Origin of the sequence: Nocardia sp. NPDC006982, assembly GCF_042869435.1 — a bacterium.
In the GTDB taxonomy this organism is placed as follows: domain Bacteria; phylum Actinomycetota; class Actinomycetes; order Mycobacteriales; family Mycobacteriaceae; genus Nocardia.
Genome location: NZ_JBIAFV010000005.1, coordinates 253,854 through 715,226 on the forward strand (window position 1 = coordinate 253,854; position 461,373 = coordinate 715,226).

431 protein-coding genes, 7 tRNA genes and 5 pseudogenes (1 of these 443 cut by a window edge) are annotated in these 461,373 nt (G+C 65.7%); 201 read left to right on the forward strand and 242 right to left on the reverse strand.

The features are described from left to right. Positions 1-20 precede the first annotated feature (20 nt). The 7 genes from ACFYOW_RS21845 to ACFYOW_RS21875 are packed head-to-tail and all read left to right on the forward strand — an operon-like array spanning position 21 to position 6,416. Positions 21-386: a hypothetical protein gene (locus tag ACFYOW_RS21845; protein ID WP_387290576.1), complete on the forward strand. Its 366-nt coding sequence runs from the start codon at positions 21-23 to the stop codon at positions 384-386. Further along, positions 383-1,276 carry an alpha/beta fold hydrolase gene (locus tag ACFYOW_RS21850; protein WP_387290578.1) on the forward strand — a complete coding sequence of 298 codons (894 nt, stop codon included), beginning with the start codon at positions 383-385 and terminating at the stop codon, positions 1,274-1,276. Before ACFYOW_RS21845 ends, ACFYOW_RS21850 begins: the two co-directional genes overlap by 4 nt. 8 nt (positions 1,277-1,284) lie before the next feature. Further along, complete coding sequence (locus tag ACFYOW_RS21855; protein WP_387290580.1) at positions 1,285-2,412, forward strand: ABC transporter ATP-binding protein; 1,128 nt, start codon at positions 1,285-1,287, stop codon at positions 2,410-2,412. A 23-nt stretch (positions 2,413-2,435) separates the two neighbouring features. Continuing rightward, positions 2,436-3,824 carry an ABC transporter substrate-binding protein gene (locus tag ACFYOW_RS21860; protein WP_387290582.1) on the forward strand — a complete coding sequence of 463 codons (1,389 nt, stop codon included), beginning with the start codon at positions 2,436-2,438 and terminating at the stop codon, positions 3,822-3,824. Beyond that, positions 3,821-4,672, forward strand: a complete 852-nt coding sequence (locus ACFYOW_RS21865; protein WP_387290584.1) for a metallophosphoesterase — start codon at positions 3,821-3,823, stop codon at positions 4,670-4,672. The genes ACFYOW_RS21860 and ACFYOW_RS21865 overlap by 4 nt, the downstream gene beginning before the upstream one ends. Beyond that, a complete protein-coding gene (locus ACFYOW_RS21870; RefSeq protein WP_387290586.1) occupies positions 4,673-5,614 on the forward strand; it encodes a carbohydrate ABC transporter permease in 942 nt (313 codons plus the stop codon). Then, entirely contained in the window at positions 5,604-6,416 is an 813-nt protein-coding gene (locus tag ACFYOW_RS21875) for a carbohydrate ABC transporter permease (RefSeq protein WP_387290588.1), read from the forward strand. The genes ACFYOW_RS21870 and ACFYOW_RS21875 overlap by 11 nt, the downstream gene beginning before the upstream one ends. Before the next feature lie 79 nt (positions 6,417-6,495). On the opposite strand, the gene ACFYOW_RS21880 is transcribed toward ACFYOW_RS21875, so the two are convergent. The 6 genes from ACFYOW_RS21880 to ACFYOW_RS21905 form a co-directional block, all read right to left on the reverse strand. Beyond that, positions 6,496-7,503 carry an alpha/beta hydrolase gene (locus ACFYOW_RS21880; protein ID WP_387290590.1) on the reverse strand — a complete coding sequence of 336 codons (1,008 nt, stop codon included), beginning with the start codon at positions 7,501-7,503 and terminating at the stop codon, positions 6,496-6,498. 242 nt (positions 7,504-7,745) lie between these two features. Then, entirely contained in the window at positions 7,746-7,898 is a 153-nt protein-coding gene (locus ACFYOW_RS21885) for a hypothetical protein (RefSeq protein ID WP_387290592.1), read from the reverse strand. Positions 7,899-8,501: 603 nt separating this feature from the next. Next, on the reverse strand, positions 8,502-8,981 hold the full coding sequence (locus tag ACFYOW_RS21890) for a hypothetical protein (RefSeq protein ID WP_387290594.1): 480 nt from the start codon (positions 8,979-8,981) through the stop codon (positions 8,502-8,504). A 145-nt stretch (positions 8,982-9,126) separates the two neighbouring features. Beyond that, entirely contained in the window at positions 9,127-9,750 is a 624-nt protein-coding gene (locus ACFYOW_RS21895) for an exonuclease domain-containing protein (protein ID WP_387290596.1), read from the reverse strand. Further along, positions 9,747-9,980 carry a hypothetical protein gene (locus ACFYOW_RS21900; protein ID WP_387290598.1) on the reverse strand — a complete coding sequence of 78 codons (234 nt, stop codon included), beginning with the start codon at positions 9,978-9,980 and terminating at the stop codon, positions 9,747-9,749. Before ACFYOW_RS21900 ends, ACFYOW_RS21895 begins: the two co-directional genes overlap by 4 nt. Further along, the gene (locus ACFYOW_RS21905) at positions 9,961-10,911 is read right to left on the reverse strand and encodes a hypothetical protein (protein ID WP_387290600.1); all 951 of its coding nucleotides are present in this window, start codon (positions 10,909-10,911) and stop codon (positions 9,961-9,963) included. The genes ACFYOW_RS21900 and ACFYOW_RS21905 overlap by 20 nt, the downstream gene beginning before the upstream one ends. A gap of 152 nt (positions 10,912-11,063) precedes the next feature. Here ACFYOW_RS21905 and ACFYOW_RS21910 point away from each other — a divergent pair, with 152 nt between their 5' ends. Together ACFYOW_RS21910 and cyaB are read left to right on the forward strand one after the other, a co-directional pair. Next, the gene (locus ACFYOW_RS21910) at positions 11,064-12,002 is read left to right on the forward strand and encodes a helix-turn-helix transcriptional regulator (protein ID WP_387290602.1); all 939 of its coding nucleotides are present in this window, start codon (positions 11,064-11,066) and stop codon (positions 12,000-12,002) included. A gap of 12 nt (positions 12,003-12,014) precedes the next feature. Continuing rightward, entirely contained in the window at positions 12,015-12,614 is a 600-nt protein-coding gene (gene cyaB, locus ACFYOW_RS21915; RefSeq protein WP_387290604.1) for a class IV adenylate cyclase, read from the forward strand. Here the strand turns inward: cyaB and ACFYOW_RS21920 are convergent. Then, a complete protein-coding gene (locus ACFYOW_RS21920) occupies positions 12,611-12,958 on the reverse strand; it encodes a VOC family protein (protein WP_387290606.1) in 348 nt (115 codons plus the stop codon). The genes cyaB and ACFYOW_RS21920 overlap by 4 nt on opposite strands. A gap of 115 nt (positions 12,959-13,073) precedes the next feature. Beyond that, a complete protein-coding gene (locus tag ACFYOW_RS21925; RefSeq protein ID WP_387290608.1) occupies positions 13,074-13,877 on the reverse strand; it encodes an SDR family NAD(P)-dependent oxidoreductase in 804 nt (267 codons plus the stop codon). A gap of 423 nt (positions 13,878-14,300) precedes the next feature. Here ACFYOW_RS21925 and ACFYOW_RS21930 point away from each other — a divergent pair, with 423 nt between their 5' ends. Next, positions 14,301-15,752 carry an amidase gene (locus ACFYOW_RS21930; RefSeq protein ID WP_387290610.1) on the forward strand — a complete coding sequence of 484 codons (1,452 nt, stop codon included), beginning with the start codon at positions 14,301-14,303 and terminating at the stop codon, positions 15,750-15,752. A 14-nt stretch (positions 15,753-15,766) separates the two neighbouring features. Further along, positions 15,767-15,889 carry a hypothetical protein gene (locus tag ACFYOW_RS21935; RefSeq protein WP_387290612.1) on the forward strand — a complete coding sequence of 41 codons (123 nt, stop codon included), beginning with the start codon at positions 15,767-15,769 and terminating at the stop codon, positions 15,887-15,889. Positions 15,890-15,999: 110 nt separating this feature from the next. On the opposite strand, the gene ACFYOW_RS21940 is transcribed toward ACFYOW_RS21935, so the two are convergent. The 14 genes and pseudogenes from ACFYOW_RS21940 to ACFYOW_RS22005 all read right to left on the reverse strand — a co-directional run bounded on the left by ACFYOW_RS21940 (position 16,000) and on the right by ACFYOW_RS22005 (position 38,672). After that, entirely contained in the window at positions 16,000-17,454 is a 1,455-nt protein-coding gene (locus ACFYOW_RS21940) for an MFS transporter (RefSeq protein ID WP_387290614.1), read from the reverse strand. Continuing rightward, positions 17,444-18,139 (reverse strand): SGNH/GDSL hydrolase family protein, encoded by a 696-nt coding sequence (locus ACFYOW_RS21945; protein ID WP_387290616.1) that lies wholly within the window; start codon positions 18,137-18,139, stop codon positions 17,444-17,446. Before ACFYOW_RS21945 ends, ACFYOW_RS21940 begins: the two co-directional genes overlap by 11 nt. Before the next feature lie 77 nt (positions 18,140-18,216). Next, on the reverse strand, positions 18,217-19,779 hold the full coding sequence (locus ACFYOW_RS21950) for a PfaD family polyunsaturated fatty acid/polyketide biosynthesis protein (protein ID WP_387290618.1): 1,563 nt from the start codon (positions 19,777-19,779) through the stop codon (positions 18,217-18,219). Continuing rightward, positions 19,776-21,947 (reverse strand): beta-ketoacyl synthase, encoded by a 2,172-nt coding sequence (locus ACFYOW_RS21955; RefSeq protein WP_387290620.1) that lies wholly within the window; start codon positions 21,945-21,947, stop codon positions 19,776-19,778. Before ACFYOW_RS21955 ends, ACFYOW_RS21950 begins: the two co-directional genes overlap by 4 nt. Next, a complete protein-coding gene (locus ACFYOW_RS21960) occupies positions 21,944-28,414 on the reverse strand; it encodes an SDR family NAD(P)-dependent oxidoreductase (RefSeq protein WP_387290622.1) in 6,471 nt (2,156 codons plus the stop codon). Before ACFYOW_RS21960 ends, ACFYOW_RS21955 begins: the two co-directional genes overlap by 4 nt. A gap of 28 nt (positions 28,415-28,442) precedes the next feature. Then, complete coding sequence (locus ACFYOW_RS21965) at positions 28,443-29,048, reverse strand: GDSL-type esterase/lipase family protein (RefSeq protein WP_387290624.1); 606 nt, start codon at positions 29,046-29,048, stop codon at positions 28,443-28,445. Positions 29,049-29,121: 73 nt separating this feature from the next. Next, positions 29,122-30,372, reverse strand: a complete 1,251-nt coding sequence (locus ACFYOW_RS21970) for an NAD(P)/FAD-dependent oxidoreductase (RefSeq protein ID WP_387290626.1) — start codon at positions 30,370-30,372, stop codon at positions 29,122-29,124. Between the two features lie 49 nt (positions 30,373-30,421). Then, positions 30,422-32,098: an AMP-dependent synthetase/ligase gene (locus ACFYOW_RS21975; protein ID WP_387290628.1), complete on the reverse strand. Its 1,677-nt coding sequence runs from the start codon at positions 32,096-32,098 to the stop codon at positions 30,422-30,424. An 88-nt stretch (positions 32,099-32,186) separates the two neighbouring features. After that, complete coding sequence (locus tag ACFYOW_RS21980; protein WP_063041076.1) at positions 32,187-33,119, reverse strand: LysR family transcriptional regulator; 933 nt, start codon at positions 33,117-33,119, stop codon at positions 32,187-32,189. Between the two features lie 241 nt (positions 33,120-33,360). Then, entirely contained in the window at positions 33,361-34,623 is a 1,263-nt protein-coding gene (locus ACFYOW_RS21985; protein WP_387290630.1) for a cytochrome P450, read from the reverse strand. A gap of 91 nt (positions 34,624-34,714) precedes the next feature. Then, complete coding sequence (locus ACFYOW_RS21990; protein ID WP_387291446.1) at positions 34,715-35,845, reverse strand: NAD(P)/FAD-dependent oxidoreductase; 1,131 nt, start codon at positions 35,843-35,845, stop codon at positions 34,715-34,717. A gap of 130 nt (positions 35,846-35,975) precedes the next feature. Then, positions 35,976-36,092: pseudogene (locus tag ACFYOW_RS21995) on the reverse strand (hypothetical protein); the annotation flags it as partial. A 79-nt stretch (positions 36,093-36,171) separates the two neighbouring features. Further along, entirely contained in the window at positions 36,172-37,437 is a 1,266-nt protein-coding gene (locus ACFYOW_RS22000) for a cytochrome P450 (protein ID WP_387290632.1), read from the reverse strand. Next, positions 37,434-38,672 (reverse strand): cytochrome P450, encoded by a 1,239-nt coding sequence (locus tag ACFYOW_RS22005; protein ID WP_387290634.1) that lies wholly within the window; start codon positions 38,670-38,672, stop codon positions 37,434-37,436. Before ACFYOW_RS22005 ends, ACFYOW_RS22000 begins: the two co-directional genes overlap by 4 nt. A gap of 141 nt (positions 38,673-38,813) precedes the next feature. Here ACFYOW_RS22005 and ACFYOW_RS22010 point away from each other — a divergent pair, with 141 nt between their 5' ends. The 6 genes from ACFYOW_RS22010 to ACFYOW_RS22035 are packed head-to-tail and all read left to right on the forward strand — an operon-like array spanning position 38,814 to position 43,872. Then, a complete protein-coding gene (locus ACFYOW_RS22010; RefSeq protein WP_387290636.1) occupies positions 38,814-40,547 on the forward strand; it encodes a fatty acyl-AMP ligase in 1,734 nt (577 codons plus the stop codon). A 24-nt stretch (positions 40,548-40,571) separates the two neighbouring features. Continuing rightward, a complete protein-coding gene (locus ACFYOW_RS22015; RefSeq protein ID WP_387290638.1) occupies positions 40,572-41,360 on the forward strand; it encodes a ferritin-like domain-containing protein in 789 nt (262 codons plus the stop codon). A gap of 3 nt (positions 41,361-41,363) precedes the next feature. Then, on the forward strand, positions 41,364-41,891 hold the full coding sequence (locus tag ACFYOW_RS22020) for a PaaI family thioesterase (RefSeq protein WP_387290640.1): 528 nt from the start codon (positions 41,364-41,366) through the stop codon (positions 41,889-41,891). Continuing rightward, entirely contained in the window at positions 41,888-42,148 is a 261-nt protein-coding gene (locus ACFYOW_RS22025) for an acyl carrier protein (RefSeq protein ID WP_063041064.1), read from the forward strand. The genes ACFYOW_RS22020 and ACFYOW_RS22025 overlap by 4 nt, the downstream gene beginning before the upstream one ends. After that, entirely contained in the window at positions 42,145-43,020 is an 876-nt protein-coding gene (locus tag ACFYOW_RS22030) for an SAM-dependent methyltransferase (RefSeq protein ID WP_387290642.1), read from the forward strand. The genes ACFYOW_RS22025 and ACFYOW_RS22030 overlap by 4 nt, the downstream gene beginning before the upstream one ends. A gap of 9 nt (positions 43,021-43,029) precedes the next feature. Beyond that, positions 43,030-43,872: an acyl-ACP desaturase gene (locus ACFYOW_RS22035; RefSeq protein WP_387290644.1), complete on the forward strand. Its 843-nt coding sequence runs from the start codon at positions 43,030-43,032 to the stop codon at positions 43,870-43,872. Between the two features lie 44 nt (positions 43,873-43,916). Here the strand turns inward: ACFYOW_RS22035 and ACFYOW_RS22040 are convergent, their stop codons facing one another. The 4 genes from ACFYOW_RS22040 to ACFYOW_RS22055 form a co-directional block, all read right to left on the reverse strand. Next, positions 43,917-44,384, reverse strand: coding sequence for a PaaI family thioesterase (locus ACFYOW_RS22040; protein WP_387290646.1), 468 nt, complete (start codon positions 44,382-44,384; stop codon positions 43,917-43,919). A 106-nt stretch (positions 44,385-44,490) separates the two neighbouring features. Further along, entirely contained in the window at positions 44,491-45,357 is an 867-nt protein-coding gene (locus ACFYOW_RS22045) for an LLM class F420-dependent oxidoreductase (protein WP_387290648.1), read from the reverse strand. 48 nt (positions 45,358-45,405) lie between these two features. Then, positions 45,406-46,647, reverse strand: coding sequence for a cytochrome P450 (locus tag ACFYOW_RS22050; protein WP_387290650.1), 1,242 nt, complete (start codon positions 46,645-46,647; stop codon positions 45,406-45,408). A 94-nt stretch (positions 46,648-46,741) separates the two neighbouring features. Beyond that, positions 46,742-46,864, reverse strand: coding sequence for a hypothetical protein (locus tag ACFYOW_RS22055; protein ID WP_387290652.1), 123 nt, complete (start codon positions 46,862-46,864; stop codon positions 46,742-46,744). 345 nt (positions 46,865-47,209) lie between these two features. Here ACFYOW_RS22055 and ACFYOW_RS22060 point away from each other — a divergent pair, with 345 nt between their 5' ends. The 4 genes from ACFYOW_RS22060 to ACFYOW_RS22075 all read left to right on the forward strand — a co-directional run bounded on the left by ACFYOW_RS22060 (position 47,210) and on the right by ACFYOW_RS22075 (position 49,346). Continuing rightward, complete coding sequence (locus tag ACFYOW_RS22060; protein ID WP_387290653.1) at positions 47,210-47,605, forward strand: hypothetical protein; 396 nt, start codon at positions 47,210-47,212, stop codon at positions 47,603-47,605. Between the two features lie 495 nt (positions 47,606-48,100). After that, positions 48,101-48,511 (forward strand): hypothetical protein, encoded by a 411-nt coding sequence (locus ACFYOW_RS22065; protein WP_387290655.1) that lies wholly within the window; start codon positions 48,101-48,103, stop codon positions 48,509-48,511. Positions 48,512-48,619: 108 nt separating this feature from the next. Further along, entirely contained in the window at positions 48,620-49,006 is a 387-nt protein-coding gene (locus ACFYOW_RS22070; protein ID WP_387290657.1) for a TerD family protein, read from the forward strand. Then, on the forward strand, positions 48,900-49,346 hold the full coding sequence (locus ACFYOW_RS22075; RefSeq protein WP_387291447.1) for a hypothetical protein: 447 nt from the start codon (positions 48,900-48,902) through the stop codon (positions 49,344-49,346). The genes ACFYOW_RS22070 and ACFYOW_RS22075 overlap by 107 nt, the downstream gene beginning before the upstream one ends. 247 nt (positions 49,347-49,593) lie before the next feature. On the opposite strand, the gene ACFYOW_RS22080 is transcribed toward ACFYOW_RS22075, so the two are convergent. From ACFYOW_RS22080 to ACFYOW_RS22090, 3 genes are all read right to left on the reverse strand, one after another. Further along, positions 49,594-49,770, reverse strand: a complete 177-nt coding sequence (locus ACFYOW_RS22080) for a DUF6879 family protein (RefSeq protein ID WP_387291411.1) — start codon at positions 49,768-49,770, stop codon at positions 49,594-49,596. 29 nt (positions 49,771-49,799) lie between these two features. After that, complete coding sequence (locus ACFYOW_RS22085; protein ID WP_387290659.1) at positions 49,800-50,408, reverse strand: hypothetical protein; 609 nt, start codon at positions 50,406-50,408, stop codon at positions 49,800-49,802. Between the two features lie 388 nt (positions 50,409-50,796). Beyond that, positions 50,797-53,823 carry an alpha-mannosidase gene (locus tag ACFYOW_RS22090; protein ID WP_387290661.1) on the reverse strand — a complete coding sequence of 1,009 codons (3,027 nt, stop codon included), beginning with the start codon at positions 53,821-53,823 and terminating at the stop codon, positions 50,797-50,799. A 209-nt stretch (positions 53,824-54,032) separates the two neighbouring features. Here ACFYOW_RS22090 and ACFYOW_RS22095 point away from each other — a divergent pair, with 209 nt between their 5' ends. Further along, positions 54,033-54,272, forward strand: coding sequence for a hypothetical protein (locus tag ACFYOW_RS22095; RefSeq protein ID WP_387290663.1), 240 nt, complete (start codon positions 54,033-54,035; stop codon positions 54,270-54,272). Positions 54,273-54,355: 83 nt separating this feature from the next. Next, positions 54,356-54,760 (forward strand): SRPBCC family protein, encoded by a 405-nt coding sequence (locus tag ACFYOW_RS22100; protein WP_387290665.1) that lies wholly within the window; start codon positions 54,356-54,358, stop codon positions 54,758-54,760. A 69-nt stretch (positions 54,761-54,829) separates the two neighbouring features. Here the strand turns inward: ACFYOW_RS22100 and ACFYOW_RS22105 are convergent, their stop codons facing one another. Beyond that, on the reverse strand, positions 54,830-55,735 hold the full coding sequence (locus tag ACFYOW_RS22105) for an RNA polymerase sigma-70 factor (RefSeq protein ID WP_387290667.1): 906 nt from the start codon (positions 55,733-55,735) through the stop codon (positions 54,830-54,832). A 150-nt stretch (positions 55,736-55,885) separates the two neighbouring features. Here ACFYOW_RS22105 and ACFYOW_RS22110 point away from each other — a divergent pair, with 150 nt between their 5' ends. From ACFYOW_RS22110 to ACFYOW_RS22130, 5 genes are all read left to right on the forward strand, one after another. After that, entirely contained in the window at positions 55,886-56,956 is a 1,071-nt protein-coding gene (locus tag ACFYOW_RS22110) for an NAD(P)/FAD-dependent oxidoreductase (protein WP_387290669.1), read from the forward strand. 18 nt (positions 56,957-56,974) lie between these two features. Further along, the gene (locus tag ACFYOW_RS22115; protein WP_387290671.1) at positions 56,975-57,547 is read left to right on the forward strand and encodes an NADPH-dependent FMN reductase; all 573 of its coding nucleotides are present in this window, start codon (positions 56,975-56,977) and stop codon (positions 57,545-57,547) included. A 12-nt stretch (positions 57,548-57,559) separates the two neighbouring features. Beyond that, positions 57,560-58,255 carry an NAD(P)-dependent oxidoreductase gene (locus tag ACFYOW_RS22120; protein WP_387290673.1) on the forward strand — a complete coding sequence of 232 codons (696 nt, stop codon included), beginning with the start codon at positions 57,560-57,562 and terminating at the stop codon, positions 58,253-58,255. A 497-nt stretch (positions 58,256-58,752) separates the two neighbouring features. Beyond that, the gene (locus ACFYOW_RS22125; RefSeq protein WP_387290675.1) at positions 58,753-59,619 is read left to right on the forward strand and encodes a class II glutamine amidotransferase; all 867 of its coding nucleotides are present in this window, start codon (positions 58,753-58,755) and stop codon (positions 59,617-59,619) included. A gap of 63 nt (positions 59,620-59,682) precedes the next feature. Further along, positions 59,683-61,320, forward strand: a complete 1,638-nt coding sequence (locus tag ACFYOW_RS22130; protein ID WP_387290677.1) for a bifunctional 3'-5' exonuclease/DNA polymerase — start codon at positions 59,683-59,685, stop codon at positions 61,318-61,320. Here ACFYOW_RS22130 and ACFYOW_RS22135 read toward each other — a convergent pair. Next, a complete protein-coding gene (locus ACFYOW_RS22135; protein ID WP_387290679.1) occupies positions 61,302-61,940 on the reverse strand; it encodes a glyoxalase in 639 nt (212 codons plus the stop codon). The two genes, ACFYOW_RS22130 and ACFYOW_RS22135, sit on opposite strands and share 19 nt — an antisense overlap. Positions 61,941-62,204: 264 nt before the next feature. Between ACFYOW_RS22135 and ACFYOW_RS22140 the strand changes: the two genes are divergently transcribed. The 3 genes from ACFYOW_RS22140 (at position 62,205) to ACFYOW_RS22150 (ending at position 64,378) form a co-directional block, all read left to right on the forward strand. Continuing rightward, positions 62,205-62,534 (forward strand): hypothetical protein, encoded by a 330-nt coding sequence (locus ACFYOW_RS22140; protein WP_387290680.1) that lies wholly within the window; start codon positions 62,205-62,207, stop codon positions 62,532-62,534. 11 nt (positions 62,535-62,545) lie between these two features. Continuing rightward, positions 62,546-62,929 (forward strand): VOC family protein, encoded by a 384-nt coding sequence (locus tag ACFYOW_RS22145; RefSeq protein WP_387290682.1) that lies wholly within the window; start codon positions 62,546-62,548, stop codon positions 62,927-62,929. 108 nt (positions 62,930-63,037) lie between these two features. Further along, a complete protein-coding gene (locus ACFYOW_RS22150) occupies positions 63,038-64,378 on the forward strand; it encodes a family 1 glycosylhydrolase (RefSeq protein ID WP_387290684.1) in 1,341 nt (446 codons plus the stop codon). A gap of 201 nt (positions 64,379-64,579) precedes the next feature. Here ACFYOW_RS22150 and ACFYOW_RS22155 read toward each other — a convergent pair whose 3' ends face one another. Continuing rightward, complete coding sequence (locus tag ACFYOW_RS22155) at positions 64,580-65,299, reverse strand: SDR family NAD(P)-dependent oxidoreductase (RefSeq protein ID WP_387290686.1); 720 nt, start codon at positions 65,297-65,299, stop codon at positions 64,580-64,582. An 89-nt stretch (positions 65,300-65,388) separates the two neighbouring features. On the opposite strand from ACFYOW_RS22155, the gene ACFYOW_RS22160 reads away from it, so the two are divergent. Further along, the gene (locus ACFYOW_RS22160; protein WP_387290688.1) at positions 65,389-66,012 is read left to right on the forward strand and encodes a TetR/AcrR family transcriptional regulator; all 624 of its coding nucleotides are present in this window, start codon (positions 65,389-65,391) and stop codon (positions 66,010-66,012) included. On the opposite strand, the gene ACFYOW_RS22165 is transcribed toward ACFYOW_RS22160, so the two are convergent. Next, the gene (locus ACFYOW_RS22165) at positions 65,964-66,614 is read right to left on the reverse strand and encodes a hypothetical protein (RefSeq protein ID WP_387290690.1); all 651 of its coding nucleotides are present in this window, start codon (positions 66,612-66,614) and stop codon (positions 65,964-65,966) included. The genes ACFYOW_RS22160 and ACFYOW_RS22165 overlap by 49 nt on opposite strands. An 18-nt stretch (positions 66,615-66,632) precedes the next feature. Between ACFYOW_RS22165 and ACFYOW_RS22170 the strand changes: the two genes are divergently transcribed. The 3 genes from ACFYOW_RS22170 (at position 66,633) to ACFYOW_RS22180 (ending at position 68,840) form a co-directional block, all read left to right on the forward strand. Beyond that, the gene (locus ACFYOW_RS22170) at positions 66,633-66,869 is read left to right on the forward strand and encodes a hypothetical protein (protein ID WP_387290692.1); all 237 of its coding nucleotides are present in this window, start codon (positions 66,633-66,635) and stop codon (positions 66,867-66,869) included. 264 nt (positions 66,870-67,133) lie between these two features. Next, entirely contained in the window at positions 67,134-67,553 is a 420-nt protein-coding gene (locus ACFYOW_RS22175) for a YciI family protein (RefSeq protein WP_063040952.1), read from the forward strand. Positions 67,554-67,562: 9 nt separating this feature from the next. Then, complete coding sequence (locus ACFYOW_RS22180) at positions 67,563-68,840, forward strand: RNA polymerase sigma factor (protein WP_387290694.1); 1,278 nt, start codon at positions 67,563-67,565, stop codon at positions 68,838-68,840. Positions 68,841-68,939: 99 nt separating this feature from the next. Here the strand turns inward: ACFYOW_RS22180 and ACFYOW_RS22185 are convergent, their stop codons facing one another. Genes ACFYOW_RS22185 through ACFYOW_RS22210 form a run of 6 tightly spaced genes read right to left on the reverse strand, consistent with a single transcriptional unit; the run spans position 68,940 to position 76,709 of the window. Further along, positions 68,940-69,860, reverse strand: coding sequence for a sugar kinase (locus tag ACFYOW_RS22185; RefSeq protein ID WP_387290696.1), 921 nt, complete (start codon positions 69,858-69,860; stop codon positions 68,940-68,942). Beyond that, on the reverse strand, positions 69,857-70,954 hold the full coding sequence (locus tag ACFYOW_RS22190) for a glycoside hydrolase family 88 protein (RefSeq protein ID WP_387290698.1): 1,098 nt from the start codon (positions 70,952-70,954) through the stop codon (positions 69,857-69,859). Before ACFYOW_RS22190 ends, ACFYOW_RS22185 begins: the two co-directional genes overlap by 4 nt. After that, a complete protein-coding gene (locus tag ACFYOW_RS22195) occupies positions 70,941-73,652 on the reverse strand; it encodes a hypothetical protein (RefSeq protein ID WP_387290700.1) in 2,712 nt (903 codons plus the stop codon). The genes ACFYOW_RS22190 and ACFYOW_RS22195 overlap by 14 nt, the downstream gene beginning before the upstream one ends. Next, entirely contained in the window at positions 73,649-74,524 is an 876-nt protein-coding gene (locus ACFYOW_RS22200) for a carbohydrate ABC transporter permease (RefSeq protein ID WP_387290702.1), read from the reverse strand. Before ACFYOW_RS22200 ends, ACFYOW_RS22195 begins: the two co-directional genes overlap by 4 nt. After that, on the reverse strand, positions 74,521-75,408 hold the full coding sequence (locus ACFYOW_RS22205; protein WP_387290704.1) for a carbohydrate ABC transporter permease: 888 nt from the start codon (positions 75,406-75,408) through the stop codon (positions 74,521-74,523). Before ACFYOW_RS22205 ends, ACFYOW_RS22200 begins: the two co-directional genes overlap by 4 nt. Further along, positions 75,405-76,709, reverse strand: coding sequence for an ABC transporter substrate-binding protein (locus ACFYOW_RS22210; RefSeq protein WP_387290705.1), 1,305 nt, complete (start codon positions 76,707-76,709; stop codon positions 75,405-75,407). Before ACFYOW_RS22210 ends, ACFYOW_RS22205 begins: the two co-directional genes overlap by 4 nt. 125 nt (positions 76,710-76,834) lie before the next feature. Here ACFYOW_RS22210 and kduI point away from each other — a divergent pair, with 125 nt between their 5' ends. From kduI to ACFYOW_RS22235, 5 genes are all read left to right on the forward strand, one after another. Further along, positions 76,835-77,653: a 5-dehydro-4-deoxy-D-glucuronate isomerase gene (gene kduI, locus ACFYOW_RS22215; RefSeq protein WP_387290707.1), complete on the forward strand. Its 819-nt coding sequence runs from the start codon at positions 76,835-76,837 to the stop codon at positions 77,651-77,653. Further along, positions 77,650-78,408 carry an SDR family oxidoreductase gene (locus tag ACFYOW_RS22220; protein WP_387290708.1) on the forward strand — a complete coding sequence of 253 codons (759 nt, stop codon included), beginning with the start codon at positions 77,650-77,652 and terminating at the stop codon, positions 78,406-78,408. The genes kduI and ACFYOW_RS22220 overlap by 4 nt, the downstream gene beginning before the upstream one ends. Beyond that, positions 78,405-78,641, forward strand: coding sequence for a helix-turn-helix domain-containing protein (locus tag ACFYOW_RS22225; protein WP_387290710.1), 237 nt, complete (start codon positions 78,405-78,407; stop codon positions 78,639-78,641). Before ACFYOW_RS22220 ends, ACFYOW_RS22225 begins: the two co-directional genes overlap by 4 nt. Then, positions 78,638-79,195 carry an IclR family transcriptional regulator gene (locus tag ACFYOW_RS22230; RefSeq protein ID WP_387290712.1) on the forward strand — a complete coding sequence of 186 codons (558 nt, stop codon included), beginning with the start codon at positions 78,638-78,640 and terminating at the stop codon, positions 79,193-79,195. The genes ACFYOW_RS22225 and ACFYOW_RS22230 overlap by 4 nt, the downstream gene beginning before the upstream one ends. A gap of 186 nt (positions 79,196-79,381) precedes the next feature. Then, positions 79,382-80,845: a short-chain fatty acid transporter gene (locus tag ACFYOW_RS22235; protein ID WP_387290714.1), complete on the forward strand. Its 1,464-nt coding sequence runs from the start codon at positions 79,382-79,384 to the stop codon at positions 80,843-80,845. 92 nt (positions 80,846-80,937) lie between these two features. On the opposite strand, the gene ACFYOW_RS22240 is transcribed toward ACFYOW_RS22235, so the two are convergent. The 4 genes from ACFYOW_RS22240 to ACFYOW_RS22255 form a co-directional block, all read right to left on the reverse strand. Continuing rightward, on the reverse strand, positions 80,938-81,138 hold the full coding sequence (locus tag ACFYOW_RS22240; protein WP_387290716.1) for a DUF6186 family protein: 201 nt from the start codon (positions 81,136-81,138) through the stop codon (positions 80,938-80,940). Beyond that, positions 81,135-81,539 (reverse strand): hypothetical protein, encoded by a 405-nt coding sequence (locus ACFYOW_RS22245; protein ID WP_387290718.1) that lies wholly within the window; start codon positions 81,537-81,539, stop codon positions 81,135-81,137. The genes ACFYOW_RS22240 and ACFYOW_RS22245 overlap by 4 nt, the downstream gene beginning before the upstream one ends. Positions 81,540-81,776: 237 nt before the next feature. Further along, entirely contained in the window at positions 81,777-82,433 is a 657-nt protein-coding gene (locus ACFYOW_RS22250; protein ID WP_387290720.1) for a response regulator, read from the reverse strand. Then, positions 82,430-83,542, reverse strand: coding sequence for a sensor histidine kinase (locus tag ACFYOW_RS22255; protein ID WP_387290722.1), 1,113 nt, complete (start codon positions 83,540-83,542; stop codon positions 82,430-82,432). Before ACFYOW_RS22255 ends, ACFYOW_RS22250 begins: the two co-directional genes overlap by 4 nt. A gap of 167 nt (positions 83,543-83,709) precedes the next feature. On the opposite strand from ACFYOW_RS22255, the gene ACFYOW_RS22260 reads away from it, so the two are divergent. The 4 genes from ACFYOW_RS22260 (at position 83,710) to ACFYOW_RS22275 (ending at position 85,551) form a co-directional block, all read left to right on the forward strand. Continuing rightward, positions 83,710-84,534, forward strand: coding sequence for a hypothetical protein (locus tag ACFYOW_RS22260; RefSeq protein WP_387290724.1), 825 nt, complete (start codon positions 83,710-83,712; stop codon positions 84,532-84,534). A 4-nt stretch (positions 84,535-84,538) separates the two neighbouring features. Further along, complete coding sequence (locus tag ACFYOW_RS22265; protein ID WP_387290726.1) at positions 84,539-84,808, forward strand: hypothetical protein; 270 nt, start codon at positions 84,539-84,541, stop codon at positions 84,806-84,808. 74 nt (positions 84,809-84,882) lie between these two features. After that, entirely contained in the window at positions 84,883-85,167 is a 285-nt protein-coding gene (locus ACFYOW_RS22270) for a hypothetical protein (protein ID WP_387290728.1), read from the forward strand. A gap of 96 nt (positions 85,168-85,263) precedes the next feature. Further along, complete coding sequence (locus ACFYOW_RS22275) at positions 85,264-85,551, forward strand: putative quinol monooxygenase (RefSeq protein ID WP_387290730.1); 288 nt, start codon at positions 85,264-85,266, stop codon at positions 85,549-85,551. 159 nt (positions 85,552-85,710) lie between these two features. On the opposite strand, the gene ACFYOW_RS22280 is transcribed toward ACFYOW_RS22275, so the two are convergent. From ACFYOW_RS22280 to ACFYOW_RS22295, 4 genes are all read right to left on the reverse strand, one after another. Further along, positions 85,711-86,649 carry a fatty acid desaturase gene (locus ACFYOW_RS22280; protein WP_387290732.1) on the reverse strand — a complete coding sequence of 313 codons (939 nt, stop codon included), beginning with the start codon at positions 86,647-86,649 and terminating at the stop codon, positions 85,711-85,713. A 448-nt stretch (positions 86,650-87,097) separates the two neighbouring features. Further along, entirely contained in the window at positions 87,098-87,331 is a 234-nt protein-coding gene (locus ACFYOW_RS22285) for a hypothetical protein (protein ID WP_387290734.1), read from the reverse strand. A gap of 680 nt (positions 87,332-88,011) precedes the next feature. Further along, positions 88,012-88,305, reverse strand: coding sequence for a hypothetical protein (locus tag ACFYOW_RS22290; RefSeq protein ID WP_387290736.1), 294 nt, complete (start codon positions 88,303-88,305; stop codon positions 88,012-88,014). Between the two features lie 459 nt (positions 88,306-88,764). Beyond that, entirely contained in the window at positions 88,765-89,217 is a 453-nt protein-coding gene (locus tag ACFYOW_RS22295; protein WP_063040920.1) for an Lrp/AsnC family transcriptional regulator, read from the reverse strand. Positions 89,218-89,372: 155 nt separating this feature from the next. On the opposite strand from ACFYOW_RS22295, the gene ACFYOW_RS22300 reads away from it, so the two are divergent. After that, positions 89,373-90,311, forward strand: coding sequence for a DMT family transporter (locus ACFYOW_RS22300; protein ID WP_387290739.1), 939 nt, complete (start codon positions 89,373-89,375; stop codon positions 90,309-90,311). Positions 90,312-90,469: 158 nt separating this feature from the next. Continuing rightward, positions 90,470-90,691 (forward strand): hypothetical protein, encoded by a 222-nt coding sequence (locus ACFYOW_RS22305; RefSeq protein WP_387290741.1) that lies wholly within the window; start codon positions 90,470-90,472, stop codon positions 90,689-90,691. 24 nt (positions 90,692-90,715) lie between these two features. On the opposite strand, the gene ACFYOW_RS22310 is transcribed toward ACFYOW_RS22305, so the two are convergent. Continuing rightward, complete coding sequence (locus tag ACFYOW_RS22310; protein ID WP_387290743.1) at positions 90,716-90,892, reverse strand: hypothetical protein; 177 nt, start codon at positions 90,890-90,892, stop codon at positions 90,716-90,718. 178 nt (positions 90,893-91,070) lie between these two features. Between ACFYOW_RS22310 and ACFYOW_RS22315 the strand changes: the two genes are divergently transcribed. Next, positions 91,071-91,850, forward strand: coding sequence for a glucose 1-dehydrogenase (locus ACFYOW_RS22315; protein WP_387290746.1), 780 nt, complete (start codon positions 91,071-91,073; stop codon positions 91,848-91,850). Between the two features lie 777 nt (positions 91,851-92,627). Then, the gene (locus ACFYOW_RS22320; protein ID WP_387290748.1) at positions 92,628-94,118 is read left to right on the forward strand and encodes a wax ester/triacylglycerol synthase family O-acyltransferase; all 1,491 of its coding nucleotides are present in this window, start codon (positions 92,628-92,630) and stop codon (positions 94,116-94,118) included. 200 nt (positions 94,119-94,318) lie between these two features. Here ACFYOW_RS22320 and ACFYOW_RS22325 read toward each other — a convergent pair whose 3' ends face one another. Further along, on the reverse strand, positions 94,319-94,663 hold the full coding sequence (locus tag ACFYOW_RS22325; protein ID WP_387290750.1) for a YrdB family protein: 345 nt from the start codon (positions 94,661-94,663) through the stop codon (positions 94,319-94,321). Between the two features lie 354 nt (positions 94,664-95,017). Here ACFYOW_RS22325 and ACFYOW_RS22330 point away from each other — a divergent pair, with 354 nt between their 5' ends. Together ACFYOW_RS22330 and ACFYOW_RS22335 are read left to right on the forward strand one after the other, a co-directional pair. Beyond that, positions 95,018-95,365, forward strand: coding sequence for a hypothetical protein (locus ACFYOW_RS22330; RefSeq protein ID WP_387290752.1), 348 nt, complete (start codon positions 95,018-95,020; stop codon positions 95,363-95,365). A gap of 104 nt (positions 95,366-95,469) precedes the next feature. Further along, positions 95,470-96,840 (forward strand): FAD-dependent monooxygenase, encoded by a 1,371-nt coding sequence (locus tag ACFYOW_RS22335; RefSeq protein ID WP_387290754.1) that lies wholly within the window; start codon positions 95,470-95,472, stop codon positions 96,838-96,840. A gap of 20 nt (positions 96,841-96,860) precedes the next feature. On the opposite strand, the gene ACFYOW_RS22340 is transcribed toward ACFYOW_RS22335, so the two are convergent. After that, positions 96,861-96,933 (reverse strand) — tRNA-Asn (locus ACFYOW_RS22340). A 214-nt stretch (positions 96,934-97,147) separates the two neighbouring features. On the opposite strand from ACFYOW_RS22340, the gene ACFYOW_RS22345 reads away from it, so the two are divergent. Beyond that, on the forward strand, positions 97,148-97,393 hold the full coding sequence (locus tag ACFYOW_RS22345; protein ID WP_040688111.1) for a hypothetical protein: 246 nt from the start codon (positions 97,148-97,150) through the stop codon (positions 97,391-97,393). A gap of 35 nt (positions 97,394-97,428) precedes the next feature. Here the strand turns inward: ACFYOW_RS22345 and dnaG are convergent, their stop codons facing one another. The 3 genes from dnaG to ACFYOW_RS22360 are packed head-to-tail and all read right to left on the reverse strand — an operon-like array spanning position 97,429 to position 101,332. Beyond that, positions 97,429-99,354: a DNA primase gene (gene dnaG / locus ACFYOW_RS22350; RefSeq protein ID WP_387290756.1), complete on the reverse strand. Its 1,926-nt coding sequence runs from the start codon at positions 99,352-99,354 to the stop codon at positions 97,429-97,431. A gap of 46 nt (positions 99,355-99,400) precedes the next feature. Next, entirely contained in the window at positions 99,401-100,642 is a 1,242-nt protein-coding gene (locus tag ACFYOW_RS22355) for a deoxyguanosinetriphosphate triphosphohydrolase (RefSeq protein ID WP_387290758.1), read from the reverse strand. 6 nt (positions 100,643-100,648) lie between these two features. Then, complete coding sequence (locus tag ACFYOW_RS22360; RefSeq protein ID WP_387290760.1) at positions 100,649-101,332, reverse strand: YdcF family protein; 684 nt, start codon at positions 101,330-101,332, stop codon at positions 100,649-100,651. 177 nt (positions 101,333-101,509) lie between these two features. Between ACFYOW_RS22360 and ACFYOW_RS22365 the strand changes: the two genes are divergently transcribed. Beyond that, positions 101,510-102,379, forward strand: a complete 870-nt coding sequence (locus ACFYOW_RS22365; protein ID WP_387290762.1) for an NAD(P)-dependent oxidoreductase — start codon at positions 101,510-101,512, stop codon at positions 102,377-102,379. Between the two features lie 3 nt (positions 102,380-102,382). Here the strand turns inward: ACFYOW_RS22365 and ACFYOW_RS22370 are convergent, their stop codons facing one another. Beyond that, positions 102,383-103,057, reverse strand: a complete 675-nt coding sequence (locus tag ACFYOW_RS22370) for an MBL fold metallo-hydrolase (protein ID WP_387290764.1) — start codon at positions 103,055-103,057, stop codon at positions 102,383-102,385. Between the two features lie 30 nt (positions 103,058-103,087). On the opposite strand from ACFYOW_RS22370, the gene ACFYOW_RS22375 reads away from it, so the two are divergent. Beyond that, positions 103,088-105,058 carry a TPM domain-containing protein gene (locus ACFYOW_RS22375; RefSeq protein WP_387290766.1) on the forward strand — a complete coding sequence of 657 codons (1,971 nt, stop codon included), beginning with the start codon at positions 103,088-103,090 and terminating at the stop codon, positions 105,056-105,058. A gap of 128 nt (positions 105,059-105,186) precedes the next feature. Here ACFYOW_RS22375 and ACFYOW_RS22380 read toward each other — a convergent pair whose 3' ends face one another. Both ACFYOW_RS22380 and ACFYOW_RS22385 read right to left on the reverse strand, forming a co-directional pair. After that, complete coding sequence (locus tag ACFYOW_RS22380; protein WP_387290768.1) at positions 105,187-106,602, reverse strand: molybdopterin-dependent oxidoreductase; 1,416 nt, start codon at positions 106,600-106,602, stop codon at positions 105,187-105,189. A 77-nt stretch (positions 106,603-106,679) separates the two neighbouring features. After that, entirely contained in the window at positions 106,680-107,102 is a 423-nt protein-coding gene (locus ACFYOW_RS22385) for a MarR family winged helix-turn-helix transcriptional regulator (RefSeq protein ID WP_387290770.1), read from the reverse strand. Between the two features lie 48 nt (positions 107,103-107,150). Here ACFYOW_RS22385 and ACFYOW_RS22390 point away from each other — a divergent pair, with 48 nt between their 5' ends. Continuing rightward, positions 107,151-107,546, forward strand: coding sequence for a PPOX class F420-dependent oxidoreductase (locus tag ACFYOW_RS22390; RefSeq protein ID WP_040688039.1), 396 nt, complete (start codon positions 107,151-107,153; stop codon positions 107,544-107,546). Positions 107,547-107,558: 12 nt separating this feature from the next. Here ACFYOW_RS22390 and ACFYOW_RS22395 read toward each other — a convergent pair whose 3' ends face one another. Then, positions 107,559-108,824, reverse strand: a complete 1,266-nt coding sequence (locus ACFYOW_RS22395; protein ID WP_387290772.1) for an acyltransferase — start codon at positions 108,822-108,824, stop codon at positions 107,559-107,561. Positions 108,825-108,896: 72 nt separating this feature from the next. Here ACFYOW_RS22395 and ACFYOW_RS22400 point away from each other — a divergent pair, with 72 nt between their 5' ends. Then, positions 108,897-109,523: a TenA family protein gene (locus ACFYOW_RS22400; protein WP_387290774.1), complete on the forward strand. Its 627-nt coding sequence runs from the start codon at positions 108,897-108,899 to the stop codon at positions 109,521-109,523. Here ACFYOW_RS22400 and ACFYOW_RS22405 read toward each other — a convergent pair. After that, a complete protein-coding gene (locus ACFYOW_RS22405; RefSeq protein ID WP_387290775.1) occupies positions 109,520-110,440 on the reverse strand; it encodes an NADP-dependent oxidoreductase in 921 nt (306 codons plus the stop codon). The genes ACFYOW_RS22400 and ACFYOW_RS22405 overlap by 4 nt on opposite strands. A 123-nt stretch (positions 110,441-110,563) precedes the next feature. Between ACFYOW_RS22405 and ACFYOW_RS22410 the strand changes: the two genes are divergently transcribed. After that, the gene (locus ACFYOW_RS22410) at positions 110,564-111,004 is read left to right on the forward strand and encodes a DUF1707 domain-containing protein (protein WP_387290777.1); all 441 of its coding nucleotides are present in this window, start codon (positions 110,564-110,566) and stop codon (positions 111,002-111,004) included. A 78-nt stretch (positions 111,005-111,082) separates the two neighbouring features. Here the strand turns inward: ACFYOW_RS22410 and ACFYOW_RS22415 are convergent, their stop codons facing one another. Then, entirely contained in the window at positions 111,083-112,474 is a 1,392-nt protein-coding gene (locus tag ACFYOW_RS22415) for a glycine--tRNA ligase (protein WP_327096384.1), read from the reverse strand. Between the two features lie 194 nt (positions 112,475-112,668). Between ACFYOW_RS22415 and ACFYOW_RS22420 the strand changes: the two genes are divergently transcribed. The 3 genes from ACFYOW_RS22420 (at position 112,669) to ACFYOW_RS22430 (ending at position 114,529) form a co-directional block, all read left to right on the forward strand. After that, positions 112,669-113,019 carry an ArsR/SmtB family transcription factor gene (locus tag ACFYOW_RS22420; protein WP_387290780.1) on the forward strand — a complete coding sequence of 117 codons (351 nt, stop codon included), beginning with the start codon at positions 112,669-112,671 and terminating at the stop codon, positions 113,017-113,019. Beyond that, the gene (locus ACFYOW_RS22425) at positions 113,016-113,456 is read left to right on the forward strand and encodes a Fur family transcriptional regulator (protein WP_387290782.1); all 441 of its coding nucleotides are present in this window, start codon (positions 113,016-113,018) and stop codon (positions 113,454-113,456) included. The genes ACFYOW_RS22420 and ACFYOW_RS22425 overlap by 4 nt, the downstream gene beginning before the upstream one ends. Before the next feature lie 113 nt (positions 113,457-113,569). After that, the gene (locus ACFYOW_RS22430; RefSeq protein WP_387290783.1) at positions 113,570-114,529 is read left to right on the forward strand and encodes a hypothetical protein; all 960 of its coding nucleotides are present in this window, start codon (positions 113,570-113,572) and stop codon (positions 114,527-114,529) included. A 60-nt stretch (positions 114,530-114,589) separates the two neighbouring features. On the opposite strand, the gene ACFYOW_RS22435 is transcribed toward ACFYOW_RS22430, so the two are convergent. After that, complete coding sequence (locus ACFYOW_RS22435; RefSeq protein ID WP_387290785.1) at positions 114,590-115,567, reverse strand: hypothetical protein; 978 nt, start codon at positions 115,565-115,567, stop codon at positions 114,590-114,592. Between the two features lie 102 nt (positions 115,568-115,669). On the opposite strand from ACFYOW_RS22435, the gene ACFYOW_RS22440 reads away from it, so the two are divergent. Further along, positions 115,670-116,290, forward strand: a complete 621-nt coding sequence (locus ACFYOW_RS22440; RefSeq protein ID WP_387290787.1) for a TetR/AcrR family transcriptional regulator — start codon at positions 115,670-115,672, stop codon at positions 116,288-116,290. 76 nt (positions 116,291-116,366) lie between these two features. Here the strand turns inward: ACFYOW_RS22440 and ACFYOW_RS22445 are convergent, their stop codons facing one another. From ACFYOW_RS22445 to recO, 7 genes are all read right to left on the reverse strand, one after another. Next, positions 116,367-116,972 carry a response regulator gene (locus ACFYOW_RS22445; protein ID WP_387290789.1) on the reverse strand — a complete coding sequence of 202 codons (606 nt, stop codon included), beginning with the start codon at positions 116,970-116,972 and terminating at the stop codon, positions 116,367-116,369. 87 nt (positions 116,973-117,059) lie between these two features. After that, a complete protein-coding gene (locus ACFYOW_RS22450; protein WP_387290791.1) occupies positions 117,060-118,214 on the reverse strand; it encodes a sensor histidine kinase in 1,155 nt (384 codons plus the stop codon). A 669-nt stretch (positions 118,215-118,883) separates the two neighbouring features. After that, positions 118,884-119,663 (reverse strand): ABC transporter permease, encoded by a 780-nt coding sequence (locus tag ACFYOW_RS22455; RefSeq protein ID WP_387290793.1) that lies wholly within the window; start codon positions 119,661-119,663, stop codon positions 118,884-118,886. 1 nt (position 119,664) lies between these two features. Further along, entirely contained in the window at positions 119,665-120,627 is a 963-nt protein-coding gene (locus ACFYOW_RS22460) for an ABC transporter ATP-binding protein (protein WP_387290795.1), read from the reverse strand. An 84-nt stretch (positions 120,628-120,711) separates the two neighbouring features. Then, positions 120,712-121,122 (reverse strand): hypothetical protein, encoded by a 411-nt coding sequence (locus ACFYOW_RS22465; protein WP_387290797.1) that lies wholly within the window; start codon positions 121,120-121,122, stop codon positions 120,712-120,714. A gap of 31 nt (positions 121,123-121,153) precedes the next feature. Further along, positions 121,154-121,978 carry an isoprenyl transferase gene (locus ACFYOW_RS22470; protein ID WP_063040848.1) on the reverse strand — a complete coding sequence of 275 codons (825 nt, stop codon included), beginning with the start codon at positions 121,976-121,978 and terminating at the stop codon, positions 121,154-121,156. A 53-nt stretch (positions 121,979-122,031) separates the two neighbouring features. Beyond that, positions 122,032-122,817: a DNA repair protein RecO gene (gene recO / locus ACFYOW_RS22475; protein ID WP_387290799.1), complete on the reverse strand. Its 786-nt coding sequence runs from the start codon at positions 122,815-122,817 to the stop codon at positions 122,032-122,034. Positions 122,818-122,877: 60 nt separating this feature from the next. Between recO and ACFYOW_RS22480 the strand changes: the two genes are divergently transcribed. Together ACFYOW_RS22480 and ACFYOW_RS22485 are read left to right on the forward strand one after the other, a co-directional pair. Next, positions 122,878-123,402, forward strand: coding sequence for an HIT family protein (locus ACFYOW_RS22480; protein WP_387290801.1), 525 nt, complete (start codon positions 122,878-122,880; stop codon positions 123,400-123,402). Positions 123,403-123,423: 21 nt separating this feature from the next. Next, entirely contained in the window at positions 123,424-124,197 is a 774-nt protein-coding gene (locus tag ACFYOW_RS22485) for a M15 family metallopeptidase (RefSeq protein WP_387290803.1), read from the forward strand. On the opposite strand, the gene ACFYOW_RS22490 is transcribed toward ACFYOW_RS22485, so the two are convergent. Both ACFYOW_RS22490 and ACFYOW_RS22495 read right to left on the reverse strand, forming a co-directional pair. Next, positions 124,194-124,796 carry a TetR/AcrR family transcriptional regulator gene (locus ACFYOW_RS22490; RefSeq protein WP_387290805.1) on the reverse strand — a complete coding sequence of 201 codons (603 nt, stop codon included), beginning with the start codon at positions 124,794-124,796 and terminating at the stop codon, positions 124,194-124,196. The genes ACFYOW_RS22485 and ACFYOW_RS22490 overlap by 4 nt on opposite strands. Next, positions 124,783-125,649 carry an alpha/beta fold hydrolase gene (locus ACFYOW_RS22495; protein WP_387290807.1) on the reverse strand — a complete coding sequence of 289 codons (867 nt, stop codon included), beginning with the start codon at positions 125,647-125,649 and terminating at the stop codon, positions 124,783-124,785. The genes ACFYOW_RS22490 and ACFYOW_RS22495 overlap by 14 nt, the downstream gene beginning before the upstream one ends. 163 nt (positions 125,650-125,812) lie before the next feature. On the opposite strand from ACFYOW_RS22495, the gene ACFYOW_RS22500 reads away from it, so the two are divergent. Further along, positions 125,813-127,243 (forward strand): amidase, encoded by a 1,431-nt coding sequence (locus ACFYOW_RS22500; protein WP_387290808.1) that lies wholly within the window; start codon positions 125,813-125,815, stop codon positions 127,241-127,243. Positions 127,244-127,245: 2 nt separating this feature from the next. Here ACFYOW_RS22500 and ACFYOW_RS22505 read toward each other — a convergent pair whose 3' ends face one another. From ACFYOW_RS22505 to ACFYOW_RS22535, 7 genes are all read right to left on the reverse strand, one after another. Continuing rightward, a complete protein-coding gene (locus ACFYOW_RS22505; RefSeq protein WP_387290810.1) occupies positions 127,246-127,755 on the reverse strand; it encodes a hypothetical protein in 510 nt (169 codons plus the stop codon). Between the two features lie 147 nt (positions 127,756-127,902). Further along, positions 127,903-128,814 (reverse strand): GTPase Era, encoded by a 912-nt coding sequence (era, locus tag ACFYOW_RS22510; RefSeq protein ID WP_387290812.1) that lies wholly within the window; start codon positions 128,812-128,814, stop codon positions 127,903-127,905. Beyond that, the gene (locus tag ACFYOW_RS22515) at positions 128,807-129,166 is read right to left on the reverse strand and encodes a cytidine deaminase (protein WP_387290814.1); all 360 of its coding nucleotides are present in this window, start codon (positions 129,164-129,166) and stop codon (positions 128,807-128,809) included. The genes era and ACFYOW_RS22515 overlap by 8 nt, the downstream gene beginning before the upstream one ends. Further along, positions 129,163-130,512: a hemolysin family protein gene (locus ACFYOW_RS22520; protein WP_387290817.1), complete on the reverse strand. Its 1,350-nt coding sequence runs from the start codon at positions 130,510-130,512 to the stop codon at positions 129,163-129,165. The genes ACFYOW_RS22515 and ACFYOW_RS22520 overlap by 4 nt, the downstream gene beginning before the upstream one ends. After that, positions 130,509-131,063, reverse strand: coding sequence for an rRNA maturation RNase YbeY (gene ybeY / locus ACFYOW_RS22525; RefSeq protein WP_040688009.1), 555 nt, complete (start codon positions 131,061-131,063; stop codon positions 130,509-130,511). The genes ACFYOW_RS22520 and ybeY overlap by 4 nt, the downstream gene beginning before the upstream one ends. 64 nt (positions 131,064-131,127) lie before the next feature. Beyond that, complete coding sequence (locus tag ACFYOW_RS22530) at positions 131,128-132,192, reverse strand: PhoH family protein (protein ID WP_387291413.1); 1,065 nt, start codon at positions 132,190-132,192, stop codon at positions 131,128-131,130. 220 nt (positions 132,193-132,412) lie between these two features. Then, on the reverse strand, positions 132,413-133,330 hold the full coding sequence (locus tag ACFYOW_RS22535; protein WP_387290819.1) for a LysR family transcriptional regulator: 918 nt from the start codon (positions 133,328-133,330) through the stop codon (positions 132,413-132,415). 88 nt (positions 133,331-133,418) lie between these two features. Between ACFYOW_RS22535 and ACFYOW_RS22540 the strand changes: the two genes are divergently transcribed. Then, positions 133,419-134,654: an MFS transporter gene (locus ACFYOW_RS22540; RefSeq protein ID WP_387290822.1), complete on the forward strand. Its 1,236-nt coding sequence runs from the start codon at positions 133,419-133,421 to the stop codon at positions 134,652-134,654. A 381-nt stretch (positions 134,655-135,035) separates the two neighbouring features. Further along, on the forward strand, positions 135,036-135,506 hold the full coding sequence (locus tag ACFYOW_RS22545) for a zinc-ribbon domain-containing protein (protein WP_387290825.1): 471 nt from the start codon (positions 135,036-135,038) through the stop codon (positions 135,504-135,506). A 209-nt stretch (positions 135,507-135,715) separates the two neighbouring features. Here ACFYOW_RS22545 and ACFYOW_RS22550 read toward each other — a convergent pair whose 3' ends face one another. Further along, positions 135,716-136,342, reverse strand: coding sequence for a TetR/AcrR family transcriptional regulator (locus tag ACFYOW_RS22550; RefSeq protein ID WP_387290828.1), 627 nt, complete (start codon positions 136,340-136,342; stop codon positions 135,716-135,718). A 229-nt stretch (positions 136,343-136,571) separates the two neighbouring features. On the opposite strand from ACFYOW_RS22550, the gene ACFYOW_RS22555 reads away from it, so the two are divergent. After that, positions 136,572-137,504 (forward strand): metal-dependent hydrolase, encoded by a 933-nt coding sequence (locus tag ACFYOW_RS22555; protein ID WP_387290830.1) that lies wholly within the window; start codon positions 136,572-136,574, stop codon positions 137,502-137,504. Then, positions 137,504-138,646 (forward strand): annotated as a pseudogene (locus ACFYOW_RS22560) (hypothetical protein); the annotation flags it as partial. The gene ACFYOW_RS22555 and the pseudogene ACFYOW_RS22560, both read left to right, overlap by 1 nt. Here ACFYOW_RS22560 and ACFYOW_RS22565 read toward each other — a convergent pair. The 3 genes from ACFYOW_RS22565 to hrcA all read right to left on the reverse strand — a co-directional run bounded on the left by ACFYOW_RS22565 (position 138,608) and on the right by hrcA (position 141,627). Then, on the reverse strand, positions 138,608-139,348 hold the full coding sequence (locus ACFYOW_RS22565) for a 16S rRNA (uracil(1498)-N(3))-methyltransferase (RefSeq protein WP_387290832.1): 741 nt from the start codon (positions 139,346-139,348) through the stop codon (positions 138,608-138,610). The pseudogene ACFYOW_RS22560 and the gene ACFYOW_RS22565 overlap by 39 nt on opposite strands. A gap of 3 nt (positions 139,349-139,351) precedes the next feature. Then, entirely contained in the window at positions 139,352-140,503 is a 1,152-nt protein-coding gene (gene dnaJ / locus ACFYOW_RS22570; protein WP_387290833.1) for a molecular chaperone DnaJ, read from the reverse strand. A gap of 92 nt (positions 140,504-140,595) precedes the next feature. Continuing rightward, positions 140,596-141,627 carry a heat-inducible transcriptional repressor HrcA gene (gene hrcA / locus ACFYOW_RS22575; protein ID WP_387290834.1) on the reverse strand — a complete coding sequence of 344 codons (1,032 nt, stop codon included), beginning with the start codon at positions 141,625-141,627 and terminating at the stop codon, positions 140,596-140,598. 545 nt (positions 141,628-142,172) lie between these two features. On the opposite strand from hrcA, the gene ACFYOW_RS22580 reads away from it, so the two are divergent. Further along, a complete protein-coding gene (locus ACFYOW_RS22580; protein WP_387290836.1) occupies positions 142,173-142,547 on the forward strand; it encodes a hypothetical protein in 375 nt (124 codons plus the stop codon). 19 nt (positions 142,548-142,566) lie between these two features. Here the strand turns inward: ACFYOW_RS22580 and ACFYOW_RS22585 are convergent, their stop codons facing one another. The 4 genes from ACFYOW_RS22585 to ACFYOW_RS22600 all read right to left on the reverse strand — a co-directional run bounded on the left by ACFYOW_RS22585 (position 142,567) and on the right by ACFYOW_RS22600 (position 145,680). After that, on the reverse strand, positions 142,567-143,370 hold the full coding sequence (locus ACFYOW_RS22585) for an alpha/beta fold hydrolase (protein WP_387290838.1): 804 nt from the start codon (positions 143,368-143,370) through the stop codon (positions 142,567-142,569). Between the two features lie 351 nt (positions 143,371-143,721). Beyond that, positions 143,722-143,937, reverse strand: a complete 216-nt coding sequence (locus tag ACFYOW_RS22590; RefSeq protein ID WP_387290840.1) for a hypothetical protein — start codon at positions 143,935-143,937, stop codon at positions 143,722-143,724. 103 nt (positions 143,938-144,040) lie between these two features. Next, complete coding sequence (hemW, locus tag ACFYOW_RS22595) at positions 144,041-145,246, reverse strand: radical SAM family heme chaperone HemW (RefSeq protein WP_387290842.1); 1,206 nt, start codon at positions 145,244-145,246, stop codon at positions 144,041-144,043. 44 nt (positions 145,247-145,290) lie between these two features. Continuing rightward, on the reverse strand, positions 145,291-145,680 hold the full coding sequence (locus ACFYOW_RS22600; RefSeq protein ID WP_387290844.1) for an SgcJ/EcaC family oxidoreductase: 390 nt from the start codon (positions 145,678-145,680) through the stop codon (positions 145,291-145,293). Between the two features lie 212 nt (positions 145,681-145,892). On the opposite strand from ACFYOW_RS22600, the gene ACFYOW_RS22605 reads away from it, so the two are divergent. From ACFYOW_RS22605 to ACFYOW_RS22630, 6 genes are all read left to right on the forward strand, one after another. After that, positions 145,893-145,985, forward strand: coding sequence for an Ms4527A family Cys-rich leader peptide (locus ACFYOW_RS22605; RefSeq protein WP_357470198.1), 93 nt, complete (start codon positions 145,893-145,895; stop codon positions 145,983-145,985). Positions 145,986-146,121: 136 nt separating this feature from the next. Further along, on the forward strand, positions 146,122-147,921 hold the full coding sequence (locus tag ACFYOW_RS22610; protein ID WP_387290848.1) for a nitrite/sulfite reductase: 1,800 nt from the start codon (positions 146,122-146,124) through the stop codon (positions 147,919-147,921). 14 nt (positions 147,922-147,935) lie between these two features. Then, positions 147,936-148,670 (forward strand): phosphoadenylyl-sulfate reductase, encoded by a 735-nt coding sequence (locus ACFYOW_RS22615; protein WP_387290850.1) that lies wholly within the window; start codon positions 147,936-147,938, stop codon positions 148,668-148,670. Next, entirely contained in the window at positions 148,667-149,596 is a 930-nt protein-coding gene (gene cysD / locus ACFYOW_RS22620; protein WP_387290852.1) for a sulfate adenylyltransferase subunit CysD, read from the forward strand. Before ACFYOW_RS22615 ends, cysD begins: the two co-directional genes overlap by 4 nt. A 117-nt stretch (positions 149,597-149,713) precedes the next feature. Next, on the forward strand, positions 149,714-151,003 hold the full coding sequence (locus ACFYOW_RS22625) for a sulfate adenylyltransferase subunit 1 (protein ID WP_387290854.1): 1,290 nt from the start codon (positions 149,714-149,716) through the stop codon (positions 151,001-151,003). Between the two features lie 106 nt (positions 151,004-151,109). Continuing rightward, positions 151,110-151,904: a sirohydrochlorin chelatase gene (locus tag ACFYOW_RS22630; protein ID WP_387291415.1), complete on the forward strand. Its 795-nt coding sequence runs from the start codon at positions 151,110-151,112 to the stop codon at positions 151,902-151,904. Positions 151,905-151,980: 76 nt separating this feature from the next. Here ACFYOW_RS22630 and ACFYOW_RS22635 read toward each other — a convergent pair whose 3' ends face one another. Together ACFYOW_RS22635 and ACFYOW_RS22640 are read right to left on the reverse strand one after the other, a co-directional pair. Beyond that, positions 151,981-152,697 (reverse strand): PP2C family protein-serine/threonine phosphatase, encoded by a 717-nt coding sequence (locus tag ACFYOW_RS22635; RefSeq protein ID WP_387290856.1) that lies wholly within the window; start codon positions 152,695-152,697, stop codon positions 151,981-151,983. Between the two features lie 84 nt (positions 152,698-152,781). Continuing rightward, positions 152,782-153,375 (reverse strand): PadR family transcriptional regulator, encoded by a 594-nt coding sequence (locus ACFYOW_RS22640; RefSeq protein WP_387290858.1) that lies wholly within the window; start codon positions 153,373-153,375, stop codon positions 152,782-152,784. A gap of 124 nt (positions 153,376-153,499) precedes the next feature. Here ACFYOW_RS22640 and ACFYOW_RS22645 point away from each other — a divergent pair, with 124 nt between their 5' ends. From ACFYOW_RS22645 to ACFYOW_RS22655, 3 genes are read left to right on the forward strand one after another with little or no spacing between them, the layout of a single operon-like run. Beyond that, positions 153,500-153,916, forward strand: a complete 417-nt coding sequence (locus ACFYOW_RS22645) for a nuclear transport factor 2 family protein (protein WP_387290860.1) — start codon at positions 153,500-153,502, stop codon at positions 153,914-153,916. Next, positions 153,913-155,400: a phytoene desaturase family protein gene (locus ACFYOW_RS22650; RefSeq protein ID WP_387290862.1), complete on the forward strand. Its 1,488-nt coding sequence runs from the start codon at positions 153,913-153,915 to the stop codon at positions 155,398-155,400. The genes ACFYOW_RS22645 and ACFYOW_RS22650 overlap by 4 nt, the downstream gene beginning before the upstream one ends. A gap of 12 nt (positions 155,401-155,412) precedes the next feature. Next, positions 155,413-156,549: an FAD-binding oxidoreductase gene (locus ACFYOW_RS22655; protein ID WP_387290864.1), complete on the forward strand. Its 1,137-nt coding sequence runs from the start codon at positions 155,413-155,415 to the stop codon at positions 156,547-156,549. A 2-nt stretch (positions 156,550-156,551) separates the two neighbouring features. On the opposite strand, the gene ACFYOW_RS22660 is transcribed toward ACFYOW_RS22655, so the two are convergent. After that, positions 156,552-157,208: a TetR/AcrR family transcriptional regulator gene (locus ACFYOW_RS22660; protein WP_387290865.1), complete on the reverse strand. Its 657-nt coding sequence runs from the start codon at positions 157,206-157,208 to the stop codon at positions 156,552-156,554. Positions 157,209-157,334: 126 nt separating this feature from the next. Here ACFYOW_RS22660 and ACFYOW_RS22665 point away from each other — a divergent pair, with 126 nt between their 5' ends. The 4 genes from ACFYOW_RS22665 to ACFYOW_RS22680 are packed head-to-tail and all read left to right on the forward strand — an operon-like array spanning position 157,335 to position 162,838. Then, the gene (locus tag ACFYOW_RS22665; protein ID WP_387290867.1) at positions 157,335-158,468 is read left to right on the forward strand and encodes a VOC family protein; all 1,134 of its coding nucleotides are present in this window, start codon (positions 157,335-157,337) and stop codon (positions 158,466-158,468) included. Next, positions 158,465-159,403, forward strand: coding sequence for a fumarylacetoacetate hydrolase family protein (locus ACFYOW_RS22670; protein ID WP_387290869.1), 939 nt, complete (start codon positions 158,465-158,467; stop codon positions 159,401-159,403). Before ACFYOW_RS22665 ends, ACFYOW_RS22670 begins: the two co-directional genes overlap by 4 nt. A 2-nt stretch (positions 159,404-159,405) precedes the next feature. Next, positions 159,406-161,283, forward strand: coding sequence for an acyl-CoA synthetase (locus tag ACFYOW_RS22675; protein ID WP_387290871.1), 1,878 nt, complete (start codon positions 159,406-159,408; stop codon positions 161,281-161,283). 22 nt (positions 161,284-161,305) lie between these two features. Next, positions 161,306-162,838 carry a bifunctional 3-(3-hydroxy-phenyl)propionate/3-hydroxycinnamic acid hydroxylase gene (locus tag ACFYOW_RS22680; RefSeq protein WP_387290873.1) on the forward strand — a complete coding sequence of 511 codons (1,533 nt, stop codon included), beginning with the start codon at positions 161,306-161,308 and terminating at the stop codon, positions 162,836-162,838. Between the two features lie 7 nt (positions 162,839-162,845). Here the strand turns inward: ACFYOW_RS22680 and ACFYOW_RS22685 are convergent, their stop codons facing one another. Then, positions 162,846-163,460: a TetR/AcrR family transcriptional regulator gene (locus ACFYOW_RS22685; RefSeq protein ID WP_387290875.1), complete on the reverse strand. Its 615-nt coding sequence runs from the start codon at positions 163,458-163,460 to the stop codon at positions 162,846-162,848. A 105-nt stretch (positions 163,461-163,565) separates the two neighbouring features. Here ACFYOW_RS22685 and ACFYOW_RS22690 point away from each other — a divergent pair, with 105 nt between their 5' ends. Next, complete coding sequence (locus tag ACFYOW_RS22690; RefSeq protein WP_387290877.1) at positions 163,566-164,981, forward strand: MFS transporter; 1,416 nt, start codon at positions 163,566-163,568, stop codon at positions 164,979-164,981. An 8-nt stretch (positions 164,982-164,989) separates the two neighbouring features. Further along, entirely contained in the window at positions 164,990-165,676 is a 687-nt protein-coding gene (locus ACFYOW_RS22695; RefSeq protein WP_387290879.1) for an SGNH/GDSL hydrolase family protein, read from the forward strand. 165 nt (positions 165,677-165,841) lie between these two features. Here ACFYOW_RS22695 and ACFYOW_RS22700 read toward each other — a convergent pair whose 3' ends face one another. Together ACFYOW_RS22700 and ACFYOW_RS22705 are read right to left on the reverse strand one after the other, a co-directional pair. Then, positions 165,842-166,105, reverse strand: a complete 264-nt coding sequence (locus ACFYOW_RS22700) for a hypothetical protein (RefSeq protein WP_387290881.1) — start codon at positions 166,103-166,105, stop codon at positions 165,842-165,844. A 158-nt stretch (positions 166,106-166,263) separates the two neighbouring features. Further along, on the reverse strand, positions 166,264-167,205 hold the full coding sequence (locus ACFYOW_RS22705) for a helix-turn-helix transcriptional regulator (RefSeq protein WP_387290883.1): 942 nt from the start codon (positions 167,203-167,205) through the stop codon (positions 166,264-166,266). 88 nt (positions 167,206-167,293) lie between these two features. Between ACFYOW_RS22705 and ACFYOW_RS22710 the strand changes: the two genes are divergently transcribed. Next, positions 167,294-167,692 carry a VOC family protein gene (locus tag ACFYOW_RS22710; protein ID WP_387290885.1) on the forward strand — a complete coding sequence of 133 codons (399 nt, stop codon included), beginning with the start codon at positions 167,294-167,296 and terminating at the stop codon, positions 167,690-167,692. 399 nt (positions 167,693-168,091) lie between these two features. Here ACFYOW_RS22710 and ACFYOW_RS22715 read toward each other — a convergent pair whose 3' ends face one another. From ACFYOW_RS22715 to ACFYOW_RS22725, 3 genes are all read right to left on the reverse strand, one after another. Beyond that, positions 168,092-168,922 (reverse strand): HAD family hydrolase, encoded by an 831-nt coding sequence (locus tag ACFYOW_RS22715; protein WP_387290887.1) that lies wholly within the window; start codon positions 168,920-168,922, stop codon positions 168,092-168,094. 333 nt (positions 168,923-169,255) lie between these two features. Continuing rightward, positions 169,256-169,492: a hypothetical protein gene (locus ACFYOW_RS22720; protein ID WP_387290889.1), complete on the reverse strand. Its 237-nt coding sequence runs from the start codon at positions 169,490-169,492 to the stop codon at positions 169,256-169,258. A gap of 1,246 nt (positions 169,493-170,738) precedes the next feature. Beyond that, positions 170,739-172,895: an Hsp70 family protein gene (locus ACFYOW_RS22725; protein ID WP_387290891.1), complete on the reverse strand. Its 2,157-nt coding sequence runs from the start codon at positions 172,893-172,895 to the stop codon at positions 170,739-170,741. Positions 172,896-173,485: 590 nt separating this feature from the next. On the opposite strand from ACFYOW_RS22725, the gene ACFYOW_RS22730 reads away from it, so the two are divergent. Further along, entirely contained in the window at positions 173,486-174,247 is a 762-nt protein-coding gene (locus tag ACFYOW_RS22730; RefSeq protein WP_387290893.1) for an SDR family NAD(P)-dependent oxidoreductase, read from the forward strand. A 157-nt stretch (positions 174,248-174,404) separates the two neighbouring features. Here ACFYOW_RS22730 and ACFYOW_RS22735 read toward each other — a convergent pair whose 3' ends face one another. From ACFYOW_RS22735 to ACFYOW_RS22775, 9 genes are all read right to left on the reverse strand, one after another. Next, the gene (locus ACFYOW_RS22735; protein ID WP_387290895.1) at positions 174,405-175,988 is read right to left on the reverse strand and encodes an FAD-dependent oxidoreductase; all 1,584 of its coding nucleotides are present in this window, start codon (positions 175,986-175,988) and stop codon (positions 174,405-174,407) included. 1 nt (position 175,989) lies between these two features. Beyond that, positions 175,990-176,994, reverse strand: coding sequence for a diiron oxygenase (locus ACFYOW_RS22740; protein WP_387290897.1), 1,005 nt, complete (start codon positions 176,992-176,994; stop codon positions 175,990-175,992). 127 nt (positions 176,995-177,121) lie between these two features. Beyond that, positions 177,122-178,234, reverse strand: coding sequence for an Hsp70 family protein (locus tag ACFYOW_RS22745; RefSeq protein WP_387290899.1), 1,113 nt, complete (start codon positions 178,232-178,234; stop codon positions 177,122-177,124). Between the two features lie 512 nt (positions 178,235-178,746). Beyond that, on the reverse strand, positions 178,747-179,457 hold the full coding sequence (locus ACFYOW_RS22750; RefSeq protein WP_387290901.1) for a hypothetical protein: 711 nt from the start codon (positions 179,455-179,457) through the stop codon (positions 178,747-178,749). A gap of 226 nt (positions 179,458-179,683) precedes the next feature. Further along, positions 179,684-180,679 carry a sulfate/molybdate ABC transporter ATP-binding protein gene (locus ACFYOW_RS22755; protein WP_387290903.1) on the reverse strand — a complete coding sequence of 332 codons (996 nt, stop codon included), beginning with the start codon at positions 180,677-180,679 and terminating at the stop codon, positions 179,684-179,686. Then, complete coding sequence (gene cysW / locus ACFYOW_RS22760) at positions 180,676-181,482, reverse strand: sulfate ABC transporter permease subunit CysW (RefSeq protein ID WP_062991326.1); 807 nt, start codon at positions 181,480-181,482, stop codon at positions 180,676-180,678. Before cysW ends, ACFYOW_RS22755 begins: the two co-directional genes overlap by 4 nt. Then, complete coding sequence (gene cysT, locus ACFYOW_RS22765; RefSeq protein ID WP_157124980.1) at positions 181,479-182,279, reverse strand: sulfate ABC transporter permease subunit CysT; 801 nt, start codon at positions 182,277-182,279, stop codon at positions 181,479-181,481. Before cysT ends, cysW begins: the two co-directional genes overlap by 4 nt. Positions 182,280-182,488: 209 nt before the next feature. Then, entirely contained in the window at positions 182,489-183,496 is a 1,008-nt protein-coding gene (locus tag ACFYOW_RS22770; RefSeq protein ID WP_387290905.1) for a sulfate ABC transporter substrate-binding protein, read from the reverse strand. Between the two features lie 216 nt (positions 183,497-183,712). Then, a complete protein-coding gene (locus ACFYOW_RS22775; RefSeq protein WP_387290907.1) occupies positions 183,713-183,802 on the reverse strand; it encodes an Ms4533A family Cys-rich leader peptide in 90 nt (29 codons plus the stop codon). A gap of 72 nt (positions 183,803-183,874) precedes the next feature. On the opposite strand from ACFYOW_RS22775, the gene ACFYOW_RS22780 reads away from it, so the two are divergent. Continuing rightward, on the forward strand, positions 183,875-184,945 hold the full coding sequence (locus tag ACFYOW_RS22780) for a M48 family metallopeptidase (protein ID WP_387290909.1): 1,071 nt from the start codon (positions 183,875-183,877) through the stop codon (positions 184,943-184,945). A gap of 19 nt (positions 184,946-184,964) precedes the next feature. On the opposite strand, the gene ACFYOW_RS22785 is transcribed toward ACFYOW_RS22780, so the two are convergent. Then, positions 184,965-186,953 (reverse strand): glycoside hydrolase family 15 protein, encoded by a 1,989-nt coding sequence (locus tag ACFYOW_RS22785; protein ID WP_387290911.1) that lies wholly within the window; start codon positions 186,951-186,953, stop codon positions 184,965-184,967. A 106-nt stretch (positions 186,954-187,059) separates the two neighbouring features. Here ACFYOW_RS22785 and ACFYOW_RS22790 point away from each other — a divergent pair, with 106 nt between their 5' ends. Then, positions 187,060-187,347, forward strand: coding sequence for a hypothetical protein (locus ACFYOW_RS22790; protein WP_387290912.1), 288 nt, complete (start codon positions 187,060-187,062; stop codon positions 187,345-187,347). A 280-nt stretch (positions 187,348-187,627) separates the two neighbouring features. Here the strand turns inward: ACFYOW_RS22790 and ACFYOW_RS22795 are convergent, their stop codons facing one another. Both ACFYOW_RS22795 and ACFYOW_RS22800 read right to left on the reverse strand, forming a co-directional pair. Beyond that, positions 187,628-189,427: a hypothetical protein gene (locus ACFYOW_RS22795; protein WP_387290914.1), complete on the reverse strand. Its 1,800-nt coding sequence runs from the start codon at positions 189,425-189,427 to the stop codon at positions 187,628-187,630. A gap of 86 nt (positions 189,428-189,513) precedes the next feature. Next, complete coding sequence (locus ACFYOW_RS22800) at positions 189,514-191,748, reverse strand: hypothetical protein (protein ID WP_387290916.1); 2,235 nt, start codon at positions 191,746-191,748, stop codon at positions 189,514-189,516. A 416-nt stretch (positions 191,749-192,164) separates the two neighbouring features. Here ACFYOW_RS22800 and ACFYOW_RS22805 point away from each other — a divergent pair, with 416 nt between their 5' ends. The 3 genes and pseudogenes from ACFYOW_RS22805 (at position 192,165) to ACFYOW_RS22815 (ending at position 194,945) form a co-directional block, all read left to right on the forward strand. Then, entirely contained in the window at positions 192,165-192,539 is a 375-nt protein-coding gene (locus ACFYOW_RS22805) for a hypothetical protein (RefSeq protein ID WP_387290918.1), read from the forward strand. 26 nt (positions 192,540-192,565) lie between these two features. Then, on the forward strand, positions 192,566-193,261 hold the full coding sequence (locus tag ACFYOW_RS22810; RefSeq protein WP_387290920.1) for a response regulator transcription factor: 696 nt from the start codon (positions 192,566-192,568) through the stop codon (positions 193,259-193,261). Between the two features lie 120 nt (positions 193,262-193,381). Further along, positions 193,382-194,945: pseudogene (locus ACFYOW_RS22815) on the forward strand (ATP-binding protein). Positions 194,946-194,996: 51 nt separating this feature from the next. Here the strand turns inward: ACFYOW_RS22815 and ACFYOW_RS22820 are convergent. The 3 genes and pseudogenes from ACFYOW_RS22820 to ACFYOW_RS22830 all read right to left on the reverse strand — a co-directional run. After that, positions 194,997-195,386: pseudogene (locus tag ACFYOW_RS22820) on the reverse strand (Uma2 family endonuclease); the annotation flags it as partial. Positions 195,387-195,678: 292 nt separating this feature from the next. Beyond that, the gene (lepA, locus tag ACFYOW_RS22825) at positions 195,679-197,541 is read right to left on the reverse strand and encodes a translation elongation factor 4 (RefSeq protein WP_387290921.1); all 1,863 of its coding nucleotides are present in this window, start codon (positions 197,539-197,541) and stop codon (positions 195,679-195,681) included. 86 nt (positions 197,542-197,627) lie between these two features. Next, a complete protein-coding gene (locus ACFYOW_RS22830) occupies positions 197,628-198,281 on the reverse strand; it encodes a DUF6304 family protein (protein ID WP_387290923.1) in 654 nt (217 codons plus the stop codon). Between the two features lie 65 nt (positions 198,282-198,346). Here ACFYOW_RS22830 and ACFYOW_RS22835 point away from each other — a divergent pair, with 65 nt between their 5' ends. Both ACFYOW_RS22835 and ACFYOW_RS22840 read left to right on the forward strand, forming a co-directional pair. Next, positions 198,347-199,075 carry a hypothetical protein gene (locus ACFYOW_RS22835; protein WP_387290925.1) on the forward strand — a complete coding sequence of 243 codons (729 nt, stop codon included), beginning with the start codon at positions 198,347-198,349 and terminating at the stop codon, positions 199,073-199,075. A 72-nt stretch (positions 199,076-199,147) separates the two neighbouring features. Further along, entirely contained in the window at positions 199,148-199,726 is a 579-nt protein-coding gene (locus ACFYOW_RS22840) for a type II toxin-antitoxin system PemK/MazF family toxin (RefSeq protein ID WP_387290927.1), read from the forward strand. A gap of 6 nt (positions 199,727-199,732) precedes the next feature. Here the strand turns inward: ACFYOW_RS22840 and ACFYOW_RS22845 are convergent, their stop codons facing one another. The 4 genes from ACFYOW_RS22845 to ACFYOW_RS22860 form a co-directional block, all read right to left on the reverse strand. Then, a complete protein-coding gene (locus ACFYOW_RS22845) occupies positions 199,733-200,521 on the reverse strand; it encodes an aquaporin (protein WP_387290929.1) in 789 nt (262 codons plus the stop codon). Positions 200,522-200,686: 165 nt separating this feature from the next. Further along, positions 200,687-201,529 carry a transglutaminase domain-containing protein gene (locus ACFYOW_RS22850; protein WP_387290931.1) on the reverse strand — a complete coding sequence of 281 codons (843 nt, stop codon included), beginning with the start codon at positions 201,527-201,529 and terminating at the stop codon, positions 200,687-200,689. Beyond that, entirely contained in the window at positions 201,526-202,500 is a 975-nt protein-coding gene (locus tag ACFYOW_RS22855; RefSeq protein WP_387290933.1) for an alpha-E domain-containing protein, read from the reverse strand. The genes ACFYOW_RS22850 and ACFYOW_RS22855 overlap by 4 nt, the downstream gene beginning before the upstream one ends. Next, on the reverse strand, positions 202,500-204,086 hold the full coding sequence (locus ACFYOW_RS22860; protein ID WP_387291417.1) for a circularly permuted type 2 ATP-grasp protein: 1,587 nt from the start codon (positions 204,084-204,086) through the stop codon (positions 202,500-202,502). Before ACFYOW_RS22860 ends, ACFYOW_RS22855 begins: the two co-directional genes overlap by 1 nt. Positions 204,087-204,518: 432 nt before the next feature. Here ACFYOW_RS22860 and rpsT point away from each other — a divergent pair, with 432 nt between their 5' ends. Further along, positions 204,519-204,779 carry a 30S ribosomal protein S20 gene (gene rpsT, locus ACFYOW_RS22865; RefSeq protein WP_040687883.1) on the forward strand — a complete coding sequence of 87 codons (261 nt, stop codon included), beginning with the start codon at positions 204,519-204,521 and terminating at the stop codon, positions 204,777-204,779. A gap of 102 nt (positions 204,780-204,881) precedes the next feature. Here the strand turns inward: rpsT and ACFYOW_RS22870 are convergent, their stop codons facing one another. After that, positions 204,882-205,079, reverse strand: coding sequence for a hypothetical protein (locus tag ACFYOW_RS22870; protein ID WP_387290935.1), 198 nt, complete (start codon positions 205,077-205,079; stop codon positions 204,882-204,884). Between the two features lie 60 nt (positions 205,080-205,139). Here ACFYOW_RS22870 and ACFYOW_RS22875 point away from each other — a divergent pair, with 60 nt between their 5' ends. Continuing rightward, the gene (locus tag ACFYOW_RS22875) at positions 205,140-205,385 is read left to right on the forward strand and encodes a hypothetical protein (protein WP_040687907.1); all 246 of its coding nucleotides are present in this window, start codon (positions 205,140-205,142) and stop codon (positions 205,383-205,385) included. 48 nt (positions 205,386-205,433) lie between these two features. Here ACFYOW_RS22875 and ACFYOW_RS22880 read toward each other — a convergent pair whose 3' ends face one another. Then, positions 205,434-206,288 carry a helix-turn-helix domain-containing protein gene (locus tag ACFYOW_RS22880; RefSeq protein ID WP_387290937.1) on the reverse strand — a complete coding sequence of 285 codons (855 nt, stop codon included), beginning with the start codon at positions 206,286-206,288 and terminating at the stop codon, positions 205,434-205,436. Between the two features lie 180 nt (positions 206,289-206,468). Here ACFYOW_RS22880 and ACFYOW_RS22885 point away from each other — a divergent pair, with 180 nt between their 5' ends. The 3 genes from ACFYOW_RS22885 (at position 206,469) to ACFYOW_RS22895 (ending at position 208,266) form a co-directional block, all read left to right on the forward strand. After that, positions 206,469-207,539 (forward strand): aldo/keto reductase, encoded by a 1,071-nt coding sequence (locus tag ACFYOW_RS22885; protein WP_387290939.1) that lies wholly within the window; start codon positions 206,469-206,471, stop codon positions 207,537-207,539. 122 nt (positions 207,540-207,661) lie between these two features. Further along, entirely contained in the window at positions 207,662-207,913 is a 252-nt protein-coding gene (locus tag ACFYOW_RS22890; protein WP_387290940.1) for a toxin HicA, read from the forward strand. Positions 207,914-207,924: 11 nt separating this feature from the next. Beyond that, positions 207,925-208,266: a type II toxin-antitoxin system HicB family antitoxin gene (locus ACFYOW_RS22895; RefSeq protein WP_387290942.1), complete on the forward strand. Its 342-nt coding sequence runs from the start codon at positions 207,925-207,927 to the stop codon at positions 208,264-208,266. A 116-nt stretch (positions 208,267-208,382) separates the two neighbouring features. On the opposite strand, the gene holA is transcribed toward ACFYOW_RS22895, so the two are convergent. From holA to ACFYOW_RS22915, 4 genes are all read right to left on the reverse strand, one after another. Further along, positions 208,383-209,354: a DNA polymerase III subunit delta gene (holA, locus tag ACFYOW_RS22900; protein WP_387290944.1), complete on the reverse strand. Its 972-nt coding sequence runs from the start codon at positions 209,352-209,354 to the stop codon at positions 208,383-208,385. A 316-nt stretch (positions 209,355-209,670) separates the two neighbouring features. Continuing rightward, positions 209,671-212,247: a ComEC/Rec2 family competence protein gene (locus ACFYOW_RS22905; protein WP_387290946.1), complete on the reverse strand. Its 2,577-nt coding sequence runs from the start codon at positions 212,245-212,247 to the stop codon at positions 209,671-209,673. Continuing rightward, positions 212,244-213,326, reverse strand: a complete 1,083-nt coding sequence (locus tag ACFYOW_RS22910; RefSeq protein WP_387290948.1) for a helix-hairpin-helix domain-containing protein — start codon at positions 213,324-213,326, stop codon at positions 212,244-212,246. The genes ACFYOW_RS22905 and ACFYOW_RS22910 overlap by 4 nt, the downstream gene beginning before the upstream one ends. 104 nt (positions 213,327-213,430) lie before the next feature. Next, the gene (locus ACFYOW_RS22915; RefSeq protein WP_387290950.1) at positions 213,431-214,246 is read right to left on the reverse strand and encodes a class I SAM-dependent methyltransferase; all 816 of its coding nucleotides are present in this window, start codon (positions 214,244-214,246) and stop codon (positions 213,431-213,433) included. 62 nt (positions 214,247-214,308) lie between these two features. Here ACFYOW_RS22915 and ACFYOW_RS22920 point away from each other — a divergent pair, with 62 nt between their 5' ends. Beyond that, positions 214,309-214,896 (forward strand): TetR/AcrR family transcriptional regulator, encoded by a 588-nt coding sequence (locus tag ACFYOW_RS22920; protein WP_387290952.1) that lies wholly within the window; start codon positions 214,309-214,311, stop codon positions 214,894-214,896. On the opposite strand, the gene ACFYOW_RS22925 is transcribed toward ACFYOW_RS22920, so the two are convergent. Next, entirely contained in the window at positions 214,889-215,515 is a 627-nt protein-coding gene (locus ACFYOW_RS22925; protein ID WP_387290954.1) for a histidine phosphatase family protein, read from the reverse strand. The genes ACFYOW_RS22920 and ACFYOW_RS22925 overlap by 8 nt on opposite strands. A 202-nt stretch (positions 215,516-215,717) precedes the next feature. Between ACFYOW_RS22925 and ligD (ACFYOW_RS22930) the strand changes: the two genes are divergently transcribed. The 3 genes from ligD (ACFYOW_RS22930) to ACFYOW_RS22940 are packed head-to-tail and all read left to right on the forward strand — an operon-like array spanning position 215,718 to position 217,525. After that, entirely contained in the window at positions 215,718-216,668 is a 951-nt protein-coding gene (gene ligD, locus ACFYOW_RS22930; RefSeq protein WP_387290956.1) for a non-homologous end-joining DNA ligase, read from the forward strand. A 33-nt stretch (positions 216,669-216,701) separates the two neighbouring features. Further along, complete coding sequence (locus ACFYOW_RS22935; protein ID WP_387290958.1) at positions 216,702-217,019, forward strand: ArsR/SmtB family transcription factor; 318 nt, start codon at positions 216,702-216,704, stop codon at positions 217,017-217,019. After that, the gene (locus ACFYOW_RS22940; RefSeq protein ID WP_387290960.1) at positions 217,016-217,525 is read left to right on the forward strand and encodes an SRPBCC domain-containing protein; all 510 of its coding nucleotides are present in this window, start codon (positions 217,016-217,018) and stop codon (positions 217,523-217,525) included. The genes ACFYOW_RS22935 and ACFYOW_RS22940 overlap by 4 nt, the downstream gene beginning before the upstream one ends. A gap of 142 nt (positions 217,526-217,667) precedes the next feature. Here ACFYOW_RS22940 and ACFYOW_RS22945 read toward each other — a convergent pair whose 3' ends face one another. Together ACFYOW_RS22945 and lexA are read right to left on the reverse strand one after the other, a co-directional pair. Then, positions 217,668-218,159, reverse strand: a complete 492-nt coding sequence (locus ACFYOW_RS22945; protein ID WP_387290962.1) for an FBP domain-containing protein — start codon at positions 218,157-218,159, stop codon at positions 217,668-217,670. Positions 218,160-218,245: 86 nt separating this feature from the next. Then, positions 218,246-218,905 (reverse strand): transcriptional repressor LexA, encoded by a 660-nt coding sequence (lexA, locus tag ACFYOW_RS22950; RefSeq protein WP_387290964.1) that lies wholly within the window; start codon positions 218,903-218,905, stop codon positions 218,246-218,248. A gap of 106 nt (positions 218,906-219,011) precedes the next feature. Between lexA and ACFYOW_RS22955 the strand changes: the two genes are divergently transcribed. Together ACFYOW_RS22955 and thrS are read left to right on the forward strand one after the other, a co-directional pair. Next, positions 219,012-219,767: an SDR family oxidoreductase gene (locus ACFYOW_RS22955; RefSeq protein WP_387290966.1), complete on the forward strand. Its 756-nt coding sequence runs from the start codon at positions 219,012-219,014 to the stop codon at positions 219,765-219,767. A gap of 205 nt (positions 219,768-219,972) precedes the next feature. Further along, a complete protein-coding gene (gene thrS, locus ACFYOW_RS22960; RefSeq protein WP_387290968.1) occupies positions 219,973-221,175 on the forward strand; it encodes a threonine--tRNA ligase in 1,203 nt (400 codons plus the stop codon). A 3-nt stretch (positions 221,176-221,178) separates the two neighbouring features. Here the strand turns inward: thrS and ACFYOW_RS22965 are convergent, their stop codons facing one another. The 8 genes from ACFYOW_RS22965 to ACFYOW_RS23000 form a co-directional block, all read right to left on the reverse strand. Then, positions 221,179-221,679 carry an HIT family protein gene (locus ACFYOW_RS22965; RefSeq protein ID WP_387290969.1) on the reverse strand — a complete coding sequence of 167 codons (501 nt, stop codon included), beginning with the start codon at positions 221,677-221,679 and terminating at the stop codon, positions 221,179-221,181. A gap of 256 nt (positions 221,680-221,935) precedes the next feature. Continuing rightward, the gene (locus ACFYOW_RS22970; protein ID WP_387290971.1) at positions 221,936-222,778 is read right to left on the reverse strand and encodes a DegV family protein; all 843 of its coding nucleotides are present in this window, start codon (positions 222,776-222,778) and stop codon (positions 221,936-221,938) included. 3 nt (positions 222,779-222,781) lie between these two features. Further along, entirely contained in the window at positions 222,782-223,477 is a 696-nt protein-coding gene (octT, locus tag ACFYOW_RS22975) for a diglucosylglycerate octanoyltransferase (RefSeq protein ID WP_387291419.1), read from the reverse strand. A 496-nt stretch (positions 223,478-223,973) separates the two neighbouring features. Then, positions 223,974-224,633 carry a histidine phosphatase family protein gene (locus ACFYOW_RS22980; protein ID WP_387290972.1) on the reverse strand — a complete coding sequence of 220 codons (660 nt, stop codon included), beginning with the start codon at positions 224,631-224,633 and terminating at the stop codon, positions 223,974-223,976. Next, positions 224,630-225,067: a ribosome silencing factor gene (gene rsfS, locus ACFYOW_RS22985; protein ID WP_387290974.1), complete on the reverse strand. Its 438-nt coding sequence runs from the start codon at positions 225,065-225,067 to the stop codon at positions 224,630-224,632. The genes ACFYOW_RS22980 and rsfS overlap by 4 nt, the downstream gene beginning before the upstream one ends. A 245-nt stretch (positions 225,068-225,312) precedes the next feature. Then, positions 225,313-225,954, reverse strand: a complete 642-nt coding sequence (nadD, locus tag ACFYOW_RS22990; RefSeq protein WP_051181771.1) for a nicotinate-nucleotide adenylyltransferase — start codon at positions 225,952-225,954, stop codon at positions 225,313-225,315. Positions 225,955-226,002: 48 nt separating this feature from the next. Then, positions 226,003-226,683 carry an RsiV family protein gene (locus ACFYOW_RS22995; protein ID WP_387290976.1) on the reverse strand — a complete coding sequence of 227 codons (681 nt, stop codon included), beginning with the start codon at positions 226,681-226,683 and terminating at the stop codon, positions 226,003-226,005. A 65-nt stretch (positions 226,684-226,748) separates the two neighbouring features. Beyond that, entirely contained in the window at positions 226,749-227,489 is a 741-nt protein-coding gene (locus tag ACFYOW_RS23000) for an RsiV family protein (RefSeq protein ID WP_387290978.1), read from the reverse strand. A gap of 175 nt (positions 227,490-227,664) precedes the next feature. Here ACFYOW_RS23000 and ACFYOW_RS23005 point away from each other — a divergent pair, with 175 nt between their 5' ends. Continuing rightward, positions 227,665-228,099, forward strand: coding sequence for a nuclear transport factor 2 family protein (locus ACFYOW_RS23005; RefSeq protein WP_387290980.1), 435 nt, complete (start codon positions 227,665-227,667; stop codon positions 228,097-228,099). Here the strand turns inward: ACFYOW_RS23005 and ACFYOW_RS23010 are convergent, their stop codons facing one another. From ACFYOW_RS23010 to ACFYOW_RS23030, 5 genes are all read right to left on the reverse strand, one after another. Continuing rightward, a complete protein-coding gene (locus ACFYOW_RS23010; RefSeq protein WP_387290981.1) occupies positions 228,100-230,052 on the reverse strand; it encodes a hypothetical protein in 1,953 nt (650 codons plus the stop codon). 1 nt (position 230,053) lies between these two features. After that, entirely contained in the window at positions 230,054-231,907 is a 1,854-nt protein-coding gene (locus ACFYOW_RS23015) for an HSP90 family protein (protein WP_387290983.1), read from the reverse strand. Between the two features lie 91 nt (positions 231,908-231,998). Beyond that, a complete protein-coding gene (locus ACFYOW_RS23020) occupies positions 231,999-233,414 on the reverse strand; it encodes a VWA domain-containing protein (RefSeq protein WP_387290985.1) in 1,416 nt (471 codons plus the stop codon). A 3-nt stretch (positions 233,415-233,417) separates the two neighbouring features. Then, complete coding sequence (locus tag ACFYOW_RS23025) at positions 233,418-234,299, reverse strand: MoxR family ATPase (RefSeq protein ID WP_245721298.1); 882 nt, start codon at positions 234,297-234,299, stop codon at positions 233,418-233,420. A gap of 84 nt (positions 234,300-234,383) precedes the next feature. Next, positions 234,384-235,649, reverse strand: coding sequence for a glutamate-5-semialdehyde dehydrogenase (locus tag ACFYOW_RS23030; RefSeq protein WP_387290987.1), 1,266 nt, complete (start codon positions 235,647-235,649; stop codon positions 234,384-234,386). 493 nt (positions 235,650-236,142) lie between these two features. On the opposite strand from ACFYOW_RS23030, the gene ACFYOW_RS23035 reads away from it, so the two are divergent. After that, a complete protein-coding gene (locus ACFYOW_RS23035) occupies positions 236,143-237,549 on the forward strand; it encodes a PQQ-binding-like beta-propeller repeat protein (protein WP_387290989.1) in 1,407 nt (468 codons plus the stop codon). Positions 237,550-237,615: 66 nt separating this feature from the next. Here the strand turns inward: ACFYOW_RS23035 and ACFYOW_RS23040 are convergent, their stop codons facing one another. Genes ACFYOW_RS23040 through ACFYOW_RS23050 form a run of 3 tightly spaced genes read right to left on the reverse strand, consistent with a single transcriptional unit; the run spans position 237,616 to position 238,578 of the window. Continuing rightward, entirely contained in the window at positions 237,616-237,870 is a 255-nt protein-coding gene (locus tag ACFYOW_RS23040) for a hypothetical protein (RefSeq protein ID WP_387290991.1), read from the reverse strand. Positions 237,871-237,880: 10 nt separating this feature from the next. Then, the gene (locus ACFYOW_RS23045; RefSeq protein ID WP_387290994.1) at positions 237,881-238,210 is read right to left on the reverse strand and encodes a hypothetical protein; all 330 of its coding nucleotides are present in this window, start codon (positions 238,208-238,210) and stop codon (positions 237,881-237,883) included. Then, positions 238,210-238,578, reverse strand: a complete 369-nt coding sequence (locus ACFYOW_RS23050; RefSeq protein ID WP_387290996.1) for a hypothetical protein — start codon at positions 238,576-238,578, stop codon at positions 238,210-238,212. The genes ACFYOW_RS23045 and ACFYOW_RS23050 overlap by 1 nt, the downstream gene beginning before the upstream one ends. A gap of 229 nt (positions 238,579-238,807) precedes the next feature. On the opposite strand from ACFYOW_RS23050, the gene ACFYOW_RS23055 reads away from it, so the two are divergent. The 3 genes from ACFYOW_RS23055 (at position 238,808) to ACFYOW_RS23065 (ending at position 242,356) form a co-directional block, all read left to right on the forward strand. Beyond that, positions 238,808-239,716 (forward strand): helix-turn-helix domain-containing protein, encoded by a 909-nt coding sequence (locus ACFYOW_RS23055; RefSeq protein WP_387290998.1) that lies wholly within the window; start codon positions 238,808-238,810, stop codon positions 239,714-239,716. Then, positions 239,706-239,918, forward strand: coding sequence for a DUF397 domain-containing protein (locus ACFYOW_RS23060; RefSeq protein ID WP_387291000.1), 213 nt, complete (start codon positions 239,706-239,708; stop codon positions 239,916-239,918). Before ACFYOW_RS23055 ends, ACFYOW_RS23060 begins: the two co-directional genes overlap by 11 nt. A 413-nt stretch (positions 239,919-240,331) precedes the next feature. After that, on the forward strand, positions 240,332-242,356 hold the full coding sequence (locus tag ACFYOW_RS23065; protein ID WP_387291002.1) for a polyprenyl synthetase family protein: 2,025 nt from the start codon (positions 240,332-240,334) through the stop codon (positions 242,354-242,356). 70 nt (positions 242,357-242,426) lie between these two features. On the opposite strand, the gene ACFYOW_RS23070 is transcribed toward ACFYOW_RS23065, so the two are convergent. The 4 genes from ACFYOW_RS23070 to ACFYOW_RS23085 form a co-directional block, all read right to left on the reverse strand. Beyond that, positions 242,427-243,230, reverse strand: a complete 804-nt coding sequence (locus tag ACFYOW_RS23070) for a hypothetical protein (protein ID WP_387291004.1) — start codon at positions 243,228-243,230, stop codon at positions 242,427-242,429. Further along, positions 243,230-243,835, reverse strand: a complete 606-nt coding sequence (locus tag ACFYOW_RS23075) for an ABC transporter ATP-binding protein (RefSeq protein ID WP_387291006.1) — start codon at positions 243,833-243,835, stop codon at positions 243,230-243,232. Before ACFYOW_RS23075 ends, ACFYOW_RS23070 begins: the two co-directional genes overlap by 1 nt. An 82-nt stretch (positions 243,836-243,917) precedes the next feature. Next, on the reverse strand, positions 243,918-245,930 hold the full coding sequence (locus ACFYOW_RS23080) for a polyprenyl synthetase family protein (protein ID WP_387291008.1): 2,013 nt from the start codon (positions 245,928-245,930) through the stop codon (positions 243,918-243,920). Between the two features lie 185 nt (positions 245,931-246,115). Next, positions 246,116-249,547: a protein kinase gene (locus ACFYOW_RS23085; protein ID WP_387291010.1), complete on the reverse strand. Its 3,432-nt coding sequence runs from the start codon at positions 249,545-249,547 to the stop codon at positions 246,116-246,118. Between the two features lie 238 nt (positions 249,548-249,785). Between ACFYOW_RS23085 and ACFYOW_RS23090 the strand changes: the two genes are divergently transcribed. Together ACFYOW_RS23090 and ACFYOW_RS23095 are read left to right on the forward strand one after the other, a co-directional pair. Then, positions 249,786-251,159, forward strand: coding sequence for a glutamine synthetase (locus ACFYOW_RS23090; RefSeq protein WP_387291012.1), 1,374 nt, complete (start codon positions 249,786-249,788; stop codon positions 251,157-251,159). 1 nt (position 251,160) lies between these two features. After that, complete coding sequence (locus tag ACFYOW_RS23095; RefSeq protein ID WP_387291013.1) at positions 251,161-252,216, forward strand: amidohydrolase family protein; 1,056 nt, start codon at positions 251,161-251,163, stop codon at positions 252,214-252,216. Here ACFYOW_RS23095 and ACFYOW_RS23100 read toward each other — a convergent pair. Beyond that, entirely contained in the window at positions 252,213-252,953 is a 741-nt protein-coding gene (locus ACFYOW_RS23100; RefSeq protein WP_387291015.1) for a DsbA family protein, read from the reverse strand. The genes ACFYOW_RS23095 and ACFYOW_RS23100 overlap by 4 nt on opposite strands. 169 nt (positions 252,954-253,122) lie before the next feature. Between ACFYOW_RS23100 and ACFYOW_RS23105 the strand changes: the two genes are divergently transcribed. After that, positions 253,123-254,346 (forward strand): RtcB family protein, encoded by a 1,224-nt coding sequence (locus tag ACFYOW_RS23105; RefSeq protein ID WP_387291017.1) that lies wholly within the window; start codon positions 253,123-253,125, stop codon positions 254,344-254,346. 722 nt (positions 254,347-255,068) lie between these two features. On the opposite strand, the gene ACFYOW_RS23110 is transcribed toward ACFYOW_RS23105, so the two are convergent. Continuing rightward, a complete protein-coding gene (locus ACFYOW_RS23110; protein WP_387291019.1) occupies positions 255,069-255,551 on the reverse strand; it encodes a hypothetical protein in 483 nt (160 codons plus the stop codon). A 199-nt stretch (positions 255,552-255,750) separates the two neighbouring features. Between ACFYOW_RS23110 and ACFYOW_RS23115 the strand changes: the two genes are divergently transcribed. Both ACFYOW_RS23115 and ACFYOW_RS23120 read left to right on the forward strand, forming a co-directional pair. Then, positions 255,751-257,925, forward strand: coding sequence for a RecQ family ATP-dependent DNA helicase (locus ACFYOW_RS23115; protein WP_387291021.1), 2,175 nt, complete (start codon positions 255,751-255,753; stop codon positions 257,923-257,925). 115 nt (positions 257,926-258,040) lie between these two features. Continuing rightward, complete coding sequence (locus ACFYOW_RS23120) at positions 258,041-258,199, forward strand: hypothetical protein (RefSeq protein WP_387291024.1); 159 nt, start codon at positions 258,041-258,043, stop codon at positions 258,197-258,199. Between the two features lie 28 nt (positions 258,200-258,227). Here ACFYOW_RS23120 and ACFYOW_RS23125 read toward each other — a convergent pair whose 3' ends face one another. The 4 genes from ACFYOW_RS23125 to ACFYOW_RS23140 all read right to left on the reverse strand — a co-directional run bounded on the left by ACFYOW_RS23125 (position 258,228) and on the right by ACFYOW_RS23140 (position 260,965). Next, on the reverse strand, positions 258,228-258,437 hold the full coding sequence (locus tag ACFYOW_RS23125) for a hypothetical protein (RefSeq protein WP_387291027.1): 210 nt from the start codon (positions 258,435-258,437) through the stop codon (positions 258,228-258,230). Between the two features lie 63 nt (positions 258,438-258,500). After that, entirely contained in the window at positions 258,501-259,082 is a 582-nt protein-coding gene (locus tag ACFYOW_RS23130; RefSeq protein ID WP_387291029.1) for a hydrolase, read from the reverse strand. A 3-nt stretch (positions 259,083-259,085) separates the two neighbouring features. Beyond that, entirely contained in the window at positions 259,086-260,528 is a 1,443-nt protein-coding gene (locus ACFYOW_RS23135; RefSeq protein WP_387291030.1) for an MFS transporter, read from the reverse strand. Continuing rightward, on the reverse strand, positions 260,525-260,965 hold the full coding sequence (locus ACFYOW_RS23140; RefSeq protein ID WP_387291032.1) for a MarR family winged helix-turn-helix transcriptional regulator: 441 nt from the start codon (positions 260,963-260,965) through the stop codon (positions 260,525-260,527). Before ACFYOW_RS23140 ends, ACFYOW_RS23135 begins: the two co-directional genes overlap by 4 nt. Positions 260,966-261,078: 113 nt before the next feature. Here ACFYOW_RS23140 and ligD (ACFYOW_RS23145) point away from each other — a divergent pair, with 113 nt between their 5' ends. The 7 genes from ligD (ACFYOW_RS23145) to ACFYOW_RS23175 all read left to right on the forward strand — a co-directional run bounded on the left by ligD (ACFYOW_RS23145) (position 261,079) and on the right by ACFYOW_RS23175 (position 268,604). Then, a complete protein-coding gene (gene ligD / locus ACFYOW_RS23145; RefSeq protein WP_387291034.1) occupies positions 261,079-262,035 on the forward strand; it encodes a non-homologous end-joining DNA ligase in 957 nt (318 codons plus the stop codon). 109 nt (positions 262,036-262,144) lie between these two features. After that, positions 262,145-263,101 carry a D-isomer specific 2-hydroxyacid dehydrogenase family protein gene (locus ACFYOW_RS23150; RefSeq protein WP_387291036.1) on the forward strand — a complete coding sequence of 319 codons (957 nt, stop codon included), beginning with the start codon at positions 262,145-262,147 and terminating at the stop codon, positions 263,099-263,101. Positions 263,102-263,310: 209 nt separating this feature from the next. Further along, positions 263,311-264,297 carry an alpha/beta hydrolase gene (locus tag ACFYOW_RS23155; RefSeq protein WP_387291038.1) on the forward strand — a complete coding sequence of 329 codons (987 nt, stop codon included), beginning with the start codon at positions 263,311-263,313 and terminating at the stop codon, positions 264,295-264,297. A gap of 1 nt (position 264,298) precedes the next feature. After that, on the forward strand, positions 264,299-265,204 hold the full coding sequence (locus ACFYOW_RS23160) for an SDR family NAD(P)-dependent oxidoreductase (RefSeq protein ID WP_387291041.1): 906 nt from the start codon (positions 264,299-264,301) through the stop codon (positions 265,202-265,204). Between the two features lie 50 nt (positions 265,205-265,254). Further along, positions 265,255-266,169 (forward strand): ferritin-like domain-containing protein, encoded by a 915-nt coding sequence (locus ACFYOW_RS23165; protein ID WP_387291421.1) that lies wholly within the window; start codon positions 265,255-265,257, stop codon positions 266,167-266,169. A gap of 38 nt (positions 266,170-266,207) precedes the next feature. Beyond that, complete coding sequence (locus ACFYOW_RS23170) at positions 266,208-267,731, forward strand: flavin-containing monooxygenase (RefSeq protein ID WP_387291423.1); 1,524 nt, start codon at positions 266,208-266,210, stop codon at positions 267,729-267,731. Between the two features lie 102 nt (positions 267,732-267,833). Continuing rightward, positions 267,834-268,604, forward strand: coding sequence for a MerR family transcriptional regulator (locus tag ACFYOW_RS23175; RefSeq protein WP_063047106.1), 771 nt, complete (start codon positions 267,834-267,836; stop codon positions 268,602-268,604). 300 nt (positions 268,605-268,904) lie between these two features. Here the strand turns inward: ACFYOW_RS23175 and ACFYOW_RS23180 are convergent, their stop codons facing one another. Both ACFYOW_RS23180 and ACFYOW_RS23185 read right to left on the reverse strand, forming a co-directional pair. Further along, positions 268,905-271,646, reverse strand: coding sequence for an ATP-binding protein (locus tag ACFYOW_RS23180; protein WP_387291043.1), 2,742 nt, complete (start codon positions 271,644-271,646; stop codon positions 268,905-268,907). 60 nt (positions 271,647-271,706) lie between these two features. Beyond that, a complete protein-coding gene (locus ACFYOW_RS23185; protein ID WP_387291045.1) occupies positions 271,707-272,006 on the reverse strand; it encodes a hypothetical protein in 300 nt (99 codons plus the stop codon). Between the two features lie 208 nt (positions 272,007-272,214). On the opposite strand from ACFYOW_RS23185, the gene ACFYOW_RS23190 reads away from it, so the two are divergent. After that, positions 272,215-272,682: a hypothetical protein gene (locus ACFYOW_RS23190; RefSeq protein WP_387291047.1), complete on the forward strand. Its 468-nt coding sequence runs from the start codon at positions 272,215-272,217 to the stop codon at positions 272,680-272,682. 21 nt (positions 272,683-272,703) lie between these two features. Here the strand turns inward: ACFYOW_RS23190 and ACFYOW_RS23195 are convergent, their stop codons facing one another. Genes ACFYOW_RS23195 through ACFYOW_RS23230 form a run of 8 tightly spaced genes read right to left on the reverse strand, consistent with a single transcriptional unit; the run spans position 272,704 to position 283,711 of the window. Next, positions 272,704-273,642, reverse strand: a complete 939-nt coding sequence (locus tag ACFYOW_RS23195; RefSeq protein WP_387291048.1) for a hypothetical protein — start codon at positions 273,640-273,642, stop codon at positions 272,704-272,706. Next, on the reverse strand, positions 273,639-274,271 hold the full coding sequence (locus ACFYOW_RS23200) for a nitroreductase family protein (protein ID WP_387291050.1): 633 nt from the start codon (positions 274,269-274,271) through the stop codon (positions 273,639-273,641). Before ACFYOW_RS23200 ends, ACFYOW_RS23195 begins: the two co-directional genes overlap by 4 nt. Beyond that, positions 274,271-275,257 carry a ScbA/BarX family gamma-butyrolactone biosynthesis protein gene (locus ACFYOW_RS23205; RefSeq protein ID WP_387291052.1) on the reverse strand — a complete coding sequence of 329 codons (987 nt, stop codon included), beginning with the start codon at positions 275,255-275,257 and terminating at the stop codon, positions 274,271-274,273. The genes ACFYOW_RS23200 and ACFYOW_RS23205 overlap by 1 nt, the downstream gene beginning before the upstream one ends. Continuing rightward, the gene (locus ACFYOW_RS23210; protein ID WP_387291053.1) at positions 275,254-276,174 is read right to left on the reverse strand and encodes a nucleoside-diphosphate kinase; all 921 of its coding nucleotides are present in this window, start codon (positions 276,172-276,174) and stop codon (positions 275,254-275,256) included. Before ACFYOW_RS23210 ends, ACFYOW_RS23205 begins: the two co-directional genes overlap by 4 nt. Beyond that, positions 276,171-277,262, reverse strand: coding sequence for an SDR family oxidoreductase (locus ACFYOW_RS23215; RefSeq protein ID WP_387291055.1), 1,092 nt, complete (start codon positions 277,260-277,262; stop codon positions 276,171-276,173). The genes ACFYOW_RS23210 and ACFYOW_RS23215 overlap by 4 nt, the downstream gene beginning before the upstream one ends. Further along, on the reverse strand, positions 277,259-277,531 hold the full coding sequence (locus ACFYOW_RS23220; RefSeq protein ID WP_387291057.1) for an acyl carrier protein: 273 nt from the start codon (positions 277,529-277,531) through the stop codon (positions 277,259-277,261). Before ACFYOW_RS23220 ends, ACFYOW_RS23215 begins: the two co-directional genes overlap by 4 nt. Then, positions 277,528-280,929: an AMP-binding protein gene (locus tag ACFYOW_RS23225; RefSeq protein WP_387291059.1), complete on the reverse strand. Its 3,402-nt coding sequence runs from the start codon at positions 280,927-280,929 to the stop codon at positions 277,528-277,530. Before ACFYOW_RS23225 ends, ACFYOW_RS23220 begins: the two co-directional genes overlap by 4 nt. Next, positions 280,916-283,711: a phosphoenolpyruvate synthase gene (locus tag ACFYOW_RS23230; protein ID WP_387291061.1), complete on the reverse strand. Its 2,796-nt coding sequence runs from the start codon at positions 283,709-283,711 to the stop codon at positions 280,916-280,918. The genes ACFYOW_RS23225 and ACFYOW_RS23230 overlap by 14 nt, the downstream gene beginning before the upstream one ends. Positions 283,712-283,962: 251 nt before the next feature. On the opposite strand from ACFYOW_RS23230, the gene ACFYOW_RS23235 reads away from it, so the two are divergent. From ACFYOW_RS23235 to ACFYOW_RS23245, 3 genes are all read left to right on the forward strand, one after another. Further along, positions 283,963-284,676 (forward strand): ESX secretion-associated protein EspG, encoded by a 714-nt coding sequence (locus tag ACFYOW_RS23235; RefSeq protein ID WP_387291063.1) that lies wholly within the window; start codon positions 283,963-283,965, stop codon positions 284,674-284,676. Positions 284,677-284,762: 86 nt separating this feature from the next. Then, positions 284,763-285,137: a hypothetical protein gene (locus ACFYOW_RS23240; protein ID WP_387291065.1), complete on the forward strand. Its 375-nt coding sequence runs from the start codon at positions 284,763-284,765 to the stop codon at positions 285,135-285,137. 283 nt (positions 285,138-285,420) lie between these two features. Next, the gene (locus ACFYOW_RS23245) at positions 285,421-286,938 is read left to right on the forward strand and encodes a hypothetical protein (protein WP_387291068.1); all 1,518 of its coding nucleotides are present in this window, start codon (positions 285,421-285,423) and stop codon (positions 286,936-286,938) included. Positions 286,939-287,513: 575 nt separating this feature from the next. On the opposite strand, the gene proB is transcribed toward ACFYOW_RS23245, so the two are convergent. From proB to ACFYOW_RS23290, 9 genes are all read right to left on the reverse strand, one after another. Beyond that, positions 287,514-288,629, reverse strand: a complete 1,116-nt coding sequence (proB, locus tag ACFYOW_RS23250; RefSeq protein WP_387291425.1) for a glutamate 5-kinase — start codon at positions 288,627-288,629, stop codon at positions 287,514-287,516. Between the two features lie 210 nt (positions 288,630-288,839). Further along, a complete protein-coding gene (gene obgE, locus ACFYOW_RS23255; protein WP_387291070.1) occupies positions 288,840-290,294 on the reverse strand; it encodes a GTPase ObgE in 1,455 nt (484 codons plus the stop codon). 154 nt (positions 290,295-290,448) lie between these two features. Next, positions 290,449-290,715 carry a 50S ribosomal protein L27 gene (gene rpmA / locus ACFYOW_RS23260; protein WP_063047669.1) on the reverse strand — a complete coding sequence of 89 codons (267 nt, stop codon included), beginning with the start codon at positions 290,713-290,715 and terminating at the stop codon, positions 290,449-290,451. 40 nt (positions 290,716-290,755) lie between these two features. Beyond that, the gene (gene rplU, locus ACFYOW_RS23265) at positions 290,756-291,067 is read right to left on the reverse strand and encodes a 50S ribosomal protein L21 (protein ID WP_040687720.1); all 312 of its coding nucleotides are present in this window, start codon (positions 291,065-291,067) and stop codon (positions 290,756-290,758) included. Between the two features lie 305 nt (positions 291,068-291,372). Further along, positions 291,373-294,612 (reverse strand): translation initiation factor IF-2 N-terminal domain-containing protein, encoded by a 3,240-nt coding sequence (locus ACFYOW_RS23270; protein WP_387291073.1) that lies wholly within the window; start codon positions 294,610-294,612, stop codon positions 291,373-291,375. A 560-nt stretch (positions 294,613-295,172) separates the two neighbouring features. Next, positions 295,173-295,589: a nucleoside-diphosphate kinase gene (gene ndk, locus ACFYOW_RS23275; protein WP_327096241.1), complete on the reverse strand. Its 417-nt coding sequence runs from the start codon at positions 295,587-295,589 to the stop codon at positions 295,173-295,175. 45 nt (positions 295,590-295,634) lie between these two features. After that, positions 295,635-295,976 carry a DUF4233 domain-containing protein gene (locus tag ACFYOW_RS23280; protein WP_174566316.1) on the reverse strand — a complete coding sequence of 114 codons (342 nt, stop codon included), beginning with the start codon at positions 295,974-295,976 and terminating at the stop codon, positions 295,635-295,637. 241 nt (positions 295,977-296,217) lie between these two features. Then, on the reverse strand, positions 296,218-297,678 hold the full coding sequence (locus ACFYOW_RS23285) for a bifunctional folylpolyglutamate synthase/dihydrofolate synthase (protein WP_387291075.1): 1,461 nt from the start codon (positions 297,676-297,678) through the stop codon (positions 296,218-296,220). Continuing rightward, positions 297,675-300,353: a valine--tRNA ligase gene (locus ACFYOW_RS23290; protein WP_387291077.1), complete on the reverse strand. Its 2,679-nt coding sequence runs from the start codon at positions 300,351-300,353 to the stop codon at positions 297,675-297,677. Before ACFYOW_RS23290 ends, ACFYOW_RS23285 begins: the two co-directional genes overlap by 4 nt. A 405-nt stretch (positions 300,354-300,758) precedes the next feature. Here ACFYOW_RS23290 and ACFYOW_RS23295 point away from each other — a divergent pair, with 405 nt between their 5' ends. Beyond that, the gene (locus tag ACFYOW_RS23295; protein WP_387291079.1) at positions 300,759-301,439 is read left to right on the forward strand and encodes an AAA family ATPase; all 681 of its coding nucleotides are present in this window, start codon (positions 300,759-300,761) and stop codon (positions 301,437-301,439) included. 10 nt (positions 301,440-301,449) lie between these two features. On the opposite strand, the gene ACFYOW_RS23300 is transcribed toward ACFYOW_RS23295, so the two are convergent. After that, positions 301,450-302,406, reverse strand: a complete 957-nt coding sequence (locus ACFYOW_RS23300; protein ID WP_387291082.1) for a YegS/Rv2252/BmrU family lipid kinase — start codon at positions 302,404-302,406, stop codon at positions 301,450-301,452. After that, positions 302,403-303,980 carry an FAD-binding oxidoreductase gene (locus tag ACFYOW_RS23305; protein ID WP_387291427.1) on the reverse strand — a complete coding sequence of 526 codons (1,578 nt, stop codon included), beginning with the start codon at positions 303,978-303,980 and terminating at the stop codon, positions 302,403-302,405. Before ACFYOW_RS23305 ends, ACFYOW_RS23300 begins: the two co-directional genes overlap by 4 nt. Before the next feature lie 149 nt (positions 303,981-304,129). On the opposite strand from ACFYOW_RS23305, the gene ACFYOW_RS23310 reads away from it, so the two are divergent. Both ACFYOW_RS23310 and ACFYOW_RS23315 read left to right on the forward strand, forming a co-directional pair. Further along, positions 304,130-304,738 carry a TetR/AcrR family transcriptional regulator gene (locus ACFYOW_RS23310; RefSeq protein WP_387291084.1) on the forward strand — a complete coding sequence of 203 codons (609 nt, stop codon included), beginning with the start codon at positions 304,130-304,132 and terminating at the stop codon, positions 304,736-304,738. Positions 304,739-304,766: 28 nt separating this feature from the next. Then, a complete protein-coding gene (locus tag ACFYOW_RS23315) occupies positions 304,767-306,320 on the forward strand; it encodes a glycerol-3-phosphate dehydrogenase/oxidase (protein WP_387291086.1) in 1,554 nt (517 codons plus the stop codon). A 2-nt stretch (positions 306,321-306,322) separates the two neighbouring features. Here the strand turns inward: ACFYOW_RS23315 and ACFYOW_RS23320 are convergent, their stop codons facing one another. Together ACFYOW_RS23320 and ACFYOW_RS23325 are read right to left on the reverse strand one after the other, a co-directional pair. Beyond that, positions 306,323-306,865: a GNAT family N-acetyltransferase gene (locus ACFYOW_RS23320; RefSeq protein ID WP_387291088.1), complete on the reverse strand. Its 543-nt coding sequence runs from the start codon at positions 306,863-306,865 to the stop codon at positions 306,323-306,325. Between the two features lie 5 nt (positions 306,866-306,870). After that, the gene (locus tag ACFYOW_RS23325) at positions 306,871-307,542 is read right to left on the reverse strand and encodes a TetR/AcrR family transcriptional regulator (protein ID WP_387291090.1); all 672 of its coding nucleotides are present in this window, start codon (positions 307,540-307,542) and stop codon (positions 306,871-306,873) included. A gap of 237 nt (positions 307,543-307,779) precedes the next feature. Here ACFYOW_RS23325 and ACFYOW_RS23330 point away from each other — a divergent pair, with 237 nt between their 5' ends. Continuing rightward, positions 307,780-308,610, forward strand: coding sequence for an SDR family oxidoreductase (locus ACFYOW_RS23330; protein ID WP_387291092.1), 831 nt, complete (start codon positions 307,780-307,782; stop codon positions 308,608-308,610). 334 nt (positions 308,611-308,944) lie between these two features. Further along, a complete protein-coding gene (locus tag ACFYOW_RS23335) occupies positions 308,945-310,759 on the forward strand; it encodes an FHA domain-containing protein (RefSeq protein ID WP_387291094.1) in 1,815 nt (604 codons plus the stop codon). 127 nt (positions 310,760-310,886) lie between these two features. Here the strand turns inward: ACFYOW_RS23335 and ACFYOW_RS23340 are convergent, their stop codons facing one another. From ACFYOW_RS23340 to ACFYOW_RS23350, 3 genes are read right to left on the reverse strand one after another with little or no spacing between them, the layout of a single operon-like run. Then, positions 310,887-313,346, reverse strand: coding sequence for a protein kinase (locus ACFYOW_RS23340; RefSeq protein ID WP_387291096.1), 2,460 nt, complete (start codon positions 313,344-313,346; stop codon positions 310,887-310,889). Next, on the reverse strand, positions 313,343-314,176 hold the full coding sequence (locus ACFYOW_RS23345; protein WP_387291098.1) for a hypothetical protein: 834 nt from the start codon (positions 314,174-314,176) through the stop codon (positions 313,343-313,345). Before ACFYOW_RS23345 ends, ACFYOW_RS23340 begins: the two co-directional genes overlap by 4 nt. Beyond that, a complete protein-coding gene (locus ACFYOW_RS23350; RefSeq protein WP_387291100.1) occupies positions 314,173-315,231 on the reverse strand; it encodes a hypothetical protein in 1,059 nt (352 codons plus the stop codon). The genes ACFYOW_RS23345 and ACFYOW_RS23350 overlap by 4 nt, the downstream gene beginning before the upstream one ends. Positions 315,232-315,555: 324 nt before the next feature. Here ACFYOW_RS23350 and ACFYOW_RS23355 point away from each other — a divergent pair, with 324 nt between their 5' ends. The 3 genes from ACFYOW_RS23355 to ACFYOW_RS23365 all read left to right on the forward strand — a co-directional run bounded on the left by ACFYOW_RS23355 (position 315,556) and on the right by ACFYOW_RS23365 (position 319,297). After that, a complete protein-coding gene (locus ACFYOW_RS23355) occupies positions 315,556-317,865 on the forward strand; it encodes an FdhF/YdeP family oxidoreductase (protein WP_387291102.1) in 2,310 nt (769 codons plus the stop codon). Continuing rightward, positions 317,862-318,695 carry a formate dehydrogenase accessory sulfurtransferase FdhD gene (fdhD, locus tag ACFYOW_RS23360; protein WP_387291103.1) on the forward strand — a complete coding sequence of 278 codons (834 nt, stop codon included), beginning with the start codon at positions 317,862-317,864 and terminating at the stop codon, positions 318,693-318,695. Before ACFYOW_RS23355 ends, fdhD begins: the two co-directional genes overlap by 4 nt. Positions 318,696-318,763: 68 nt before the next feature. Beyond that, positions 318,764-319,297, forward strand: coding sequence for a hypothetical protein (locus ACFYOW_RS23365; RefSeq protein WP_387291104.1), 534 nt, complete (start codon positions 318,764-318,766; stop codon positions 319,295-319,297). Between the two features lie 62 nt (positions 319,298-319,359). Here ACFYOW_RS23365 and ACFYOW_RS23370 read toward each other — a convergent pair whose 3' ends face one another. Further along, positions 319,360-319,770, reverse strand: coding sequence for an NUDIX domain-containing protein (locus ACFYOW_RS23370; protein WP_387291106.1), 411 nt, complete (start codon positions 319,768-319,770; stop codon positions 319,360-319,362). A gap of 52 nt (positions 319,771-319,822) precedes the next feature. After that, positions 319,823-320,137 (reverse strand): integration host factor, actinobacterial type, encoded by a 315-nt coding sequence (gene mihF / locus ACFYOW_RS23375; protein ID WP_040687687.1) that lies wholly within the window; start codon positions 320,135-320,137, stop codon positions 319,823-319,825. Positions 320,138-320,687: 550 nt separating this feature from the next. Here mihF and ACFYOW_RS23380 point away from each other — a divergent pair. Then, positions 320,688-321,065, forward strand: a complete 378-nt coding sequence (locus ACFYOW_RS23380; protein ID WP_387291109.1) for a nuclear transport factor 2 family protein — start codon at positions 320,688-320,690, stop codon at positions 321,063-321,065. Positions 321,066-321,125: 60 nt separating this feature from the next. Here the strand turns inward: ACFYOW_RS23380 and ACFYOW_RS23385 are convergent, their stop codons facing one another. The 6 genes from ACFYOW_RS23385 to ACFYOW_RS23410 all read right to left on the reverse strand — a co-directional run bounded on the left by ACFYOW_RS23385 (position 321,126) and on the right by ACFYOW_RS23410 (position 327,378). Next, the gene (locus ACFYOW_RS23385) at positions 321,126-321,464 is read right to left on the reverse strand and encodes an STAS domain-containing protein (RefSeq protein WP_387291111.1); all 339 of its coding nucleotides are present in this window, start codon (positions 321,462-321,464) and stop codon (positions 321,126-321,128) included. 569 nt (positions 321,465-322,033) lie between these two features. Then, positions 322,034-323,314, reverse strand: a complete 1,281-nt coding sequence (gene clpX, locus ACFYOW_RS23390) for an ATP-dependent Clp protease ATP-binding subunit ClpX (protein WP_063044679.1) — start codon at positions 323,312-323,314, stop codon at positions 322,034-322,036. A gap of 427 nt (positions 323,315-323,741) precedes the next feature. Then, positions 323,742-324,410, reverse strand: coding sequence for an ATP-dependent Clp protease proteolytic subunit (locus ACFYOW_RS23395; protein ID WP_063044696.1), 669 nt, complete (start codon positions 324,408-324,410; stop codon positions 323,742-323,744). Positions 324,411-324,457: 47 nt separating this feature from the next. Further along, a complete protein-coding gene (locus ACFYOW_RS23400; RefSeq protein WP_387291429.1) occupies positions 324,458-325,066 on the reverse strand; it encodes an ATP-dependent Clp protease proteolytic subunit in 609 nt (202 codons plus the stop codon). Between the two features lie 179 nt (positions 325,067-325,245). Continuing rightward, entirely contained in the window at positions 325,246-326,619 is a 1,374-nt protein-coding gene (tig, locus tag ACFYOW_RS23405; RefSeq protein ID WP_387291113.1) for a trigger factor, read from the reverse strand. Positions 326,620-326,787: 168 nt separating this feature from the next. Next, a complete protein-coding gene (locus tag ACFYOW_RS23410) occupies positions 326,788-327,378 on the reverse strand; it encodes an FKBP-type peptidyl-prolyl cis-trans isomerase (RefSeq protein WP_387291115.1) in 591 nt (196 codons plus the stop codon). A gap of 272 nt (positions 327,379-327,650) precedes the next feature. Here ACFYOW_RS23410 and ACFYOW_RS23415 point away from each other — a divergent pair, with 272 nt between their 5' ends. Genes ACFYOW_RS23415 through ACFYOW_RS23425 form a run of 3 tightly spaced genes read left to right on the forward strand, consistent with a single transcriptional unit; the run spans position 327,651 to position 334,378 of the window. Further along, on the forward strand, positions 327,651-330,119 hold the full coding sequence (locus ACFYOW_RS23415) for a phosphoketolase (protein WP_387291117.1): 2,469 nt from the start codon (positions 327,651-327,653) through the stop codon (positions 330,117-330,119). Between the two features lie 54 nt (positions 330,120-330,173). Then, positions 330,174-331,808 carry a 3' terminal RNA ribose 2'-O-methyltransferase Hen1 gene (locus ACFYOW_RS23420; RefSeq protein ID WP_387291119.1) on the forward strand — a complete coding sequence of 545 codons (1,635 nt, stop codon included), beginning with the start codon at positions 330,174-330,176 and terminating at the stop codon, positions 331,806-331,808. Continuing rightward, positions 331,808-334,378, forward strand: a complete 2,571-nt coding sequence (locus ACFYOW_RS23425; protein ID WP_387291121.1) for a polynucleotide kinase-phosphatase — start codon at positions 331,808-331,810, stop codon at positions 334,376-334,378. The genes ACFYOW_RS23420 and ACFYOW_RS23425 overlap by 1 nt, the downstream gene beginning before the upstream one ends. Before the next feature lie 27 nt (positions 334,379-334,405). On the opposite strand, the gene ACFYOW_RS23430 is transcribed toward ACFYOW_RS23425, so the two are convergent. Together ACFYOW_RS23430 and ACFYOW_RS23435 are read right to left on the reverse strand one after the other, a co-directional pair. Continuing rightward, entirely contained in the window at positions 334,406-334,996 is a 591-nt protein-coding gene (locus tag ACFYOW_RS23430) for a short chain dehydrogenase (RefSeq protein WP_387291123.1), read from the reverse strand. A 63-nt stretch (positions 334,997-335,059) separates the two neighbouring features. Next, positions 335,060-335,776, reverse strand: a complete 717-nt coding sequence (locus ACFYOW_RS23435) for a TetR/AcrR family transcriptional regulator (protein WP_387291125.1) — start codon at positions 335,774-335,776, stop codon at positions 335,060-335,062. A 98-nt stretch (positions 335,777-335,874) separates the two neighbouring features. On the opposite strand from ACFYOW_RS23435, the gene ACFYOW_RS23440 reads away from it, so the two are divergent. Next, positions 335,875-336,576: an NAD(P)-dependent oxidoreductase gene (locus tag ACFYOW_RS23440; protein ID WP_387291126.1), complete on the forward strand. Its 702-nt coding sequence runs from the start codon at positions 335,875-335,877 to the stop codon at positions 336,574-336,576. Positions 336,577-336,611: 35 nt separating this feature from the next. Here ACFYOW_RS23440 and ACFYOW_RS23445 read toward each other — a convergent pair whose 3' ends face one another. The 6 genes from ACFYOW_RS23445 to ACFYOW_RS23470 all read right to left on the reverse strand — a co-directional run bounded on the left by ACFYOW_RS23445 (position 336,612) and on the right by ACFYOW_RS23470 (position 344,005). After that, positions 336,612-337,007 (reverse strand): DUF1801 domain-containing protein, encoded by a 396-nt coding sequence (locus ACFYOW_RS23445; protein WP_387291128.1) that lies wholly within the window; start codon positions 337,005-337,007, stop codon positions 336,612-336,614. A 96-nt stretch (positions 337,008-337,103) separates the two neighbouring features. After that, positions 337,104-337,556 carry a GMC family oxidoreductase gene (locus ACFYOW_RS23450; RefSeq protein WP_387291130.1) on the reverse strand — a complete coding sequence of 151 codons (453 nt, stop codon included), beginning with the start codon at positions 337,554-337,556 and terminating at the stop codon, positions 337,104-337,106. Positions 337,557-337,577: 21 nt separating this feature from the next. After that, positions 337,578-338,786, reverse strand: a complete 1,209-nt coding sequence (locus ACFYOW_RS23455; protein WP_387291132.1) for an RNA-guided endonuclease InsQ/TnpB family protein — start codon at positions 338,784-338,786, stop codon at positions 337,578-337,580. Between the two features lie 256 nt (positions 338,787-339,042). Continuing rightward, on the reverse strand, positions 339,043-340,542 hold the full coding sequence (locus ACFYOW_RS23460; protein WP_387291134.1) for an ATP-binding protein: 1,500 nt from the start codon (positions 340,540-340,542) through the stop codon (positions 339,043-339,045). A 79-nt stretch (positions 340,543-340,621) separates the two neighbouring features. After that, positions 340,622-341,335, reverse strand: coding sequence for a response regulator transcription factor (locus ACFYOW_RS23465; RefSeq protein WP_387291136.1), 714 nt, complete (start codon positions 341,333-341,335; stop codon positions 340,622-340,624). Positions 341,336-341,401: 66 nt separating this feature from the next. Then, entirely contained in the window at positions 341,402-344,005 is a 2,604-nt protein-coding gene (locus ACFYOW_RS23470; protein WP_387291138.1) for a LuxR C-terminal-related transcriptional regulator, read from the reverse strand. 113 nt (positions 344,006-344,118) lie between these two features. On the opposite strand from ACFYOW_RS23470, the gene ACFYOW_RS23475 reads away from it, so the two are divergent. Beyond that, on the forward strand, positions 344,119-345,324 hold the full coding sequence (locus tag ACFYOW_RS23475; protein ID WP_387291140.1) for a styrene monooxygenase/indole monooxygenase family protein: 1,206 nt from the start codon (positions 344,119-344,121) through the stop codon (positions 345,322-345,324). A 24-nt stretch (positions 345,325-345,348) separates the two neighbouring features. On the opposite strand, the gene ACFYOW_RS23480 is transcribed toward ACFYOW_RS23475, so the two are convergent. The 4 genes from ACFYOW_RS23480 to ACFYOW_RS23495 form a co-directional block, all read right to left on the reverse strand. Then, on the reverse strand, positions 345,349-346,461 hold the full coding sequence (locus ACFYOW_RS23480; RefSeq protein WP_387291142.1) for a cytochrome P450: 1,113 nt from the start codon (positions 346,459-346,461) through the stop codon (positions 345,349-345,351). 259 nt (positions 346,462-346,720) lie between these two features. Then, a complete protein-coding gene (locus ACFYOW_RS23485; protein ID WP_387291431.1) occupies positions 346,721-347,827 on the reverse strand; it encodes a GAF domain-containing protein in 1,107 nt (368 codons plus the stop codon). Between the two features lie 574 nt (positions 347,828-348,401). Beyond that, positions 348,402-348,475 (reverse strand) — tRNA-Pro (locus ACFYOW_RS23490). A 44-nt stretch (positions 348,476-348,519) separates the two neighbouring features. Continuing rightward, positions 348,520-348,593 (reverse strand) — tRNA-Gly (locus ACFYOW_RS23495). Positions 348,594-349,107: 514 nt separating this feature from the next. On the opposite strand from ACFYOW_RS23495, the gene ACFYOW_RS23500 reads away from it, so the two are divergent. Then, on the forward strand, positions 349,108-350,061 hold the full coding sequence (locus ACFYOW_RS23500; protein ID WP_387291144.1) for a diguanylate cyclase domain-containing protein: 954 nt from the start codon (positions 349,108-349,110) through the stop codon (positions 350,059-350,061). Between the two features lie 9 nt (positions 350,062-350,070). Here ACFYOW_RS23500 and ACFYOW_RS23505 read toward each other — a convergent pair whose 3' ends face one another. The 6 genes from ACFYOW_RS23505 to ACFYOW_RS23530 form a co-directional block, all read right to left on the reverse strand. Continuing rightward, complete coding sequence (locus ACFYOW_RS23505; RefSeq protein WP_387291146.1) at positions 350,071-350,847, reverse strand: alpha/beta fold hydrolase; 777 nt, start codon at positions 350,845-350,847, stop codon at positions 350,071-350,073. 25 nt (positions 350,848-350,872) lie between these two features. Further along, positions 350,873-351,808, reverse strand: coding sequence for a PDR/VanB family oxidoreductase (locus ACFYOW_RS23510; protein WP_387291148.1), 936 nt, complete (start codon positions 351,806-351,808; stop codon positions 350,873-350,875). Further along, entirely contained in the window at positions 351,805-351,993 is a 189-nt protein-coding gene (locus ACFYOW_RS23515) for a hypothetical protein (protein WP_387291151.1), read from the reverse strand. Before ACFYOW_RS23515 ends, ACFYOW_RS23510 begins: the two co-directional genes overlap by 4 nt. Next, on the reverse strand, positions 351,990-353,069 hold the full coding sequence (locus ACFYOW_RS23520) for a Rieske 2Fe-2S domain-containing protein (protein ID WP_387291153.1): 1,080 nt from the start codon (positions 353,067-353,069) through the stop codon (positions 351,990-351,992). Before ACFYOW_RS23520 ends, ACFYOW_RS23515 begins: the two co-directional genes overlap by 4 nt. Before the next feature lie 85 nt (positions 353,070-353,154). After that, complete coding sequence (locus ACFYOW_RS23525; RefSeq protein WP_387291155.1) at positions 353,155-353,898, reverse strand: IclR family transcriptional regulator; 744 nt, start codon at positions 353,896-353,898, stop codon at positions 353,155-353,157. 12 nt (positions 353,899-353,910) lie between these two features. Then, positions 353,911-354,369: a MarR family winged helix-turn-helix transcriptional regulator gene (locus ACFYOW_RS23530; protein WP_387291157.1), complete on the reverse strand. Its 459-nt coding sequence runs from the start codon at positions 354,367-354,369 to the stop codon at positions 353,911-353,913. A gap of 189 nt (positions 354,370-354,558) precedes the next feature. On the opposite strand from ACFYOW_RS23530, the gene ACFYOW_RS23535 reads away from it, so the two are divergent. The 6 genes from ACFYOW_RS23535 to ACFYOW_RS23560 are packed head-to-tail and all read left to right on the forward strand — an operon-like array spanning position 354,559 to position 360,953. Continuing rightward, entirely contained in the window at positions 354,559-356,013 is a 1,455-nt protein-coding gene (locus ACFYOW_RS23535) for an aldehyde dehydrogenase family protein (protein WP_387291159.1), read from the forward strand. 19 nt (positions 356,014-356,032) lie between these two features. After that, the gene (locus ACFYOW_RS23540; RefSeq protein WP_387291161.1) at positions 356,033-357,133 is read left to right on the forward strand and encodes an NAD(P)-dependent alcohol dehydrogenase; all 1,101 of its coding nucleotides are present in this window, start codon (positions 356,033-356,035) and stop codon (positions 357,131-357,133) included. Positions 357,134-357,159: 26 nt separating this feature from the next. Next, positions 357,160-358,083: an SDR family oxidoreductase gene (locus ACFYOW_RS23545; RefSeq protein ID WP_387291163.1), complete on the forward strand. Its 924-nt coding sequence runs from the start codon at positions 357,160-357,162 to the stop codon at positions 358,081-358,083. Continuing rightward, a complete protein-coding gene (locus tag ACFYOW_RS23550; RefSeq protein ID WP_387291165.1) occupies positions 358,080-358,955 on the forward strand; it encodes an amidohydrolase family protein in 876 nt (291 codons plus the stop codon). Before ACFYOW_RS23545 ends, ACFYOW_RS23550 begins: the two co-directional genes overlap by 4 nt. Further along, positions 358,952-360,466: a long-chain fatty acid--CoA ligase gene (locus ACFYOW_RS23555; protein ID WP_387291167.1), complete on the forward strand. Its 1,515-nt coding sequence runs from the start codon at positions 358,952-358,954 to the stop codon at positions 360,464-360,466. Before ACFYOW_RS23550 ends, ACFYOW_RS23555 begins: the two co-directional genes overlap by 4 nt. 28 nt (positions 360,467-360,494) lie before the next feature. Further along, positions 360,495-360,953 carry a MaoC family dehydratase gene (locus ACFYOW_RS23560; RefSeq protein WP_387291168.1) on the forward strand — a complete coding sequence of 153 codons (459 nt, stop codon included), beginning with the start codon at positions 360,495-360,497 and terminating at the stop codon, positions 360,951-360,953. A 9-nt stretch (positions 360,954-360,962) separates the two neighbouring features. On the opposite strand, the gene ACFYOW_RS23565 is transcribed toward ACFYOW_RS23560, so the two are convergent. Together ACFYOW_RS23565 and ACFYOW_RS23570 are read right to left on the reverse strand one after the other, a co-directional pair. Further along, positions 360,963-361,778 carry an Fpg/Nei family DNA glycosylase gene (locus tag ACFYOW_RS23565; protein WP_387291170.1) on the reverse strand — a complete coding sequence of 272 codons (816 nt, stop codon included), beginning with the start codon at positions 361,776-361,778 and terminating at the stop codon, positions 360,963-360,965. Between the two features lie 74 nt (positions 361,779-361,852). Next, positions 361,853-362,326, reverse strand: coding sequence for a ribose-5-phosphate isomerase (locus tag ACFYOW_RS23570; protein ID WP_387291172.1), 474 nt, complete (start codon positions 362,324-362,326; stop codon positions 361,853-361,855). Between the two features lie 163 nt (positions 362,327-362,489). Here ACFYOW_RS23570 and ACFYOW_RS23575 point away from each other — a divergent pair, with 163 nt between their 5' ends. Beyond that, a complete protein-coding gene (locus tag ACFYOW_RS23575; protein ID WP_387291174.1) occupies positions 362,490-363,632 on the forward strand; it encodes a M48 family metallopeptidase in 1,143 nt (380 codons plus the stop codon). A gap of 8 nt (positions 363,633-363,640) precedes the next feature. Here the strand turns inward: ACFYOW_RS23575 and ACFYOW_RS23580 are convergent, their stop codons facing one another. After that, positions 363,641-364,285, reverse strand: coding sequence for a DsbA family protein (locus tag ACFYOW_RS23580; RefSeq protein ID WP_387291176.1), 645 nt, complete (start codon positions 364,283-364,285; stop codon positions 363,641-363,643). Between the two features lie 180 nt (positions 364,286-364,465). Here ACFYOW_RS23580 and ACFYOW_RS23585 point away from each other — a divergent pair, with 180 nt between their 5' ends. The 3 genes from ACFYOW_RS23585 to ACFYOW_RS23595 all read left to right on the forward strand — a co-directional run bounded on the left by ACFYOW_RS23585 (position 364,466) and on the right by ACFYOW_RS23595 (position 367,436). After that, positions 364,466-365,713, forward strand: a complete 1,248-nt coding sequence (locus tag ACFYOW_RS23585) for an NAD(P)/FAD-dependent oxidoreductase (RefSeq protein ID WP_387291178.1) — start codon at positions 364,466-364,468, stop codon at positions 365,711-365,713. A 97-nt stretch (positions 365,714-365,810) separates the two neighbouring features. Then, the gene (locus ACFYOW_RS23590) at positions 365,811-366,212 is read left to right on the forward strand and encodes a YciI family protein (protein WP_387291180.1); all 402 of its coding nucleotides are present in this window, start codon (positions 365,811-365,813) and stop codon (positions 366,210-366,212) included. A 6-nt stretch (positions 366,213-366,218) separates the two neighbouring features. After that, on the forward strand, positions 366,219-367,436 hold the full coding sequence (locus ACFYOW_RS23595; protein WP_387291181.1) for an RNA polymerase sigma factor: 1,218 nt from the start codon (positions 366,219-366,221) through the stop codon (positions 367,434-367,436). A 42-nt stretch (positions 367,437-367,478) separates the two neighbouring features. Here the strand turns inward: ACFYOW_RS23595 and ACFYOW_RS23600 are convergent, their stop codons facing one another. Then, entirely contained in the window at positions 367,479-368,567 is a 1,089-nt protein-coding gene (locus tag ACFYOW_RS23600) for a DUF1152 domain-containing protein (RefSeq protein WP_387291183.1), read from the reverse strand. 50 nt (positions 368,568-368,617) lie between these two features. On the opposite strand from ACFYOW_RS23600, the gene ACFYOW_RS23605 reads away from it, so the two are divergent. From ACFYOW_RS23605 to ACFYOW_RS23625, 5 genes are all read left to right on the forward strand, one after another. Further along, positions 368,618-369,361 carry a GntR family transcriptional regulator gene (locus ACFYOW_RS23605; RefSeq protein WP_387291184.1) on the forward strand — a complete coding sequence of 248 codons (744 nt, stop codon included), beginning with the start codon at positions 368,618-368,620 and terminating at the stop codon, positions 369,359-369,361. A gap of 450 nt (positions 369,362-369,811) precedes the next feature. Beyond that, a complete protein-coding gene (locus tag ACFYOW_RS23610; protein WP_387291186.1) occupies positions 369,812-370,126 on the forward strand; it encodes a hypothetical protein in 315 nt (104 codons plus the stop codon). Positions 370,127-370,169: 43 nt separating this feature from the next. Beyond that, on the forward strand, positions 370,170-370,622 hold the full coding sequence (locus ACFYOW_RS23615; protein ID WP_387291187.1) for a hypothetical protein: 453 nt from the start codon (positions 370,170-370,172) through the stop codon (positions 370,620-370,622). A gap of 13 nt (positions 370,623-370,635) precedes the next feature. After that, positions 370,636-370,830 (forward strand): hypothetical protein, encoded by a 195-nt coding sequence (locus tag ACFYOW_RS23620; RefSeq protein WP_387291189.1) that lies wholly within the window; start codon positions 370,636-370,638, stop codon positions 370,828-370,830. 121 nt (positions 370,831-370,951) lie between these two features. After that, positions 370,952-371,464, forward strand: coding sequence for an NUDIX domain-containing protein (locus tag ACFYOW_RS23625; RefSeq protein ID WP_387291191.1), 513 nt, complete (start codon positions 370,952-370,954; stop codon positions 371,462-371,464). Between the two features lie 189 nt (positions 371,465-371,653). Here the strand turns inward: ACFYOW_RS23625 and ACFYOW_RS23630 are convergent, their stop codons facing one another. Beyond that, complete coding sequence (locus ACFYOW_RS23630; RefSeq protein ID WP_387291194.1) at positions 371,654-372,490, reverse strand: phosphoribosylaminoimidazolesuccinocarboxamide synthase; 837 nt, start codon at positions 372,488-372,490, stop codon at positions 371,654-371,656. A gap of 138 nt (positions 372,491-372,628) precedes the next feature. Here ACFYOW_RS23630 and pepN point away from each other — a divergent pair, with 138 nt between their 5' ends. Next, entirely contained in the window at positions 372,629-375,211 is a 2,583-nt protein-coding gene (pepN, locus tag ACFYOW_RS23635) for an aminopeptidase N (RefSeq protein WP_387291196.1), read from the forward strand. Between the two features lie 68 nt (positions 375,212-375,279). Here pepN and ACFYOW_RS23640 read toward each other — a convergent pair whose 3' ends face one another. From ACFYOW_RS23640 to ACFYOW_RS23655, 4 genes are all read right to left on the reverse strand, one after another. Beyond that, complete coding sequence (locus tag ACFYOW_RS23640) at positions 375,280-375,744, reverse strand: DUF5130 domain-containing protein (protein WP_387291198.1); 465 nt, start codon at positions 375,742-375,744, stop codon at positions 375,280-375,282. Further along, complete coding sequence (locus tag ACFYOW_RS23645) at positions 375,731-376,006, reverse strand: hypothetical protein (RefSeq protein ID WP_387291200.1); 276 nt, start codon at positions 376,004-376,006, stop codon at positions 375,731-375,733. The genes ACFYOW_RS23640 and ACFYOW_RS23645 overlap by 14 nt, the downstream gene beginning before the upstream one ends. A gap of 139 nt (positions 376,007-376,145) precedes the next feature. Beyond that, positions 376,146-377,750, reverse strand: a complete 1,605-nt coding sequence (locus tag ACFYOW_RS23650; RefSeq protein ID WP_387291202.1) for a glycoside hydrolase family 13 protein — start codon at positions 377,748-377,750, stop codon at positions 376,146-376,148. Positions 377,751-377,884: 134 nt separating this feature from the next. Continuing rightward, a complete protein-coding gene (locus ACFYOW_RS23655; protein ID WP_327101990.1) occupies positions 377,885-378,289 on the reverse strand; it encodes a globin in 405 nt (134 codons plus the stop codon). Between the two features lie 189 nt (positions 378,290-378,478). Between ACFYOW_RS23655 and ACFYOW_RS23660 the strand changes: the two genes are divergently transcribed. Continuing rightward, positions 378,479-379,186, forward strand: coding sequence for an HNH endonuclease (locus ACFYOW_RS23660; protein WP_387291434.1), 708 nt, complete (start codon positions 378,479-378,481; stop codon positions 379,184-379,186). A gap of 133 nt (positions 379,187-379,319) precedes the next feature. Here the strand turns inward: ACFYOW_RS23660 and ACFYOW_RS23665 are convergent, their stop codons facing one another. Further along, on the reverse strand, positions 379,320-379,880 hold the full coding sequence (locus tag ACFYOW_RS23665) for a helix-turn-helix domain-containing protein (protein ID WP_387291204.1): 561 nt from the start codon (positions 379,878-379,880) through the stop codon (positions 379,320-379,322). 79 nt (positions 379,881-379,959) lie between these two features. Here ACFYOW_RS23665 and ACFYOW_RS23670 point away from each other — a divergent pair, with 79 nt between their 5' ends. Both ACFYOW_RS23670 and ACFYOW_RS23675 read left to right on the forward strand, forming a co-directional pair. Further along, positions 379,960-380,652, forward strand: a complete 693-nt coding sequence (locus tag ACFYOW_RS23670; RefSeq protein ID WP_387291206.1) for an AzlC family ABC transporter permease — start codon at positions 379,960-379,962, stop codon at positions 380,650-380,652. Then, a complete protein-coding gene (locus ACFYOW_RS23675) occupies positions 380,649-380,969 on the forward strand; it encodes an AzlD domain-containing protein (protein ID WP_387291209.1) in 321 nt (106 codons plus the stop codon). Before ACFYOW_RS23670 ends, ACFYOW_RS23675 begins: the two co-directional genes overlap by 4 nt. Positions 380,970-381,140: 171 nt before the next feature. Here ACFYOW_RS23675 and ACFYOW_RS23680 read toward each other — a convergent pair whose 3' ends face one another. From ACFYOW_RS23680 to ACFYOW_RS23710, 7 genes are all read right to left on the reverse strand, one after another. Next, positions 381,141-381,806: a hypothetical protein gene (locus tag ACFYOW_RS23680; RefSeq protein WP_387291211.1), complete on the reverse strand. Its 666-nt coding sequence runs from the start codon at positions 381,804-381,806 to the stop codon at positions 381,141-381,143. Between the two features lie 133 nt (positions 381,807-381,939). Beyond that, on the reverse strand, positions 381,940-382,311 hold the full coding sequence (locus tag ACFYOW_RS23685; protein WP_387291436.1) for an acyl-CoA thioesterase: 372 nt from the start codon (positions 382,309-382,311) through the stop codon (positions 381,940-381,942). Positions 382,312-382,403: 92 nt separating this feature from the next. Beyond that, a complete protein-coding gene (locus tag ACFYOW_RS23690; protein ID WP_387291213.1) occupies positions 382,404-387,341 on the reverse strand; it encodes an NAD-glutamate dehydrogenase in 4,938 nt (1,645 codons plus the stop codon). Positions 387,342-388,259: 918 nt separating this feature from the next. Beyond that, positions 388,260-389,936, reverse strand: a complete 1,677-nt coding sequence (gene ettA / locus ACFYOW_RS23695; protein ID WP_387291215.1) for an energy-dependent translational throttle protein EttA — start codon at positions 389,934-389,936, stop codon at positions 388,260-388,262. 77 nt (positions 389,937-390,013) lie between these two features. Further along, on the reverse strand, positions 390,014-390,541 hold the full coding sequence (locus tag ACFYOW_RS23700) for a single-stranded DNA-binding protein (protein WP_387291217.1): 528 nt from the start codon (positions 390,539-390,541) through the stop codon (positions 390,014-390,016). A gap of 157 nt (positions 390,542-390,698) precedes the next feature. Continuing rightward, entirely contained in the window at positions 390,699-391,667 is a 969-nt protein-coding gene (locus tag ACFYOW_RS23705) for a threonine/serine dehydratase (RefSeq protein WP_387291219.1), read from the reverse strand. 20 nt (positions 391,668-391,687) lie between these two features. Beyond that, the gene (locus ACFYOW_RS23710) at positions 391,688-393,727 is read right to left on the reverse strand and encodes a cytochrome c oxidase assembly protein (protein WP_387291221.1); all 2,040 of its coding nucleotides are present in this window, start codon (positions 393,725-393,727) and stop codon (positions 391,688-391,690) included. Between the two features lie 222 nt (positions 393,728-393,949). Between ACFYOW_RS23710 and ACFYOW_RS23715 the strand changes: the two genes are divergently transcribed. Further along, positions 393,950-394,023 (forward strand) — tRNA-Arg (locus ACFYOW_RS23715). 280 nt (positions 394,024-394,303) lie between these two features. Here the strand turns inward: ACFYOW_RS23715 and ACFYOW_RS23720 are convergent. After that, positions 394,304-395,728, reverse strand: a complete 1,425-nt coding sequence (locus ACFYOW_RS23720) for an amino acid permease (protein WP_387291223.1) — start codon at positions 395,726-395,728, stop codon at positions 394,304-394,306. Between the two features lie 84 nt (positions 395,729-395,812). Here ACFYOW_RS23720 and ACFYOW_RS23725 point away from each other — a divergent pair, with 84 nt between their 5' ends. Together ACFYOW_RS23725 and ACFYOW_RS23730 are read left to right on the forward strand one after the other, a co-directional pair. Then, positions 395,813-396,763: an FAD-dependent oxidoreductase gene (locus ACFYOW_RS23725; protein ID WP_387291225.1), complete on the forward strand. Its 951-nt coding sequence runs from the start codon at positions 395,813-395,815 to the stop codon at positions 396,761-396,763. A gap of 88 nt (positions 396,764-396,851) precedes the next feature. Then, entirely contained in the window at positions 396,852-397,433 is a 582-nt protein-coding gene (locus tag ACFYOW_RS23730; protein WP_387291227.1) for a hypothetical protein, read from the forward strand. A gap of 13 nt (positions 397,434-397,446) precedes the next feature. Here ACFYOW_RS23730 and ACFYOW_RS23735 read toward each other — a convergent pair whose 3' ends face one another. The 3 genes from ACFYOW_RS23735 to ACFYOW_RS23745 form a co-directional block, all read right to left on the reverse strand. Then, positions 397,447-398,055, reverse strand: a complete 609-nt coding sequence (locus ACFYOW_RS23735) for a hypothetical protein (protein WP_387291229.1) — start codon at positions 398,053-398,055, stop codon at positions 397,447-397,449. Between the two features lie 150 nt (positions 398,056-398,205). Beyond that, entirely contained in the window at positions 398,206-398,685 is a 480-nt protein-coding gene (locus ACFYOW_RS23740) for a DUF4383 domain-containing protein (RefSeq protein WP_387291231.1), read from the reverse strand. A gap of 151 nt (positions 398,686-398,836) precedes the next feature. Beyond that, complete coding sequence (locus ACFYOW_RS23745; protein WP_387291234.1) at positions 398,837-399,211, reverse strand: VOC family protein; 375 nt, start codon at positions 399,209-399,211, stop codon at positions 398,837-398,839. A 118-nt stretch (positions 399,212-399,329) separates the two neighbouring features. Here ACFYOW_RS23745 and ACFYOW_RS23750 point away from each other — a divergent pair, with 118 nt between their 5' ends. Then, positions 399,330-399,989 (forward strand): L,D-transpeptidase, encoded by a 660-nt coding sequence (locus tag ACFYOW_RS23750; protein WP_387291236.1) that lies wholly within the window; start codon positions 399,330-399,332, stop codon positions 399,987-399,989. On the opposite strand, the gene ectB is transcribed toward ACFYOW_RS23750, so the two are convergent. Beyond that, positions 399,990-401,282, reverse strand: a complete 1,293-nt coding sequence (gene ectB, locus ACFYOW_RS23755) for a diaminobutyrate--2-oxoglutarate transaminase (protein WP_387291238.1) — start codon at positions 401,280-401,282, stop codon at positions 399,990-399,992. Between the two features lie 275 nt (positions 401,283-401,557). Between ectB and ACFYOW_RS23760 the strand changes: the two genes are divergently transcribed. From ACFYOW_RS23760 to ACFYOW_RS23770, 3 genes are all read left to right on the forward strand, one after another. Next, positions 401,558-402,289: an ABC transporter permease gene (locus tag ACFYOW_RS23760; RefSeq protein WP_387291240.1), complete on the forward strand. Its 732-nt coding sequence runs from the start codon at positions 401,558-401,560 to the stop codon at positions 402,287-402,289. After that, positions 402,282-403,115, forward strand: a complete 834-nt coding sequence (locus ACFYOW_RS23765) for an ABC transporter permease (protein WP_387291242.1) — start codon at positions 402,282-402,284, stop codon at positions 403,113-403,115. The genes ACFYOW_RS23760 and ACFYOW_RS23765 overlap by 8 nt, the downstream gene beginning before the upstream one ends. A gap of 128 nt (positions 403,116-403,243) precedes the next feature. After that, positions 403,244-404,107, forward strand: a complete 864-nt coding sequence (locus ACFYOW_RS23770; RefSeq protein ID WP_387291438.1) for an ATP-binding cassette domain-containing protein — start codon at positions 403,244-403,246, stop codon at positions 404,105-404,107. 36 nt (positions 404,108-404,143) lie between these two features. Here the strand turns inward: ACFYOW_RS23770 and ACFYOW_RS23775 are convergent, their stop codons facing one another. Next, a complete protein-coding gene (locus tag ACFYOW_RS23775) occupies positions 404,144-404,818 on the reverse strand; it encodes a DUF4389 domain-containing protein (RefSeq protein ID WP_387291244.1) in 675 nt (224 codons plus the stop codon). A 167-nt stretch (positions 404,819-404,985) separates the two neighbouring features. Continuing rightward, positions 404,986-405,372, reverse strand: a complete 387-nt coding sequence (locus ACFYOW_RS23780) for a hypothetical protein (protein WP_387291246.1) — start codon at positions 405,370-405,372, stop codon at positions 404,986-404,988. Positions 405,373-405,704: 332 nt separating this feature from the next. Here ACFYOW_RS23780 and ACFYOW_RS23785 point away from each other — a divergent pair, with 332 nt between their 5' ends. Then, positions 405,705-406,241: a DUF4254 domain-containing protein gene (locus ACFYOW_RS23785; protein WP_387291248.1), complete on the forward strand. Its 537-nt coding sequence runs from the start codon at positions 405,705-405,707 to the stop codon at positions 406,239-406,241. On the opposite strand, the gene ACFYOW_RS23790 is transcribed toward ACFYOW_RS23785, so the two are convergent. The 3 genes from ACFYOW_RS23790 to ACFYOW_RS23800 are packed head-to-tail and all read right to left on the reverse strand — an operon-like array spanning position 406,242 to position 408,779. Continuing rightward, positions 406,242-406,508: a hypothetical protein gene (locus ACFYOW_RS23790; RefSeq protein ID WP_387291250.1), complete on the reverse strand. Its 267-nt coding sequence runs from the start codon at positions 406,506-406,508 to the stop codon at positions 406,242-406,244. It lies immediately after the preceding gene. A gap of 42 nt (positions 406,509-406,550) precedes the next feature. Beyond that, entirely contained in the window at positions 406,551-407,699 is a 1,149-nt protein-coding gene (locus ACFYOW_RS23795; RefSeq protein ID WP_387291252.1) for a fatty acid desaturase family protein, read from the reverse strand. Between the two features lie 21 nt (positions 407,700-407,720). Continuing rightward, a complete protein-coding gene (locus ACFYOW_RS23800; RefSeq protein WP_387291254.1) occupies positions 407,721-408,779 on the reverse strand; it encodes a ferredoxin reductase in 1,059 nt (352 codons plus the stop codon). 183 nt (positions 408,780-408,962) lie between these two features. On the opposite strand from ACFYOW_RS23800, the gene ACFYOW_RS23805 reads away from it, so the two are divergent. Then, on the forward strand, positions 408,963-409,583 hold the full coding sequence (locus ACFYOW_RS23805) for a TetR family transcriptional regulator (protein ID WP_387291256.1): 621 nt from the start codon (positions 408,963-408,965) through the stop codon (positions 409,581-409,583). 15 nt (positions 409,584-409,598) lie between these two features. Here the strand turns inward: ACFYOW_RS23805 and ACFYOW_RS23810 are convergent, their stop codons facing one another. Continuing rightward, a complete protein-coding gene (locus ACFYOW_RS23810) occupies positions 409,599-410,990 on the reverse strand; it encodes an MFS transporter (protein WP_387291259.1) in 1,392 nt (463 codons plus the stop codon). A 105-nt stretch (positions 410,991-411,095) separates the two neighbouring features. On the opposite strand from ACFYOW_RS23810, the gene ACFYOW_RS23815 reads away from it, so the two are divergent. The 4 genes from ACFYOW_RS23815 (at position 411,096) to lysA (ending at position 416,195) form a co-directional block, all read left to right on the forward strand. Then, positions 411,096-411,677, forward strand: coding sequence for a PadR family transcriptional regulator (locus tag ACFYOW_RS23815; protein ID WP_387291262.1), 582 nt, complete (start codon positions 411,096-411,098; stop codon positions 411,675-411,677). After that, positions 411,674-413,704, forward strand: coding sequence for an FAD-dependent oxidoreductase (locus ACFYOW_RS23820; protein WP_387291265.1), 2,031 nt, complete (start codon positions 411,674-411,676; stop codon positions 413,702-413,704). Before ACFYOW_RS23815 ends, ACFYOW_RS23820 begins: the two co-directional genes overlap by 4 nt. Positions 413,705-413,851: 147 nt before the next feature. Next, positions 413,852-414,655, forward strand: a complete 804-nt coding sequence (gene cmrA / locus ACFYOW_RS23825) for a mycolate reductase (protein WP_387291267.1) — start codon at positions 413,852-413,854, stop codon at positions 414,653-414,655. A gap of 196 nt (positions 414,656-414,851) precedes the next feature. Then, the gene (gene lysA / locus ACFYOW_RS23830) at positions 414,852-416,195 is read left to right on the forward strand and encodes a diaminopimelate decarboxylase (protein WP_387291440.1); all 1,344 of its coding nucleotides are present in this window, start codon (positions 414,852-414,854) and stop codon (positions 416,193-416,195) included. A 10-nt stretch (positions 416,196-416,205) separates the two neighbouring features. On the opposite strand, the gene ACFYOW_RS23835 is transcribed toward lysA, so the two are convergent. Next, complete coding sequence (locus ACFYOW_RS23835) at positions 416,206-416,649, reverse strand: MarR family winged helix-turn-helix transcriptional regulator (protein WP_387291269.1); 444 nt, start codon at positions 416,647-416,649, stop codon at positions 416,206-416,208. 52 nt (positions 416,650-416,701) lie between these two features. On the opposite strand from ACFYOW_RS23835, the gene ACFYOW_RS23840 reads away from it, so the two are divergent. Beyond that, the gene (locus tag ACFYOW_RS23840; RefSeq protein ID WP_387291270.1) at positions 416,702-417,796 is read left to right on the forward strand and encodes an FAD-dependent oxidoreductase; all 1,095 of its coding nucleotides are present in this window, start codon (positions 416,702-416,704) and stop codon (positions 417,794-417,796) included. An 88-nt stretch (positions 417,797-417,884) separates the two neighbouring features. On the opposite strand, the gene ACFYOW_RS23845 is transcribed toward ACFYOW_RS23840, so the two are convergent. Further along, the gene (locus tag ACFYOW_RS23845; protein WP_387291272.1) at positions 417,885-419,684 is read right to left on the reverse strand and encodes a helicase HerA-like domain-containing protein; all 1,800 of its coding nucleotides are present in this window, start codon (positions 419,682-419,684) and stop codon (positions 417,885-417,887) included. 424 nt (positions 419,685-420,108) lie between these two features. Between ACFYOW_RS23845 and orn the strand changes: the two genes are divergently transcribed. Beyond that, positions 420,109-420,750, forward strand: a complete 642-nt coding sequence (gene orn, locus ACFYOW_RS23850; RefSeq protein ID WP_387291274.1) for an oligoribonuclease — start codon at positions 420,109-420,111, stop codon at positions 420,748-420,750. 55 nt (positions 420,751-420,805) lie between these two features. Continuing rightward, positions 420,806-420,878, forward strand: a tRNA-His gene (locus ACFYOW_RS23855). A gap of 69 nt (positions 420,879-420,947) precedes the next feature. Here ACFYOW_RS23855 and menC read toward each other — a convergent pair. Then, positions 420,948-422,054, reverse strand: a complete 1,107-nt coding sequence (gene menC / locus ACFYOW_RS23860; RefSeq protein ID WP_387291276.1) for an o-succinylbenzoate synthase — start codon at positions 422,052-422,054, stop codon at positions 420,948-420,950. Positions 422,055-422,205: 151 nt separating this feature from the next. Here menC and ACFYOW_RS23865 point away from each other — a divergent pair, with 151 nt between their 5' ends. Further along, positions 422,206-422,484 carry a hypothetical protein gene (locus ACFYOW_RS23865; protein ID WP_387291278.1) on the forward strand — a complete coding sequence of 93 codons (279 nt, stop codon included), beginning with the start codon at positions 422,206-422,208 and terminating at the stop codon, positions 422,482-422,484. 8 nt (positions 422,485-422,492) lie between these two features. On the opposite strand, the gene ACFYOW_RS23870 is transcribed toward ACFYOW_RS23865, so the two are convergent. Then, positions 422,493-423,707, reverse strand: coding sequence for an Ig-like domain-containing protein (locus tag ACFYOW_RS23870; RefSeq protein WP_387291280.1), 1,215 nt, complete (start codon positions 423,705-423,707; stop codon positions 422,493-422,495). Positions 423,708-424,021: 314 nt separating this feature from the next. Here ACFYOW_RS23870 and ACFYOW_RS23875 point away from each other — a divergent pair. Further along, a tRNA-Lys gene (locus tag ACFYOW_RS23875) sits at positions 424,022-424,094 on the forward strand. Between the two features lie 30 nt (positions 424,095-424,124). Here the strand turns inward: ACFYOW_RS23875 and ACFYOW_RS23880 are convergent. Further along, entirely contained in the window at positions 424,125-424,394 is a 270-nt protein-coding gene (locus tag ACFYOW_RS23880; protein ID WP_387291282.1) for a hypothetical protein, read from the reverse strand. A 137-nt stretch (positions 424,395-424,531) separates the two neighbouring features. Then, a complete protein-coding gene (locus ACFYOW_RS23885; protein WP_387291283.1) occupies positions 424,532-425,158 on the reverse strand; it encodes a TetR/AcrR family transcriptional regulator in 627 nt (208 codons plus the stop codon). 148 nt (positions 425,159-425,306) lie between these two features. On the opposite strand from ACFYOW_RS23885, the gene ACFYOW_RS23890 reads away from it, so the two are divergent. The 5 genes and pseudogenes from ACFYOW_RS23890 (at position 425,307) to ACFYOW_RS23910 (ending at position 431,002) form a co-directional block, all read left to right on the forward strand. Beyond that, a complete protein-coding gene (locus tag ACFYOW_RS23890) occupies positions 425,307-426,482 on the forward strand; it encodes a spirocyclase AveC family protein (protein ID WP_387291285.1) in 1,176 nt (391 codons plus the stop codon). Further along, on the forward strand, positions 426,482-427,300 hold the full coding sequence (locus tag ACFYOW_RS23895; RefSeq protein WP_387291286.1) for a CbbQ/NirQ/NorQ/GpvN family protein: 819 nt from the start codon (positions 426,482-426,484) through the stop codon (positions 427,298-427,300). Before ACFYOW_RS23890 ends, ACFYOW_RS23895 begins: the two co-directional genes overlap by 1 nt. Continuing rightward, positions 427,297-428,985, forward strand: coding sequence for a nitric oxide reductase activation protein NorD (locus tag ACFYOW_RS23900; RefSeq protein WP_387291288.1), 1,689 nt, complete (start codon positions 427,297-427,299; stop codon positions 428,983-428,985). Before ACFYOW_RS23895 ends, ACFYOW_RS23900 begins: the two co-directional genes overlap by 4 nt. Before the next feature lie 32 nt (positions 428,986-429,017). Continuing rightward, positions 429,018-429,623 (forward strand): hypothetical protein, encoded by a 606-nt coding sequence (locus ACFYOW_RS23905; protein WP_387291290.1) that lies wholly within the window; start codon positions 429,018-429,020, stop codon positions 429,621-429,623. 37 nt (positions 429,624-429,660) lie between these two features. Further along, positions 429,661-431,002, forward strand: a pseudogene (locus ACFYOW_RS23910) (cytochrome P450). Between the two features lie 6 nt (positions 431,003-431,008). Here ACFYOW_RS23910 and ACFYOW_RS23915 read toward each other — a convergent pair. Together ACFYOW_RS23915 and ACFYOW_RS23920 are read right to left on the reverse strand one after the other, a co-directional pair. Beyond that, the gene (locus tag ACFYOW_RS23915; protein WP_387291292.1) at positions 431,009-431,395 is read right to left on the reverse strand and encodes a hypothetical protein; all 387 of its coding nucleotides are present in this window, start codon (positions 431,393-431,395) and stop codon (positions 431,009-431,011) included. A gap of 190 nt (positions 431,396-431,585) precedes the next feature. After that, entirely contained in the window at positions 431,586-431,960 is a 375-nt protein-coding gene (locus tag ACFYOW_RS23920; protein WP_387291293.1) for a cupin domain-containing protein, read from the reverse strand. A gap of 77 nt (positions 431,961-432,037) precedes the next feature. Here ACFYOW_RS23920 and ACFYOW_RS23925 point away from each other — a divergent pair, with 77 nt between their 5' ends. The 3 genes from ACFYOW_RS23925 to ACFYOW_RS23935 all read left to right on the forward strand — a co-directional run bounded on the left by ACFYOW_RS23925 (position 432,038) and on the right by ACFYOW_RS23935 (position 434,083). Beyond that, a complete protein-coding gene (locus tag ACFYOW_RS23925; RefSeq protein ID WP_387291295.1) occupies positions 432,038-432,508 on the forward strand; it encodes a MarR family winged helix-turn-helix transcriptional regulator in 471 nt (156 codons plus the stop codon). Positions 432,509-433,039: 531 nt separating this feature from the next. After that, entirely contained in the window at positions 433,040-433,672 is a 633-nt protein-coding gene (locus ACFYOW_RS23930; protein ID WP_387291297.1) for a transglycosylase SLT domain-containing protein, read from the forward strand. A gap of 99 nt (positions 433,673-433,771) precedes the next feature. Further along, positions 433,772-434,083: a hypothetical protein gene (locus tag ACFYOW_RS23935; RefSeq protein WP_040687518.1), complete on the forward strand. Its 312-nt coding sequence runs from the start codon at positions 433,772-433,774 to the stop codon at positions 434,081-434,083. A gap of 1 nt (position 434,084) precedes the next feature. On the opposite strand, the gene ACFYOW_RS23940 is transcribed toward ACFYOW_RS23935, so the two are convergent. Further along, entirely contained in the window at positions 434,085-434,549 is a 465-nt protein-coding gene (locus ACFYOW_RS23940; RefSeq protein ID WP_387291300.1) for a MarR family winged helix-turn-helix transcriptional regulator, read from the reverse strand. 58 nt (positions 434,550-434,607) lie between these two features. Here ACFYOW_RS23940 and ACFYOW_RS23945 point away from each other — a divergent pair, with 58 nt between their 5' ends. Beyond that, positions 434,608-435,585, forward strand: coding sequence for a pirin family protein (locus ACFYOW_RS23945; RefSeq protein WP_387291302.1), 978 nt, complete (start codon positions 434,608-434,610; stop codon positions 435,583-435,585). Between the two features lie 136 nt (positions 435,586-435,721). After that, a complete protein-coding gene (locus ACFYOW_RS23950) occupies positions 435,722-436,018 on the forward strand; it encodes an excalibur calcium-binding domain-containing protein (protein WP_040687515.1) in 297 nt (98 codons plus the stop codon). A 59-nt stretch (positions 436,019-436,077) separates the two neighbouring features. Here the strand turns inward: ACFYOW_RS23950 and ACFYOW_RS23955 are convergent, their stop codons facing one another. Further along, positions 436,078-436,299, reverse strand: a complete 222-nt coding sequence (locus ACFYOW_RS23955) for a DUF3618 domain-containing protein (RefSeq protein ID WP_040687513.1) — start codon at positions 436,297-436,299, stop codon at positions 436,078-436,080. 110 nt (positions 436,300-436,409) lie between these two features. Here ACFYOW_RS23955 and bcp point away from each other — a divergent pair, with 110 nt between their 5' ends. Beyond that, a complete protein-coding gene (bcp, locus tag ACFYOW_RS23960; protein ID WP_387291304.1) occupies positions 436,410-436,883 on the forward strand; it encodes a thioredoxin-dependent thiol peroxidase in 474 nt (157 codons plus the stop codon). Positions 436,884-436,990: 107 nt separating this feature from the next. Here the strand turns inward: bcp and ACFYOW_RS23965 are convergent, their stop codons facing one another. Further along, positions 436,991-438,250 (reverse strand): hypothetical protein, encoded by a 1,260-nt coding sequence (locus ACFYOW_RS23965; RefSeq protein WP_387291305.1) that lies wholly within the window; start codon positions 438,248-438,250, stop codon positions 436,991-436,993. Between the two features lie 313 nt (positions 438,251-438,563). Between ACFYOW_RS23965 and ACFYOW_RS23970 the strand changes: the two genes are divergently transcribed. After that, complete coding sequence (locus tag ACFYOW_RS23970) at positions 438,564-439,184, forward strand: TetR/AcrR family transcriptional regulator (protein ID WP_245721387.1); 621 nt, start codon at positions 438,564-438,566, stop codon at positions 439,182-439,184. A 66-nt stretch (positions 439,185-439,250) separates the two neighbouring features. Here the strand turns inward: ACFYOW_RS23970 and ACFYOW_RS23975 are convergent, their stop codons facing one another. Both ACFYOW_RS23975 and ACFYOW_RS23980 read right to left on the reverse strand, forming a co-directional pair. After that, positions 439,251-439,685: a holo-ACP synthase gene (locus ACFYOW_RS23975; RefSeq protein WP_040687506.1), complete on the reverse strand. Its 435-nt coding sequence runs from the start codon at positions 439,683-439,685 to the stop codon at positions 439,251-439,253. Positions 439,686-439,776: 91 nt separating this feature from the next. Further along, positions 439,777-449,130, reverse strand: coding sequence for a fatty acid synthase subunit beta domain-containing protein (locus tag ACFYOW_RS23980; protein ID WP_387291307.1), 9,354 nt, complete (start codon positions 449,128-449,130; stop codon positions 439,777-439,779). A 385-nt stretch (positions 449,131-449,515) separates the two neighbouring features. Between ACFYOW_RS23980 and ACFYOW_RS23985 the strand changes: the two genes are divergently transcribed. The 6 genes from ACFYOW_RS23985 (at position 449,516) to ACFYOW_RS24010 (ending at position 454,344) form a co-directional block, all read left to right on the forward strand. Further along, positions 449,516-449,597, forward strand: a tRNA-Leu gene (locus ACFYOW_RS23985). Positions 449,598-449,767: 170 nt separating this feature from the next. Next, positions 449,768-450,202, forward strand: a complete 435-nt coding sequence (locus tag ACFYOW_RS23990; RefSeq protein WP_387291310.1) for a hypothetical protein — start codon at positions 449,768-449,770, stop codon at positions 450,200-450,202. Next, positions 450,199-451,242 carry a tyrosine-type recombinase/integrase gene (locus tag ACFYOW_RS23995; RefSeq protein WP_387291312.1) on the forward strand — a complete coding sequence of 348 codons (1,044 nt, stop codon included), beginning with the start codon at positions 450,199-450,201 and terminating at the stop codon, positions 451,240-451,242. Before ACFYOW_RS23990 ends, ACFYOW_RS23995 begins: the two co-directional genes overlap by 4 nt. A gap of 26 nt (positions 451,243-451,268) precedes the next feature. After that, positions 451,269-452,156 carry a DUF2637 domain-containing protein gene (locus ACFYOW_RS24000; protein ID WP_387291314.1) on the forward strand — a complete coding sequence of 296 codons (888 nt, stop codon included), beginning with the start codon at positions 451,269-451,271 and terminating at the stop codon, positions 452,154-452,156. A gap of 229 nt (positions 452,157-452,385) precedes the next feature. Further along, entirely contained in the window at positions 452,386-452,715 is a 330-nt protein-coding gene (locus ACFYOW_RS24005; protein WP_387291316.1) for a hypothetical protein, read from the forward strand. A 1,020-nt stretch (positions 452,716-453,735) separates the two neighbouring features. After that, positions 453,736-454,344, forward strand: a complete 609-nt coding sequence (locus ACFYOW_RS24010; protein ID WP_387291318.1) for a hypothetical protein — start codon at positions 453,736-453,738, stop codon at positions 454,342-454,344. 188 nt (positions 454,345-454,532) lie between these two features. Here ACFYOW_RS24010 and ligD (ACFYOW_RS24015) read toward each other — a convergent pair whose 3' ends face one another. Beyond that, on the reverse strand, positions 454,533-455,453 hold the full coding sequence (gene ligD, locus ACFYOW_RS24015) for a non-homologous end-joining DNA ligase (protein WP_387291321.1): 921 nt from the start codon (positions 455,451-455,453) through the stop codon (positions 454,533-454,535). Positions 455,454-455,666: 213 nt separating this feature from the next. Here ligD (ACFYOW_RS24015) and ACFYOW_RS24020 point away from each other — a divergent pair, with 213 nt between their 5' ends. Continuing rightward, on the forward strand, positions 455,667-455,849 hold the full coding sequence (locus ACFYOW_RS24020) for a hypothetical protein (RefSeq protein ID WP_387291324.1): 183 nt from the start codon (positions 455,667-455,669) through the stop codon (positions 455,847-455,849). 26 nt (positions 455,850-455,875) lie between these two features. Here the strand turns inward: ACFYOW_RS24020 and ACFYOW_RS24025 are convergent, their stop codons facing one another. Then, complete coding sequence (locus ACFYOW_RS24025; RefSeq protein WP_387291327.1) at positions 455,876-456,319, reverse strand: hypothetical protein; 444 nt, start codon at positions 456,317-456,319, stop codon at positions 455,876-455,878. 839 nt (positions 456,320-457,158) lie between these two features. Between ACFYOW_RS24025 and ACFYOW_RS24030 the strand changes: the two genes are divergently transcribed. From ACFYOW_RS24030 to ACFYOW_RS24055, 6 genes are all read left to right on the forward strand, one after another. After that, on the forward strand, positions 457,159-458,133 hold the full coding sequence (locus ACFYOW_RS24030) for a hypothetical protein (protein WP_387291330.1): 975 nt from the start codon (positions 457,159-457,161) through the stop codon (positions 458,131-458,133). Further along, positions 458,121-458,927 (forward strand): class II glutamine amidotransferase, encoded by an 807-nt coding sequence (locus ACFYOW_RS24035; RefSeq protein ID WP_387291333.1) that lies wholly within the window; start codon positions 458,121-458,123, stop codon positions 458,925-458,927. Before ACFYOW_RS24030 ends, ACFYOW_RS24035 begins: the two co-directional genes overlap by 13 nt. Positions 458,928-459,037: 110 nt before the next feature. After that, positions 459,038-460,255: a hypothetical protein gene (locus tag ACFYOW_RS24040; RefSeq protein WP_387291335.1), complete on the forward strand. Its 1,218-nt coding sequence runs from the start codon at positions 459,038-459,040 to the stop codon at positions 460,253-460,255. Beyond that, positions 460,243-460,998 carry a hypothetical protein gene (locus tag ACFYOW_RS24045; protein WP_387291337.1) on the forward strand — a complete coding sequence of 252 codons (756 nt, stop codon included), beginning with the start codon at positions 460,243-460,245 and terminating at the stop codon, positions 460,996-460,998. Before ACFYOW_RS24040 ends, ACFYOW_RS24045 begins: the two co-directional genes overlap by 13 nt. A gap of 48 nt (positions 460,999-461,046) precedes the next feature. Further along, a complete protein-coding gene (locus tag ACFYOW_RS24050) occupies positions 461,047-461,304 on the forward strand; it encodes a hypothetical protein (protein WP_387291339.1) in 258 nt (85 codons plus the stop codon). A gap of 14 nt (positions 461,305-461,318) precedes the next feature. After that, positions 461,319-461,373, forward strand: the start of a protein-coding gene (locus ACFYOW_RS24055; RefSeq protein ID WP_387291341.1) for a hypothetical protein. 356 nt of this gene lie beyond the right edge of the window; the window shows 55 of its 411 coding nt (coding positions 1-55); the start codon lies at positions 461,319-461,321; its stop codon lies beyond the right edge, outside the window.

The window sequence follows — 461,373 nt, forward strand, 5'->3', positions numbered from 1 at the left end:
GCGCGCGGGGGGGGGGGGGTGTGTTTGGCGCGCCCGTTTGCGACCCCCCCCCACCCCCGCGGGCCCCGGCGGGCGGGGGGCGGGCGGCCCCCCGCGCACCGCCCGCCGCGGCCGCCTTCGTCGGTGCGGCCGCGACTCGCCTGGACACCGTCGAGCGACTGGTGCTGCGTGCGGGCACAGCGTCCTATCGCAAACCGGCGGTCGGGCGGATCCGCGCCATCGCCACCGTCGATCAGCGTGAACTCGCCGAGGTTCTGGCCGCCACCGCCTCGAACCGATTCGAATTGTCCGGCAAGGCAGTACTGCTCGACGACGCCGATGTGGTCGTCGCCAAATTCACCTTCGACTACGTCTGCGATATCGCGATCACGGAGGCGGACCAGTGACCAGCACGGCACCCCAGAAAGGTTCGGAATTCCAGGCCTTGGAGTCGACCACGGTCTCGACCACCGATGGCGTCGAGTTCACCGTCCGCTTCCTGCCCGCCAAGAAGGCCGATGCGCCGGTGGTGCTGATCCTGCCCGCCATGGCGATGAAGGCGAAGAACTATCTGGCCCTCGCCAAAGAACTGAACGCCCAGGGGCTTTCGGTCGCCACCTGCGACCTGCGCGCGCACGGTGAGGCCAAACCGGAATTCGGGCTGCACACCGATTTCGGCTACCGCGAGATGTTGGAAATCGACTTGCCCGCCGTGGTTTCCGCGGTGCGCACGCGCTTTCCGGAGGCACCGATCCACCTGTTCGGCCACAGTCTCGGCGGCCAGCTCGCGCTGCTGTTCGCAGCCGCCGAACCCGATCAGGTCGCCGGAGTGACCGTCATCGGGACCGGCACCGTTTTCTGGTGGGCATTCGGACCGCGCCGCTGGTACGAGGCGCTGAGCCAGATCCAGTGGATCGGCTTGGTATCGCGCTGGAAGGGGCACTGGCCCGGCGGCGTGCTGATCCCCGCACCGATGCCGGGCGGGGTGATGCGGGACTGGTCGATGCACTCGCTGACCAGCTATTACCGTCCGAAAGGCGCAGCGCGGCAATACAACACGCTGCTGCGCCGGATGACGTTGCCAGTGCTGGTCATCTCGCTGTCCGAGGATGTGCTCGGCCCGAAGTCCAATGTCGACTTCCTGGTCTCCCGGATGCCGAACGCCCGGGTCACCCAGTGGCATATCGATGAGAACGCGCCGGTCGACCACCGCGACCACTTCCAGTGGGTCAAGGACGCACCGGCAATCGCGGCCCGGGTGGCGACCTGGGTCGTCGCGGGCGAGCTGCCGGTCTAGGAGATCTGGTGGCACGACTGCGCATCGAGCAGGTATCCAAGCACTTCGGCACGACCTATGCGGTGCGGGAGGTGAGCCTGGATATCGCCGACGGTGAGTTCATGGTGTTGCTCGGACCGAGCGGCTGCGGCAAATCCACCCTGCTGCGGATGATCGCCGGACTGGAGGAGCCGACCGGTGGCCGAATCCTGTTGGACGACACCGATATCACCCATCGGGCGCCGCAGCAGCGGGACCTGGCCATGGTGTTCCAGAGTTACGCGCTGTATCCGCATCTGACGGTGGCGAAGAATATCGGCTTCCCATTGCGGGCGCGGCGGACTCCGCGCGCGAAAATCGCAGCCCGGGTCGCGGAGGTCGCGACAGCGCTCGGGTTGGACGAGTTGTTGCGACGCAAGCCTGCCGCCTTGTCCGGCGGGCAACGACAGCGAGTTGCCTTGGCCCGCGCCATGGTTCGAGATCCCGGTGCGTTCCTGATGGACGAACCGCTGTCCAACCTGGATGCGAAATTGCGCAGCGCCACTCGGGCCGAACTGATTTCGCTGCATCGCGGGTTGGGAGCGACGTTCCTCTACGTCACTCACGACCAGGTCGAGGCAATGACCATGGCGGACCGGATCGCACTGCTCAATGACGGTCAGGTGGAGCAGGTCGGCACCCCGACCGAACTCTACGACCGGCCCCGCTCGACCTTCGTCGCCGGATTCCTCGGCGCCCCACCGATGAATCTGTTCCCCGCGGCCGTGACCCAACGCGACGGCCGCCTGTTCCTGGTGGCCGATGGCATCGACACCGAATTAGCCATAACCGCAGCGGATTTCGATGCCGACATCGAGGTCATCGCCGGAATCCGCCCCGAACAACTGCGCATCGACTCGGCTGACCCCGCCATCCGCGGACACGTGACGATGGTCGAGAACCTGGGCAGTGAGGAACTGCTCCACTTCAGCACCGGCGAGCAGACACTGTGCGCTCGCGCACCGCGCCCGGCCGGCGTGCGCGCCGACGAACCGATCGGACTGCGCGTCGATCCCGCACACTTGCACCTGTTCCACCCCGAATCCGGACTGCGCCTGACTTGGCAAGAGCCGCAACAGGATTCGGTCACCGATGGCGCCGTAGTCGCCGTCGCCTGATTCGTAACAACCACCCTTCATCGATGAGGAGAACCACCGTGAAACGCACCGTGCCCGTACTGGGCCTGGTGTTCGCAACCACCGTCGCGCTCAGCGCCTGCGGCGGCCTCGGGAGCACCACCACCGACTCGAATGCCGACACCGCCCAGATCCCGGAACTGAAGCCGGATCAGCAGGTGTCCATCGTGTTCGAGTCCTACAACTACGGACTCGCCGGCGCGTGGACCGACACCTTCAACGCGCTGATCGCCGATTTCGGCAAGAAGTACCCGAATATCAAGGTGACCGCGCAGAAGCCGCAGGGCAACAGCCCGAACCCGGCCACCGACACCATCTCCAGCATTCAGAACCAGATGGTCGCGGGCACCCCGCCCGATGTCGCGCAGCTCGGCTTCAGCGATCTGGACTACACCATCCACCAGCTCGGCGCCAAGCCGCTGGACACACTGGTTTCCAAGCAGGAAGTGCAGCACAACTTCGACGGCGCCAAATACCCGTACGCCCCGAAGGCGCGCACGCTCGCGGATTGGGATGGCCACACCTACGGTGTTCCGTTCGTATTCTCCACGCCCGTCCTGTATTTCAACGCCTCGCTGTTCAACGAGGCCGGACTCGATCCGGCCAAACCACCGGCCACCTGGCAGCAGGTCTCGGATGCGGCCGCCGCGATCACCGGCAAGACCGGTAAGGGCGGTGTGTACATCGACTGCCTGACCAAGACCGCCAAGGACTGGTGCTTCCAGTCGATGGTGCGCTCCAACGGCGGCCGGGTCATCTCCGAGGACCGCAAGACGCTGTCGTTCGCGGATGCGCCCGCGGTCGAGGTCACCCAGATGAGCAAGCAGCTGGTCGACTCGGGCAGTATGCCGAAGTTCAACCAGAAGCAGGGTTATGAGGCGTTCGCCCGCGGTGAGGTCGGCATGATCCTGGAGACCAGTGCGATCCAGGGCACCTTCGTCACCGGCGCCAAGGACAAGTGGGATCTGCGCGCGGCACCCATGCCCAGCTTCGGCAGCAAGCCGACCGTGCCGACGAATTCCGGTGCGTCGCTGCACATTCTGTCCAATGACCCGGCCAAGCAGCGGGCGTCGTGGGAGCTCATCAAATTCCTCACCAGTGAGGAGGCGTACACGAAGATCTCGCAGGGCATCGGGTATCTGCCGCTGCGTACCGGTTTGATGGACGATCCGAACGGGCTCAAGACCTGGTCGGAGCAGAATCCCCTGCTGAAGCCGAATGTCGCGCAGCTGGCGAATATGGAGCCGTGGATCTCCATGCCGGGCACCAACTATCTGCAGGTCCGTGACGGCATGATGGATGCGGTCGAGTCGATCGTGTTCCAGGGCAAGGATCCCCAGCCCACCTTGGCCACCGCCCGGGATCAGGGCGCCAAACTCCTGCCCGCGTCATGAGCACGGTGACCGTCGTTCAGCTGACCGATACCCACATCCGGGCCACCGGGGAACGGGTACACGGCATGATCGACACCTACGCCAACCTCACCCACGCGCTGCAGCAGCTGCGGGCCTCGCAGCAGCGCATCGACGCGCTGGTGTTATCGGGGGATCTCACCGATAACGGGTCGCCGGAGGCATATCGGCGGCTGCGCGACGCGGTGGAGCCGGTAGCCGCCGAACTCGGCGCGCAGACGGTGTACACGATGGGCAATCACGACGAGCGCACGGCGTTCGGCACCGAGTTGCTCGGTCTGGCTGCGGTCGACCCGGACGCCACCCATGACCAGGTGTTCGACATCGCCGGACTCCGGATCATCGCGCTGGACAGCAGCACACCCCGCAGGCACGACGGGCGGCTCGAGCCCGAACAGCTGGACTGGCTGACCGATCAGCTGCGCGAACCCGCACCACACGGCACGCTGCTGGTGCTGCACCATCCGCCGATTCCGTCGCCGGTGGCCGCGACCGAATATCTGCGGCTCGAGCAGCCGGAGTTGCTCGAGGAGGTGCTTGTGGGATCGGATGTGCGACTGATCATCTGCGGGCACAACCACTTGACGGGCGCGGCCGCGCTCGGCGGCATTCCAGTGTGGATCGGGCCCGCGCTGGCATACCGAATCGATACGATCGCGCCGATCGGGCGGCACCGCGGCCTGACCGGATTCGGTTACAGCCGGATCGATCTGCTCGGTACCACATTGGTGGCCACCGCGATCGAGGCGACGCCCGCCGAAACCGTCTACGACCGGGCCGAATCGGATGTGCTCGAGCAATTGGCCGCACTGGCCGCCGAGGCCAGGTAGATGTTCGTAGTCGAAATACCCACTGCGGCATCAGATATCGTGCCGGTGCCGCAGACCCGCCGCCTCGCCCGGTTCCGCCGGGCGGGGCGGTTCGTGGTGCCCTACCTTTATCTCGCGCCCGCGCTGTTCCTGCTCGTCGTGTGGATCTATCGGCCGCTGGTGCAGGCGTTCGAGTTGTCGACGTACTCGTGGAATCTTTTGCCGACCTCGCCGATGAAGCCGGTCGGCACCGGCAATTACGAACGGCTGATGGAACTTCCGGCATTCTGGGATTCGGTCGGGCGAACGGGGGTGCTGATTCTGGGCATGCTTCCGTTCACCGTTGTGCTGCCGGTATTGATTGCCTTGGCCAGCAGGCGGGTGCAAGGCCGGGCCATCTATCACGCCTTCATATTCGTGCCGTTCCTGGTGGCTCCCGTTGCGGCAGCGGCGGTTTGGCGGTGGCTGTTGCATCCCGGCAGTGGCTTCGTCGACCAGCTGCTCGGCTCGAATCGCAACTGGGTGTACGACGCGGGTACCGCGCACGCCGTCATCATCGGGATCACCGGCTGGCAGCTGCTCGGTTTCGCGGTGCTGGTGGTGTGGGCCGGATTGGCCGGCATCAGTGGCGATTACGACGAGGCCGCGCAGGTGGACGGCGCGAGTCCAGGACAGATCCGGCGCTGGATCACCCTGCCGCTGCTGTCTCCCACGCTACTGTTCCTGGTGCTGACCACCGTGCTGCTCAGTCCAACACTGACCTTTCCGCTCATCGACTCGATGACACAGGGCGGCCCCGCACAGGCCACCACCAATATCTATTACCTGCTGTGGGACTACGCCTTCCACAGCTTCGATGCCGGACTCAGCGCGGCGGCCGGTGTGCTGCTGTTCGCCGGATTCGGTGTGATCGCCGGGATTCTGGTGTGGATCTCGGAAAGGGTTGCCTTCCATGATGATTGACCGTCCACGGACCGCGAGCAGCCATCTGCTGCTCGCGGTCACCGCCGTGGTGTGCATTTTCCCGATCTATTGGCTGTTCGCCACCTCGCTGCGGCGCCCCGAGGATGTCACCTCGCTCTCGCCGTTCCCTTGGCCGATCTCCTTCGCCAACTACACCGATGCCGCCGAAAAGGTCGATGTAGTCGGCTTGATCGGCAATACCTTCTTCGTGGCGGCACTATCCGCGGCCGGACAGCTGCTGGTGGCGCTGCTCGCCTCCTACGCGTTCGCGATGTACACCTTTCCGTTCCAGCGGATCCTGTACCTCGCGTTCGTCGGCACCTGGCTGGTTCCGTTCCAGGTGACGATGCTGCCGAACTACGTGCTGCTCACCCGGCTCGGACTGGTCAACTCCCTGATCGGTGTGGTCCTGCCGACCCTGTGCTCGGCACTCGCGGTATTGCTACTGCGTCAGCACATGGCCGGCTTTCCGAAGGAACTCGTCGCCGCCGCCAAAATCGACGGGCGCTCTTCCTGGTCCATCCTCTGGACCGTCGTCGTCCCCAACCTCCGCCCCGCCCTCGCCGCCCTGGCCATCCTGCTGTTCATCAACGCCTGGAACGAATACTTCTGGCCCGCAGTCGTTCTCCGCCAATCCAACAGCGTGCTCCAGCTGGGATTGCGCAGCTTCATGGGCACCGAAGGTGATCAATGGGGACCGATGATGGCGCTGGCCAGCCTCGCCTGCCTGCCGGTTCTGTTGATGTACCTGTTGTTGCAACGGCACATCGTGAACGCGTTCGTGCGGTCGGGGTTGAAGTAGGCCGACGAACTGGCCCGGTCCTGACCACTGATCGCCCACGCACCCGACACCGGCAACTGATTCACTCGCGACGTGGCGATCAGATGCCCAGGCCGGTTTTGAGGGTCGGCCAGGACTCCGGCAGCGCTTCCTTCCAATACGGCCATGCGTGGGTGCCGATCGCGTTCCAATCGACCTGCGGGTGCAGGCCGACCAGCTCCATCGCCGCCAGAATCGATACAGTGCAGTCATGAGCGCCCTGCTCTAGCGCGATCGCTTCGGTCAGGGTGGCCGGATACGAGAAGCTGGGGTCGAAGTTGAGGTCGTCGGGACCGGCTACGCCGGTACCGGTGTAGACGAAAACCGGCTTGCCGCGCAGCTGGTCCAGGTGCGCACTGGGATCGTGCGCCTTCCACTGCGGGTCATACGCGGGACCCCACATATTGTCCGGGTTTCCGCCGTCGGAGATAACCACTGGCCGCACTGACAATTGCCCGAGGTTACTGGAATACAGGCAGCCGCTGAAGGTGGCCAGTGCCCGGTACAGGGAAGGATTGCGAACGGTCAATGTCGCGGCGGCCTGAGCGCCCATCGATACACCGCCGATAGCGTTGACGCCGTTGCCCTTCAACAAGCCGTTCACCAACGGAGGCAGCTCGACAGTAAGGAAGGTTTCCCACTTGTTGTGCCCAAGTTTGGGGTCGTCCTTCTCCCAGTCGGTGTAGAAGCTGCCGGGTCCGCCGACCGGCATCACCACGTTGACGGGCTTGTCGGCGAAGAACTGCACAGCGCCGCCACGCTTGGACCATGTGCTCTCCCCCTCGGTGTCGGATGCACCGTTCCCGTCCAGCAGATACACGGTGGGACGGGACACCCCCTGATCGGCCGGCAGCAGCACATCGAGCTGGACGATCCGCTGCATTGCGGGGGACTGAACGTAGATCTCTTCCCGTTGCGCGGAGATTTGCGTGATGTGGTCAACGGTGGCTTGCGCGTTCGCGATCGATGGCGATGCACACAACGGCGTCACCACAGCCGCGAGCAGAGCAACGACATACACAACAAGTCGACTTCTGCGAACCGATTCGACAGCCGAAACAATATTCACGCCGGGCATCGTAGCGGTCGGCGTTGTCAGCCGGCTCAGTGAGAAAATGCCGGATTCATTTTGTTTCGACGTCATCGACTGAAAGCCGTTTGGCTCCTTTGCCACTTGGAACTTCGGCCGACCCGAGGCCGATGCGCACCGGTCGATCGGCGCCGGGGCACATTGGAGCCGACCAGGAAGCGGGCGTCAGCCGTCTGTGTGGCAGGGCGTCTGCAGGTGGACGGTGCAACCGGACCAACTGATCAGAGTGCGATGTTGACGTCAGCCAGGGACTCCAGCCTGTCCAGCACCTCACGTAAGGTCACCACCGTTGGGCCGTTCGGCGGCAGTGCATCCGACTCCTGTGCCGCCGGGAAGGGGATGCCCCTCGCGGCGGCGCGTTCACGTGGGGTCATCGACTGTGGAACTATCCGCCCTGCCAGGACGAGCGTGTGATGCGCTGCCGCTTTCCACACGCACCGACCGATCCGACATGCGCGGTGCTGTCGCATCGTCTCGTGCGCCAGTGCTACATCCGAGGATTCGCAGAGCGGCGTCGGAGTAACGAATATCTGCTGCGCGCTCATGCCACTGCCTCCGTCTCGGTCCGAGATGATTGCACCGCTCGCGCCCATGTTATTGGGGAGCACACGGTTTCGAAATCGAATTCATCGCACACCCGCGCCGGGCTGTTGTCGACTGTCGCTAGGTCGAAGACCACGACCACAGCCACTCCCAACCCCGAAGCGATGCCGAGCGCGTACCCGACCGGGTCTTCGGTATCGTGCGGCGGCCGGACGGTGTACACATACTGATAGCCCAGGTTGCTGGCGTGCCGCTGGGCCGCAGCCGCATGTCGAGGCGCTTCCATTCCCGATACATCATCGCGCACGAAGCCGACCGCCTTAGGCCGAGCACAATCGTTCTGCCGCGTATCTTTCTCTGCCACTCGCATTTTCGTCACCGTCGCGAACTTTCCGTCAAATTCGTCGTTTGGTTCTTGGGGAGACATCAACCGGTCAGGCAGTAGCGTCTACCTGGCCAGGTGTCATGCCATCGCCGAGGTGTTCGGCGACGAAATCGCAGGCAAGGGAAATTGCGGTGTCGTGGCCATTTGCGTCCAGGGGTAGCCACGGCAACGCCAGTTCGCGTAGCACCGCCTCGACGTGGCGATCTGCGAGCGTACGGAATTGTTGGTTGCTATCTCGCAATTTGTTGGTTCCCAACGGGATACGCGGGTCGAGTTCAGTGCGAAATATCAGGTTGTAGCGGCCGCTGTGAAAGCGGGCCAGCCACTCCAAGTAGGCCGCCCCGTCGGGATCACCCGTCTCACCCCGATACTCCAATGCGGCGCGGTAGTAACCAACAGCGTCAGGCACCGCACGATCGACCAGCACGACGTCGGCGTGGAGCCAGGCTTCGAGTTCGGTGCTGATTCCGCGCGTGATGATCCATAGCGTGGACACCCATGTGTGGTTCCACAGGATCGGCAGGCCCATCCGTTGTGCCTGTTCGCCGAGGTCGCCACGGTCGCGACCGCGATGCCGGTTCTGCGTAGTTCATGAGCCAGACGTGCAAGGAAAGTGCTCTTGCCGGTCGAATGGGTGCCGACGACCGCGATCGTGATCGGCTGCTCGATAGCGCTCACCACAGACCTCCTTCAGGTTCGGGGGCTGTTCGGAATTCGGACAGGCCGGCCGCCTCGATCACGCCAGGCCATTCCAGACCGCCGTCGCTGATCAGTGCGCTCAGCAGTTGCCAGGTCGCCCAGGTGTCGTATCCGGCACGATGGTGGCCCTGTCCGGCTACGGCGGTGGTATCCAATTGTCCGCGCTCGATGAGTTTGTCCAGCGCGTACGAGTCCAGCCCTCGCCAGACCGACTTCGCCAGCCGCAAGGTGTCCAGGATCAGCGGAGGATTCCAGTCCGGAAGGTGCGCAGCAAGTACTCGTCGTTCAACAGTGGCGTTGTGGGCCACCAGTACACGCCCGAACAACGCCGATTCGATCTCGTCGACGACCTCGTTCCATTGCGGGCAGTCGGCAAGGTCGGCGTTGGTGATTCCGTGTACCTTGCGCGTCACGATCGGTGTCACCGGCTGCTGCGGCCGAATCAGCCACGACCGCAACGCCTCCACCGCGATCGGACCATCGACCGGCAGTACGGCGATCTCGATGATCTCCGGTGGGTTCTGTCCGTTGCCCTCCACATCGACGACTACGATCTGTCGATCACGCAGGGCGTTCGGGAATGGCGATGGAATCGTCATTGTGCCTCTTCCGTAGTTGTCGGCCAGCCGAGGTCGGCGCGGCCGTGGCGCTGAAAGTGGTGTGGTTTGCCGATGTCGTGGACCTGGTAGCCGTGGCCGTGCTGGAGGTAGTACCGGCGTTGCTCGTCAAGACCGGCAACGACGACGGCCCGGTCATTGATAGCTACGAGCGTGCCGCCCAATTCTGCGGCCATCTCGGCGACATGCCGTTCATCCGGACGCTCCCACATCTGCGCACACCGTCGCAGCTGTGCCGACGGGCAGATGTCGCATAGTTCCCGGATGCCGTAGTGGCCGTTGTAGTCCGCGACCCCCATGGGCGTAAGCAACCGCACAGCTGGTTTTGCGGAACAACGGCGAACCCGACTGACCGACCGTGGCGGCGTTGAGTATTCGCCGTTCCAGCGCCTCGGGAAACACCTTGCGCCGGTTACCATCTCGATAAGGTTCCGGCAGACCGTGGGCGCGGTAATATTCGCGGATCTGGTCCTTGAAGAACAAGCCGGTGAACACCGTTGCGTGGGCGTGGTGGCTCAGCTCGAGACTCCACCGCAGGTGGGGTTCTGAGTCGTTGAGGCCCGGCACAATAGGCCGCCAGTACAACACCACCCGATACTTGCGCGAGTGCTTGAATGCCGTCTCCAGCGAACGGGCCGCGATAGCGGAGTCGACGGGCTCGATGCGAGGGTCATCGATGCCCGAATGCGTCACCAACACAGTAACTTTCAGATTTGTGATCGAGTTCAGGACCGCACAGTCCTCGGGTTCGATCCGCCACCGGGTGATAACCAGGACATGGTTCGTCAGCCCCCGCCCATCCAGTAGTTTCAGCATCGCGAAGGTGTGCGGTTTGACCTTCGGCAGCATCGGGTCGGTAGCTCGGTTGAGCAGTTGAACCGGTGTGACGTGCGGCCGGAAGAAGCGGTGTCCGGTCAGCAGATCAGCTGCCTCCCCGTCGCTCATCAGTGCTCGCGGCACCTTCATCTCGAAGTTGTCGAATAAGTGCCGCACGCAGTACCCACAGTCGAGAGGGCAGCCCACGATCCAGTTCAGGCTCAGCCCGGACTTGCGGTACTCGACCACCTCCAGTAGTTCCCGCCGAATTGTGGCTCGTTGCGCTGCGTCCAACAGCGGAATGCCTTGTCGAGTAGTCGTTGTCATAGTCCGTCTCCCCTCGGTTCGGGGCAGGTCTCGCGTTGCCCACTTCGAGAAAACCGCGACGTCCGTGCGGCTAGAAAGGTGGCAAGTCATGGAAAGACGACTTGCCACACCTATGCGCTGGGCAAGAATGAACACATGCGCAGGGGGTACCGATGAACGACCAGATCGCCGAACCCGATCGGCAACCGGCAACCGTTGCCGACCGGTTGGCGCGCGAAATCAAGCGACTCAGGCTCGACGCGGCCCTGACCCAACGCGAACTAGCCGCCAAGATCGGCTACTCACGTCAGTACGTCTCGATGACCGAATGGGAGGACGCCAATCTCCCGTCGCTGGAGCTGGTTTCCGCCATCGACACTGCACTTGGTGCGCACGGCGCATTGATCACCCTCCGCGCCCAAGCCAAGACCGATCAGCAGGCCATCCGCAGACAAACCGGTTTCGCTGCACCGGATTCGAACTCAATGGGCGACAGTCATGCCGTGTCGCCGAGTGTCGTCGACGAGTGCATACCGCCGGTGTCGCTGGACCCGCGTACCGCCGACGCGGCGACCATGGGACCCGCCGGGCATCCCCATGACCTGACCGAAGTCAACGCGATCTATCCATGCCAAGCTAAAGCAGCGGGCGAAATCCGCATACTGGCGAAAGAGGCTGCGGCCATTGACATCATGGCTGTTCGAGGACTAGGAATTCTCGGCCTCAACGACTCGCTGCTGCGCAAAGCAATCCCAGTTGGGGCGCGGTTGCGTGTACTACTACTCAGCCCCGACTCGGCGGCGGTCGCTCGCCGCGCCGACGAAATCGGAGAATCAGCCGAATCATTCGCGGCGGGAATCCGGCTCGCAACCACGCGTATCAAGGAACTTACTGCTCAGGGCATATCAATAGAGGTCTACACCTACGATCAGATCCCTGTGTGGCGGATCATCAGGATTGACGAAGTCTTATTCGTGTCGGCCTTCACCATCCAGCACGAAGGACATGCTTCCCCGATACACAGGATCGAGCCGAGCCCCCGAGGTGTTTTGCATAAAGCGTTCGTCCGAACGCTGGAGCAGGCCTTCTCTCATGCGGATCAGATTGTCTGAAATGGAGCGAGTGTGATCGAAGCCGAATACAAAGCTCGACTTACGGACGCTGACGCTGTTCGCGAGAAGTTGGTGGCGCGCGCGGACGTCGATGTGGTCTCTTACCACGACATCTACTTCGATGACGCCGACAAGTCTTTGACCGCGACCGGTCGTGAATTCCGCTTGCGGACAGTTCGTTCTGGCGACGGCTCCGCTCGCCACTTCCTCACGTTCAAAGATGCGGCAGTCGAACAGGAAAGCGGGTCGAAGCCTGAATACGAGACGGACGTGAGTCGACGGGATGTGATGGAGCAGATCATCGCGCGGCTGGGTTACCGGCCGCAGATCTCCTTCACTAAGCAGTGCGAGAACCACCGGTTCACCGCTGCTGGCCGCGAAATGCTCGCGACAGTCGTCACGGTCCCGGAGATCGACGGCACGTTCCTGGAACTGGAAACTCAGGTCGACACCGAGGACGACCTCGCCAGCGCACTCGCCGATCTCCGTACAGTCCTCGCCGCGCTCGGCGTCTCGCCTGATCAGCTCACTACCGAGCTGTACACCGAAGCTGTGGCCGCAAGCCGCGACATTCGGAAAGGCTGTTGGCGGCCCTGCGCGACAACCGGTTAGTGCGGCGGCTGCGCAAACTGAATGATCTGCAGGTAGTTGCCGTCCGGGTCTTTGAATGTGGCGAACCTTCCGGCCGGGCGGTCGGTGGCGCGCGCGACCCATTCCACGCCCGCAGCGTCCAGTTGTGTTTCGAACGCGGCGAAGTCGTCGACGTGGAAGTTGAGGATCGATCGGCCTGGTTCGGGGTTGACGTCGCCGATATCGTCACGCTGATCGATGACGAGCATGAACTGTCCGAGAACGATCGGGCCATCTCCGGTGTGGTCGGGTGCGAGCACCTCGAGGTACCACTCACGCAACTCCGTCGCTCGTGTGCTCCCGAGCAGGATGCTTCCAGCGGGCATCGTGGGCATTCCGATCAGCTCCGATTCATATAGTGCGACGTCGACAGGGTGCCGACATCGGTCGAGGAGGTCACCAAAGATTTCTCTGGCAACCTGTCGGTCAGTCGTGCAAACCTCAGTCGACTAGTGCGCCGCCGGACAGATTGGCGATTGCTCCCGTCATGGCTCCAGCTCGATCAGAAGCCAAAAATGCGGCCGTCTCTGCTATTTCGGACAGCGTAGGAAGCCTTTTCAGCAGCGTCCCCTGCGCCATTGCCCCGCCTTTGAGCAATTCCTGGACCGACTGCCCGGCCGCTGCCGCGATTTGCCCGAAGAGGTCCTTGGTGTAGGAACCCGCGGCCGGCGCATCGACGACAGCGTGTGGACGGATGCCGATGACCCGGATGTTGCTGGGCGCCAGCTCCGCGGCCAGGTTCCGGGTGAAGGCCTCCTTGCCTGCCGCGCTCACGCTGTGCCCCAAGATGCCGCCCGCAGCCAGTTTGGAACCCGGCTCGGACAAGGTCAGGATCACGCCAGGACGCTCGCGACCCATGTGCCGCGCCACAGCCTTGCTCGTGATGAACAGCGTCCGCAGAAAGCCGTCGATCGGCCGCATGAACTCCTCCAGCGAGAGGTCCGCCAGCAAAGTCCCCTGGTCGTGCATGACACTCACGGCGTTGAGGGCGATGTCGATATTGCCTGCCGTCGCCGCGACCGCATCGGCGTGCTTTTCGACCGCCTGTTGATCGAAAACGTCGACTTGTGCGGTCTCGACTGTTCCGCCCGCGGCGGCGATATCACGCGCCACGGCGTCGAGCTTCGCCTGCGTCCGCCCGGCGATGAAGACCCGCGCGCCTTCCCTGGCGAATACCCGTGCGATAGCGCCGCCGATAGCGCCCCCGCCGCCATAGATCACAGCGCTCTTACCTTCGAGCAGCAATCCACTCATATCCGATCAGACTCCGTTTCATCTCGTGCGACGCCGACATCGGTCGAGGAGGCCGCTGGACGAACTCCGCTCCAGACCTCCAATAAGCAACCATCGGTTGCGCATTACTCTGCCATGAGCATCGAGAACATGCAACCTTTTGTTGCACAACGTGGCGAGGCGCATTGCGCGTGCTGCGATGTTCGACTGGAGGCGGCGGCTAGGCGCTCGGTGACATCCATCCCGTTGCGCGAAGCGGCATTTCATGGCCTGTGCTAGTGGAGTTGGCCCACTGCCGGCACTGTGACCTGGGGTGGGCCATCTTCGATGGCAGAACGAGTGCGTGACTTTGCCGGTGCAGGTGGCCCATTCGGCTTTCCCGTTGTGCGAAGCGGTTTTTTATGTCCTCTACGGCAGGCCGATAGCGTCGGATTCATGGAGTGGAATTTTCGGTCGGCCGAAGAGCTCGCAGCTGTGTTGCGTGCCGGTGAGGTGACTTCGGTGGAACTGACCGACGAGGCGATCGCCCGTATCGAGCGCGACGACAAGGCGATCAACGCGATCTGTGTGCCGGACTTCGACCGTGCGCGGGCCGCCGCGCGCAGTGCCGACCAGGCGCGCGCCCGCGGCGAGGATCGGCCGTTACTCGGTATTCCGGTGACGGTCAAAGAGTCCTACAACATGGCCGGGCTGCCCACGACCTGGGGCATACCGCAGCAGCGGAACTATGTGCCTGCCGAGGACGCGGTAGCGGTGGCGCGACTGAAGGCCGCCGGCGCGGTGGTGCTCGGTAAGACCAATGTGCCGTTGATGCTGCGAGATATCCAGAGCTTCAACGAGATCTACGGCACCACCAACAATCCGTGGGATCACGACCGCACGTCGGGTGGGTCGTCCGGCGGTTCGGCGGCGGCCCTCGCGGCCGGGTTCGGCGCGCTGTCCCTCGGTTCCGACCTCGCCGGTTCGCTGCGCACCCCCGCGCATTTCTGCGGTGTCTACGCGCACAAACCGACACTCGGTCTGGTGCCGACCCGCGGCATGGTCGCGCCGCCCGCGCCGGCCTTGCCGATCGACCTCGACCTCGCCGTCGTCGGCCCGATGGCGCGCACCGCCCGCGACCTCACGCTGCTGCTCGACGTGATGGCCGGACCGGACCCGCTGACCCACGGCGTCGCCTACGACGTCGCACTGCCGCCCGCGCGCAACGAGCGGCTGTCGGACTTCCGCGTCCTGATCATCGAGGACCATCCGCTCATTGCGACCGGATCGGCGGTGCGGGCGGGCGTGAACCGCGTCGCCGAGGCGCTCGTCGACGAGGGCGCCCGCGTCGAACGGCGCAGTCCGCTGCTACCCGATCCGACCGAAGCGGCGACGCTCTACATGCTGCTGATGCTGTCGAACGCCGCCACGAGCCTTTCCGTCGACGTGTACGAACAGCTGCGGACCCACGCCGCCGCCCTGAGCGCGAACGACCGGAGTCTCGATGCGGCGCGGCTGCGCGGCATGGTGCTCAGCCACCGCGACTGGGTCGAGGCGAACAACCGTCGCGAACTCCACCGCCACGGCTGGCGGCAGCTCTTCGCCGAGTTCGATGCCGTGGTGTGCCCCATCACGCCCACTCCCGCCTTCCCACACGACCACAACGGAGGTCTGGAGAACCGGCACATCGACATCGACGGCGTCGAGTACCCGTACTTCGACCAGCTCGTCTGGGCCGGTGTGGCCACCATGCCCGGACTGCCCGCCACCGCCATACCCGCGGGCCGGTCCCCCGAGGGCCTGCCGGTGGGAGTGCAGCTCATCGGTCCGATGTTCGAGGACCGCACCCCGCTGCGGCTGGCCGAACTGCTCGAGCAGAAGATCGGCGGCTTCCATGCCCCGGAATAGGGGCGCACTACCGGGTGTCCGTCGAGGACGAGGTGCGGATGACGGTCGCACAGAGCGCGGTCGATGACGTGGACCGTTGGACCAGCACGACCGACGGCTTCCCGGTGCATGCTCTTCTGCCGAGAAGCGGCATCTGAGTCGACACCCGCTCTGGCGAGTTCCGCCGTCGGTGCGAGCCCTAGGACGTCGGTTCGGGCTCGCCGACGGACCAGGTCCGGCCCCAGTCCATGACTGGTGATCCTCGCACTCAGGCCTGGGTCGCCGGCCGCTTCGGTAGCAGGAAGACGATAATGCCTGCTACCACAGCGATTACGAACGTGCCGAAGGACGCGACGGCAAAGGCGTGGCCGGCGGCGGCGACCCTGCCGACTTCCGCAGGATGGAACGAGCTGAAGTAGACGGCTCCGATAACGGCAACGCCTAGTGCTCCGCCACATTGCTGGGCGGTGGAGAGCGCCCCTGACGCGACGCCGACCGACTCCGGCTCGACGCGGCTCAGCACGGTGTTGAGCGCCGGGGTTATAACCAGTCCGCCACCGACGCTTTGCAGAATGAGGGTGGGGATCACGAGCAGCGGGGTGATTCGCGGGCCGGACACCAGCAACAAGCCGGTCGCCAGGTAACCGACCGCCAGGATGATCGCCCCGACTTCGAGGACACGTCGTCCATATTTCGGGATGATCCGGCTCGCTACCATGCTGAACACGAAGAAAGCGGTGGCAGCCGGTGTGTAGACCAAACCCGCGCCGAGCGCCGACATATCGAGGCCTTGCTGCAGCGTTACCGACAAGGCCAGGTAATACGAGTAGATCAGCGCGTACAGGGCGATGACGAGAATGATCCCGAGCGAGAACGAGCGCTGGCTGAACAGCGTCAGCGGTACCAGCGGATCCTCGCCCCGCCGTTCCAGGCCCCGTTCGATCGCGACGAACAAACCGAACGCGACCGCGCTGCCTGCGAAGCAAGCCCAGACCCACCATGGCCAGCCTGCCTGCTGCCCCTGGATCAGCGGAAGCACCAGGAAGAACAGTGCCGCGCTGAGCGCCAGAACGCCGGGCATATCCAGCTTGCGGGTGGCGGGCGAGCTTGTCTGCGGCACGTATCGAACGGCGAGCAGGAACATGACAATTCCGATCGGCACGTTCACCCAGAACACCAGGCGCCAGCCGGAGTCGAACAGATTGGCGCCGATCAGCAGTCCGCCGATGACCTGTCCGCCGATGGTGGCCATACCTATGACGATGCCGACAACGCCGTATACGCTGTGCCGCTTCGCCTCCGGCACCAGCGCCGTGACGTACGCGAACACCTGGGGAACCATCAGGGCGGCTCCGAGGCCCTGGATGACACGCGCGGCGATAAGGCTGTCCGCGTTCGGTGATAGCGCGCAAGCGACTGACGACAGCGTGAACAGGGCCACCCCGAGCAGGAAAATCCGCTTGCGGCCGTACATATCGGCCAGCCGAGTAGCGGTAATGATGAAGACCGCGTAACTCAGCTGATAACCCGCCAGAACCCACTGGACATCGCCGGCGGAGGCACGCAGGTCCGCCACGATCGAGGGGTCGGCAACCACGACGATGAACGAGTCGAGGACCGCCATGAACATGGCGGACAAGACAATCGACATCGTCATCCACGGAATGCCGTCGGCCTCCGCGGCCACTACCGGCTGGCCAACTGCTTGCTGCCTACTTGCCACGGTAAGAGACCTCTTCATTCGTGCGTCCCAGGGAATTGGCCAGCTTCTTGACCACCTCGGTCGCCATGACAGCCTGACCCGAGGTCGAGAAGTGGATACGATCCGCACTGAGCAGGTTGTCGCGGTCGTTGACCGGGTGATCCCACATGTCCACGACGATGGCGTCGTATTCGCAAGCCAGCCCGCGCACGATCTCGTTGACCGCGGCAATCCGCTCCGGCCAGTCAGGGAAGACCGGGACGACGTACGCCCGGCCGAGCGTGAAAGTGGTCAGTAGGGCGCCGGTCCCCTTCGCCAGGTCGTACATCTGCCGAAGCGTTCGCTCTATCGCACCGAAGTCCGGTTTCCGCCGCACGATGTCGTTGGCCCCGCACGGCACGTGCAGCAGGTCCGGGGAGAACTCGAGCATGCGGGCCGCCTGGTTCTCCAGCGTCTGGTCGGTTGTCGCCCCGATCTCGGAGACGTTGAGGTAGTCCAGCTCCGGCCGGACCGACCGCAAGACACCCGCAACCCGGTCTGACCAACCTTGATCCTTGTAGCCCGGGGTGGGATCGCCGGTTCCCGCCGAAAGGCTGTCTCCCACAACGGCATACCTGCCCCACGGGGCCCCTGTCAGCAATGCCGCGGCATCCGCCTGGTCCAGGCAGAACGGATCGGCCGCCTCAGTGAAGGTTTGTTGCTCCATGAAGGAGAGCATACGGTCGGTCGTATGTTTTTCTCAAGCCTGCACCGTCTACCGGCCGACTCCCGTTCCGAAGGTGGTTATCGGCGCTCCATCGGTCGCGGCACGAAGCGGGTGCATTCGGCTGGTAGGCGTACGCCTGCGGTGCGGAGTTGGGCGATTCGGGTGAGATAGGCGGCGCCCAGCATCATTTGGTCGGCGATGTCGGCTGCGTGGCGGTTGTTGAGGGCGGCGAGGTAGGTTCCGGCGACCCAATTGTTGAAGCCGCCCATGGCGGGGCCGCACCAGATCTGGTAGTCGGCGGTGCGGTCGGCTTCGCCACGGATGCTCCAGCCGGAGGACAACCCGAGGTACCACCGGAATACCAAGGCCATCTTGCGTTTTGGATCTTCGTCCGCGCCGACCAACTGTCCGGGGTCACGTTCGGTGAAGTAGGTGACACAGTCCTGCCAGACCGTCTCGAGGGGCCGCCGGAACAGGGTGGCCTCGAGATCGCGGCGTAGGTCGGCGGGAATATCGTCCAATCCGGCGTAGGCGCGGTAGGTGTCGTACAAGCGCTGGGCGCGGGCGGCGAACATGGTGCCTCGGCGCAGGACCTGGACCTGCACACCGAGTTCGAACATGTCCGAGGACGGCGACATGGTGCAGTCGGCGAAATCTGCTTGGGCCAGTAGCTGTTTGGTTGTGTCGCACTGGGCGGCCTCGCGGGTGGCCTGGTTGATCGATCCCGTCACCACATAGGCGGCGCCGAGCGCGAAGGCCGCCGCAGCGGCAGCGGGGGTGCCGATACCGCCGGCGGCACCGATCCGCACCGCCGCCGCTGCGGGCACGGTGGTGGCGATCCGATCGCGCGCGGCGACCAGCTCCGGGAACAGCACGAGCAGTGGCCTGCGGTCGGTGTGGCCGCCGGAATCGGCTTCCGCCGTGATGTCGTCGGCCATCGGCACCTGCTCGGCCAGCCGGGCCTGTTCCGGTGTCAGATCACCGGATTCGACCAGTCGGCGCAGCAAAGCGATAGGTGCCGGTCGCAGGAAGGGTTCGGCGACCTCGACTCGGGACACCTTGGCTATCAGGCGATTGCGCACCTCGATCTGGCCGTGCCGGTCGATGCCGAGGCCCGCCGCCCGGTATCGCACGACCTCGGTGGTCAGGCCCATGAATGCCGAGGCCTCTACGCAGCGCACGCGGTGGCGCAGGCAGGAATCGACGATCGCGCGTTCCAGCGCCGGTTCGGACGGGCTGTGAATCAGGTTGCAGGCAAAGGGCTTTCCCAGCGAACTGAGTTCGGCCAGCGCCGCATCCACGGCCGGGGGCGTCACCCCGGCCGCACCATACGATGCCAGGTAGCCCGCACGCGCCATCGCCGCGACCAAGGCGGGCGCGGCGATGCCATTGGCCATCGCACCTGCCGCGTAGGCCGCGCGCACGCCGTGCGTCGCATGGAACTGTTTGTCCCCGAGCAACTCCGGCGGCAGCGGCGCGACCGCGGTGAGCACCTGCGACCGTGCCGCGACCGCTGCATCCGAGGTCGCGCCCACCCGGCCGTCGTGCCGCACGATCCAGCAGGGCTGCCGTACGTCGAGCAGTACGGCCGTAATGTCGTCGGTGGTTTCCGCGACGACGGTGGTTGACGATGCGGTCACGGCCGCTCCTCTCGCTCACCGAGTTCGATTGCCAGGTCGACCAGTTCGTAGATGCGCAGACCCGGTTTCCACAGCGAGCCGTCGGCGATGACGGTGACACCGTTTGCGCCCCTGCGGATTTCCTTGATGTCGACCTCCAACCGAACCGTTGCGTCGGTCGGCAGGAATTGGCCGCGGTAGCGCCAGCTGAAGGCGATATCGGCGGGGATGCGGAAGACCGGATCGCCGATGGTGTCGGCGAATCCGGCATCGAGCATCCACTCCTGGATGGCGTGGATGACCGATTCCACTCCGAGCGATCCCGGGATCACCGGGTCCAGGTAGAAGTGACGGGCGAAATACCAGTCCGACGGGTCGATTTCGCGCAGTGAATGCAGATATCCCGCACCGTATTTTCCGCCGCCGTCGACCACGTCGATCCGGTCGATCAGTGCCAGGGTCTGGCGGGCACACAGCCGGGCATTCGGATCCGCTCGGCGAGCGGCGACATCGATGGTGCGGGTGGCTTGTGGATGCTCGTCCAGCCAGGTCGGGACGGACCGTCCGGCGTCGAGGCCGGTCTGGTTCGCCAGGGCTTCGTCGCTGAAGTACCCGAACATGGTCTCGCCGGTGTAGAAGGGTTCACCGTCCACGCTCAGCGTGTAGTCGAAATTCTGCAGTGACGAGCCGGGCAGGATCGTCGTCGACAGCAGGCGCGAGGTCTGCTCGATCGTCTTGTCCCGCAGATCTACCTGGCGCAGGACGGTCGCGGTGCCGCCGAGGTTGCGCAGGCTCAGGGTGACACCCGGCTGGGTGAGGGTGGGACCGGCGTAGTAGCCCATCAGCAGTGCCGCCTGCAGCGAGGTCTCCATGTACACGAAATGCGGCATGGATTCGTTGGCGGTATCGCCGTAGTACCAGGAATCGGCGGGTGAGTCGTATTCGGTGCGGTACGTCGCGCCATCCAATTTGCCACGGGCACAGTCGAATTCGAGGACACGGTCGACCAGGAGCAGCCCGCCCGTCGGCAGGCGGGTCGCTCGGACGCCGGTGTATTCGGCGAATTCGGGGCCCATGGCGATGGCTTGATCGCCGCGGGCGAGGTGGGTCATGTGGAATTCGTTGAGCAGTAGGCCAGGTACGGCGGCACCTGGGCCGACGGCCGCGCCCGCTGGCTCGGCCACCGTCACGGTGACCTGCAGCGGAGCGGAACCCGCGATGGTCGCGGTGCCGGTGACATGCGGCCGGGGCACCAGGTCGATTTCCGAGACTACGAATTCGACTGTGCCAGTCCTGCTTTCGGTCGTACCCGGCTCGCTGACAAGGGTGCTCCGCGAGAGGCACAGCTGCATGCCGGTGAACAGTGCGAATACCTCCGCCGCCTGTACAGCGGCCGCTCGGGTATCGCCGTCGAAATGCGCTACCAAGCGGCCGTTTCCGGTGCCGCCGCGCAACTCGATGGCTACGACCTCGGTGAGCACCAAGGGGCCCGCCGCCGCGAGTCGCGCCACGGATTCGACGCCGGCACGCCGGTATCCGAATACGCCGGCGACATCGCCCTCGGTGAGGCGTGCCAGCGCTGCTCGATCGAGGCTGGTGCGGGTGGTGCGGGCCGGCGGCTTGAACGTCCACTCCGGTGCGGCGGCGATGCGTGCGCTCGAAATGGACTGGCCGCTGTGGCCCTGGTTCGCCGCCGGGACCTGAGGGTGCACCGTCCGCTGCCATATCGCCCGTTGCAGTGCGACCTGGGCGGTCAGCGCTGCGCGGTGGGCGGCGACAACGCCCGAACGGATCTCGGTGAGCGGGCCAGGGGTTTGCGGACATGCCTGTGCTGTGGCCGTCGAGATTGCGACTTCCGGTACCGCGGGCAGTTGATGCACCCTTGGCGTTTCATGGCCCGCAGGCGCTTGGTGCGCGGCCTGGCCTTCGTGCGCGGCCTGGCCTTGGTGCACCGCCAGGCTTTCGCGGACCATCGGGTTTTCGCGGACCGCAGAACTCTCGTGCACCTCCCGGCTCTCGCGGACCGCCGAGCTTTCGCGGACCGCCGGGCTCTCGCGAACCGCCGGGCTCTCGCGAACCGCCGGGCTCTCGCGAACCGCCGGGCTCTCGCGGACCCCAGCCGACTCGCCCCGGACGGCAGCAGTGCCGACCGGATCGAACGGCACTCCGTCGAACTCGATAACCGTCATGCCAACCACCCCCGCACCGAAGCCTGGAATTTCGCGGTCAGATCCGGTGTCGTCACCACGGTGACATCCGAGAAGCGTTGCAGCACTGTCCCATCCGATGTTGTTGCGGTGGCGTCGATCCGGACATCGAAGCTGCTGGGCCGCGGGTTGTCCACGGTGAGCAGGAACGGCTTGTCCGTCGGCAGCCGCCGGTAGTAGTCCACGCGGCCGACACCCAGTGGCAGACAGGCCGCCCCGAGGAGTCGGTAGCCGAGCACCGGCGGGCCCTGCATGATCAGGTCGGCGAGGACCGGGTCGTGCAGGCGACCGGCGTAGGCGCCGTCGGCCACTCGCGCGGCGGGCAAGGCGCAATCGAATACGATCGCCTCGTCCGAGGCCGCCAGTACCGTGCGCAGGCCCTGCAGGGCGGGCGCGTGGAACTGGATGGCGTCGCGGTAGATATTCGCGTCGCTGACCGATCCGGTCGGGATCGTCTTGGCCGGCGGCCGATCGGGTTCGGCCGCCAGCAGCAGCGTCGCCCGGAAGTGCAGCGCATCGTCACTGCGGACTGTCGCCTCGACCAGTGCAATGCCATCGACCGGCTCGCCGGGGACGAGTTCGAGTTCGAGCTCATCCACCGGATGGTCGAACACGATTCCCTTGAGGACCTGGAAATCCCTGGCACCGACGACCATTCGGCCGGGCAGGCTGCGCTCGGCCAGATTCACCATCGCACCGATGCCGAACGTGGCTGGTAACACGATATGTTCGCCGATTCGGTGCGCCTGGATGATCGGATCGTCGGTCAGACCGGCGATGATCCGGCGGGCCTGCGTCGCGGGTGGAGCGACTGTCGTATCGCCAGTGAGACTTTCGGCCGGACCGATCAGTACTACCGCGTCGGCATCTCGGTCCGCAGTGAACTGTTCGGTGAAGGCCGCCGCACCGGTCTCGGGATCCAGCAGGGCGATGCCACGAGCGTGGAAATGCTCGCGCAGTTCGGGCGTCACCATGCCGCCGTCCCAGGCACCCCAGTCGATCGCGGTGACGTGGCAGTCGGGATGGCGGCGCCGATAGCTCACCGCGAATCGAGACAGTGCCTCGTTCGCGGTGGCGTAGTCGGCCTGACCCGCGTTACCGAACAGTCCGGCCACCGAGGTGAACAGCACCAGATGCCGTAGTTCGCCAAGTGCGGCCAGCACGGTGGCCAGCCCGGAGATCTTGGGATCCAGTACCCGCTCAATGGATTCGGCCGTTTTGTCGGTGAGCGTGGAGTCCGCAAGCACACCTGCCCCGTGCACGACGCCGGTTATGGTGTCGCGCCACGGTGTGAATGCGGTGCGAACCGCCGCTTCGTCGGTCGCGTCGACAGCAAGATACTCTGCCCGCGAGCCCAATTCGGTCAGCGTTTCGCTGATTTCGCGGGTGGCCCGTACCTGGGCGCACGCGCGCTCGATATCGCGTGGCTTTGCTCCGGTGCCGACGAGTGCGCGCACCGCCGCAGCCTTGAGCTCGGTATCGGAAACACCTGCAGCCCAGTCGGGTTCAGGTGTCAACTCGGAGCGACCGAGGAGCACGAAGCGTGCCTCGCTCCGCTGTGCCAGCGCCCGGACGCACGTGGCGGTGACGCCACGCGCACCTCCCGTGACGAGCAGAACATCCTGTGCCGTAAGCACACTCGGCCCCTGCTCGTGACGCACGATGCTGACCGAACGGGCAGGCGCATGTGCACTGGGCACCAGCGTTCTGCGCTGCTCGGCCGCATCGATACCGACCTCGAGCGTGTCACGTGCGGCATCGTGCAACTCCGCGGTGACCAGCTCGGCCAGTCGCACCGGTGTGATTTCCGGGTCGAAATCGAGTGCCCGGCAGAACAACGCGGGCTGTTCGGCCGCAAGGGTTTTCACGACGCCGCCGACACCGCCGAGCAAGGCGGTGATCGGACCCGCTGTGCCGAGGAAGCCGAGGTGACCGTCGAGCCGGGTCACCGTGACGAACGCCGCCCGACTATCGGTCTTCGCCAGCCGCGGCACCGCATGACCGGCGGTCAGCACGGCTGTGCCGAGCCACCGCTGCGCGGCCTCCCAATCGGCGAACTCACAGCTCAGCACCGCGAGGCAGACATCGACGGAATCGAGATCCGACAGGCCTGCCGAATCCGTCCGATGCACCGACCAGCCCTGCTCGGTGAGCAGGGATTCGATGGCGGCGCAGTCGGCATCCGCCTGACCGGTGAGATCGACCAATGCGACCGCGCCGCCCTCGCGATACGGGGCGACGGCCCGGTCCAGCGACGGCAGGGTGATCAGTTCGACGGCATACCGCGGCGTTTCGGCCGCGGCCTCAGCTTTTGGGTGGACATCACCGCCCACCGACGTCGCGAGCTCGTCGACGATCTGATCCACTGTGCGTAGCGTGCCAAGCTGCTCCGGACCGAGGCTGGGTAAGTCCGGAAACCGTTCCTGGAGTGCGCCGATCACCTGGACTCGCTTGATCGAGTCGACGCCGAGATCGGCCTCCAGATCCATCGACGGATCGACCATTTCGACCGGATAACCGGTCTTCTCGGCGACGACCTCGCGCAACGCGATCCGCAGGTCGTCACCCGTGGGCGCGGCCGACGAGGTGGCTCCGGCACCAGCCGTTGGTGCCGCCGCAGCAGCAGTTCCGGCAGCACCCGCAGGTCCAGCAGCTCCGGCACCAGTCGCAGTCACCCCGGCAACCGCAGGTGCAGTCGCCCCGGCAGTTCCAGGAGCCGCGGCAGGCGCGCCCGGCCCCTCCGAGGCCGCCCCGTCACCCAGCAAACTCGCGATCTGATCGAGGGTGCGCAGCGTCCCCAACTGCTCCGGCCCGAGGTCCGGCAGCTGCGGGAACAGCTCCTGCAGCGCACCGATCACCTGAACCCGCTTGATCGAATCCACCCCGAGATCGGCCTCCAGATCCATCGACGGATCCACCATCTCCACCGGATACCCGGTCTTCTCGGCCACGACCTCCCGCAACGCGCTCAGCAGTGCGTCGGTGGATGCCTGCGAGCTGGATGCCGCGGACTCCGTAGCAGCCACGCCACCATTGGCCTGGAACTCGGGAGCAGCGGCAACGCCACCGTTGAACTGGGCAGCGGAGGAAGTGCCACCGTTGAACTCCGCAGTGACCGGTCCACCATTGGTGGAGATCCCCGAATGCGCCACATTGGTTTCGGCAGCACCAGAGGTACCGACGCCCCCGGAAGCCAACAGCCGACGCTCAGGCGCCGACTCGATCGCCGTCTGCCGAGTGGACTCCACCCGCCGGGTCACGGCCGTCCGCGCAACAGGCGCGAAGCCGCCCTCCAGCTCCGCCAACTGCGCGAGCACTTCGCTTGCCCGCGAATGACTTTCACTGATCGCCACACCGTGATCCTTCACGGCTTCGATCGCCCGCACGGTCGCCTCATCGAGCGCACCCCCGCCGAGCGCACCGGCCAGGTTGCGTGCCATATCCAGCTGGCCGTCGAGGAACTGACGGTGGGTCTGTAGGTGCTGCACGAGCGCACTGTCGAGTGCGTCCGAGCCCGAATCGTAGGGCTGATACACGGTCGTCTCCGTTGGTTCGGCGAAAGATGCTGCCACCGGCAGCGTTTCAGGCTGAGGATCGACGACGCTGTCGACAGGAGTTGGTGCGGCGACACTGACGCGATAGCCGTTGTCGAGTGCGGCCGCATACGCCGCACGCCGGCTCTCGGGCACGTACTCGGGCGCCGAGATCGTCACGGTCATCGCACGATTCGAGGTGCGCGATGCGGGCAAAGGCGCGGCGTGCCTATTTATGCCGTGCAGGCCGAATCCGAGCACGGCCAGCCGCACCGCCGCCCGTCCCAGCGCGAGATCGCTATTGCCGATGGGACCGGAATCCGTGGGGATGGCGATGACATCGTCGCCGAGGGTGCGCCGCACCAATGAGGTCAGCACCTGCTTCGGCCCGAATTCCACGAAGACCGTGCAGCCGTCCGCACGCATCGCGGTCAGCGCGGCGACGAATTCGACCGGCTTACTGAGCTGTCCGGTGAGCAGCGCGCGATTCGCCGCGACATCATCGCCATAGCGGGCGTCGGGGGTATTCGCATACACCGGCGCGTCGGGCGCACCGATGGTCACCGCCGCGGTCGCGTCGGCGAACGCCTCCACCGCATGCGCCACATAGGGCGTGTGGAACGCACCGGACACCGGCAGTGCCCGAGTGGCCACCCCACGCGCACCGGCCCGCTCGACCACGGCGGCGATCCCCTCCGGCCCGCCGCCGACAACGACCTGATCGGGCGCATTGTGGTTGCAGATCCACACATCGTCGACGCCGGCGAGCAGTTCCTCGGCGATCTCCCTCGACGCGCCGAGCGCCACCATGGTCCCGGCCTCGACACCGGCTGCCGGCGTCATCGCCGCACCGCGCGCCCGGGCCAAGGCGAAGAAGTCCTCGGTGCCGACCGCACCGGAGGCCCACAGCGCGGTGAGTTCACCGAAGCTGTGGCCCAGATATCCGTTCGCACGGAATCCGCACTCTGCCAGCGCCCGGAACTGTCCCGAAGACAGCGCGCCGATCGCGGGCTGTGCGAATTCGGTTCGGCGCAAGGACTTTTCCTGCTCCGACGATGTCTCTTCGTCGAAGGCGGGCGGTGGGAACACCACCGAAGACAGCCGCACCGGCGCGCCGGTGAATGCGATATTGGCCGCATCGAAGGCCGCGCCGACCGCCGGATTGCTCAGTGCCGCATCCGCTCCCATATCGACGTACTGACTGCCCTGCCCGGCGAAGAGCGCACCGATCTTGCGCTCCGGCAATGCCGACGCCCGGAAGTACACGCCCTCCGGGTGATCCCAGGCCACGGCCTCGGGATTGCGCACCAGTTCGTCCACCGCGAGCGCCCGCAGGTGCGCGGCATTCTCATCGTCGACCGAGACGAATCCGATGCGCGGGTGGTCCTCCGGAATATCGCCGCCGTCGACGCCATCCACGCTGCGGACCGCGTCCACCAGCCCGGCCACATCGGGCGCATGCCACAGATGCGCCTGCGCGGTGCGATGCAGTACCGGCTCGGTGCGATCGGAGTCGGCCTCCTCCAGCACGACGTGGAAGTTGGTGCCGCCGAACCCGAATGCAGAGGCCGCGGCCCGGCGCACCGGACGCTGCGGATCCCGGATCCACGGCCGCGTCCGGGTATTCACGTAGTAGGGCGCGTCATCCGGCTCGATCTCCGCATTGGGCGCGTCCACATTGATGGTGCCCGGCAACACCTTCTGGTGCAGTGCGAGCGCCAACTTCATGACCGAGGCGGTACCCGCGGCACCCTTGGTGTGCCCGATCTGCGACTTCACACTGCCCAGCGCCGCGAAGCGCGACTCCGAAGTCGCATCGGACAACAGCGATTTCAGCGCGGTGAGCTCGGTCTTATCGCCGACCGGCGTACCGGTCGCATGCGCCTCGATGAGCGCGACATCCGCCGGTGAGCAATCGGCGTCGGCATAGGCCCGATCGAGGGCGACCCGCTGCCCGCCCGCCCGCGGCGCGTAGATGCTCTTCGCCCGGCCGTCACTGGAGGAACCCAGGCCGCGAATGACGGCATAGATCCGATTGCCATCGCGACGTGCGTCTTCGAGCCGCCGCAGGGCGAGCATGGTGATGCCCTCACCGAGCAGGGTGCCGTTCGCATCGGAGGAGAACGGGCTGATCTGTCCGTTCGCCGACAGCGCCCCCACCTTGCTGAAGCACATGTAGATGAAGATGGTGTTCTCGGTATCCACACCGCCGGTGATCATCATGTCGGCCCGGCCGTCCTGCAGTTCGGCAATGGCGGTCCGCAGTGCGGCAAGCGATGCCGCACACGCCGCATCGACTGTGCAGTTGATGCCGCCGAGGCCGAGGCGATTGGCGACCCGGCCCGCGGTGATATTGGCCAGCAGACCCGGGAACGAATTCGCTTCCCACGGTGCGAAAGCCGCGACGAACTTATCGGCGATCGCATCGGCGTCGGTATCGGAGAGTCCGACCGAGCGCGCCGCCTCCTTCAACACCGGTGTCGAAAGTCGTGCCGCCAGCGGATGCATCAGCGGTACGGGCCCGGTGGTGCCGAGCACGACGCCGGTCTTGCCCGGGTCGTACCAGGCCGAATCGACCGCGCCCGCATCGATCAGCAGATCGCGCGCCACACCGAGGCTGAGCGTCTGCATGGTGCTGGTGACTTCGAGCTGATTGGGCGGCAGCCCGAATTCCAGCGGGTCGAACTCGATATCGGGCAGGAACGCGCCGCGACGCGAGTAGGTCTTATCAGGCGCGTCCTGATCGGCGTCGAAGTAATCGTCGAGGCTCCAGCGCGATGTGGGCACCTCGGTGGTGCAGTCCACGCCGTCGACGATGTTCTGCCAATACTCTCGATGGTTGTGCGCGTTGGGCAGCAGCCCGGACATCCCGACAATAGCGATCGGGTTGCGCGCCAGGCGTCTGTCGTCTGTCACGAAAGTTCCTCTCGAACCGGGTGGAAAATCAGGCGGCGACGGTGGTCGCGGTACGCGACGCGATGAGTTCGGCCGCACCCGCGGCGAACATGTGATGACCGAGCGAGCTCGGGTGCAGACCATCGGCGGTCCACACCTCGGGCCGCCCCCACTCGGCCTGGGCGGCGATATCCAACAGCAGGGTGCCGGTTTCGGCGGTGACGGCGGCCAGCACCATATTTGCGAAGTCAAACCGCTCCCGCAGCAACGCACGGAAACCGTCCGGCACCGGCAGACGGGCCGGAATATCGGGGTAGCTCGCTGTGAAAACCGTTGCGCCAGTGCTACACAACGTGCCGAACAGGGTTGCGAGGTTGCGCTCGAACCGATCCTGGTCGAAGTCACTGACCAGATCGTTCACGCCGACGACGACACCGAAGAGGCCGGATCGCGTCGAAACGGCCCGGCGTAGTTGCTGTTCGAGCACAATGCTGGTCGTGGCCCCGTGCACACCGAAGTTGCGCACGGCGGCGGGTCGCAGGCCGAGCTGGCCGCCCAATCGGGGCACCCAGCCGCGGTAGCCGCCACCGGCCGCGGCGTCACCGCGCCCCTCGACGAAGCTGTCGCCCAACGCGGTTAGGCCGGGCCCGCTCACGACTGCACCTCGCTGGCGCTCGGTTCCGTCGTGCACGATGCGCGCTGTAACATGGTTCGCTCGCTGCGCTCGCTCATGCCGTCACCCCATCGTTGATGACATGCCGCGCGTCGACCGGGAAGTCGACTTTCTCGTACAGCTCGGTGAGCTCCTGCTCGCCGAAGTACTTGTCCGGCGAGTAGATTCCGGCGATCAGCCCGAAGAACTTCTTCGAGTAGTCCACGTCATAGCTGGTCGCGCGGAATACCGAGTCGTAATAGGGCGTCAGCGACAGCTCCGAAATGCTCTGTGTCAGTTCGTAAGTGCTCGCGCTCTGGGCATCGCGCTCCACCTGGTACTCGGCCAGTGCCTCGTCGAGCGGCCGGGCGCCGGACAGGCCGGCGTCGACCAGATCGGCCAGCAACTGGGCGTACTTGAAGGCGTCGGTAATGCCCCAGCCGGTGAACGGATCCTTGTGGTAACCGGCGTCTCCCACCAGCGCCCAACCGGGTCCGTAGGAGCGGCGACGGTAGTTATCCGGGTAGAGCATCGGCCGGAACTGCTCGACCCGCTTACCCGTATCCCGCAGGCGCGCACCGATTTCCGGGTCGATCTGGTCGACGATCTCCTGCACGCCGGCATCCGGATCGGTGCGGAAGTCGCGGAACCGGTCGCGCTTGCGCATCACCGCGACCAGCGCGAGTCCGTCATTGGTCGGCCACGACGCGAACTGCTGCTCACCGAATCCGGTGCGGTGCTGCATACCCCAGTCGACGCCCTCGTAGTAGGAGTAGTAGACGAAGCACGCCGCCGGGGAGCCCTCGTACACCTCGGTGCCCACCGCCTTGGCCACGGTCGAATTCGATCCGTCGGCACCGATCACCAGACCGGCACGGAACTCCTGTTCCGCACCGTCGCGGATGCGCCCGCGAATGCCGACCACCCGATCCTCGTCGAACACCAACTCGGTGACGGAGAATCCGTGGATCACCTCCACCCCCGCGTTGCCGGCCGCGTCGACCAGGATCTTGTCCAGCACGGTGCGGCGCGGACAGTACACGGCGTCGATGCCGTCGGCCGCCACATCGGCGAAGCCCTTGATGACGATGTCGGTGTAGGAGAAGTTCAGGTGCCGGATGGGCGGGCAGCCGGAGGCCACCACCTCGTCCAGCAGACCCCACGACTTCAGCATTCCGAGTCCGGCCTGGTGAATGTAGTGGGTCGAGGGGGTGTCGCTCGGGAAGGTGGCGCGGTCCACGGCAAGGACCCGGTAACCCTTCCTGGCGAGCAGCATGGCCAGCGGGGAACCCGCAACCCGAGTTCCGACAACGATGACGTCGTACATGTTCGCATCACTTTCCGGTAGTCGAATTCGATTTCGAGATCGGCCGCGCTTATTGCGCGGGTTGGCGTGCCGGGTAGAGGTAGTCGATATCGGCGGAATAGGCCGCCGCGATCGCGGCTCGGCGCAGTTTCCGCGAGGAGGTCAGCAATCCGTCGTCAACGGTGAAGTCGCCGTCCACAATTCGGAATGCACGGATCGATTCCGCGCGGGAGACAAGGGAATTCGCGTCGTCAACCGCCGACTGCACGGCGGCTTCGAGATCACCGTCGGGATGGTCGCCGCGCCAGCGCTGCACCTGCACCGGATCCAGCGTCACCAGTGCGGTGACGTAATCGCGGCCGTCACCGACCACCATGCAGTTGCTCACCAGCGGATGCAGCCGCACCCGGTCCTCCAGCGGCGCGGGCGCGACATTCTTGCCGCCGGAGGTCACCAGGATCTCCTTCTTGCGGCCGGTGATGCGCAGATAGCCGTCGGCATCGAGTTCACCGATATCGCCGGTGTGCAGCCACCCTTCGTCGTCCACGACGGCCTGGTCCGCCGCCGCACCCCAGTAGCCAGGCGAGACATGCGGGCCACCGACCAGCACTTCGCCGTCGGCTTCCGCGATGGCGACCGAAGTGCCCGGAATCGGTCGCCCGACGGTGCCGAGCCGATTGGTTTCCGGGGCACTGACCGTCACGGCGGTCGCGGCCTCGGTGAGCCCGTAGCAGTTCAGCAGCACCACACCGAATCCGGCGTAGAACCCGATCGTCGACTCGTCGAGCGAGGCGCCGCCGGAGATGACCGAGCACAGCTGTCCACCGAGCGCGACCGCCACCGGATGGTCGGACGGCTCCGGTGTCGCCTGGTCACGCAACACTGCCAACCCGCGCGCCACCGCCTCCTGCTCCTCGGTGCCGGACAGCAGCGTTCGGCAGTACTTGCGAATCTTCTCCAGGCCGTAGGGAATCAGCGCCAGGAAGGTGGGCCGCAGCGTCGGCAGCACTGGCACCAGCTCCGGGATGCCGGGCAGCAGGTGCGTGCGGCTGCCGCCGAACAGGCAGGCGAACAGGATGGTCTGGCCGAAGACGTGCGACAGCGGCAGCGCGAGCACGGTCGTGCCGTCGAACAGCTCGCCGGTCTGGCGCACGGTATTGGCCGAGGATACGAACATATTGCGGTGCGTGATCAGGCATCCCTTGGAGACGCCGGTGGTGCCGCTGGTGTAGACGATCATGGCCAGGTCATCGGCGTGCACCGCGGCGATACGGGCACCGAGATCGGCGTCGATCTCGGTGGCCGTCCACTCCGCGATCAGTGCGAAGGTCCAGACCTCGCCCGCACCCGCGGCCCGCAGGCGCGCTCCATCGGACTCGTCTTCGGCGACGAAATAGGCACTGCCGCTATCGCGCAGGATGTGCTCGATCTGCGCCGCCGACGAGGTCGGATACACCGGAACGACCACCGCGCCGAGGGCGAGCAGTGCGCAGTCCAGCAGCGCCCACTCCAGACTCGTGCGGCCGAGGATCGCGACCCGATCCCCCGCTTGCACGCCACGTCCGGCCAGCGCCGAAGCCAGCGCCCGAGCTCGCCGGTCCACTTCGGCGCAGGTGAGTTGGGTCCCGTCCGCGCCGCACAGCGAATGCCGTTGCGGATGTGCCGCGGCCGCACCGGAAATCACCGAGTACAAACTCGCGTCGTCCGGGAGGTCGATTCCGTTCTCGGTCACTGACACTGTATTCACAATGTCGAATTCTGGTCGGCGACAACGAATTACGTCCCCGCCGATACAGAGGTTCCTACCGCGCGAATGTCATGGCCTATCGAAGCACTCAAGCCGATAGCGCGCGGGCAATATCTATACGTGCCGGTTCGGGGGAATCGATGCAGTCCAGGAAAAACGAAACCGCCGGATTCGTCTCATCCGTACGCCACACCGCGTACAAATCCAATGTCGGCACCGGATCGAACAGTTTGACCGCCACCGAGCTACTGCCCGGCGCACCCATCCCCATCGAGATCGCGCGCGGTAGCGAGGCGAATCCGACGAACGGACGCACCGAGACCATATGCGCGGTCGCACCGGGATCATCCGCGGTATGCGCGACCGCCAGGCTGATCCTGGTGTCCGCGGCCGCGCGGAAGATGGAGTCGTACATGGCCGGACACTGTTCGCGGGCGAACAGCACACATTCCTGCCCCGCCAATTCGGCGAACGGCACGCCGGGCCGGTCGGCCCAGCGGTGTCTGCGCCCGACCACCGCGACCAGCGGAACCCGGTGCAGCAATCGGCGATACGAGAAGTCCGAGGTGCTCGGGTGGCCGTAGACCAGCGCCACGTCGAGCGAGCCGTCGGCCAGCGCCGCCAGCTGCGGGCCGGTGCGCTTCTCCCACAGCGACACCACGATATCGGGATGTCGTTCGGTCATTCCGGTGAGCGCCTCCGGCAGCACATGTCTGCTGGCCGGAAGGTTGTAACCAATATTGAGGGTGCCCGCGCGCCCCTCGGCGGTCGCCTTGGCGACCTGGGCGGCCCGGTCCATCTGGGCCACGATGATGCGGGCTTGACTCTCGAATTCTCGGCCCGCCGGGGTCAATTTGACCTCGTGGGAGTTACGTGCGACCAGTTGCACGCCGAGTGATTTCTCCAGCTTCTGCAGTTGGGCACTGAGACTGGGCTGCGTGAGATGCAGGCGCTGCGCTGCGCGGCCGAAATGCAGCTCTTCGGCAATAGTGATGAATGAAACCAGATGTCGGAACTCCATGCCGCCGGCTCCTTATTCTGCGTACCCGAAACGTTAGCGGAGCCAGGTAACCGAGGATGAACCGCGGTCGGACGGTTTTCGCCGAAACCATTGCGGCCGGGTGAACTGACCCCTATGCGTTTCGCATATGTGCTATCGCGGGAGCCGCGACTATCCAGCATCGCCCAAACCACGGACCTAGGCAATAGCGAATAGGTCACCTTCGGACCCGGTGCGCTATCACACCGGGTCCGAGCACAACTCACTTGGCGGTGAACCTCGTCGGCAGAGCTTCCAGGCCGCGGATTACCACATTCGGCTTATAGGGCGGTTCGTCGGAAAGCGGCTCGATATCACGCACCTTCCGTAACAGCACGTCGAGCAGCACCTCCATCTCCAGCAGGGCCAGCGGTGCGCCGAGGCAGTAGTGGATGCCGAGACTGAAGCCGAGGTGCTTCTTGGCCGGACGCATCGGATCGGAATACCTGGCGACGTCGACCCGGTCCGGATCCGCGAAAACGGCATCGTCGCGGTTGGCCGAATTGATCAGCACCACAACCCCTTCGCCGGTTTCGAACTCATGGCCTGCGACAGTGATCGGCCGGGTGGCGGCGCGGGTGGTGATCTGCACCGATGGCTCCAGCCGCAGCAGTTCGTCGGGTGCGGATGCGGTCAGTTCGGGACGTGCGCGCAGGGCCGCGATTTCGCCCGGATTGCGCATCAGCTGCAGCATGCCGGTGCCGATCAGATTCGCGGTGGTCTCGTGCCCGGCGACGAAGGTGGTGATGCAGGTGGCCAGCAGTTCCTGTTCGGTGAGCACATCGCCGCGGTCCTCGACCTGCGACAGCACGCTCAGCAGGTCGTCCTTCGGATCGTGGCGCCGTTCGTTCAGCAACTCACGGAAGTAACCCATGAAGCCGCGCGAACCGGCGCTGCGGGCCTTCAGCGCCTCCTCTGGCAGCGTGTAGTCGTGATCGAAGCCGCGCGCCAGGTCCTGGGACCACTGGTGCACCTGCTCATAGGCCTCCGGCGGCACGCCGATCAACTCGCAGGCGATGATCAGCGGCAGCGGGTAGGCGATCATCTCGACGAGATCGAATTCGCCTGCGGCCAGGGCATTGTCGACGAGTTCCTCGGTGAGCTGCTCGATGCGCGGGCGCAGCCGGGTCACCATGCGCGGGGTAAAGCCCTTGGTCACCAGATTGCGCAGCCGGGTGTGGTCCGGCGGCTCCATCCAGAGGAACGAAGTGGGCAGTTCCTCGGGCGCATCATCCGGTGACACGGTGGGATGCATCATCGCGGCCTCTTCCGCATGACTCCACGCCGTGGTCGAAAGAACGGCCGTGCAGTCCTCGTAGCGGGTCAGCAGGTGGTGGCCGAGCGGGGTCTGATGCAGCGGGCCCGCTTCGCGCAGGACCCGTGCGGGGGTGTAGGGGTCGGGCCTGCCTTCCGGGCCGAATAAGTGGGCGATGGCGGTCTGGATGGCGGAATCCTGATCCGCCACCGCCGTATTCGCTTGCGACATGTCGGGGTGGTCCCTTCTGTGCGGTGCACCGCCGAACTGGCGGTGCGGCCGGTCGGATTGTGGCGGTGCGGGGCGCGACATTGCGGACCCGTCACCTCGTCGGTTCGATGAGGATCGGTGTGCGTTCGGCTATTGCGACCGATTTTGTGTTGCCGCGCAGCAGGATTCGGCCCGCGATCAACGGGCGCAGGAGTGCCGTGGGTGGTTCGACGAGATTGGCGACCCGCAGAAAGGTGCGCGCGACCTGCGGATCGACATGTGCGGCACGATGCGCTCGGCCGACATAGGCATTGGTGAGGCGCGTGCGCGTCGTACGCGGGCCGACGACGCCCGGATGGCTGAGGTCGGCACCCGCCGCGAGCTGCCACGCGACATCGACCACTTTGCCCGCGGCGGAGTAGAACCGGGCGGGTAGCCCGGCCTCGGATCCGGCGCGCAGACAGTCACGCAGGACGAGAGCTTGCTGGGCGGCCACGGCCATGCCCTGCGCGTACAGCGGATTGAAGCTGCACAGCGCGTCGCCGAGTACCAGAAAGCCTTGCGGCACAGTGGAAAGCCGCTCGAATCGGCGGCGCACCGGTGAGCGGAAACGATGCGGCACCAACTCATCGAGCGGTTCGGAGGTGGTGATGAGTTCGTGGATATCTGGTGCGGCGATGGTGGCGGCGAATTCGGCGAAGCCGTCCGGATCGGTCGGCGGATGGTCGCCGAGCATGCCTGCCAGCGTGATGTGCCAGCGGTCGCCCTCGACCCGAATCGCGCCACCACCACGGCCGTTCCGGCCGGTGGAGATGATCACCGAGGATTGGCCGCCCAATTGTCCTGGCCGCCAGCGGAAGAATCCGGAGGTATAGCCGAGATCGACCTCGAGGCGTTCCTCCAGTGGGATCCGCGCGCCGAGGGCCGCCAGCCATACGCTCGCCCGGGAGCCACGGCCGGTCGCGTCGACGATGAGGTCGGTGGCATGCGCCTCGGCACCGTAGCCGCCGGAGACCGATACCGCACGCACCCGCGCGGCATCGCCGATCAGGCCGCGCGCCATCCCCTCGCACAGGCGCACGCCCGGTGTGGCGAGCGTCCGCTGCCGTAGTACCTCTTCCAGTAGCGGCCTGGTCGCGATTACCGAGGTCAGTCCGGTCGGAGTCGGCGCGGCTCGCAATCCGCCTACGTACCAACGGGTTCCGACCAAAGCCTCCGCAGTGGTCGCGCCGCGATCGGCCATTTCGGAGGTGACCCGGATACAGCTGTTCGATGATGGTCCGGCCGCGATCCAGCAACCCGTGCAGATGCCGTGCCTGTGGTACACCGCGCCGCATGGCGGTGCCGGCCACCATGTCGCGATCGAAAATGGTGACCCGGGCATAGTGCTCGGAGAGCACCCGGGCGGCGAGCAATCCGGCGATGCCCGCGCCGAGCACCACCGCGTGCCGCCGCTCGTTCATGCCTTCGCCTTCGCTGTGCCCGTTCATGACTCCGCCTCGCCGGCGCTCGGCTCCGCCATGACCGAGCGATGCCCGGCAGTGTCTTCGGTTCGCTCGCTGCGCTCGCTCACAGGGACACCGGCAGCGACACAATGCCGCGATGGATCAGGCTGGGCCGGTATTCGACGGTGTCGGTGGCGAGTTCGAGTTTCGGAGCCCGGTCGAGCAGGGTGCCGAGGGCGGCCTCCGCCTCGATTCGCGCGAGCGGCGCACCGACGCAGTAGTGGATGCCGAGGCTGAAGCCGAGATGCTTGCGCGCCGGGCGGTTTCCGGAGTAGCGGGTGACATCGAAGTTGTCGGCGTCCGGGTATACCCGATCGTCCCGGCTGGCCGAGGCGGTGAGTACGACCACGCCGTCCCCGCGGCGGAATTCGTGCTCCCCGACTGTGGTGTCGGCCAGGGCGACTCGGATGGTGAACTGGGTCGGGGCGTCGTAGCGCAGCATCTCGTCCAGCGACGGACCGATCAACTCCGGATTGTCCCGAAGCAGTTGCAGCTGAGCCGGATTGCGCAGCAGTGCGAGCATGCCGTTGCCGATCAGGTTGATCGAGGTCTCCATGCCCGCGACCAGCGTCAGCAGCGCGATTCCGATCACCTCGGGCTCGGTCAGCTGCGCACCGCTCGCGGCCGCCAGCGCGCTCAGCAGATCGGGTGTCGGATTCGCCTGCTTCTGCTGGATCAGCCGGGCGAAGTAACCCATGCACTCCATTGCCGCGCTGCCGCGTGCGGCCACCTCGTCCGGGCCGAGCAGCGAATCCGGGTCGCTGCCCCGCGCGATCGCCAGCTGCCACTCGCGGAACAGCGCGCCATCGGCTGGATCGGCGCCGAGCAGCCGGACCGGCACCATCGCGACGGCGAGGGGTACCGCGAGATCGTTGAGCACATCCAGTTCGCCACGCCGCACCGCCGCGTCGACCAGATCGCTGACCACCTGACCGGCGACCGGAACCATCTCCGCCATCAGCCGCGGTGTGAACGCCTTCGCCACCAGCTTGCGGTAGCGGCCATGCTCGGGCGGATCCATTCGGACGAAGGAACCCGGAATCGCGGCGGTGGTGTCGCGGAACGGGCTGATTCCGGCGGCGTAGCCGTGACCCCAGTCCGAGCCGGTGAGGATGGCGGCGCATTCCTCGTAGCGGGTGATCAAAGTGACCGGCACATCGCCGAATTCGTACGGGAACAGTGCGGCGGCATCGCGCACCCGACGGTATGCCGGATACGGGTCCGCGCGCTCAGTGGGATCGAAGGCATCGAACGTAATCGGAATCGCTGTACGCCCACCCGTCATCCGGCCGCCACCCCCCATGGAATCGCTCCGCGATGCTGTATTCATTTTCCCTCCAGCCGCACATGAAGTTCGGACATGCCGCGCACAACCACATTCGGCCGATACGGCGGTTCCTCGAGCAGGGTCATGGCACCGACGCGATCGGCGATGGCACGCAGCACCACCTGCATCTCCAGCCGGGCCAGCGGTGCGCCGAGGCAGTAGTGCAGGCCGAGGCCGAAGGACAAGTGCCGCTCGGCCTTTCGACCCCTGGCGTATCGCGCGATATCGAACTCGTCGGCGTCCGGGAAGGCCAGCGGGTCGCGGTTCGCGGAGGCCAACAGGACGATCACCGCATCACCGGGTGCGAAAGTCCGTCCGGAGACGGTGATCACGTCGTGCGCGGTGCGGGTGGTGAGGTGCACCGGCGCGTCGTAGCGCAGCACCTCGTCGACGGCGGATTCGCACAGTTCCGGGAATTCGCGCAGTCGCTCGAACTCCTCGGGATTGCGGATCAGCGCGAGCACCCCGTTGCCGATCAGGTTGACGGTCGTCTCGTGCCCGGCGACCACGAGAATCAGCAGCGTGCCCAGCAATTCGGTGCGGGTCAGCCGGGCGCCCGCGTCATCGGCCTGCACCAGCGCCGTGATCAGGTCGTCGCGCGGGGATTTGCGGCGCTGCTCCACCAGATCGCCGAAGAACTCCAGGAAGGCGTGCACCGCCGTGGTGCGTGCGGCCAATTCCTCGGGCGAGAGCAGCAGATCCGGATCGAGGCCGCGAGCGATGCCGGTCGAGATCTGACGCACGTGCTCATGTGCCTCGGCCGGGACGCCGAGCAGCTCACACACCATGGTGAGCGGCAGCGGATAGGCCAGCGCATCCAGCAGATCGACCTCGCCCGCGGCGAGCATCTTCGCCAGCAGATCGTCGACCAGCTGTTCGGCCCGATCCCGCATGCCGCTGACGGTGCGCGCGGTGAATGCCTTGCTGACCAGTCCGCGCAATCGGGTGTGCTCCGGCGGCTCCATCCAGAGGAACGAGCCGGGGAGTTCGACATCGCTGTCGCCGTGCAGCAGCTGTGGTTCCTCGGCGTGGCTCCAGCGCGGGTCCTGCATGATCGTCTGTGCCTCGTGGTGCCGGGTCACCAGGTGCATATCGTGCGGTCCGGGTACGAAGGGGCCCGCGTCGCGCAGCACCGCATAACTGTCATACGGATTGTGTCGCATATGCGGTGCGACGCTCTCGACGACCGCCAGCTGCACCGGGGTCGACTCCTCGACCGCGGAATGGTCGGAACTCACCGGCAACTCCTGAATGGAATGCGAAATGGACACCGGGCGAAAACAATTCCGGTCCATCGTGGTGCCGGCGCACCCGACGGTACGGCGACGATTGTCCGTTCCGATCGCGCAATAGCCCGAATACCTTATCGGGCAACGCGATTGAATGATCGCGGATGTTTATCGCAGACCGTAATTCACAATGCGTTCAAGGCGTTGTCACAATTCGCTGTTGTCGTGGCAGACATGAATTCTGCGGAATCGGTCGAAACGCTGCCGGGCCGGCTGGCCCGGATCGCGACCGAGCACCCCGAGGTGGCCGCCACATTTTGGTCGGTTTCGGAAACGCTGACCTACGCCGAACTCGACCGGCTCTCCCGCGCAGCTGCCGCAGCGCTGGTCCGGCGCGGAATACAGCGGGGCGAGCCCATTGGCATCCTGTGCCCGAATGCGCCCGAATTCCTGATCGGGCTGTTCGGTGTCGCGGCGGCCGGCGGTGCCGCGACTCCCCTGCCCCTGCCCGCCGGTTCCGCGCAGCTGAGCGGATATCCGCAGAAGCTCGCGACCATCGTGGCGGCCGCCGGGATGCGCACGGTGCTGGTGTCGCATCGCTTCGCCGATCTGGCCGCGCTGCTCGACACCGCAGTGAACATCGAATTGGTCGACACGGCAACGCTATTCACCGAGGACAGCACCCCGCTGCCCGCCATCGACGCCGACGACCTGGCCATCGTGCAGTTCACCTCCGGCAGCACCGCCACCCCCAAAGGCGTTCGCCTGACTCATCACAACGCCCTCAGCGGGCTGGCCGCGATCCGCACCGGCATCGCGCTCGACCTGACCGATCAGGGCGGGTTCTGGCTGCCGCTGTTCCACGATATGGGCCTGTTCGGCACGTTGTCGGCGATCCTGCGCGGAATTCCGGCGCACGTCTGGTCGCCGCTGGCATTCGTCAAGGATCCGGCCCGCTGGCTCGCGGAATTCGCGGCCAGTGGCACCACGATCACCGCCATGCCGAATTTCGGCTACGAAGCCCTGCTCAACGCCATCCCGGCGGACGAGGTCACCGACTACGACCTGCGGCGCTGGCGCATCGCCTTCAACGGTTCCGAACCGATCTCCCGCGATGTGGTCGAGGCGTTCTGCGAGCGTTTCGCGCCCGCCGGTTTCGCGCCCTCGACGATGTTCGGGGTGTACGGCATGGCGGAGGCCACCCTCGCCGTGGCCTTCCCACCGCTCGGGCGGGAACCGCTGTTCGAGTGGGTCGACCGCACGGCGCTCGCGGAAGATGCTCGGGCGCAGGTTGTTTCGCCCGACGCACCCGGCGCGCGTGCCGTGGCCGGTGTCGGCAAAGCCGTGGTCGATCTGCGACTGCGGATTGTGGATCTCGGCACCGGCGCGGAACTCCCGGACGGCGCGGTCGGTGAAATCCACATCCAGGGTCCCTCGGTGACCGACGGCTATTTGACCGCCGACCCGTCGAGCGTTGCGGGACTGCACACCGAAGGTTGGCTGCGCACAGGCGATCTCGGCTACCAGCGCGATGGTGAACTCTTCGTCACCGGCCGCTGCAAGGACATGATCACCGTGCGCGGGATCAACTACTACGCCCAGGATGTCGAGGCCGCCGTGCGTGACCTCGACGGCATCTACAAGGGCCGCTGCACCGCCGCAACCGACCCCGACGGCGCGGATGTCATCGCGCTGATCGCCGAATCCGAATGTACCGGCGCCGCGGCAGACGCACTCGCCCATCAGATCCGCGGCCGCATCTCCACCGAACTCGGACTTGCCGCGGTCGAGGTGTATCTCGTTGCACCACGCAGCATTCCACGCACCAGCAGCGGCAAACTGCAGCGCCTCGCCGCCCGCGACCTCATCTCCCAACGGCAATGACCTTCGACCGAACTGGAGCCTCCTGTGCACAGCTATGAAGTCTTCCGTCACTACGAGCGCCTGCATTGGCGGCTGACCGATCTGGACCTCGACGCCGTCGACCGCGCACTGGTCCGCCCCGAATACGTGACCCTGGCCAAGAGCGCGACGATGGGCGAATCCAATGTCATCGCCGCGGTGCACGGCTTCATGAACGAATTCGTCGACGACTACGACTTCTCCACCTTCGCCGTGGTGTGGGGATACCAGGAAGTGCAGCACCACTACGCTTTTCGCTCCTGGCTCGGTGCGGTCGGCGAGAGCGTGGACGAGAAGGCCGTCGACTCCATGCGCGAGCCGTACGCGCCCGGCAGCACCCCATCGGCCACCCTTGCCACCAACATCATCTCCGAACTCACGGTGAATCACATCTACCGCGCCGTCGCGAGCTGGGTGCAGGAGCCGGTGCTGAAGGGCCTGCTGCTCAATGCGAGCCGCGACGAGGCCGGACATGCCCGCGAATTCATCCACTACGCCACCAAGCGGCTGGAGCAGCGGCCCGAGGAACTGGCCTCGGTGCTGGAGACCCTCTACGTCTACAGCTCCGAGGCCAAGATCAAGCATCCGGTGAGCACCTTCAAGGCGGGCATCAGCGAACTCGGCGACCACGAGACCATCGACACCGGATTCGATCTGTTCCTCGAACAGGTCGCCGCCGAGGGTGAGCTGGAGGTGCTGCACGACAAGGTGCGTCGCACCTTCGCCAATATGACCGGCCTCGACCTGTCCTCCAATGCGAAGGTCCGCCGCGCCCTCGCCGACGCGATCGCCTAGCTCATGGAGCGACACAGCTCGGTCCAGGTGCCGTGGTCGGTGATTCCGGACTACCACTGCTTCGGCTGCTCCCCGCACAACGCGTCCGGGCTGCGGCTCGAGTTCGAACCGCATCCGGACGGCCTACAGGCCCGGTTCCGGCTCGGACGAAGCTTCGAGTCCTATCCGGGGGTTGTGCACGGCGGGCTCATCGGCGTGATCTGCGATGAGGTGATGGGCAATCTCATCGTGCTGGCCCGCCACCATCCCGCATTCACGGTCTCGCAGCGCACCCGATTCATTTCCCCGCTGCTGATCGACAGCGAATACCGCTGTGTGGCAACACTATCCGAATCGCAGCACCCGATTCAGGCGTCCGCCGAGATCCTGGATGCCGACGGCACCGTCTGCGCCACCTCCAGTGCGGCCTATCAGCGGTTCGAACTCGATGCGATCCGCCATCAACTCACCCTCCGCGACGACGAGGTCGCCCTGCTCTCGCACGCACTGACCACCGCGAATGCCCTCTCTTCGAATGGAGTTCAGCAATGACCCACACCGCCGACGACATCCTGCGCACCGTCACCGATATCGCCGCCGCCGAGACCGGCATCGCCGAGGCCGAACTGCGGCCCGACGTCGACCTGCGCGGCATGGCGGGCGTCGATTCGGTGCGCGTGCTGCGCATGGTCGCCAAGATCGAACGCACCTACGACATCGAGCTGGAGGACCAGGACGTCTTCGGTCTCTCCACGCTCGCCGATGTCGTCAAGGTGGTCGATCGGGCCCTGCACGAGGCGGCGGCATGACCGTCACCGCCGATACCAACCAGCACTACGACCTGGATCCCGATATCTTCGGCCAGTTCCTCGACCCGCTGCGCAAATACAGTTCGGCGCTGTACAACTCGCCGACTGGGGGATGGCAGCCGACGGAGTCGGCGGGGCGGGTGAATACAGTTACCCTCGAGCAGGCGCAGCGGCAGAAGTTGCGCTTCGTCGCCGATCGGCTCGGTCTGCGCGGCGGGGAACGACTGCTCGATGTCGGCTGCGGCTGGGGTTCGCTGATCCTGTTCATGGCCGAGGAATTCGGTTGCGACACAATGGGAGTCAGCCCGGCACCGCGCCAGCACGAGTACATTGCCGAGCAGGCCGTCGCGCGTGGTGTCACCGAGCGGGTGCACACCAAGGTCGGACACTTCGAAGAGCTCGACCTGCCGGTGCGCAGCTTCGACGCGGTGACGCTGCTCGGCTCGATCGTGCACATGCCCGACCTCGGTGCGGTCTTCCGGCGTGCACGGGCGGTGCTGCGGCGTGGTGGCGCACTCTATGTCTCGGAAAGCTGTTTCCGAAATGCCTCCGCCCGCAATGCCTTCGACACCCGCGTCGGCACCGAATTCGTCCGCGAGGACATTTTCGGCTGGGGCGATCTGCGCCCACTGTCGGAGCTGCTGACCGCCGCCGAGGACGCCGGTTTCTCGATCATCGCGGTGGACGACCTCACCGAGCACTACCGCCGCACCATCGATGACTGGATCGCCAATGTCGACGCGGCCGCCGAGCGCATCGACGCGCACGGCCCCGGGCTGGCCGCGAAGCTGCGGCACTACCTGGAGATCGCCAATGCCGGATGGGGTTATACGACCAAGCATTACGCGCTGACCTGTCGCAATGCCCGGTAGGAGACGCAGATGAAGATGGAGTCAGCTCTGATTCCGGTCGACGAGGTGGCCGCCGCGGTCGACGGCTTCCTCGCCGCCTCTCCGGCCATGCGGGCCTGGGATGTGGAGACCGCCTTCGACTGGTCGCTGGCCGATGCGGGCCGGCTCACCGAGGGGCAGCGCTCGGCGGTGCAGTTCGTCACCCTCATCGAGGATCATCTGCCCGGTTATTTCGATGTGTACCACCGGCATTTCCCGGTGGACGACACCGTGGACCGGGCCACCTTCGTCCACAACCGCGAGCTATACCACTTCACCGTGCGGTGGGCGCTGGAGGAGGATACCCACGCACGCGCGCTCACCCGATACCAGGAAGCATCCGGTATCGCTGAACGCGGTTCTCTCCGTGAAGAATTGGCGATCGAAGGACAGAAGCCGTTCGATCTGCCCTACGACCATCCGGTGCAGTTCTTCGCCTATGCGCTGGTGCAGGAGAAGGCGACCCAGATGTACTACCAGCACCTGCGCGATGTGGTCGACGACCCGATCCTCGCGGCGGTGCTGGGCCGGTTATCCCGTGACGAGGCACGGCATTTCAGCTTCATGGCCGATGTGGTCGGGCGCTATCTGCGGGTGCAGGGCGATGCGACCGTGGAGCCGATCCGCGATGTCATCGCCAATTTCCGCATGCCACTGGCCGATACCATGCGCGGCTACTGGCGGTGGGCGCTGAAGATCGCCGATGTGGCCTCCTACGACCACACCGAAGCCTATGAGCATCTGGTGAAGGTGATCGACCGGACGGTGGATGCCAGATCCGACCGGCTCGACGAATTGGTTCGTTTCATCGGCGAGTGCAACGCGCTGGCCTGACAAATAGCCCTGCCTCCACATGTTCGGAGGCAGGGCTATTTATTTCACTGCTCCGGATTCAGCACCAGAATCGTGGTCGAGCCATGCGCGATCAACTTGCCGTTCGCATCCACGATCCGCCCCTCCGCTGTCGCGGTGCGGCGTCCGACGTGAATCGCATTGGCCTCACATGTGAGCCGCGATCCGTCCAATGTCACCGACCGAATGAAATTCACCTTCAGCTCCAACGTCGTATAGGCCACGCCGTCACCGAGTTTCGTGAATACCGCACTGCCCATCGCGGTGTCCATGAGCGTCGCGATCACCCCGCCGTGCACCGTGAACATGGCGTTGATGGTGGCCGGATTCGGATCGAGGTAGTACCGGGTGTACCCGTCCCCCGCCGTCTCCAGCCGAATCCCCAGCGACGCGCCGACCCCCAGATTCTCCTGCAGCCCCCGCTCGAATACCGCCGTCAATTCCTCGACGCGGGTGGTGACGGTCCCATTGCTGTGAGTATCGATGCTGGTCATGGCCTCTTCCTCCCTGGCGAACAATGCCATCCCATTCGACCAGCGCCCGGTGAACTCCACCTGGCCACGACCCACTGCATATCCAGCTTCGATCGGCTGATCGAAATCAGAGGTCGGCGACTGTGCGCACCAATTCGCCGATCTGCTCGAAGTCCTCGTCCACGAACGGGCCGGAGCGGCCGAGTACGACGTGCTGGATGCCCACATCCGCAAAGCGGGCGAACGAATCCGCCTGCTCGGCAACCGATTTATCCGGGTACCAGTACGCGACCATGGTCTTTTCGATGTCCTCGTACGGACGGCCGACGGCTTCGCAATGTCCGTGCAGGACTTCGAGTTTGGCCGCGACGGTCTCGGCGGATTCACCGAACAGATTGCAGGCGTCGGCGTATTGCGCGACCAAGCGCAGTGTCTTTCGCTCGCCTTGGCCGCCGATCATGATGGGCGGATGCGGGCGGGTCAGCGCGTTGGGAACATTGAGCGGGCGTTCGAGCGTGTAATGCCGTCCGTGGAAAGGCTTTTCGGAGCCCGCCCACATCTGCTTCGCGATCCGCAGGGTTTCCTCCAGGCGCTCGTATCGCTCGGAGGTCGGCGGGAAGAACAGGCCGAGACCCGCGGCTTCGTCGCCATTCCAGGCCGCGCCTATGCCGAGCCAGGCGCGGCCACCGGATAGCACATCGAGGGTCGTGACGCTCTTGACCAGCAGACCCGGATCCCGATAGCTGACGGCGGTGACCAGAGCGCCGAACCGAATTCGCTCGGTCCGCGCCGCGATATACCCCAGCGCGGCGTAGGCCTCGAGCATGTCGTGTTCCGCCGGGCCGTTCGAACCGATCTGGAACAGATGATCCATGACGAATACCGAGTCGAGCCCGGACTGATCAGCGGCCCGCACGATCCGGTCGACTCGCGGGCCGATCGCACCCGGTGAATCCGGCCAGGTGAAGTCGGCGAGGGAAATACTCAGTCGCATGAGCCGAGCCTGGCACAACCGGCACACGCCGGGGAGGCACCGTCAGTCCTAGGACAAAAGCGGAGGCGCTGGTGGGAAGGCGATCGGGAGTGCGGTGAGTGCGCGATGAAAGGGGCCCGGCCGCCAGGTCAGCTGGTCGGGGGGCACCGCGAGGCGGATCTCGGGTAAGGCGTCGAGTAGTTGGTCGATGGCGTCCTGGGCGATCATGTAGGCCATCGAATTCGCAGGACATACGTGTGGTCCGGCGCCCCAGGCCAGATGGGAGCGATTGCCCGCGTACTGATTCGCGACGATCGCCGGATCGGTGTTGCAGGCGGCGATGCTGATGACGACCGGCTGGTGGGCGGGTAGCCAGACATCGTCGATCAGGATCGGCTGGCGCGGAAATGTGATGCAGAAGTTCGCCATCGGCGGATTGTTGAACAACACCTCGTCGAGCGCGTCCCTGGTCGACATGGTGCCGCCGAGCACGCTGCCGCCGAACCGCTCGTCGGTGAGAATCAGCAGCAGGGCATTGACGATCAGATTCTGCTGCGGTTCGATGCCCGCGCCGTACAGCGTGCCCAACTGGTGCACCATCTCGGTATCGCTCAGCGCCGCCGGATGCCGCAGCATTCGGGTGGTGATGTCGTCGCCGGGCTCGACGCGCTTGAGCTGGGTCAATTCCAGCATCGCCCCGACGAGCAACTGGTTGCCGTGCTCGGCATCGATGCCCTCGAAGATCGCGGCCATACCGGTCGCGGCCTGCTGCGCGATATCGTCCGGGCACCCGAGCATGGCGTTGAGCACCGTGAAGGCGAGCGGAAACGCGTACTGGCGCACCAGATCGGCCGACCCGTCGCCGCAGAACGAATTGATCAGCGGAACAGCGAGTTTCGCCACCGTATCGTGCAGGTGGTACTGATCGACCTTCTCCAGGCCCGCGACATTGGCCTGCCGATACCTGGCGTGCGCTTCACCGGCATTGCGCAGGGCATTCGGTCGCCACTGCATCATCGGCAGCACCGGGCAGTCCGCGGCCACACTCTGCTGCCAGGTGCGCGGATCGGCCGGAAAATGATCCGGATCATTGAGGATCTGCAACGCCGAGTAATAGCCGACCACCAATGTGGCGGGCACCCCCGGCGCCAGATCCACCGGCACCAGCGCCCCGTACCGCTCCCGCATATCCCGATATGCCCGATGCGGATCCGCCGCGAATTCCGGCGTGTACAACGCCACCCGCGGCCCATCCGTGTCGATCGGCGAAGTGAACGGTGCACGGCTGTGCGCCGAAGACGGCAACGTCATCGAGAAAACTCCAGGCAATCGAAATACAAGCCCTGTGAGCCTATGCACCGACCCATCGCCACGCACCTCGAACGCCGATAACACCCGCACATGCTCAGACGAATTCGACCGAATCGATGCGCCAGTCCCGGCCGGAGCGCTGCAGAGTCACCTTGGCGGTGAGATCGATGCTGTCGACAACGGTGCCGTCGGGCGCTTTGACATCCTGGGTGATCATCGCCAGCCGATCGATCCGTCGTCGGCCGCACCTCCGCGGCCTGCCGTCAGCTCGCCTCCAGCGCCCGCGCCGAATCGACACCTCGCGGGGCCCGTCGACCGCCGAGCACGCCGACGTGGTCCGGGACTTCAAGCGAGCCTGGGAGACAAGCGATATCGAGGCCCCTGATCGGCCTTCGACCCGTCCGCGTCGGCCGACGGCGGCGGCCTCATCCAGGGATAGACCAGGCTCCGTTGACATACCTCGCTCTCTAAAATACCTTTGCTTACAAAGCAAATATGTCGAACCTGCACCCCAATAGTCCCACGCAACCGCGCGGGTCTCACGCTCCACAGAGGAGAACCAATGTCCGAACCAGTCGTACGGCCCAGGGCACTGACCATCGGATTGCATCCACAAGCCATGGACTACAACCGCTTCCCCGACCTGGACGAGGCACAACTGACCGCCAGGATCGGCGCCGCGAACGATGCCCTGCGGGACACCGAATTCGATATCACCCCATACCTGGTCGGCGCATCACCCGACGAAGCCGAAACCGAAATCCGAACCCTGCTCGCCAACCAGCGATTCGACCTCGTCATGATCGGCGGTGCGATACGAGCCCTCCCCGACCACACCCTGCTGTTCGAGCACATCATCAACGCCGTAGTCGAGGCGGCCCCGGGAATTCGATTCTGCTTCAACACTTCCCCCGAGACCACCCTCGACGCCCTCCGCCGAGCATCCGCATCCATGTGAACTCCGCCTGGTCGGAATGACCATGCTCGGGCGACACCTGCTGGAGACCGGCCAACTACGCGACGACATCGATCTCGATGAGGTCCGCGACCTCCTCTGAAACTACTTCGCCATCGACACCTACGAACGGCTTGTGCTCGCCAGGGGGTGGGTCCCTCGACCGGTATGCGGACTGGGTCGCTCGCACGATCATCGCCGCGATCACCTGACACCGAAGCGCTCTGACTGCACGATGGGGCAATCCGCCGTTATCCACCGACTCGCTGCACGGCAGTACACCCGGCCGCCCTCAGCGCAAGAGTGGATCAGTTTTGCCGAATAGCCTGTGCAAGAACAAGACTCGACGCTGTACCGGCGGGTCGGCAACAGCACTTCCTCCAGAAGCTTCGATCAGTGAGCATGAACAAGACAACTCGAGCGGTATCAGGACTGTGTGCACTGGCGGCTGTTGTCACAGCCACAACCGGATGCAGGCTCCCGTTCGGCGGTGAGAGCGTGACGGTTCAAGCCGAGAATTTTGCTCTGGCAGCGGCATTCGATCGAGTGCAGGATGCGCATGGCAGCGCGCGACTCGGCGATATCGTCGCCGAGTCCGGAGTAGGCATCGGCGAATGGGATCGGATGTACAGCTTCTACTCCCCGAATACAGAGGACAAGGTCAATGCCGTCCTCGGCACCACGGACCTCAATTGGAAGGGACTGGCGCAGGGCTCGGATTCTGCGATGCAGGTCTTCATGCGCGGCGGCAAGGTCGTTTACGCATTCGACGACAAACTGCCGCGCCACAGTGTGGGCACCCACAAGTACGCGACGCCCGATTCTCTTGTGCAGGCGAGACAAGAGCAGGACCGCGGACCCATGTCCCGTGGCACGGTGTGGGTGCTGGACATACAGCAATTCTCCTAGCAACAAGGACCGGTAACGGGAGCACGGACCTGCTGCGCAGACGCCCCGATAACCGGCCATCCTTGGGTCGCCAGCCGATTCGGTAGGACGTACCGAGGGAGGGCAGCCATGGAATTGGTCAAGGGTGCGAATGCGCCGATTGCTGCGGGTGAGGTCCGGGTCGCGGTAGTTGCTGCGGCGGCGGTGGATGTGGCGGCGCTGCTGCTCACGCCCGCCGGGAAAGTTCGCTCCGACAGTGATTTCGTCTTCTACAACCAGCCGACCGCGCCTGGCGTGGAGGTGCATCCTCCGGACGCCATCCGCATTGTCCCGGGCGCGGTGCCCGGCGATATCGTGCTCCTCGTCGCCGCCCGCTGCGACGCCCGTGTCGTCTCAGGCTCAACCGACGATGACGCAGGGACAGGTGTGCGATGTTCTGAAGAACTTCTTCACAACCGAATTGCACGCCGTCGAAGTGCGAGCCATCCCAATCGTCTCGACAGACCTCGTCCTTAGGTTCAGCGGAGGGTGCTCGCTTGCCCAGGGGCAGAACCCGATTGGGAATTACACGATGCAAAACGCACCGGACGATGCGGACCCAACATGGGGCCGCCGTGGATTCGTGAAACAGCCAGAGCCGGGCGAGGCAATATGGGTGTACGACCTGCGAACAGATCAAGGGACCCGTTCGAACACGGTACGGTTCGCTACCCGAATCAACAAGTGGAACGCAATTCTCGAGATCTGGGATACCGAAACCCGGACGGATAAGGGCGACCTCCACCTGACAGACGACGACAAACCCAAATCCGTTCAATTCCTAACCGAGCTGACCAAAAAATTTGCGGTCGATTGATAGCCGGTCCGGTGAGCACCAAGCGACGGTACGGGGAACTGTCGGGACCTATCCTCGATTTTCTCGTAGGTGGTGTGCCGGCCCGGTCGGGTTCGGATTGGGTTTTCGCTGCTGATCGGCAGCGTATGGGCAAACGTGGGTGGCCCGGTCTGCGGGTTGGCTGCCGGGTTCCACGGGCTCGGAGTGGTCCTTTCGGTGTGTGGGGCCCTGGTCCGCGCGAACCTCTATCCGGTGTCAATTTCACCGATCAATGATGTCGCAGTTCACCGGCAGGAGCGACGACACTCACGGCATCTCCGACACCGAAGACGGTCGCCGGCGCCCAGACCGATTCGAATGCCGCGCGGCACCGGGCAACCACCCCCGCATCCTCGATCTGCTGGTTGCCGAACCATTGGCCGTCACCAGCGAAGTGGTTGAACAGGGCTCGTAGGCTATTTCACCTGCCCGTGATCACGGCTGGCCGGTGGCGAGTGCCTGTACGGCGTCGAGGAACTCCGGGCCGCCCATGACGTATCCGCCGACGGTTCCACCGATCAGCACACCCGCGGGGATGCTGATCCCCCATATCAGGGGCAAGCACGCTCCGAGGATGCCGCCCACGATGGCACCGCCGACGACGCCAGGCAGGTTCTTGTTGATCTGCTCCTTGAGCCGGTCGTAGGAGCTGATGTCCTTCAGTTGCGCAATATCTTCTGCCGTCGGGGTCGGTGTCAGCGTCAGGGTGCGGCCGTCCGCACCGATGTGCTGCGCAATCGCGATTGAACGCCCATCGACGGCGTACCACTTCGGCACTTCGGTCACCGCCGCTCCGTCACCGGACTCGAGCACCACCGCACCGTTCTGCGCGATCTCGAACTTGCCATTCTCGACGGTGGCGATAACGACCCTGTCGACTGGCGAAACGGTGATCTGGTAGTTGATTCCATGATCCACACCGGAAGTCGTGTCCCCCGCAGTCGGCTGCTCCGTCACGGCCGGCTCTGCATGGGCGGTTGCCGCAGTGATACCCACGGCCGAGACGGCCATGAAAACGGCAGCAGTGATTTTCTCGAACTTCATTCTTCGAATCCCTCCACTCAACTGCCCCTGATGGGCGGACCGAGTCAGACCTTAGGCGTCGAATTCAATGGTGTGTGGTACGCCACACACAGCAGTCGACAGATTTGACGACAGCAGCGACGACACTCACACCTCGCCGATGCCGAAGACGGGCGAAACCCGTTGGACATCGGTCGGGTTCGAGCCTGCGCATCCAACTCCACGATGGGGCAGCTTCCCGTTCCCTATCGGCTCGCCGCGCGGGCGTACTGCGGGGACCACAGTCGTACGACGCTACAGCAATTTTCCCAGTTGACTCGCGCGCACCTACCTACTCCATGCTGGTCGAACGATCACCATGCGTTCGTGGCTGCATCGGCCGATAGTCGCCGACACCAGCGCATGATGGTCAGCGGTCCAGTTGCGGGCGGGCGAACCGGAGGGTGAGGAGTTGGAAAGGTCGCAGCCGCAAGCGGACTCCTGTGCCCTTCGCAGTCGCGGAGGTGTCTGCTGGTAGGGGGCGTTCCAGTAGATCGCAGGTTTGGAATCCGGCGTTGTCGAAGCCTGCGGTTACCAGTGCCGAGGCTCGGCCGCCGTGGGCCTCGTAGACGCGGAGCACGACGTCGCCGCTCCCGTCGTCCGCGAGTTTGACGGCGCTGGTCACGACGGCGTCGTTGTCGATGATGAACAGTGGCGCAACGGGTTCGGCGACACCGGGTCGCGAGGTAGTGAGGTTGATGCGGTATCCCGCACGCACCGCATCCGCGATCGAAGCGCCGGGGAGCAGTGCGTGCCGGAAGTGGTGCGTACCGTGGTCGGTCTCCGGGTCCGGAAATCGCGGTGCCCGCAGCAGCGAATACCGGAATGTTGTCGTCGTTGCGCCATCGGCTCGAACGGTGCGGGTAACGTCGTGGCCGTAGGTGGAGTCGTTGACGACCGCCACACCCCAGCCGGGCTCGGCGAAGTGGACGAACCGGTGATTGCAAGCCTCGAACTTCGCGTATTCCCAACTGGTGTTGGTGTGGGTAGGTCGGAAGACGTGCCCGAACTGGGTTTCGGACGCATAGCGGTCGGCGTGGATGTCCAGGGGGAAGGCAAGTTTGAGGAATTTCTCGGTCTCGTACCAGTCGACGGTGGTGTCGATATCCAGACCGCGCGCACCCGGCCGCAGTGTCAGCGTCTGCTCGACCTTGGACGACCCGAATGAGCGGCCGATCCGCACCGCCGCTTCTTCTTTCGAATCTGACACTGCCGCAACGAATTCCGCCTCCGTCAGGTCGGTGACCCGATTTCGGTAGAAGAGATCGACATCCCAAGCGTCCCAAGAGTTCGGGAAATCCGGGTGTAGCTGTAGGAGATTCGCGACCGAACCTGGTGGCAGCGTTTCGCGCTGATGCTCGAGGTCGAACACCGATGCGACGAGCCCGCGGGCGTCAACTTCTACTCGCAACAGACCGTTGTCGAGGACGAACCCACCACCCGCACGCTCGACCACCGAGCATGAATCACCCGAATCCACCGGAGCAGCCGCACCGGCTGGAACCGTTCGCCAAGTATGCGGGGTCGGGTTGAAGATATTCGGTCCCACCCGCTCACCACCGAGCACCCATTGCGCCCGCTCGATAATCGTTGTCAACTCCTCAGCCACCGCCGCATACGTCTGCTCCGCCTCACGGTGCACCCATGCGATCGACGAGCCGGGCAAGATGTCGTGAAACTGGTTCAGCAGCACCATCTTCCAGATTCGGTCCAACGCCGCGTACGGATACTCGAAGTTCTTCCGCACCGCAGCGGTGGCGGCCCACAGCTCGGCCTCCCGCAGCAGGTGCTCACTGCGGCGGTTGCCCTGTTTGGTCTTCGCCTGACTCGTCAACGTGCCACGGTGCAGCTCCAGATACAGCTCGCCCACCCACACCGGCGGGTTCTCGTACTCGGTCTCGGCCTTGGCGAAAAAGCCGGATGGGGAGTCCCACACCACTTTCGGCGAACCCTCGAGATCGGCCATCCTGGCGGCCTTCGCGATCATCTCCCGCGTCGTGCCGCCGCCACCGTCACCCCAGCCGGTCGGCGCGAGCGATATCGACGCACGGCCCTTCTCCTTGAAATTCCGTGCGGCATGGGCGATCTCACGACCGTGCATCGAACAGTTGTAGGTATCGACCGGCGGAAAATGGGTGAAGATCCGGGTTCCGTCGATCCCCTCCCACAAGAAGGTATGGTGCGGAAACTGGTTAATCTGGCTCCACGAAATCTTCTGTGTCAGTAGCCATTTCGAACCGGCCGCCTTGATGATCTGCGGCAGTCCGGCGGCGAACCCGAAGGTATCGGGCAGCCAGGCCTCTTCGTTCTCCACACCGAATTCCGTCAGAAAGAACCGCTTACCGTGCACGAACTGCCGCGCCATCGCTTCCGAGCCCGGCATATTCGTATCCGCCTCGACCCACATCCCGCCGGTCGGCACGAACCGCCCCTCCGATACCGCCTGCTCGACCCGCGCGTAGACCTCGGGACGGTGCTGCTTGATGAAGTCGAACTGCGCGGCCTGGGACATCGCAAAGATGAATTCGGGCTCCTCGGCCAGGAGGGCGGTCATATTCGAGGTCGTACGCGCGACCTTGCGCACCGTCTCGCGCAGCGGCCACAGCCACGCCGTATCGATATGCGCGTGCCCCACCGCGGAAATCGTGTGCGCGGACGGCACCGCGGGCTTGGCCAGCACATCGACCAGGCATTCGCGCGCCGCCGCAGCGGTGGCGTTCACATCCCGCAGATCGACGGCGTCGAGCGCGCGCTCGATCGCACGCACGATGTCGTAGCGGCGGGCAGGTCCCTCGGGCATCTCGTGCATCAGCTCACCCAGGACCTCCAGATCCTGCACCAGGTGCCAGACCTCGTCGTCGAAAACCGCGAGATCCATTCGGCCCAGCCGATATTGCGGCTCGTCACCAGCAGTGAGCTTGTCACCGAGAGCGTTCGGCGAGAAGAAGGGGATGATCGGGTTCGAAGCCGCCTCGACATGCAGCAGTACATGCTCGCCACCGACCGCCGGGGACGCCACCCGCACCCACTGGTTACGCGGGTGCAGCCCCTTCACCGGCGATCCGTCCGACCGATAGACCAGACCCTCGCACTGGAAGCCCGTCATATTCCGGTCGAAGCCGAGATCGATGATCGCCTCGACAGTTTTGCCCGCCCACTCGGCAGGCACCGTGCCCTCGACCGTGAACCAGCTGGTTCCCCATGGCGCGCCCCACCTGACACCGGATTCGATGGGCGTCCGGGGCGCGGCCAATCCCTCGGCAACCGGCACCGGCTCATCCGGCGCAACCCAGACCGATGCCCGCAGCGGCACCGACTCCGGATAGATCGCGGGAACGATCCGCTCTGTGAGGACCCGCCCGAGGCGGTCTTCGATCAACCGACGGTCATCGTGCACAGCGCTGGCTCCCATCGGCCCGGAGGAGTGATCACCGACCGCCCCATTGTCCGACAGCACAGTGAATTCCGGGTGATACCAGCCCCTTTCATCATTCCATCATTTGATGTACCGTTATTTAACGGCTCAATAGATGCGGTTTTTTCAATCGGCGGACCGGACTTCGGTGACGCCGACGGACATGCAGCTGTGCGCGCTCGGGAGGCGAAATGCTCAGTCTGGAAGGTCGACTGGCCCAACTCATCAAGGAAGCAAGAAACCTGGGCACCAGGGCGACTGTTGAGACGGTAGGTGACTTGCAATCCGCCCTCGGCTCCCTGGACCAGGAACTCGAGAGCACGGCCCCCAACGCCGGGCAGCGCCGTCAACTCGGCAGACTGCGCCGAGAAGCGGGCCTGCTTCTGGCCGATGCTCGCGCCCGAGCTGTTCTTGCCCGCGATTTCGGGTGAACTCCCAGCACGGCGACCCGATCAATCCGTGACTCGTAGCACTGTGTGTCGATCACGCCCCGAGATGGGGAAGACTCGACCCCGTGGCCACCATCCGCACCGAAATCGTCATCGATGCTTCCCCACAACATATTTGGGATGTGGTACGTGATGTCGGGGCCGTGCACAAACGCCTGCTCCCCGGCCGAGTCGCCGACACCCGCATCCAGGGCGTCGAACGTTTCCTCACATTTCCCGACGGCCACATAATTCGGGAACTGATCATCTCCATCGACGACGAAACCCGCCGAATGGCCTACTCCGTCGCGGATGGCGCCAGGCCATCCCTGGACTACCACCACGCATCCTTCGAGGTCCGAAGCGAAGGTGAGCACGGCCGCCTGATCTGGATAACCGACGTCCTACCCGACACCATCGCCCCCGAAATTCGAATCCGCACCGAGTACGGCATCAAGGAAATGAAACAGGCAATAGAAGCATCGGTGTAAGCACCTCGATGTCCTTGGTGCACAACCGATCAGCGGCGGTTTCGGCTTCCGCAGTGAAGTGCTCCGGGCTCAACGACGCAGCGAGGTTTCGCGTTGCATATGCGACAGCTTCTGGGGATTGCGCACGGAGTAGATGCCGCTGATGAGGCCATTGTCGATGCGCACCGCAGTGACGGTGTCGAGTTCGCCGTTGAGCCGGATGATCAACGCCGGGTAGCCGTTGACCTGTGTCGGGTGCAGTGTCGCCGCGGCGCCGATCGTATTCCAGTACGCGGCGAACAGCCGAGCCACTCGCTCGGCCCCGACGATGGGGCGCGGGAGGGCCTGTTTGATTCCGCCGCCGTCGTTGAGGGCGACGACATCGGGCGCGAGGATTTCGAGCAGACCCTGTAGATCGCCGGTTTCGACCGCGCATTGAAAGGCGGCGAGCGCGTCGCGGGTCTGGGCCGAGGAGATGACTCCACGGGGTCGGCGCGCGGCGACGTGTGCTCGTGCGCGGTGGGCGATCTGGCGGACCGCGGCGGGAGTTTTGTCGACTGCTTCGGCGATTTCGTCGTAGGCCAGGTCGAATACCTCGCGCAGTACGAACACCGCGCGCTCGGTCGGCGCGAGCGTCTCGAGCACGAGCAGCATTGCCATCGAGACGCTGTCGGCCAGTTCGACATCGTCGGCCACGTCGGGAGCGGTGAGCAGCGGCTCGGGCAGCCAAGGGCCGACATAGGACTCTTTGCGCCGGTCGAGGGTGCGCAGCCGGTCGAGTGCCTTGCGGGTGGTGATCCGGACCAGGTAGGCGCGCTGATCCTGCACCGTGGTCAGTTCGACATCGGCCCACCGCAGCCAGGTTTCCTGCAGGACGTCTTCGGCGTCGGCGGCCGAACCGAGCATTTCGTAGGCGACCGTGAACAGGAGCTTGCGGTGGGCGAGGAACGCTTCGGTGGCGGGGTCCAGGCGGTCGACCTCGCCCGCGTCACTCATAGCTCTCGACTGTGCCATACACACGAGACGCCGGAGCTGCCCACTTTGTGACACCCACCATCAGTGACACACGTCACGCAGGCGCGGACGTCACAGGACCACGGCCACGAGCGTCTTGTGTTCGTCCAGTTACCGAGACAGGAGGCTGACATGCAGGTCGTCGTAGTTGGCAGCGGATATTCGGGCACGCTCGTAGCGAACCGGGTGGCCAGGAAAGTCAAGGATGCCGAGGTCACGGTGATCAACCCGCGCCCGGACTTCGTGGAGCGGGTTCGGCTGCACCAGCAGATCGCGGGAATATACTCGGCGGCAACACCTCTCGCGGAGGTACTGCGGGAAGGGATCACGGCACGGGTAGGCACCGTCGACAAGATCGGTGACAGCACCGTCGCCCTCGCCGACGGCGAGCGGATCGACTTCGATTACGCCTTCTTGGCCGTCGGCAGTACGGTGTCGCCCATCCCCGGAACCGTACCGGTGGGCACGTGGGAAGGTGCGCAGCAGGCTCGCGCGGCGCTGGCGGGGCTCACCTCGGGTGACCGTGTCACCGTTATCGGGGGTGGTCCGACCGGCATCGAGACCGCCGCCGAAATCGCCGAGGCCAGACCCGATCTGCGAGTGCGGCTGATCGGTTCCTCGGTGGGCGGCGGCCTTTCGGGCGGAGCTTATCGGCGAGTACGCGCCGGGCTGGAGCGACTGACCGTCGAGATCATCGATGATGAGGTGGCCGAAGTCGGTTCGGGCGCAGCGGATGTCGTGCGGCTGCGGTCGGGTCGGGAGATGGCTACGGACCTGACCCTGTGGGCGATCGTGTCGGGCGTGCCCGACCTCGCGGCGCGCAGCGGTCTCCAGGTCGACGCGCGCGGACGTGCGGTCGTCGACGAGTTCCTGCGCAGCGTCAGCGACCAGCGGATCTTCGCTGTCGGTGACTGCGCTGCCGTGCCCGGAGCACGTTTCGCCTGCTACACCGCCCTTCCGCAGGCCATTCATGCGGCCGACAACTTCGCGCGCCTACTCGCGGGCCGCAGGCCCAAACCGCATTCCTTCCCGTACTTCAGCCGCGGCCTCTCGCTGGGCAGGAAGGACGCGGTAGCTCAGTTCACGCACACCGACGACACGATCCGGCGCGCTTACCTCGCCGGGCGCACCGCGGTCGCCCTCAAGGAAATGGCCACCCACAGCGCGTTCTCGTCTGCCCGCGCGGGCGTATCCAGTTTCTGATCGACAGGAGAATCGAATATGAAGATCGGCATCATCATCGGCAGCACCCGTCCCGGCCGCATCGGCGACCGCGTGGCCCGATGGGTCCAGGAGCAGGCAGTCGAACATGCAAGCGACAGCGCGGATTTCGAGCTCGTGGACCTGCAGGACTACCAGCTGCCATTGCTCGACGAGCCCGTGCCGGCGGGCCGGGCGCCGGGCCAACAGCCGCACACCCGGCGATGGTCCGAGTGCATCGACGCCTGTGATGCCTTCATCTTCGTGACGCCCGAGTACAACACCGCCCCGCCCGCCTCCCTGACCAACGCCATCAATTTCCTGCACAGGGAATGGGGCGGCAAGCCGATCGCCTACGTCGGTTACGGCATCTACGGCGCGGTGATGGCGGTGCAGAAGTTGCGCGCGCAGGCGGGTGTGCTGCGGATGGCCGACATCGGGCCGCAGGTGGCGCTGACGCTGCGCGAGGACTTCGTGAATTTCGCCGACTTCCAACCGCGTGAGCTGCACGTTGCGGCGGTACACGGGCTGGTCGATGAGTTGCTGGCGTGGGCGCGGGCGCTGGCTCCGCTGCGCACGGCTTCGGTGTCGTAAAGGCGAATCTTCATGCGTATCACAGTCTTCGGAGCAAACGGTCCCACCGGCCGACTGCTCACCGGCCAGGCACTCGCCGCCGGACATGAGGTCGCCGCGGTCACCCGGCAGCCGGATTCTTTTCCGCTGCACCATGATCGGCTCGAGATAGTCGGTGCAGATGTGCTCGATCCGGGTGCCGTCGACACCGCCGTGGCAGGGCAGGATGCGGTGCTGTCGACGCTCGGGGTGCCCGCGGGGAAGGAACCGATCAGCACCTATTCGCGTGGTGTGGCCAATATCGTCGCCGCGATGGACCGGCATCGGGTGCGTCGGCTCGCCGTGGTCAGCTCGAGCGGGGTCGACCCGCATCCGTACTCCGACGGCGGGTTCCTGTTCAACCGCGTACTACTGCCATATGTGACGCGGGTGGCGGCTAAGACCCTGTACGACGACATGCGGCGAATGGAATCCCTGATCCGGTCCACCGATCTGGACTGGACGATCGTGCGCCCGAGCGGGCTCTACCACCTGCCGTCGGTCACCGACTACACCATTGTCGAGGGCCACGCCGACGGCAGATTCACCGCCCGCGCGGACCTGGCCGCGAGCATGCTCGCCCTCCTGGACGACCACCGCTACGTCCACACCACCATCGGCGTCATCACCACGGCCGACAACCCCACCTTGCTCGAGTGGATTCGTCGCGAAGCACTCGCCAAGAGCTGAACGCCAAGGTTCGGCGTCGACACCGTCTGCTGCGACGCCGAACCCGTCGAACGTTGACGCCTACTCGGCGCTGTCTGTCGAATGGTCCCCGTTGTCCTCAGCTGCGGCGCAACCATTGTTCGTGCTGTCTGGTTCCGGGTCGCAAATCGTCGGTCGGTACTCCTCTTGTCGACGGGTCCACGCCGCAGCGGTGGCGTGGACGGCGACATGTTTGCTCCATTCCCACATAACCAGTCCCCCTGAGAATCGAAATCACTTGCGCACACGGGGTTTACAGACTTCCCGCCCCCGCTGATGCGTCGTGATCACGATCTGAGCACGTTCCTTCTCGATCGAGAAGCCGCACCGGCCCGCCCCCTGAACTGCCTGGTCCACTGGCCGGACAAGAATTCCGGACCGGACCCGGGGATTCCGGACCGGCACGCAAAGATCAGCTGACCTGGGACTACGATCGCAGGACAGTCATCACACGCGGACAACGCCCAGGCAGGAGTCCCATGTGTCACTTGTTCGGTTTGTCGGCCGCACCCCGGCGCGTGCGGGCCACGTTCTGGTTACTGGATGCGCCGGACAGTCTGTCGATACAGAGCAGACGTGAACCCGACGGCGTCGGCCTCGGCACCTTCACCGCCGACGAGGCCCCGCTGGTGGAGAAACAACCGATCGCCGCGTACCAGGACGTCCAATTCGCCCGGGAGGCGCGCGAACGAGAATCGATGACGTTCGTCGCGCACATCCGTTACGCCACCACGGGCGGCTTGCAACCCATCAACACCCACCCGTTCGAACAACGTGGCCGCCTGTTCGCACACAACGGTGTGCTGCACGGCCTCGACGAACTGGACTCCGAACTCGGCGACTACCTCGACCTGGTACACGGCGACACCGATTCCGAACGATTCTTCGCCCTGATCACCAAGCGCACCGATCAGCACGACGGCGACGTCACCGCCGGTATCACCGACGCGGTCAGGTGGATCGCGGACCGACTCCCCGTCTACGCCCTCAACCTGGTACTCACCACGGCAACAGACCTGTGGGCGCTCCGATACCCCGACACACACGGCCTTTTCGTCCTCGAACGCGAGCCAGGTGGTCCACAGGGCGACCGGCACCTGGACCAAGCCGGACGAGCCGGAATCCGGACCCGAAGCGGCCACCTGCGCGAATTCCCCGCGGTCGTGGTGGCCAGCGAACGCACCGACGAGGACCCACGCTGGCGAGCACTCGCACCAGGCGAACTACTCCACGTCGACGACCACCTGCGCGTCCGATCGACCACCGTCCTGGATTCGGCACCGCGCCACCCACTCTCGCTCGCACAACTCGACACCCGCGCGGCGGCGGCACAGTCGGGTCGGTGACCAACCTCCCGACCCGAGCCCGCTACCGCGATAGATGTCCTACCCCAGTGCAAGACTCGGGACGTGAGATGGGCGGTGGCGGAAACGGGCGACGGAGGTGCAACTCTGTGTCCGCTCGATCAGGATGGTCGGCCCGCCGGACCAGTTGTGCGCGAGCCCTCGCTCGCGGAGGCGGTGCGCGCACGGCCCGAGGTCGAGCGGTGGGTTTGGCGATCCACGGCCGAGATCTACCGACCTTTGCTGGCGGCGGGCGTGCGGGTCGAGCGGTGCTACGACGTGCAGGCCGCGGAGGCGCTGCTCATCGGCCATGAGGAGGGCCAGTCGGGCCAGGCCCGCTCGCTGGCGGCGGCCTGGGCGCGACTGAACAACCTGCCCGTCCCGCCGGACGCGCCCGCGCGTGCCGCCGAGACCCAGCCGTCGCTGTTCGAATCCGGCCCGGTACCGCTGCCACCCGGCACGGACGAATTCGACGCACTGCTGAAGGTCTACGCGGGCCAGCTGGCTCGTACGGCGAAGACCGAACATCCGGAACGTATGCGGCTGCTCCTTGCTGCCGAATCGGCGGCCATGCTGGTTGCCACGGAGATGTCCCGTTCCGGGATCCCCTGGCGCGCCGACGTGCACCGTGAGCTGCTGGACAAGCTGCTGGGTGAGCGCTTTCCCGGCGGACTGGAGCCGCGCCGGATGGCGGAGTTGGCCGACGAGGTGTCGCGGGCCTTCGGGGAAGGTGTGCGGGTCCGGCCAGACCTGGCCAACGACATCATCAGAGCCTTCGGCCGCGTCGGGATCTTGTTGTCCTCCACCCGAAAATGGGAACTCCAGCAGATCGATCACCCCGCCGTAGCGCCACTACTGGCCTACAAATCGCTGTACCGCCTGTACACCGCGCACGGCTGGTCATGGCTCGAGCAGTGGGTACACGGCGGCCGCTTTCGTCCCGAATACCTGCCCGGTGGAACGGTTTCCGGCCGCTGGACCACCAACGGCGGCGGCGCCCTGCAGATCCCGAAGGTGATCCGTCAGGCGATACGCGCGGACCCGGGCTGGCGTCTGGTGGTCGCCGACGCCGACCAAATGGAGCCGCGGGTCCTCGCCGCGATCTCCCGCGACCCGGGATTGATGGAGGTGGCCGGTCGCGGTGAAGACCTGTACGCCGGTGTCTTCGGCGGCGACCGCGCCCAGGCCAAAATCGCCCTGCTGGGCGCCATTTACGGCCAGACATCCGGCGATGCCCTCACCCACATGGCCGAACTGCGCCGACGTTATCCGGCCGCGGTGGCGTATGTCGACGACGCGGCTCGCGCCGGTGAAGAAGGCCGGTTGGTGCGCACTTGGCTCGGCCGCACTTGCCCGCCGGCCTCCGTCGCATCGCCTGAGACGGACGGGTATGGCAGCACCTCCGCGACGCGCGCTCGCGGACGCTTCACCCGAAACTTCGTGGTGCAGGGCAGCGCCGCCGACTGGGCCCTGCTGGTGCTGGCGGGCGTGCGTCATGCGATGACGCACGCCGGGCTGCGAGCCGAGCTCGTCTTCTTCCAGCACGACGAGGTAATCGTGCACTGCCCGGCCGAGGAGGCCACGACTGTCGCCGAAATGATCGCGGCCGCGGCCGAGACCGCAGGCCGGATCGCCTTCGGGCCGACACCGGTGCGGTTCCCGTTCACGACCGCGGTGGTGCAGTGCTACTGGGACGCCAAGTGAGGTTCCCACGCGAACCCGTCCGGATCGGTGAAGGCTCCGGCACCGCCCCTGATGACGATCCGATGCGACCCGGTTCCCTCCTGCGGCACACCAGCATCCTTGGCGGCGGCACGGCGCCCGTAGAGCGCCAGCTTGATCGAGGACGCCGGGGTTTCGAACTCGACGTACTTGCTACCGAAGCTCTTCGCAACGGCAAGGCCGTGATCGACGTAGAACTGCTTGGTCGCCTTGACGTCGTCGACCCCGAGGAGAACCACGAAATCGTCGATCTCGCGGGTGGCCGGACCGGTGTCCTTCTTCGACGACGTCGCGATTTTCCAGATCGCCCCGTCCGGCGCCTGGACGACGCCGCCGTAGCCCCAGAAGCTCTTCTTGGCGGGCTTCAGCGTCGTCGCGCCCGCGGCGACAGCGGTGCCGATGAGGCTGTCGACGGTACTCGGCTGCGACACCACGAGCGAGAGGATGAAGCCACGGAAGCCGGTCGTCGGCGCATCCGAGGTGCGGACGTGCAGCTTGTCGCCGAGACCGAACGCGGCGGTGTAGAAGGCCTCTGCGGCCGCAGCGTCGGGCACCTCGAGGATGACGGATTCGATAGCGGCTTGGTTAATGGTGATGTTCATGGCACTAACGCTATTTTCTACCCGGCGACCAGCGCTTCTCGATTCCTGATCGCTTCGGTCGCGGCTGAATCAGCCCGTCGACGCGAGCCACCGGCGACCTCAGTCGATATCGAAGACGAACGAATACCCAATCTCCGGACAGCCATTCGAACCGGCGCGCGCCACTGCCCACCGGCTCAGCGCCGGGCGAGTAGACCCAGCCTCGGACAGTGGAACCCACGAAACCGTCGGCGTCATAGAAGTAGACCCGCCATCGGACTCGCGATGAACCGAACTGATATCGGTCCCACCGAGACTCAGACCTTGACGGGTGTTCGGCGCATCCTCGCGCAGCATCCCGACCGCGACTTCTTCCATTTCCGGACGTACGGCACCGAAGCTCGCGGGCCGAAATATCAACCCCGCCAACAGCCCCGCGACCACAACCACCGGCACCGCGGCGACTTTCCAGGACCACCGGCGCTCTCGACCGAGCAGATACAGCGTCCTGACCGCCCACCCCAGCGGGGAAACGCCCAGCAGAATCCCGCCGATCACCAGGACGACAAGCCGATCGGGACCGGTCAGGTCCGTGACGAACCGCCCGGCGTCTAGGGTCTGAGCGTATGAGTTGCCGCCTGTCTGAACTGATCGTCAAATGCACCGACCCCGTTGCCCTGTCCCGTTTCTGGTGCGCGGTGCTGGACTATGTCGAGCTGAGCAGGGAGGAGCCGGAGGACGGCATCGAGATCGGACCGCCGTCCGGATTCGGTGGGGCCGCACCGACGCTGGTGTTCAGCCGGGTCGCGGAGCCGAAGACCGCGAAGCTCCGGCTGCACTTCGACGTGAACCCGGTCGACCGCGACCAGGACGCCGAACTGGAGCGGCTGCTGTCGCTCGGTGCGCAGCCGGCCGACGTCGAGCAGACCGGTGACGAGCCATGGCACGTGCTGCAGGATCCGGAGGGCAACGAGTTCTGCCTACTGCGTCAGCGATTGCCGGAGCTGTAATTCGCGAATAACCGAGCGCCCCATAGCGGGCGAACGCTGGGCACCCCCAAATCTGCCCAGCATTCTTGATTCGTCCATCGCCAGCGGCGATCGAGTTACCCTGAATTGATGCGTTGGTTCCGTCGGTACGTCCTGGCCGCGCTCGCCGCCGCGGCGTCGACCTTGCTGCTGTGCACGAACTCCTCGGCCGTCCCGCCGATCCGGTCGAACGCGCTACCGGTACTGGACTCGGATTTCCTGTGGGGTGTCGCGTCATCCGGTTTCCAGTCCGAAGGCCATGCGCCCGATAGCAATTGGACGCGTTACATCGCGGGCTCCGGCGCCGACGAACTGCGCGATTCGGTCGACTTCTACGACCGGTACGCCTCCGACATCGACCTTGCGGCCGAGCTGGGTGTGAAAGTGTTCCGGATCGGGATCGAATGGGCTCGCGTGCAGCCCGCGCCGGGCGCCTGGGATGCAGGCGCGTTCGGTTTCTACGACGCGGTGATCGCAAAGATCGTGGCTGCCGGGATGCGACCGATGATCACCCTGGATCACTGGGTCTATCCCGGCTGGGCCGCCGACCGCGGCGGCTGGCGCAATCCGGGCATGGTCGAGGATTGGCTGGCCAATATGCGCACGGTCGTCGACCACTACGCATCCCGAAATCCGTTGTGGGTCACCGTGAACGAACCGGTCGCCTACATCGTGCACGAGACCAGCCGGGGCGCGGCGAGCGGGCCCGAGATGCTCGACCGCCTCGCGCGGGCCCACAACGCCATCTACGACTACATCCACCAGGTCCAGCCCGGCGCTCAGGTGACCAGCAATGTCGGCTACGTGGCCGGCTCGGAAGCGCAGGTCAACGGCGAGTTCGTCGATCGCGTCGCCAACCGGCTCGACTACGTGGGCGTCGATTACTACTTCGCCTACGATCCGGTGCAGTCGCTGCTGAGTTCCATCACCAGGGCCATCGGGTCGGCCATGCCGCAGCTGCCCGGACAGCGCATCTGGGAACTGCCGGTGCGCACCGAGGGCATCTACTATGCGCTGCAATACTATTCGCGCCGCTTTCCAGGCAAGCCGTTGTACATCGTCGAGAACGGCATGCCCACCGAAAACGGTATCCCCCGCGGCGACGGCTACACCCGCAGCGATCACCTTCGTGACACCGTCTATTGGATCCAGCGCGCCAAGGCCGACGGCATGAATGTCATCGGCTACAACTACTGGAGCCTGACCGACAACTACGAATGGGGCAGCTACACACCACGATTCGGCCTCTACACCGTCGACGTGCGCACCGACCCGACCCTCACCCGCCGCCCCACCGATGGCGTCGGCACCTACACCCAGATCATCGCCACCGGCGGTCTCCCCGCCGACTACCGCCCCACCCGCGGCCCATCGATCTGCGTGCTCGTCGACCCACCGGCCAGCTGCCTGAGCCCGGTCGCAAACCCCTAGCGTGCGCATTCGACTTCGCCTGCCGCCTGACCTACGACCGGCACGGTCTGATCCTCGACTATCCAGGCATCGCCACGCGAGTCCAATGAGACCGGAGTGGGAGGTTGCGGCCGAAGTCCTACCCACGCTCTCGAATCCGTTGTACACACCACAACGGCTTCGATTACATTGGCACGCTTTAAGTTCTGCATTCCCGCGCTGTTATTGGCCGAAGGCGTCGAACACCGCCTCTGCGCGATCTCGCGTCTCGTACATGCGCCAGCCGGTCTCGGCGATTCGGTCCGGATCGAGCGTATGTCCTTCTACGGCACCGTATTTCGCCGGATCAGCGGTGACCATGGCATGGATGTCGCCGCGTTCGACCAAGCCGCCGATGGTGAGCGTTCCCGCGTATAGACCGCGGTCGGCGAGCGCGGCGTTGAGGGTGAGTGCGTAGTTGCGCAGCGCCGCGGCGGCCAAAGCCAACTGACCCAGCATCGGCATGGGCCGCACACTGGACAACCCGCCCGCGAAAACCAGCCCGCCGGTACCGCGTTCGAGCATGCCTGGCAGCACGGCGCCGACGACGTGCACCGCTGGCCATACCCAATCGAATGCCGATCGCGCGATCGCGACATCGATCTCCGCGATCGGGACCGGCAGCTGCGTCGGGCCGGGGCCGTAATAGACGAACTCGACATCCCCGCTTGCGCTGATCACATCCAGGACCTCGGTCAGTCGATCCGGATCGGTGACATCGGCTGTGTGGGCGGTGGCGTCGATGCCCTGCGCGGCGAGATCAGCCAGATACGCACCGTGCCGGGCGTCGCTGCGCGAGATCAGCGCGACCCGGAATCCTTCCCGACCCCATCGACTGGCCATGGACATACCCAATCCCGGCCCGACACCGACGATTACGGCCGTGCGTGCGTTGTTCGCCATCTCTACCTCCAAATATTGAGGGGTGCCTCACCTTCAAGGAGAGGCTAGCACCAGAGTGAGGGGGCCCTCAAGTTTGTATGATGGTCGTCGTGACTCGACCGATGCGCCGCGACGCGGCCCGCAACCGCGACCGGTTGCTACAGGAAGCCGCCGGCGTGTTCACCGAACAAGGACTGTCCGGATCGCTGGAAGAGATCGCACGGCGGGCCGGAGTCAGCATCGGCACGCTCTACAACCACTTCCCGACGCGCGACGCCCTCATCGACGCACTGCTGCCGCCTCGCCTCGCCGCCGTGGACGAACTCGCCGAACAGGCGGCGGCTGAGCAGGATTCGTGGGCCGCACTCACCGGTTTCGTCGAAAATCTGCTGACGCGACTCGCCGCCGACCGCGGGCTGCTCGAAGCATTCACCGGCGATCACCCCGCCGCCGCACAACTCGCCCAGGCCTGCGCGCGTGGGATGACACATCTGTCGACGGTGCTCGACCGCGCTCGCCGCGACGGGACACTACGCGCCGACGCCACCGACGACGACGTGGTGAAGCTTGTCTGGGCGCTGTCGCTTCTCGGCGACAACGCCGGCGAATCGGCATGGCAGCGATCCCTGCGGTTCGTGCTCGACGGTCTCCGCGCTAGCCGACGCGCACCACTGCATCGGCCCGGTCAGGAGTCGCCGGATGTTTCCACGGCTATTTCGCCACCCAGTTCATAGCCACCGGTCAGCCGCAGACCGTCACCACTCCAAAACCGTCCGGGGTCATACCAATTCGGGCTTCGGTCTTGCGACAACAGCCCCATCGACTGATAGGTCGCGGCAACGATCTCCGCGCAATACGCGCTTTCCAACTCCTGGACGACCGTTCGGCGCGACCGGGGTCGCGGAAGGCGTGCTCGACCACGTAACCAGCGTCCGGCGAGACCCGCAGTGGAAGGAAAAGGGGTTCCGTCGAATCGGGCGATAGTGCGTAGCAAGCTGTCTTCCATGTCTTTGGTTGCCGGACGGTTCAATTGGCGCAACCAGGCCTGCTGACCGTAGCGGTGCGTCCAAACCAGTACCGCATCACGCAGGTTGTGCAACTGGACGCCGCGGTGTGCGACTCCCGACCACATGTCGGGCAGTGATCGACCGAGCTCCGCATGCCAGATCAACGCGGGCAGATCATCGAGCACGACCGACATTCCCACATGGTTCACCGGACTGTTCGTCGTCATCCGAATCGCACGATCGGCCGCCGAATGCCCACGGAACAACCAGATATCGCCAGTTCTGGTGAGCTCGAGCGCCCGATCGAGACTGATGCTCGTCCCCGTCATGGAAGTAGCCTATGCGGTATGAGGTGGTGGAAGGCAGTGGGATTGGCAGGTGCGGCCGGTGTGGTCGCCACCGGCGTGGTGATCGTGCGCGCTGAGCGCCGCCGCCGCGCCTACACCCCGGACCAGGTCCGCGAACAGCTGCACGTGCGATTCGCGCAGGCGACATCGGCCGAGTCGACCACCGAACCCGCCACTCCCCTAGCTCGGAACACCCCCGGTATCCGCAGCCGCATCCGCCGCCTGTTCCACCGCTGACTCGCGGATCGAAAGCGTGTCGTTCAACCACGAACAGGCAGAATCAGGTCATGCCGCACCGTTCGATGCCCGCTCCGGACCAGGCCGGTTATTCGGTCCGCACGGCGGCCGAGCGGCTCGGGACCCCGACTGCGACACTGCGTAGGGCGTGCCGCTATAGGCGTGGAAAAGAATTTTCGGCGGCGCGTCGATCTTCGGCATTCCCCGTTCGACTCACGGGTGAGAGGGTCCGAGAGGGACCCGGATACCCGAGGAGAAACAACCATGAAGTACATGCTGATCTGGCGCGCCACCGACGAGGCCTACGCGGGGATGGAGAATTTCGACTTCGACAAGATGCTCGAGACCGTGGGGCGGTACAACGAGGAGATGATCCGGGCGGGCGTGCTGGTCGCCGCGGAGGGTCTCGACGATGCCGCCGATGGCGTGGTCGTCGACTATTCCTCCGAGACGCCCGTAGTCACCGACGGACCGTACGGCGAAACCAAGGAGCTGTTCGGCGGGTTCTACATTCTCAACGTGGCATCCAAGGAGGAGGCCGTGGAGTGGGCCAAGCGGTCGCCGCTAACCGGTCCCGGCTTCAAAACCGAGATCCGCCGGGTCACCACGATCGATGAGTTCCCGCAGGACAACGAGTGGATCCAGAAGGAGCGCAAGTGGCGGGAAGCGACCGGTCAGCTCTGAGCGAATCGAATGGCTGAGCACACCGGCCGCGCGGCCGTCGCCGCCATCTGGCGGATCGAGTCGGCGCGGATCGTCGGTGCACTCGCGCGATACACCGGCGATTTCGCGCTGGCCGAGGATCTCGCCCAAGAGGCGCTGGCCGAGGCACTGGTGACGTGGCCACGTGACGGCGCGCCCCGCAATCCCGCGGGGTGGTTGCTCACCGTCGGCCGGCGGCGCGCGATCGACGCGTTCCGTCGGCGCTCCGCCCTCGACGACAGATATGCCGCCCTCGCCCGTGATCTGGGCGAGGGCGGTGTGCTCACCGGGCGCGAACCCGACCGCGAGGCCGAGGACATGCTCTGGGATCCGGATCGCATCGATGACGACGTACTCGCATTGATTTTCATCTCCTGCCACCCTGTGCTGTCACGGGAGGCGAGGCTGGCGCTCACCCTACGGGTGGTCGGCGGTCTGACCAGCGATGAAATCGCCAAGGCGTGCCTCGTACCGACTGCCACCGTCCAGGCCAGGATCACCCGCGCGAAGAAGACCTTGGCGGCGGCGCGGGTGCCGTTCGAGGTGCCGTCGGCACAAGAACGGGCCGAGCGACTCGGCTCGGTGCTCAACGTGATCTATCTGATCTTCACCGAAGGCTCGACGGCCAGCTCCGGTGACGAGCTGATCCGATTCGAGCTGGCGGGCGAGGCACAGCGTCTCGCGCGGGTGCTTGCCCGGTTGGTGCCGAACGAGCCCGAGGTCTACGGTCTGCTCGCGCTGCTCGAACTGACCGCGGCGCGCTTCCCCGCCCGTACCGGACCGGACGGCGAGCCAGTGTTGTTGGAGCAGCAGGACCGTCGCCGCTGGGACCGTGCCGCGATCCGCCGGGGACGGGCCGCCCTGGTCCGCGCGGAGCAGGTCGGCCGCGGCCTCGGCGCCTACGGCTTGCAGGCGGCGATCGCCGAATGTCATGCCGTCGCAGCCTCGGTCGAGACGACGAACTGGGAGCGCATCGTGCTCATTTACGAGGCGCTCGGCAGACTGGCCCCGTCGCCGGTGGTGGATCTCAACCGGGCGGTGGCAGTCTCCATGGCCCAGGGACCGGCTGCGGCGCTGCCGATTGTTGACACGTTGGCGGCGGCTGGCGCGCTTGCGAATTCGCATCTCCTGTCGAGCGTTCGCGGTGAGCTACTCACCCGGCTGGGACGCACCGATGAGGCGCGCACCGAACTGGAGCGCGCGGCAAAGCTGTGCGGCAATGAGCGCGAGCGAACGGTGCTGCGGCGCAAGCTCGCTGAGCTCGGCTGACGGTGAACACTGCCTGGGTGGTACAGCCGGGTGAATCAGCTTCGCGGATGCGGACGCCGGGGTGGTGTTCTCGGACGGCGGCAGGGTTGCCGGAAGTCGTCAGAGGGCCTCAGGCCAGCCGTGCCCGGTGCGGGCAATATGCAATTCCCGGGCGGTCGGGGGATCAGCGTGGTCGCCATGGCGGCCGAGGACGATACCGGCCAGCAGATGTCCGGAGCGCAGTGCGGCGGCCAAGTCTTCGCCGCGGCGGCGGGCGGCGAGATATCCGGCCGCGAAAGCATCACCCGCGCCGGTAGGTTCGATGATATCGACGGCGGGTGGCAGTACGTCGACGCGATCGCTGTCGTGGAAGACCGTGGCGTGAGCGGGACCGTCCTTCACCACCAGTTCGGTGACCGTGGGTAGCAGGGCACGCACGTCCTGCGCGTCGGTGACCTGCCACAGGGCCGCAGCCTCATCGAGACCGGTGAATACGATATCGGCCCGGCGGGCCAGGTCGAGCAGGATCGGGGCGGCGGCCTCGGCGTGCCACAGCGCCGGGCGGAAGTTGATATCGAATGAAACGGTGAATTGTTTTAGGGCGAACAAGGATTCGACCAGATCCCGACATTCCGTGGACAGTGCCGGGGTGATGCCGGTGAGGTGCAGATGATCGACATCGACAAGCGCCTCGGCGGGCAGTGCACCAAGTGCAGCCCCCGCAGAACCACGTCGGTAGTAGCGGGCCGATCCGGTCGGATCTTTGAGGTAGAGGCCGGTCGGGCGTTCCGGATCGGTATCGACCCAGCGGGTGTCGACCCGGGCGGTATGCAGTGCGGTGAGAATGCGCAGGCCGAACGGATCGGCGCCGATGCGTCCGGCGAAGCGAGCGCGTAGACCGAGCTGCGCAAGCCCGACAGCCACATTGGCCTCGGCGCCGCCGACCGCGACGAGTAGCTGATCGGCTGCCTGCAGGTCGGTCCCCGCGGGTGGAGTGAGCGCGATCAGCGGTTCGCCGACGCACAGGACGACTCCGTTCATCGGATCTGCCCGCGTTCGATGGCCTGCAAGGCAGCGGCGACGGCGTGCAGCGCGAGCCCCTGCCCCCAGGGTTGGGCACGGTCGTCCCTGATCACGCTGTATCCGAATGGTATGAGCTGCAATACGGTTCCGGCGCTGACCCGGGTCAGCGTACCGGCCGCGTCGACGTAACCGAGCGCACCCGCCACCGCCCGCCATCCGGCCCGCACGATCTTCGCGGGGCAGTCCGGCAGGACCGCCGCGGCGCGCAGCATGGCGGCGCCGATGCCCGCGGCGGCGGATGTTTCCAGGATGCCCGCGTTTTCGGGTTGATCATCGACCAGGACGCTCCACACACCGTGTTCGGGTTGCCGGTCGCTCAGCGCGCACAGTTGCCGGGTCAGCGATTCGGAAATCCGCTGTACCTGAACCGGATCGGTCGCTACCCGCGCGCGGGCAGCGAGTTCGAGAAACTCCACCGCGCTGAGCGCGCACCATGCGTTGGCGCGGCCCCAGAAGTTCCAGATCGTTTGTCCCGCATGTGATCCGTGCGCGAACAGACCGGTAACCGGATCTTGCAGAATCTCGGCATGGGCGATGAGCTGATCGCCGAAGCGGGCGACAGGACCGGGGTCACGGTGGTATTCGCCGAGATGGCCGAGGAAGACTCCGGCCATGAAGGTGGTATCGGCCCACACCCCGCCCGGCCAGTGCTCCAGCGCCCCGTTGGGAGCCTTGGTGGCGGAGGGGGATTCGCGAAGCCACCGGCCGAGTTCGGCGGCCGATGCCGCGAGGTCCGGAAATTCGGCAGCGGCGAGCAGCGCGGCGGTGCCGGGGGCGAGATTGTTGACGTGGGTCACGGAGATGCCGGATTCGTGGTGGCGACGCAGCCAGTCGACGACATCGGCCGGTATCGGCAGTTTGCGCGCCTGGGCGAAGCGGATCATGCCCAGCAGGCAGATACCCTCACCCCAGAACCACGATGGCAGGCCGAGTCGCCAAGTGCGAGTGGTCAATCGCTCACCGATATCGGTGAGCGCGGCCGGGGACAGATCGGTCAGGGGCGGCAGCGGGGGCGCCGCCTGTCGCGCGGAGGTCAGGTCATCGGCGGACATCGTCGACTCCCGTTGTGCCGCTGACTGGTTCGATGCGGCGACCGGCGGCGAGATCGAGGACCAGTCGATGTCCGTGCCAACTGGCCTCCAGCCGACCCGCGTCGAAAGGGACGCGTACGGCCGGGTTGTCCAAATGGGGTGGGTCGGCCGGGCGACCATCCACCAAATCAACTGCCGGGGAACCATTTACGGTGAATGCGCCCGGCCACGACAGTGCGAGGACTCGACCGTCGCGGGCGCGCCAGGCTATCGAGTCCTCGGTGAAATCCGGCTCGGCGAGCGCGGATACGAAACGGTCGAACGATCCGTCGGTGGCGGCCCGCCCCACGGTGGCGACATAGGCGCGGCCGGACCCGATCGGCGACCAGGTCTGCGCCGCCTCGTCACCGGTTGTGCGGGAACGGAATCCGCCCGCCGTGGCGACCGCGACATATCCGTCACCGACGCGTCCGGCCAGCCACGACCCGTTGGCGGTCCACTCGTCCAGGTACGGAGTGGGAAACCACAGATGGGTCGAGCCGAACCAGTCGGATTCAGGAATCCGATGCAGGACGAGCACGGTGTCGCGATGTTGATGTGCCCGCGGCAGTATGCGCTGCCCCGCCCAAGCGTTGGGGCGGGCCGAAGACGAGGTGCTGTCGGCCGCCGGGTGGGTCGCGAACACCTGCACCTCCGGTCCGAGGGTCGCGCCCCAGATATGTTCCTGGAGCCCCGGCAGCCCGCTGCGGTAGTCCTGAACGCTGGACAGCATCGCATCCGGCGTGCGCCACACCCGCAGATCCGATCGGTACGGCCGGTCCAGCAGGTCGTGGTGCAGTCGGTATGCACCGCGGTAGATCTGTCTGCCGTCCCATTCCTCGGGTAGCTCGGTCGCGACGGCGCGAATGAGTTCGGGCAGACGGTAGTTGGTCGCGGTTGCGAGCGCCGTTGCGGGCAGCACCGCGGCATTCAACGAGCCCGCACCCCACAGGGTCCACATGATCGGGGCGGTCTCCTCGAACCGCGACGACCGCAGCGTCGGCACATAGGATCGGCCGTGCGCCGCGCCGTGCACGCCGCGCCACGAGTTGCACGCGAGGGTTAACAGAGCCTTGTCCAACAGGGCCTCCGCCAGTTGGCGCAGCCGGTGATCGTCGGCGAACTCGATCCAGGAGACCAGGGCGAGCGAGTCGATCGCGAGATAGGCGTTGGAATCGAATTCACTGAAACCGCCCGCGAGTTTGCGCCGCATCCATTCCGCCGCGAGCTGTCCACCGTGCTCGGCGTGCGCGCGGCCGGTCCAACCGGTATTGGCGTACAACTCATCCGGAAACAGTTCGCCGACAAGGGTTTCGGCGGTGTGCCAGACGAACTGGTGGTTCTCGGTGAAGTAGCACATGGCGTCCAGACCGGGCTGGTCGATCCAGTATTTGAAGCCGAGCAGCGCGGCGCGGACCCGGTCGCGTTGCGCCGGTGACCACGCGTCGTCGCCGAGTCGCCGCCACAGGTGCACCAGCCCGACAGCCTCGAAATCAGCGCAATCCGACCGTGATTCGATCATCTGCAGCGCGGGCGCGAGGTCGTCGTCGGACAGCTTCGCGGCCGGGTCGATAGTGTGCCGCGCCAGGGCACGGGCCACCCCTGGAACACCACGTGCGACGTGGCGCAGCAGTTCGGCCCGCCAAATCGCAGGATCAGCGGTGGGATCCGAGCGATGCACTGCAGGTACGCGTGCCGCGCGCAACTGTCGAACAACCGGCGCGGCCGGATCATCGACGCGCACGGTCAGCACGCTCTCGCCGGTGCCGAGCATGGAGGCCGTGGCATCGGCCGCCTCCATCGATGCCTCGCTCGGCGCGCCGGGCAGGGCGAACCGGGCCGTGCCATCGGTGAGCAGTACCTCCTGCGCGGCGTTTCCGTCGGCGGAGACCAGATAGCGCGCACCGACCGGGCCGGTCAGCGTCACCGTGCCGTCGATGCTTGCCCACGGCTTCAGGCCCACCGCATCGAGCATCGATTCCGCCGCCGCCGATCGGTATTCGTCCGCACCGGGGACGGGGATCACGACGCGGACCGGCAAGCCCGATACACGCAGCCCGGCGATGTGCCGGCACTCGCGAAACGCCACCTGCCAGGTGACCAGGTGCACCGCGGTCAAGCCGGAGCGCAACCGCGTCCGAAGCTGTGTCCGGTGCGGCTCCATATAGGTGAAATCAGTTGCCTGTAAGGCCAATTCGCCGTTGATGAAAATCGCGATCGGACCGGTGCATGCGACCTCCAAGATCCGGAACTCGGCCTGATCCACCTCGAGCACCGTCGCGGCGATCGCCTGCCGATACTCCGGTGTAAAACAGAACTCGCTCCAGTCGAGTAGTCCGTCCGCGCCGGTGTGCCTGCGTTGCCAACCGGCCTGCCGCGTATCGCCCGGTGCCGGTTCCCACGAAAACTGCCCGCCCTCTAGCACTTCCGGCAGCGGTTGCGTGAGCGTCAACGGATGACGCTGGTAGAGACGCTGCTTCAGCGGTGCCACATCGGGGCCGTTGGTCAACACCCAGCGACCGTCCGCACCCCATGGACTGCCGTCCGAGTCCAGTACCTCGTGCAGGTCCTCGCACGGCAACGAAAACGCCGGTGTGCTGAGCCAATCCCGCACATAACCGTGCCGATCGAGGGCATGCACCGATCGGTCGCTCGCGGCGACCTCTGGGATGACGTTCACCTGATAGCTCCCCTGACAAGGCCGGAGATGATCTGCCGCTGCAGGATCAGGAAGACCACGATCACCGGAATGATCGAAACCACCGAGACGGCGAGGATCTGATTGAACGGAATCGCCTGCTGCCCGGCGAAGCGCGCGATCGCCACCGGCAGCGTCTGTTTCGATTCGTCCTGCGCCACGATCAGCGGCCACAGAAAATCATTCCAGCGCCAGATGATCGAGAAGATGGCCAGCACCGCCAGCGCGGGACGACACAGCGGCAGCACGATCCGCCAGAAGATCGCGAACTCACCCGCACCATCGATACGAGCCGCCTCGATGGTTTCGTCGGGCAGCGTCAACATGTACTGGCGCAACAGGAATACCCCCGTCGGCGTGGCCGCGGGTGGAATGATCAGTCCCAGTAGCGAATTGGTCATCCCCAGCGAGGACACCACCTGATAGACCGGGAGCAGGATCACCTGCAGCGGAATCATGATGGTGGACAAGGTGATCAGGAACAGCAGATCACGCCCACGGAAGTTGTACTTGGCCAGCGCATAGGCGGCCATCGCATTGATCAGCAGCGTGAGCAGCGTCGCCGACACGGTGACGATCATGCTGTTGAGCAGATACCGCGGGAAGTCGAATGCGGTCAGACCGGTGCTGTAGTTGTCGAAGGTGACATCGTGCGGATACAGCGTCGGCGGCTGCGCGGCCAGTTCGGCCTGACCTTTGAACGAGGACAGCCCGGCCCAGATCAACGGCGCGACCATAATGATCGCGCCGACCGTGAGCACCGTCGTGCGCACGATGGCAGCGACCGGCGGCGTGCGCCCCGTGGTCGAGGTCCACGTCCCGGCGCGCGGCGCGGCAGTGGCGAGCGCGCTCATATCGCCTCCCGGCGCCGACCGACCAGATAGTTCATGAACGTCACCGCGAAGACCACCAGGAACAGGATCACCGCCGCCGCACTGGCCAACCCGTAGCTGATCGGCGCGTGAAATCCGTTGGTGTAGATGTACTGAACGATGAGCGTCGTCGCTCCCACCGGACCGCCGCCGGTCAGCGTGTAGATGAAGTCGAAGGCCTGGAATCCGGCGATGGTCGACAGCGTGACCACCACCATCGTCGTCGGCCGCACCAGCGGCAGAGTGATGTTCTTGATCAGCTGCCAGCTGTTCGCGCCGTCGATGGTGGCGGCCTCGTAGATCGAATCATCGATGGACTGCAGGCCCGACAGCATGATCATGGTGTAGAAGCCGAGGTGGATCCAGACGCCGACGGTGACTACCGACACCAGTGACAGGTGCGGATCGACCAGCCAGCCGGGATGGCCGAAGCCGAGCGCACTGATCACCGAATTCACCAGTCCGGTCTGCCGTTGCAGCGCGGCATTCCAGATCAGTCCGACCACCACCGGCGAGACCACGATCGGCAGGAAGTACGCCGCTCTCAATGCACCCCGCCCCCGCCGCTGCTTGTTCAGTAGCAGGGCAAGTGCCGTCGCGAGGACCGTGCTCACGATCACGAACGACACGACGAACACCACCGTCTGCCGCGCTACGTCCCAGAATTCGGAGCTGTCGGCAATCCGCCGGTAGTTGTCGGTCCCGACGGCGTGGAAAGTCCGGCCGTTATTGCTGTCGTAGAAACTGAGATTGAAGCCGTTGAGCGCGGGCCAGATCGTGAACAGCCCGAAGATCACCATATTGGGCAGCACGAACAGATAGGGCGCCACCTTGCGCCGATTGATCCGGCGCTTGCCTGCGATCATTTCGAGGCCTTGATGATGTCGGCGATCTGGGTGCGCAGATTCCGCACGCACTCGGCGACACTTTCCTGTCCGGCGACGACCTTGCCGAACTCCTTGATCAATGCGTTGGCCGCACCGGTGAAGGCGGGGCTGGCGGCCGCGGTGAAATCCACCGCCGGAGTGGCACCTATCTGGCCGATGAAGGTGTTCATATCCGCGTCATGGGAGGGGTATTGCACCCCGGACACCACCAGATCCTTGCGGGTCGGCAGCCAGAAGGCGGTCTTATCGATCTCGCGCTGGTTCTCCGCACGGTTCATCCACTGGACGAACGCGGCGCCCAACGTGGGCTCCTTACTGCGGGCGAAGGCCACCATCACCTTCATGCCCGGAAATCCGCCGCATTCGGCCGCGCACGGGTTGGGCACGGCGGCCCAGGAGAACGGCGCCGATTTCGCGAATGCCCCGACCTGCCAGGGCCCGGACAGATACACCGGCGCCTGCCCGGCCAGGAACGCGTCGTTGCCGCCCTTGTAGTTGGTGCCCGCGCCGAGCCAGAAATCCTTGGACATCTTGCCCGACTGCAGTAGGTCGTTCACCATGCCGAGCGCCTGCTCCGCCTTGGCCTGATCGAGTCCGACCTGACCGTCCGCGCCGATCAGGGTGGTGCCGTACTGGCTGAGCACGGTGCTCAGCCGGTTGCCCGATACGTCCATGGTGAGCGCGTACGGCATGCCGTTGGCGGCGGCCACCTTTGTCGCGTCCTCGACGAATTGCGCCCAGGTGCGCTTCGTCATCGAATTCGGCACCGGCACACCGGCTTTTGCGAAGGCGTCGGCATTGACGAAGGGGCCGTTGATGGTCTGGTCGCTGGGTACGGCGTACAGGTGTCCGGCATCGTCGCGGCTGACCGCCACTGCGCCGTCGGTGAATTCGTCGACGTAGGACTTGCCGAAGTAGTTGGTGAAGTCGAGCAGTTCCCCCTGGTACAGGTGCCAGTCCTGCACCCGGGCGACCTCGGGTGCGGTATTCGACGCGATGCGCGCCTGCAATGCGGTGTTCAGCTGCGCGAACGGCACCACCTGTAGGTCGACGGTGGCGCCGGTGTCCTTCTCGAAGCCGGCGATGGCCGCCTTGGTCGCGTCCAGATCGGGTCCGTCGGTGAAGTACACGTAGGTCAGGTGTTTGCCCTTGAAGGCGGTGAAATCCACTGACACCGGGCCCGCCGGGGCGTTCGACTCCTGTTCCCCGGGTGCGCAAGCGGCGGTCAACGCAAACAACCCAGCCGCAATCGATCCGATTATCCGTGCCTTCATTCGCATGCAACCGCTCCTTGCTCGCGGGGTGCGGCGCCCTTGCCGCGGCCTTGCCTGGTACGGCATACTCCTCCAGCTTTCTATGTGAGGGAAAGCACTTTCTGTCAGACGGGAAACCAGAGGTGAGCTCGATGACCGATGTCCGTTACGCCACCAGTCCAGGGGAAATGGCAAGGCTCGCACCGGAAGAACTACGCGAACGATTTCTCGTCACTGATCTCTTCGCGCCTGGCGAGGTCCGGTTCACGCTGTCGCATCACGACCGGCTACTGATCGGCGGTGCGGTGCCGGACGGCGCCGAGCTCGCACTCACACCACCGCCGGAACTGCGCGCCGAAAACCTTTGCGACCGACGCGAACTGGGCATTGTCTGCCTGGACGGCGTCGGCTCGGTGACCACCGACGGCACGAAGCATTCGGTGTCCGCCGAGGACATCGTCTACGTCGGTCAGGGCACCGCAAGCGTGAGCGTGGCGGGCGACGCGGTCTTCTACATCGTCTCCGCCCCCGCGCATCTTGCGCACCCGACCACCTTGATCACCCGCGACGACGCCGAATCCGTGCGAATCGGCGAAGCACACAAGGCGAGCGAGCGAACACTGCGCAAATATGTGCACGAGGACGGGGCGCGTTCCTGTGAACTGGCGCTCGGCATCACCACGCTGGAGCCGGGCAGCGTATGGAACACCATGCCCTGTCACACGCACGACCGGCGCACCGAGATCTATCTCTACTTCGGTCTCGATCCGGCCGAACGCGTCGTGCACCTGTGCGGCGAACCGGCCCGCACGCGCAGCATCATCGTCGCCGACCGGCAGGCGGTGATCAGTCCGCCCTGGTCGGTGCATACCGGCGCGGGCACCGCCCCCTACCGGTTCGTGTGGTCGACGGCAGGTGAGAACCTCGCCTACAACGATATGGATCTCGTACCGACGCAGGCACTTTCGTGACGGGACCGTTCCGGCTGGACGGGCAGCGCGCCCTCGTCACCGGCGCGCGCACCGGCATCGGGCGGGCGGCCGCGCTCGCGCTGGCCGCGGCGGGCGCGGATCTCGTGCTGTGGGGACGCGACCGGGCGGGCCTGGCACCGGTGGCCGCCGAGGTCGAGGCGCTGGGTCGCGCCTGCGTCACCGTGGGGGCGGACCTCACCGACTCCGCGGCGGTCGAGGCCGTCGCGAGTTCCCTTGCCGCCGAATACCGTATCGATCTGCTGGTGAACAATGCCGGAATCATCAGCCGCGGCCCGGCGGTCCAGGTGTCGCTTCCCGAGTGGCGGCGGGTGCTCGACGTCAACCTCGATGCGGCGTTTGTACTGGCGCGCTGCGTCGGTGCGACCATGGTCGAGCGCGGTACGGGCCGGATCGTCAATATCGCCTCGCTGCTGTCGTTTCAGGGCGGCATCAATGTCGCCGCGTACACCGCCAGCAAACATGCCGTTGCGGGGCTGACCAAGGCACTGGCCACGGAATGGGCCGGTCTCGGCGTCGGAGTCAACGCCGTCGCCCCGGGGTATGTCGCGACAGCCAACACCGCCGCACTGCGGGCCGATCCAGCACGCAATCGCGCTGTCACCGAACGTATTCCGGTCGGGCGGTGGGCCGAGGCCGAGGATATCGCGGGCGCGATCGTCTTCCTCTGCACGCCCGCAGCGGCCTATGTGCACGGGCACATTCTGGTGGTGGACGGGGGATGGATGGCCCGGTGAACCATGTCGCGAACTCCCCGCCGAGCGCGGTCGCCAAGGTGGTGCTCGTACTCGAGGCACTGCCGACCTGTCGCGGGATCAGTGAAATAAGCAGGGCCACTGGGCTTTCCACCTCGACGGTGCACCGGATTCTGCAAGAGCTGGCCGCCTCGGCTGGGTCCGGGTCGACTCGGATCACCGATATCTGCCCGGTGTGCGGCTGCTGTCGCTGGCGGGGCAGTCGGCCGGCGTGACGCAGCTGGTGCGGCCGATTCTCCAGCGGCTCTGCGCGGCTACCGGGCACACCGTGCACTTCGCGCTGCGCTCCGGCGACGAGGCGGTCTATGTCGACAAACTGGAAGGCGACCGTGCGTATGCGATGCGCTCCCGTGTCGGTTTGTCGATTCCGTTGCACTGCACGGCAATCGGCAAGGCGATCCTGTCCGGTCTGTCCCGGGCGGAGTTGCAAGAGGTGCTGGCGCGCATTCCGCTGACCGCCATGACACCGCGCACGATCATCAATCCCGACCTGCTGATCGCCCACCTAGCTGCCGTGGCCGAGCGAGGGTACGCCGTCGACGACGAGGAAAACGAGGCGCACACCCGCTGTCTCGGCGCCCCCGTGCTCGACCATCACGGTGTGCCGGTCGGCGGAATCAGCGTGTCGGCCCTGGCCTTCGACCTCGATCGCGCGAAGGTGCGCGCCTGCGCGCCACTGCTGATCACCGCCGCCCGCGACGCCTCGCATGCACTCGGCCTGCCCAATTCGGCGCCGCCCGCCTCGGTACCGCGCAAACGCCGCCGATAGCGGTGGATTCCATGCGGAACCGAGTCGCCTGGACTGCCGATGTTTCTGCATTTTTGCAGACGGTACCTGCAACTTTCCCTCTTGCCCGAACACAAACGGGACATCGATACTCGCCAGGCGAGTCTTGTGCGGTGCGTCACATGCACCGGGCAACCTCGTGCGGAGAGAAAGATGAGGAACGACAGGATGACGTCCGCCGATACAGAAACCAGCCCCGACAAGGTTGAAGCAACCAGCTCCGAGAAGGGCCTTGCGCGAGTTGCGCAGTCGCTCGCCAGGTGGACGGAGAAGTGGTTCCCGGACGCCTACGTCGTCGCGCTGGCGGGCGTATTCATCGTGGCCGTCGCCGCATTGGCCAACGGCTCGTCGCCGCGAACAGTCGCGAACGCGTTCGGCGACGGCTTCTGGGATCTGACCGCTTTCACCCTGCAGATGGCGATGGTGGTGCTCACCGGATACGTCATCGCCACCTCCCCACCTGTCGCCCGGCTCATCGACCGACTGGCCACGTTGCCGCAAACCGCCAGCAGCGCAGTGAGTTTCGTTGCGTTCCTCTCGATGTCGATATCGTTTCTGAACTGGGGACTCAGCCTGGTCTTCGGCGGTCTGCTGGCCCGCGCGATCGCCCGTCGGGCCGATCTACGCGTGGACTATCGCGCGCTGGGCGCGGCGGCATTCATGGGGTTGGGTGCGGTGTGGGCGCTGGGCATTTCCTCCTCGGCCGCGCAGTTGCAGGCCACCGCCACCTCGCTGCCTCCGGCCCTGTTGAAAATCACCGGTGTCCTCGACTTCGGACACACGATCTTCACCTGGCAGTCCCTGCTCATGTGCGCCGTCATCATGGCGCTCACGGTGCTGATCGCGCACTTCTCCGCGCCGAAGGATGCAGCGATCAAGACCGCCCAGGACTTGGACGTCGATCTGGATGACCAGCCCGCGGAAGTGGCTGCACGCTCACGTCCCGGGGAATGGCTCGAGTACAGCCGCATCCTGCCGATCCTGGCCGCAGTGTTGACGTTGGGCTGGTTGATCTCCCAGCTCACCAGCAAACCGGTGCTGACCGTGGTCAGCAGCCTGAACGGTTATCTGCTCGTCTTCCTCATGCTGGGCTTGGTGCTGCACGGGACCCCGCGCAAGTTCTTGCAGGCCATCTCCCTCGCCGTACCCGCGACGGCCGGAATTCTCGTCCAGTTCCCGCTGTACGCCGCCATGGCCGCGATCCTCACCAAAGCCAAGGGCCGGGGCGGCCTCACCATCTCCGAACACCTCGCGCACTTCTTCACGAGTATCGGCGGCGGCGGAAGCTTTGCCATCGTCATCGCCCTCTACACCGTGGTACTCGGCGTCTTCGTCCCGTCCGGCGGTGGAAAATGGCTGGTCGAAGCCCCTTACGTGATGCAGGCATCAACTGATGTCCACATGAACCTCGGCTGGACGGTACAGATCTACAACGTGGCCGAGGCGCTGCCGAACCTCATCAACCCGTTCTTCATGCTGCCGCTGCTGGCAGTGCTCAAACTGCGGGCGCGCGACCTCGTCGGATTCACGTTCCTGCAGTTCCTGTTCCACCTGCCGGTGGTTCTGCTTCTCGTATGGCTGCTCGGCATGACCTTCGAATACGTGCCCCCGATCCTGCCCGCCACCCCGTGACCTCGGCCGGTCCAGCGGACCTTTCCCGGACATCGGCGTATTCGATTGCTCCTTAGGCGATCTCACGGCCTCCGACCCCGACGAGCCACTCTCTATCGGGCGAGAAAGTGCCAGCCGAGCCATGCCCATACGAGCACAGCGACAATCCTCGCCACCCGATTGCGCGTGAGGTACGCGATCGTTTCCCCCAAGGGCGCGACCAGATCCCGGCGCATATGCGTGGCCACGACCACGCCGAGCGCGACCACCAGCACCACCACGAACCCGACGATGACGATCACCCGATCGCTCATTTCGAAACCAGCCACCAGCCGGCAGCCAGCCACACCAACCATCCGGCCAACCGCAGCGGCAACTGCTCGAGCGCCGGATCCAGCAGCGTCGACAAGGTCGGGTGCAGGTGGCTCGCTCGCGTCCAATCCGGTTGCTGCACAAAGGCATACACTTCCCACACCGACGCGACGACCACCAGCGTCGACCAAACGGCCACTCCGCGCCGCAGCCGGACGGTGCGTGGAATCTGCTCGGGTCTCGTGCGGAACGCCAACACCGACACCACGACCACCGGCATCAGCACCAGCACGGTTGCCTGCCAACTGAACGGCCGGGTCGCGGCCCCACCCGCCGCCAGCACAACACCGACGACCAGCAGCAGCATCCGCCGCCGAAATGATCGCGCCGATTCCCCTGTCACCTGGGCAGAATAAGCCCCTGAGCACCGAATTCGGGCGTTCGATGCCACCGACGCTGCCGCTGGTCGCTGGCATACACAGCACCGACAAGCGAATCCACCGCGGTGCGTGGCAGCATCCGCACCGCCATCACCGACCACCTGGCGCCGGATTCGGGCTGTCGGTCGATGCCGATCCCGCCGCGGTCGTTCAACTCCTCGCCGGCGAATAGTCAGCAGCGACGCCGCGGGCGGCTGATCTCACATACGACGGCGCGGTTCGAGTCCCGCATCACGTGCTGCCAGCACGGCCTGCGCTCGATCACGCAATTGCAGTTTGGCGAAGATATGTCGCACGTGGGTCTTCACGGTCGCCATGCTGATGAACAGTTCCTCGGCTATCTCGGTGTTGGTCCGTCCGGCGCCGATCAGCGCGAGAATCTCGGACTCGCGACCGCTGAGATCGCCGAAGCCCGGCGGCAATTGCGCCGGCGCGGGCGGGCGGGCCGAGAAGTGATCCATCATTCGGGCAAGGACCACCGGCGACACCACCGGTTCGCCCGCGGCAGCGCGGCCGACCGCGTCGATAAGACCGCCTGCGGTGACATCTTTGAGCAGAAATCCGCATGCGCCCGCGCGCAAGGCGTCGACCACATGCTTGTCGTGGTCGAACGTGGTCAATGCGAGCACCCGAATATCCGCGCCGAGTGCGACAATCCGACGCGTCGCTTCGACCCCGTGGACGCCGGGCATCCGCAGATCCATCAACACGACATCCGGCTGCAATGCGGTCGCCGCCGCAACCGCTGCGGCGCCATCGGCTGCCTCACCGACCACTTCCACGCCGCCCAGTTCGAGAATCGTGCGCAATCCCTGGCGCACGAGATCCTGGTCATCGACCACCAGCACGCGGGTCATCGCACACCCGCATCGAACGGGATAGTCACCGTGACATCGAACCGGCCACGTTCGGCTCGCGAAGCGAAGGTACCGCCCAGCAACTCCGCCCGGTGCCTCATGCCGGTCAATCCCCGGCCCGGGCGCGGCTCAACGTTGCGCGTCATCCGGTTCGTCGAGCGCAGCGCGACTCGATCCGGCAGCCAGTCGACGGCGATATCGACCTGTTCGCCCGGCGCGTGCCTGCCCGCGTTGGTGAGACATTCGCGCACAATGCGATTCACCGCGAAGACCGCGTTCCTGCACTCGGGCGGCGGCGTGCCGGTGAGGGTGAGACTGTTCGCGATCCCGACCGATCCGGCGTTGTCGGCCAGCTGCACCAGATCCGAATCATCCTGCACGCCTGCGTCATTCAGCGGGGCGAGCACGTTCAGGACTTGACGGATCTGCGCCAGCGTGTGGTGCGCGGTCGAGCGGATCGCCTCCACCGGCACGACCGCCTTGGCGGGTGCGATCTTCAGCGCCGACGCCGCGGCCTCCGCCTGGATCGCGATGAGAGTGAGTTCGTGGCCGACCACATCGTGCAGCTCCCGCGCGATACGGGCACGTTCGGCGGCGACGGCGGCCTCCTCGGCGCGCTCGCGTTCGTACCGCAACTCCTGGGTCAGCGCGCTGATCTGCGCGTTCTGTCGCCGCTGAAACGCGACCAACCGGCCAGCCACCACCGGGGCGACGACGGCGAGCACCCCGCCGATGGCCGCTACCGGCTGCTCGGGGCCGAGCAGTGTGCCGACGACCGCGGCCAGCGCCGCCCATGCGGTGACCGCCGGCACGGCGATACCCCGGCGGCCCCAGGACCCCAAGGCATAGAACTGCAGCACCACCGCCACGAATCCCGGCACTGGGAAACCGTCGAGCGGGATCAGCCAGGTCAGCGACGAAACCAGCGCGGACGCAATCGGATACGTCCGACGCCAGGCCAGCGGGAGCATCGACCCGACCACATACACCTCGCCGATACCGCGGCCCGCGATGGGAAAGATCGCGGTCTGCACCAGCCCGGCCACGACGAATACGGCCGCCAGCACCGCATCCGACGGCGTAGTGCGCAATCGTTCGGCCAGTCTCACCGACCGAGCGTAAGTGAGGAAGGAACACGGCGTCGTCATCCCACGGGGTGAGCGTGCGACCAGCCCATACGCCGAGCCCCGTCCCGCCCGCGGGTCGATGTGTGCCCCGGGTGGCGATTCCTACTCTTCGGTTGTCCGGATCTGTCGAGCGCAAGAGGGAAAGCCCAATGGACGCAATACCTCTCGATCCAGGAGCGACGCTCTCCGAGCCCCAGCGCATCGGTGCCCGCTTCGGACTGGCGTTCACCGCATCCCAGCTGACGGTCATGGCGGCAATGGCGGTTTTCGTGCTGCCCCGAGCCGGCGCACCCGGCGCTGCCCCACTCGAACGCGGCGCGAACGTGCTGGACGCCCAGCTGCTCTATCGGCTCGGCAACTTCGCCCTCATTACCTCGGGAATGCTGTTGCTCGGATTTCTCGGCGTGGTGCACACGCGTCTGCGCGAAACCGATGGATCGGGAGCGCTGGCGACCGTCGCGGTCGCGTCCGGCACGCTGCTGGCGCTGATCTGGCCGCTGGCAGGCATGCTGCACGACGTCGCTATCGACGCCGCCGAAGCAAGTGCAGACCCGAGGATTCTCGCCGGATGGGACTCCGTCGCGCCCTTCGGTCTAGCGCTGTCGGCGATGCCGCGACTGCTGTTCGTCGGCGCGATCGTGCTGTGTCTGCGCCGCACCCGTGCGCGCGGCGCGCAATGGCTGCGCCGCGGCGGCACCGCAGTGCTCTCGCTGAGCCTGGCGGGCAGCGCCACACTCGTCCACTCCGCACTGTTCCCGGTGTTGGCCGTGAGCACGCTCGCCTTCCAACTGTGGGTCGGTGCCGTCGCATGGCACTGGCTGCACACCGAGTCCCCCGTTGATCCCTACCTCGAGGAGAAACCAATGCACCACAACACCGCTCAGATCGATTTGCCGGGCCAGGCCTGTATCGCTGACCGAGACAGCCGCAGTCCTCCATCAACACCTCGATGCGCTCGGACGCCTACTCGATAACCACATGGCCCACGAGGAGCGCGACGCACTCCCCATCGTGCGACGGCTCCTGACCCCGGAGTCGTACGGGCAGATCGAGCGCGCAATCGGCCGGTCATACCCGCTGCGCCTGGTCTTCACCCTCGTGCCGTGGGGCTTCCACGGGCTCCCTGGCCCCGCGGCCGAAAAACTGTCGGCGAACGTGAAACCGCCGCAGCGACTTATGCTGCGCCTCAACCGCCCCCGCTTCGAACGCCTCCACACAGCCGCGTTCCGGTATCCAATGGGCACGTAGCCCGGCCATGGAATGCCTTGCCTGCGTTGCGATCTGCGCCGAGAATGAATCGAACGGCGGGCGGAGGAAAGCTTATGAACGTGGATTTCGGTGCACATCCACTGTTCTCTTGGTACGTGGTGCTTCTGCTGGTGAGCGGGATCGTCCTGCTGCTGCTGGCCGTCCCGCGGTCTCTGGACCGCTGGTGGCGCCTGGCCGATGCAGCTTGCGGCAGCTTGTGTGCCGGGTACGGGATCTATCTCGCGTTCTTTTACCACACCGGCACCTACCTGGTGATTCTGAAGTTGTTCGTATTGCCCGCCATGCTGGTCGTCATATCGGTCTCGGATTTGCTCGGCAAAAGATCAAGAAACAGGTGATCCGGCCGAGACGGACGTTCGGCGCCATCAACCAGCCCGCCGGCTGAGCATCGATGAAACCATGCAGTCTGTAGTCCACTCACCCTGAGGAGAACCATGCTCGCAGTAACCGCCGATGTGACCGTCAAGGACGGGTCCGGCCCCGAGTTCGAGTCCGTCGTCGCCGACCTGGTCGCCCAGGTACGGGCCAACGAACCCGGCAATCACGCCTACCAGTTGGTCCGCTCCCAGGCCGATCCCAACAATTACCGGTTCTTCGAAATCTATTCCGACAAGGAGGCTTTGGACGCCCACTCCCGCTCGGACCACTTCCGCGCCGCCGGTAAGCTCATGGCGCCACTTCTGGCCGCGCCCCCGAAGCTCGAGTTCTTCGACACCCTCTGAACCCCACCCTCTGCGGACCCCGAACCGTCCGCAGCGGGTAATCCAGCTCGCCGCCCGTACATCCGCCGAATGAATGCTTCGGCGGCCGGGATGGACGCAGTGGCTCAGTGGGGAGCAGATACCAAGTGGTCGCGGTGGTTCGAACGCAGCACCTGATCGTCAGCGGAGCTCGATGGGGCCGCGGATCTGGCGTGCCGCCGCAGTGGCCCAACCGAGGTGGTAGTGGCCGCCCTCGTCCAGGAACTTCGCACGTAGTTCGTACCAGCGCAGACCCGGGTGCCGGTGGTGCACGCCGTGCAGGTTGAAGCTCAGCGCGAAACGCTCCAGCGATCGAAGCGTACGCAGGTTCATCGCCTCCAGCGGTGCGTCGAGTTCGGTGCCGTAGTGATAAGCGTTGTCCGACAGGGAGATAACCAACGCACGCCCGCCCAATGCCGCCAACAGCATCCAGCCGTCCGCACCGTAGGCAGCAAACGCGGCGGCGTAGAGCACAACGATCGCAGCCGCATCGACCCGGAACCGACCCAGCACCCTGGCCTGCGCGATACGTTCGAAAAGCAGTCCCGCAACGGAGTCCGGTGCGTCCATCAGCCGACCGAGGCGACGCAGCACCGAGGCAGGCAGCACGACCAGCAGCACCGCCGCGACCTCGAGCAGGTACAGACCACCGAACAGCCGCAGGTAATACCCAGGCGCGGCCTTCAGCCAACTCGATGTCGCGGGGTCGTAGATCTCGGTGCGCTCCCGTGTCCTGCTGTACCGGTGATGCAGCAGATGGCCGGCCTTGAGCATCGCAAACGGCGAACCGTACAGCACTCCGAGCACACGCCCACATGCGTCGTTGCCCGCACGCGCGCGAATCAGGCTGCCGTGAATGGCCTCATGGATCAGCGACCAGAACGGTGTCGTCGACAAAACCATGACCACCAGCGTCCAGCCCCACATCGCGCCGCGTGGCAGCAGCACCAGCGGCAGCAAGAACATCTGGAACAACCCGAGACCAACGGCGATGCCGATCAACCAACCATTGATGGCCCAAGCCGGTCGAACCGGTCCCCGGGACCCGCGAATCCTGTCACGGGTACGCACCTCGGTCATATGCTGCCCTCGTTCACATCGAGCCTGCCACGGCTCATCGTGCCACCCCCGACAAGAATCGCCCGAGGTCGAAATATGCTGCCGACCAGGAACACTCGATCTTTTCATCGAATGTCCGGACACAGTTCACCTTGCGCGGCAGCGGCAGCATGCTTCGGGTTGGCCGGTGCAGTCATCCGCAGCCAAGCTTCGGGATGTCGGTCGAACAGCCGACAGTCCGATGCGACCCCGTGCCATACACCGGTCATCTCGGGAAAAGTCTCGAACAATTATGCGAGCTGCTTCGACACTTACGGTGAATTCATCTGCTACGAGACCGTGGTGCTTTACGACAACCGAAATTGTTGTCATGGGTTCTCGGGGCTACTCGGTCCCGGATTCTTGATCGGCGTTCTATTAGCTGGATCCGTGCCGAGCTCTGACTGAAATAGCTCATCGACGCTTCTCGTCATCTGGTCTGTTTCTTCGCCTTGTTCGGCTTCTTCTTTGTCTTCGGCTTGTCGTGGTCGGGCTCCCACTCGAAGCCCGCGAGGTTCTGCTCGCAGTGCCAATTTTCGACTACAACATCGTCTTGGTCTCGTTCGCACCAGCGTTCCGTCTTGCCGCACGCGGTGACGCCGAGTCCGGCGGCTACTGCGATCGCCAAGGTGATCACAGTGGCGCGGAAGCGGGTGTTATGCATTGAGGTTTCTCCGATTTCGGTGCTTACGTGCAACTGCCAATCCTCGCCGGTGCTCTCGGCGACCGCCGGCCAAGCCGGAGCGGTCGCGGCGGTGCGGAATCCATTGGTAGATCGACGGTTTGGGCACCAATCCTCGCCAGTCTGCCTTGCGGGAACCTTAACGATTGGTAACTGAGTACCGGGGCGCACGGGCAGCCCGGCCGCGGCCCCTGCCTGCCGTGATCGCCCACGTGCTGCGCTACAGAGTCCGCCGCATCGGACGAGCCACATGGCTTGCCGCCCGACATCTCGTCACCGTGATCGCATCCATGATGATGCTGCGGCCGTAAGCGACAGCGAGCATTTGACTTCGCCCTGGCGTCATCGAACGTCTCCGGCCAGCGAGAGACACGGCTGCCCGAGACACGGCTTATCCAAGCCGCCGGTACCCCAAAAACAGCTCCAAAGTTGTCGCCCGAAGGCACTACTGCGCTAGTCGCCGCAGCCTTGGCACGCTACGACGCCTGGGAAATCGACAAAGACACCGCACGCTACGAGCTCGAGACACAAGGGTGTGCTGGCGGTTCCACGACGCGCAGACGATCAACGGCAGGCGTGCTCGCACTCGCGAACCGCGACTTCGAGTTCGCGATGCTGCCGTGGGCCGATACGGACGTGCATTCGACGCCTCGGCCCACAAATCACCGGGCCAGCAAGTCGGGCTTGGTCTGGTCGGGCGGCGGCTCGGGCTGGGTCGACTCCGGTGTCGGCTGTGGGTGCTGCTGCTCGAGTAGAGGCTCATCGGGCGAAGGCTCATGCGGCGGAGGCGGCTCGGGCAGTGAGTAGTCCAACCGGGTCACTGTGGCCGACGTAGCGCCGGCATTCGCGATCGCAGTTCCCCCGAGCATGAGCGCCAGTGGAACCGCTCCCGCCACGACAATCGAGACCATCTTCCGTCGACGTGGGCGGCGGGCCGTGTATGTGCTTGTGCCCATAGATATATCCCCTTCTTACGAAAAGAGAATTTGGACTCGAATATTTATGTCCGACAGCCACATCGACGACCTCGGATTATCTCCGAGCATAGGTCACAGTTTGCCGCATGTCCATGGCACATGTTCGATCCGTATGAATATTCCGGTCGATGAATCAGGTAATCCGCGACGCTGAATAAGACGGGCGATTACCGTGGCTTCGGATGCTCGCATCTCGTACTCCCACCGGACTTTGCGATCAGGTGACCAGCGACGACGTACGCGCTCACACAGGCCAACGGTGGCATACCTGTCAACCGAGAATCGGATCCCGCCCCGCGCCTCGGGACTCGCCTTTTTGGTCTACCCCGGCATCCGAAATTTCGATTCGCACGGGTTACCTGTTAATTGTTCGGACTATTTTTCGGTTCGCCGCCGGGCCGACCGTCGCCGGTAACCAAGGGACCGATCGGAAGAGCGTCAAATGGGCTCGATGACGCTCTTCCGCAGGTGCCCGTAGACCACCGAGGTGCGTACGTCCGCGAGCTCCTGCCGCACGGTCAGCTTGTCCAGGACTACCGCGTGTAGATGGTCGGTGTCGCGAACCGCCACATGGAGCAGGAAGTCCTCGGTGCCCGTGAGCACGAAGACTCCGATCACCTCGGGCATCCGCGCCACGAAGGCCTGGAACTGCTCGATGATCGCGCGCGTCGGCGGCCGTACCCGCACGGCGATGATGGCCTGCAGCCCCCGGCCGATCGACGGGAGGTCCACCTCGGCGTGAAATCCGAGCAGCACACCGCGCTCACGGAGCGAGCGCACCCGTTCCAGACACGTGGATGGGGCAATGCCCAACTCCTGTGCCAGATCCCGGTTGGTGCGCCGACCGTCTTGCTGCAGAAGCCGCAGCAATGCCGAATCTAGTTCGTCCATGTTCCGTCTCACTTGCAGAGGACCAAATTTAGTTCGGCCAGGCTGCCACATTCCCGGACTAATTGCTAGCTTCTCGCAGTAGCTCCGTCCATGATGCGCTCTCCACGATGCGGTCGGGCGGAGATGAAAAGTTCGGATGGGAAGGGGTATCAGGGGTGGACGAGCGCAGGACCAGGGCCTTGGCGGTCTGTTCCATCGTGGCGGCCGCACTGTTCTGGAGCAGTTCGTACGCGGTGACCAAGCAGGTGCTGGCGGACGTCGGGCCGTTGACCATCGGGGCCATCCGCTTCACGCTCGCCGCCGCACTGCTCGGGATCATGGTGCGCATCCGCCGCAACCCGGTCGCGCGGCCGGATGCCCGTCAGCGGCGCATGATCTACCTGAGCGGCGTGCTCGGCATCACGGTCTACTTCGTGCTGGAGAACATCGGCGTCGAACTGTCGACCGCCTCCGACGCTTCTCTGATCGTGGCCACCTACCCGCTGATGACCATGCTCGTGGAGCTGGCGGTCTTCCGGGCCGGTATGCCGCCGCTGCGGGTCGGCGGCGTGCTGCTCGCCACGGCGGGAGCCTTCCTGGTCGTGCGCAACGGGGCGGAAGTCGGCGGCAGCGGTCGCTGGTTCGGCGATGTCCTGCTGCTGCTCGGCGGGCTGGCGTGGGCCGGGTACAACGTGCTGGGCAAGTACGCGGGGCGCGGGCAGGACGCGGTGAATCTCACCTACTACCAGACCGTGGCGGGTGCCGCCGGCTTCCTGCTCGCCTCGCTCCTCGAGATCCGGGACTGGCGGGTACCGGACGCCACGACCTCAGCGCTGCTCGCCTATCTCGCCGTGGCATGTTCCGTCGGCGGGTTCCTTCTCTACAACTACGGTCTGCGCAGGATGACCTCGAGCGTCGCGGTCAACATCCTCAACCTGGTACCGGTTTTCGGTGTGCTCGGGGCGGTGGGGATCAACGGCGAGACGGTCCGGCTCGGACAAGTCTTCGGCGGCGTGATCATCGTCGCAGGTGTGGCAGTCGGTTTGATCGAGCGCCGAACGGCGGTCGAGAAAACCGCGGTTTCCGAGCCGACCCCGGTCGGCAGGTGCGCATGAAAGAGTCCGACGCGTTCGACGCACTGCGCACACTTGACGCCGCCAGCTCAACGTAATCATATGACGTATATGTCACATATGATGAAATGATCAGAAGATGTGATGGTCTACGATTCGACAGCGGTATTCATCCGACATTGCCCGAGGATGCCCAGGCAATGACAGCCGACGCACGGCTGCGACCGGGCAGTGATGTGCATCTGCGAATCTGGCTGGGCGGAATGGTCTTCGACTACGCGGCGACCATGGTCGCGGCACGCAATGTGATCCACGATTGGACACGAAAGCGTTGGTTCACAATCGAATTGATCCATTATGCGGTCGAGGAACGTCTGCTGCTACCACGGCTACCATGCGAACGATTGTTTCTCGGGCCATGACAGGCCCAGCACACAACACGTTGATCAGCCACCCATACCGTCGCCATCAAAGTCACTGAGCCGCAACAACCCGAAGCTCGTATCGTCGAACTCGTCTCGAAGCCGTTCTCCGTCGCCGTACTTCGAAGAAGCCGCCTCCATGTCGCTGATCGAAGCCATCGCGCCGAACGCGTGCCACCAATCGTCATGGTTGCGCTGCAACTGTCCACGCTGCACTCGGCCCTGGACAAGGACGCCGGACTTCGCTGTCGGGGCTGTACCGTTCGGAGCGGGAACCTCCGGCAGCGGTATCGCGGATGCCCTGACGACTCGCCGCGCGCGGCTCTGGCCGATCGCTGAATACCTCAACGGCACATACCGATCCGACGGGTGGACTCGAATGACCGCAGGACTTTTCGACATCGAAGGAAAGACCGCGCTGGTGACAGGCGGGTCCCGCGGCATCGGATTCATGATCGCGCGCGGCCTGCTCACCGCGGGCGCACAGGTGGTCATCGCCTCCCGCAAGAGTGCCGATATCACCGCGGCGGCGAGCGAATTGGCCGAGCACGGCGATTGCGTGGCGGTCACAGCCGACCTGTCCACCCCCGAGGGAGCGCACGCCCTGGCCGATGAGGTCGCCGCCCGGTTCGACAGGCTGGACATCCTGGTCAACAACGCCGGCGCCACCTGGGGCGCACCGCTGGACGAATTCCCGCCCGCCGCATGGGATCGAGTAATACACACCAATGTCGAAGGCGTCTTTCACCTCACCGTCGCCCTGCTGCCAGTACTGCGCGCCGCCGCCGAACCCGACGACCCGGCCCGCGTTGTCAATATCGGCTCGGTAGACGGCGTCCGCCCCTCCGATATGGACAACTACAGCTACACCGCAAGCAAAGCCGCCCTGCACATGCTCACCCGACACCTCGCCAAACGCCTTGCTGCCGAAGCGATCACCGTCAACGCCATCGCCCCCGGCCCATTCGAAAGCAAAATGACCGCCTTCATGCTCGACACCGACACCGCCCGCACACACATAGCCCAAACGGTCCCCCTCGGCCGCATCGGCAGGCCCGACGACATCGCCGGACTCGTCACCTTCCTGAGCTCCCGCGCAGGCAGCTACCTCACCGGCACCATCATCCCGCTCGACGGCGGAATCACGGGATGCGCCTAGATCCCCGTCGACAACATGGGAGCTGTTGACTCAGCACGCTGCCCGCGGCTCAGCAACCGGGTCATGCGAACTGCCGGTGCCCTGGACCAGCCGACCAAGGTCCCGATTTCAGCGGAAGCCGGTGAACGCCAGCACATCAGCCTTCGGTGTCGAGGTGATCGGCGCCCTTTCGGCAGCGCCGTCAGGGCACCTCGGCGTCCGATCATGTTGCACGGCAACCGATTCAGCGTCATCTTGATCGAGCACCGGATGCAGCGGGATGCAGACCCGGGGCCACGACGAGTTCGGCCAGACCGTGAGGTCGACGTTGTAGTGGGTGCGGCAGCGCCGGCATCCGAGTGAACATTCGGGGAGGCCTTCGGCGAGGCGATCCAATAGCTTCGCGATCGACGTGACTGTCCGGCTGGCGGAAATCCGAGACCACCGGTTATCGCCGTGGATTCCGGCGGCCGCTGCGCTGCTTCGCCAAAGCACCGCAGTGCCGGCACGCCCGTGAGTAGTAGGCAGGGGTCCCACGTTTGCACAGAATTAACAAGCAGGGCACATGACCGCGGCCGACAGCACCCCGCCGACCACTAAAATCAATGACGCGTCTACGACACGGACATCGGCGTCACCGCAAGAGCACAGCGGCTCGAACGGTTCTTGGCGCCCGCAGATACCAACAGACCATAAATGCGTCGCGGCACCATCACACCGCCCGTTGAGCCGAATCAGCCCGCCCGTTGAGCCGAATCAGCAGTCTGTCCTGAACCCAGCGACAACGCGGAGACCCCCATGTCCCACGCCGACCTGAAACCCGCCCGCCACCTGAACGTCCGCATCATGACACCAGGCCAAATCGCTTCCGACACATCCGCTGACCAGCCGACACCGTCGCAAAGAATTCCGCTGTCAGCCGACACCGGACCATCCCGACAACTCAGCTCGCTCGATGTTGTGCTGCTCGATGCCGAATCACCCACCATGCTGCTGCACGTCGGGTCGGTCACGCTACTGGAACCACCCACCGAAGGGAGCGCACTGGACGTCACGGTGCTGCGGCGGTTGATCGCGAGCCGACTACATCTGATCGCACCCCTGAGATGGCGATTGCGCACCGTCCCATTGGGTCTCGACCTCCCCTACTGGGAAGACAGCGACACCATCGACCTCGGATACCACGTACGCGACACACGCCTACCCGAAGGTTCGACCGATATGGCGCTGGCCGATCTCGCCGCCCGCCTACACGCCCAGCCCCTGGACCGAAATCGACCACTGTGGGAATGCCACCTGATCTCCGGATTGACCCAAGGCCGCCAAGCCATCTACACCAAAGTGCACCACGCCCTGATCGATGGCGTGTCTGGAGCCGAGGTCATGGCCGCGCTCTTCGATATCGTGCCCGAGTCCCAGCCCGTACCACCACCGCCCGACGGGCTCCGCTTGGGACGAACACCCAATCCCGCCGAAATACTCGGCCGCGGCATCGCACACACCATGACCCGCCAAGCCGATCGGATGCGTCTACCGCTGCGCCTGGGACCGACACTGTCGAACGCACTCACCGACCTGCCAAAAGCCAATCCCACACTGCCCGGCAACCACCCCAACGGCACCGACCGGTCCTTCGCCTTCGCCTCGCTATCACTCGACACCGTCAAACAGATCAAGAACAGCTTCGGCGGCACCGTCAACGACGTGGTAATGACATTGTGCACCACCGCATTTCGCCGCTGGCTCCACGACCACGACACACCAGCCGACGACCCCGCCGTGGCCGCGATCCCGGTATCGGTGCGCACCCAGGAGCAACTCGGCACCGCGGGCAACCAATTCTCCATCATGCTGTGCGAACTCCCCATCGGCGAACCCGACCCACAACACCGCATGAAACTCACCCACGCCGCAATGCTGGCCGCCAAAGACCGCTTCCACACCACCCCACCGACCCTGCTGCACTACGCCACCGCGGCCCTACCCCAGATCCTGCACGGCCTCGCCACCCGCCTACTCCTACGCGTCGCCGCCCCCGCGCTCCCCCTGGCCAACATGATCGTCTCCAACGTGCCCGGACCGCAGATACCGTTGTACGCCGCAGGAATTCGAGTGGCCGGGACCTACCCCATCTCCGTACTCACCGACCTCTCGGGCCCGCTCAACATCACCGTCATGTCCTACAACGGCCACCTCGACTTCGGCATCCTCGCCTGCACCGACACCATCCCCGACGTCTGGAACATAGCCACCTACCTACAAGACGCACTCGACGAACTAGCCCTCTAGCCCCACCCCAGGCATCCGCTCGAGCCGAACCCAGTGCTGACGCAACCATCGACAATCAGGATCCTGCCAACGAATTCGGACGCCGGCACGATGGGCTTCTCACCCCACCTCGGCACAAGAGGTACCTTCCGCACGACCGCTCACATTCCGGCGCCTCCGCCCAAACGGTTCGGCGACGAACTCCGCATCACGTGAAATGCTCACGAGTTCAGGTGTCCGAGCCTGATCGCCAGCAGGTTCGCTACCAGGACGGCGACGAAGACGACCGCGGCCGCTCGGTAGCTCACGGCCCACAGTCCGACCGCAGCGCTGCCGAAAACCACGACCTTGGTCACGACCGCGAGCAGTGGGTTGTCGAATGTCGCATGCGGCGCCGCGAAGACGCCCCAAGCCAGCGCCGCGAGGAGTGGCACGCCCACAGCCGACACCAGCTTGACCGGAGTCACAGTGGCGGTCTTCCAACCCCACAGTCCCAGCGCTCCGAGCGCGACCAACTCCATCCCGAATGCCAGCGTGAGGTTGGCCCATTTCCAGACTTCCTGCATGTTCCGTTCTCCCACCAGTCGTTGAGAGCGTCGCTCTCTAATGAGAGCAGTGTGCACGGTTGGTTCAGCTTCGTCAACCCTGTTCGCCGTAAGCCCTGCGACTGCTGCTGTGGCGGATAGTGCGCTTTTCGGCCAGCACGTTGGGTTGAGTCCAGTTGGTCATGAGGTCCGCTCCGTCAACGCTCGTTCGTCGCACCCTTTTTCGACCTTCGCCACGGAGTACGCAGACATCCTCGGATTCGGCAACAGTGGGGAAAGTGGCGGGCATTGTAGATGGGTCAACGCGGTGACTTCTGGAGTTCGGCGAAAACGCGTAGAATCCGAGCAGGTCGGGACAGCATTCGGAGCCCTATCATGACTGACAGAAAGAATTCACACACGAAGTTCACCCGGTTGGCGACGGCCGCCGGTATAGCCGCAGTTGCCGCGATTCCGGTCGTCGCAGCCGCGGCGCAAGCGCCTACCGCGCGCGCAGCGACGCCCACGTCCGCAACCCAACTCGTCGACAGCCCCGGTTGGGGTCACGGCGGCGGCTGGGGTCACGGCGGCGGCTGGGGTTGGGGCGGCGGCGGCGGTTGGGGTCACGGCGGCGGCTGGGGTTGGGGCGGCGGCGGCTGGGGTTGGGGCGGCGGCGGTTGGGGTTGGGGTAACGGCCCCGGCTGGTGGAACCCATTCGGCTGGGGTGGCTGGGGTAGCTTCTAGCGCCGGTGACCGAGCCCGGACACGCATGGCGTGCCGGGCTCGGTTGCATCAGTACCGATCATGTGAAGCCAGGTTCGACCAACCGGGCTGGCGCTGGTGACGAGATGAAGATTGTTTGTATCGGTGGCGGGCCGGCCGGGTTGTACTTCGCTATTTCGATGAAGCGGCGCGACCCGGCTCACGACATCATTGTGATCGACCGCGATCCCCCCGGGTCCACCTATGGCTGGGGCGTCGTTTACTGGGACGACCTGCTCGACATTCTGTATCGGAATGACCCCGACAGCGCCCAGGCGGTGCGCGCCGGGTCGGTCCTATGGCGTGAACAGGCAATCCATGTGCGCGACGACCAGATCGCACATTTCGGGGGCTACGGGTTCAGCATGGGACGCGCGGCATTGCTCGACGTGCTTTCCCACCGGGCGAGCGAGCTCGGCGTCGATATCCAGCACGGGCGAGAGGTCCACGATCTGTCCGGCTTCGAAGACACCGATCTCATCGTCGCCTCCGACGGCGCGAACAGCCGGGTACGGCAGCTGGGTAATCATCGTTTCGGCACGTCCGTCACACTCGGCGAGAATCGATATATCTGGCTCGGTACCGACAAGGTCTTCACCCGATTTACCTTCGCCTTCGAACACACCTCAGCCGGTTGGATCTGGTTCCATGCCTACCCATCGGTTGCCGAAAAAATCAGCACCTGCATCGTCGAGTGCCAACCGCAGACTTGGCATGGACTTGGATTCGATTCCATGGACAACCTCGAGAACTTGCGTGTTCTGGAGAACATCTTCACGCGCCTTCTCGACGGTCACTCGTTGATCAGCAAGACACGAGGCGAGTTCGCAAGGTGGAGCCGCTTTCCCGAGGTAACCAACACGACCTGGTATCACGACAACGTGGTGCTGCTGGGCGATGCGGCGCACACGACGCACTTCACCATCGGTTCGGGCACCCGGTTGGCAATCGTCGATGCCGTCGTACTCGCGCAGAACCTGTACGAACATGCCGAGGTCGCCGACGCGCTGGAGAACTACGATGCGCAGGGGCGCGCTGCGCTGCGCCCGATACAGGCCGCCGCCCGTGCCAGCATGATGTGGTTCGAACACGCCGACCGGTATCTCGACCGCAGCGCCGTGCAGTTCGCCTATGCGATGGCGGCTCGGCACGGGCTGCAAATGCCGTGGCGATATCAGCTACACCTGCTCACACAGGTACCCACTGTGCGCAAGATCCGGCGTGCCATCGACTCCGGACAGCGGTGGTGGCGGGCCGGCCGACGGGGGGAACTCGCGATGACACTGCCCTCACGGCGCCCACCTGAACCGATCCCGACCGATCATTCGATGTCACTACATCGACCAACCGACCGAAGCACCCGACTTCACGGCGGCCTTGGTGCGTCTCTCCGGCTGAAAACATGTCGTTTCCGTGTCGTTCGACCCCAGAAACGGACGAAACCAGGGTCGAACTGATACGTTCGCCCTGGTCAAAGCTCCCCCATCTGGACTCGAACCAGAAACCTGCCGATTAACAGTCGGCTGCTCTGCCAATTGAGCTATAGGGGACTATCCTTTGGCTCGTCCGTACTGGGCGGGCCGAGGTGAAACTTTAGCGTATCGGCGCTCGCCTTCCCAAATCGCGTCTCTACCTGGAGGCATGCGGGGGCTTCGGTGTGTCTGGAAGGTGGCGCGCGGTGGGGGTGGATCCGGATCGACAGGCGTACCGGGCGTCGGGCAGGATGGTAGCCGCGCACAGGCACTTTGGGAGGAGCTCTACGAGATGCTGCGGTTGATCATCGGCATTGCGGCCGGATACGTGCTCGGCACGAAGGCCGGGCGGGGTCGCTATGAACAGATCAGTGCGGCGACCCGCGCGGTGACCGGGAGCCCGGTGACTCGCAAGCTGGTTCTCTTCGGGCGACAGAAGCTGTCGGACAAGCTCAGCACCCAGGCGAAGCTGGAGCCGATGGTGCCGCTGGATGAGCGGACCACGGTTCTGGTGCCGCAGGATCAGCTGCGCCGCTGAATTCGCGGGGACGAACCAGAGCGTCGGGCAGCAGCTCAGGCCGGGGCGAAGTCGTCGTGATTTCCCATCGCCTGGGTGAGCAAACTCTTGCGGTACTGCTCCAACGCCACGAGATCACCGAACAGCGCCATATACGCCTCGGGTTGTTCGGTCGATGACACCCGCTGCAGTTTCGACTTCAGCTCCGCGATCTGGCGGCCGACCCAGGCTTCCTGCACACGAGCCAGCACCCCGGTGACGAACCGCGGAATGTCGTTGGCCGACTTCACCGGCATCTGCTCGCCCGACAGCTCGGAAACCAGCGCACGCATGGTCAGATCATCGGTCCCGTCCGACACAGTGTTGACCCACTCCGCGCCGCTGAGCCCCGATGCCGTGCCACCAGCCTCTGCGATCATGGCGCGAACGGCGGCGTAGGCCGGATGAGTGAAGGCCTCGGTCTCGATCGAATCGAAAACCGCACCCGCCATCGCCGGATACTGCAGTGCCGCACCGAGCGCTTGCCGTTGCGGCAGCAGCGTCGGGTCGTTCGGGTTCGGGCGCGCGGCGGGATGTTCAGCGACGACCGCGCGGGTCTGTGCCGCGCCGGCCGCCGGGCCACGGCCGCCCGGACTCCCACCGTTGCGATTGCGCTTGGCTTCCTCACCGACCCGCCGCACCACGGTCTGGATATCGTCCCAGCCGACCCAGCCCGCGAGCTTGGTCGCGTACGCCTTGCGCAGCGCGTTGTCCTTGATCTGCGCCACCACCGGCACGGCGCGGCGCAGCGCCTCGACCTGCCCCTCGGCGGTGTCCAGGTTGTGGTCGGCGAGCAGGCCGCGAATCACGAACTCGTACAACGGGGTTCGACGGGCCACCAGATCGCGCACGGCGCCGTCGCCGGAGTGCTGGCGCAATTCACACGGGTCCTGGCCGTCGGGGGCGATGGCGATGTAGGTCTGCCCGGCCAACTTCTGGTCGCCCGCAAAGGCTTTCAGCGCCGCCGCCTGTCCGGCCGCGTCACCGTCGAAGGTGTAGATGATTTCGCCGCGCCAGAAGTTGTCGTCCATGAGCAGTCGGCGCAACAGGGCGAGATGTTCGTCACCGAAGGCGGTGCCGCAGGAGGCGACGGCCGTTTTCACCCCGGCCAGGTGCATGGCCATGACGTCGGTGTAGCCCTCGACCACCACCGCCTGGTGCCCCTTGGCGATCTCGCGCTTGGCGTGGTCCAGGCCGAAGAGCACCTGAGACTTTTTGTACAGCAAGGTTTCCGGCGTATTGATGTATTTGCCGGGCATGGTGTCGTCGTCGAAGAGCTTGCGCGCACCGAAGCCGATGACGTCACCGCCGAGATTGCGGATCGGCCACAGCAGCCGCCGGTGGAAGCGGTCGATCGGGCCGCGCTGACCCTGGCGCGAGAGCCCGGCCGCCTCGAGCTCCTTGAAGTCGAAGCCCTTGCGCAGCAGATGCTTCGTGAGCGTGTCCCAACCCGCGGGGGCGTAGCCGCAGCCGAATTGCTGGGCGGCATTGCCGTCGAAGTTGCGGTCGGTCAAATACTTGCGCGCCACCTCGGCGTCGGGCTCGCGCAGTTTGGCCATGTAGAACTCGTGTGCGGCGGCATTGGCGGCGACCAACCTGGTCCTGGTGCCGCGATCACGCTGCACCGAGGTGCCGCCGCCCTCGTAGTTGATCTGGTAGCCGATCCGATCGGCGAGTTGCTCGACCGCCTCGACGAAGCCGACGTGCTCGACCTTCTGCAGGAAGGCGAAGACGTCACCGCCCTCACCGCAGCCGAAGCAGTGGTACAGGCCGTGGTTGGGCCGCACATGGAACGACGGCGACTTCTCGTCGTGGAACGGGCACAGGCCCTTCATGGAGTCCGCACCCGCGCGCTTCAGCGCGACGTACTCCCCCACCACATCCTCGATCCGGACGCGTTCGCGTATTGCCGCGATATCGCGATCTGGGAGTCGTCCGGCCACGGCGGTCAGTCTAGGCTAGTCCGGCCTCGACACGCTCAGCGGCTGGTCACACGTCTACTCGCTCCAGTCGACTCTCGGTATAGGACGCGATCTGGTCCACGATTACCCGGACTCGCGCGGTGTCGTCGGTCGCGGCGTGCCACCACGGGAGCAGCAGCGGGTCCAGCCCGTTTGGTGCCGTCGCCAGTAGTCGGGTCGCGACCGCCTGAATCCGCTCGCGCTGCACGGCCTGACGCTGCTTGTGCACGAGATCGGACATTACGTACCGCAGGGCGACGGTTTTGAGCATCGCGACCTCGGCGGCGACGATCGGCGGAACCTCTAGATCCGCGGCATAGCGGGACAGCACCGCGCGCCCGGCGACCTCCCGCGTGGCCATGATCGCAGCCGTGGCGAACCGGCCGACCAGTTCACTCGTGAGGCGCTTCAACGCGACCGAACTGGCGAGGGTGCCGTCGTAGCAGGCGGCTTCGGCCACCACCGGCAGTTCGGAGAGGCGCTGGGCGGCACCGATCAGGTCGTCCACCGAAAGCGTCGGGTGCTGGCCGTGCCCGAGTTCGGCTAGTGCCGCCTGTTCGGACGGATCGGCGAGGGCCCGCAATTCGATACGCCCGGCGATCACGCCGTCCTCCACATCGTGCACCGAGTACGCGACATCGTCGGACCAGTCCATGATCTGGCATTCCAGGCTCTTGCGGCGGTCCGGCGCATCCTTGCGCACCCATTCCAGCCGATCCAGATCGATATCGTAGGCACCGAACTTCGTGCCCGAACCTGTTCTGCCCCAAGGGTATTTGATGGCCGCGTCGAGTGCGGCGCGGGTGAGATTCAAGCCCGCGCTCGTGCCGTCCGCATCCAGAACCTTCGGTTCCAGCCGGGTGAGGATGCGTAGATTCTGCGCATTGCCCTCGAATCCGCCGTATGCGTCGGCGAAGAGATCGAGGGCCTTCTCGCCATTGTGGCCGTAGGGCGGATGGCCGATATCGTGCGCCAGTCCGGCCAGATCGACCAGATCCGGATCACAGCCGAGACCGTCGGCGATACTGCGCCCGATCTGGGCCACTTCGATCGAATGGGTCAAGCGTGTGCGCGGGGTGTCACCGTCACGCGGCCCCATGACCTGGGTTTTGTCGGCGAGTCTGCGCAGGGCCGCGGAATGCAGCACGCGAGCGCGGTCGCGGGCGAATTCGGTGCGGTGACCGGTTTCGAACTCACTGCGCGGCGGGCCGAGTCCGGCGGTCTTGGCTCCCTCCACCACCATTCGCTCGCGGTCGTGCTCGGTATACATCGAATCTCACTGCCCTGCTGAGTATTTGAAGTCCGACGAGAAGTGCGTGAGCTGGTACCAGAGCAAAGCGCCGGTCTCCCTTGCGATTCCGTGCGCCTGCGACTCTCTGGTGTAGACGGCGGGGCCAGTCCGGGTCGGCGCGGTCCAGGCATCCAGCCCGGCGTCGCGGGCCATGGTTCTGGTGCGCAACGAATGCCACGGATCGCTCACCAGCACCGCCGAGGACATCTCGCGGGCACTCATGGCGGTCGCGACGGCCTCGATGCTGCGCAGGGTGTCCGAACCCGTTTCCACCGCGAGGATCCGGTCGCTCGGTATGCCGCGCTCCTCCAGATAGTTCTTGCCCGAGGCGGCCTCGGTGTACAGATCGCCCTCCTGCTTACCGCCCACGGTGATCACCCTAGGTGCGACACCGGCCTTGAACAGTTTGTAGGCCTGGTCCAATCGCGCCTCGAAAACCGTCGACGGGGTGCCCGAGTATTGTGCGGCGCCGAGTACCACGATCGCGTCGGCCTTGGTGTAGTCGTCGATTCGCGCGACCTGCCAGACCCGGAATGCCGTGCCGCCGACCAGCACCGCGCCCATCACGATCGCGCCCATGACCAGCCGTCGCGCCCAGCGCACCAGCCCGCCTCCGACGCTGCGGGATGCGCCGGATCCGGGAGCCGAGGCCAGGGTCGCCGAATTCATCTCACCAAGTTTGCCAGCTCACCCTCGACGAGAACGTAACCGACGCATATCGATCCGCCCACACTCACCTTTTGGTTAGTACTGAACTTATTAGTCAGTACTTGTCGATAGTGCAGCGCGTATCGAGAATGAATTCCGGCGCCGAACCAGCATCTCGATACTTTGAGGAGTGGATACATGACGACATCCGTGACGGTCCTCGGACTCGGCGCGATGGGACAGGCGCTGGCCGCGGCGTTCGTACGGGCCGGACACCCGACGACAGTCTGGAACCGCAGTGCCGGTCGGGAAACGGAACTCGTTGCGGCAGGCGCGAAATCGGCGCAGACCGTGGCCGAGGCGGTGACCGCGAGCGATCTCGTGGTGGCCTGCCTCTTGGACCATCGATCCGTGCACGAAGTACTCGACCCGGTGACCGATATCCTGGCCGGCCGCGCATTGGTCAACTTGACCAGCACCGAGCCGCGCGGGTCGCGTGAACTGGCCGAATGGGCCGCGAACCGCGGCATCGACTTCCTCGACGGCGGCATCATGGCCGTCCCGCCGATGATCGGCCTGCCCGGCTCGTCCGTGCTCTACAGCGGCTCCCGTGAGCTCTTCGACAACCATCGCGCAACCCTCGAATTACTCGGCAGCGCAGAGTATTTCGGCGTAGACGCCGGGCAGGCCGCACTGATCGACTTCGCCCTGCTCGCCGGAATGTACGCCATGTTCGCGGGCTTCTATCACGGTGCCGCCATGGTTCGCACGATCGGCATGTCGGCCGAGGACTTCGGTCAACGCGCGTCCGGCTGGATCGCCGCGATGACCGGATCACTTCCGAGGGCCGGAGCCACCATCGACTCCGGCGATTACTCGAAACCGTTCCAGCCCTTGGATTTCACCAAGGCCGCCGTGGACGCCATCGTGTCGGCCAGCCGCGATGCGGGCGTGGACCTGGACATCGTCGGCGCGATCAAGAATCTCGTTGATCGCCAGGTCGCAGGCGGCCACGGTGCGGACAGCAGCGAGCGGATGTTCGAAAGCCTCAATCCGCGCGCCGCATGAGACCTACCAGCCGCGTTCGCGCCATTCGCCGAGGTGCGGGCGTTCGACGCCGAGCGTGGTGTCATCACCGTGACCCGGATAGACAACGGCGTCATCCGGGTAGCGATCGAAGATCTTGGTGGTGACGTCGGTGTAGAGGGAGTTGAAATCTTCCGGATTGGTGGTGCGGCCGACTCCGCCCGGGAAAAGGGAGTCGCCGGTGAACAGGTGCACGCCCGGACCGTCTACCAGGGCGAGGGCAACCGAGCCGGGAGTATGTCCGCGCAGGTGGACGACCTCGAATGCAAGGTCGCCGACCTCGATGAGGTCGCCGTCGGCGAGTAATCGGTCGGGGCGCACCGGGAGCGGTTCGGCATCGAGTGGATGCGCGGCGGTCGGTGCGCCGGTGGCGGCCGCGACCTTTTCCAGGGCCGACCAATGGTCCCGATGCTGATGGGTGGTGACGACCAGGGCGACGCGGCCCGGCGTCTCCTGGTTGACGAGTTCGATTATGCGGTCGGCTTCGTTGGCGGCGTCGATGAGCAGTGCCGCGCCGGTGGCGGTGCACTGCACTAGATAGCAGTTGTTGTCCATGCCACCGACGGACATTTTGATAACGCGGGCACCGGGGACGTCCCGCTGTTGCGGGTTCGATCCAGGGGACACGTGACCGGTGTACGGCAGGTCGATCGTGATCACAGTTCGATGCTAGCCAGCTAGATTCATCCCATGCCGTTGATAGCGCCGATTCGTCGAATCCGCTGGTTCGCCGCGGTGGTCCTCAGCGTTGCGTTTCTCTGTGTCGCACCGGCCGGTGGCACGGCAGGCGCCGAGCCGCCGCTGCGGATGGGACTGTATGTCGTCGACTCGGCGCAGGTGCTCGATCATGGACAACTCGATCGGGTGTCAGCGGCGGTCGACGATCTCTACGCCGATCAGCAGATGCGGCTCTGGGTTGTCTATGTGCACGATTTCAACGGGATGAGTCCGCAGGCGTGGGCCGATCGCACCGCGACCATGTCCGGATTCGGTGGGCGTGATCTCTTGCTCGCCGTCGCCACCGAGGATCGCGCCTATTGGTTCAAAGGCGAATTGCCCAGCAGTGTCAGCGATTCCGATTTGGACAGCGTGTTGGCGCGCGATGTGGAGCCCGCGCTGCGCAACGCCCGGTGGGCCGACGCCGGTGTCGCGATGGCCGATGGGCTGGATTCGGCGATGCGCGGTGGCGGGGTCAGCGTACGGACGCTGCTGATCGTCGCCTTCCTGATTGTGCTGATCGTCGTTGGGCTGGTGTTGTATTCGCGCAAGCGGCGCGCCGACCGCCGGCGGGCCGAGTTGGCGACAGCACGGCAACTGGATCCCGATAATTCCACCGCCCTCGCGGCATTGTCACTGGATGCATTGCAAGCCCGGTCGAAGGAGGTGCTGGTCGAGATCGACAATGCCCTGCGGACCAGCGCCGAGGAGTTGGCGTTGGCGACCGGTGAATTCGGCGATACCGCGGTCACTCCGTTCAGCATCGCCTTGGCGAATGCGAAATCGGCTGCCGCCAAAGCATTCTCGATCAGACAGCAGCTCGATGACGATATTCCCGAGACACCGGATCAGCAGCGCACCATGCTGGTCGACCTGATCGGCACGGTCGGGCGGGCCGATCGGGAACTCGACGCTCAGGTGGCCGAATTCGATGCGATGCGGGATCTGCTCATCGACGCATCCGCTCGCTTGGACGGGCTGACACGGGATTTGGTCGAATTGACCGGACGCGCGCCGGGTTCGGAGACCGAACTCACTCGGCTCACCACTGCGTATCCGGCCAGCGTGCTTGCGCCGGTTCGAGACAACGTGACCATGGCGCGCGAACGAATCACCTTCGCGGAGCAGAACATCGATACGGGACGTACTGCACTCACCCAGCCGGTCGGCAAACAGGGCGGTGCGGTCGCCGCGATCCGGGCCGCGGAAGGCGCAGTGGGACAGGCTCGCACGCTGCTCGATGCCGTCGACAATGCGGCCACGAATATCCAACAGGCGACCGATGGGCTGCCCGCCGTGCTCGCCGAGCTGCGCGCGGACATCGCCACCGCGAAGGAGCTGTCGGGCTATGGCGGTGTCGATCTGCACGCCGCCATCACGGCGGCGGAAACGGCCTTGACCATCGCAACCGCCACCGCGACCAGCGACCCATTGGACGCCTTCCACGACGCCGTCGCGGCCGATAACGCGCTGGACCTGGCCAATGCCGCCGCCACCGACCGCAAACTGGCCGCCGAGGATCTACAGCGCCGACTCGACCGGGCGCTGACCGATGCCCACGCCCGGATCGGCGCGGCAGCCGACTACATCAGCACCCGACGCGGCGGCATCGATGCACAGGCACGCACCCGCCTATCCGAGGCACAGCGCAATCTCGATGCGGCACAACAGCTTTCCAGTAGCGATCAGGCGCAGGCCCTCACCAGCGCACACACCGCCGCCGACCTGGGTGCTCGCGCATTGCAGGAGGCGCAGGCCAGCGTGCGGGCCTGGGAGAACAGCCAACCGCCATCGGGCACCGCGCAGGCCGGGGCGGTACTCGGCGGAATTCTGATCGAAGGACTGTTGCGCGGCGCCACCCACCAACGCTCCAGCGGTTACACCCCCGGTTCATTCGGCGGTTCCACCGGCTCCCGCCGCATTAGCCGGGGCGGCCGGTTCTGAGGGTTGCCCCTGGTGCGGATGCTGCGCCACTACGACGCGATCGGGCTACTGCGACCGGCTATCGCTCCGAGGACACCTCCGGGTGGGTCACCGAACTCCAGGAGCCCATCCACACCTGACAGCCGCGGTCAGACCTCGAAGGTGACGGTGTGGAAGCCGGTTGGGCCGGAGGGGAAGGGTGAGCGCGGAGTGCCGTCTTGGACCTCGCCCGAGCGGCTGATGGCGCGGGCCTGGACGGTGTGTTCACCTGCGGACAGGTCGAGGGTGGTGCGCCAGCGCCGCCAAGCGGCGGGGGCGAGTTCGGTGCCGAGATCGACTGGGCGCCAATCGCCTCCGTCGATGCGCAGCTCTACGGACTCGACGCCGTGCGGCGGCGCCCAAGCCACCCCGGCGATGCTGGTAGCGGCACGGCCTGGCGTCGCAACGTCGATGCGGGCCAGCGGTGTCACCCAGATCGGATCCGACGGCCAACCGCGCTTCCACCAGTAGTCGACGTGGCTGTCGTCGGTGAGTTCCAGTTCGGCAAGCCATTTCGCGCCCGTGTACTGGCCGTAGAGGCCGGGCACGAAGACGCGGGCGGGGAATCCGTGCTCGGGGGCGAGCGGCTCGCCGTTCACGCCGATCACCAGATATCCGGGCCACGCACCGGACCGCAGCGGTTCCACCGGCAGTGAGATGGTGTAGCCGTCGACGGCCCTGGTCACCAGCCGGGTCGCACCGGTTTCGGGAATCGCGTGCTCGAGCAACTTGGCCAGCGGAACCCCGTACCAGCGGCCGTTACCCGCGCGACGCTCACCGGGCCGATTGTGCACGCACACCATGACCGCATCGAATTCCACTGCGTCCGCGGCCAATTCGGCCAGCGACAGGCGCAACGGATGCGCGACCTTGCCGGTGACCGACAGCCGCCAGCGCGTCGGATCGATCCGCGGCGGACTCAGATTGACATCGGCGACATAGAAACTCCGGTTCGAGGTGATCAGCGACGACAGTCCAGGCTCGTCCTCCAACCCGTCCTGCGGCACCATCGAAATCCCGCCCAGCGGGCCGACCCGACGGATCGCATCGCGCTGCCTACGGTCGTAGTCATGTATCAGCGCCCGCGCCCCGGCCAGCAGTCCGGCACCGGCGCCCGCCCACAGCAGCGCGCCGAACAGCCCATGCGGGCGCCTGCGCAATCCGAGACCGAGCACACCCGCGGCGGCAGCCGCACCGGCCACGGTGGCGGGCGAACGGGTCGGTCGACGGAAGCCCAGAGCGGCCGCGGCGGCGCCGAAAGCGGCGACGGCGGGCGTACGCGCCTGATCGGATAGCGCTGCGAGCCCGATGGACGCGGCGACCGCACCGCCCCCGACGCCGAGGCGCGTCACGGCCTTATCGTGCTTGCCGGACAGGGCGACGGTCGTTTCGACCACCGGTACCGGCGCGGTATCGGCCATGACCCGGCCGATGGCGTCGATCAGCGAATCACCGCGCGATGCCGCGATCAACTCGCCGACGCCGAGCGCCCCGACACCGATCGCGGCGGCACCGAGCACGCCCACGCGTTCTCCGTTGGTCCGCACTGTTCGAACACCCGCTTTCCTCGATCACAACGCCTTCGCTACGAACCTACCGCCCCTCACTGCTGTAGGGCCTCGGTGAACCGGGCCAACAACTCTCGCAACTGTTCGCGCTCCTGCGCACTGAACGCGGCGGCCACGCGGCGCTCGATGGCGGCGGCCTTGGCATCGGCCTTGGCGAAGGCTTTGCGACCGGCGGGGGTCAGGCGGGTTTCGAGCACACCGCGATGCCAGGGATGCGGTGTCCGCTCCACGAAACCGCGCTCCTGCAGGTTCTTGAGCACCACTGTCATCGCCTGCGGCGTCACCATGCATTCCCGGGCGAGGGCGGCGGCGGAGACGCCCGGGTTCTCCGACAGCGCGTAGAGCGCCGCGTACTGCGGCACCGTAAGCGGTTTGACCGCCTCGTGTTTGACGGCCATCAGCTCCTGCTCGGCGCGCTTGAGGACCAGACCGAGCCGCTGCTCCGCAGGCAATTTCATAAGTCTCAAAGATAGCTGAACTATCAAAGCCTTGATAGTCTTTGAAGTATGGACAACCCCGTAATCCCCGAGAGCCACGCCGATTTGCTATCGCGACCGCTGTTCGCCCATCTCGCAACGCTCAACCCGGACGGCACTCCGCAGGTGACGCCGGTGTGGCAGGTGTGGGATGGCGGGCGCCTGCGCTTCACGACCACGATCGATCGACGGAAGGCCGTCAATACCAAGCAGAATCCCGAAGTTGCGGTGAGCATCAACGATCCGGAGAAGCCCTACCGCTACCTCGAGGTCCGCGGCGTCATCGAGGCCATCGAACCCGATCCGAACGGCGAATTCTTCGATGTACTCGCGCGCCGCTACGACCTGCCGTATCAGCGTCCGGTCGCCGACCATCCGCGCCGGGTCGTGCTCGTCATGCGCCCGACACACGCCACCTACCAGTAGCAGCGGGCGCCCTCAGGAGCTGACGGCCTCCTCCGCGAGGGCCGTCAATTCGTCGCGCACCGCGGGCACGAGCCGGGCGGCATCGCGGCCGAGCACACCGATGGTCAGTCGGCCCTCGAAGGTGTAGACCAGGAAGGTGACTGCCGCCGAGGCGCCCGCGGAGGGACGCGGATGAGCGGAGACGTAAACGATCTCGTAGTCGGTGAGGGCGATATTCGAGGGGATGCGGAAGGCGGGCACGGCACCGGTGTTCGTCACCGCGACATGTCCGGCCAGGGAGTGGATCCGGGTTGGGCCGAAGTAATCCGGGAAGTGCAACACCGACTGCTGGACGATGCCCTCGGCCAGATCATGCCGCAATCGGGCCGAAATGTGTTGGGCCAGTTCGAGAATGTCCGCGGAGAGGTCGACCGCCGCGGCGAACGAGGCCAGACCCGCCATATTGGTGCCTTCCGCACGCGCGACCGGCGGGTCAAGGCGGGTGCGCATATCCACCGGATACAGACAGCCAAGCTGCACGGGATCGCCGGTGGCCCTGGCCTTTTCCGAGGCGAAAGCGCGCAGCAGGGCTGCGGTGACGACGCCGTTGACGGTCACTCCCGGATAGCGCCCGAGGCCGATGATGCGGGCGCTCGCCTGCTCGTCCAGGATGATGCGCCGCGGCTGGACCAGTGCGGCGGGCGCGGGGATCGCGGGTGCGGGCGGAATGACCTCGGGCTCCAGCGGCTTGGTCACATTCTCGAAACCGGAGATCGAAGAGCGGGCGATTCCACGCGCCGAGGTGTGCCATTCCAGCGATTGCGGATAGTCGTGCGGCACAACGGTTGTCGTCCCGGATTCGACGTAATCGGTGTAGAAGTCCCATAGTCGGGCGAGGAGTTCGACGCAGTGGCCCGCGTCGGCGATGCTGTGGTGGGCGAAAAGTGTCACGCGCGAGCGGCCGCGCTCGGAGCGCACGACATCCAGGTACGCCAGCTGTCCCGCCGGATCGATCGGCTCCGGAATGCGGATGGCGTCCGGATCACCGAGGCTCGCCGTCATGCCGATCTCCGGGACCTCGCCGCGTCGTAGCAGATAGCCGCGGCCGGTAGCGTCCTCGGCGATCCGGCAGGTCACCACCGGATAGGCGCGCTGTAGTGCGGTGAAGGCCGCCCCCAACGCATTCGTATCGAGATCACCGACGACCGTGACGGATCGTCCGGTGTAGGTCCCCGCGCGCACGAAACGTTGTTCCGAGGCACCCAACACCCGCACCAAAACCTCCTCATCCCACAACACATTGCTCAGGGTGCGGCAACTACAGACCGGGGCGCAAACCCGGAGCCGCTCCGACTGAGAGAGACTGCCCACATGAGTCCCGCGGCACACATCAGTCTTACGACGCATCTGGAAGAGCTGGGTTTTCCGTTGGTGATAGGCCAGTTGGCGCATCCGACGGTGGCGGGCATCGCCAAGGGCGACCTGCCCGAACCGGTCTTCCGGTCCTGGCTCGAACAGGACTATCTGTTCCTGCTGGACTATGTGCGGGTGTTCGCCCGGCTGGCCTGGCAGGCGCCTGCGTCACATCTGGGCGATCTGGTGGATCTCGCGCACGCGACGTATCACGAGGAGCTGTCCCTGCATCGGTCGCTGGCCGCCGAATTCGGCGCGGATCTCGATGGTGCGACGAAGGGTGCGCCGTGCGCGGCCTACACCGCATTCCTGCTGGAGTCGGCCGCGTCCTACGCCGACGGACTGGCTGCGCTGTACCCGTGCATGTGGGGCTACTCGACCCTCGGCACAATCCTGGCCGAGAATCCGCCGTCGGAACCACGCTACCGCCGCTGGGTCGACACTTACGCCGACCCAGGATTCGCGGCGCTCACCCGCCGCTGCGGGCAGATGCTCGACGAGGCGGGTGGCGATCCGGCGCGTGCGGAAACGCTATTCCTGCAGGGCATGCGCCACGAATGCGAATTCTGGGAGGTGCCGGGCTAGGGGTGCAGCACGATCTTGCCGCGGGTGTGGCGCTGCTCCAGTTCGCGATACGCCTCCTGGACCTTGTCGAGCGGATAAACAGCCGCGATGGGTACCTCCACCGTGCCCGCGGCAGCCAGATCGGCGAGTTCGGCGAGAACATCGATGGTGCCCGCGGCGGCATTGCCGTCGGTCTTCACGCCGTACCTCTCGGCGGCCTCCCAGTTGATAATGGTGTCGATGCGTTCGACCGAGATGCCGAGTTCGATTGCGATATCGACATATTCGGCACCGAACGTGTCGATGAACGCGTCCACGCCATCGGGAGCGGCCGCACGGATCCGGTCGATCAGCCCCGCCCCATAGGCCACCGGAATCACCCCGACCTTGCGCAGCCAATCGTGATTGACCTCGCTCGCGATGCCGAGAACCGTTGCGCCCCTGGCCCGCAGGAGTTGTACGGCGATCGAACCGACGCCGCCCGCCGCACCCGAAACCGCGACCGTATCGCCCGCTTGCGGATCCACGGCCCGCACGGTCGCGAAAGCCGTTGTCCCGGCGACATACAACGATCCGGCGACATCCCAATCCAGTTTCGAGGGCTTGAGCGTCACCTGCTCGGCGGGCACCACCACGTGGGTGGCATGACTGGCCCGCTCATCGGTGAATCCGAGCACCTCGGCCCCGATCTCGATCCCACCGACACCCGATCCGATCTCGACGATGCGACCCGCGAAATCGGTCCCCTCACCCGATGGAAATGTCGCGGGCCAACGCTCGTGCAGCGCGCCCGAACGGATATACCCCTCCCCCGGATTGATACCGGCCGCCACGACCTCGACGACGACCCGACCGGGTCCCGCCTTCGGCGTCGGCACCTCGACCACCTTCAGCTCTTCGATTCCGCCATAACGATCGAACTTCACAGCTCTTGCCATATCCGGCTCCCGCCTACTCGGTGACATACGCCGTCAACCGAGTAACCCCGCAGGAAATTTCCATGCACCGACGATCTTCGAGACGCACTGCCATCGACGGCACCAGGCCCTAAGCTGACTCCCGTGGGTGAGGAAAGGCTGCGGGCATCGGACGCAGACCGCGAGAAAATCGCTGAACTATTGCGGGTGGCGATGAACGACGGCAGATTGTCGCTGCATGAATACGACGACCGACTCAAACGGGTGTATGCCGCCAAAACCTATGGCGAGCTGAATCCGTTGCTCTCGGACCTGCCTGTACCGCGCAAAGCGGCACCCGCGGCACAACGAGTGCCGCAATGGGTCATCATCATGTGGATTCCCTGGGCCGCGGTCAACGCACTGTGCATCACGATCTGGGTGGCCACCGGCGCGGGATACTTCTGGCCGTTCTGGGTCGCGGTGCCGTGGGGGTGTGCGCTGCTGATCCCGAGCGCGATCGGGATGCTCGTCCAGTCGAACCGCAAACCCGGTGCCGAATTCACCTCCGGCGTAAGAAATCCGCGACCTCCGGAATCCACTTAGCGGTTACGGATCCCCAGAGGTACGCCGACATGCGAAACGCCCTGCCGCAGCGCGACAGGGCGTTGATCGCTATCGAGTTCAGGCGCCGATGAGATGCTGGGCCAGGTAGCCCTCGACCTTGTCCAGCGCAATCCGCTCCTGCGCCATGGAATCACGCTCGCGGACGGTGACCGCCTGGTCTTCGAGGGTGTCGAAGTCGACGGTAATGCAGAACGGCGTGCCGATCTCATCCTGGCGCCGGTAGCGACGGCCGATGGCGCCGGCATCGTCGAATTCGACATTCCAGCTCTTACGCAGCTGTGCGGCAAGATCTTTCGCCTTCGGCGTCAGATCCGCATTGCGCGACAACGGCAGCACCGCCGCCTTGACCGGCGCGAGCCTGCGGTCCAGCCGCAGACTGATGCGCTCCTCCATGACGCCCTTGGCATTGGGCGCCTGGTCGACGGTGTACGCATCGACCAGGAACGCCATCAGCGAGCGGGTCAGACCGGCCGCGGGCTCGATGACGTACGGCGTGTAGCGCTCATTGGTGGTCTGGTCGAAGTAGCTCAGGTCATTGCCGGAATGCTCCGAATGGGTCTTCAGATCGAAGTCGGTGCGGTTGGCGACGCCCTCCAGCTCACCCCACTCGTTGCCCTGGAAGCCGAAGCGGTACTCGATATCGGTGGTGCCCGCCGAGTAGTGCGACAGCTTGTCCTTCGGGTGCTCGAAGAGCCGCAGGTTCTCCGGGTCGATGCCGAGGTCGGTGTACCAGGCGAACCGGGTGTCGATCCAGTACTTGTGCCACTCCGCGTCCTCACCCGGCTTGACGAAGAACTCCATCTCCATCTGCTCGAACTCACGGGTGCGGAAGATGAAGTTGCCGGGAGTGATCTCGTTGCGGAAGCTCTTGCCGATCTGCGCGATGCCGAACGGCGGCTTCTTGCGGGCGGTGGTCATCACATTGGCGAAGTTGATGAAGATGCCCTGCGCGGTTTCCGGGCGCAGGTAGTGCAGACCCTCTTCGGACTCGACCGGGCCGAGGTAGGTCTTGAGCATCATGTTGAAGTCACGCGGCTCGGTCCACCGACCGACGGTGCCGCAGTCCGGGCACACCACCAACTCCATCGAGACGGAGTCCGGATCGTCGATCTTGTGCTTGATCGCGTAGGCCTCCTGCAGGTGGTCCTGCCGGTGCCGGTGGTGGCAGTTCAGGCATTCGACCAGCGGATCGTTGAACACGCCGACGTGGCCGGAGGCGACCCACACCTGACGCGGCAGAATCACCGACGAGTCGAGGCCGACCACATCCTCGCGGCTGGTGACCATGGACCGCCACCACTGCTTCTTGATGTTCTCCTTGAGCTCGACACCCAGCGGACCGTAGTCCCACGCCGATTTGGTGCCGCCGTAGATCTCACCACACGGGTACACCAGACCCCGGCGCTTGGCGAGGTTGGCAACGGTGTCCACCTTCGACTTGGGTGCCACTCGAGAATTCTCCATCCACTACGAGTCGGATTCGATTGCGCCGAGTCGCTCGACTCGGCGGAAGATTGCCCTCCAGCCTATCGGCACCGGCCAACCGGTTATGCACCGCACACGCCTAGTCGTCGGCGCGCTCGTTTGACATGCACAACTGTGCATATCAAAATGGAATCGCTTTCCAATAAGGAGTTGGTTCGATGACCGCCGAGACCGCTGCCGCCCACCCGCACAACCCGTACCGATCACCCGCGCCGGTGCCGGTGCCGACGCGGAGCGTCCTGGAGGACGCGGGCGAGTTGCTACGCGCCCTCGCCGCCCCGGTGCGCATCGCCATTGTGCTCCAACTGCGTGAATCGCCGCGTTGCGTACACGAATTGGTCGATGTTCTCGGTGTCACCCAACCGCTGGTCAGCCAGCATCTGCGGATTCTCAAGTCCGCGGGCGTAGTGCACGGGGAACGCTCCGGCCGGGAAGTGCTGTACGAACTCGTCGACGACCACCTGGCGCATATCGTGGTCGATGCCGTGGCCCATGCCGAGGAAGGGTGATCGTGCCAGATAAGACGGCCTTGCCGGAAAAGCCGGTGGGCATTCGCAGTACCCGCCAGCGCAGTGCGATCGCCGCGCTGCTCGGTGATATCGAAGAGTTCCGCTCCGCGCAGGAGTTGCACGACGAATTGCGCCGCCGCGGCGAGGGCATCGGGTTGACCACCGTCTACCGCACCCTGCAGTCGCTGGCCGATGCCGGACTCGTCGACGTATTGCGCACCGACACCGGCGAATCCGTCTACCGACAGTGCTCCACCGGACACCATCACCACCTGGTCTGCCGACACTGCGGTCGTACCGTCGAGGTCGAGGGCCCGACGGTCGAGGCATGGGCCGAAACCATCGCTTGCGAACACGGATTCACCGAGGTCAGCCACACCATGGAGATCTTCGGAACCTGCTGCGAATGCGCGAAGGCGGACCGCGCCAAAGTGTGATGGCAGTCACATGGTTAACGGCGCTGGCGCCGAGGAAGATTTCACTGCGAATCACATAACGTCCGGGGGTTCCGGGCGTCGCGCACTGAGATCGAAATCTTCTGGGAGGCAGCGTGCGATCGACCATTTTTGCGGCGGACAGACGCCGGAAAATCACCACAATCGGAGCGGCCGTACTCATCGGCAGTTCCGCCCTGCTCATGACCGCGTGCAACGACAAGGACACCAAAGCGGGACCGACCACGACGGCGTCCGCGCAGAGCACCGTTGCTCAAGGGCAGCCGGGGGCGAAAACCGGTCAGTCGACCGTCCGCAGTATCGGCAAGACCGGATGGTATGAGGGCTTCGATATCACGGTGGACAAGGCGACCGTGGTGCCCGACGAATACGGCGGCGCCAAGGTGCTGATCGATATCACCTACAAGAACACCACCCCCGACAACAAGACGATCAGCAATAACACCTACCTGCAGGTCGACAAGGAAGTCGATGGCGGTGCGAGCTTCGACTCGCCGACCGTGCCAGGAAAGGGTTCGGCCACTGGCAAAGTCACCACGTCGGTCAAGACGTTGCACGATGCCGAGCACCTGCTCGACACCATTACCGTGATCTACGGGCAGACCTCGGATAACCAGACCAAGATTCCGATGAAGGCCTCGGCTCAGGTCGAAGGTGTCGCGCCGAAGACGCTGAATGTCACCGGCAAACTGGTGCAGGATCAGACGACGATCGAAATCACCGGTGGCACACTGGCTCCGAGCTACACCAAGAACGAGCGCGACAAGATGGATCTCTCGTTGCACGTGAAGATCATTGGTGGACCCGGGATCTCCGCGGGCGGACTGAATGTCTTCTACGACTACTTCACCGTGAAAACCCCCGGCGGCCAAACGATTCCGGCCGATATCCGCGGGCCGATCAACGAACTGCTGAATACCAACGAAACCATCGACAGCGCGAAGAATTACGTCGTTTTCGTGGTTCCGTCCCCGGCCACCGGCACCTACGTGGTGACCTACGACGCAAACAAGGGTGAGGGCGCCGCCCCGAACTTCTCCTTCACCATCTCCTGACAAACCGACCGACACAGGCCACCACTGCCGAGCAGTGGTGGCCTGTGGTCGATTTCGGGATCAGACGGCGACCGGGTCGCCGGTGCGGACCGGCGTGGAGTCCGCCGCCGGACGCCGTCCACGGAGTGCGCCGACACCCAGTAGCACCAGGGCTGTGAGCGCCCAGACAGTAAGGACCACAAGGGGTTTGGTGGCGGCGGCACCGTCGAAGAAGGAAACCGAGCGCAGCAGTGATGCGGCGGCGCCCGGTGGCAGCAGTTGACCGATGGCGCCCCACGGCTGCGGCAGCAGTTCCGGAGCCGAGGTCGCGGCCGAGAACGGGTTGCCGACCAGGAGCATGGTCAGCGCGGCGATGCCGATGCCCGCGCGGCCGATCGCGCTCGACAGGCCGACGACAGTGCCGGAGACCGCGAAGGACACCAGACCGGCGACGGCGGCCAGCGTCAGGTAGGGGCCGGGGACCACCGACATCCAGGTCTGGATGATGACGATGCTCAACAGCCCACCCGCGATGCCGAAGGTGATCAGTCCGATCGCCTTACCACCGACCGACGGAATCAACAGGCTGAGTACCACGCCCGCCGCTATACCGGACATGACCAGCGGCAATACCATCGCACCGAAGGCGGTGCCGCGCGGATCGTCCGGATCGGCGGCCACGACATCCTCGACCGGCGTGGCCGGCACACCGGAAAGCTGCTGGGCGATCGCGGTGAGCTGTTGTGCCACAACGGGACTCGCGCCGGAGGCGACCAATACGCGCGGGGCGCCGCCGCCGGTGATGACGGCGCCGTAGACGTCCCGGTTCTCGATCGCTTCCCGCGCCGCCGCTTCGTCGGCGGGGTTGCTGATGTCGAAGGCATCGGGATCGTGCTGGGTCAGTTTCTCGGCGACCACCGCGGCCTGCGGGCCGCTGACGGCGATGGGCAGATCGCGCGGCGCGATATGGGCCGCGGGCCAGGCGAAGGCGATCAGCATCAATGCCTGGAGCAGGGCCGCAGCGACGCCGACACCGACTGCCCGCTGGATCGTATTCATGACGTTCTCCCGAAAATCGAATGATCGTTCTCTTTCGATGTGGATACCGTCGCACGACCCCGGGAGGTTGTCAAGAACGAGCATTCGTTTTACTTTGGAGCCATGCCCAGAGTCAGTGCGGAACACCTGGAACGTCGCAGGCAGCAGATCCTCGATGCCGCGCAGCTCTGTTTTGCCCGCAAGGGTTTCTACGAGACCTCGATGCAGGACATCTTCACCGAATCGGGCCTCTCGGCCGGGGCGGTCTACCGGTACTTCAAGGGCAAGAACGACATCATCGCCGCACTGGCCACCGATACCACGGTCGAGCTGCGCGCCACCATGACCAGGGCGATCCGGTCCGATCCGCTGCCCACCCCGGCCCAGGTTCTCCGGATCGTCGCCGAGTACATGGTCGCGCACAGCGGTCCGGACGGTCACGTCCGGCTCGCGCCACAGGCGTGGGCCCTGGCACTGGTGGACGACGAGGCGGCCGAATACGTCAAGTCCGCCGTGCTCGCGATGCGTGATCGCTGGACCGAATACACCGAGCGCATGGTGCAGGTCGGCTGGTTACCGCCCGATACCGATATCCACGCGGTAGCGACGGCGATCATCGGCCTGGTGCCGGGATTCATGTTGCAGCACTTGATCGTCGGCGATCTGGACCCGGAAACCTTGGCTCGCGGCGTGGCAGTTCTACTGCCCTATGGCGAGCCCGCCGTCCAGCCGGTCGACTCCTAGGTGTCGCATATCCAGTAACTGCCTCGCACAGCGCGCACCTTCTGCGGGGTCGCCACTGCTTGTGCGGGATCGCTCGTCAGAGCCAGCCGAGGCGTTCGGCGGCGCGGACGGCTTCGGCGCGGGTGCTGGTTCCGGTTTTGCCGATGGCGGATGAAAGATGGTTGCGGACAGTGCCTTCCGAGAGGTGTAACTGTTTGGCGATGGCGCCTGCGGTGGCACCGTCGGCCGCGGCGGCGAGGACCTCGCGTTCGCGGGCGGTCAGTGGCGAGGTGCCGACAGTCAGGGTTTCGGTGGCTAGGGCGGGATCGACAACGCGTAAGCCCATGTGGACTCGGCGCACCGCGTCCGCGAGCTCACGGGCCGGGGTGTCCTTCACGACGAATCCGCTTGCGCCTGCGTCGATTGCGCGCCGCAAGTAGCCGGGACGGCCGAAGGTCGTAACCATGAGGATGCGAAGATCCGGATGGGCGGCATGCAGTTGCGCCGCGACGGCGATGCCGTCCATGCCCGGCATTTCCACATCCAGCAGCACCACATCAGGTGTGGTGCGCGTGACCGCGTCCAGGACTTCGTCACCGCGACCGACCTCCGCGACGACTTCCAGATCGGATTCCAGGCCGAGCAGTGCGGCGAGTGCGCCGCGGACGAGCGCCTGATCGTCGGCGAGGAGCAGGCGAATCACCCGACGTGTTCCTTCGACGACATGAATTGGCCTGCATTTGCGGTCGAATCGCGGCAGAATCCGCACGAGTGCAAACCCATTTCCGGTTCACTCGGGCACCGTTGCACGAACACGAACACCTCCCTCGGACGACGACAGCGTCAATGTTCCCCCGGCGGCCCGCACCCGTTCGCGCAGGCCGGACAATCCCGACCCGGAATCGACTGCTCCCAGACCACGGCCGTCATCGGCCACCTCGATGCTCGTCTCGGTCACCGTGACCGTGCAATGTCGGGCCGCACTGTGCCGGATCACATTGGTGACCGCCTCGCGCAGCACCCAACCGAACAATTCGCTGTTGCGCGTATCGGGTACGACATCCGGTAGCGCGGCGTCGATATCGGCGGCCGCCAGTGCGGTTCGCGCATTGGCCAATTCACCGCGCAGCGATACCTCGCGCAGACCGCCGACGGTATCCCGCACTCCGGCCAGCGCCTCGCGCGCCAGCCGCTCGACATCAGCCATCTCGGCCTTCGCCCTTGCCAGATCCACATCGATAAGCCGTTGCGCGAGTTCGGTTTTCACCGTGATCACGGTAAGCGAGTGGCCGAGGATATCGTGCACGTCGCGCGCGACCCGGTTGCGTTCCTCGACGATCGCGAGTTCGGCCTGCTGCCGCCGGGCCAGCTCGGTCAACCGCTCACCACGCAGGCCGAGCGGCCTGGCCACCCAGATCAGGGCGGGCACGAAGGAAACGTAGAACGGCACTCCGGACAGGCTCGGCAGCACCACCGGCACGAGCAACATCGCGAGCATCACCGTGAACGCGACATAACCGGATTCGCGCGAGGGCATATGAAAGATCGCGATCACGCCGACAAAGATCAATGTCGGCAACGCGACCGTGCCGAGCAATGCCATCAACCCGGCACTGCACGCTGTCATACCGACGAGCACCGGCCACATGCGCCGATCGACCGGACGTTCCACCCACCGGCTGGTGCCATCGGCCCGCCGGAAGACAATGAAGGAACCGACGATCAGCGCCGCGAACGCGAACAGTGTCGCGGTAGCCAGACTCGCCGTCGGCTGATCCGCGTCCCGCCAGCGCTGGATGATCGGTCCGATCATGTACGACAGCCAGATGACCGACATGAACCCGCCGAACCATCCACGCCGCCTCGTGTTCGCCCCGATGCCGCCGTCCCGGACCACCCGATCGAGTAATTCGGATACCACACCACCGCGCAGCACGGACTTCACGCCCACTCCCGCAACGACAGCGCCCGCGCCGAACCTCGGCTCCGATTGCGCGCATAGTGGTCGATCACAAGGCTCGACGCTACCGAACATGCACCGGCCGATACCCCTACTCCTGACATAGCCCGAATCGCTAGCACGACGTCGCCGGCATGTGACGCCGCACAGCCGCCCCGCATTGCGTGGCCGGCCCGCGCGGCGCGGCCGGCCACCCTTCGACCGACCCCTGCGGCACCGTCGCCACAGCCCCGCGCACCGGGTGGTCGATTCGCACCGGACTTCCGCGCCGCACGGTCGCCGCGTAAGGCGTGGCCGCCTGGCCTCGCACGGCCACGCGACGCCGCGTAGGACTGGCACCGCATGGCTACTGGGCACGGTAAGCCACCCACCCTACGATCGGCCCGCGGCATCCTCGGCCACTCCGACCTGCCCCTGCGGCATCGCCGCAACAGCCCACGCACCGCCTGGTCGATTCGCATCGCCCTGCCGCATCGCCCGGCATCGCCGGGCATGCTCGTTCGCCAGCCTTGCATCACGTGATCAACTCGCACGCCGCCACCGCACAACAGCGCCCGACACGCAACGGCCGACCGAGACCGCATGGCTCCTGCCACTGGGCACTGGGCATAGCCGCCTACCCTCGCGAGTAGGCGGCTGATCGTGCCGGATGGTTCAGCGTGCGGTGTCACGGCGGAAGAGAATTGCCGCGCCACCGACGAAGATCGTGGCCCAGACGACGACATTGAGGATGGCCAGTGCGATCGACCCGCCGCTGGTGTCGCCGAAGGGCATGCGGGCCAAGGTGGCGACGCCGTTCGTCGGGAAGATCTTGGAAACCGTCTCGAACCAGCCGTGCAGCGGCATGAACAGCCCGCCCGCGAAGGACAGGCCCGCGAGGGCCGGACCCAGCAGTTGCATGACATTCTCCGAGGGCAGCAGGTAGCCGACGAACAGGCCGAAGGCGGCGAAGACCAGCGAGCAGATCCACGCGAGCACGAAACAGCTCACCCAGGCGGTGACCGTCAGGTGGGCGCCGAAGATTCCCCCGGTGACGAAGACCGCGGCAACCGAGACCAGCCCGAGCACCATCGCAACAGCGACCTTGGTGGCGATGTAGGCGACGGGACGCAGTGGGGTGAGCCGCAATTGGCGGCTCCAGCCCTGCGCGCGTTCGATCGCGACCATGGCGCCGCCGCTGGTGGTGGCCAGCATCGCGCCGTACACCGCCATCGACACCATCACATAGCCGGTCACATTGCCCGATCCGAAAGACTCTGTCCGGTAATCGGATTGCAGGCCGAAGATGACGAAGAACAGCGGCGGCATGACCAGCGTGAAGATCATGGTGCGCCGATTGCGCAGCATGCGACGCAGTTCCAGGCGCAGGAAGCTGAGGCTGAAGCCGCCGAGCGGGGCGCGCGTCGAAACAGCTTGTGGGGCAAGGGTGGTCATTTCAGTTGTCTCCGGTGGTGAGCGCAAGGAATGCGGATTCGAGATTGTGCGAGGTGATTTCGAGATCGACCGCCGCAGTCTCGGTGAGCAGATAGCGGGCGATTGCGTCGGAATCCTTGGTGTGCACGATGATTCGGTCACCGCGCAGCTCGACGTCATCGATGCCCGGGACCGCGAGCAGGCGGGCCGGATCGGCACCGGGCAGTGTCGCGCTGACGGCGCGTCCCGCGGCCAGGTTCTTGATCTCGGCGGCACTTCCGTCGGCGACGACCCGGCCCGCGCGCACCAGCACGATCCGGTCGGCGTATGCGTCGGCCTCGTCGAGGTAATGGGTGGCGAACAGGACGGTGCGGCCGCGATCGGAGTCCTCGCGCATCGCATTCCAGAACTCGCGGCGACCTTCCACATCCATGCCAGTGGTCGGCTCGTCGAGCACGATGAGGTCCGGATTCGGCAGCAGCGCGAGCGCGAATCGCAGGCGCTGCTTCTGGCCGCCCGAGCATTTGCCGACCAGCCGACCGCTGATATCGGCGATACCGGCGCGCGCGAGCACCTCATCGACCGAACGCGGATGCGCGTGCAGGGTTGCCACCAGTTGCACAGTCTCGGCGACGGTCAGATCAGGCAGTAGCCCACCGGACTGCATGACCGCCGAAATACGGCCTGCCGCAAGCGCTTCCGCCGGTGGTCCGCCGAAAACCCGGACACTGCCGGAGTCCGGCGTGGCCAGCCCGAGCAACATATCGATTGTGGTGGTCTTACCCGCGCCATTGGGGCCGAGGAAGGCGACGATCTCCCCCGGTGCGACCACCAGGTCGAGTCCGTCGACGGCATGCACCTCGCCGCCGCCCGGGAGCCGAAAGCTCTTGTGCAGGTCGCGCAGTTCGATCGCGGACGACGCCCGGTGCCTGCCCGAGCCGCCCGCCGCGGCGAAAATGGCCGTGGATGTCAGTGCCGAAGTCATGACTCAACGGTCACCCAAACCGGGGGCCGGTACCTCGCACGAGTGTCACGAACCTGCCATGACATCTGTCATGCGGTCAGCGGTTCAGGGCAGCAGTCCCTGCCGCGCTTTACCCGCGCCGGAGAGCACGAGCAGCAGCATGGTCGCCAGCGCCTGATCGTCCAGACCGGCGGCCGGGAAGGTGTAGCGCAGCATGACATCGGCCTGGTTGCCGCGGGTGATCAGCGTGATCGAACCGAACTGAATCGCGCTGTTGCGCTCGGCGACTCGCTTGTGCAGCTGCGGCTTGAGCGGCCGGTCCCAGGCCAGCACGCAGGTCAGCGTCAGCACATCCAGGCCGGGTGCCAGCGTTACCGCGCGCAACGAGCACAGCGCGCCCTCGTATTCGAAGCCGATCGAACCCTCCGGGTCGACGCGCACATCGACGTCGTAGAGCGATAGGCAGGCACCGGCGCGGGCCTGTAGCTCTTGTTCGGGGGTGACTGCTGCGTCCATGTCGGTGCCGCCGTTCATTTGCTGCCGCCGTTCACTTGGTCCCCCCGAAGCGGCGATCACGCGAAGCGTACTGGAGACAGGCCTCCCACAAGTTGCGCCTGTCGAAATCGGGAAACAGCGTGTCCTGGTAGACGTATTCGGCATAGGCGGACTGCCAGATGAGGAAGTTCGAACTGCGGAATTCGCCGGAAGGGCGCAGGAACAGGTCGACGTCCGGCATATCCGGCTCGTCCAGGTATTTGGCGATCGTCGCCTCGGTCACCCGCTCCGGATCGATCTCACCCGCGGCCACACGACGCGCGATTTCCCTTGCCGCATCGGCGATTTCGGCGCGACCACCGTAATTGACGCACATGGTGAGGGTCATCACCGTGTTGTCCTTGGTCAGCTCCTGCGCGGTCTCGAGTTCGTTGATCACGCTGCGCCACAGGCGCGGTCGCCGCCCGGCCCAGCGCACTCGCACACCCATCTCGTGCATCTCGTCGCGACGGCGACGGATGACATCCCGGTTGAACCCCATCAGGAAGCGCACTTCCTCCGGGCTGCGCCGCCAGTTCTCGGTGGAGAAGGCGTAGGCCGAGAGCCACTTCACGCCGATCTCGATGCAGCCCTCGACGGTGTCCATCAGGACCGCCTCACCGCGCTCGTGCCCCGCGGTGCGCGGCAGCCCGCGCTCCTGCGCCCAACGACCGTTGCCGTCCATCACCAGCGCCACATGCTTGGGCACCAACTCCGCGGGCAGTTCCGGCGGCGTTGCCCCCGATGGATGCGGCGACGGCGGGCGGACGGTGCGTTCGGCACCCGACCGTGCGCTGGTCGACCTGGTCGGCGCGGCAGAGTCTCGACGGAGGATCACGGCACCTATCCTGCCTGATGGTTGTGGAGGGATTGTGACGACGTCTCGCCTACTCAGCCCACCTGTGCGGCGGTTGACGACTCCAGCCCGGTCGCCGCGCCTGCCGAATGCGAACGCTCGATCAGCGGAAGGGTGCGCAGCTGACGCTCGAGATGCCACTGCAGATGCGCCGCGACCAGGCCGCTGGCCTGTCTGCGGATCTGATCGGGGACCTGCTCGACGTAATCCCACTCGCCTTTCAGCAGAGCGACCAGCAGATCGAGCACGCCAGGGGCCGGAGTGGCCGACCCCGGCGGGCGGCAGTGCACGCAGACCGCGCCGCCCGCCGCGACGTGGAAGGCGCGATGCGGGCCGGGTGTCGCGCAGCGCGCGCATTCGTCCAGCGCGGGTGCCCAGCCCGCAAAACCCATGGCGCGCAACAGGTATGCGTCGAGGATCAGCTCGTGCGGGCGCTGTTTGGCGGCGATCGCCCGCAACGCGCTCGCGGTCAATGCGTGCAGCTTCGGTGCGGGCGCGCGCTCCTCACCGGCCAGCCGCTCCGCGGTCTCCAGTACCGCGCAGGCCGTGGTGTAGCGGCCGTAATCGTCGACGATATCGGCGGCGAATGCCTCCATGGTGTGCACCTGGGTGACCGTGTCGAGATTGCGCCCCGGATGCAGTTGCACGTCCACGTACGCGAACGGCTCCAACCGCGCCCCGAACCGCGACTTGGTCCGCCGCACCCCCTTGGCCACCGCCCGCACCAACCCGTGCTGCCGCGTCAGCAACGTGACAATGCGATCCGCCTCCCCCAGCTTATGCTGGCGAACCACCACCGCCTCGTCTCTGTACAACCGCACCCTGCCATCCTCCCACGAACGCCCGCCCCCCACCCCAGACGCGGCCAATAGCGTCAACAGATGAGGCCTGATCAGGAGGAAATCGTGCGTGAAGATCGGTTGCCCTTCGATCTGGCGGGTTATCAAGAGCGGGTCCGATCAGGCGCATGCTTCATCTGCGACCTGGTCGCGGGTGCCCCCGGGTCGGAGCATGAGGTCATCCTCGACGACGGCACGCATATCGCATTTCTCGGGAGATATCCGACGATGTACGGGCACGTGCTGGTAGCTCCCAAGGCGCATATCGAGCATGTGGTTCGGGATTTCGATCAGGACGCGTACCTGCGATTGCAGGCGGTGGTTCATCGGGTCGCTCGTGCTGTCGAAGCCGTCGTGCCGTCCGAACGCACCTATCTGCTCTCGCTCGGCAGTCAGCAGGGGAACGCACACCTGCACTGGCATGTGCAGCCGCTCACTCCTGGCACGCCGTATGAGCATCAGCAGTTTCATGCGTTGATGGCGGAGAACGGGGTGATCGCTTGGTCGGCTGCGGAGGCGGCGGAGTTGGGCGGGCGGTTGCGGGCCGAACTCGGCTCGGAAATGTAGCTGCGTGGTTATGATCTACGAATGCGCGGAATTCGGTTCTGCTCAGTGGTTTTGGCGGCGGTCGCGGCTGTCGGGGTCGCGGGGTGTGGGGATAAGCCGAGTTCGCGTGCGGCCGATGAGACGGCGTTCGTTTCGGCGACGGAGTTGGATTCGACGATCGTTGTCGATGCGCGGTACTTCGGGGAGCACAACTTCATCGGTGCGCGGATCAATGGGTATGAAGCGCCCAAGTGCTTGTTGACGAAAGAGGCGGCTGCCGCGCTTGTGGAAGTGCAGCGGGAATTGCGGCCGATGGGGTTGGGGCTGAAGACCTACGACTGTTACCGGCCGCAGCGGGCGGTGGACCAATTCGTCAGTTGGGCAAAGGATCTCGGCGATACCAAGATGCGGGCGGAGTTCTATCCGACGGTGGACAAGGCGAATCTGTTCCGGGACGGATACATCGCGGAGAAGTCCGGGCACAGCCGGGGCAGCACCTTGGATCTTACGATCGTCGCGCTACCGCCCACCGATCAGGAGCAGTATCACGGCGGTGATCCGCTGCGCGCCTGCACACTGCCCGCCGACCAGCGCTTCCGGGACAACAGCCTCGACTTCGGCACCGGCTACGACTGCTTCGACCCGCTGGCCCATACGGCCGACCTCTCGATCGGCGGCACTCAGCGCGCGATGCGGGAATTGCTGACCAATCTGATGGCCGAGCATGGTTTCACCAATCTCGCCGGGGAATGGTGGCACTTCACCCTGAAGAACGAACCCTTCCCGAATACCTACTTCGACTTCCCCATCCGCTAGGGGGTCCGCAGAATCCCACCGATGAGCAGCATCAGGGACTGCTGAGCCTGCGTCTGCGCGGCCGCCTTATCCGTGGCGTGCGCAACGATCAACCCCGCCTCGGTGACCGCGCTGAAGATCAGCTGGGCCAGGACCTGAATCGGCGCATCGGCGATCAGCCCCGCGTCGCGGGCGCGTTCCAATTGGGCGATGACCAACCCCAGCCCATGGCGCGCCTCGAACTCTCGAAACGCCTGCCAGCCAAGGACCGCGGGGCCGTCGTAGAGGGTGATGCGGATCATCTCCGGGCGCTGACAGATTTCCAGGAAGACATTCAGACCGATAGCCATCGAGGTGAGAATGTCATCGGGATTCCCTGCGCCGATGGCGTTTTCGATTTCCTGCGTGGTCTCGATCTCTATTTTTTCGAGCACGGCCAGGAACAGGCCGCGCTTATCGCCGTAGTGATGGTGCAGGGCGCCGCGGGTGACTCCCGCCTCGGTCACGAGTTCCTCGGCCGAGGTCGCCGCGAAACCGCGCTCGGCGAACAACCGGCGACCGGCCTGCTCGAGCGCGGCTCGGGTGGCACGGGAGCGATCCTCCTGACTACGGCGTTGCATGCGCCCGAGTGAACTCCAGAATCGTTTCGGAGAGCAACTCGGGCTGATCTTCGGACAGGAAGGTGTAGGAGTCGTCGATGAACTTCAGGGTCGCGTTCGGCAGGTCGGCGGCCAGGCGTTCGGCGAATTTCACCGGGAAGATCTTGTCCTCGCGAGCCCATACGACCAGCACCGGAACCCGCACCGCCGGAAATCGGGTCGCGGCCTCGAGCGTGTACCGGCGATGCACGGTCTTCAGGAACCGGCGCAGATCCTTGCGGATCGCCGCCGAATTCCGGCTCGGCAGCAGGTAGGAGTCGGCGATCTCGGGCGGAACCGGGCGCTTTGTCACCCAGCCGAAGGCGATCGGCAGCCGATGCAGTGCGCGGATCCGCATCAACTCGGTCAGCGGCCGCAGCGAGCCGGGTACCCGCGCCAGCAGGGGCAGCACCGCGAAGGCAGGCGGGAAGAACGCCTCGTAGGCGTCGCACGACGCCAGCACGACGCGGCCGATCCGCTCCGGACGACGAGTCAGCAACAACTGGGTGATCGCGCCGCCGGTGTCATTGGCGACAACGGTGACATCGGCGAGGTCGAGTCGCTCCAGAAAGTCGGCGATCAGATCGGCGACCCCGGTGGGCGTGAGATCCGCTGCGGGGACAGGGATTTCGTGTGAGCCGAGCGGCAGGTCCGGACTGAGACAGCGATAGCCCGCCGCAGCGATGGTGGGGACGACATTGCGCCAGAGATCGGAGTTGACGAGCAGGCCGTGCACGAAGACGACCGGCGCGCCCTCCCCCGTGTCGTGATACCGGATGCGGCCGCCAGGGAGATCCACCTCATGCGTGCGGCCGAGTGACGTACTGATTCCCATGGTTCCTCCATGTGTTCGCAGTTCGTGTCCACCATTACATACATACGGTATGTATGTCTACAGCTCTGCCTCCTACCTGGGGTGGAGATTCGGGAGCCGATGTGGACGATTGACCAGCTCCCGCGCTACCGTGCAACGAAAGATCGAAGGAGACGGAGCTCACATGACGGTGTCCGACGCCACCCTGCGCCCATTCGAGACCGCCGAACTCGGCCTCGCCGACCACGCGGCCGCCCTCGCGCAGGGCAGGATCAGCTCCGTGGCCACGGTCGGCGCCGCACTGGACCGGGTCGAGGCGAGTCAGCCGACACTGAACGCCTTCCGCATCGTCCGGCGCGAAAAGGCACTCGCCGAGGCAGCCGCGGCAGACGAACGCCTGGCCGCCGGCGAACGACTCCCACTGCTCGGCGTGCCGATCGCGATCAAGGACGATACCGATATCGCCGGTGAGGCAACGGCATTCGGCTGCGGTGGCGAGCTGCCGCCGAAAACCGAAGACGCGGAATCGGTTCGACGGCTACGCGCGGCCGGTGCGGTGATCGTCGGCAAGACCAACACCTGCGAACTCGGCCAACTGCCGTTCACCAGCGGCGCCGCCTTCGGCCACACTCGCAACCCATGGGGTGCCGAATACACACCGGGCGGCTCATCCGGCGGTTCCGCGGCCGCCGTCGCGGCCGGATTGGTACCCGCCGCACTGGGTTCCGACGGCGCGGGCTCGGTCCGCATCCCGACCGCATGGACCAATCTCGTCGGCATCAAACCACAGCGCGGCCGCATCTCCACCTGGCCCGCCGCCGAGGCATTCCACGGCCTCACCGTGAACGGACCATTGGCCCGCACCGTCGCCGACGCCGCATTACTGCTCGACACCGCCGCCGGACCGCATCCCGGCGATCTGCACACGCCCGAACCGCTCACCGTCTCCGATGCGGTCGGCCGCGATCCGGGACGACTGCGTATCGCCCTCTCGCTGCGAATCCCGTTCACCGCCACCAGAACCGCGCTGCATCCGGAGGTCGAAGTCGCGGTGCAGCGCATCGCCATCACACTGCGCCGCCTCGGTCATTCGGTAACCGTGGCGGATCTGCACTACGGCGTCATGATCGGTGCGTCCTTCCTGCCGCGCTCGCTGGCGGGCGTCCGCCACGCCTACGACAAAATGCCTGGCGTACAAGTGGATCCGCGCACCACCGCGAACGTCTGGTTCGGCCGCGCGCTCAGTGGACCGGCACTGTTCGCGGCGCGTCAGGCGGAAACGTTGCTGCACAAGCGAATCGGCGGCTTCTTCCGCGACTACGATCTGGTGCTCGCACCCACCACCGCGACTCCCCCGCCACGTGCCGAAGAAATCGACGGCATCGGCGTCAACGCCACCAACGACCTCATCACGGCCGCCTGCCCGTACACCTGGCCCTGGAATGTACTCGGCTGGCCCGCGGTGAACGTCCCGGCCGGTTTCACCGACACCGGCCTGCCGGTGGGCGCACAACTCATGGGCACCGCGAACACCGAGCCACTGCTTGTTTCCGTTGCGGCACAACTGGAATCGGAACTCCGCTGGGACCGCAATCGCCCCGAACAGTGGTGGTGAGTTCACCGATCGTGCGGGGTCCAGACCTCGCTGTCGCTCTTGGTGCCCGCCGGGCACCCGTCCGGACCCCGGCCGTTGACGACGCCCTGCGGATACATCAGCAAGCACTGCCGCGGCTGGTCGGACTTCCCGAGGCCGGTGGCGACGAGGATCCCGATGGTCGAGTCGTCGGCGACCCGACCTTGGGAGAAGTACAGCGTCCCGGTGACTCCGAGACAGTCGGTGCCGCGCAGTTGCAGTGCGATGGCGGCGCGATTGACATCGCGGGCGCCCTCGGGCCGGGCGCGATTGGCGCGGACCGCCTGCAGGATCACACCGGCCACGTCGTACGCCAATCCGGTGCGGTCGCCGGGCCACGACGGATGGTAGGGAGCCAGATCGGGGTAGGCAGCGAGATCCGCTACGAGCCTGGGCAATTCACCGCACAGCTCCTGAAAGTCGATGGTGGGCGCTTCGGTACCGATCACACCGTTGCCGCGCACGCACTCCGCGCCGCCCAGAATGACGGGCACCCCCTTGGCGACGCACGGTGAGGCTCGCCGGTAGCGCCGCCGTCGCCTTGTTCCGTACTACGACGGTACAAGCCCCTCGGGTGCTGGACCGGTGCGTTCCGCCACCAGCGTTCGAGGAGGTCCCCCGGTTCTGGGGATATCCCTGCGTCAGAACCCGAGCTTGCCCAGCTGTTTCGGGTCGCGCTGCCAATCCTTGGCGACCTTGACGTGCAGGTGTAGGTAGATGCGGACGCCGAGGATGTGTTCGATTTGCTTGCGGGCGTTGGTGCCTACCTCTTTGAGGCGCGCGCCGCCCTTGCCGATGACGATGGCCTTCTGCGAGGGGCGTTCGACGTAGAGCAAAGCGTGCACGTCGAGCATGTCTTCGTTCTCTTCGCGCGGGAGGACTTCTTCGATGACCACGGCGAGCGAATGCGGGAGTTCGTCGCGCACGCCCTCCAAGGCGGCCTCGCGGATGAGCTCGGCCATGAGGGTTTCCTCAGGCTCGTCGGTGAGTTCGCCGTCGGGGTAGAAGGCCGGGCCCTCAGGCATTTTCGAGGCGATGACGTCGACGAGAACCTCGACCTGTTCGCCTTTGACGGCGGAAACCGGTACGACATCGTGTTCCGGGCCGAGCAGTTGCGACAGCGCCATCAGCTGTTGGGCGACCTGGTCGCGACTCACCTTGTCGATCTTGGTGACCACACCGAGCAGGGTGGTCTTCGGCGCCATCTGCTTGATCTGCTGCAGAATCCACTTGTCGCCGGGTCCGATTTTCTCGTCGGCGGGAATGCACAGCGCGATCACGTCGACTTCGGAATACGTATCGCGGACAAGGTCGTTCAGGCGCTGACCGAGCAGCGTGCGCGGGCGGTGCAGACCTGGGGTGTCGACCAGGATGAGCTGGGCGTGCTCGCGGTGCACGATGCCGCGGATGGTGTGGCGGGTGGTCTGCGGGCGCGAGGAGGTGATCGCGATCTTCTGGCCGACCAGTGCATTGGTCAGCGTCGACTTGCCGGTATTCGGGCGGCCGACGAAACAGACGAAGCCGGAACGGAATTCGGTGGACTTATCAGCCACCCTGCACCTCCGCGCCCGCGGCATCGTCGACGATCTCGAAGACCGCACCGGAGCGGTCGGTGAAGACGATGCGCGCCTCGGGCGAAACCTCGCGAACCGTGGAGACGCCCGCATCCGACAGTTTGCCGCTGACGACAACCGCGGCTTCGAATCCCTCTGCGCCGCTGGAGATCGCGGCCGCGACGGCGGCTTGCAGGGCGGTCAGTCGCAGGGAGTGCAGGGCGACATCACCGGCCGCGTAGGTGCGGCCGTCGGTATCGCGGATCGCGGCACCCGAGTTGCCGCCGGTGCGGCCGAGCGCACCCTTGGCCAGCACCACGAGTTTGGTGTCCTCGGCGTCCAATTCGGTCATTCGCTGTCTCCGTTCTCATCACGATCGGTCGGGACTTCCCGCTCGGATCCGTTACTTTTACGCCTGCCGTTGGCCTTCTCGGCATGCGATTTCTCCGGCGCCTTGCGCACCACGACGGTGTGCACCCGCACCCGTCCCCGCGCGTCCGCACCGCCTTCGCCGCGCAGCAACAGGCCGTGCGCGACGGCTTTGGAGCCGGGCAGCGGCACCCGGCCCAATGCGTGGGCGAGCAGGCCGCCGACGGTGTCGACGTCCTCCTCCTCGATTTCCAGGCCGTACAGTTCGGCCAGATCATCGACCGACAGTCGTGCCGAAACCCGGTAACGGCCTTCGCCGAGGTCTTCGACGGGCGGGGTTTCGTCGGTGTCGTATTCGTCGGCGATCTCACCGACGATCTCCTCGAGCACATCCTCGATGGTCACCAACCCGGCAATGCCGCCGTATTCGTCCACCAGTAGCGCCATATGGTTTCTGCGGCGCTGCATTTCGTCGAGCAGGCTGTCCAGCGGTTTGGAGTCGGGCATGAACACCGCCGGGCGCATGGCGTCGCGTACCTGCACCTTACGGCTCCTGTCCGCGTACGGCACAAGGTCTTTCAGGTACACCACGCCGAGAATGTCGTCGACGTTCTCGCCGACCACCGGAATGCGCGAGTGACCGCTGCGCACCGCAAGCGACATCGCCTGTGCCGCAGTCTTATCCGCCTCGATCCAGACCATTTCGGTGCGCGGGACCATGACCGCGCGAGCCGGGGTATCGCCGAGCTCGAAGACCGACTGGATCATGCGGCGTTCGTCGTCGGCCACCACACCGCGTTCACCGGCCATCTCGACGACTTCCCGCAGCTCGATCTCGGATGCGAAGGGGCCGTTGCGAAATCCCTTACCCGGGGTGATCGCATTACCGATGAGGATCAGCAGCCTGCTGACCGGACCGAGCACCGTGCCGATGAACTGCAGCGGCAGCGCCGAGGCCAAAGCAATGGAGTAAGCGTGCTGACGGCCCAGTGTGCGCGGTCCGACCCCGATCACCACATAGTCCACCAGCACCATGACGGCCGCGGTGAACAGCAGCGCCCAATTGTCGTCCCACAGCGGAATCAGCGCCGCCGCCAACAGCACCGTCGCGCAGATCTCGCACAGAATACGAAGCAGCACAAGCAGATTCACATATCGCGGCCGATCTGCCACGATCCTGGTCAGCCGCACCGCGCCGGGCCGCTCCGCCCGCACCATATCGTCGAGACGCGCCGGTGACACGGTGTTCAGCGCCGAATCGACTCCGGCGAACACCCCGCCGACCGGGACGAGCAGAACCGCCAGCAGGATCAGGGTCAGCGAATTCACGCGGGGCCTAGCGCCTCACCGGGCGTTGTGAAACCGGCCTTCCCCAGCAGCCGGGCATCGCGCTCGGCCAATTCGGCGCGCCGCTGAGCCTCGCGCAGGCTCTCGTACCACTCCTCTAGCAGTCGTGCCTGCAGTGCGAACATCTCCTTCTCCTCCTCCGGCTCGGCGTGGTCGTAGCCGAGCAGGTGGAGCACGCCGTGCACGGTGAGCAGCGCGAGTTCGTGATCGAGCGAGTGACCGGCCTTGCGGGCCTGGCCTGCGGCGAATTCGGGGCACAGCACGATATCGCCGAGCATGGACGGACCCGGTTCGGCACTGTCCGGTCGACCACCGGGCTCCAGTTCGTCCATGGGGAAGGACATGACATCGGTCGGGCCGGGTAGGTCCATCCAGCGCATGTGCAGATCCGCCATGGTGTCGAGATCGACGAGCACCATCGACAGCTCGGCCGCCGGATGCACGTCCATCCGGCCGATCACGAATCGCGCGACACTGACCAGGTCTTCTTCGGGTACGTCGACACCCGACTCGTTGGCGATCTCGATGCTCACCTGATCAGGGTATTCGGTGTGCCCGGGCCCGCACCGCGCGGCTGGCCCGGACACGTCCGACGCACTATCGCCGATCTCCCCGGCTCGCGGCGCGACGCTGTGCGCGATTGCCCGGATAGTGCGGTCCGACCTGGGTTACCCGCTCGGCCTCGGCCCGCTCGTAGGCGTCGACGATATCGGAGACCAACCGGTGCCGAACCACATCGCTGCTGGTCAGCTGGGCGAAATGGATATCTTCGATGCCGGTCAGGATCTCACTCGCCGCGCGCAGACCCGAGCGCGCGCCATTGGGCAGGTCGACCTGGGTGACGTCACCGGTCACCACGATCTTCGAACCGAATCCGAGCCGGGTGAGGAACATCTTCATCTGCTCGGCCGTGGTGTTCTGCGCCTCGTCGAGAATGATGAACGAATCGTTCAGCGTGCGACCTCGCATGTACGCCAGCGGTGCCACCTCGATGACACCGGCCGCCATCAGCTTCGGAATGGCCTCCGGATCCATCATGTCGTGCAGCGCGTCGTAGAGCGGGCGCAGATAGGGATCGATCTTCTCGTTGAGCGTGCCGGGCAGGAAGCCGAGCCGCTCGCCCGCCTCGACCGCGGGACGGGTGAGGATGATCCGGTTGACCTGCTTGGACTGCAATGCCTGCACGGCCTTGGCCATCGCCAGATACGTCTTGCCGGTACCCGCGGGCCCGATGCCGAACACGATGGTGTTGGCGTCGATCGCGTCGACATAGCGCTTCTGGTTGAGTGTCTTGGGCCGGATGGTTTTACCGCGCCGGGACAGAATGTCCAGGCTGAGCACCTCGGCCGGGGATTCCGAGGAACCCTCGGTGAGCATGGATACGGTGTGGCGCACCGCCTCCGGGGTCACCACTCGATTGCGACCGGTCAGCGCGACGAGCTGTTCGATCACCCGCTCGGCGAGCGCGACATCGGCCGCCTTGCCGGTGAGAGTGACGGAATTGCCGCGGACATGGATATCCGCATCCAGCAACTGCTCGAGTTCACGCAGGTTCTGGTCGGCCGAACCGAGGAAGGGGAACACGGATTCGGGAGCGAGTTCGATGCTGGAACGCACGGTGCGCGCTGCCGGGCCCGTACCGTTGTCTGCACCCCTGGGGATGGAGGCCGACGAAGTCGGTGGGGTGGGTAAACTCCCGCCTGCAGTGGGGGTAGTCGGGTCGCCGATCTCGCCTTGTGTTCTCAAAAGTGGCTATAGCCTGCTTTCCGGTCTCGAATTGCTGCGTCGTTGATGAAAGTTTAACGCGCCCCACTGACAACAGGCAGTGAATAAACGGCTACCGCGGGACCTGATGGGGTGGCGATTGCCTGCTGATCGCTGCCTACCGTCGTGGCATCTGGATTCCCCCGCGCCGGCGTGCCCAATCCTCGGTGAAGTCACGAAATCGCCGCACTGCATCCGATGGCGGGGCGGTCGCCGACCAGATCAGCCCCACATCGCGGGCCGCTGCGGCATCGGCGAGCGGGACAGTCACGATGCCCGATAGCGAACCGGCTGCGGGCGTGGGACCTTCCAGCGGGAGCAGCGCGACGCCGAGTCCGGCCGCGACCAGACCCGCGGCGGTGAGCAGATCGCTCGATTCGAAGGCGATGCGGGGGCGGATATTCGCGGCGGCGCAGAGTTCGTCGAGAATCCGGCGCATACCGAAACCCGGATGCATGGTGATGAATTCGGCGTCGCCGAGCTCGGCGAGACGTATCTGTCGGCGGGTGGCGAGCCGATGTTCCGCGGGCACGGCCAGCGCGAGCGGCTGTGCGAGCAGTTTGCGCCAACCGATACCCGGGGCCGACGGGCGGGGCGACACGATCGCCAAATCCGCTGTGCCGTCGACTATCTGATCGATTACCGCGTCGAACGCACCCTGCCAGAGGGTGAACGATATGCGCGAGGATCCGCGGCGGAAACCGCCGATCAGTTGCGGGATCAGCCAGCTGCCGAAGGAGTGCTGAAACGACAGGCGGACAACGCCTTTCGCGGGATCGGCAAGGTCGGCGACGGCCTGGGTGGCGGCATCGAGTTCGGACTGGGCGCGGCGGGCGTGTTCGTAGTAGGTCCGGCCGAATTCGTTCAGCACGATGCGTTTTCCGTGGCGGTCGAAGAGTTCGACACCGAGACGGCGCTCCAGGCGGGCCAGCATGCGCGAGAGCGTCGGCTGGGCGATGTGCAGCCGCTCGGCGGCCGCGCCGACGCGCTCCAGTTCGGCCAGTGTCGTGAACCACAGCAGGTCGTCACCCAGCACGTACAGACCTTTCCTTATGCGTCTAGTGCATTAGAAACCAGATTACTATTCATTTCCCTTCTTAATGACGAGTGTCGATTCTGGTGCCATGACCAGCACGGATATCCGCTCGACCAGCAGATCGCACGAACGTCGGATCACTACTGCGCTGTTCGCCGCAGGGCTGGCCACCTTCGTGTCGATGTACAGCGCGCAGGCGTTGCTACCGAGTCTGTCGGCGGCATTCGGGGTCGCTCCGGCGCAGGCCGCGTTGGCCGTGTCGTTGACCACCGGGTTTCTCGCGTTGGCGATCGTGCCGGTGAGTGCGTTGTCCTCGCGGATCGGGCGGACCAGGGTGATGACGGGGTCGGCCGTGATGTCGGCGGCCATCGGTCTGCTGCTGCCGCTGAGTCCATCGCTGGAGGTGCTGTTGGTGGGGCGGGCGTTGCAGGGGGTGGCGTTGGCCGGAGTGCCTGCCGTCGCGATGGCGTATCTGGCGGAAGAGATCGGTGGCGACGGGTTGGGCGCGGCGATGGGCGTTTATGTCGCGGGCACGTCGATCGGCGGGTTGTCCGGGCGGTTGATTCCGGCATTCGCTTTGGATCTGACCTCGTGGCGCTGGGCCGAGGCCGCGGTTGGCGTTGCGGCGGCCGGGTGCACCGTCTGGTTCGTGCGCGGGTTGCCACCGTCGCGTGGGTTCGTCGCTCGACCCGCCGGAATGCGTACCGTGCTGCGCGATATCGGCGCGCCGTTGCGGCACGGCGGGCTGCTTGCGCTGTTCGGGTTGGCCTTCGTACTGGTCGGCGGGTTCGTATCGATCTATAACTTCCTCGGATATCGGCTGACCCGGCCGCCGTTCGAATTACCTGCGGCCGTTGCGGGTTCGGTGTTCCTGCTGTACCTGGCCGGCACACTTGCCTCTGCCGCTGCCGGACGTTGGGCCGATCGCATCGGCAAGCACCGCGTGCTCGCGGCATCCGTCGCGCTGATGGGTGTCGGCGTCCTGGTCAGCATCCCGGATCAATTGATCGCGGTCATCCTTGGGATAGCCCTTTGCACCGCAGGGTTTTTCGGTGCCCACGCGGTGGCGAGCACCTGGGTCGGCGCGATAGCTCCCGGTGGCGCCGGATCGTCGGTGTACCTGTTCACCTACTACCTCGGCAGCGCCGTCATCGGCGGTACTGCAGGCATCGCATATGCGAAGGGAGGATGGGTCGGTCTGGCGGCCTGCGTCGGTGCGCTGCTTGTTGTGGCCGCAGTTCTGGTGTGGTACTTGACGATTCACGCTCGTCGCGGACTCGACACCGTTGCGGCTTCCCAAATCTGTGCCGCGCCGACGGCGTGATATCCGGCGGTCACCTGCGGCGCTCATGACCGCGAGGTCGCAGGCCAACGGCAGGACCAAGCGTGGGTCGCGGCGGCGAAGGCGGCCCAACGTGTTTCGTAGGGGAGCCGGTGTCGCTGGCGTCGGCGGCGCGGCGGAGTTCGGATGACGGGCTGGTGCGGGCAACGGTCTCGGGGCCGACTGCGAACGGCTGTATGCGCCTGAGTTCGGACGCTTCCAGCAATTTATAAGCAAAGCCATTGGATATCGACCCATGGATAAGACCGCAGCATTTGGGCCATACGCGCAAACCGCAGGGGTGGCCGTGCGTTAACTACGGAGACAGCCCGGCCGATCCACTACTGTGACCGATATTAAATTCTCTTTCTTCGGGGGTTTCACATGCTGATCTTCGGCTGGCAGCGGCGTCTCCACACACTCGCCATGATCACCCTGGTCTGCGGCCGCTGCGGCAACCCCGCCGCACACGCCCTGCGCAGACTCGCCACCACATTCACAATCTTCTTCATCCCGATCCTCCCACTCGGCAACAAGCACTACATGGAATGCACCTGGTGCGGCGCATCGACGCCCCTCGCCGTACCCCAAGTCACCGGCCTCATCGCCCGCGCGAACGCCGAGAAAATGGGCTCCCCCCAGCCTCAGCAGCCCCACGGCCAGTGGCCCCAGCATCCCGGCCCGAGCGCCCACCCGCAGCACCCCGCTCTCGCCGCCCCCCACACCAATTGGCAGCACCAGCCCGCTCTTGGCGCGCCCAATGCCCACCTGCAGCAGCCCACCCCGGGCGGACCCATCGCACCCTGGCAGCAGCAGCCCGCCCCCGGCGCGCCGAACGGACGGTGGCAGCGCTGACCCGATCGACGGTCGGACCCGCACGAATGACAGCCCGGCCAACGGCTCCCAGCACCCGCAGGACGCCCCCAAGATCATGAAGCATGTGACCACACACCCAGCCGCCACCAAGCTCCAGGACACTACGGCCCTCTGGAGCGCGGGTGTGGGCTCGGCAGCCGATGCGGTGATGGCGGCCTGTGACGCGTGACCCGTGACCGGACAACGGGTCAGCCGCCGCGTCGTCCGTCCACCCTGGGTTGGGCGATGATCGCGGCTCCCATCCAGCGTCGTAGATACCGACGCAGTTCGTCTTCGCTCCGGGGCGGATTGCCCGGAGAAATGAAGAACGACTGCATCGTTCGCAGGATGTATTCGACGAGTTCGTGCAGCGACGCGTCGTCGTATCCGTAACGCGCCCAATCGACGTCGAAGCGTTTGATCATCGTCATGCCGAAGGTTTGTGCCGCTTCGGAGGTGAGGCCTTCGGGGTGCACATTCGAATATGTGCTCGACAGCAGAATGCCCAGGTGAGGCGTTCGACGCACGTCTGAAAGCGTGAAGACCACGCCCTCGGTCATGGCTTCGACCGGGTCCTCGATACCGCTGACCTGCTTTGTCAGCCGGTCCAGAAAGCCGTCGACCGAAGCGATGGCCGCGGCCTGCATCAGCGCATCCGCACTGGGGAAGTATCGATACACCGTCTGACGGATGACACCGAGCGACTCCGCGACGTCGGCGATGCTGATCTCCGCACCCGTCCGTCCGATCAGATCTACTGCGGCGGCGACTATTCGACGGGACGCTTCTTCATCGCTGTTCGGCGGACTCCCGCCCCACCCGCGCCTTCCTGCCACTGCTCGCTTCCTCGGTTCGAACGATGTCCCTCGCATGCGAAACCGACAGCCGGACAACCCCGCCGACCGCCCAGATCAGGGGCTCGACGCTACCACAGGGCCGTCGTCGTCCCAGCTCGAGCAATTCTAATCATACACTCGAACCGATCTGTGTATGATCACCGATATCGAGGCTTCGGCGCGTCCGAACACGGCTACAGCCCCCTTTCGAAATACGAGGTACAGCCAAGTGACCGATCTGCAAGTCCGGAAGATGCGATTCGCATTCGCGGACTACGACGTACCGTTCCTGTGGAACGAAGAGAATCCGGCCTTCTCGTCCATGGCCAACGCGGTGTCCTTCCTGGCCATCGGCTTCGAGAAGATGATCGTCAATATGATTCGCGAGGCCATGCCGCGGATAACCGATCCCGCGGTCGCGGAGGAAGCGGACGCATTCGTGCGTCAGGAGGGCCAGCACTCGACCGCCCACCGCCAGCACGCCAATGGCCTGATCAGGCGATACCCCGGGCTCCAGGAGACGCTCAACGAAGTGATCGCGGAATTCGACCGCCTCACCGTGCACACCTCGCTGGAATATCGGCTCGCCTACACCGCCGATCTGGAGGCCACCTTCACCCCGGTGTTCAAACTGATGCTCGACAACGATTCGACCCTGTTCCGGCCGGGCGACGACCGTGTCGCATCGCTGTTCATCTGGCACTTCGTCGAGGAAGTCGAACATCGAAGCTCGGCTTTGATCATTTTCGATTCGATTGTCGGCAGCGACGCCTACCGGATGCGCATGGCTCCGTCGATCTTCCGGCACGTCATGAAGGTCATCAAGGTGGCCTGCGCAGGCTTCAATAAGCATGTGCCGCAGGAGGATCGGCGCATCGATGCACTGGCGATGTTCGCGATGCACCGGGGTAAGCAGAAGGTGCGGAAATTGTTGCGGCTGCCCGTCGAGGACAACGGTCCGATGTCGCGCGCGTTCGACGATCTACGACTCGGCGAACAACTGATCGCGATGGTGGGCATCATCCGCAGTCAATTGCCCAAGCACAACCCGGATCACGAGAAGCTGCCCGCACTCGCCGATGTGTGGTTCAAGCGCTATGACGCCGGTTACGACGTATCACATTGGTACACCGCCGATTCCGTTGCAGCGCAGGGGGACTGATGGCCGATCATTGCGCACCCACCTTCGACGAACTCGCGAAGGCGCTCGGCTTTTCCTGTCGGGAGGCCGGTGGACTCGTCGAGGTGCGAAACCCTTTCGCATTGGAGAACTGGACGCTGCCGGTGCTCGAGTTCACCATCGTCCTCGGCGCGGTGCTCGCGCTGATCTACGCGATCGTGCGCCTGCGACGTCACGGCGATCCCACCAATCTCGTGGTCTGGTTCGGCGCGACCGCATATCTGTTCATCATCGAACCGCCGCTGTACTTTCCGGCGGCCTTCGGCATCGACGCACACGTCGACACGATGTTCGCGCACAACGTCTTCACCGTGGATTTCCTCTGGGGTCGGCTCCCCCTCTATATCGTGGCGATCTACCCATTGATGGCCACGTTGGCCTTCGAAATCGTCCGAATGCTGGGCGTTTTCCGTCGATACGGTGTTCTCGTCGGCGCCGTCTGCGTAGGCTTCGTCCACCACGGCTTCTATGAGATCTTCGACCATCTTGGACCGCAGCTGCGCTGGTGGGAGTGGTCGACCGAAAATTCGCTCAATCAACCGATGTTCGACTCGGTTCCGCTACCGAGTGTGGTGGTATTCGCCGCGCTGTGGCCGATGTCGCTGGCATTCTTCGTCCAGTTGTTCGTCGGTCGTCATGTCGACCAGGGGCGCAGTTTCACTGGGCTGCAATTAGTGTGGCGCACTGTTGTCATCGGCCTTCTCGGGTCGTTGGGTACGGGCGTATTGCCGATCCCGGCAACAGTTTTCGGCGCAGGGAGCACCACGTTGCGGGGATTCCTCTATGCGGCCGAATTGGTCATCCTCAGCATTGTCGCGATTCCGATTCTCACTCGCCAGTGGCTGCGGCTACGGCGAGACCATTCGGACTACACGAACCGCTTCGTACGGATTTACAGCGTCGTGTACCTCGGTGTGATGGCGTTGCTCTGGATAAGCGCGCTGCCCGATTACTTCGCTGCCGTCGACGGTTCGACGAGCAATGGCGACCCCATCGGGAATCTCTGGTACACGCTGTCGTGCTTCGCGGTCGCAATACTTTGTGTGCTAGCGATCTTCACGGTGCCGTACCGAGCAGCCGAGTCGCTACCAGCGGGAGGTCAACGCCCCCAAGGCGCCGAGGGCGACGGCGGCGGCGGTGGAGGTGCGCAAGACAGTGGGGCCGAGCAGGGTTACGTCGGCGCCCGCAGCAGCGAAGGCGGTGAGCTCGGAGTCGTCTAGACCGCCTTCGGGGCCGACGATGAGCAGGATTTCGGTGGCCTTGTCGAAAGGCAGCTCGACGAAGCGGGCGGTACCCGATTCGTGTAGTGCCACCGCGATGCCGCCCGCGGCCACGCCCCCGCGGATCTTGTCGAGCAGGTCACGGGTGCGGTGCAGATCGGCGACCTCGGGGATGTAGGCGCGGCGAGACTGCCGTGCGGCCGAGCGGGCGGCGGCACGCCACTTCTCAACGGCCTTGTCCGCCTTGGCTTCCCAGTTCGCGATGCAGCGCGCGGCCTGCCACGGGATGATGACATCGGCGCCCGCCTCGGTCATCAGCTCGACGGCCAGCTCCGAGCGGTCGGACTTCGGCAGCGCCTGCACGATGGTCACCCGCGGCGTCGCGGGCGCGGCGAGCACCCGATCGAGCACCGTCAGCTCGAGCCGATCCTTCTGCGCCGCAACGACTTCCGATGCCGCGAGCAGACCGGAGCCGTCGGACAGCGTGATCGGCTCGCCGACCCGGATGCGGCGCACCGTCGCGGCATGGCGTCCCTCCGGACCGTCCAGCACCGCGATGCCACCCGGCTCCGGAATGTCGGCGAGATAGAAGACCGTGGCGGCCAACGCCTATCGCCCGCTGAACGACGCTCGCAGCCGGGCGAACAGGCCGCTGTTGTGCTCGGACTGCGCCGACATCACCTCGGCGCGATCACCGGTGCGCATGCCCTTGTACGTGCGCAGCAGATCGGTGGTCTTGGCGTCGAGTTTGGTCGGCACCACGATGTCCAGATGTGCGAGCAGATCACCGCGCGCACCGGAGCGCAGGCGCGGCATGCCGTGGCCGCGCAGCACCGAGATCTCACCCGGCTGTGTGCCCGGCGGAATGGTCAGCTCGGTCGGGCCGTCCAGGATGGTATCGATGACGACCGTGGTGCCCAGTGCGGCATCGACCATCGGCACCCGAATGGTGCAGTGCAGATCGTCGCCGTCGCGAACGAAGACATCGTGCGGCTGCTCGACGATCTCCACATACAGATCGCCCGCGTGCCCACCACCGGGACCGACCTCGCCCTGCGCCGCCAGCCGCACCCGCATGCCATTGGCGACACCGGCCGGAATCGGCGCGGCGATCTCGCGACGCGCCCGTACCCGCCCGTCGCCGCCGCACTTGTGGCACGGATCGGGAATGGTCTCACCCGCGCCGCGACAGGTCGGACACGGACGTGAGGTCAACACCTGGCCGAGGAACGAACGCTGCACGGACTGCACCTCACCCGCACCACCACAGGTTTCGCAGCGCACCGCCTTGGACTTGCCGTTGGTGCCCGCGCCGTGGCAGATATCGCAGAGGATGGCGGTGTCGACGGTCAGGTGTTTGGTAACACCGACCGCGCATTCGGCCAGGCTGAGCCGGGTCCGCAGCAGTGAATCCGCACCGGGCTGCACCCGGCCGCGCGGCTTGCGCGTCCCGCCGGAACCGCTCATACCGCCGAAGAAGGCCTCGAATACGTCGCCGAGCCCGCCGAAACCGGCGCCGGAGAAGCCCGCGCCGGCGCCAGCGGACTCCAGCGGGTCGCCGCCCATATCGACGACGCGCCGCTTCTCCGGGTCCGACAGCACCTCGTAGGCGGTCGACACTTCCTTGAACTTGGCCTGCGCCGCCTCGTCGGGGTTGACGTCGGGGTGGAGCTCCCGCGCCAGCTTGCGGTAGGCGCGCTTGATCTCCTGGTCGGTCGCGTTCTTCGCGACGCCGAGCAGTCCGTAGTAGTCCCGTGCCACTTGAGTTCTCTAGTCCTTGGTTTGCAACAGCATTAGTCGGATGCACTCAACTTTATCCGCCGGAGGATCGAGCGTATCAGCGACGGGGCCCCTCAGCGCTCCGCGAGCACCTCACCGATATAACGAGCAACGGCCGCGACCGATGCGATGGTCCCCGGATAGTCCATCCGGGTCGGACCGAGCACACCCATCCCGCCGAGTACCGCACCCGCAGCACCGTAGCCGGTCGACACGACCGAAGTTCCACGCATCTGCTCGACCTGGGTTTCCTCGCCGATGCGCACCGTGACGGTACCCGGATGCTGTGCGGCGGCGAGCAGCTTCAGCACGATCACCTGCTCCTCCAACGCCTCGAGCACATCGCGCAGCGAACCAGGGAAGACGAAGTCGCCTGCATTGCGGGTCAGGTTGGCGGTGCCACCCAGGACCAACCGCTCCTCCGGATGCTCCACCAGGGTCTCGACCAGCACGGTCGAGACGCGCACCAGCACATCCTTCAGCCGTACCGGCGCCCGCTCGGGCAGTTCGGCGACGGCCGCGGAGGCGTCGGACAGGCGCTTGCCGTCCATCGCGCCACCGAGCATGCCGCGCAGTGCGGCGAGGTCCTGGTCATCGACGAGTGCGCCGAGTTCCACCAGACGCTGGTCGACCCGGCCGGTATCGGTGATCACGACCAGCAGCAACCGAGCCGGATTCAGCGCGACCACCTCGATGTGGCGGACCGTGGATGCCGATACCGTCGGATACTGGACGACCGCGACCTGGCGGGTCAGCTGAGCCAGCAGCCGAACACCGCGGCGCAGCACGTCGTCGAGGTCGACGCCGGACTCCAGAAATTCCATGATCGCCCGGCGCTCGGCCGGTGAGAGCGGCTTCACCTCGGAGATGCGGTCGACGAACTGCCGGTAGCCCTTATCGGTCGGAATGCGACCGGAACTGGTGTGCGGCTGGGTGATGTAGCCCTCGGCCTCCAGCACCGCCATATCGTTGCGAACCGTCGCGCTGGATACCCCGAGGTTGTGCCGCTCCACCAGGGTCTTCGACCCGATCGGCTCCTTGGTCGCGACATAGTCCGCGACGATCGCACGCAGGACCTCGAAGCGCCGATCCTCGGTGCTCGACATGGGCCCCACCTCCTCGCTCGTCCTCGGGTACGCCGTAACGGTCACGTGCGCACCGTCCGCATCGACCCGAATTCGATGCAGGTTACTAGGTACGTCTGTTTACCAAGTCTAATTGCCTATTGGACAATTGCCCGTTCACGCACCATCGACGGTTGTGATCCAGATTCCCCCGCGACCGACTGACGTTGCGCCGGAGCGAGATCCGACTGCTAACCTCACCGCGCGAACAGTGTGACATGGGGATTCGGAACAGTGAACAAACCGGACTATCCGCAAATTCTCGCGCCCGCCCTGGGCGGTCCAGCGACTCCACCGATCGGCTTCCGTCCCTTCGGGTTGTCGCCGAAAGCGCCGGACTACCGGGTGCTGCAGCCGACCGACTATGTGCTGCCCCACGGCTCGCTCCCCCAGACCCCGATGCCGCCCTACCGAGGCACCCTCCTGCCGTTCAACTTCATCCTGGCGCACGGCGTCGACGAGAACGATCCGATGCCCTTCTCCAGCCAGAACCTGCGGAAACCGGAATCGCCCTGGTGGCGTCCTGCATGCCGCGGGTCTTGGCGCATCTGTTCACCCTCCCGGAAGTCGTGCTCAACGGACAGCACGTGCCGCACAAGGTCCGGCTGGGGCACCACCTTCATCCCGGCCGAACCGGGATACACCATCTGCGCGTCGGACCGCCACCATGGCGAGCGCCCTGGTCCCGCTTCGGCAGCCATCCCATGCCCGCCGACATCATGGTGCCGGTCACCGCAGGCCACCAGACCCGCGTCTACTCCCGGGCATCCATGTCCGTCAGCACCCCGGGCAGGCTCGGACCACAGCAGCGCTGGATCCCCGGCATCATCAGCTGGCTGTTGTTCACCTCGATAGCGATCCTGGCCATGGTGCTCGGCGCTTACCAAGTACTCACCTACTAGGCCTGGCGATCGGACCCTGTTATCGACCGGCGGCGGCTTCTACTACGGCGGCGACCTCGGTGGGGCGGGAGACCAGGGAGGCGTGGGAGGCGTCGATTTCGCTGGTGTGGGCACCCATGCGGTTTGCCATGAAGCGTTCGGAGGCAGGGGGGATTATGCGGTCGTTGGCTGAGACGAGGTACCAGCTGGGGGTTGCGGACCAGGAGGGAGCGCCGGAGGGTTCGATGTTGGCGGATACGGCCAGGGAGCGTTGGTGGGCGAGCATGTCGGCGGCTACTTCGGGGGATACGTCTTGGGCGAAGATGGAATTGAAGTAGTCGGCGGCTACGTATCCGTCGATGTTCTTGCCTGCCAAGCCATTTGGATCGTCGACGACGCGTACTTGGAGCGCCGGGGGCAGTAACTGGCTGCCGGGGAAACTGATCGGGTTGAGTTCGAGGAGACCGGTTTCGCCCTGCACTGGGGCGAAGGCCGCAATGTAGACCAGCGCTTGGACTTTCGGGTCGTGGACATTGGTGATGACGAAGCCGCCATACGAATGGCCCACAAGGACAACAGGTCCGGAGATGGTGTCCAGGGTTCGCTGGATCGCCGCGGCGTCGTTGGCGGGGCCGCGCAGCGGGTTGTCGGGAACTACCACTCGATAACCGTGGTCACGCAGCGTCGCGGCCACGCCGTTCCAACTCGTGGTGTCGGCGAAGGCGCCGTGCACGAGCACGATCGTCGGGAGGGGTTCGGCGGTCGCCGGGGCGACCGCGAGGACGGGTGTGAAAGCCAAGGTGAGCGCCGCGATGCAGGCGCGGAGACTACGGGTGATTTTCATCAGAGTCCTGCCTGTCGTCGTTGGTGCTGTCGGCTCATGATGTTGTCACCTTTTGCCGCGCCCGGACAGAAAGATGGACTGATCAGTCGGTTACGGCGCTCAGTGTGAGCACCGACGATCGCGCATCAACCCGCCCGAATTGGTGCACCACAACGTGAAGCTCGCCACCCCCGAGCGCTTGTGATGCCCACTCCGCGCTGCCGCAAAGGCATGAGCACCTCGGCATAGCGAGTGACTACCTCGCACACAGTCGACGTTGCGCGAGGTAGTGACCAGCTTGTACGGGGGCGGATGCCGCTGCGGCGGATGACACCTCGAGGCGGCACGGAGCAAGGGCGGACGAGCCCGCAGCTACAGCTCGGACACGGTTCTCACCATCTTGCCGGCCAGTGCGTCCAGGCCGAGCATGGCGAGCAGGGACTCGCAATCCGCTGCGTCCTCGGCGTGGCTGGCGACCGTCCTGGCAGCTATCGCGCACTGTCTCGCGTTTTCCGCCTTCTCGGCGGCACGCGCCTCGGCGAACTCGCTCTGCTCGGAGATAAGGGTGATGTGTCGTGCCGATGGCATAAGACTCCTTGGGTTGGTCCGAAGCCTACGCGTCTTTACCGATCTGTGATAGCGCAACGGGCGGCATCCATGAACCCGGTCGTGAAGTGAGGATAAGTCAGAGTCAGGTCAGGAGGTCTCGAACAACGCCGTCGGCGAGTAGGCGGCCGCGGTCGGTGAGGATCAGGTGGTCGCCGGAGCGAACTGCCAGACCGTCGGCGATGATTCGGCTTGCCGCGGCGGATTCCGTCGGGGCCAACTCGTTCAGCGGCAGGCCGGTGCGCAAGCGAACGGCGAGCATGACGCGTTCGGTGTGCTGTTCGTCGGCAGTGAGCGTTTCCCAGCCTGCCGCGGGAAAACCGCCACGCGCGACGGTATCGGCATAGCGCGCAGGGTGTTTGACGTTCCACCAGCGCACGCCGCCGACGTGGCTGTGCGCGCCGGGTCCCGCGCCGAGCCAGTCGCCGCCGTCCCAGTACCCGAGGTTGTGCCGACAGCGCGCGGAATCGCCTGCGGCCCAATTGGATACCTCGTACCAAGTGAGGCCTGCCGCATTGAGACGAGAGTCGATGCGCTCGTAGCGGGCAGCGAGCACATCGTCATCGGGAGCGGGCAGTTCGCCGCGACGCACGCGACGGGCCAGTGCGGTGCCGTCCTCGACGATGAGCGAGTAGGCGGAGACATGGTCGACGCCCGCGCTCAGCACCGCATCCAGGCTCGCGTCCAGATCGCTGTCGCGTTCGCCCGGCGTGCCGTAGATCAGGTCGAGATTCACATGGTCGAATCCGGCAGCGCGAGCCTCTCTCGCCGCGGCGACGGCTCGGCCCGGCGTGTGGGTGCGATCCAGCACCTTCAGCACATGCTGGGCCGCGGATTGCATGCCGAGCGACACCCGGGTGAATCCGGCCGTGCGGATGCGTTCGAAGAACTCCGGTGCGGTCGACTCCGGATTGGATTCGGTCGTGACCTCGGCATCGGCGGCGAGGGTGAAGTTCGCACGCACCGAGTTCAGCACGTCCGCCAAGCCGTCACCGCCGAGCAGTGACGGCGTGCCACCTCCGACGAAGATCGTCGCCACCTCGGGCGTGGCGGTCGGCAGCGCAGCGAACCGTTCGGCCGCCGTCGCCAGTTCGCCGCGCAGTGCTTCGAGCCAGGACTGCGGCGATGCCGAGGTGCCCAGCTCGCCAGCGGTATAGGTGTTGAAATCGCAATATCCGCAGCGTGTCGCACAGAACGGCACGTGGATGTAGATCCCGAACGGGCCGCCGCCGAAGTCGCGCAGCACCAGGGCTGGCGTCTCGGCTTCTATCGGGGCGGCGGCGGAACTCACCCCTCCAGTGTGACCGCCGCTCCCCTGGGCCGTTGCGGGCGGGTTCAGTCGGCGACCACGGTGTTCTGATTCGCGGTGAGCAGCCAGCGGCCGTCCTCCTTGGACATGACGTACATCGGTGAGCCCTGACCGGACAGTTGGCCCGCGCCGTCGAAGTACCGCTGGACCACCTTGACCGCGGCCACGTCCGGACGGATGAACAGCACATGCTCGACCTCGTAGGTCGCGGTACCGTCCCGCATCGCACCCGGCAGCACCTGTGCGGTGAACTCACCGATGGCCGCGCGGCCGAACAGTCGCTTGCCGCCTCCGGTCGTCCAGATGGCGTCCTCGCGGAACAGACCGACGAATTCGTCGACGAGCTCGTTCTGCTGGGAATGTTGAATGGTGGCGACGACCTTGCGGATGGCGTCCAGATCGTTATCGGTATTCATGCCACAGACCTTGCTACCTCGACCTAGCTCGAGGTCAACCCGAGTGACTCGCTTCACCGGCGATGATCTTGACGAATCATGCGACGCATTGCGGCCCCTAACTATGACAGCCATCACAATCGGCCCGCATAGTCCAGGGAATTTCCCTCGATTTCGCGGGAAATATGGCCGGGAGGTCGGAAGGGCCACCCTGACATGGCACAATAGGCCGCATGCGCGGATCTGGAGTACGACTTGTGGCACGTCGCCACGTCGACTACAAGCGCGTCTGTAGTGCCTGCTGTCTGCCCGGTTCTCTTCGGTAGCTCAGCGGCGCGCATTCCCGGGTTTGCCCGGTGATTCCCCGATTTCGACGGACATCGGCCCGCTGACACCGCAGGCGTGAGTCAGCCCCTCACGCCTTCAGCACGGATGTACCCTCACCCAGCAGGAGCGACCCCCATGACGTCGAGCACCGACGCCGGTCCCACGGATCAGCCCGGTTCCGGGCCCCACGCGCGCCCGCAGCGCCCGGCCTCCGAACGACGGGTCCGCCCGGACCGTCCGCGGACCGAGGCAGCGGCCGGCCCGCGGGTCCGCACCGGTAAGCCGGTGCGCCGCAAGGCCGAGGGCCAGTGGGCGCTCGGCTACCGCGAGCCGCTGAACCCGAACGAGCAGTCCAAGAAGGACGACAACCCGCTCAATGTCCGGGCCCGGATCGAGAACATCTATTCCAAGCAGGGCTTCGACAGCATCGACAAGGGCGATCTGCGCGGCCGGTTCCGCTGGTGGGGTCTCTACACCCAGCGCGAACAGGGCTACGACGGCACCTGGACCGGTGACGAGAACATCGACATTCTCGAGGCCAGGTACTTCATGATGCGTATCCGCTGCGATGGCGGCGCATTGAATGTCGCGCAGCTCAAGACCCTCGGCGGGATCTCCACGGAATTCGCCCGCGACACCGCCGACCTGTCCGACCGCGAGAACGTCCAGTACCACTGGATCGAGGTCGAGAACGTCCCCGAGATCTGGAAGCGGATCGAAGGCGTCGGCCTGAAGACCACCGAGGCGTGCGGAGACTGCCCGCGCGTGGTGCTCGGCTCGCCGCTGGCCGGTGAATCGCTGACCGAGATCATCGACCCGACGCCCGCGATCGACGAGATCGTGCGCCGCTACATCGGCAAGAAGGAGTACTCCAACCTGCCGCGCAAGTTCAAGACCGCGATCTCGGGCCAGCAGGATGTGGTCCACGAGATCAACGATGTCGCGTTCGTCGGGGTGAATCATCCAGAACACGGCCCGGGTCTGGATCTGTGGGTCGGCGGCGGTCTGTCGACGAATCCGATGCTGGCCCAGCGCGTCGGCGTGTGGGTGCCGCTGGACGAAGTTCCCGATGTGTGGGAGGCCGTCGTCTCGCTGTTCCGCGACTACGGCTACCGCCGCCTGCGCACCAAGGCCCGGCTGAAGTTCCTCATCAAGGACTGGGGCATCGAGAAGTTCCGTCAGGTGCTCGAGGACGAGTACCTGAAACGCAAGCTGATCGACGGCCCCGCGCCGGAGCAGCCGAAGAAGCCGATCGATCACGTCGGCGTGCAGAAGCTGCGCAACGGACTCAATGCGGTCGGCTTCTCCCCCATCGCGGGCCGGGTTTCGGGCACGGTCCTGACCAAGGTCGCCGAGGCGGCGGAGAAGTACGGCTCGGACCGGATCCGGTTCACCCCGTACCAGAAGCTGATCGTGCTCGATATCGCCGACGACAAGGTCGACGCGCTGATCGACGAGCTGGAACCCCTTGGCCTGCAGGCACGTCCGTCGCTGTGGCGCCGGAACCTGATGGCCTGCTCCGGGATCGAATTCTGCAAGCTCTCCTTCGCCGAGACCCGCAAGCGGTCCCAGGCGCTGGTGCCGGAGTTGGAGGAGCGGCTCGCGGATCTCAATGCGCAGCTGGACGTTCCGGTGACCATCAATATCAACGGCTGCCCGAACTCCTGCGCGCGTGCGCAGATCGCCGATATCGGCTTCAAGGGTCAGCTGATCGATGACGGCGCCGGGAATCATGTCGAGGGTTTCCAGGTTCATCTCGGTGGCAGCCTCGGCTTCGACAGCGCCTTCGGTCGCAAACTGCGTCAGCACAAGGTGACCACCAACGAGCTCGGTGACTACATCGAACGGGTGGTGCGCAACTTCATCAAGCACCGCGAGGACGGCGAACGGTTCGCTCAGTGGGCGGTTCGTGCCGACGAGGCCGACCTTCGGTAAATGGGAGAACTAGCGTGACAACGGATCAAGTAACGGCGGACCTTCCCGCCAAGCTGTCGGAAGACGAACTGCGGGCGATCGCCGAAAAAGGCGCGGCCGAACTCGGTGCCGACGCCACGGCATTGGATTTGCTGCGGTGGACCGAGGACGTCTTCGGCACCGGCTACATCGTCGCCTCGAATATGCAGGACGGCGTGCTGGTTCACCTTGCCGCCCAAGTGCATTCGGGTGTGGACGTGCTGTTCCTGGATACCGGTTACCACTTCGCCGAGACCATCGGCACCCGGGATGCGGTGGAGGCCGTATACGGCGTGAATGTGATCAATGTGCGGCCGGAAAGCACTGTGGCCGAACAGGATCAGCTGCTCGGCAAGGATTTGTTCGCGCGCGATGCCGGTGAATGCTGCCGGTTGCGCAAGGTTGTGCCGCTGAAGCGCTCGCTCGGCGGTTACAACGCCTGGGTCACCGGCATCCGCCGCGTGGAGGCCCCGACCCGTGCCAACGCCCCGCTCATCTCGTTCGACGAGGCGTTCGGACTGGTGAAGATCAACCCGATCGCCGCCTGGTCCGACGACGAGATGCAGGCCTATATCGAACAGCACGGCATCCTCGTCAATCCCCTGGTGGAGGAGGGATATCCGTCCATCGGCTGCGCTCCGTGCACACGGAAGCCGGAGCCGGGCTCCGATCCGCGAAGCGGCCGCTGGGCCGGCCTCGCCAAGACCGAATGCGGGTTGCATCAGTCATGACCGAAACCATCAGCGCACGTTCCTTGGGCATCACCGATTTCGACACCCTCGCGGCGTTGGAGTCGGAGTCGATCCACATCTTCCGTGAGGTGGCAGGCGAATTCGAGCGGCCGGTGATCCTGTTCTCCGGCGGTAAGGATTCCACGGTGCTGCTGCACCTGGCGCTCAAGGCCTTCTGGCCCGCGCCGCTGCCGTTCGCGCTGCTGCACGTCGACACCGGGCACAACCTGCCCGAGGTGCTCGAATTCCGCGACAAGGTGGTCGAAAAATACGGTCTGCGACTGCATGTCGCGAAGGTCGAGGACTACCTGGCCGACGGCCGTCTCACCGAGCGCCCGGACGGTATCCGCAATCCACTGCAGACGGTTCCGCTGCTGGACGCCATCACCGAGCACCGCTTCGACGCGGTCTTCGGCGGTGGCCGCCGCGATGAAGAGCGTTCGCGCGCCAAGGAGCGAATCTTCTCGCTGCGCAATGCCTTCGGGCAGTGGGATCCGAAGCGGCAGCGGCCCGAGCTGTGGAATCTGTACAACGGCAAGCACGCTCCCGGCGAGCACGTCCGGGTGTTCCCGCTGAGCAACTGGACCGAACTCGATATCTGGCGCTACATCGCGCGCGAGGACATCGATCTGGCGAGCATCTACTACTCGCACGAACGTCCGGTGTATCAGCGCGACGGCATGTGGATGACGCCCGGCGTCTGGGGCGGCCCGCGCGACGGTGAGGTACTGGAGACCCGTTCGGTGCGCTACCGCACCGTCGGCGACGGATCCTCCACCGGTGCAATTCTTTCCGACGCGGCCGATAACGAGGCGATTCTCGCCGAGGTGGCCGCGTCCCGTTTGACCGAGCGCGGTGCTACCCGCGGCGACGACCGAGTGTCCGAGGCCGCAATGGAAGACCGCAAACGAGAAGGCTACTTCTGATGCGTTCCGAGTTACTCGCCGGACCGAGCGCGGCGCACAGTGTCCAATCCTGGGCGAGCGACGACCGAGTGTCCGAGGCCGCAATGGAAGACCGCAAACGAGAGGGATATTTCTGATATGTCCGACCTACTGAGGCTGGCCACCGCCGGTTCTGTCGACGACGGTAAGTCCACCCTGGTCGGACGCCTGCTCTACGATACGAAATCCGTACTGGCCGACCAGATCGACGCCGTCACCCGCGCGTCGGTGGACAAAGGTCTTGCCACGCCGGATCTTTCGCTGCTCGTGGACGGGCTGCGCGCGGAACGCGAACAGGGCATCACCATCGATGTCGCCTACCGCTACTTCGCAACGCCCAAGCGGTCTTTCGTGCTCGCGGATACGCCCGGACATGTGCAGTACACCCGCAATACCGTCTCCGGCGCGTCCACCGCGCAACTGGTGATCCTGCTCGTCGACGCGCGCAAGGGTGTCATCGAGCAGACCCGTCGGCACGCCGCGGTCCTCGCGCTGCTCGGCGTGCCCAAGCTGGTGCTCGCGGTGAACAAGATCGACCTGGTCGATGATCCGGCGACCGTCTTCGCCGCGATCTCGGCCGAATTCAACACCCTCACCAGCACACTCGGCTGGGCAGCCGAGGATGTGTTGGAGATTCCGGTGTCCGCACTGCACGGCGACAATATCGCCTCACGCTCGGCGAACACTCCGTACTACGACGGACCTTCGCTGATCGAGCACCTCGAATCGGTGCCGGTGGATGCCGACAGCTCGGGCGAGCACGCGATCGGCCTGCGCTTCCCGGTGCAGTATGTGATCCGTCCGCGCACCGCCGAATACCCGGACTACCGCGGCTACGCGGGCCAGATCGCGGCGGGCTCGGTTTCGCCGGGCGACGAAATCGTGGTGCTGCCCTCGGGTATTCGCTCGACCGTCGAGCGGGTCGATACACCCGACGGTGAGCTCGCCGTCGCACAGGTCGGCCGCAGCGTCACGCTGATCCTGGCCGACGATGTGGACATCTCGCGCGGGGACATCATCGCCTCCCCGGCCGATGCGCCGGAGCCGATCGACTCCTTCGACGCGACCGTCTGCTGGCTCGGCGATAAGCCGCTGCGTCCCGGCGCGCGACTGCTGCTCAAGCACGGCACCCGCACCACACAGGCGATCGTCGGCGCGCTCGTCGAGCGGTTCGACGAGCAGAACCTGACCGCGCAGGCAAGCCCGGAGTCGTTGGCGCTCAACGATATCGGCCGCATCTCCGTGCGCGTCGCCGAGCCGATCGCGGCCGACGACTACCGCGTCAACCGGCACACCGGCAGCTTCCTGCTCATCGATCCGGCGGGCGGCAACACCCTCGCCGCCGGTCTGGTCGGTGACGTGCTGACCGCGGTCGAGGTCGGAGTCTGAGGTGAATTCGCCCGGTGGTATCGGCTCGGTGGCGCGGCTGCCGGGCGGGTCCATGTGGGCGGAACTGGAGCGATTGTCGGACAACGGACGCGGACCGAGTAGACCGATGTTCGGGCCTGTCCGGGTCACGGCTGCCACACCGATCGGCGGATACGCGGAGCCCAGGCCTGCGCTCATCGCGGTGGCGCACGGCAGTCGGGATCCGCGCTCGGCCGCGACGATGTCGGCGGTCGTCGCCGATATTGCCGCCGCCCGGCCGGATATCGATGTGCGGCTCGCCTTCCTCGATCTGAATGCGCCGTCGGTCGATCAGGTCGTGAATGCCGTTGCCGCGCAAGGGCACACGCATGCCGTGGTGGCGCCGTTGCTGTTGGGCAGCGCATATCATGCGCGAGTCGATCTACCCGGACTGCTTGCTGGCGCCCGCACCGCCCACCCGCAACTCGTGCTGACGCAAGCAGACGTTCTCGGGCCGGACCCGCGGCTCATTACCACCCTCCGCGACCGCATCCTGGCCGCGCTGGAATCGGCGGTATCGCCGCGGCATGGTGAAACACTGGGGGTGGTCGTGGCCGCAGTTGGGGCGGCGGCGGCGGCTAATGCGCGAACGAGCGATGTTGCGCGACAGCTGGCGGCGATGACCGGCTGGCTTACCGAGGTCTGCTTCGCCACCACCGAACCTTCTGTCACCCAGGCAATTTCGCGTCTGCGCGCCCGGGGTGCCGAGGGAGTGCTCGTGGCGCCCTGGTTCCTCGCGCCGGGGCTGTTGACCGACCGCCTGGTGGCCGCCGCACCCGAGGTGGTGCATGCGCAGGTCATCGGGCCGGATACAGCGTTGACCGAAATAGTTTGGGACCGCTACGACACCGCACTCTCCAGTGCATTGAGCCTCTCTGCCTGATCGTTGGCCGCGCGGCCTCCGAACAATTTTGCGCAGGAGGCGACTACTGGCGAATACCCCTGCGCCTCCGGCTAATTCAGTCGACGTAGACGACGATTGCCGTCGCGTTATCGTTTCCACCCGCCCGATCGGCAGCAGCCAAAAGCCTGACAACAGCGGACTGCGGATCGATACCACGGCTCAACCCGTTCCGCAGGTCGTCGTAGCCGACCTGCTCGGATACACCGTCGGTGCACAGCAGGTACCTATCGCCGGGCTGCATCGTCACGCTCAGCACATCCGGTTCCGGCGCGTCACCGTGTCCGATGTAGCGGGTCAGTTGATACCGCGCCGACGTGGCCTGCGGCGAGTCGAACGGATACCAACCGTGCACAGCGCCGAGCCACGCCATCGTATGGTCGGTCGTCAGTAGTTCCAGCAGCCCGGCGCGCAGCCGGTACACCCGGGAGTCACCGATCTGCACGAGCCAGCAACCCTGCGGCGCGGCGACCATGGCGGTCAGGGTGCATCCGGCCAAAGTCCGCAATTCCTGACCGATCCGACTCACCCGAGCATGCGCCGCCGCCACCGCGGCACGCAGCGCGTCCGGCCCGAGTTCCGCCGCATCCGCGACGTGTTCGACGAAGATATCCACCGCGGTCCGTCCCGCCGCCGCGCTGCCTGGCCCATCTCCCATACCATCGGCCACCAGCGCTAGCAACGGCTGCTCACGGAGATAGGTGACATCGAAATTCGCCGAATAGCGTCTGCCGATATCGCTGCCCACCGCAACGTCGATCACGGGACTGCGCACCCGCGAATTCTGGCACACCACACCATCGTGGGGAGGCCTCGAGGGCCGGACTGGAACGCGCTCACGGAATACGATCCGGCGCCCTCACCACGGGGTGATCGAGTCGGCCGCGGTCGCGGATCTGGAAGCGATGCGCCGGTCGATAGCAGCCAGTGCGAACTCTCCCCAGCGAATGTTCTCCTGCTCGAAGGAGATTCCGCGCAGCAAGGTCAGGTAGGCACCGATGCGCTCGGCCTCGGCCAGATACGCCTGCTCGCTGCGCCCATCGAGCAGCCGGGCGCGCAAGCGTTCGTAGCGGGCCAGTTTCGCCCTGGACCAGTCCAGCTTCTCGGCCACCGCGGCGCGTACGGTCGGCGCATCGTCGGTGTCCATGCCCTGCACCTTGACCATCAATTCGTCGCGGACGGCGGTCAGCTTGGCGGGCTCGGCGATGAACGCGCGCAGCGCGGCTCGCCCAGCCGCGGTGATGGCGTGCAGTCGCTTGTTCGGACGACGTTCCTGCTGCACGACCCGGGTCTCGATCAGGCCCTCGGCGGCCATCCGCTCGAGTTCCTTGTACAGCTGCTGGGGCGTGGCCATCCAGAAGTTGGCCACCGAGGCATCGAAGCCTTTGGCCAGGTCATAGCCGGACGCCTCCCCTTCCAGCAGAGCGGCCAGTACCGCGTCACGTAACGCCACCCGCTCAGGTTACCAGCCTCGATGACTATTCAAATTATTGTCTAATCAACTATAGACACTAGACCGCACACAGGAATACTGTTCGGAATTGATAGACAAATAATTGATTATGAAAGGTGGAGCGATGCATCCCTTCCGTGCAGCCGTGGAGGCACGCGACGAGGCCGCCATCGAGGCGCTACTGGCCGACGACGTGGTGTTCACCAGTCCGGTCGCGTTCAAGCCGTATCCGGGCAAGGCGATCACCGCGGCCATCCTGCGCGGGGTGATCCGCGTATTCGAGAACTTCCGCTACGTACGCGAGATCGCCGACGCGAATGGCCGCGACCACGCCTTCGTCTTCGAGGCCACCGTCGACGGCAAGCAGCTCACCGGATGCGACTTCCTGCATTTCGACGAGCACGGCAAGATCGACGACTTCATGGTGATGGTGCGTCCGCTCTCGGCCGCACAGGCGTTGGCCGCGCGCATGGGCGAACAGTTCGAGCAGATCAAGGCCGAGGCCACCGAGCAGATTCAGCGTGCGGCGGCGCAGGCGTGACCGATTACGACGCCATCGTCATCGGCGCGGGCAATGCCGGGCTGACGGCCGCGGCCACCTTGCAGCGCGCGGGTGCGCGAACTCTGTTGCTTGAACGGCACAACGTTCCGGGCGGCTGCGGAACTTCTTTCCGCCGTGGACGTTTCGAATTCGAGGTTGCGCTGCACCAACTTTCGGGTGTCGGTGCCGAAGGGCAGCCGATGTCGTTGCGGGAAGGACTGTTCCAGCAGCTGGGCATCATCGACAAGCTGGAATTTGTGCAGGAGCACGACCTGTACCGCGCGGCGATTCCCGGGCAGGTCGACCTCACGCTGCCCGCGGACTGGGATGGCGCGATCGACGCTATCGATGCCGAGTTTCCCGGCAACCGCGACCGGACCGCGAAGTTCTTCGAATTACTCAAACAGGTGACGTTCTGGCAAATCGCCGCCATGCGCGGGATGCCGGTCGAGCAGATCGATCCGGTGCTGTTCGAATACGGTCTGCGGCCGCTGAAGGCGGTGCTCGACGAGTTCTTCGACGACGACCGGATCAAGGTCGCGCTCGGCATGTACTGGACCTATCTCGGGCAGCCGCCGTCGAAGCTGCGATTCCAGGACCTGGCGTTGACCTTGTTCGCCTACTTCGAATTCAAACCATGGCATCTGCGCGGCGGCTCGCAAGCCATGTCCACCGCCATCCTCGACGCCTTCCTACAGGCGGGCGGTGAAGTGCGGTTCAACACCGGGGTCGACGCCATTCTCACCGATGCGGGCCAGGTATTGGGTGTCCGGCTCGATGACGGCACCGAGGTCACCGCACGCGACGTGGTGTCCAACGCCTCGCTGCCGGTCACCTACGGCATGCTCGAAGGCATCGATCTTCCCGCTGCGGTACGAGATGATCTGGCTACCAGGCGAATCGGCGTATCCGGTTTCGTGCTGCACATGGGCCTGGACGCCACCCCGGCCGAACTCGGGTTCACCACCAGCACAACCTTCGTCAATATGGACACCGACGACGACCGCACCTACGACGCGTGGCGCTCCTTCCAGCCCGCCCGCGGAATATGCGTCAGCTCTTACGATGTCGCCCCGATCGGGTTCGCGCCTACCGGCTCGACCCATGTCAGCTTGATGACCCTGCAGTACGGCGATATCTGGCGCAATGTGGCTCCGTCGGAATACACGCGCACCAAGTTCGCCTATGCCCAAACGCTGCTCGACCTGTGCGAGACCATCACCCCCGGCATCCGGGATGCCATCGAAGAGGTCGATGTCGCAACACCGTTGACCATAATGCGCTACCTCGGCCACCCCGGCGGCACGATCTACGGCTACGACCAGGACGCCACCGAGAATTGGCTGTTCCGCAACAGCGAACGCGAAACCCACATTCCTGGACTGCATCTGGCCGGTTCGTGGGCAGGCATGGGCGGATTCCAGCCCACTCTCGAAGCCGGCGCACGCGTCGCGCGCCGGCTGCTGCGCGCCAAGTCCGCCTGAACGGAGCACATCATGAAACATTCCCTCGCAGAACGCTTCGACGGCGCGGCACAGATTCTCGTCGAAATCGATTCCCGCATCCCCGACACCCGCGACCACCCCGCCGAAACCCGCGCCACCATCGACGCCTACCACCCCCGGCGGCTGCGGCTGATCGTCGCCGAGATCATCGACGAGACCGCGACCACCAAAACCTTCCGGCTCGAGGGTGTCGGCCAACTCGAGCTGCCGCCGTTCCTGGCCGGACAGTACGTCAATGTCTTCGTCGACGGCACCAGCCGCCCGTACGCCATCTCCTCGAGTCCCACCACGCTCGACCACTACGACCTGACCGTGCGGCGCGTGCCAGGCGGACGCATCAGCAATCTGCTCATCGACACGGTGCAGGTCGGCGAAGTCCTCATCACGACCGGGCCCATGGGCACCTTCCACCACAACCCGCTCTTCCACGGCGACGACCTGGTATTCCTCGCGGGCGGTTCCGGTGTCGCCCCGGCGATGAGCATGATCCGCGAGATCGTCGACCACGATCTGGACCGCACATTCCACCTCGTCTACGGCTCCCGCTCCGCCGACGACATCATCTTCCGCGCCGAACTCGACGCACTCGCCACCCGATATCCCGGTGTCGTCGTCGACTACGTCATTACCGAACCCGACACCGACTGGACCGGGCCCACCGGATTCCTCACCGCCGACACGATCCGTGCTTTGACCGGCGAACTCGGCGGCCGCATGGTCTACGTCTGCGGCCCGCAGGCGCTCTACCCGTACGCGCTCGGACAACTTCGCGCACTCGGCCAGCCGCGCAAGCGAATCCGCTTCGAAGCCAATGGCGCACCGAGCGACCCGACCGCACAACCCCATTGGCCCGCCGACAAGGATCCCGCCGAGCAGGTGACCGTCACCGTCGGCAGCACCAGCTTCCGCACACCGCGCAACCGACCACTATTGGACGCGTTGGAGGACAACGGCATTCGGCCTGAGGCCGCATGCCGATCCGGTGAGTGCAGCCTGTGCCGGGTGCGGCTCGTCAAAGGCGAGGTACACACCGCCGAGGAAGCGAAACTACGACTGTCCGACGAGCAGTTCGGCTACACCCACTCCTGCGTGGCCTACCCGATCAGCGATGTGGAGATCGATCTTTGATTTCACGCGGCGGTGTCCGGCAACGTCTCGATCGGCGGCAGCGGCCGCTCGCAGATCTCGCGCGCCTCGTCCGGCGGAATACCGAACATGCGCAGCAGATCCTCGGTTACCTCGTCCGCGGCCGCGGCATCGTCGCGTTCGGGGTTGTCGTGTAGGAGCTGACCGAGGCATAGCGAGGCGCCGGCCACGATGGTCATCGCCAGCTCCACATCGCGGACCTGGAACCGTCCCGCGCGCACGGCGGCATCGATATCGCGGCGCGCGCGGGGCGCGAGGCCCTTCGTGGAGCTGACGAGGGCCAGACCGTGATTGAGCAGCACCTTGCTCAACGTGGGATTTTTGCGGTGCAGACGACCGGTCAACCGGAAGCTCTGCGCGAAGATATGCGCTGGATCGTCCATACCCTCGGTCAGCACGTCGAGGGTCGAGCCGTGCCGATCGAGCGCCTCCTCGATCGCGACGCGGAACAAATCCTCACGACTTTCGAAGTGGTTGTAGAACGATCCCATCCCGACATCGGCGGCCTGGGTGATCTCCAGGATCGGCACATTCGGTTTCCCGGCGGCGAGGAAAGACTGGGCCGCACTGACCAGCGCTGCCCGGGTACGTGCTTTTCGCCGCTCCAAGCGATTGGGTTCGGCACCGGTTTGCTCGCTCATCACCTCTCCCTGGTCCATCTCGCAATCCTAACCCGCCGAGTCAGTAATGACGAATTCCTCAGAAAAGCTTGACTGAACACTCCCTCGTAAGTGACGATATATTCAGTTACTCGAAGGGAGAGGCCGATGATCGACCAGCACGGCCCGCATGCGGGCCTGCACAGCGAGTTCGGCGCCGAGGCGGGTGAACATCCGGGGCGGGCTCGGAATCCGATCATCAAGGTGCACGATCTGGCGTGGCTGGAGTTCGAGAAGCCCGACTTGGCCGCCGCCGAAATCTTCGCTTGCGCTTTCGGTTTCACGACCGTGCTGCGCGGCGCGGACGAACTGCAGCTGCGTGGCACCGACCCGGGCGCACCGTGTGTGATCATTCGCCGGGGTTCGCGGTCGAGGTTCGTCGGCCCCGCATTCCAGGCGGCGGCCTCCACGGATCTGCTCCGTCTCGCGCAGGCCGCCGGACCCGAGCCGGGGCCACTGCCGGAGAGTATCGGCGGTTTTTCCGTCGACCTGTCCGACCCGAGCGGATTGCGGGTGCGAGTGGTCGCCGATACGCATGTGCTCGCCGCCCTGCCCGCCCAGCAGCCGCACACCCTCAATTTCGGCCACGAAACGCCGCGCATGAACCGGACCCAACGCCCGCCGCGGGAACCGGCCCAGGTGCAGCGGCTCGGGCATGTGGTGGTCCAGACGACCCGCTATCGGAAGACGCTCGACTGGTATCTGAAACACCTGGGTCTGATCGTCAGCGATTTCCACTACTACTCGGGTCAACGCGACCGCGGCCCGGTCATGAGCTTCATCCGTTGCGACCGCGGCCGCACCCCCGCCGACCACCACACGCTGGCTCTGTCGCTCGGCCCGGTCAACCGGTATATGCACTCCGCCTATCAGGTCGCCGACCTCGATGCCCTGGCCGCGGGTGGTGAATATCTGCTCGACCACGGTTACCAGCGGTCATGGGGGATCGGCAGGCATATCAAGGGCAGCCAGATCTTCGACTACTGGCGCGATCCGGACGGGTTCTTGGTCGAGCACTTCAGCGATGGCGACATGTTCGACAGCACGCTGGAGCCCGGCTGGGCGCCGATGACCGCATCCGGGCTGGCCCAATGGGGACCGCCCGCCACCAAGGACTTCCTCGGCCTCAAACCGGGCCGGGAATCGGTTCGCGAACTGCGCGGCATATTCGACGCGCTGCGTGCGGACAACGAATTCGATCTACGCCGCCTACGCGGTCTACTGAAAGTTGCCAACTCATGAGTATTTCCGTTCTCCGTACCGCCGATGCCTGGTGGGTTTCGACACCGGCGGGGGCCGCGCGGGTGGATACCGCTGCGACCACCACCAGTCAGTTGCTCGCCGACCGGGCAGCGCTGGCGGCGGCTGCGTCGAGTACCGAGATCGTCCCCGTCGAGAGCCTGGCGCTGGTGTCGCCGGTGACCGCACCGTGCCGGGTGGTCGCACAGATGACGAATTTCGCGTCCCACGTGCGGGATTCGGGCGGTAACCCGGAGACCGTGCCCTTGACCTTCTTCCGCAAATCCTCCGGTTCGATCAGCGGACCGCTCGACGATGTCATCCGGCCCGCGCACGTGCAGTTGCTGGACTACGAGGTGGAGATCGGACTGGTCTTCGGAAAGGAAATGCCGGTCGGGACCGCGATCACCGCCGACAATCTCGCCGAGTACGTCGCCGGGCTCGTTGTCACCAATGATGTTTCGGCGCGCGATGTGCAATTGCCGAAAACCCAGTTCTACGAGGCGAAGTCGTATCCGACCTTCACGCCGGTGGGTCCGGCGCTGGTGCTGCTGGATGCCGACGAGCTGAAGCGGTTCACCGATCTGCGGTTGCGGCTGTGGGTCAATGGTGAAGCGCGCCAGGATATGACGGTCGCCGATATGATCTACGGTCCCGTCGAGACGCTGCGGGCGCTGACCCGATTCCAGCGACTCGATGCGGGTGATGTGCTGCTCACCGGTACCCCGATCGGCACCGCGATCAGCGCCCCGCCGAAACCGGTCGAGATCATCTCCTCGCTGCTCCCGGCGGCGACGAAGTGGAAGCTGTTCTTCAAGGGGCAGGCCAAGAACCCGAAGTATCTGCGCGACGGCGACATCATCGAGGCCACGGTGGCTACCGATGACGGCGCGATCGATCTGGGTCGCCAGCGTACGGTTGTGCGGTACATGCGGTGAACATGACGACAACGGATCTGCTGTGGCCGCGCTACTCGGGCCACAGCGACCTGGCCGAGATCGAATCCCTGTCGCTGGAAGAGCGTGGGCTGCCGGAATCGACGTACGCACTGCTGGTCCGGGCCACCGGCCTCTGGCCCGAGCGAAACGCGCTCACCGTGTTGCCGGAGGCCGCGCGATGGCGAGAACCCTTGCAGCGCAGTTACTCCGAACTGCTATCCGACGTGCACCGCTATGCGAATCTGCTGCACCGGCTCGGTATCCGACGCGACGACGCGGTCGCATTGATGGCGCCCAACTGCGCGGAGTTGATCCCCGCGACGCTCGCCGCGCAGCTCGCCGGAATCGCCGCACCGATCAATGGTGCGATGTCCGGTCGGCATGTCGCGGAACTGCTGCGCCGCTCCGATGCCAGAGTGCTGATCGCGGCCGGTCCCGAACTCGCGACCGACACATGGGAATCCGCACTCGCCCTGGCGAATGACGGGCTGCTCGACGCCGTACTCGTGCTGCGCCCCACCGACGCTGCCGAGCCGCACCCGCTGCCTGCGCTCGACGGTGTACATATTGGTTACCTGAATGAGCTTGCCGCCGAGGATGATTCGATTGCCTTCGCCGGTCTGCTCCCGACATCCGACGATCTGGCCGCGCTGTTCCACACCGGCGGCACCACCGGCGTGCCGAAACTGGCCGCGCACACCCATTCCGGCGAGATCGCCAATGCGTGGATGATCGCCGCCAACTCCCTGCTCGACGCGGATGCGACGATCTTCGCCGCACTCCCGCTTTTCCATGTCAATGCCCTGGTGGTGACGCTGCTGGCGCCGCTGTTCAAGGGGCAGCCGGTGGTCTGGGCCGGTCCGCTCGGCTACCGCGATCTCGCGCTGTACGGCGAATTCTGGAAGATCGTGGCGCACTATGGCATTGCCGCGATGAGCGCGGTTCCGACCGTATATGCCGTACTGGCGCAATGCCCCCTCGACGCCGATATCAGCAGTCTGCGCTACGCGATGGTCGGTGCGTCACCGCTGCCGTCCGCGGTGCGGACGAACTTCCAGACGCATACCGGTGTCACCCTGGTCGAAGGCTATGGACTCACCGAGGCGACCTGCGCGACCGCCCGCAGCTATCCGGACCGGCCGCGACCGGGTGCAGTCGGGCAGCGTATGCCCTACCAGCAGGTGCGTGTGGTGCGCGCGGGCGACCGGGAGCCGCTGCCTGCCGGTGCGATCGGCGTGCTGGAGATCAGTGGCCCAACGGTTTTCGCAGGTTATGTGACGGGCCGCAATGACCAGGGCCACCTCCTCGACAGCCTCGGCACCACGGTTGACGGCTGGCTCGATACCGGTGACCTCGCGCACATCGATGCGGACGGCTTCATCCATCTGCACGGCCGCGCCAAGGATCTCATCATCCGCGGTGGGCACAATATCGACCCGGCGCTGATCGAGGACGCACTCCTGTCACATCCGCAGGTGACCGCGGCCGGTGCCGTCGGACGTCCCGATGTCCACGCCGGTGAAGTACCCGTCGCCTATGTCACGCTCGGAGCCGATGCCGATATCACCGAATCGGAACTGCTCGCCTGGGCGAGCGAGCGGGTGCCCGAGCGCGCGGCCGTACCGAAATCCGTCGTGGTTCTGGATGCTTTGCCGGTTACCGATGTCGGTAAGCCCTACAAGCTCGGACTGCGCGCCGATGCGACTCGACGTGAACTGCGGGACGCGCTCGAGCAGGTCGCCGGAGTGCACAGCGTCACGGCGGCAGTGGAAGACGGGGCGATCGTCGCGACCGTCGAACTGGACCTCGCCTCCGACGGCGTCGCCACCGCAATCCTCGGCCGGTACGCCATCCGCTGGAAAGTCGTGTTCCGGCAATGAATCTCGTGATCGGAGCGAGTCGATGAACTCGGTTCCAGTGGTGATCGTCGGTGCGGGCCCCTCGGGCCTCACCGTGGCGACACTGCTGGCCGAATACGGCATCGAAACCCTGGTGCTGGAACGCTGGGACAGTATATATCCGCAGCCTCGGGCGGTACATCTCGACGGCGAAATCCGCCGGATACTGGCACGTCTCGGCGTCGGCGACGGCTTCGACGCGATCTCGCGTCCGGCGCTGGGCCTGCGATTGATCGACCCCGATATGCGGGTACTGGCCCAATTCGATCGCGATCCGGCGGGCGGCGCCAATGGCTACCCGGAGGCGAACCTATTCGACCAACCGGAGCTCGAAGCAATCCTGCGCGCCAATGTGCGCCGATATCCCGGCATCACCCTCCGCGGCAGTGCCGAGGTCATCGGCGTGGCACAGGAAAATGACTGTGTACGTGTCGATTTCACCGATCGTGTGACCGGCGCGGCCGAGTCGGTCCTGGCCGAATATGTGCTTGGCTGCGACGGCGCCAACAGCGTCGTCCGGTCCGCGATCGGCGCCACGATGCGCGATCTGAACTTCGCACAGCGCTGGCTCGTCGTCGATGTGGACACCGCTGCCGACTTCGGGGAATGGGAAGGGGTACACCAGGTTTGCGACCCAGTTCGAGCCGCGACCTACATGCGGATCGGAACGACTCGCTACCGCTGGGAATTCCGACTCCGTCCCGGCGAAGCCGCCGCAGACTACAGCGACTTGACGAGCCTGCAGCCACTGATCGCGCCGTGGACCCGGAACACCCCGTCCGAGGAACTCCGGCTCGTGCGCGTCGCCGAGTACACCTTCCGCGCTCAACTCGCCGACCGCTGGCGTTCCGGCCGGATGTTCATTCTCGGCGATGCCGCCCACCTGACCCCACCGTTCATCGGCCAGGGCATGGGCGCTGGGCTACGCGATGCGGCCAACCTGGCCTGGAAGCTCGCGGGCGTCCTCGCCGAAGACCTACCTGCGAGTGTCCTCGATACCTACGAAATCGAACGAAAACCGCACGCGCACGCCATGATCCGGCTCGCCAAGTTCACCGGACGAGCCATGACCGACGGCGGTCAGTTCGGAAATCTGCTGCGCCGCCTCATCGCGCCGCGGTTGCACCACCTGCCCGGCTTCGCCGAGTTGGTAACCAACGGACAGACGCCGCCGCTACACCGATCCGAACTTGTTGTGGCGCATCGCTTCCACCGAGGGCTGGCGGGCATATTGGTCCCGAACGCATTCCTCGACGGCCGTCGCTTCGACGATATCGCGGCGGGCCGATTCGCCATCCTCACCGCTGTCCAGCCGACACCGGCACAGCGTCGCGAGATCGAACAGCGCGGCGGTGTCATCGTCATCGCTCGGGGCGCGTTGCGACGCTGGCTCAGGCGCGGACGCGGCGCCCTCGTCCGTCCCGATGGCACAGTGCAGCGAACCAGCCGTCAGCTGTCCGACCTCATCGCCGACTTGCCGCGATTCAAGGCACCCGCTCCGGGTGATTCATCACGCGTGCTGACTCCCGACGTCTAAGCAGATCTCAGCCCAGCAGCCCGTTCACGATGGTGCGCGCGGTGGCGACACCGCGATCATCACCCATCTGCAGGGCGGTATTGGCCGCACTGATCACCGCATCGAATTCGAAAGCCATGGCATCGGCGTCGCGGTCGGCGAGATCGCCCTGGTCCTGCGCGTGCCGAATCTGCTTGGCCAAGAAGTCGAGCCATTCGCTGCGATCCTCGGCGATGGCATCGCGGACCGGGCCGGGCTTGCTGTCGAATTCGGCGATGGTGGCCACGCGGAAGCAGCCGCCCGGAAATGTCGGGTCGGTGATGTGGTCGAACCAGCGGTCCATGATGGCGCGCAGGCGGGGTAAGCCGCGCGGTTCGCTGAGGCTGGGCGCGATCACTCGTTCGACGAAGGCCTCGCGGGCCACCTTCACCGCGGCGACCTGCAGCGCTTCCTTGGTGCCGAACAGGGTGGCTATGCCGCTTTTGCTGATGCCGAGATCGGTCGCGAGACGGCCGATGCTCAGGCCGGTCAGCCCCTCGACCGAGGCCACGTCGGCGGCATGTCTGGCGATCGAGGCCCGGGAGCGGGCGCCCTTGGCGAGACGCTGATCGGTGCCCTGCGCGGTGGTTGTCGACTCGGCCATGAGGCCATTCTTCCACTTCCGGGTTGCAAATACGAACGTACGGTCGTACGTTTATTGCACGAACGGTCGTACGTTTAGATTTCGCCTCACCGAAGGATCTCCCTCATGACCGAAGTGTCCGAGCGGACCGACAGTCCGCCGACCTCGAAGGCCGCCGTGCGCACGCTCGTCATCGCCTGTGGCGCAGCGTTCATCGCCTTCCTGGATCTGTCAGTCGTCAATATCGCGTTTCCGTCGATCGCCCGCGACTTTCCCGGTACCGCGACAACCACGCTGACCTGGGTGGTCAGTGGATATGCCATCGCCTTCGCGGCACTGCTCACCCCGGCGGGCCGCTTCGCCGACACTCTAGGACGGCGCAGGCTGTTCCTGATCGCACTGGCCGGTTTCGCCGTGACATCGCTGCTGTGCGGCCTCGCGCCCACCGCGGGCTGGCTCATTGCCGGACGCCTGCTGCAAGGTGCGACGGCGGCGCTGATGGTGCCGTCCGCACTCGGACTCGTCCTCACCGTCACCCCGCGCGAGAAGATCGGTGCGGCCATCGGAGCCTGGTCTGCCGCAGGCGGTTTCGCCGCCGTCGTCGGTCCGGCGATCGGCGGCGCGCTGGTCGAGACCTTCGGCTGGCGAGCGGTATTCGTCATCAATATTCCGGTGGCGATCGTGCTGATCGCGCCGGGGATGCGCATTCCCGTGCCCGATATCCGTCAGCCCGGCAGCGCGCTGCCAGACCCTGTCGGGACCATCGCCATTGCCCTTGGACTCGGCGGCGTGGTCGCCGGGGTGACCGAGGGACAGCGATGGGGCTGGACCGCACCCGGCACACTCGCGGTGCTCGGCGTCGGCGCGCTGCTGATCGTGGCCGTGCTGATTCGCTCTGTGCGCCACCACAATCCGGCCATCGCGGTCGAATTGTGGCAGAGCAGGCCGTATGCGCTGGCCAACGCCGCCTCGTTCGTCTTCGGTGCGACCATGTTCGCCTGGCTGCTCGCCGGACCGCTGTTCCTCGATGCGATCTGGCAGTATTCGGTGCTCGGCTCGGCCGCGGCATTGACGGTGGGTGCGGTGTCCTCGATGGTGACCGCAACGATTGCCGGTCGTGTCACGGCGGCGAGCACGCGGCGCTGGCTCGGTGTTCTCGGAGCGCTGATGTACACCGGCACCAATGTGTGGATGAGCACCGACGCCTTCGGGCCGACACCGGCTCTCTGGTCCGCGTGGGTACCGGCCGGGCTGTTCGGTGGCGGTGGCGTCGGGATCGTCGTGACGGTGCTCGGTACCGCCGCCGCGAGTTCGCTGCCGCCGCAACGCTTCGCGGCCGGAATCGGGATGAATCTGACCGCCAGGCAGGTGGGCGGTGCGCTCGGTGTCGCGGTGCTGGCCGCGGTCTTCGCCGCCAATGCAGATGATGCGCTGTCCGCCTTCCACACGCTGTTCGCCGTTTGCGCGGGCATCGGTATCGCGTCCGCATTGGTTATCGCGATTCCGGCGCGCATTCCTGCTGCCGTTACGTCCCAGAGCTAGGAGTCACCGTGACGCACAACGATATTCGTACCGAAGCCAACGACCCGATGCTGTTGTCGAACACCGCCGCACTCGAACTGCTCGCCGACGCACCCTGGCAGCGCTATGCGGTAATCGGGGATTCGATAGCCCATGGCGTCGGCGATCCGAGTCCCGGGTACGACACCGCCGGATGGGCAGATCGCGTCGCCGCGGTATTGACTGCAGCGAATCCCGCTCTGGCATATCTGAATACCGGCCGGATCGGCGCGACGTCCGCGCAGGTACGCGCCGATCAGCTGCCGCAGGTACTCGAATTCGCACCGGACCTGGTGCATATCAGCTGCGGCGGAAACGATCTGTTCACTCCCGGCGGCAATCTCGACGCGTTGCGCACGAATCTCGACGCGATCTTCGGCGCACTCGCCCGCAACGGGACACAGGTGAGCACCTTCACCCTCGCCGATGTGTGGGACGCGGAACGGATGGCGCCGATGCGCCCGATGCGGGACAGGATGTCGGCGCTCAACGACATCACCCGCGAGTTGGCCGCTCGTTACGACGCCGTGCTAGTGGAGTTCTGGGACCATCCGCTGCGGCTGCGGCCGGATGTGATGAGCGCCGATCTCATTCACTTCACGATGAGCGGGCATGCGGTGGTGGCCACCGAAATGGTGCGCGCACTGCATGGGCTGCTGCCCGAACCCGCGCATTGATCGGAACCAGGCACCGGGCCCGCGTTCGAGCTTGTCACTCGGACGCGGTCGGGTCGTCTTCTCCTCGACGTTTATGACCCCCGAGAGCGACCTTCTCGGCGTGCAACCGCCGAGCCGGATACCTGATCGGCGTTCGCAAACGCCGAATCCCATAGTGAATGCGGATCAGGGCAGGACCTGCGGCACCGCGTCCGGAGCCGTGGCCCCGACCAACAGACCGATGACGGTACCCCGCAGTGCACCGGTGAGCGCGCCTTGTACCGCGGCACCGAACGCGGTCGCTGCGTCGCCGCCGCGGGCCCGGCGGCGGGCAGCGCTGCGGCCAACGCCAGCAACGAACTTCGGCTGAGCAGCATGCGCTGCTGATACCGCACGGAATCGCCATGACGATGAATCCCGACCCGGTAATTCGAATGTCGTTTGAATCAACTGGGCGGTCCTTGACAAACCTGGCCAGAGCTATTCATAGCCGACCGCTCATGCGATGGAAAACCCCTGCGCCATCATTGATTTCGGCCATCAGGCGGCACGCGTCATGATCATCCGCGGTGCCCGAAATCGATGTGCAAGATTCGATTTCCGTGCGGTCACTCACCGTATCGATCGACGAGTTCGGCACCGAGTACGGCCAACTCCGCCTGCACCGATTGCGGTGCCAGCACCTCGATTTCGGCACCCCAGCCCGCCAATTGCTGGGCGATCATGCGCGGTGTCGGTGCGGTGATACGGACCTGAACGCGATCGTCGGCAACCGGACCGTCCACCTCACAGTGTCGCCCCTGCTGCTTGCGCAAGACCGGAAGTAGTTGCGGCGCAATAAGTGCGGTGGCGGATGTGGCGGCGCGATGTTGTTCGACCTCGCCGACCACCTCCGCCCAGGCGGTGGAAAGATCGAAATTCGCAGGTCGGTGGGCAATTTCGTCGGTAATCGTGGCATCGACGACGCGATCGACGCGGAAGATGCGCCTACCACGATCGGTGCCTGCGATGAGATACCAGATGGCGTCCTTGTCGACCAGGCCCCACGGATCGACGACGCGCCGGGTGCGCTCCCCCGCGCGCTCATACGTCAGCTGCACTTTGCGGCGTTGGACTACCCCGCGCTGCAACAATTCCACGAGCTGCGGCCGGGTCTGATCGTGCTCACCCCAGCGCGCGGGATCGATCACCACCGCGTCGGCCGCGGCCTCCGCATCGGTGCGGAAGGTCTGTGGGAGCGCGCGTACCAGCTTGCGCAGTGCTGATTTCACCTCGGGCACCGCACTCGCGGACGGGCCCGCCAACAGGAACAGCGCGCGAGCCTCCGGTTCGGTGAGGCCACTGAGATCCGTGCGCGCGCCGCCGACCAGCGACCAGCCGCCGCCGCGGCCCGGCTGCGGATAGACCGGAACTCCCGCGGCCGAGAGCGCCTCCAGGTCGCGGCGTGCGGTGGCTACCGATACCTCGAGTTCGGCGGCGATCTCGGAAGCCGTCACCCGTCCGCGGGTTTGCATCAGCAACAGGGTCGCCACCAATCGCTCTGCTCGCATGAGCAAAATTCTGCCCAAAAAAGTGCTCATTCGGTGAGCACTTTAGGCGGAATCATGGATCGCACAGAACCCGACCAGAGGAGCAAAAATGTTGCGAGGAATGGCCACTGTTTCGTTCTATGCCGACGACCTCGAGGCCGCGAAGGACTGGTACACCGAAGTTCTCGGCCTCGACCCGTACTACGCGGTGCCCGGCGGATACTACGAATTCCGCCTCGGCGACTACCAGCACGAACTGGGAATCATCAATCGCAAATTCGCCCCCGCAGGCGCACAGAACGCCCCCGGCGGCGCCATCCTGAACTGGCACGTCGACGATGTACAGACAAGTTTCGACCGACTTGTGGCCCTCGGCGCCGAGGAATACGAGCCGATCACGCCACGCGGCAACGGAGACTTCATCACCGCCTCGGTAGTAGACCCCTTCGGCAACGTCCTCGGCATCATGCAGAACCCCCACTACCTCGAAATCCTCAGCCGCGCCTAGACCACCCGCCCCGGGCACGCCCTGCCCGAGAATGCAATGGTGGCGGCGCGTTCTCGGGTCTGCCCGCCCTTTCGCGCGCGACGCCGCCCAGGGCATGCCTTCCCACGAGAATGCCTGGCGGTGGGATGCTCTCGGGGTCCGGCCACACTATCGCGACCACACCCAAGGCATACCTTCCCGCGAAATGTTTGGTGGTGGGATGCTCCGGATTCGCTCGCCCTTTCGCGACGCCTCCCGCGATTCGCCTTTCGCTCAGAATGCGATGCTGCCGGGCTGCGCGCAGGGGTCCGCCCGCCTCATCATGACGCCACCCGAAGCATGCCCTGCGCCGAAAATGCGTTGGTGGAGAGGATCTCTCGATAATTGCCGCCTCTAGCGCATGGTGATCGCCGGTCCAAGTCAGTGGCCGAACCAGCGCTCCAGGATTTTGGCGACGCCGTCGTCGGCGACATCGTCGGCGACTTCGTCCGCCCAGTTGCGGACCTCGTTCGGTGCGTTCGCCATTGCTACGGAATGGCCTGCCCAGTGCAGCATTTCGCGGTCGTTGTAACCGTCGCCGATGGCGAGGGTGGCGGAGCGGGGGATGCAGAGTGCGGTGCGCAGGCGCTCCAGTGCCCAACCCTTGGAGACGCCACGGCGCGAAACAGTAAGCCACGGGCCGAATTCGCCGTGCACCCAGCTCGCACCCGGTACCCGCAGTCGGGTGAGCAGGCGCAGCATCTCTTCCAGGGAACCTTCGGGCCACCAGCCGTTCAGTCGCGGGGTCGGCTCGCTGCTCAACGCGCCGTCATCGACGAGAACGTATTCGCCGATGGAGAATTCGCCCGGACTGACACCCGTGGCCCAGGTGCCGATGCCGACTTTCTCCACCGCGAAGATCATCTCCGGAAACAGAGCCCGCAAGGCGACGACCGCGGGCCCCGGATCGAAGGTCTGCACCGCCACCGGCTCTCCCCTCGCCACATCGATGTGCACGGCCCCGTTGGAACACAACGCATGTCCATCGATAAGCCCGAGCTCCTGCAGCACCGGCCGCGTCGTCATCAACGTCCGCCCGGTCGTCACAACCACATGCGCCCCCGCCGCCACCGCCGCCCGCACAGCATCGATCACCCTTTCACTGACCGGCGATCCCGTCTGCAGCAACGTTCCATCGACATCCAGCGCAATAAGCTGAGGTCCCCCGTGTACCACCAACCCATTGTGCATCGCTATGGCACTCGGCGTCATCGAAATTCGACCGGTCCGAATGTGCGTATCACTCGCTGACAGACCAGCGAAACGAACAATCGCACTCCTTCACGGAACCCGCGCCCCTCATCAGCGCCCAGAAGAAGTGCGAATCTGACAAACGGTGCGGATCTCTGCCCGGGCATGACGGTGCGCCTCCGTACCCAACAGCCATGTGGACCAGCGGCTTTCACCCAACCGCCGATGCTGCAGCAGTGACCATTCGCAGGCGCTGCCCCGTCGCTATGCTGCGGTCTCCACTCCTCAGCCAGGGCCCACCCACCAGAGCCGCCACCCAATGATCGGCCAGAGGATCTCGGCACGAAGTGCCACCTACACCAGGGCAGTCAAAGCAGCAATGCCGGCCGCGCATCGGCAGCACTCCATCTCGGAGTCGTGGCGGTCGAAGCGGATTGTCGCCACCGTCCTCGGTCGGGTGTCGAGATCGGTGCACAGCTGCACGTGCAGATCGTATTCGACGCTGTGGCAGGCGAAGAAGTCCACGACCATGTCCTGGGATTCTCCCGAACGCGCGGCCACGCTGAATATCGGCGTGATCGCGAATGTCACGCCAACTCCGACGTTAACCCGCACTTACTAACGCTAGGAGTGCGAACCGAACGAGTGCAGATCCGGGCAAGATGTCACCCTTGAGCACCAGGTAGGCCTTGGGGGCGGAGTCGAAGAGGGTGTCGGAATGTAGGACCTGGAGGTGGGGTGGGAGCGCTGGCGGTAGCGGCCCTCGACCGAGTCGGTGACGAAGACGTCGGCGTTGTGTTGTTCGAGCTGGTCGTAGATGGTGAGGTTGAGCCGACCCAAGCTCGGCCGGTCACTGATCGCAAGCGCTTGATCGGCGAACGTGGCGGTCGGACCAGCACCAGTGACCTTGCGTATCAACGACTTTCACCACTCCGCTACCTCAGCCCCGCTGCTGCCGCCACACGACGAACCCCGGCAACCAAGTCCGCCAAGAGATGCCACCGAATCTGGTGCTGCCGCGGCATTCGCAACCGGTCGGCTACGAGCCGGCGGTCCGAATGCCGCACTCCGTCTAGGAATCGCCCCCGCACGGGCACGCCCGCGGAGTGCGAATGCCGAGAATCCGTGACACTTCGACGATCACGCCCCGGGTTGTGCTGCCCCCACGCAGACCTGCGCGCTACTGATACGCCCGAAAGTTACTACCGGAGATCACCCGCGGGGTTCCGCCCACAATCGGCCAACACCGCTCCGACCACCGGTGCAATCGCAAGCTCCCACCCCGACCCCGCGCTCAGCAGACGATCGCGGCCCGCCACCAACCTCCACGCTGGCCAGGCGCTGCGGGCCACCCGAGGAGTGCTACCGCGGACTACTCGCGAACACCGCCCACAATCGGCCAACACGCTCCACCGACCCGCGCAATCGCAAGCTCCCACCCCGGCCCCGCGCTCAGTAGACGATCACGGTCCGCCGCCGGTCTCCATGCAGGCGAAGCGCTGCGGGCCACCCCGAGAAGTACCACCGCGAACCACCCGCGGGCACCGCCCACAATCGGCCAACACCGCTCCAATCGCAAGCTCAAACCCCAGCCCACGCACAGTAGACGATCGCGGCCCGCCACCAACCTCCATGCAGCCGAAGCGCTGCGGGCCACCCCGAGAAGTACCACCGCGAACCACCCGCGGGCACCGCCCACAATCGGCCAACACCGCTCCAACCACCGGTGCAATCGCAAGCTCAAACCCCAGCCCACGCACAGTAGACGATCGCGATCCGCCGCCAACCTCCATGCAGGCGAAGCGCTGAGGGCCGCCCCGAGAAGTACTACTGCGGATTACCTGCGGGCACCGCCGCCACCACCGGAGCCACCCGAACCGTGCGAGGAGATACCGCCGGTGGAGGCGCCGCCAGAGCTGGTGCTGCCGCCGGAAGTGGTTCCGCCGGAGAACTTGCCGCTGGAGGAGGGGCCTCCGGTCGAACCGCCGACCGTGCCGCCGCTCGTCGAGCCTCCCGACATACCACCGCCCGTGGAACCTCCCGAGGTACCACCACTCGTGAAACCTCCCGAGGCACCACCACCCGTCGATCCACCCGAGGCACCACCACCCGTCGAGCCTCCCGAAGTACCGCCACCCGTGGAACCTCCCGAAGTACTGCCACCCGTGGAACCTCCCGACGCACCACCACCCGTCGAGCCCGATCCACCACCACTCGTGGAACCACCCGTCGATCCACCCGAGGCACCACCACCCGTCGAGCCCGATCCACCACCACTCGCGGAGCCGCCCGACGCGCCACCATCCGCAGCACCGCCCGAGGTACTGCCGTCGGTCGAACCACCTGAAGCGCCAGCGCTTGTCGAGCTGCTCGAGGTACTACTCGATGAACCGCCGTTGTGAGAATTTCCCGACGTCGAGCCGCTGGTGCCCGAAGTCGTACCGCCGGACGCATCACCCGTGCTGCCATCCGAGGCGGTTCCGCCCGATGTCACAGTCCCGGTAGATGTTTCGCCGGTACCCGGTACACCGGTGCCCGTCGAGGTGCCGCCGGTACCCGGAGTCGTTGTGGTGCCAGCTGGAACGGCGGGAATCGGATTGGTCGGGGCGGGAACCGAACCCGGAAGGCTGACGCTCGGGATGGGCGTACCAGCGGGAGGCTGGTACGGCACGGCGGGGATCGTCTGCGGGCTTCGGATGAATGGCAGCGGGTTCAGGAACTGAGCGGGGTTGGCGTAGGTGACGCCACCGGAATGTGCTGTTCCACCGCGTGGTTCGCTGTGGCTGCCGCCGTGTGCCTCAGCCACGGATGGACCGATCGTTGGTCCGATCCGCGTCGTATGGGCGACGGGAGCGATCCCGTAGGCCGGTCGACCGGAATAGCCGAAGCCCGCCGTCGTGGTCGCCCAACCAACCGCCGCGGAACCGGCCTCCGCGAGCGCTTCGACATCGGGCTCGAGCAGCAGGTTGTCTATCGGGAAGCTGCCCGGCAAGGCATCCACCAGGGACGGCATCTGCGAAATGTTCGGGCCGCCGAATACCGTGACGGCCGATACGGCCACTGCGGAAGCCACTGCGGCACTGGAGAATACGGCGACCTTCGGCGCTCGATGCCGGCCACCGGTCGACAGCGGTGCGAAGCTGCGGGCCGCATAGCCGGCGGCGCCGACGGCGACGGTCTGCCCCGGATCACTCGACATCACCACCGGTCGGCCGAGTTCGGCAAGGATGCGCGCGACCTCGACGGGACGGGTGGCGCCACCGACCAGCAGGATGCAACTGATATCGGACAGGCACCGCCCCGTCGATTCCACACATTCGTGGACCACATCGATGGAATCCCGGATGTGCTGAGCACGCATACTCGTGATATCGACAATCGAGGTCATCTGCAGCATCGACCCGTTGTCGCCGGGTTCGGCGACCCGGGCATATCGCGCGATCATCGAACCGAGCGGCCGACCGCCGAAATCGTAGGAGCGCACGGACTTTCCGACGATCGGGTGATCGTCCCAGTCCGGTCCGACCCGGACCATCGACACATCGAGGCAAGACCCGCCGAGGTCGTACACCAGCACGAAACCGGACTCCAGCGGTCCGCGGTCCTGTTCGAGCCACTCCGCGGCCGCGACGGGTTCGGGTATGAGCAGCACATCCGCGGCACCGGCCAGATTCAATGCCTGCCGCAGCAGCGACAGCTGCTTATCGGAATAGCATGCGGGATAGGTGGCCACGGCTCCCGCGGTCGGTGGGAAGGATTCGAGCAGGCCGTTCACCACGGCGGCGACCAGGTTCGCAGGTGACCAGAGCCGCCCGCCCACGACAATCGACTCCGGGTCTCGCGCCAGATCGGCGAAATCCGTTACGGCCATGTCGAATTGGGGGATTCCCCCGATTCGGATGCCACCCGCACTGTCGAAGGTCACTGCCGTGCGGCGTGCCCGCACCGACGACAACGGTCGCTCGCCGGTCACCATGGCGGATACGGAGTTCACTGAACCGATGCTGAAACCCAGACCTGTAGTCATTCGCTATCCCGTCAACGCACCGAGACCACGTCCATCACATAGGAGATCCATGTGGCCGCGGTCGCTTCCCAAACAGCACCCACAGGTTAGCTGCTGCTGGAACGATTCGGATGTCGAATTGATATGAAACGTTTGGCTTCCGTTGACCCCGTCTGAAACTCCCAGCTAGATCGCATGAAAAAGATTCATACAGACCACTGGACGTCCGGCGTTTCGCGACCGAAGGCCCGATTCCACTGCGGTAAGCCAAATTCCGCTACCACGCAGTAACTCGAAACGAGGGCTCAGATCTGCCACGCCGAACAGAACTACCCAGAACCGACAACACACACCGACTGGTCGGTAACCAATCCGTTGCCAGCTCTGTGGATTTCATAGTACGGGCGTACCGACTGCCAGAACATGACGCGTCAAACGCAACGGCTGATTTCCGCTAGCAGCACCACTCTCCGACCGCTTGACTGGATTCAGCAATGAGCAAGCGCTCGGACGAAACTAGTTCCCGCGCCGGCTCATCGCTCATGAAATCGCAAGAACGAGAAGGGAATTCGAAGACGATGTCGACACGTTTCGCGGACAAGGTCATGCTCATCACCGGGGCAAGCTCGGGTGTCGGCAAGGCGGTGGCCCTGCGGGCGGCGACCGAGGGCGCGGCAGTGGTGCTCGGCGCACGTGGTAAAGAAGCGGGCGAGCAGGTGGCGGCCGATATCCGCGCGGCGGGTGGCCGGGCGATCTTCGTGCCGACCGATGTCACCGTCGAGGAGGAGGTCGCCCGGCTGACGCAGGCGGCGCTCACCGAATACGGTCGGCTGGACGCGGCATTCAACAATGCGGGCGCCGTCAATGCCTTCGGCCCGATCGAGCAGATCGATGAGGCGGGCTGGCGTGCCGATCTCGAACTCAATCTGACCAGCGTGTTCTACGGTCTGCGCCACCAGGTTCCGGCGATTGTCGCCTCCGGCGGCGGCGCGATCCTCAACAACGCCTCGAACCTCGGCGTGGTCGGCATGGGTTCGGTGGCACCGTATGTGGCGGCCAAGCACGGCGTCGTCGGACTGACCCGCGCGGTCGCGCTGGAGGCCGCTGAACAGGGCGTTCGTGTCAACGCGCTGGTCTCCGGCGCCGTCGATACGCCCGCTTTCCGCAACTCGATGGGTGCGACGCCCGAGGGTGAAGCGGCCATCGCCGCACTGCATCCGCTCGGCCGGATCAGCAAGCCGGAGGAGATCGCGTCGTTCTGCGCCTACCTGCTGAGCGATGAGGCCAGCTTCATCACCGGCGCGGCGCTCGCGATCGACGGTGGGTTCACCGCCAAATAGTCGCCAATCGGCACCTCGGCCCGGCACTCGCCCTCATCGCGTCGCCGTGCGCCGAGGTACCGACCGTCGTCACGGACCCTAACCGCGCATACACCATGTCGGCGGAAGGCGAAAACCGTTACACAGCACGAATAAGACATGGGCGCGCTTGCGCCGCTCAGACGCGGGCGAGCAGGCGGCGAACGATTCCGGTTCGCACCGCGCTGCGGCGGGCCAGGACCGAGGGCCGACGGCGGTGCACCAGGTGATCGAAATCCGCCGGCTTACCTGCCGGTTCACGTAACCGACCTGCGTTGAAATCATCGGCCAACTGCCGAACCGTCTCCTGCGCGCAGGATTTGTTGGTACCGATGAATCCGGTGGGACCACGCTTGATCCAGCCGGTGACATACATTCCGGGCAGCACCGCACCACCGGACTGTTCCAGCACCCGGCCGTTCAGATTCGGGATCACGGCGGCTTGCTCGTCGAACGGCAAGCCCGGCAGGGCCACACCGCGATAGCCCACCGAGGTGAGCACCAGCCCGGTATCCAACCGCTCGGTCTCCCCCGTCGCTACCGCACGAACGCGACCATCCGGATCGGTGACGAGTTCGTTGCGGCTCAGCTCGATGCCGGTCACCTCGTCGGCGCCCAGAATCGCGGTCGGCGCGGCCAGATACCGGAAGACGATCCGCTTGCGCGCACCGAAGGGCCGCCCTGCTACGGAGTGCAGCAGCCGCAGCTTCTGCTCGACCTGATACGGCAGCTCGTCGGTCACCGCAGGCAGTTCACCCTCGATGGCGATATCGACATCCGCACCGAGCAGCCCGACGAATTCCGGTACGGTGAAAGCGGATTCGGCCGGACCGCGCCGACCGAGCACTACCACTTCCTCGATCTTGCTCTCTCGCAGGGCCTTCAGCGCATGGGGCGCAATATCGGTGCCCGCCAACGCTTCCGGATCGCTGGCCAGAATACGCGCCACATCGAGCGCCACATTGCCATTGCCGACGATGACGGCCCGGCGCTGCGACAGATCGAAGGTGCGCCCGGCGTGATCCGGATGCCCGTTGTACCAGGCGACGAAGTCGGTGGCAGATACATTGCCCGCCAAACCTTCTCCAGAAATGTCGAGCTTCCGATCCGAGGACGCACCGACCGCATAGATCACCGCGTGGAAGTGCGCGAGCAGCTCCTGATGCGAAATATGTTTGCCCACTTCGATATTCAGGTACGACTCGAAACCAGGCTGCGCCGAGATGATATCGAAGAGCTTGTTTACCTGCCGGGTCTTGGCGTGGTCCGGCGCGACGCCGTACCTGGCGAGTCCGTGAGGTACCGGAAGCCGGTCGAAGACCGTCACAGTGACGTCGGGCTGGGTCAGCAGTTCGTCGGCCGCGTACATGGCCGAGGGCCCGGATCCGATGATCGCCACCCGCAACGGCTGACGCTCGGTGTGGATCTCGGCCGCGGGCACCGGCTTGGCCAGCAGCGGCCGCGACCGCGCCTGCCGATAGAAGTCGGCATTGATCTCGATGAACGGCTTCTGCTCGTCGGTCAGCTTCTTCGACGAGGTGATTGCATCGACGGGGCACGCACTCGCACATGCGCCGCAGTCCACGCACGCCTGCGGGTCGACGTACAGCATCTCCGCCGTCAGGAAATCGGGTTCGTCGGGCGTGGGATGGATGCAGTTGACCGGGCAGGCGTAGACGCAGGACGCGTCGCTACAGCAGGACTGCGTGACGACGTAGGGCACGTCAGCCGGCCTTGGCCGTGCGCAACGGCTCCGAGCGGTAGCGGGTGGTGTGGCCGTCGATATTCAACAGCTTCCAAACCGCCTTGCCGATGGGATTCATCAGGCCGATGTCATTGGCCAGCGTGCGCACATCGCCGAAGAAGTCGCTGAACTCCTGCTTGGCCTGCTTGGAACCGTAGAACAGCTCTTTGCGCACCTCGTCCGGGATATCGAATTCCCTGAAGAACGACCGGGGCGGGGTGTAGATGGAGCGGCCGAGGATGAACATGACGATCGGCATGACGATCGAGAGCACCAATTTATTGGCCGCATTCTTCTCGGGCACATGCTGCTTGAGGAACTCGTGCGCGAAGGAGATGTGGCGCGCTTCCTCGGCGACGTGAATCGCCATTACGCCGCGCATGATCGGATGCACGTCCTCGCCCGAGCGCAGGATCGCCTTCTGGATGTGGTCGATCGGCTCCTCACCCGCGAGCACGGCCATGAAGAACAGATTCGGGAACAGGGCAGCCACCGGCGCACCGATGTACTTGAACTTGCGCACGAGCGGGCCCATACCGGGAACGTCGATGCCGATCCGGTTGACCATCTCCTGGAACATCAGGGTGTGGTTGTGCTCCTCGATCATTTCGTGGGAGCAGTAACGGAATTCGGGCGAACCGTTGGGCAGACCGAAGCTGTGCGTCACCATGCCGCTGATCAGAATGGATTCGAACTGCAGACCGATCTTGGCGACATTGGCTTGGCGATACTTCCCGATCGCGATCTTCCGATCCAGCGGCAGCGCCTGGTACCAGGGGTGGCGACCGAGCGCATCGCCAGATACCGGGAGCACCCAGCGCTCTTCACCGGCATCGGCGGCGAAATCCGGATTGTCCCAGTCGATGTCCTCGAAGGGGTCGAAGTGCTTGTTCACCGAACCTTCGGAGAGCAGCAGCAGCTTGGCGGCATACTCCTGCGCCTTCGCCAGATCGGGATCGACTGCGGGCGTCACGGCTGTAGACATCGTCGTCACTGCCTCTCCTCGTGGGACACATTTACTGTATCCCATAGTTACACCTACGAGGAGTCACGTCAACCTGGCACATGATCGGCATTCCCGGCGACGCCGCGGTGCGCCGCCGGGTCCGCCTTTACCGCAGCCCGAGTTGCGACAAGCCCGCGACCACCGTGTCGGCGGGCAACGCCAGCGCGAGCGCCACTCCAGCGGCCGACATCCCCGCCGCGATCGCCACCCGGGTCAAGCGGCGCTTGGTGCGCCGTGAAAGTAAGAGAGCGCGCGTCTTCGCTCTGCGGGGTCTGCGCCGATGGTGATGTCCGGTGACCTCCTCGTCCGCGGCGGCGGCGCGACGCGCCAAGATGGCGGCGCCGTCGGCGATCGTGCGTTCGGGATCCGGGGCCGTGATCACCGGACGCGCCAGTTCACCGGCGAGCACTTGGGCCACCTCGACCGGCCGGGCCGCGCCGCCGACCACCAGCACGCAGTCCACATCGGCCATGGTCACATCCGCCATCCGCAGACAGCGATAGACCAGCTTCAGCGACGATCGGATATGGATGGTGCGCAGTTCGTCGGCGGTGACACCGATGACCGCACCGGAGATGGAGGCGGGCACGGTCCCGTTCCCGGCCCGCGCGGCGACCAGCGCGCCGAACGCCCGCCCGCCGAATTCCGTCGAACGGATCGGTACGCCGACAATCGGATTGAGCGGACAGCCCGCGCCGACTCGCACCAGGGTGATATCGAGACTTGCTCCACCTAGGTCATAGACCAGGGCTAGGCCCGGCATCAACGGTCCGCGTTCGACCTCGAGCCAGGTGGCCGCCGCGACGGGTTCGGCGACCAGCGCGACATGAGTCAGGCCGATCGCGTCCAGCGCCGCACGCAACTCCTCCAACTGGCCTTCGGTGTAGCCCGCCGGATGCGTCAGCGTGACCCCCGCATCGACCGCACGACGATCGCGACGCGCCTCGGTGATCAGACAATCCGTGACGACCGCGATCAGATCGGCCGCGGTCAGCGCGCGGTGCCCTACCCTGGCCTGCTTGGTCTTGCGTTGACTCAGATCGGCGAATTCGGTGATGGCGCGCCCGTGTCGCGGAATCATGCCGACCCTGGCCATTCCGGTGCTGTCGAAGGTGAGGGTGGTGCGGCGGGTGACGGCGCGCGAGCGTTCGGCGGCGGAGCGGCGACCGGGTGGAGCCTTGGCCGAACCCTCCTCCGCCAGAGCGGAAACCGTGTTCACCGTGCCTATGCTCAAACCGAGACCAACCGCCATCGCAATCCTCTGATCGCCGAGCCGATTTGCTTCGAACCTTGTTCACGCAACCACTCCGCGACCGGCCTGCCAACCACCGGACACACGGTTGTCCGCATGCCGCCGCCACTGACACAGGTTGCATAGCACAGCGCCGATCCCGGCTCACCTGGCACGGGAGCTGACGCGCCGATTTCTCGGCCGGATCTTCTTACGGCGCGCCGGGATTCAACGATGCCCTGTTGCTGTTTGCCAGACGGCGGCCAGCTCGTCGCCCCGGCTTCCAATACATGTTCTCACATGTGAAAACAGCCCCCAATCAGCCCCCGATCGAGGTTGCCGAACACGGCGCAACAACCCGATCCCGAGCCATATCGAAACCGACCAGTCCGCCACCGCGCGGATGGGCCGATCCGACAACGAGTTCCGACTTCCCGCACCGGAATTCGCGAGCGATTCCGGTGCGGGAAATCAAAACCATTACACCCATTGGCAACTCATCAGCAACAGTCCAGCACCGCTTGGGCACTCGCCGCCCGCCGCACCGGCCCCTGCCGTGGTCCGAGCAATCGCGACACCATCTGCGCGGCCTGCTCCTGCCACCGCGCATACGCCATCGGAAAGCCCGAGCGCTGCGCGGCCTGCGCCGCCTGCCACAACGGCATCGCCTGGTAATCAGGCGCGTGGACCAGCAGTGCGTCCAGGAATCGATCGGTCGCGTACCGCGGATCGGTGAGTTGCTCAGGCGTGCCCCAGCCAGCGGACGGCCGCTGCTGGAATACTCCGAGCGAGTCGTGATCGACCGCCGCGGTCACGTTACGCAACAGCGATTCCTGCATTGCGGTGGCCAGCGCGACCACCGCCGCATAGGCGGGCAGATCACGACGCAGGACCACTTCGACAATCGTTCGCGCGTTATCCCATTGCTCCGGATTCGGCGTGAAATGCCGTTGCTCGCCCTCGATTCCACGCGGTATCAACTGCGCCGGAGTGAGACCGACGTATGAGTTCGGGATCGGCTTCCCCACCGATTCCGGACCGATTGCGGCCACTTCGGGCGAGTCCGCGGGAATCTCGGTGATAACCGGGCCATCCGGGGCGCGCACTGCCGGCGTTCCGGGTGGTGGTGCGGCGATCGCCGGACCGGATTGGATTATCACCGCGACGCCGGCAACGGCCAGCGCCAGAAATATCTGTCTTCGAATCGACATGGTGATCGTTCAACTTCCCGCCGCCCGCATACGGGCCGCGTTCGACGACCATTGCGAATGCTCACATCGGATTACGTTCCGATAATTCATCGGAACCCACTAGCGGTTGTTTCGCATTCAGCACAATATGACGTGGAAACCGGAGTTCGGTTTCGACACGCCAGGAATGGCCACGGATTTCGCAAATGCGGAATCCGCAGCCATAAAGCGCAGTCGGGATTCGCGCTTATCCCGCAGGCAGTTCCGGAATACGGGTGGCGCGGGCGTAGACGGTTTCCCCGTCGCTGAGCTGTAGCGCCTCGGCGTCACCGCGGGTCACCTGCGCGGCGAACAGATCACCGGTGGCGGCATTGCGCAACTCGACGCGAACCTCGAATCCGAGGTGCACAACGCGTTCCACGGTGGCGCGGGTGACGCCCGCCGATTCCGCAGTGCCCTCGTCCTTGGCCAGCGCCATGCTGGCATCGCGGCCGACGCGAATATCGTGCGGACGCACCAGATGTCCGTTGAGCCGGGCCACCGCACCGAGGAACGACATCACGAATTCGTTGGCGGGCCGGTCGTAGACGTCCTCCGGGCTGCCGACCTGTTCGATGCGGCCCTTGTTCATCACCGCGATCCGGTCGGCGACATCGAGCGCCTCCTCCTGGTCGTGGGTGACCAGCACGGTGGTCACGTGGACCTCCTCGTGCAGCCGGCGCAGCCAGGTGCGCAGATCGGCGCGCACCTTGGCATCGAGCGCGCCGAACGGCTCGTCGAGCAGCAGCACCTGCGGGTCGACCGCGAGCGCGCGAGCCAGTGCCATGCGCTGACGCTGACCGCCGGAGAGCTGAGCCGGGTAGCGGTGCTGGAAGCCGTCGAGGCCGACGATGCCGAGCAATTCGTCGACACGCTTGGCGATTTCACTCTTCGGACGCTTGCGGATCTTGAGTCCGAAGGCCACGTTATCGCGCACGGTCATATGCTTGAACGCGGCGTAATGCTGGAATACGAAGCCGATATCGCGCTTTTGCGGCGGTACGTGGGTGACGTCATTGCCAGCGATGGTGACGATGCCGGCGTCCAGCGATTCCAGGCCCGCGATCGAGCGCAGCAGCGTCGACTTGCCCGAGCCCGACGGGCCGAGCAGGGCGGTCAGCTCCCCCGACGGGATCTCGATGCTGACATCGTCCAGGGCGGCGAAGGAACCGTAGTTCTTCTTCGCATTGGTCACGGTGATCACTTGGTGCCACGCTTACGTTCGAGGAGGGTCATCAACAGGAGGACTACGAGGGCAAGGCCCATCAGCAGGGTCGCGGCGGCGTAGGCGCCGAAGGTGTTGTGGTCGTTGATGTATCGACCGTGTACGAGCAGGGTCAGCGTCTGCGATTTACCCGGCAGTGCGGAGGACACCATGATCACCGCGCCGAATTCGCCGAGCGCACGCGCGACGGTCAGCACGACGCCGTAGGTCAGGCCCCAGCGGATCGCCGGTAGGGTGATCCGCCAGAACGTCTGCCAGCGGGACGCGCCCAGGGTGGCCGCGGCCTGCTCCTGATCGTCGCCGATCTCGTGCAGCACCGGCTCGACCTCGCGCACCACGAACGGCAGCGTGACGAAGATCGTCGCGATCACCATGCCGGGCAGATTGAAGATCACCTTGAAGCCGACGTCTTCGAGTCCGCCGAACCAGCCGTCGGCACCCCACAGCAGGATCAGCGCGACACCGACCACGACCGGCGAGACCGCGAAGGGCAGATCCACGATGCCCTGCACCAGCGTGCGGCCCGGAAACTTGCCGCGCACCAGGGCGATCGCGGTGACGATGCCGAAGATGACATTCACCGGGACCACAATCGCCACGATCAGGATCGACAGCTGGAATGCCGAGATCGCCGCGGGCGTGGAGATCGAGTCGATGAACGCGCCGATCCCCTTCTCGAAGGTGCGCCACAGAATGATGATCAGCGGAAGCACCAGCAGGATGAACAGGTAGCCGAGCGCAACCACGCGCAGCGAAATACGAGTCGGCCAGGACAGATTCATCGCGCCTCCTCCTCCTTGCGCGCCGTGCGCTCGGCCCACAGCCGCAGCACCAGCAGCGTCGCGAACGAGATGACCAGTAGTGCGACCGACACCGCCGCCGCATTCACCGGCCGATCGATCTCGATCTGCTTCTGGATGTACTGCGAAGCCATTTCGGTCTTGCGCGGGATGGCGCCACCGATCAGCACCACCGAACCGTATTCGCCTATGGCGCGGGCGAAAGCGAGCCCGCCGCCGCTGATGATGGCGGGCGCCAGGGTCGGCAAGACGATGCGGCGGAAGGTGGTCCAGTTGTCCGCGCCGAGGGACAGTGCGGCCTGCTCGACCTCACGGTCGGCCTCGATGAGTACCGGCTGCACCGAGCGCACCACGAACGGCAGCGTGACGAAGGCCAGTGCCACCACCAGGCCGGGCTGGGTCGCATTGAGGTGGATATCGATCGGGCTCTGCGGACCGTAGAGCGACAGCAGCACGATGCTCGCGACGATCGTCGGTAGCGCGAAAGGTAGGTCGATGAGCGCGTTGACGATGCTCTTACCCGGGAACTGGTCGCGGACCAGCACCCAGGCGATCAGCGTGCCCATCACCACATTGATGACCGCCACCACCACGGAGACGAGCACCGTGATGCGCAGCGAGTCGATGGCCGCGGGTGCGGTGATGGCATCCCAGAATCCCGACCAGCCGTCATCGAATGAGGTGACGGTCAGCGCGGCCAACGGTAGCAGCACGATGATGCTGAGCCAGAGCACCGCGGTGGCGATGCCGAGCGGCCCCACCGAACCGGTTACCCGCAACCACGACCAGGTGCGACCGGCGGCCTTGGGTGTGGCGTCTTCGGAGCCGCCGGGAGCGGGCGCATGCCCGATCCCGGCGCTGCTGCTGTCAGTCACGATCGTCCAGTATCCTGCTTCGATTTGCGGCGTGCGCGGTGCCTTCCGTGGTTACGCAAGCTGCCTCCTCCGGGCCCAACGCACACAACCGCGGGGTGTTTCGGATCACCGACTTACTTGGTGGCCTTGTCGTAGATGACCGCGACGGAACCGGTGTTCGCGGTGAACAGGTCCTTGTCGACGGTCTTCCAGCCACCGAGATCGGCGATGGTCCACAGCTTCTGCGGAGTCGGGAAGTCCTTGGCGTAGTCGGTGGCCACCTTCGGGTCGACCGGGCGGAATCCCGCCGAGGCCCAGGCCTTTTGGCCCTCCGGGGTGTACAGGAAGTCGCGGAAGGCATTCGCCGTATCCAGACGCTTGCTGTTCTTCAGTACCGCGACCGGATTCTCGATCTTGAAGGTGGTCGGCGGCACGATGTGCTCGATCGGATCGCCGTTGCGCTCGGAGAAGATCGCCTCGTTCTCGTAGCTCAGCAGCACGTCACCTGTGCCCTGCAGGAAGGTCTCGGTGGCTTCGCGGCCCGACTTCGGCTGCACCTGCACATGCTCCTTGGAGATGAGCTGGCTCAGGTAATCCAGACCCGCCTGCGGGTTCTTGCCGCCGTCGCTCTTGGCCGCGTACGGCGCGAGCAGATTCCACTTGGCCGAGCCCGAGCTGAACGGGTTCGGGGTGACGACCTGGATGCCCGGCTTGAGCAGATCGTCCCAGTCCTTGATGCCCTTCGGATTGCCCTTGCGCACCACGATCGCGACGACCGAGCCGAACGGAATTCCCTTGGTGGCGTCGGCATTCCAGCTCGGATCGACCAGACCGGCGTCGACCAGGCGGGTGATATCGGGCTCGACGGAGAAGTTGACGATATCGGCCTGGGCGCCGTCCTTGACCTTGCGGGACTGATCGCCCGAGGCGCCGTAGGAGCCGTTGATCTGGACGCCCTTGCCCTTATCGGTCTTGTTGAACTCCGGGACGACCTTGTCGAAACCGGGCTTCGGAACGGCGTAGGCGTAGAGGTTGAGGGTGCCGCCGCTGCCGTCGGCGCCACCACCGCCCACGGTGTCACTCGCTCCACCACCGCACGCGGTGAGCACGACGGCGGCGACGGCCGTTAGCGCGGCGATCATCGGGCGACGGTGCGATCGGGACGATCCGAGGAGCAAGGACCTGGGTGACATGGGTGGAACCTTTCCTATGCGCTCCGCCGCGACATGGACTAGTTGTCGCGGCGGTAGAACTGCGGCGCGACTTGTCGACCGAAGGTCGGGGGTACGGACACTGCTGCGAAAAAGTTTGCGCGCCAGTCTAGAGAAAGATGGGTGCGCAGCAGCGCCCGGCGCCGATCAGCGACAGAGAATGTCCGCGACCGCGAGATTGCCGACAGCGATCAACGCCAATTCATGGCGGACCTGCGGGACGACAATCGAAGACACGGGCAGACTGTATCAGAGGAAATGCCACCAGCTCGAATCAACAGAGTTCCAGGAAGAGGGGGGTTTCATCCCATGACTACCAGCCCGGACCGTGTGCGCACTGTATTCCCTGATATCAGCACTCGCGCGTGGGAGCATCCCGCCGATCGCACCGCATTGGTGACACTGCGCTCACTCACCGGGTTCGATACCGTTTTGCGAACCTTGTCCGGATTGCTGCAAGAACGCCAGCACCGGCTGCTGTACCTCGCGACCGCGGTCCGGGTGGACGAGCGGCAGTTCCGTTCGCTGCACCAGTTGCGTCAGGACTGCATGGAAATCCTGGACGCGCGCATCACACCCGAGATGTTCGTATTGCAGAGCCCGCACGTGAATGCCTTCACGATCGGCATGGACCAGCCGTTCATCGTGCTGACGACCGGGCTGATCGATCTGATGGACACCGAGGAACTGCGCTTCATCGTCGGTCACGAACTCGGGCACGCGCTGTCCGGACACGCGGTGTACCGCACCATGCTCATGCATCTACTGCGCATTTCGGCCAATCTGGGCTGGATGCCGGTCGGTGGCTGGGCACTGCGCGCAATCGTTGCCGCACTGATGGAGTGGAGCCGCAAGTCCGAGTTGTCCGGCGACCGGGCCGGACTGCTCTGCGGTCAGGACGTCGAGGCGTCGGTGCGGGTGCATATGAAGACCGCGGGCGGCACCTGGATCAAGGAGATGAATCACGGCGCGTTCCTGCAGCAGGCCGATGACTACGAGCGCTCCGGCGATCTGCGCGACGGTGTGCTGAAGCTGCTCAATCTGGAACTGCAGAGCCATCCGTTCTCGGTGCTGCGAGCCGCCGAACTGCGCCGCTGGATCCAATCCGGCGAATACAACCGGATGCTCGGCGGCGACTACCCACGCCGCGAACACGATAAGCACACCAAGATCAGCGACGAGATCAAGGAGGCCGCGCGCACTTATCGGACGAACTTCGACCAGTCCGAGGACCCGCTGATCCGCACCGTGCGCAATCTCGGGCGCGATGTCGGATCCGCGGTGAGCACGGTCGGTCAGGAGGTCGGCGAGACCGTCTCCAAGATCGGCAAGCGGTTCAACGACTGGCGCACCGGCACGGACCGGGAATCGGACGAATAGCAACCGCTCTCGCCAAGCCTCAGGTCGGAATGCTCGCCGGTGTGTGGGCCGGTTGGAACGCGCCGGAGGTGTGCGACTGCTCGGCCCTGATCACGTGCGTCACCGCATTGATCAGCGCCAGATGGGTGAAGGCCTGCGGGAAGTTGCCGAGATGACGTCCACTGCGCGAATCGATCTCCTCGGCATAGAGCCGCAGCGGACTCGCATAGCCGAGCAGCCGTTCGCACAGATGCCGGGCCCGCTGCAGTTCGCCGATCTCCACCAGTGCGGACACCAGCCAGAACGAGCAGATGGTGAAGGTGCCCTCCGCGCCGGTCAATCCGTCATCGGTGGTTTCGGTCCGGTAGCGCAGCACCAGACCGTTCTCGGTGAGCCGGTCGGCGATCGAGAGCACGGTGGCGCGCACCCGATGGTCGGTGGGCGGCAGGAAGCGGTTCAGCACCACCAGCAGCAGTGACGCGTCCAGGGTGTCGCCGCCGTAGGTCTGGGTGAAGACACCGTCGGCATTCACGCCGTTGGTGAGGATATCGGCCTTGATCTGGTCGGCGATGGTGTACCACTCGGTGGCGCGCTCGTATTCGCCGTGCAGTTCGGCCAGCTTCGCGCCGCGGTCCAGGGCAACCCAGCACATCACCTTCGACGAGGTGAAATGCTGTGGCTCACCACGCACTTCCCAGATGCCGCGGTCGGGCTCCTGCCAGCGCGCGATGGTCGCCTCGACCTGGCGCTCCAGCAGCGGCCACAGCGATTCCGGCACCTGTTGGCGGGACTTCACGTGCAGGTACACCGCGTCGAGCATGGTGCCCCAGATATCGTGCTGGTCCTGGTTGTACGCGCCGTTGCCGATGCGCACGGGTTTGGCGCCGTCATAGCCGGTCAGGTTGTCGAGTGTGGTCTCGGTGATGTCGCGTTCACCGCCGATGCCGTAGAGCACCTGCAGCGGAACGGGTTCGCCGTTGTCGCCGGTGGTGGCGTCGTTGAGGAAGGCGAAGAAGTCATTGGCCTCGCGGTCCAGACCGAGGGTGTACAGACCCCACAGTGCGAAGCTGGAATCGCGCACCCAGGTATAGCGATAGTCCCAATTGCGTTGTCCGCCAGGGGTTTCCGGCAGTGAGGTGGTTGCTGCGGCCATCAGCGCACCGGTCGGCGCGTAGGTGAGTCCCTTCAGCGTCAGCGCACTGCGCTGGAGGTAGTTGCGCCACGGATGATCCGGGAAATCGCCGAGGGTGATCCACTGCCGCCAGCATTCGGTGGTCTGCCACATCTTCTGCGCCGCCTCTTCGAAAGTGCGCGGTGCGGGCAGTTCCGACCAGGTCAGCGCGACGAACACCTCGTCGCCCTCCTTCATCCTGGTCCTCGCGCGGGCCTCGCGGCCCTCGAGTCCGAGCCGCAGGTCGGTGGTCAGCACCAGCGTCGGGCCCACACTCGGATCGGTGGTGCGCACCGCGGTGGCCTCCTCGTACACCTTGCCGGTGTACTCCCAGCGGGCCGGGGCGCGGTGGTAATCGAAGGCGGGTTCGCAGCTCATCTCCAACTCGACCGTGCCGTTCACGCACTTCACCGTGCGCAGCAGGACGTGCTCGGCGTCCCAGTCCATCGGCGTGCGACGGTGCGTTTTGCTGCGCTGATCGTTGTTGTGCCAGGGGCCGAGTACCAATGCGTCACGCACGATCAGCCAGCCGGTCTCGGACTGCCAGGTGGTCTCCAGGATCATGCCGCCGGGCAGATACCGTCGCGCCGCGGGCACATTGACCCCGTACGGGCCGATCCGGAAATGACCGGCACTGCGATCGAGCATCGCGCCGAAGATGCTCGGCGAATCCGGCCGTGGCACGCACATCCACTCGACGCCGCCATTGCTGGCGATCAGACAGCTGGTCTCACAGTCGGACAGAAATGCGTAATCGTCGATCGGCGGATAGGTGGCATGCTGACGCACGTCACTCAGCTGACTGAGCACAGGCAGGTCGGCAGGTTCTTCTACGGTCAGATCATCGGAAGACGCCATACCTCATCTTCGGTCCGTCTGCCCGTGTCGTCCACCGAGCGCGCCGAAACCCGGCCACCACGCGGTGCCGACGGCGCGGCGAATTCAACACGGCTAGGCTGGTGCCGTGCATCAGATTGCAGGGTGGTGGGACGGCTTCGAGTTGTGGGTCGCGGGATTGCCGTTTATCCCGCAGTTCATCGTGGTGTTGGTCGGCATGGTTCCGGTCAGCTTCGCCATCGCCTACCTGCTGGACCGACTGCTGCGGGTCTCGCTGCAACTGCTGGGCCGTAATCGCGCGACCTCGACAGCACTCACCGCTGAGGATGTCGTGGGCCCCGAGCCCGCCCTGATGCCCGAGCCGATCGCACCGCCGGTGGTGGTGCGCGAGACCGCGCAGAGCGGGGCACGTTGATGCCGCGTTCCCGCGTTCAGCTCGCCTTGATCGCCCTGCTCGTGCTCGTCGTCATCGCCTGGCTGGTCACCCGCTAGCCGAGTCGTCCGCACCGGTCGGTTACTGCTCAGCCATCTTGGGGCGGGCTCGCGGCCCCTCAGCTGATCGCATCCCGTATCGCGCTCTGGATTGCGTACGGTCCCTACCGATGCGGCCACCCCGCGACTGGCTACGCGGCCACACCGCGATCTGCTTATGCGGCCACCCTACGTCCTGCTGACGCGCCCACCCCGCGACCTACTTACGCGGCCGCGCTGATCCCATCGGCCTCGGCGCGCAGCCCGCGCAACCGGCCGAGTTGCACATCCAGGTCGGCGATGCGTTCCTCGCGGTGATCGCCGTATTTTCCGTAGGCCACCTCCGCGACGCGCAACCGTTCGTCGGCGGCGCGGAGTACATCGGTGGCGATATCGGTGAAGTGATCGCGCAGCGTGCGCTGCATGGCGCGCAACCGATTTCGCGATTCCTTACCGACCTGGAAGATCACGTCGTCCATGAGTCTGGCCACCGAAACTTTGGCCTCGGCCTGACGCCGCTGCTTGCGCGCCTTGCGGTCGTCCCACAGCGCATTTGCGCCGAGCAGCAGCGCGGCGGCGGCCGAATACCAGTTCACCAGTGGCATTTTCAGCAGGCTGGTGAGCACACCAACCATGAGCAGACCGCCGTAGGACCCGCGCATGACGGTCAGGAATTGGCCGAGCATACCGGCTTTCCCGCTGGTCAGCGGATCCAGCGGCGCGACCTGGTCGAGCACTTCACCGGGATTTTCCAGGCGTAGGTCCGGTAACGGCGGGGTGCGGTGATCGGCGGGGAATTTGGCGGCGACCTGTTCGGACAGCTCCACCGCCCGGTAGTGCGCCACCACGAAATTCTCTTCGACGGCCTCGCAGATGCGCGCATCCAGATCCGCGCCGAAATCCTGCCAGCGGCGGGCCGGATCGGTGTTGGCGATCTCAGCCTCGGCATCGCGCACCAGACTGCGCAGCCGGTGCCGCAGGTCGTGTTCGATATCGGCCATCAGCTCGGTACTGCCGTCACCGAGGGTGACCTGCCAATTGGCCGAGCGCTGCCGCAGTTGGTCGGCCTGGTCGCGGGCGGCGACGAGTTGTTCGGTGATCTCCACCCGGCGGCGCGGATCGCGCAGCGCCTCGGCCTCGGTCCGCAGGGTCACGGCCAAGTGGTCGGCGACCAGACGGATGTCGTTGGCCGCGGCTTCCAGGACCAGGCTGTCGGCCCTTGCCAGCACATAGTCACGTAGGTGGTCGACCAGTTGGGGCACACCGGATTCGATATCGCGCTGGTAATTGCCCGCCTGTAGGTGCAGCAGCGCGGAGACCGGCGCCACCGCGAAACCGAGACCGGCCGCGTCCAATAGCTCACGGTTGCGCTGCTGGGTGTGCTGCCAGTGCGGGTGCAGGTCGATCTTGTTCAGCGCGCAGATGACCGTCGGACAGAGTTGCTGGATGCGCTCGAGGTAGCCGATCTGTTCCGGGCTGAACTCGGATCCGGCGTCACCGACGTAGAGCACGGCGTCCGCGGCGGCGATCATCGACCAGGTGGTGTGATCGTCGCCGTTGCCGCCTGGTGCGTCCATCAGGACCAGGCCCTCGGCGAGCAGCGGGCTCGGCTCGGTGAATTCGGCGCGGATCACCCCGTCGGCGGCCAGCGCGGGCCCGGGGTCGAGCGGATCGACCGGCTGGCGTTCGATCCGGCCCGCGCCCAGCGATTTCACCAGGACGGCGGTCGGCTCCGGTCCGAACTCCGCGATCACCGGAACGCTCAGCGCACTCTCGGTGGCGCTTACCCGCGCCCCGATCAGACCGTTGACCAGGGTGCTCATACCGTTCTTCGCGGCGCCGACGACCACGAGGCGCAGCCGTGTGTCGCCGACCCTGGCCCGGACCATACTCAGTCGGCCACCCAGGTCTTGCCGGCCCGCGGAGCGGGTCATCTCCTGCAGTTGATCGAGGATTCCGATCACTGGCGCCATCGCCGCCGGATGTTTCACCGTGGCGGCCTCCAGCCCGGCTGCGGCAGACAACCGCTCCTCCTAACTGTCGTACGAATATCGCGTTCGACGATGACATGCGCCGGCGCGACGAATGCGCGCGACCCCCGGTGCGGCTCCTAGAACAGGGTGATATCCAGGCCCGGCACGAAGTGGTGGCCGTCTTCCACACCCGGATCGGGCAGCAACGGGGTGGACAGCCCGGCGGCCATGAGGGTCAGTGCCGTGTGATCGGGCTCGTATACCGGGTGCGCGAAATCGGCCGGATCGCCGAGGTCGGCGGCGATCGGGTGCGCAGGCGGCTTCACCGGGGTGACCGGTGCGGGCATGGTCGGCGCGGGCACGTGCGGCTGCTGAGTCGGGATCGGCGCCGGGGAGTTCGCGGTCGGGATGTCGATATCAGGGGTCGCCGGGACCGTCGGTGCGGAGTGGGTCACCGTCGGCACCGAGACGGTCGGGACGTCCACGGTCGGGTCATCGATGTCCGGCTGGGTGGTGTGTGTGTTCGGGACCGAGTTGCCGCCGTTGACGGTGCTCGGGGTGGTGCCGCCGTTGTGACCGGTGCTGATTCCGCCACCGTTGCCGGTGCTCGGGATCGTCACATCGTCGTCGTCCGGAATCGTCGGCGTCGCGGTGTGGGTCGGCGCGTGCGTGGTGGGAGCCTGTGTGGTCGGCGCGTGGGTCGCGGTCGGGATCTTCGTCGTCCCCGTGGCATCCGTGTCCGGAACAGTGGTGTGGCCGGGCTTCGTGCTGCCCGTATCGGGGGTCTTGGTCGGATGCCCGGTGGTGTTGTCGCTGGGGATCGGCACTGTCTTGGTGACAGTGGTCGGCGTGTTCGTCAGCGGCGTCGTGGTCGAAGGCGAATCGTCGACCACGACCGGATGTTTGGCCGGAACGGGCCTCGGCTCGAACAGCGCGGGCACCGTCGCGGCGGGCGCGGTCAGCGGCGACGGACCCGCCGGGGCGACAAGTACGTTGGCGACCGGGGTGCTCGCCACATCCGGCTGAATCGTGGTCTGCAGTGGGGTGGCCGCAACCGGCGCTGCCACCGCAGCGGGCGCGACGACCGCGGGGGCTACCGCTGCGGGCGCGACGGCCGCGACCGGAGCGGGCAGCGGCGCCGCGAACGGCTGCACCGCGACGGGCTGCACGGCCGAGTACTGCGGGACGGATCCGCCCACGGGCTGGGCGCCGACCGGGTTGGCCGTGCCGTTCGCGCCGGCATTGTCGAGGCCGGAACGTCCGGTGGTGCCAGGGGTCTGGCCGAGCCAATCGGAGTACCTGTCGATATTGTCGCCGACCCGGCCCGCGCCGACCTCGACCTTCAGCGCGCCCTCGACCTCGATCTTGGACTGTGTGGCGAGGTACACCCCGTTCGGGCCGGCACTGAAGTCCACTTGGAGTTCGGTGTGCACGCTGAAACCGGCTTCGGCATTGATGAATACGCCGAAAGCATCCGGGCTGCCGACACCGTGGTACATGTCGGCGCCGTGGAATGCGTCGCCACCGTGGAGCGCGTCGTTGCCGTGGAATGCGTCGTTGCCGTGGAACAGCTCCCCACTGCCCCCGGTCGCGCCGCTGTGAAACATGTTGCCGCCGTAAAACGGAACGCTGCTCGCGACCGCATCGCCGTCGTCGGAGCTTTCGGCATCGCTGCTCACCGACTCGCTGATGGCCGTCCCCGACGTCGGAACACGGGGCAACGTAAAGGGATTCGAACCCGGAGCGAGGAAGCCGTTCGGGTTGGGGAGGTTCGGGCTGGGGAGGTTGAAGCCGTGGCCGCCCTGACCGAGGTCGAGTCCGGGCACGTTACCCAAGCCGGGCACGTGTCCGGTACCGAGATCGAGGCCGGACTGCGGTGAGTCGCTGTGTAGATCGAGGCCGGACCGTTCGCTCTCGGTTCCGAGTGCGAGGCCGGGCTGATAGCTGCCGTACCCGGTGTTCTGCCATGGTTGCGGTGAATGCTGCTGCGGCACAGGCCCGATGTACACACCCGAATTGGGCACACTGGGGATGGTGAAGGGCGCGTTGACGCTCACATCGCGCGGGGTCGGCGTCGACGAATGCAGTGGTGCGGGCGGTGTCGAATTCGGGTCCGGATCGGGGAAGGTGACCACAGGGCTCGGCGCATCCGCATCGGGGTCGCGGGTGTAGGCCGAAGTCCAGCTGTCGAGCCGTTGCCCGCCGGGATGTACGGGTGCGGTACCGCCGTTGGCGGCGACCAGCGCGCCGCCGGTCACATACGCGCCCGCCCTCGCTACCCGCGCGACGCCGGTGGCAACGCGATAGGCGGTGTCGCCCGCACGGTCGTCAGCGTCGGTGGCATCGCTGTCGAAGGGCAGGTCACTCGTCATGCAAGCTCCACTCTCAGGTTTCCAGCATCCTCACCACGCCGGGCAGACCGAGTGAAGATCACCTAACGATATTCCGGAAAACCCAACTGTCACATTCTGCAGGTCCGCAGAGCATACGACTGTGACGAGCAACATAACCTTGCCATTGGAGAAACCAGAACGGAAGCCCTGTTTCTGCGGGCATCCGAATCGGGGGCCGGTGTTGCATCGGACCTGCTCGAGCGCTCCGAGCCCGCGCCACGCGGCGGCCCCGAAACCGTGTCGACGAGACTAACTCGTCGGCGGCCACGCGTACAGCCCGAAGTTCGATGCGCCGCAAGAGATTTCTAATAATTGCTCAAGAGATGGTGAAGTTCGGCTCCATAGCGTCGGTCTCGCCGGGACGAACCCGGCACCGACGCGAAGGAGATCGCATCATGATCGCAACCCTCGGACGCGGCCGAGCCCGCATTGTCACCATCGCTACCGGTACCGCATTCGCCGCCACCGCGGCCGCGCTGGTCGCGGGAGTCGCCTCGGCCCAGCCGCCGCTACCGGGCGACGGGGACGTGACGGTGACATGCGTGGTGCAGGGCCCCGGCGAACCCCACGTGGTGATCATGGAGCGGCGGATGCTGCCCGGTGCTCCGGCCGCACCGCTGCCGCCGGACCTCGCGCTGCCGGGCTGCCCGGATATCGATCCGTCCGGGCCGGTCATCGTGGCGCCTGGCCGGCCCGGCGGACCTGTCGGGCCCGGCGTCTTGCACGTCCAGCCCGCACGGCCGGCGCCGACCGGCAGTAGCGGCAGCTGACCGAGGTCCGGCTCTATGGTGGCCCCATGACCGGACAACGCATCTTGGTCGTGGACGACGAGGTTCGAGTTCTCGCGTCGCTGCGGCGCGGGCTCGAACTCTCGGACTTCGAAGTGGTCACCGCGGGAGACGGCGCCGCGGCGCTGTCGATGGTCCGCAGCGCCGAACCGGACGCCATGGTGCTCGATGTGAATATGCCGAATCTCGATGGGGCGGGCGTGGTTACGGCATTGCGCGCGATGGGCAACGACATTCCGATCTGCGTGCTGAGCGCCCGCACCGCGGTCAGCGATCGCATCGCGGCCTTGGAGCGCGGCGCCGATGACTACCTGACCAAACCCTTCGACCTCGGCGAACTCGTCGCCCGGCTGCATGCGTTGCTGCGTCGTCGGCCCGCGCTGATCCGGCCGTCCGGCGATGACCAACGCCAGGTCGGACAGGTGCGCATCGATCGGGCCGGGCATCGGGTGTTCGCGAGCGGACACCAGGTGGAACTGACCAAACGGGAATTCGAGGTGCTTGCATTGCTCGCCGAGAACATGGGGATCGTGCTCAGCCGCGAGCAGATCCTTTCCGCGGTCTGGGGTTACGACTTCACCACCGACACCAATGTGGTGGATGTGTTCGTCTCCTATCTGCGGCGGAAGTTGGAGGCGCACGGTGCATCTCGGGTGATCCACACCGTGCGCGGGGTGGGATTCGTACTGCGGGAGGAAGCATGAGCGCTACGGAGGAATCGTGAGCGAGCTGAATCGCGAGCGAGCATCGGCATCGGTTCCAGCACAACGACCCGAGCGTCGACGAGTCGGTGGAGCCGGGCAGTGAAGTCTCCGAAAGGCAAAGTGTCCCTGTCGTTGCGCGCTCGTGTGGCGCTGGTGTCGGGCGTGGTCGCGGCGCTGGTCGCGGTCACGCTCGGCATCGCCTACACGGCACTGCTCGACGCCACCGGTTCCCGTCAGTTCGACGAGACGGTGTCGACCATGGGCGTCGCCATCGCACCGCCGCTGGATACGCCACCGCGCGTAGTGATTCGGACGCTCCTCGATCCACCGCCCTTCCCCGCCCCCCAACTGAATCCCGTCCCCGAACCACACCCCCTCCCCACCCGGCAACCCGATCCCGCGATCCCCGCCCCGCAACCCGATCCCGCGATCCCCGGCCCGCAACCCGGTCCCGCGATCCCCGGCCCGCAACCCGATCCCGCAATCACCACCCCGCAACTCGGTCTCGACATCCCCCTCCCTCAGGTAGATCCCTCCCTACCAGGGCGGGTCATCGTGGGCCCCGGTGATGTCCGCACCGCGGTCGCAGGCGCGCCCGGTTTGGTGGTACGGCTCGAACCCGATCGCGCACTGGTGGATTCGGCCATCCGCCGCAGCCAGCTGATCGGCGTCGGGATCGGCATCGCGGGTGTGCTGCTCGCCGCGGTGCTCGGCTGGTTCCTGGCCGGTTATGCCGCGCGGCCACTGCGCAGACTGGCCACCGCGACGCACGGCATCGACACCCTAGAGCAGCTCCCGCCGCTGAGCGGCCGCGGAGCCCGTGAGGCGGAAGAACTCTCCGATGCCATCACCCGCATGCTCGCACGGCTCGAGGCTGCCCACGGCGCCACCAATCGCGCGCTCGCCGGCGCCAGGGACTTCGCCGCGGTCTGCGCCCATGAACTGCGCACACCGCTCACCGCGATGCGCACCGACCTGGAAGTCTTGGCCACCAAGGAATTACCCGCCGAACAGCAGCGCGCGGTCCTCGCCGACGTTTTGCTGGCCGAGCGCCAGATCGAGAACACCCTGACCGATCTGGAACAACTCGCGGTCGGGGAACTCACCGAATCCGACGCCTTCGAACCCTTCGAACTCTGCGAAACCCTCGACCGCGCAGTGCAGGACGCCCGCCGCAGACACCCCGAGGTCAGCATCGATCTCACCGAGTGCACCCCGACCATGATCACCGGTATACCCGGCGGCCTCATGCTCATCGTCACCAACGCGGTCGCCAATGCCGTACAGCACGGTCACGCACACACCATCACGGTCGCCGCGCGCCGCTGCGATCTGAGCGATTCCGATGCGAAACCCGCCGGGGCAACTGCGGATTCCGCCCCTCCGAGCACCCCCGGTCCAACCACTGACGGTCCGAATACCCAAGTACACGCGGCCGATCCGAACACGCCACAACAACTCCGCCGCTGTCGAAATCACCATCGACGACGACGGCACGGGCATCCCCGAATCCATCCGCCCCACTGCGTTCGACCGCTTCGCCAAAGGCCCCGGGTCCCCCGGCTCCGGCCTGGGCTTGGCCCTGGTCCGCCAGCAAGCCGAACTACATTCGGGTACAGCCGAACTGGACTCCAGCCCATTGGGCGGCGTGCGCCTGCGTGTAAAGATTGCACTCGCAACGTGATAGCAGCCTAGCCATGCCTTCAACTGACCGCGCTGTGGCGAAGCAGCGGCTCTACTGTTCGATCCACTCCAGGAGCGGCCTGGTGTCGAGTTCGATGCCAATCGGTTCGGGCAGCGTCACCTCGAGCCCAATGGCGCGGAGATGGATGTCTTTGTACCGCTTGCCATCCGGACAGCTGTACACAACGACCTCCGCCGAATCCCCATCGATAAGCAGATAGATCGGAATTCCGGTCTCGGCGAAAGCCGCTGGTTTGTCGATTCGGTCGCGCTGATTGGTGTCGGAGTCACGGGAGGTAACCTCGACGGCCATCAATGCCGCATCGGGCGCCGCCCACTCGCCGTGCCCCAGAAACGCATCGATCGGGGCCAGGACGGCATCCGGCCGCGCACGCCCGTTCCGGTAAGCCCCCCACCGCCAGTCCCTGCCCGGCGATATGCAGAAATAGCCGAGGGCTCAGCGGCATCAACGCGAGCAGCAACCAGTGCAGGATTCGATTGTGCTCGGCATCGGGCACAGGCTTGATCCCCAGCCGACCCTCGATCAGCTCAACACGCACTCCCTCGGTCTCGCGTTCGACCGCGCGCGATGGACTCGAAGTCAGAAGTCAGGAACGGCTCCTGATGTGTCGCCGACATCGCCTGCCCCTCCAACTTTCGCATGATCGTCGCGGTCCACCTCGATCGGTGGACGCACTACAACCGTATCGACGGACGGTGCGCCCAGTCTCGGCCTACTTCTGCCCCTTGGGTTTGTCGGAGGCCGCGTCGGAGGAGAGGGCGGCTACGAAGGCTTCCTGGGGGACGTCCACGCGACCGATGGTCTTCATGCGCTTCTTGCCCTCCTTCTGCTTCTCGAGCAGTTTGCGCTTACGGCTGATGTCACCGCCGTAGCACTTGGCGAGCACGTCCTTGCGGATGGCGCGAATGTTCTCGCGGGCAATGATTTTCGAGCCGATGGCGGCCTGGATGGGCACCTCGAACTGCTGGCGCGGAATGAGTTCGCGCAGTTTGGTGGTCATCTTGTGGCCGTAGGCCTGGGCGGCGTCGCGGTGCACGATCGCGCTGAACGCGTCAACCGCCTCGCCCTGCAGCAGGATATCCACCTTGACCAGCGCCGATTCCTGCACCCCCGACTCCTCGTAGTCGAGGCTGGCATACCCGCGGGTGCGCGACTTCAGCGAATCGAAGAAGTCGAAGATGATCTCGGCCATCGGCATGGTGTAGCGCAGCTCGACTCGGGTCTCGGACAGATAGTCCATGCCGCCGAGCTCACCGCGCCGCGCCTGGCACAGCTCCATGATCGAGCCGATGAATTCACTGGGCGAAATGATCGTGCACTTGACCACCGGCTCGTACACATGCCGGACCTTGCCCTCGGGCCAGTACGACGGATTGGTGACGACGTGCTCGGCCCCGTCCTCCATCTCCACCGTGTAGACCACGTTCGGCGCGGTCGAGATCAGGTCCAGATCGAATTCGCGCTGCAGGCGCTCGCGGGTGATCTCCATATGCAGCAGGCCGAGGAAGCCGCAGCGGAATCCGAAGCCGAGCGCCACCGAGGTCTCCGGCTCATAGGTCAGCGCGGCGTCGTTGAGTTGGAGCTTGTCGAGCGCGTCGCGCAGGTCCGGATAGTCCGAGCCGTCGACCGGGTAGAGACCGGAGTACACCATCGGGCGCGGCTCGCGATAGCCGGTGAGCGGTTCGCTCGCACCACCGCGCGCGGAGGTCACGGTATCGCCGACCTTCGACTGGCGCACATCCTTCACGCCGGTGATCAGATAACCGACCTCGCCGACGCCGAGGCCCTGGGTGGGCTTGGGCTCCGGGGAGACGATGCCGACCTCGAGCAACTCGTGTGTCGCGCCGGTGGACATCATCTTGATCTTCTCGCGCGGAATGATCTTGCCGTCCACCACGCGGACGTAGGTGACCACGCCGCGATAGGTGTCGTAGACCGAGTCGAAGATCATGGCGCGCGCTGGCGCGTCCGGATCGCCGACCGGCGCGGGCACCTGCTTGATGACTTCGTTCAGCAGCTCCGTGACGCCGACACCGGTCTTACCGGAGACCCGCAGCACGTCATCGGGTTCGCAGCCGACGATATGCGCGATCTCGGCGGCGTAGCGGTCCGGATCGGCGGCGGGCAGGTCGATCTTGTTCAGCACCGGGATGATCGTCAGATCCTTGTCCAGTGCCAGGTACAGATTCGCCAGCGTCTGCGCCTCGATGCCCTGCGCCGCGTCGACCAGCAGCACCGCGCCCTCGCACGCCTCGAGCGCGCGCGACACCTCGTAGGTGAAGTCGACGTGGCCGGGCGTATCGATCAGGTGCAGCACATAGTCGGTGCCGTCGACCTGCCAGGGCAGCCGCACATTCTGTGCCTTGATGGTGATGCCGCGCTCGCGCTCGATGTCCATCCGGTCCAGGTACTGGGCGCGCATCGCCCGCTCCTCGACCACACCGGTGAGCTGCAGCATGCGGTCGGCCAGCGTCGACTTGCCGTGGTCGATGTGCGCGATGATGCAGAAGTTCCGGATCCGGGCGGGATCGGTGAACGTCGTGTCGGCGAAGCTGGCGGGCACTCCACTCCTCATGGGTATCGGCAAACTGCTGTCCATCGTCCCATGCGCGAGGTAGCGGCACTGTCAGCGGTTCACCGTTCCGCGGTCCGTACCACCTTTCAGCCGCGGTAGCCGGTGCCTGGGATGCGGAGCGTGTAGTCGGCGCACAGGTAGGTCTCGGGTACCTGCTCGGTCACCGGCACCTCGAAATAGTCGTCCTTGGTGCGGACCGCGAGGTACTGGTCCTTGGCATCGCGATGACACCACATGCCGGTGAGGCCGTGGCCGTGCGGCGAGTAGTCGGAGAACAGGCAGGTAATGCAGGAGAGCAGGCGGATGTCGTCCGGGAATTGTTGTCCGAGCCGGAACAGCGCATCCTCGAAGTATCTGTCGGTGCCCTGGTAGGTCAGCCCGTCGATCTCGATGGCGAGTTCGAGCGACTCCCCCGCCCCGCCGGGCGGCAGTGTCAGCCGGAACTCGATCACACCGGGTCGGCGCTGGTCGTGCAGCTGCACCGAGCAGGGCAGTTCGCCGGAGAATGCGCAGCCCGAGAGGACATCCCACTGGTCGACGGGCAGTCCGACCCGAAGTGCGGCGCCCTTGTCGTAGGGGCCGAGCGCGTCGAAGTCCGGGCCCGCCACCGGAACGCCACGGATCACTGTCCGGATATCGAACCGGTTCGCACCCCAGTGCCGTGATGGCCCGAGCCGCCACATGATGCGCTCGGTGCCGTGATCGTCGGTGTAGGTTCCCGGAAAAACCTGCGGCTGCACAGCTGGATCCTTCTTCCACGACGAATTGCCCGACTCTAACGGAGAGTTCGCCGTATTTTCGGCGGGTGGAGAAATTGGTTTTCGTCCTGCGCCGAGCCGATGCCGAGTCGACCGAGTCGTGGTGCGAATCGCTGCGCACCACCGTGGCCGCGCAACTGGTCGATCTCGGTGTTGCGGGTGTCACCGTCTATGTCCGTGATGCGGCGGTCCAAGCCGCGCTGATGCGAATGGTGACGCTCGACCCGCCGATCGCCGCGGCGGTCACGGTCTGGGTCGAGCAGAGCTACGGTCCCGCGGCCACGGCCGCGGCGGAAATCCTCGCCGAATTCGCGACCGCGGCACACGGCTACCTGGTGACCGAGTCGGTGCCGCTGCGGCTCGACGATTCGGTCCCGACCCGCACCGAGGGCTTCGGCAACCTCGCCTTCCTGCGTCGGCCCGCCGAACTCACGCAGGCGGATTGGCTGAGTGACTGGCAGGGACGGCACACCGCCGTGGCCGTCGAGACGCAGTCGACGTTCGGCTACACGCAGAACGTGGTGGTCCGGGCGATCACTCCGGACGCGCCCGTCATCGATGCCATTGTCGAGGAACAGTTTCCGGCCGCGGCGCTCACCGACCCGCTGGTCTGGTACGGCGCGCGCGACGCGGCCGAGTTCCAGGATCGGGTGCGGCGCATGCTCGACTCGGTCGCGCGGATCGGTGCCGATCGCGACCTCGATACCGTCTCCGCCAGCAGATATCCGGTGCTGCAACCGTTTTCGACACGAACAATGCAGTGGATCGGCGCATGATGCGCGAACTCGCCCTACCGGGCGGTAGGCAGTGCTGATGAGAACGCGAGACCGCGCCGTTACCATCCAAGGATGGCCCGAACTTGGAACACGATCGGCAAGCAGCTAGGCCTCATCGCGAAGGAGCAGGGTCCCAAGATCGTCAAGCAGCAGGGACCGAAGCTGGTGGACAAGCTGCAGCGCTCATCGCTGCTCGAGCGCGCGGTCGGATCGCTGGCGACACGTAAGGCGCCCGCGGTCGCGATCCGGCCGACCGCCTCGACCCCGGTACCGACCGCCGAGCGGGCCAGGCAGATCGTCTACTGCCCGCAGCTGGACGGTCGGGCCGATCCCGGCGAGATCGTGTGGACCTGGGTGCCCTATGAGGAAGATCCGAATAACGGCAAGGACCGCCCGGTGCTCGTCGTCGGGCGCGACCGCCGGACCTTGCTCGGCCTGATGCTGTCGTCGAATCCGGAGCGCGCGCACGATCGCGACTGGGTCGGAATCGGCAGCGGCAGTTGGGATCACGAGGGCAGGCCGAGCTGGGTCCGCCTCGATCGAGTACTCGACGTCCCGGAGGACGGCATCCGTCGCGAAGGCGCGATCCTCGCCCGCAAGACCTTCGACCTGGTCGCCCACCGCTTGTGCGCCGAATACGCCTGGCACTGACTGGAATCAAGACACCATCTCGCGGGAACGGCCGTAGAGCAGGCCGTAGACCAGCGCGCCGAGTACGCCACCGATGAGCGGGAACACCACGAAGACCCAGACCTGGGGTCCCGCGCCGTTCTGGTAGAAGGCGACGGCGAGGCTGCGGGCCGGATTCACCGAGGTGTTGTCCACCGGGATCGAGATCAGGTGGATGACCGCGAGCGTGACGCCGATCGACAGGCCGGCCAGCGGAATATCGGAGATCTGGTCGGTGGAGGCCAGCACCACGAATACCAGTAGCGCGGTCAACATGACCTCGATGATGATCGTCGCCGACAGGCCGTATCCGTTCTCGATCACCACCTGTCCGAGCGGACCGCGCACGGCGGACGGACTGTGCTTACCCCAGCCGTTCGCCCCGAGCCCGTTGACCGAGCGATCGTAGGAGGGGAGATTCTTCGCGATCGCGAACAGCACGATTCCGGCCAGGAATCCACCGATCAGCTGCGCGATCACATAACCGACCGCGGAGATCACCGAAAGCCTGCCGAGCAGCAACTGCCCGAGGGTCACGGCCGGATTCACATGGCAGCCGGAGATCGGCCCGATCGCGTAGACCAGGAACAGCAGAGACAGGCCGAAGGCCAGGGCCACACCCAGCGGCCCGACGCGCTCACCGGCCAGTACCGCGGTGCCAACACCGCTCATGACCAGAACGAACGTGCCGAGCGCCTCGGCGGCCCACTTCTTGGCCTCCGGCGTCGGCTCCAGTTCGGTGACTTCCTCGACGACTTCCTGAGCAGTGGGAGACATACGCGCCACCTTCCGAGAGGATCTTCCCCGTATGCACGGGGTTTTGCCTTGGACCTGCTACGAAAATCACGGCTGATGTGAAACTGGACGTTACGCGAGACGGGTGAGCACTACAACGCTGCCCCTTATCGAGCGATCCCTGAGCGATCGCTACGCCGGGCCGACCTAGGCGAGCCGGGTGATTTCCACGACAACCTCCAAATCGGTCGAACCGCCGCCGGAGAAAATGCCCTTCAGCGGCGGCACATCCGCATAGTCGCGGCCGACGCCGACGGATATGTGCTGTTCGTTGATGGCGATATTGTTGGTCGGGTCGTAGCCCCACCAGGCGCCCGTCCAGGCCTCGATCCAGGCGTGCGACTGTCCGGCGACCGTCGTATTGATCTCGGCGGCCGGATTGGGATGTAGATATCCGGAGACGTAGCGACTCGGAATCCCCATGCTGCGCAATAGAACCAGGGTCAGATGCGCGTAATCCTGGCATACGCCTTGACGTTCGGCGAAGGCCTGCACGGCCGAGGTGTGCACCGAGGTGGAACCCGCGATGTAATTCATTTCGCCGTACACCCATTCGGCCGCGCGCACAACGGCTTTCGCGGGCGGAACATCGCGCGCGAGCTGTTTCGCGATCGCGGCCAGTTTCTTGTCCCGCGGCACATAGGCGGTGGGCGAGAGCATTTCGTCGAAACGGTCACCGATGTGATCGGAGTTCAACTCCTCCCAGGACAGCTCCTCGGCCGGACCGGCGAACGGTTCGGTCTCCACCACCGATGATCCGGTGACCTCCAATTCGGTATGCGGCGCGTGTAGATCGAAGGAGGTGACCGCGGTGCCCCAGTAGTCGGTGTAGCGATAGGACCGAGTGGCGGGCACCGTCTCGACCCGATTCAGGATGACGTTCTGCCTGCTGTCCGCGCGCGGAGTGAGCCGAGCCTCGTTGAACGATCGGGTGACCGGGGCGTCGTAAACATAACCGGTGGTGTGCACCACCCTGATCCGCCAGCTCACAGCTCTCCCTCCACCTGCGCATGGTTATCGTGACTGCGGCGCAGATCGGTCCAGGCCACCCACGGCGCGGCGTGGAAGTACTGCAGTGCGATGGCCTCGCTGACCTCGCGACAGGTCTTCTGCAGCGAAAGCAGGCGATTCTGCAGATCCTCCAGCAGCGCACCGGGCGGCAGGAATTCGAGTTCGCTGCGGGCCCTGCCGAGCAGCCGCTGCGCCTCGTGTCGCGCGCCGACCCGGCTGCTCGGGCGCTGATCGAGTTCGGCGAGGCAAGCCTCGGCCACCTGCACCGAATGGAAGACCGAACGCGGGAAAAGCCGGTCCAGAAGGATGAATTCGGCGACCCGATTGGCGTCGAGCGCGCCGCGATGGGTGCGCAGATAGGTGTCGTGCGCGCCCGCTGAGCGCAAAACGGTCACCCAAGCCGGTGACGATGTGCGATCGCCCGCGCGCGAAAGCAGCAGGCGCACAGTCATATCCACGCGCTCTATGGAGCGACCGAGCAGCAGGAAGCGATAGCCGTCGTCGCGGCTGAGGGTGGAATCGGAGAGTCCGGCGAACATCGCCGCCCGATCCTTGATGTAGTGGAAGAATTCGTGCGGGCCGAGACCGCGGGCGGCCTTCTCGGTGGCCGTGAGCCCGATATAGGTGGCATTCAGGCACTCCCACATCTCGCTGGAGGTGACTTCGCGTGCGCCCCTGGCATTTTCGCGAGCATTGGCGATCGAGTCGACAATGGAATTGCCGTGGTCGTGACTGAAGGCCACCAGGTCGGTGACCGACCAGACATCGAGTTCGACGTCGGGCGGTTCGATTCCCAACACCCGCAACAGGACTCGCGAGGTTCGGTTCGGATCCACCGTGGCGTCCTCGAGCAACTGATGCACCGCGACGTCGAGGATGCGGGCAGTGTCGTCTGCGCGTTCGACGTATCGTCCGATCCAGTACAGGGATTCGGCGTTGCGGGCCAGCATCAGCGCGTCACCCCGCTCTGCTGCTGACCTCGACCTAGTCGTTGACTCTGTCGCATCGATCCCAGCCGCTGCTCCTGTTGTTGCTGCTGCTGTTGCTGGTTCGACTGCGTCGCGGTCAATTCCCGGCCTAGCTCACGCTGATCGGATTGCGGCGGGTCGCTCACCAACTCCTCGCCCGCGAGCTCACGATCGGCGGGTGAGGCGCGCCCGGCCAGCACCCAGGTGTCCTTACTGCCGCCGCCCTGACTGGAATTGACGACCAGCGACCCCTCTGGCAATGCCACCCGCGTCAAACCGCCCGGCAGCACCCAGATGTCGTCGCCGTCATTGACCGCGAAGGGCCGCAGGTCGACATGACGGGGCACCAGCTCGTTACCGATCTTGGTCGGCACGGTGGACAGCTGCACCACCGGCTGGGCGATCCAACCCCGCGGATCCGACTTGATCTTGCGCCGGATCGTCTCCAATTCCCGTGGCGTCGCTACCGGACCGATGACGATGCCGTAGCCGCCGGACCCCTCGACCGGTTTGATCACCAGTTCGGCGATGCGGTCGAGCACCTCCTCGCGCTCGTCGTCGAGCCAGCAGCGATAGGTATCGACATTGGGCAGCACCGGTTTCTCGGCGAGGTAGTACTCGATGATCGTCGGCACATACGCGTAGGTCAGCTTGTCGTCGCCGACGCCGTTGCCGATCGCGCTGGAGATGACCACATTGCCCGCCCGCGCGGCATTCACCAGTCCGGCGACGCCGAGCACGGAATCGGGCCGGAAGTGCATCGGGTCGAGGAAGGTGTCATCGATGCGGCGATAGATCACGTCGACTTGACGCTCCCCTGCCGTAGTCCGCATGTAGACGACATTGTCGCGGCAGAACAGGTCGCGCCCCTCGACCAGTTCCACCCCCATTTGCCTGGCCAGCAGCGAATGTTCGAAATAGGCCGAGTTGTAGACGCCGGGCGTGAGCACGACGACCGTCGGATCGGCCTCGTTCGGCGCGGCCGAGGCGCGCAGCGCGGCCAGCAGATGCGTCGGATAGTCGCCGACCGCGCGCACCCGGTGCGAGGAGAACAGATCCGGGAAGACCCGTGCCATGGTGCGCCGGTTCTCCATGACATAGGAAACCCCGGACGGTGAGCGCAGATTGTCCTCGAGCACCCGGAAGTCGCCACGCTCGTCGCGGATGAGATCGATCCCCGCCACGTGGATGCGCACCCCGTTCGGCGGCACCAGTCCGGCGGCCTCGCGGTGGAAGTGCTGACACGAGGTGACCAGCCGCTTCGGGATGACCTCGTCACGCAGGATGTTCTGCTCACCGTAGACATCGGCGAGGAACAGCTCCAGCGCCGTCACCCGCTGCTTGATCCCGCGCTCCAGCTTGGCCCATTCGGCGGCCGCGATCACCCGGGGCACCAGATCGAGCGGGAAGGGCCGCTCCTGTCCGGAGAGCGAGAAGGTGATGCCCTGATCGATGAAGGCGCGGTCGAGCGCGTCCGAGCGGGCCGCGAGATCGGCCACGTCGATCGGCGCGAGCGCCGAGAAGATTCCCCTATATGGCTGACGCACCCGGCCCTGTCCGTCGAACATCTCGTCGAAGGCGTCCGCGTACCGGCCGGGACGGTAGCCCGCGAATAGTCCGGATGTGGTTGCTCTGCCGTTGCCGTTCGCATGCCCGTTAGACCGGTCACGGGTCGGCGCAGGAGATCGCGCCGAACGTGGCGGCGAGGCGGGAGTCATGCAAAAATCGTGCTACACGCAGCGTTGATGCCGTGTGAGACACAGGTAAATTTCTTGCATCACTCCGGGTTTACGCCCCCTTACAGCGGTCGGTAGCGTTGCCGGTCGAGCCGTTCTCGCGGTAGCGATTTCGCGTGCCGCAGTGGTGGTGATTTCGTGTGCGACGTGGCGGCTGGTACCCTCGATCTTCGGCGTCGCGTTACCTGATTACTCCGGTTTCCAACGCGCGCTCGCGAACTTTTCAGCACAGTCCACCAGCGACAGGAACACGAGGAAACAGGCGTGGCCAACATCAAGTCCCAGATGAAGCGGATCCGTACCAACGAGGCGGCGCGCCAGCGCAACCAGTCGGTCAAGTCCGAGCTGCGCACCGAGATCCGCAAGGTCCGCGAGGCCTTCGCGGCCGGCGACAAGGCGAAGGCCACCGATCTGGTTGTCAGTGCCAGCCGCAAGCTGGACAAGGCCGCCTCGAAGGGCGTCATCCACGCCAACCAGGCCGCCAACAAGAAGTCGGCTCTCGCGCTGGCGCTGAACAAGCTCTGATCGCACCTGTACCGCCTGCGGTACCACCCATACGTTGACGCAGCCGCCGTGGCCTCGATGACCACGGCGGCTTTTGTCGTCGCTGATCGACTATTGCGAGGATCACTTTTCGGTCCGCCAGCCTGAATTCAGATGCCCCTTCAGCAATACTTCAGCAATCATTCGCTTCGGCGTCGATGCGGCCCCCTGGGCGTTGAGCGGAACCGTCCCGACAGATGCCAGGTCATCGAGACTGCCCTGGGCAAATCGGCAGGAAAGTGGCGTCCCCGCCAACATCCCCAGGTCATCCTCCGCATCCATTCCTCGAGCCGAATTCTGATCGGGCACCACATGTCGTAGGTTCCCGCTACGATTCGGCGCATGGTTACCGTGTACGCCAATCAGACGCCGGTTCGCTCCGAAGATCTGCCGGACATCATCCGCGCAGCCGAGGTCCTCGGCATCGGACTGAAGATCGAGAACGTCATGGTCCCCGATGAGGAAGGCGGCTACTCGCTGGAGTGGATCGTCACCAGGGACGAGGAAATTCCGGTCTACGAGGAGTGGGAGGGCCGGTACGAGGAGTCCGAAGAGGACATCGAACTGGTTCTCAGCTCGGTCGAATAGATCCCGTGAATCCGCACCCGCACCGGGCGGGTGCGGATCTCTGAGTGCTCAATCCAGGTCGGCGTTCAAACGATCCAGCGCGGCTTGGGACTCCGCATCGGCCGCGCGATAGATGATGATGCGCTGGTCCGGATCCTGTAGCGGCATGAGCACTTCGAAATCGACCACCAGCGGCCCGACCTCCGGGTGGCGCAGCGGCTTCCTCCCGCGCCCCTGCACCCGGACGTCGTGTCTGGCCCACCCCTGCGCGAACTCCTCGCTGCGTGCGGTGAACTCGGCGACCAGATCGGCCAGTTCCTGATCATCCGGATGGGCCGCCCACGCGGCGCGCAGATCGGCGATGCCCTCGCGAATGATCCGATCCCGGTCGCAGTAGAAATCGCGCATCGCAGGATCCAATAGGCACAGCCACATGGAGTTGCGCTGCCGCGGCGGCAGGGCACCGAAGTCGACGACCAACCGCGCCATTTCCGGATTCCACGCCAGGATGTCGTAGCGGTGGTTGACCAGCATCGCGGGCAATGGCGACAGATCGCGCACCAGCAACTCCAGCGCGGGCGCGGGGACGGTGCTCGGTTTCCCGGCATTCGGCTGGCGCTGCTGGGCCAGATCGAAGAGGTAGGCGCGCTCGTCGGTATCGAGGCGCAGCGCGCGGGCGAGCGCCTCCAGGACGTCTGCGGATGGGCGCAGGCCGCGCCCCTGTTCCAGCCGCACGATGTAGTCGGTGCTCACGCCCGCCAGCTCGGCGACTTCCTCACGGCGCAAACCGGGGGTGCGCCGAGCCTGTTTGCGCGGGGGCAGCCCCAAGTCGCCGGGATTCAATCGCTCGCGCCGAGCGCGCAGAAAGGCCGCGAGTGCTTGTGCCCAATTCGCGGAGCTTCCTGGCCCTACGTGGTCACGCAAGCTACCGCCTCCGGGCCTGAGCTCGCTCCGCTGTGTGGCATTCACCGTGCTCGTCATCGCCCTCGATCTTACGGCTGCCTAGGACTGGCCTTCCCAGGAAAAACCTTCCCTTACCCACACTCTCGCGCCGTTCCAGACTCGATGACACCGGAAAGAAAGTACGAACGACAGGAGCACGACATGTCCGGAGCCCGCACCCTCGATACCTACCGGTTGCTCGGCCGCTCGGGCCTTCGGGTGTCTCCGCTGTCCCTCGGGACCATGACGTTCGGCGCCGATTGGGGTTGGGGCGCCGATAAGGACGAGGCCCGCAAGATCTTCGACACCTACGTCGAGCGCGGTGGCAACTTCATCGATACCGCGAGCCAGTACACCAACGGCACCTCCGAGCAACTGCTCGGCGAGTTCAGCGCCGCCAATCGCGAAAGTCTCGTGCTGGCAACGAAATACACGATGCTGCGACGACCGACCGATCCCAACTCCGGCGGCAATCACCGCAAGAGCATGGTCGGTTCGGTGGAGGCCAGCCTGCGTCGGCTGAACACCGACTACATCGACCTGCTGTACCTGCACGCCTGGGACTTTTTGACACCGGTCGAGGAGATCCTGCGCGCCATGGACGATCTGGTCCGCGCCGGGAAGGTGCTCTATGTCGGGATCTCCGACGCACCGGCCTGGCAGGTCGCACGCATGCAGACCATCGCCGACCTGCGCGGCTGGTCGCCGCTGATCGCGCTGCAGATCGAGTACAGCCTGATCGAGCGGACCGTCGAACGCGATCTCATTCCGATGGCACAAGAACTCGGCCTCGGCGTGGTGCCGTGGTCGCCACTGGCCAGCGGGGTGCTCACCGGCAAGTACAGCCGCGCCGATCTGGCGCACGACGCGGCCAGCTCACCCGAGGGCACCCGCAAAAACGTGGCAGCTGCCAACGGAGCGCTCACCGAACGCGGCCTGGTGATCGCCGATGTGGTGAAAGATGTTGCGGCGCAACTGGGTAAGACTCCGTCACAGGTAGCGCTCGCCTGGACACTACAGAATCCCGGCGTCACGGCACCGATTATCGGCGCACGCACGGCCGCGCAGTTGGAGGACAACCTCGGCGCGCTCGAGGTCGAATTCGACACCGCGCAGCTGGACCGGCTGCAGCAGGCCAGCGCGATCGAGTTGGGTTTCCCGCACGACATGCTCGCCCGTCCGATGACCCGCGGTGTCACCTTCGGCGACCTGAAAATCGCAGGCCGCCACTGAGTTTCACCTGATGGGGTGGTGCGAGTCCGGCTCGCACCACCCCATCAGCGCGTCGGCCACCGATCAGCCGGAATTCCGCCGAACTCGACCCTCGGCGATATCACGGGTAATATCATCACCGGGTGACCGCGGTCGAGAAGTTACTCCAGAAGATGGCGGAAAGTCCGACCAACATCCGTTACGACGAGCTACACAAGGTGTGCAGCGAGCACTTCGGGCCGCCGCGCCAGGAGGGCACCAGCCATGCGGTGTTCAAAACACCGTGGGCGGGCGATCCACGGGTGAACATCCAGCGAGGAGACGGCGGCAAAGCCAAGCCCTATCAGGTCAAACAGGTGCTTGCGGCGATCGAGAGGCTGGAGCAGACGCAATGATGGAAATGACGATGAAGCACTCTCCCGATCTGCACTATTCGTTCCGGGTGGAATGGTCGCCGGACGACGAGGAGTTCGTTGGCCGATGCCTCGAATTTCCCTCGTTGTCCTGGCTGGCGGACTCGATGGCAGAAGCATTCGAGGGGATCGTTCAGCTGGTGACCGACGTGGTTGCCGATCTTCGGCAGTCGCAGGAGCCGGTTCCCGAACCGCTGGCGGATCGGAAGTTCAGCGGTCACTTCGCGTTGCGCATGTCTCCGGCGCTACATCGACGGCTGGCTATGGAGGCGGCCGAGCATGGTGTGAGCATCAATAAGTGGGTCAATGAGAAGTTGGCGACGACTGAGCGGTAACACCGGATTCCGCTCGGTCGCCTATTGCGCGCGGTGCCCCTTTCGCGCACGGGCGGTGAACTGTCGCCGTCAACCTGCGCTCGGTGACCCTCCGCTATTGCAGTCGTGACATCCACTCAGCTTGCGGAGTACAGGTCCAGGATCTGCGTCAGTGCGTGTTCCAAGGCGTAGTTGGCGTCGGCGGCACCGCCCTTTACGTCGGCATTCAGCGTGGCGACGACTTGCAGGGCCGTTCCGATGCTGGCCTGGTTCCAGCCCCGCGCTTGGGCTTGGGCCTTCTTCACCTTCCAGGGCGGCATGCCCAATTGCTGGGCCAGCTTGAACGGGTCGCCGCGGCCCGCGGATCCAACGCGGGCAATGGTGTGGACGGAGTCGGCGAGTGCGTCGGCGAGCAGTACATGCGGTACGCCGCGGTCATTGGCCCAGCGCAATGCCTCCATGGCACCGGGGCGATCGCCGGCCACCGCGAGTTCCGCGACATCGAAACCGGAGATCTCGGCCTTGCCGGAGTAGTAGCGGCGGACCGCGGCGATATCGATCTTGCCGCCGGTATCGGCGGCCAATTGCGAACAGGCGGCGGACAACTCCCGCAGATCCGAGCCGACCGCCTCCAGCATCACCTGCACGACCTCGCCCGAAACCCGCACCCCGGCATTGCGGAATTCCCCGCGCACGAACTCCACCCGCTCGGCCGCCTTCGTCAACTTGGCGCAGTCATGTACCTGTGCACCCGACTTCTGCAGCGCAGGGGCCAGCGCCTTGGCCCGGCCGCCCCCGGAGTGCAGCACCACGAGCACCACACCTTCGGGCGGATCCGCGGCGGCGTCGGTGATCACCGCGACTGCCTCCTTACCCGCCTCCGCCGCCGACTCGAGCACGATCACCCGATCCTCGGCGAACAGTGAAGGGCTCAATAACTCCGCTAGCTCCGCGGTGCTGGCATCACCGGCCCGCAGTCGATCAACGGGTACCGCATCGGGGTCCGGCGCATTGGCCCGCACCTGCGCCGCAATCCCCGCGATGGCCCGTTCGACCAACAGCTCTTCATCACCGAGCACCAGGTGTACTGCCGCAGTCCGTTCGGTCACGACTGCACCTCGCTGGCGCTCGGCTCCGTCGTGCCCGACGGTGCTGTGTCTTTGGTTCGCTCGCTACGCTCGCTCACGCGAGCATCCTACGGTTCGTCACCGACACGTCCTCACACCTCACAGGCACCTCCGATTTGTCACCGCAGGTGTTCGAACTCGGACCTCCCTGTCGTCCGGCTGTCCCTTCTTCATCCACAACCAGGCGCTGCAGTCGGCAGATAACTATCCCGACTTCGGCCGGACGCGGGTCCAACGAAGACCTGCGCTCGGAAGCTGCCGCCTGGGTCCATCAGCTTTGTCCAGATCGGCGTGCGGACTATCGGGACGGCGATCTGGCTCGTCGAGCCGTCAGGGTTCGCAGCTGACGATCCTCACCTAGGACCACGACGTCGCCTTGTTGATCGGTCCGGGCAACGGTGACCCCCAGCTCAGCCAGATCCGCGAGCACACCGGGGTTCGGATGGCCGAAGGTGTTGTCGGCGCCGACGCTGACCAGGGCGAGTCGAGGGTGGACAGCGGCGATGAATTCCTTGGTGGTCGTTCGGGATCCATGATGTGGCAGCTTCAGAACGTCGGCCTGAACAGGAGCACCCGAGTGGAGCAGTCGTTGTTGCGCCGGTGCCTCGATATCGCCGGTGAGCAGAATTCGGCCCGCGGGAGTGGCGGCGGCGATGACAATCGAGCGGTCGTTGGCGTCGTCGGTGCTCGGCGGGCCGGTCGTGCGGTGCGCAAGCGGGGCCGGGGCCAGTACGTTCAATTCGACAGCGCCGAAACGCCATACCTGTCCCGAGGAAAGCTCCAGCACCGGGATGTGAGCCTGTGCTGCGAGACTGGCGACTTGCTCCGGACCGCTGACCGATGCGCGCCGCTCCCGGGCAGAACCTCGTCCACGGGACGCCCCCCTCGACGCACCTGAATCCGCCTCGGATCTCATCGAATTCGATATTCGCACCTCGCTGGTGCTTGCGGATTCGACGTCGACCGTTGTTCCGGACAGCTCCCCAGGCCCGACACCCAGGGCATCGACCGTCCGGCCTTGTAAGGCACCGGCCAGACCAGCGATATGGTCGGCGTGCGGATGCGTCAGCACGAGAAGCGAGATCCGGTTGATGCGCAAGCGATTCAGACAGGTCCGCATGATGCGCGGATCCGGACCGACATCGATGACCACCGCCGTGTGATTACCGACAGACAATGCGAGTCCGTCACCCTGTCCGACATCACAGACAGCCAATACCCAGCCACCGGGTGGCCAGCCCGGATGCCAGACCCGCACCGGTATCAGCACGACCGCGACGCCGAGCAGGACGGCAGCGGCAAGACGACGCATTACCGCCGACCGCAATGCCAGCACAACGAGAACTACTGCCGCACAGGCGATTGCCCCGCCGGTGAGCCCACCGCGCACGGAGATCTCCGCGCCAGGCACATTCGCCGCGTGTTCGGCGACGAACAGCAGCCACCACAGTGGCGGTTGGGCGCAACGCAGTATCAGTTCGGCCAGCGGAGGCCAGGCCGCGGCGAGCGCGGCGCCGATAGCCCCGAGCACCGTGATCGGTGCGATTACCGGTTCGACCAGGATATTCGCGAGGATCGCAACCAAACTGAGCTGTCCGGTCAGCGCGACCACCAGCGGTGTCGTCACCACAAACGCGGCGGCCGATACCGCGACGATCTCGGCCGGCACCCGCCACCAGCCGCGGGCGCGCAACCAGTCCGCCCAACTCGGCGCCAACAGGATCAGTCCCGCGGTCGCCAGTACCGACAGTCCGAATCCCGCGCGCACCGCCAGTTCTGGCCACAGCGCGAGCAGACCGATGACCGCCGTGCAGAGCGCGGGCAATGCCTGCTTGCGGCGTCCGGTTATCAAGGCGAGCAAGGTAATCGCACCCATCGCCCCCGCCCGCAGCACACTCGGGTCCGGACGTGCCACCACAATGAACATCAGCAGTGCCGCCGCCGCGACCGCTGCACCGACGCGCGGGCCCAGGGTGAGCAGCCGCACCGCACCGAGTACCACCGCCAACAAGATCGTGAAATTGGCCCCGCTGACCACGCAAATATGTTCCAGCCCAGCGATTTCGAACTCCTCGCGGACTTCGCCGGACAGCGCGGACGTGTCGCCCACCACCAGCGCGGGCAGCAGCCCGGCCTGTTGTTCGGGTAGTACGCGTGCGGCCGACGCGAGGTCGGTGCGCACTGCTGCGGCGACCCGTTGCCACCAGGGCAACGCGCCGACCACCACCGGCGGTCCCTGGGCACGCAGCGTGGCGACGGTGAGATCGCGGTGCCACGGCAGCTCCGGCTTGGCCCGAAACTCCACCGCCCGTCCGGGCAGCAGCCCGTCCCAATCCGCACCGGACCCGAGAACCAACACGGTGCCACCCGCCCGCACCGTCGAACCGCCTTGGCGGTAATCGCGCAACTGTGCCCGCACCGTCCACCGCTGCTCACCCCCGAATGCACTGGACCGCACCGGTTTCGGATCATCGAGGGGTGTGACGACCACACGCACCGAAGCCGCTGTGTTCCGCAACGGATGCGTCGCCACCCGATGCTCGCGCCACGCCCCGGCCACCGCGAACCCGGCACCGAGCAGCAGCGCGGCAAGTGTCGCAACGGCGACTACCCGCCGCCGCTCGTCGGGATGGGCCACCGCGCGCAACAGCGCCACCCAGAGCCCGATCGCCAGCAGTACCAGCACCGACGCCAGCACCAGACCGGCCACCCATCCCGCCGTCAGTGCGACAATCGTTGCACCCCAACAACTCAGCGCCGCGGGCAGCAACCGTGCGTCGAGCACCGGCACCGCCTCCATCGACGGCTCGCCAACCTCGGCAGCCCGGCGATCGATATCGCCCTGTCCGTCCGACACCCCCTCGAATGCGGTCATACCGTCACCAGATCGCGCAGACGGGCGAGGCGCGCCGGTCCGATGCCGTCGACCTCGCCGAGTTGGGCGACATCAGTGAATCGTCCATTCGTGGTGCGCCAGGTGACGATCGCGCGGGCGGTGACCGGGCCGATGCCGGGGAGGGCATCGAGTTCGGCTTCGGTTGCGGTATTGAGGTCGACTTTGCTCGACGGGCGTTGTGCCGCAGCGGAATTCGAAGCCACGCCGCCTGGCGGCCGTCCGCCCGCACTGATCGTGGCGCTGCCGAGTTGCGGCCCGGCATTCGGAGCACTTGGACCAACGAGAATTTGGTCGCCGTCCTGGAGACGCTGTGCGAGATTGAGTCCGCTCAGATCCGCGCCGTCCTTGGCACCACCAGCGGCGTTGAGTGCGTCGGCGACCCGTGCCCCGGCGGGCAATCGAACCAGGCCGCCGCGATGCACGAGGCCGACCACACTGATCACTAATTCCGTTGCGGTACTGGTGGTTACCGGAACGACGGACGGTCCAGCTCCGGATGATGCCGCCATGCTGGCGCCGGACAGCCCAGCCGGTACCGTGCCGGCGCTGATGCGCACCGCCGACGGCAGCGGCACCAACTGCGCGACCGGCCGCTCACGCAACACCACGACGGCAGCGACGACCACCGCCGCCAGTCCGACCGCGACGAGCGTCACCAGTCCCCGCCACCCCGGATCCAGTCGAGTGCCCCGAAATCGTTCCGGCACAAGCCGATCCCGCCAAGCCGAGCGCCGCTGTGGCACATCCAGCCAACTCGGTGCCCGCACCTCGCCGACCCCGTCGTCATCATCCTCGAGAGCGGATTCGGCCGCCTCGGTAGACGAAACCTCGGGATCGGACTTCACCGCCTCGGATAACTTCTCGTCATCCCACCGCCCAGCGCGAACCGGCGGCTTGCTTCGCCCCGATCGCTTCCCGGACCTCGACGGCGAACTTCGGCACAGCTCAGCGTCGGTGCGCGCCGGACTTCCGGCACCGATCGTTCGGCTGGCACCGACTCGCTCGGTCAACACGCTCAGTCGTCGGCGAATCCGCTCATGCTCGTCATGTCGGGACATGGCGGCGACGCTAGTCCCGCGGCAAGGTCGGGAATCAGGGCCGACCAGGGCGAAATAAAAGTCTGTTGATAACTCCGAGCCTGTGGATAACTTCGCCCGCTGGATCAGGTTCGCAAGGCGATGAGTACCGTCGTGGTGAACCGAACCATGAAGGAACCGCCCGCCGCATCAATGGCAGCCCCGATACCTTCCAGCACCTCTTCCTGTGTGGCAGAGGAGAATTGGGCGTGGCCGCCGGTCGTCGGCAGTTGATCCAGCCACTCGTCCCGGGTGTACGTCTGCTCCCAGTCGAACGTCCACTGCTCGGGTTCACCGAGGCCACCCGCCGCCCGAATCCCCTCGATCGCCTTGTCGGATGGCGTCGCATACGCGGTCTTCGCCCCCGTCGCCCAACGGGCAGCGAGCGAGTCGGGGACGACCCGTTGATAGACCGCGGCAAAGGCTTCGGCCAGGTCGGTCGGCGGTTGGCCCGCATTCCAGAACACGGCCAGCCGTCCACCAGGTCGCAGCACTTCAGCGGCCTTCGCGGCGCCCGCGACCGGGTCCACCCAGTGCCAGGTCTGGCCGGAGATGACGGCGTCGAAGATTCGCCCCGCGGGGTCCCAGGCTTCGAAGGCAGACACTTCGACCTCGAAACCGTACTTTCGCGCCCACTCACCCATCCGCCCATCGACCTCCACGCCCAGTACATGGCAACCCGCCGCCCGGAACTGCCGGGCGGCGATGCCGGTGCCGATGCCGACATCGACGATCTCGGGTCCGGGACTGGCGGCGACGATCGCATCCACCATGGCAGCCGGATATCTGGGCCGGGCGCGGTCATAGCGTTCCGGATCCGAGCCGAACGATTCGGCCAGCTCACGGGCTCGATGGGATTCTCGTTGGTCGGAGGACGTGGGCTCCGAAGGTAGAGTGGGCATGCGCCCACCATAGTGGGCGCATGCCCACTTGCCAACGGGTGCGCCCGAGAAAAGGAGATACCGTGCCGACAGGCGTGGCCATGCGCGATCCGCGCGAGCAGTTATTCGAGGCTGCCGAGCGAATCCTGTTGCGAGACGGTCCGAATGCACTGACCAGCCGCGCGGTCACCACCGAAGCGGGCTGTGCCAAGGGCGTCCTGCACCGGCACTTCGCCGACTTCGACGCCTTCCTCGCCGACCTCGTACTCGACCGCATCCGCCGCATCGACCAGCAGTCCGCCGCCCTGCGCGAATCGGCAGGCACCAGCACAGTCACCGACAATCTCACCGATGCCCTGACCAGGGTCTTCGAATCGGTCGCGGTAGCCATAGTCAGCCTCGTCACCTTCCGCGACGAACTCCGCAACCGCCTGCGCCAGGTCCGCCCCTCCGGCGTGCCCGTACTCACCGAAGCAACAACCATGCTGGCGTCCTACCTCACCGCCGAACAGGCCCTGGGCCGCATCAGCCCCGAAGCCGACACCGACACCCTCGCCCTGACCCTCATCGGCAGCGCCCACCTCCTCTTCGCCGACCGCAGCAACCCCACACCAACCTCCGAAGCCACCCGCAAAGTCGTAACCACCGTCATCGCAAGCACTCTCAGGTGAGATGGCGGGTGTCACCGAGGCTGACGACCTGGCGGTTGTGGAAGTAGTCATCCTCGCGTAGCTCCGTGATACTTCCCGGAGCAGCATGGAACCGGGCGTAACCGAGTGATTCGATCGGCAACATCGTCCACGCCGCAACGATGAAAGTGATTGCGCCGCCGTGGGTCACGACGATCTGACGGTCGCAGTCGCGCTCCCGGATCGCGTCCATCGCCGAATAGATGCGCCGCGCGAATGCGGCAATGGTCTCCGATCCCGGTATGCCTTCATCATGGCCCATTCGCTCCCCGACGGCGGGCGGCCGCATGAATCGCTGATCCAGCCATTGCTGGAGCTTGCCCTCGGCCTCGCCATAGGACTTCTCGCGCAATGGCGGATCGAGAATCGACGGCACATGCAGCAAATTGCCGATCACGGCCGCGGTCTGCGCCGCGCGCTGTAGATCCGAACTGAACAACTCCACGCCGACCTGCGCCGGAATCCTCGAGCGAAGCGCATCGGCGATCGCATCCGCTGCGCGCAAACCGGCAGGCGTGAGCTGCGAGTTGTACCACCCTCCCACCAGGCCCTCAACGTGGTGCGTCGCCTCCGGATGAGCGATGACATAGATGATTCGCACGGACCGATCCTCGTCGAACTGGTCGCGACTTCGGGCTCGGGCCGTGCCAGGAAGGGGGCGGAGGCGACGCTGGACGACCGACGACAACAACAGGCCGAGCCGGAAGACACGGGCAGCGACCAATCAGCTATCCAGACCAATCGGTACTATTCAACTGATCTTCATCTCCGGCGGAAGGCCAGGCGATGGTGTCGAGGCGAATGTGACAAGGCTGCCCCGGTATGCGGCGATGCTGGCGCTGGCTGGCCGCCTCCCCAGCGATGACCAACGCTGGGCATACGAGGTGAAATTCGACGGTATTCGCGCCATCGGGCATGTCGACCGCGATCTGCGCCTGATCTCACGCAACGGCAACGACATCACTCCCGCGTGGCCCGAACTCGCCGATCTTGCCCCGGCGACCCCACCCTTCGTCATCGATGGCGAAATCGTCACCTTCACCGCCGACGGCCGCAGCTCCTTCGAGGCGCTGCAACCACGCATGCACCAGCGCAATCCCGCAGCGATTCGAAGCCTCGCCAAGTCCGTGAAAGCGACTTACCTCATCTTCGATCTACTCCATATCGGCACACGCTCGCTGATCGATCTGCCTTACGAGCAGCGTCGGCAACTGCTGGAACAACTCGACCTCCAGGGCCCGCACTGGCGGGTTCCGCCGCGTCTGCACGGCTCCGGCGCCGCCGTCCTCGCCGAATCTCGACGGCTCGGCCTGGAAGGGATCGTGTGCAAGCGACTCGACAGCCCCTACCTGCCCGGGCGACGCAGCCCGCTGTGGACCAAGGTCAAGAACGTCAACGACCAGGAGGTCGTCATCATCGGCTGGCGCCCGGGTACCGGCCGCCGGGCCGGGCGAATCGGCTCATTGCTCATGGGCATCTACGACAACGCCGGAAAGTTGACCTATATCGGCAATGTCGGCACCGGATTCACCCAGGCGATGCTCGACGAGCTGAAGGCGAGACTCCAACCGCTGCAACGCAAGACACCCACCGTCGACACCAGTGTTCCCGACGCCATCTGGGTCGAGCCCCAGCTTGTCGGTGAGGTGTCGTTCGCCGAATGGACCGGTGACGACCGACTTCGACACCCGTCCTGGCGCGGGCTCCGTCTCGACAAGCAACCACGACAAGTGACACGAGAGTATATGCCTTGACAGTTATATAACTGATAAGGAATAGTCGGTCCCGTGACGACGCCGAAGGCATTTCAGGCGCTGGCCGAGCCGAATCGACTGGCCATCGTCGAGGTACTGCGCGAGGGAGAGCAACCGGTGGGAGTGTTGGCGCAACGGTTGAGCCTGAGCCAGCCCGCAGTGTCGAAACATCTGCGCATGCTCAAGGATGTCGGGCTGGTCGAGGTGCGCTCGGATGCCCAACGTCGCCTCTACCGCATCAGGCTCGAGCCGCTGGTCGAACTCGACGACTGGCTCGAGCCCTACCGCCGGTTGTGGAGCGCGCGCCTGGACCGACTGGAAGAACATCTCAACCGACGGAGGCAATCGTGACCGACGCTCAGCTGATAACCGATGGCGCACGACCGGCCGTACGACTGGAGCGCCGGCTACCCGACCCGCCGAAAGTGGTGTGGCAGGCCATCACCCAGCGAGAACAGCTCAAATCCTGGTTCCCCTGCGACGTCATCGTGGACGGCGGGGTGTGGCAGGTTGGCGCTGCGATAACCTTCCGCTTCCCGAGCGATGTCATCGACATGACGCTCAGCGGCGAGGTGCTGGCCGTGGACGAGCCGAATCTCTTGTCCTTCACTTGGGGCGAAGAGACCCTGCGCTTCGAGCTGACCGAATACGAAGGCGGTACCCGCCTGGTGCTGGTCGACGAACTCCCACCGGGCGCGGCGGCACGCAATGCCGCGGGTTGGGACGAGTGCCTGGACCGCCTTGTCGGGGTTGCGCCGGCACCCGATGCCTGGAAATCCCGCTTCGCGGTCTACTCGGTGGCATTCGAGTCGGTTCTCGGTCCCCAGGAAGGCCCACCCGCCGATTACAAGGGCTGACCCGAAACAGTGATTCCTCTCCGGATGAGTGGGTCCGGACCGGATCCGGGCCTGCTCAACCGGAGAGGAATCCTGGGCATTCTGTTGAGTGTCGGCACATGGCATCTACCTCCATTTCATGGCTGGGACCGAATAGACGGATCTAGGTGAACAGCCTGGTGACGAAGGCGTTCATGTTTTCTCGGACCCGCTCGATCTTGGTCTCCTCGGTGATGAGATCTTCGCGGTACCGATTGCCGAGCGCCGGCGTTCGCTTGCCGCGCGCATAGAGCGAACACGCCAGATCGGTGCACATATAGGTACCGACCGAGTTGCCCCGACGTCCGGATTCGCCCGCCTTGTGCGCGGTCATCAGCGAGACGCCCCCACCGGTGTGCGAGGTCAGGCAGATCGCGCACATCTGGGTCCGGCCGGATCCGCCCGTTTCGTAGCGCAGCGCGACGCCGATGATGCGATCGTCCTGCGGCACAACGAGATAGCCGCGGCCGGGCAGCGACGGATCGCTCCAGCCGAGGAAATCCAGGTCATCCCAGGGCTGTGCGTCCAGGTCCCGGGGCACCGGCAGTTTCTTGGCGGTCGTCTTGGAACAGTTGATGAACGACGACCTGATGTCGCGTTCGGTGACGGCTTTCATGACGGCATCGACTCCTTCGATAGATCGGTTGACAAACCGAAGGAACGCTACAGCTGGTCATTAGCCCAGGCAACGGAATTTCCAGTTCACACGCGGCGCATCACCGACACGACCTTCCCCAGCACCACTGCCTCGTCACCATCGATCACGTCGTAGGCCGGATTGCGCGGTTCCAGATAGACATGGCCGTTGCGACGCCGATAGACCTTGACCGTCGCCTCCCCATCGATCATCGCGGCGACGATGTCACCGGAATGCGCCTCGTGCTGTTTGCGGATCACCACCAGGTCGCCGTCGCAGATCGCCGCATCGATCATCGAATCGCCGCGCACGCGCAGACCGAAAACCGTTCCGCGACCTACGAGTTCACGCGGCAACGTCATCATGTCGTCGGCATGCTCCTCGGCGAGGATGGGCGTGCCCGCCGCGATATCGCCGACGACCGGAACCGCGACCGAATCCTCGGCCTGCTCCGGAGCCACCGATGCTTGCAGGAACATGCGCACATCGATCGGCCGCGACATGGTCTCGCTGCGACGCAGAAATCCCCTGTCCTCCAAGGACTTCAGATGCTTGGAGACCGAGGACGAGGACCGCAGGCCGACGGCATCGCCGATCTCCCTGGTATTCGGCGCGTACCCGAACCGCAGCACCCAGTCCCGGATCGTGACGAGAATCCGCTGCTGACGCGGCGGCAGGGTCGAGGTGTCGAGGTGTGCGAAGGCATCGTGGTCGTATCCGGTCACCCGGGAATCCTAGAGGTGCGCGCGGACAATTCCCCGCTTTGTCACATCGGGCCCGCCTGCGTCGTCATACCGGTGAAGAGCAGCATATGCGGACTTTGGAGGAATCATGACGACCATCCTGCTGACCGGTGGCACCGGCACACTCGGCCGCCACGTCACACCACTGCTGGTCGAAGCCGGTTTCAAGATTCGTATGCTCAGCCGCAATGCCCACGAATCGACCGACGGCATCGAGTTCGTGACCGGAGATCTGCTGGCGGGCACCGGCGTCGAGGCCGCGGTCGACGGCGCGGAGATCATCCTGCACCTCGCGGGCGGCCCCAAGGGCGACGACATCGCGACCCGGCATCTGGTCGACGCCGCCGCCAAGGCGGGCGTGCAGCACATCGTCTACATCGGCGTGGTCGGCGCCGGAAAGCTGCCGATCGGTTACTTCCGGGCCAAGTTCGCCGCCGAACAGGCCATCATCGAATCGGGCGTGCCGTACACCATCCTGCGTGCGGCCCAGTTCCACGAGCTGGCCCTGAAGACGGCACAAGCCATGGCGAAGAGCCCGATCGTGCCCGCACCGGGCGCGATCCTGTGGCAGCCGGTCGATTCGCGGGAAGTGGCCGCGCGCCTCGTGGAGCTGACCCGCGGCGCACCGGCCGGACTCGTAGCGGATCTGGTCGGGCCGACGGTGTACACGATGGCCGAGCTGATCCGCGGATACCTGAAGGCCGAGGGCAAGCGGCGGTTGTTCCTGCCGGTTCCGGTGCCGGGCAAGGTCGGGCGCGCGTATCGCGCGAAGGAGAATCTGACCCTCGACGGTGCGACGGTCGGCAAGCTCACCTGGGAGAACTTCCTCGCCGAGCAGGTGTGACAGCGAATCTCCTCGCGCAGCCGCAGGAAAAGTGATGTGCCGACGCCGCGACTGCTCTGCTACCGTGGCCGACATGAAGCGCGCTGCTGTGACGACGACGCCGGAGACCGTCCCGGCGCGCTGATTGCTGTCATGATCGAAAGCCCCGGGCGAGTGCCCGGGGCTTCGTCTTGTGCTCACTCGCCCGCTGTCCGCGAGGAGACCCATGCACGACCACCGCAAACTCGGCCGCGAACTCGGCCTGTTCGATACCGATCCGCTGATCGGATCCGGCCTGCCGTACTGGCTGCCCGACGGCGCCACCGTGCGCCACGCACTCGAGGAGTTCATCCGCACCGCGGAACGGCGCGCCGGGTACCGGCACGTGTACTCACCGGCTCTCGGGAAGCGGGAGCTCTACGAAATTTCCGGGCACTGGTCGCACTATCGCGACGACATGTTCCCGCCCATGCAGTTGGGCGGCGAACAGGTGGTGCTGCGCCCGAGCCTGTGCCCGCATCACGCGGTGATGTTCCGCTCCCGCTCGCACAGCTACCGCGAATTACCTTTGCGGATGGCCGAATTGGGCGGGATGTATCGGTCCGAACTCTCCGGTGTACTCAGCGGACTCACCCGTGTGCGCGCGATCCAGCTCAATGACGCACACATCTTCTGCACCGTCGATCAGGTCGCCGACGAGGTCGCGGGCGCGCTGGAACTGATTCGATCGGCGCACGCGGCCATGGGCATCCGGCCCACCCGATACCGCCTCTCACTGCCTGGACCGGGCGGGAAATACGTTGCGGCCCCGGAACTCTGGCAGCAGTCGATCGCCATGCTCACCGATGTGCTCGACCGCTCCGGCCTGCCCTACGAAGCAGCCGAAGGTGAGGCGGCCTTCTACGGCCCCAAGATCGATATCCAGTTCACCGCTAGCGCGGGCCGCGAATTCACCCTCTCCACTGTGCAAGTCGACTTCCACCAACCGGAGCAATTCGATCTGCACTACATCGGCGCGGACGGGGTCGAACACCGGCCAGTCATGGTGCACCGCAGCATTATCGGCAGCGTCGAGCGGGCCGTCGCGCACCTGATCGAGGTGCACGGCGGTGCGTTCCCGGCCTGGCTTGCCCCGACCCAGCTGGTCGTCCTACCGGTTTCGGCGGCCGAGGCGGCACCCGCCGAAGCGCTCGTCCAACGCTGTCTCCAGCTGGGATTGCGCGCCGAAATCGCCGATCAGGGCAGTCTCGGCGCGCGCATTCGCGAAGCTCGCCTGGTCCCCTACCAAGTCGTGATAGGTCCGAAGGAGGTCGCGAATAACCTCGTCGCGGTGCGGCTTCGGGACGGACAACGCCTCGAACCGCTGCCTGCCGACGAATTGCTTTCCCGCATAACCGAACTCATCGCCGCGCACAGCACCCTGCGCTGACCGTCAATGCTCGGTGACGAAGTGGATCGCCAAGCGGTCGCACAGTTCGCCGAGTGCGCACGCATCGATGCGTGGCGCGTCCGGCCACGCGTCGGCGCTCGTCCACGGCACCGAGGCGGGGGTGCCGTGCGGACGAGCGAATACGTGCTGGTGGAAATGCGCGACGCTCAGTCCGGTGATCGCGGAGAATACGAATTCCGGTGCCAGCTCGACGTGTAACGCGTGCGCGGCGCGTCGAGCGGCCCAGCCAACCGCCCGGGCCTCGGCATCGGTCAGGGTAGACAACGTCGGTGCGTGCCGCCGGGTCTCCACGAAGAGGTAGCCCGGCACCGGCGTGCCCTCGGTGAGCGGCCGATGCGTGACCAATACCAGGTCGTCCGCGTAGATCACCGGACCGACCAGCGCACCGATCCCCCGATGCTTATCGCAGATCGGGCAGTCACTCCCCATATCGTCACCATAGCTGCCGTACACCGCCTCGATATCGAAGCTGCGCCATCCCACTCGATATCGCCGAGCGCCCTTGCGGCACTTGGTGATATCCCGCTGATGCGGTCGGGTCGGGCGGTGCCGCCTGGCGGCACCGGCGCACATTGTGGATCGTGGCATCGGCGATCAGTTCAGAGCCTCAGCGGTCATGCCGCGACGTTAGTCACCTCCGGTGCCGACCGAAGGGGTTGCGATCACGCAGAAATTATTACGCCCACCACGCCATTCGACCGGAGATGCGGCACACTCGCGAGTGCTGGACCGTAGCCGATCAGGCGCAGCCGCCGGGGACGACCAACACACCGACCGCACCGACGCCGAGGTGGACGGCCAGCGTCGGCCCGAATTCCGCGACGATCAATTCGCGTATGCCGGGCAGCAACTCGCGCAGTTGGGTGGCGACGGTATTCGCGGCATCCTCGGCACCGAGGTGTTGTACGGCGACGGCGGCACCATCGTCACCGGCCGCATCCACCGCTGCCGCAACGAGTTTGGCGTAGGCCTTTGCGCGAGTACGCACCTTTTCGCGCAGTTCCAGGCGGCCCTCGACGATCTGCAGCAGCGGTTTGCTCACCAGTTCACTGCCGAAAAAGGCTGCGGCGCTGCTCAATCGGCCGCCACGGCGCAACTGCTCGGTGCGGTTCACCAGGATGAAGGTGCGTGATCGGCCGGCCGCGGCGACGGCGGTGTCATAGACGACATCCAATGTCGCGCCACTGCGCGCGCGGCGCGCGGCGGCGAGCACCGGCAAACCGGTAGCCAGACCAGCGCCGAGTGAATCGACCAAACGGACCTGATCGGCGCCATCCATATCGCGGACCGCCTGCCGTCCCGCCTCCCAGGTACCGGAGAGTTGGCGCGAAAGATGTACCGCGACAACGCCGTCCCCATTGCTGCGCTCCAGCGCCTGCTCGTAGACGGCACGCAGCTCACCGGGTGAGGCCGCCGAGGTCGTCACGGTATCCGAACCGTAGTCGATATCGATGGCGTCGACGCCTTCGCGGATGGTGCGGTCGCCGACCAGCACATGCAGTGGGACAACGGCAATGTCCAACTCAGCGACGAGTTCGGCAGGGAGGCTGGCGGACGAATCGGTGACGACCACAACGGCCACGGACTACCGAACCTCCTGCAAGGTCTTCACCATCGAATTCGCCACCGCGGTATGTCCGGCCCAGCCCCAGTGGATGCCGTCCGGATTCGCGTCACCGGAGAAGATGTCCTCGCGCACCGCTTCACCGAGATCGACCAGCGGGACGGAAGTTTTGTCAGACCATGCGCGCAGTGCCTTGACCGCGGGCTCCCGGCCACTGTGCACATGCCCGTAGGCGGCGCAGTTGTGCACGGACGGCAGTACCGCGACTACCGGCAGATCCGGACGCAGCTGGGCCAGCGCTTCGCGCGACTGCTCCAGGTAGTCCACGCTCACCTTGGGCGGCAATGCCACGGGGCGACCGAGTTTCGACAGCTTGGGCTGCAGCCAGTTGTAGGTGGCGCGGACCCCGCGGCGCAGCACAGGCGGACGCACATAGCGGATCAACTCGCGCAGCGCGGTCGGCAGTGGCGAGGGCAAGGTATCCATGCCGCCGACCGCGAAGACGACCGCACCCGCGCGCGGCACCGCGGCCCACACCCGTGGGTCGCCGATCAGCGCCCAGTACGCATCCCGGCAGGTCCAGCCGATCCGCCCGATCAGCTCGACATCCCAATCGAGTTCGGCGCCGACCAGATTCGGCCAGATCTTCGGATGGTCCGCGGGCAGGCCGCCCTTCGGACCGAAGTAGGACAGCGAGTCCGCGATCACCAGCAGCACCGGACGATCCGATTCATCGGTCGAGGCCGGGTCGGCCGTAACCTCGTCGCCGGTAACCGATTCGAGCGAGGGATCGTCGACGACAGAATCCACTGTGGACTCGTCACCGCTTGTCGAAACCGCAGCCGTGAGGTCGGGCGCGGATTCCGCTGCGGAGGTAATAGATTCGTCTTCGGATTCAGCGTCGATCGTCAACGCCGCGATATCCGTATCAGAAGCTACCGCAACACCTTCCGGTGGTTCACTTGCTGGTTCCGCCGGCTCCGCGCCGGTTCCGAACTCGGTCGCGTATGCGGCGGGCTCCTCGTTACCTTCCCCGGAGTCGGCAGCGGCAACCGATTCGTCGCCGTCGGACTCGGCCGACTGCGACTCGGCCGGTTCCTCCGGCTCGACCGTCTTCACCGGGGGAGGTCCGAACAGCGCGTCCGGGATCGCCCGTTCGGGCTTCGCCGAAACCCGACGGAACAATTCATCCGGTACCTGCCGAACCGGTTCTTCAGAGGACATCCGGGGCCACCTTCGCCGCTGCATTCCACACATCCAGGCGCCAACCGGGCTGATCGATGCTCGGACCGTGACTGCTCAGCTGCACCCAGCTGGTATTGGCCAATCCCCCTAGGGCAGGCCAGTTCCGCGGCGGCAGGTCGAGCAGCGCGGCCGTAAGGGCGGCGATCAGCCCGCCGTGCGCCACCAGGATGATAGTCCGGCCCGGCCAATCCTGCCGCTCGGCGAACAATTCTCGAACAACCGGTAGGGACCGTGCGCCGACCTCGAGCTTGCTCTCACCGCCGGGCGGGGTATAGGCCGCATCCAAGCGCCACGCGACCCGCGCGCCCGGATAGTCGGCGTCGACCTCCAGATGGGTCAACCCCTCCCAGTCGCCGAGGTTGGTTTCGCGCAGCCGCCGATCCGGGACCACCGGAACACCGGTGTGGTCGGCCAGTGCCGAGGCGGTATCGAAGGCGCGCCGCAGATCGGAGGAGACGATGGCGATCGCATTGCGCGAAACCAGTTCGCGCGCGGCCTCTTTCGCCTGACGACGACCGAGCTCGGTGAGATCGGTGTCGATCTGCCCCTGCATCCGGTCCGAAGCATTCCACTCGGTTTGCCCGTGCCGCAGCAGGATCAGCGTGCGGACGCCGGCATACTTGCTCACTCGCGTTCTTCCCCCGCTTCACCACGCAGCACGACACCCTCGGACTCGGTGTGCTTGAACACCTCGGTCCCGGCCGCGATCCCGTCCACCGGAACCGCCGGACAATCCTTCCAGAGCCGTTCCAGCGCATAGAAATTGCGTTCGTCATTGTGCTGGATGTGCACGACGATGTCGACGTAATCCAGCAGTGCCCACCGGCCCTCGCGGGTCCCCTCGCGCCGGACCGGCTTGTGCCCGGCTTCGCGGAGCTTCTCCTCGACATTGTCGACGATGGCATTGACCTGACGCTCGTTCGGCGCGGAGGCGATCACGAAGCAGTCGGTGATCACCAACTGTTCGGAGACGTCGAGCACCACGACGTCGGTGGCCAGCTTCTCGTCCGCCGCGCGCGCGGCGACCTGCGCCATCTCCACCGATTCGACAGATGCGCTCATGCCTGCGCCTCGCTGGCGCTCGGCTCCGGCATGACCGCAAATGCGGCTGCGCCTTCGGCTCGCTCGCTCCGCTCCCTCACGGCCCGCGCCTCGCTGACGCTCGGCTCCAGCATGACCGCAAATGCGGCTGCGCCTTCGGCTCGCTCGCTCCGCTCCCTCACGGCCCGCGCCTCGCTGACGCTCGGCTCCGGCATGACCGCATCAGCGGCTCCGTTATTGGTTCGCTCGCTGCGCTCGCTCACGCCTTAACTACCTTCCACTCCTACGGGCACGTATAAATGCCGCTTCGATATGTACTGCACGACGCCGTCGGGCACGAGGTACCACACCGGCCGGTTCTCCGCGGCGCGACGACGGCATTCACTCGATGAGATCGCCAACGCAGGGATCTCGATCATGGTCACCGCATCGACCGGCAGGTCACGCAGATGCTCCTCGAGATGATCGGTGTTCAGCTCATACCCCGGTCGGCTCACCCCGACGAATTTCGCCAGTTCGAACAACTCCGCCCAATCCTGCCACGTCAAGATGTTGGCGAGCGCGTCAGCTCCGGTGATGAAGTACAACTCGGCGTCGGGATGCTTGGTGCGCATCTCACGCAGGGTGTCGACGGTGTAGGTGACCTTGCCCCGGTCGATATCGGCCCGGCTGACCGAGAACCGGGGGTTGGAAGCGGTCGCGATCACGGTCATGAGGTAGCGATCCTCGGCCGGGCTGACCTGCTTATCGGCCTTCTGCCACGGCTGCCCGGTCGGGACGAAGATCACTTCGTCCAGTTCGAACCGGTTCGCGACCTCGCTGGCGGCGACGAGGTGGCCGTGGTGGATGGGGTCGAAAGTGCCACCCATCACCCCCAGCTTGCGTCGACGCCGACCGTTCTCCTGCATGAGAGCCGAGCTTAACCGGTCGGTTCGGTCCGAGCCGGGGCCGGACGGTCAACTGCTGACGACCGCCCGCAGACCCGGCTTCAGCACGCCGTCGAGTTCTGACCACGGGATCGTGATGTCGATATAGCCCAGCGCGTGCGAGGCGATCTCCCCGAGGTAGACGCGCAGACCGTCGGGCATGGCCAGCCAGTCCTTGAAGTTCTCCACCGCCGGTGCGATGCGCTGCTTGTCGTAGGGGTTCGTGCCGACGCGGGTCTTGGGGATCTGCACCTCTGCCTGCGCCGACAGTCGATCGAGGGCCTTCGGCAGATCGGTGAACAGATCCGGCAGGGTGAGCGCCTTGCCGGTATCGATATCCGTCACGTGGGTGCGCTTGAAGGTCGTCGGATGCGTATGGCCGTCGTCGACCTCGATGCCGAGCACACCGCTGAGCACATGTCGGCCGATATGCGCGACTTCGCTTTTGTATCCCTTCACTTTCTGGTTCTCCGCCGCGGCCCGCAGGTACGGATCCAGCTCGGCGCGCAAGCCGTCGTTGAATTCGGTGCGCGCATCCTCGGTTCCGCCTTCGACCTGCGGCAGGTCGAAGGAGTACCAGGGGCCCTCCAGCCGAATCGAGGTCGCCGTGAAGGGCGGTGCCGGGGGCGAATCGGCCCGGTCGGTGGCCCCGCACGCCGTCAGTACGGCGAACAGGACGCCGACCAGGACAGCGGCAGCGGTCTTCCTCATTTCGCCTCCCCGAATAGCTCGCGTTCGTGCACGAGAACGTACCACCGCGAGCTGTCGAGAGTTCGTCAGCTGCTGACGACCGCGCGCATCCCCGGCTTCAGCACGCCGTCCAGCGCGGACCACGGCACGGTGACATCGATATTGCCCGCGGCATGCGAGGCGATTTCACCGAGATAGATCCGCATACCCTCCGGCGTGGCGACCCAGGTCTGGAAGTGTTCGGCGACCGGGGCGAGCAGGCTCTTGCCGTAGCCGGTCGCGCGCGGATTCTGCTGCACCTGGGCCTCGGCCTGAGTCGAGAGCGTGTTCAGGCCCTGCTGCAGATCGGTGAACAGGTCGCGCAGGGTGATGGCCTCGCCCGTATCGATGTTGGTGACGTGCGCGGCGTCGAAGCTGTTCGGATGCGCGGCGCCCTCGGAGTACATGATGACGACCAGGTGCCCGCTGAGGACCTGCGACCCGATGCGGACGACCTGACTGTCACCGCCGGTGACCGAATCGCCCGGACGGCTGATGCGGCCGATCCACTCCTGCGCCCCGGCCTGCATGGCCGCGTTGAATTCGGCTCTGGCATCGGCCTTTCCACCGCTCACCTGGGGCACGTCGATCTTGTACCCGGTGCCCTCGAGATGAACTGTTGTCGCGGTGAAGGTTTCGGCTCGAGGCGATCCGGCGACGGTCACCGACGCGGCCGGTGTCGCGGTCGCCGACGATCCGCCCCCGGTTGTCGGCGATTCGTCCGGCCCACATGCCGTGAGTGCTGCGGCGCTGGCCAGCGCGCCGATAACAGCAGCGGTCTTCTTCATCCGGAGCTCCGAATCGACAACGCACCGAGCCGATCTCGGTGTCCTCCCCAAACAATGCCGATGCCACCTAACAGTTTTCTTATCGTCCGCAAATGCACGCTGACAAACGGGGCGAGCGCCCCGTATACTAAACGGGGGGATCACCCCGGTTAGCTGTTGAACAGGAGTATGCGCCATGTCCGTTACCGCTCGCGAGACCATCGAACGCCTGCTGGCCTCGACCTCTGGCGGCCCTACGCCGGAGATGGCTGATGTGTATGCCGTCGACGCGGTGTTCGAGTTGCCGTTTCTGCCGCCGGGTGCGGAGCATCCCGAGGTCGGGCGCGAGGCGTTTCGCGCTCATCTGGTGGAGGGTGCTCGGATTCAGCGCTTCGATTCCGTCGACGATGTCCGCATTCACGAGACTGCGGATCCCGAGGTCGTCATCGCCGAGTACCGGATCAAGGGAACGGTGTTGGCCACCGGCAAGCGGTTCGACCTGCTGATCATCAACGTCTCCCGGGTGCGTGACGGGTTGATCGTCTCGACCCGCAGTTACTCGAATCCGCTTGCCGGTGCCATCGCTTTCGATCAGGTGGAGGCGTTGCTCGGCGGGCTGGTCTCTGGGTGATCAGTGGTCGTCGTCGCGCTGCATGTCGGCGAGTTGGGTGCGGGTGTTGAGGAGTTCGGTGGCTACCTCGGGCGAGGGGGATGTTTCGGCGATGTTTTCCAGTTCGGCGAGTAGGTCGCGCATGGTGGTGAGCCAGGGGCGGTCGGATTCCAGGCCGGCGCCGTAGAGCTGCAGCCAGGCGGCGGAGCGCAGGCATTTGGCTCGGGGGCCGATGCGGTCGAGGGTGCCCCAGAGGCGGGCGGCGCGGAGGAAGGCGACGACAGCTTGTTCGTCTTCGCCGCAGTAGTCCAGCACCGAGGCGGCCGACCAGGCGAGCTCGGCTTCGAGTTCGACGCGGTCGGGGTCGTTGTGGACCAGACGGGCCGCCTCGACGAATTGCTGTGCCGCATCACGGAATCGGTTGAGCTTGCGCAGCGATTCGCCGTATTGGCGACGCACGATCGCCATTTCGGCGGGCGGGTACGGCTGCTCGCCGGTCGCGAGGGACTGCTCGAAGAGGGCCGCCGCCTCCCCGTGCCGTCCGGCCCGATGGCAGGCTCGCGCGGCGACGAAGGTGAGGTGTATCGCATCCGCCGCCGAAATCGGTTCCCACCGTGCGGCCGCGGTGAGCGCCGCATCGGCCAGTTCGTATTCCCGGCCCTGCTGTCCGGAGAGCACCATGACGAGCTGAGAACTCAACCGAGCGAGATGTTCGGCGGGCAACGCGGTCGCGCCGACCGAAAGTGCTCGGCGCAGATACTGCTCAGCGTCCTTCGGGTTGTCGACGAGGCGTACTGCGGCAAGTTCGGCAAGCTGCAGTGCGTCCTCGGCTTGTTCCTCGACGGTGGCGCTCTCCGCAGGCACTACAGCGGCAACCTTGCGCGGCAACGTGTTTCGCGCACCGAGCGGGAGATGTTCGACCAACGGTTGTTGCGCGAGCCGGACCGCGACCCGCTCGCTGACCACCGTATTGCCATTGCGCGCGTCATAACGTGCGGTGAGCTCGCCGATCTCGACGCTCAGCTTTTCCCGTACCGAATCCACTGTGCCCGTATCAACTTCGAGTGCACCGAGATCCAGCTCGGCCAGCCGCCGCAACAGCACGCATACTCCCGATATGAAGGCCAGCCGAATGGCGGCGTCCGCGCCGGGATCGGTCAGCCACGCAGCGTGTTCGGCCAGTATCTCCAGACCACGCGCCTCGTTTCCGGTCAGTGCGCAGAACTCGATGTGCTCACCGACCGAGCGCCGCAGATCTGGAAGGTGGCGCACCAGTGGATAACCCGTCAAATGCGCACTGCGCGCCTCGGCGGTGCGCCCGGTGCGCAGCATCGGCAGCAAGGCCTGCCCGAGCACCCGATGCGGCTCCTCGGCACAGCTGCGCGCACCGTCGATGACCGGACGCCAGCTCGCCAGTGCGGACTCGTCGTCACCGGCCTGCGCGTAGTTCGCTCCCCACTGGTTGCGTTCACAGGCATCACAATCGGACATGCCGTCGCGCGGTGCCGCGCGCGCGGCGTCCAGCAGCTCAGCGGCCAAGCCGTCCTGACCCAGTTCCCGCGCAAGGTCGGAGCGCAAGGCGAGCACCGGACGCGCACTGTACCCTCGCTGCCGGTAACGACTTTCGAGCTCGTCGAGCCAGCGGTAGGTGGTCTGCAGCGGCACCGCGGGATTCTCGATCAGGCCCCAGGTCAGCCACTTCAGATACCAATGCACCGAATGCGTCATCGGGCCGAGTTCGGCCGGGAAATCATCGTAGATCCGCAACAGCCTGCCGTAGGCGACCGGTGCCAGATCGCGTTCGCCCGCATAGGCATACGCCTGGGCAAGCTCCAACAGGACACTCCCCTCCAGCGCCCGGTCCGCACCCGACTTCGCCTCGGCGGCAAGCATTTCCAGTCGTTCGGTGCGACCACGACCGTGCGGCAGCGAACGGCTCTGCGCCAGCGCGGATTGGATCTCGGAGGTATCCATTTCAGGCCTCCTCCGCGGTCTCGCCCGCTGCACGCCGCGTCGCCCAGCTGAGGAATTCGCCGAAAGCGCGATTGAGCAGCGCGGTATCGGCCGGTCGCAACGGCCGGTGCGTCATCAATAACGCTTGGCCGTAGAGCGATTCGACCGCGGTCCGCAGGAAGGCCGGGTCGTCGATCCGGCTCAAGCGTCGGACCACCGGGCTGTTGTGGTTCAACACCAGTTGAGCACGGGGTGCGCTCGCCTCCAGCGCGCCGAGGATTTCGGTCCAGAGCTCATCCGCGCCGACCGTGGTCTCGACCCGTGCTCGTTCATTACGCGCACCCCGACTGTCCAGATGCAGCGCGGGAACCGAAACCGGATGGAACGCACGCAGAATCACATCGCAGGACAGCGGATCCAGTGCGGTGCGCGCCGCGGCGAGCACCGGAGCCAACAACAGTTCCTCGGCCGGATCCACCAGGTCGAGGGCGGCCGTAACCGCGGCCGCGTTCAGCTCGGTCACCGTGACACCGGGCAGGATCGTCGGCAGCAGCGCGACGAGTTCCGCATCGTAGGTATAGCCGCCGTTGACGACGCCGATGCCTTGCGCGGCCGCGGTGGCGGCCACTTGACGGAATTCCTCCACCGTCGCCGTCACCCGCACGGTCGGATGGTTGCGCGCGAATTCGGTCAGCGGAACCCGGCCGTCGGTTGTCTCGAACAGCAAGTGCGGCAGCATGATCCGCAGCATGTCCGGCGAATGCCGCGCCATCGCCTTGACACCGAGCGCGTGCACGGACAGAAATGCGGCGAGCCGCTCGGGCTGTTCGGCGGCGATTTCGGTGAGCCAGTCGTGGATTCGGTCGCCGAGGCTGTCGCGGACGATGGCGAGGCGTTCGTCTTCGTACAGTCCCTCACGCGAGGCGGTCGGACGCAGGCTGTCGGTATCGATGACACAGCGCACGAAGAAGGCCCAGTCCGGCAGCAGTCCGCGCACCGCGTCACCGAGTAGCATGCCCTTCAGATACACCCGATGCGCACTGCTTTCGGCGGGATTGCCCGGCTGCGACAACACGAAGGCGACCCCACTGACCCCCGCCGATTCGGCATCGAGATCGATCACATCCAGCGGGGTGAACCCGAGGACGCGCTCGCCGTACTCGAACAGCGCCGCACGCCGCTGGGCCGGGGATGCAAAGGCCCGCCGCCACACCGGCGAACCGTCGGTCGCACGCAGTCCGGCACCATTCGCCTCGACCGTCACCTCGTAGGGCAGCAGCGAACCGTAATCGCGAACCAGATCCAGCACCCGCCCCGGTGTGAACCACGCCTGCGCACCGGCTCGCGGCGTGAGATGCACCGTGGTGCCCGGCTCTTGCTGACCTGCCGGATCGAGCAGACGCAGCGAGTAGGTGCCGTCGGCGGCGGCCAGCCATTCCACGGGCGGAGCATCCGGGTCGATGGCCGAGCGAGTGACCACGCGGATCGTCTCGGCCACGGTGAAGCACGCCAGCAGCCCGATACCGAACTGCCCGAGGAACTCTCGGCGCGCACCCTCGATATCGTCACGCTTGGACGAATGCCCGATGGTGGCGAGGAAGCGGTGCACGTCCGCCTCGGTGAGACCGATGCCGTGATCGGTTATCCGCAGTCCCGATTCGTCGACGACCAGTCGAATCGCGGTGGGCGCCAACGCATCGCGCTGCCTGCGCGCGGTGACGGCATCGACCGCGTTCTGCAGTAGCTCACGGATGTAGACCCGGGGACTCGAATACAAGTGGTGCGAGAGCAGATCGACGATTCCGCGCAGATCGACCTGGAACGAATAATCCCCACCACCGCTGCGGCCAGACCCGGCCGGCGCGTTGTTCACCATGGACCGAATCCTGGTGCGCAGCGCCAATAGTTCCCTTAACGAATGCTGATGGTGTTAACGGGGACCGATAATGAGTTCGGTCACAATCGCGTCACACCGGCAGCAGCCGGGACACCACCGTGGTCAATTGTTTGGCCGAGCGGCACTCGTGCATCTCGATCACTTCGCGATACCTGTCGGCGGCGGAATCGCCGGTGCCCCAGTTGCTTTCCTTCTCCGGATTGAGCCAATGCGCGTGCTTGGCGGTGCGCACCAGCCCGCGCAGCGTATTCAGATCCGGATCACGGTAATTGGTGCGGGCATCGCCGAGAATCAGCAGCGAGCTGCGCGAGGTCACCGCATCGGGCCACTGCTCGACGAAGGTCGACAGCGCATGGCCGTAGTCGGAGTGCCCGTCCAGGCCGACCACCTTGCCCTCGGTGAAAATGCGGGCCATGGACTGGTCCAGCTGAGTGTGCGGATCGAAGAACCGGGTCACCTCATCGGTCCGGTCCACAAAGGCGAATATCCGCACCCGGGAGAACTGTTCGCGCAGCGAATTGACCAGCAAGAGAGTGAAGTTACTGAATCCGGCCACCGACCCGGACACATCGCAGAGCAGCACCAACTCGGGTCGACCCGGTCGCGGTTTGCGATTCACCAGGTCGATGGGCACGCCGCCGGTCGACATGGATTTACGCAGCGTCTTGCGCAGATCGATCTCACCGCGGCGAGAATGCCTGCGCCGCACCGCAAGTCGGGACGCCAGAATTCGGGCCAGTCGCTGGGTGCTGCGCCGCATCTCCGCCAGCTCGGTTTCGGAGGCACGCAGGAAATCGACATCCTCGACTTGGCGAGCGACGGCATAGTTCGCGACGCGCTCCTTGCCGATATTCTCCGCCACCCGCCGGTGCGTTTCCGCCTCCACGATGGCGCGGAATCCGGCGATCCGCTGCCGGCCGATGCGGCGGGCGATCTCGGTATCGAATTCGCTGGTATCCGGTCCGGCGGCCAGACCCTGCAGAATCCTGGCCAGCAGAGTTTCCGGCTGGACCTCGCGCAGCGTCCGGTACGCGGAGAAGGAGGGGCCGCGCGAAGATTCGTACTGGCCGAGCTGTTCGACCAGCTGTGCGGCGATCATTTCCTGCTGCTGCGTCGAATCCTCCCTGGTCAGCAGGTCCGCGAGCAGTCCGCGCAGCGCGGCAATATCGATCTCCCCGGACGGCGTGCGCGGAACGTCGAGATCATCCGTGGTGCTGCTACGCGCGCCGAGGGCCGCGGGGAACCACAGGTCGAACAGGCCGTCGAAAGTACTGCGATGGGTGGTGCGGCGCAGTAGCGAGCAGGCCAGACCCTCGCGCACGACCTCGCGGTCTATCAGATCAAGCACCGACACCACACGACCCGCGTCCACCGTCTCCGAGGGACCGACCGGGATGCCGTGCGCCCGCAAAGCCTCGACGAAACCGACGAGGTGTCCCGAAATCCCGTGCGGCGCTTCGAGTGTGGGCTGCGATCCGGCCGCCATGGCTCAGGCCAGCTTCAGCTCGGCCAGCGCGCGCTGGTGGTCGGCCTGGTGCTTGAGCACGACACCGAGGGTGGCGCGCACGGTGGTTTCATCGAGGTCCTGCAGGCCCAGCGCGAGCAGGGTGCGTCCCCAGTCGATCGATTCCGCGACGCTCGGCAGCTTCTTCAGTTGCATCCCGCGCAGCACGTGCACGATCCGAACCAACTGGGCGGCGACCGAGGCGGACAGCTCCGGAACACGGCTGGCCAGGATGCGGCGCTCGAGTTCCTCGTCCGGGAAGTCCAGGTGCAGGTAAAGGCAGCGGCGCTTGAGCGCTTCGGACAGTTCGCGCGTCGCGTTGGAGGTCAGCACCACGAACGGCTTGCGGCTGGCGGTAATCGTGCCGAGTTCGGGAACGGTGACCGCGAAATCGCTGAGCACCTCGAGCAGCAGACCCTCGATCTCGACATCGGCCTTATCGGTTTCATCGATGAGCAGCACGGTCGGATCGGCGCGACGGATCGCGGTCAACAGCGGGCGCGAGAGCAGGAATTCCTCGGTGAAGACGTCGGCCTTGGTCTCTTCCCAGTCGTTCTCGCTGGACGCCTGGATTCGCAGAATCTGCTTGGCGTGATTCCACTCGTACAGCGCGCGGGCCTCGTCGACGCCCTCGTAGCACTGCAGACGCACCAGTTCCGCATCCGCGGTCTGCGCGACCGCCCTGGCCAGTTCGGTCTTGCCGACACCGGCCGGACCCTCGATCAGCAGCGGCTTACCGAGCCGATCGGCCAGGAATACCGACGTCGCCGTCGCCTTATCGGCCAGGTACCCCGTCGTGGCCAGCCGCTCGATCACATCGTCGACCGAGGTGAAGATCGGCTCCTGCACTGCGCTTTCGGTACCCACGTAGCGTCCTTCCATTCATTCCCACCCCTAACGCTACGGGAGTACCCGAAGCAAGCGCTCGGCGGTTCTTACACCGAACGAAATCTAGACCGGCCGGATCTGGCCGTCGCCCCAGACGATCCACTTGGTCGAGGTCAGTTCCGGCAGCGCCATCGGGCCGCGGGCGTGCAGCTTCTGGGTGGAGATGCCGATCTCCGCGCCGAAGCCGAACTGCTCACCGTCGGTGAAGGCGGTGGAGGCGTTCACCATGACGGCGGCGGCATCGACACGGTTGGTGAATTCGCGGGCCGCGGCCAGCTCAGCGGTGACGATGGCCTCGGTGTGGCCGGTGCCCCAGGTATTGATGTGCTCGACGGCCTCGTCGAGATCCTTGACGACCTTGAGGGCGATATCGAGGGTGAGGTACTCCTCGCCCCAGTCCTGATCGTTGGCGGGCACCAGTCCGGGCAGGTCGCCGTGCACGGTGACGCCATGACGTTCCAGCGCCTCGATCAGCCGGGGCACGGCGGTGGTGGCGATCGCGTCATCGATGAGCACCGTCTCGGCGGCATTGCACACGCTGGGACGGCGGGTCTTGGCATTGATCAGGATCTGCTCGGCCATCTCCAGATCGGCGGCTTCGTGCACGTAGACGTGGCAGTTGCCGGTGCCGGTCTCGATGGTTGGCACCTTGGCGTCGCGGACCACAGCGTTGATCAGCCCCGCCCCGCCGCGCGGGATGACCACGTCGACCAGGCCGCGCGCCTGGATCAGATGGGTCACGCTGGAGCGATCGTGGCTGGGCAGCAGCTGTACCGCATCAGCCGGAATATCCAGTGCGGCAAGGGCTTCCCGCAGCACAGTGACGAGTGCGGCATTGGAGTGCGCGGCCGAGGAGGAACCGCGCAGCAGCGCCGCATTGCCGGACTTGAGCGCGAGCCCGAAGGCGTCGACGGTGACATTCGGGCGGGCCTCGTAGACCATGCCAACCACGCCGAGCGGAACCCGGACCTGACGGATCTCCAGTCCGTTCGGCAGCGTCGACCCGCGCACGACCACACCGACCGGATCAGGCAGCCCGGCCACCTGGCGCAGTCCGGACGCGATGCCATCGATGCGGGCCTTGGTCAGGCGCAGCCGGTCCAGCAGCGACTCCTCGGTCCCCGCCGCCTGCGCCGTCGCGATGTCCTCGGCATTGGCGGCGAGCACGGTATCGGCCGCCGCGAGCAACGCATCAGCCGCCGCATGCAGCGCCTCGTTCTTCTGCGCCGTGGTCAACTGTGCGAGCGTGCGCGAAGCCACCCGAGCCTTGCGCGCGGCATCGTGCACCGCTTCGCGGATATCCTGGCCGGTCGTCGTCCCTACCGTCATAGGTGACAGCCTACTGACCGGGCGAAGTGGCCTCAGCACCCATTCCCGCGAGCGCGCGGATTCGACCAGCACGTTCGACATCCAACTGCCCGGCACCGAGTTCGCTCAGCAACTGTTCTTGCAGCCGCTGCCAGTCCCCCGTCCAGATAGGTTGCCGCGCTATCCGGTCCGGCTCACTCGCCGAGCGCAGTCGAAACGCGGCACGACACGCCTCGCGGCACCGCCATATGACTGCGCTCGACGGACCTCGATTACCTCAGAAGCTAGCTGGACGCGGCACTAGTTCCCAGCTTCGTGCCATTCGGACAGCAGGTCGCACCGGAGGCTCTGAAAGGCCGGTCGGCAGGTGGTTTCCGCTGAAACACGCTGCGCGGCAGAATAAACCGGCACATCGACTCGGTCCGGTCCGAGTTCTCAGCCTTGACAAGCCGATATCTTGCGTATCGGACCGACCGGTGTCTGGTCCCGTTAGATACATGAAGGAGACCCCTGGGTGAACAAGGCGGCAAGATGGCTCGCCGATCAGTGGCGGATCTGCATCACCGTGCTGGTCGTGGCCGTCGTGGCGGGTACCACCGCGGTCGTCTGGGTGAACCGATCGCCTGTGCAGCCACCCGAGGTATCCGCGACTGGCGGCCGATTCAGGATTTCGCACCGGCTCGACTCCACTCCGGTGCCACAGTGGACATTTCGCGCTGCCGACTTGTCCGACGCGCCCGGTGCGGTTTTGCTGGCCGCGCCGCAGACGCTGGATCGCTATTACGGTTACGGCGCACCGATGGACGCCGGGACGATGATCGTCGCGGCGACCGCGGTGCCCGGCGGGCCCGGGCCAGGCGAAAATGCTGGACTGACCGTCGGACCGGTGCGGATGCATGGCATCGATCCGGCCAGCGGCCAGGTGCGATGGACGACCGATGTCGGCGAACTCCTCGGCTGCCGTGAGCAGGTATTCGACGGAAAGATCACCTGCCACGGCACGAATCGGGTGTTGATCATCGAAGCCGCCACGGGCGCGGTACTCGCGGACCATACGACGGACTTCGAGGTCATGGACGTGGCGGTGCGCGACGGCGTGGTTTCGGTAGTTGGCCGAACCGCGGACTGGATGACCGCCGTCGTCACGCGAGGGACCGCTTCCGCTATCGACGCCACCTGGCGGCGGACGTATCCGACGCCCGTTCCCGGCGACCCGGTCAGGCCCAGGATCACGCAGGACTACTTCCGGGACGGGCACGACCATGACGTTCGCGTCTACGATCTGCGAACCGGCGAGTTGCTGTTCACCGGCCCCGTCGCCTACGCCTTCGAAGGCGGCATTGTCGCCGCGCAGCTGATCGAACGCAGCGGGAGCGCGGGGCGGGTTACGCTTCTCGATCGCAATGGCCGCACGATTACCGAGGTCAGCAACCCCAGCTTCGTTTTCGACTGGTACCCGACCGCGACCGCGACGCCGCCGCCGATTCTCACCGGCGAAAGTGCCTACGAGCGAACGACAGGCCGAATCCTTTGGACCAATGCGCAGATCGGCATCGATGAGTACGCCGGACGCAACAGCGCGATCGAAGGAGTAGTGGGTGACACGGTGATCGTCGGATCGCCCGATGGGTTGCAACTTGCCGGGCTCGATCTCACTGACGGACACCAAATCTGGCAGCAGCCGACGCCGTTCTCGAATGCCTCCCGCTACTCCCGCTTCGACGGCATAACCGACGCAAGCCACCTCATCCTGACCGACGGCACCACTGTGCACGCGATCGACGCCGGGGACGGTTCGACCGCTTGGTCGATGCCGTTACCGGCCAGTGGTAGGCCAAACTTTCGCACGTCGGTGAAGGCAATGGGTGGCCGCATGGTCACGGCGACCGCGCAGGAATTCACCGGATACGCTGCGGCATAAGATCTTCGGCATTCAGCAGCCGATTCCGGCTATACCCCTGCGGGCCATCCACGTGACCGATGCCGGTCAGTCGGATCGTGCGCCGTTGCTCCCCGGGCCAAGGGATTCGACCCAATATTCGTGCCGAACCGCGTCCCACAACCGCGCCAGGTCCGGGAACCGCTCACGGACCTGCACCAGATCCGGCGCGGCGGCGACGCTCGACATCGAAATCAGCGGCTCTCGTTCAGACAGCTTGTGCACCAACATCATTCGAATGCAGCACTTTTCGATCCGCCAGATCGCCTGCCAGCCGTCCACCTCGGTGCGATGCTCGCTCATCCCGGACCGGTTACCTGCGGCCACCACCGTCCGCGCCGGGGAGCGCTAGTGCGTTGAGTTTGTCCAGCACCTCACGCAGGGTTCGCAACGTCGGTCCACCACCCGCGTGCACCTGGCTGTCGAGCGGTGGGAATTCGAGCCCCCTCGCGGCAGCGCGCTCACGCGGCGTCAACGACTGCGGCGCAAGGCGACCCGCATCGACCAGCGTGTAATACGCCGCCGCTTTCCACACACACCGGCCGATCCGGCAGGCGTGGTGCTCGCGCATCTGCTCGTGCGCCAACTCGATATCGGCATACCCGCAAACACTCGGCGGCGCCAGGATCGTGTCCTCCCCCATCAGGCCGCTCCCGTCTCAACGGTCGGGTGCGCGACCCTGGCCCATGTGGTTGCGGGACAGATGGTTTCGAGATCGAAGATTTCACAGACCCGTGCCGGTTGATCATCGACCTGCGCCAGGTCGTAGACCACGATCGCGGCCACACCCAGCCCGGCCGCAATGCCGAGGGCGTACCCGATCGGATCGGCGGTGTCCTGCGGCGGCCGAATCGTATACACGTATTGATAGCCCAGTAGCCCGGCGTGCCGCATCACCGCGCTCGCATGCCGGGGTGCGGCGAGTCCGGACACGTCACCGCGCACGAATCCGACAGCTTTCGGCGTGTCGAATCGCCCGGTATCTCGTTCTGCCACTTGCTTGTTCATCATCGCTCCGCCCCTTCGGTCGATGGATTATGGTGGGTGGCGGCCGAGCGGGTCTCCTGCCTCATCAGTTCTCATCTCGAGCGCCGCCCACAGCACAGCATCAGCAACTGCTCGCGGCCAGCAGAAATGAGAACTCGATTGCGATTGCTCCAAAGCGCCAGAACATGACTCGGTTCCGCGATGAAAACAGGCTCAGTTTCCGATCCGACATGACTCGATTCCAGGAGACCCCGTGACCAGCACCGAAGAGGATGGCCCATCGTCGACCCTGCCGCGCCGCCAGCTCGGACGATTTCTTCGCGACCGTCGCGAAGCAACCGGATTCACCATCGCCGAAGCCGCCAAATTGGTCGACCTATCGCGAGCCGTACTGCAGCGCATCGAGACCGGACAGATTCAGAAGGTCCAGCGGCAGGATGTGCAGGCGCTGTGCGAGGTGTACGACGTCGGGCGCGAAGACACGCGCGCCGCAGTCGATCTCGCGACCCAAGCCCGAGCCAAGAGTTGGTATCACGTATACGGTGGCCTGTTCAGCACCGCGTTCAGCATGTATGTCGGGCTTGAAGCCGCATCACGCCGACTCACGACCTACCACGAGCAACACGTCCCTGGTCTGCTCCAGACGGCCGAGTACGCGCGCGCAATCATCGGTGCGTTCCCCAAATTCACCAGTCCCGAGGACGTCAACCGGCGCGTGGAGCACCGGATGAAACGGCAAGCTCTCATCAAGCGCAAGACGAACCCGATCCAGTTGCACGTGATGCTGCACGAGTCAGTGCTTCACCGAGTGATCGGTAATCCGAGCATCATGGCCGCGCAGCTGAAGCACCTCGCCGAAATGTCCAAGCAGCCCAACATCACGCTGCGGATACATCCCTACAGCGCGGGCTTGACCTGGGGGACGCCCTACAGTTCGTTCATCATCCTGGAGTTCGAGCGCACCACCAAAGGGGAACCAGTCGAGCCTCCAGTGGTATTCATCGACGGCGGCGCAGCACAGGATGTCTATCTCGAGAAGCCCGCTGACGTACGGTTCTATAGTGAGCTTGCTACGGCCATCCAGGACGCATGTCTGGGTGAGGTGGAAAGCAGAAACCTGTTGCGGCAGATAGCGAAGGAGCACGAGCGTCGTGAGCGTTGACCTATCCGGGGTGAACTGGTTCAAGAGCAGCTACAGCGAAGGCAGCGCCCAATGCGTCGAGGTGGCCTGGCTCGACGGAGACAGAGTCGGCATCCGGGACTCGAAGAATCCGACCGGCCCAGCACTGGTCTTCACCCCCAGCGAATGGGATGCCTTCGCATCAGACGTACAGAACGGCGACTTCACCCACCCCACCACATAACAGCCCCCGCACCCAGTTCAACGGCCTCAGCCCCCACGTAATGCACTGAGGCCGTTCCCATTTCAGTACACCCACCAGAACACACTGTTGGAGAGGCCTTCTCGGCATTTGCCTCCCCGGCAACTGGATTGCGTTCACCGCGGGCGTGCAAGACGGTGGGTTCACCCCGCCCACCACGTGACAGTTTCCCAAAGCGACCACGGTCAACGACCCCAGTCCGACACGTAATGGACTGGGGTCGTTGCCATTTCAGGCCCGGCACCGCTGCCGGACGCGCGCTCGCAACCGACATCGCTCACGTTATTTCGGCACCAAAATTGGTCGATACCAACATGTTCCGCGCGTAGTTGGTGTCCAATTCCACTGAGCAATGGTGTTGCGGATGACCGATGTAACCAGTCAGGAGTGCCCTCGTGCCACGTGAAATCGATTCGGCTGTCTTCCCATATCTGGATGCGGACTTGGACCGCGTCCGTGAGGTTCTCGGCCCTGTCCGACTGGAGGGCAGGCCTGAACTGAACGCACTCACAGACGAGGGGCCGGACACCTCTCGCCGTCTGGTTCGTCCCACTTTGACCCTGCTGTCGTACTACTTGCTCACCGATCCCACGACCCCGGCCGACGATCGCGTGGTGCGCGCCGCAGCTGCCGTCGAGTTGCTGCACCTGGGCTCGCTCTACCACGACGACGTCGTCGATCACGCCTATGAGCGTCGCCGCCGCCCCAGCGCCAACGCGGTGTGGGGGTCGCATCTCGCGGTGCTTGGTGGGGACTCCGCGCTATTCGCGGGCATGCGCATGCTGGCCGAACTCGGCGGACGGGAAGCCCTCGCGGGGGCGAGCACAGGTGAGCAGATGTGCGCGGGCATGGTGATCGAGGCCGCCGACCAGTATGTGGCCTCCCGCAGTGAGGAGTCCTACCTGGACGCGAGCGACGGCAAGACCGCGGCGCTGCTCTCGCTGGCCTGCCGGGTGGGCGCGATGGCGGTCGGCCGACCCGACGATCAAGTAGAGGCACTGGCCCGATTCGGCCGATATCTCGGGCTGGCCTACCAGCTGCGTGATGACATCCTCGATTTGACCTCGACTGCCGAAGAGATGGGCAAACCCGTCAACACGGATCTACCCGAAGGCATCTACACCCTGCCCGTGATCCGCGCGGCGACCCGTGACCGAGCCCTTGCCCGACTGCTGCGTGCCGGAATGACGGGGGAGGAAGCCGCCCGTGCCCGTGAGCTCGTCATCGCCTCCGGCGCCGTGGAGGAAGCACAAGCGGTGGCTGACGAATTCATCGACCAGGCCGCCGGACAGCTCGCCGGGTTGGCTGTCGACCCGCGCGCGACCCACGCGATGACCACTTACGCCCGGTCCATACTCGACCGGCGAACTCCGCTGCCCGCGGTTTCCGGACCCTCGACGCAGGGACCCCGGGGCCGCCGTAAGGAGTTCCCGCCGCAGGTCATGTCATGGGTGCGGAATTGGTTGGTGGACACCGGCCTTGCCACCTCCGAGGCCGAGTTGAACCACCGCCGGTGGGCAGGAGCCTTCGGGCTCCTGGCAGCCGTGACCCCAGCCGTTGCTCCAACGGACGCAGCCCGTGAACAGACCGCGGTCGGCCTGGGCATGCTCTGTCTTCTGTGGGACGACCTGTTCGAGGATCCGCAGCTGAGGGATCCGGAAGCCATCACCGCCCTGAGGCGCGGCTTGGTGGCAACACTGCGCCAGGACCCGGAGAAACCGTGGCGGACCGGCGCGCTCCCGACGGCCTGGGCGAGTTTATGGCCGCGCCTGCGTGCGGGCCGCAGCGCCCGCTGGCAAGAACAGTTCCTCGACAACCTCGAGGAATGGTACGAAGCCGCCGAACGTGAAACGCACCATCGCCTCAGCGGCTACATCCCCCCGACAGCCGACTATCTGCCGCTGCGGAGATCGACTAGTGGGTTCGACGTCGCCATCGCCTTATTGGAGGTGTACCACGACCACGAACTGCCGCCGACACTGCGCAGCCACCCCGTCTTCCGCCGTCTCGAGGAACTCGCCTTCTTTGTGGCCTTCGTGGAGAACGACCTGGTGGGAGTCGATCAGGACGAGGCCGACCAAGTCCCCTACAACCTGGTCCGGGCCATCCGTCACGAGACCGGCTGCAGCCGCAGTGAAGCCGTCGAGCAGGTGCAGCGTCAGCTGACGGAGCACCGTGCCCAGCTCGACGCGGTGATCCGCTACATCCCTGTGCTGTTGCGCATCCTTCCCGGCCTGTCCGGTCTGAGGAAGAAGTACGCGGGGATCTACGAAAGCGTGACGAACATGGCGCTATCGGTGCCGCAAAGCGATCGGCACACGCAAACCTCCGCTTCGGCGGGGCCGGAGCCGGACTTGGAACGCTTGCGTCGTGAGGTCTACTACTACCCGGCTGCCGACCCGGTTCGCACCGCCTCCTGAGCCCTCCGCCGCCGCGCCGAGCGGGATGTTCCCGCGCGATCCACCGTGAGGTGCCTGCGCGGGAACACGGTCAGTGCTCGGCTGGCTGCCGGGGGACCCTGATCAGCATCGTGGGTCCCAGAGCCGAGCGGGTCCGCAGATGGAAAGCGACCAGCCCGACGAGGGCGCTCGCGGCGAACCAGGCCAGTTGCACGCCGAAGCCCACGAATGGCGTGGTGTCGGAGAAACCGGCCGCGGTCGAAGCCTGCATCGCCCCGTACGAGGGCAGCCAGCGCACCAGATCGCTGTCCGCACCGGCGCTGGCGATGGGGTTCTGCACGGCCATGTCCACGCAGCTGATCATCGCGATGGCGAACATGCCCTCCACCTCCCGGCGCAGCAGCGCGCCGAGGGCGACACCCAGCGCCCCGTATGTCATCGCCGCGCCGAAAAGGGCCGCGCCGAGTAGGACAGGCTGCCGAGGCGGCCAGTAGCAGCAGATGATCGCGGTGGCATACGTGCAGACAACCACGGAGGCCACCACCAGGCAGGCAATCTTCGCCAGCCCAAGCGCGGCCCGGGGATACCCGGCCATCGATAATCGCCGATCGAATGCGCCACTGCTGAAAGTCGCCGCGAACATCATGAATCCGATGATCAGTGAGACCGCCATCAGGGCAACGCTGATCTGGGCGAGCTCATTGCCGTTGGCGCGCAACACGAGACCGGTATCCCGGAGCCGGAACGGTACCTCGATGCCGGTGACGGCCACGCGCACAAGGGTGATCAATATGGGGACGAAGGCGGCCACCAACACCATGGCGAACCGGTTACGTGCGTGCTCGATGAGGCCGAAGCGCGTGGCGATCAGAAATAGTCGAAAACCGTTGCGCATCAAGCCTTCTCTTGTCTGTCTTGGAGGACCCCCTCGTGCAACCGCCACACCTGATCCAGCTTGTCCGTGTCGTGGGCCAGATGCGAGACGACCAGAACCGACCGACCGCTGTCACGGAACTCTGTGACCAGATCCCAGAAACGCAAATACGTTTCCCAATCGAATCCCTGATATGGCTCGTCGAGCAGCAGAACCTGCGGGTCGTGCATCACCGCCAACGTCAGGTTGAGCTTCTGCCGGGTGCCGCCGCTCAGCGTCGCGACCCGCTCACCGATGTACTCGGAGAACCGGAGGATCTCCATGGTCTCCTCGGCCCGCCGCAGATCCGGAACGGCATAAGCCGCAGCGAAGAAGTCGAGGTGCTGACGAACCGTAAAGGCGTCGTTCAGCACTACCTGCTGCGGGCAGTACCCGAACCGCCCACGGTGCCGGATCGTTCCCCGGTCCGGTCGCAGCCCTCCGGAAAGGACCTTCAACAGTGTCGACTTCCCTACCCCGTTCTCACCGACGATGCCCACCAACGTCCCCGCGGGCAGCACGATGTCGATACCACGCAGCACCGACCGCCTGCCGTATGAGTGGTGGACGTTCTGCACTTCCATCATCGCTCCTTGCCTGCCGCAGATGCAGTGGCCCGGTATCCGTCCGGATGCTACCAAGCAACGTCGAAAAGCCCTGCCGGGATCACTAATTCGCGGCACGAGCCGAATTGGCGGCGGGGTAGTACACCTCACGGCGCAAGCGTTCCAAGTCCGGCGCGGCGGAATCCGAGCTCTGCATGTACCGGTCGGCGTGACGCGCCGTGAACGCGACATCCCTGATGTTCTCGTAGAGCGACATGTACTCCTTCCTTCGGCCGGAGAGACCGGGAAGTACGCGCAGGAGAGCGGGGAGGTAGCGGATCACGACGTCGATCCGAGCGCGTTTCTCGGTCAGCTGACGCTGCACCTGCTCGATGGCTTCACCACGGGTGCACCCGGTTTCCTGCTGGATGGCCCTGACGAGGTTGTAGGGGATATGGTCGACCTCGTCCCGATCGAATGACACCAGATCGTTCTCCGCCAAAACCACCCAGGAGAGAAGTTCTTCGAGACGGCGGAACACAGGGTGGGTCCGCAGCGTCGACGGCACTTCCCAGTCCTGGTGCACCTCCATAATGGCGGCAGCGATGTCGAACCCACCGGTCGAGTTCCGCAGCGGCAGCCAGTCGGCGATGGTGGGGACGTAGCGGTTGATGCGATGGTGCGCTTCGCGTTCGCAGGCTTCGAACCACGCCTCAACGCTGTAGAGGAACCGCTCCTGCCACTCGACGGTGCGCCCCTTGCGCAGGCGCGGCCACAGACTCGCCCATGCCGTCGCGATCGCGCCGGGCCTGCCTGGTTCCTGCGGATCCTGACGCAGCACAGCCACCAGACCATGCCGCAGCGCGGTGACAGCTGCTGGATCCCTCAACTGCGGATCATCGAACAGGTCATCCCACACAGCAAGCAACGCGGTCATGGCGGCGAAGAGCTGTTCATGATCCGCGTCCGCCGGGGCCAAGAAGTGTTGCGTCGGCAGCCGGAACACTCCTGACCACCTGTGATTGTGGTCGAACTCGGCCGGAGAGGAGACAAGGCCAGTATCGGCCATCCAGTTCCTCAGCCATGACATCGCCTGCGGCGAGACCGACTCGCCACCGGCCTCGGAAGGCTGTGTCGAGGGCCCCGAAACGACCGGGCGGGAACTTCGCCGATCGAGAACCGACCGGGTATAGCCGGTCATCACGTGGCGAACACGAGGGTCGACGGGCAGACAGGCAAGCTGATCCTGAGCCTGCTCGATGAATTTCTCGGCGACCGCCTGTGCCTCGTCCACGGCACCCGAGGCGATCACGAGCTCACGGGCGCGCGCGGCGTCTTCGCGCGTCATTCGCCGCCCCAGCAGGCGGGCAAGACGTTGGTCGCGAACAGCCGCACGGATCACGGGCAACGTGTAGATGCCCTCGAACAGATCCGTGTTGACCGGCTTACCCATTTCTTCGGCGGTCGAGGTCAAATCGAGAATGTCATCACACAATTGGTATGCGAGCCCGAAATATCGACCGAACTCGGCCAACGCTTCTACATGCTCGTCTGAACAGCCAGCCTGCATCGCGCCCATCCGGCACGCCAACGACAACAACGCCGCGGTCTTACCGCCGATCGACTCCAGATAGGACTGCTCACTGCGAGAGGCCACATACTCATCGGCTGCCTCGAGCACCATGCCCGCGCACATCTGCTCACTCACGATCACCGCCGCGGCAACCTCGCGATGGCCGAGTTCGACCAGCATGCGCGTGCCCGAGGTCGTCACGCAGTCCCCAGCCAGGACGGCCATGTGCGAACCCCACACCGCGTTGGTGCTCGGGCGCCCACGGCGCTGGTCGGCGTGATCGATGACATCGTCGTGATACAGCGACCCCAGATGTAGCAACTCCACCCCGGCGGCGGCGCGCACCGCCCGGTCATCGGCCGGGTTCGCGGGATCGGCGAGCAGGTAGTACGACAGCAACGTCAACGTCGGACGCACCAGCCGACGAGACGTGTCCGGCCCCTCCTCGGTGAGTGCGGTCAGCTCGGGGCGGCCGCGAAACTGTACCGGCCCGAGAACGTCACGGACACGGTCTAGGTCCGCATCCAGGTGCGGGAAGACAGCGGAATCTATCTCACGGGGCACGCGCGCTCTCCTGACTCATGGCATCGGCCATCTACACCGTTGATGCAGTTGAAATTTGACACCATAGCGCGCGAAAAATGTTGGTATCAGCGCATTTTGACGCCACCGTTACAGACGGTACGTCGTCTGCGCCTCTGCGGCCTGTCTCGGCCTCAGGGGCTTCGCATTTCGGCCGTGAGACACGATCAGATTCCGTCGATCTCGTTCAGGATTTGTCGCAGGAAAGGCCGGGGTGGCCGGTCGGGTGCGTCCGGGGCGGCGAGCAGGGCTTCCACAACCGGTCCGAGCGCGGGGGCGCTGTCCATGGCCACTCGGAGGAGACCGAGTTCGGCGCAGCGGGAAAGTGCCGGAGTCAGGCAAGCGATCGCCTGGTCGGTTCGTCCGGCGGCGGAAAGGCAACCGCCGTATAGCAATTGAGCCTGTAAAAGAGCGCGGGGGCGCGGTTGGGTACGGATTTCGGCGAGGATCTGTTCGGCGGCGGCGACGCAGCGTTCGGCGGCGGCCGGTGACTGTTGGGCGAGTACGAGACGAATGGCCGACTCGTGGGTGAGTTCGGCGGTGATCGCGAGCGGGTGGTTCGGTTGCCGCTGATACGCGGGCAGGCGCTCGAGCGTGTGCCGGTCTGCGTCGGTGATCGGCAGACCCAGTCGTACCCGCTCGTTCACGATGCGCGCGGTCAGCCGTGGCAGGGCGATATGTTCCGCGACCATTTGCCCCTCGTCCAACCGCCTCCGTGCGGCATCGAGATCGCCGCGCATTGCCACCAGCCTGGCACCGGTCCCGTAGGTGGCGACCAGGAATTCCATGGCGCCGACCGCGACGCCGGGGTCGGAAGTCAGCAACTCGGCGGCTTCGGTGTATTGCCCTTTCTGATAGAGCAACTCACCGAGCAGCCCGCTGGCCATCCGGGTCGCGTGGGATTGGCTGCCGGTATTCCGGGCGCGGGTGAGCGCGGAGCGGAACAGTGCCTCGGCGCCGGCGATGTCGAGTTCTTCGGCGGCGGCTTGGCCCGCGATGCAGGTGCCATAGACCACGCCGGCCGGGCCGTTGATGCGCGTCCGGTAGGGCTCGGCCCATACGTGCCAGCGGCGGGCCTCGGCGAAGTCGAAACGATAGAAGGCGGCCGCTTCCGCGGTGGTGGCCGCGACGCTGGCGAAGAACGGTCGTACCGGCTGCTGCAGCCATGCCTCGGCGGCATCCGGGAAATCCTTGAACCGATCCGTCACAAGGTATTCCGCGGCTCGCGTCACATCGGCCTGGATGCGCAGATCCGCGGTCCCGGGATCGTCCGGTGCGGCGGTTGCCAGTGCCGCGTCCACGCGATCCAGCGCGGTCCGGGTGGCGGCGGGGCGCTGCAGCGAGATGTTGGCCCAGGCCACCGACAGCTGCAGTTGCGCATCGGCAACCGTGATCGCGGCGGGCAGCTTCTTAACCAGGCCTAGGAAGGTTGCCATACGGGAATCTTCGATGAGCGTGTCGGCGTGTTCTTGCACCAGTAGTTTCGCCCGCTCGGCCGCGCCGGCCGCGAGTGCGTGATCCACGGCTTCGGTGAGCATTTCGTGCTCGGCGAACCAGGTCGACGCGATCAGATGGAGCTGTTCGAGCAAACCGGGGTGCTGCTGGATCAGTCTGCGGCGCAAGAAGTCCGCGAAGAGCGCGTGATACCGGAACCACCGCAGCTCGTCATCGACGCTGCGCAGGAACAGGTCTCGGCGCCGGACCTCCTCGAGCTGTTCCTGCCCGGACCGCACTCCGGTCAGTGCCTCGGCGAGATCTCCACAGATGGTGTCGGTGACGGCGGTCCGCATGACGAACTCGAGCATCGTCGGTTCGAGCTCGGCGACGACGTTTTCCATCAGGTATTCGCCGATGGCGTAGTGCTGCCCCGTGATCTGGTCCAGGTAGCCGCCGGGATCCTCCTTGCCGCGCAATGACAGTGAGGCGAGTTGCAGAGCTGCCACCCAGCCCTCCGTCGACTCGCGCAGCCGGTTGACGTCGGCGTCGGAAAGGTGCAATCTCTTCGCACCGACCAGGAAGTCGGTCGCTTCCCCGGAATCGAAGCGCAGTGCGGTCTCGTCGATTTCCACCAGTTCGTCCTGAACGCTCATGCGCCCCAACGGAAGACCGGTGCGAGTGCGGCTGGTGACGATCAATCGCAGGTAGTCGCCGCCGTTGTCGAGCAGGAACTCCATCGCGGCGAGGGTCGCCGGACTGGTCACCTGGTGCCAATCGTCGATTACGACGGCAACGGGCTCCGCACTGTCATGGATCTCGTTGATCAGGGCCGTCATCACCTGCTTCGCCGCGGCGGCGGAATGCTCCTCGAGAATCTGTGTCAGCTCGATCGCCAGCGTGGGACGAACCTGGCGAATCGCCTCCACCAAGTGGCTCAGGAACCACACGACATTGTTGTCGTCCTCCGCGATCGCCAACCAGGCCGCCCGGACGCCGTCCACGTCGAGCGCGTGCGCCCACTGTGCGGCCAGGCTGCTCTTGCCGAAACCGGCCGGGCCATGAATGAGGACCAGCCGCCTGGACTGTCCCTCCCGTAAGGTCTCCAGCAACCGCGGGCGGTTCACCAGCCGGCGCAGCGTCGTCGGTGGACGGAACCGGGTCTTCGGGGCCGATTGCGGCGGCAACGCGATTGCGGCGGCCGACATTGTCGACGGGATCGGCCGACCGCCCGCGACCGACACGGTTTCGACGGATCCGTCATGTTCCGGGGCGGCCATCGTGTCCACCGGCAGCCCGCAGGAGAACTGCGCGGTGCGCAACCGTTCGCCGAAGTCCCGGGCACTCGCAGGGCGGACGGCGGGGTCGGCGGCCATCGCGGCTTCCAGGATGGCGCACACCATTGCCGGTACGCCGGCGGATCGCAGGTCGGGGACGGGTTCGGAGGTGATGCGCACGAACTGCGCCACCATCGACTCGCCCGCCTGGCGCTCGAACGCGGCGTGGCCGGTGAGAGCCGTGAACAGCGTCGCGCCCAGCCCATACATATCGGAGAGAACCGACGGAGGTTCGCCGCGTATCACCTCCGGAGCCGTGTAGGCCGGGGTCCCCGCGACGAGCCCGGCCGCTGTCTCGAACGCGCCGCCGACGCGCGCGATACCGAAGTCCGCCAGCTGCGGTTCACCGTAGTCGCTGATCAGCACGTTAGCGGGATTGACGTCGCGATGGATGACACCGCAGGCGTGCGCGGTCGCCAGCGCGCCCGCCAGCTTCACGCCCAGGGCCAACACCTCCTGCCACGGCAACGGTCCGTCCGCGCGAATCCGCGCGTCGAGTGAGCCTCTGGGGTGGAAGGGCATCACGATGAACGGCCGGCCGGTCGGAGTGACGTCGGTCGTCAGCACCTGGACGATGTTCGGGTGGGCCGAGAACTTCCCCAGGGCTCGTTGTTCGCGCAGGAAGCGGGTCCGGTCCTCGTCGTCGACCGTGGATCCGAGAACCTTGACCGCCACGTCCCGATCGAGTGCGGCCTCGGTGCACCGGTACACGATGCCGAATGCGCCGCGGCCGATCTCTTGGGCATCGGCGAACCCGGCCGCAGCCAGTTCCGCTGCGATGCCGATAGTCAGGTCGCGTTGCGTCCCCTCGGCCTTGCCGTCGGACACCGACCGCTCACCCGATCACAGCCGCAGACTTCCCGGAAATTCGCGTTTGCGGCTGCCTGGCACTCCGACCGCACCGCGAGCGACTCATGTACTCACCTCTCGAGGCGAAAACCAGCTGGTCCCGACAGGTCGATCATAAGCCGCGACGACCGGAGCAGCGTGCCTGCCGTCGAACTGGCCGCGATGAGGTGGGCCGAGTCCGTCCCGAAGCGGGCGAGGGCGGATTATCTTGGGACTCATGCCCACCATGCCGGATCGGATACCGGCCGAGGGTGCCCACGATGCGTTGATCGGGCACCTCGAGGCCCATATGGTTGCCCTGACTTTTGTGGACAATGCGGGGATAACCAGGGTGAAGGCGGTGCCGAAGGGGCGGTTGGCACACGCCGCCAAATTCGGCATCGGAGTGTCGCCCTGTTTCGAGACGTTCACCTTCGATGATCTGATGTCGGTCGGGCGCTATCTCGGCGGACCCGATGGTGATCTGCGGCTGATTCCCGATCTGTCGCGATTGACCGAACTCGCCTGTCAGCCGGGGTGGGCCTGGGCGCCCGCCGATAAGTACACCCAGGACGGCACCCGCTTCGTCGCCTGTCAGCGCGCCTTCGCGACCCGGCAGGCGCAGGCGGCGCAGAACGCCGGGCTGCGGATTTCGATGGCATTCGAGACAGAGTGGTCGGTCGGGCGCGGGGATGTCGAAAACGATTTCGTCCCAGCGGTATTCGGACCCGCCTACAGCTTGATCCGATTGAGTCAGGTGGGCGAGTACGCCAGTGATCTCATCGCGGCGCTGGAGCGTCAGGAGGTCGCCGTCGATCAGTTCCATCCGGAGTACGCGCTGTCGCAGCTGGAATTGTCGGTCGCACCCAACGATCCGGTCGCTGCCGCGGATGACGCGATCCTGGTGCGGCACACCATCCGGCAGGTGAGCGCACAATACGGTTGGCGTGCGCTGCTCGCGCCGTGTATCGAGCACAGCGGTGCGGGTTCCGGTGCGCACCTGCATTTTTCGCTGCACGACGACCAAGGACCACTCTTGGCGCAGGGCGAGGGACCGCACGGGATGCGCCACGCGGGCGAAGCGTTCCTGGCCGGTGTGCTGCGGGAACTGCCCGCATTGGTCGCGATCGGCGCGGGCAATCCGGCGAGTTTCCTCCGGCTGCAACCCTCGCGCTGGGCCGGGGTCTGGCAGTGCTGGGGCCGGGAGACGCGGGAGGCGGCGCTGCGCTTCATCACCGGCGTGCAGGGCACCGAGGAATGGGCAGCCAATGCCGAGATCAAATGTTTCGACGCAACCGGTAATCCGTATCTGATCGTCGGCACGGTCATTGCCGCCGGACTCGCCGGTATTGCCGAAGAACTGCGGTTGCCCGCCGAAATCACCGGCGATCCAATGGGATTCGACGCCGAACAGCTCATGCTCTCGGGGGTGCGGCGGTTGCCGACCAGTTCGATGGAGGCCGCCGATGCACTCGCGGACTCCAAGGTGCTCGCCGAGCCACTCGGCGTCGAACTGCACGATGCGCTGCTCACGGTGCGCCGCGCCGAGGCCGAACGCTATCGGGATATCAGCCCGGCCAAGGTGATCGAGATGACCCGCTGGCGGTTCTAGCGTGCTCACCGATGGTGTCGCACTGACCGATCACCATTGTCACGGCGTCGTCGCCGCGGATCTGGACCGCCCGGGCTTCGAGCGACTGCTCGGCGAAGGGGAACGCGGCACCTTCGATTCAGCGATCGGTCTGGCGGTAAGACGTTGGTGTGCACCGGTTCTCGACCTCGAACCGCATGCCGATCCGGAGCGATATCTCGCGCGCAGGGCCGAACTCGGTTGGCGTGAAGCGACCACCCGACTGCTGCGCGCCTCCGGCACCACGCGGTGGTTTCTCGATACCGGATTCGGTGGTGGCCGAGCGGAATTCGCCGCGGTGGCCCCTGGCGAGGTGCGCGAGATCGTCCGGCTCGAACAGATAGCCGAACAGGTGATCGCCGAAGTCAGCGTCGCTACAATGCCTTTCGAGGACATCGAAACCACATTGCGCGGTCGGGCCCGAAATGCCGTCGGCCTCAAGACAATCGTGGCCTACCGCTACGGTCTGAACTTTCCCGTCACCGATACCCTGCCATCGACGATCATCCACGAACTGCGCCTCACCGATCCGGCGACGCTCGGCTGGCTGGTCGGACTCGGCGCTCGCATCGGCGCGGAATTCGGCCTGCCGCTGCAGTTCCACACCGGATTCGGCGACACCGATCTGCGGCTCCAGCACACCGATCCGCTGCTGCTCACCGACTTCCTGCACGCCACCGCGGGCTCCGGACTATCGGTCATGCTGCTGCACTGCTGGCCCTTCCACCGCAATGCCGCCTACCTCGCGCACGCCTTCGACCATGTGCACCTCGACCTCGGCCTGACAATCCCCTACGTGGGACAACGAGCCGCGGCGGTACTCGGCGAAGCGCTCGAACTCGCGCCGTTCCGGTCGATGCTCTACTCCTCCGACGGCTACGGACTCCCCGAGCTGCACTACCTCGGCGCACGGCTGTGGCGGCGCGGTCTCGGTCGCCTGCTGGACGAATGGATCGCCGACGACGCCATCACCCTCGCTGATGCCGAAGGGCTCGTCATCGCGATCGCCCGTGGAAACGCCGTGCGCACCTATCCCTAGCGTGCGGCGGCGATGGCAGCGTCGAGTCCGTTGGACAGCTGGCTGGAGTCGAGTTTCTTACCGTTGACGAAAACGGTCGGAGTGGCGTCGACGTCGCCGTTGAGGACCTGCTCGGTCTTGTCACGGAGATAGGTGTCGTACTTGCGATCAGTAATGCATTGGGCAACCGACGGGTCGGTGTAGCCCGCATTCTTGGCGATCTCGACGAGTTTGCTGTCGGGCAGGCCACTGCCGCCCTCGGCAGGCTGCTGTTCGAACATCGCGGCGAACCAGCCCTGATATTTCGAATGGTCCTGTCCGGCAACACAATACGATGCATTCGCGGCGCGCGAGGAGTACTGGGTGCTGGAGGCGCGGTCCAAGAACGAAATGACGTCGTACTCGATGATTGCCGTGCCGTTCTTGGCGGCGTCTTCGAGCGTCTTGGCGTTGCGTTTCTCGAATTGCTTACATGCGGGGCACTGCAGGTCCGCGACCACGCGAACGACGACCTTCGCATTCGAATCGCCGACGCGGACCGCACCGGTGGCGGTCACGCCCGCCGGGGTCGTCCCGGAACCGGCGCCCGCTGCCGTCGCGGCACCCGAAATGACGTTGCTCTTCTGCACCACGACAACGCCGACCACGCCCACGACAACGAACAGCACTGCGGCGACCGCCACCAGAATGACGACAGCGCGGTTGCTGGACCGCGACTCCGTCGGTGGACCCGCCCATCCACCCTGAGGGATGCTCACCGTAGTTTCACCATGCTTTCGCTCGCCGAAATCTCCGCCCCCCGCACGATAGCGGTTGCGACGCGCGGCGTGCTCGTCCGGTAACTGGCCATCGATAATGAAGTGCGCATGGACCTGCGGGAATCTAGCGTTGATGGGGAACAGACCAAAATCGGAAAGGATGCTTCCCATGTTTCCCGTCGAGCTGCGTGGCACCAGGGCGCAGACGCTCATGTGGGCCAACGAGCACGAAATCGAGCAGTCCGCGCTGCGGCAGCTGCGGAATATCGCGCAACTGCCATGGGTCCACGGCGTCCGCGTCATGCCCGACGTGCACCTCGGCAAGGGGGCGACCGTCGGCTCGGTGATCGCCATGCGCGATGCCGTGGCACCCGCGGCCGTCGGGGTGGATATCGGCTGCGGTATGGAGAGCGTGAAGACCGATCTCACCGCGGCCGACCTGCCGGACAATCTGCATTCGCTGCGCTCGCGCATCGAGGCGGCGGTGCCGGTGGGGTTCCAGTCCCATAAGAATGCGGTCGACGTTGCGAAGCTGGGCGCGCAGTTCGCCGCCTCTCATGGCGAGCTGGCCAAGCATGTCAGTGGCTGGGCACGTTTCTGGTCCGGGTTCGGCTCGCTGAATCCGGGCGTGCAGACACTGGAATCCAAGGCGCACAAGCAGATCGGCTCGCTAGGCGGCGGCAACCACTTCATCGAAGTCTGCCTGGACGAGCACGATTCGGTGTGGATCCTGCTGCACTCCGGTAGCCGCAATATCGGCAAGGAACTCGCCGAGCGGCATATGACGGTCGCGCGCGCACTCCCGCACAACCAGGACCTACCCGATCGCGATCTGGCCGTATTCCTTTCCGGCACACCGGAAATGGAAGCCTACCGGCGCGATCTGACCTGGGCGCAGGAATACGCCGCGCGCAACCGCGCGGTCATGCTGTCGCTCGTCTGCGGTGCCGTGCGCGCGGAATTCGCCGGGCGCGAGGTGCTTTTCGACGACCCGATCTCTTGCCACCACAACTATGTTGCGGAGGAGGAGATCGACGGTGTGCCGATGCTGGTCACCCGGAAGGGTGCGGTGCGGGCGGGCGCAGGCGATCTGGCGTTGATTCCGGGTTCGATGGGCACGCGCTCATATGTCGTGCGCGGCAAGGGAAATCCGGCCTCGTTCCAGTCGGCATCGCACGGTGCGGGTCGGCGGATGAGCCGGAATGCGGCGAAGAAGCAGTTCACCGTCGCCGATCTGATCGCGCAGACCGAGGGCGTGGAATCGCGCAAGGATGCGGGTGTGGTCGATGAGATCCCGGCCGCGTACAAGGACATCGACGAGATCATCGCCGCGCAGACCGATCTGGTCGATATCGTCGCGACGTTGCGTCAGGTGCTGTGCGTGAAGGGGTGATGCGATTCCCGAGCAGTCGTCGCACGCATGTGTTGCGAAGATCGTGGAGCGGCGGTGTATTCGGTTCGCGCTGCTGAAATGGACGCGCATCATGCTGACGAGCCCAACCCACGACTTCCGCTGATTCGGAATCCGCCGGAATGTCAACCTGCCAGCGACCGTGCGAGTACGGTCGGATCCGGGATCTTAGGCCACGGAGGAGGTTTGGATCATGTTCGGTCGGAAAAGGGACACTGTCCGTGCGGAGCAGGTCGTTCTCGGAATGAGTGAGGCAGAGCTTGTCGCTTTGCTTGGACAGACGAAACGACAGTCGAGTACCGAAGACGTTCTCGCGGGCTACAAGTTCGTCGCAGGCGGTTCGAAGCTACCTCGTCAAAGATTCTTGACCTACCTCAACAAACCGCGCGGATATAACACCGATCTGGTGGTGCAGGATGGTCGGGTCGTTCGTGTCCGGCAGACGTCGAGGCGATCGGGTGAGGTCATACGCGATGAAGAGGAGTAGGTCGCCCTACCGTTATTGTGGCGCGAAATGTTTCGCCACATCGCCAATAAGATCGAACACTTTGCGGTACAACGGGTTACGGTCGTCACAACAAGCTCCGGCACTTCGCGACGTCGGTTGACGAACACGGTCCGCGAACAGATTGCGGGACTTGCCGAAACCTTCTAGACAAGGACCAGCAGCCGAATTGCGGTGGGAGCAGCCGCAATTCGTCCGCTCAGCGCCGCCGCAGCGTCCCGGCTACGCCAGCGCCGATCAGGAGCACGCCGAGGATGAATGCGTAGCCGCTCGTCACCCAGGTGATCAGCGCTAACCGCATTTCGTCGGACAACATCGGTAGATCGTCGTGAATGATCCGCCAGGTGTCGTCCGGGAACAAGAAGTACACGAATCCCGGCACCGCACCCCAGACCAGCCCAGCCAGCACCGTGCCCGCCGGTGAGTACGCGGCGAGCGCGGCCACCAAGAGCAATAGCAGCGCCCCGCCGACGATCTGGAACGTCGATCCGGCCCGATTGGCCGCGGACCCGAGAATGACCCACTGCCGGGTATCCAGCGCCGCGTGCGCGGCAAGTCCGATCCCGACCGGCGTCACGACCAGACCGGTCAGTATGCCGAAAACGGTCCGGCCGAATCCACCGGTACTGCGGAATTGGGCACCGGGTGGCGACCAACCCGGCGGCGGCTCGTAGTTGGTCATGGCTGCCTCCTGCGCGGTCCCACGGTGCGGAGCAATCGTCTCATCCTATTGTCGGTTGCCCAGGGCTATTTCGCCGTTTCGGCCGCCCTGGCGGCGCCGGAGATATCGATGTCCACCGGTAACGATCGGGACCTTCGATCCCCCGAGCGGATACCGCGCGGCACGGTCGTCGGTATCGATGTCGGTGCCATCAGGCACGATGGAGCGCATGACCACCGCGGCCGGTACTTCAGCGATCGACCTCACCGCACCCGATCTGCGGGAACGGGCCGAGGAGCTGCTGCGCGACCTCGCGGGACCGCAGGCGAGACTGCGCGAGGATCAGTGGACGGCGATCGAGGCGCTGATAGTGCAGCGCCGGCGGGCCCTGGTGGTCCAGCGCACTGGTTGGGGTAAGTCGGCGGTGTATTTCATCGCGGCCAAGCTGCTGCGGCGGGCGGGGCGTGGGCCGACGGTGATCGTGTCGCCGCTGCTGGCGCTGATGCGCAACCAGGTCGCGGCCGCCGAGCGGGCGGGCGTGGTCGCGGCGACCATCAACTCCGGCAATGTCACCGAATGGGATGAGATCCACGATCGGGTGGCGGCGGGCGAGGTGGATGTGCTGCTGGTCAGCCCGGAGCGGCTGAACAATCCGGACTTCCGCGACCAGGTATTGCCAAAGCTGGCCGCCGACGCCGGACTGGTCGTGATCGACGAGGCGCACTGCGTCTCGGACTGGGGTCACGACTTCCGGCCCGACTACCGCCGCATCCGCACCCTGATCGCCGATCTCGGCTCCGATGTGCCGGTGCTCGCCACCACCGCGACCGCCAACGATCGGGTGGTCACCGATGTCGCCACCCAGATAGGTACCGACGCTGCGTCTACCCACCCCGCCGACTCCGTCGGCTTGCCACCCCCGTTGGTGCTGCGCGGCACCCTGGATCGCGAATCGCTGCACATGTCGGTGGTGCGTTTCGACGACGCCGTCGAGCGCACCGCGTGGCTCAGCGGACACCTCGACAAGCTGGCAGGCTCCGGCATCGTCTACACGCTCACCGTCGCCGCCGCGCACGACCTCGCCGACGTGCTGAATTCGCACGGACACAATGTCGCCGCCTACACCGGGCAGACCGATACCGCCGAACGCGAGGCGCTGGAGGCGGCGCTGCTGAACAACGAGGTGAAGGCGCTCATCGCCACCTCGGCGCTCGGTATGGGCTTCGACAAGCCCGATCTGGGTTTCGTGGTGCACGTCGGTGCGCCGTCCTCCCCCATCGCCTACTACCAGCAGGTGGGTCGTGCCGGTCGTGGCACCGATCGCGCCGAGGTGGTGCTGCTGCCCGGTCCGGAGGACGCCAGGATCTGGAGTTACTTTGCCTCCGTTGCCTTTCCGCGCGAACACATCGTGCGCTCGGTACTCGACGCACTGGATTTCGACCGGGCCATGTCGACCGTCGCGCTCGAGCCCATGGTCGAGCTGAACCGCTCGCGCCTGGAAATGGTGCTCAAGGTGCTCGATGTGGACGGTGCGGTGCGGCGGGTGCGCGGCGGCTGGATCGCCACCGGACAGCCGTGGGTCTATGACACCGAACGCTACGAACGTCTCGCCGCGGCCCGCGAGGTCGAACAGCAGGCGATGATCGACTATCAGCGCACCACCGGCTGCCGGATGCAATTCCTGCGCCGCCAACTCGACGATCCCGGCCTGCCCGCACTCGAAGCCGACGCGCCCGGCTGCGGCCGCTGCGACAACTGCACGGGCACCCGCCTGGATACCACCATCGACTCCTCGGCTATCGCCGCGACCCGCGCCCGGCTCGACCGTCCCGGCCTCGATCTCGCCCCGCGTAAGCAGTGGCCGACCGGGATGGCGAAACTCGGTATTCCGTTGTCCGGCAAGATCACCAACGGTGCGGAGACCGGACGTGCGCTGGGTCGGCTCACCGATCTCGGCTGGGGTCAGCGCCTGCGCGCGCTGCTGGACGCGCCCGACGATCCGGTTCCGGATGCGGTCTTCGACGCCTGTATCGCGGTGCTGCGCGAATGGAATTGGACCACGCGCCCGACCGCGGTCATGGCCCTCGAATCGCACCGCTATCCGGTGCTCACCGCGACCCTCGCCGCCCGCCTCGCCGAGGTCGGTCGTCTGCGTGACCTCGGCACCTTGCAATTGCGCCCGGACCGGCCGCCGGTGTCCGCCGCGAACTCGGCCCACCGGGTGGCCGGACTGTTCGACTCCTGGCTGATCCCGGACCTGAGTTCGGTGGATGGTCCGATCCTGCTCGTCGACGCACTCTCCGATACCGGATGGACGCTGACCGTGGCCGCTCATGCGCTGCGCAACGCGGGGGCACCGGCAGTGCTGCCGTTCACACTCGCCACGCAGACCTAGACTCACGTCCGCGAGCCCGATGTTTGCCGCGCTGGTCCGCCACCACAACTAACAAAGTGGCAAATATTTGGCTAACTAATGTTTCGGACCAGAATTATTCGGTCACGATATGCCCATGTACACGAACCTGCCCGCAAAACGGCTGTTAGAAGAGGTCAAAGCGCGGTACGGCTCCGCCGAGGCATTCTTCGAATCCTTGGACAGACAGCGCATCGACCCGATGGCCGACACCACCGAGCTACCACCCATGCCGGAACTGCGCAGGCCCGATTGATCCCGCGTCGGTGACTACCGGTCACGTCCTACTGGCGCGCGTCCGGTAGTCGAAGCGTCGGCGGGTCCGGCTCGATCCGCACGGTGTCGCTCAGGCTGGTATCCGGCGGTATCGGCCTGCGCGGCTCGCGGACGCCCGCGGCACCGCCACCGGCCTCACCGGGCCCCTGACCTCCACCGGCGGGCACCGCGCCCCGGCCGAACAGTCGACGAATCGCTCGCATCAGCTTGGTCATCATCTCGCCAGTGTGCGCCCGTTCGCTCCGGATGGCACCGGTGTTCACAACCGGCGAAGCCGCGGGTCAGCGGGTCGCGGCGAGCAGTTCGACGATCTCGGCGGTGCTGCCGGTTTCGCCGAGGCGCGGGAAGATCTTGCTGATGCTGTGCTGGTGCGCCTCGGCGTCCGAGTCGGTCATGGCGTCGACGGCCAGGGTGACGTGGTAACCGTGTTCGTGCGCGGCGCGGGCGGTGGATTCGACGCCGATGCTGGTGGCGATTCCGACGAGCACGATCTGGGTGATGCCGCGGCGGCGCAGTTGCAGATCGAGGTCGGTGCCGTAGAAGGCGCCCCAATTGCGCTTGGTGACGTGGATATCCTCCGGATGGCCGGTCAGCTCGTCCACGATCCGGTCCCAACCCTCGGGCGGATTTCCGCCCGGATACGGAAATTCATTGCGCCCCTTCACCTGATCGGCACCATCGAGCGCGAACGAGACGCGGACAAGCACGACCGGCAGGCCGTGCTCCCGGAACGCGTGGGCGAGTGCGGCGGAATTCTCGACGACTGCGGCAGCCGAATGCGGTTGGCGCGGTGCGGCGACAATGCCTTGCTGGAGGTCGATGACGACCAGGGCAGTGCGCTCGTCGAGTGTGGTGACCGGCATGAATTACCCTTTCTGAGCTGAAGTATCTTGGGCCATAACAAGATCAGGTGCAGTCGCATCCACCCGTGCGAGCGAGCGGTCGGTGAGCGTGACAATGACCAGCAGCACCGACACGACGAGCAGCAACAGTGCCAGCTCGTGCACTCCAGCACTGTCCGCGGCGTGCGGGAATACCGCGGCATTCGCCGCCGCCGCGATCAGCGCACCGAGATACGTTCCGGTGCGCAATAATCCGGCCGACGACGCCATCCGCGCCGGATCTGCCTGGTGGTACAGGGCATTCTGATTGGCGAGTCCGTTGAGCCCCTGCGGCAGACCGCTCAGCACACCGATCACCACGAGCAGCCATATCCCGGTGTGCGGACCGAGTAACAGCAGGCACGCACACGCCGCGACCTGCAGCAGACCACCTGCGACGAGCTTGCCGCGCACCTGGTGGCGCCGCCCGGTGATCGCGGTAATCGCGATGGCGCTCAACGACATCGGCAAAAGCACCAATCCGGCCACGGACGCACTCAGCGACCGTCCCTCCTCCAGCCATTGCGTAAAGCCGTACAGGAAGGCATAAGCCGTGACGAACGCGAGCACCTGCCGGCCATAGGTGGCCAGCAACGGCGCATTGCCGCCGAGCACCCGCAGATCGATGAACGGCTGGGCGGCGCGCAACTCCCGCAACACGAATCCGATACCCACCACACCGGCGAGCACGAGCAGATACCAGTGTGCGACAGTCGGTTTCATCAGAAAAAGCATCGCAGCGACCAGCGTTCCGGCGAACAACACCATGCCGGTGATATCCACGCCACCGCCCTGCCGTGCCCGCACGCTCGCGGGTAGTTCGGCCAACTTGGGCAAACTCATCCGCCCGAGCACCAGACAGGCCAGCGATAACGGCACATTGACGGTGAAGATCAGATGCCAACCGCCGACACCGATCAGCGCCCCACCCAGCGTCGGCCCGACCACCGCCATCACCTGATTGGCGATCGACAACATGGCGAGCACCCCGGCCGGGCTCTGCAACCCGGTGCGCTCGGATTCGCTGCGCAACAAGAACATCGAGGCCGGATACGCCGCCGATGTGCCGAAGCCGAGCAGCACCCTCGACAGGATCAGGACACCGAGCCCGGGTGCGAAAGCACCGAGCAGGCCCGCGATACCGACCAAAGCCGTACCGAGCAGATAGAGCGTGCGCGGTCCGTATCGGTCGACGAGCCGCCCGACCACCGGCTGCCCGACCGCGGTGGCCAGATACAGCGCCGACACCAGCCAGATGGTTTCCGATGGCGGCGCGCCGAACGCCTTGCCGATCGGCACCAGCGCCACCGCCAGCATCGAGGAGTTGATCGGATTCAGAATCGAGCCGAGAATCATCGGCGCGATCAGCCTGCGATCGAATCCCCTTACATCAGTGGATGATTCGGAGCGCTCTTCGACGGCCGTCATGATTGCGCCACATCGTCGAGCAGTGCCAGGGCCTCGAGGATGGTGCGCCGCTGCGCCTCCGTGTACCGCTCGTGCAGCGTGCGCGCCAACCACTCCTGACGCACCTGCCGGTCGCCCTTCAGTCGCTCACGGCCTGCGTCGGACAACGACAGCAATTGCCTGCGCCCGTCCGTGGGATCCGGACGACGCTCCACGAATCCGTACCTATCCAGTGCCGCGACGGTCATCGCCATCGACTGCGGCCGGACCCGTTCTGCCGCCGCCAGATCACTGGTGGAGGCCGCGCCGTCCCGATCCAAGCGACTCAGCACCGCCGCCTGCGAAGGGGTGAGGTCGTCATCGGCGGCCAGTTCGCGCAGGCGCCGCCGCAGCCTGCCGACGACAACCCGCACCTCACTGGCGGCTCGGACGGCCGATTCGGAGATCTTCTCGTCCATACCATCGACTCTAATTTATCCAGTCTCAACTGTACAGTTTTAGCTACACAGTTTGGCCTGTATATCCCGTGGGATGCGGGCAGCGGCCCCACCGAGCCGTTATCGTCGGACACGTGGCCAGTAAGTCCGCGTCGCCCGCAGTCGAACTCGATGTCGGCGACCGCACCGTTCGCATCACCAACCCGGACCGGATCTACTTCCCGGAGTCCGGCGCGACCAAGCTCGACCTGGTGCAGTACTACCTGAGCGTCGGCGACGGCATCGTCCGCGCGCTGCGGGACAGGCCGTGCATGCTGCACCGGTTCCCCAAGGGGCTCGCAGGCGACAAGGTGCATCAGAAACGACTGCCCGCCGGCGCGCCGGACTGGATTCCGACCGTGCGCGTCTTCTTTCCGCGCTACAGCCGACATGCGGACGAACTCTGCGTGGACAAGCTGGCCGATGTCATCTGGGCGGTGCAGATGTCCACCGTCGAGTTCCATCCGTGGAACTCGCGCCGCGATGACACAGAGCGCCCCGACGAATGGCGCATCGACCTGGACCCGATGCCGGATTGCCCGTGGTCGCGGGTGCAGCGAGTCGCGAGCGTCGCGCAGGAAGTGCTCGACGAGCTGGGCGCGGTCGGCTGGCCGAAAACCTCCGGCGGCAAGGGCATACACATCTATGTACGCATCGCGCCGGAGTGGGGTTTCACCGAAGTTCGCCGGGCGGCGCTGGCCTTCGCGCACGAGGTCGAGCGCCGCGCACCCGACGATGTGACCACCACCTGGTGGCGCAAGGACCGCGATCCGAAACTGCTGTTCGTCGACTACAACCAGAATGCCCGCGACCACACCATCGCCGCCGCCTATTCAGTGCGCGGCGTCCCGGAGGCGACGGTCTCGACCCCTATCCGCTGGGACGAGATACCCGACGTCGACCCGCGCGACTTCACCATGAAGACGGTCCCCGCCCGCTTCGCCGAATTCGGTGATCTACACGAGGGCATCGACGAGGCGGTGTTCCGCATCGACCAACTGCTGGAGTGGGCCGAACGCGACAATCTGGACGTCGACCTCGACGAAGACTGACCGCAGCCGAGTGGCCACGGACCGGACAAAAGACACCGGTGCTACGGTTCGCTTCGAAGTCAGCCGCAGGCGGCATGCCAGTGGTTTTGCCCGCGTCAGGAGGTCGTCCATGAGCCCCACCGAGGTTCCGGTGCCGGTCGCGATCGGCCCGTCGACGCCGGCGCCGACGTTGCTGCGCAAGGCCGTGGTCGAGGGCGGCGCGACCGTCGCGGATCTGCCGCAGGCTCGCGCCTTGATCTGGGCGGGCGGGCCAGGTGAATTCCCGGACGAGTTGCCGCCGTCCGTCGAATGGGTGCAGTTGCCCGCGGCCGGTGTCGAAGACTGGTTCACCGCGGGCATTCTCGCTCGGCATCCGGAGGTTCGATTCACCTCCGCCGCAGGCGCTTTCGCCGCCAGCGTGGCCGAACACGCACTGATGCTGCTGCTCGCCGGAGTGCGCTATCTGCCGGAGCACCTGCGGGCGGGCAGTTGGCGACAGTACGATTTCTTCCCGCATGTCGGCACACTGCACGGCAAGACGGTGACCGTTGTCGGCGCCGGCGGGATCGGGCGCGCGCTGATTCCCATGCTCGTCCCGCTCGGCGTGCACATCATCGCCGTCAATCGCTCGGGCCGCCCGGTGACCGGACCCGGCATCCCGGACACCGTCGAGACCCTTCCGGCCGAACATCTCGCCCGTATCTGGCCGCGCACCGATCACGTAGTGATCGCCGCACCCGCGACGCCCGAGACGAAACACCTGGTCGGAGCCGAGGAACTGGCCCGGCTGAAGCCGTCTTCCTGGGTGATCAATGTGGCGCGCGGCAGCCTCATCGATACCGACGCACTGGTGGCCGCACTGGCCTCCGGCGCGATCGCCGGCGCCGGACTCGATGTCACCGATCCCGAACCGCTGCCGGACGGCCACCCGCTCTGGGTGCTGCCGAATGCCATTGTCACACCGCATGATTCGAATCCCCCGCAGCTGCGGCTCGCGGCTTTCGCGGACCATGTCGGGGCGAATGTGCAGCGCTTCACCACCGGGCGCGATCTGCTCGCTCCGATCGATACCGAACGGGGTTACTGACCCGCCCAGGCCCCAGGTCGGTGCCGGCTTCGGCTACGCGCACTGGTGATCCACCGCGGGGCGCTTCAGGACCCTGTCGTGAAGGCTGAACGGTCAGCGCCGCATTCTTTCCGACTTGATCGAGACCTGGCCCATAATGGCCGCGCCGTAAACCGCCTGTTTTAAATGTGCCATTGACAACTGGCACATTCATGCCTGACGCTTAGGTCATGACAAGGTCAACGAGGACCTCGGTCCCCGGCGTTCCTACGGTGCCGTCGGCACGGTCCAGACTCGCTGCCGCGGCATGCGAGATCGGGCTGCGGCCGCTGAACAATGCGGTGCCCATGAACGCACCGGGAGTGTGGTTCGCACGCAAGCTGATCGCGACGATCATGGCTACGGCGGGTCCGACGCCGCGTGGCATATCCGTCGTCCAGGTCAGGTCCGGCGCTGTTCGCGGCGAATGGGTCCGCGCGCCCGGCGTGGATTTCGGACAGCGCGCCATCTACTACATTCACGGCAGCGGCTACGTCCTCTGCTCGGCCCGCACCCACCGCGGCTTGGCCGCACAACTGTCCAGGAAGACCGGACTGCCGGTCTTCCTCACCGACTACCGGCTCGCGCCGGAGCATCGGTTTCCGGCCGCCGCCGATGATGTCGAGGCCGGATACCGCTGGCTGCTCGACCGCGGTTTCACCGCAGAAGACCTGGTGATCGCCTGCGATTCCGCGGGTGGGCATCTGGCGCTGGATCTGCTGATCGAGAACGACCGCCACGCCCGGCCGCAACCCGCCGCCGTCGCGATGTTCTCCCCACTGATCGATCTGACCCTCGGTTTGGCCGCTGAACAGGAACGGCGGCAACGGGATCCGGTCATCTCGGCCCGCGCGGCCGGTCGGCTCCCGCACGCCTACACCCGCGACCTGCCCGCCGACGCACCGCGCTTGCGGCTCCGAATTCCGCCGGGCATGGCCATGCCGCCGCTGCTGATCCAGGCGGGCGGCGCCGAAATGCTCTGCGCCGACGCCCGACACCTGCACGCGATGGTGCGCGATGCGGGCGGCGACTGCGCACTCGAGATCTGGCCGGGCCAGGTGCACGTCTTCCAAGCGTTGCCGCTGCTGGTTCCGGAGGCGGACAGGGCATTGGATCGGGCCGCCGAATTCCTGCGTACCGCACTGATTTCCCAGACCGTCACGAAGAAGGTGAGCTGAGATGTTCGGACTGGAAAGGCTCATTCCGATCGGTATCCGACCGCGGCGCAGCCACGGCGCCCGCGCGGTGGTGACCGGTGCGGGCAGCGGTATCGGCCGGGCCTTCGCACTCGAAATCGCCGAACGCGGTGGACAGGTGATCTGCGCCGATATCGATGAATCCCGCGCCGATGAGACCGTCGCCCTCATCGAGCGCAACCATCCAGGTGCCGCGCATGCGTTCCGCTGCGACGTTTCGCGGCGCGAGGAGGTGGAAGTGCTTGCACGCTTCGCCGAATCGCTGTTCGAACGCCCGGTCACGCTGGTGGTCAACAATGCCGGTGTCGGCATCGGCGGAAAGCCGGTAGGCGAAATCGGTTTCGACGACTGGGAGTGGGCGCTCGGCATCAACCTGTGGGGTGTGGTGCACGGATGCGAGATCTTCGCACCGAAACTGCGCGCCGCCTCCCGTGGCGGCATCATCAATGTCGCCTCCGCGGCCGCCTTCGCCGCCGCACCATCGATGGCGGTCTACAACGCGTCCAAGGCCGCGGTGCTTTCGCTTTCGGAGACCATGGCCGCCGAGATGAGCGGCAGCGGAGTGGCGATCACCGTGCTGTGCCCGACCTTCGTCAAGACGAATGTGGCTCGCGACGGCCGCATTACACCGCAATCGGCCCGATTGGCCGACACCCTCATGCGCCTGACCGGCTTCTCCCCCGACAGCGTCGCGCGCACCACCCTCGACGCACACGACCGCGGGCAGCTGTATGTGCTGCCACAACTCGACGCGCACCTCATCTGGCTGCTCAAGCGCTACTTCCCCGCCCAGTACACCTATGCCCTCGGACTCCTGGATCGGCTACTGCCACAGGAGAACTCGACCACCACAGACCGGACCTCGGTCTCCGACAAGACGGGAGTCTGATCATGGCCAACGCTGGCCCTTTCGAGCGACCCGCAAGCGATCGCAACGGTATGGACTTCGACGACATGCTCCGCAAGATCAAGGATCGACAGTGGGCGCTGGCCGATATCGACTGGGATGCCCCCGGCGCGGAAACGATTTCGCCCGAACTGCACGCGAAACTCAAGCCGTTCATGGCCGATCTGATGTGGATCGAGAATGTCGGTGCGCGCGGCTTCGCCGCCATGGCGAAGAAGGCGCCGACCGAAACGCTGCGCGAGATCTACCGCTACTTCCACGCCGAGGAGCAGAAGCATGCTAATGCCGAACTCGCGCTGATGCGGCGCTGGGGCATGCTCGACGGCGATGAGATTCCGCAGCCGAATGTGAACGTCAAGCTGGTCATCGACTTCCTGGACCAGTACTCCGACGATATGTCGCTGTCGTTCCTCGGCACGGTGATTCCGATGCTGGAGGTGGCGCTGGACGGTGCGCTGATCAAGTTCATCATGGACGAAATCGAGGATCCGATCTGCCAGGAGGCCTTCAAGAAGATAAATGCCGACGAATCCCGGCATCTGGCTGTGGATTTCGCGGTGATGGATCTGCTCGGTCACGCACAGATGCGCAAGCTGCTCATCGATCTGGTCGGCGGGTGGGCCAAGCCGACGTTCATCATCGGCGTGCTCAGCTATGTGCCGCTGCTGAACAAGATGCGCGACAACATCGTCGAGATGGGCGTAGACGAGGAGAAGTTGTATTCGGCGCTGAAGCGCTACGCGAATGTCGGCGAGCGCAGTGAATTCGCGCGCAGACTGCCGATGTATCAGATCGTGAAGATGCACGGCGGCTGGGTGATCAACCGCGGCCACCCCTATCACCTGCTTGCCGACGCGCTGGTCAAGATCACCGCCCGGGTGCCGAAGCGGCTGCTGCGCCCCCAGCCGACCTGGTCCAAGGAACTCACGTACGAGCCCGCGGCATGACGAAGGACGAGATGAATACAGCATCGCGCAGCGATTCGATGAGGGGCGGCGGCCGGGCGACGGGTGGGCAAACCTTGGATGTCGCCATTATCGGCGGCGGATTCGCCGGAATCGGCGCCGCGATTCGCCTGAAGCAAAAGGGAATCGGCGACTTCGCGATCTTCGAACGCGGCACCGCGATCGGCGGAACCTGGCGCGACAACACCTATCCCGGAGCGGCGTGCGATATTCCGTCGCGGCTGTACTCCTACAGTTTCGCGCCGAATCCGGATTGGTCGCACACCTACTCCGGCAGCGGTGAAATCCTCGGCTATATCGAGTCGATGGCCGCGAAGTTCGGACTGCACAAGCACTTCCGCTTCGGCCACAATGTCACCGGAATCGCGTTCGACGAGGACGCCGGGCTCTGGCACATCACGATCGAGGACCGGGCGGAGGCCATCCGCGCCAGGGCGGTGGTCTTGGCATCCGGGCCGCTGGCCAACGCGAGTCTGCCGAGCATCCCCGGCATAGAGGAGTACCGGGGGCACAAGATCCACAGTGCCCGTTGGGATCACGACTACGACTTCACCGGTAAGAAGGTGGCGGTCGTCGGCACCGGGGCCAGTGCGGTGCAGATCATTCCGGAGCTGGTGGAGCGGGCGGCCTCGGTCAAGGTGTTCCAGCGGACGCCGGGATGGGTGCTGCCCCGGGTCAATCGGCGCACCACCCCGCTGACCAAACAGCTATACCGGCGGGTGCCCGCGGCAGAATCCCTCTCGCGTCTGGCCTGGTTCTACGGGCATGAATCCGTCGCGCTCGGCGTGGTGTGGAATACCCCGCTGACCAGGGTCGTCGAATTGGTCGGGCGGGCCCAACTGCGCAGGCAGGTGAAAGATCCGTGGCTGCGCCGCCAGCTCACCCCGGACTTCCGCGCCGGATGCAAGCGACTGCTGATGACCGACGACTACTACCCTGCCCTGCAACGCGACAACTGCAAGCTGGTCACCTGGCCGATCGCCCGCATTGCCGAACACGGCATCCGCACTGCGGAAGGTGTTGAGCACCAAGCTGATTGCATCGTCTTCGCCACCGGATTCGATGTCTCCAAGACGGGCACACCCGTCCCGGTCGTCGGCCGGGACGGGCGGGTACTGGCCGAGGAGTGGCAGCGCGGCGCGTATGCGTACAAGAGCATCGCGGTATCCGGGTACCCGAATCTGTTCTTCACCTTCGGGCCGAATTCGGGGCCGGGACACAATTCGGCGCTGGTGTACATGGAGGCCCAGATCGACTATCTGGTGAGCGCGATCGGCACCATCCTGGACCGGGATCTGCGCATACTCGATGTGCGCAAGGACCGGCAGGACCGCTACAACGCGGCGATCCAGCGGCGCCTGGGCAGCACCACGTGGAACTCCGGCTGCCGCAGTTGGTATCTCACCGAGGACGGGTTCAATGCGACCATGTATCCGGGTTTCGCCACCCAGTACGTCGGCCAGCTGCGGACAGTGAACCTCGATGACTACCACTCCGTACCGGCCGCGCGCACGACGGAGCAGCGGATCGCGGCGGTTTCCTAGGTGACGAGTACCGGTGGTCGGGACGCTAGACTCGGTCGGTTCGAAGACCGTGTTCCGGCCGCCGGTGCAAGCGTGCCCTAGTCGCTATGGGAGGTGATATCGGTGCCGGAGTACCGGATCGATGATCTCGCCCGCGCCGCGGGCACCACGAGCCGGAATGTGCGCGCCTACCAGGAACGCGGACTGCTACCGCCCCCGGTCGGCAAGGACGGGCGCGCCAGCATCTACGACGATTCGCATCTGGAGCGGCTGCGACTCATCGACGCGCTGCTGCAGCGCGGCTTCACCACCGCCCATATCGCCGATTTCATCACCAGCTGGGAAACCGGCAAGGACCTCACCGAGGTGCTCGGCCTGCAGCACGCGGTGACGGCCCCCTGGGCGAAGGACGAAACCTTCGAGGTGCCCCGCGAACTGATCGGGACCATTCTCGGCACCGATACCGACGAACTCGTCGACCGGCTCGCGGAGATGAAGCTGGTGCGGATCGAGGGCGATACCGTCGCCTTCACCGATACCGCACTGCTCACCTCATTCGCCGAACTACACGAATACGGCCTGGAACTGCGCACGCTGATCGAGATCTACGCCAAGGTCGCCGACCGCATCGATGACATCACCCACATCATGATCACGGCCGCCAAACAGCACATCGTCGACGAACACGGGCCCGGCTGGCTGCCCGAGACCAGCAGCGAAATCGCCGACACCACAACGATGCTCAACAAAATGCGCGAACTGGCCGTCGCCTCGGTGCACGCCACCCTGGTCCGGTCGCTCGATGTCACGCTGCGCCGCGAGTTGGGCGATTACCTCGCCACCGCCGCGGAGCGCGAACGCGGACGTACCGGTTCATTGCCCGACGCGCCTTGACCGCCAGCGAAATTCGCTGGGGTGCGCGTTGGTTTCGAGGGTTCACGCCGCCGATTGTCCGAGCTCGGGCCGACCGAGCGTTTCGGCCCGACAGGCTCGGTGCTCGGGGCACAGATAGGCAAATCCGGGCCGGATGAATGCCGGGTCCAGTCGCTGTGCGAACGTCAAGTTTTCGCGACGCCAGCAATCGCCGCATACCACTGTGTTCATGTGGCACCTCATTCCGCTCACGGGACGTGTGACCAAGGATTCCCAATTCCGGCGAAATCAACGCCGTGTGAGCCCATAGCAACACAACCGTTACTTCGGAACCGGGTTCCTGCTCGCCCAGGCCGCGATCTGGCTGCGGTTGGTGAATCCGAGCTTGGTCAGGATGTGTTGGACGTGGTTCTGCGCGGTGCGCTCGGATAACACCAGTGCGGTCGCGATTTCGCGGTTGCTCTTGCCGGCCGCGACGAGAGCGGCGACTTCGCGTTCCCGTGGGGAGAGCATCGCGCGGTTCAGCGGTGTCGCGGCGAGGGCGCGCAGGCGCTGCACCCAGGGGGCCATACCGCATGACTCCGCCAGTGGCAGTGCGGATTTGGCCATGGTTACACCGTCCTCGGTGGCGCCGCGGCGGATCAGGAGGTCGGCCAGTTCACAATCGGCTTCCACGGCGAAGCAGCGGGCGCCGATCTCGCGACAGATCTTGCGCGCGGTGCCGAGATCCTGTTCGGCGGTGGCTGAATCGCCGAGGGCTGCCGCAAATTTGCCGAGCCACAGGGTGACCGGGCCGAGGTAGTGTCCGTTGCCGCCTCCGCCGACCGCATGACCGTCGCGATACAGGGCGAGGCGCTGCGCGAAGTAGCGAATGTCCTGGTCCAGGCCGAGAGCCAGTGCGACGGAACCGCCGACCACCAGCGCGTTGAGCACGAAGTACGGCGGGATCACCCACTCTTCGGGCGGACCGAGCCCGCGATACAGCGGTTCGGCCTCTGCGGTGCGACCGTCTTCGACCAGTGAAAATGCCGTGCCCAGCCGGGCGAAGATCTCGTTGCGGACCTCACCGCGCATGGACAACGGCGGTAACTCGAAGCTGATATCGAGGTGGCCGCGGTGATGGCCGATGGTGCCCACCAGCGCTCGATACGCGCCGTAACCCGCGGGATGGCCGATCGATTCGGCCAGTTCGCGCGCCTGCCCGCCGAGCCGCAGCGCCTCGTCCAGATCCCCGTGCCCCTGTGCCAAGGCCGCCTCGGCCACCAGCAGATTCCAGCGCGCCATCGGCCCGCCGGTATGCCGCACACACCAGCGCAGCCGCGAGAGCTCACTGCCGATCGCCGCGAGTTCGCCACGCTCCCAATGCGAGTCGATGGCCCAAAGCCTGCCCCACAGTTCGATCGATGGGCTGCGCAGGCTCAGTCCGGCATCCGTCATCCGGGCGGCCAACTCGGCGCGCTCCACCCGGTGTTCCGGTGCGGCGCAGGCGAGTTGACGGGCACGCAAGGCGGCCACCATCGCCTCCGGATCGCCGAATGCGTCGGCGAGCTGCAGTGCGGCCCGGCTCGTCTCGTCGACATCGTCGAGCAGACCCAAATAGACCGAAGCCTCCGTCGAGCGCGCGAGCAGTCGCGTCCGCAGGAGATCCGACACACCGTCGAATTCCAGTGCCTCCGTGCACCATTCACGAATGTCGCGATCCCAGACACGATCGCCGACCGGTTCCAGCACCAATGCGCATTCCGCGATCAGGGTGGCATCACCGACGCGACGGCCGATGGTCAGCGCGGCAACGCAATCCGCGCGGGCCGCCCCCAGATCACCCGCCCGCAGCCTCGCCGTCGCCCTGACCAGCAGCAATCTGCCGCGATCGGCGGCGGCCGATCCGGCGGCATGGTCGAGCGCCAGACCGTAGAGCCGCACGGCTTCCTCGAACGCCAATTCCCGCAATGCCGCATCGCCCGCGCGACGCGCCCAGTGCACCGCGGGACCGTGCTCGCCGGTCACCGCCGCACCCGCCCAATGTCGGGCCAATGCCGCCGAATGCTGTTCCAGCGCATCGGGATACAGTTCCTCGATAGCCTGTGCCGCCCTGGCGTGCAGGATCACCCGCTGCTGCAGCAACAGACTTTCCTGCAGTGCGGCACGCACCAGCGCATGCCCGAATCGCACCGCGCCCGGCTCCGTGCCAACCACCAGTAATCCCGCCGCGACGGCCTCGTCCACCGCGGCCAGACACTCCAGCGCGGGCCTGCCGATCAACCGCGACGCCACCGCGATCGGAAACTCCTCGCCGAGAATCGAGGACGCCCGCAGCAACTCCTGGGTGCGCGGCGCGAGCGGCACCAGTCGGCCGCGGACCACCTCGCGCAGGGTCGCGGGCAGTTGCAGCGCACCCGTCTCCTGCAGCGATCGCCCAAGCTCGCGCAGGTAGAACGGGTTTCCAGCAGTCATCGTGTAGGCGTCGAAGGTGATCCGATCCGGGACGACCCGTCCGGCCTCGGCCTGCAGGCACTGTGCCGAATTCTCCGGGGACAGACCGGTCAGGCCGAGTGTCCTGGTTACCGGCTCCCGCAGCAGATCCGGTTTGATCGCCCGCCAGCCGGTCGCGGCATCGGATACCGCGTCACGTTCGGTGGCGCACACCAGGATTCGCTTACCACGCAGATTCCGGATCAGATGCAGCAGCGCCTGCAGCGACGGTTCGTCGGCCCAGTGGATGTCATCGATGACGAACAGGGCCGCGGTGCCATCGAGACGATCGGCGAAGCTTTCGAACAGCGCGGTGCGCTCGACCGGTGCGACATCGACGGCCGGTAGATCGGCAAGGGCCTGCCGCCACAGCCAGAACGGCGGTGCGTCGGGCAGTTCCAGCGCCCGGGTCCACAGCGTGCGCACACCCTGCGCCTGTGCGCGCTCGGCCAGTTCGGACACCAAACGGGTCTTGCCGATACCCGCCTCGCCGGAACACACGACCAACTGCGGATTTCCGTTCACCGCAGCGTCGAGCCAGCGGAGCAGATCGGCAAGTTCGTCTCCCCGCCCGATCAGCTCGGTCGACACGCGCCACCTCCGAGACGTTGACATTACCCGCGCGGTGGTGCGCACGAGCCGGCATCGCGACTAGGACGCCTCGTGTTCGGTCAGGCCGTCGGTGCTCACATCGCCTTCGAATGCGTGGATGCTCGCGTCCGGCCCCGGACGCACCCCCGCGCGTTCGAATGCCGGGAACAGCCGTTCGGCCGCGTATCGGTCGGCCGCGGCCGCCGATTCCCAGACGTCGACGATGTGCAATGCCCCGTCGGACACCCCGACGATATGCAGCAATTGCCCCGCGATCGGCTCACCCCCGAGTTCGGCCACGACCGCGTGGTACTCCGGCAATCCCACTCCGGGCGTGCGGGTGATGTTGATGAACGGCATGGTCTCTCCTACCTTCGAGCCACCGCCGGGTGCGGTGATTGCTGCGAGATTACGAAGGAACCGGCAGGTCCGACGTCCGCCGAACTACTCATTCCAGCTACTCATTCGCGCAGGGACGATTCGCCGAAGGTGCCCTTTCAGCCCTTGCGATAGGGCGAGTCTCTGTCGAGACTGGACCGGTCGAAGTTTCGCGAGTGCAGGAGCCAACATGGCCGTCACAGCTGTTCGTCGTATCTCCTCCGGGTTCGCGGTTCTCACCGCAGTCATTGCGTTGGGAGGCGGGTCGTTACTGGCGTCCGGCGCCGCCGTCGGCGCACCGGGGGATGTCACCACCACGGTGACGCTATCGGGGCAGGCTGCCACCGGATGTACGGCGCAGGTGAAGGCAACGGTGGCAGGCAGTTCCGCGCTCGGGCTCGGGAACTACATTCCGCCCGTGGAGTTCTGGGATGACGGAACGTTCCTCGGAAGTGTCACGCCGACGGTGAACAAAGCGACTCCGTCGAACGGTGTTTCGCTGACCGCCCAGGTCGACTGGAAGCCCGCCACGACCGGCAACCACACGGTGCGGGCGAAGTATGTGGGCGGCAACTACACGCCGGAGTCGGAGGGCTCGGTTGTGGTGCGCGTCGGGACAGGCATGGATCTCGGATCGGTGTGCTTGCCGATCGGATGACACCTGCTGCGGGCGTCGGACTTACGTCAGGGCGATCGCCTGCACGATCAGCACGATGTACAGCGTCAGGATGAACAGGACGGCCGGGAGCACCGGATAGTCCGGCTTGCTGCCGCGCACGAACTTCACTGCTCCCCAGATGGGAAGCAGTAAGAGCGCCAACGGAATCCAGGCGACAACGGCCCGTGCTGATGTGTGTGTCCATGGTTGGACGAGAGCGATGTCGGTGGCGGCGGCGATGGCGGCGCACAGCAGTCCGAACGCGGTACTGCCCCTCGCGCCGAGAGCATTGGAGTAGAAGTGCTCGTCGGTGCGTGGACTGCGAGATGTCTTGCGGGCGAATTCGAATTGCAAGAACGCGCCCGCGAAGATCAGGGCCACGGCCGCGGTCTTCCAGGTGGCGCGAACCTCACCGGTGTCAGCCGCCGATAGGACGACGTAGGCGGTAACCAGTAGTTGAACCGGATAGGTGACGGCTAGATTCGCCAGAATATCGGTTCGAATGGTCGCAGATAGGCGCTCGAGACCCCACAGCGCCAGGCCGTAGGCGAGGACGGCGGCGATCATGAGCGCGGAGACCATTGAGAGCGTCAGGCTGGCGGCGATCGCGACGACGGCGATGACGGCCATGGCGGCACGCAGTTCGGAAGCGGAAATCGCACCGGTGACCAACGGGCGGTCCGGATTGTGCACGCGGTCGTAGTCCAGGTCCTTCTGCTCGTCGACCATGCGCAGATACAGCAGGACGAACGCGACGACGACGATGCGCAGAACCGTGGATCCGGTCGGATGCCAGGCCGAATCCGGTTGTGACACAAGGGCCGCGGTGCCCTCCAACGCAAGCGCCCAGAGCACGCCATACAGGACGTAGTGTGGTTTGTACATAACCGCAGTGAAGCGGCCGATGCGCACCACGGAATCGAGGAAACCAGAAGGTGACGTGCCGGCGACCTCGCTCATGCCTCGCTCCACCGATCCCACATGGTCACCTCCGCGGCGGGCGTGCGCCGCAACCCCGGCCCCCGAGTGCCGGGCAGCAGATGCGCGACCGGCAGCATGGCGACCTGGGTGACCTGCTCGAACGGAATCCCGAGCAGGTCGGAGATGTCTCGCTCATACGCCAGATGTGCGGTGGTCATGGTGGAGCCGAGCCCACGTTCGTGCAGCGCGAGCATGAAGTTCCAAACCGCCGGATAGATTGAGCCGTAGAGACTGGCCAGCAGCAGCGGCGACGCGTTCGCGGGCAGGCGCCCGAGCGAGCACACGATGACCAGCGCGGGCACCTCGTGCAGGTGCGCCGCGAGATGCTGCCCCGAGGCCAGGTCACCGAGTTGGTCCGGACGGGGTGTGCGCGCGGAAAGGTAAGCGGCGAAACCCTTTCGGTAGTACTCGGCGATCTGCTGTTTGGTCGTCGGATCCTCGACCACCAGGAATCGCCACGGCTGACGATTGGTGCCGCTCGGCGCGTGCACCGCGATATCCAGACAGTCCAGCAGGTCTTGGCGCGCGACCGGACGCGTCAGGTCGAGCCGGCGGCGGAAGGCGCGGGTGGTGGTCAGCAGGTCGGTGCCCGAGAACTCCTCGCCCATCAGACTCCTTCTGTGTCGGCCTCGGAAACCAGTGCGTCCTCGGCGAATTCGAGGTCGATCTGGGCGGCCACGGCATCGGCTTGGAGGATCTCGCAGTGGATGACGGTGTTGCCCGCCCCTTGGTCGGTGATCTCCGCGGTGCATTCCGCGGGCAGATCGAGCTCGACGAACCGGTCGAAAGTACTTGCCACACATTCGAGTTGGGGCAGATCGTGCACGACCATCGACAGTGCGGTCTGACGGCAGGCCTCGATGAGCAGACTGCCGGGCACATGGTCGAGCTGGTGGTCGAACAGGAACGGATGGCCGAGATCGGGTACCAGCCGCGCCCGTGCGACCGCGCCGTCGCGCAACGGCGAGCCGATCACCACATTGCGCCAGTTCTCCCGGCCCACCGCGGCGGGTGCGGCGCGTTCGGTCAGTGCCGAGGCGCCGCGAAACTCGCCGAGCCCCAGGCTGTCCCGGAATCCGCTGCGCAGCCCCGACCACTGTCGCCCGGTCACCCAGGAGAAGGATCCGTCGACCGTCAGCATCGGCTCGCCGTCGGATTCGATCTCGAGCACCATATCGAGCCCATGCAGCACGCCACCGCGCTGATGGCGCTGCGGCACTCGCACATGCATCACCAGATCGGCGGGCGCGGTGCGCACCTCCCAGGCGGCGGTGTCGGATCCGGTGCCGTTGAAAGTGCGTACCACGAATGCCATTTCGTTCGGCACTCCGTAGAACTTGTGCGTCAATGCGATGGCGGCCTGCCGGGCCGCCTCCATGACCACCAGCGGATCATGGCGCACCGCGAGCGATCCGGCGTGGTCGCCGTAATACGCGTGCATTCTGGGTAGTTGGGCTCCGGCGACGAAGGTGTGCTCGCCGACGGCGTCCAATGAGGTGACGAACACCTCCGAGACCGCGCATCGGTGTGCGAGTTCCCGGGAGATCGTGCGGATATGGCTCGCCGTCTGTACGGCGGCCGCGTCTGTGGTCACGTTCGACCCTCCAACCATTGTTCGGCGGACACCGGTCGCAACGTCTGCGACGCGGTGCCGGTCCGCATGGGAAGTACATAGGATCCGAGTACGATCGCCGACCACGGATCCAGATCCCGGCCATCGGCCCAGGCTCGATACAGCAACTGCGCGCAGTCCGCATCCGAGGCCGGATCGAAGCCGGATGGGGCCGCCCTACCGGCCCGTGCCCAATCGTGTAGCACCCGGTCGAGCGCGTCCGCCCGATCGAAGCTGCGCGCGGGGGTGCGCGCATACAGTTCCTCGGCGATCGCGGCCGCGGCCGCCGCGCGGTCCACACCGGCGCAGGCTTGTGCGATCACCGCTTCCCGGCTCCATTCGTCCAGGTAGATGGCGAGTTCCCGCAGTACGTCGGCGGGATCGTCGGGCGAATGCACCAGGTTCAGCAGGTAGTTGTGACGGCCGAGCAGATACCGCAGCTCACCGGGGCGGCGCTTGCGCGGATCGGTGGCGCCCTTCGCCTCGGTCAGCCGCACCGGTACGGGCAGCTCACCGTCGGGCGCGTGCACGACGAGTACGAGCACATCCGAGATGGCGACCAGCAGATCGGCCAGGCGGCGGCGTTCGGGAGAGGCGATATTCCAGGCGAAATACCACAGTGCGCGGGCCAGATGCCGGTCGACCGGAACGCGGAACGCGCTGACCACCCGAAAACCGTTGTCGGCCAACCAATTCAGGGTCGGCTCGACGGAACGCGCGACAATCGCGTCCGGCTTGAGCAGCAGCAGGGAATGCTCCCTGGCGAATTCGGCCGCGTCGACGCCGAGCCGATCGAGTTGGTCCACCGTTTCCTGCACGTAGGTGTCGGCAACGTAGGCGTCGACCTTCTGCGGAGACGGCGTCAGCGCGCTCAGCAATTCCCGCAACAACTCACTCATGGGGCCGCTCCGTCGAAATCGTTGCCGGCCAGGATGTCCGCTATCGAGGGCAGCGGCATGCCGAGGTATCCCGATTCCAGGCAGTAGTCCAGCAGTACCCGCAGATACTCCTTGCCGCTCGCCGGGGACGGCTTGCCGAGCAGCACGTCGGCGCGGGCGGTGTCGAATACCAGCCGCCGCCGGAAATAGGTCGTGTAGAGCGAACCGATGCGGCGGTAGTACTCGCGCTCGATCGGCTCGAGATCGTCCTCGGCGAAGGTCGCCTCCGGCACGAAGGTGGCGACCTCGAAGGACGGATATTCGGCGAGCACATCGGAGACCTCGCGCAGCGAGAGGGTGTCGCGGCCGAGAGCGTGCAGTGTGCGATTCCGTGCGGAGTCGAAATCCAGAACGGCCGCGGCGATTACATCGGCGACATGGTCGACCGGTGCCAGCGACAGCGTCGCGTCATAGCGCCCGGGCAGCGAGCGCAGCTTGCCCTCGACCATGAGTTTCACGACGGTGTAGAGGTTCTTGTACTCCCGGATCGTCCCGGTATCGCTCGCTCCGGTCACGATGCCGGGGCGCACGATGGCCCACGGCAGGCCCTGCTCACCGGCCGCCCGGACCAGCTTTTCGGCGCGAAACTTGCTGTCCTCGTAGCCATTTCCGAAGGCCTGACCGGCGTCGAGTTCGTCCTCGGTGATGGTGCCGCCCCGCATGCCGCAGACGTAAGCGGTGCTGACGTGCACGAGCGGCACCTCCCACTCGCGTGCGAGCGCGATGGCATTCGCGGTGCCGACCACATTGAGTTCCTCGTAGTCAGCCGCCGATGCGTCGAATGCCGTTGTGGCCGCGCAGTGCACGATGATGCCGACCCGCTCGGCCAGATCCTCGGTATCGCGCTCGGACAGGCCCAATCCGGGCAACCGCACGTCACCTGCGACGGCGGTACCGGCCTCGATCAGGGTGCCGTCATTGCGCACGATGGACGAATTGCTGTGCAGCACCGCGGCAACCGGCCGGCTCGCGGCGGCTAGCCTGGCCACGACCTCGGCGCCGACCAGTCCGGCCGCGCCGGTCACCAGCACGGTATCGCCGGAGTTCATAGTGGCACCTCGGCGGCCGCCGAACTGCCAGACACCAGGGCGATCACCGCATCGACCCGGCGCACGCCCACCAGTTGCTCGGGCCGGTAGCGCGGCAGTTCGAACGCACGCTCGAGGACGACGGTGAGTTCCATCAGACGCAGTGAATCGAAGCCGAGATCCTCCACGAGGCGGTGCTCGTCGGACAATTCGGCGGGCGGTTCCGGGGCCATGGCCAGCACGATCCGGCGCACCTTATCGGCAGTCGTGGTACCAGCCACCGCGCTCATGACTCTCCCTCCCGCAGATGCGGTTGTTGGCCACCGGAGGCCAGCAGATCGCGGGCCTCGTCCAGGGGCAGGTCGGTATTCAGATACCCGGCAATGCGCAGCCAGTCGTAACCGATCGCCAGCGTGCGCCGCCACTGCTCACGTGAATCGAAGGAGGCCGGGAATCCCGTTGTCGTCTCGGCCCCCGCCGCGACCCATCGGACCAGTGTGACGAAATCGTCCAGCACCGCGAGACCCGCGAGAGTATCTCCGCCCGTTCCGATTATCTCCGAGAAACGGACCCGCCGTGCCGATTCCAATTGCGTCAGCAGATCGTCACGGCGCAGGGCATGGTTCGGCAACATCCGCCGCAGGGTCCGCGCGGGCGCGACGTCGGCGGGCAGCGAGTGAATCCCGAATGCGGACAACAAGACACGGACGGCCATGGCGATGAGCCGGTGTGCGGCGATATCGGCGACGGCGCCCTGGGAGTTCTTGACCGCACCCGCCAGGTCCTCCCTGGCGTTCTCCAAGACGACATTGGACCACACCAGATTCAACGCACATTCGGTGAATCTGGTTGCGGGCAGGGGCGACAGCGTCGCGATCACATCTTCGCGGGTAGCGCCGGTCAGGCCGAGGGCGGGGGCGGCCGCGTAGGGCACCGGAGTGTACGGCTTCACCGGCTTGCACATGGCCAGCGCGGGTTCGATGAGTTCCCCACCACGCCACTGCAATCCGACCAGACCGAGCCCGAGGAACTCGAGCAGATCCTCGGCGATGTCGTGTTCGGCGCGGCCGAGGACATCGCGCAGCGAATGCCGGAAAACCACCGAACGCCAGGCGCGGGCCGCGCTGTCCGAGAGTGCGAAAACGTCACGGTCGTCCCGGATCACGTGGATGTGCCCGCCGATCGTCCAGGTGGTAACTCCTGGTCGGCGTGCGAATAGGATCTGGTGCGGGTCATCGGCGATCTCGGGCACGCCGAGCGCCGCCGCGAGCTCCCAAACCTGTTCCCACGCGAGGTGTTCGGTCAGCCTCGTGAGGTCGTTGTAGCGATCGATGAGCGCATCGGTTCCGATGCGGTCGAGTTGGTGCGGCAGCCACTTGGTTTCCAGGTAGCTTTCGCCCTTGCGGGCGGCCCAGCCCTTCATCGCCTGGACCAGTCCGTCGCGCGCCCAGTCGGCGGCCTCGGCCTCCGCGTGCAGGGCCCGCAGCGCGACCGCGTATCGCAGCGCCTGCGTCGCGCGCCGAGTCCACCAGTCGGCCACAAGCGCGATGAATCTCGAATGCGGTAGCAGTGCACGCAATTCCGCGACGTTCGGTTCCCCGGGCCGGACCACGGTCGCGCGCAGGAATCGCTGACACCGGTTGAGCAGATCCTCGTCGATCTTGTCCGAACCACTCGCTGCCAGCTCCAGCTGGTTGCGCAGCTGCGCCTCGGACCGCGTCCGCACCTCCACGCGCCGACCATCGATGAACAACACCGTCGGCAGTGTCGGCAACTCCTCGTCACCGGGGGCGACAACCAGGAAGTCGATATCGGATCCGGCATTGCCGAAGCCCTCCGCCAGCGAACCCTCGAACAGCACAATCGAATCAGGCGGTACCGCAACACTTTCCAATGCCCGATCGAGCAACTGTCGCACTCGTTCGGCAGGCAGCGCGGGCTCGGGCACGGCATCGCCGGTAGCCGGGCTGTCCGTACGCGGTTCCGATTCGGTGGTGGCGTCTGCCGCGTGCACCACCGCACCCGCCAACGCGCCGTCCGCGAACAGCTGCCACATATGCCGACGCCGCGGTTTGCCGCTGGAGGTGCGGCGGATGATGCCGCGCGGGCCGGTCACGATGTGCACCGTCTGCGCGGGCCCGAGTTCACCGCGAATGATTCTGCGCGCCTCGGCAATCCAGTCTCCCGGTGCCGATTCGGCGAACAGCGCGATGCCCTGGGAACCGGCCTCGGTGATCGCGACGGCGGCGAGTTTACCCTTGGTGATTCCGGTTTCCTGTGCCACCCGGGATTCGATGTCCTCCATGAACACCGACCGGCCGCGGACCTTCAGGCTCGACCCCATCCGGCCGAGGACGAAAACCTCACCCTTGTGCAGGAATCCGGCATCGCCGCTGAACAGCACCCGCTCGACGATCCGCGTCGACGAACCCGCGGTCGGTTCGCCGGAGTAACCCAGCGCGACCGAATCCCCGACGACGATCATCTCGCCGAGGGTGCCGTCGGGCAGTTCCCGGCCGTCTTCGTCGACCACCCGCACGGTCGATTCGGGTGTCGAGTAGCCGAGTCCGGTGATCCACCCGGAGCCCTCGACACGGTGGGTGTCGTCGAGCAATTCTTCGGCCAGGATCGTAATGGGTTGGCCGAAGCGAAGATTCGGATTGTCGAGCCGCAGCGCGGTGATCGGCCGGTTGCGCGCGGAAGAGGTCACCATCAGCGTGGCCTCGGCCAGACCATAGGCGAGGGTGTATGCGTTGGTCGAAAAGCCTTGTCTGCCAGCCAGATCCGCGAAGGACTGGAGGTCGGCCACCTCGACAGGCTCGGAACCGACGGCCAGCGTCCGCCAGCCGGACAGATCCAGATCCGCGATCTCCTCCGGCGCGACGCGATGCGCCACATAACCGAGCGCGAACGACGGCGACGGCGTGTGCTGTGCGTGCGACATGGCGCGCAGCCAGCGCGCCGGATCGCGGACGAACTGGTCCGGGCGCATCAGATACAGCTCGCCCTGATTGGTAACGGTGGTGAGGAATGCGCCGACCAGGCCCATATCGTGATAGAGCGGCAGCCAGGAAACCATGGTTTCGCCGTGCCGCCAGTCGATCAGCGTCGAGATCATCGCGATGTTGTTGGCCAGGTTATGCCAGCTGACCCGTACCCCGCGCGGCGTTCCGGTGGACCCGGAGGTGAATTGCAGCAGCGCGCATTCATCAGGCTCGCCGAATTCGCGCTCCGTCGGCGCGGGGCCCAGATTCGCGGCATCGATAACCAGCGGTTCGTCCGTGCGGCCCGCCGCCTCCGCCGCTTTGCGCACCAACTGCTCGAACTCCGTCGAGGTCACCACCAATCGCGGCCTTGCCTGCTCCAGAATGGCCGCGATATGGGCGATGATCTGGTCGAGGTCGCCGAACATCGGCGGCGCGACCGGGGTGAAGACCCCACCGCAGGCCCACACCGCGTAAAATGCGGCGGCACAGGGGAATCCGGTCGGCATGATCACGCATGCGCCATCGCCGCTGCCCATACCGTGTTCGCGCATGCGCACCACGATCGACCAGCTCAACTCCGCGAGATCGTGATAGCTGCGGTACTCCCAGCCGTCGGCCTCGTCGGCCAGGTGGATCCCGGCGTCACGCGCCGGATCGGCCAGCCAATTGCGAACTGCGGCAACGTCTTTATCCGGCTTCATCCCGCAGCTCTCCTCCCGACAGCACGGTAACGGTACCGTTCGTGCCGTCGACCCGTATTCCCATACCAGAACGAATCTTCTTGGTCAGGTCCTTGACCTGGACCACCGTCGGAACTCCCAACTCCCGTGCCACGATCGCGACGTGGGTGAGGGGACTGCCGCGCTCGATCACCAGCGCCGACGCCGAGGGCAGCGCGGCCACCCAACCCGGATCGGTGCGATATGCCACCAGGATGCCGCCTGCCACGTCGCGTGGCTCGTCGACGACCACCGCAGCGCCCTCGACGATTCCGGATGCTGACGGTGTGCCAGGCAGGACGGTGCCGACGGTCGCGGCCGGGGTGTCGGTAACCGGTACCCAGCCTTGGCGCGCGAGCTCCGCGCGCCCGAAGGCCGGCCCCGAGGTGACGAAGCGGGCCGGGGCGACGAGCTCGGCGTCCCTGGCGCGCTGGGCTTTCCGTGCGGCGACCAGATCACGCAGGCCGCCGCTGGTGGCTGCTTGCGGGTCGCTCGAAACTGCGCCGCTAGCGACTGCTTGCAGGTCGCTCGAAACGGCACTGCTGTCGTAGCAGCCGCGCAACTCCTGGACGGTCAGCGCGAAGACATCGTCGAATTCGTCGATGACGCCGCGCGCGACCAGATCTCGGCCCATTACCCGGATCATCCGCTTGACCATGCCGAAGGCCCTGGTGCGGCAGAACCGCAGCCGCTCCCGATGCGCGGCGCACCGATTCACCTTGCCGCGCAGTCGTTCATAGATCCGCCGCCGAAAGCCGCGCAGATTGGCGTCGAGGTACTCGTCGGCCTCCGCACCGCGGCTGTGCTGCGTCGCCTCCCCGACGCGGCCGATCGCGCTGCGCAGCATGACGAAAAGGCTCGCGGGCTCCTCGCGCAGATCCGGGGTTTCCAGCTTCAGTTCGTCCAGGCTGCGGTAACCGTAGCGATCGATGTAGTCCTCGATCCGGCTGCGGAATTCGGTGCGGTCACGCACGGCGTCGTAAATCTGTTCCGGCGCGGTCGAATTGATCAAAGACACCAGTTCGGGATCCTGGCGAACGAACTGCGCGAGCTCGGTCATGGCGCGAGCCGGTTCGGCGGATTCGACATCCGCGCCGGGGCCGACGACGGCGTACAGGAACCACTCCGGCGCCTTCGGCAGCAGCAGTTTGGTCAGCAGATACATCAGACCGGTGCAGGTCAACAGGATTGCGTCCAGGACCATCAGCGGACCCCAGCGCTCGACCAGGTCCCGGTCGACCTTGCGATAAGCCGCGTAGGCCTGTTCGCCGGTCAGTGTCGAGTAGTCGAGCGCATCGTATTCGTCGTAGACGTGGTAGAAGTCGGTCATGAAGCGCTCGACCATATCGTCGATGCCGAACAGCCGCCGCACATAGGTCACCGTGGTGATCGCCCGCGACCACAGCCGGGCCGGTGGCGTGCGGAAGGTGAACGGGCGCAAGGTCTTCGCGATCTCGTCGGGCAGCGGCTCGTCGACGCCGAGCGCGGCCTCGAGCACCTTCCGGTTCAACGGATACCCGGGTGCGATGCCCACCATCCGGTACCAGTGCAGCAGGTTGTAGTAGACCCGGCCGTGAAAGTAGCCGAGTAGCACCGGAGTCCAGCGATCGGTCTGGCGCAGTTGCGCGTCGGGCACCCGCAGCGATTTCGCGTAACCGTGGTACACGCGGCCGTAGATGTCTGCGGCGGTCGTGTAGGTCAGCGGGGAGGTGATGCCACTGAAACTCTCGATGATGTTGGAGTTGTCCCAGATTCGCTCATCGCCGTCGGCGAGCACCTCACCGGCGCCGCGCAGTACCGCACCGCGCATCGGGCCGTCGGTGATCGCCGTGGTGATCGGCCGCGACTGCAGGAACCAGAGGCCATCAGCATCGATCGCCCACTCGATGTCCTGTGGCGCACCGAAATCGGCCTCCAGCTTGCGTCCCCACTCCACCAATTCGGCCAGTTCAGCATCGGCGAGCACCGTGCTCTCGCGGCGCTGCGGCTCGACCTCGAGCACCGTGCAGCCCTGCTCCCCCGCAGGTGCATAGCTTCGATCCTTGTCCCCCACAGTCGTTTCCAGCACTGTGCCGGAGGATTTGTCGACCACGACCGAATCGGCGTCCACCGCACCCGACACCAACCCCTCGCCGAGCCCGTACACCGCACTGACAACCAATTCGTCTGCGGCGCCGCTGATCGGGTTCGCGGTAAACATCACTCCGCTGAACCGCGCATCGATAAGACGTTGCAGCACAACGGCTATGGCGTCGGCGCGCGGCTGTCCGTGCGCGAAGGCATAGCGGATGGACCGTTCCGAGAATGCCGAGGCCCAGCAGTCCCGCACGCGCGCCGCGACCGCGTCGACACCGTTGACGTTGAGGAACGAATCGAACTGGCCCGCATAGGACTGGCCGGGACCATCCTCGACGACCGCCGACGATCGAACCGCGATCGCGGCCGCTCCCAGACGGCCGTAGGCATCGGCGATCAGTTCGCGGACCGGCTGCGGCAGTGGCGCATCGACGATCGCGGCGCGTAGTTCCGCACCGGCGGCCAGCGCCGAATCCAGATCGTCCGATGATGTGACATTCAACACAATAGTCGCCAAATCGGCGTCTGTATCGGTCTCGATAAGGAACCGGTTGAAGACATCGGTGCCGAGGACCGCCCAGTCGGGAACCCGGAAGCCACCATTGTGCAAGGTGTACAACCCACGCGCTTTACCCCCGCCTAGCGCGGCAAATGTCGCCGAGTCGGTCCACGGTCCGAGTACCTGCAAGACTTTTCTCCCATCACCCCCGTTCACCGCACCGGAGCAGGCGCTCCGGCACAACAAGGGCAGCGCAAACCGAAGGGGCTGTCTGGATATATCCGAGATTTGCTTTCGACGTTAGCCCGCAAACCTTGGGTACTGCTTGGTAAAGACTTGGTTCGAACGCCCAGAGGCACCAGTAAGCTGACCGTTTCGAGCGACCTGCAAGCAGTCGCTAGCGGTGCGATGACGTTCTGGGCTGTAAGGAGTGATTCGGCGTGGGTTGGACCTTCACCCCGGACGAGTTCGCCCATGTCTGGCGCGAGACCGAAGTGGACCGTCACCCGTATCCGCTGCGCATTCTGGAAACGCCGCGAACCGAGGCCGAGGCCGACAAATTGCGCGCACAGTTGGAGGAGCGACTACCGCCGCGCAGCGATCCGGACCTATCGGCGTGCCTGCGGATCATGGCCGCACCGCAGACCAGGATCGTGGCAATCGGCGGCGGACATGGTCCCGGCACCGAGATCCGGCTGCTGGCCTGTGCGATTTACGACCGCGCTGTCCTCGCCATCCAAGAACCCGGTACCGGACCGGATTTCGGTGAGCGCGTACGACTTTCGATCGGACTCAGCGCCAAACTCGGCGCGCGGATCGCCGCATTGCTGCCCGCGGTCCCGGCCGGACACGAACCGGCGCGGGCGGCATCCGCCGATGCGATCCGCGACGACGAGACAGTGGTCGTAGCACAGCGGGCGGTGCCTTCGATCCGGCGGCTGCTGCTCAAGCCGCATACTGCCGAGGGACATATCCGGATCGAGGGGCGGCTGGACCACCCGTCGCCACAGCCGCCGATCCACTACACCTGGATCGATGTCAAAGGCGACGGGCGCTATCTGATCAAGGCGGGCGATACCGTGCACATCGTGCCCGCTTCGGCCGAACAACTCGCTATGCAGCTGCAGAAACGAATTCCCGCGCAGGCCCGATAAGTCGCCACCGGCCCGAACTATTTCATCCGGAGGCATGGCCAACGGCTAGTCTGAGGCGGACCGACCGATCCCCGGGGGTGTGGTTCATGACGATCGAGAGCAGCCGAGCCGATATTGCCCGCTTCAAACAGGAGGCACAGGCGGGCACCGTCAAGTTCGATCCGGAAGCGGCGCGACGTTGCGCCGAAATGTACGACAACCAAGCCGACCGACTCATTTATCTACGCCAACGCCTCGAATCAGCGGGCGAGCTGGACGGCTTCGGCGGATTCATCTCCGCACAGCAATTAGAGGCCGGATTCGCGCACAAGGCCCGCGACGCCGCCACCCTGCTAGATCACTACATAGAAGCCGCCTACCGCATGAAAGAGGCGTTCCTCATCAGCGGCGGGCTGTTCGAGGAGGCCGATGCCGCGAACGCCGCAGCGCTGCGTGCGATCGAAACGCGGGTGCCGCGGTGAGTGGTGACGCCGCGCAAGGCGGCTGTCGCGTGTCCGGTGGGCGAATCAGTATGCCCGGTGGGCGAATCCGGACACAGCGCGTGACTCGGAAGGCGTGGTCGAGCCGCAGCGAGGCGAACGCGCAGGGTCGCTGCCGGGCGCTCGGTTGGCAAGGCAGGACACAGCGCGTTATGCGGAAGGCGGGGCCGAGCATCAGCGAGGCATCCGTGCAGGGCGGCGGCCGAGTAGGTCAGGACATGGCACGCCACGGGATGGCAGGGGCGAGCGTCAGCGAGGCGCGGCGATGAGTGGTAATGATCCCGATTACATCAGCTCGATGGAGCATTTCGAGTCGATGAAGCATGAGGAGATCTACACCAAGACTCAGCAGATCGATGCCGCGCAGATCCTCAACGCATCGGTCACGTGGCTGGAAGTCGCAGGGACGCTGGCCAGTTCGTTTCCATTGACTCGAGCCGGCTCGGATCGGGTAATGAATTCGATGGCATGGGAGGGCGCCGCCGCCGAAGCCGCCTATGCGAGTGCCCGCAGCTACGCCGACTCCGTCGACGAACTCGCTGCGATCATGGGACAGGTCGGCACCCGCCTCGGTGCGGTGGCCGCGGCCGCCGAAGCCGTGAAGATCGCCGTTGTGCCACCGGGCAATTCGGGCCCGATCGGCACCATAGCCCGACTGCTCGAAGCCGCCCATGTGATCAACGCGCAGATGGCGGAAGAGGCGCTGCGCCAAGAAGCCGTCCTCGCCATGAACATGATCTACCAACCCGCCTACCAAATGGCAGGCACCGCCGTCCCCGCCCTCCCGGCACCCCCCGCCTTACCAGGCGCGACACCGTCGGCATCCACCAAGCCTGGCGCACAGGCCCCGCAAACCTCACACTCCGCACCGGGATCCCAAGCGCCACAACCGAAGCCCACACCGTCTCCCCCGGAGTCCGAAGCACCGCAACCAACTCCGAACTCGACAACACCGACACCCGGCACCCCGGATTCCCGGCCACCACAACCCACCCCGGCACCCAGCACACCGGAACCGGCGCCAGCTCCCTCCACACCGGAATCCCAAGCACCACAACCAACTCCGGACCCGACCACACCAGCACCCACAACTCCGGCCCCCGGAACCCCGGAATCCCAGGCACCGCAACCCACCCCGGCACCGCCCAGCACCCCGGATTCCCAGGCGCCACAGCCCACCCCGGCTCCGCCCAGCACACCAGAACCGGCACCAACCCCCTCCACACCGGAATCCCAAGCACCACAACCAACTCCGGACCCGACCACACCCGCGCCCACAACTCCGGACCCCGGAATCCCGGAGACCCAGGCACCGCAACCCACGCCGGAGTCCCAGGCACCCCAGCCGATCCCGGCTCCGCCCCCTCAGCCTGCTCCAGATCCACAGCCGTCCCCTGCACCTGCCACACCGGATTCTCCAGCGCCGCAACCAACAGCGCCCCCGACACCGGAATCCCAGGCGCCACAGCCCACTCCGGCCCCGCAGCCGGCGCCCGCCCCAACGCCGGAACCTTCAACCCAGCAAGCACCTCCTCCAGCCCCATCCCAACAGGCCCCGCCCCCAACGCAGGAGACCCAACCTCCCGCACCCGCGCCAGCACCCCCTACCCAACAGGCACCCCCACCCCCGTCCCCCGTCCCGTCGCAACCAACCCCTGCCCTGCCCGACCCCGGCGGCCAGCCCGGCATCACCGGCCCCATCCCCGACCAAACCGGCCCATCCCAACCCCCACCGACGTCCAACCAACCCGGCGTAATCCCCACCCCAGAAGGAACCCGCTGACCCACCCGCACTCCTTACCGAAATCCGTACCCCTCGCCTGCCGCTACAGGTAAACGAGTGCGAATCCAGCCAGAGTCAGCGCCTCGCCCGACCCCGCAGCGACTCACCCGGCCGGAAGGCCTCACAATAGCGGCGAATCCAGCGAGACCTGGCGCATCGCCGAACCCGAAAGCACTCAGCCTGGCCTGCAATGTCCGGCAAATGCCGCACCCGACCAGAGCTCACCCCTGCCGGGATCCACGCTCCTGGTGGGCCGCAACGTCGGGCGCGCATGCCAGCGAGGGCCGAACTGTCGGCTAGCGGGGACGAGAAGAGAATCCGGGGACGGCATGACCATCCCAGTGCCTGGACCAAACCATGAATCAACCCAGCCCTAGCTGGGATCCGCACCCCGATACAGAGGCCGAGCGTCACGGTGTCACAAGCTGTGGTTGGCCTGTGGTCGGACGCAAGGTCCATCGGCTCGGGCTCCGAGATTCATTGCCGCGCAGCGCTTTAGCTGGCACCACGATGCGCATCGCTGCCGACCCAGGCCTTTCTTCCACAGCCTGGGCAGGCGCACAACCCGGACCGCGTCAGACTTTGACCAGGTCGTCGGCGTGGATTACCGGGCGTTGCATGGTGTCCGGGAGTTCGGTGGTGGAGCGGCCGAGCATGCCGGACAGTTCGGTGCTGTCGTATTCGACGACGCCGCGGGCGACTATGCGGTTGTCGGGGGCGATGAGGTCGACGACGTCGCCGCCGTGGAAGCGGCCGCGGACGCCGGTGATGCCTGCGGCGAGCAGGGAGCGACGGCGGTGGGCGACGGCTTGGACGGCGCCCTCATCGATGAGGATGGCGCCGCGGCTGTCGGCGGCGTGGCGGACCCAGAATTTGCGGGCGGAGAGGCGGACCGCGCGGGCGGCGAAGGCGGTGCCGACGGTGCCCGCGCTGAGCGCGATATCGGCCTCGGTGGCGGCGGCCAGCAAGACGGGGACGCCCGCGTCGGCGGCCAGCCGGGCCGCGGAGAGTTTGGAGGCCATGCCACCGGTGCCGAGTGCGCCGCCGCTGCCCGCGATGACGCCGTCGAGGTCGGCGCTGCTGCGGACCTCGGGGATGAAGTTGGCGGCGCCCTTGCGCGGGTCGCCGTCGTATAGACCCTCGACATCGGAGAGCAGCACCAGCGCGTCCGCGCCGACCAGGTGGGCGACCAGTGCGGCGAGCCGGTCGTTGTCGCCGAATCGGATCTCTTCCGTTGCGACAGTATCGTTTTCGTTCACCACAGCGATCGCGCCGAGCGAGCGCAACCGATCCAGGGTGCGTTGCGCGTTGCGGTGATGCTCGCGCCGGGAGAAGTCATCGGCGCTCAACAGCACCTGCCCGACCGTCCGCCCGAATCGCGCGAACGAGGTCCCCCACGCATGCGCCAATGCCAACTGACCGACGCTGGCGGCGGCCTGCTTGGTGGCCAGATCCCTTGGGCGACTTGTCAATCCGAGCGGCGCGATGCCCGCACCGATGGCACCGGAGGACACCACGACCACATCGGATCCGGCCCGCATCCGCGCCTCCACCGCATCGGCAAGCCGATCCAGTCGCGCCGTATCGAGACCGCCCTCGAGGCTGGTCAGCGCCGAAGACCCGATCTTCACCACCACGCTGCGCGCCGAAGCAATCGCCGTCCTGGCTTCACTCAGCCCGGACTGCGACATCACCTCGGCCATCCCCGAACTCACCTGCATCGCAACAGAACTCCCTGTACCGCAACAGAACTCGTCGTACCCGCGGGCCGCAACATTGCACTCCGAAAGCGCCGGCCGCCACCGAATTTTGATACACGCCGGACGGGCGAACCGAACCGCGGCGCTCGCCGTAACGCCGTGCCAGACCCCGGCGCACACCACCAGCCCACGGCGTTCACGTTATTCCTCGTCGTCCTTGACCAGACCACGGCGTACTCGGGACGCGTGTTTGCGTTCGGCGGCACTGATCCGGTCGTTCTGCTCCAGGCGGATGTCGGTGCCGCGGCCGGTGGGCACCATATCCACACCTGCGGAGATCTGCGGCTCCCATTCGAATGTGACATCGCCGATGGTGACCGGCGCACCGGGCTCGGCGCCCTGCTTCACCAATTCGTCTTCGACGCCGAGGCGGGCCAGGCGGTCGGCGAGGTAGCCGACGGCTTCGTCGTTGTCGAACTGGGTCTGGCGCACCCAGCGCTCCGGCTGCGGCCCGCGCACGATGAAGCCACCCGGCTCCTCGGGATCGGCGATCACGCTGAAGCCGGACTCGTTCACCGCGATCGGGCGGATCACCGGACGCTTCGGCGCGGCCTTCGGATGCGCGGTCCGATACTGCTCGACCATCTCGGCGAGCGCAAAGGTCAAGGGACGCAGGCCCGCCCGGCTCACCGCCGAGATCTCGAAGACCGGCCAGCCACGTGCGGCGAATTCGGGCGTGACCATCTCCGCCAACTCGGCGGCATCGGGCACATCGACCTTGTTCAGGATCACCACACGCGGCCGATCGGCCAGATCACCGAGTCCGGTATCGGCATCCAGAGCCGGTTGGTAGGCCGCGAGTTCGTCCTCGAGCGCATCGACATCGGAGACCGGATCCCGGCCCGGCTCGAGGGTCGCACAGTCGACGACGTGCGCGAGCACCGCGCAGCGCTCCAGATGCCGCAGGAAATCCAGCCCGAGCCCACGCCCCTCGCTCGCACCCGGGATCAGACCGGGCACATCGGCGATGGTGAAGGTGGTGTCACCGCTGGAGACCACACCGAGATTGGGCACCAGCGTGGTGAACGGATAGTCCGCGATTTTCGGCTTGGCGGCCGAGAGCACCGACACCAGCGATGACTTCCCCGCCGACGGGAACCCGACAAGCCCCACATCGGCGACGGACTTCAGCTCTAGGACGAGATCGCCTTCATCGCCGTCCTCGCCGAGCAGCGCGAACCCGGGCGCCTTGCGCGCCTTGGAGGCCAGCGCGGCATTGCCGAGTCCGCCGCGTCCGCCACGGGCCACGATGAACTTATTGCCCGAACCGACCAGATCGACGAGCACCTTGCCGTCGTCGTCGAGCACCACGGTGCCGTCGGGCACCTTGAGCACCAGATCGGTGCCCTGCTTACCGTCGCGATTGCTGCCCTCGCCCGGCTTGCCGTTGCTCGCCTTGGCGTGCGGATGGAAGTGGAAGTCCAGCAGAGTGTGCACATTCGGGTCGACCTCGAGGATCACATCCCCACCGCGTCCGCCATTGCCGCCGTCCGGACCGCCGAGCGGCATGAACTTCTCGCGGCGCACGGAGGCGCAGCCGTGACCACCCTTGCCCGCACGCACGTGCAATACGACACGGTCGATGAATTTGGACATGTCCGAATCATCCTCCTCGGTGGTAGCCGTAGCGACTGCTTGCCAGGTCGCTCGAAAGAACCTGCATTATGGGAACGCGATCTTTCGAGAACGCGAAAAGCGGGCCAGGGAATGCACCCTGACCCGCTCAGCTTTTCCGGAATGCCAGAGGCGGTCAGGCCTCGGCCGGCTCCGGAACCACGATGTTGACGGTCTTGCGGCCACGCTTGGTGCCGAACTCGACCTTGCCCGCCGCCAGGGCGAACAGGGTGTCGTCGCCGCCACGGCCGACGAGCACACCGGGGTGGAAGTGCGTGCCACGCTGGCGAACCAGGATCTCGCCCGCCGAAACGGTCTGGCCGCCGAAACGCTTGACGCCGAGTCGCTGAGCATTCGAGTCGCGACCGTTGCGCGAGCTGGATGCACCCTTCTTATGTGCCATTTCTGAACTCCTGTGAAGTAATTCGAGAAAGCGCGGAGGCTTACTTGATGCCGGTGACCTTGAGGACCGTCAGCGGCTGACGGTGACCCTGACGCTTGTGGTAGCCGGTCTTGTTCTTGAACTTGTGGATGCGGATCTTCGGGCCCTTGGTGTGCTCGACGACCTCCGCGGCCACGGAAACCTTGGCCAGCTTGTCCGCATCGGTGGTCAGCTCGGCGCCGTTCACCACGAGAACCGGGGCCAGCGCCACGGACGAACCCGGCGCACCCTCGATCTTCTCGACCTTCACCAGGTCACCGACCGCGACCTTGTACTGCTTTCCGCCGGTCTTGACGATCGCGTACGTTGCCATCGGTCGGCTGCCCTTCTTCCTGTAATGCGCGCGGCTCGTGCTCGCGCGGCTGCGTGCTCCCGCTCGGATGACTCCGGCTGGAAACCACAGCACTCTGGTCTGGTAGTCACCGCCGCCTCAGCAACCTGATGGCTCTCGGCTTCGAGCCGAGTCACAAACACAGCGCAGATAAGCGCTGTCGCCGGGCAGCGACTGTCCAAGATTACAGGACGGGTACCACCCCGACCAAACCGGTGCCCGTGAAAGGCAGGACCCCCGTCGCGGAATGCGGCGGGGGTCCCAGGTTTTCGATCCGATCGTGGCAATCAGTTCGCGTCGTCCACCGGCGGTCCGGCGGGACGACCGACGGCCCGGCGGCGCGGCTTACGGGTCGGCACCACGACCGGCACATCCGCCGTGTAGTCCACGACGGGTCCTGCCGCGCCCTGATCCGCCGTCGGCAGCACGAAGACGGCCCCGGCGCTGTCGGCGGCCGGTGCGGCGGCCGAACGCGCGACGCGACGTCTGCGGCCGGTCGAACGGGGTGCCGCGGATTCCGGCACACCGTTGGACGATGCCGCAACCGGCTCCACCGCGGGCTCAGCGGGTTCATCCGCCACCGACGTCGAAGCCGCGGCAGCGACCGGCGCGACCTCCTCGGATGCGGACGCGACGGCCTCCTCGGCCACCACTTCCGCCTCCGCAGCTTCCTCGGTTACGGCTTCCGCGACTTCCTCGGCTACCGCCTCCGCGACTTCCTCGGCGACCGCCGCAACCGACTCGGAGACGACGACCTCCTCGACCGGAGCCTCATCGCTTGCGGCGACGACATCCGCAACGGCTTCGGCCACCGCGACGTCCTCGAGGTCCGCCACATCCTCCGCGGGCACTTCCTCCGAATGATGCGCCGCCATCGCCAACGCCACCGGATGCGCCCGCTTGACCGCGATCTCCGCCTCGTCTTCGGCAGGATGCGCGGTGCCATTCGCGGCCGCGGCGGGCGCACTCGCCGCCGCACCCTTGTCCCGGCCACGCCGCCGCCGCGATCCGGTCTCCCGGCCACCGCGCGTGCTGTCCTCGGCACCGGTGAGCTCCACCGGGTAGGTGTGCACGACGATGCCCCGACCATGGCAGTGCTCACAGGTCGTCGAGAACGCCTCGACCAGACCGGTGCCGAGCTTCTTGCGGGTCATCTGCACCAGGCCGAGCGAGGTCACCTCGGAGACCTGGTGGCGGGTGCGGTCGCGGCCCAATGCCTCGGTCAGCCTGCGCAGCACCAGATCCCGGTTCGACTCCAGCACCATATCGATGAAGTCGACGACGATCATGCCGCCGATATCGCGCAGCCGCATCTGGCGCACGATCTCCTCGGCCGCCTCCAGGTTGTTCCTGGTGACCGTCTCTTCCAGATTGCTGCCGCCCGCACCGGTGAACTTGCCGGTATTGACGTCGATGACGGTCATCGCCTCGGTCCGGTCGATCACCAGGGTGCCGCCCGAGGGCAGCCACACCTTGCGATCGAGCGCCTTGGCGAGCTGTTCATCGATCCGATAGGTCTCGAAGACGTCGACACCGTTGTTCTCGTGCCGGGAGACCCGGGCGAGCATGTCCGGCGCGACCGTGCGGATGTAGTTCTCGACCGTGCTCCAAGACCGCTCACCCTCGATGACCAGCTTGGAGAAATCCTCGTTGAACAGGTCTCGGATGACCTTGACCAACAGGTCCGGCTCTTCGTACAGCGTCTTGGGCGCGCCGTTGTCCTTGGCCTCGGCGGCCTTCTCGATGATGCGCCAGGTCGCCTGCAGCCGCTCGACGTCGCGGGCCAGTTCGGCCTCGCTGACACCTTCCGATGCGGTGCGGATGATCACTCCGGCGTCGGCGGGCACGATATCGCGCAGGATCTCCTTGAGCCGCTTGCGCTCGGTATCGGGCAGCTTGCGGCTGATACCGGTGGACGAACCGCCGGGCACGTACACCAGGAAGCGTCCGGCCAGGCTGATCTGGGTGGTCAGCCGGGCGCCCTTGTGCCCGACCGGATCCTTGGAGACCTGGACCAGCACCTGATCGCCGGGCTTGAGCGCCTGCTCGATCTTGCGCTCCTTACCGCCGAGACCGGCGGCCTCCCAGTTCACCTCACCGGCGTAGAGCACACCGTTTCGGCCGCGGCCGATATCGACGAATGCCGCCTCCATCGAGGGCAGCACATTCTGCACCTTGCCGAGGTAGACATTGCCGACCATCGACGCCGAGCCGGTATTGGTGACGAAGTGCTCGACCAGGATGTTGTCCTCGAGCACCGCGACCTGGGTCGCGGTCGGGTGCTCCGAGAAGGTCTTCTCGCGCACCACCATGACCCGGTCCACCGCCTCGCGGCGGGCCAGGAACTCCGACTCGGTCAGGATCGGCGGGCGACGGCGACCGGCCTCGCGACCGTCACGCCGACGCTGCCGCTTGGCTTCGAGCCGGGTGGAACCGGTGATGCCCTGCACCTCGTCGACCGTGGCGCGGCTGCGGCTCTTATTGCGCGGCTCACGCTCGTGCACGACGGTGTTCGGCGGATCGTCATCGGAGACGCCCTCGCTATCGGCGCCCTCCCCCGCCACCTTGCGGCGACGACGGCGACGGCGACGACGGCTCGAACCCTCCGGCACACCGGATTCGTCGTCCTCGGTCTCGGTGTCTTCGCCGGGCTCGGCTTCGGCCTCGCTCTTGACCGCGGCCTGCTCGTCTTCGGCGCCCTCGTCCGTGGCTTCGGTGTCGTCGCCCTCGGATTCGGCGTCGGCGTGCTGTTCACCCCGGCCACGACCCCGACCGCGACGGCCACGGCGACGACGACGCGGCTGATCCGCCTCGCCCTGCTGTTCGGTCGACTCGTCCTCGGTCGTTTCGGGCTCTTCCTCGACGGTTTCGACCGCGGATTCCTCGGCACGACGGCTGTCGCGCTCGGCCCGACGCTGCCGACGCGCCTCCTCGACGGTTTCGACCGCGGGCTCCTCGGCACGACGGCTGTCGCGCTCGGCCCGACGCCGCCGACGCGCCTCCTCGGCAGCCGCGGCGTCCGGCGGTAGGAACAGCGGTGCGGCGACCGAGGCCGCGGCCTCGAAGACGACCGGCGTCGCTACGTGCGGCTCTTGCGGAACCGAATGGGTGAACAACTGCACCGACGGCTGATGCGCCGCAGGCTGCTCCCCCGATGGCAGCGATTCGGACTGGTCGATCGCCTGGTCCGGTGCGGAAAAAATGGGCCCCGGCTCGCGCTTGGCCGCAACCGGCTCCGGCGCAACCGGCTCGGGCTCGGCCGCAACCGGCTCTTGCGCGGCGGTCTCGGGCGCCTCGGGTTCGACGACCTCCGATTCCACCGTGCCGAGCGCATCGCGGACAGATTCCGCAACCGCTCGATCGACATTCGATTGCGCACTACGTGCGTCGGCACCCAACTCGGCGAGCTTGGCCAGGATGCGTTTGCTGGTTACCCCCAGCCGCTTGGCAAGCGCGTGAACTCGGATTCGCTCCGGCAATTGTTCGGCATCCTGTGATGTTGTTGTCAGCGGCTCTTGATCGGCCACGAAGTCTCCTCGGGTCCCCGGGCGCGTCCCTCCTGGCAGGAGTGACGCGGCCGACGCGGGGGCACTGTCCGTTCACCTCACGCGGTTGGCGCAAGGTCAAGTGGTCTCGCCCCGCATGTCCGGTTAACACCCATGGTTTTCGTCGGTCGGGCTAACTGGTCACGCGGCGCCTGGCTGTTGGCTGAACTCCACGGCGCGAGCGCTCATCCAGCGTGCCGACGCGAACCTCCGGCCCCAGCAACGGGCCAGTTGTTCGTAGCAGCGATGATCGGCATCGAACCGCAGTGTCATCCGGTTACCGTCCGGCACCGATCGTCCGCGTACCTGCGCGAACAGTCGGTATCGTCAGCAACCACTGCCAGTATCCCACACAGTGCGGCGACGTCTCTCCATCGCCGCACGACTTCGCCTCGCTGGCGCTCGGCTACGTCCTGCGACGACGCCGGCTGTGCTGTCTGTTCGCGCAGCTCACGCCCTTCGCCTCGCTGGCGCTCGGCTACGTCCTGCGACGACGCCGGCTGTGCTGTCTGTTCGCGCAGCTCACGCCTCGAGGCCCTATATCAGGCCGGAAACTCGGGAAACCAGAGCGCGATTTCCCGCTTGGCCGATTCCGGCGAATCGGAGCCGTGCACCAGGTTCTCCTGGGTCTCCAGCGCGAGGTCGCCGCGAATGCTGCCGGGGACGGCCTTCTCTACCGGATCGGTGCCGCCGGCGATCTGACGGAACGCCGCAATGGCGCGCGGACCCTCCAGGATGGCCGCGACGACCGGGCCGGAGGTGATGAACTCGATCAAGGAACCGAAGAACGGCTTCTCGGCATGTTCGGCGTAGTGGCCGCGCGCCAACTCGTCGGATACCTGCTTCAGCTCCAGGGCGGCGATCTTCAGCCCTTTGCGCTCGATCCGGGCCAGCACCTCACCGACGAGGCCACGGGCCACACCGTCCGGCTTGATGAGTACCAACGTCTGCTCAGTCACGGCGCACAGCCTAATAGGCGATACCCCCGGTTACCGAACCGGCGGCTAGGAAGAGCCCTGGATGCGCTGACTGGGCAGCAGGCCGAGTTCCATCCGGCGCTTGACGTCGGCGCGCAGCACCAGGATGAAACCCCAGACGACGGCGAAGAAGACACCCATGACACCGATGGAGATATGCACGAAGACGCCGAGGATCAGCAGGACCTGCAGGCCCAGATTGAACGGGATGGCCCATGGGCGGCGTTGCAGTCCGGCGCCGAGAATCATCACCAACGCGAGGACGACGAGGTAGCTGCCGGAGAACCAGCCGATACCGCCGCCGACGGACCCGACCACGGGCAATGCGAGCAGCACCGTGATCGCTTCGAGGATCAGTGTGCCCGCCATGACGCCGCGCAGCCCCTTCCACGGGTCTGCGGCGGGCGGGGGGACCTGCGGCTCGCCGTCGGCCCGCTCGGGCTCGGCGGCGTCGCCGGTCGACTCGGTCACGCTGTCTCCTTCTCGGCATTCGCGGGCCCCACGTGTTCACCCATGTGCCGCATCCGAACCACGCAGCTCATGCTGTGTTCATTGCGGCATTCGCGGGGCCCTCCGTGGTTACGCACGCTGCCTCCTCCGGGCCTGACGCTCATGCCGGGTCCTTCCCGAACAGGGCGCGCGCCGCACCGGCAGTGACCACGGATCCGGTTACCACGACCCCCGCACCGGAAACCATCTCGCCCGCATCGCCGACCTCCTCGGCAATGGCAATGGCCGTTTCCAGCGCATCGGGCAGGGTCTCGGCGGTGACCACTCGTTCGTCACCGAAGCGCTGCACCGCGAGGTCGGCGAGGCGTTCGATATCCATGGCGCGCGGCGAACCGTTATTGGTGACGACGATCTCGTCGAATACCGGTTCCAGAGCGTCCAGGATGCCCGCCACGTCCTTGTCGCCGAGCACCGCGACTACGCCGACCAGCTTGCGAAAGTCGAATTCCGCGGTCAGCGTCGCGGCCAGGGCCTGCGCGCCCGCCGGATTGTGCGCGGCGTCGATGAAGATGGTCGGGGCATTGCGCATGCGCTCCATCCGGCCGGGGCTGGTGACACTCGCGAAACCCGCACGCACGGCCTCGATATCGAGCTGCCGATCCGCACCGGCACCGAAGAACGCCTCGACCGCGGCCAGCGCGAGTACCGCATTGTGGGCCTGGTGCTCACCGTGCAGCGGCAGGAAGATCTCGTCGTAAATCCCACCGAGGCCCTGTAATTCGAGCTGCTGGCCGCCGACCGCGATCTGGCGGGCCAGCACCCGGAACTCCGAACCCTCGCGCGCCACCGCGGCATCGACCTCGACGGCCCGGCGCAGCAGCACGTCCATGGCCTCGGGTTCCTGTTCGGCGATGACGGCGACGGTATCGCGCGGCACCAGGCTCTCCGGGGCACGTTTGATGATCCCGGCCTTCTCCCCCGCGATGGAAGCGAGATCGTCGCCGAGGAAATCGGTGTGGTCCAGCCCGATCGGGGTGATCACCGCGACCTGTCCGTCGATGACATTGGTCGCGTCCCAACGGCCGCCCATGCCGGTCTCGACGACGGCGACATCCACCGGTGCCTCCGCGAAGGTGGCATAGGCCATGCCGGTGAGCACCTCGAACTTGCTCATGGCCGGACCGTCCGCGGCGGCGGACTGCTTATCGATCATTTCGATATAGGGCAGCAGTTCGCGGTAGGTCTCTACGTACTTGGCCGGGGTGATCGGCGCGTTGTCGATGCTGATCCGCTCGGTGGCCAGCTGCAGATGCGGGCTGGTGATCCGGCCGGTGCGCCGGTGCAGCGCGGTCAGCAGCGCATCGATCATCCTGCTCACCGAGGTCTTGCCGTTGGTGCCCGCGATGTGGATGGCCGGGTAGTTCTGCTGGGGCGAGCCGAGCAGATCCATCAGCGTCGCGATGCGGGTGAGCGAGGGCTCGATCTTGGTCTCCGGCCAGCGCCGATCCAATTCCGCCTCGACCAACGCCATTTCGGCCAGGTCCACCGGGGACGGCCCCGAGCCGAGCCGCGGCTTCGGGTGCTCGTCGTCGGCGTACTGGGGTTCCGGTTCGGCATTCATTTGCCACTCAATTCCGCGAGCCGGGCGCCGATCCGCGTGACCTCGCCCTCGGCGACATCGCGACGTCCCTTGATCTTGTCGACCACCTGATCCGGCGCCTTGGCCAGGAACGCCTCGTTACCGAGTTTGGCTGTGGTGGTAGCCAATTCCTTCTCGGCCGCGGCGAGGTCCTTCTCCAGGCGCCGGCGTTCGGCATCGAGGTCGACCGCGCCGGAGGTGTCGAGTTCGACGGTCACGGTGGACCCGCTCAGGCGCACCTCGACCGAGGCGGTCGCGGCGAATTCGGCACCGGGCTCGGTGAGCCTGGCCAGGTTGGTCACCGAATCGTGCAGTTCGGTGAGGCCCGCGTTGTCCAGGCCGATCAGCTTGGCCGCCACCTTCTGTTTATCGGCCAGCCCCTGATCGCTGCGGAAGCGACGGATCTCGGTGATCAGGCGCTGTGCATCCGAAATCCGTTGTGCGGCAATCACATCCGTGGCCACACCGGTGGCCTTCGGCCAGGTGGCGACGACGACGGATTCGCCGCCGGTCAGCGCCAGCCACAGCGATTCGGTGACGAACGGGATGACCGGATGCAGCAGCCGCAGCACCGCGTCGAGCACATTGCCGAGCACGATGCTGGTCGACTCGGCGCGCGAACCACCGGCGGCGAACTGCACCTTGGACAGTTCCAGATACCAGTCGCACAGCTCGTCCCAGGCGAAGTGGTACAGCGCCTCGCAGGCCTTGCCGAATTCGTAGGCGTCGAAGGCCGAATCCACCTCGGCGCGAACCTGTTCGAGCCGATCGATGATCCAGCGGTCGGCGTCGGTGAGTTCGGAACGATCGGGCATCGCGCCAGGCTGTACGCCGTTCATGAGCGCGAACTTGGTGGCGTTGAACAGCTTCGTCACGAAGCTGCGCGAGGCGAGGGCATGCGATTCGCCGACCGAGAGGTCGCCGCCGGGCTGTGCACCGCGCGCCAGCGTGAAGCGCAGCGCGTCCGCGCCGTAGGAGTTGATCCAGTCCAGCGGGTCGATGCCGTTGCCGCGCGATTTGGACATCTTCTTGCCGTACTGATCGCGAATCAGGCCGTGCAGGAACACATCCTTGAACGGCACCTGCTTCGCGCCGCCCTTGCCCGCGGTGAGCACGTGGTCGTCGGAGACAAAGGTGCCGAACATCATCATCCGGGCCACCCAGAAGAACAGGATGTCGTAGCCGGTGACGAGAACGCTTGTCGGATAGAACTTCTGGAGCTCCTCGGTGGAATCGGGCCAGCCCATGGTGGAGAAGGGCCACAGGCCGGAGGAGAACCAGGTGTCGAGCACATCCGGGTCCTGCACCCAGCCCTCGGGGGCGGTCTCGTCCGGACCGACGCAGACCACCTCGCCGTCGGGGCCGTACCAGATCGGGATGCGGTGGCCCCACCACAGCTGCCGCGAGATGCACCAGTCGTGCATGTTGTCGACCCATTCGAACCAGCGCGGTTCCTGGCTGGTCGGGTGGATCACGGTGTCGCCGTTGCGAACCGCGTCACCGGCGGCCTTGGCCAGCGACTCCACCTTGACCCACCACTGCATGGAAAGGCGCGGTTCGATCGCTTCGCCGCTGCGCTCGGAATGTCCGACGCTGTGCAGGTACGGCCGCTTCTCGGCGGCGATCCGGCCCTCGGCCGCGAGCCGCTCGCGCACCTTGGCCCGCGCTTCGAACCTGTCCATTCCGTCGAATTCGGTTCCGGTGCCGGTAATCCGGGCGCGCTCGTCCATGATGTTCGGCATGGGCAGGTTGTGCCGCAGACCCATCTCGAAGTCGTTGGGGTCGTGCGCGGGCGTGATCTTCACTGCACCGGTACCGAATTCGGGATCGACGTAGTCGTCGGCGATGATCGGGATCTGGCGTCCGGTGATCGGATGCTCGAGGGTGCTGCCGATCAGATCCTTGTAGCGCGGATCCTCCGGATGCACCGCCACCGCGGTATCGCCGAGCATGGTCTCCACCCGGGTGGTGGCCACGATCACATGCGGCTCATCGTCTTTCAGCGACCCGTAGCGCAGCGAAACCAGCTCGCCCTCGACATCCTCGAATTTGACCTCGATATCGGAGATGGCGGTGCGCAGTTCCGGCGACCAGTTGACCAGACGCTCGGCCCGGTAGATCAGGCCCGCGTCGTACAGGCGCTTGAAGATGGTCTGCACGGCCCGCGAGAGCCCGTCGTCCATGGTGAAGCGGTCGCGGCTCCAGTCGACGCCGTCGCCGAGGGCACGCATCTGCCACTGGATCTGTCCGCCGGATTCGCGCTTCCAGTCCCAGACCTTGTCGATGAACAGTTCGCGGCCGAAGTCTTCCTTGGTCTTGCCGTCGACCGCGAGCTGCTTCTCCACGATGGTCTGGGTGGCGATGCCCGCATGGTCCATGCCCGGCAGCCACAGCACCTCGTAACCCTGCATGCGCTTGCGGCGCGAGAGGGTGTCCATCAGGGTGTGGTCGAGCGCGTGGCCCATGTGCAGGCTGCCGGTGACGTTCGGCGGGGGCAGCACGATCGAGTAACCGGGCTTGTCACTGGCGGGGTCGGCGGCGAAGTAACCAGCCGCTACCCAGCGCTCGTACATCTCGGCCTCCACCTCGCTGGGAACCCAGCTCTTGGGGAGGGCATCGGCACGATTACGCGGGTTGTCAGGGGCTGCGCTGGTCACCCAGGCATTCTAGTGGGATGCCCGCTGAGCTCATAAAAGGGCCGGGGCATAAAAGCGGCGGAGTCTTCGGTGGATGAGGGACACCGAAGACTCCGCCTACACCCGGAGAGCTTACCGCCGAAACGGGCCCGAGCCCCGAATCCACAACTAATTCTCAGCTTCTTGACGAGTTCATTACGGCGGTCACCGGACCGGCACTTTCTCCCGCCCTGACGGCGCGTCTGATGCCCGGAATGGGCCGACCGGATGGGCGGTGACAACCCGGCAGTGCTTGTGTGCGAGTAGGGATCCGTCATGAAGGATGACCGTGTGCGCGACGGGCGGTACCCCAACTCTTGAAATACCCGGGAAGAATCAGGGTTTTCCCGGTTGCCTGATCGAATCGGGCTGGGGAGCCTGGAAGAGGTGAACCCTCCGCTTGATTCGCCTTATCCCGGTTCGCAACCGCGACTCCCCGATATCCGCGTCGTAACACCGGATTCCGTGCACGATCTGCGCGGCCGCACGATCGAGGAACTGCGGTATCCAGCGCGGTCGGCGCTGCTCGTGGCCGGGATTCCGGGGGCGGGCAAGAGCACGGCGTTGCGATTGTTCTTCGGCGCGCAGGCTGATGCCGAGGAGCCGCCGCGCGGCCCCGGGGGCACGGTGGTGCTGGATTCACACCATTCCCGGAATCGATGGCGGCACAAGCTCGGTCGACTCCCGTATCCGCTGTGGCGGCCGGTGGTGCACGTCGCGCATTACGCCGGAATCCGGGCCGCGCTGCGAGACGGTGCCGGACCGGTGGTGATCCATGATTGCGCCACCTTCGGCTGGGCCCGACGAATGATCGGTCGCTGGGCGACGCGCTACGGCCGGGAGCTACACGTGGTCCTGCTCGATGTGCCCGCCGGTGTCGCGCGCGCCGGTCAGCACGCCCGCGGACGCCGGATCAATCCGGTCGTCTTCACCCTGCACTGCCGACGCTGGGATCGCCTCATCCACGCCGTCGACTCCGGCCGTCCACCTCCGCCCGAGCCGGTGTCGACGGTCGTCCTCGACCGGACCGCCATCGACCACCTGGGCCGGGTCAGTTTCGCGGCTTGACCAGTAGCAATCATGGAACCAGCACGGTAAGCGCGCCGGGGACCGCGCGGAGCGAGACGGGGAGAGTGCCCGCCGGTTCGCCGTCTGCGGTGGCGGGAGCGCCGGGAGCGGTCAACGTCACCTGGGCGACGCGGTACTGCTTGGACTCCGGGTGATCGATTCGCTTACCCGCCGACAGTGCCGGCAGCAGGCGAAGCATATCCAGGCGCGAAACCGCGCCTACGACAGTCAGATCCAGTAGCCCGTCGTCCATGACCGCGTCCGGGCAGACCCGCATGCCGCCGCCGTAGGTGCGGGTATTGCCGATGGCCACCATGACAGCGTCGGTCTCGATGACGGTGTCGGCGTCGGGATTGTCGAGTGCGCCGGGCACGACGCCGGACAGCTCGATTCGATACGGCACGGTGAAGCGGCCGGAGATCTCGGCCAGTGCGGCGAAGGTGTAGCGCAGCGGGCCCTTGGGCCAGCGCATATCGTTGGCGCGCAAGGTGACTCGCGCATCGAAGCCGGTGCCGGTGACGGTGGCGAACCACTTGGGGGTGAATCCGGGCGCGGGCGATTCGATGCGGCCGAGGTCGATGGTGCGGGTGCGACCGCCGAGGATCAGCTCCGCGGCCGCGACGGGATCGTTGGTGGGAACGCCGATTTCGCGCGCGAGGTCGTTACCGGTGCCCGCGGGGATCAAACCGAGCGGCATGCCCGTCTGCGCGATGGCTTCCAGTACGACGTTCATCAACCCGTCGCCGCCGATGCAGACCACCGCGTCCGGCTTGGCGCTTCCGGTGATCGAATCCCGCACCTGACGCACGGATTCGGCGGCCGAGGGTGCGCGTACCTCGGTGACCTCGACCCCCTGTGCCGCGAAGCGCGCCAGCGCGGCCGCGGCCACCTCCTGCCCTCTGCCGACACCGGACTGTGGGTTGGTCACCACGGTGACCGCACGCACCGGGCGCGAATCCTGTGTCACGGGACCAGCTTTCCGGGGTTGAGGATGCCCGCGGGATCCAGTTCCCGCTTCACTGCGCGCAGCACGCGCACGCCCAGATCGCCGATCTCGTCCGGAATCCATGGGCGGTGGTCGGTGCCGACCGCGTGATGGTGGGTAATGGTGCCGCCCGCGGCCACGATCGCGTCACCGACCGCGCGTTTCGCGATGTGCCACTGGGCGATCGGATCGTCCAACTGCTTGGCGATGACGGTGAAATACAGCGAAGCTCCGGTCGGATAGGTGTGCGAGATATGGCACATCACCAGCGGCGGGGTGCCCTGCCCGGTAAGCGAATCCGTCAGTGCCGCGGTCACCTTCGCCTTGAGTTCGGCCAGATTCGACCAGGTGGTCGCGGTTTCCAGGGTTTCGCACAGCACGCCGAGATCTAGCAGCGCATCGCGCATATAGGGCGCGGCGAAACGCCCGCGCTCCCATTCCTCGGCCGGGGTCTGTCCCAGTGCATTCCCGCCGGCCGCCGCGAGCAATGCGCCCGCCTCCGCGCTGCGGGCCGCGACATGCGCCTCGGTGCCTTCGAAGGTGGTGATGGCCAGACAACCGGCCACCGCCTCGCCGCCGATATCGGCGCAGCGCGCCAGGTTGACGCCGGTTTCGACCTCATCGGACAATCGCAGCACCGTGGGCGCGGCACCCGCCTGCACCACCGAACGCAGTGCGGCAGCGCCGGTTTCGAAGTCCGGAAACGACCACGCCTGGTAGCCGATGGTCTCCGGCATCGGATGCACCCGCAGCGTGACCTCAGTGATCACACCGAGCGCACCCTCCGACCCGACGAACAGTTCACGCAGATCCGGGCCCGCGGCTGAGGCGGGTGCGCGGCCGAGTTCGATGGTGCCGCCGGGGGTTGCGATTTTCAGGTGCTGAACCATGTCGTCGAAGCGGCCGTAGCCCGCCGATGCCTGACCGGAGGACCGGGTGGCGGCGAATCCGCCGATGCTGGCGAATTCGAAGCTCTGCGGGAAGTGGCCGAGCGAAAGTCCATGGGCGCCGAGCAGTTCCTCGGCCTTGGGACCGGTGAGTCCCGCGCCGAGGGTGGCGGTGCCGGTGACCGGGTCGATCTCCGAAATACCGTCCAGGCGGCGCAGATCCAGCGCGATAACGGCGTCGAAGCGACCGCGGACCGGATCGACGCCGCCTACCACGCTGGTACCGCCGCCGAAGGGGACGACCGCGATGGCATTGTCGGCGCAGTAACCGAGCACCGCGAGTACCTGCTCGTGATCGGCGGGGAAGACGACGGCATCCGGGGCGTCCTGCGGACCGGCGGCGCGACGACGCAGCAGGTCAGGGGTGCTCTTACCGCCCGCGTGCAGTAGACGATCGTGGTGGTCGACCGAAATGCTGCCCACGCCGACCACCGCGACCAACCCGTCCCGTTGAGCCGATGTCAGTGTCGACTCGCGTAGCGGCACATCGCCCTCATCGCGGCGCGCCACCGGGTCACCGGACACTCCGAATACCCGCGTCAACAGGTTCCGGATCGAAGCCGAAAGCGGCTTGTGTCCGGCGGGAATGCCCCAGGCGTCCCAAACCATACTCGCCGGGTACGTCGGCGCGCCCGGGTTTGCGGCGGGCGCCGTCCCGGACGATCCGATTTCGTCGGTGTGCTGTTGCGTCTCGACCATGCGTTACAGTTTGACATAGACTGTCAAGCAGTAACGATCAGACATGGTGGTGATACTCGATGACCTCCCCAGCGTCCGCCCCCGATGACGCGCTCTCGGCGACCGATCTCGCGATCCTCGACGCGGCCAGGGCCTGCGTGGAGGAGTTCGGGGTGCGCCGAACCACGCTCACCGAGGTGGCCCGCCGCGCCGGCGTCAGCAGGCCGACCGTCTACCGGCGCTGGCCCGATACCGGATCGCTGGTGGCCGAACTGCTGGTGCGCGAACTGCGCGCGATCGTCGCCGACGCCATGCCGACCGCGGGCGATGCGCGCACCAGGCTGGTCGAGGGCGTGGTCGCGGGGGCGGCGAAGATTCGCTCGAATCCGTTGTTCGGCAAGATCTTTCGCACTGATACCGATCTGATGCTGACCTATGTCTTCGGCCGCCTCGGCCGCAACCAGCGCGCGCTGATCGAGCTGTTCAGTGCGGGCATCCGGGAGGGCCAACGGGACGGCACGATTCGCGCCGGTGATCCAGAACAGATGGCGACCATGCTGCTGCTCATCGCGCAGTCGGCGGTGCAATCGGCCGGTACGGTCGCGCCGCTGCTGGCCGGGCCTGCGCTCGATACCGAACTGACCCGTGCGATCGACGGCTACCTGGCTCCCGTCGACAACGCGCGATGACCTCCGTAGGCAATCGAAAAGGATTGTAATGACTGCGAATTCGGCTGATACCCACGGCAATTCCGCGCTGAATGCCGGACGCCGCAACCATGAGCTGCAGCTGCTCGGCGACGGCGGCGAAATCGATGTGCTGGTGATCGGCGGCGGCGTGACCGGTACCGGTGCGGCGCTCGATGCCGCCGCGCGCGGGCTGCGCACCGTGCTGGTGGAGCGGCACGATCTGGCGTTCGGCACGAGCCGGTGGAGTTCGAAGCTGGTGCACGGCGGACTCCGGTATCTGGCCAGCGGACAGGTCGGCATCGCACACGAAAGTGCGGTCGAGCGCGGGATTCTGATCACCACCACCGCACCGCATCTCGTTCGTCCCCTGCCGCAGCTGGTGCCACTGCTTCCGGAAATCGGTATCGCACAACGGACTTTGATTCGCGTGGGCTTCGTCGCGGGGGATGTGCTGCGCCGCAGTGCGGGCACTTCGCCTGGGACACTGCCGCGTTCGCGTCGGGTCGCCATCGCCGAGGCGTTGCGGTTGGCGCCGACCGTGCGTCGTGACGGGTTGCGTGGCGGCCTGCAGGCTTGGGATGGACAGCTGGTGGACGATGCGCGGCTGGTAGTGGCGCTGGCTCGTACCGCGGCCGCACAGGGCGCGACAGTCCTTACCCGCGTGGAAGCCCTTGACGTGACCGGAGATTCGGCCACCCTGCGCGACACCCTGACCGGCGACACCATGTCCGTCCAGACGCGCACTGTCATCAATGCCACCGGCGTCTGGGCCGACCAAGTCGACCCGAGCATCGAACTCCGTCCGAGTCGCGGCACCCATCTCGTTTTCGACGCCGAATCATTCGGCGGTCTGACCGCCTCGCTGACCGTCCCCGTACCCGGCAGCACCAGCCGCTTCGTGTTCGCCTTCCCCGCCGCGCACGGCCGGGTCTACGTCGGTCTCACCGATGAGGACGCCCCCGGTCCGGTTCCCGACGAGCCGAAGCCCACCGAAGCGGAAATCGATTTCCTCCTCGACACCATCAACACCGCTCTCCGAGAGCCACTGGTCCGCAAGGATATTCGCGGCACCTACGCCGGACTGCGCCCGCTACTGAAGACATCCGCTAACAGCACCGCCGATATCTCCCGCCGACACGCGGTCCTGCACTCCCCCACCGGCGTCGTCACCATCGTCGGAGGCAAACTCACCACCTACCGCCAGATGGCTGAGGACGCCGTCGACGCGGCCATCGCGCACGGCAACCTCACCGCTGGGCCGTGCCGAACCAAGCGACTTCCGGTGGTCGGCGCGGTCTCCGGCGCCGCACGCGACCGCATCAACGCCCCGACCGTGCTGGTCGAGCGCTACGGCAGCGAGTCCGCGTCCGTAGTCGAGCTGGCGGACCGGAATCCCGCCCTCGCCGAACAGGTTGCGCCCGGCATCGATGTCACCGCAGCCGAATTCGCCTTCGCGATAACCCACGAAGGCGCCCTCGACACCGACGACCTGCTGGACCGCCGCACCCGGATCGGTCTCGTCCCCGAGGATCGGGCCGCGGCCGTGCCCGCGGCGGAGGCCGCCTTCGCGCGGCAGCATTAGCTTCAGTCCAGCTGCCAGGCGTCGAGTTCGGCTCGCATGGCGGCGCGCGGCCAGAGGTCGAGGCCGTGCGCGGCCTCGGCGGCACGAATTTCGCGTAGTTCCGCGGTCTCCTCGGCGGGGGTCAGAAAGCGGAAGCCGAGCCGTTCGTAGTACGGGCCGTTCCAGGCCACATCGACGAAGGTGGTCAGCGTGATCGCCTGCATCCCTTGGGCTTTCGCCCAGCGCACGGCATGGTCGATGAGCCGCTTGCCGATCCGCTTGCCCGCGTGATCCGGATCCACCGAGACCTGGTCGATGTGGGCGTTACCGTCGACGATTCCGAGGATCAGATAGCCGATCGGGCGGCCCGCGTCATCGGGGTAGATCCAGGCGCGGCCCGCCCGCTGGAAGTCCCGGAGCGTATCCAGTGACGGCGGCTCGTCATCGGCAACGGCCATCATGCCGATGTCGGCGAATGGTTTACCCGCCACACGCTCGATATCTTGCAGTGTCGGCAGGTCGTCCTCGACCGCCGGTCGAATCATCCGCATGGACGATTCTCCCACGACATTCATTCGACCGGAGTCGCCAGGATGCCGTTGACCAGTGCACCCAGCGCCCAGCGGGATCGATCGTCGCCGCCGCCTGCCAGCATCTGTTCGCGCATGCCGACCAGCGTCGGGTATCGGTCGACGGGGAGTTCAGCGAAGTGCCGGGCAACCTCGGCGACATAGTCCAGCTCGTTGGTGTCCCTGGTGTTGTATGCGCTCTGCTCCACGGCCTGCGCGGAAATGTGCAGGTAGATCAGGTCGACGGCCCAGGAATTGGTCTGCGGGTCCACTCCGCCCTCAGCGAGCAGGGCAAGCAGCCGCTCGATGATCAGCAGGGCGTTCGGGCTCGTCGGTATCGAACCGAGCGCGACCAGTGCGAGTCCCTCGTGCTTGGACATCACATCCACGGTCGTCTCGACCAGTGTCGTGAGGCGGTCGCGCCAGGTGTCGCCGCTCGGCTCGGGCACCGTGCCGAGCACGTGGTCGAGCATGGCGGCCATCAGGTCGTCGCGGTTGGCGACGTAGACGTAAAGCGAGGCCGCGCCGGTATCGAGGTCCTGCGCGACCCGGCGCATGGTGAGGGCTGCCAAGCCGTCGCGGTCGAGGATGCGCAGACCGGTTTCGATGATGACGTCACGACTGAGGGGTGCCTTCGCGGGACGGGCCCGGCGGCTGACGGGTGTGGCGCTCATATGCGGAGCATACGCCTTGGCGAACACTGTTTGACACGAACAGTGTTCGTTTCATATGGTTCATCCGCAACTCGCCATGCAGCCGCCATCACGACGGTGTGCGTCCACACGGTCGGCTCGGGTGAGGCGCACGAACTTCGTGATCGTCACCACGGCACGCTGCTCAGCCTCGCACTGGTGCGACTGCTATCGCGCCACGCTCAGGCCGAACAGTAGAACTGACCCCAAGGACTTCTCATGATTCTCATTACCGGAGGCCGCGGCGCGGTCGCCACCAATCTCTCATCCCTGCTACGCGCCGAAGGCCATGCCGTCCGCGTCGGCTCCCGATGCCCCGAGCGGATTCCCCCGGAAGTGGCCGCCGTCGCATGCGACCTGCGGGACCCGGCCACCTTCGCAGCCGCGCTCGATGGAGTCACCTCGGTGTTCCTGTATGCCGAACCCGAGTGCAGCACCGAATTCGTTTCCGCCGCAGCCGAAGCCGGAGTCGATCACATCGTGTTGCTGTCCTCGTCCGCGGTGCTCGATCCGGATGCGACCACCAATCCGGTCGCGAAGTCCCACCTCGACGCCGAGCTCGGACTCGCCGACGCACCGATGACCGTCTCCGTGCTGCGTCCCGGCGCTTTCGCTGGCAATGCCCGTGGCTGGTCGTTCGCGATCAAGGCCGACCGCCCGGTCAGCCTCCCCTACCCCGATGCCTACTCCGATCCGATCCACGAACTCGACGTCGCCGAGTGCGCCCATGCGCTGCTCACGAAACCGGATCACCGTGGTGGCGTCTACACCCTCACCGGCCCGCAGACCTTGACGTTCACCGCACAGATCGACCTGATCACAGAGGTCACCGGACGCCCCGCGACCATCGCCCACGTCACCCCCGACGCATGGAGACAGGAGATGGCCGAATTCATCCCCGCCCACTACGCCGACGGGCTCCTCGACTACTGGCGCCGCTGCGATGGCGTTCCGACCCCGATCACCGACACCGTCACCACCCTCACCGCCCATCCCGCAAGGCCCTTCACCACCTGGCTCGAAGACCATGCATCCGAGTTCACCGGCTGAACCTTTTCCGGCTGGTCGTGCACGGCAGGTCGATCCGTCGAGCGCAGTCATATGGCGATGCCGCAGGATGTGTCGTGCCGCGTTTCGACTGCTCTCGGCGAGCGAACCGGACCTGATAGCGCGGCAACCCATCTGGACGCGGTACTAGCTCGCAGCGGCAGCACTTGCGCAAGGGAGCCGTTGGATTCGCGGCATCGAGTGATGCACGACACTTCGTCGATCGGAGCGGATAAAGATCATTGCGCGTGCGCGGTCGCGGTTCGTCGAGGGCCGGTGTCGGGTGCTGAGCACGTTCTATGCTGGACGCCGGTAGTGGTCCGGGAAGGAGGCGCGAGTGCGGAATGACGCGTCTACGGTGGGGATTGCGCTTGGCGATGGTCTGATCGCACGATTCGGTGCGGTTGTCGTGTATCTCGCGGGCGAAACCCCTTCCACGGACCGCATACTCGGTGCGATCGAGGCCGTGGCCGATACGCGCCATCCCGGGGCGGCGATAGCGCAGCGGCTGGCCGCAGTGGTTTTCGGCGGCAATTCCGAACCGCCACCGTTCGGCGTCATCGCACCGACGGCCGACGGCACCGTCATTCTGCTGCGCGGACAGGTCAGCGCGGAGATCCAAGGCGCGGAAGGAACCCGGCGACTCTCCGGAGCCCGCGCGTTCACCTGGGTAGACGAAATCGTGCGAGAACCGGTGCGCCGGATCTCGGTCGGCGCCGATACCGCCTTCCCGATCCACGAACTCCCACGCACCGACCTGCGCGCCGGTATCGTCCCAGGCAGCGGGTTCGTCCTGCGAATAGCGGCCCGCCGCACCGGAAAATCCACACCCGCCCGAGCCCGCACCACCGCCACCCCCACCGCCGAGCCGCCACCCACCGCTCCGGCCGGATTGGAAGCCCTGCGCGAGCCGACCACGAAATCCGAGCCAAACCCGACCGGGCAGCGCGTCGGCACGCCACGCCACACCAGATCTGCCCAGCTCAGCACCTCAGCGCAAGCCGCCAAGTCCGTGCGCTCATCCGAATCAATGCAACGCTCCGCCGCGCAGGGACAGCGACCAGATTCGGCGGCGGCCGGAAATTCCGCCCGACCCACCACAACTGACCAGACCACCGGCGCGGCGCAAGCCACAGGATCCGCCGGCGCCACCGGCTTGGAGCGCGCCGCTGGATCCGCCCGCCCAACGGGATACCTACGGAAGCCCCCTGCGCGGTCAACCGAAGCCGATCCGTCCGCTGGGTCGGCGCGCTCTCCCCGGTCTCCGCAACGATCCGCCGCCGAATACGACGGCCCGACCGAAAAAGCAGGCCCCACCGGATCGATACACCCTGGCCGATCACCGCAATCCGGCGCCGAGTCCACCGCACACGACGAGCCAACCGAAAAAGCAGGCCCCACCGGATCGACGGACTCGGGCCGGTCTCCGCAACGATCGGCCACGCAGGCCGTGGGATTCGGCGAGGCGAGCGATAAGGCCGGGCCTACCGGATCGACGGCCGATGCCCAGCCGAACGAGGCATCGTCGGAGGCGCGGCCGAGTGGTTCGGCACCGTCCGGTGAATCCAGGCAGGTAGGCGCACCGGAGGAGATCAGTACCCAGGCCATGTCCGCCCAGGAACGCGATGAGGCCGCTGGAACACGGTCGGGTGTGGCAGCACGGCCGGAACCGATTGCACTGCACAAGATTCCGGCGTTGCAGGGTGTACGACCGCGGCCATTGCGACCGGTAGGCAGCGCGAAAAACTCGGAAAACTCGGGGGCGGGACAGCCCGTCGGCGCGCTGGTTCTCGCGGATGGCTCCGCGTTTCCGCTGGACCGACCATATGTTGTCGGCCGCAGCCCGATGATCGACGAGACGGTGCGTGCCGCCACTGCCACGCCCCTTGCGGTCCCACGCGACCGCCACGTCTCGCGGGTACACGCCTATGTCTCGGTCGACCGCGGCAAGGTCTACGTCCGCGACGCCGCAACCCCCGCAGGCACTTTCATCGCCGCCCCCGGCGCCGACGAATGGACCCGTATCGGCACCACCCCCACTGAGTTACATCCCGGTTGGAGCCTTCGCATAGGCCAACGCATCCTCACCTACCGCACCGAGGCCCACCCGAAACACCCGACCGAGGCCACCAGCAAACGCCGCCGCTCCTGAGCAGCTCGTACCAACGGCCGGACCAACACCAAACCTGCCCGACGGAGGAGGCGCACTCGGGCACTCGCCGCGGCAGCGTGCACAGCTCCCGTGCCGTCCCGTTCAGCACATTCGCGGGGCCACTGCGTCAATGGTTGTCGCGTCGTGCGCGGCGAAGGAAGCGGTGGCGCTTGCCGATTCGTCGTGCGCCTAGTGCGGCGGCGACCCCGGCTCCGGCGGCGAGTACCGCGGCGACGGCGAGGGTGGTGCTGGTGGGCGGGGTGCCGCGAAGAATCCAGGCGCCACCGGCAAGGGCGGCGGACAGGATGACCGAACTCGCGGACAGGCCGATGATGTTGGCGAGGCCGCCGCGGCCGCGGCGTAAGGTGCGGGTGTTGGACTCCAGGTACGCTACGGCGAACAGGACGAGGACAACGATTACGGCCGCGGCTGCGGTGCGTGTCGGGTTTTGGGTGGTGCGGAATTCTATTCTCTGCGTGGCGATTTCGGTTCCACTGCGTAGGAGTGTGAGCTCGCCGTCGAGGTTTCCGGCCAGCACATGTGAGTTCACCGGATCGGGCAGGTCGGCCACGCCGCCGGGCTGCAGCGGCACCGGATCCCCGCCCAACCGCACGCCGAATACCTCCACCGTGAGCGCGGCGGAGTCGACATCAATTCCGTTGACCTGCAATGGAATCGGCTCCGACAGATCGACTTCGATCGGATTCTGCCCCGTCGCATCGATACCGGCGACAGTGACCGTGCCATGCACCAGATCCCCTCCGGCCTTCGGCGCACCCACCCCGAGCACCGCAACCGCACAAGCACCCGCCGCAAGCAACGCACCCACCAAGAACAACGGCCACGGCGAGGCAAAGCTGACGACATCGCGGATCGGCACCAGATCCCGCCGATCCACATCAGCCAACCGAACACCGTTGTCCTGCAACCCATGCACGGGGCGCACCCGAATCATCGGCGGCCGCAAGGGCGCCGCCCCGGACGGTCCAGGCAACGGCCTTCCGGACGACAGCGGCACCGGTCGGGCCGACACGCCATACTCCGACGAACCCTGACCGGCTCCGTTAAAAGGCCGTCCTGGTGGCACATCTCCGGGCATGTGCGACGCCGCCCCGCCCCGCCCCAACCCGGTCGGCTCCGCCGCAGGCCACCCAGACGCGGGCGGTCCGGACGGTCCCGACGCGGCCGGCTCAGGCGCTGACGACCCCGAACCGGGCCGCGCCCCGAATGCCGTATCTCTCGGTGTCGGCCCCTCAGACGCGGGCGACCCCGACGCGGGCGACCCGGATACAGGCCGCGGCCCTGGCGTCGCACCTCCCGAGGCCTTCGCCGCCGGCGCGGTCCGTGCACCTGGTGTCGCAGCGCCGAACTGCTCGGAACCACTCGTGATACCTCCGTGCACTGGTGACACCGGCGATATCGGTCCACCCGGAACCGAATCCGTACCGTCCGGGCCCGGCGAGATTTCGGTCGGGGCCGACGATGCGGGTGGCACCGCGGGAATCACCCCATGTCGGGTGCCGGTCGGAGGCAGGGTGGGGTCGGCGGTTACCGGCGTGCGGGGTCCGAAGCCCGCGGGAGGCGCGCCTGTCCGCTGCGTGACAGCGGCCTGCCCATGTCCGCCTTGCGCTCTCGGCGTCTGAATACCGGATCGCCCGGCGGCACGACTGCTCCCGGTAGCGGCGGCGACAATGGTGTCCGCACCGATGACCGGAATACCAACGGGCGTAAGCCAATCGCCACCCCAGCACAAGGCTGCGAATTCGGCGAGAGCGATCCCGAAGAGTTCGGCGGTGTCGAAACGATCGGCGGGATCGGTTGCGAGGCCGCGCATCACCACATCGGCGATCGGCTCCGGCACGCCGGGTGCGACCTCGACTAGCGGTATGGGATGACCGAAGGCGTGTGCGAAAAGCGTTGCCAGATGGTCTTCGTGCGGCGGAAACGGCAGCACCCCGGACAGCAGCTGATACAGCATGGTCGCCAGCGCGTAGACATCGGTCGCGGCCGAAAGCGGCTGTCCGCGTGCCTGCTCCGGTGCGATATAAGACGGAGTTCCGACGATCTCACCCGTCCTGGTCACCAATGTCTCATCGCCACCGACGATCTTGGCGATCCCGAAATCGGTCAGCTTTATCGCACCGCCGGTACCGAACATCAGATTCGACGGTTTGACGTCGCGGTGCAGAATCTTGTGGCGATGCGCCGCTTCCAACCCCGCGGCACAGGCCAGCCCGACCGCGACCGCGGTAGCCGCGTCGAATCCCTCGGTCGCGAACCGACTGCCAACGGTCCCACCGGGCAGATACTCCATAACCAACAGACACAGCTCATCGGCCTCGATGTAGTCGAAAACCCGCACCACATGTGGATGATCGACGGCCGCAAGCAAGCGCGCCTCGGCGACGAACCGGCGTCGCACCTGCTCGTCGTGTGCGAACTGCGGCGGAATCTGCTTGATCGCAACCGGTCGCCCCAACCGACGATGCGTACCAGCGAGCACCACACCGCATCCGCCCCTGCCGACCTGCGCACCGATGTCATACGCGGGCAGCACGGCCCGCAATCGGCCGGTATCAGATGTCAAGATGTCGCCCCATCCGGGAAGCGCACGGTTTCCACATCGGCGGTTTCGTCCTCCTCGGTCGGCGCGAGATCCTCGACTTCCGGTGTCGGCGAACAATATCCGAGCAGGAAACCGACCGAAGCCGAAACACCGGCAACCGCGAGCCACAATCCGGTATCCGGAACCCACCACCGCAACACCGATGCGGTGAATCCGAATATCAGTCCGATGCCGATACCCGGTGCAAGTAACCGCAACCCGCGCTGCCACCGGTTGGTGGACAGCCGGTGCCGGGCAATCGCCAGCGCCGCATCGGCAATGGCGAGCGCGGTCAGCACCGCCAGCGCGATCCCGAACAGTCCGTATACCGAATACAACGAGCCGCGCACATCGGTGTCCAGCGGTATCGAGGCGATCGGTGCGCCGTCGTCGCCGATCACCGCCAAATCCGCGACGATCAGTCCGGTCGCCTGCCCCTCGAGTCCGGTCAGATCGAGCCGATACTTCAGCGCCTCGGATCTTCCCGGTGCGATGGTCAATTCGACGGCGGTCGAGTACGAGAAGAAGGTGAGCCCGAGTACACGCCCGGCCAGATCGACCCGCCGAATATGCAACGCCCCATCGCTGTTGTTGGTCAACGCGACAGCCACCCGGATGGTGCTGTTCGGTTCCAGCCGTAACGGTTCGGTGGCGGAGGTTTCGGCGATATCGCGATCGTCGATGGTCGCCGACATGTCGACACCCTTCGGCTTGGCCGCGACCGGCGCCGCGAACAACCCGGCGAGCACGAGGGCGAACACACTGGGCAGCAGGATAATTCGGGTCGCCGCCGAGACGCGGGCTCGCATCATGGTTCCCTCCGCGCGGGTAGGTGCGAGACGAGCCGATGCCCGTAGAACCAGGCACCGATCAACAAGAAGAACAGAATCACTGTCAACGTCGACGTGGCGGAGCTGACCCGGCTGACCAGCACCACATCCAGCGGCGCGGTGAGCGTGCGACCGCAGCGCGCCATCACCTCGTATCGCCCGACTTCGATCGACGTCAGCGCCAGGGGCGCCCGGAACCCGCCGTCCGCCCCCGCGACGGTATTACCCACCGGCGTCTCCCCGACCAGGAAGCTGACCTGCGACCGCGGATCGCACCCCGATCCGGCCGCGGTGACATCGTCACCGAGCCCGATGGCCGTTGGGGTGAGCTCGAGCGCGGCGGGTTGGGGCGCATTCGGCGGTGCCGGCGCCACCGTCGTCGGCATCGGCGCAGGCCCAACGGTCGGCACAACCACCTCGGGCTGCTTATTCGACGGAGATCTCGGCAACCGTGGATTCTCCGGTATCTGCTGCTGCGGCGGCCGCGTGGTGGACGAATCCGCAGGCGGGTCCGGCGTGATCGGCTGCTGCGGATTCGGCGTGATCGGCTGGTGTGGCGCCGGAGGCAAGGTGACGGTGATCGGCGGCAGCACAATATCGGGCAGCCGCGGCTGTTCGGGATTGGTAGTCGGCCCGGAGCACCCATCCGACGACCGCCCGGCGCACGGATCAGCGGGGACCCGACTGGTCGTCGTCTGCGTCCCGGTCCCGTCATGCGTCCCGGTCCCGTCATGCGTCCCGGTCCCGTCATGCGTCCCGGTCCCGTCACGCGTCCCGGTACCGTCGCGGGTTCCGCCGCCGTCCGAATTGTCATCCGGCACCGCCGTGCTGGACTGCGCCGCGGACCCATCCCGCGACCCCGACCCGTGGTGCCCGGGCGTCGGCGATGGCGAAACCACCGACGAAGTCGGCTCCCCCGATGCCGGAACGCCGAAGGCCGATACCCCGCCGAACCCGACCGGCGCCAGTGCGACCAACAGCGTGGCAGTACAGAGGATCCCCCACCGAACACCGAATTTCGCGCGCCGAGACGTCACGTGCCGACGCTCCCCGCCGGCACGCGTCGGAATTGCCGCCAGCGTCCCCATCGCCCATGCCTCAGATCAGCGATTTGATCAGTAGCAATGGTAAAGCCCGCACCCGCAGGCGCGGAGCCTTCTCGCTGAGCCCGAACCAGGCGAAAACCGCTGGCTACCAGGTAGCGTCACCGATGTGAGCGACACCGAACCAGCCACCAATGCATACGATCCGAATCAGGTGGTACCCGTCGGGCAGGAGCCGACAGCCGCAACGTGACCACCCGGGATCGGGACAAAGGGTGGGTCCGCGACAAACTTCGCGGGGAGAGGACAATATCGGGCATGCACCGCAATGGGCCGACACAGGACATCGACGAGTCCGAATTGACCGTCACCCAGCCGAAGCAGCAGGCGGCGGGTGTGACGGCTGTGGCTGTTGCGCTCAAACGCGGGGTCGAGGAGATGGGGGTGCTGCGCACCGCGCGCACGTTGGCCCGGCTCAACCAGGTGCACGGCTTCGACTGCCCGGGCTGCGCCTGGCCGGAGCCGACCGGGCATCGCCGCCCGGCCGAGTTCTGTGAGAACGGCGCCAAGGCCGTCGCCGAGGAGGCGACCCTGCGCACCGTCACCCCCGAATTCTTCGCTCGGCATTCGATCGAGGAACTGGCGAGCAAATCCGGTTACTGGCTCGGCCAGCAGGGCCGCCTCACCCATCCGATGGTGCTACGCCCCGGCGCGACCCATTACACGCCCATCGAGTGGGACGACGCCTACCAACTCATCGTCGCGCACCTGCGCGCGCTGAGTTCCCCCGACGAGGCCCTGTTCTACACTTCCGGCCGCACCGCCAACGAGACCGCATTCCTCTACCAATTGCTGGTCCGCAGCTTCGGCACGAACAATCTGCCGGACTGTTCGAATATGTGCCACGAATCCTCCGGCGCCGCGCTGACCAGTTCCATCGGCATCGGCAAAGGTTCGGTCTCGATCGACGACTTCGGCAAGGCCGATCTGATCATCGTCGCGGGCCAGAATCCGGGCACCAATCATCCGCGGATGCTCAGTGCGCTGGCGGACGCGAAGGCCAACGGCGCCAAGGTCATCGCGGTCAACCCGCTGCCGGAGACCGGGCTGCTCGGCTTCCGCGACCCACAGACGGTCAAGGGGTTCACCAGCGGCGTCGCCATTGCCGACGACTTCCTACAGATCCGGCTCGGCGGCGATATGGCGCTGTTCCAGGGCTTGGGCAAACTGCTGTTCGAGGCCGAGGACCGCGCACCGGGCACGGTGGTCGATCGTGAGTTCGTCGATGCGCATTGCGCGGGGTTCGCCGATTACGAAAAGAATGTGCGCGCAGTCGATCTCGGCACGGTGCGGGCGGCAACCGGCCTCACCGACGACGATTTGCACCGCACCGCAACACTTTTGGCCGAATCCAAGAACATCATCATCTGCTGGGCGATGGGCCTGACCCAGCAGAAACACGCCGTCGCCACCATAGAGGAGGCGACCAATCTGCTGTTGCTGCGCGGCATGATCGGCAAGCCCGGCGCGGGCGTCTGCCCGGTGCGCGGCCACTCCAACGTGCAGGGCGACCGCACCATGGGCATCTGGGAGAAGATGCCCGACACCTTCCTCGACGCACTCGACCGCGAATTCGGCATCACCAGCCCACGCAAACACGGCTACGACACCGTCGATGCCATCCGGGCCATGCGCGCGGGTGCCGCGCAGGTGTTCATCGGCATGGGCGGCAATTTCGTGTCCGCCACCCCGGATACCGGAGTGACCGAGGCGGCGCTGCGCAGTTGCGCACTGACCGTGCAAGTCTCGACCAAACTCAACCGCAGCCACGTCGTACACGGCGCGACCGCACTCATCCTGCCCACCCTCGGCCGCACCGATCTCGACCTGCAGAACGGCACGAAACAGCAAGTTTCGGTGGAGGATTCGATGTCCATGGTGCATCTGTCCACCGGTCGGCTGAAGCCGGTCAGCGACCAACTGCGCAGCGAAGTCGCCATCGTCTGCGAACTCGCACAGACACTGTTCGGCGACGATCACCCGGTGCCATGGGCGCAGTATCAGCAGGACTACGACAAGATCCGCGATGCGATCGCCCGTGTCGTGCCTGGCTGCGACGACTACAACAAGCGGGTGCGCGACCGCAACGGCTTCGTGCTGCCGCATCCGCCGCGCGACTCCCGCGAATTCCGCACCGCCACCGGCAAAGCCAATTTCGCGGTGAACGAATTGACCTGGGTCCCGGTGCCCGAGGGCCGGTTGATCCTGCAGACCCTGCGCAGTCACGACCAGTACAACACGACCATCTACGGCCTGGACGACCGATATCGCGGTGTGCACGGCGGCCGCAAGGTGATCCTGATGAATATCGATGACATCACCGAATTCGGATTCGTGGACGGTGATCTGGTGGATCTGGTCTCCGAATGGACCGATGGCACCGAGCGCAAGGTGACCGGCTTCCGCATCGTCGAATACTCGACCCCGCGCGGCAATGCGGCCGCCTACTATCCCGAGACCAATCCGCTGGTTCCGCTGGATCACGTTGCGGCACGGTCGAATACGCCGGTGTCCAAGGCCGTGACCATCCGGGTGGAGCCGCACGTCCATGTGGGGCAGCCATCGTGAGTAGAGTGACCGCGCGCCGCAAGACACGCCGCATCTCACCCAACGGCGTGATCGAGCGCCCGGATTCCGTCGCGGTAGAAGAACCGTTGGAGCTGCGCCTCGACGGCCAGTCGCTCACCGTCACCATGCGCACCCCGGGAAGCGATATCGAACTGGTGCACGGATTCCTCCTGGGCGAAGGCATTATTCGAACCGCCGAGGATGTGGTGAGCGCCCGCTACTGCGCGGGCACCGACGAGAACGGGCAGAACACCTACAACGTCCTCGATGTCCACCTGCGCACCCCGATCCCGGTGCACGGCCGCAACTTCCTCACCACCAGCGCATGCGGCCTCTGCGGCAAAACCGCACTCGAGGAGGTCCGTACCCGCACCAGATTCCCGCTGCCGACCACCTCGATCACTGTCGACACCGAGACCCTCGCCGCCATGCCGGACCAATTGCGCATCCGCCAAACGGTGTTCGACGCCACCGGCGGCCTGCACGCCGCGGGACTGTTCACCACCGACGGCACCGCACTCGCCGTGCGCGAGGACATCGGCAGGCATAACGCCGTCGACAAGGTACTGGGCTGGGCCGTGCTCGAAAACCGTATCCCCGCAAACGATCTCGTCCTCATCGTGAGCGGCCGGGCCTCCTTCGAACTGGTCCAGAAGGCCGTGATGGCGGGCATCCCGATACTCGGCGCCGTCTCGGCCCCCAGCTCGCTGGCCATCGATCTGGCCGCCGAATCCGGCCTCACCCTGGTCGGCTTCCTGCGCGGGGACACCATGAACATCTACTCCCGCTCGGACCGACTGACCATCACCGACGAGGTCGCCGCCTATTGATCGTGACCCGAGGTCCGACTTACGGTTGCAGCACCAGATCCCTGGTTCGGCGATGAACGGAGAGACCGATGCGGATCACGGTAGATCGCAAATCCGGCGGGCTACGCGTGCGGATGCGGTTCGAACAGCAGCGCAATCGCTGGCTCGCGGTGCGAATCATGTTGGGGATATTGGCATTTCAGGGTGCAGTCGTCGGACTGTGGGCGGTCTTGGCACCGCACTCCTGGTACACCAGCTTTCCCGGCTTCGGCATGCAGTGGATCTCCGCGGACGGCCCGTACAACCACCATCTGGCCTCCGATGTCGGCTCGTTCTTCCTGGCGCTGACCGCGGTGACTGTGGCCGCGCTATTCCTCGGCGGCAGCGCACTCGCCCAGGTCGCGGGCCTGGGCTGGCTGGCCTTCGGCCTTCCGCACCTGATCTATCACGCCTTCCACAAACCCGCCGATATGGGCGGGGCCAGTTTCACCGTCAGTGTCATCGGTGCGGCGCTGATCGTCGCGCTCGGTCTGGCCCTGATCCTGGTCACCCCGCGTGGGCCGCAGCTACGCGATCCCGCCCCGATCACCTTCCAACGCCCCCGCCGCCGTACGAACCGCTAGACCGCCGAAACAGTAACGCCCCACAGCGCTACTGTGGGGCGTTCTCCGTGCGAAGTGGGCGTTCAGGACGCGTGCCAACCTCCGACCTCGGTCAAATGGTCGAGGGCCTGCACAACGGCCGGCGCACACAGGTGTCCGTCGTCCGGTCCGAGCCACGCCATCTCGGCGATCTCCGCCGCCGGAGCCGGCGCGCCGTGACCGGGTGCGCGGAAGCAGTGCATCTCGACCAGCGTTCCGGGACGCCCGTGGGCGGGGGCAGTAATCGTCACCACGGGCGTGATCCGGTGCGCCTCCAATTCGACGCCGACTTCCTCGCGAACCTCCCGAACGAGCGCTCCCGCCAGGGTTTCTCCGGGTTCGGGCTTGCCGCCCGGCAGATAGAAGGCGTCGCGTCCCTCGGTGCGGACCGCGAGTAAGCGGCCGTTCTCGACGCACAGCCACGCCACCGACGTGAGCGTTCGTTCCCCGATCATGGTCCGACTGACCCTTTCGAGCGACCTGCAAGCAATCGCTACGGACGACGTGTCAGTCCTTCAACGCTTCGAGCAACGCCGCACGCTGGCGGGCGCCGAGTCCACCGATGCGGCGGTCCTCGGGAATCTCCGCCTGGTCCATCAGCTTGGCCGCCTTGACCGGTCCGACACCGGGCAGCGCCTTGATCACGGCAGCGACCTTGGTCTTCTTGACCAGGTCATCGCTGTCCGCCTTCTTCAACAGGTCGGCGACCGAAACCTTGCCGGCCTTCACCTTGCCGATCAGTTCGGAGCGCGCCTTGCGGACCGCAGCCGCCTTGGCCAACGCCTCAGTGCGCTGTTCCGCGGTCATGGTAGGCAGTGCCATGTCTCCTCCGCTTTCACTCGTCACTCGAACATCTGGTTGACCGGACCGAGTAAACAGCACGACGAGCACCACACAAGCTCGACACACCGGGTTCGAGCAGCGAGAAATAGCGACAAGTTTTCTGAAACACCCCCGCCCCACCGGGCTGAAGATCCATGCGGACTAGGCGAAAAGGACAAAAGGAATCCAAAAGCTGCGGCGGCGGTAACACACGGAGGGTTTCTGGCGACACCAAAAGCAGACGCACAAGTGCGGGACAGAAGGTTCAACGGCGAACCAGGGAGTCAATGGCGACTCCGAGCCCGGGCGCGATCGGGCGGCACAGTGATGTGACAAGCGGTCGTCACCGTATCCACAAGCACTAGCGCGCCAACAAGATAGCCGAGGGGGCGAGGACCGGCCCGTTCGGTGCGCAATAAGTTCGACGAGTGCTGGCGCGGGGGGCATCTGCGCCAGTACGTCTGCCCAGCCAACGGGATTCCATGTCACGCGATCACCGGACACTGCTACGCTCCGAATTAGAACACGTTTCAATTCGTGAGAGGTTTCCATGGCAGCCAAGATCCGCGATGTGATCGAGCAGTACGTGAAGTTGGTCGGTTCCGGCCCGACCGAGGCGATCGTCGACCTCTACGCACCCGATGCGGTGGTGGAGGATCCGATCGGCACCGAACCCAAGCGCGGGCACGACGCCATTAGCGAGTTCTACGAGGTGCTCGGAAACCTCGATCGGGAAACCGAGTTGCACGCGGATTCGGTTCGAATCGCAGGCAACCACGCCGCCTTCATGTTCACCCTCGTCACCAAATTCGGCGATCAACGCTTCACCCTCTCGCCCATCGATGCGATGGACTTCGACGACGAGGGCAAGATCGTTGCCATGCGCGCCTACTGGGGCCAGGACGATATGCGCAACGAAGCGTCCTGAGTCCACACAGACCGTGGGTGCGGCAGTCGAATTCGACTGCCGCACCCACGTTTTCGATTATCAGGCGCTCGCGCGAACCAACTCGGGCGGTTTCGGCCGCGCGACCGCGGCGAGGCTCGGGATGACATCGAAGACCGCGGCATGACCCGCGACCTCGAGTAGCCGATCCACGCAGCGCGGGCCCGTGATCAACTGGAGTCGACGGCCGCTGTGGCCGAACCAGGATCGGGCCTCCATCAACACCCGCAGCCCAGCGACGCCGAAGAACGTCACCTGCGATAGATCGATGACGACCACCGCGCCCGCCGTCGGCAACGCCTCGAGCAGAGACTGCCGAAGGGCGTCGGCCGTCAGGTAGTCCATCTCGCCGCCGACGGCACACAAGGTGACCGAATCCACCGGCGGTGACACGACTACACACAGACGCTCGGCGGACCGCTTCGGTCCGGATCCGTCCACGGCAGCGATACGTTGGTCTGAGGAAACAAGAACTGTCGACATGAGGACCTCGGTCCGTCGCATCCGCCGAACAGAAACCGTTGTCGGCGGGAACTTTTCGCCCCGATCATCCAGGATCAGAACTGGGCTGGTTACTCAACCGTGACATACGAGTACCCCAACCGCCGACCCGATACACATCGATTTAGTCCGAGCGCGATCGCCGCATCATGGCGTAGTAGCAGTACCAGCCGCGGTAATCCCGGGTGAAGATATTCACCAACTCCCACCCGAAGTGCTCATCCAGCCACTCCGAAACAGGCCGTCATCAGCGAGAGAATCCCCGGTTATCGGGGTGCGCCAGTGCTGAGCCAATTGTGGACCCGCCCGGGAGCGCGGCGTAAACAACTAGATACTTGCGCACATCGACGGTGCCATTGAGAATCGCGGCGGCATCCAGCAGCGCGCCCGGGCCAGCCGGAAGCAACTGAGGTTGCGGTTGCATTCGTCTGACCCGGTCCGCGTACCTACTACGCCGACTTCTCCCGGCGCTCGGCGCGCTGCGCCTTGCGCGGCACGATGGTCGGCAGCACATTGTCGTTGACGGTGTCGGCGTTCACGACCACCTTGGCGACGTCGTCGCGGCTGGGGATGTCGAACATCGCCAGCTGCAGGACCTCCTCCATGATGGCGCGCAGACCGCGAGCGCCGGTGCCGCGCAGGATCGCCTGATCGGCGATCGCCTCCAGCGCGTCATCGGTGAACTCCAGGTCCACGCCGTCCATCTCGAACAGCCGCACGTACTGCTTCACCAGTGCGTTCTTCGGCTCGGAGAGGATCTTGACCAAGGAGTCCTTGTCCAGGTTCGTCACCGAGGCGACGACCGGGAGGCGGCCGATGAATTCCGGGATCAGACCGAATTTGATCAGATCCTCCGGCATCACCTCGGCGAAGTGGTCATCGGTATCGATCTCGGCCTTGGACCGCACCTCGGCGCCGAAGCCGATACCGCGGTGTCCGGTGCGATCGGAGATGATCTTCTCCAGCCCCGCGAACGCACCCGCAACGATGAAAAGCACGTTGGTGGTGTCGATCTGGATGAATTCCTGGTGCGGATGCTTGCGCCCGCCCTGCGGCGGCACACTCGCCTGCGTACCCTCCAGGATCTTCAGCAGCGCCTGCTGCACACCCTCACCGGAAACATCGCGGGTGATCGACGGGTTCTCGCTCTTGCGGGCGATCTTGTCGACCTCATCGATGTAGATGATCCCGGTCTCAGCTCGTTTGACGTCGTAGTCCGCGGCCTGGATCAGCTTCAGCAGGATGTTCTCGACATCCTCACCGACATATCCGGCCTCGGTCAGCGCCGTCGCGTCGGCGATGGCGAACGGGACGTTGAGCATCTTGGCCAGCGTCTGGGCCAGGTAGGTCTTACCGCAGCCGGTGGGACCGAGCATCAGGATATTGGACTTGGCCAGTTCGACGGTCTCGCCGCGGCTGTCACGACCCTTGTCACCCGCCTGGATGCGCTTGTAGTGGTTGTAGACGGCCACCGCGAGGGTGCGCTTGGCGGTGTCCTGCCCGATCACGTAGTTCTCCAGGAAATCCCGGATCTCGGCAGGTTTGGGCAGCTCATCGAGTTTGACCTCGCTGGACTCGGCCAGCTCTTCCTCGATGATCTCGTTGCATAGATCGATGCACTCGTCGCAGATGTACACCCCTGGTCCCGCAATGAGCTTCTTGACCTGCTTCTGGCTCTTTCCGCAGAACGAGCACTTCAGCAGATCGCCGCCATCTCCGATGCGCGCCATCTCGTGGGTCCCTACTTCCTTGTCCGCGTGCAACCGTCTATCCAGGTTGCCAGCAATCCGCCACCCTCGGGTGTAATCACGAACACCTCGAGCGATTCCGACGGTTCGAGCACTGCCGTCAACCGGGAGCAAAGGTCCCTAGGTCGACCGTACCCGGTGTGTGCGACGGAGGTCGACAACTCGAGCATGTTTCTCACGGGGGTCGTCCGAGTTCGCACCACGATGGAACACGTTCACCCCGATCGACGGCCATCCGACACTCCTGGCCGCCCGCCTCGGAAACCCTTCCGCCCGAAACCCTTCCGGCCGGTCGGCTTCCCTGAAGCAGTCCGGCCGGGGCACATGCCGAGCGGCATGTGGCCCGGCCGGATTTCCTGACATAGAGCAACTTACGAGCGATCGGCGCGCCGCATCCGGCGCGTCCGCCCTACTTCTGGGCGCTGAGCTTGCGGTAATCGAAGACCGTATCGATGATCCCGTATTCCTTGGCGTCCTCGGCCGTCAGGATCTTGTCGCGGTCGGTGTCCTTGCGGATGGTGTCCGCATCCTTACCGGTGTGGCGTGCCAGCGTGGTCTCCATCAGGCGACGCATGCGCTCGATCTCGGCGGCCTGGATCTCCAGGTCCGAAACCTGCCCCTGGATGCCGCCCTCCAGCGACGGCTGGTGGATCAGCACGCGGGCGTTGGGCAGGCAGGCGCGCTTGCCGGGGGTACCGGCCGCGAGCAGCACGGCCGCGGCGGAAGCGGCCTGACCCAGGCAGACGGTGGCCACATCGGCACGCACGTACTGCATGGTGTCGTAGATCGCCATCAGCGAGGTGAACGAACCACCGGGCGAGTTGATGTACATGGTGATGTCGCGGTCGGGATCCAGCGACTCGAGCACCAGCAGCTGCGCCATGATGTCGTTGGCCGAGGCGTCGTCGACCTGCACGCCGAGGAAGATGATGCGCTCCTCGAACAGCTTGTTGTATGGGTTGGACTCCTTGACACCGAAGCTCGAGTGCTCGATGAACGAAGGCAGGATGTAGCGCGACTGCGGGCTCGCCGGAGCGGTGCCGCCGAGGCCGGCGCGCGGGTCGAACAGATTGGCCATCTTCGTCTCCAAAGTCGTTGAGGGGGAACGGGGCAGCTCGGCAGCTGCTAGTTACCCGCGCCGTTCGCCTGCGCCGCGTGGGTGATCACGCGGTCGATGAAGCCGTACTCGAGGGCCTGCTGCGCGGTGAACCAGCGGTCACGGTCGGCGTCGACGGTGACCTGCTCGATCGACTTGCCGGTGTGCAGCGCCTGCAACTCGTTGAGCTCGCGCTTGGTGTGCGCGAACTGCTCGGCCATGATCGCGATGTCGGCCGCGGAACCGCCGATACCCGCCGAGGGCTGGTGCATCATGATCCGCGCGTGCGGCAGCGCACTGCGCTTGCCCTTGGTACCCGCGGTGAGCAGGAACTGGCCCATCGACGCGGCCAGACCCATGCCGAAGGTGGCGATATCGCATTCGGCGAACTGCATGGTGTCGTAGATGGCCATACCCGCGGTCACCGAACCACCGGGCGAGTTGATGTAGAGCGAGATGTCGCGGGTGGGGTCCTCCGCAGAGAGCAGCAGGATCTGCGCGCACAGTTTGTTGGCGATGTCGTCGTCGACCTGGGTGCCGAGGAAGATGATGCGCTCACGCAGCAGGCGCTCGTACACCGAATCACTGAGGTTCAGACCAGCAGTCGCGGATGTCATGACGACCCCTGCCTTGTTCATTGTCACGGATACCTGCCTTCTCTTACCGGCTCGTTGCTGATACCGAACAGCCATCTCTGGTTCGCTTGTCACAAACATTAACGAAGCCGGGCGGCACCGAACTCCCGGTACCGCCCGTCTTCGCTCACAGCGCAATCACCAAACCACATACGTCCAGATCACGCTGCTCCTCCATGGAATTATTCGGCGCTCGCGGCGGTGGTCTCTTCGGTGCCCTCCGGCTCGGAACCCTCAGGGGCGCCGAACATTTCGGCGGTGTCCACGGCGTTGCCGTCGGAGTCGGTGACCTTCACCTTGCCGACCACACCGGCCAGCGCCTTACCGCGACGCACGTCCGCGAAGACCGCGCCGAGCTGGCCCGCCTGCTGCACCTGCTGGATGAACTGCTCGGGCGAGAGGCCGTAGCGCTGCGCCTGGAACAGGATCCGCTCGGTGAGCTCCTCCTGGCCGACCTGGGTGTTGTCCGCCTCGGCGATGGCGTCCAGCAGCAGCTGGGTCTTCACCGACTTCTCGGCGGACTCCTTGGTGTCCTTGTCGAATTCCTCGCGGCTGGAACCCTGGGCCTCGAGCGCCTCGGCGAGCTTGGCCTCATCGTGGTCGAAGCCGTGCACGGCATCGTGCACAACGGCGTCGATCTCGGCCTGCACGACCGCCTCCGGCAGCGGCACCTCGACCTGCTCGAGCAGGGTCTCGAGCACCTTGTCGCGGATCTGACCGGCCTGCTCGACCTTCTTGACGCGCTCGACCCGGTTGCGCAGGTCTTCCTTCAGCTCGTCGAGGGTGTCGAATTCGCTGGCCAGCTGGGCGAAGTCGTCATCGGCCTCGGGCAGCTCGCGCTCCTTGACCGAGCGCACGGTGACGGTGATGACCGCCTCCTTGCCCGCGTGCTCACCGGCGACCAGGGTCGAGGTGAACTCCTTGGACTCGTCGACCGAAAGCCCGTTGAGCGCCTCGTCCAGGCCCTCGATCAGCTGGCCGGAGCCGACCTCGTGGGACAGGCCGGTGGTGGCCGCCTCCGGCACGTCCTCGCCGTCGACGGTGGCCGACAGATCGATGGAGACGAAGTCGCCGTCCTGGACCGGACGCTCGACGCCGGTCAGGGTGCCGAAGCGCTGGCGCAGCGACTGCAACTGCTCCTCGATGTCCTCGTCGCCGATGGTGAACGAGTCGACGGTCACCTCGATGCCGTCGTAGGCGGGCAGGGCGATCTCCGGGCGCACGTCGACCTCGGCCGTGAACGCCAGCTCCTGGCCGTCCTCGATCTTGGTGATCTCGATCTCGGGCTGGCCGATGACCTTGACCTCGGAGGTGGTGACGGCCTCGCTGTAGCGGCCGGGCAGCGCGTCGTTGACGACCTGCTCGAGGATCGCGCCGCGGCCCAGGCGGGCCTCGATGAGCTTGGCCGGGGCCTTGCCCGGACGGAAGCCGGGGATGCGGACCTGGTTGGCCAGCGCCTTGTAGGCCTTGTCGAAGTCCGGCTTCAGCTCCTCGAAAGGCACCTCGACGTTGATCCGGACCCGGGTCGGGCTCAGCTGCTCGACGGTGCTCTTCACGGACATGCTCCTTGTTCGTTGGTTCTGGTCGACTTGCTTGTGGCCGACTTGCTGGGGGTAATCACGAGCGAAATCGCCGCACGGCTCAACGTGCGTATCTCGACCAGGTTAGTTGACCCGTCGCGGCGGGCTGCAGGCAGCACCACCGCCGCGGACTGCGCGTTGCGATTACTTGCCGACGCCGACCGCGTCGGTGACGAAGACCAGCGTTTCGTTGGGCTTGATGCCGTTGCCGCCGGCGCCGTACCCGAGGTTCGGCGGGATGATCAGCAGCCGCCGCGCACCCGCCTGCACGCCGACCAGACCCTGCTCCCAACCGGGAATGACCTGTCCGGCACCGAGCGTCAACTGGAAGGGCTTGCCGCGGTCGAACGAGCTGTCCAGCTTCTTCTTATCCGACCAGGTGATCAGTGTGTAATTCATGGTGAGCGGCTGACCGGCGACCGCACCGGGACCGCTGCCCGCAACGAGATCCTTGACCAGGAGCTGGGTCGGCGGAGTGCAGGTGTCCGGGATGGTGATCTTCGGCGTCGCACCGAAGCCGCCGACCACCACGATGTCGTCGGCGGTGCATTCAGCGCCGGTGTTCTGCGCGGGCAGCTGACCGAAGGTGGGCTGCGCCGAGGCCGCTGCGGCCGATGACGTGGCGGCAGAGGTGCTGGCGGACGAGCCCTTGCCATCGTCCGAGCCACAGGCGGCCAGCGCGAATGTCGCCGCGGCGATGGTGCCGATACCGATGATCCTGCGCAGTGTTTGCATGCGGCGGACCATAATCCACCGCGACTCGCTCGGCCCAACCACCCGCCGATAGTGCGACGACGGATGGCACCGGATCGGGTGACCTCCGGCACCAGACGGACCCGTCGTGGACGCGAGACCGTGAGAACCGATTGGCGCGCGTCCGCGTAGGTAGGCTGGCTGTGAATTCTCCATCCGGCGTTATCAATCGACGTCGGCAACCGCGCAGGACCCGGTAACCGGCGGTCCCTCCAGGTGCCGCCGCTGATGCCCGAGTGTGAGGAGAGTCGAGCATGACCCAGCTGGCCAGTGCCGGGGGCGATACCTCGGCCGACAATGTCGAAAGCAGCGGCGGCGCGACCGTCGCACCCCAGCCGTATCGGCTCGCTGAGGCGCCGGGCCCGCTCGATCGCGCGGAACTGGAATCGCTCGACGCGTGGTGGCGGGCCGCGAATTATCTGGCGGTCGGCCAGATCTATCTGATGAGCAATCCGCTGCTGCGCGAACCGCTGCGGGCCGAACACATCAAGCCGCGGTTGCTCGGACATTTCGGCACCGTGCCCGGCCTGAATCTGGTCTGGGTACACGCCAATCGGGCGATTCGGCAGCGTGATCTCGACGCGGTCTTCGTAGCCGGGCCCGGACATGGCGGGCCAGGGCCGAATGCCTGTGCGTGGCTGGAGGGGACGTACTCCGAGCTGTACAGCCATGTGCCGCAGGACGAGACCGGGATGGGTGCGCTGTTCGCCCAGTTCTCCTTCCCGGGCGGGGTGCCGAGTCACTGTGCGCCGGAGACGCCCGGTTCCTTCCACGAGGGCGGTGAGCTGGGCTATTCGCTGCTGCACGCGTTCGGGGCGGCGCTGGACAATCCGGATCTGACGGTGTTCTGCGTGGTCGGCGACGGTGAGGCGGAGACCGGGCCGCTGGCCACCAGCTGGCATGCCGGCAAATTCCTCAACCCGGCACGCGACGGTGCGGTGCTGCCGATTCTCGCGTTGAATCAGTACAAGATCGCCAATCCGACCATTCTGGCGCGCATTTCGGAATCGGAATTGCTGATGCTGATGCGCGGATACGGCTATGAGCCGATCGTCGTCGCGGGCAGCGATCCCGCGAACGTGCACCAGGAAATGGCCATTGCTGTCGACACCGCGCTGGATCGCATCGCGGAGATTCAGCGGACCGCACGCGCGGGGACCGATGGGGCGCGCCCGAGTTGGCCGATGATCGTGCTGCGCACACCGAAGGGATGGACCTGCCCGCCGGTGGTCGACGGCGATCCGGTTGAGGGCACCTTCCGAGCACATCAGGTGCCGCTGACGGCCGCGCGTACCGATGACGGACATCGGGCGGTGCTCGAACAGTGGTTGCGGTCCTATCAGCCGCAGGAGCTCTTCGATGAGTCGGGCAGGCCGGTAGCGGCGCTGCTCGACCTGGTACCCAATGACGATCGGCGGCTGAGCGCGAATCCAATTGCCAACGGGGGCATGCTTATTCGGGATCTGCGGCTGCCCGATTGGCGGTCCTACGGCGTCGACGTGCGTGAGCCGGGCGCGACACAGCACGAGGCGACCCGGGTGCTCGGCGCCTGGCTGCGCGATGTCACCGCGCGCAATGCGGACAACTTCCTGACCTTCGCCCCCGACGAATTGGCGAGCAATCGGCTGCAGGACATTCTGCAGGTCACCGGTCGCAACTGGCAGGCCGAAATCGGCGAATTCGATGTGGATCTCGACCGCACCGGACGGGTGATCGAAGTGCTGTCCGAGCATATGTGCCAGGGGCTGCTCGAGGGCTATCTGCTGACCGGCAGGCACGGGGTGTTCACCTGCTACGAGGCCTTCATCCACATCATCGACGCGATGTTCAATCAGCACGCCAAATGGCTGGACGCGAGCGCAGCAGTGCCGTGGCGTAGACCCATCGCGAGCCTGAATTATCTGCTGTCATCACATGTTTGGCGACAGGACCACAATGGCTTCACCCATCAGGATCCGGGATTCCTCGATGTGGTGCTGAACAAGAAGCCATCGATCGTGCGGGTGTATCTGCCACCGGACGCGAATACGCTGCTGTCGACCTACGATCACTGTCTGCGTTCACGGCATTACGTCAATGTGGTGGTCGCCGGGAAACAGCCGCAGGCGGACTGGCTGTCGGTTTCCGATGCGACAGTGCACTGCGCGCGCGGTGCCGGAATCTGGAGCTGGGCCGGACAGAACGACGATCTCGGCACCACGCCCGATGTCGTGCTTGCCTGCGCCGGCGATGTGCCGACACTGGAAACGCTTGCGGCGGCGGCGATTCTGCGTGCACGGCTGCCGGAACTGCGGATGCGAGTGGTGAATGTGGTCGACCTGATGCGGCTGCAACCATCGGACGAACATCCACATGGCCTGTCCGATAGCGAGTTCGACACACTGTTCACCCGGGACCGGCCGGTGATCTTCGCATTCCACGGGTACCCGTGGCTGATCCACCGACTCACCTACCGGCGCACCAACCACAGCGAGCTGCACGTGCGCGGATACAAGGAAAAGGGCACCACCACAACACCTTTCGATATGGTGATGCTCAACGATCTGGACCGATACCACCTGGTCATGGATGTGATCGACCGGGTGCCGACCTTGCGGGAGAAAGCAGCGGGACTGCGCCAGGAGATGGTCGACGCCCGCTGGAATGCCCGCGCCTGGACTCGCGAACACGGCGAGGACATTCCGGCGGTCGCCGACTGGACCTGGCCGAACCTCAGTCTCTGATAAGCCCCGCGAAACTTCCTTGCGTGCGGTGTGCGGCTCGGCGACGATCGCAAGATGCTGTTGACGATCGCCTGCACACCGCCGGAGGGTGCGGCCTGGCCCGCGACCGATCTGGGCTTCTTGCTGCACAAGAACCCGGACCGGGTGCAGGCGTTCGAGCAGTCCTATGGCACCGCGCATGTGGTGTACCCGGAGGCGACCGCGGCTCGGTGTACAGCGGCGCTGCTGTTGGAGGTGGATCCGATTCGGTTGGTGCGCGGGCGATCGCGCAGCACACCGGATTTCAGCCTCGGGCAGTATGTCAACGACCGGCCGTATGCCGCGTCGTCGCTGCTGTCGGTGGCCCTCGGCGCGGTATTCCGCACGGCACTGCACGGACGTTGCGATCAGCGGCCCGAGTTGGCGCAGACGGCACTGCCCTTGCGGATCGTGTTGCCTGCGGTGCCGTGCAAGGGCGGACCGGAGGCGGCCGAGCGGGTCTTCGCACCGCTGGGCTGGACCGTACTCGCCGAACCGCTCCCCCTCGATCCGGCCTTCCCGGAGTGGGGCGATTCGCATTATGTGCGACTGGAACTCGCCGGAACCATCCGCCTTGCCGACGCCCTCGCGCACCTGTATGTCCTGCTGCCGGTGCTCGACGGTGCCAAGCATTACTGGCTGGCCGCCGACGAGGTCGACAAACTCATTCGCGCGGGGGCCGGGTGGCTGGCCGAGCATCCGGAACGGGGCTGGATCACGCGGCGCTACCTGGCGCGACGTCAGTCGCTGGTACGGACGGCGCTGGCGCGGCTGGCCGAGGTGGACGATGTGGAGGCCGAGGAGCTCGATGCGGTCGAAGAGGGGGGCGACGAGGCGCTGGGAGCGACTGACGGCGCGGCGGACGCGGCCGATTGGTCGGGCAGTGGACCCGAGGCCGCGGGCGATAACGCCGGACCCGGTGTACCAGCAGCGACCCGGTCGACCGAGATCTCGGCGGCAGCGGCCGCGGAGTCGGAAGCCACGTCAGCACACGCGACGGCTGCAGAGCCGGCGGCGACCGAGGGCCAAGAGGGGGCACCGTCATTGGCGGTCATGCGAAGGGCCGCGGTGCTGGCCGCGCTGCGGGAGGTCGGGGCGCATCGGGTGCTCGATCTCGGCTGCGGAGAAGGGGCCTTGTTGCGAGAACTACTGGCGGACAAGGCTTTTACCGAAGTTGTCGGCGTCGATGTATCGATGCGCGCCTTGAACATCACCAAGCGGCGGTTGCGGCTGGATCGGATGCCGGAACGAGTGGCGCAGCGTTTGACATTGCTGCAGGGTGCGTTGACATACACAGATGCGCGGTTGCGCGGATACGACGCTGCCGTGCTGATGGAGGTTGTCGAGCATGTCGACGAGCCGCGGTTGGGTGCGCTCGAATACTCGGTATTCGGCTCGGCCGCACCGGGTTCCGTAGTAGTGACGACGCCGAATGCCGAGCACAATGTGGTGTACGAGACGCTGCCCGCCGGCAAGTTCCGGCACTCCGATCACCGCTTCGAATGGACCCGTGCGGAATTCGGGAACTGGGCCTCTCGCGTGGCCGAACAGTATGACTACGCGGTGCGCTTCGCGCCCGTCGGTGTCGAACATCCCGAATTCGGCCCACCCACGCAACTGGCCCTGTTCACCAAGGCCACAACCGACAGCAGTACGAGAGGAGCCGCGTGATGACCGAGCTATCGGTCCCGGAGCTCTCCCTCGTCGTGCTGATCGGCAGCACCGGATCGGGTAAATCGACGTTCGCGCGCAAGCACTTTCGGCATACCGCGATCGTCTCCTCGGATGACTGTCGCGGCATTGTCAGCGATGACGAGAACGATCAGGCGTCGACGCCGGACGCGTTCGCACTGCTGCACCACATCGCCGGTGTCCGGTTGCGGCGCGGCCTGCGCACCGTCATCGACGCCACCAATGTGCAGCCCAAGGCACGTCAGGAACTGATCGCGGTGGCGCGAGCCCACGATGTGCTGCCGGTGGCGATCGTGCTCGACGTGTCCGATGACGTGTGCTTCGAACGCAATACGCAACGCGCCGACCGGGCACACCTGGCCAGGCACGTGGTGTCCCGGCAGCAGCGCGAACTGCGCCGGGGCCTGCGCGGTCTGGAACGCGAGGGCTTCCGGAAGGTGTACATACTGCGCGGCGTCGAGGAGATCGAGTCGGCGACCATTGTCGACGAAAAGGCCTGGAACGATAAGCGTGAACTCACCGGACCATTCGATGTGATCGGCGACGTGCACGGCTGCCGCGCCGAATTGGAGACCCTGCTCGGCGAACTCGGCTACGACCTGGCGCGTGACGACGCCGGCCGGGCTGTCGGCGCGAGCCACCCGGCCGGGCGCACCGCGGTATTCGTCGGCGATCTGGTCGATCGCGGACCCGATACCCCGGGTGTGCTCCGACTCGTCATGGGGATGGTGCGCGCAGGAACGGCATTGTGTGTCACCGGAAATCACGAGAACAAGCTGGTGCGCGCACTCGACGGCAAGAAGGTGCGTATCGCGCACGGCCTCGCGGAATCGCTGGCCCAGTTGGAGACCGAGGACGAGGATTTCCGCAAGGCGGCGCTGGACTTCTGTCGCGGACTGATCAGCCACTACGTGCTCGACGGCGGCCGCCTCGTCGTCGCGCACGCCGGGCTCAAGCAGGAGTACCACGGGCGTGCGTCGGGCCGGGTGCGCGCCTTCGCTATGTACGGCGAATCCACCGGTGAGACAGACGAATACGGCCTGCCAGTGCGTTATCCGTGGGCCGAGGATTACCGCGGCCGCGCCACCGTGCTGTACGGCCACACGCCGGTGACAGATCTGCGCTGGGTGAACAACACTCTCTGCCTGGACACCGGTGTCGTCTTCGGCGGCAAGCTCTCAGCCCTGCGCTATCCGGAGCGAGTGCCGGTTTCGGTTCCGGCCGAACGGGTTTGGTACGAGCCGGTGCGTCCGCTGCAGGCCACCACCATGGCGACGCCCGGCGGGGTAACGCACCGCGATCCCGGCGTGCTCGATCTCGACGATGTGATGGGCCGCCGGGTAGTGGAGACCCGTCAGCACGGCCGCGTCGGCGTGCAGGAGGAAAACGCCGGGGCCGCGTTGGAAGTGATGAGCCGCTTCGCCATCGATCCGCGCTGGCTGGTGTACCTGCCGCCGACCATGGCGCCGTGTGCGACCACGCAGCTCGACGGCCACCTCGAACATCCCGCCGAGGCCTTCGACTACTACCGGTCCGAGGGTGTGCGACGCGTGGTGTGCGAGGAGAAGCACATGGGCTCGCGCGCAATCGTCCTCGTGACGCGCTCGGCGCAGGCCGCGGCCGATCGGTTCGGCGTCGACGACGGCAGCACCGGTGCGCTCTACACCCGCACCGGGCGTCCGTTCTTCGACGACGCCGCGCAGACCGAGGAGCTGCTCTCCCGGGTGCGTGCCGCGGCCGAAAAAGCAGGCCTGTTCGAGGAATTGAACACCGAATGGCTGCTGCTCGATGCCGAGCTGATGCCATGGTCGGCCAAAGCCGTTGGCCTGCTGCGCAATCAGTACGCCGCCGTCGGTGCGGCTGCCCGTGCCGCACTCGGCACCGCGACCGATCTGCTGACTGCCGTCGCCGCCCGCGGCTTGGACGTCACCGATCTCGCGGAACGCACCGTCGCACGCAAGACCGACGCGGCGGCCTTCACCACCGCCTACGGCCGCTACTGCTGGCCGGTGGACGGCCTGACCGGTCTACGGATCGCGCCGTTCCAGATCCTGGCCGGTGCGGGCGTCAATTACGCGGTGCGCGACCATGATTGGCAGCTGTCGATGATCGACCGGCTGGTCGCCGCCGACGCCGACCTGTTCGCCCCGACCGGCCGAAAGATCGTCGATCTGACCGATCCGGACAGCGAAGCCGCCGCCACCAGCTGGTGGACCGAGCTGACCACGTCGGGCGGCGAGGGCATGGTGGTGAAGCCGTACGAGGCGCTGGTCCGTAGCGAAGGCGACCACTTGGTCCAGCCGGCCGTGAAATGCCGCGGCCCCGAATACCTCCGGATCATCTATGGCCCGGAATACCTGCGCGACGACAACCTACGCAGGTTGCGCACCCGCGGTCTTGGCCGCAAGCGCTCGATGGCGCTGCGCGAGTACGCACTGGGCCTGGAAGCGCTGGACCGCTTCGTCGCAGGCGAACCGCTGTGGCGCGTGCACGAAGCGGTGTTCGCGGTCCTCGCCCTCGAATCGGAGCCGGTCGACCCACGCCTCTGAAAGATCACGCCCGCGGCCGGTACCTGGTCATGGCTCGACCACCCGGCCGTGGGCGGACCCTTCGATGAGCTCCACGTAGGCCCGGACAACATCGGCGACCGGAGTACCCGCAGAACCGTCACGCCCGAGCGCGGTGAGGGTCTCCGAGATCCAGCCCGGACTCACCGAATTCAAGCGGATTCCGCGCGGCAGCTCGAGTGCCGCCGCGGGCACGAAGCCGCCGAGGCCCGCATTGACCGCGGCCGCGAAGGACAGGCCCGGCTCGGAGAAGGTCGAGATGCCATTGGTGAGCGTGATGGATCCGGCGTCGTTGAGGTGCCGGATGGCGTGGCGGACCAGGTGAATCTGGCCGAGGAATTTGCCTTCCAGACCGAGGAAGTACTCGCTGTCGGTCGAGTCGGCGAGTTCGGCGAGTTGACCGCTGGCGGCTACGGCGACGATCGCGTCGACATTGTCCACGGCGTCGAATAATGCGGCGATCGATGCGGGATCGGCCAGATCGACCTGGACCGGTCCGCGCCGTGAAGCGCGAACAACCTGATAATCCGGCTTCGCCTCGAGTGCATCGACGAGGGCCGAGCCGATGGTTCCGGTGGCACCGATCACAACAATCTTCACGAGTTGGCCCAACCTTGTCGGGCCGCACGTTATTCCGCCCACCGGGACCGCCCACCCCCGGACTCAGCGCTCCGGTGGCTTCAGGCCCAGCGAGCGGATGAGATGGCGAATCTCGTTGCGGTAGAGCTTTTCCGGATCGGTGGTCTGAGAGCGCAGGTGACCGAGGATTTCCAGGGAGACCAGGCCGTGCAGGTGGCCCCAGATGCGCAGGGCGATCGCGACCGCGGCGGGTGGTAGGCCTGGGAACTCCGCCTTCACCTCCTCGACGAGTTTCGGTTCGAAGTCCGACCACTCGAAACCGTTGTCCGCGTATAGGTTTTCGGCGTGTGGCCACGCGCCCGCGGCCAAACCGGTCAAACCGGCGCACACTCGGTGCTCCGCCTCCGGGGCCGCGCCGCCCTCAGGCGGGTCGTAGTTGGGCAACGGATCGCCGTAGATGAGGCGAAACCCGGCTGGGTTCGCCAAGGCCCAATCACGAAACGCACAGGCCCAGGCGAGGATTCGGCCGGAGGCATCGGTTGCGGGACGGGCATCGCGTGCCGCCTCGACCGCATCGGCGAGTTCGGCGTACACGTCGTTGATCAGCGCGGTGATCAGGTCATCGCGGGTCGGGAAGTAGCTGTAGACGGCGTTCGCGGTCATGCCCATTTCGCGCGCGATCGCCCGCAGCGTGATGGCGCCCGGTCCACCCTCGGCCATCAACCCGAGCGCGACCTGCTTGATCTCCGCTGTCGTCTCGGAGCGTCGTAACTCCCGCCGGCTCGGCGTCGCAGTGCCCACGGCGGCAACTCTACAGCGGCGTGAGAAAACTTGACATTGCACAAATACTTCACGGCGTATAGTTTCTACACGCCGTATCAACCAGTTCGAGGAGAACCATGTTCATCGGAATCGTCGGCGCGACCGGCAATATCGGCCAGCGAGTACTCACCGAGGCCGTTGCCCGCGGCCACCACGTCACGGCGTTCACCAGGGACGCAGGCCAGATCACCACCAGCAGGCCGAACGTCACCTGGCGCAGCCTCGACATCTTCGACAGCGCGGCCATTGCCGCGGCCCTCCCCGGCATGGACGTCCTGATCAGCTGCTACCAACCGGGAAATGCGGCAGCGGATTTCGATGACACCGTCGCGCGCTCCATCGCCGATCCGACGGTCTACGCGAGTGCCGCTCGCGCACTGCTCGATGCACTGCACACGCACCCGCGCACGCGGCTGATCGTCGTCGGCGGCGCGGGGAGTCTGGAGTACGAGCCCGGCCGAGTCACCGCCGATGACGACCAACGCCTCGCCGATACCCTCGCAGGACTCGGCCTCCCCCGCGAGTACGCCGCCGCGGTACGCGGCCACCGCGCCGCCCTCGACGTCCTGCGCACCTCGAATCGGCTCTGGACCTACCTCAGCCCAGCCGAACTGATCGCCCCCGGCGAACGCACCGGCCGCTACCGCGTCGGCGGTGACCAACCGGTCCGCGACACCGACGGCCACAGCCGCATTTCCGTCGAAGACGCCGCGGTCGCGCTACTCGACGAGGCAGAACTGCCACGATTTATCCAGCGCCGCTTCACTATCGGATATTGACCCGATGCTCCCGCACCGATATTCGGTGCGGGAGTTCAGCTTTCGTTTTTCAACTTGCGCCAACCGCCCGCGCGGTTGTTGGCGATGATCTGCTCGAACATCGCGAGAAGTGCTGGGGTGTTCAGCTTTTCGCCTTCGTGGATGGCCACGGTGCGCCCGGTCTTGTTCTCGTGGCCGCCGGTGATGATGCCCTCCGGATCCGGCACGATGCCGCCGTCGTAGAGGAATACATTCACGTGGGACTTGGCCGCGAGCAGAGCACAGATATTGCCGTCCAGTACGAAGTACGGCTGAACGGTGCGTTTGATTGTCTCGACGACCTCGGGGTCGGCGGCATGCACCAGCTCGCGCACCTCATGACAGATGGCCTGCTGCCACTCCGGCAGCGGGTCGATGTAGGCGTCGACGCGCGGGTCCTTCCGATAGGACATGCGACCGATCCAAGCACAAGCCGTGCCTGATCACGCACGATTTCTGCCGATCCGATGATCGACCGGCGCTTGGCACGCCGGCCGGCCGGGCAACACTCAGGTCAGTCGCGCGGCCAGACGTGACGCGTTCATATGCGCGATGGCTTCGATGCTGACCATCGGGTTCACCCCTGAGGCGGTCGGGAAGCAGGAGGCGTCGGCGACAACGACATTCGGCACATCCCAGACCACGCCGTCCGGATCGGCGGCCGAATCCGCGCACGAGCCGCCCATGCGTGCCGAGCCCATGATGTGCAGTGCACCCATCGCGCAACGGCCGGGATCGTAACCGGCGCGCAGACATTCGGCGACGAAGCTGTCGTGTGAGCCTGCGACACCGGGTTCGTAGACCGGCCCCGACTGGTGCCCGGAGAAGATCCGGAGCGCCCCTGCCGCTTCCAAAATCCTTGCCGCACCCGCGATTCCGGCATGCATATGCGCTTGGTCGTATCCGGACAGGCGGTAGCGGATGCCGTGGTCGCGAGTGATGACACCACGCGAAGGTGTCACAATTGGCTTCTTCCCCCACATCTATTGGTGGGGGATTCCGACCTTCACAGGTCGTGTTTCTTGCTTCACCGGCGACTGCCGCGCCGACGACTGCCGGGTTGGTCTTACACCGCCTCCACAGGCAGACACCGCCAGCCTGGCGGCCAAAATATTCCTCGCAGCGTTGATATCGCGATCATGGGCCACACCGCACCGGCACACCCATTCCCGCACATGCAATGGCATCGTGTCGTTCAGCACCCCACACGCAGAGCAGGTCTTGCTCGACGGGAACCATCGGTCCACGGCGATCACCTCACGCCCGTACCAGGCGGCCTTGTACTCCAACATCGAACGCAACTGCGACCACGAGGCATCGGAGATCGCACGCGCCAAACGGTGATTGCGAAGCATCCCCGCCACATTCAGATCCTCGATCACGATCGTTTGGTTCTCACGAACGAGCCGAGTACTCAGCTTGTGCAAATGGTCTGTGCGGCGGTCGGTGATACGAGCGTGGAGACGCGCCACCTTCCGGCGGGCCTTATCCCGATTGACCGACCCCTTGGTCTTGCGGGCAAGGGCGCGTTGAGCTTTCACCAGCCGCGCCTGTTCTCGTCGCTGATGCCTGGGATTGGAGATCTTCTCACCGGTCGACAACGCCAACAGCGAGGTGACCCCGGCATCCACACCAACAACGCCATCGGTCGGCGGGTGGTGAGTTACCACGGCTTCGGTGAGCAGCGACACGAACCAACGGCCCGCGCTGTCACACGACACGGTGACCGTGGAAGGTTGCGCACCTTCGGGCAACGGCCGAGACCACACGATATTCAGCGGATCGGCCATCTTCGCGAGGGTGAGTTCCCCGTCACGGAATGTGAACGCCGACCGCGTGTACTCCGCCGACGAGCGAGACTTCTTCCGCGACTTGAAACGTGGATAACGCGCCCGCTTATCGAAGAAGTTGGCGAACGCACCCTGCAAATGCCGCAACGCCTGCTGCAACGGCACCGAGGACACCTCCCCCAAAAACTTCAGCTCATCGGTTTTCTTCCACGCGGTCAGCATCGCAGAGGTCTCGTTGTAGTTGACGCGACGCCGCTCGGTGTACCAGGCGGTCGTCCTGGCTTCCAGCGCCTTGTTGTACACCAAGCGGACACATCCGAACGTGCGCACAAGCTCCCGTTCCTGCTGCTCGGTCGGATAGAAGCGGTACTTGTACGCCCGCTTCACCAAGCTCTCCCCCATGCGCACACATTAACAAGTCAGGTTGTAACCAGTGAGACAATCTGCGTCAGAATCATATTCGGCACAGATCATGGAGCATGCAACAGACGCGCCAACTCCGACAACTCGAGCAGGGTTGCCTTCGCGCTACAGCAATCCGATGCGGCCGAGCGTCGTGCGCTCGGCGACTGGTAACGACATCGGTCTCCTGCAACGGAACCAGAACGGTCATCAACTCAACTCACTCGTGCCACTTGCGTGCCCAATCCGCCGACGATCAGGAAACGGCGAAAAGGATCCGGAAAGTCGCACCCGCACCGGGCGTGCGCAACAGCTGGATCCGGGCGCCGTGCGCGCCGAGAATCGCATCGGCAATGGCGAGTCCGAGTCCCGAACCGCCGGTGCGGGAACGCGATTCCGCGGCCCGGTAGAAGCGATCGAAGATGCGCGGCGCGTTCTCCGGCGCGATGCCGGGTCCGTCGTCGTGCACATCGAGTACGGCGAATTCGGATACGTCGGGCAGTACCGCACCCGCTTCGGCGGCGACCGGATCGGTCAACGCGGCCACGGCTCTGATCCCGACGGTGACGGTGATCGACGCCTCGGATGGCGTATGCACCAGGGCGTTATTGACCAGATTCGTCACGACCTGCCGCAATCGATGCTCGTCACCGACCACCCGAACCGGATCATCCGAACTCTCCAGGCCGATGTCCCGATCCGGGGCTCGGGTGGCGGCATCACGCACCACTTCCATCGCGAGCACCACCAGATCGAGCTCCGCCAGATCCAGCGCCCGTTCCTGATCGGATTTGGCCAGCAGCAACAGGTCGTCGACGAGCACCCCCATCCGGATCGCCTCGCCCTCGATCCGGCTCATCATCTCGCGCAGGCCCACCTCGTCGGACGCACCACCGCGCCGATACAGCTCGGCGTAGCCGCGCACGGAGGTCAGCGGGGTGCGCAGTTCATGGGAGGCGTCGGCGATGAACGCCCGCATCCGCTGCTCGGAATCGGCGAGCTGGCGCAGTGCCGTGGACAGCCGGGTGACCATCACATTGAACGCGGTACCGAGCCGACCGACCTCGGTATGCGGATCGGTCTGTGCGACACGGCGATCCAGATCCCCGGCGGCGATCGCCTCGGCCGTGTGTTCGATCCTGGTCAGCGGTCGCAGGCCGATACGCACCAGGACCGCCGCGATCACACAGATGGCGAGCAGCAGCGTCACGCCCGCCGCCAACTCGATCGTGCGCAGGTTGCCGGTGGTCGCCTCGGTCGTCGCCAGCGACATCGCGATCGCGACGGTACCGCCGTCGGGTTGCCATTCGGTCGCGGGCTGCACGACGGTGCGCACCCGCCAACGGATATCGCTCTTCTGGTCACCGACCGTGAACGCGGTATTCGGGCGGGCGCGCACCGATGCCGCGTCCATCGCGGGCAGCGCCGGCACGGTGCTCACCTGGGCCGGTGCGCCGAGCTTGCCGATCTGATGCCCGCCGACATCGAAGAACATCAGCCGGAAATCCGAAGGCAACTGCTCGTACTCCGGCGGCCCGGACGGCGGGGGCGGCGGGGGCCGCTTGGTCGAAGTCATATCGCTGGCAACGCGATTCAGCTGGTCGTCCACTCGATCGAGCAGCGCGCGGTCCAACATGGTCACACTGAGCAGCCCGAAGGCGGCCATTCCGATACCGGCGATCGCGACGAGGGCCAGCAGCAGCCGGGTGCGTAAGGTCAACCGGCGAGCCCGATTCCACACCCGGCGCCCGTTCATGACTGCGCCTCGCCGGCGCTCGGCTCCGCCATGACCGAGCGATGCCCGGCTGTGTTGATTGTTCGCTCACCGCGCTCACTCACGGATGTCCGCCGCCGAGGCGCAGGGTGTATCCGACACCGCGAATCGTGTGGATCAGCGGCGGATTCCGGGCATCGACCTTGCGCCGGAGCTGGCTGATGAAGGTCTCCACGACCCGCCCGTCGCGCCCGGTCTCCGCACTCCACACCCGATCGATGATCTGCTGCTTGCTGACCACCTTCTCGGCATTGACCACCAGATACTGCAGCAGGCTGAATTCGGTGGCCGACAGCCAGATCTCGGTACCCGCTCGGTATGCCGCGTGTGCATCGACGTCCAGCTCCAGGTCCGCATACTTCAGCACCCGATCGTCGCCGGACGGGCCGCGAGTGCGGCGCAGGATCGCGCGCAGCCGCAGCAGGACCTCCTCGATGCTGAACGGCTTGGTCACATAGTCGTCGCCACCGGCGGCCAGCCCGGCGATACGATCCTCGACCGCGTCCCGGGACGTCAGGAACAACACCGGCACCTCGCTGTCGGACTCCCGCAGCCGCCGCGCCACCGCGTAGCCGTCCAGATCCGGCAGCATCACGTCCAGCACCACGATGTCCGGTGGATGCGCCGCCGCCTCGACCAGCGCCGCGTACCCACTCGCAGCGGTATACACGTCGAATCCACTCATCCGCAGGGCGGCGGAGAGCAGGTCCAGGATGTTGGGCTCATCGTCGACCACGAGAACGGTCGCGGCCGGTGACGTGTCACGGTCGGGCACGCCTACACACTATGCCGCACCGTCCACCGGGCCGGCCCGCAACATCGCGCCTATCCCTTTCGCCGGTCAGCGGCCGCGCTCGGGTGTCGGTCTGCGCCGCGCACGTGTCGGTCGACGCGCGGCCGCATTCGTGACGTCGCCGCGCCGGTCCGCGGGCACGAAGGTGATGATGTCGGCTCGCGATGTGATCATCAGCTTCTGGAAGATCGAAACCATCTGTGCGTCTATGGTCTTGAACGAATTGCCGCGACTGGCCGCGATCGCCGTATTGGTCCAGCCCGCCGCCGCGAGCGTGGCCACCTCCTGTTCGGCGGTCGAGAGTTCCTGCCAGGGTGACGGGCGGTCGCGCCGGATGGGATGATCCACGTCCAGCTTGCCCATCGACAACGTGCCCAATGCCAGCCGTGCCACCTCACCGTACTCCGGCCGCAGCATGGCACCCTCGCGCCGAGTGGCATCGAACAGTTGGTGTCCGAGCACATCCCGTGCGATGTCGATAGCGTTGTCGGTTTCGGTTTCGAATGGCACCAAGTTCGCTATGTTCACGCCTAAGCGCTGCCGCCAGGTCGCGACTCCGCCGCCCAGCAGTGCGATTTCGGTGGCCCCCGCAAGCACCTGGTCCGAGACGGCACCGTCCGCGGTCCGCGCATCACCCGACATGCGCGCGAGCGTCCACATCCGGATGTGCACCGCCCAGAGGGCACCCCATTGGTCACGCATCGCGACCTGATCCGCCAACGCGGAGCGACCGACGGCGAGCGCTTCTTCGGGGTCACCATGTTTGGTCAGGGCAATCGCCCACGCCAATTCGGCCCAGGATTTCGCCCAGCGCGCCCCCGCCGCAACGGTGTTGTCGAGATGACGCCGGGCAATCTCCATGGCCTGCACAGGGGTGCCACAGAAACCGGCGGCCAGTGCCTCGAACAGCTCGCTCATGGCCGCACCACCGAGATCGCCACCAGCGGCGAACTTCTGGCGAGCGCTCCCGAGCACCGCAACCGCGCGCGCGTCGCCCTGCACCAGCATCAGTTCGCTACCGCGCGTGAACTCGACGGGTGCGGGCAGACCGAGATCACGCTCGAAGGTATGGCGCCAGTTCGCCCGTGCCGCCGGATCTGTCACGCACGCGGCGACGCACTCCTCGAGCATCCGCTCGGCGTCGTCGTGCACCCCCTGGCACATGCTGATCCAGCCGATCAGGGCCATTGCCGATATCTGGAGTTCGACGGGCTGTGGGTCGAGTTCGCGCGTCGCCGCCAGCGTTCGCTCGGCCCACCGCCGAGACTCGCGCAGCGACCCCTTGATGAAGGGAACCCGCAATGAGATCAAACCGACGACGATTTCCAGCCCGATCACCGATTCCCCCGGGGTGGTGAGACTTCCGTCGATCGCGCAGAGCAGGTTGTCCCAAGCCGCCCGCGCCCAATCGAGCAGATCCTGCTCCGCAGGGCTGCACCATTCGGCGCAGGCCCGCATGACTTCGTCGCGGTAGTAGCGCCGATGCCGGGCGGTCAGCCGCTCCCATTCGGCGCCGGCCGCGCGCTCGCGCAATCGCTGCTGAGCGAATACGCGGAAGCTCTCCAAGAGTGAGTAACGGACCGTATCGGAAGTCAGGTGGACCGACACAAGAGACTGATCCGCCAAACGCTCCAAGAGACCCTCGACCTCGTCCGTCGCGATGCTGACGCGCAGGTCACCGCCGCCGATGTCGAGATCGGCGCAGACGCCCTCGATCGCAGCCAGTTCCGCACCGACATCGAGCACGGACGTATCGGCTTCATCGGCGGGATCCACGTCGTACCCCGCGGCGAAGACCGACATCCGATCAAAAAGCAGGCGCTCCTGGTCCGTGCACAGGTCGTAGGACCATGCGATGACATCCCGGATGCCCTGATGCCGTTCCTCGGTGCCGACGCGTGGACCGGGCGACCACCGCAGGCGCCGATCGCCGGCCTCGCCGCTGAGGTCGCGCAGAATCATGCGCAACGGTTGGTGTCGTAGGCGGGCGGCGGCCAGCCGGATGTAGAGCGGGTGGTTGTCCACATGCCTGCAGATCGAATCGGCCAGCGCGAGTTGATCATCGGCGATGGCACGCCCGGTGAGCTCCGCTCGCTTGCGGAACAATCGCAGCGCCTGTTCTCGCGGCAAGGAACCGATCGGCACCAATTGCTCATCGACCCAGCCGACCGCCTCGCGACTGGTCGCCAGCACCGTCAACCCCGGCACCGCGTCGAGTAGGTCGGAGATCAATCGCCCGGCGCCATCGAGGACGTGCTCACAATTGTCCATCACCAGGATCGTCTGCAGTCGGTGGCCCACGGCGTCGGAACGAGTGAGGGTGTCGACCAGCGCGGCCCATACCGATCGATCGGAGAAGTCGGCGTCGACGATAGCCTGGGCGACCTCGTCCTCGACCGCCGATATATCCACCCCGCTCGCCAGCCGGGCCAGCCGGACCCAATGGACGGGAACCCGACGGGCCTTGTGGTAGCGGTGCACCGCCTCGGTGGCAAGGCGAGTCTTGCCGATACCACCCGAACCGATCAAGGTGATCAGACGCGCCGAATCCAGCAGCAACTCCGCGATCTTGTCCAGCTCCCGTTCGCGTCCGACGAAATCACTGGCGGCTGACGGCAGCGATCCGAGGCTCGATGAATATCGCCCGGTCATGGTGAGCACACTAGTCATCCGGTATCTGAAACATTCGTCGTTGCACCCGATGTACGTGACCTACCTATGTCACGAAGCTGAGACCAGCGAATTCACCATCGGAAGGATTTCACGTGCGCGGAATTCAGATACTCGGCGCCGGCGAGTGTGGCCTCCCGCTGGCACTGCGGCTGTGGCACAGCGGCATCCCGGTCACCCTGGTGACCGATCGCGACGCGGCCGCGGTGCTGTCCGGCTCGGTGACCAGCACCCAGGTGAAGTTCGGGCCGACGTTGAACCTCGAATCTCGAGCGGGGCTGGGCATTTGGCGCTCGATTGCGCCCCGGATCCTAGGCATCCGGTTCAGCTTGGTCGTCGACCGCAACGTGGTGTCCGGGTGGGCCGGACGCTTCAGCGAACCAGCGCAGAGTGTCGACCAGCGGACGGTGTTCGCGCGCTGGCTTGCCGACTTCGCGGCTGCGGGCGGCGATCTGGAGATCGCACAACTGTCTGTGCCGCAACTGGATCGGCGGACCGCCGCATACGATCTGACTGTCGTCACTCGAGCATCGCGTGAGCTCGCCGCATACTTTCCCGCCGACCCGAGCTGGTCGGTTCCGGCCGAGCCGATGCGTCGACTGGCGGTGCTGTACCTCGACGGGGTCGAGCCCGATCCGGATGGCCTCGGAACCTACACGGCCCTTCCCGGCCACGGCGAAATCATCTCCTATCCGGGCCTGACCGGTCCTCCCGGACAGGAGAGGCGTTGCGAAATACTGCTTTTCGAGGGATTGCCCGGCGGCGGACTGGATGTTTTCGCGCACACGCTCCCGGCCAAGCGGCTGCCGCGCGCTGTACAACTCTTGCAACAGTATCTGCCTGCGGCACTTGCCGATCGGTATCGCAATGCCGAATTGACCGACGGTGGCGCGACTCTGGTCGGCGCCGTACCGCCGACCATGCGCGAGCCGATCGGCACACTGCCCTCCGGCACCCTCGTGCTGGGCGGCGGCGATGTCGTGTGCCGGATGGATCCCGGCGGTGCGCAGGGCGCCAACAGCGCCGCACACTGCGCCGCCCAGTACAGCGCGGCGATTCTGGACAATCCCACCGGCCCGTTCGACCGGGCCTGGATGACCTCGGCGGCACAGCCATGGCTGACCGCGATCGCCCATGCCGCGGCACGCTGGACAATGGCCGTGCTCGACCCCCCACCTGCCGTGCGGGAATTGATGCTGGCCGCACAGGAGGACACCGCACTGGCCGATGCGTTCGCCGAAACCTTCGTCCGCCCAGCGAATATGGTGAAATTCGCCGCTGCCGAAACCACACCCCACTGAGCCGGTGCAGATCGCCGAATTGGGTCAGCGCGTCGTCGATACCGGGAAGACCACGGGTAGGGCAGCAAGAGCGCGGTGGAACGGACCGGGCCGCCAGCTCAGTTCATCCACCGGCAGGGCCAGCGTCAGATCGGGCAGAGCGTCGAGGAGTTGATCGATGGCATCTTGGGCGATCAGATAGGCCGCCGTTCGCGCCGGGCAGGCATGCGGTCCGGCGCCCCATGCCAGGTGCGAACGATTGCCGAGATACTCACCGCCGCTGATCGCTGGATCGTTGTTGCAGGCGGCCATACTGATGACGACCGGTTGGTTCGCGGGCAGCCAGATATCGCTGGACAGAATCGGTTGTCGTGGATATGTGACGGAAAAGTTGGCCATCGGCGGGTCTGCGAACAACACCTCGTCGAGTGCGTCCCGGGTCGATAGGCTGCCGCCCAACACATTTCCCGCGAACCGCTCGTCGGTAAGCATGAGCAGCAGCGTGTTGACGATCAGATTCTGTTGCGGTTCGATTCCGGCGCCATACAAGATGGCGAGCTGATGAATCAACTCCGACTCGTCGAGTCGGGTGGGATGTTCGAGTAGTCGAGTGGTGATGTCATCGCCGGGTTCGGCTCGTTTCAAGTCGATCAGGTCCAGCAATGCCTCGCTGAGCATTTTGTTGCCCTGTTCGGCGTCGACCCCATCGAAAATCGCGGCAGTCGCCTGTGCGACCCGCTGGCCGATCTCCGGTGGACAGCCCAGCATCGCGTTGATCGCGCCGAATGCGAGCGGTAAGGCGTATTGGCTGATCAGGTCCGCCGTACCGGACACGCTGAAGGCCTCGACCAGCGGTACGGCAATGGACTCCACGGTGGTATGCAGGGCATGGAGATCGGCTCCATCGATCGCCGCGGCGATGGCCTGCCGATAGCGGGTGTGTTCGTTACCCGCACTGCGCAGTGCGTTCGGACGCCACTCGAGTATCGGCCGTACCGGACATTCGACGGGGATCGTCTGCTGCCAGCCGCGTGGATCAGCAGGGAAGTGGTCTGGATCGTTCAGAATGCGCACTGCGGTGTAGTAATCGAGCACCAGGGTCGCGGGCACTCCCGGTGCGAGTTCCACCGGCGCCATCGCGCCGTAGCGGCTACGCATCTCCCGATAAGCGGTGTGTGGATCAGCGGCAAATTCCGGGGAGTACAGCGGGACGTAGTCGCCATCACCCCCGGCGGGCGATACGTGGTGCGGAACGGGACAAGTATCGGGCTCGAGTGGAGGCTGTTGCGTGTTCAAAAGCGAAACTCCGAACGCTGGCCATGTCACACAGGCAAATGGTGGGTCGCGGTAACGATCGCGCAATAGGGATGTCCCGAACATCGGTAGAACCCATGGGCAGTTCGGCACCGCCGCCCATTCAGTGCGCCGGGATATGTTCCCTTCGGTTGGACCGCCCACGCGACAGTTGTTCGTCGTAGCCGACGGGTTCACTCGGTCGCGCAATCGGGAGGTCGTCGCCGATGAGGACGAGTTGGGCGATGGTGAGCCGGCTTACCGAGTATCCGGGATACGGATAGAGCAACAATGCTGTCGGCGTGTATCCGCCACCGTAATTCAGTGTGCGTACGGTGACTTCCGTCGCATCGCCGGATGCGAGCCTGCCGCCGAGGTCGGCCAATCGAGCGCGATCACCGGGATGGAACACATCGACCGGCCGGAACAAGTAGTCCCACCGGACCCAAGGGGCAGGCTCAGTGAGCCAATGGGAGATGGTGGCGTGCTCGAGTTGCACGATAGCCAAATGGGTCCCGGCACGGCGGTGAGCTTCCCGCAGCCCGACGTGATCGAGAGTCGGCGCCATCGAGGGCATGGTGTCCGAGGTCACGTCTTCGATCAACCACCAGGCGCCGCGGGTACGTTCGTCATCGCGAGCCCGCATGGTGATCCGCCATTGTCCTCGTCGTGCGGACCCGCTGGTCACGATCACGTCGAACTGGAGCTTCTGACCCGGCACCGGACCGTAGAGCAGATCGAGCACCTCCACATGTCGATCGAATTTCGAAATCCGGTGGAACAGTTCGGCAATAGAACGTCGCGGCACGTACTCCTCGGCCTCGACGCCGCACAACCGCCGGAGGCCGACGGGCTGGTGGATCAACTGCGTATCGAGTTCCCAGATCAGACCGACCGCCGGGCGCAATGGGGGGATCGGCGCCACCGCGGGACCGAGCCACAACCGCACCGCGTGCACATCGCCCGCCGGACCGAGCACCGGCCGCAGCATCAGCTTGTGCGGACCAGCGCCGGTCGGGATCGTCAGATCCATATCCTCGCCCCGAAGGTGCACCAAGTGGATCATCCCGGTGATATCGCGGGTTGTCAGAGTGTCATAGAGCGCCGGACTCTTCGCCAGCAATCGCTGCACAACACGGTCGCAATTGGCGAAATTGCGCGACGCTTCCCCCATCGAAGCCACCGAAGCGACCCCAGGCGCCAACGTCTCCACCGTCGCCCACGGAATCATCACACCTCCCTCCGCCCCGACCGTTCCCTGCCAACAACATGCGACTGTCTGCACGTCGGTTCAGTATTCCCAGATCGGGGAAGTGTCGGCATCGGGTGCTGCCACGTGAGCAGCCGGGTTCACTACCTAGGTGTACGGGCGCGCTCCGATCGCTCCCCCGTCAACCAGCGCCCCACTCCCCCGAATATGCTTACGAACCTTGCACAATTCATCACCGTCCGTGGTGGAACCAGAGCGGACCGCCGCGCAACCCGACGATCCCGTCGCCGAAGTTTCTCGACACCGGAACAGGCCCCCGGCGAAGCGCTGGCTATCCACTGGTGCAACTACCAGCAAACCACTCCGGCCGCACCACCCCGTTCGCCTGGGCCACGCCCTCCAGTTTCCGAGACGAGGTGGGCACCGCGGTGTCCGAGAAGCACGGCGCCGAGACAGTGAAACGAATTGGGACACAAGTACACCCGCACTGCACCGACGTGCTGAACCTGTACAGCCGACTCGTGAAACCATGTCGCGAAGTCGAATCCCGGCGGGTCGGCGAGGCCAGAAAAAGGCCTCCGACCTGCTGACACTGTCGGGGTGACAGGATTTGAACCTGCGACCCTCCGCTCCCAAAGCGGATGCGCTACCAAGCTGCGCTACACCCCGTGGCCTCGCGGCGAAAGACGGTGCCGACGAGGATGAATCCTGCGTGGAGCGGGTGACGGGAATCGAACCCGCACCATCAGCTTGGAAGGCTGAGGTTCTACCATTGAACTACACCCGCAGGCATACGACATCTGATGGGATCGCCACGATGTCGTGTGCGAACCGACTGTACCGAATCGGGCCTCGGATACGCCAATCAGCCCCCCACCAAAGCGTCCAGCGGGGCCGATGCGGACACGATCCGAGCCGTCAACGGTAGTCGATCGCTATCACTGATCGAGTCGAGCCGGTGAGCGAGCCGGAAACCTCCCATTTCGGCGTGCCGTCGGCGTGTCGGTCCGCGACTTTCCGGCGAACAAAATTGATGTGTAACGCCGGCGGTGCGACAGCGATGACATACCCGATCGCCATTCGCGAGGGACCGATAACTCGTTATAAAACAGCGTTTTTCAGTGCCGAGTGGCTTGCTAGGATCCTTTTTGCCGGACGGGGGTATCTGGAAAGGGGGCGGTGAGCGTGCACCAAGCGAGGTGGACACAACCGCGTAGCAGTGGGAACGATCGGGGTGACGCCGGCACCTGCGTGGGAACAGGGCACCCGGGTACCGACATCACCCGTGGCGGGTGAGTGCGATGTCTGCGGATATCGAGCCACCCGTAGCGCAGATGGCAGGCGCGTGGGCGCGTGCGGTCTGCGCGGAACCGGGATCACACGCGTCACCACAACAGTTGCAGCCGGTTTTGGTCGAGATCATCGAGCGGCTGCTGTTGCTGGCCAGGTCCGAGCCCTTCCCGGTGCCCGAGGCGCGGAACTTGGGGGCGCGGCTGGTCGAGGCGCCGTTCGAACGGACCAGAATGCTGGCCCAGGCCACCCGCTGGCTGCTCGGCTTCCCGGCGGGGGCGCCCGGGTCGCTGGTCGCCACGCGCTGGCCGCTGGTGGCCAGTCAGGCCATCGACAGCTATGCCCAGGCGCTGCAGGAGCGGGCGCTGGCCCAGCAGGAGCAACACATTTCGGCCGCGGTGTCGTTGCGGGTGCAGGAGATCGCCGCGCTACAGCATCGGCTGCGGCACGAGGCCACCCATGACGCGCTCACCGATCTGGCCAACCGGACGCTGCTGCAGGACAAGGTGCGGCTGATGGCGGCCGATCCGAACCGCGGCGTCGGTCTGCTGCTGATCGACCTGGACCGATTCAAACAGATCAACGACAACTACGGACATGCCGTCGGCGACGAGGTGCTCGTCGAGCTGGCCCGCAGGCTGCGCGAGATCTGCCCGCCGGATACGGTCATCTGCCGCTACGGCGGTGACGAATTCGTGCTCGCCACCAACCCGCTGCACAACACGCTCGGCGAAATCGCACATCGGATCGTGGCCGCGCTACGGGATCCGGTGTGGTCGACGGCCGGACCGGTGCCGGTCTCGGCCAGTGTCGGCACCGCATACTGTCCGCCGGGCGACTCCTGCGATTTCACCGATCTGCTGCGTAGCGCCGATCGCGCGATGTATTCGGCGAAGACCGCGGGCGGACGCCGCTTCGTCCTCGCCGACTCCGATAAACCCGAAATCAAGGCCGTCGCAGGCTGATCCGACACGTCAGTCGGCCAAGAACCCCTGTACCAACGATACGAGTTCACCCGGCTTCTCGAAGAACACCACGTGGCCGCTATCGATTTCGGCATATCGGCTGTTCGGGATCGCGGTGTGCAGCCCACGGGCATGGGTGACCGGTACCAACTGATCCTGGGTGCAGCCGATCACCAAAGTCGGTGCGGCGATACGGCTCAACTCGTCGCGGATGTCCACTTCGAGGTTCACCTCGATCTGCCGCAGCGTTCCGGGTTCGGGTTTCGTGGCGCGCAATTGGGCCAGACCCGCATGGCCGAGCCCGCTCAGGAATGCCGGGCTGAACGCCAGCAACGGACCGAATGCGGAGGCCATTTCGGGTCCGGCCTCCAATGAGGCCGCCCAGCCGTGCAGGGTGAGCAGTTGCCGGGGATCCTCCGTCACCGACCAACCGGCCACGAGGACGAGTCTGCGCACCAGGTCGGGACGCCGTCCCGCGACCGCTGCCGCGACGACCGCGCCGAGGGAGAAGCCCAGCAGGTCGACCGGGCCGGTCGATGCATCCTCGATGGTCGCGATGATCTGCTGGACCAGCAGGTCGAGGGTCAGTCGGCCCTCAGGTGCGGTGGTGCCGCCGCTGCCCGCGTAGTTGGGCGTGACAACGGTGTGGCGGTCGGTGAACTCGGAGATGAGGTGTCCGAAATTGGATTCGGCACTCATGCTGGTGCCGTGGACGAGGACCAAGCCTGGTCCGGCACCGGCCACGGAGTAGTGAACATCGGTATCCGAGACTCTGACGACGGGCATAATGGGGACCTTCCGATGGGCCGGACTAGATGTCCAGGACGAGGCGCGGGGTGTGGGCGCGTGAGCGGCAGATCATCATCACGTCGGTGTCCTGTGGCGTGAGAATGCTGTCGCGATGGTCCGGGATACCGTCCAGGACAACGGTTTCGCAGGTACCGCAGGTGCCTTCGCGGCAGGAGGACAAGACCGTGACACCGGCCCGTTCGACAGCGTCGAGGACGGAGATGTTCGCCGGGATGTGGACGGTGACACCGGATTGCGCGCATTCGACATCGAAGGCCGAATCGGCAGTCACTTCTATCGGCTTCGGCGCGAACCGCTCGAGGTGCAGGGCATCGGCGGGCCAGGTCGCGGCGCAGTGGCTTTCGACGGCCGCCAGCAACGACTCCGGACCGCAGCAGTACACCAGAGTTCCCGGATACGGATCGGACAGGATGGTATCGAGGTCGAGCGGGCCGGTCTCGCTCTGCGGACACACCTCGATCGGCCCTAGTGCCGAGAGTTCGGGTAGGTAGGCCATGCTCGCGCGGGTGCGGCCGCCGTAGTGCAGGCTCCACGCGCCGCCGCGACGCGCGACGGTGCGGATCATCGGCAGCAGCGGTGTGATACCGACACCACCGGCGATGAACCGATAGCGCTCGGCGTCCCGGAGTGGGAAGTTGTTGCGGGGGCCTCGGATTCGCAGCCGTTCGCCCACGGTCAGCCGGTCGTGGACGTAGGCCGATCCACCGCGGCCGCTCGGTTCACGCAGGACCGCGATCGTCAGCCGGCCGTGATCGTCGGGATCGCCGCACAGCGAATACTGGCGCACCAGGCCCGGGCGCAGGATCAGGTCGATGTGCGCACCCGGCTGCCATTTCGGGGTATGTCCATCGATCACGGACAGGGTGAGTTCGACGATGCCGTCGGCGAGGGTGCGGCGGTCGGCAACGGTGACGGCGAATTCCGGTTCGGCGGTCATGCTCTGGCTCCGACCAGGTTCGTGGGCTGCGGATCGGCAACGCGGGTGTGATGACCATCGGGGTGGGCGAGCAGCCACTGCCAGATCTCGATCGGGTCGTCGGCGATACGGGTTGCGCCGCAATGGCATCGGCCGAACAGCTGATCGCTGCCCGGAAACCACTGCACGCGATGACAGGCGGTCATGCTCGGGTCGCTTCGGTCCGGGTGAGCTCGGCGATCAACCGACGTGCCGCCAGCGCGCCGGTGTCGATATTGATCGACAGCTCCTGATAGGTGCCCCCGGCGCGTTCCTCCGCGGCGATGACCTCCTCGACCAGGTTCAGCGCCACCACGTCCTGCATCACCACGGTGTGATTGCTCTTGTGCAGATACTCGGTCACGTCCTGGTCATCGATCGCGAAATCCCTTGCCACCATCCAGAAGTCGTGTACCGAATGCTCGGTTTCCGGAGTGAGGGCGTACACGATTTCGGTGTGGAACGCGCCGGGATCGGTGTCGGCACCGCGTCCGGGCAGGTAGCCATCGGGCGGATAGTGGCCCTGCGGCGCGACGCGACTGTGCAGCCGGTACAGGCACGGCGGCTGGAATTCGATGTCCTGCCAGCGGGTGATGCGCCCGGTGATACCGGTCGAATTGGCATAGAACGGTGGGCATTCGGCATCGTCCATATGCCTGCTCACCCGCACGACACCGGCTGCCTGGTCGACCTCGGTGGTGATCGGCGTTTCCGCGACCTCTGGGGTGCCGATATAGCCGCCGTGCAAATAGGTTTCGTGGGACAGGTCCATCAGATTGTCCATCAGCAGCGCATGCCGGGCCCGGATGGTCTCCAGGCCGCGGATAGTGGTCCAACCCTCCTGCACCAGCCACGGTGCGCGCGGGATCGCGGCCGGGTCGGCCGATTCGCGGTCGCCGATCCACACCCAGACGAACGAATCCTGTTCCACCACAGGGTAGGAGGCCACACGGGCGCTGCGGGGAATGCGGGTCTGCGCGGGTACCGCGACACAGGCGCCGGTGCGGTCGTAGGTGAAGCCGTGGTAGCCGCAGACGACACGGTCACCGACCAGCCGCGACTCCGACAGCGGGTAGCGGCGGTGGATGCAGCGGTCCGACAGTGCCGCCACCGCGCCGTCCTCGGTCCGGTAGAACACCAGTGGTTCGTTGCAGATGGTCCGCGCGAACAGGTCGCGGCCGATCTCCTGGCTGTAGGCGGCCACGTACCACTGGTTGCGGGCGATTGCGGTTGTCGGGCTCATCGGAATGCTCCTGAAATGTGGGCTGTGCGGTCCATCGTGTGGGCCGCCGATGCGTGAGCCAAGACACACTTCCGTCGAACGGAAGTCACCGCCCGCCACCCAGCTGCCTGGTGATGCCATGGGCCGCGGTGCGCACCGCCGGAGCCCACATGGCCCGGCGGGAGTCGCCGGCCGGTACGACGATCGACAGCGCCGCCGCGACATGACCGTCCGAACCGAAAATCGGTGCGGCGACGGAATATCCGTCGAGGGTCACCTGTCCGTCGCTGATCGCGACCCCGGTGCGGCGCACCTCGGCCAATGCGCGCCGCAGCACCTCGGGCGTGCTGATCGTCTTCGTGGTGAATACCGCCAGCGGCCGGTCGGCGATCTTGTCCACGATCTCGGCGGGAGCGTAGGCCAGGATGGCCAGCCCGACGCCGGTTGCGTGCATCGGCCAGCGCGCACCCACTCGGGTGCGCACGAATACGGCGTCGCGGCCGGCGAGGAATTCGACATAGACCACTTCGGTGCCGTCACGGACCGCCAGCTGCACATTCTGGTGCGTCGCCTCGTACAGGTCCTCCATGAACGGCAGCGCGACATCACGGATGGGCCTGGCGCGCGGGCAGTAGGCGGCGATCTCCACCATGCGCAAACCGATCTGGTACCCGCCGCTGGCAGCCCGATCCAGCGCACCCCACTGCACGAGATCGACAACGTGGCGATAGACCGTTGTCTGCGGAAGACCGGTGCGCTCGGCCAACTCCGACAGCTTCAACACCGGGTGGGCGTTGTCGAACGCCTCCAGCAGAACCAGTGCGCGGGCCAGAACCGACGACTGGGTCATCGCCGAAGCCTGTCAGGACAGCGCATGCCAGGCTCGGACCAGCGCCGAACGGAAGTCATCGGACTGCTCGGCGGTCATACCGCTGATCATCTGCTGTTCCACCGCGTCGACCTCGTCCGCGACATCGGCGAGCAACCCACGTCCCGCCTCGGTGAGATGGATCAGCAGCTCGCGCCGGTTGCGTGAGTTGCGTTCGCGCGCAATGAGTCCGCGACTCTCCAGAGCGCGGACCACATCGGCGACGGACTGTGCCGTGACGAACGAATCCCGCGCCAGCTGCGCGGCCGGTAAGCCGTCGTGCCGTTCGAGCACGGTCAGCGCGGTGTACTGCAATGTGGTGATCCCGACCGGACGCAGCAGCTCGTCCAGGCGCGCCCGCACCGCCAGCTCGACCCTTTTGACCGCGTACAGCAGCGAGGTCTGACTACGCAGCAGTCGGCTTGCGGTCGGCTTCGCCTCCGAGATCGTCACCAGCACTCTCCTCACCTCGTCGCGGGGGCCGAACCGGGATGTTCGGCGAAATCGAGAATAGACCATTGACAGGAATCCTGTCAGTGGCGAATAGTGGCTGACATCACTAAAACCATCAGGTTTCCTGTTGATGAGAGCAGACGCATCTCGGCAGAGCGGCCGGAATCGTCGGAACGGGACCGAGCAGGCATGAGCACGAACGACAACGTCGACGGACAGCTGTTCATCGACGGCAAATGGCGGAACTCCGCATCGGGTGGCCGCAGCGATGTGGTGGACCCGTCGACCGGTCGGGTCATCGGCACTGTCGCCGAAGCCGACCGCACCGACGTCGACGACGCGGTCACGGCCGCGCGCGCGGCATTCACCGGTGCCGAATGGGGCGGCCGCACTGGTCGGGAACGAGCGCGCATCCTGCTCCGGATCGCCGAGCTGGTGCGCGAGAATGCCGACGAGTTGGTGCGGCTGGAAAGTCTCGACGTCGGGAAGCCGGTCACCCTGTGCCGATCGGTGGACGTCGCGACCACCATCGAACAGTACGAGTACTGTGCCGCGCTCGCGCAGACCATCGACGGAGCTACCCGCCGCACGCCGCTACCCGCGTTCGCCTATACCCGCCGGGATCCACTCGGTGTGGTCGCCGCCATTACGCCGTTCAACTTTCCGCTGATCCTGTCGAGCTCCAAGATCGCGCCCGCGCTCGCGGCCGGCAATGTCGTCGTTCACAAGCCCGCCGAGGAAACGCCGCTCAGCGCGCTGTTCATGGCGACGCTGTTCGAAAGGGCCGGTGTTCCGGCGGGTGTGGTCAACGTCGTCACCGGCTCCGGGCCGGTGGTGGGTGCGGCGCTGCTCGAGCATCCGGGCGTGGACAAGATCGCATTCACCGGATCGACCGAGATCGGCCGGCGAGCGGCGAGCGTGGCCGGTGCGGCGTTGAAGCCGGTGACCATGGAACTCGGCGGCAATGCCGCGCAGATCGTGTTCGCCGACGCCGATGTCGAGAAGGCGATCGGCGCGATCATCAAGGGTTTCGTCTTCAATACCGGGCAGTTCTGCATGGGCGGTCCCCGGCTGCTGGTTGCGCGGCCGCTCTACGAGACCGTCGTCGGCATCCTCGCCGAAGCCGTCGCAGGCGTACGCGTCGGCGACCCGCGCGATCCGGCGACCGTGGTCGGACCGATGGCCGCACAACGGCACGTCGCGAAGGTCGAAGAATATGTCGCGCTGGCCCGCCGGGAGGGCGGCCGGGTGGTGTGCGGTGGCGAACGCCTGGATCTGGACGGCGGCTACTACTACCAGCCCACCGTGATCGCGGACCTCGCCGACGACTCCCGCGCCGTGCAGGAGGAGATCTTCGGACCGGTGCTCACGGTGCAGGCCTTCGATACCGAGGACGAAGCGATCGCGCTGGCCAACGGCACGCGCTACGGACTCGCATCCGGCCTGCACACCACCGATCTCGCCCGCGCGCACCGCGTCGCCGACAAATTGCAGGCCGGAATCGTCTGGGTCAACGACTGGGCGATGCTCGACCCTGCCATGCCGTTCGGCGGTGTCAAGGACTCCGGCTTCGGACGTGAATACGGACCCGAGGCCCTTGCGTCCTACACCAAGGTCAAATCCGTTGTCATCGCACTCGATTGAAGCCGCAAGGACACCTACCATGACCACCTCCACATGGGCAGCCGTCGTCGAATCCGGCGGTGCACCGTTTACCCTGTCCGCGATCGAACTCGATGAACCACGACCGCACGAGGCGATCGTGCGCATGGTCGCGGCCGGTGTCTGCCACACCGACCTCGGTGTCGCCAGTGGCGGACTGCCGTTCCCGCTGCCCGGCGTCCTCGGTCACGAAGGTGCGGGCATCGTCGAACGCGTCGGATCCGAAGTCACCGGTGTCGTACCCGGCGATCACGTACTGCTGTCGTTCACCTCGTGCGGAGCGTGCGCGAACTGCCGCGACGGCCACCCGGCCTATTGCGCAACCTGGTTGCCGCTCAACCTGATCGGCGGTGCGCGAGCCGATGACAGCCACACCATCACGCGCGATAGCGCACCCTTGGGCGGGCACTTTTTCGGGCAGTCGTCGTTCAGTCGACTCGCGCTGGTCGACGAGCGCAGCATGATCGTCGTCGACCCCGATGTGCCGCTGGAATCGATTGCTCCGCTCGGGTGCGGAGTCCAGACCGGTGTCGGCGCGATCTGGAATGTCGTACAGCCGCGCCCGGGATCGAGCGTTGTCGTACTCGGCGCCGGTGCGGTCGGAATGTCCGCGATTATGGCGGCCACGCTGTCACCGGCCACGACGATCATCGCCGTCGACAAGATCGCCGAACGTCTCGAACTGGCCTGGGAACTCGGCGCTACGCACATCATCGATGCGACGACGACCGATGTCGCCACCGCGATCACCGAAATCACCGGTGGCGCCGACGCCGTCGTGGAAACAACCGGCAGCACCGCCGTACTGCGCACCGGCGCGGATGTCCTCGCCGCGCGCGGCACGCTGGTCGTCGTCGGCGCACCACCGTTCGGCGCCGAGGTGGCGCTCGACGTCAACGCCATGCTGCCGGGCCGCAAGGTCGTCGGACTCACCCTGGGCGATCACGAAACCCGCACCGCCATACCGGCTTTGGTCTCGCTGATGCAAAGCGGGCGGCTCCCGATCGACAAGCTGATCACCCGGTACCGATTCGACGACATCGGCCAGGCCGCCGCGGATATGACCTCGGGCAAAGCGATCAAACCCGTCCTCATTTTCTGACCCCTCTTTCGAAAGGAACTTCGCATATGGATCTCACCGGCAAAGTCGCCATCGTCACCGGCAGCGGCCAAGGTCTCGGCCTGGCCTACGCCAAGGCTTTGGCCGCCGCCGGCGCGTCGGTCGTGGTCAACGATGTGGCCGCCGACCGCGCCGAAAAGGCCGCCGCCGAAATCGCCGAAACCGGTGGTCGGGCACTCGCGGTACCGGTCGCCGTCGGCACCACCGAGGCTGCGCGGACACTGGTCGCGGCGGCCGTCGACGCGTTCGGACGACTGGATGCGATGGTGACCAATGCGGGCATCCTGCGCGACAAGGTGCTGTGGAACATGTCCGACGACGACTTCGACGCCGTCATCCACGTCCATCTGCGCGGCACCTTCACCTGCGTTCGGGAAGCGGTCAAACACTTCCGTCTGGCCGGTCACGGTGGGCGGGTCGTGCTCGCCGGATCCCCCGCCGGGCAGCGCGGCAATTTCGGTCAAACCAACTATGCGGCAGCCAAAGCCGGTATCGCGGCGATGGCGCGCACGTGGGCGATGGAATGCGCGAAGGCCGGAGTCACGGTCAATGCGATCATCCCCAACGCGGCGACCGCGATGACCGAGACCATTCCCTTCCTCGCCCCTTACGTCGAAGGAATGAAGAACGGTGAGCCGATCCCGTCGGTGGTGCGCCGCGCAGCCTCGTTCGGCACGCCCGAGGATGTCGCCGGACTGGTGGTTTTCCTGGCCTCCGACGCCTCCGCCGATATCACGGGCCAATGCATCGGCATCGGCGGCGACCGGTTGTCGCTCTGGTCGCATCCGAGCGAAATCCGCAGCGCCTTCCTCGACGGCGGCTGGACCGCCGACGCGATCGCCGAGGCGTTCGACTCCTCGATCGGTGAGCAGCTCGAAACCTACGGCATCCCGCTGCCCAAGATCCCGACCACCGCGCAGCAGCTGTCATGAGTCTGGACCTGGACCAACTCGTCGCGATCGACGTGCACACGCACGCCGAAACCGATGGCTGCGGCCACTATTCGTTACCGGACCAGCTCCGGGCAGGTGCCGACGCCTACTTCGGCGCCGAATCCGGCCCGCCGACCATCGACGAGATGGCCGCTTACTACCGGGAACGCCGCATGGCCGCGGTCGTATTCACCGTCGACGCCGAAGCCGCGCTCGGCCATCGGCGGATCAGCAATGAAGACATCGCCACCGCGGCCGCCGCACACAGCGACGTCCTCATCCCGTTCGCCAGTATCGATCCGGCCAGAGGAAAGGCGGGACTGGCCGAAGCCCGGCGACTTGTTGTCGAGCACGGGGTCCGCGGCTTCAAATTCCATCCGAGCGTGCAGGCTTTCCGGCCCGACGATCGTGCCGTCTACCCGCTCTACGAGACCATCAGCGAGCTCGGGGTGCCCGCCCTGTTCCACTCCGGTCAGACTGGAATCGGATCGGGCCTCCCCGGTGGCGGCGGCATCCGGCTCAAATACTCCAACCCGATGCTGCTCGACGATGTGGCAGTCGACTTTCCGGATCTGACGATCATCATCGCCCATCCGTCGTTTCCCTGGCAGGACGAAGCGCTGGCCGTGGCCACGCACAAACCCAACGTCTATATCGATCTGTCCGGGTGGTCGCCGAAATACTTTCCGGCGCAACTGGTCAAGTACGCCAACAGCCTGCTCAAACGAAAGGTGTTGTTCGGCTCGGACTTTCCGCTCATTTCCCCGGATCGGTGGATGAAGGACTTCGAACAACTCGATATCAAGGACGAGGTCCGTCCCCTGATCCTGCGTGAAAACGCCATCACCGCATTGGGATTGAGGACGACATGATGGACCAGGGAGTCGGCTCGTGGCCGCGGCGGCGGGCCCGGATGGAACCCGATGCCATCGCGCTGATCCAACAGGACCGGCGCGTCGACTACGCCACCCTCGCCGATCGCGTGGACACCCTCGCCGCGGCCCTCGCCGATTTCGGCGTCGGGCCGGGCGACCGGGTCGCCTACCTCGGACCCAACGATATCGCGACCTTCGAAACACTCTTCGCCACAATGCATCTCGGCGCCATCTTCGTGGCACTCAACACTCGGCTGGCCGCGCCGGAGATCGCCGGTCTACTCGACGATGCCGACCCGACTGTGTTCGTCGTCGGTACCGACACCGGTATCGATGCGCTCGCACGAAGCTCCGCCACTCCCAGGCTGCTGCACCTGGGCGAAGAGTACGAGAACGCGATCACCGACCACACCGGGCGAACACCGCCCGCCCACGCGGTCGGACTCGACGACCCCGCATTGATCCTCTACACCTCCGGCACCACCGGCCGCCCCAAGGGCGCCGTGCTCACCCACGGCAATATCGTCTGGAATACCCTCAACCAGTTCGCCCACTTCAGTCTCGGCCGCGACGATGTCAGCCTGTGTTCCGCGCCGCTGTTCCACGTACTCGGCCTTGGTCAGATCACGCTGCCGACCCTCTACGCCGGCGGAACCGTCGTTGTCATACCGAAATTCGATCCCGGCGAGTTCCTGGCCACCATCGAGCGCAGGCGCGCCACCGTTTTCCCGCTCGCCCCGACCATGCTGAAAATGCTGTGCGAGGCGCCGGAGTGGGAGACCACCGATCTGTCGAGCGTCCGCTGCGTCGCCTTCGGCGGGTCCCCCGTCCTCGAACACGTGGCCAAGGCGTGGCTGGCCCGCGGCATCCAGGCCCTACAGGGCTACGGCATGACCGAGGCGGCACCCGGCGTGCTCATGGCACTGCGCCACGGTGCCGACGCACATCCGGTATCCGCGGGTGTTCCGCACTTCTTCACCGATGTCGCGCTACTCACCCCGACCGGCGAGATCATCGAAGGAGCCGGCCAGGGCGAACTACTCGTCAAGGGCCCCAACGTCTTTGCCGGATATTGGAATCGACCCGACGCCACCGAACAGGCGTTCATCGACGGCTGGTTCCGCACCGGCGATATCGTCCGCATCGACCATGACGGCTGGGCGCACATCGTCGACCGTGTCAAGGACATGATCATCTCCGGCGGCGAGAACATCTACCCCGCCGAGGTCGAGGCGGCCATCTCCCGCCTGGACAGCGTCTCCGACTGCGCTGTGGTCGCGGTGCCGGACGAACGATGGGGTGAGGTCGGGTTGGCGTTCATCGTCGCCCGCGCCGGTCACGACATCGATGCAGACGCGATTCGCACCCATCTCGAAGCGAATCTGGCCCGATACAAAGTCCCGAAATATTTCATCTTCCGCGAGCAGCTGCCCCGCAACGCCCTCGGCAAGCTCCAGCGCCTGCTGCTCCGCGACGACGCTCGCCAAATGCGCGGGCTGACACCGTAAATCCACAACAACCGAAGGAGCGCGCCACATGGCGACCACCGTCGACAAACCCACCGACCTACTCGACCTCATCGGCACCGAACTCGGCAGCAGCGACTGGCTCGAGATCCCGCAGCGCGATATCGACATGTTCGCCGAGGCCACCCACGACGAGCAGTGGATCCACGTCGATGTCGAACGCGCGAAGACCGGCCCCTTCGGCGGCACCATCGCCCACGGCTATCTGACCCTGTCGCTACTCATTCCGCTCTGGTCCGAAATACTCGTTATCGAAAACCGCGGCATGGCAATCAATTACGGCCTCAACAAGGTCCGGTTCCCGGCACCCGTCCCCGCCGGCGCCAAAGTCCGACTCACCGCCACCCTCGCCGACGCCACCGACCTCGGCGACGGCGCGGTCCAAGTCACCGTCGATGCCGTCATGGAACGCGAGGGCGCCGACAAGCCGGTATGCATCGCCCAGATGGTGCACCGCTACTTCCAGTAGCGCTGAGGTTCAGCCGGCCTGACAGGTGGGGCACCAGAAGAGGTTTCGGCCCTCCAGTACGGTGTGTGCGACAGGGGTGCCGCAGAGGCGGCAGGGTGCGCCGGGACGGCGGTAGACGTAGGTGCGTGGGCGGTCGGCCGCGTAGGACGGTTCGCCGTGGTCGTGTTCGGGGCGGACGACGACCATCTTGCCGACCCGCACTCCCACCCGCATCAGCGCGACCAGATCGGTCCACATCGCGTCCCACTCGTCGGCAGTGAGCGCGGTGCCCGGTCGGTGTGGCGAAATACCGTGCCGGAAAAGCAGTTCCGCGCGATACACATTGCCGACGCCGGCGAGCACCTGCTGATCCATCAGCAGTGCGCCGATGGACCTGCGCGAGCGATGAATCCGACGCCAGGCCCGTTCGGGATCGGCGCCGCGCCGCAGTGGATCCGGGCCGAGCCGGTCGGTCAGCGCGGTCACCTCAGCACGGGTGTACACCTCGCAGGCGGTCGGGCCGCGTAAATCGGTGCCGTACAGGCGGTCATCTGCCGACGCGTCACCGACGATCCGCATCCGCACCTGGCCGACCGGCTCCCCCATCGGCAGCGGGACCTCGGTGAACACCCCGTACAACCCGAGATGCACATGTACCACCAGACCCGACTCGTAGTGGTGCAGAAGGTGTTTGCCCCAGGCCTCGGCTCGCGTCAGCACCTGTCCGTCGATGCGCGCGGCACCGGAGGCGAACTTGCCCTGCGGACTGGAGACACGCACCACTCCCCCGGCAAAGCGTCGCTGGTGCAACCGTGCGAGCCGATGCAGCGTATGCCCCTCAGGCACGGACATCCTCTCTGTTCCGCCGCCGATGCGACCCGACCCACCCGGGTCGCATTGCGGGACGACGGATTACGCGCTCAGTAAGCCGGAACGGCCGGGGCCACACCGGTCTTCTCGTACTCGGCCAGGATGTCGATGCGACGCTGGTGGCGCGGCTCCTCGGACCACTTGGTCGAGACGAACGCGTCCACGATCGCCAGCGCCTCCTCGGTGGAGTGCATGCGGCCGCCGATGCCGATCAACTGGGCATTGTTGTGCTCACGGGCCAGTTGGGCGGTCTCCACGCTCCAGGCCAGGGCGCAGCGGGCGCCAGGCACCTTGTTCGCGGCGATCTGCTCACCGTTGCCGCTGCCGCCGAAGACCAGCCCGAGGCTGCCCGGATCGGCGACGGTGCGGCGCGCCGCCTCGATGCAGAAGGCGGGGTAGTCGTCGAGTGCGTCGTATTCGAGGGCGCCGCAGTCGACGACCTCGTGGCCCGACTGCTCCAGATGGGCCTTGACGTGATTCTTCAGTTCGAAACCGGCATGGTCGGCACCCAGGTATACGCGCATGGCTGCGATTGTGTCAGGCGTGTTTCGCAGTGCCGCGACAGGGGACGTGCGGCCACGATTAACACCGCTAGCCACCGCGGCGAATCGACAGATGTGCCCCCGCGGTGTCCGTCACGCCAACGGCGCCGAACCTCATCCCCGGCAAATGAATAGAGTTCTTCGCATGCAGCCGCACGACTCCCAGCCGCCCCAGCAGCCGGGCGGACCCGCCGATCCTTATCCCGCTCTCGGCGGATGGGCGCAGGCTCAGGACGCGACCGCCACTGCGCACAATTCGCCGCAGTACCCATCGTCGCCGCAATACCCCGCCGCGCCGTACCCCGGATTCCCCACACCCCACTACGGACCCGCGCCGTCCGGATACGGCGTGGCTCCGGTCCCGCCCGGTACGCCCCCGCAGCGGCAGCCGCGCGGGCTGTCCCCGTTCGGCATGCCCGCACGGCACCCGTGGGAGATTCCGCTGCTGGTCGTCGTCTGTGTGATCACCACGTTCGCGATGCTGATCGCGGTGGCGGTGTGCATCGATCTCGTACTGGGTGGGAAGCAGCCGAATATCTACCTGATCATCCTGGTCTTCGCGCCGATCGTGGTGTGGTTCCTGCGCGGTATGGGCTACGCGGCCATGCGGGTCAACGGCGTCAAGATGTCGCCGACCCAGTTTCCGGAGGGCTATCAACTGGTGGTCGAGGCGGCGGCCCGATTCGGAATGGCCAAGGTGCCGGATGCCTATGTCGTGCTCGGCAACGGCCAGATCAATGCCTTCGCCTCCGGTCACGGGTTCCGCCGCTATGTCGCGGTATACAGCGATCTGTTCGAAATCGGCGGCGCCGCACGCGAACCCGAGGCTCTCGCCTTCATCATCGGTCACGAGGTCGGGCATATCGCGGCCGGGCACACCTCGTACTGGCGTCAGCTCGGCATGTTCGTGGCACCGTCGCTGCCGATCATCGGCAGCTCATTGATCCGGTCCCAGGAGTACACCGCCGACAATCACGGCTATTGCAACCGGCACGTCGGCGCACCGGGCGCCATGGGCACCCTCGCGGCCGGCAAGTACCTGAACAAATTGGTCGGCTTCGACGAGATGGCCGATCGGGCCGCGGTCGAGAAGGGCTTCTTCGTCTGGATCAGCAATGCCATGTCCTCGCATCCGGTGCTGACCTGGCGCATGTGGGCCCTGCGCGACCGCAGCAGGCACGGCAAGCTGTTCTGGCGACCGAACCGACCGGCCGGTGCGCCACCGGCCGGTCCGTACCCGAGCAGCTACGGCGAGGTTCCGGCGTTGCCGCCGAAACCCGTGCCGTAGGTCCGCGGTCAGTCGAAGGACGGATCCTCGGTCCTGGTCCGCTTCAACTCGAAGAAGTGCGGGTAGTCGGCCAGCGTGACCGCCGCATCCCACAGCTTCCCGGCCTCCTCGCCGCGCGGGATGCGCGACAGCACCGGACCGAAGAAGGCATTGCCGTTGATGTGGATGGTCGGGGTGCCGACATCCGGACCGACTTTGTCCATGCCCTCGTGATGGCTCTTGCGCAGCGCCTCGTCGAATTCGGTGCTCTCGGCGGCCGCGGCGAGTTCGGCGGGCAGGCCCGCCTCGGCAAGCGAATCCGCGATCACCGCGGCGAGGGATTCCTTGCGGGAGTCGCGCGCGTACTCCTCGCGACGGTTGTGGATGCGGGTGCCCATCGCGGTGTAGAGCGGGGCGAGCACCTTGTCACCGTGGGCTTGGGCGGCAGCGATCGCGACCCGGACCGGACCCCAGCCGGTCGCGAGCAGCTCCTCGTACTGCGGCGGCAGCCCCTCCTTGCCCTCGTTCAGCACCGACAGGCTCATCACGTGGAAACGGGCCTCGATATCGCGGACCTGCTCGACCTCGAGAATCCAGCGGGAGGTGATCCAACACCAGGGGCACAGCGGGTCGAACCAGAAATCGGCAACGTTCTTGGTGGTCGTCTCGCTCACAGAGCTGTTCCTCTCCATCGCACGCTCGTAACGCGCGGATTCGCCGCGCCACTATCCGTGGCCAACCACGCGGGCTCGCGATTCGTTCCCGGACCGGACGACCGATTTTCCGAAAGGCGGCCCGGGGTCCCAGTAGGGTGACACGCAGGCGTCAGGTTCCCTCCCGAAAAGGAGTCCGTAATGACCTCTGATCAGCATTTCGTCATCGTCGGCGGCGGGCTGGCCGCGGCCAAACTCGCGGAAGCACTGCGCGCCAACGATTTCGCCGGAACCGTGACGCTGATCAGCGCCGAAGATTACCTGCCCTATGAGCGACCACCGCTGTCCAAGGAACATCTGCTCGGAAAGAAATCGCTCGAGGAATTCACCGTCGACCCGGGCCAGTGGTACCGCGATCACCATATCGACGTCCGGCTCGGCACCGAGGTCCGCGCGATCGATCCGAGCGCGAAAACCGTGACGCTGCCGGATGGTTCGACACTCGGCTACGACAAGCTCGCACTCGCGACCGGCTCGACACCGCGCCGCCTGCCGATTCCGGGCATGGATGCGCGCGAGGTGTACACGCTGCGCACCATCGGCGATTCCGACAGCCTGATCGAGCTGTTCGGCTCTGCCCGGCGGCTGGTCATCATCGGGGCAGGCTGGATCGGGCTCGAGGTCGCCTCGGCCGCACGCGCCGCCCAGGTCGAGGTCACCATTGTCGAATCCGCCGAACTGCCGCTCTTGGCGGCGCTCGGCCCCGAGATGGGTCAGGTCTTCGCGGATCTGCACCGCGACCACGGCGTCGACCTGCGATTCGGCGCGCAGGTCGAGTCGATCACCACCCATCAGGCCGGGGCAATCACCGCTAGTCAGGGAGGGGTGGAGCTGGCGAGCGGCGTCCGACTCACCGACGGCACCGTGATCGAGGGCGATGCGGTACTCGTCGCGGTCGGCGCGCGGCCGAATATCGAACTGGCCGCGAACGCGGGGCTGGCGACCGACGGCGGCGTACTCGTCGACGCGAGCCTGGCCACCAGCGACCCGGATATCGTGGCGGTCGGCGATATCGCCGACGCGCAGCATCCGGTGCTCGGACGTCGAATTCGAGTGGAGCACTGGGCGAATGCGCTCAATCAGCCCGCCGTCGCGGCGCAGACCATGCTCGGCAAGTCGGCTTCCTACGAACGCCTGCCGTACTTCTTCACCGACCAATACGACCTGGGCATGGAGTACACCGGATACGCCGCGACCAGTGAGTACGCGCGGGTGGTCGTGCGCGGTGATGTGGCGAAGCGCGAGTTCGTCGCATTCTGGCTCGATGCCGAGAACCGGGTGCTGGCGGGGATGAATGTGAACATCTGGGATGTGACCGACCGAATCAAGGAGTTGATCGGTCAGCAGGTCGATCCGGAACAGCTTGCCGATACCTCCGCGCCACTGTGATGCGGATCACTATCGAGGATGCGTCGAATCGGCGCACCCAGCTCCGACCACATCGCGAGCGCGCCGCAGGGGGCGCACCGCAGGCTAGGAGACCGGAATGAAATACATGCTGCTCAAGACCTATGGGCCCGCCGCCAGCTGCGACGTCCCGATCACCGAGTGGACGCCGGAGGAGATCAAGGCGCATATGGACTTCCAGCGGGCGCTCGGCGCGGAGCTGGCCAAGACCGGTGAACTGGTCGACGCACAGGGCCTGGCCGGGCCGGACGAGGCACGACTGGTCAGTTCGGACGGGCGCTCGGCACCGGTCGTCACCGATGGGCCGTTCCCGGAGACCAAGGAGTTCCTGGCCGGATATTGGATTGTCGATGTGGAGAGTCCGGAGCGTGCACTGGAAATCGCGGCACAGGCGTCGGCGGCCCCCGGACCGGGTGGTAAGCCGATCGGCGAGTACATCGAGGTGCGCGCGGTGATGGGTGCCCCGGCGACCGAGCAATAGTTGTTCATGCACGGAGCACCGCCCATCGAGGACCTGTTGCGCGAACTCGCGCCACAGGTCCTCGGCACGTTGGTACGCCGATTCGGCGATTTCGACACCGCCGAGGACGCGCTGCAGGAGGCGATGCTCGCGGCGGCGACCCAATGGCCCGCCGATGGACTGCCGGATAATCCGCGGGCATGGTTGATCCAGGTCGCGCAGCGGCGGATGGCCGACACAGTGCGCGCCGAGGTGGCCCGGCGACGCAGGGAGACAACGGTTTTCGAGCGCGACGTGCCCGATGCCGAGGCCGTCGATCGTGACGACACGCTCGCCATGTTCTTCCTCTGCTGCCATCCGGCGCTGTCGTCCGCGAGTGCCATCGCGCTGACATTGCGTGCGGTCGGCGGGCTCGGCACGGCGGAGATCGCCAATGCCTTCCTGCTGCCGGAAGCGACCATGGCGCAACGGATTACGCGTGCGAAGAAGAAGCTGGCCACGCTCGACCGCCCGTTCGCCCGGCCCGGTGACGCGCAATGGCACGAGCGGCTCGGTGCTGTGCTGCATGTGCTGTACCTGATCTTCAACGAGGGGCACACCAGCACCGCGGGACCCGACCTGCAGCGGACCGACCTCTCGAACGAGGCGATCCGCCTGACCAGGTCGATCCATCGGCTGCTCCCCGACGACACCGAGGTCACCGGGCTGCTGGCGCTCATGCTGCTTACCGACTCCCGGCGCGCCGCACGCACCGGGGCGCACGGCGAATTGATTCCGCTCGCTGAACAGAACCGCGCGCTGTGGGACCGCGCCCAGATCACCGAGGGCATGACGTTGACCACCAGCACACTCGCCTCGGGTCTCACCGGTCCCTACCAGATCCAGGCCGCGATCGCCGTGCTGCACGCCGAGGCGCCGCGTGCCGAGGACACCGACTGGCGACGAATCCTGGCCCTGTACAACATTATCGAGCGCATCGTGAAGAACCCGATGGTCACCCTCAACCGCGCCGTCGCCACCGCCATGGTGCACGGCCCCGCCGCCGGTCTCGAACTCGCAGACACCCTCGAAGACCAGTTGGCAGGTAATCACCGACTCGACGCCGTCCGCGGCCACCTACACGAAATGGCAGGCGATTTCGCCACAGCCACCACCTGCTACACGTCCGCTGCCAACCACACCACCAGCACCCCCGAACGCGACTACCTGACCCTGCGCGCCGCCCACCTCCGCCACCACCGCTGACCCCAGCCGGCGCAGTCAAGCCTTGGGTCATCAGGTGACCAGTCACACCAGATATAGGGGTGGCCGCATGTTGCTGGGCCTTTCGCGTCTGAGCAGGTCGCGTAGCGCGGCTCCAGCCTCCGCACCCGTCGCGCTGGTCAACTCGATGACACGGCGGATTGTCAGTGCGTTGACACCGCGGAGTGACGCGGCGTGCGCATAACGGTCGATGTCGCCAATCGAGTCCACGGTCGGCATCCGCTGTTCTCGGTGTGCAGACAGTCGATTACGTTCTGTGTCGATATCGCTGTAGCCTCGGCGGTCCCGGATGCGCTGCTCCACTTGCTCCAGTGAAATGGTGTCGGACAAGTCGGACGCGAGGGACTGCGCAGCTACGCCGAAGGCATCGACTTCGCACACCACCGCGGCGTCATCGGTGATATTGATGAGCGCGTCACGCTGGGTCTCGACCTCACCGCGCCAGCCCTCTGCGGCCACGCAAAGAAGTCCGTTGGCCTCGGACGGGTGCCAGTTCCACACCTCGGCGACCATCGCCACATCAGCGGCGCCGAGTTCGGCGACCGCCGCGGAGCCGTGACGGCGCAGCAGTGTGCACAGTTCAGGCGGCGTCAGCTCCCCGTCGAGCCCAACCCCGGCGATGAGCAGGTGCAACGGGAATTCCGATCGTATGGCGGCTGCCAACGTGAGCGAGTCGGCCAACGGGCTGCGTAGGCCAGCCTCATGTCCTTCGGCCAGGATGTCGCCGCCGACATCAACGATGACCAATACGTCCGCGCCGAACAGTTCAGCCGCAGAGTGGAATTGAGCCGCGAGACCAGTGGCGCCAGCGACGGGGTCCATCAGCAATAGCGGGCAAGACAGATACGGGACCAAACTGGGCAGCGTGGACCGGCCCGCATTGTGCAACCGCGCCGACTCCGTCACCTCGGCGATCAGCGGCGAATGCTTGGCTAAGCGGTCGAAGTCGTCGCGACTGCGCGGCCCAGGTGTCGGGTCGATGAGCAGACGATCCCAGGAGTAACTCATGATCGCCGCGACATCGAAGCGGTGTCGAAGCTTCCTGGCGACAATCGCCGCAGTGATGGCATCACCACCGCCCCCAGCGGCAATCGCAACAGCTTTCACAGTCATCTAATCCGGAATCGTACACTGGCCAGTGACATAGGACACCGGAGGAACAGTTGCCCGAAATCGAAGAGGTACTGCCGAAGTATCTACAAATCGCGGGGTATCTCCGAGACCAGATTGTGCGCGGCGACCTTGCTCCTGGCGCCGACGTCCCGTCAGTTCGCGAACTCGCCGCGGAGTGGAATGTTGCCCGGCCGACAGCCAGCAAAGCTCTTGATGCACTGCGGCAGCAAGGTCTTGTCGAATCGCGCCGCGGCAGCGGCACCTACGTGCGTGAGCCCCAGGCCGCGCCCCGAGCACGCGAGCGGTACGAACGAGCGGCTGCGCTGGGCACCATGTATTCCGACCCGGAGTCGGTGCGGTTCCCGCTTGTCGGCATCGTCGAGGCGCCCACGCATGTGGCGGCCGCGCTCGGCCTTGCCTCGGGTTCCGCCGTGATCCAGCGCCAACGGGTGATCGACGGCAATAGCGGACCGGTCGAGCTGTCGACGTCATGGTTCGCCGCTTCACTCGCCGAAACGGCACCGCGCCTGATGGTGGCCGAGCGACTGCGCGGTGGGACGGTTCGGTATCTCGCTGATGTACTCGGCATCAAATCGGCGTACGCCCGCGACCAGGTATGCGCCCGGCAGGCTAGCGCGGAGGAACGCCGGGCACTTGCACTGTCCGAGCACGCGCCAGCGTTGGTCTATTGGCTGACGGCCTACGACTCCGACGATCGCCCGCTCCAGTTCGACGAAGCGGTGTACCCGCCGGAACGTTGGGCGTTCCGGCAGGAATATCCAATAATTTTCTAGGCCCCGCGCGCTCAACGCCGGAATGTTCGCCGATAATTCAAACTGTCCTAGGACACTTCAGTGTTTGTGTCATAGTTCACCTACGTCGCGCCGTCGGGTTGACCCCCATCCCCGGCGGCGGGGCGGATCAACTGAAACCTGCTCGGGCACACCAAGGGACGTGCGAAATGAACGCAGATGATCTGATCCGGTTGCGTGACGCGCTCAGGGATTTTCGGAGGCGATCGACGACGATGCCGACGTACCGACCCACTGGGCACGCAACCACGACGGCATACGGACCCCGGTGTTCGCGGACGGGCGAACGGGTGGTGAGTTCACATGGACTCAGATGCTCGCTGCCCGTGGCGAAGACATCGGCGAACTTGTCGAATCCCTGATAGACGCTGGACTCGCCACTGAGGTTCAAGAGGTCGGGATTGACGTGCTCGATCAGGGCAGGCGATGACAATGGGGTTCAACTGGTGGCGGGAAGCCGAGTCTGACGGCACGTCGGTGCAAGCGATCGTGGATCGTGTACAGGCTGAGTGGAAAGCCGAGCGCCAACGGATCGACGCCAAGGATGCCCGGCCCACCGACGCTGCGTTCTGGCCCAGCGGTTGGCCGCACGACGCGCCGGAAGTTCCGTTGAGCGTCAACGAAGCGCACATGACGATGCAACGGCATCGCGGGTGCCGCGCCGACGAGTGCCCGCGTAAGGCGGCGGCACGGCAAACCTTGATCAGCGCGGGTCGGATGAAGCCTGACACCTCACGGGAGTACTGAGCGCGCGCAGGCCGCTCAGGTAGAAGAAAGTTGGGGGAATCCCATGCTATCTCGCTGTAACACAATCATTTTCGTCGGAATTCTCAGCTCCGCGCTCGGCACCGCGCCGGCCGGGGCTACGGCCGGTGCACAACCGGAGTTCATCGCCGCCAAGTCTTGTGGTTTCGAATTCACCTACAGTCGGCCATCGGTGTACCCGCCGAAGATCGAGGGAAACGGCGTCGCCCAGTGCGACGGGCCGCCCGAAGAGCACATCTTGACCTTGGCACTGGAACACCTCCAGGGCGGCAGGTGGGTGAACGCCGCCTACATCACCGATGCCGCGATCCCGCCGGGGCCGCCGAATTCCAGGTCGTACGAGGTGAGCGCAGCCTGTTACGCGGGAAAATGGCGTGTCAGTATGAGCGTGACGGGCCGTATCCAAGGAAACCCGTTCGTGTTCAGCGACCACTCGGGAACGCGTGACGTACCGAGCAGCCAATGCCCGAGCCGATGAGAGGAAATCTCTGGTGCCGAACCTTGACGTGAGCAAGTCCCGGGAATTGCGGGACAAGATCCAACCGATCTACGAGGAAACAGCAGCCTTGCTCGGTGCCGAGCATCCGGCGGCGGTGTCCCTACAACAGGCGGCAACCGAACTCACCGCCGCCGCGCCCGGCCCTCGACGCTATGGCGACTATGAACCGGAACACCCAATTGCATAAGAACGACAGAACACGATCGAGCGCGCCGCGGCGCGCTCGATCGTCTGCGTTAACGAGTCTGCTGCGGCCGAGTGGGGGCCGGGGGGTTCGGATTTTCTGACGGGCATTCAGACGGCGATACATGTACACACAGGCGGCAGACGGCAGACTGCTTGATGTGGCAGGCAAATTCAGTGCTGGGATTCTGTTGTTCCGCCAGGGCTCCGGCGATGTCGAGGTGCTGATCGGGCATATGGGTGGGCCGTTCTGGGCGCGTAAAGATGCGGGGGCCTGGTCGATTCCGAAGGGTGAGTACGAACCGGAATACGAGAGCGCCGAGGTGGCCGCGGCGCGTGAGTTTCTCGAGGAACTCGGGTTGCCGGTGCCCGAGGGCGAGCGGGTGCCGTTGGGCGAGGTTCGCTACGGCAGTGGCAAATCCGCCAAGAACCTCACCGTCTGGGCTGTCGAGGGCGATCTGAACCCAGCCGCCGTTGTCCCTGGCACCTTCGAGATGGAATGGCCGCCCAAATCCGGCCGCCTCGCCACCTTCCCGGAAATCGACCGCGCCGAGTGGTTCGACCTCGCGACCGCGCACGACAAACTGGGTGCGGGCCAGCGGCCTTACCTCGAGCGACTGGCCGAACACCTCGCCTGACCGCTCCGGCCCAGCGAACACCCGACCTCAACCGAGCACCCGCACCCACTAGGCACCGGACACCCAGTACAGCAACCGGGCTCCCACCCACCCCGCACCGCACACCCCGAGAAGCAAACGGGTACCCGCACAGAGGGATACCCGATTCTCGAGACGAAGTGCCCGGTAGCTAGCGAGCCGCCCAGATGGTCAGCGCGGCGCGCTACTCCAGGTCTGCCCGGTAATCAGCTCGTATGCCTCCATGTACTTCTGCCGAGTGGCATCGACGATCTCGGCGGGGATCTCCGGGCCCGGGTACTCCTTGTTCCAGCCCGTGGAGGTGGACCAGTCGCGGACGAACTGTTTGTCGAAGGAGCGCTGGGGGCGGCCGGGTTCCCATTCGGTGCCCGGCCAGAAGCGGGAGGAGTCGGAGGTCAGTACTTCGTCGCCGAGGGTGAGAATGTCACCGTCCCAACCGAATTCGACCTTGGTGTCGGCGACTATGACGCCGCGCACGGCGGCGTGCGCCGCACCGCGGGTGTAGATCCGGAGCGTCAGGTCGCGCAATTGCTCGGCGACCTCGCGGCCCTCCTGATTCACCACATCCGCGAAGGTGATGGGCTCGTCGTGGCCCTCGGAGGCCTTACTGGTCGGGGTGAAGATCGGCTCGGGCAGTATGTCGCCATCGCGCAGACCGCGCGGCAGCGCGACGCCGGAAACGGTCCCGGTGCGCTGGTATTCCTTCAGCCCCGACCCGGTCAGATAGCCACGCGCGATGCATTCGACCTGCACCATCTTCAGCGGCTTGACCCGGATGCCGCGACCGGCGAATTCCGCGGGCACATCGGTCGCGGAGACCACATGGTTGGGCACGTCGGTGAAGAATTCGAACCACCAGTTGGACAGCTGGGTCAGCAGCGCTCCCTTTTCCGGGATCGGCGTCGGCAGCACCACGTCGTAGACCGAAACCCGGTCCGACGCCACCAGCAGCAGGGTATCGCCGTCCTCGTAGAGGTCGCGCACCTTTCCGGCGTGGATGTGCTTCACGTCGCAGCTCCGATCCTGGTCGCTAGGGTTCAGGGGAAAAAGTCCCGCGCGGGCAACCTTACCGAGGTGGCATTGTGGTGAGTGCTGTGCCCGCCGGGGGGCCGCCCGTGCATGTTCTTCGAACCACGAAGGAGTCCAATGTCCGCACCGAACCTGACTCGCGACCAGGCGATCGAACGCGCCTCGACAGTGCAGGTCGAGAACTATCGCATCGAGCTCGACCTGACCGACGGGACGGGGCAGCCGGGCGAGCAGACCTTCTTCTCCCGCAGCACGGTCACGTTCACCGCGACCGCGGGTGCGAGCACATTCATCGATATCGTCGCCCGCGGGGTCCGCTCCGCCGTGCTCAACGGCACGCCGATCGACGTCACCGACTACGACGAAGCCAAGGGCATCACCCTCGACGGTCTGGCCGAGCGCAACGAACTCGTCGTCGAGGCCGACTGCGAATACTCCAATACCGGTGAGGGCCTGCACCGCTTCGTCGACCCCACCGATGACGCGGTCTACCTGTATTCGCAGTTCGAAACCGCCGATGCCAAGCGCATGTTCGCCTGCTTCGATCAGCCGGATCTCAAGGCGAGCTTCGATATCAGCGTCACCGCCGCACCGAGCTGGAAGGTCATCTCCAACGCCGCCGCGGTCGATACGCTCATCGCCGATCCCGGCAAGCACCTGTTTCGCACCACCCCGCGGATGAGCACCTATCTGGTCGCGCTCATCGCGGGCCCGTACGCGGAATGGACCGACGCCTACACCGACGATCACGGCACCATCCCGCTCGGCATCTACTGCCGCTCCTCACTCGCCGAACATATGGACGCCGAGCGCCTCTTCACCGAGACCAAGCAGGGATTCGGCTTCTACCACAACAACTTCGGTGTGCCGTACGCCTTCGGAAAGTACGACCAGCTGTTCGTCCCTGAGTTCAATGCGGGCGCGATGGAGAACGCCGGTGCCGTTACGTTCCTGGAGGATTACGTCTTCCGGTCCAAGGTGACCCGGGCCTCCTACGAGCGCCGCGCCGAGACCGTGCTGCACGAGATGGCGCATATGTGGTTCGGCGATCTGGTCACCATGAAGTGGTGGGACGATCTGTGGTTGAACGAGTCGTTCGCGACCTTCGCCTCCGTGCTATGCCAGTCCGAGGCGACCGAATACACAAGTGCCTGGACCACTTTCGCCAATGTGGAGAAGTCCTGGGCCTACCGCCAGGACCAGCTGCCCTCCACTCACCCCATTGCCGCGGACATTCCGGACCTGCATGCGGTGGAGGTCAACTTCGACGGAATCACCTATGCCAAGGGCGCTTCCGTGCTCAAGCAGCTCGTCGCGTATGTCGGTCTGGAGCCGTTCCTCTCGGGTCTGCGCGCCTACTTCACCGAACATGCCTACGGCAATGCCACTTTCGACGATCTGCTGTCGGCGCTGGAGCAGTCATCGGGCCGTGACCTGTCCGGGTGGGGCGCGCAGTGGCTCAAGACCACCGGCTTGAATATCCTTCGGCCGGACTTCGAGGTCGACGCCGAGGGCAAGTTCACCTCGTTCGCCGTGGTGCAGGAGGGTGCGGCACCCGGTGCGGGCGAACGTCGCGTCCACCGCCTTGCCGTCGGCGTCTACGACGACCAGGACGGAAAGCTGGTGCGCACCAAGCGCGTCGAGCTCGATCTCGATGCCGCCGAGCGCACCGACGTCCCCGAGTTGGTCGGCCTGCCACGCGGCAAGTTCGTGCTGGTCAACGATGACGACCTCACCTACTGCTCGGTGCGCCTTGATGCCGATTCGCTCGACGTGCTGGTCAACCGCATCGCCGATATCGCCGAACCGCTCCCCCGCACGCTGGCCTGGTCGGCCGCCTGGGAGATGACCAGGCAGGCCGAATTCCGGGCCCGCGATTTCGTCGCCTTGGTCCAGCGCGGCATCGGCGCCGAATCCGAAATCGGTGTGGTGCAACGACTCCTGATGCAGGCCAACACCGCGATCGGCAGCTACGCGGATCCGGAATGGGCCGCCACCACCGGCTGGCCCGAATACGCCAACCGGCTGCTGGAGCTCGCTCGCGAGGCCGAGGCGGGTTCGGACCACCAACTCGCCTTCGTCAACGCACTCACCGGCGCCAAGCTGTCGGACTGGCACACCGAGGTGCTGGGTGAACTGCTCGACGGCGATCCGGCGAAGGTCGGCCTCCCGGGTCTGATCGTCGACACCGATCTGCGCTGGCGGCTGGTCACCGCACTCGCCGCCGCCGGTGAGATCGACGCCGAAGGGCTCGCCACCCCCACGATCGATACGGAGCTGTCCAACGATCCGACCGCGGCGGGTAAGCGCCACGCCGCGGCCGCGGCGACGGCCCGCCCGATCGCCGAGGTGAAGGAACTGGCCTGGACGACAGTGATGTCCGACGATTCGGTCCCGAATATCACCGCCCGCTCGATCGTCGGCGGCTTCGCGCCCAACGGCCAGGGTGAGCTGCTGACGCCGTACGTGGAGCGCTATTTCGCCGAGGTCCCCGGCGTCTGGGAGCGCCGCTCCAGCGAGGTCGCGCAGACCGTGGTCATCGGGCTCTATCCCGCCTGGGCGATCAGCGAGGAAGCCGTCGCGACGGCGGACAAGTTCCTCGCCGACGACCATCCGCCTGCGCTGCGCCGCCTGGTGATCGAGGGCAAGGCGGGCATCGAACGCTCATTGCGGGCCCGCGCCTTCGACGCCCAGGACTGAAAACACCCAGCTGAAACACAAACGGCGCGTTCACCTCAACCGAGGTGAACGCGCCGGATGTGGAACGATCAGCGACCGATGGCGGCGGCCATCACGCGAACCGCGGAGACCAGGCCGTCGATGAGCTGGCCCTGCCGGAACGAGCTCAGTGCGGCGGTGACGCCGAGCTGGCAGACGCGGTCGTTGGCGCGATCGGCGACCTCGTGGCCGGAGCGCACCTCGATGGCCTTGTCATTGGGCGAAACCGCGATGAGCACCGAACGCGCGGCCTCGGGGGTCGCGGGGAAGACCGCGTCCGCGCCGGCGGCCGGATCCGCACCGAGATCACCGATGTAGATGTTGAAGCGCACCTTGGTCGCGCGTGTCGCCTCGGTGAGCACGTTGTCCATGGTGAGCCGCTCTTCATCGCTGAACGGGGCTTCCTTGAACACCGCGCCGGCCTCGTGCACACCCGAGACGCGGCCGCTGCTGGTGACCACCGAACCGTGCGGCAGTTCGGATTCGACTACCGCGGGCCAATTAGAACTTGCCACTTGCCCGGCCTCCGATCAGCTCCACGTCGGTGGATTCGATTGCCGCATGGTGCGCATGCGACGACTCAGCATGGTGACCCGATCCGGTCACCTCGTCGGTAGCACTCCACAGCACGGGAGGCTGGGTCCACTTCTGACCGAGATCGAAGTGGACCGGCTTCTCGCCGGGCAGTGGCTTGCCGAGAAACGACAATCCGGCGATCGCGCCGTAGATCACCAGCGGGATGCCGAGGAAGATCAGCACTGTCTCGAGAATGCTCATGACTGCGCCTCGCTGACGCTCGGCTCCGTCATGCGCATCGCGCGCTGGCACATGGTTCGCTCGCTTCGCTCACTCACAGGAATAAAGGTAGACGATCCCCTGTAGTAGTTCGCGCTCTGGTCGAACTCGTGTTGTCCGGTCATACCAGCCAGGCGGCGGCATTCGCGGGCAACTGTCCGTTCACCGGTGGGGCGCTGACGAGCAGTACATCGCCCGGCGGCAGGGAGATCGGCACCGGGGATGCGTTCAGCACGCAGACCAGTCCACCCGGTCGCCGGAAGGCCAGGCAACCCGACGGACTGCCGTACCACTCGATCCGCGGACCCGCGAATTCCGGTCGGACACCGCGTAATTCGATCGCCAAGCGGTACAGCGACAGCGTGGAGTCAAGCGCCTCCAACTGCGCCTCGACCGACGACGACGCCCATTCCGGCGGTATCGGCAGCCAGGAGTGCTCGCCCGTGGTGAAGCCGAACGGCGGCGTGGCGCCCTCCCACGGAATCGGCACCCGGCAGCCGTCGCGTCCGCGCTCGGTATGTCCGGAGCGTTCCCAGACCGGATCCTGCAGCACCGCCTCGGGCAGATCGTCCACATTCGGCAGTCCGAGTTCGGCACCGTTGTAGATGAAGACAGCACCGGGCAGCGCCAACTCCACCATGATCATCGCGCGCGCCCGCGCCACCCCGACCGGACCGCCGCCGTAGCGGGTGACCTCGCGCTCGATGTCGTGGTTGGACAGGGTCCAGGTCGGCGAGGCGCCCACCGGCGCGACGGCCGCGAGTGAATTGTCGATGGCGGCCCGCACCGGATCGGCGGCGAATTCGGTCTCGGCGAGACGGAAATTGAAGGCCAGATGCAGTTCGTCCGGTCGGACGTACTCGCCGAATCGGGTGTTGTCGTCGACCCATACCTCGCCGATCGAGACCGCGTTCGGATACTCGTCGAGCACCTTGCGGATGCGGCGGTGGATCTCGTGCACATTGGGATTGTTGAAGCGCGGGTCGCTGTCGTCGTGCACGAGCATCTTGGTATCGACGCGCACCATGTCGGGCAGTCCGTCCGGTTTGGCCATGCCGTGCGCGACATCGAGGCGGAAGCCGTCGACGCCGCGGTCGAGCCAGAATCGCAGCGTCTGCTCGAAATCGGCGGCGACCTCGGGATTCTGCCAGTTCAGATCGGGTTGCTCACGCGCGAAGATGTGCAGGTACCACTGGCCGGGGGTGCCGTCTGCCTCGGTGATCCGGGTCCAGGCGGGTCCGCCGAAGATGCTCGGCCAGTTGTTCGGCGGCGTGGCGCCGTCGGGTCCGCGGCCGTCCCGGAAGATATAGCGCTCGCGTTCATGGCTGCCGGGTGCGGCGGCCAGAGCCGCGGCGAACCACGGATGCTGATCACTGGTGTGGTTCGGCACCAGGTCCATGGTGACCTTGAGATTGCGGTCGTGCGCCTCGGCGATCAACTCGTCCATCGCCGCCATACCGCCGAACAGCGCGTCGATATCGCGCGGATCGGCGACGTCGTAGCCGCCGTCGGCCATCGGCGATCGCATCACCGGACAGATCCAGAGCGCGTCCACCCCGAGCAGTTCGAGGTAGCCGAGCTTCTCGCGAACTCCACCGAGATCGCCGATCCCGTCACCGTCGGAGTCCGCGAAGGATCTCGGATAGACCTGGTAGAACACGGCCGACCGCCACCAAGGTTGAGCGGTGCGATCCACCGACGCCGGCACGGCAGGTGTATCAGTCACATCCGCAATAGTGCCAAAGATTTTCGGTAAACTCGCCCAGGCTCAACTGTGTTCTGCGACATCCGGCAAATTTCCAGCGTTGCATCACCCCAGCCGAAACCCTGGCGCTGACCCGGGAAGTCGACGAAATGATCTCACCAAGCCGCATTCATCAGCGAATTTGCCGCCATCTCCAAATAGTCGAGCAATGCTTTGCGATGTTCGTCGTCCAGAATTTCCGGTTCGATTTCCGCCACGCCGATGCGCATGCAGCGCAGCCACGCGTCGCGCTCCACCGGCCCGATTTTGAACGGCATATGCCGCATCCGCAGCCGCGGGTGCCCACGTTCGTCGGAATAGGTGCGCGGCCCGCCCCAGTACTGCTCCAGGAACATGCGCAGGCGCCGCTCGGCCGGCCCGAGGTCTTGCTCCGGATACAGCGGGCGCAGCACCTCATCGGCCGCCACCTCGCGATAGAACGCCGCGACGATCCGCTGGAACGTTTCCGCACCACCGATCGCCTCGTAGAACGACGTGGCTGTCTGCTCGCCGGAACTCATCAGGTCCTCTCGATCGGGACAATGTGCCGCCGTCCATTGTGCCCGCGTTACGAACGGGCGGCCCTTCAACCACAGTTCATCCGACATTGTGCGAAATCACCGTGCAATAGCAGGCGTTCCATGGTCAACTGGGTGGCAGTCTCTGCCGAGATACCACATGATCTTGATTACGAAGAAACCGGGGTCACCATGAAGCAGCGGCACGGCCGATCACATGAGGCCAGGACGCACCGACAACTCCAGCCCGCCGACGTCCACAATCGTGGGTCGGGGGCTACTCCGCTGCACATCTTGTCCGACCACCATCCGGGTGCCCATCGCACCGGTGAGCCTGCTCACCACTTTCCACACCTCACGCCCGTCCAGAATGAGGCCGCCAGCTGGTTGAAGCGCCGGGTGCTGCTTCTGAATGCCACCTACGAGCCGCTCACCGCACTGTCCGCGCGCCGCGCCGTCGTACTTCTCATCTGCGATAAAGCCGACACCGTCCACCACGACCCCGAGGGTTCGGTGGTGCATTCCGCCGAATCCGCCGTCACGATTCCCTCCGTCATCCGGCTGCGCAGCTATGTGCACGTGCCCTATCGCGCGCGCGTCCCGATGACCCGTGCCGCCCTCATGCACCGCGACCGCTACCGCTGCGGCTATTGCGGTGGGAAGGCGGAGACCATCGACCACGTCATCCCGCGCAGCCGCGGCGGCGAACATTCCTGGGAGAACTGCGTCGCCAGCTGCGCGCCGTGCAACCACCGCAAGGCCGACAAGCTGCTCAGCGAGCTGGGGTGGACGTTGCGTTCGCCGCTGGTTTCGCCGAAGGGGCCGCATTGGCGGCTGTTGTCCACGACCGCCGATCTGGATCCGGTGTGGTTGCAGTATCTGGGCGAGGGCGCTGCCTGAAGCTCGCAGGCACAGGTGATCGCGCATGATCTCGGCGGACGGCGCAGCATCTGACGCTCACGGGCGGGCACGCCCCGACGGACTCGCGCATCGGCTTGGGCGGGATGCAGCGTGGTCCGAAGTCGTCGGAGGGTCACGTGTATTCGACGACCAGCGTTGCCCAAGTGTCGGGTTCGAGGGCCTCGAAAACGTGCGGTGCGTCGCCCGGATAGGCGATGTAGTCGCCGGGCGTTAGCTCGACGGGTGCGTCGATCGGGCCGACGAGCGCGCGTCCACTGGCGAGGAGCACGTGCTCGACCACGCCCGGGATATGCGGCTCCGATTTGCGCGCATGCCCGGGTTCGGACGTGATGCGGAACAGATCGCGGCGGGAGTTGGCCGGACCGGCCGCCAGCAGCGTTGCGCGGTACTCGGACTCGGCGGCGGCGACCACCGGCCCCTCCCCCGCGCGGATGACGTGAACAGTGGGCCGCGGCGGGTCGAGGAGCCGCGAGAAGGGCATATCCAGAGCGACGCACAGCGCCCACAAGGTCTCCAGGCTCGGATTGCCGGTGCCGGATTCCAGTTGAGACAGTGTGGATTTCGCCACACCCGCGCGGTTGGCGACCTCGGTGAGCGATAGCCCGGCGCGGGTGCGTTCGCGGCGCAGGGCAGCGGCGATCACTGCCTGTGGCGTCGTCGGACGCTGCTCCATTTCCGCTCCTGTCAAGTAACCGACCGCCCAACAGAGAACCATATTGACGAATCGTCCCGCCATGTTCATCATAAGCTACATGCGTTCGATATGGCGAACACTCGATCGGGACACAATCTCCGGCATCGCGGCGGTACTGCTCGCGGTCGGGCTGATCGGTGTTTCCTACGGTGCGACCGCTGTCACCTCCGGATTTCCGCTCTGGGTACCGATCGTGCTCGGGGTCGTGGTGCTCGCGGGCGGTGCGGAGTTCCTGTTCATCGGGATCATGGCCGCCGGTGGCAGCCCGATCGCGGCCGTACTGGCCGGACTGCTGGTCAATGCCCGGCATCTGCCGTACGGGCTGTCGGTGCCCGACGTGGTCGGCACCGGATGGCGGCGGCGCATCGGGGTGCATGTAATGAACGACGAATCCGTCGCGCTGGCACTGGCCCAGCCCGATGTGGCACGACGGCGGGCCGCGTATTGGTTGAGCGGGTTGGGCGTGCTCATCGCGTGGCCTGGTGGTGCGGCGATCGGTGCGCTGATCGGGACGGTGGTGCCCGATACCGGTGCGATCGGGTTGGACGCGGTGTTCCCTGCGGTGCTGTTGTCGCTGATCATGCCCGCACTCCGGGCACGCGGCACATTGCGCGCCGCACTGATCGGTGCCAGTGCCGCCGTGGCGAGCGCACCGTTCCTGCCCGCGGGAATGCCTGTGCTGGTCGCGCTTTCGGGGCTGTTCTTCGCTATCTCGAAGCACGGCGACGAGCCGGGCGTGGCGCAGGTATGAGCACACCGGTCTTGCTGGCGGCCATGGGCGCTTTGTCCGCCGGAACCTACGCCTTCCGTTCGTCGGGTCCGGCTCTGCGCAATCGCATCCGCTTCCCGGAGCGGGCGACGAAGCTCCTGGAGATCGGTGCGGTCGTGCTGTTGGCCGCAATGGTCGCCATCACCACCCTGCCCACCGGCTCCGGCCATCTCGGATTCGCCCTCCCCGCAGGCGTTCTCGTCGGCGGGCTCCTAGCCTGGCGCAACCAGCCGATGCTTGTGGTGATCCTGGCCGCCGCAGCCACTACCGCCGCCCTGCGCCTGTTCGGCGTTTCCTGACTCGGGGAGGTTGAAGACGAGTGCGGCGAGATCCGGCGCTGAGCTGGTCGAGCATCTGACCGACCAGCGGCTGTGGCGCTTCGACACCCGCGCCGACTACGGGCCGCTCATGGGAACAGCGGACCGCTCGAGCGGCCCGGTCAGCATTCGCGGCAGCAGCTGCGCGGGAGCCTAGCTGGGAGTGAGCGGGATGCCGCCACCGCGGCGGCGGGCTACCGAGCCGTAGCGCGCATCGAGACGCAACCAAGTTCTGGTGGCCCGCACGCGGACGATCTCGGCGGGCGGGATGCGGCGAGGGTCGGCCTTATCACCGGAGTGCGGAATGAAATCCATTGCGGTGAGGGCGAATACGACGCGCATCGGCACCTGCACCCGAGCTTCGGCCGCCGATACGGTGAGCACCGTCTGGTCCAGCAGGGAGGCGGGTGGGCCGTGACTGCTGCCGTGCTCCTTGGCCAGCGCCGCCCCCTGTTCGGCGAGTTCGACGAGGGTGCGCGCGGGCACATCGTCGACATGTTCGAAGCCGACATCCGGCGGCAGCGCACCGCGCCAGGCCGAATCCATCGAGTAGCCGAGATCGATCGGACTGCCGGACGGCAAACCGGCCAGCACCAGATCGGCGCCGACGGTGACATCGTCGACACTGAGCTCGGCGACCACGGTGCGTACCGCGAGCGCCTCGAAACCCGTTGCCACCCATGCGGATACGTGCCGTTCCCCGCGACGGCGCATACGCACCACCGCCGCGGGGTCCAAGCGCGTCGCCCGGGTCAGAAACGTCGCCAGGTTCTCACGCTCGGCCGGATCGGAAACATCGAGCACCCGCTGCCCCGACATCAGCACGCCACCATCTTTGCGCCGCAACTGGATTCAGCAATCACCACACGACCATTCCACCACTGCCTGCGATCGAGCCCATGACGCCCGCCGGCACTGCCACCGACTCTCGCCGAGTCGATTCGCGCTGCGGTCAGCCTTTCCACTCGGAGAGGTAATCACGTTCGCTATCGGTGAGCCGACGCAGGCGCTGCGTACGCATATCGAAGGCCGCGATCTGAGTGGAGGCGATCACCGCGGCCGGCGAGTCCGGGGCCGCGCCATTGGCCCGGACCTCGTAACCGATGGTGAAGTCGACCGCACGCAGCTGCTCGATCCACATGGCGATATCGAGCGGGGTGTCCTCGTGGCGCAGCTGGCCGCGGTAGCGGACCCGAAGGTCCGCCAGCACGCAGCCCTCGCGCAACGGCGCGGTCGGGCGGCCGTCCTCGAACAGCCACGGAATCCGCGCCTCCTCCAGCAGTGTCACCATGCGGGCATGGTTGACGTGCTGGAACACGTCCATGTCCGACCACCTGACGTCTACCTTGGCGTGGAAGCGCTTGGGCAGCAGCAGGCTGCCACCGAGCGCGCTCCCACTACCGTTGAGCGAACTGGTCAACGCGGTACCTCCGATTGAGCGCCCACCCCGCTCACCATGCTTCGCACTTGCCGCGCTGCAACCGACAACGTGGCGAGATCGTGGGTTCCGGACTCGAACAACTCCGACAGCGCTGCCCGAGCGCGCCCGAGCCGGGACTGGTTTTTCGACTCCCAGTATGCAATCTTCTCGTCCGCTGTCTCCTCCGGGTCACCCCCGGAGAGCACGTCGAGGGTCAGCGAGCGCAGGGATCCGTACATATCGTCGCGCAGTGCGAGCCGCGCCAGCGCATGCCAGCGATCGCCGCGTTCCAGGTGGCTGACCGCCTGCAAGAGCCAATCGATCTTGAGGTGGTCGTTGAGCGCGTAGTACAGCGAGCCGACCTCCTCGCCGCTGCGATCGGTGATATCTGCGATATCCAACACATCGAGCAGCGGGAACAGATTCAGCAGCCCGAAGACCTCGGTGGCGAGGTCGGTCGGCGCGCCGCGGGCGATCACTTCGGCGGACTGATCGGTCAGTGTCGAGACGTGATGTCCGCGCAGCCAGCCGGGCACCTTCGGGGCGAGTTCCCGCACGCCCCGGCTGTACCGATTGATCTCCGCGCCGACGGCGATCGGCTGCGGACGGTTGCTCAGCAACCAACGCGAGGCGCGGTCCAACGTCCGCTTGGTTTCCAGCTCGAGTTCGTCGCGCACCGACACAGCGGCATCGGTGGCCCGGATCCGCGCCCACATATCGTGCAGATCGAAGATCTCGCTGGCCGCCGCGAATGCGCGCACGGCATCGGACGAGCTGGCGCCGATCTCCTCGTTCAGCCGATGGGCGTAGGTAATGCCGCTGTAGTCGACCATCTCGTTCACCACTACCGTGGTGGTGATCTCGCGACGCAGTCGGTGCCGCTTGATGGCGGTGCCGAAACGCTCGCGCAGCGGTGTCGGGAAGTACTCCGGCAGCCGGGTGGCGAAGTACGCGATATCCGGCAGATCGGTCTCGAGCAGGTCGGCCTTGAGCGAAAGCTTCACGTGCGCCATGAGATTGGACAATTCCGGCGACGCCAGACCCGTGCCCTCTTCGAGCCTGCGCTTGATCTCCGCCTCCGAGGGCAGCGCCTCCAGCTCGCGATCCACCCCGCGACGCCCCTCCAGATCTTCGATGAGCCGCTGGTGCACATTCAGCATCCGGGGCGCCTCGGCCCGCGAAATGCCCATCAGGAAGTTCTGGGAGACGTTGTCCTGCAACACCATCCGGGCGACCTCATCGGTCATCGAGGCGAGCAGCGGATTGCGTTCGGCCTCGGGCAGTGCCCCCGCGCTGACCACGCCGTCGAGCAGCACCTTGATATTGACCTCGTGGTCGGAGCAGTCGACACCGGCGGAGTTGTCCAGTGCGTCGGTGTTCATCTTGCCGCCGTTGCGGCAGAACTCGATTCGGCCGAGCGCGGTAGCACCCAGATTGCCGCCCTCGCCGATCACCTTGACCCGCAGCTGATTTCCATTTACCCGCACCGTGTCATTGGACTTGTCGCCGACCTCGGCATTGGTCTCGGTACTCGCCTTGATGTAGGTGCCGATGCCGCCGTTCCACAGCAGCTGCACCGGCGCGAGCAGAATCGCCCGCACCAACTCCGGCGGTGACAGCGCGACCACATCATCGGCCAGCCCCAATGCCTTTCGCGCTTGCGGGCTGATCGGCACCGACTTCACGGTGCGATCCCAGACGCCACCGCCGGTACTGATCAGCGAGGTGTCGTAATCGGCCCACGACGAGCGCGGCAGTGCGAACATGCGCTGCCGCTCCCGGAACGAGGTAGCCGCATCCGGGTTCGGGTCCAGGAAGATGTGCCGGTGGTCGAAGGCCGCGACCAAGCGGATGTGCTCGGACAGCAGCATGCCGTTGCCGAAGACATCGCCGCTCATATCGCCGACCCCGACCACGGTGAAATCGGTTGTCTGCGTGTCGATATCCATCTCCTGGAAGTGGCGCTTCACGCTCTCCCAGGCGCCCTTGGCGGTAATGCCCATCGCCTTGTGGTCGTAACCCGCAGAACCACCGGAGGCGAATGCGTCACCGAGCCAGAAGCCGTAGCGCTGGGCCACATCGTTGGCGATATCGGAGAAGGTCGCCGTGCCCTTATCGGCGGCCACCACCAGGTAGGTGTCATCGCCGTCGCGGCGGATCACCCGCTCGGGCGGCAGTACCGCACCGGTCGCGCGGTCGACATTGTCGGTGACATCGAGCAGACCGGAGATGAAGGTCCGATAGCATTCGACCCCTTCCGCGCCGAGCGCCTGCCGATCCGCGGTCGGATCACCGGTGGCGGCGGGCGGCTGCTTCACCACGAATCCGCCCTTGGCACCGACCGGCACGATCACCGCGTTCTTCACCGCCTGCGCCTTCACCAGGCCCAGGATCTCGGTGCGGAAATCCTCCAGACGGTCCGACCAGCGCAACCCGCCACGCGCCACCGGACCGAAGCGCAGATGCACGCCCTCCACCCGAGGTGAGTACACGAAGATCTCGAATTGCGGCCGCGGCTTGGGCAATTCGGCGATCTCGCGCGGTTCCACCTTCACCGAGATGTATCCGCGCGAATTGCCCTTGGCATCGGTTACGTAGTAGTTCGTCCGCAGCGTCGCCTTGACCAGCGACAGGATCGCACGCAGGATCCGGTCGGCGTCCAAGCTGACGACCTCATCGATGCGGCCACGGACCCGGGTTTCCAATTCGGCGGCGTGCTCGGCCGATTCGGTATCCGGATCGAACCGCGCCGCGAACAGATCGACGAACAGCCGCGCGATATCCGGGTAGGCGAGCAGCACGCGGGTGATATTCGCCTGGCTGTACGGGAAGTCGGCCTGCTGCAGGTACTTCGCGTACATCCGCAAGATCGATACTGTCCGCCATGTCAGCCGGGCGCGCAGCACGAGTTCATTGAGCCCGTCGGCTTCGCCACGCCCGAACCAAACCGCTTCGAAGGCCTCGGTGAAACGGTCGTGCAGCCCACGCTCCTCCGATTCCAGTGCATCGGCTCTCGCCGAAGACTCCAGCAGCTCGGCGTCCAGATCCCGGTCCAGCGAACTGCGCAGCAGTTCCGGGCGAGCCAGCAAGCCGAAGTCGTAGATCCAGCGTTCCCCGCCGTCATCGCCGAGCACCGGATCCAAGAGAATCTGATACGGCCGCTCGTCGACCACCTCGACACCGAGGCTCTGCAGCACCGGCAACACCTGGCTCAACGAGATGCCGCTGCCGCCGATGTAGAGCGTGAACCGCCAGGAACCCGGCACCGAATCTGCGCGGCGATACAGGTATTGGTCGATGGAACCCGAAGCGAGCCGCTCCAGCCGGACCACATCGGCCAGTGCGCGCTGCGCGGCGAAATCCTGTTTGTACGCCTCCGGAAATGCCTCGGCGTAGCGCTGCACCACCCCGGGATCCAGCACGGTCGAGGTGCTCACCGCATCGTTGAGGCGGTCGTCCCAGGTGTTCGTCGCCTCGGCGAGCAGGTTCTGGATGCGCAGCCGATTGGCCTCGGAGGTGTCGGCCTGGGCCATCGATTCGCGCGGCACCCCGAGCTCGGACTCCGGCATGCGCACCGTGAAATACACACTGGCCAGCTCACTTTCGCTGACCCGCGCGGAGTAGTCGATGGAGACACCGCCCAGTTCGCGCACCAGGATTTCCTGCATCTCCAAGCGCACCCGCGTGGTGTAGCGATCCCGAGGCAGATAAACCAGGCAGGCGACGAACCGGCCGTAGCCGTCCGAGCGCAGGAACAGCCGAACCTGTCGGCGCAGACCGACATTCAGCACCGCGGTCGCGGTGCGACGCATGGTATCGACATCGGAGGAGAACAATTCGGTGCGCGGGAACGACTGGATGACCTCGAGCATGGCCTGTCCGGAGAACGAATCCAGATCGAAGCCGCTCTCCTCGATCACCGAACGCACCCGGCGCGCGATCACCGGGATATCCAGGACGTTCTCATGCACCGCGGTCACCGTGAAGACACCGATGAACAGATGCTCGCCGACGATCGTGCCGGACTCGTCGAAGTCGGCGACGCCGATGAAGTACGGGTACACCGAGCGGTGCACGGTGGCGGGCACCAGGCCCTGGGTGAGCATGAGCAGCTGGCGGTCGCCGGCGTTGATCGGCACATGGAAGTCGGTGCCGACATCCGGGCGCAGCACGCCGAGGCAGGTGCCGGGCAGCGGGTTCGAGATCGTCTGTTCCTGATCGGTGCTGAGCCGGTAGCGGGCATAGCCGAGCACGGTGAAATTGCCACTGGCCAACCAGCGCAACAGATTCGCGGTATCGACGAGATCGGTGGCGGAGAACGGCGCGTGGCCGGATTTCGCCGCCACCTCCAGTTCATCGGCCAGGTTGCTCTGCACCTGTTTGATGGCCTCGGTGTCACCGATGACCTGACGCACATCCGCGACGACGTCCGGTATGGACTGCTCGATCCGGCCCAGCAAGGCCGGACTGGTCGACGGGTGCAGTTGCAGGTGCATCCACGATTCGCGCACGCCGTCGGTGCCGTTGCTGTCGACCTCGTGCGGTGCGGCGCTGGTCAGCCGGCCGTCCGGATCGCGCGTCACCTCGAAGATCGGGTGGATCACCTCGCTCACGCTGACGCCCATCCGGCTCAGCGACGAGGTGATCGACTCCACTAGCAGCGACATATCGTCGGTGACCAATTGCACCGCGGCGCCCAGGCCGGAGCCGTCGTCGGGGTGGTAGACCCGCACCAGTGCCCGCCCGACGGGGCGAGTCATCGCGAGTTCCATATGCCGCCGGAAGATCTGAGTGATCCCGGTGATCGCACAGTCCACATCGCCCGCGTCGACGTGGCGGAAATACGCCTCCTCGAGGGTTGCGAGTTCGCCGCGCAGCGACTGCGGCAAACTCGCGGCCCACGCCGCGCTGGACAATTCGGACGAGACCGTCATTTTTTCGCCAACTCCTCGGATTCGGTTCCGCAACAAAGTGACGCCGGTCCGAGAGTAGCTGTGCCGTGCTGACGCGTGGGTGAATTCCCTTCTAAATGCAGGGTGTTCACCGATACCGCAGCGTTCGCCGCTTGATTGCCGAGGTCATGGTCCCGGCACAGCTCCCGATCGGACCGGCAACGTCAGGTAGACGCAATCGCGGTGGTAGCGACCCAATGCCCGGACTGCGCCTGCACATGCACGTTCCCCACCATAGTCAGATCTTTGGAAGGGCGTGTGTCGACCGTATTTCCTTCGGTGGAGACACCGTGCGGCGCGTGTTGGCCGCAATTCCTTCGACAGAATGACCGCTCGACATCGTCATGCACAGATTTGATTCCTCGTCCGCCTCGAGGCGGGGGATTCGGTACTACGTGTGCGGAGTTCTTGTCCCGCGGGGATGTGTGTCCACAGTTCTCACACAGGTGCGGTCGAACAGCAGGAGACGGTGCTCGGCTCTCGCGTCGCGGTTCTGGTCGAAATCCCGTCTCACGCGCTTGGCCCACTTCCAGGCGGCGTCCTGGCGCTATCGGCTGGGTTTCCGCCCGAAGACGTTGCGGGACAAGGTTTTTGATGTCGCTCAACGCTTTCGCACGAGACTTACCGAAGTCCCGGATGATCTGTTGCCGCGGAACCGACGCCCCGCCCCGGAGCCAGTCGAGTTCGGCCCGCCAGCCGGTAGGTTTCCTATCGAGCCCAGCGGGCGAAACCGGAGGCATCTGCCGCTTTGCCCGGTCGAAACATGGTTGTTTCGACTCACCACATTGCGGGATGCGGAGGAGGGCGGCCTCGAGAGCCTCGCGAGGACGAGCGTCGGGCCGCCGCAAAGCCGATCCGGCGGGGCAGTGCACACAGCAACCGCCCCGCCGGACGCCGGACTCAGTCGCGGGTGAGCTTGCGGTGCGTCACCCGGTGGGGGCGGGCCGCCTCCGGGCCGAGGCGCTCGATCTTGTTGGCCTCGTATGCCTCGAAGTTGCCCTCGAACCAGAACCACTTGGCCTCGTTGTCGGTGTCACCCTCCCACGCCAGGATGTGGGTGCAGGTGCGGTCGAGGAACCAGCGGTCGTGAGAGATGACCACGGCGCAGCCCGGGAACTGTTCGAGTGCGTTCTCCAGTGAACCCAGCGTTTCCACGTCGAGGTCGTTGGTCGGCTCGTCGAGCAGGATCAGGTTGCCGCCCTGCTTGAGGGTGAGCGCCAGGTTCAGGCGGTTGCGCTCACCACCGGAGAGCACCCCGGCCGGCTTCTGCTGATCCGGACCCTTGAAGCCGAACGCGCTGACGTAGGCGCGCGAGGGCATCTCCTGGTTGCCGACCTCGATGAAGTCCAACCCGTCGGAAACGACCTGCCAGACGTTCTTCTTCGGATCGATGCCAGCGCGGTTCTGGTCGACGTAGCTCAGCTTGACGGTCTCGCCGACCTTCACCTCACCGCTGTCGGGCGACTCGAGCCCGACGATCGTCTTGAACAGCGTGGTCTTACCGACACCGTTCGGGCCGATGACACCGACAATGCCGTTGCGCGGCAAGGTGAACGACAGATCCTTGATGAGCTGACGATCGCCGAAGCCCTTGTCCAGATGCGCGACCTCGACGACCACACTGCCCAGGCGCGGACCCGCCGGGATCTGGATCTCCTCGAAGTCCAACTTCCTGTGCTTCTCGGCCTCGGCAGCCATCTCCTCGTACCGGCCGAGGCGGGCCTTGTTCTTGGCCTGGCGGGCCTTGGCGCCGGAACGCACCCAGGCCAGCTCCTCCTTGAGCCGCTTCTGCAGCTTCTGATCCTTCTTGCCCTGAACCTCGAGACGCTGGGCCTTCTTCTCCAGGTAGGTGGAGTAGTTGCCCTCGTAGGGGTAGGCGCGGCCGCGGTCGAGTTCGAGGATCCACTCGGCGACATTGTCGAGGAAGTACCGGTCGTGTGTGACGGCGAGGACGGCGCCCTGGTAGGAGGCCAGGTGCTGCTCGAGCCACAGCACGCTCTCGGCGTCGAGGTGGTTGGTCGGTTCGTCGAGCAGCAGCAGGTCGGGCTTGCTGAGCAGCAGCTTGCACAGGGCGACGCGGCGGCGCTCACCACCGGAGAGGTTGGTGACCGGCTCGTCCGGCGGCGGGCAGCGCAGCGCGTCCATGGCCTGCTCGAGCTGGGAGTCGACATCCCAGGCATCGGCGTGATCGAGGTACTCCTGCAGCTTGCCCATTTCGTCCATGAGCTCATCGGAGTAGTCGGTGGCCATGAGTTCGGCGATCTCGTTGAAGCGATCCAGCTTCACCTTGACCTCGCCGAGGCCCTCCTCGACATTGCCGCGGACCGTCTTCTCCTCGTTCAGCGGCGGCTCCTGCTGCAGGATGCCCACCGTGGCACCCGGCGAAAGGAAGGCGTCTCCGTTGTTCGGCTGGTCCAGTCCGGCCATGATCTTCAGCACGCTGGATTTACCCGCGCCATTGGGGCCGACGACGCCGATCTTCGCGCCGGGAAGGAAGTTCAAGGTGACATCGTCGAGCACGACCTTGTCGCCGTGCGCCTTGCGAACCTTCTTCATTTGGTAGATGAACTCAGCCATACAGAGAAGCCTATCGGTGTGGGTATGGATGGAATGCAGCAGAGCCACCACTGTCGCCGGGGGTATCCGGCCTGCGGTCAAGCGTCGGCGGGCTCGGTATCCGCGAGCCGGGGCGGTGCGGAAGTCAGGGACGTCGCGTCCTCCCCCGGTCCCTCCCCATCGACGCGTGCACGGTCATCAGCGCTGGATCGGTCACAACTATTCCGTGCCAGGGTACTGGGTCCCGACGCCGCGCCCGAAACCGCGCGCCGAACCACGTGTGCGGTGCAGCGCGACAGGTCCGGCCCGATCGAGGTGGCGCGCATCTCGACATCGCGCCGCTCCACACCATCCCTGGCCCGGAACTCGTGGGTACGCAGCTGACCGTAGGCGATGACCGGATCGCCGCGCCGCAACGAGGCGTCGACACCGACCACCAGACGACGCCAGCAGCTGACGGTGAGGTAGAGGGTCCCGCTGTCGACCCATTCACCCGTCTCCGGATTGAACCGCCGGGAATTACTCGCCATCCGGAAGCTCACCACCTGCTCGCCATTGGTCAGATCGCGCTTGACCGGATGGGTCACCACGGTCCCGATCACGGTAACCATCGATTCGTACATCATTCCGCCCCTTTACATTTCGATCCGTCCGGCTCCCGGGTCCCTCACCGAGATGCCCTTTCAGCCTGACGGCTCCGCGCCCCCTCCGGCCGACCCGATTCCCGAATGTGGACAACCTCGCCACATGTGGACAGTCGTCGCTTCAAAATCCCCGAGCGAGTTAGAGCACCGCCAGATCGGTATTGGCGCCACACAGCACGATCACCGGCCGCTCACCCTCGGCAGGCACATACGCGCCGCTCTGCACGGCGGCCAATGCCGTCGCCCCGGCAAGTTCCACCACGACACGGAACTCGCGCCACAGATATTCGCGAGCGGTCGAAATGGCGTCATCGGTCACCAGCAGCGACCGGACTTCATAGCGTCGCGCGACATCCAGCGCGATATCCCCGATTCGATTGGCGCCCAAGGAATCCGCCGCGATGCTGCGGACGTTCACATCCACCGGACGGTCCGCTTGCAGCGCGGCGTTCAGCGTCGGAATGCCCTCCGGTTCGACCCCGACCACCTGCTGGCGACGCCCCAACGCCGCGGCGATCCCGGCGACCAACCCGCCGCCACCGACCGCGACCAGCACCGGCGGCCGCCCGCGCACCTGCTCCTCCAACTCCAGCCCGACGACACCCGCACCGGCGACCACGGCAGGCAGGTCGTAGGCGTGCAGCTGCAGCGCCCCCCGCTCTTCGGCGAGTTCGGTCGCGTACCTGTAGGCCTCCGCGTAAGTCGTTCCGTGCCACAGCACTTCGGCGCCGTAGGACCACATCGCGGCCACCTTGGTATGCGGCGCCGACTCCGGAACCACCACCGTGCACGTCTTGCTGAGACGAGCCGCGGCCAGCGCGGCCGCGATCCCGGCGTTCCCACCGGAGGCGATGACCACGTGGTCGACCTGAGCCGGGGACTCCAGCAGTGCATTGAAGCTGCCGCGCACCTTGAATGTCCCACCGTGCTGCAGGTACTCGAGTTTCAGCGTGACCGGAACCGGCCCGGTCGGTCCGATGATCGAGGTATGGAATACCGGCGTCTTGCGTACCTGGCCGGCCAGCCGTCTGCGGGCTGCCCGCACGTCGGATCGATATACCCGTCGGGCGTGCCTGTTCTCGACCACCGCGGCACTCCGCTCACTCACGCTTGCACCTCGATGGGAGCTCAATGACGTATTCCTCGATCACGTTTGGCCAGTTCGGCGAACATGGCATTGTGGGCGGCCAGCTCCGCGTCGTGATCGCGATCGGCGGCCCGGTCGGTCCGTTTCGCGAGTTTCGCATCGCTGCGCGACCACTGGATGAGCAGCGCCAACATCACCACGACCAACGGCACCTCACCGCTGGCCCACGCCAGGCTACCGCCGGTGCGCTGATCACCGAGCAGGTCACTGTTCCAGCCGAGGGCAAGACTGCGGAAGAACCATCCGCCCATCACGGTGGTCATGCTCATCAGCGCGATGCCGAAGAAGGCGTGGAAGGGCAGGGACCCGAACACCATGCCCAGCTTGGTCAGCGGCTGCACCTGGCGCGGCTTGGGGTCGATCCCGATAACCACCCAATAGAACAGGTAGCCGCTGAGCAGGAAATGCAGATTCATCATCAGATGCGCCGCGTGCGAGTCCACGAACGAGTCGTAGATACCGCCCATGTACAGGGCGTAGAACCCGCCGACGAAGATCACCGATGCGACGATCGGATGGGTCAGAAAACGCGAGACCGGATTATGCACTGCGGCCAGAATCCACTCCCGCGGCCCGGGAACGCCGCCGCGCCCGGCCGCAGGCAACGCCCGCAGCGCCAGGGTGACCGCACCGCCGAGCGCGAACAGAATCGGCGCAAGCATCGATAGCGCCATGTGCTGTCCCATGTGCACGCTGAAGACTGCGGGCGAGTACCGCCCGACCCCCGACGAGGTGGCGAAAAGCAGGATTGCGCAGGCCGACAACCACGCGATGGTCCGCCCGACCGGCCAGGCATCGCCGCGCGCACGCAACCGCCGCACCCCCAGCAGATACAGCACGGCAAGCACGATGGCCAGCGTGCCGAAGATCAAATCGAAGCGCCAGTCGAACAGTATTCGCGAGGCCGTCGGCGGACCGTCGAGGTTGTAGCCGAGTTCCACCTCGGCCGGTGTCGGCACACTGGTCGGCGGCGGTGGCGGCGTCCGCCCCAACCCGACGGCCAGACCCATCGTGGCCGCGAAGATCAGCACCTCCAGCCCACCGAATCGGATGAGCGCGGCGCGGTCACGCGGATTCGCCGCGAGCGCGGGGAGGCCGGCGCGGCGCTGCAGATATCCGAACACGCCGAGCACTGCGAGTGCACAGGCCTTGGCGATCACGAGTCGGCCGTAGGTGGTGGTGAACAGGTCGCTCCACGGCACGCGCACCCAGGAATTGATCACACCGCTGACGCCGATCACGACGAAGGCGATGGTGGCGGTGAGCGAGAACCGCCTGGCCGCGACATCGGTGTGCGCGCCGCCGCGCAGCGCGTGCGCGAGCACCGCGAACAATCCGCCGACCCATACCGCGGCCGAAACCAGGTGCAGGATCAGACTGTTCGTGGCTAGATCGTGCGCGCCACCCGCGGAGGAATGCCCGGTAAGGGCCAGCGGCATCATGGTCACGATCGCGCCGCCGAACAGCACCGGGGTCCAGCCCCAACGCAGTGCGAGCCGGCAACCCACCGCGACGATCAGCGCGAACACCACCGTCGTACGCCAGGCCTGCGCCAGCTCCACTTGGTCGATCGCGCGCCATAGCTGCTCCGGCCGCCAGATCTGCCCGACCGGCTGCCCGGTGGTGTCCGACACCGTCAGCGGTATGAGGAGTGCTGCACAACACGCCCAGGTCAACGCGAAGTTCGAGGCGCGCCGCACCGCCCGATAGCCGCCGATATCGAGGAGCCCATCGGCCTGCGGCGGCACCAGGAATGCGGCGAGCAACAGCGAGCCGACCGTCAGCGCCGCGGACAGATCGGCGAGTGCGCGCACCGCGGGCAAGCCGTAGGTGGTCAGCGGTCCCGGATCGGGAATGCCGAGCAGACTCAGCGCCTGCGCCGCCGACAGTCCGACGATCATCGCGGCGACCACCGCAGCGATGGCACCGGCCAGCACCGTCAATGTCGCGAAGGTCGCCCCGGAGCCCGGCTTACCCGTTTCGAGCTCGGGTGTGACGGACAGGTCCTGCGGTGACGACATGGCACTGAGCGTAGTCGGCCCTTATTGCGTGGCCCGGCGGGGTTTGGGCCGATATGGTGGCTAACGGATCGGAGGTGCGATGTCGATCATGCCGCGACTCGCTTGGCCCGCACACCGTAGGTGGCTGAAATGTTGCTGAGGCTAAGAACCTAGCCATCTGGACGGTCGCTATACTTGGCGCGCTGGACAGCACGGCCAATGTCGGCCATGGTGGAACCCACTGCCTCCGTAGCTCAGTTGGATAGAGCAAGGGCCTTCTAATCCCTAGGTCGCAGGTTCGATTCCTGCCGGGGGCGCCGCGCAGCCCGTCCGTTCGCGTTTATGCGGGCAGACGGGTACCGCGTACGTCGTCTCAACCTCTGTCGACCGTCCGCGGATCCAAGTTCGAGGGCTCGTCCCCGAGTCAACACCTAGGAACTCACCGATTCAGTTGTCACGTGTGTGACCGATTCCCGTCCGAATAGCCCGAAGTATGCAGAGGTCACGGCCTGCCGTGGGATAGATACCACCCCAGAGCACCCCTTAAACGGGGAAAATCAGAGTTCTTCAGCGACTCCCGTGATCCGACCGGCGTTTCTATTGAGACGATTCGGAGTCCGCCGCCGTCTGGACTGGCGCACTCGTGGTACGCCGCCTGAGGAACCAGCCACCGACCAGGACCGGAACCATGATCAACGGTACGGCGACGATTGCGCTGCGCTGTTCGGCGCTTCCGCTGCTGGCCATCAGCGCTACTACACCGGCGAGGAAGACCAGGGTGGCGATGCCGGTGTAGGGGGTGCCGATCAGGCGGAAGGTGGGGCGGGTCGCGCGGCCGTCGCGCCACCGGCGCCAGAGTTGTAATTGGCACAGGACGATTGCCGCCCAGGCGGTGATTACGCCGAGGGCCGACATGTTCAGCACGATCTCGTAAGCCTGCTCGGGGACTACCGCATTGAGTCCGACCCCGGTCAGGGCGATCGCACCGGTGGCCAGAATGCCAACGTAGGGAACCCCGTTCGCCGACAGCTTGGCGGCGCGGGCGGGGGCGCTGCCGCTCATCGACATGGAGCGCAGGATTCGGCCCGTCGAGTACAGGCCCGCATTGAGGCTGGAGAATGCCGCCGTCAGTACGACCAGATTCATGACGGAATCCGCGCCCTCCACACCGATTTTGGCGAAGAACGTGACGAACGGACTCTGCCCCGCACGGAAGGCGGTGTAGGGCAGCAGCAGGCTGAGCAGCACCAGCGAACCGACATAGAACACGGCGATGCGTGCGATCACCGAGTTGATGGCGCGCGGCATGATCTTCTCGGGATTCTCCGCCTCCCCGGCGGCGGTGCCCACCAATTCCACCGCGGAGTAGGCGAATACGACACCGGTCGTGACGACGACCAACGGCAGCAACCCGGTTGGGAACAGTCCGCCGTGATCCCGCAGGACACCGGGCCCGGTACTTTCGCCCGCGATCCGGAAGCGGCCGACGAGAAATACCGTGCCGATCACCAGAAAGCTCACCAGCGCAATAACTTTGATCAGCGCGGCCCAGAATTCCAGCTCACCGAACCAGCGCACCGAGACCAGATTGATCGCCACCACCACGGCCAGCGCGATCAGCGCGATGACCCATTGCGGAATCGCGCCGAAGGCCGACCAGTAGTGGACATAGGTGGCGATGGCGGTGATGTCCACGATGCCGCTCATGCACCAGTGGAAGAAATACATCCAGCCGACCGCATACGCGAGTTTCTCGCCGTAGAACTCGCGGGCGTAGGAGACGAACGACCCCGACGACGGACGGTGCAATACCAGCTCGCCCAGCGCGCGGAGCACGAAGAAGACGAACACTCCACATACGGCGTACACCAGAACCAACCCCGGACCGGCACTGGCCAACCGACCACCCGCACCGAGGAACAGCCCGGTCCCGATGGCTCCGCCGATCGCGATCATCTGTAACTGACGCGGGCGGAGACTCTTCTGATACCCGACGTCCTCGTCGTGCAATACGTCAGCCACAGTGCCTCCCACGCTCGCCGGATCGTATCGTTGAGTAATGTATCGTCAAATAGCGGTACGCTCAATGGTGGTAATATAATCGCCGTGCGAGCGGTAGTAGTCGGATCCGGAATCGTCGGCCTGTCAACGGCATTCGAGCTGCTGCGCGGCGGGCACCATGTCGTGGTAGTGAGCGCGGAGCCCATCGACTCGACGACATCGTTTCTGGCCGCCGCGGTATGGTTCCCCACCGCGGCCGGGCCGACCGATCGCGTTGCCGCCTGGAGCGTCAACACGTTCGCCCATCTGGAACGACTCGCGCGAGCCGGTACTCCTGGCGCGCGCATGTGTGAATCCCTCGCCGTCTATCGCGACGAACCAGCGACACCGTCCTGGTCCGAGGCCGTCCGAGCGTTCCGGCAAGCTCGGCCGGACGAACTCCCGCCGCACTACCGATTCGGGTTCCGGTTCGCCGTTCCGCTGCTCGAGATGCCGATCTTCTTGCCGTGGTTGGCATCTCAGGTTCGTGAGGCGGGCGCTTACTGGCTTCGGCGAACGATCGGGAGTCTGGACGAGCTCGACGATCTGGCGCCCGATGTCATCGTGAACTGCGCGGGTCTGCGTGCCGGTCCGCTGGCAGATGATGCCGAGGTCTACCCGATCCGCGGCCAGATCGTGCGCATTACCAATCCGGGCATCTCGGTGTCGGTACGTGACGAAGCACATCCCCTTGGACGAGCCTATGTCCATCCCCGCACCCACGACTGCATTCTCGGTGGCTCATTGGAGACGGGCGCATGGGATCGCACGCCCGATCCGCAACTGACACAGTCGATCCTGCGCCGATGCCGGGATCTCGTACCGCAACTGACCGGTGCGGAGGTTATCGAAACAGTCGTCGGACTGCGCCCGGGTCGCGCCGAAGTCCGCTTGGAGATCGCCCAGGCCGACGCGTCATCGGTTCCCGTGGTCCACAACTACGGCCACGGCGGCTCCGGCATCACCATCGCCCACGGTTGCGCCCGTGAGGTGTCGGCGCTCATCGATACGCTGTGAGCGGTTGAACCAGTGGTCGCGTTGGCTCGTAGTACGGGGGACGAGTTGCGATCCGCGCATCGTCGAATTGCGACGAAGGGTTCGAAAGATGAGTTCAGCCAAACGTTTTCAGCGTGTCGCCGTGCCGGTCGCGGCCGCCGCCGTCGTTCTCGCGGGTCTGCTGAGCGCCTGCGGTGGCGAGAAGGGGGCCGAGGCGGTGGCACAAACGACTGCGGCCACCGTCGCGGGACAGGCTCCCGCGGTAGCGAAAACGCAAGGCTGGCTGAAGATCTACGACGGCACCGCCCCGGCCGGTACCGCGAAGGCGGTACAGCTCCGGGTGACCAGCAATCCTGCCGTCGGACAGTATGTTTCGGACGGATCGGGCCGGTCGCTGTACCGGTTCGACAAAGATACGGCAACACCTTCGGTATCCAACTGCTCCGGGCAGTGCGCCGTGACCTGGCCGCCGCTGACCGTGACCCGCGACCAGGTGCTCTATGCCGCGGGCGTCGATCCCCAGCTCGTCGGATTCATCGAACGTGCCGACGGCACATGCCAAATCACCGTCGGCGGCTGGCCGGTGTACTACTTCTCGAAAGACAGCAAGCCGGGTGATCTGCTCGGGCAAGGTGTCGGCGGAACCTGGTTCGCAGTGGCTCCGAACGGCGGCAAGGCCCTGAGCAAGTGATCACCACAGCCCCTCATTGGCTGCCCTGACCTGTGGGGTGGCTGAATTGACGCCACTCCCGGTCCAATCGGATATGGCGGCGATGGTTCAGCGCCCACGTAGTGGACCAGACGACTGCTGCTGCGCCGCACCAGATTTCGAGTAGAACGGCGACCCCGACACCGATACCGTGCACGGCGGCGGCACTGGACCGTTCGGGAGGGGTGGTCGGCGTTCCGTCCGGGCCCAGCCAGACGGGGGCGGGCCGGCCGGTTTCGGCGGCATCGGGGACACCGACGGTCGCGGTGCCGGACTTACCGTCGTGGGTCCAGGACACCTGTGCCTCGAAGTGATCGCGCACCGTTCCGTTGCGGTCCGCGACGGGTGCGGCGACCCGGGCGGGGGTACCGACAATGGTCCCTGTCACAACGATTTTCGTCGCGTTTTCGGTGTGGATCCGTTCGGATGCCGAGCTATAGGCCGCGGTACCGGCCGCCGCGGCGGTCGGTACCGCGATCAGCAGTACCAGGACGGCGAGAATGCGGACGACCCCCTCCACCCGATCGGAGACCCGCATCAGCGGACTGGGATTCCAGGGCTGCATCCGCCAGCTCCGCACCGGCCACGTCGGCGACTCCGACACCTCCATCACCTCCTACGGCGGAGCCCGCGAGCAACCGCGACTCCTACCCCGGGCATTCCCCCGAGTCGCCAATTGATGCACCGGCGGAAGCCCGGAACCGGGACAAACCCCCGCTCGGCGCACGTCCGAGCTGGCTTCATCGGCTCATACCTATCGAATCGACGGACGCGGCGACCCGGTTACGCTTCTGCTGCCCGACCACCCGAGCGCCGCCCCGACGGCGAGCATGCCGACGCCGAGGGCGAAGTGCAGCCAGTTGTCGGCGGTGTTCACCGGGACGAAGTTCGCATCGTTGTGCTGGTCGATGACCAACCCGTACAACCACAGCACCAGGTAGATGATGCCGCCGCCGAGCAGGAACGCCCGGGACGCGAGCGCTGTGCGCGATGCCAGCAAGCCGGCTACGCCGAACACCAGGTGGACGATGTTGTGCAGGATCGAGACGTTGAACAACCCGAGGAGTTGGGCGTCGGAGCTGTGTCCGGCCCATTCCATGCTGTCGTAATTCGTGGTGATGCCCGGTATGAAGCCGAACACGCCGACCACCAGGAACACCGCGCCGACCGCCGACGCCGCGATGCGCAGCGGCGTCCAATGCGCGGCTGGGGTTTGCGCGTGATGCGCGGCCATGGTGACTGCCTCTCCCGAACCAGGCGTCCGAGTAGGCGCCCGTTTCGTGCGACTGATCTCCATGACTGCCAGTTTGCGGCAGTCGCCTGAGTCATACCCGCGCGCTGTGTAGACAAACGAAAAACCCACAGGTCCAGCGCATAGACCGCCCTTACAGCCAAATGAGGCAGAAGGTGTGTCCGACGGGATCGGCATAGACACGGAACTGCTTGTCGTCGTTGGTCTGCACCAAGCGCGCGCCGAGCGCGAGCGCTTTCGGCTCGGCCGCTTCGATCTCGTCCACCAGCACATCGAAATGCACCTGCTGGGACGCTTCCGGATCCGGGAAGCGCGGTGGTCGATACTGCGGCGCGTATTGGAACGCCAAGCGCCTGCCGCCGGGTTCTTCGATGACGACCCAGGTGTCATCCCGCGCATCGGTCGGTTCGGCGCCGAGCAGCCGGGCATAGAACTCGGCCAGCTTCGGCGGATCCGGGCAATCCAGCACGACACTGCGCAGACTTCCAACCGTGCCTTCGGTCATCATTCGACCTCCTGTATGTCGCGGAAATGCTCATCGCCTACCCGCGCGCGGACATTCGAATCCGCCTGCGGTGGCAAGGGCGGAATCTGCATTAGGGTCGACGCCCATCGGGAGGTTTCATTTGTCGAAACGCATAACGCTGCTCATCGTGCTGCTGTCCGGCGTCGCCGCGTGCACCAGCACACCCAGGTCCGATCTGCCCCTGCCATACCACGGCGATGCCGATCAAGTCGTCACCGTCGTCGCCGCGCACGCCGCCAATACCACCGCGACACTGACTGCGTGGCAACGCATTTCAGGAGGATGGCGCGCCGCTGTCGGTCCGCTGCGGGCGTATGTCGGGCGCGACGGCATCGGCCGTGCCAGCGAGGACTCGGCGCATTCACCAGTCGGTGTGTGGACGCTGAGCGAGGCGTTCGGGATCGCGCCGAACAACGGAACCCGCCTCCCCTATCGCCAGGTCGGCGCACAGGACTGGTGGGTCTCCGATATCGGCTCGCCGAGTTACAACCACTATGCGCAATGTGCCACCGGCACTTGCGAATTCGATGAGCATGCCAGCGAGAACCTGGGCCAGGCCGGTCCGGCGTACGAACATGCCGTGGTGATCGATTACAACCGTCAGCCCGTCGTCGCGGGCGCGGGTTCGGCCTTCTTCCTCCATGTCGAGACCGGAGGCCCGACCGCCGGGTGCGTATCGATCCCGGCTGCCGACCTCGATGCCGTAATGCGCTGGCTGGATCCGAGCGCGCACCCGGTGATCAATATCGGCAGCAAGTGACTATCCGCAGATCTCCTCTACCGCACCGGCGAGCAACGACAACCCGCGATCCAATTCGTCGTCGCTGATTGTCAACGGCGGCAACAGCTTTACCACCTCGTCGGCAGAACCGGAGGTCTCCACGAGCAGCCCGCGCTCGAAGGCGAGTTGGGACACCTTGCCCGCGTGCGACGCTTCCTCGAACACGATGCCGTGCACCAGCCCGCGCCCGCGCGTCGAGACGCCGGGGAACGCCGCCGCGATTTCGGCGAGCGCGCGTGCCGTGCGCTCCCCTTTGGCCACCGTCGAAATCTCCAGCGCACTATCTGACCAGTAGTGCTCGAGCGCAACCCGCGCGGTGACGAATGACGCATTGTTGCCGCGGAAGGTGCCGTTGTGCTCACCGGGCGCCCACTGATCGAGTTCCGGCTTGAAAAGCACCAGCGCCATGGGCAACCCGTACCCACCGATGGATTTCGACAGCGTCACGATGTCGGGAGTGATGTCCGCGAACTCGAATGAGAAAAACCCACCGGTCCGTCCGCAACCCATCTGCACATCGTCGACGATCAGCAGAATTCCGCGCGCTCGGCACAATTCGGCCAGCTGCCGCAGCCATTGTGAGCGTGCGACATTCACCCCGCCCTCGCCCTGCACCGTCTCCACGATCACCGCGGCGGGCTTGTCCAACCCCGAGGACGAGTCGTCCAGGGCCCGCCGCATCCAGTGCAGGTCATCGGCCGCATCGAGGAAGCCGTCGTAGGGCATGGGCATCGCATGTGGCAGTGGCACACCGGCAGCCGCGCGTTTGGCGGCATTGCCGGTCACCGACAGCGCGCCGAGCGACATCCCGTGGAAGGCGTTGGTGAAGCTGAGAACGGTCTGGCGTCCGGTGACCTTGCGCGCCAGCTTCAGCGCGGCCTCGACCGCATTCGCGCCGGTCGGACCGGGAAACTGCACCTTGTAGTCCAGTCTGCGTGGCTCGAAGATCGTGTCGCGCAAGGCCTCCAGCAGCCGTCGCTTGGCGACGGTCGACATGTCGAGGCTGTGCGTGATCCCGTCGCCGACGATGTAGTCCAGCAGCGCCCGCTTCAGCACCGAATTGTTGTGCCCGTAGTTGAGCGCGCCCGCGCCCGCGAAGAAGTCCAGGTAGTCCTTGCCGTTCTCATCGCGCAGCCAGGCGCCGCTGCCGGTATCGAACACCGTCGGCCAAGCCCGGCAGTACCCGCGCACATTCGACTCGAGCGTCTCGAAAACGGTCAACGCAGCGTTGTTTCGAGCGACCTGCGAGCAGTCGCTAGCGGCGACAGTCATCGACATTCCTTTCCTGTCGTGCGCGAGCGCCCACGGGGCAAATCTGAAGTGACTGTGTTTCTAACATTGGTGCAGCGGGTTTGTCGCACTTTTCCAAAAATCGCGCGCTTACCTACCGCGCGTCCCCCGACGCACCGTAGAGTTAACCGTTTGTGCGCGACAGTATGGAGGGCAACAGATCGCAGCTAGCCGCACTGCACGCACTCCGGACCGCGCGGCTGTACCTCCACCTCGTCCGAGCCGGTTTCCGGCGCCAATCCCAGTACAAACTAGCGATGTTCGCCGGTCTGTTCACCAACTGCGTCTTCGGATTCGTGCGCGCGGCGGTGATGATGGCCGCGGTGCGCGCATCCGGCGGCTTCAGTGGTTACGACGCGGGATCGATCGGCGCCTACGTCTGGCTGTCCCAGGCCCTGCTCGGCGCGACCCAATTCATGGGACCACCACTGGAATTGGTGGATCGGGTCAAAAACGGCGATATCGCGATCGACTTCTTGCGTCCGGTCGATGTCCAATTCAGTTATCTCGCCATCGATCTCGGCCGCGCGTCGTGCACGATACTGCCGCGCGGCGTGCCGAGCGTACTGGTCGGCGTGCTCACCTTCGGGCTCGTCATGCCCGACACACCGGGTCCCTACGTGCTCGGGCTGGTCAGCGTGGTGCTGGCCGTAGCGTTGTCATTTCTATGCCTTTTCGCAGTCGGATTGATCGGATTCTGGGTGGTGGAAACCCGCGGGCTCCGAGTGCTATACCAGATCTGCGGCACGTTTCTGGCCGGGCTGTTCGTGCCGGTCCACATGTTCCCGGCATGGCTGCGCACCGTCGCGCATGCCACTCCGTTCCCGTCGATCCTGCAGTCGCCGATCGACATCCTGTCGGGTCGGGTCATCGGGATGGATGCCGTGACGGTCGTTGCCGCACAGGGGTTCTGGGTACTCGCGGTCGGTGCGGTGGGCCGGGCGCTGCTGGTGGCCGGGCGCCGCAGGCTGGAGGTGCAGGGTGGCTGAGCCCCCGTATACGCCCGTACCGGCCGGTACCTGGTTCACCCCCTACGTGGCGGTGCTGCGGTCGCGAATGCGAGCCCAGCGCGCGTACCGATTGTCCTTTGCCAGTGAAGTATTCAGCGCGTTTTTGATCGGCATCGTCGAATTCGCCGAGGTGTGGGTCATCTACCACAATGTCCGCGTGCTCGGCGGGCTCGATCTGGACGGCGCACTGCTGCTGTTCGGCCTGAGCAATTCCGGATTCGCACTGGCCCAAGTGCTGTTCGGGCACCTGGATTCACTGCCGACACTCATCCGGCTCGGAGTGCTCGACGCCTATCATCTACGACCCCAGCCACTCCTGTTACAGCTCATCACCAGTGACATCTCGCTGCGCCGATTCGCCCGTGCCTCGGTGGCGATCATCGTGCTCGGACTCGGCCTGGTTCGCAACGATCTCGCTTGGGATCCGCAAACTCTCGCACTGCTGGTCATGACCCTGCTCAGCGGCATCGCCCTGTTCGGCGGCGTGTTCGTCTGCGCCGCCGGCGCGCAGTTCTACCTGATCGACGGTGCGGAACTGACCAACAGCTTCACCTACGGCGGCTCCTTCGCCGCCATGCAACCGGCTTCGGTGTTTCCGACATCGCTGAAGCTGGTATTCGGCTTCGCCATTCCGGTCGCCTTCACGGCGTATCTACCGACCATCGCACTGCTGCACCTACCCGGCCCACCGCTGCTGCCGCCCTGGCTGGCCTGGTGCGCACCGTTGGCGGCGCTGTGGGTGTGGCTGCTCGCATTGGGTTTGTGGCGACTAGGCACTCGGCACTATCAGGGAGGCGGCGGATAAGCGTGGCGGACAGCGAGTTATCGAACTCGATCATCGAGATCGAGAACCTGACAAGGCAATTCATTCTGTATCGGAGAAACGGGCAACGCTGGCGACGCAGCCGCGAAACGCTCACCGCGGTGGACCGGATGACGTTTCGCATCGAACGCGGTTCGGCGGTGGGTTATATCGGCGCGAACGGGGCGGGCAAGTCGACCACGATCAAAATGCTGACCGGCATCCTGGTCCCCACCTCGGGCAACGTACGCACCTGCGGCCTGGATCCGGTGCGGCAGCGGCGCGAACTCGCCGCCCGGATCGGGGTGGTGTTCGGGCAACGCTCCCAGCTGTGGTGGGATCTGCCGCTGCGCGAATCGTTTTCGATTCTAGCCGCGATCCACCGGCTGGAATCCGATGTCGCGCATAAACGTACCTACGAGTTGGTCGAACAACTGGAGATGGCCGAGACACTCGACACTCCGGTGCGCCAGCTCTCGCTCGGCCAGCGCATGCGGGCCGAGGTCGCCGCGGCGCTGCTGCACTCTCCCGAATTGGTCATCCTGGACGAACCGACCATCGGCCTCGATGTGCTGTCGAAACAGCGACTACGTGAGTTCCTACGGGCCGAACGCACCGAGCGCGGCACCACGCTATTGCTCACCACACACGATATGGGCGATATCGAACGGCTCTGTGACCGGGTGCTCGTGGTCGACCGCGGCAGTCTGGTGTACGACGGTTCACTGACCGGCCTTGCGGTGCGGGTGGGCGCGCGGCGGGTGCTGGTCGTCGATCTGGCCGAACCGACCCGCAATCTGGACGATCTGCCGAGCGCCGAACTGTTGACCAGCGAGGGCGGGGGCATGCGCCAGCGATTGGCTTTCGACGCCGAATCCACCACCGCCGCACAGGTTCTCGCGGCCGTCTCCGATCGCGCCGAGGTGCGCGATCTGTCCATAGAGGAGCCGGACATCGAGGACGTGGTCCGGCGGATCTATGAATCCGCTTGGTGACCGACGCCGCTGTCCGGCTCCCGATTCGGTTGATATTCAGTTGTTCTCGGGTTCGCGAGCGCCCTGGTCGAGTCGGAACGGCGGGTATTCGTCACGCATCAACGAGGCGTAGGCGCCCACCCTGATGGACCACCGGTGCAGGCCGAGCAGGAAATCGAACACGGCCTTGGGATATACCGCCGTGAACAGTAGTGCCACGACTGCGACCAGCACCAGCACATTGGCCAGCGTGAATCCGCCCCAGCCGTACTTGCCGCCCATACCCGCACTGAATATCGCACCGACGATCAGATAGTGCGGAATGGCCAGCAGCCACCATTTCACCAGCACCAGACCACGACTCAGCTGCTCGGGATAGTCGATTTCCAGATCCGCCGGATAATCCGGATCCGACTGCAGACTGAACGGCGGATACCTATCGGTGCCGAGCACCGAGTAGGCATAGAAGCCGACCCGCCATCCCCATCGCATGACGCCGACATTGAAGTCGAACAGTGCGCGCGGATAGTTACCGGTGATCAGAATCGCGAAGAATGCGACCACCGAGACGATCACGTACGCGATGTACAGGAATACCAGAATAATGGCGTGTGGGATGGCCAGGATCCATTTGACCAGCCACATCCAGCGCGATAGCGCAGGATCGAGATCTCCTCGGACTCGAACCGGATTGGCCGCGGCAGCGACGGCGACGGTGTTCTCGGGCTCCATGATCGATGCTCCTTCCAGGTGCTTCGATGCCTCGACAACGAGTGGAATGTCCCGATTGTCCCGTATCGCACATCCGGTCGGACCACGTTCCGATACCGACTCGCCAACGAAAAGGTGGCCGCCGTCGTGGCGAATCGCGCAGTGCCGCAACGGGCCTGCCGCAGGCCTCAGCTCGGCGCCTGCCCCTGGGCCGAGTACAGACTGACCTCGCCCTCCTCACCGAGAAAGGCGTTCACCAGCATGATCTGCCCGGCCTCCAGCTCGTCCGGGTCGGGGGCGCTGGTGGTGATCGAGATCTGCGGAATCACCGCCCAGTTCACGACATAGCGTTCGGGCGGTCCGTCGTCGTCGGACAGGCGCGCGAGCCGAAACACCGACACCGTCTTGCGGAGGATGAGCGTGCGCACGACCTCGGCGATTCGCTCCGGATCTTCCAGCGCGAACATGAACCCGAACGTCAACTCGGGCGAAGACACATAGGCGGGCACGAACACCGAGGCTAGTCGATCGAACGGCGTCGTGCGCGCACCGCGCCGGAAGTGGTTGCTGCCCATGCGCTCAGCGATTTCACGAAGGTAGGAAAGTCCGCAGTTATGTGACCGATCCGTAACGGATCATAACGATTTCCAGGCAGCTCATCTGTTTCTACACCATTCTATTGCGCCGATTCGACTATCGCGCTTTCCTGAAAAGGTCCCGATTTTCTCGGGCCGTCTTCCTCATCGCATCGTCGCGGATTTCCCGGTTTCTTTGCCGTGCTGGTGGACTGTGTGGAGGGCGATCCGGCTGCGGGGCTGCGCCGGAGCCGAGGGGTGCCCCTCCCCGAAATCCTCCTCGGCCCTGGCGCATCCAAAACACACCCATCGCCACCGCAGGGGCGTGCACCATGCCTACCGAATATGCAGCAGGTCGTATCGAAGCCGACGAGCTGCCATCACCATCGGCGCTACTGCGTGCATTTCGCGAACCCGACGATCCGAATCGACACCGCCACCCTGTCCTGGCCGCGGGACGCGCACTGGTCGAATGTCATGAACGCAGGCGCATTGCTCTGCAGGCTGCGCATGCGCCGGACGCCCCGAGCGCCCGCGTAGCACACTGCCTGCAACTCGTGGACGACCTCGACGCACACCGAACCGAACTGGTCGGCCATATCGACAATTGGGTGGCCGGCAATGTGGAGCACCGCACCGGCGCCTCGCTGCACACCGAGACGCTGGGCGCGGTCATCGATCGAATGGCGGCGAAATGGGTTGCGGCACAACATGCATTGGGTATGTCGGCACCGATCGGGCCGCCGCATCCACTGCAGCTGGACGATGACGCCCAGCTGCAGTGGAGCCGATTGGCCGAACTGGCCGACGGGTACAAGGACCTGATCACCGATGTGACCGAGCACCGGCGCAGGCTGCCGGTGTGGTGATCACCGGGGGTTTTCTGCCTCCGGCTCGACCACCTCTGCCTCGACGAACGGCGCGCTCGGCTCGACCTCCGCGTCATAGGACACGTCGGCCTCGTCGACGAGATCGTTCCCGTGCTGCGCCGCGGCATCCTCGCGCGCGGCGGCCGCGGCCTCGTTCATCTCGATGGCGTCGGTGATCCACTCACCGATCTCCCGGGTGACTTCCGCGACGGTGCCGGTGATGATGTTCGCAATATTTCCGACATGTCGTGCACCAGAGGATGTCAATTCTTGAATTAGATCCTTGTTGCTTTCGAATTTCCCGATCATTCACACGCCCACTTCGGTTGTGTTCCGCTGTCGCATCACGATAACACCGGGCGTGGACTCCTTCCCGACCAAGAACGGCGGCAGCGCCAGCTTGAAAATCTTCAGCCAGACCGATCCGACTTGCTTACCGAGCGAACCGGTGTTGTACGGCAATCCATACTTCTCGCACAGTTCCCGAACCTCCGGCGCGATCTGCGGATAGCGATTCGCAGGCAGATCCGGGAAGAGGTGGTGCTCGATCTGATGCGACAAATTCCCGGACATGATGTGGAACAGCTTGCTGCCGGTGATGTTGGCCGAGCCGAGCATCTGCCGGACGTACCACTCACCGCGAGTCTCCTCGGCGGTCTCCTCTTCGGTGAACGTCTGTACGCCCGTGGGGAAGTGGCCGCAGAAGATGATGGAGAAGGCCCAGAGGTTGCGCACCAGATTGGCGGCGGTGTTTCCGGCGAGTGTGCTGACGAACAGCGGACCGGTCAGTGCCGGGAAGACGAGGTAGTCCTTGAGCACCTGCCGACCGGCCTTGCGCCACTGCCCCTTCAGCAATCGCTTGATGTCCGACCAGCTCTTCTTGCCCCGGATGATGTTCTCCACCTCCAGGTCATGGCCCATCACACCCCATTCGAACAGCACCATCAGCGCGAAGGCGTAGAGCGGCTGGCCGAGCCGCAGCGGATTCCACTGCTGCCCCTCGTCCATGCGCAGGATGCCGTAGCCGATGTCGCGGTCCATGCCGTGGATATTGGTGAAGGTGTGGTGCATGTAGTTGTGCGAATGCTTCCACTGGTCCGCCGGGCAGACCGTATCCCATTCGAACTCACGGGAATTCAGGCCGCGCTCGCGCATCCAGTCGTACTGGCCGTGCATGACATTGTGGCCGATCTCCATATTGTCCAGGATCTTCGACACACTCAGCGCGGCCACCGCGGCCAGCCAGAACGGCGGCAGGAAGCCGAGATACATCAGGCCGCGCCCGGCGACCTCGAAACCGCGCTGCGCCTTGATGATCGAGTAGATGTATTCGCGGTCGGCGTCGCCGAGATCGGCGACGACGCGGGCGCGCAGGTCGTCGAGGGCCCGGCCGAGTTCCTCGACCTGGTCCGGGCTCAGTACCAGCGGGCCGTCTTTCGTTTCGGTAAGAATCGTCATTGCTTTGGTCCCCTTGCTTTGTCAGATATCGATGTCGACATCGCCGACGGGCGCGTTGATGCAGAGCTGGATGGGCTGATCCGGATCGCTGTCGGTTTCGCCGGTGCGCACATTGCGGGTGCAGCCGCTGCGCCGAACCGCGGTGCAGGAGAAGCAGATACCCATCCGGCAGCCGTACTCCGGTGTCAATCCCGCGGCCTCGGCCTGCTCCAGCAGGACCGCGCCGTTGTTCTCGGCACTGCGTCCGCTGGCCGAGAAGCTGACCGTGCCGACGGCCTCGTCGGCGTCGACGGAGGTGCTGGACAGGGTGAATTCCTCGGTGTGCAGCCGCGCGTCCAACTGCTCTGCCTCGAAGATCTTGCGCACCGCGTCCATCAGGCCCTGGGGCCCGCAGACGTAGGTCTCGCCGTCGGCGAACCACGGTGCGACGGATTCGAGTTGGTCATAGTCGAAATGGCCGGAGCCGTCGCTGGGATAGCGCAGTTCGATGCGGAAGTTCTGGTGCGCCTGTGCAATCGCCTCCAACTCCGCCCGATGCGGCACCGTCTCCGGTGATTTCGCGTAGTGCAGGAAGGCGAGTTCGCCCGGATAGCCCTCATCCGCCAGCGTGCGCAGCATGGACAGCACCGGGGTGATGCCGCTGCCGCCGCTGATCAGCAATACCCGTTCGGGGCGCGGTTCGGGCAGTTGGAAGACACCGGCGGCCGGTTCCAGGCTGACCACCATGCCGGGTACGGCGTTGCGGTAGAGGTATTGCGATACCAGGCCGCCCGGATGCGCCTTGACCGTCAGTTGCAGGTGCCGGTCGCGCCGACCCGCCGGATTGACCGGTGAATAGCACCTGGTGTGCCGGATGCCGTCGATTACGACGCCGATCTGCACGTATTGCCCCGCGACGTGGCCGCGCCACTGCCGGCTGGGACGCAGCGTCAGCGTCACCGAACCCGGCACCGAGCGGCGGACGTGGGTGATCTCCGCCCGCAACTCCCGAACCGTCAGCGTGGGGCGGACGAGTTCCAGGTAGCGGTCGAGCGGGTGCGGTGTGGTCAGGGTTTGCACCAGGTCGATGAGTCCCACCATGCGGTTGCCTCTGCTTTCGGGCCGCGGCGTACTCCTGAACCCTCATCGGCGAAGATTTCAGTGCACGCCTGTACACTCAACTAGTGTGACCGATGGACCGGGTCCAGTGTCAACCAGGAACTGATGTGACCCGAACTACATCCTAGGAATAGACGAATGGTGAACGGCTGTATGCTCACTGCGATGACCGAGACCGCAGCTACCCGGGGCGAGCGCAAGGAGCGCACCAGACAGGCACTGCTCGACGGCACGCTCGCGCTGGCCGCCGAACGCGGCTTCGGCGCGCTGAGCCTGCGCGAGATCGCCCGCTCCGCGGGCATTGTGCCGACCGCGTTCTACCGGCACTTCGCCTCACTCGACGATCTCGGCGCGGCACTGGTCGACGAGGGCATCCGGGCGCTGCGCCTGGCCCTGCGGCAACTGCGTCGCACGCCCGATGCCCGACTCTCGGAGACCGTGCGGTTTGTTTTCGGTCAGGTCGCCACCAAGCGCGAACTCTTCGGCTTCATCACCCGCGAACGCCGGGGCGGCTCGGCCGCCCTGCAACAGGCCATCGCACTCGAACTGCAATTGATCGTGCGCGAACTGGTCGTCGACCTGTCACGCATTCCGGACCTGGACTCCTGGTCCCCCGACGACCTCGAATTGGCCGCCGATCTGATCGTCTCCACGGTCGCCGACTGCATTGCCGACTACGTCGCCGCCACCCCGCGTGACCAAGCCGCGATCATCGACCGCACCATCCGCCAGGTCCGTCTCATCGCACTCGGCATGGCCGCCTGGCGGCCCGCCAAGGAGCGCTAGACAATCGATCTCGCCCTACGCGGCGGGCTGAACCGCGGGATCGGGCTTACGGACCGGCAGCAAGGCCGCCAAACCGATGGCGAGGACTACCAGAATGCCGACAATGCCCGCACGGTCGGCGTCGAAGGCCCAGACGAAGAAGCCGAAAAGTGCTGGAGCGAGGAAGGATACGGCGCGACCGGTGGTGGTGTAGAGGCCGAACATCTGGCCCTCGCGGCCGGGTGGGGCCAGGCGGGTGAGGAACGAACGGGCGGCGGATTGGGCGGGGCCGACGAAGATGGTGAGCAGTAGACCGAAGACCCAGAACATGGCCGGTCCGGACACGATCAACAGCGCGATGCCACAGATCACCATGGCGATCAACGAGACCACGATCACGATCTTCGGGCCGACGCGGTCGTCGAAACGACCGGCGGTGACCGCGCCGAGTGCCGCAACCACATTCGCGGCAATGCCGAACAGCAGCACATCGGAGTCGGCGATGCCGTAGACCCGCACGGCCAGGATCGCACCGAAGGTGAACACACCGGCCAGACCGTCGCGGAAGATCGCGCTGGCGATCAGGAAGCCGACGGTGCGTCGATCCACCGCCCACAGCTCGCGCAGATCCCGCCACAGCACCCGGTAGGAGCCGAAGAATCCGGCCTTCGCCGCACCGGGATCGGCATTGGTGGGCGGTAATTCGGGCACGGCGAACAGCACCGGCAGCGCGAAGGCGGCGAACCAGACCGCGGCCAGCATCGCGACCAATCGGATATTCGTACCGTCATCGATGGGCACACCGAGTAGACCGCGGTTGTCACCGTGGCCGGAGATGAAGCCGAAGTAGCTGATCAGCAGGATGAAGATGCCACCGAAATAGCCCATGGACCAACCGAATCCGGAGACCCGGCCGACATCGGCCGGGGTGGATACCTGGCGCAGCATGGCGTTGTAGGGCACGCCTGCCAATTCGAAGAATGCGGAACCGAAGCCGAGCAGGACCAGGCCGAACCAGAAGTCGTGGTAGTTGTCGTGGACGAAGAACATCAGCGCCATCGTCAGGATGGTCAGTGCGGTCAAAACGCCAAGTGAGCGTTTACGTTTCGCACTCGCATCGAAGCGCTGGCCGCTGATCGGCGCGGTGAGCGCGACCACGAAACCCGCGATGCCGAGGGCCCAGCCGAGCCATGCGCTCGGTTCCACCCCGCCTGGCAGATCGTCGCCGACCTTATCGGTGAGGTACACCGAGAATACGAAGGTCAGGATCACGGCATTGAATGCCGAGGACCCCCAGTCCCACAACCCCCACGCCACCACCTGCCCGCGTCCGGCAGCCTGCCCGACAGTCGCCCGCGCATCAACCTCCGGCTCATCCGTCACCCGGCCACCACCCTCATCGAATCCGCTGCGCGATGCGGCGCTCATGGGCGCAGCCTAGTGCGGATTTCGCCGTCGGGCGGGCCAACACTCGATACCGTCGCGGCTATGCACTCAGTTGCATAGTACCGGGTGTAACGATAACCTGGAGTGATGGCACTCGAACATGCGCTGCTGGTATCGCTGACCGAGCGCGCCGGTTCGGGTTATGAGCTGGCGCGCCGCTTCGACAAGTCCATCGGCTTCTTCTGGCGCGCCACCCATCAGCAGATCTATCGCGTACTCAAGCGCATGGAGGAATCCGGCTGGCTCACCAGCGAGGCAGTGACGCAGCAGGGCAGGCCGGACAAGAAGGTCTATTCGGTGAACGAGGCGGGCCGGGCCGAGCTGGCGCGCTGGATCGCCGCACCGTCCGATACCTCGATACCGCGCAATGAGCTCGGCGTGAAGATTCGCGCCGCCGCACACGGCGATATAGGCGCGCTCTGCGATGAGGTCGTCCGCCATCGCGAGCAGCACAATCAGCGCCTCGAGCTGTTCGAACTCATCGAGAAACGCGACTTCCCCGCTCCGGATCAGCTCTCCGGCACCCCGCTGCACCAGTACCTCGTGCTGCGCGCGGGCATCCGCGTGGAGTCCGGCTTCGTCGAATGGTGCGACGAAGTACTGCAAGCCCTGCGACCGCGTGCAACAGCCCCGCACGCGGACCCGAAGAAAGGTGAAACTCAGCGATGAGTTCGTTCCCCCATCTTTTCGAGCCCCTCGATCTCGGCCACACCACGCTGCGCAATCGCGTGATCATGGGGTCGATGCATACCGGCCTGGAGGATCGCGCCTGGGATACCAACCGGCTCGCCGCCTATTTCGCCGAGCGCGCCCGCGGCGGTGTCGGTCTCATCATCACCGGCGGCTACGCTCCCAACCGCACCGGCTGGCTGCTGCCGTTCGGCGCCAAACTCACCAATAAGTCCGAGGCCTACCGGCACCGGGTGATCACCAAGGCCGTGCACGAAGCGGGCGGCAAGATCGCCATCCAGATCCTGCACGCGGGCCGCTATTCCTATATGCCGGGCAGTGTTTCGGCATCCTCGATCAAGGCTCCGATCAACCCGTTCCGGCCGCGCGAGCTCTCCGCGCGCGGGGTCGAGCAGACCATCGACGACTACGCCCGCTGTGCGAAGCTGGCCCAGTTCGCGGGCTACGACGGTTGCGAAATCATGGGTGGTGAAGGCTATTTCATCAACCAGTTCCTCGCGCCACGCACGAATAAGCGCACCGACAAGTGGGGCGGTTCGCCGGAGAACCGGCGCAGGCTCGCGGTGGAGATCGTGCGCCGCACCCGCGCGGCGGTCGGGCCCGACTTCATCATCGTATTCCGTTTGTCCATGGCAGAATTGGTCGAGAACGGGCAGACATTCGACGAAATAGTCTCGCTGGCAAAGGAACTCGAAGCGGCGGGCGCAAACATTCTGAATACCGATATCGGCTGGCACGAGGCGCGTGTGCCGACCATCGTCACCTCGGTGCCGCGGGCGGCCTTCGTCGAATTCACCGCGAAGATCACCGAACACGTGAACATTCCGGTCTGCGCGTCCAACCGGATCAATATGCCCGAGATCGCCGAGGAGATCCTCACTCGCGGTGACGCGCAACTGGTTTCGCTGGCACGGCCGTTCCTCACCGATCCGGAATGGGTGAACAAGGCTGCCGCCAACCGGGTCGACGAGATCAACACCTGCATCGCCTGCAACCAGGCCTGCCTGGACCACGCGTTCCAGCACAAGACCGCGTCCTGCCTGCTGAACCCGCGGGCCGGTCACGAAACCGAGCTGAAGCTGCTCCCGACTCGGCGCACCAAGCGCGTCGCGGTCGTCGGCGCAGGCCCGGCCGGACTGTCGGCGGCGGTCAATCTCGCCGAACGCGGGCACCGGGTGGACCTTTTCGAGGCCGACGACAAGATCGGCGGGCAGTTCGATATCGCCCGCCGCATTCCGGGCAAGGAAGAGTTCAACGAGTCGATCCGCTACTACACCAGGATGCTGGAGGTCACCGGTGTGACCGTGCACCTGAACAAGCGTGTTACCGCGGCGGAACTGCTCGAGGCCCGCTACGACGAGATCGTGCTCGCCACCGGTGTGCGCCCACGCATTCCGAATATCCCCGGCATCGACCACCCGATGGTGCTGTCCTATGCCGAACTGGTCCGGGAGGAGCGGCCCGTCGGCAAGCGCGTCGCCGTCATCGGTGCGGGCGGCATCGGCTACGACGTGAGCGAATTCCTCACCGTAGAAGGACATCCCACTCTCAAACTCGACGAGTGGAAGGAAGAGTGGGGCGTCGACTCCGCCGACGAACAGGCCCGCGGCCAGCTCACCAAGCCCAAGCCCGCCCCCGCCGCCCGCGAAGTCGTTCTGCTGCAACGCAAGTCGACCCCGTTCGGTAAGGATCTCGGCAAGACCTCCGGCTGGGTGCACCGCGCGGCGCTGAAGGCGAAAGGCGTCGAGCACGTCGGCGGCGTCAACTACGAACGCATCGACGACAACGGCCTGCACATCAGTTTCGGCGAGAAACGCCAACGCCCCCAACTGATCCCGGTCGACAACGTCATCATCTGCGCGGGCCAGGAATCCGTCCGCGAACTCGAAGAGCCCTTGCGCGCCGCAGGCGCCAACATCCACCTGATCGGCGGCGCCGACCTGGCCGCCGAACTCGACGCCAAACGCGCCATCGACCAAGGCACCCGCCTCGCGGCCCGCCTGTAGCGACTCCCCTCGCCGGGCCGCGGGCGAAGGCGCGCTCCCGGCAAATGTCGAGAACGCCTCTCCAAGGTCGCATTCTCGATCGAACCGGCTGGGGGACGCGCAGGATGTCATCGATGCTGGGCCGCACGGATCGCCTAGGCTCCTCTCGTGAGTTTGCCCTCTGCTACCTCTGAGAATCGTGCGGTCGTTACTGGTGCCTCTTCTGGTATCGGGACGGCGCTTGCTGCCGAGCTTGCTGCTCGCGGGTATTCGTTGATCCTGGTTGCGCGGCGCGGGGAGGTGTTGACCGAGCTTGCGCAGCGGTTGACGTTGGCGCATGGGATCACCGCGGAGGTGCGGGCGGTCGATCTGGCCGATCGGACGGCGCGGGCGGCGCTGGTCGAGGAGTTAGCGGCCCGCGATATTTCGATCCTGTGCAACAACGCGGGTATCGCGACCTTCGGTGCGGTCGCCGAATTGGATCCGGCGTATGAGCGGGACCAGATGGAGCTCAATGCCGTTGCGGTGCACGATCTCACTTTGGCCGTGCTGCCCGGCATGATCGCCAGGGGTGGCGGTGGCATCCTGATCAGCGGTTCGGCGGCGGGCAATATGCCGATTCCGAACAATGCCACCTATGCGGCGAGCAAGGCGTTCGCCAATACCTTCTCCGAATCGCTGCGCGGCGAATTGAAGGGCTCCGGCGTGCACGTCACCCTGCTCGCTCCGGGTCCGGTCCGCACCGAAACCCCCGATCCGGCCGAGGCCTCCATCGTCGACCGCATGGTGCCCGACTTCATGTGGGTCACCTCCGAATACACGGCCAAGATCTCCATCGACGCCCTGGCCCGCAACAAGATGCGCGTGGTCCCCGGCCTGATCAGCAAGGGCATGAGCGTCGCAGGCCAATACGGCCCCCGCGCCCTCACCGCCCCGGTCGCCGGTGCGTTCTACAAGAAGCTCGGCGGCTGAGCAGCAGCAGCTCCGCCGTCATCGGCCCAGCTCAGCGCGAGCGCGGGCCGCAGCATGGTGCCGATCAGCAACCCGTCAGGAAATGATTCAGGTGCGTCAAGGATCCGTCAGCATCGCCCCTGACCAGTACGAACCGGCGTAGTCCTGATATCGGCCCCGCATGCCGAGAAAGCGGGGGCACACCCAGGAGAACCACGTGACGCTGCTCGAGATCTTCCCGTCGCTGCGGTCGGGAATGCCTTCGCGCCTCGACTCCGCGGTCTGGCCGCAAGACACCCATTACGACGACGACGGCCGAATCACCCTCGGCGGGGTCGCCCTCGCCGATATCGCCGACCAGTACGGCACCGCCACCTATGTGCTCGACGAGCACGAGGTCCGCACCCGCTGCCGCGCCTACAAGAAGGCCTTCCCGGAGGCCGAGATCATCTATGCGGGCAAGGCACTGATGATCCGCGCGGTCGCGGAATGGGTTACCCAGGAAGGACTTTCGGTCGACGTATGCTCGGCAGGTGAACTCGCCATCGTCATCGCCGCCGGTGTCGACCCGAAGCGAATCGTGTTGCACGGCAATGGCAAATCCTTCGACGAACTCGAAGCCGCAGTGCAAAGCGGTGTCGGCCGGATCGTGATCGATTCGATGACCGAGATCACCCTGCTCTCCGCACTGGCCACCCGACCACAGCAGGTCCTGCTCCGACTGTCGCCCGGCATCGATGTGCACGGGCATCCGGCTGTGAAAACCGGTGTGCTGGACCAGAAATTCGGTTTCCCGATCGGCAGCGATATGGCCGCCGAGGCGGTCGAACGCATTATGCGCCAGCCGAACCTCGAGCTGATCGGCTTCCACTGCCACCTCGGTTCGCAGATCTACGACCCGGACCACTACGGCGAGGCGGTGCGCCGGATGATCGCCGAAATGGCAAGGGTCCGTGCGGATCACGGCCGCATACTCACCGATCTCGACCTCGGCGGCGGACATGCGGTCGCCTACCGCAGCGGGGACGCCGAGATGAATCTGGCCGAACTCGCCGACATCATCGATGACGCCCTGGACGCGGCCTGCGCGCGGAACCACTTCCCGCGCCCGAATATCGCCTTGGAACCGGGTCGCGCCATCGTCGCGCGCGCAGGCGTGACGCTGTATCGCGTGCTGTCGGTCAAGCATATCGATGGCGGACGGACCTACGTCACCGTCGACGGCGGCATGGGCGATAACGCCCGCGTCGCGCTGTACGGCGCGAATTACGAAGTGGTCATTGCCAATCGCCATCCTTGCAGCCCACAGATGACCGCAACGGTGGCCGGTCGCTACTGCGAGGCGGGCGATGTGCTGGCCACCGATATCAGGCTCCCGGCCGACGTGCGGCCCGGCGAGGTACTCGCGGTGCCGCGCACCGGCGCCTACCACCACGGCCTCGCCTCGTCCTACAACAGCGTCGGTCGGCCACCGGTCATCGCGGTACGCAACGGACGCGCCCGCCAGCTGATCCGCCGCGAAACCATCGACGATCTACTCGCCCGCGATATCGGCAACTGACGGGCCGATCTCAGGCCTGTCCGGCGGCGTGTTCGATGAACCGGCCGAGCAGTTCGTGCAACTGTCGGCGTTCGACCGCCGAGAACGGCGCGAGCAATTCGACCACCGCCGCATCGGCGGTGCGATTAGCGGCATCGAGGCGCTCCCGTCCGCTCGGCGTGATGTGCACGGCATAGCTGCGCCGATCCCGCTCGTCCTTACGCCGTTCCGCCAGCCCCTGCCGCTCCAGTTCGTCGATGATGTAGACCATCGATGACTTGTCCAGCTGCAGCCGGTCGACCAATGCGCGCTGACTGAGCGGCCCCACCTCGGCCAGACAGCCGAGCACCCCGAGATGACGCAGCTCGAGCCGCTGTTCCCGCAGTGCACGATTGGCCGCCGCACGCGCGTAGCGGTGCGCTAGATAGAGCTGACCACCGATCTGGGCGCCGAGCTGCTCCGAAGTTTCCGCCACGGGGAAAACTATATCCGATGACAGATCGTCTGAATTCAGATAGTTTTGAACCATGAAGATTGTCATCGTGGGAGCCGGCCTGGCAGGCCCTCTGCTCGCACAGGGCCTGCACCGAGCCGGAATCACCGTCGAGCTCTACGAACGCGAAGCCGCGGACCAGCACAGCCAGGGCTATCGCATCTCCCTCGATCCGGAGGGCGACCTCGCATTGCGCAGCTGTCTACCGTCGGACCGCTACGAACGAATCCTCGCCACCGCAGGCAAGCGCGGTACAGGGGTGCGGTTCCTCGACCCGCAACTGCACGTCGTCCGAGAGATGCTGGTGCCGCCGAGGGCCGATGAGGATGTGCACGGACGGCATCTGACCGTCGACCGGCTCACACTGCGCAAGATCCTGCTCACCGGCATCGACGTGCACCACGGCGCATCCTTCCAACGCTTCGAACTGCTCGACGAGGGCCGGGTCCGGACCTACTTCGACGACGGCACGGTCACCGATGCGGATCTGCTGGTCGCCGCCGACGGCACCCATTCCCACATCCGCGCCCAATGGCTGCCGGACGCCGAGGTAGTCGATACCGGCCAAGCCGAGATCTATGGCAAGACAGCGCTGACCGACGAGATCCGCGCGCTGACACCCGACGCCGCACTGGACGGATTCAGCGTGATCGCCGGCACCGACGGCCGGTTCATGTCGCTGGCCGCGCATGAATTCGCCTCCGGCGACGGCGATGACTACGTGATGTGGGTGGTCGCCGCACCGACCGCAACGGTTCCAGCCGACCTGTCCACAATGGACAAGCAGCAACTACAGAAGATCGCCTCCGAACTGATCGCCGACTGGCCCGAGAACCTCGCCGCACTCGTGCGCCGTGCCGATCCGGAATCCGTCCACAACACGGCGATGCGGACGGCAAAACCGTTGCCGCACTGGAAAACCGGGCCCGTCACGCTGATGGGCGACGCCATCCACACCATGATCCCCGCCGGGAGCAGCGCGGGGACAGCCCTGCGCGACGCCGCCCTGCTCTGCCGCCGCATTACCGAGCGGACCGGTGCACTGCGCGACGCGGTCCACGCCTACGAAACCGAAATGCTCGACTACGGTTTCGCGATGGTGGAGCGCTCGCTGCGCAGCGCTACCTGATCCGCACTGCGGCCCATTTCGAAGGTCCACCCTCTCTTTGATCCGCAGACCAGCACCGCCCGGCACTGCTCGGGATCGGTGCTCGCGCTCAGCGCTTGCGGGTGCCGAAAATGCTGCGGCTGATCTCGCGGCCCGCGGCGGTCGCGGCCGAACGCAGGAAGCTCTTCACCGCCGGATTCTTCATGATGCGCTCGGCGGCGGATTCCTCCTCGGGGACGGCCTTCGAGCGCCCCGAAGCCGGAGCGGCCTCCGGTTCCTGTTGTGCTGCAGTAGCTTTCGCGGCCATGATCTCGTAGGCCGACTCACGATCAATGGTCTGGCCGTATTTGGCGGCCAGCGCGCTGGACAGCGCCCGCGACTTGATCTGATCCTCCCCGATGGTATCCATCAGCGAGCGCGGCGGCTGAATCCTGGTCCACGCCACGGGCGTCGGCGCGCCCTTCTCGGAGAGCACCGTCACTATCGCCTCCCCGGTGCCCAGCGAGGTGAGCGCCTGCTCCAGGTCGTAGACGCCGGTCTTCGGGTAGGTGCGCACCGTCTTGGACAGCGCCTTCTGATCGTCGGGTGTGAAGGCTCGCAGCGCGTGCTGAATGCGCGCACCCAGTTGGGAGAGGATCGGATTCGGGATATCGGTGGGCAGCTGGGTGCAGAAGAAAACGCCGACACCCTTGGACCGGATCAGCTTGACCGTCTGCTCCACCTGCTCCAGGAAAGCCTTCGAGGCATCCGCGAACAACAGGTGCGCCTCGTCGAAAATGAAGACCAGCTTGGGCTTTTCGACATCACCGACCTCGGGCAGCGTCTGGAACAGATCGGCGAGTACCCACATCAGGAAGGTCGAGAACATCACCGGCCGCGCCGCCTGCGCACCGAGTTCGAACAGCGTGATCACGCCCTGACCGCCCGCGGTGCGCAGCAGATCGGCCGGATCCAGTTCGGGCTCACCGAAGAAGGTGTCGCCGCCATCGGCCTCGAGATTCACCAGCGCGCGCAGGATCACCCCCGCGGTGGCCGCCGAAACCCCGCCGATGCCCTTGAGATCCTCCTTGCCCTCCGGACTCGTGAGATGGGTGATGACCGCGCGCAGGTCCTTCAGATCCAGCAGACCGAGACCCGCCTTATCCGCCCAGTGGAAAATCAGCCCGAGCGTCGATTCCTGAGTTTCGTTGAGCTCCAACACCTTACTGAGCAGCACCGGCCCGAATGCGGTGATGGTCGCCCGGATCGGCACCCCGCCACCGCCGGTGCCGAGCGAGACGAATTCGGTCGGATAACCGGCCGGCGCCCAGTCCGGCGCACCCGTCTCGGCGGCCCTGGCGCGGAGCTTTTCATCGGCCTGCCCCTGCTGTGCAAGCCCCGACAGGTCGCCCTTGATATCGGCGAGTACCACGGGAACCCCGGCCCGCGAAAGCTGTTCGGCGATGCCCTGCAATGTTTTCGTCTTACCGGTGCCGGTCGCACCGGCGACCAGTCCGTGCCGATTCATGGTGCGCATCGGAATCCGCACGTGCGCAGTCGAATCCACGGCGCCGTCCACGACAACCGTGCCCAATTCCAGCGCTGCTCCGTCGAACGCGTATCCGGCAGCGATCTGCTGCGCCACCGACTGTTCCGCGGCCTGCGCGGTCTTGGTCGCCGCCAACTGAACGGATTCCGCCGCGGCAGCGCTGGCGACCGCGGTCTCCGCCGTCGCGGCGGCCTTGGATTGCGCGGCCTCGGCCTGTGCCACCGCATACGCCGCATTCGGATCCGCGCTCGCGGCCGCCGCCTCCTGCTCGGCCAACTCGCGCTCGGCGGCTTCGGCCGCAGCGGCGGCTTCCGCGGCCACCCGCGCTGCCTCCTCGGCCGCCTTCCGTGCCGCGGCCGCCTTCTCCTGAGGGGTTGCCATCGCGCGTCCTCCGTCTGGTCCGCAGTGTTAGCTGTCGTGCCGAAAACGCATACGCCGATCTCCCACAAACTCTATAGCCGCCGCTCCCCCTGAGACGGCTCAACCCAGTGGTGACATGCACTCCTACGCAACCAGCACCTGGTTTCTCGCGAAGCGAGAGTGAGCATGCGCCGCGCCCCGTCTCGCATCCGAGTGGCCGAAGCGCATGCGACGCAGTCGCGAGTCTCGACCGCTCGGATGCGAGACATCAGGGGGCCGCGAACACGCGATGCCGAAGGCATCGCCAATAAATACAGCTAATGTTTGCCGGGGTGTCCGACAAATACGTGGTGTCAAATTCGACGCTTTGCACACACGGCCTACGCTGCGACAACGCGGCCGGGTGAGCCCCGTCGGCCACAACCAAACGGCTACTGTGTGTCCGGTGAGCGACAAATACGTGGTGTGGATGGATTGTGAGATGACCGGCCTGCGCCTCGACAGCGACAAGCTGATCGAGGTGGCCGCGCTCGTGACCGACAGCGACCTCAATATTCTCGGTGACGGCGTGGATATCGTCATCCACGCCGACGACGCCGCCCTGGCCGCCATGCCGCAGGTAGTCGCCGATATGCACGCACGTTCGGGCCTGACCGAGGAAGTGCGCCGCTCCACGGTCACCCTCGCCGATGCCGAAAAGCAGGTACTCGACTACATCCGCGAATACGCCCCGACCGCGGGCACGGTGCCACTGGCCGGCAATTCCATCGCAACCGACCGCGGTTTCATCGCCCGCGATATGCCCGCACTCGATGCGCATCTGCACTACCGGATGATCGATGTGAGTTCCATCAAGGAGCTGTGCCGCCGCTGGTACCCGCGCATCTACTTCGGCCAGCCGGAGAAGGGCCTGACGCACCGCGCCCTGGCCGACATCAAGGAATCCATCCGCGAGCTCGAGTACTACCGACGCACGGCCTTCGTCGCCGCCCCCGGCCCGTCGACCACAGAGATCACCGCCGTTGCGAACGAACTGAGCGGTGGCGACAAGACGGCCGAGCAAAACGCGACGTCAGAAACCGATTAGGGACTCGAGGGGTTGACACGCTAATATCGACCGCGCTGGTAATTCACCGGCGATGGTGGCTGTAGTTCAGTTGGTAGAGCACCAGGTTGTGATCCTGGCTGTCGCGGGTTCGAGTCCCGTCAGCCACCCGAAACGGGCCAGGTCGGAGCGCATCAGCTCCGACCTGGCCCGTTGTCTACTCGACAGTGTCGCTGGGTTCATATCGGCGACAGCCATTCCTTGCTCGTCGTTGCCGCCTTCAGTGCATCCGGCAACGGGTCTACACCGAGGCCGGGCCCGTCAGGCACGGTGATGTATCCGGCTACCAGCCGCAGCGGTTCGATGATGTCTCGTTCGTAATAGCGATCCGAGGCCACGATGTCCGCGGGCAACGTACAACCGGGGAGCGCCGCTATCGCCAGATTCGCCGCCTGACCGAGCCCGGTTTCCAGCATTCCACCGCAAAATGCCGGTACGCCGTGCGCCGCACAGACATCGTGCGTCGAGCGGGCCTCGAGATAGCCGCCGACACGTCCGGCTTTGATATTCACCACCGAGCACGCCCCCAGCTCGATCGCGTCGGCGGCGCCCCGGGCCGAGAGAATCGATTCGTCCAGGCAGATCGGCGTACGCAAGCGACGGGCGAGCACCACGTGATCGCGGCAGCAGTCCTCGGCAAGAGGCTGTTCCAGCATTTCGAGTCCGAACTCGTCGAGACCGGCGAGATGGTCCGCATCGGCCGATGTATAGGCGCCGTTCGCGTCGACCTGCAGCTCGAAAGCGTCACCGAAGCGCTCCCGTACCGCCCGCACCGGCGCGATATCCCATCCTGGCTCGATCTTGAGCTTGATCCGCTGGTAGCCCTGTTCCAGATATTCCGTGACGGTATCCAGCAGTTCGGGTATCTCGTCCATGATCCCGATCGAGACACCCGCGGCAACCGAGGTGCGAGTCGCGCCGAGATATCCGGCGTAAGACCGTCGTCGGGACCGCAGCCAGGCGTCGAGGATCGCCATCTCCAACGCGGCCTTGGCCATTCGATGACCACGAAACCGCGCAAGGGTGGGCGCTACATCTTCCGGGGTGAGATCGCGGCCGGCCAGCACAGGCAACAGAAACCGGCGGATGACCTCGGCGGCGCCATCGATGTACTCGGAGGAAAAACTCGGAGACGGCAGGGCTACGCACTCGCCCCAGCCCTCGGCGTCCGAGGCGACCACCCGCAGCAGGAGAATGTCACGCCACAATTCGACCCCGAACGAGGTCCGAAAGGGGCTGCGTAGCGGAAGGCCCAGCCGACGCAGCTCAACGCCCTCGAGCCTCACCTTCACAGCTTGGCATATCAGCCCCTTGCCGATAGCCGCTTACCATCACCAATTATCTGACAGATCACTGTTTCACTCCGTAGACTGCGGGCATCAGGGGAGGTGTCACCGGGACGCCACCCCGGCTGATCAGAAAGACACCAAGTTCGTGATGCGTTCCGCGGTAATCGCAGCTTTCGTCGGCACAACCCTGCTCACAGGCGCCACCGGTACCGCAACCGCGGATATCGCGATCGAACCGGGCACCGGATCCAGCACCGGTTCGAGCTCGGTCACCACCGGATCGGCCGGCGGTGTCACCACCACCGGCTCCTCGGGCACGGGCTCGGCCGGTGCCGCGATGTCCGGCTTCGAGAATCTGCTGTTCGGCGGGCCGCTGCTGTGCGCCGCGCTCGGGAGCGCCGTCGGGGCGACGCTCAGTTGCGCGTAGGCGATCGCCTAGCGATTGTCGGCGTTGCCCGCCTTCCACTCCGCCCACGGAATGTTCCAGTCACCGAGTCCGTCGATGCCCGAGAGCGTGCCGCCCACAGTGTTCTTGACGATGGTGATGTCGCCGCGCTTGGCGTTCTGCAAAACCCACAGCGCGTTCTCGGGGCTCAAATTCAGGCAGCCGTGGCTGGTATTCGAGGAACCCTGCGCACCGACCGACCACGGCGCGGAGTGAAAGAAGATGCCGGAGTAGGAAAGTCGGGTCGCGTAGTCGACCGGCGTCTTGTAGCCGTTCGGCGAACTCACCGCGACGCCATAGGTCGAGGAGTCCATGATGATGCGATCGAATCGGTCGCCGACGATGTAGATGCCGTTATCGGTGGGGGTGCTGTCCTTACCCATCGAGGTGGGCATGGTCCGCACCACCTGACCGTTCATCTCTACCGTCACCTGCTTGGTGTTGTCGTCCGCGGTGAAGATCGTCGGGTCGCCCACGGTGAAGAACGAGTGGATATTGTCCTGGCCGAACAGCCCGCTGCCGAGATCACGGCCGTAGACGTTCACATCGATGGTCACCTTGGTGCCCGGCGCCCAGAAATGCTCCGGCCGCCACCGGACCTCGCGCTTGTTCACCCAGTAGAAGGCGCCCTCGACCGGCGGCTCGGTGGTGATCTTGATCGCCTTTTGCGCGGCCATGCGGTCGGGGATGTTCTCGTCGAACTGCACGGCCACCGGCTGGCCGATGCCGACCACTTCGCCCTCGCCCGGCAGCAGATAGGGCTTGGTCTGGCTGTCCGGGGAGCTGGTGGTGAAGCTCAATACCGTGGAGTTCGCGCCACCAAGACCGATTGCGTCGGCCTTCAGCTTGTAGGTCTTGCCGTAGCCGAGTACCTCGGTGTTCTCCCAGGTCCGGCCGTCCGCGGCCAGCTTGCCACCGACCGGAACACCCTGCGGGCTGGTCAATGCCACGGTGGTGAACTTGCCGTCGTCGACCTTGAAGGTCAGCGGCACGCCCGGCGAAACTCCCATGTCACCGTCCTTGACCGGCGACAACAGCTTGGGCTTCATCAGTTCGGTGATCGGATTACGGTCGATAGCCACCGTCGAGGCGTCGGTGGCGTTGGACGACGAACACGCCGTCAAGGCCAGCGCCAACACCGCGCATACGACTACCGGTCCCGTGATCTTTCTCATCGACCGATGTCGACCCTGACCAACGTTCATTACCAACCCCGTTTCAAGTCCCGATGCAGCCAGGGCACCGACGGCTTCGGATCCAACCCGACCACGCTCCTCCCGCAACGCCACGGAGTTTGGTCCGGACCGCGCTCCAGACATTCTGCCAGCGCAACGGGCCCGGTCCAATGGAAAATCACTCCGCCACAGGCGAGTTCCACCGGTTAGATCATCCGCGCCCCGCTGGGTGTTAACACCCATCGCGAACTCTCCATCACCCCCGGTCAGAAACCGATTTCACTTCTGGGCACTCGGCCTGTTAATGTTTGTCCCGCACCGGAACACGGAGCACAGCAAGACACGCGCCATTAGCTCAATTGGCAGAGCAGCTGACTCTTAATCAGCGGGTTCGGGGTTCGAGTCCCTGATGGCGCACCGCAAGAAGCCCCTGACCATGTATTCAGGTCAGGGGCTTTCTTCGTTGCCGATGCTGGCTGCTTCTTCTTGCGGCACACCGACGAGGACGAGCTCGGGCATGACTGCGAAGACACCGTAGGCGGCGAAGCCGAGTAGGGCGATCGCGGCGAGGAGTGACTGGTTGGCGGCGGCGAACAGCAGTGCGCCGGCGACAGCGATCACGACCGAGAGCCCGTAGGTCCACCGTTCGGTGATGCGCGCGATGAGACGCGGCACCGCTTTTCCTGCAACGAACCCGAGCAGCGAGAACGGGATCATTGCGGCACGGCAGGTTGTCATTCGACTGCCGGCCGAAGTCACTTCGTGTGTTCGAACGGCACGGGCGGGCACTGCCCGTGGGTTGGGTGTGATCAGCAGGGGTGCGGTCGACGCCCTGACAGTCGCGCCTCGAGCGGTCAGTCGGCGGCAGAGGACCCGTCGGCCGGCAATTTGATTGCGGAGACGTACATTTCGAGGATCGGCCGGTAGAGGTCGAGATCGTCGAGTTGGCTGCCGAGTTCGACGGCGTCGGTGGTGGCGATGAGGACGCGCGCGAAGGTCAGCGGCGGGATCGACAGGCTGGCGCCGATGCGGTCGAGCCCCTCGGCGACGAAGGTCGCGACCGCCTGGGCGACTTCTGCTCGCTTGGCCGCAACTCGTTCTCGCGCTTCGGGGTTGCGCAGCAGGTACAGGGTGAACTCGTGCCCGAGCGCCGCTTGCCCTGCACCGCGCTCGGCGCTGAGTTGCCGCCAGCGGCGGGCGATGTCGTCGAGTTCGCGCGCGCCCACCTCGGTGACCGCCGCGATCATCTCGGAGAAGGTATCGAAGTAGCGGCGCCAGTACCGGTCGTTCACGGCCAGGAAGAGCTCTTCCTTCGTGGCGAAGTGCTTGTAGATGGCGCCCTTCGTGTAACCGGCCGCGCCGGCGATGTCGTCGAGAGTCGCTGACATGAAGCCCTTCTCGGCGAACACCGCCTCGGCGGCATCCAAGAGCAACGACCGCGTGTGTTCGAGACGCCGCTCCATCGTCCACCGTTCCACCATGCCATTCAGCTTATCAAGAGAATTCCAGAAATCGACCAGTTACTGAGATACTCATTGGTATATTGACTGGGCCGCACGTCGATCCGCTCCTCGCGGTCGGCGGATGCGCGAGCGGATGTACTGCAACGATCCAGAAGGAGGCGGTGCCATGAGTGCTCCGTCGTACAGGACGATCGAGTCCTCCGTCGTCACAGAGTCGGCCGCCGGCGTGGCGTCGCTGGGCGGTCAGGTCCAGCGCACGTCGAAGCCGGTGCGGGTCTGGGCGGTGATCGGTGGTTTGATCCTGGCTTTTCAGCTGTATGTGTGGATCCGGTGGGTGACGGGCCCGCATTTCGAGCGGGTGCCGCAAGGGCCGAGTGATCCGCCGACGTTGATGAAGGCGGTCCTCATGACGTGGACGGTGGTGATCATCGTCGGTCTGCCGGTCGGTCTCTACTACTTCATCGTCCGGCCGTGGCGGCGGGAGCGGCGCATCACCCTCGACGGCATGCTGCTGGTGTCCTGCGGGCTGCTGTGGTTCCAGGATCCGCTGCTGAACTACTTCAACACGTGGAGCACGTACAACACGTGGATGTGGAATATGGGCTCGTGGGTGCCGTACGTCCCGGGCTGGCGGTCGTATGCAGAGCCGGGTCACATGATGGCCGAGCCGATCCTGATGAACGCGCCGGGCTACTCCTACGGCGTGCTGCTGTGCACGATCCTGGGTTGCTGGATCATGCGCCGCGCCAAAGCGTTCTGGCCGAGGATCAACAATTACGGGCTGATCGGCGTGCTGATCGCGTGGACGTTCATCTTCGACTTCGTCATCGAGGGCCTGTTCCTCATGCCGATGGGGCTGTTCACCTATCCCGGCGCCATCAAATCCCTGTCGATCAATGCCGGCACCTACTACCAGTGGCCGCTGTACGAAGGGCTGATGTGGGGCGGTGTGCAGGCCGGTCTGTGCTCGCTGCGCTACTTCACCGACGACCGGGGCCGGACCTTCGTCGAACGCGGATTGGACCGGGTCCGAGGCGGATTCGTCAAGCAACAGGCCACGCGTTTCCTGGCGATCTTCGCGGCGTGCAGCATGTTCTTCTTCGTGTTCTACAACATTCCCGCGCAGTGGTTCGGCATGCACGCCGAGTCCTGGCCCGAGGACATCCAGAAGCGTTCGTACTTCGACATGGGTATCTGCGGTGAGGGGACCGGGCGGCTGTGTCCCGACCCGGTGCTCCCGATACCCGGCAAGGACACCGGCTACATCGATCCCGACGGCCGCCTCGTGCTGCCCGAAGGCAAAGAGCTGCCGAAAATCGTTCCGTTCGATCGGGGAAACTGATGACGCTGACCAACAACCGTCCCGCCCGCATCGCTGTCGAGACGCCGTTCTACAAGGCGGTCGGAGACGAAGTCGAGGTCTTCCGCGCGGCGGCGCGCCGCGGGCTGCCGGTATTGCTGAAGGGCCCGACCGGATGCGGGAAGACGCGGTTCGTGGAGGCCATGGCCGCCGAGATCGGCCGTGAGCTGATAACCGTTGCGGGACATGAGGATATGACGTCGGCCGACCTGGTGGGCCGGTTCCTGCTCGAGGGCGGCGAGACGGTGTGGGTGGACGGGCCCTTGACCCGCGCCGTGCGGGCGGGGGCGATCTTCTACCTCGACGAGGTGGTGGAGGCACGCCAGGACACCACGGTGGTCATCCATCCGCTCGCCGATCACCGCCGCGAACTCCCGGTCGACCGGCTCGGCACGACACTGCCTGCGGCGCCGGGATTCCAGCTCGTGATCTCCTACAACCCGGGCTATCAGAGCGTGCTGAAGAACCTCAAGGAGTCGACCCGGCAGCGGTTCGTCGCCATCGAACTCGGATTCCCGCCCGCCGAGATCGAGACCGAGGTGGTCGCCCACGAAGCCGGGATCGACGAGGAGACCGCGCGGGCGCTGGTCACCCTCGGCAACGCCATCCGGAACCTGGATGGTTCACCGCTGCGAGAGGTTTCGTCCACCCGGATGCTGATCCTCGCCGGTGGCCTGGTCGCGGAGGGGCTGAGCCTGCGCAGCGCCGTGCAGTCGGCGGTCGTGCAGGCGCTGTCCGACGATCACGAGGTCGTCCGAGCGCTCGGCGAACTCGTCGATGCCGTCCTGCCCCGATCATGACGGGCGATACCGACGGCCTCGACCGGTTCCGGCTGCTCGCCACCTTCCTCGCCGGCCGGGCGGTGGAGGTCGCACCGGCACCGGCCGGGGTCGCGGCGCACACCAACGGCCAGGCCATATTCGTCACGGCGGGTTCCGTCGCCGAGCAGCGCCGCGAGATGGTGGTCCAGGCCGCGCTGCTCGGTGCCGGGAGCCTGGATCAGCGCCTGGTGAAATCGTTGCGGACGCGTCCCGCGGTCGCGCGCCGGTACCTCGCTCTCGAAGGTCGTCGCGTCCTCGCTCGGCTCGCCGATCGGGTTCCACTCGCCGCCGAACTGAACGTCGTTGCGGGAGTGGGCACCTCGACCGCCGACGACTCGCTCGACGTGGCCCGCGGGCGTGAGCCGGTGGCCGATCCGCCGGAGTGGTTCGGGGTCATCAAACCCTCCCGTCTGCTGGCGACGGTCGACGGAGCCGGCGCTCGGCCCACGGACCGGGAACTGCGCCTGGAATTCGATCCTCTCGACCTGCCCGAGGCCGACGACGAGGGCGATGCCGAGCAGTCCGGAGAAAGCAAGATCGCGAAGCTGTTCGAGAATCCGCTGTTCAGCTCGCGCACCCTGATGGACTTCTTCCGCAAGCAACTCGGCAGCACGCGCGCGGCCGGGGACGGGCCCGCCGGTGCCGAGGCGCCGGTGCGGGCGGCGCGACGCGCGCGCATAGTCGGCGCGCAGGCGAGGCCGCTGCCCACCCGGATCCGTTTCACCGACGACGGAAAACCTGGCGCCGCTGTCGGCGTGGGCGGGGCGCTGTATCCGGAATGGGATGTCCACCACAACCGGTATCGCCCGGAGTGGTGCCGCGTGATCGACTTCCCGTTCACCGCCGACGCCGATCTCGCCGCCGCCGGGGTCCCGCCCGACGACGTACTGCGCCGCCGCCTAGCCCGGGTCGGCTTGGGACCCAAGGCACTTCGTGGCCGTCCCGACGGAGACGAACTCGACCTCGAGGCGCTCATCGACCTGTTCGTCGACCTGCGCTCGGGCTACTCACCGCCCGAGCACGTCTACCGCGAACACCGCAAGATCGCCCGCGATCTCGGCGTCCTCATCCTGCTCGACGCCTCCGGTTCGGCCGCCGACACCGACCCCGACGGCCTCGCCGTCCACGACCACCAGCGCCGCGCGGCCGCCACACTGGCGGTCACCCTCGAAGAACTCGGCGACCGTGTCGCGGTCTACGCCTTCCGCTCCGACGGCCGGCACGCGGTGCATCTCCCGGCGATCAAAACGTTCGGGCAACGCTTCAGCGCCGTCGGGCGAGCCCGGCTCAACCAACTCCAGCCCGCCAGTTACACCCGCCTCGGCGCCGGCATCCGCGGCGCCGGGGAGATCCTCAAAACCCAAGCGGGAACCCAGAATCGGCTACTAGTCGTGCTGTCGGACGGGTTCCCCTACGACGACGGCTACGAAGGTCGCTACGCCGAGGCCGACGCGGACAAGGCCCTCGAAGAACTCCGCGGCGACGGCGTCGGATGCCTGTGCCTGTCCCTCGGCGTACACGCCGACACCGAGGCACTGGCCCGTGTCTTCGGCTCCGCCGGCTACGCCGCCGCCACCACCCTCGCCCAACTGAGCCCGCGCATGGACGAGCTGTTCCTCGCCTCGCTACGCGAACTCAGCGCACCGAAACCGGTGCCCCGGTAACACATCGGCCGAACCCAGGGAATCGACCGACGATGGACGTCCTACCGTCGGAGTACACCGGGCAGGCACGCGGCGTGGTCTCAGCAGATGATGCGATCACTCGGGCGCATCGGCACATCCTGCGATGCCGCCTGGTCGTGGTGGCCCACCACCTGGACGAGGTCGTGGTTCTGGCCGGAGGATGGCTGTTCGACCGCACAATGACCGGCTGGGACATCTCGGCCCTGATCACACACCCGAGCGATCCCGTCCCGCTACGCATGCTCGGCGCCGAGGTCATCGACCTCGCGACGATGCCCCCCTCCGCACACCTCCCGACCCCGCAGGCCCTGGCCGTCGTCGGCGACGAGCGCACCCTCGACGAACCCGTACACCGCTGGATCGTGGAATGCCTCCTGGACACCGGCCACCCCGAACTGAGTCTCTGGGGCGATGTCCATCACCCCGTCCTGCTGGCACGCACCGAACCGGCACAGCACCAGCCCAGCCGTGCCGCTCTGGCATTCAGAGCCCACGCTCTCGCCACCGGCCACAGCGGTCCCGCCGCCGGCGCCCCGCAATCACGCATCGAGTCGTTCCGCGTCGCCGGCCGGTCACGACCGACGACAGCCGAACACCCTAGGACCCTTCCCCACTGACGAGCAACACCACCCGACCGCCGGAAAGGACAGCACCATGACCACCGAACACACTCCGGCACACCCCGAGCGCCGCCACTACCACTTCGACCGGCACACCCCGCACTACCGCTCCCGATTCCAGGCCATCACCGAGGACATGCACGCCACCTGCCCCCTGGCATGGACCGACACCTACGGCGGACACTGGGTCGCCGCCGGAAACCGCGAAGTCTTCGAACTCGCCCGCAGCCCGCATGTCTCCAACGACCGCGACGTCCACGGACGACGCCGCGGATACCAAGGCATCACCATCCCCACCGGCACCCAGGCGATCCCCATGCGCAGCGGCATCCTGGAGATGGACGACCCCGAACACCGGCTGTTCCGGTCGGTGCTCAACCCGTATCTGTCTCCCCGAGCGGTCAGCCGGTGGCTGCCGTTCATCGACGACCTGGTGCGCGCCTGCCTCGACGAGAAGATCGAAACCGGGCACATCGACTTCGTCGACGACCTCGCCAACATCGTGCCCGCCGTCCTCACCCTCGCCATCCTCGGCATCCCCCTGACGAAATGGTCGGTCTACAACGAACCCGCACACGCCTCGGTCTACACCCCACCCGACTCACCCGACATGCCGCGAGTGACCGAAATGAACAGGGTGATGGGCATGGACCTGCTGGCCAACCTGCACGAGATCCGCGAACATCCCCGCCCCGGACTGATCGACGCGTTGGCCACCATGCGGATCGACGGCGAGCGACCCGAGGACATCGACCTCCTCGGTATCCTGGCGCTGCTGATCGGCGGCGGGTTCGACACCACCACAGCCCTGACCGCGCACGCCCTGGAATGGCTCTGCGAGCACCCCGACGACCGCGACAGACTCTCCCGCGAGCGCGACACACTCCTGGACCCGGCGACCGAGGAATTCCTGCGCTACTTCACCCCCGCCCCCGGCGACGGCCGAACCATCTCCGCCGACTGCCACATCGCCGGCCAGCACCTCGTAGAAGGAGAACGGCTATGGCTGTCCTGGGCCATGGCCAACCGCGACGCCACCGCCTTCCCCGACCCCCACACCGTCATCCTCGACCGGAAACACAACCGCCACTTCAGCTTCGGGCTCGGCATCCACCGCTGCATCGGCTCCAACGTCGCCCGCGTCGTGTTCAAACGCATGCTCGTCGCCGTCCTCGACCGCATGCCCGACTACACCTGCGACCCCGCCGGCACCGTCCACTACGACACCATCGGCATCATCCAAGGAATGCGCAAACTCCCCGCCACCTTCACCCCAGGGACCGCGCCTGGGTGCCGACCTGGACGACACCCTCGACACACTGCAACGCATGTGCGACGAACAACGCCTCGCCGCCCCGGCCACACCCGCAACGTAACCGGCTCTATCGACCGACCGCGTGAGCGGATTCTCCCGAGAGCCAACCACCGTCGGCGGCCGGCTCGACGTTCGCCATCACCAACTGCAGGTACGACCGATACAGCTCGCCGTCGATCCGACCGGCCAGGGTGACACCCTCGTGCGTGGCAATCAGCAGCCGCGCCAACGCGGACTCGGACTTCCGCAGCCTGCCACCCACGTGAGCGAGATGCTCAGCGATATAGCCGGCCAGCGAACGCGCCGTCTGCTCCCGCTGAGCCGCCACCTGCACCCGCGCCTGCGGATTCCGCGGCAGGAACAAACCCAGCGCGGCGCGGTCGGGACCGCTGCCCGGCCCGGTGGGTCCCGCCGCCCATGACCGGAGGTCCCACCGTCCCCGCCGCCGGAGCATTGACGGGAACTCTTGATCAGCGGGTTCGGGGTTCGAGTCCCTGATGGCGCACAACAGCAAAATCCCCCGTCGGAGACAGAACCTCCGGCGGGGGATTTTTCGTTTCATCGATCGGGCTGCGCACGGCCATCGAGGCGGTAACGCCGGGTGTGTTGTTCGTCACCCGGTCCGCCACGCGGAGGCAGCGCGGTCAGCCGACCCAGGGCGGGTTGATGACGGTTCCGTCGGGCAGTTCACCCTGGAATCCGACCGGGACCGTCACGACGAGCACGGCCGGCTCGGCGGCCGAATTCGTCAGGGCGATCATCGAATTCGCGGGCGCCACCGCGGCGTCACCGGCCACCAGCGCCTCCGCCTGGCCATCGATCGTGATCGTCACCGCTCCCTGGATCACCACGAATGCCTCCTCGCGCAACACCTTGTGCGGCACGCCTTCCGTCTCGGCCGACACCTGGATCTGCCAGACGCAGAGTTCGGCGCTGCCGGTGCCGGGGCGGATGTAGGAGGTGAATCGGGTGCCGTGCATTTCGTGGACTTCGGCATCGGCGGCGCGGGTTACTGGCATGTCTTAACTCCTTCATTTGGTCAAGCAGGTTGACTATATAGTCAAGCAACTTGCCTATCTGTGTCAAGATGGCAGTCATGTCGAATCCGAAACCCGCTTCGACCCTGCGGCCCGGCCAGGATCTCGCGCTGCTGCTGCTCGCCGCAGGGGCGGCTGCCACCGACGCCATTCACGCCGGGGTGGTCGCGGCCGGGTTCGCCGATGTACGGCCGACGCACGGGTTCGCATTCGTGCGGCTGTCACCGAACGGGGCGACGGTCGGCGAGTTGGCCGAACATCTGGGAGTGACCAAACAGGCGGCCAGTCAGTTGGTGGACGAACTCGTGCGCAAGGGTTACGCCGAGCGCAACGCACATCCGGACGACGCGCGCGCACGGTTGATCACACTGACCGCGAAGGGGTGGGCCTGCACGCGCGCAGCCGATGCCGCAGCGGCCGAATTCGCCGACCAGTGGGCGTCCGTTTTGGGAGATTCCGCGGTGGCCCAATTGCGTAACAGTTTGACCCGCGTGGTTGCCCCCGGAAGGGTCCGTCCGGCCTCTTGGTGACCAAATCGAGACAAAGTGGCCTGCGTTACTCTGAAATTTCCGTGAGCTGCGTCACATAAGGTTTGACAGCAAACTCCCAGCATAGATGGGGTTTCAAGGAGCCCGACCTGGGCTTTCCAAGATCGGCAACCCCTGCCATTCACTATTCGTTCATGTTGCGTTAACCGACCGTGACCAAGCTGAGATCAGGTCGCAAGCAGACCTACAGTTTGGTTACACCGTGGAGCGATCCACACACAGTCGGAAAACGGCCGCAACGGCAGACGAGTTTTACCCGCCGCGGTCGCTGGAGATATCAGCGGCACCACGACCGCAATCTCCCCGCTCGACTGCGGCACCCGCCGGGAACCGACCCCGGGTGGCTTACACCGCGTCGCGCGCCAGGGCTCGCCTGGCCTTCACAACAAAACCCGAAAACAGCATACGGAACCGATTCAGGCGGGCTTCCCACCGGGTGCCCCGTCGGAGATCCGCGCTGCCTCAACCGGGCCGGATCCCCTCTCTGGACACGATCAAGGAACTGATTTCGAAATGCTCGACAAACGCCTCACCTCTTTCCGCCGCCTATCGCTGCGTGACAGTGTCACCCTCGCTGTGGCCGCGGCCGGTCTTATCGCCGTCGGCACCTCCTCCGTAGTCGCGCTGGCCGACGACAGCGTTCCGTCGCGCATTGCCATGGTCGCCGAGGAGCAGCCCGCCCCGGCTGCCGCCCCCGCTGCCGCGCCGGCGGTCGATGCGGTGGCCACGCCGGTCGATGCCCCGCTCGTCCCCGGTCTGCCCGCGCTGCCGGAACTGCCGCCGGTCCCCGGCCTGCCCCTGCCGCCGCCCCCGGCCCCGGTCTACGAGGACAACCTCGACGGCTGGATCCACCACGCCCTCGACATCATGGCGGCGAACGGCATCCCGGGTAGCTACAACGGCATCTACCGCAACATCATGCGCGAATCGGGCGGCAACCCCCAGGCCATCAACCTCTGGGACTCCAACGCCGCCGCCGGTATCCCGTCCAAGGGTCTGCTCCAGGTGATCGACCCGACCTTCAACGCCTACCACGTCGAAGGCACCGCCTGGGACATCTGGGACCCGGTCGCCAACATCACCGCGGCCTGCAACTACGCGGCCCACCGCTACGGCTCGATGGATAACGTCAACTCGGCGTACTGATCCACGACTTCGCGAACAATGCCTCCCCGCCCGATGGCGGGGAGGCATTGTCGTATGTATGGTCGACCAGGCCCGACCACCACCGATGCGGATTCCGCCATGACCGATTACGCCCACTCCGACCATGCGTCGAAGAGCCGCGCCGAGAAGGCGCGCCGCCTCGCCACCTTTATCTGGGATCGCGGCATCACCGGAACGGAACTGCTGGATATGCCTGCGGCGGTCCGCCGGAAGCTGGCGCGCGCGGCCGAGACGAATCCGCCGAGCACCGACGAGACGTGGACGACAGTGGCGAAGCTACTCGACGAGAAGGACACCTGGGCCGCTCGGCATCCGAATCACCCTGCCGCACAGCGTAATAACAGCGACGAGAAGCTGCTGTGGGTGAAGCCGCCGATCACCCCGTGGTGATTCAGTAGCCGAGTTCGGACTCGGTCTCGGCCTCGACGACCACCTTGTCGGCCAGCGAGCGCAGCGCCCGCGCCTCGGCGGGCGTCATCGGATCGACGAAGATCCGCCGCACCAGTTCGACATGGTTCGGGGCCGCCTTCTCGAGCACCTTGCGTCCCTCGGGGGTGAGTTCGACCAGAATCCCCCTGGCGTCGTCCTCGGCCGGTCGCCGGTCGACGAGTCCGCGAGCGGCCATGCGCGCCAAGTGTTTCGAGAGCCTGCTCTTCTCCCAGCAGACCTCGGCGGCCAATTCCTTGGCGCGCAGACAGCCGCCGGGTGCGCCCGACAACGGCACCAGGAGTTCGTAGTCTGCGGCGGACAGGCCGTCCTGGGCCAGACCGGCCGATAGCGCCCCATCCAGGCGCTGGCGCAGCCGGATGAAGGCCTGCCAGGTCTGCTGCTCGTCATCGCTCAACCAACGCACCACGGGAATGATCCTAACCAGCGATTGGTTGACATGGACACAAACTACTCAGGAGGTGCCCATGCCGGCCATCACCGTCCCCGACATCATGGTGCTGCCGCGACTCCCTCGCCCCACGGATTCGACGCGGGAACGCAAGGTGAGCAGCATCAGCACCGCACACCAGCAGCGCGAAGGCGCGGGCTTCGAGGTGCGCAGGCCGTTCCCGAGCATGGATCTGCGCTCGGCCGATCCGTTCATCCTGCTCGACCAGATGGGTCCGGTCGCCTATGAGCCGTACGAGGCCAAGGGCGCGCCGTGGCATCCGCATCGCGGCTTCGAGACCGTCACCTACGTCATGGACGGCACCATGGTCCATCACGATTCCAATGGCGGCGGTGGCGTCATCAGCGAGGGCGATACCCAGTGGATGACGGCGGGTTCCGGCATTCTGCACGATGAACTGCCCGCCGAGGAATTGGTCATCGCGGGCGGCTGGTTCCACGGCATCCAACTGTGGGTCAATCTGCCGCGCGCGCAGAAGATGGCCGCACCGCGCTATCAGGATCTGCGCGGCAGTGAATTGACGCTGGTCAGTTCGCACGACGGTGGCGCACTGGTGCGCATTATCGCCGGCGAGATGGGCGGCTTCGAGGGTCCGGGTTCGACCTATACCCCGATCGCCTACGCACACGCCTCGCTCACCCCGGGCGGCCAGCTGGAAACCCCATGGCCGCAACGGTTTACCGCGATGGCATATGTCCTGTCCGGCACCGGAACGGTGGGCGCCGACCGCCGGCCGATCAGCGAAGGCCAACTCGCGGTATTCGGCCCCGGCGACTCGATCACCGTCGCCGCGGATGCATTGCAACACAACCGAACCGGCGACCTGGAGGTACTGCTGCTCGGTGGCCTGCCGATCAAAGAGCCTGTGGTGCAATACGGTCCGTTCGTCATGAACACCCGCGCCGAAATCATCCAGGCCATGGCGGATTACCAGGCCGGACGCATGGGCAATATCCCGGCCGAACATCTGGCGGGTAGGCGTTTGGGCGAATAACGAACGAAGGGGCGTTGTCCCCTAATGCCCCTAATTGTTTTGCTGCGCGGTTGACAAGTACGCGGCCCGTCACAACAGTGGATGCGGCGTCTCCCCCTGGACGCTACTCCACCGCAGCACACAAACAGAGGAATATATGAACGTTCGCCGGCTCACCGTCAGCGTTGCCGCCGCGGGACTCGCCTTCCTAGCGGCGCCCGCAGCCCTGGCCGATGTCCCTACCGGTTCCGCGGGAACAGGCTCATCCGCCATCGATACCGGATCGGCCGCGACCGGTTCGGCAGGCATGTCCCAGACCGGCTCGGCCGGTGGCGCATTCGCCAATTGCGACGAGGCCCGCGCGGCGGGTCGGGCACCGCTGTTCCGCGGGGAACCGGGCTACGGCCCGCATTTGGATCCGGACGGCGACGGTTTCGCCTGCCCGACGGTCTGATAGTCCTGAACGTAGAACACCCGGTGTGCTGGCCACACCGGGTGTTCTACGTTTTAGGCTCAGCGGAAGATCTTAACCAGCACCAACCCGACGACCACCGCGGCCGCGCCGATCAGGCTGTACTTCACCTTCGGCTGGTTGAGCTTCGCCAGCACCATGTGCTTGGTGTCATCGGCGATGCGCTGCGGATCGGCCCGTACGGCGATTTCGTCGAGCGTGCTCGCGAGCCGTGTCCGTGCGGCCTCGATCTCCCGTTCGATCCGCTCGGTATCCCTAGCCACGTATATCCTCCTGTATTCAATATGCCGCGAACCGCGCTGCCGACGAGTCTAGCCAGCCGGGCTGCGTCGGTGCGGCCGCATTGTCGGGGCGTTCGATTACCGTGCAAGAGGTGACCGACAACCAACGACTCTCCCCCGGCGATGCCGCCCCCGATTTCACCCTGCCCGACGCCGACGGCAAGGACGTGTCGCTGTCCGACTATCGCGGCCGCAAGGTGATCGTCTACTTCTACCCCGCCGCGAGCACCCCCGGCTGCACCAAACAGGCCTGCGATTTCCGCGACAACCTCGCCGACCTCGAGGGTGCGGGCATCGAGGTCATCGGCATTTCGCCCGATAAGCCCGCCAAATTGGCCAAGTTCCGCGACAACGAAAAGCTCACCTTCCCGCTGCTCTCGGATCCGGACAAATCCGTCCTCACCGCATGGGGTGCGTTCGGCGAGAAGACCATGTACGGCAAGACCGTCACCGGTGTTATCCGCTCCACATTCCTGGTCGACGAAAAAGGCGAAATCGAAGTGGCGCAATACAACGTCCGCGCCACCGGCCACGTTGCCAAACTCCGTCGCGACCTGTCGGTGTAGACCGAAGCACAGATCGGCTTGCGCCCAACGGGTTTCGCCTAGCTCGAAGGCGCATGAAACGAAAGGTCCGGAGCCACTGGGGCACCGGACCTCTCGAAGATCGTCTCCTAGGTGGGCTGCATCTGCTGGGCCGCCCATTGCACGAGCAGGCGGACGTGGTTGTCCCACCAGTGGTAGAACTCGGGAGTGAAGGCCGCCGGCGGCGGAGCCTCACCCGGGAAGAGCATGGCGTCGTTCGGAGCACCGACTTTGGTGGTCGGCCCCTGGGTTCCGGTGTCCGGGAGCTGCTGAGGCGATCCGGCCGACTCGTTTCCGTGCTCGTGTGCATCCGGAGCGACCGATACGGGTGACTGAGCGCCCCAATGTTCGTTGTACTGCGGAAGGTTGTCCAGATCGAAGCCGGTCACCGTCGAGTCGGCGGCGTTTCCGGCGGCCGCGGGTTGCCGGGCCTCCGGAAGATCGAACGGGCCGATATTCGGCTGCACCGAGGAGCCCGCGGTGGAGCTGCTCGCCGATCCGGTATCACCGTCGACCACGCGGGCGTCCGCGGTGACCCGCGCATCCGCGACGACTGCCCCCGTACGCGTTGTCACGTACAAACCGCCCGCGACCAGTCCGCCCGCCAGCACACTTGCCGCGGCGAACATCGCCGTGTGACCGCGCGTACTTCGCACCCGCTCGACCGGCTCGCTCACACCGGTCACGTCGCTCATCGCGAACAGCGCCGCACCGACCGCCGAGGCGGAGGTCGCGATCTTGCACGGCAGCACCGGAGCGCCGAAGCCGTCCATCGCCGTGGCCACCACCGCGCCGTCCGCCGCCGACCCGATCGGCACCACCGCATCCGGCCGAACCATTGCCGCTTCGAACTGGTCCCACGCATCCGACACCGCGACGTCGAAAGCCTCGGCGGTCGCATTGCCGGAATGACTCGTCGCGGCCAGCACCCGACTGCGCTTGCGGTCGATCAGTGTGAACGCCTGATGCCCCGGGACCACCTCGCAGATGAGCAGATCGTCGAATTCATCGAGCCAGGTCATGACCCCGGCCACGCTCAGATGTGCCGACTTGGCCGATACCAGCGAGGCAGTATGCCACGGGCCGGACGCCAATTTGGTGACGATGGCACGCCGCTCGGCGGCATCGCGGTAGGTGACCGCCGCACCCACGATATCCCGCTCGGATTCCAGCTCCGCCGCTAGTGTGTCCATCGCCGTCTGGACCGCAACCGCCAGGTCCGCCTTAGAATCGCCTCGAGTTTTCACCACCCGCTGCAGCAGCACCCGCTCGGATAGCTTCTCGCCGCCGTCGGCGAGGGCTACCGCGTGAACGGCGCCGCGTTCGGTGGAAACGCCTAGAGTTACCACGGATCGAGCTCCCACTGATCACGCCTTCCCAGTGCAATTGCCGAGCTCACGAGCTTGCCGAAACCCCTGAGCCCCTTGGATTCCCCGGCACGAAACGTGCGTTGAGATGCACGCACGCTCGGTATGTGTTCGGTGCCATCTCGGGCTTGGATGGGTGATGAAATGTGACAGTCCTTAACACGCAGATACGGTGCGCGTGTCGCATATATGTCGATACCGCTAGCCTTGATACGTGGATGTACGCACGGAGGCCAGGTCGAAGCAGCGACGTCTGGACCCTGCGTTGGACCTGCAGGACGACCCGCAGGAGCTCATGCCGCGGCGCAGGCCGACTCAGGAACGCAGTAAACGCAAGTTCGATGCCCTCTTGCAGGCGTCCCGGGAATTGCTCGTCGAGGTCGGGTTCGAATCGTTCACCTGTGAAGAGGTGGCGGCGCGGGCAGAAGTGCCGATCGGCACGCTGTATCAGTTCTTCGCCAACAAATACGTCATCGTCTGCGAGCTGAATCGTCAAGACCTGGTTGCGGTTTCCCAGGAACTCGCCGATTTCCACGGTGAAATCCCGTCATTGGACTGGTTGCGGCATATGAACCAGTTCGTCGATCATCTGGCGAATCTGTGGATGACCGACCCGTCCCGGCGCGAGGTGTGGCTGGCAATGCAGTCCACCCCGTCCACCCGAGCCACCGGCGCGATCCACGAAAAGGAATTCGCCGAGGTCGTCTCGCAAATGTTGCGTCCGCTGACCCCGCGCACCCCCCGCGCGCGCCGCACCATGATGGCCGAAGTCCTGGTGCACGTCGTCTACTCGATGCTGAACTTCTCCGTGCAAGACGACCAGAGCAACACCGAAGCGGTATCCGAACTCAAACGGCTGATGGTGGCATACCTCATGGTTGCCGAAAAGGAATCCCGAACCGGCGGCCAGCGCTAACCTTCAGCAACACGCGTTCGAGCCGGGCATCCTGTGTACAGCGTGCCCGGCTCGAACATCGGTCGGCTACTGCGCCTCGCGACCTTCGATCAGGTCGGCGAGTTCGCCCGGATCCTCGAGGACGACCATGGCGGCGGCGGTGTCGCCGTCGTGTGTCAGGGAAAGGTGAACCCTTGCGCGGGGCAGGAATTCGGCCGCCAGGCCGTGCAGTTTGATGCTCGGGCGACCCCATGCGTCGTTGACCACCTCGATGAGGGGGTATGGGTTGTCGCCGATCTGCGGGCGGCGCGCGAAACGCGAAGACGCCCAAGCCTTCAACACTGCCTCTTTGGCCGCCCAGCGCGCCGCGTAACTGCGTGCCGGGTCGGTGCCCTTGCTCTGACAGTAGCGCCGCTCACCGGCGGTGAAACTCTCCCGGAGCATGGTGGTTCCGGACCGTTGCAACTGTTCGGCGAACTCGGAGATGGTCACCAAGTCCAAGCCGATACCCAGGATGGTCAATGCGTCGCCGCTCCTCAGCCTTCGAGCTCAATGAAAAGTCAGAGTGCGGCCGCCGTAGCGACCGCACTCTGCACGGTAATGGCCGAAGCCGTTATGCCATAGAGCCACCGGCATCGAGTTGCCCGAGAATCACTGCCCCGGTGCCACAACCCGCGCCGTCGGCCCGGTAGGTGCCGTTGCCGGACAGCCGTGCCTCCGGCGAGAGCAGCACGTCGGCCTCCAGCTGCCGCTTCTGCTCCGACGGCGTGCCGTCGGCACCGAGGCGCCGATCGGCCGGCCGCTCGTACAGCGGGGCGCCGCCGCACATGGCCTCGGTGAACCGCTGCCGTCCGGCGAGCTGACGCTGCTGCGCCCGGCGCTGATACTCCTCGCGCCGACCCGGCTCGATCGCCTGGATGAACGCCTCCGGATGCACCACCGCGAGCAGACCCGAGACGTGGCCGAAGCCGAGCGAGGTCAGCAGACCGGCCTTGAGCGGGAACCGCTCACCGAAGCGCAGCGGTTCACGCGCCCAGACCAGATGCGGGTAGGCCTGCATCTTGTCATCGACACAGTCCAGGCTCCGATTCGGCGGCACCACACCGTTTTCCAGCACCTGGCACAGGCCGATGAGCTGGAACGCGGCCGCGCCACCCTTGGCGTGTCCGGTCAGGCTCTTCTGCGAAACCACGAACAGCGGCGCGCCTTCGGAGCGTCCGACTGCCGTGGCCAACCGCTCGTGCAGTTCGGACTCGTTCGGATCGTTGGCCGCGGTCGAGGTGTCGTGCTTGGAGATGACCGCGATATCGTCCGGCGCCACACCGAGTTTGCGCAGTTCGGCGGCGAACTTGGATTCCCGGCCGCCACGCCCCGCACCCAGCGCGCCGAGGCCGGGCGCCGGGATGGAGGTGTGCACGCCGTCGGCGAAGGACTGCGCGAAGGCGACCACACCGAGCACCGGCAGGCCCATTTCCACCGCCACGTCGCCGCGCGCCAGCAGCACGGTGCCGCCACCCTGCGATTCCACGAAGCCGCCGCGACGGCGGTCGTTGGCGCGGGAGAAGTACCGGTCGCTGATGCCCTTGGCGCTCATGGCCGCCGAATCCGCGGTGGCCGACATATCGCCGAAGCCGACGATGCCCTCGATACCGAGATCGTCGAAGCCACCGGCGACCACCAAATCGGCCTTGCCCAAACGGATCTTGTCGACACCCTCCTCGACCGACACCGCGGCAGTCGCGCAGGCCGCCACCGGATGCACCATCGCGCCGTAGCTGCCGACGTAGGACTGCACCACATGCGCGAGCGCGACGTTCGGCAGCGCCTCCTGCAGGATGTCGTTCGGGCGCGACTCACCGAGCAGGTTGTCGATGTAGAGCGAGCGCATCGAGGACATGCCGCCCATACCGGTGCCCTGGGTGTTGGCGACCAGGCTCGGATGCACCCAGCTCATCAGCTCGGCCGGGCTGAACCCGGAGCTGATGAACGCGTCGACGGTGCAGACGATGTTCCACAGCGCGACCCGGTCCACCGAGGCCGCCATATCGGCGGAGATGCCCCAGATGGTGGGATCCCAGCCGGTCGGGATCTGACCGCCGACGGTGCGCGACAGCTTGGCCTTGCGCGGTACCCGAATCTCGGTGCCCGCCTTGCGGATCACCTGCCAGTCACCGGAATCGGCGACCGGGGTGATCACCGTGTGCTCCGGATCCGCGGCGTAGAAGGCGCGTGCCTCGGCTTCGCCGCCGACCGTGAAGGTCAGATCCTGGTCCAGGAAGACCGAGGTCATCAGCGGCGCGGCATTGTCGATCATGGCGCCGTCGTCCTCGTAGCGGCGCACGCCGCAGCGCGCGACGACCGCGTCGTGGTACTTCTCGGCCAGCTCGTGTTCGGGGACGTAGTCACCGGATTCGGTGTCGTACCAGCCGGGCTTGGGATCGTTCTCCCAGGCGACCAGGCCGGTGGTCCAGGCCAGTTCGAGCACACCGGCAGCCGAGAGCTCGTCGGAGACTTCCATCTCGAACCGGGTGCGCGCCGAACCGTACGGGCCGAGTTCACCGGCACCGACGATGACGACCATATCGGCGAGATCGGCGGTCACCGAACCCCATTCGGGCACCGGCAGCGCCGAGCTCATGGTCGGCGGTGCGGGCAGCGCCGAAATCGTGCCCGCCGCAACGGCTTCCTCGGTCTCGGCTGCGGCGGCCTCCTGAGCCTGCTTGGCGAGCGCGGGCAGGTCGAGCTTGACCCTGGCGAGTCCGCCGGTGAGGTCGATCTGCTGCGGTCCGGTGGCGGTCACCTGACGGGCCCGCGAGGTGCACCACTTGAGCAGCTCATCGGCCATCTCGGCGGTGGACCAGGTGTGCACACCGGCCTGCTCGACCGCGGTCACCATCGGATCGTTGTGGCCCATGAGCCCGGTGCCGCGCACCCAGCCGATGAGGGCGTGTACCAGGGTGACTCGGCTCGACCACGACTTCTCGGCCCGCCACTTGGCGACCACCGCGTCGAGGGCGGCCTTGGACTCACCGTAGGCGCCGTCGCCGCCGAACATGCCGCGGTTGGGCGAACCCGGAAGCACCACATGCAGTTTCGCGTCGACATCGTGATCGATGCCGATCTTGGACAGCCCACCGATCAGCCGCTCGACCGACCAGAGCAGGACCCTCATCTCCATTTCGGCGCGGGCGCCGGCGTCGGCGAGATCACCGGCGACCCGCGGTGCCGCGAACGGCAGCAGCAAGGTCGGGGTCATCGCGTCCTTGATCTTGACCTTCGCACCGCCCGCATTGTCGACCTGCTCACTGCCGACCCAGTCGATCAGCGCGTCGACGTCCTGGTAGGACGCCATATTCGCGGGGACGACCCAGAGCGCCGCACCGTGGCGTGCGTTCTCGCGGTAGAGCTTGCGGTAGAAGCCGAGCCGCTCGTCGTTGAGGCTCGAGGTGGTGACCACCACCGTGGCTCCGCCGCCGAGCAGTCGACCGGTGGCCGCCGCCGCGATGGAACCCTTACTGGCACCGGTGATCACGGCGATATCCGAGGACCACTGGCCGGACTCTTCGGTGTTCAGCGCCGCCTCGGCGATGCGCTCGTACAGGCCGGCGAGTACCGAGCGGGCCTCGTGCTTGGCCTTCTCACGCCACCAGTTCGCCTGTGCCGCAACGGCTGCACCCGCACCGAGGAAGCCGTCCACCGACTCCTCACCGGACCCGATGTCGTCGAGCAGCCAGAGCTTGGCCAGATCCTCGCGTGCGGTCGCCCAGCGGTCGTCGATCAGGACGGCCTTGCGGGCGTCGAAGGCCGGCGCGACCAAACGCGGCCAGTCCGAACCCAATTCGGCCGAGACGAGGTCGACCAAGGTGTCATCCGAGGCCTCCGGCGCGGAGGCCTGTTCGGTCAGGCCGAGCTGTTCGAGCACCACGCGGGCCGCCGTGGCCAGCACACCGTCGCGACCGGTGATCTGTTCGGTGAACTCACCCAGCGCCGCGGCGTCCACGGTGGCGCCGCCACCGCCGCCCGCGCTCGGCAGCGATACCGCGACACCGCGACGGGCCGCGACGGCCTGCACGGCGGCGTCGATGGCCGCATCGACCGAGGCGGCGTCGCTCACACTCGCGACCAGTCCGCCGAGATCGCCACCGCGCACGCTGACACCCTCGCGGGTGCCGAGCGAAACCTCGGCGGTGACATGGTTGGCCCAGCCGTCACCGAGTTCCCAGACCTTCTTGACCCGCTCGGCGATCGCGGCGGGCCGCTTACCGGACGGACCGAAGACCTTGCGCAGGTGATCGCCGATGGCATCGGAGAGCACCGAACCAAAAGGCTTGTAGGTGCGGGCAAGTCGCTCGACGGTGGCCGAGAGCGCACCCATATCGGCGTCGGCGGCACCGTCGATCGCACCGAGCGACAGCTCGGAGCCCAGGTCGACGAGCAGCTGATTGCGCCGCGACGAGACACCGTCGCAGAGGCCCTCGATGGTGTCGACCGGGCCGATCTGATCCAGCCGCAGCTTGGTCCACAGCGCGATCAGTACACGGGTGGCGTCGGCGGCGGTGAATGCGATGTCATCCGGACGCGGACCACCCGAGCTCGCGACCGGAGCGGCCACCGGTGCCGCCGCGACCGGCGTTGCGGCCGAAGCGGTTTCGACCGGCTCGTCGGCGGGCTCGTCGACCGGGGCGGGATCGCTATCGGTCGAATAGACGACCGCGGCCTCGCGCTCGATATTCAACACCTCGACGGTGACCGTGCCGAAGGCGGGCAGCTTCAGCGTCTGGCTGGCCAGGTTCGCCACTGTCGGCGTTGCGCCCAAACCGATTTCGACGAAACGCTGCACCCCGAGTCCGCCGTCGGCGGCATCGGTGAACAGCAGATCCTGGGTCTCGATCCAGCGCACCGGGCTGGCAAACTGCCAGGCCAGCAGCTCGATCAGCACCACGCGGCACAGTTCGGTCGGGCGAGCGGCCCAGTTGTCGAAGTCGGCGAGCACGGTGGCCAGCGGCTCCGAGGGCACCAGATCGGCGATCTCCTGGATGAACGCGCGCTCCAGCGAGAACGGCTTGGGCACCAGGTTCGGAATGTAGCGTCCGAGCAGGATTTCCGGGTGCAGGTCCGCCGGCAGCAGCTGTTCGAGCTTCTGCCGGAACTCCGGCACACCCTCGCGCAGCACGGTGGAGTGGAACGGCACATCGATCCCCGGGACCAGGATGAAGGCCCGCTTACCGCCGAATTCGGCACGGCGGCGGTCGATTTCGGTCTCCAGCGCATCGAGGCCCTTGACCGTGCCTGCGATGGCGTACTGCGAACCGCGCAGGTTCAGGTTGACGACCTCGAGGAATTCCCCGACGCTCTCGCCCACACCCTTGACGAAGTCGATGACCTCGTCATCGGGCAGACCGATCTGCGACGGCCGGATGGCAGCCATCCGATAGTCACTGCGGCCCTGCGCATCCCGGGGCACCAGCTCGTGCATGGCGGAACCGCGCTGGAAGACGACCTCCAGCACCGCCTCCAGCGGCAGCACACCGGCGACGGCCGCGAGCGCGTTGTACTCACCGACCGAATGTCCGGCCAGCATGGCGCCCTCGACGTAGGCGCCGGCCTCGCGCAACTCGGCGACCTGGGCCACACCGAGCACCGCCATGGCGACCTGGGTGAACTGGGTCAGGTGCAGCACGCCGTCCGGGTGCCGGTGTTCGACACCGCGCGCCTTGAGGTAGGTCGGGTTGTCCCGCACCACGGCCAGGATCGAAAAGCCGAGTGCCGCACGGGTGTGCTTATCGGCGCGCTCCCAAATCTCCTTGGCGGCCTTGGAGCGAGCACGGGCGTCCAGGCCCATGCCCTTGCGCTGAATGCCCTGGCCCGGGAAGGCGTAGACGGTCTTCGGGGCAGCGGTGCGGCCCGTCGCGGTCATCACCAGATCGCCGTCGGCACGGCAGGAGACCTCGACGATCTCACTACCCGCGTCGACCGCGATCCGCTCGACGCGCACGTCGATCTCCGCGCCCGGGCGGACCATCCCGAGGAAGCGGGTGGTCCACGCCGTCAAAGTCCGTGCCGGAGTGGAGCTTTCGGGGTCCACCGCGGACACCGCGTGCTGCGCGGCGGCCGAGAGCCACATGCCGTGCACGATCGGGCTGCCGAGTCCGGCCAGCTTGGCGGCCGAATCACTGGTGTGGATCGGGTTGTAATCACCGGAGACCGCGGCGAAGGCACGCATGGTGCGCGGCGCCAGGATGGTGACGTCACGACGGCGGCGACGCGGGGTGTCGGTGGCGGCATCGGAGACCACACCCGCCGCACGTGGCGGATCGGTCAGCTCGCCGGCACCATTGCGGCCGCGGATGGCGAAGCGTTCGGTCAGCGTCGCCAACGGCACCACGTCGAGGCCCTGATCCCGCATCTCACCGACGGACACCCGCACCTCGACGACGCGTCCCAGATCTGTGTCGACAACGTCACCCGATTCGGCGCGGACAACGAGAATGCTGGTGTCGTGCGGCAGGTCGCGCTCGAGTGCGATCTGGTGATCGAGGTGGACCAGATCCAGCATGCCCTCGATGACACTGTCGCCGTCGACGCTGCGCGCGGCACCGAGTACCGCGAAGACGGCAGGCCAGCACGCACCGACGAGCACATCGGGCACGCTGCGCCCGAGCGTGCTGAGTGCGCCGGGCAGGCCCGAACCGGTGACGCCCGCGTGATCGGCGATGAGGTCCGGGGTCCAGGCGACATTGAGGTGCGCGACCTTGCCCTTCACCTCCGGCAGTGCCTGGCCCGCGGCGACCGCGAGCAGCGCGGACATCGCGGTGTCGGCATCGGTTTCGGTGATGACCGGTGCGCCGCCGTTGTAGAGAGAGGTCGGCACGGTGATGCGCAGGCGGATGCGCACGGCGTCACCGCCGAACAGCGGCACCGTCAGCTCGACGTAGGCGTGATCGGCATCCGGGCCGGTGGTTTCGGTGATCGTCGCACCGGTCGGCGGATGGACGGCGCCCTTGTCGTCGACAGTCCACTTGGCGAGGTCGCCGAGGCGATGGATCGGGTTGACCGTGGTGCGGCCGGACCATTCGACATCCGGCGCGGCCAGCACCGCATCGACCGGCCCCTCGGTCACGCCGGCGGAGCGGCGCGCGCCGACCGCGACCGGCGACACACCGGCGCGAACCAGCGCGTACGCCGTGTCCTGCTCGAAGCGATCGAGCAATTCGCCGACGGGCTCGTCGACGCGGGTGATGCCAGCGACCGAGACCGTGCCCGGAATGACACAGACCTGATCGGCCGAATAACGCGGATCATGGGCCTGCCACAGCGAATCCGAACGCCACCAGCGGCGCACGTCACCGTCCACCACGGGCACGAAGTTCACCGGCTTACCCGGGGTCTTGCACAGGCTGACGAAGAACGGGACATCCGCTGGGTGCAGCAGGGTCTGCTCGGCCGCCGGGTACTGCTGCTTCAGCGTGCACAACGCCTCGACCGGGTTCTCGAATACCGCGTCGGATTCGAACAGCGTCGGGATCTCGCCGCGGTCGGCCGGATGCAGCCGGGATTCGGTGCGGCGCATCATCTCCGCGAACCGGTCCCGCCAGGTGATGTCGAGCCAGACCGAACGGGTGGCTTCGAGGATGGCTTCGCCGAGGTCGCTGCCGCAGTCGAAGTCCTGGCGGCGGTCCAGGCCGACCGCCAGCTCGACGTAGCGTTCCAGCCACTCGAGGTAGGTCATGGTCGTGACATCGCCGAAGTACGGCTTGGCCGTGGCGTTCAGCGCGGCGATGATCTCGTCGCGACGCTCGGCGACCGCGTCGGCGTCACCGGCGACCTCGTCGAGCAGGCGGCCGGTGCGCGAGGCCGCATTGTCGATCTCGTGAATATCGGCGCCCAATTGGCTACGGCCGGAAGCCATTCCACCGTTCGCCGTGCCCGCGCCGACCCAGTCCGGGGTACCGGGGGTGTCGACGAGCAGCTGCTTGACCTCGGGTGCGGTGGTGGCCTCGAGCGTCGCCATGGCGGCGGTGCCGACCAGCACGCCATCGAGTGGCATCACCGGATAGCCGTGCGGCACGGCCCATTCACCGGTCAGGTATTCGGTGGCACGCTCCGGGGTACCGATGCCGCCGCCGACGCAGACCACCACATTGTCGCGGTTGCGCAGCTCGGCGTAGGTCTCGAGCAGCAGGTCGTCCAAGTCCTCCCAGGAGTGGTGTCCGCCGGCCCGGCCGCCCTCGATGTGCATGATCACCGGGTAGTCCGGCACCTCGTCGGCGATGCGCAGCACCGCGCGGATCTGGGCGACAGTGCCCGGCTTGAACGCCACATGCGTAATACCGACCTCGGTCAGCTCCGCGATCAGCGCGACGGCCTCTTCCAGCTCCGGAATGCCCGCGGTGACGACGACACCGTCGAACGGCGCACCCGCCGTACGGGCCTTCTGCACCAAGCGTTTACCGCCGAGCTGCAACTTCCACAGGTACGGGTCGAGGAACAGCGAGTTGAACTGCACCGCGCGGCCCGGATGCAGCAGCGTCTTCAGCTCGGCCACCCGGTCGGCGAAGATCTGCTCGGTAACCTGACCGCCACCGGCCAGCTCCGCCCAGTGGCCCGCATTCGCCGCCGCCGCAACGATTTTCGCGTCAACGGTGGTCGGGGTCATACCCGCGAGCAGGATCGGCGAGCGACCCGTCAGCTTGGTGAACGAGGTCTCGACCACGACGCGTCCGCTCGGCAGACGCACGGGGCGCGGCGCGAAGGCCGACCACGGCTGAGCCACCTCGGGCGCGGCGCCGGGGGTCAGCAGGCTGCGCTGACCCGCGCGGGTCGCGGCCGCGAGGATGCCGACGCCGGTGCCCTTGAGCGAGCCGCTGGTGAGCCGACTGAGCAGATCACCGGGGCCCAGATCGAGAATCCACTGCGCACCGGCGGCGACGACGCCGTCGACCTCCTCGACCCAGTCGATCGGGTCGACGAGGATCTCCTTGGCCAGCGCACCCGCAAGCTCGGCATCCAGACCACACTGGGACGCCCAGCCGCTCACGATGTCGACCGTGTCGGCGAGCGCGGGGTGATGGAAGGCGACATCGACGGCCAGGTCCTCGAAGACCGGCGCGAACACCGCGCCCCCGCGCGACTTCGCATCGCGCTCGCGCGTCTGCTCGTCATGGATCTGGGCGCAACGCTGACGCACCCGCTCCAACTGGGTCGGCGTACCGGAAAGCACCACGCGCCGCCGACCGTTGCGAATCGAAACCACCGCGGCCGCGGCGGGGTCAACGCCAGCGGACACCTCGGCCACCACTGTGCGCAGGTGCTCGGGATCGACATTCGATACCGCGACCATCGACGAACGCTCGCCCACCGGCATGAGACCGCGCCGCCGGGCAACCAAACCCGCTGCGGCGCCGATCATTTGGGCGATGGCGAGCAGTTCGGCGTCACGCTGTCCACCGGCCTGCACCGAGGTCGCGGCGAGGCGGCCCTGCGAGTGGCCGACAACCGCGACCGGCGCGTGCTCGCTGGCATCCAGACCCTGCAGCCGCAGCGCGCGCACGGCGGCCACCTGCGTCAGGAATACGCCCGGCATCGACACCACGGCCGAGCGGAGCACCTGCTCCGAAGGCGCGGCGGAAACCTCCGCCTCGTCACCGTCGGCGAGCTCGTTCTCGAGCATCCAGCCGATCGGGTCGAAACCGACCGGTCGCACCACAAGTAGTTGTGCCGCAACAGGTTCCAGCAGCGTCGCCGCTTCATTGACCAATGCGGTCAGTTCGGGCTCCAGTGCGGCATCGCGCCCGATCTCCTCCAACTCACCGAGCCAACGCGCACCCTGCCCACCGAAGGCCAGCGCGTAGGGCGTTCCACCCAGCAGTCGATCCAGCAGCGGAGCCCTCGACCCCCCTTGCTGTGGCGCCCCAACCACTTTCGGGCTCTGTCCGGTTCCGGCCGCAGTGCTCTCATTGATCGTCAAGACGCTTCGACTTCCTTCTCTGGCGACATGCCGTCGAGACACGCCGCTCCCTCCGGTGCGCAGGTGTTCCTCACCAATGAGCCCTGATGACTGCAAGGATTCCAGAAAATCATGAGGAAATCCTCACGTTTGCTCTCAGGACCCCCGCTTACCGCCGGGTATTTCCGTACTCTCGTACCAGAATGCCCAGAAACATGACCCTCCCTCATGTTCAAAGCCGCTGGTCCACCTGGTTACCAACGCGTACGAAACATGAGCACTCCTCATGTTGACCGTTACTGAATCGTTATAATGCCAGGTGGAGTTACTGGCGAGTACAACATGCCGGGGCTGCGCTTCGCGATGTCGGTCAAGCCCGGTAGAGTTTGGACGGTCGTACCATCAAGCGCGAGTGGCGAAATTGGCAGACGCGCCAGATTTAGGTTCTGGTGTCCACGGACGTAGGGGTTCAAGTCCCCTCTCGCGCACAGATTCACGTCAAACGTGACAGAAATTCGTGCTCTGTGTGCGAGTGCCCTTGCACACACGGGAGCCGACCAGTGGAAACACATTCTGACCTGCATCGATTGCTGGCATATCTGCCAGAATCCGTCATTTCTGCCCCCTCGGGAATGTTTGCTGGCGCGGGTGATCGCCGATGATCGCGCCTGTCATCCCGCCCCAGTCGCCACTACAGGAGCTCATCCACGGTGCCCTCCCGCCAGCCCCGGCGGTGCGTCCCGCCGACGGTGATGTCGTCTACGGGATCTGCACCGTCGGCGACGGGGGCCGCGTCCTCGACAAGTCGGGCTTCGCGGCCCTCGGCTGGCGGCCGGGCACCCGCCTGGAGCTGACCCGGCTCGACGCTGGGGCGCTGCTGGCTCGACCGGCCCTCGACGGACACACCGTCATCGCCGCGGGTGGGTACTTCCGCATCCCGTATCGGCTGCGGCGGCAGGTGAGCTTGTTCGTCGGCGACCGCACCTTGCTGATCGGGCACCGCGCCCGCAACCAGATGTTGATTCATCCGCCCGCCGCGCTCGACGAGTTGTGTGCGGCGAGCCTGCGGCTGCTCGAGGCGGTGTCCCGATGAACACACCGATCGCCAGCGCGGAGACCGTCGCAGCGGCACGGCTGCTGCTGACCCAGATGGGGATCTCCCCCGCTGACCTCGTCACCGTCGGCGCCACGGTGCCGACATTCGCCGAGGTCGTTCCTCGCGTCCGCGACACGCTCAAGGCGGGCACCAAACGCACGTATGGCACCCATCTGGACCGGTTGGAACAGCAGTGGCCGGACCGGCGCCTCGACGAGGTGAGCAAACCCGACCTCGATGAGATGGCGCGCGCCGTCCAAGTCGGTGCCCGCGTCAACCGTGCGTCGCGAGGCGGGGCGAGCGCGGTCGAGCACTTCATCAGCGCCGTGCGCTGTGTGTACCGCTACGCCGAGGACCACGGGTGGATACGCCCGTACGACAACCCCGCCCGCCAGCTCACGATCCCGGTACGACGTCCCTCGCACCGATACGCGATCCCCTCGGGCCAGCTGGCCGAGATCTGCCAGACCGCGGCCACCACCGGCGACGACCCCGAACTCGACGCCCTGATCCTGCGCCTGCACATCGAAACAGCCTGCCGCCGTGGCGGTGCCCTCGCCCTGCGCCCACACGACCTCGACCCCGACCAATGCCTGGTGTACCTGCGCGAGAAAGACGGCGCCGACCGCTGGCAGCCGGTGTCACCGACGTTGATGCGGCACCTGCTCGACCACGCCAGGAAACGCAACAGCCCACAGTCGGGACAACTGCTGCGTTATCGCAACGGGAAACCGATCACCACACGCCGATACGACAACATCTGGAACCGCGTCGGCGAAGTACTGCCCTGGGTCGCCACTCAAGGCATCACGATGCATTGGCTGCGCCACACGACCCTCACCTGGGTGGAGCGCACCTTCAGTTATGCCGTCGCCCGCGAGTACGCCGGTCACCGCGGAAAAACCAGCGGCGCCACCGCGACCTACGTCAAGTCGTACCTGCAGGAAGTAGCCGCCGCCCTGTCGGTCATGACCGGCGAACCACATCCGCTCGTGCCCGCACACCAGCCGAGCACGGATCCGTCGTCCGCACGCTGACCACCTCGCACAAGGGAACCAGCTCCATGCCTGACGCCTACATCGACTCACCTGACGGCAGCGTGCACACCGCACGACCTGCGCCGACCGCCCGCAAACCGCGTGCACACGCGTTCTTTTGGACCGTGCTCACGGCGGCGGCCATCGTGAGCATCACCGGCAACGCCACTCAAGCCCTCCTGCACGACACCGCACTACCGGCTGTCGCCGCGGCGGTCGCGGTCATTCCGCCGCTAGCGCTGCTGGCTGCGGTGCACGGGGTTTCGGTGCTGCTGCGTGCGCACGCCGGAGCACGCGCTACCCACGTGATCGCGACCGCGATGACCGCATTCATCGCCATCGGCGCGTTCTGGCTGTCGTTCACCGCCCTGCGGTCGCTGGCGATCACCGCCGGTGTCCCGCACGGTGAAGCGTGGTTATGGCCGTTGATCATCGAAGGGTCGATGGCGCAGTCCACCGTCGCGCTGTTGGCACTCGCCCACTCCAGTCACGGTAGCGAGCATCGGCACGCCGCCGACCACGTAGCCGGTGACTCCCTCTCGCAGCAGACTGACCGAGCAATTACCGAACCAGCTCAGACCGTACAGGCGGCACCGAACGCGATCCGAGGCGTGCACACGCCATCGCACACTTCCGTCGATTCCCGCCAAGACTTTTCCGATCTGGCGCAGCGGTTGTGCGCACGCGATCCAGCACGGCGCCGCGACCCCGAACTGGTCGCCCAAGCCCTGGCACACCATCACCGCGACGGCTGGAACCCGACCCGTATCGCCAACGAACTGAAGAAAAGCCGGTCCACCATTAGCCGAATACTCAGCGACGCAGCGACCTTCAGCGCCCAAGAAACAATCGGTGAAAATCACCGTCACGAGAGATCACCGGGCGAAGGCCTGCATTCTGCTCCACGCAATTGAATTCGTAGCTACCGCAAAGCTCCATGGACAGCAGCCGAGCGTGCCCCGCTCCTGAACGGTCTAGGCCGGAATGCCGGGCCGAAGCTACCGCGCCCGGGCGCACACGTCGCACTCCTCTCCGAAGAACCGGGGGTGATGTCATCGCGCACGTAGCCGAGATACAGAATCGAACCTCCCCGATCTCGACCAGGCGAACCGACATTGACTGCCCACCAGCATGAGAGGGTCGATGATGAACAACGATTCGAACGCCCCGGTGCCCGAACTCGAGCAACTCGCACCCGGCGGTCCGCACGAACCGACCTACCCCGTCTCCGCTGGCGCCCGCGCACTGGGCAAGTCCGAACGCTGGTACACCCAGCAACTCAAGGACGGACGCTTCCCGGGACACAAAGCAGGCCGCAACTGGTTCCTCACCGCCAGCGACATCGACGCCGCCATCCACGCCACCCGCCAACCAGCCACTCCCCCGATACCAAAACAACCAACCGACTCGATCCGACGCCCGCAACAGCGCCGCACCCGCCGCCGCAATCCCATACCTCCCCAGAACCGATAGCCCCAGCATCCCTGCACCGGCATCCTGGCCTAGCAAGCGCACAGCGGCCACGTGGACGAACACAACTGCTCGCCACCGTCGCGTACGCGCATGTGGTTCGGCGTTCCCGGTGCACGCAACCGAACCTTCTCCGACACACCGACTCTTACCGACCCACTCGATGCCATATGAGCAACCGGATACTGGCGGCCGACAAATTCGTGTCAGGCACCGGCCTCTCAAGCACTTGCGCCGCTGCACTCACTCAGCACAGACCCGTCGAATCCCAAGCGGACACGGCAATTGACCATGCTCGAAGAATTAGTCGCCTCGGCGCAGTAGCGAGAGCAATCGACAGTTGCGAAGGCGCGCAAATTGCGGAAGAATATTGTAAAAGCTGTTGAGCCACAGCCGGTTTGGAGCCGCCTGGGGGAATCGAACCCCCGACAGTCTCTCCCTGAAGCGCCTGGTCAGAGAGCTGACCTTGGTGCATCCCCGCCGCTCAATCGACATTTCACGACGTGTCACTGCATTTCGCGAATCAATCTACCACTCAGCTACCTGACACGGTCATCACCAGGTCAGCACCCTGCTCCGATGCCTTGTGATGACGGCGTCATCACCTGCAAGCGTGCCAACAGTATTAGAGATTCCCGCTGGTAGACCGATATTCCGAGGTTCATCAGCCTAACTTAGCTCCCGAGACCGTTCGAAGCGGGGCTCGGCTTGCCGTTGGTGTTCGGACGACTTGCCCGACTTGTCAACCGACACGACTGCGATCCAATCGGTTTCAACTCATCTACAAGCACGACGTGAGTCATAAGCGCACAGGCTTGGCGCGGCCCGAAGTCAATTGCCGTTGAATCAGCCGAATCGAACTCACCAGCAAGCTGCAGGAAGGGATTCATCGATGCACAAGCTCACGAATATCTCTCGACAGCAGGTCACGGAAGGTGTTGGATTCTTAGCAGAGCTTTCGTTGCAAGTACCAGCACCACACACGCGCCGCTACAGCGCAACGGCTTTGGAGGGGTTCCCCACATGGACATCGATCTGACATGTCCGCACTGCAACCAACTCGACTGGGTGCAAAGTGTGCCTGCCCTGCATGCCGACGGCGTGTCGACCAGCTCCGGAATGAACAGCTATTCCGGGGTCGGGGTGGCTTCGACCGGCCTGGTTCCGGTGTTCGGCACCGCCACCGTAGAGCGCACTCACACAACGGCACTCGCGGCGAGTCTGGCCCGTGAGCCAGCCCGTACCCCGGCCGGGCGCCTGACGTTCATCGCGCTGGTATTGCTGTTGCCAGCAATGTGCTGGGTAGGGTCGTCAATCGTCTCGATTGTCGATCCGGCTCCTGGGGAGTCGCGATGGATCGCCGTGCTAGCGATGGTCGTCTTCTTCGCGATGTTGGCGGCGCCTGGGGCTGTCCCGTTCACGATTGCTGTGTGTCGTATCCGTCGCAACGGCAGAGTCGTTCGGGGTCGTCGACACGCGGATGCGGTGTGGCGAGCCGGTTTCTATTGCCATCGGTGCGGCTTTGCGTTCTGGCCCTACTCGCCAGCGCCGGGTATTCCTTCCCGGCAGGCCCTCGCACCGCAGCAGTTCCGCTGGTTCGTGTGGAACGCCGGTGGCTACGCCAACGCCTGAAATCCGCCATCGGGAAGCTGACAGAACAGATCCCGCCGATCAAACTCGCCACCCTTGCCCTGCACTCCGCGAATACCCCACCGCAGCCCTCACACTCGAACCCTGAACCATCACCACCGACACAGCAAACACACCCCTCGACAGGAGAACTGTGTTCGGCTCAACAACGTTGCTGGTCGCATTGATGGTCAGGTCGGACGTGGCGCAACTTGGCCTGGATCGATGTCGCGCAGCCCGCGCCAAGCCGGGTGACGAAGGACGCCCTCACGGGTCCATTCGGTAAAGGCCACCTCCCCGACGAGGACGGCATCCACCCACAAGGCGCCCACGGCGGTAGCGTCATTGACAACTGGAGGTGTATCGCGTTGCAGTGCGGCTAATCTCGCCTGCAGGTCCTGCAGCATGGCGTGGGTGAAGCCGGTGCCGACGTTTCCTACCCAGACCAGGTTGCCAGTGGTATCGGGGACCGCGACGAGTAGGGATCCGATCGAGCCGCTGCGCCGACCCGAACCCGACTGCCAGCCGATGATCACCACGTCGGCGGTGACGATGTTCTTGATCTTCGTCCAGAGCCGGCTGCGTCGGCCGGGGAGGTATCGGCCGTCCAGGCGCTTGGCTATCAGCCCTTCCAGTTGCATGCGACGGGTCTCGGCCAGGAGGTCTTCGCCCCGGCCGTTCAGGCGTGGCGAGATCTGCCAATGTGTCCCGTGGAGCCCGATTTGTTCGAGCAGCTGCCGACGCTGCAGGTAGCGCAGATCGATCAGTGATCGGTCTCCTATGTGCAGGAGGTCGAAGATGACGTAGGTGGCGGGGGTCGCGGCGGCCAACGCGGCTATCGCGCGTGGGTTGCGCTGGTGCATGCGTGGCTGCAATGCCCCGAAAGACGGTTGTCCGTCGGCGAAGACGACGATCTCGCCGTCGATCACGTACTGCGGATCCGCCGGTGCCAGACCCGACAGTTCCGGCCATGCCGCGGTGATGTCGTTGCCGTTGCGAGAGATCAGCCTCAGGCTGTCGGTGACGTAGGCGCCGGCTCGGATGCCATCGAATTTCACCTCGTAGGCCCAGTCGGCATCATCGTTGGGCAGCGTTCCAGGCGCCGCCAGCATCGATGCATACCGTGGAAGCCTGCTCACCGCCATGTCGCCGCCATCGCCAAACCTTCTCGGGATACCGACATTCACCGGTTGACACGGTCAACCAATCCAATCGTACCGACCAGTTGGTAGTGGGTGAATCTCGACCGTGCACAACAGGCGCGATTGTCAGCGTCTTCGCGAGCAAATACCGACCTGGCGGTACGGTTCGATAGTCTCTCAGCTGTGCAATTCGAAGTAGGTTCCCTGATCCACGTGGCCCCGGGAGGGGTGAGTGTGTTTCGCATCGTCGAGATCGGCGTGGATGGTGACCCGACCAAAGCCATCGTCGAAGCTGTCGCCGACACGCCGGGTACCTACCCGTGGCCGACCGATCTGGCCTACGCCGTTCCCGCCGAACAACCGTAGTGATCTCCCCTTTTCCACCACAGCTTTCAGAGTTGGTCGTGGCCCGTCGGTGCTGGACGTGCTAACGCGCGGGCCTCAACGGTGCCGACTGGGTCGGTGATTTGTTCCCGCAGTTCCTGGCGGCTGGCATCGGCAGAAACGTGGCGAGCATGCTCGGGTTGCTCGGTCGGTGCGGCGATGGATACCGGTGAAGCGCCCGGTGAGGGTGTGCCGCGGTGTGCGCGGGCGGCGGTGATGAGCTGGCGGGCTTGTTTGGTGCTGATCTCGAGTAGTTCAGCGACGTCGTCGTCGGTTTGACCGTGATCACGGATCACCGCTGCGGCCTCGGCTTGGTCGCTACGGTGGCGGGCGATCTCGCGCGCGGCGCGTGCCTCGACGTCGCTGATCTGCTGTCGTAATGCCTCGATCTCATTGTCACGCTTGGCTTCGCACGCGGTGATCGCCTGCCAGTCTCTGAGATACCGCTTCACTGCCTCCTGGATGGTTCGTTCTCGCTGACGTGCCAGCGCTCGACGTTCCCGGATGCGGGCGCGCGAGCGTTCCAATCGTTCAACGACTTCCGGGGAACGATCCGTCCGCGGCGACCGCGGCGAGCGCGGCGGGCGACGCGACGACATGGCGGCCTCCTGATTTTCGGGCCCGCCTGCAAATTCTCCCGCCCTCGATCCTACGCGCGCGACACTCGCAGCACGTCCAGATCCGCACCTGCCCACGTGGTTTCCCGGCAGGAGTCGACCACACACAGTCACCGGCAGTCGGCTGTCAATCCGATGCTTGCAAAGGCTTTTTCGTGCGCTCTCTGTCCGATCCGTTCTGCAATCCGCCCCAGGAGGTGGTGACGACGATTTCCCTGCTGCCGACATCGCCACCGGTCCGAGGTCGTGGGTGGTGGGGAAGACGGCGCGGCGCGCAACGCGAGCGCCTATGACGTCCAACGGGTTCTGGCGACGAACATCGCGCTGAACACGCCACGCTGGTCCGCGCTCGCCACGACCTTCTGTCCTTGTCCTGCCCCTGTGCGACGCCAGGTTCGAGCGATCTCATCGCTCGGGTCTGGCGTTTTCGTTTCCGCGAAAGGTGTTCTGCCATGCCTGAACTCGATACTGCCGCGTGTGTGGTGTGCCGGTCGCGCCGGGCGGGGCCTCGGTATCCGGTCGAGGACCAGTCGGTGTGCGGGCGGTGTCTGGGTGAGTTGTCGTTGTGCGATGGCTGCGGCCACCGAGTGCTGTGTGTCACCGAAACCGCTGATGATCGCCAGCTGTGTAATACCTGTGCGGCCACGTGGGGCGGGTGCGTCTCGTGTGCCCGGTTGACCGGCCCGCACGAGCGCACCGACACCGACGAGGTGGTGTGTTACCGGTGCGCGACCGCGTTCTTCGATCGCTGCTTCAACTGCGGCCGCCACAGCGCCGCGAGCCGCTATGTCTCCGGTGGGATGCGGGCTTGCACCCGCTGCGCGGCGGGGTTCAGCTGCTGCCGGGATTGCGGCACACTGCTGCGCGGGCAACGTGGCTGTGAGCTGTGCGCGCATCCGGCGCGGGTGCGCAACTACAGCTTCAAACCCGACCCCCGCTTTCACGGAGAGGGACCGCTGTTTCTCGGGCTCGAACTCGAGATCGTCGTGCCGGAGCACACCTACGCCGACGCAGTCGAGTTGGCCACTGCCCAACTCGGCGGTCTGGGGTATTTGAAGCGGGATTCCTCGATCCAGCCTGGCGGCTTCGAACTGGTGTCCCACCCGATGAGCTACCGCTACGCCATCGACCGGTTCCCTTGGGTATTGCTGGGGCAACTCAAGGATCTCGGGTGCGACACCAACGCCGGGGTCGGGTTGCATGTGCATGCCAGCCGCGCTGGGTTCGCCTCTCCAGCGCATGTGTTCCGGTGGATGAAGTTGTTGTACCGCAACGAATCCGAGGTCACGAGGCTGGCGCGTCGGCGGTCGCGCTATGCGCCGTTCGACCGGGTCGCGCGTTCGCGGGTGAAAGACACTGCCAAGAACCATGTTCACGCTTTGGGGCTGGATCGGTATCAGGCGATCAACCCGTATCCGCGTCACACCCTCGAGTTGCGGGTGTTCGCTTCTTCTCTCGAGGTGGGGCGGGTGCAGGCGGCGTTGGCGTTCACCGCGGCCTCGATCGACTACACCCGCGCGCTGCGCATCCCCGATGTGCGGGCCGGGGCGTGGGAGTGGAGTCGTTTCGCCGCCTGGGTGGATACGCACCCAACCTATCTGCCGTTGACCGAACAATTGCGTGAATTGGAGCTCGCATGTGCCTGCTGACCTGTTTCCCGCCCGGTGTCGCCCCGGACCCGCTCGCGTTGCGAATCGGCGCGCACACCAACCATCACGGCCACGGCTACGCCCTCATCATCGGCGGCCAGATCCGCACCGACCACAGCATGAACCCCGAACCGCTGATCGAGGAGTTCACAGAGCTACGTGCCCGCCATCGCGAGGGGTATGCGTTGTTCCATTCCCGCTACGCCACCCGCGGCGTCCGCGGAATCGAGAATTGTCACCCATTCCGACTCGGCGGCGATGAGCGAACGGTGCTGGCGCACAACGGGACTCTGCCCAAGCGGGTGCATCCGCGCGCCTATGATCCGCGCTCGGATACGCGGATCGCGGCCGAGGAATACCTGGCCAGCCATCCGTTCGGGTCGATCGACACCCATCGCGGCGCAAGCGGGCTGGCGTCGTGGCTGGGGACGAGCAAACTGCTGATCCTCACCGTCGACCCCACCTATCAGCACCGCGCATATCTGTTCGGTGAACAGGCCGGGATCTGGGAAGACGAGATCTGGTACTCCAACACCACCTATCAGCCGATGTCACGACGCTGGCCCGACCGCTACCGCCTGCGCTGCGGCGGCTGCGGGGAATTCGACCTCGACCGCCGAGGCCGCCACTGCACCGGCTGCGGCTGGTGCTTCGACTGCGAGCAACCCTTCCCACACTGCGACTGCTACACCCGCCACACCAGCGGGCGTCGCAGCGGCGAAGCCACTTCGCTGACCCGCCCACGGTCAGGCGCTCACCACCGCGCCCGCGCGAGATCCTCTGGCACCGCCTGACCCTCACCGCCCTCGATCTCCACCTCACCCATCGAAGCCCCTGCACCCCACCACTTTCCGGTGGTTGTGCGGGGGCTTCGTCGTTTTTCGTCGAAAGGTCGTGATCACCCATGCCCACCGCCACCGTGCCCGACATGCGCTGTGAGGAGTGTGCGCTTGCCGTCGCCCCGGACAGTCTCATCGCTATTGCCGAGGGTGACCGAGTCTGCGAAGGCTGCGCCCAGACTCTCTCGTTCTGTGATGGCTGTGGCAGCCACGCCCGCAGCACCGGCCACACGATCACCAATACCGCGCTGTGTGATCGCTGTCTGAACGGCTGGTCGCGCTGTGACCGTTGCGATCTGTTCACCCGCGAGATCACCGCGGTGATCGACGGTCCGGACGTGTGCCGCATCTGCGTCGAGGACTTCGACCGCTGCGAGGACTGCGGTGCACGTGCCCACCACACCGAAACGGTCGATGGCGGAGACGAGGTGTGTTCGTACTGCCGCAACGAGAATTACCACTACTGCGAGGACTGCTACACCCTTATCCCCCTCAGCGACAACCGCTGCGAGGACTGCTACGACGACCGCCGCAGCCACCGTCTGGTCCACGACTACGACTACCGGCCGGAGCCGTTGTTCCACGGCGAGGGCTCGCTGTTTTTGGGCATGGAACTCGAACTCATCACCCCCCATTCGCAATTCGATGATGCCGTCGAGCTCGCCGTCGCTGACCTCGGGGATCTGGGTTACCTCAAGGAAGACAGCTCGATCAGTCCGTGCGGGTTCGAGTTGGTCACCCACCCGATGTCGTGGGAGTACGCGCGCACCCGGTTTCCGTGGCAGCTGTTGAACAAGCTGCGGTTGCTCGGGTGCCGCACCGACGCCACCGTCGGCATTCACGTGCATGTCTCGCGGGCCGGGTTCTCCTCCCCCGCCCACATCTACCGGTGGCTGAAGTTCGTGTACCGCAACGAATCCCAGGTCACCACCCTCGCGCGACGCCGCTCACCGGAATGGGCGGAATTTTCCCCTCAAGCCCGCTCGCGTGCGGCCGAATTCGCCAAGGGCAGCACCGCGGGGTGGGGCCGCTACCAGGCCATCAATGTCTATCCCGCCCACACCTTCGAGGTGCGCGTGTTCGCCAGTTCCCTGTATCCGCGCCAGGTCAAAGCCGCGCTCGCGTTCGCGGCGGCCTCGGTCGAATACACCCGCACCCTCACCGCCGCCCAAGTCGCGCGCCGCCGCGGCTGGGAGTGGTCGGCGTTCACCGCCTGGCTCACCACCCGCCCTCAATACGCCGATCTGCTCACCGAGTTGGAGGTCCTGCGATGTGCATGCTGACATTCTTCAAGCCGGGGGCGGCACCCGATGTCACGGCGTTGCGCAATGGGGCATTGTCCAATCCGCACGGGCACGGCTATGCCCTGATTACCGACACCACGATCACTACCGGGCACAGCCTCGACGCCGAGACCGCGCTCGCCGAATTCGCTGCCCTGCGTGTCGAATACCCCGATGGTGCGGCGTTGTTCCATTCCCGCTTCGCCACCCACGGCAAACCCACCATCGATAATTGCCACCCCTTCACCGTCGGTGGCGACGAGCGCACGGTCCTCGCCCACAACGGGATCCTGCCCACCAATGTGCACCCCGGCCCTGGCGACGAGCGTTCCGACACCCGGATCGCGGCCGAGGATTTCCTGCCCACCGAGCCGTTCGGGTCGCTGGACTCCTGGACCGGACGCGAAGCCCTGGAGCACTGGCTGGGCAGCGACAAACTCGTGCTGCTCACCATCGATCCCTCCTACGCCCATCGCGGGTATGTGTTCAACGAGGCGCGCGGGCACTGGGACCCCGGCACTGGGATCTGGTACTCCAACCGCGACTACCTCGATACCGCCTGGGACTACGCCTATTTCGGCTATTGCGAGAACTGCGGCGCCGACGACGGCACCGCGCAGGGACCGCACTGCAGCTGCTGCGGATTCTGTGCCGAGTGCTACCAGCCCTTCCCCCACTGCGACTGCCCCGACCTGGCAGGCCGCCAACGCTACGCGGGCCTGCTCGACATGGAAACCGCCTGAACCCCAGTCACTTTCACGCCTGTCCTGCATGCAAGGAGCGTGCCTGTTATGCCCCACAGCCTGAACCTGGCCAGCATCCTGATCCGCGTCCGTGACATCGATGACCACTACGTCATCGCCAGCACCGACGGCCACCGCGTCCGGTTACTGATCCGCGACGCCGGCAACCCCGCCACCGATTGGCGTTACGCCGATCTCGCCTCTGATGTCGCCGACGCCCTCGCGGCGGCGATCGCGACGAGATACCGCCCTCGGCCCATGCGGTGGTTCGCGCGGCAGTCTTGGCGGCGGGCAGGCAAGCGGTGAGCGAAGACCACACCATGAACGAGACGGGAACCGGGTCGCAGATCCGGTTCCTTGGTCATGTCCTGGACC

What these genes read in the sequence shown, in the direction of transcription:
- ACFYOW_RS21860 (WP_387290582.1), top strand. Translation starts at nt 2,436, where the DNA reads ATGAGGAGAACCACCGTGAAACGCACCGTGCCCGTACTGGGCCTGGTG.
- ACFYOW_RS21865 (WP_387290584.1), top strand. Translation starts at nt 3,821, where the DNA reads ATGAGCACGGTGACCGTCGTTCAGCTGACCGATACCCACATCCGGGCC.
- ACFYOW_RS21870 (WP_387290586.1), top strand. Translation starts at nt 4,673, where the DNA reads ATGTTCGTAGTCGAAATACCCACTGCGGCATCAGATATCGTGCCGGTG.
- ACFYOW_RS21875 (WP_387290588.1), top strand. Translation starts at nt 5,604, where the DNA reads ATGATGATTGACCGTCCACGGACCGCGAGCAGCCATCTGCTGCTCGCG.
- ACFYOW_RS21885 (WP_387290592.1), bottom strand. Translation starts at nt 7,898, where the DNA reads ATGACCCCACGTGAACGCGCCGCCGCGAGGGGCATCCCCTTCCCGGCG.
- ACFYOW_RS21890 (WP_387290594.1), bottom strand. Translation starts at nt 8,981, where the DNA reads ATGGGCCTGCCGATCCTGTGGAACCACACATGGGTGTCCACGCTATGG.
- ACFYOW_RS21895 (WP_387290596.1), bottom strand. Translation starts at nt 9,750, where the DNA reads ATGACGATTCCATCGCCATTCCCGAACGCCCTGCGTGATCGACAGATC.
- ACFYOW_RS21900 (WP_387290598.1), bottom strand. Translation starts at nt 9,980, where the DNA reads ATGTGGGAGCGTCCGGATGAACGGCATGTCGCCGAGATGGCCGCAGAA.
- ACFYOW_RS21905 (WP_387290600.1), bottom strand. Translation starts at nt 10,911, where the DNA reads ATGACAACGACTACTCGACAAGGCATTCCGCTGTTGGACGCAGCGCAA.
- ACFYOW_RS21910 (WP_387290602.1), top strand. Translation starts at nt 11,064, where the DNA reads ATGAACGACCAGATCGCCGAACCCGATCGGCAACCGGCAACCGTTGCC.
- ACFYOW_RS21920 (WP_387290606.1), bottom strand. Translation starts at nt 12,958, where the DNA reads ATGCCCGCTGGAAGCATCCTGCTCGGGAGCACACGAGCGACGGAGTTG.
- ACFYOW_RS21930 (WP_387290610.1), top strand. Translation starts at nt 14,301, where the DNA reads ATGGAGTGGAATTTTCGGTCGGCCGAAGAGCTCGCAGCTGTGTTGCGT.
- ACFYOW_RS21945 (WP_387290616.1), bottom strand. Translation starts at nt 18,139, where the DNA reads ATGGAGCAACAAACCTTCACTGAGGCGGCCGATCCGTTCTGCCTGGAC.
- ACFYOW_RS21955 (WP_387290620.1), bottom strand. Translation starts at nt 21,947, where the DNA reads ATGACGGTTATCGAGTTCGACGGAGTGCCGTTCGATCCGGTCGGCACT.
- ACFYOW_RS21970 (WP_387290626.1), bottom strand. Translation starts at nt 30,372, where the DNA reads ATGTACGACGTCATCGTTGTCGGAACTCGGGTTGCGGGTTCCCCGCTG.
- ACFYOW_RS21980 (WP_063041076.1), bottom strand. Translation starts at nt 33,119, where the DNA reads ATGGAGTTCCGACATCTGGTTTCATTCATCACTATTGCCGAAGAGCTG.
- ACFYOW_RS21985 (WP_387290630.1), bottom strand. Translation starts at nt 34,623, where the DNA reads ATGTCGCAAGCGAATACGGCGGTGGCGGATCAGGATTCCGCCATCCAG.
- ACFYOW_RS21990 (WP_387291446.1), bottom strand. Translation starts at nt 35,845, where the DNA reads ATGGCCGATCGCGGCGCGACCACTGCGGAGGCTTTGGTCGGAACCCGT.
- ACFYOW_RS22000 (WP_387290632.1), bottom strand. Translation starts at nt 37,437, where the DNA reads ATGAATACAGCATCGCGGAGCGATTCCATGGGGGGTGGCGGCCGGATG.
- ACFYOW_RS22020 (WP_387290640.1), top strand. Translation starts at nt 41,364, where the DNA reads ATGGAGCGACACAGCTCGGTCCAGGTGCCGTGGTCGGTGATTCCGGAC.
- ACFYOW_RS22025 (WP_063041064.1), top strand. Translation starts at nt 41,888, where the DNA reads ATGACCCACACCGCCGACGACATCCTGCGCACCGTCACCGATATCGCC.
- ACFYOW_RS22030 (WP_387290642.1), top strand. Translation starts at nt 42,145, where the DNA reads ATGACCGTCACCGCCGATACCAACCAGCACTACGACCTGGATCCCGAT.
- ACFYOW_RS22035 (WP_387290644.1), top strand. Translation starts at nt 43,030, where the DNA reads ATGAAGATGGAGTCAGCTCTGATTCCGGTCGACGAGGTGGCCGCCGCG.
- ACFYOW_RS22040 (WP_387290646.1), bottom strand. Translation starts at nt 44,384, where the DNA reads ATGACCAGCATCGATACTCACAGCAATGGGACCGTCACCACCCGCGTC.
- ACFYOW_RS22045 (WP_387290648.1), bottom strand. Translation starts at nt 45,357, where the DNA reads ATGCGACTGAGTATTTCCCTCGCCGACTTCACCTGGCCGGATTCACCG.
- ACFYOW_RS22050 (WP_387290650.1), bottom strand. Translation starts at nt 46,647, where the DNA reads ATGACGTTGCCGTCTTCGGCGCACAGCCGTGCACCGTTCACTTCGCCG.
- ACFYOW_RS22055 (WP_387290652.1), bottom strand. Translation starts at nt 46,864, where the DNA reads ATGATCACCCAGGATGTCAAAGCGCCCGACGGCACCGTTGTCGACAGC.
- ACFYOW_RS22060 (WP_387290653.1), top strand. Translation starts at nt 47,210, where the DNA reads ATGTCCGAACCAGTCGTACGGCCCAGGGCACTGACCATCGGATTGCAT.
- ACFYOW_RS22070 (WP_387290657.1), top strand. Translation starts at nt 48,620, where the DNA reads ATGGAATTGGTCAAGGGTGCGAATGCGCCGATTGCTGCGGGTGAGGTC.
- ACFYOW_RS22075 (WP_387291447.1), top strand. Translation starts at nt 48,900, where the DNA reads ATGACGCAGGGACAGGTGTGCGATGTTCTGAAGAACTTCTTCACAACC.
- ACFYOW_RS22085 (WP_387290659.1), bottom strand. Translation starts at nt 50,408, where the DNA reads ATGAAGTTCGAGAAAATCACTGCTGCCGTTTTCATGGCCGTCTCGGCC.
- ACFYOW_RS22095 (WP_387290663.1), top strand. Translation starts at nt 54,033, where the DNA reads ATGCTCAGTCTGGAAGGTCGACTGGCCCAACTCATCAAGGAAGCAAGA.
- ACFYOW_RS22105 (WP_387290667.1), bottom strand. Translation starts at nt 55,735, where the DNA reads ATGAGTGACGCGGGCGAGGTCGACCGCCTGGACCCCGCCACCGAAGCG.
- ACFYOW_RS22110 (WP_387290669.1), top strand. Translation starts at nt 55,886, where the DNA reads ATGCAGGTCGTCGTAGTTGGCAGCGGATATTCGGGCACGCTCGTAGCG.
- ACFYOW_RS22115 (WP_387290671.1), top strand. Translation starts at nt 56,975, where the DNA reads ATGAAGATCGGCATCATCATCGGCAGCACCCGTCCCGGCCGCATCGGC.
- ACFYOW_RS22120 (WP_387290673.1), top strand. Translation starts at nt 57,560, where the DNA reads ATGCGTATCACAGTCTTCGGAGCAAACGGTCCCACCGGCCGACTGCTC.
- ACFYOW_RS22125 (WP_387290675.1), top strand. Translation starts at nt 58,753, where the DNA reads ATGTGTCACTTGTTCGGTTTGTCGGCCGCACCCCGGCGCGTGCGGGCC.
- ACFYOW_RS22135 (WP_387290679.1), bottom strand. Translation starts at nt 61,940, where the DNA reads ATGAACATCACCATTAACCAAGCCGCTATCGAATCCGTCATCCTCGAG.
- ACFYOW_RS22140 (WP_387290680.1), top strand. Translation starts at nt 62,205, where the DNA reads ATGAACCGAACTGATATCGGTCCCACCGAGACTCAGACCTTGACGGGT.
- ACFYOW_RS22145 (WP_387290682.1), top strand. Translation starts at nt 62,546, where the DNA reads ATGAGTTGCCGCCTGTCTGAACTGATCGTCAAATGCACCGACCCCGTT.
- ACFYOW_RS22150 (WP_387290684.1), top strand. Translation starts at nt 63,038, where the DNA reads ATGCGTTGGTTCCGTCGGTACGTCCTGGCCGCGCTCGCCGCCGCGGCG.
- ACFYOW_RS22155 (WP_387290686.1), bottom strand. Translation starts at nt 65,299, where the DNA reads ATGGCGAACAACGCACGCACGGCCGTAATCGTCGGTGTCGGGCCGGGA.
- ACFYOW_RS22165 (WP_387290690.1), bottom strand. Translation starts at nt 66,614, where the DNA reads ATGACGGGGACGAGCATCAGTCTCGATCGGGCGCTCGAGCTCACCAGA.
- ACFYOW_RS22170 (WP_387290692.1), top strand. Translation starts at nt 66,633, where the DNA reads ATGAGGTGGTGGAAGGCAGTGGGATTGGCAGGTGCGGCCGGTGTGGTC.
- ACFYOW_RS22175 (WP_063040952.1), top strand. Translation starts at nt 67,134, where the DNA reads ATGAAGTACATGCTGATCTGGCGCGCCACCGACGAGGCCTACGCGGGG.
- ACFYOW_RS22180 (WP_387290694.1), top strand. Translation starts at nt 67,563, where the DNA reads ATGGCTGAGCACACCGGCCGCGCGGCCGTCGCCGCCATCTGGCGGATC.
- ACFYOW_RS22185 (WP_387290696.1), bottom strand. Translation starts at nt 69,860, where the DNA reads ATGAACGGAGTCGTCCTGTGCGTCGGCGAACCGCTGATCGCGCTCACT.
- ACFYOW_RS22190 (WP_387290698.1), bottom strand. Translation starts at nt 70,954, where the DNA reads ATGTCCGCCGATGACCTGACCTCCGCGCGACAGGCGGCGCCCCCGCTG.
- ACFYOW_RS22200 (WP_387290702.1), bottom strand. Translation starts at nt 74,524, where the DNA reads ATGAGCGCGCTCGCCACTGCCGCGCCGCGCGCCGGGACGTGGACCTCG.
- ACFYOW_RS22205 (WP_387290704.1), bottom strand. Translation starts at nt 75,408, where the DNA reads ATGATCGCAGGCAAGCGCCGGATCAATCGGCGCAAGGTGGCGCCCTAT.
- ACFYOW_RS22210 (WP_387290705.1), bottom strand. Translation starts at nt 76,709, where the DNA reads ATGCGAATGAAGGCACGGATAATCGGATCGATTGCGGCTGGGTTGTTT.
- kduI (WP_387290707.1), top strand. Translation starts at nt 76,835, where the DNA reads ATGACCGATGTCCGTTACGCCACCAGTCCAGGGGAAATGGCAAGGCTC.
- ACFYOW_RS22235 (WP_387290714.1), top strand. Translation starts at nt 79,382, where the DNA reads ATGACGTCCGCCGATACAGAAACCAGCCCCGACAAGGTTGAAGCAACC.
- ACFYOW_RS22240 (WP_387290716.1), bottom strand. Translation starts at nt 81,138, where the DNA reads ATGAGCGATCGGGTGATCGTCATCGTCGGGTTCGTGGTGGTGCTGGTG.
- ACFYOW_RS22250 (WP_387290720.1), bottom strand. Translation starts at nt 82,433, where the DNA reads ATGACCCGCGTGCTGGTGGTCGATGACCAGGATCTCGTGCGCCAGGGA.
- ACFYOW_RS22260 (WP_387290724.1), top strand. Translation starts at nt 83,710, where the DNA reads ATGGACGCAATACCTCTCGATCCAGGAGCGACGCTCTCCGAGCCCCAG.
- ACFYOW_RS22265 (WP_387290726.1), top strand. Translation starts at nt 84,539, where the DNA reads ATGGCCCACGAGGAGCGCGACGCACTCCCCATCGTGCGACGGCTCCTG.
- ACFYOW_RS22270 (WP_387290728.1), top strand. Translation starts at nt 84,883, where the DNA reads ATGAACGTGGATTTCGGTGCACATCCACTGTTCTCTTGGTACGTGGTG.
- ACFYOW_RS22275 (WP_387290730.1), top strand. Translation starts at nt 85,264, where the DNA reads ATGCTCGCAGTAACCGCCGATGTGACCGTCAAGGACGGGTCCGGCCCC.
- ACFYOW_RS22280 (WP_387290732.1), bottom strand. Translation starts at nt 86,649, where the DNA reads ATGACCGAGGTGCGTACCCGTGACAGGATTCGCGGGTCCCGGGGACCG.
- ACFYOW_RS22285 (WP_387290734.1), bottom strand. Translation starts at nt 87,331, where the DNA reads ATGCATAACACCCGCTTCCGCGCCACTGTGATCACCTTGGCGATCGCA.
- ACFYOW_RS22290 (WP_387290736.1), bottom strand. Translation starts at nt 88,305, where the DNA reads ATGGGCACAAGCACATACACGGCCCGCCGCCCACGTCGACGGAAGATG.
- ACFYOW_RS22295 (WP_063040920.1), bottom strand. Translation starts at nt 89,217, where the DNA reads ATGGACGAACTAGATTCGGCATTGCTGCGGCTTCTGCAGCAAGACGGT.
- ACFYOW_RS22305 (WP_387290741.1), top strand. Translation starts at nt 90,470, where the DNA reads ATGACAGCCGACGCACGGCTGCGACCGGGCAGTGATGTGCATCTGCGA.
- ACFYOW_RS22315 (WP_387290746.1), top strand. Translation starts at nt 91,071, where the DNA reads ATGACCGCAGGACTTTTCGACATCGAAGGAAAGACCGCGCTGGTGACA.
- ACFYOW_RS22320 (WP_387290748.1), top strand. Translation starts at nt 92,628, where the DNA reads ATGTCCCACGCCGACCTGAAACCCGCCCGCCACCTGAACGTCCGCATC.
- ACFYOW_RS22325 (WP_387290750.1), bottom strand. Translation starts at nt 94,663, where the DNA reads ATGCAGGAAGTCTGGAAATGGGCCAACCTCACGCTGGCATTCGGGATG.
- ACFYOW_RS22330 (WP_387290752.1), top strand. Translation starts at nt 95,018, where the DNA reads ATGACTGACAGAAAGAATTCACACACGAAGTTCACCCGGTTGGCGACG.
- ACFYOW_RS22335 (WP_387290754.1), top strand. Translation starts at nt 95,470, where the DNA reads ATGAAGATTGTTTGTATCGGTGGCGGGCCGGCCGGGTTGTACTTCGCT.
- ACFYOW_RS22345 (WP_040688111.1), top strand. Translation starts at nt 97,148, where the DNA reads ATGCTGCGGTTGATCATCGGCATTGCGGCCGGATACGTGCTCGGCACG.
- ACFYOW_RS22355 (WP_387290758.1), bottom strand. Translation starts at nt 100,642, where the DNA reads ATGTATACCGAGCACGACCGCGAGCGAATGGTGGTGGAGGGAGCCAAG.
- ACFYOW_RS22360 (WP_387290760.1), bottom strand. Translation starts at nt 101,332, where the DNA reads ATGAATTCGGCGACCCTGGCCTCGGCTCCCGGATCCGGCGCATCCCGC.
- ACFYOW_RS22365 (WP_387290762.1), top strand. Translation starts at nt 101,510, where the DNA reads ATGACGACATCCGTGACGGTCCTCGGACTCGGCGCGATGGGACAGGCG.
- ACFYOW_RS22375 (WP_387290766.1), top strand. Translation starts at nt 103,088, where the DNA reads ATGCCGTTGATAGCGCCGATTCGTCGAATCCGCTGGTTCGCCGCGGTG.
- ACFYOW_RS22385 (WP_387290770.1), bottom strand. Translation starts at nt 107,102, where the DNA reads ATGAAATTGCCTGCGGAGCAGCGGCTCGGTCTGGTCCTCAAGCGCGCC.
- ACFYOW_RS22390 (WP_040688039.1), top strand. Translation starts at nt 107,151, where the DNA reads ATGGACAACCCCGTAATCCCCGAGAGCCACGCCGATTTGCTATCGCGA.
- ACFYOW_RS22400 (WP_387290774.1), top strand. Translation starts at nt 108,897, where the DNA reads ATGAGTCCCGCGGCACACATCAGTCTTACGACGCATCTGGAAGAGCTG.
- ACFYOW_RS22405 (WP_387290775.1), bottom strand. Translation starts at nt 110,440, where the DNA reads ATGGCAAGAGCTGTGAAGTTCGATCGTTATGGCGGAATCGAAGAGCTG.
- ACFYOW_RS22420 (WP_387290780.1), top strand. Translation starts at nt 112,669, where the DNA reads ATGACCGCCGAGACCGCTGCCGCCCACCCGCACAACCCGTACCGATCA.
- ACFYOW_RS22435 (WP_387290785.1), bottom strand. Translation starts at nt 115,567, where the DNA reads ATGAATACGATCCAGCGGGCAGTCGGTGTCGGCGTCGCTGCGGCCCTG.
- ACFYOW_RS22440 (WP_387290787.1), top strand. Translation starts at nt 115,670, where the DNA reads ATGCCCAGAGTCAGTGCGGAACACCTGGAACGTCGCAGGCAGCAGATC.
- ACFYOW_RS22455 (WP_387290793.1), bottom strand. Translation starts at nt 119,663, where the DNA reads ATGACCACCCTTGCCCCACAAGCTGTTTCGACGCGCGCCCCGCTCGGC.
- ACFYOW_RS22460 (WP_387290795.1), bottom strand. Translation starts at nt 120,627, where the DNA reads ATGACTTCGGCACTGACATCCACGGCCATTTTCGCCGCGGCGGGCGGC.
- ACFYOW_RS22465 (WP_387290797.1), bottom strand. Translation starts at nt 121,122, where the DNA reads ATGGACGCAGCAGTCACCCCCGAACAAGAGCTACAGGCCCGCGCCGGT.
- ACFYOW_RS22480 (WP_387290801.1), top strand. Translation starts at nt 122,878, where the DNA reads ATGAGGCCTGATCAGGAGGAAATCGTGCGTGAAGATCGGTTGCCCTTC.
- ACFYOW_RS22485 (WP_387290803.1), top strand. Translation starts at nt 123,424, where the DNA reads ATGCGCGGAATTCGGTTCTGCTCAGTGGTTTTGGCGGCGGTCGCGGCT.
- ACFYOW_RS22490 (WP_387290805.1), bottom strand. Translation starts at nt 124,796, where the DNA reads ATGCAACGCCGTAGTCAGGAGGATCGCTCCCGTGCCACCCGAGCCGCG.
- ACFYOW_RS22495 (WP_387290807.1), bottom strand. Translation starts at nt 125,649, where the DNA reads ATGGGAATCAGTACGTCACTCGGCCGCACGCATGAGGTGGATCTCCCT.
- ACFYOW_RS22500 (WP_387290808.1), top strand. Translation starts at nt 125,813, where the DNA reads ATGACGGTGTCCGACGCCACCCTGCGCCCATTCGAGACCGCCGAACTC.
- ACFYOW_RS22515 (WP_387290814.1), bottom strand. Translation starts at nt 129,166, where the DNA reads ATGACCGAATTGGACGCCGAGGACACCAAACTCGTGGTGCTGGCCAAG.
- ACFYOW_RS22540 (WP_387290822.1), top strand. Translation starts at nt 133,419, where the DNA reads ATGACCAGCACGGATATCCGCTCGACCAGCAGATCGCACGAACGTCGG.
- ACFYOW_RS22545 (WP_387290825.1), top strand. Translation starts at nt 135,036, where the DNA reads ATGCTGATCTTCGGCTGGCAGCGGCGTCTCCACACACTCGCCATGATC.
- hrcA (WP_387290834.1), bottom strand. Translation starts at nt 141,627, where the DNA reads ATGTCGAGCACCGAGGATCGGCGCTTCGAGGTCCTGCGTGCGATCGTC.
- ACFYOW_RS22580 (WP_387290836.1), top strand. Translation starts at nt 142,173, where the DNA reads ATGCCGCGGGTCTTGGCGCATCTGTTCACCCTCCCGGAAGTCGTGCTC.
- ACFYOW_RS22585 (WP_387290838.1), bottom strand. Translation starts at nt 143,370, where the DNA reads ATGAAAATCACCCGTAGTCTCCGCGCCTGCATCGCGGCGCTCACCTTG.
- ACFYOW_RS22590 (WP_387290840.1), bottom strand. Translation starts at nt 143,937, where the DNA reads ATGCCATCGGCACGACACATCACCCTTATCTCCGAGCAGAGCGAGTTC.
- ACFYOW_RS22600 (WP_387290844.1), bottom strand. Translation starts at nt 145,680, where the DNA reads ATGAATACCGATAACGATCTGGACGCCATCCGCAAGGTCGTCGCCACC.
- ACFYOW_RS22605 (WP_357470198.1), top strand. Translation starts at nt 145,893, where the DNA reads ATGCGCGGATCTGGAGTACGACTTGTGGCACGTCGCCACGTCGACTAC.
- ACFYOW_RS22610 (WP_387290848.1), top strand. Translation starts at nt 146,122, where the DNA reads ATGACGTCGAGCACCGACGCCGGTCCCACGGATCAGCCCGGTTCCGGG.
- cysD (WP_387290852.1), top strand. Translation starts at nt 148,667, where the DNA reads ATGACCGAAACCATCAGCGCACGTTCCTTGGGCATCACCGATTTCGAC.
- ACFYOW_RS22625 (WP_387290854.1), top strand. Translation starts at nt 149,714, where the DNA reads ATGTCCGACCTACTGAGGCTGGCCACCGCCGGTTCTGTCGACGACGGT.
- ACFYOW_RS22630 (WP_387291415.1), top strand. Translation starts at nt 151,110, where the DNA reads ATGTTCGGGCCTGTCCGGGTCACGGCTGCCACACCGATCGGCGGATAC.
- ACFYOW_RS22645 (WP_387290860.1), top strand. Translation starts at nt 153,500, where the DNA reads ATGCATCCCTTCCGTGCAGCCGTGGAGGCACGCGACGAGGCCGCCATC.
- ACFYOW_RS22655 (WP_387290864.1), top strand. Translation starts at nt 155,413, where the DNA reads ATGAAACATTCCCTCGCAGAACGCTTCGACGGCGCGGCACAGATTCTC.
- ACFYOW_RS22660 (WP_387290865.1), bottom strand. Translation starts at nt 157,208, where the DNA reads ATGAGCGAGCAAACCGGTGCCGAACCCAATCGCTTGGAGCGGCGAAAA.
- ACFYOW_RS22665 (WP_387290867.1), top strand. Translation starts at nt 157,335, where the DNA reads ATGATCGACCAGCACGGCCCGCATGCGGGCCTGCACAGCGAGTTCGGC.
- ACFYOW_RS22670 (WP_387290869.1), top strand. Translation starts at nt 158,465, where the DNA reads ATGAGTATTTCCGTTCTCCGTACCGCCGATGCCTGGTGGGTTTCGACA.
- ACFYOW_RS22675 (WP_387290871.1), top strand. Translation starts at nt 159,406, where the DNA reads ATGACGACAACGGATCTGCTGTGGCCGCGCTACTCGGGCCACAGCGAC.
- ACFYOW_RS22680 (WP_387290873.1), top strand. Translation starts at nt 161,306, where the DNA reads ATGAACTCGGTTCCAGTGGTGATCGTCGGTGCGGGCCCCTCGGGCCTC.
- ACFYOW_RS22685 (WP_387290875.1), bottom strand. Translation starts at nt 163,460, where the DNA reads ATGGCCGAGTCGACAACCACCGCGCAGGGCACCGATCAGCGTCTCGCC.
- ACFYOW_RS22690 (WP_387290877.1), top strand. Translation starts at nt 163,566, where the DNA reads ATGACCGAAGTGTCCGAGCGGACCGACAGTCCGCCGACCTCGAAGGCC.
- ACFYOW_RS22705 (WP_387290883.1), bottom strand. Translation starts at nt 167,205, where the DNA reads ATGCGAGCAGAGCGATTGGTGGCGACCCTGTTGCTGATGCAAACCCGC.
- ACFYOW_RS22710 (WP_387290885.1), top strand. Translation starts at nt 167,294, where the DNA reads ATGTTGCGAGGAATGGCCACTGTTTCGTTCTATGCCGACGACCTCGAG.
- ACFYOW_RS22715 (WP_387290887.1), bottom strand. Translation starts at nt 168,922, where the DNA reads ATGACGCCGAGTGCCATAGCGATGCACAATGGGTTGGTGGTACACGGG.
- ACFYOW_RS22730 (WP_387290893.1), top strand. Translation starts at nt 173,486, where the DNA reads ATGTCGACACGTTTCGCGGACAAGGTCATGCTCATCACCGGGGCAAGC.
- ACFYOW_RS22740 (WP_387290897.1), bottom strand. Translation starts at nt 176,994, where the DNA reads ATGTCTACAGCCGTGACGCCCGCAGTCGATCCCGATCTGGCGAAGGCG.
- ACFYOW_RS22750 (WP_387290901.1), bottom strand. Translation starts at nt 179,457, where the DNA reads ATGTCGATTCGAAGACAGATATTTCTGGCGCTGGCCGTTGCCGGCGTC.
- cysW (WP_062991326.1), bottom strand. Translation starts at nt 181,482, where the DNA reads ATGAATCTGTCCTGGCCGACTCGTATTTCGCTGCGCGTGGTTGCGCTC.
- ACFYOW_RS22770 (WP_387290905.1), bottom strand. Translation starts at nt 183,496, where the DNA reads ATGATCGCCGCGCTAACGGCCGTCGCCGCCGTCGTGCTCACCGCGTGC.
- ACFYOW_RS22780 (WP_387290909.1), top strand. Translation starts at nt 183,875, where the DNA reads ATGACTACCAGCCCGGACCGTGTGCGCACTGTATTCCCTGATATCAGC.
- ACFYOW_RS22785 (WP_387290911.1), bottom strand. Translation starts at nt 186,953, where the DNA reads ATGGCGTCTTCCGATGATCTGACCGTAGAAGAACCTGCCGACCTGCCT.
- ACFYOW_RS22800 (WP_387290916.1), bottom strand. Translation starts at nt 191,748, where the DNA reads ATGACGAGTGACCTGCCCTTCGACAGCGATGCCACCGACGCTGACGAC.
- ACFYOW_RS22805 (WP_387290918.1), top strand. Translation starts at nt 192,165, where the DNA reads ATGATCGCAACCCTCGGACGCGGCCGAGCCCGCATTGTCACCATCGCT.
- ACFYOW_RS22810 (WP_387290920.1), top strand. Translation starts at nt 192,566, where the DNA reads ATGACCGGACAACGCATCTTGGTCGTGGACGACGAGGTTCGAGTTCTC.
- lepA (WP_387290921.1), bottom strand. Translation starts at nt 197,541, where the DNA reads ATGAGGAGTGGAGTGCCCGCCAGCTTCGCCGACACGACGTTCACCGAT.
- ACFYOW_RS22840 (WP_387290927.1), top strand. Translation starts at nt 199,148, where the DNA reads ATGGCCCGAACTTGGAACACGATCGGCAAGCAGCTAGGCCTCATCGCG.
- ACFYOW_RS22845 (WP_387290929.1), bottom strand. Translation starts at nt 200,521, where the DNA reads ATGTCTCCCACTGCTCAGGAAGTCGTCGAGGAAGTCACCGAACTGGAG.
- ACFYOW_RS22855 (WP_387290933.1), bottom strand. Translation starts at nt 202,500, where the DNA reads ATGCTGGCCCGCAACGCCGAATCCCTGTACTGGATCGGACGATACGTC.
- ACFYOW_RS22860 (WP_387291417.1), bottom strand. Translation starts at nt 204,086, where the DNA reads ATGTTCGACGGACAGGGCCGGGTGCGTCAGCCATATAGGGGAATCTTC.
- ACFYOW_RS22870 (WP_387290935.1), bottom strand. Translation starts at nt 205,079, where the DNA reads ATGGATGCGGAGGATGACCTGGGGATGTTGGCGGGGACGCCACTTTCC.
- ACFYOW_RS22875 (WP_040687907.1), top strand. Translation starts at nt 205,140, where the DNA reads ATGGTTACCGTGTACGCCAATCAGACGCCGGTTCGCTCCGAAGATCTG.
- ACFYOW_RS22885 (WP_387290939.1), top strand. Translation starts at nt 206,469, where the DNA reads ATGTCCGGAGCCCGCACCCTCGATACCTACCGGTTGCTCGGCCGCTCG.
- ACFYOW_RS22895 (WP_387290942.1), top strand. Translation starts at nt 207,925, where the DNA reads ATGAAGCACTCTCCCGATCTGCACTATTCGTTCCGGGTGGAATGGTCG.
- ACFYOW_RS22905 (WP_387290946.1), bottom strand. Translation starts at nt 212,247, where the DNA reads ATGACCGCATTCGAGGGGGTGTCGGACGGACAGGGCGATATCGATCGC.
- ACFYOW_RS22910 (WP_387290948.1), bottom strand. Translation starts at nt 213,326, where the DNA reads ATGTCCCGACATGACGAGCATGAGCGGATTCGCCGACGACTGAGCGTG.
- ACFYOW_RS22915 (WP_387290950.1), bottom strand. Translation starts at nt 214,246, where the DNA reads ATGCCCACTCTACCTTCGGAGCCCACGTCCTCCGACCAACGAGAATCC.
- ACFYOW_RS22945 (WP_387290962.1), bottom strand. Translation starts at nt 218,159, where the DNA reads ATGAAAGCCGTCACCGAACGCGACATCAGGTCGTCGTTCATCAACTGT.
- ACFYOW_RS22955 (WP_387290966.1), top strand. Translation starts at nt 219,012, where the DNA reads ATGACGACCATCCTGCTGACCGGTGGCACCGGCACACTCGGCCGCCAC.
- thrS (WP_387290968.1), top strand. Translation starts at nt 219,973, where the DNA reads ATGCACGACCACCGCAAACTCGGCCGCGAACTCGGCCTGTTCGATACC.
- rsfS (WP_387290974.1), bottom strand. Translation starts at nt 225,067, where the DNA reads ATGAGCGCATCTGTCGAATCGGTGGAGATGGCGCAGGTCGCCGCGCGC.
- nadD (WP_051181771.1), bottom strand. Translation starts at nt 225,954, where the DNA reads ATGCAGGAGAACGGTCGGCGTCGACGCAAGCTGGGGGTGATGGGTGGC.
- ACFYOW_RS22995 (WP_387290976.1), bottom strand. Translation starts at nt 226,683, where the DNA reads ATGAGGAAGACCGCTGCCGCTGTCCTGGTCGGCGTCCTGTTCGCCGTA.
- ACFYOW_RS23000 (WP_387290978.1), bottom strand. Translation starts at nt 227,489, where the DNA reads ATGAAGAAGACCGCTGCTGTTATCGGCGCGCTGGCCAGCGCCGCAGCA.
- ACFYOW_RS23005 (WP_387290980.1), top strand. Translation starts at nt 227,665, where the DNA reads ATGTCCGTTACCGCTCGCGAGACCATCGAACGCCTGCTGGCCTCGACC.
- ACFYOW_RS23010 (WP_387290981.1), bottom strand. Translation starts at nt 230,052, where the DNA reads ATGGATACCTCCGAGATCCAATCCGCGCTGGCGCAGAGCCGTTCGCTG.
- ACFYOW_RS23015 (WP_387290983.1), bottom strand. Translation starts at nt 231,907, where the DNA reads ATGGTGAACAACGCGCCGGCCGGGTCTGGCCGCAGCGGTGGTGGGGAT.
- ACFYOW_RS23020 (WP_387290985.1), bottom strand. Translation starts at nt 233,414, where the DNA reads ATGGCGGCCGGATCGCAGCCCACACTCGAAGCGCCGCACGGGATTTCG.
- ACFYOW_RS23030 (WP_387290987.1), bottom strand. Translation starts at nt 235,649, where the DNA reads ATGACGGTAGGGACGACGACCGGCCAGGATATCCGCGAAGCGGTGCAC.
- ACFYOW_RS23040 (WP_387290991.1), bottom strand. Translation starts at nt 237,870, where the DNA reads ATGAGCGAGCATCGCACCGAGGTGGACGGCTGGCAGGCGATCTGGCGG.
- ACFYOW_RS23045 (WP_387290994.1), bottom strand. Translation starts at nt 238,210, where the DNA reads ATGGGGGAGGACACGATCCTGGCGCCGCCGAGTGTTTGCGGGTATGCC.
- ACFYOW_RS23050 (WP_387290996.1), bottom strand. Translation starts at nt 238,578, where the DNA reads ATGATGAACAAGCAAGTGGCAGAACGAGATACCGGGCGATTCGACACG.
- ACFYOW_RS23070 (WP_387291004.1), bottom strand. Translation starts at nt 243,230, where the DNA reads ATGCGCAACGGTTTTCGACTATTTCTGATCGCCACGCGCTTCGGCCTC.
- ACFYOW_RS23075 (WP_387291006.1), bottom strand. Translation starts at nt 243,835, where the DNA reads ATGATGGAAGTGCAGAACGTCCACCACTCATACGGCAGGCGGTCGGTG.
- ACFYOW_RS23090 (WP_387291012.1), top strand. Translation starts at nt 249,786, where the DNA reads ATGCCCACCATGCCGGATCGGATACCGGCCGAGGGTGCCCACGATGCG.
- ACFYOW_RS23105 (WP_387291017.1), top strand. Translation starts at nt 253,123, where the DNA reads ATGTTTCCCGTCGAGCTGCGTGGCACCAGGGCGCAGACGCTCATGTGG.
- ACFYOW_RS23110 (WP_387291019.1), bottom strand. Translation starts at nt 255,551, where the DNA reads ATGACCAACTACGAGCCGCCGCCGGGTTGGTCGCCACCCGGTGCCCAA.
- ACFYOW_RS23115 (WP_387291021.1), top strand. Translation starts at nt 255,751, where the DNA reads ATGGAGCGCATGACCACCGCGGCCGGTACTTCAGCGATCGACCTCACC.
- ACFYOW_RS23120 (WP_387291024.1), top strand. Translation starts at nt 258,041, where the DNA reads ATGTACACGAACCTGCCCGCAAAACGGCTGTTAGAAGAGGTCAAAGCG.
- ACFYOW_RS23125 (WP_387291027.1), bottom strand. Translation starts at nt 258,437, where the DNA reads ATGATGACCAAGCTGATGCGAGCGATTCGTCGACTGTTCGGCCGGGGC.
- ACFYOW_RS23130 (WP_387291029.1), bottom strand. Translation starts at nt 259,082, where the DNA reads ATGCCGGTCACCACACTCGACGAGCGCACTGCCCTGGTCGTCATCGAC.
- ACFYOW_RS23135 (WP_387291030.1), bottom strand. Translation starts at nt 260,528, where the DNA reads ATGACGGCCGTCGAAGAGCGCTCCGAATCATCCACTGATGTAAGGGGA.
- ACFYOW_RS23140 (WP_387291032.1), bottom strand. Translation starts at nt 260,965, where the DNA reads ATGGACGAGAAGATCTCCGAATCGGCCGTCCGAGCCGCCAGTGAGGTG.
- ACFYOW_RS23150 (WP_387291036.1), top strand. Translation starts at nt 262,145, where the DNA reads ATGAGCCCCACCGAGGTTCCGGTGCCGGTCGCGATCGGCCCGTCGACG.
- ACFYOW_RS23155 (WP_387291038.1), top strand. Translation starts at nt 263,311, where the DNA reads ATGACAAGGTCAACGAGGACCTCGGTCCCCGGCGTTCCTACGGTGCCG.
- ACFYOW_RS23160 (WP_387291041.1), top strand. Translation starts at nt 264,299, where the DNA reads ATGTTCGGACTGGAAAGGCTCATTCCGATCGGTATCCGACCGCGGCGC.
- ACFYOW_RS23165 (WP_387291421.1), top strand. Translation starts at nt 265,255, where the DNA reads ATGGACTTCGACGACATGCTCCGCAAGATCAAGGATCGACAGTGGGCG.
- ACFYOW_RS23170 (WP_387291423.1), top strand. Translation starts at nt 266,208, where the DNA reads ATGAGGGGCGGCGGCCGGGCGACGGGTGGGCAAACCTTGGATGTCGCC.
- ACFYOW_RS23185 (WP_387291045.1), bottom strand. Translation starts at nt 272,006, where the DNA reads ATGCCGTTCATCAACATCACCCGCACGCCCGGAGTGGGATTGCCGGAG.
- ACFYOW_RS23190 (WP_387291047.1), top strand. Translation starts at nt 272,215, where the DNA reads ATGGCCGTCACAGCTGTTCGTCGTATCTCCTCCGGGTTCGCGGTTCTC.
- ACFYOW_RS23195 (WP_387291048.1), bottom strand. Translation starts at nt 273,642, where the DNA reads ATGAGCGAGGTCGCCGGCACGTCACCTTCTGGTTTCCTCGATTCCGTG.
- ACFYOW_RS23200 (WP_387291050.1), bottom strand. Translation starts at nt 274,271, where the DNA reads ATGGGCGAGGAGTTCTCGGGCACCGACCTGCTGACCACCACCCGCGCC.
- ACFYOW_RS23210 (WP_387291053.1), bottom strand. Translation starts at nt 276,174, where the DNA reads ATGAGTGAGTTGTTGCGGGAATTGCTGAGCGCGCTGACGCCGTCTCCG.
- ACFYOW_RS23215 (WP_387291055.1), bottom strand. Translation starts at nt 277,262, where the DNA reads ATGAACTCCGGCGATACCGTGCTGGTGACCGGCGCGGCCGGACTGGTC.
- ACFYOW_RS23220 (WP_387291057.1), bottom strand. Translation starts at nt 277,531, where the DNA reads ATGAGCGCGGTGGCTGGTACCACGACTGCCGATAAGGTGCGCCGGATC.
- ACFYOW_RS23225 (WP_387291059.1), bottom strand. Translation starts at nt 280,929, where the DNA reads ATGAAGCCGGATAAAGACGTTGCCGCAGTTCGCAATTGGCTGGCCGAT.
- ACFYOW_RS23240 (WP_387291065.1), top strand. Translation starts at nt 284,763, where the DNA reads ATGACGATCGAGAGCAGCCGAGCCGATATTGCCCGCTTCAAACAGGAG.
- ACFYOW_RS23245 (WP_387291068.1), top strand. Translation starts at nt 285,421, where the DNA reads ATGAGTGGTAATGATCCCGATTACATCAGCTCGATGGAGCATTTCGAG.
- proB (WP_387291425.1), bottom strand. Translation starts at nt 288,629, where the DNA reads ATGTCGCAGTCCGGGCTGAGTGAAGCCAGGACGGCGATTGCTTCGGCG.
- obgE (WP_387291070.1), bottom strand. Translation starts at nt 290,294, where the DNA reads ATGTCCAAATTCATCGACCGTGTCGTATTGCACGTGCGTGCGGGCAAG.
- rpmA (WP_063047669.1), bottom strand. Translation starts at nt 290,715, where the DNA reads ATGGCACATAAGAAGGGTGCATCCAGCTCGCGCAACGGTCGCGACTCG.
- rplU (WP_040687720.1), bottom strand. Translation starts at nt 291,067, where the DNA reads ATGGCAACGTACGCGATCGTCAAGACCGGCGGAAAGCAGTACAAGGTC.
- ACFYOW_RS23280 (WP_174566316.1), bottom strand. Translation starts at nt 295,976, where the DNA reads ATGGCGGGCACACTGATCCTCGAAGCGATCACGGTGCTGCTCGCATTG.
- ACFYOW_RS23285 (WP_387291075.1), bottom strand. Translation starts at nt 297,678, where the DNA reads ATGAATGCCGAACCGGAACCCCAGTACGCCGACGACGAGCACCCGAAG.
- ACFYOW_RS23305 (WP_387291427.1), bottom strand. Translation starts at nt 303,980, where the DNA reads ATGGTTTGGGACGCCTGGGGCATTCCCGCCGGACACAAGCCGCTTTCG.
- ACFYOW_RS23310 (WP_387291084.1), top strand. Translation starts at nt 304,130, where the DNA reads ATGACCTCCCCAGCGTCCGCCCCCGATGACGCGCTCTCGGCGACCGAT.
- ACFYOW_RS23315 (WP_387291086.1), top strand. Translation starts at nt 304,767, where the DNA reads ATGACTGCGAATTCGGCTGATACCCACGGCAATTCCGCGCTGAATGCC.
- ACFYOW_RS23325 (WP_387291090.1), bottom strand. Translation starts at nt 307,542, where the DNA reads ATGAGCGCCACACCCGTCAGCCGCCGGGCCCGTCCCGCGAAGGCACCC.
- ACFYOW_RS23330 (WP_387291092.1), top strand. Translation starts at nt 307,780, where the DNA reads ATGATTCTCATTACCGGAGGCCGCGGCGCGGTCGCCACCAATCTCTCA.
- ACFYOW_RS23345 (WP_387291098.1), bottom strand. Translation starts at nt 314,176, where the DNA reads ATGATGCGAGCCCGCGTCTCGGCGGCGACCCGAATTATCCTGCTGCCC.
- ACFYOW_RS23355 (WP_387291102.1), top strand. Translation starts at nt 315,556, where the DNA reads ATGCACCGCAATGGGCCGACACAGGACATCGACGAGTCCGAATTGACC.
- ACFYOW_RS23365 (WP_387291104.1), top strand. Translation starts at nt 318,764, where the DNA reads ATGCGGATCACGGTAGATCGCAAATCCGGCGGGCTACGCGTGCGGATG.
- ACFYOW_RS23370 (WP_387291106.1), bottom strand. Translation starts at nt 319,770, where the DNA reads ATGATCGGGGAACGAACGCTCACGTCGGTGGCGTGGCTGTGCGTCGAG.
- mihF (WP_040687687.1), bottom strand. Translation starts at nt 320,137, where the DNA reads ATGGCACTGCCTACCATGACCGCGGAACAGCGCACTGAGGCGTTGGCC.
- ACFYOW_RS23380 (WP_387291109.1), top strand. Translation starts at nt 320,688, where the DNA reads ATGGCAGCCAAGATCCGCGATGTGATCGAGCAGTACGTGAAGTTGGTC.
- clpX (WP_063044679.1), bottom strand. Translation starts at nt 323,314, where the DNA reads ATGGCGCGCATCGGAGATGGCGGCGATCTGCTGAAGTGCTCGTTCTGC.
- ACFYOW_RS23395 (WP_063044696.1), bottom strand. Translation starts at nt 324,410, where the DNA reads ATGGCCAATCTGTTCGACCCGCGCGCCGGCCTCGGCGGCACCGCTCCG.
- ACFYOW_RS23400 (WP_387291429.1), bottom strand. Translation starts at nt 325,066, where the DNA reads ATGAACAAGGCAGGGGTCGTCATGACATCCGCGACTGCTGGTCTGAAC.
- ACFYOW_RS23410 (WP_387291115.1), bottom strand. Translation starts at nt 327,378, where the DNA reads ATGCAAACACTGCGCAGGATCATCGGTATCGGCACCATCGCCGCGGCG.
- ACFYOW_RS23415 (WP_387291117.1), top strand. Translation starts at nt 327,651, where the DNA reads ATGACCCAGCTGGCCAGTGCCGGGGGCGATACCTCGGCCGACAATGTC.
- ACFYOW_RS23420 (WP_387291119.1), top strand. Translation starts at nt 330,174, where the DNA reads ATGCTGTTGACGATCGCCTGCACACCGCCGGAGGGTGCGGCCTGGCCC.
- ACFYOW_RS23425 (WP_387291121.1), top strand. Translation starts at nt 331,808, where the DNA reads ATGACCGAGCTATCGGTCCCGGAGCTCTCCCTCGTCGTGCTGATCGGC.
- ACFYOW_RS23440 (WP_387291126.1), top strand. Translation starts at nt 335,875, where the DNA reads ATGTTCATCGGAATCGTCGGCGCGACCGGCAATATCGGCCAGCGAGTA.
- ACFYOW_RS23445 (WP_387291128.1), bottom strand. Translation starts at nt 337,007, where the DNA reads ATGTCCTATCGGAAGGACCCGCGCGTCGACGCCTACATCGACCCGCTG.
- ACFYOW_RS23455 (WP_387291132.1), bottom strand. Translation starts at nt 338,786, where the DNA reads ATGGGGGAGAGCTTGGTGAAGCGGGCGTACAAGTACCGCTTCTATCCG.
- ACFYOW_RS23460 (WP_387291134.1), bottom strand. Translation starts at nt 340,542, where the DNA reads ATGAACGGGCGCCGGGTGTGGAATCGGGCTCGCCGGTTGACCTTACGC.
- ACFYOW_RS23470 (WP_387291138.1), bottom strand. Translation starts at nt 344,005, where the DNA reads ATGACCGGGCGATATTCATCGAGCCTCGGATCGCTGCCGTCAGCCGCC.
- ACFYOW_RS23480 (WP_387291142.1), bottom strand. Translation starts at nt 346,461, where the DNA reads ATGCGTAGCCGCTACGGCGCGATGGCGCCGGTGGAACTCGCACCGGGA.
- ACFYOW_RS23485 (WP_387291431.1), bottom strand. Translation starts at nt 347,827, where the DNA reads ATGATTCCGTGGGCGACGGTGGAGACGTTGGCGCCTGGGGTCGCTTCG.
- ACFYOW_RS23500 (WP_387291144.1), top strand. Translation starts at nt 349,108, where the DNA reads ATGTCTGCGGATATCGAGCCACCCGTAGCGCAGATGGCAGGCGCGTGG.
- ACFYOW_RS23505 (WP_387291146.1), bottom strand. Translation starts at nt 350,847, where the DNA reads ATGCCCGTCGTCAGAGTCTCGGATACCGATGTTCACTACTCCGTGGCC.
- ACFYOW_RS23510 (WP_387291148.1), bottom strand. Translation starts at nt 351,808, where the DNA reads ATGACCGCCGAACCGGAATTCGCCGTCACCGTTGCCGACCGCCGCACC.
- ACFYOW_RS23515 (WP_387291151.1), bottom strand. Translation starts at nt 351,993, where the DNA reads ATGACCGCCTGTCATCGCGTGCAGTGGTTTCCGGGCAGCGATCAGCTG.
- ACFYOW_RS23520 (WP_387291153.1), bottom strand. Translation starts at nt 353,069, where the DNA reads ATGAGCCCGACAACCGCAATCGCCCGCAACCAGTGGTACGTGGCCGCC.
- ACFYOW_RS23525 (WP_387291155.1), bottom strand. Translation starts at nt 353,898, where the DNA reads ATGACCCAGTCGTCGGTTCTGGCCCGCGCACTGGTTCTGCTGGAGGCG.
- ACFYOW_RS23535 (WP_387291159.1), top strand. Translation starts at nt 354,559, where the DNA reads ATGAGCACGAACGACAACGTCGACGGACAGCTGTTCATCGACGGCAAA.
- ACFYOW_RS23540 (WP_387291161.1), top strand. Translation starts at nt 356,033, where the DNA reads ATGACCACCTCCACATGGGCAGCCGTCGTCGAATCCGGCGGTGCACCG.
- ACFYOW_RS23545 (WP_387291163.1), top strand. Translation starts at nt 357,160, where the DNA reads ATGGATCTCACCGGCAAAGTCGCCATCGTCACCGGCAGCGGCCAAGGT.
- ACFYOW_RS23550 (WP_387291165.1), top strand. Translation starts at nt 358,080, where the DNA reads ATGAGTCTGGACCTGGACCAACTCGTCGCGATCGACGTGCACACGCAC.
- ACFYOW_RS23555 (WP_387291167.1), top strand. Translation starts at nt 358,952, where the DNA reads ATGATGGACCAGGGAGTCGGCTCGTGGCCGCGGCGGCGGGCCCGGATG.
- ACFYOW_RS23560 (WP_387291168.1), top strand. Translation starts at nt 360,495, where the DNA reads ATGGCGACCACCGTCGACAAACCCACCGACCTACTCGACCTCATCGGC.
- ACFYOW_RS23570 (WP_387291172.1), bottom strand. Translation starts at nt 362,326, where the DNA reads ATGCGCGTATACCTGGGTGCCGACCATGCCGGTTTCGAACTGAAGAAT.
- ACFYOW_RS23575 (WP_387291174.1), top strand. Translation starts at nt 362,490, where the DNA reads ATGCAGCCGCACGACTCCCAGCCGCCCCAGCAGCCGGGCGGACCCGCC.
- ACFYOW_RS23585 (WP_387291178.1), top strand. Translation starts at nt 364,466, where the DNA reads ATGACCTCTGATCAGCATTTCGTCATCGTCGGCGGCGGGCTGGCCGCG.
- ACFYOW_RS23590 (WP_387291180.1), top strand. Translation starts at nt 365,811, where the DNA reads ATGAAATACATGCTGCTCAAGACCTATGGGCCCGCCGCCAGCTGCGAC.
- ACFYOW_RS23595 (WP_387291181.1), top strand. Translation starts at nt 366,219, where the DNA reads ATGCACGGAGCACCGCCCATCGAGGACCTGTTGCGCGAACTCGCGCCA.
- ACFYOW_RS23600 (WP_387291183.1), bottom strand. Translation starts at nt 368,567, where the DNA reads ATGACTGTGAAAGCTGTTGCGATTGCCGCTGGGGGCGGTGGTGATGCC.
- ACFYOW_RS23610 (WP_387291186.1), top strand. Translation starts at nt 369,812, where the DNA reads ATGGGGTTCAACTGGTGGCGGGAAGCCGAGTCTGACGGCACGTCGGTG.
- ACFYOW_RS23615 (WP_387291187.1), top strand. Translation starts at nt 370,170, where the DNA reads ATGCTATCTCGCTGTAACACAATCATTTTCGTCGGAATTCTCAGCTCC.
- ACFYOW_RS23625 (WP_387291191.1), top strand. Translation starts at nt 370,952, where the DNA reads ATGTACACACAGGCGGCAGACGGCAGACTGCTTGATGTGGCAGGCAAA.
- pepN (WP_387291196.1), top strand. Translation starts at nt 372,629, where the DNA reads ATGTCCGCACCGAACCTGACTCGCGACCAGGCGATCGAACGCGCCTCG.
- ACFYOW_RS23645 (WP_387291200.1), bottom strand. Translation starts at nt 376,006, where the DNA reads ATGAGCATTCTCGAGACAGTGCTGATCTTCCTCGGCATCCCGCTGGTG.
- ACFYOW_RS23655 (WP_327101990.1), bottom strand. Translation starts at nt 378,289, where the DNA reads ATGAGTTCCGGCGAGCAGACAGCCACGTCGTTCTACGAGGCGATCGGT.
- ACFYOW_RS23660 (WP_387291434.1), top strand. Translation starts at nt 378,479, where the DNA reads ATGAAGCAGCGGCACGGCCGATCACATGAGGCCAGGACGCACCGACAA.
- ACFYOW_RS23665 (WP_387291204.1), bottom strand. Translation starts at nt 379,880, where the DNA reads ATGGAGCAGCGTCCGACGACGCCACAGGCAGTGATCGCCGCTGCCCTG.
- ACFYOW_RS23670 (WP_387291206.1), top strand. Translation starts at nt 379,960, where the DNA reads ATGCGTTCGATATGGCGAACACTCGATCGGGACACAATCTCCGGCATC.
- ACFYOW_RS23675 (WP_387291209.1), top strand. Translation starts at nt 380,649, where the DNA reads ATGAGCACACCGGTCTTGCTGGCGGCCATGGGCGCTTTGTCCGCCGGA.
- ACFYOW_RS23680 (WP_387291211.1), bottom strand. Translation starts at nt 381,806, where the DNA reads ATGTCGGGGCAGCGGGTGCTCGATGTTTCCGATCCGGCCGAGCGTGAG.
- ACFYOW_RS23685 (WP_387291436.1), bottom strand. Translation starts at nt 382,311, where the DNA reads ATGGACGTGTTCCAGCACGTCAACCATGCCCGCATGGTGACACTGCTG.
- ACFYOW_RS23690 (WP_387291213.1), bottom strand. Translation starts at nt 387,341, where the DNA reads ATGACGGTCTCGTCCGAATTGTCCAGCGCGGCGTGGGCCGCGAGTTTG.
- ettA (WP_387291215.1), bottom strand. Translation starts at nt 389,936, where the DNA reads ATGGCTGAGTTCATCTACCAAATGAAGAAGGTTCGCAAGGCGCACGGC.
- ACFYOW_RS23700 (WP_387291217.1), bottom strand. Translation starts at nt 390,541, where the DNA reads ATGATGTACGAATCGATGGTTACCGTGATCGGGACCGTGGTGACCCAT.
- ACFYOW_RS23710 (WP_387291221.1), bottom strand. Translation starts at nt 393,727, where the DNA reads ATGTCGTCACCGCAGGACCTGTCCGTCACACCCGAGCTCGAAACGGGT.
- ACFYOW_RS23730 (WP_387291227.1), top strand. Translation starts at nt 396,852, where the DNA reads ATGAGTTCAGCCAAACGTTTTCAGCGTGTCGCCGTGCCGGTCGCGGCC.
- ACFYOW_RS23740 (WP_387291231.1), bottom strand. Translation starts at nt 398,685, where the DNA reads ATGGCCGCGCATCACGCGCAAACCCCAGCCGCGCATTGGACGCCGCTG.
- ACFYOW_RS23745 (WP_387291234.1), bottom strand. Translation starts at nt 399,211, where the DNA reads ATGATGACCGAAGGCACGGTTGGAAGTCTGCGCAGTGTCGTGCTGGAT.
- ectB (WP_387291238.1), bottom strand. Translation starts at nt 401,282, where the DNA reads ATGACTGTCGCCGCTAGCGACTGCTCGCAGGTCGCTCGAAACAACGCT.
- ACFYOW_RS23760 (WP_387291240.1), top strand. Translation starts at nt 401,558, where the DNA reads ATGTTCGCCGGTCTGTTCACCAACTGCGTCTTCGGATTCGTGCGCGCG.
- ACFYOW_RS23770 (WP_387291438.1), top strand. Translation starts at nt 403,244, where the DNA reads ATGACGTTTCGCATCGAACGCGGTTCGGCGGTGGGTTATATCGGCGCG.
- ACFYOW_RS23775 (WP_387291244.1), bottom strand. Translation starts at nt 404,818, where the DNA reads ATGGAGCCCGAGAACACCGTCGCCGTCGCTGCCGCGGCCAATCCGGTT.
- ACFYOW_RS23780 (WP_387291246.1), bottom strand. Translation starts at nt 405,372, where the DNA reads ATGGGCAGCAACCACTTCCGGCGCGGTGCGCGCACGACGCCGTTCGAT.
- ACFYOW_RS23785 (WP_387291248.1), top strand. Translation starts at nt 405,705, where the DNA reads ATGCCTACCGAATATGCAGCAGGTCGTATCGAAGCCGACGAGCTGCCA.
- ACFYOW_RS23795 (WP_387291252.1), bottom strand. Translation starts at nt 407,699, where the DNA reads ATGACGATTCTTACCGAAACGAAAGACGGCCCGCTGGTACTGAGCCCG.
- ACFYOW_RS23800 (WP_387291254.1), bottom strand. Translation starts at nt 408,779, where the DNA reads ATGGTGGGACTCATCGACCTGGTGCAAACCCTGACCACACCGCACCCG.
- ACFYOW_RS23805 (WP_387291256.1), top strand. Translation starts at nt 408,963, where the DNA reads ATGACCGAGACCGCAGCTACCCGGGGCGAGCGCAAGGAGCGCACCAGA.
- ACFYOW_RS23810 (WP_387291259.1), bottom strand. Translation starts at nt 410,990, where the DNA reads ATGAGCGCCGCATCGCGCAGCGGATTCGATGAGGGTGGTGGCCGGGTG.
- ACFYOW_RS23815 (WP_387291262.1), top strand. Translation starts at nt 411,096, where the DNA reads ATGGCACTCGAACATGCGCTGCTGGTATCGCTGACCGAGCGCGCCGGT.
- ACFYOW_RS23820 (WP_387291265.1), top strand. Translation starts at nt 411,674, where the DNA reads ATGAGTTCGTTCCCCCATCTTTTCGAGCCCCTCGATCTCGGCCACACC.
- ACFYOW_RS23840 (WP_387291270.1), top strand. Translation starts at nt 416,702, where the DNA reads ATGAAGATTGTCATCGTGGGAGCCGGCCTGGCAGGCCCTCTGCTCGCA.
- ACFYOW_RS23845 (WP_387291272.1), bottom strand. Translation starts at nt 419,684, where the DNA reads ATGGCAACCCCTCAGGAGAAGGCGGCCGCGGCACGGAAGGCGGCCGAG.
- ACFYOW_RS23865 (WP_387291278.1), top strand. Translation starts at nt 422,206, where the DNA reads ATGCGTTCCGCGGTAATCGCAGCTTTCGTCGGCACAACCCTGCTCACA.
- ACFYOW_RS23870 (WP_387291280.1), bottom strand. Translation starts at nt 423,707, where the DNA reads ATGAACGTTGGTCAGGGTCGACATCGGTCGATGAGAAAGATCACGGGA.
- ACFYOW_RS23880 (WP_387291282.1), bottom strand. Translation starts at nt 424,394, where the DNA reads ATGATCCCGTTCTCGCTGCTCGGGTTCGTTGCAGGAAAAGCGGTGCCG.
- ACFYOW_RS23885 (WP_387291283.1), bottom strand. Translation starts at nt 425,158, where the DNA reads ATGGTGGAACGGTGGACGATGGAGCGGCGTCTCGAACACACGCGGTCG.
- ACFYOW_RS23890 (WP_387291285.1), top strand. Translation starts at nt 425,307, where the DNA reads ATGAGTGCTCCGTCGTACAGGACGATCGAGTCCTCCGTCGTCACAGAG.
- ACFYOW_RS23895 (WP_387291286.1), top strand. Translation starts at nt 426,482, where the DNA reads ATGACGCTGACCAACAACCGTCCCGCCCGCATCGCTGTCGAGACGCCG.
- ACFYOW_RS23900 (WP_387291288.1), top strand. Translation starts at nt 427,297, where the DNA reads ATGACGGGCGATACCGACGGCCTCGACCGGTTCCGGCTGCTCGCCACC.
- ACFYOW_RS23905 (WP_387291290.1), top strand. Translation starts at nt 429,018, where the DNA reads ATGGACGTCCTACCGTCGGAGTACACCGGGCAGGCACGCGGCGTGGTC.
- ACFYOW_RS23915 (WP_387291292.1), bottom strand. Translation starts at nt 431,395, where the DNA reads ATGCTCCGGCGGCGGGGACGGTGGGACCTCCGGTCATGGGCGGCGGGA.
- ACFYOW_RS23920 (WP_387291293.1), bottom strand. Translation starts at nt 431,960, where the DNA reads ATGCCAGTAACCCGCGCCGCCGATGCCGAAGTCCACGAAATGCACGGC.
- ACFYOW_RS23925 (WP_387291295.1), top strand. Translation starts at nt 432,038, where the DNA reads ATGTCGAATCCGAAACCCGCTTCGACCCTGCGGCCCGGCCAGGATCTC.
- ACFYOW_RS23930 (WP_387291297.1), top strand. Translation starts at nt 433,040, where the DNA reads ATGCTCGACAAACGCCTCACCTCTTTCCGCCGCCTATCGCTGCGTGAC.
- ACFYOW_RS23935 (WP_040687518.1), top strand. Translation starts at nt 433,772, where the DNA reads ATGACCGATTACGCCCACTCCGACCATGCGTCGAAGAGCCGCGCCGAG.
- ACFYOW_RS23945 (WP_387291302.1), top strand. Translation starts at nt 434,608, where the DNA reads ATGCCGGCCATCACCGTCCCCGACATCATGGTGCTGCCGCGACTCCCT.
- ACFYOW_RS23950 (WP_040687515.1), top strand. Translation starts at nt 435,722, where the DNA reads ATGAACGTTCGCCGGCTCACCGTCAGCGTTGCCGCCGCGGGACTCGCC.
- ACFYOW_RS23970 (WP_245721387.1), top strand. Translation starts at nt 438,564, where the DNA reads ATGCCGCGGCGCAGGCCGACTCAGGAACGCAGTAAACGCAAGTTCGAT.
- ACFYOW_RS23990 (WP_387291310.1), top strand. Translation starts at nt 449,768, where the DNA reads ATGATCGCGCCTGTCATCCCGCCCCAGTCGCCACTACAGGAGCTCATC.
- ACFYOW_RS23995 (WP_387291312.1), top strand. Translation starts at nt 450,199, where the DNA reads ATGAACACACCGATCGCCAGCGCGGAGACCGTCGCAGCGGCACGGCTG.
- ACFYOW_RS24000 (WP_387291314.1), top strand. Translation starts at nt 451,269, where the DNA reads ATGCCTGACGCCTACATCGACTCACCTGACGGCAGCGTGCACACCGCA.
- ACFYOW_RS24005 (WP_387291316.1), top strand. Translation starts at nt 452,386, where the DNA reads ATGATGAACAACGATTCGAACGCCCCGGTGCCCGAACTCGAGCAACTC.
- ACFYOW_RS24010 (WP_387291318.1), top strand. Translation starts at nt 453,736, where the DNA reads ATGGACATCGATCTGACATGTCCGCACTGCAACCAACTCGACTGGGTG.
- ligD (WP_387291321.1), bottom strand. Translation starts at nt 455,453, where the DNA reads ATGCTGGCGGCGCCTGGAACGCTGCCCAACGATGATGCCGACTGGGCC.
- ACFYOW_RS24035 (WP_387291333.1), top strand. Translation starts at nt 458,121, where the DNA reads ATGTGCCTGCTGACCTGTTTCCCGCCCGGTGTCGCCCCGGACCCGCTC.
- ACFYOW_RS24040 (WP_387291335.1), top strand. Translation starts at nt 459,038, where the DNA reads ATGCCCACCGCCACCGTGCCCGACATGCGCTGTGAGGAGTGTGCGCTT.
- ACFYOW_RS24045 (WP_387291337.1), top strand. Translation starts at nt 460,243, where the DNA reads ATGTGCATGCTGACATTCTTCAAGCCGGGGGCGGCACCCGATGTCACG.
- ACFYOW_RS24050 (WP_387291339.1), top strand. Translation starts at nt 461,047, where the DNA reads ATGCCCCACAGCCTGAACCTGGCCAGCATCCTGATCCGCGTCCGTGAC.